Source organism: Streptomyces scabiei 87.22 (assembly GCF_000091305.1).
Classification (GTDB): domain Bacteria; phylum Actinomycetota; class Actinomycetes; order Streptomycetales; family Streptomycetaceae; genus Streptomyces; species Streptomyces scabiei.
This window is the reverse complement of the sequence record NC_013929.1, coordinates 230,686-690,805: the sequence shown is the minus strand read 5'-3', so window position 1 is coordinate 690,805 and position 460,120 is coordinate 230,686. Positions and strand designations below refer to the sequence as shown.

Here is a 460,120-nt window from a genome sequence, read left to right as displayed (position 1 = left end):
CCCACGGCGGAGCCGTCGGGCCGGACCTCTCCCTGCCCCCGGACGGTGCCGAAGGCGCCCTTCACGTTGACGAGGCCCCACATGGTCCTGTGCTGCACGGCGACGGTCGAGGCGGTGGTGTCGAGCTGCCACAGTCCGGTCTCCACGGCGACGGTCATGGTCCTTCTCCAGTCGGTGAGGTCGTCCAAATTTGCATGACCGAAGCTAGCCGCTTATCCGAATGTGGACAACCCTCATTTTCCAAAATTGGACAACAGTTACACTTGGCCCATGGCCGACCCCGACGAGCAGCCAGCTCACCCGCCCACATGCCCCTCCCTCGGCGCGGACGGGCCGCTGCCCGCCGAGCTGCACGCCTGGATGCTCCTGCTGGCGGCGACGGGAGCGGTGGAGCAGCGGCTGCGCGCGGTGGTGAAGGAGCGGCTCGGGGTCTCGCACGACGAGTTCCTCATCCTCTGCCTGCTGGCCGCCCAGCCCGAGGAGGGGCTGCGGATGACCCGGATCGCGGAACTCCTGGGCCGCCCCAAGACCCGCCTCACGTACCAGATCGCCTGCCTCGGCCACGCCGACCTGGTCACCCGCGAGTCGGTGTGCGGAGACAGGCGCGGCATCCAGGTCGCCCTCACCGACAAGGCGCGACGCCTGCTGGAGGAGGCGTCCGGCTCGCTCGCCGAGACGGTCACCCGCGCACTCGGCGAGTTCATGGGACCGGCCCAGCGCGAGGCCCTGCGGGGACTGCTCCCGGACCTCGTCGACGGGGCGTCCGCCGACCGGTCGTAGAACCGATCGGTCGTAGAGCCGTGGAGGCGGCCCGCGGCGCGCTCACATGGACGGACGCCGACGGGGAACCCGTACGCTCCCGACCGACCCAGGGAGACAACTCGTGATCATTGCCGCCGTCGCCGGAGTGTGTGTGGTCCTGGCCGTTCTGGCCTTCTTCGTCCCGCGCCTCTCCCGTCACCCCGAACGCGGTACGCAGCGTTCGCTCGGGGCCGGGTCGCGGCTGGGAAGCAAGGCGCCCGGCATCCTGGGCCGGCTGTTCAGCAAGCCGTTCCGGTCGAGTTCCCGCGCCGTGGGCCGGAGCGGCTCGGCGGGCCGTCGTACCCGAGGCCGTATGCCGTTCTGACGCGGGAGTGGTGTGATGAACGCTGAGCATGCCGACGGGCTGCTGGACGGGCTGACCGTGGACACCAGCCGGCGGGAGCGGCCGGTCCTGCTGGACGGGGCCGGCCGCCCCCTCACGACATGGCGCGAGAACCATCCCTACGGACGCAAGGTCGGCCGTCAGGAGTACGAGCGGCGCAAGCGCGTCCTGCAGATCGAGCTGCTCAAGCTCCAGCGGTGGGTGAAGGACGCCGGCGCGCGGGTGATCGTGGTGTGCGAGGGACGCGACGCGGCCGGCAAGGGCGGCACGATCCAGCGTCTCACCGAGCGGCTCAACCCCCGCGGCGCCAGGGTGGTGGCCCTGGACAAGCCCACCGAGCGGGAGGCGGGGCAGTGGTACTTCCAGTGGTACATCGCGCACCTGCCGACGGCAGGGGAGATCGTCTTCTTCGACCGGTCCTGGTACAACCGGGCCGGCGTGGAACGGGTGATGGGCTACTGCTCGAAGGACGAGTACGAACTGTTCCTCGAACAGTGCCCGGCCTTCGAGCGGATGCTCGTCGACGACGGCTTCCTGCTGTGCAAGTTCTGGTTCTCCGTCTCCCGGGCCGAACAGCGCACCCGTTTCGCCATCCGGCAGGTCGACCCGGTGCGCCAGTGGAAACTGTCGCCCACGGATCTGGCCTCACTGGACCGGTGGGACGAGTACACGGAGGCCAAGGTCGACATGTTCCGGGCCACCGACACCGAACAGGCACCCTGGACCGTCGTCAAGAGCAACGACAAACGCCGCGCCCGACTGGAGACCATGCGCAGCCTGCTGTCGCGCATCGACTACGGCAACAAGGACACCGCGGCGGTCGGCACCCCCGACCCGCTCGTCGTCGGCGCCGCCAACACCCTCCTGGAACCGGGCGAGGAGGACACGGCCCTCTCCCCGACACCTCTGTCCCCGCGCACCGACGGGCCCGGCAGCCACCCCGGATCCACCTGACGGCCGGACGGGCCGCGCCCGGCTGTACCGTTCGTCCGGCGGCATGATCGCGTTCTCGCCCGGGCCGCGGGGAACGACGGGGAGGAGAGGTTCTCGATGGGGACCGTCGTGCACGTCCCGCAGACACGGGACATGATCGGCGAGGAGCTGTCCGGCGACGAGGCGCTCACCGCGCTGCGCCACTACGGAGGCCGCCGGCTGCTCCTCGACGCGTTCTCCCGGTTCCGGTACGCCGACGGCTTCACCAACGCCCGTTCGCTGGCGTTCCAAGTGGTCCTGGGGCTGGTGCCGTTCACCATCGCGCTGGTCGGCGTGGCCACCACCGTGCACACGGAGAGCGTGGGACGGATCATCGAACTCACCCTCGGCCAGATCGTGCCGGGCGCGAGCGCGGGCCTGGTCGAGGACGCGTTGGACGGCACCGCGCGCAGCGCCGGTTCCGGCGTCTGGGGCGCCGTGGCGATGTGGGTGGGCCTGGCCTTCGCCGTCCTCAACCTCGCCTCGGCGTTGGGACAGGTGGAACGCGGCGCCAACCGCATCTACGGCATCGAGCGCGACCGCCCCTTCCTGCACAAGTACGGGCGGTCGCTGCTCCTGGCCCTCGCCGCCGGCATGCCGATGGTGCTGGGGTTCCTCGTGCTGGTCGCGGGGGACGCCGTCGTCAACGCGGTGGTGCAGGCGCTCGGCCTGCCCGGGGACCGGCTCGACTGGCTGCGTCCCCTGGAAGTGCCGCTGGGCGTGGCCCTGGCCTGGGTCGCCTCGGCGGTGATCTTCCGGTGGTCCCCGCGCAGGGACCAACCGGGCTACACCTGGCTCGCGTTCGGCTCGGCGGTCCACCTGGTCCTGTGGATCACGGCCACCTGGCTGCTCTCCCTGTATGTCGCCGAGAGCGGTTCGTTCGGTGCCGTGTACGGGCCGCTGACCGCGTTCGTCGCCCTGCTGCTGTGGGCCAACCTGACCGGTGTGGCGCTGTTCCTGGGCATCGCCTTCGCCGCGCAGCTCGAAGCGGCCCGGGCCGGCATCACCGAGGCCGTGCGTCCGGACCCCGGACCGGGGCCGTGAGCCGGCCCCCGGGGAGTGTGCGGTGCCGTCGGCCGCGACGGCGGCGGGTCCGGTGGGGGAGCCTCAGCCGCGCGGCAGGAACTCCTTGCGCCACTTCGTGAACTGGCGCGACGGATCGCCGGTGTAGGACCACGGGGTCGGTGTGGCGCGCCGCCCGACGATGTGGAACAGCGACCCGGCGATGTCCGTCAGCCCGGCCGAACAGGCCGCGTGGGTCAGGTAGTTGAGGTCGCGCACCTCGCCGGGAGGAAGAAGACCGTCCGGCCGTCCGGTGATCCAGCGCTGCCAGGTGCGCCGTACGTCGCTGGCGGCGCCGTCGTGGCTCCAGTGCTGACCGATACCGACACCGGTCTGCCGTGACCCGTTCTGCTCCCGCAGCGAGCGGTACTCCTCGACCCGGGCGTACTGCACGAGTACCGGCAGCGGGGACCCCGGTGGCGCCACACCGGCCGCGTCCCGGGCGAAGTCGTACATCAGGCCGTGCGAGCCGTGCCAGCGCGACGAGTAGTAGTGCAGCACCTGGAGGTGGCCCTCCACGCTGAACGGGTCGCGGTCGTACAACTCGTCCCACCAGCGGGCCAGTTCCTGGCGACGCACCCCGCCGCTGTAGAGCCGGGCCACCGAGATCAGGGAGACCCAGGGCGTGGGGTCCTCGGGGCAGGCCTCGGCCGCCTCGAAGCAGGCCACCGCCGCGCTGTCGATGCGCCGCGGATCGATGGCGACGCCCCGGCCGGCGGCGATGGCCAGGTTGAAGGCCCGGGCCGTCTCGGTGGCGGCCCGCAGCACCAGGGCGTCGGCGCTGCGGGGCTCGGCGGCCAGCCAGGACTCCACGGTCGAACTGCCCGCGCACGCCTGCGCGAGCATCCGGATCCGGTGCCCCCGGGCCACCCACGCCGGGCCGGTCGTGCGCAGCAGCTCGCGGGGGCCCTGCCAACGGCCGATGACGATGTCCTGCCGGGCCGACGTCAGCGGTGCGTCACCGCAGTCGGAGTCGAAATCGGGTGTGAAGCGGTCGCGCGCCATCGGGTCCCTCTCAGAAGTCGGTCGGCAGACCCTGATGGGCGGAGGAGCGGTCGGCCGCCGCCGCGGCCGCGGCGTCGCCCGACGTGGCACCCGTCCCGACGGCCTCGGCGGCGTCGAGCGGGGCCGGCCGGTAGTACTCGCTGCCCTTGCGCCAGTACCAGAGCATCGGGATCACGCCGACCGCCAGGCCGCCGAGGCCGATGGCCACGGACGCGCTGCTCAGCTCGCCGAGCGACTCGACGAGCACCCAGAACATGAACAGGGCGCCGAGCAGCGGCCACAGCCCGCCGAAGACGAAGTTCGACACGGACTTCAGCAGCATCCTGCGGTAGGCGACGACCACCGCCAGTCCGGCCAGGCCGTAGTAGACGGCGATCTGCAGACCGATCGCGGAGATGGCGTCCGCCAGGATGTCGCCGACCGAGCCGAGCGCGTTGGAGGCGATGAACATCACCAGCGCCACACCGCCCACCACGATGATGGCCACGTAGGGGGTGTTCCAGGTGCGGTGGACGCGGCCGAGGGCCTCGGGCATCGTGCGGTCGCGGCCCATCGCGAACAGGGACCGGGTGACCTGGATGAGGGTGGTCTCCAGCGTCGCGATGGTGGACAGCATCACGGCCACGATGAGCAGCTTGCCGCCCAGCCCCGGCCACACCTCCTCGCCGAGCACCGCCAGGACGTTGGCGTCGTTCTGCTGGATCTGGGTGTCGGTCAGGATGACGTTGACCGCGATGGTGAAGACCTCGAACAGCAGGAAGACGATGCCGACGCCGATCAGACCGGCGAGACCGGTGGTGCGCCGGCTGTCGCGGGTCTCCTCGCTGAGGTTGCTGGTGACGTCCCAGCCCCAGTAGTAGAAGGCGGCGATCAACGCGCCCGAGGCGAACCCGCTCACCCCGTCGAACTGGCTGAAGCCCAGCCAGGACCAGTCGAAGGACCGGGCGCTGTCGCCGTGCAGCAGCGCGAGCACGGCGAACAGGGCCAGGATGACCAGCTCCACGCCCGACATGATCAGCTGGGCGCGGACGGTGAGGCGGGCACCCCCGAGGACCACGAACAGCATCACCAGGAACCAGAAGGCCCCGACCGTGGTGGCCAGCGCGGTGTTGTCGGCCAGGTCCTCGTCGAACAGGGACAGCGTCATCGCACCGGCGGGCAGCGAGCCGGCCACCATGAAGATGGTCGCGGAGATCACCAGGGCCCAGCCGCTGAGGAACCCCAGGAAGGGGTGGAGGGTGCGCCCCACCCAGGAGTAGCTGGCGCCCGCGTTGACGTCGATGCGGCTGAGGTAGCTGAAGGCCAGGGCGATGCCCAGCATCGGTATCGCGCAGTACAACAGCGCCGCCGGGCTCGCGAGGCCCACCGCGCCGACGAGGACGGCGGTGGTCGCCGCGATCGAGTAGGCGGGCGCGCTGCCCGCCACCGCCATGACCACGGTGTCGAACGTGCCGAGGACGTTGGCCTGCAGTCCTCTGCCCCTGGTGCTGCTCATGGGATGTGCTGCCTTCGTGAGGGCACGACGGACGGACGCCCGGTGGCCGCCGGCGTGGAGGACTGGGAGGTGATGCTGCCTCGGGCCCGGAGGGGGAGGTCTTCGGGCCCGGGGCGGGAACGGGGAGGCATCGTGCGCCGGTGATCGGCGACCGAATGATCACACCGTGTGTGCGTGTGATGATATCCGCGCTCTTTGAGGGTTCAAGATTGACCGGTGGGTAACCTTCCGAGTTGGCGAAAATTTTCACCAACGCGACGACCGTGCCCTAGTGGGGCAGCCGTGACGGACGGGATCCGCTCGGGCGCGCCAAGGGCGCCTGGACAGTACGGATCGGTCGGCAGCTCGCCGGAGCCCGGACGGTGGACCCTGGACCCGGCGGTGGACCTCAGGCCGCGTCCGGGAGCGTCACCGGCCCCGGCGACGGGCGCTTGGCCGAGCGGCCGTCGCCCGAGGAGCGGCCGCGCAGCCGCCGCCACAGCCACGGCCCGAGGAAGTCCACGGCCCAGCGCACCTCGACACCCACGGCCCGCAGCGCGGGAACCGGCGGGCGGGGAGGCAGCGGCTCGGCCCAGTCGCCGTGGCCCGGCAGACCCAGGGTGTGGGCCATGCCGGACGCGATCCGCGCGTGCCCCAGCGGGCTCGCGTGCAGCCGGTCGTCGGCCCACAGACGCGGATCGGTGGTGACCGGATGCGCGAAGACGTCCAGCACGAGGACGCCGTGGCGGTCCGCGGCGGCGCGCAGGCGGGTGTTGAGGTCCATGACGCGGGGGAGCACCCGGCGCGCGAGCGGCGAGACCTTCCCCAGGTCCGGGAAGTTCACGGTGGCGACCCGGGCGCCCGACGCGCCGAGGCGGGCGAACATCTCCTCGATGTCGGCGGCGACCGACGCGGCGTCGAACCCGGACCGCACCAGGTCGTTCATCCCGGCCATGACGGTCACGAGGTCGGGCTTCAGCTCCAGCGCCGCCCCCAGCTGCTCGGCCCGGACCTGCCCCGCCGTCCGGCCGCGGACGGCCAGGTTGGCGTAGGTGAGGTCCGGTTGCCGCTCCGCCAGTGTCTCGGCCAGCCGGTCGGCCCAGCCGCGGTGCCCGCCCGCAGGACCGGGGTCGCCGAGCCCCTCCGTCATGCTGTCGCCGATCGCCACGTAGCGCAGGTAGGGGTGCGGAGCGGTCATGGCGGAACCCTACCCGGGCACCCCGACGCCGGTGCAGGGGTGGTTGTGGGCGGACCGCAGGAGGGCGGCGGCCCCGCGGACGGCCGCGGTGTGCGGGCCGGGGACGGACCGGACGGGCGCGCCCAGCCGCTCGGCGAGCCGGGGGCCGGTGGCGGTGCCCAGGGCTCCGCCACCGGCCAGCAGGACGCCACGGCGCAGCGCGTCCCGGGTGCGGGACGTGCCGTCCTGGTCCAGCATGGCCGCCGTCATCGCGCCGACCGCCTCGGTGAGCGGCGCGGCCGGGGCGTGCCGGCCGATGTCGGCGGTGCCGAGGGTGGTGCGGCGGGCGTCGGTCACGGCGCCGTCGTCGAGCAGGACGACATCGGTGACCTGCGCCCCGATGTCGACCACGAGCAGCGGCCGGGTCAGGTCGGCGTCGGCGGCGACGGCCACGGCGCGTGCGGCGGGCACGGTCAGCACCGTGTGCGGCCGCAGGACCTCGGCCGCGGCCCGGGCCTCGGCGCGGAAGGCGACGCCCCCCAGGGCGGGCGTGGTGAGGATGAGCAGGGGGTGGGCCGAGCGGGGCAGCCGGTGGGCGAGCAGACGGTCGAGCATCGTCGCGGTCGCGGCGGTGTCGACGATGGCGCCCCGCCGCACCGGCCGGACGATCCCGTCGCCGAAGGCGACCGTGGGGACGTCGAAGAGCGGCTTGCCGTCGAAACCCCAGGCACGGGTGCGGTCGCTGCCCAGGTCGAGGGCGATGCCGTGGCACCGGCGGCACCGGGGCCAGGGCCGGTGCCGGGGCCCGGCGGACCGCGGACCGCGGAACGTGGTCACCGGCCCGCCTCCCTGAGATGCCGGCAGCGGGCGCAGTAGCGGGCCTGCGGCACGATCGTCAGAAGGTCGCGGTCGATGGGTCCGTGGCACAGATGGCAGTGGCCGTAGCGGCCCTGGTCCATGCGCTCCAGGGCCGCCTCGACATCGGCGAGGACCATGCGGGCCGACGCGGCGAGCTGGACGCGCACCTCGGTCTGGGAGGCGGCCCGCCGGTCGAGCAGTGCCTCGGTGCGGGGTACGGCCGTGGCCGTGAGCTGCTGGATCTGTTCGCGGCGGAACAGGCGCTGCTCGTCGAGACTGTCGCGCAGCGCGGCGAGGTCCGCGGCCGACAGGGCCGTGCCGCGTTCGCGTTCGCCGATGGTCTGCTGGTTCACCACTTCACCCCTCGGGCTGTCAGGGAGACGGAGTCACCGGGCGGCGGTCGTCAGACCGCGTCGCGCCGGCAGGGGACGCAGAACCGCGTGTAGGGCAGGATCTCCAGCCGCTCGACCGGGATGGGCTTCGAGCAGCCCAGGCAGGTGCCGTAGGTGTGCTCCTGGACGCGGACGAAGGCGGCGTCGATCTCCTTGAGGACGCGCTCGATCGTGTCCCGCTGTCCCGGCATCAGCTGTTCCCCCGCTTCCTGTCCGGCCTCGGCGAGGGCCCGCAGCTGTGTCAGGCGGGTGTCGCGTTCGTGGGCGAGGCGCTGTCGGGCCTCCTGCGCGGACAGCCGTCCGGGCCGGGACTCGGTCCGGGGCGTATCGAGTGACATGGCGGGTCCTGCCTTCCGCACGGTGGACGGGGGTACGACCTCACCGTGGCCGATGCGCCGCGCGAAACCCATCGGGCGCAATACCCATTCGCCGCCGCACGGGGGCTACCGTGGCGTGGGCCGGCCGGCGCCGGAAATGGGCATCGGGCCCCATCGACGCGACCGCCCGGGTACGGGCAGGCTTGCGGGGAGACCGGCTCGCGGCGGCGGGACACGGCACACGGGCCGGGTCGCGCGCCCGCCCCGAGGACGACACGGCCCGTGTCACCGGCAGGAAGGAAGGCGGCGTCGCGGTGTCCCTGTTCTGGCGGATCTTCGCCCTCAACGCCGTGGTGCTGGGGAGCGCGACCGCGCTGCTGCTGTGGGCCCCGGTGACCGTGTCCGTGCCCGTGGTGCTGACCGAGGCGATCATCCTGGTGGCCGGCCTGGTCGTCATGCTGATCGCCAACGCCGCCCTGCTGCGGATCGGGCTCTCCCCTCTGGAGCGGCTGACCAGGCTCATGACCACGGTCGACCTCCTGAGACCGGGCCAGCGGCTGCCGGAGCACGGCCGGGGCGAGACCGCCGAGCTGATCAGCACCTTCAACGCCATGCTGGACCGACTCGAACACGAGCGGGCGTCGAGCAGCGCCCGCGCGCTGCTCGCGCAGGAGGACGAACGCCGCCGTATCGCCCAGGAACTGCACGACGAGGTGGGCCAGAGCATGACCGCAGTCCTGCTGGGGCTGAAACGGGCGGCCGACGACGCGGACGAACCGCTGCGCGGCGAGCTGCACCAGGCACAGGAGATCACCCGGGAGAGCCTGGACGAGGTCCGCCGCCTGGTGCGCCGGCTGCGACCGGGTGTCCTGGAGGACCTCGGCCTGATCAGCGCCCTGACCTCGCTGACCACCGAGTTCGCCACCCACACCGGGCTGCACGTCGTCCGCCGTTTCGACCCCGGCCTGCCCGCACTGGACCAGGAGACCGAGCTGGTGCTCTACCGGGTCGCGCAGGAGGCCCTGACCAACGCGGCCCGGCACGCCGACGCCGGCCGGGTCGAGGTCGGCCTGAGCCCGGGCGACGGCGTGGTCGTCCTGGCCGTCGAAGACGACGGCCGGGGGACGGGGGTGGCCCGGGAAGGCGCCGGGATCCGCGGGATGCGCGAGCGGGCGCTGCTCATCGGGGCCACGCTGGACGTCACCTCCCGGCCGGCCACCGGCACCCACGTCCGCCTGACCGTACCCGTTCCCAGGAAGCAGCCATGACCCCGACCGACCCGACCGAGATCCGCATCCTCCTCGCCGACGACCACGCCCTCGTACGGCGCGGGGTGCGGCTCATCCTCGACGGCGAGCCGGACCTCCGGGTCGTCGCCGAGGCCGGGGACGGGGCGGAGGCCATCGCCCGGGCCCGTACGCACGAGGTCGATCTCGCGGTGCTGGACATCGCCATGCCCCGGATGACGGGTCTGCAGGCCGCCCGGGAACTGATCGCGCTGAAGCCGGACCTGCGTGTGCTGATGCTGACCATGCACGACAACGAGCAGTACTTCTTCCAGGCCCTGAAGGCCGGCGCCAGCGGATACGTGCTGAAATCGGTCGCCGACCGCGATCTCGTCGCCGCCTGTCGGGCCGCCATGCGCGACGAGCCCTTCCTCTACCCGGGGGCCGTCACCGCGCTCGTGCGCAACTACCTCGACCGGGTCCGCCACGGGGAGGAACCGCCCGACCAGGTTGTGACCCCCCGGGAGGAGGAGGTCCTCAAGCTCGTCGCCGAGGGGCACTCCTCCAAGGAGATCGCCGAGATGCTCTTCATCAGCATCAAGACCGTCCACCGGCACCGGGCGAACCTCCTGCACAAGCTCGGCCTGCGCGACCGCCTGGAACTCACGCGCTACGCCATCCGCGCCGGCCTCATCGAACCCTGACGCCGCCCGCCCGCGGCCGGAACTCTCGCGCGGGGCAAGCGCGTTGGCACTGACGAAGCACTTACATCAGACACCGGAACGGGGAGAGGACGGCGCATGGCACGCGGCTCGTCCCCCGCCCCTCGCCGGGGCGGACTCGCCCCGGCGGCGCTCGCCGTCCTCCTCGCCGTCCTCACCGCCCTGTTCCTGCCCCCCTCGCACGGCGGTGCCGAGCACCGTCCCTCCTCCCGCGTGGCCTCGGCGGCCGGGGGCCACGTCACGTCGGCCTTCGAGATCATCCGAGCCGACAGCGGGGCCCAGGCGGACGACGGGCACGGCGCGGCCCTGCTGCGCAGCCCCCGTGATGTCTCCGGGGACCGGCTGCCGTCCCCGCACACGGCCGCCCTCGCCGCACCGCGCGAGACGGCCGGCCCGCCCCGGCGCGGGCCCACGGCCGCCCCGGCCGCCCTGCCCTCGCCGATCCCGCCCCCTCCGACGGGCCGTCACCAGGGGCGCGCACCGCCTCCTCCGCCAGGCACCTGAGCTTCCCTTCTCCATTCCGTCGACCGTGGCCGTGTCCGGCCGCGGTGTGCCTGCCGGAGGCCCCTCTTGACCCGCGCCCCGCGCGTCCGAGGGCTGCTCGCCCTCGCCGCCGTCGCCCTGTCCGTCTTCATCGCCCTCACCACACCCGTCCAGCTCGGACTGGATCTGCGGGGCGGCACGCAGATCGTGCTGGAAACCCGCCCCACCGACACCACCCCCGCCGACAGCGAGGCCACCGACCGCACCCTGGAGGTGCTGCGCGGCCGCATCGACGCCCTGGGCGTCGCCGAACCCACCCTCACCCGCTCCGGCGACAACCGGATCGTCGTCGAGCTGCCCGGAGTGCAGGACCCGGCCGAGGCCGCCGAGGTCCTCGGCCGCACCGCCCGGCTCACCTTCCACCAGGTCCTCGGCACGACCACCGCCGACGCCACGGACAAGAACGCGGACAGGGCCGAGGAGAAGGAGCAGGCCAAGGAGGAGAAGCGGAAGCTGGGTGACACCGTCCTGGCCGACGAGTCCGGCACCCTCCTGCGCCTGGAAGCGGCCGCGCTGACCGGCCAGGACGTCAAGGAGGCGGCCGCCCGGCTCGACCAGCAGAACGGCACCGGATGGCATGTGACCCTCGACTTCGAGGGGGCCGGAGGCGACGGCTGGGCCCGCCTGACCGGCCGGGCCGCCTGCGCCCCCGCGGGAGACCCGGCCCGACGCGTCGCCATCGTCCTCGACGACAAGATCATCTCCTCGCCCCAGATCGATCCCTCGGTCCGCTGCGAGACCGGCATCAGCGGTGGCTCCACCCAGATCACCGGCTCCTTCGGCGCCGACGAGGCCAAGGAACTCGCCCTGCTCATCAACGGCGGCGCACTGCCCGTACCCGTGGAGAACGTCGAGCAGCGCACCGTCGGCCCCACCCTCGGCGCCGAGGCCATCGAGGCCAGCGCCTGGGCCGCCGCGGTCGGCACCACACTCACCGCGCTGTTCATCATCGCCGTCTACCGGCTCATGGGCGTCCTCGCCACCGTGGCACTGCTCTGCTACGGCCTGATCTCCTACGCCGCCCTCGCCGCCCTGGGAGCCACCCTCACCCTCCCCGGCCTCGCCGGTTTCGTCCTGGCCATCGGCATGGCGGTCGACGCCAACGTCCTGGTCTTCGAACGGGCCCGGGAGGAGTACGCCGCCCAGCGGCGGCCCAGTCCCCGGTCGGCCCTGACGGCGGGCTTCCGGGGCGCCTTCAGCGCGATCACCGACTCCAACGTCACCACCCTCATCGCCGCCGGCCTGCTGTTCTTCCTCGCCTCCGGACCCGTGCGGGGCTTCGGTGTCACCCTGGGCATCGGCGTCCTCGCCTCCATGTTCAGCGCCCTGGTGATCACCCGTGTGCTCGCCGACCACGCGGCCTTCCGGCCCTCGGTCCGCCGCCGTCCGCGCCTGACGGGCATCGCCAGGACCGGCGCCGTACGCGACCGCCTGACGCGCACACCGCCGCAGCTGATGCGCCGGCCCCGGCGGTGGCTGGCCGCCTCCGCCGTGGTCCTGGCCGTCGCGGTGGCCGGTATCGGCGTACGGGGCCTGGACTTCGGGATCGAGTTCACCGGCGGCCGTCTCGTGGAGTACACCACCACCCCGGTCGACCCCGACCGGGCGCGCGCCGCTCTCGCCGACGCCGGATTCCCCCGGGCCGTCGTCCAGACCTCCGGCGACAACGGACTCACCGTCCGTACCGAGCGGCTGAGCGAGGCGCAGGCGGCCGCCGTCACCGACACCGTCGGCACGCTCACCGACCGCGCCGACAAGGTCCGTGACGAGGCCATCGGCCCCAGCCTCGGCAAGGAGCTGCGCAACGGCGCCCTGATCGCCCTCGCCGTCGCCCTCGGTGCCCAGCTTCTCTACCTCGCGGCCCGTTTCCGCTGGCTGTTCGGCACCTCCGCCGTCGCCGCCCTCGCCCACGACGTGGTGATCCTCGTCGGCGTCTTCGCCTGGCTGGGCAAGCCCGTGGACGGCGTCTTCCTCGCCGCCCTGCTCACCGTCATCGGCTACTCGGTCAACGACTCCGTCGTCGTCTTCGACCGCGTCAGGGACCTCGGCCGCGTCGACCGCGCCGCACCCTTCGCCGCCGTCGCCAACCGGGCCCTGCTGCAGACGCTGCCCCGCACCGTCAACACCGGCATGGGCGCCGCCTTCATCCTCACCGCCCTGGCGGTGCTCGGCGGCGACTCCCTCACCGACTTCGCCCTCGCCCTGCTCATCGGCCTCGCCGTGGGCACGTACTCCTCGATGTTCACCGCGACCCCCCTCGCCGTCGAACTCCACAGGCGCCGCTGAGGCGTTCGGGCGCGCGGCCGGTGCCGCGCGCCCTGTGGGGGCCGCGTGAAATTGGCTGTCCGGGCGCCGGAGCACCCTGATAGACAGGCGGCGTGACGACGACTGAGGCCATCACCCCGGAGTTCCCCGCACTGCTGCGGCTGATCGAGGAGCGCTCCGCCGCGTTCCGCGCGGCGGTCGCCGCCGCGCCCGACCTTTCGGAACGGGTGCCGACCTGCCCCGAGTGGACGCTGCTGGACCTGGTACGGCACCTGGGCTCGGTGCACCGCTTCTGGGCCGCCACCGTCGCCGCGGGCCCGGCCGACTCCCCTCCGCCCGAGACCGAGCCGGACGCGCCCCGCGAACGCGCGGCCCTGCTCGCCTGGTCGGCCGAGTCCACCGGACAACTGCTGGACGCCCTGCGGGAGTCCGGCCCGGACCGCGGCTGCTGGACCTGGTGGGGCACGTCGCAGTCGCCGCCGACCAGCGGCGCGGTCGCCCGGCACCAGGTCCAGGAGGCCGCGGTGCACACCTACGACGCCCAGGTCACCACGGGCGCCGCTCAGCCACTGCCGGACGCGGCGGCACTCGACGGCGTCGACGAGTTCCTGGCCACCTGTTGCGCCGGGACCGCCCCCTGGCCCCACGAGCCCGCGACCGTGGACTATCACGCCGCCGAGGGCCACTCCTGGCGTCTCACGCTCGCCGCCGACGGCACCCGGACCACCCGCCTGACCACCGCGGGCGCGACGCCCGCCGACGCCTCCCTGCACGGCACGGCGGGCGAACTGGTCCTGGCCCTGTACGACCGCATCCCCGTGGACTCCCTGAAGTCCGACGGCGACCGCCGGCTCTTCGACCTGCTCCTGGCCTGGGACCCGGAGGAGGACGAGTAGCCGCACGCCCGCCGTGCGAACGTCCTGCCACGACGCCTGGAGGGACACAGGCCCCCGGGGGTGAGCCGAGGGCCTGCGTCCGGTTCAGGGGGTGGAGCCGGCCCGCCTCACGCGAGCGAACCGCCCATCGTGGTGAGCGCCGACCGGTACGCGGGCTTCTTGTTGCCGCCCCGGTCGAAGAGCAACGGGTTCTCGCCGCTGCGCCAGGAGTCGCTGTCGCGGATGCCCCACACGGTGATGCCGGTGCAGCGCGCCACGTTCAGACAGGCCCTGACCGTGTTGGCGTACCCGTTCGCCGGGGCCTGGGCGATGTCCAGCTCGGTGATCTGGACGTCCACCCCGAGAGCGGCGAAGCTCGACAGCGTCGTCTGGAAGCTGCCGGGAGGGCCGCCGGCACCGAAGTGGGACTGGAGTCCGACGCAGTCGATGGGCACACCCCGGGACTTGAAGTCGCGGACCATACGGTAGACACCCTGGGTCTTGGCGGCGTTCCAGTCCTCGATGTTGTAGTCGTTGTAGCAGAGCTTGGCCCCTGGGTCGGCCGCGCGGGCCGTGCGGAACGCCTCCTCGATGAAGCCGGTGCCGAGCACGTCCCGGAAGACCGAGCCGCGCATCTGGCCGCTGCCGCCGTCGGCGAAGGCCTCGTTGACCACGTCCCAGGAGTGGATGCGGCCCTTGTAGCGGCCCGCCACGGTATTGATGTGGTTGTTCATCACGCTGCGCAGCGTGTTCGCGTCCCTGATGCCCTTGACCCAGTCGGGCAGTTGGGAGTGCCACACCAGCGTGTGGCCGCGGACCTTCTGGCCCCGGGCCGTGGCGCGGTTCACGATCTGGTCGGCGGAGCCGAAGGTGAACTGGCCGCGGTTGCGCTCGGTCGCGTCCCACTTCATCTCGTTCTCGGCGGTGACCTGGTTGAACTCGCGGTCCAGGATGCCGGTGTACTGGCCGTCACCGAGCCGTCCGGCGGCGACGGCGGTGCCGAAGTACCGTCCGGACTGGGCGGCCTGGGCGCCCAGGGTGGACGCCTTGACCGCCTTCGGCGCGCCGGCCGCCGGGCCGGGACCGGCCTGCGGTGCGCCGTTCGCGATGCCGGGCGTGGCGAGGGCCAAGAGCGCCGCCAGGCCCAGGACCGACGCCCGGCGCCGGCCGAGCCGTTTCCGCTGGTTCATCATTCTCCTCGTACGGTCGGTGTGCGGGTGGGATGGAGCGGGTGCGGAGGGTTCAGGGGGTGGACACCTCGAAACGGGTGATGCGGACCGAGCCGCCCAGTGCCCGGGTGGCGTGGTTGAACAGGGCGAACCGGTAGCCCATGAAGAAGCGCCAGTCGTTGCCCATGGAGAAGGCGGGGCCGAGGCGGGTGAAGCGGGTGCCGTCGGTGCTGTAGGAGAAGGTGCCGGGCCGGGCCGATCCGGGGCGGATGTCGGCGTTCACCCGTAGCCAGAGGCGTCCGCCCGGCACGCTCGTGCTCGCCCGCTCGACTCCGGTGCCGGTGGTGTTCCAGCTGCCGTCCATGGTCAGCCCGTCGACCATGACCAGCCGGGTCGTGCCGCCGTCGCGTTTGAGCCCGATCCACGCGGAGGAGTCACGCAGCAGCGCGAGTCCGGCCCGGTCGCCGTCGCGCATGGCCGAGGCGTCGAGCTGGACGGTGGCGGTGGAGGTGGGGCCCTGGATGCGGTGGGTGAGGGTGTTGCGGGCCCAGTACAGGTCGCCTGTGACGGTCGCGGTGCCCAGCGTCAGACCGTTGTTCACCGACCACTTGGTGTTGTCCGGGTTGTGGTTCCACTCCCACCTCGGCTTGAGGGTCGTCCCGTCGAAGGTGTCGACGCCGATCATGGGGGTGACCGGGCGGGGTGGGGCGGGCACGGCCGGGGCGGGGTACGAGGCGCCCCAGGCGCCGTTGACGAGCTGCACGACGGGCCAGCCGTCCGAGGTCCAGGTGACCGGAGCCAGGGCGGGCACCCGGCCGCCGGGGTAGGCGTCCACGAACGCCAGGTAGTACCAGGCGCCGTTCTGTGTCTGCACCAGTCCGCCCTGGTGCGGGACACCGCCGCCGGGGATCGGCCCGCGCAGGTCGAGCAGGACCTGCCGCATGGTGTACGGACCGAAGGGGCCGCTCGACGACTTCAGGATGTACTGGCCGTTCGCGGGGCGGGTCAGGAAGATGTAGTACTGCCCGTTGATCCGGTAGAAGCGGGAGCCCTCCAGGGTGCCGACACTCGACGGTGTGGTGAACACCTGCTGGGTGCGGACCTGGGTGCGGCCGTCCGGCGAGAGCTGGGCGACGCTGATGGTGGAGTTGCCGTACGCCACGTACAGGGTGTCGTCGGTGTCCACGAGCAACCCGGCGTCGTAGTAGGGCGTGCCGATGGTGGTGAGCCGGTTCCACGGTCCCTCGACGGCGGTGGCGGTGTAGACGTACGTCCTGGCGAAGTCGATCTGGCCGAGCCAGTAGAAGGTCCCGTTGCTCGGGCGATGGGCCAGCGACGACGCCCAGATGCCCCGGACGTAGCCGCGGCCGCCGTTCAGGTCGTACTTGGCGCCGAAGTCGAGGGTCGGCACCGCGTGACCGGCGATCTCCCAGTTCACCAGGTCGTACGAGCGCAGGACGGGGGCTCCCGGCGAGTAGTGCATCGTGGAGGCCGAGGCGTAGTAGGTGGAGCCGACGCGGATGATGTCGATGTCCGCGAAGTCCTGCCAGACGACCGGATTCGTGAGGTCCGCGGCGGCCGCGGCCGACGGCCCCCGGTCCGGGCCGGCGGCCGCGAGGGCGCGCGACGCTCCGATCGGGGGAAGCAGGGTGCCCGTCACCAGACCGGTGGCTGCGGCCAGCGTGCGACGGCGATCCCAGAACTGATCAGGGCATGACATATCCATGTCGTTCTCCTCGCGCGGCCGGGCCGTCGTGGGGGCGGGGGTGGGGCCGGGTGCTGTGCCGAGATGCGTCGTGGAGCGTGCGGTGGCTCGTCGAAGGGGCCGCCCGTGGCCGGGCTGTCTCCGCCTCGTTCGTGATGTCGTACATCGATCGGCACATCGAGCACTTTGGATGATAGGAGGCCGGTGGGCCTCGTCAATACCTCTCGCATGATTCGAGTGTTCTGGCGAAATATTTCGTTCGATCCGTACATCGGGGCGGGCTTCTGCCGGGAGGCCGGAAAGGCTTGCCTGCCTGGTCCGGGCCCGAGTCGTCGGGTTCCATGTCTGCGGAGTGCCGGGGGAGCGCCGCGTATTGACATGTTCGACCGCCTCTCTATAGTCCCGGACTACCTGACGGCCGTAGGTGTTCGATCGCGGACGTGGCCGAATCTTGCGTTCCCCAAAACTGTCAGGTGCACGACATTTCAGGGGATCGGTTGCGGGACGCAGCCGGAGACCGCCGGAGAAGGAGTCACATGATCACGAGGACCAGAACACGCTTATGGCCCGCCGTCGTCGCCTCGCTCGTGCTGGCCCTGGTCGGTACCACGACCGCGGCCTCGGGCACGGCCGCGGCCTCCGTACGTGCCCCCGCCGCCTCGACCGCCGGCTGCGGCAAGGCCCCCGGGCTGGCGAGCGGAACGCACACCATCCAGAGCGGCGGCAAGAACCGGAGCTTCATCCTGCGGGTCCCGGACGGATACGACCGCAACCGTCCCTACCGGGTGGTGTTCGGGTTCCACTGGCTGGGCGGCACCTCCACCGACGTCTCCACGGGCCGCACCGTGGAAACGGGCACGTGGGCCTACTACGGGCTGCAGCGGCTGGCCAACAACAGCGCTGTCTTCGTCGCACCCCAGGGCCTGAACAACGGCTGGGCCAACTCCGGCGGCGAGGACATCACCTTCGTCGACAACATGATCCGGCGGATCGACGACGCCCTGTGCATCGACACCGCCCAGCGGTTCGCCCTGGGATTCAGCTACGGCGCCGCCATGTCGTACTCGCTCGCCTGCTCGCGGGCGACGGTCTTCCGCGCGGTCGCGGTCCAGAGCGGCGGCCAGCTCAGCGGATGCAGCGGCGGTACGCAGCCCATCGCCTACCTCGGTGTGCACGGTCTGCGGGACAACGTCCTCGGCATCTCCGGTGGCCGCGCCATGCGGGACCGGTTCGTCAGGAACAACGGGTGCACCCCCCAGAACCCGCCCGAGCCGGCCCAGGGCAGCCTGACGCACCGGGTCACCACGTACTCCGGGTGCGCGGCCGGCCGTCCGGTCGCCTGGGCGGCGTTCGACGAGGGGCACATCGCGGCTCCCCAGGACCGGGCTCCCGGTGACAGCGGATCCAGGACCTGGCTGCCGGCCGAGGTGTGGCGGTTCTTCAACCAGGTGTAGGAGCACGGGACACCGAGAGAGCGAGCTGTGCACCCCGGCGGTCGTGCCGCCGGGGTGCACAGCTGTGGTCGGCAACACGAGCCTACTCAGGCCGAGTTGAGTAGGTGCGCTCATGCCCGGCGGCCCCCGGTGCGAAGAAGATCGGTGCAGCGGCGCCGACCGGCGCCGGTCCTGTCCAGCTCGGATCCCATGGAGTACCTCATGTCCCGTCGTACCGTTCTGTCCGTGGCCGCCGGTGTGGTCGTCCTCGGTGCCGCAGGTGCCCTCACGCTGGCCCACGCCGGGGACCAGTCGGTGAAGCTCGCGCACAACACGGCCCGCTACGTCGCTCCTGAGGGCGGCCGCGACGGCTCGCTCACCTTCACCACCGACGTCACGGCGTCCTCCGGGGTCAAGAGCGTGAAGGTGCTGGCCTGGCCGCAGCACTCGTCCTTCGCCGAGGACGGGCCGACCGCCAAGGACATGGCCGCCGTGGAATCGGCCGCCTGCAAGCCCTCCGGAAAGGACACCGTGCACTGCACGTACCGCGTCGGGGTCACCGCCGCCGACGCGAAGTCCTCCCCGCGCGGTGCCTGGCACGTCGCCGTCCTGGCCACGGCGAAGGACGGCACCACGGCTCTGGACGCCGAGGCGGCGGGCTTCACCGTCCGGTGAACCGGCCGGCACGGGACCGGGAGAGCGCGGACGGTGACACGCGCCCGGCCGCACCTCCCGTCCCCCGCTCGCCTCAAGTCCGCGCGCAGGCCGTCCCGTTGAGGCTGAACCCGCCCGGCGCGGCGAAGGTACCGCTGTAGGTGCCCTGGAACCCGAACGACTGCCTGCCGCCGGGGGAGATGCTCGCGTTGTGGGCCAGAGCGCTCGCCGTGACCGATCCCGAGGACGGGGAGACGGAGGTGTTCCAGGCACTGGTGACGCTCTGGCCGGAGGGCAGGGTGAAGGCGAGGCGCCAGCCGTCGACGGGCGACGAACCGGTGTTGGTGACGGTGACGTCGGCGGTGAAGCCGCCCGGCCAGGCGTTCGTGGTGTACGCCACCTCGCAGGCGCTGCCGCCGCCCGGACCGCCGGGTCCACCGCCGCCGGTGTTCACGCTCGACGAGAAGGAGTTCACGCTCAGCCCGGTCCCGTTCTGCCAGGGCTCGAAACCGGCCTGAACACTCGTCAGGTACCAGTTGTTCTGGGCCAGTCCGCGTGCCACGGCCTGACGGACGAAGTCCATCACGTCGAAGCTCCAGCTGCCGATCGCCGACGGTGCCACGAAGGACAGCACGTCGTTGGTGCCGTTGCCGCCCGACCACACCTGCCAGGAGCGCCCGCCCACGGTGGCCGTGCCGACCTGCGAGCCGATGGGCTGGATCGGTCCCACCTTGTTCAACCAGATCATGATCTCGGTCCGGTTCACGCCGTCGGTACGGGGCGTCGGGTCGAGCCAGATGTCGTACGAGGCGTTGTAGACGGCATCGCCGACATAGCCGTACGAGATGCTGCTCGGTGCGCTGGAGATGGTCGAGAGCTGTGCCGGGAGGCTGGTCCCCGGGGAGCAGTTGGTGTAATGGCACCCGTTGAACAGGGACGGGTAGGACTTCGGCGCGCCGTTGGTGGGGACGGAACCGTCGGCCCGGCTGAGCCGGAAGCCGGTGTCGGTGGCGGTGACGCACTGGGGGGCGGCGGTGCCCCAGCGGTTGTTCTGGACGACGTAGCGCCCCTGGACGACGGTCGAGCCGAACTGTTCGCAGACGGTCGTGTCGGCCCGGGCCGGTGGCGTGGCGGCGAAGAGTGCCGCGACGGTGGCGGGCGCGGTGACGAGCGCGCCCAGCGCGCCCCGCAGGGAACGGCCACGGGGAGCGCGCGGAGGGTACGGCGACGGTCGCATGGGGGCCTCTTTCGGAGGTACGGCCGGAGGTGGGGGGTGGTGCCGGGCGCTCCCCCGCGTCCACGCTTTGGGAGCGCTCCCATTTTCCGCTCTGTCCTGGACTGTAGAAGCGGTGCCTCGCCCTGACAACCCTGTGGCGACGGTCCGGTCGCCGCGCGCCGCCGACGGTCCGCCGCGCGGAACGAGGTCGGAGAGTCGTCAACAGGCCAGTCGAGCGCGGCCCGTCGGTGTGCGGGCGTGGTGGAGTGCGGGACGAGCAGCGCGTCGACCTGAAAGCCCGCCAGGGCCGCGACCAAGGCGTCGGCACGCCGGCCGCCGGCACACCGTCCGCGATCTCACCCGCGGCCCTCGCCTGTGCCAGGTATCCGGTCATCCGTCGGCGCCAGGTGTCCGTGGTGCGCGCGTGGACGTCCGCCATGTGCGGGTCGTGCAGGGCCCGGCCCCAGAAGGCGACGACCACCCGCGCCTGCAGCAGCCGCGCCCCGTCGAGCGGCATGATCTCGTGGCTCGGCCCCCTCGCTTCCGGGTGCCGTATTCCGCATGGCAGGATCCCAGGACCGCACACCACGGCCCGCACACCACGGCCCGTACGGCCGGCCCGGCGGGCCCCATCGGAGGAGCGCCATGACCGCCACGTTCCACGTCCTGACCACCGGTTACGCGGACACGCGGGTGGCGGGGACCGTCACCCTGCTCCGCGACGGCGCGACCGTCGCGGTCGTCGATCCCGGGATGGTCGCCGACCGCCGGCTCATCCTGGACCCGCTCGTGGGCCACGGGCTGTCCCCCGAGGACGTCACCGACGTGGTCTTCAGCCACCACCACCCGGACCACACGCTGAACGCCGCCCTGTTCCCCGAGGCCCGCTTCCACGACCACATGGCGATCTACCGCGACGACATCTGGGAGGACCGGGACGCCGACGGGCACCGGCTCTCCGCGTCGATCACGCTGATGACCACCCCCGGCCACACCGCCGAGGACGTCAGCACCCTCGTGACGACGGCGGAGGGGCTGGTGGTCCTGACCCACCTGTGGTGGACCGCCGAGGGACCGGCCGACGACCCCTTCGCCCCCGACCGGGACCGGCTCCGGGCGGCCCGGGAGAAGGTCCTGGCCCTGGACCCGGTCCTCGTCGTCCCCGGCCACGGCGCCCCCTTCGCGCCGTCGGCCTCGACGCCCCTCTAGGAGAGGCCGGGACCCTCAGGATCCACGCACGTCCCGCGAGCCGGTTGAGCGGGTGGTGCCGGGGCGGGATGCTGGAGGCAGCGCCCGTGCAGGGCGACCCGTCGCCCGTGCCCGGGCGGCGCAGAGGACGAGGTCGGTAGAACGCCCATGTACAACGAACCCGACACCACCACAGCGGCACCCGAGGACTTCGCGGTCGTCGTCGACGCCCGCGGGGCCGTCATGGTGTGGAGCGCGGGAGCCGAGAGGCTCCTCGGGCACCGTCCCGAGGACGTGGTGGGCAGGCCCGCCTCCGGTCTGCTCGGCGGAACGCTGCCGTTCGCGACGCGGCGCCATCTGGCGGCGGCCGAGCAGTGGACGAGCGACCTGGTGCTGCGCAAGCGCGACGGCCACCGCGTCACCGCGCGGCTGCGGGGCACCCCGCTGACGGACGGTGACGCCGGCACGTACTGGGTCGTCACCTCGGTGGGCGTGAGCTATCCCGCCGGCCCGACGGAGGTGGAGTCGGCGGAGCTGTGGGGCCTCACGCTGGCGCAGCTCCCGCTGCCCGTGGCCATCTACGACAGCGAGGCGCGGTTCGTCACCTGCAACGAGGTCATGACCAAGGCCATGGGGCTGCGACCGGACGAGATGCGGGGACGTACCCTGTGGGAGATCTACCCCGCACCGCCCCTGGACGAGATCGACCGCCTGCAGCACCAGGTGGCCCGTACCGGCGAGATGGTCTTCCGCGAGGAGCAGCCGTTCCGCGCCTCCGGCGAGGTCCGCGACCACGCGTGGTCGGTGTTCCTCTCCCCGCTGAAGGACCGCGCCGGCACGGTGCTGGGTGTCTCCGCGCTGGTCATCGACATCACCGAGCAGTACTGGGCCCGGCGCCGCCTGGCCGTGATCAACGACGCCGGCGTGCGCATCGGCAGCACCCTCGACGTCACCCGTACGGCCGAGGAACTGGCCGAGGTCGCGGTGTCGGGGTTCGCCGACTTCGCCACCGTCGACCTGCTGGAATCCGTCGTCCAGGGACACGAGCCGCAACCGGTGCCGCCCGACACGCCGGTCGTCTGCCGGCGCACCGCGCAGCGGTCGGTGCTCACGGGATGCCCCGAATCCGTGGTGCCCACCGGCGACACCGACGTCTACCCGCCCGGCTCGGCCCCGGCCCTGACGCTGATCTCCGGCCGGGCGAGCCATCACAGTGCGGGCGACGCCTCGCTCCGCGCGTGGGTGACCGCCTCCCCGGGCCGCGCCAGGAGCATACGCCGGTTCAAGATCCACTCGGTGCTGATGGTCCCCCTGCGCGCGCGGGGCGTCACGCTCGGCGTCATGCACCTCATGCGGCACCGGACCGCGGACGCCTTCGGTCCGGACGACCTGATCCTCGCCGAGGAGATCGCCGCCAGGGCCGCGGTGAGCATCGACAACGCCCGCCGCTACACCCGTGAGCGCCGCACCGCGCTCACGCTCCAACGCAGTCTGCTGCCCGAACGGCTGCCCGAGGTGGCGGCCGTGGACCTGGCCTACCGCTACCTGCCCGCCGGGCCCGGCGACGAGATCGGCGGGGACTGGTTCGACGTCATCGCGCTGTCCGGGGGACGGGTCGCGCTGGCCGTGGGCGACGTGGTGGGACACGGGGTGCGTGCCTCGGCCACCATGGGCCGTCTGCGCTCCGCGGTACGGACCCTCGCCGACGCCGACTTCGCGCCCGACGAGCTGCTCACCCGTCTGGACGATCTGGTCATCCGTCTCGACCGGGAGGAGGGCCCCGACGCGCGGCGGCAGGCGGAGGAGGCTTCCGGGGAGGTCGGGGCCACCTGCCTCTACGCCGTCTACGACCCCGTCGCCGGACGGTGCGACCTGGCGCGGGCGGGACACCCGCCACCCCTGCTGACGGACCCCGACGGCACGGTGCGCGTGCTGGACCTGCCGGCCGGGCCGCCCCTCGGTCTCGGCGGACTGCCCTTCGAGGCGGCCCGGATCGACATGGCCGAGGGCAGCGTGCTCGCGCTCTACACCGACGGGCTGATCGCGGCCCCGGGCCGTGACCTCGACGTCGGGCTGGACCTGCTCGGCGAGGCCCTGCGCCACCCCTCCGCCGGCCTGGAGGAGACCTGCGAGGAGGTGATGCGCAAGGTACGGCCCGACCCGCCGGCCGACGACATCGTCCTGCTCCTGGCCCGCACGTCCCTGCTCGGCGCCGACCAGGTGCGCACCTGGCCGCTCCCCGCCGATCCCGCCGCCGTCGCCGGCGCCCGCCGCGGAGCGAGCGAACAGCTGGCCGCCTGGGGACTGGGCGAGCTGGAGTTCGCCACCGAGCTGATCGTCAGCGAGCTGGTCACCAACGCCATCCGCTACGGCACCCCGCCGATCCAGCTGCGCCTCGTCCGGGCCGACGCGCTCATCTGCGAGGTCTCCGACGGCAGCGCCACCGCCCCGCATCTGCGACGGGCCCGGACCTTCGACGAGGGCGGACGCGGACTGCTCCTCGTGGCGCAGGTCGCCGAGCGCTGGGGCAGCCGCCACACCTCCGCCGGCAAGACGATCTGGGCCGAACAGCCGCTGCCGGCCGACGCGCGGGAGGCCGCACCCGTCACCGCGCCGCCCGGCCCGCCCGGTCGCGTAGTCGGGTAGCCGCGCCCCGGCCCCGCGCCGGGCCTGTGCCCCGGCCCGCGGCGCGAGCGCGCGGCGGACGGCCCACCCCGGGCCTCTCCCGGCCTGTCCGGTCCTGCGGGTCAGCCGGAGGCCAGCCGCCGCAGCACCGCGGCGGAGACGGGCGCGGGGAGGGTGCGCAGGGTGCGGACCAGCGCGGCCGTCGGCCACGGGAAGTACGCCTGGGCCGGTTCGCGCTCCAGGGCGCGGACGACGTACCGGGCCGCGCGCTCCTGGCTGATCTGGAAGGGCTTCGGCAGTCCGTCGCCGCTGATGCGCTCGGTGGCGACGAACCCCGGGTGGATCGAGGTGAACCGGATGCCCCGGGGCGCCAGTTCGACGCGGGCCGCGTCGATCAGCGTGCGCGCGGCGGCCTTCGCCGCCGAGTACGGGCCCTGACGGGGTATGCCCATCAGCCCGGCGAGGGAGTTGGTGTGGGCGATCAGGCCGCCGTCCGCCTGGGAGCCCATCCGGTCGATCAGCGGGACGAGGTAGTTGACCACCGTGTCGTAGTTCAGCGCCATGATCCGGGCGACGTCCGCCACGCTCACCCGGTCCATCGCCATGTCCGGGCCCTGGCCCGCGTTGAGCAGCGCGACGTCGATCGTCCCGAACTCCGCGGCGCCGGCCGCCACCACCTCGGCCGCGGCCGACGGGTCGAGGGCGTCGGCGACGAGGTCGAGGCAGGCGCTGCCCGCCGCCCGCACCTCCTGGGCGACGCGGGCCAGTTCGGGGGCGCGTCGTGCCGTGAGGACGAGGCGGTTGCCGTCGACGGCGAGCTGTCGTGCCACCTCCGCGCCGATGCCCGACGAGGCGCCGACGATCAGAACCGTGCGGTCGGTGACGCGTGCCATGGTCCTCCCTCGCTCCGAGCCGGAACCTCGCCGGCCCTCGCTCCGAGCCGGAACCTCCCCGGCTCTCCGTGCCGGTCACCCTACGGCGGCCGCAACCCCTGCTCGTCCCCAGGACGTTCCGACGCCCGCCCAGGTTCCAGCATCCGACTGTGTCACCCAACACAATCGACCGACATTGTCACTCGACCATGTCGGTCGTATGGTGGTGCACGGCGACAGCCAGTGCGGATGAAAGGCAAGCCCATGACTCACGCGACCGAACGCGGAACCGAATCGATCCCCGAGCGTTCCGCCCTCCCCCTGGTCGGCCACGCGTTCGACATACCCGGTGGTGCCGACGGCCTGCTCCATCTGATGAAGGAGGCCAGGGAACTCGGTCCGCTGTTCAAGCTGCGGGTCTTCGGCAACGAGATCAACATCGCCTCCGGCCTCGACCTCGTCACCGAGCTGTCGGACGAGAGCCGCTTCCGCAAGAACGTGCACGCGGACCTCGTGCTGGTGCGGGAGATCACCGGTGACGGTCTGTTCACGGCGTTCAACGACGAGCCCAACTGGCGCAAGGCGCACGACGTCCTCATGCCGGCCTTCTCCCTCGGCGCGATGCGCGGCTACCACGCCACGATGCTCAAGGTGGCGCGTGAGCTGATCGGGAAGTGGGACGGGGCGGCCGGGACCGAGCCCGTGGACGTCGCCGAGGACATGACCCGGCTGACCTTCGACACGATCGGACTGTGCGGCTTCGGCCATGACTTCGAGTCCTTCGGCCGCCCGGAACCGCATCCCTTCGTGACCGCGCTGTCGCGTGCGCTCGGCTTCGCCCAGGCCAAGGGAGAGTCCATCCCCGGCCTGGACCTGTTCAAGTGGAAGCAGGCCGAACAGTTCCGGACCGACGTCGCCGTGATGCGGGACCTCGTCGACGACGTGATCCGGGAGCGCAGGGCCTCCGGCGACACCGGCACGGACGACCTGCTCGGCCGCATGCTGCACACCCGCGACCAGGTCACCGGCGAACCGCTGGACGACGTCAACATCCGGCACCAGGCGATCACGTTCCTCATCGCCGGGCACGAGACCACCAGCGGGGCCCTGTCGTTCGCCCTGTACTACCTCACCAAGCACCCCGAGGTCCTCGCCCGGGCCCAGGCCGAGGTCGACGCTCTGTGGGGCGACACGGACACCCCCGACCCCGACTACGGGGACATCGGGAAGCTGACGTACATCAGGCAGGTGCTCAACGAGGGCCTGCGGCTCTGGCCGACGGCTCCCGCCTACGCCGTGGAGCCCCTGGAGGACACCGTCATCGGCGGCAGGTACGCCGTGCGCGAGGGCGAGACGATCCAGGTGCTGATCCCGCAGCTGCACCGGGACCCCGCCTGGGGCGAGAACGTCGAGCTGTTCGACCCCGACCGCTTCCTGCCCGAGCGGGAGCAGGAGCGGCCGGTCCACCTGTTCAAACCGTTCGGCAGCGGCGAACGCGCCTGCATCGGCCGCCAGTTCGCGCTGCACGAGGCCACGCTCGTCCTCGCGCTGGTGATCCACCGGTACCGCCTGATCGACCACACCGACTACCAGCTGAAGATCAAGCAGTCGCTCACGATCAAGCCCGACGAGTTCACCCTGCGCCTGGCCCGGCGCACCGCCGGGGAGCGACGGCTGCCGCTCGTCGCCTCGGACCGGGCCCCGGCGGGGGAGGCCCCGCCCGCGGTCCGCAGGGCGGCCGGAACCACGCTGACCCTGCTGCACGGCTCCAACCTGGGCACCTGCGCGGGCATCGCGCGTGAACTCGCCGAGGACGGCGAGCAGCACGGCTTCGCCCCCACCGTCGCCTCCCTGGACAGCGCCGCGGGCACCCTCTCCGCCGTCGACGGGCCGGTGGTGATCGTGGCCGCCTCCTACAACGGCAGGCCCACCGACGACGCCACGCGGTTCATGGAGTGGCTCGACGACCTGGCACCCGGCTCCCTCGACGGGCTCCGGTACGCCGTCCTCGGCGTCGGCGACCGCAACTGGGCCGCCACCTACCAGCGGGTTCCGGCCCTCATCGACGAGCGGCTGAGCGCGGCCGGCGCCACCGCACTGCTGGAGCGCGGCGCCGCGGACGCCTCCGGCGACTTCGCCGGCACGGTGGACCGCTGGACCGGCGAGCTGTGGACCACCCTGCTCGACCGCCACGGAACAGCCCAGGACGGGGTGGCGGCGCAACCGGACACGGACGCGGAGGGCGGACTCTACGTACTGGAGGACACCACCGACTCGGTCATCGGCGGCCTCGCGGCACGGCACGGCGTCCAGCCCATGGAGGTCCTCGACGCCCGCGAACTGGTCGACATGTCCCACGGTCTCGGCCGCTCCAAGCGTTTCCTCAGGCTGCGGCTGCCCGAGGGGGTCACCTACCGCACCGGCGACCACCTGGCCGTCCTCCCGCGCAACCCGGACCACCTCGTCCGGCGGGTCACCGACCGGTTCGGCCTCGACCCGGACCGCACCGTCCGGCTGCGCGCCCGCAGGCGCGGCCGCAACACCCTCCCCGTCGACCGCCCGCTCACCGTCCGACGTCTCCTCACCGACTTCGTGGAACTCCAGGACCCCGCCACGCGGGAGCAGATCGCCGTGCTCGCCGAGCACACCGCCTGCCCGCCCGAGAAGCGCCCCCTGACGGAACTCGCCGCGGCCGACCCCGAGACCTTCCGCGAGCAGGTGACCGCCGCCGGACGCAGCGTCCTGGACCTGCTGGAGCGTCATCGCGCCTGCGAGCTGCCGTTCGAGCGCTTCCTCGAACTGCTCCCCGTCCTGCGCCCCCGCCCCTACTCCATCTCCTCGTCCGCCCTGGCGGCACCCGGCGAGGTCGATCTGATGGTGTCGCTCCTCGCCGCCCCCCACCGGGCCGGCGAGGGCATGTTCCACGGCATCGGCTCGCACTTCCTGCAGACCGTGCGGCCGGGCGACACCCTGCAGGCGCGGGTCCTGCCCTGCAGCGAGGCGTTCCGCCTGCCCGACGACACCTCCGCCTCCGTGATCCTGGTGAGCGCGGGCACGGGACTCGCGCCCTTCCGGGGCGCCGTCCTCGACCGCCGTCACGCGGGCTCCACCGGGACGCTGCTGTGCTACTTCGGCTGCGACCACCCGGACGTCGACTACCTGCACCGCGCCGAGTTCGAGGCCGCCGAGGCCGCCGGAGCCGTCAGCATGCGGCCCGCCTTCTCCTGCGCTCCCGAGGACGGGGTCCGCTTCGTGCAGGACCGGATCGGCAAGGAGAGCGACGAGGTCTGGGCGGCGCTGGAGGCGGGCGCACGTGTCCACGTCTGCGGCGACGGCCGCCGTATGGCCCCGGCGGTGCGCGAGGCGTTCAGGGCCCTCTACCGCGAGAACACCGGCGCCGACGACGCCGAGGCCACCGCATGGCTGGACGCCCTGACCGAATCCGGCCACTACGTCGAGGACGTCTGGGCCGGCTGACCGACCACGGCGGTGCGGCGCCGGCCCCGCGCCGCGCCCGCCCTCCGGCGGGGCCTCGGACGTTCCCCTCGTCCGAGGCCCCGCACCTTCACCACCCTGACTCCCGCCCCGAACTCGTGAGGTTCCCATGCCTGTCGCCCGCTCGGCACTCCGCCGAGGACCGACCGCCCCGTCCCGCCACCCGCTCCGGAGCGGACGATGACCGCCCGGGGCGGCTCCGCCCTCACCCTCGGCGTCGCGGTGGCGCTCGTCGCCGGAGTGACCCTGGGCAACGGGGGAGCGAACGTGATGCCCGTCTTCGTCGACGACTTCGCCTCGCGCTTCGCGCTGTCGGACTCCGGCGCGGGACTCGTCGCGGCGGCCCAGCTGACGGCGACCGCGCTCGTCACCCTGCTGCTCGCCGGACGCGCCGCGCGACCCGGGCGGGTGCGGATGGCCCGCCTGGGGCTCGCCGTCTCCGGGACGGGCTTCCTCGGCGCGACGGCCGCTTCCGACCCCGTCCTGCTGATCCTGGCCAACCTCGTGATCGGCGCCGGGCTCGGCGCGGTCTACGCCTCGGCCACCGCCGCCCTCGCCGCCACCGACGACGCCGACCGGACCTCGGCGGTCGTCGTCTCCGGCACCGTCTGCGCGACGGCACTGCTGCTGATGGGTGTCGCCGCCGCCAACCACGACGTGGGCGGGGGCACCGGCTTCCTGCTGATGGCACTGGGCTGCCTGCTCGCCTGGCCGCTGGTGCGCGGACTGCCCGACGGCCCCGGAGCACAGGACGGCCCGTCACTCGGGGGCGCCGAACCCTCTCCGGCGAGGCCGTCGGCCGTGCTGCTCGCCGGAACCGCGCTGCTGTGGGCCGTCACCCAGGGGGCGTGGTCGTACACCTCCGTCCTGGGGCGCGAGCACACCGGTATGTCCCACTCGGTCGTGTCGGCGGTCCTCGCGGCGGCCAGTGTGGTGGCGCTCGCCGGTGCCGTCGTGGGCCCTCTCGCCGCCCGGCGCTTCGGACGCATGCGGTCGATGGCGTTCTTCGTCGCCCTTCAGGCCGTGTCGATGACGGCCCTGATCGTCACGCACGACCCGGTGCTCTTCGTCGTCGCGGCCGTCCTGTGGCAGACCTGCCAACTGGCCGTCCTGGTCCAGATGCTGGCCGCCGCCTCCCTCATCGACGCGAGCGGACGGCTGGTGGCCTCGCTCAGCGGCGCGGGCGCGCTCGGCACGGGTGTCGGACCGCTGGCCGTCGGTGCCCTTCTCGACGGCGCGGGTGCGGGGGTGCTGGGCGTCGTCCTCGGCGCCGGTACGTTCGTCGCCTCCCTGCCCCTGCTGAGGATGACGGTGGACGGCGCCACGGCCCACGGCCGGCACCGGTCCGCCCCCATGCCCGCCCCCTGATACGCCCGCCTCCACGGAAACGGTCGCCGTCCCCACCGAACCAGGGGGACGGCGACCGTTTGTGCGGTCGTCAGAGCACGGGGACCGTCACCAGCTCCAGCCGGCCGCCCGCGAGGGCCACCACGGCCGAGACCAGGGCCTGGAGACCGACGCGTTCGGCCTCCTCGTCGGGCAGGGAGAGGTGCTGGACGGAGAGTCCGTCGAAGCCGGCGAGGAAGAACCGGGCCAGGTTCTCCGCGGGCTGGGCCAGCCGGTGACCGGTGCGTTCGGCCGCCTCGGTCACCAGCTTCGTCGTCGACGCCGTCACCTCGCCGTAGTGGGCCTGGAGGGCCTCCTGCAGCCGGGGTGTGCGCAGGGCGAACATCGACAGCTCGGTGAGCAGCTGATGAGTGGTCGGCTGTTCGCGCAGGGTCTTCCACAGGGCGGCGGCGAGCGAGGCGACACTCTCCTCGAAGCCGCCGTCCGACGGGGCGGCCGCCTGGACCTGGGTGATCAGGTCGTGGGTGAGCTGCTCCATGACGGCGCGGTACAGATCCTCCTTGGTGCCGAAGGTGTAGTGCACCGTCGCCTGCGCCACGCCCAGCTCGGCGGCGATGGCACGGGTGCTCCCGGCGGCGACGCCCTCCCTCGTCATGAGGTCGATGGCGGCCTTGATCAACTGGGGGCGGCGCTCCGCCGCGGACACATGAGCCATACACCCCATCATACGACTGAGTCGACCGATCCAGTCGGCCGGTGACCCCCCGGGCCGCACAACGGTCACAACGGTCACGCAGGACTCCGGCGGGCTACCCCGGACGGTCGCCGCCCGTGCGAGCCCCACCGGCCCTCGCGGCGTGGCGTGCGAGGACGAGACGGGCCGTGACGGCCATGGCCTCGTCGACCATCTCGCCCCGGAACGTCACGGCGCCCCTCCCGTCCCCCTGCGCCGCTTCGACCGCCGCGATCAGCTCCGCGCAGCGCGCGAGCTCGGCAGGCCCGGGGGAGAACACCTCGTTGATCACCGGGACATGGGAGGGATGGATCGCCATCATGCCCTCGTAGCCGAGGGAGCGGTTCTGCTCGGCGAAGGCACGCAGGCCCGGCAGGTCGCCGACGCGCGTCCACACTCCGCCGACCGGGCACGGCACTCCGGCCGCCCTGACGTCCAGCAGAACGCGGGAGCGCAGTGCCGTCGTCTCGGTCCCCTCGGGACTCCAGCGGTAGCCGACGGCGCGTTCCACGTCACCGCCGGGCGCGGTGAGAGCGCCCAGGTAGGCGATGCGCGGGGCGGCCCGCGCGATGTCGTAGGCCTCGCGCAGCGCACGTGCCGTCTCCAGCAGCGGCACCAGGGCGACCTGGCCCGGCGGCAGCCCCTGTTCCCGTTCGCACCAGCCGAGCAGCCGGTCGGCGAGCCGCACGTCCCGGGCGGAGCGGACCTTGGGCAGGACGACGCCGGTGAGTCCGGGCCGTACGACCGCCCGCAGCTCCTCGGCCTCCGCCCAGCCCTCCAGCGGGTTGACCCGCACGAAGAGGGCCATGGGATCCGCCTGGTCCGCGGGTGCGTCGGCGGCCCGTGCGACGGCCTCGGACACCCCGGCACGGGCGCTGAGCCTGTGCGCGGCGGGTACGGCGTCCTCCAGGTCCAGGACCGCGGCGTCGGCGCCCGCCGCCCGTGCCTTGGGCAGCCAGTCCGTCCGGGTGCCGGGGACGAAGAGCAGGGAGCGCAACGGGAGCCGGCCGGCCGCTCCCGTGCCGGCCCCGGGGAGCACCTCAGATGACATCGTTCTTCTCCAGGGCGGCCAGTTCGTCCGCCCCGAGTCCGAGCCAGGTTCCGTAGACCAGGTGATTGTCCTGGCCGAGGGCGGGGCCCGTCCGCCAGACCCGGCCGGGGCGCTGCCGGAAGTGCGGGAGCACCGCCTGCATACGCACCGGGCCGAGATCGGGGTCGTCGACGGTGACGATGTCCTCTCGTTCGGCGTACACCGGGTCGGCCGCGATGTCCGCGGCGTCGAACACCCGCGACGCCACGACCTCGGCACGGGCGAACTCCTCCAGGCACGCGCCGCTGTCGCGCTGTGCCACCCAGCTGCGCAGTCCCTCGTCCAACCGGGAGCGGCGGTCGTACTGTTGCCGGGCCGTGGCGAACTCCGCCTCGGGAAGTCCCAGCAGGCGGGCGATGTTGCGGACCGAGCGCAGCGTCGCGGAGGTCACCGTGATCCACTCGCCGTCGCGCGAGCGGTAGGTGTTGATCACGGCTCCGGGTGCGACGGCCAACCGGTTGCCGGAGCGTGCGGGGACCTGGCCCAGCTGGTCGTGGACGATGACCTGCCACTCGACGAGACGGAACAGGGACTCGAAGAGGGCGAGGTCGATCCACTCGCCGTCGAAGTCCGGGTCGTGGTCGCGGCGGTGGAGGGCGGCCAGGACGGCGTAGGCACCCATCAGGCCCGTCACCGCGTCACCGTGCGAGAAGCCGGTGTGGACGGGCGGGCCGTCGGGGAAGCCGGTCAGGTGGACGACTCCGCTGCGCGCCTCACCCACCTTGCCGAACCCGGGGGCGTCCGCCTGCGAGGAGGTGGCGCCGAAGCCGGAGATCTGCAGCAGCACGGCCCGGGGGTTCAGCCGGTGCACGGAGTCCCAGTCGAGTCCCCAGTCCCGCAGGCGGCCGGCGCGCAGGGTGACGATGACGACGTCCGCCCAGGCGACGAGCCGGTGGGCGACGCGTCGGCCGGGCTCGCGGTGCAGATCGAGGGTGACCGAGCGTTTGTTGCGGCCGGCGACCTTGAACCACAGGGGAACGCCGTCGCGCCGGGGCCCCATGGCGCGGGCCGCGTCCCCGGCGCCGGGGGGTTCCACGTGCACGACGTCGGCCCCCTGGTCGGCGAGCATCGAGCCCGCCAGCGGGCCGGCCACCACATGGGCGAACTCGACCACCTTCAGCCCGCGCAACTGACCGCTTCCCGTGGGGTGTTGCTCGTCGTCCGACACCGATCGCGCTCCCTCGCCCCTGCGGTTCGCGTGGGGCGCCGACCGAGTCGCCCCCGCGTGGGGTGCGGCACGGGCGTCGCCGTCCGGGTCCTCAGAGTGCCGGAACCGGGAAATGCCTGTCGAGCAACAGAAGGCCATCAATCCATGCGGAAAACGCATCAATCGAATGCGCGGGAGGTCCGCCGCCGGCTCAGGCCCAGGAGACGCCGGGCGGCAGGGGGTCCCGGCGGAGGCGGAACTCCTCCAGCGTCTCCAGGAACCGTTCCGTCACCGCCGGGAGCGTGCGCCGGGCGCGCAGCGCGATGTCCAGACGCCGGTCCACGACGGGGTCCACCAGCGGACGGCAGACGACGGGCCCGGCACCCATCAGCGGCAGCACGAGCGCGGGCATGGCCGACACGCCCAGCCCGGCGGTCACCAGTCCGCCCACGGTCGCGACGCTGCCCGCCTCGGCCGCCGGCGCCGCGTGTGCGTCGATCTGGGCGAACGCCGCGTCGGTGAGCCGCCGCACGCTCGAATCGCGGCCGACGGCCAGGAACGGCTGCCCGGCCAGCTCCTCCCAGGTGATCTCCTGTCGGTCGGCGAGCGGGTGGCCCTGCGGCAGCACCGCGACGAAGCGGTCCCGGACCAGGGGGCGGTGCTCCAACTGCTCCGGAGGGTTCCCGACGGTGGTGAGCGCGAAGTCCGCGTCGCCGGACAGGACCCGTTCCAGCACCGACCGCTCCAGGCCGTCCAGGAGGCGTACCGCGACCTGGGGCCGGCGCTCGCGGAAGGCGGAGATCACCCGGGGCAGCAGCACGGCGGCGACCGAGGGGAGGGTGGCCACGGCGACCGCTCCCGACTCCCCGAGCAGGTAGCGCCTGAGCTCCCTCATGCCCGCCCGGTGAGCGGTGACGATCTGCTCGGCGACTCGCAGCGCCTCCACGCCCGCCGCGGTCAACTGCACGTTGCGGGTGTCGCGTTCCAGGAGCTGGACACCCAGCTGCCGCTCCAGGTCCGCGACCGCGCGACTGAGCGAGGACTGCGACACGTGCATCTCCGCGGCCGCCGCGGTGAAGCTCGCGGCCCGGGCGACGGCGGTGTACGCCGCCAGTTGACGCAGGGTGGTGGCCTCCATGGCGGACGAGCATAGGGCGCGCCCCCAGCATTGATGCGCTTATCGCATGGACAGATCTCGGTTTGATGCTGGACAGCGCTTCCCCCGTGCTCCGAAACTCTCGCGTAACACCTCGGCCCGCTTCCGCCCGCCCAGCCCACCGCCGCCGAGGGCCGTCCCCGAGAAAGCGAGCGCCGCCGTGCTGGCAGCCCTGGGCTTCGCCACGATCGCCGTCCTGCTGTTGCTCACCATGACCAGACGCGCCTCGGTCCTGGTGGCCCTGATCCTGCTTCCGGTGTCGGCGGCACTCATCGGCGGCTTCGCGGGCGACCTGGGCGAGTTGACACTCCAGGGACTGTCCAGGGTCGCCCCCACCGGCATCATGATCGCCTTCGCCGTCCTGTACTTCAGTCTGATGGTGGACGCCGGGCTCTTCGACCCGCTCATCCGGGGTCTGTTGCGTGTGGCGCGCGGCGACCCCTTAAGGATCACCGTCGCCACGGCCGTGCTGACCCTGTGCGTGGCCCTGGACGGAGACGGTGCCTCCACCTTCCTCATCACCGTCTCCGCTCTGCTCCCGGTCTACCGGAGACTCGGCATGAACCCCCTGGTGCTGTCGGGGGTGGTCTGTCTGGGCGCGGGCGTGATGAACATGGTCCCCTGGGGCGGTCCCACCGTACGGGCCATGGCCGCGCTGAAGCTGGACAGTTCCGAGGTCTTCACGCCCGTACTGCCCGCGATGGGCTTCGGCGTCGCCTGGGTGCTGTTCGCGTCCTTCCTGCTCGGCCGCCGCGAACGCAGGCGCCTCGCCGCACTGTCCCCGTCCGGATCCGCCCCGGACGACGGTGGGAGCGGGGACGAGCGGGACGACCCCGGACCCACCGCCGCGAAGACGGCCGACCGGGAGCCCCGGCTCCCTGCCTCTCCCGGCGACGGACCCGGCACCCTCCGGGTCCCGCCGCTGCCGCGGACCTGGCCGACCGTCTTCAACCTCGTCCTCACCCTCGCGCTCCTGGTCTGCCTGATCCGGGAAGTCCTGCCGCTGCCGGTGCTGTTCGTCCTCGGGTTCGCGATCGCGCTGTTGGTCAACCACCCCACCTGGGAACAGCAGCAGGCGCTGCTCGACCGGCACGCCAGGAGCGTGGTCCTGGTCACCACGATGATCTTCGCGGCCGGCGTCCTCACCGGCATCCTCACCGGCACCGGGATGATCGACGAGATGGCGGAGGCACTCGTCTCCGTCGTCCCCGACTCCTTCGGTGCGCACCTGCCCGTCGTGGTGGCCGTCACCGGTATGCCGCTCAGCCTGGTCTTCACCCCGGACGCCTACTACTTCGGGGTGCTGCCGGTCCTCGCCGAGACCGCGAACGGGTTCGGCACGGACCCGGCCGAGGTCGCCCGGGCCGCCGTCCTCGGCCAGATGACCACGGGGTTCCCGCTCAGTCCGCTCACCGCGTCCACGTTCATCCTGGTCGGCATGAGCGGTGTGTCGCTCGGCGACCACCAGCGCTTCATCTTCCGCTGGGCCTTCGCCACCACCCTCGTCATGACCGCCGGAGCCCTGCTGACCGGCGCGATCCCCCTGTGACCTGTCAACACGTCCAGCCCTTACGGGAGTTCGGAGCAGCGCCACACGTTCAGGCACCCGAGCCGGGTGCCCCCGCCGACCGAGACGAGGACGCATGAGAAGGATCACCAGACGTACGGTGCTCGCGGGCACCGCGGGCGCGGTCGTCGCGCCGGCCGTGAGCACGGCACCCGCGTCGGCCGACGACATCCCGACCGTCACGGCGGACGAGCGACGGCCGACGCCCGGACGACCCGAAGTCCTGCGGACCGACCTGGTCACCCGGGTGACGCCGAGGAACAACTGGCTGGTCGCGGCCGTCGCCCTCCAGTACGCCCAGCGCATCGACCTCGGCGGTACGGTGATCCCGCCCTCGGCCTTCCGGGTCACGGCCACCGTGGGCGGACGAACAGCCGCCCGTACGGTGCTCCGGGTCTACTCCCACACCACCGCCGACGTGGACCACCGGTCCCGCCCGGGGCGGCCGGGCGACCGCCTGATCCTGGAACTCGACCCGAACGACCCCAACGCGCGGGCCGCCGCCACCGACCCCCTTCCGCTCGACCGTGCCTACTCCGTCGGACAGGTGGCGGACGTGCACACCCCCGAGGGCGAACCGGTGCTCAGGGCCGGTCCGTTCGCGATCCGGAACGACGGCGTCGTCACTCCCGTGGTCGACGACTTCGCCGCGGGCTCCTTCACCGACTCGACGGGCTTCGAACTCGACTTCCGGCTGTACCGGCCCGCGCGCTTCCTGCGGAACCCGCGGGCGCGCACCCGGTACCCGCTCGTCGTCACCCTGCACGGCGGTGGCGAGGTGGCCGACAACAACATGACCCAGCTGACGTCCAACCGGATCGCGGTCACGTTCGCCGAACCTGAACGACAGCGCCGCGACCCCGCGTTCGTGCTCGCGCCGCAGATTCCCCTGCCGCGGCCCATGGACGGGCCCGACGGCACGGACTGGACCGACGCCCGGGTGCAGGCCGCGCTGATCGAACTCGTCGAGACCTTCGTGAGCGAACACTCCCGCACCGTCGACACGGCGCGGCTCTACGTCGTCGGCCTGTCCTCGGGCGGGCGCGGCATCTACAGCCTGCTGGCGAAGCGGCCCGACATGTTCGCGGCGGCCCTGCCCACGGCCGGGTGGGGCGAGACGGCGGCCATGGAGAGGATCACGCACATCCCGATCTGGGCCGACCACTCCGTCGACGACCCGGTCGTCCCCTATCGCGAGGGCCGGTTCGGCAGGCCCGGCACCTGGACACTGATGAACGCGCTGGAGACCGCCGGCGCACCCGTCACCCGCGGGGAGTGGGCCAACGACCTGCCGAAGGCGGAGTTCGAGGCCCGGTCCCGGGCACTTCTGCGGCAGGCCCGGGCCACGGGCAGCCACGTCCTGTTCACGAGTTACCCGCCCGGCACGACACCCGTGAACCCCCACCTCGCCTGGGCCCAGACCTACGAGAACGACGTGGTCATCGACTGGCTGTTCGACCAGACCCGCTAGCGGCGCCGGCCGGCCTCCCGGCCCCGTCCGCCCTCTCTCCGCCGCACGTCTCTCCTCCCGGCTCTTTCCTTCCGGCTCTTTCCTTCCGCGCTGCGACAGCTCACAATCCGGCGGGCTCCCGCCCGTGCTCCCCAGCGCGGGCGCACCTCGCTGTCCGGTTACCGCGCTCACCGCTATCCGGAGGTAAAGCAATGCGTCCCTACCGTCGTCCACCCCACCCGGCCGCCCCGTCGCGGTCCCGGTCCCGGTCCCGCGCCATGACGTCACTGATCTCCCTCGCGACCACCATCGGCCTGGCCCTGGCCCTGCTGACGGCCGCCGCCCCGCCGGCGGCCGCGGCCGACCTGCTCTCCCAGGGCAGACCCGCGACCGCCTCGTCCACCGAGAAGGAGTCCACTCCCGCGTCGGCGGCGGTGGACGGCGACACCGGCACACGCTGGTCGAGCACGTTCGGCGATCCGCAGTGGCTGCAGGTCGACCTGGGCGCCACCGCCACCCTCAGCCGGGTCGTCCTGCGCTGGGAGGCCGCCTACGCCCGCACGTTCCGGATCCAGACCTCCGACGACGGCACCGCCTGGACCACCGTCCACTCGACCACGACGGGTGCCGGGGGAGTGCAGACCCTCGACGTGAACGGCACGGGACGATACGTCCGCCTGCAGGGCACCCAGCGGGGGACCCTCTACGGCTACTCGCTGTGGGAGTTCCAGGTGTACGGCTCCGGGGGCGGCACCCCGTCGGACGGCACGATCCCGGACCCGACGACGGCCGCCCTGGAAGCCGCCGCCGGGCCGCTGCCCACCGCCGCCTACACCGTCCCCAGCCCCAGCGGGTACGGCTCCGGCACGGTCACGTACCCCACGAGCGGCGGCGCGTACCCGGGCGTCGTCCTGATGCCGGGCTACCAGGGCACGCAGGAGAACCTGCGGTGGCTCGCACCCCGCCTCGCCTCCTGGGGTTTCGTGGTGCTGAACGTCGGGACCACCACCCTCCTCGACGATCCCGCGTCGCGCGGCCGTCAGATCTCGGCGGCAGGCACCCAGTTGCTCGCGCTCGGCGACACCACGGGCAACCCGCTGTCCGGGAAGCTCGACGGCACGCTCGGGGCGGTCGGGCACTCGATGGGCGGCGGCGGTGTCATGGCGGCCCTGCGGGACGACGCGCGCTTCCGGGCAGGTGTGCCCACGGCCCCCTACTACCCGAACATGAACTTCTCCCAGGTCACCGACCCCACGTTCTTCCTGACCTGCCAGAGCGATCCGGTGGCCCACGGCAACACCTACGCGGTGCCCTGGTACACCTCCATGTCCCGGGCCGAGAAGCTCTATGTCGAGGTGCCGGGCGACCATCTGTGCCCGATGACGGGTTACGGCGACAAGGCCAGGCAAGGCAAGTGGATCGTGTCGTTCCTCAGCCTCTGGCTGCGTGCCGACACCCGCTTCGGCCCGTTCCTGTGCGGAGCCGCGCGGGAAGCGGACAAGAACAACACCGCCCTGGTCACGCGCTGGATGGACACCTGCCCGTTCTGATCGGCTCGCGCGCACCTGCCCCGCCCGACGGGCGCGGCAGGTGCATCTTTCGGAGGACCGGGGCCCGGCCTGTCGGCGGGGTGCGTCCCGCCGGTCGGCGGAGTGAACGCCGGACAGCGGCGCGATGGGATGGAGCCAGACGCGTTCCGTGAGCGTCGCGGCATCCCGTCGACAGACGTCGACCGTCCACAGGAGAGCACGTGAGACACCGCAAGACCCTGCCCTGGCTCGCCGCCGTGGCCTGCCTCGCGACCGCCTGCGCCGGCACGTCCGGCACCACGCGGTCCTCCGCGTCCAGCTCGTCCCCCGCCTCCGCCCCGTCCTCGGCGGCCCGCTCCTCGGCCTCGGCCGAGGAGCGGAACAAGGCGCTCGTGCTGCGTCTGTACGCGCAGGCGTTCAACAAGAACAGGAGCGACGTGGTGACCGAACTCGTCGCCGCCGGCTTCGTCCAGCACGAGAAGTCGGTGTCCGGCGGAGCCGGGGGACAGATCGAGCAGTTCGCGAACCTGAGGGCGAGGATTCCCGGCGCGGTGGCCACCGTCAAGCACGTGGCCGCCGACGGCGACCTGGTGGCCGTGCACTGGCAGGCGTCGGCCACCCCGGCGGACGAGGCCACCGGGGTGGCCAGGGCGGACCTGTACCGGGTCGCCCGCGGCAAGCTCGTCGAACACTGGGGCATCACCCAGACCGTGCCGCCGAAGACGGCCAGTGGGAACTCCCTGTTCGGTGACGCGTACAGGTACCCGAAGGGAGCCCCGTCCCTGTCGGAGGCACAGGAGGAGAGGAACCGGAAGTTCGCGGTCACCGCGTACCGTGAGCTGTCCGACGGCGACGTGACCGTGATCGACAGGAAATGGGATCCGCGGTACTACCAGCACAACCCGATGATCCCGAACGGCACGGGCCCGCTGAAGCGGCTGCTGCGCCAGGCCACCGAGGACGCCCCTTCCGCGAACGACAAGTCCGGCGCGAGCGCCTCACCAGGCGCGGGCGGCCGGACCCGGTTCGGCAACACCCTCGCCGACGGGGACCTGGTGTGGGTCTTCAGCGTCGACCACGTCGTCGCGGACCTCTTCCGCGTGGTCGACGGGAAGATCATCGAGCACTGGGACGTCGTCGCCGACGGGCAGTAACGGGACCGGAGGACCGCCGCGGGACCAGGACCGGCTGGACGAGCCGGCGCCGGTCCACACCGACGCGGCCGTTGACGAGAGCGATCAGCAGGTCGATCGCCTCCTCGCCCAGCCGGTCCGGGCGGAGGCTGAGCGTGGTGACGGGCGGGGCCGTCGTCGCGTAGTCCGCGTCCTCGCTGACGCACGCCACCAGCAGATCCTGGGGCACCCGGAGCCCGTGCCGCCGCGAGGCCGCGAGGATGTTGTGACCGGAGTCGGAGTAGACGCCGATGACGGCGTCGGGGCGTGGATCGCGGTCGAGCAGCCGGCCCACCGCCTCGCGTTCGGCCCGGAAGTAGTCGGGCACGGAGGCATACTCCTCGACGAGGCGGGGCAGGTCGTGCTCGGCGCACCAGGACGCGTAGGCACGTTCGATCAGACGCGGGTACGCGGCGTCGTGGACCGGCAGGGAGAGCCCGATCCGCCGGGCTCCGGACTCGGAGAGGTGGTCGAGCAGGAGACGCAGTCCGGTGTCATGGTCGGTGTCCACCCACGCGTCGCACCAGTGCGGCTGCGGCGGCCGGCCGTCGCAGACGATGGGGATGCCGCGCTCCCGCAGGAGGGTGCGCACCGGATCGTCGGCACGCGGATCCATGTGGACGACGCCGTCCACCGGGGTGTTGAGCCACATCCGCCGCGACAGAGAGTTCGGCATCACCATCAGCAGGAAGCCGCGCTCGTGCGCCGCGGCGGTGGCGCTCAGCGCCAGCTGCGCGTAGTACGGGATCTCGGTGTACGCGACGGGCAGATCCCCGTACGCCGTCATGGTCAGACCGAGTACGCCCGTGCCGCCGCGGGCCAGGGTCCGGTTCGTGCCGACCGGGGCGTAACCGAGTTCGCGCGCCGCGGCGAGCACACGCTGCCTGGTCGCCTCGGACAGCCGGCCGGTTCCGTTGAGCGCGTTCGACACCGTGGCCGTGGACACCCCGGCGTGCGTGGCCACGGCGTCGAGCGTGGGGCGCTGCCAGACACGCGAGCTTCTCATATGTACCCCAACAGCGCCTGTCGTGTTCCAACAGCCCTGTGACGGCTTGTGATTAAGACCTTAATCACGCAGCGTACCGGGCGACGGACACCGGAACGGCCGACGGGTGGGACTAGAGTCCGGGAGCCCACTGGGCAGGAATACCGAAAGCAAGAACGATTGAGGCCGAACTGGGTCTGGTTCACGTCGGATTTCCTATTCTTGCCCCCGAGCGGTGCCGTATCCGGTCGGAAACGCCCGGTCCGCGCGGCCTCGTGGGGGCCGGGCGCGAGTACATCACTGGGACAGAGAAGGGAAAGCCCGTGGAGGCGACGATTTCAGGGGTGCCAAGAGCCGCCGTACCCCCTGTGGTTGCGGCGCGGTGGGTGCTGTGGACGTTCGTCATCGTCAACTTGGTGATCGTCGAGGTCCTGTTCCTCACCGCGGGGACCGGCAAGAACGGGGTGCTCACGGTCGCCAAGTTCTTCGGTCTGCACGCGGCCGTGCTGATGCTGTTCCAACTGCTGCTCGTGGCCCGGCTGCCGTGGCTGGACCGCCGTATAGGCATGGACCGGCTGACGGTGTGGCACCGGTGGGTCGGCTTCACCCTGCTGTGGACCCTGCTGACGCACGCCGTCCTGGTGGTGCTGGGCTACGCGACGCTCGACGACGCGTCGATGACGAAGACCTTCTTCGCGCTGGCCGGAGTACCGGCCTCGCTGCTGGGGATGCTGGCCGCGGCGATCGTCGTCGTGATCGCCGCGGTCTCCGCCCGTCAGGTGCGACGGCGGCTGCGGTACGAGACCTGGCACGCCCTGCACCTGCTGCTGTACGTGGCGCTGGGCCTGGCCTTCGTCCACCAGCTGCAGGAGACCACCACCTTCACCTCCTCCGCGGCCGCGGAGATCTACTGGTGGGCCCTGTGGCTGTTCGCGTTCGGCTCCCTGCTGGTCGGCCGGATCGTGCTGCCCGTGTGGCGCAACGCCTACCACCACTTCGAGGTCGTGGCCGTGGTGCCGGAGTCGGACGAGGTCGTGTCGGTGCACGTCACCGGACGTCACCTGGACAGGCTGCCCGCCCGGGCGGGCCAGTTCTGCTTCTGGCGCTTCCCGGGACACAACTCCTGGTGGACGGCGAACCCCTTCTCTCTGTCGGCGGCCCCCGACGGCCGTACGCTGCGCCTGACCGCGAAGGCATCCGGCACCACCAGCGCCGGCCTGCGGCACCTGCCGATCGGGACGCGCGCGTTCGTCGAGGGACCGTACGGGGCGTTCACCTCGCTGCACCGCACCCGGCCCGGCGCCCTGCTGATAGCCGGCGGCGTGGGGATCACGCCGGTCCGTGCGCTGCTGGAGGAGGAGGCGGCCGGTGACGTCGTCGTGCTCTACCGGGTGCGCGCCGAGGACGACGCCGTACTCGTCGACGAGGTGCGCACGCTCGTCGAGGCCCGCGGCGGGCGGCTCCATCTGCTCACCGGCAGCCGGGACCAGGGCAGCTCACCCTTCGAGCCGGAGAACCTGCGGGCCCTGGTCCCCGACATCGCCGAGCGCGACACCTACGTCTGCGGCCCGCCCGGGATGACCTCGGCCGTGCTCGCCGCCCTGCGGGGACTGGAGGTTCCCCGCGCGCAGGTGCACGCCGAGCGGTTCGGTCTGGCCTGACCCGGGCGGACCCGCCGACCCGACCTGGTCCGGTCCGGTCCGTCGACGCCGAGGCTCCGACGCGCGCACGCGTCGGAGCCTCGGCGTCGTGCCGTGCCCGTCGTGCGGCCCGACACAGGCCGCACGACACGCGTCGCACGACACGGGCCGCCTGACACGGATGAACCGTCTCCCGGTCATCAGCGATCGCCAATGATGTGATGATCCGGCAATTTCGGGCTCGCTCGTGCAGTAGCGGAACTTCGGGAGTCTCGGTCGGCAGGTCTTCGTAGGGTCCTTGCACCCGGCGGCGCAAGGGTGACGCCCGAGCCGCGCATCGACCAGAGGAGACGCTGTCATGAGCAATGCCGAGATTTCCCTGAAGGAGATCATGACGTCGATCGAGGGCGCATTGGGGACCGCGCTGGTCGACTACACCAGTGGTATGGCGCTGGGCACGCTGGGGGGAGGCAAGGACCTCGACCTGACGATCGCGGCGGCGGGCAACACGGACGTGATCCGCGCCAAGACCCGCACGATGGAGCACCTCGGACTCACGGGTGCGATCGAGGACATGCTGATCACCCTCGGCAGCCAGTACCACATCATCCAGCCGCTCAAGGGCCGCGGAGGCAACGGGCTGTTCCTCTACCTCGTGCTCGACCGGGGGAAGTCGAACCTGGCGATGGCCCGCCATCAGCTCAGGCGCATCGGGGCCGAACTCGACGTGTAGACACCTCCGTGATGCGCGGCGCCGCACGCCCATGACTTGAAGACTTCTTCAACTGGGCATATCCAGATCAGGTCAATCCCCTGGGTGTGCGGCGCCGGATCCACGAGGATGGACCGCACCACGTCTTCCGCACTGCCGACAACGCGGTGGCGCCCACGGGCCACCGCGCCCGGGATGAACCCGTCACGCGCCAGGGAGTGAGCGAATCTCATGCAGGTCCCCCTCTACCAGGCCAAGGCCGAGTTCTTCCGCATGCTCGGGCACCCGGTCCGCATCCGGGTCCTGGAACTGCTGCAGGGCGGCCCCCTCGCCGTACGCGACCTGCTGAACGAGATCGACATCGAACCGTCCAGCCTCTCCCAGCAGTTGGCGGTACTGCGCCGCTCGGGGATCGTGATCTCCATCCGCGAGGGCTCCACCGTCAGCTACGCACTCGCCGGCGGCGACGTGGCCGACCTGCTGCGCGCGGCCCGCCGCATCCTGACCGAACTGCTCGCCGGTCAGCGCGAACTGCTGGCGGAACTGCAGCAGGCGGACACCCGGCCGGCCCTCACCCCGGGCGGCGCCGGCCGGCGGCCCTGAGCGGCCGTCCGTCAGAGCGGGTTGAGGCGCGCCTTGAGCAGGCAGAACTCATTGCCCTCGGGGTCGGTCAGGACGTGCCACTGCTCGTCGCCGGTCTGTCCGATGTCGGCCGGGCGCGCACCGAGCTTCAGCAGCCGTTCGAGTTCGGCGTCCTGGTCACGGTCGGTGGCGTTGACGTCGATGTGCAGCCGCGACTTGCCCGGCTCCGGCTCCTCCCGGTAGCTGAGGATGATCGTCGGCTGGGGACCGCCGAATCCCTCGCGCGGCCCGATCTCCAGCGTGCCGTCGTCCTCGCGGTCGAGGACCACGTAGTCCAGGACCTCGCACCAGAACCGCGCCAGCACCTCTGGTTCGCGGCAGCCGAGCACGAGTTCACTGATACGACATGCCATGTGACGAAACCTTCTCTCAGCCGGAGGACCGCCGCCGGAGGCCGCCCGCGCGCGTCGCACGGCCTCCGGCGGCGGAGGACAACCCGGCGACCGTACCCGACGAGGTGATCACGGGCGAGACGATTTCGGTGCCGCGGCCGCGGGGGAGCCGCGCGGGTCAGCTCTCCGCGGGGTAGACGCGGGTCACCTTGCCCTTGGGGTCGGCCTCCAGGTAACCGGACTGGCTGTACTCGTCGCTGAAGTAGACGGCCATCCCCGCCGGGGTGTCGAAGATGTCGTTGGGCTGCCTCACCAGCAGGTAACGGTTCTCCGGGTCGGGGACGTTGAGCTTCTTCTCCGCCTCCTTCAGGAGCGCGGGCACCTTGTCCCAGTCGAAGTCGTCGAGGTCGACGGGCTGTTCACCGCCGGACAAGGTGCCCTTGATGATGCCCTTCTCGACGCCCTGCCCCGGACGGTAGGTGTACGAGTCGTACTTCTTGTCACTGCCCTTGACCATCAGCTGGGCCGACACGAAGTCCGGGTAGACGGAGAAGTCGCCGAAGGTGGTGCGGCCGGTCTCCTCCTTGAACGCCTTGATCGCGGTGCGGATGCCGTCCGGAGTCAGCATGTCGCCGGGCTCCGTGGTGTCCTTCGTCCGCTCCGCCGTGGGGTCGGCGTCGGCCGGTGAGGAGGTCGACTTGGGGGTCGACCTGGTGCCCGACGCGGTCGGGGAGCCGGTGGGCGAGCCCTTCGCGTCCGAGTCGCCGTCGTCCCCGTGGGGCAGCAGCCACCACAGCAGGAGCAGGGCACCGGCGAGGGAGACTCCGGTCATGCTCAGCACGAAGCCCGTACGCCGTCCGCGCGGACGGGGCGGCCCCACGGGCGCGGTCACCCGCTGGTGCGGGAGATACCCCGCGGACGGCTGGTACGGCGACGGCGGCGGGCCGAAACCGGCGGTCGTGGCCCGCGCCGGGTCGCCGGCGCTCTTGCCGAGCCCGACCGGGGGCGTCGGAGCGGCGTCGGAGGGGGTGAACGCGCCCGGCGAGGTGAAGCCGCCCGAATACGGAGACACCGGGGCGGTGGCGGGCGTCGGCGGGGTCAGCGGAAAGGACGTGGGCTCGGACAGGGCGGCCCCGGCGGAAGCCGGCCCGGCCTCGATCTCGGCGAGCCGCTGGTCGAACACCGCGGCCGACGGGCGTGCTGCCGGATCCCGTACGAGGACGCTCATCAGGACGTCGCCCAGGGCGCCGGCGCGCACCGGAGGCACCACGTCGTCGTTGAGGACCGCGGCGAGGGTGGCCAATGTGCTGCCCCGGCGCAGCGGGTGGTGGCCCTCCACCGCGGTGTAGAGCATCATCGCCAGGGACCACAGGTCGGAGGCGGAGCCGCCCTCGTGCCCGGAGATGCGTTCCGGTGCCATGAAGTCGGGGGTGCCGATGACGGAGCCGGTGGCGGTGAGACCGCTCGTCTCACGGATCGCGGCGATACCGAAGTCGGTGAGGACGGGACGCCCGTCGGGGCGCATGAGCACATTGGCGGGCTTGACGTCCCGGTGCTGGATGCCGGCGTCGTGCGCGGCGGTGAGCGCGGCCAGCACCTGCCGGCCGATCCGGGTCGCCTCCGCCGGCGCCATCGGGCCCTCGGCAAGCCGGTCCGCCAGCGAGCCACCGCTGACCATCTCCATCACGATCCACGGGTAGGTGCCCTCACCGCCGTCGACTATGTGGTGGATGGTGACGACGTTCGGATGGTCGATGCGGGCCAGGGCGCGGGCCTCGCGCAGGACACGTTCGCGCAGCAGCCGGGCGCCCTCGGGGTCGTACTCCGCGAGGTCCCGGTCGGGCGGGCGGACCTCCTTGACGGCCACGAGCCTGTGCAGCACCAGGTCCCTGGCCCGCCAGACCGTCCCCATCCCACCGCCGCCGAGGCGGGTCTCCAACTCGAAGCGCCCGTCGACGACTCGTCTTTCGGGCCCTCTGTCGTCCTCGTTCATGGGCGGGAGCATAGTTGCCTTTACCGACAGGTTTCGCCGCCGCCGGGAAGGCGGGGGAGGGCGGCCCCCGCCTCCGGGACGGCGGAGGGATCGGTTCCGTGTGCGGGAAGGACCGCGGCATGCCTCCGCCGTACCGCACAGCGCCTCTCTGGGCTGTGCAACTGGCCTGATCTGCCTTCGAGTTGACGTCCCGTCGGAGCCGTCGGCGGCGAGGGCCCGTGCATGGGGTACGGCCGTGGAGGCAGGGGGCCGGTCTCGGCCCGGCCGGGTCACGCCCGCGGCGACGGCCTCGGGGATTAGCTGCCACCTTCCTCTAGACATCCGATCTATCGACCGGAGACGATGATCGCGCCCACGGCGGAGGCCGATGTGGCTGGCATTTCCGCACGAAAGAGCCGATGAATGGGCTGGGAGATCTTACTGTGATCAATGAATCCGAACCGCAGCGACGGAGCATCCTCAAGTTCGGCGGCGCCCTCGCCTTCGCGCCGTTGATCACCCAGCTGACCGGAGGCACCCCCGTGGACCCAGCCGTCGCCGCCGGGGCCGACGCCTCGGCGCCCGCCCCGTGGCCGACCCTCTCCCGCAAGGCGCTGACCTACCGGGTCCCCGCCACGGACTGGCAGTCGCAGGCACTGCCGATCGGCAACGGCCGGCTCGGCGCCATGCTCTTCGGCGATCCCGACGAGGAACGCATCCAGTTCAACGAGCAGAGTCTGTGGGGAGGGGTCAACAACTACGACAACGCCCTCGCCGGCAAACCGGACAGCGACTTCGACACCGGCATGAACGGCTTCGGTTCCTACCGGAACTTCGGTGACCTCGTCGTCACCTTCGCCTCCCGCCCGCGTCCCAAGGTCACGGCCCCCGGCGGCCCGTACAACAGCTCCCCGTCGGAAGGCGTCGACAAGACCTGCGACGGTGCCCCGGCCACCAAGTGGTGCATCGACGGGCCCGGTGCGAAGGTGCGCTGGCAGGTCGAGCTGCCCGACCCCGTCGCGGTCGCCTCGTACCGGCTGACCAGCGCCAACGACGTTCCGCAGCGCGACCCCCAGGAATGGACCTTCTCGGGTTCCGCCGACGGTGACACCTGGACCCCGCTGGACCGCCGCACCCTGGACGCGCCCTTCGAGAACCGTTTCCAGACGAAGGAGTTCACCTGCACAGACAGCGCCGCCTACCGCTTCTACCGGTTCGACTTCGTCCCCAAGGCCGGCGTCAGCCACTTCCAGGTGAGCGAGATCGGCCTCGCCGGAGTCGACCTGGGCGGTGCCGGCGCGACCTACCTGTCGTCGCCGAGCGGCCACTCCGCAGGAGCCGGGGCCGGAACCGGGGCGGGTGCCCGTGCCACGGACATCTCGCGCTCGGTGGACGGTGATCCGGCCACCGTCTGGCGCGTCGGCTCCCCCGCACCGGCCGTCGTCTGGCAGGCCGACCTGACCCGTGCCGCCGTCGTCACCGCGTACACCCTCACCTCGGCCCCCGACCGGCCCCAGGAGGACCCCCGGCGGTGGCACCTGGAGGCGTCGCAGGACGGGCACGCGTGGACGACCCTCGACACACAGAACCCCCAGGAGCCCTTCGGCGGCCGCGGGGAGAGGCGGACCTTCCGGATCGGCAACAGCACGGCCTACCGCGTCTACCGGCTCACCCTCGCCTCCGGCGCCTCCGCGACCGGTCTCCAGATCGCGGAGATCGCGCTGACGGGCGCGGACTTCGACACGCGCGCGCAACGGACGGTCGTCGACTACGAGCGCGGTCTCGACTTCGTCAAGGGCCTGCACGTCACCCGTTTCGGCCCGCCCGGACGGCGCGTCCTGCGCGAGGCGTTCGCCGTCCGCTCGGCGGACGTCATGGTCTTCCGCTACACCTCGGACAGCCCCCGCGGACTCTCCGGAGCGATCGCCCTGACGTCCGGCCAGGACCGGGCCCCGACCTCCGTCGACGCCGACGCCCGGCGGATCTCCTTCGCCGGCGTCATGGGCAACGGCCTCAAGCACGCCTGCACCGTCCGGGTCGTGGACACCGACGGCGACTTCGACGTCGACGGCTCGACGCTCCGGTTCAGCGACTGCACCACACTGACGCTGCTCCTCGACGCCCGTACCGACTACAGGCTCGACGCCGCGGCCGGATGGCGCGGCGGCGATCCGCGGGCGGCCGTCGACCGGGCGCTCGCCAAGGCGGCGGCCCGGCCCTACGCCCGGCTGCGCGACCGGCACATCTCGCGGACACGCGCCCTGATGAACCGCGTCTCGGTCGACTGGGGCACCTCGGACGCCGGCGTCATGGCCCTGCCGACCGCCGCCCGGCTGGCCCGCTACGCGGCGGGCAAGGCGGACCCGACGCTCGAACAGGCCATGTTCGACTACGGCCGCTACCTGCTCATCAGCTCCTCCCGCCCCGACGGCCTGCCCGCCAACCTCCAGGGCCTGTGGAACGACAGCAACCAGCCGGCGTGGGCATCCGACTACCACACCAACATCAACATCCAGATGAACTACTGGGGGGCGGAGACGACGAACCTGTCGGAGTGCCACAAGGCGCTCGTCGCCTTCATCGAGCAGGTGGCGGTGCCCAGCCGCGTGGCGACCCGCAACGCCTTCGGCGCCCGCACCCGCGGCTGGACCGCCCGCACCAGCCAGAGCATCTTCGGCGGCAACGCCTGGGAGTGGAACACCGTCGCCAGCGCCTGGTACGCCCAACATCTCTACGAGCACTGGGCGTTCACCCAGGACATGGACTACCTGCGCACCGTCGCCCATCCGATGATCAAGGAGATCTGCGAGTTCTGGGAGGACCACCTCAAGGAGCGCGCGGACGGACTCCTCGTCGCGCCGGACGGCTGGTCACCCGAGCACGGGCCGCGCGAGGACGGCGTCATGTACGACCAGCAGATCATCTGGGACCTGTTCCAGAACTACCTCGACTGCGAGGCGGTCCTGGACGCGGACCCCGCCTACCGGGCCAAGGTCGCCGACATGCAGGAGCGCCTCGCACCCAACAAGATCGGCAAGTGGGGCCAGTTGCAGGAGTGGCAGGAGGACATCGACAGCCCCACCGACATCCACCGCCACACCTCGCACCTCTTCGCGGTCTACCCGGGCCGTCAGATCACCCCGAAGGAGCGCGACTTCGCGGCCGCCGCGCTGGTCTCGCTCAAAGCCCGGTGCGGGGAGAAGGACGGCGTCCCGTTCACGGCCGCGACGGTGTCGGGCGACAGCCGCCGCTCATGGACCTGGCCCTGGCGGGCGGCCCTCTTCGCCCGCCTCGGCGACGGACAGCGCGCCCAGGTCATGCTGCGCGGGCTGCTGACCTACAACACGCTGCCCAACCTGTTCTGCAACCACCCGCCCTTCCAGATGGACGGCAACTTCGGCATCTCCGGCGCCGTGGCCGAGATGCTCCTGCAGAGCCACGACGGGGTCATCGACCTGCTGCCCGCCCTCCCCGACGACTGGAAGGCGAAGGGTTCCTTCACCGGGCTCCGCGCACGCGGCGGCTACGAGGTCCGCTGCGAGTGGCGCGACGGCAAGGTCACGTCGTACGAGATCGTCGCGGACCGGGCACCGGACCGGAAGAAGAAGGTCACCGTGCGGGTGAACGGCACGGAGAAGAAGGTGAGGCCGACCCGGCCCTGACGGGCAGGCCCTCGGTCGCTGGGAGCGCCGGCCGCGCGGAACGCCTGCTGTCCGGCCGGGCCGATGGTCACGGTGTGGAGAGGAGGCCGGGTCCGGAGGACGCGGTGCCGTCGGCGCGGGCGCCGTTCGTGACCCGGAGGAACTCCAGCTTCTCCGCGTCGGGGGAACCCGCCGCCACCGTGTAGACGACGAGTCGGATGTCGCAGCCCGGGACGGTGAGCACGTCGCAGTCGCAGATCACCTCTCCGACCTCGGGGTGGACGACGGTCTTGCGGGCCGAGACGTGCGGGCCGGCCCTGCCCTCCTCCCACAGGCGGGCGAACTCCGCGCTGGTGGAGCGCAGTTCCACCACGAGGTCGGCCAGGTCGCGGTCGTGCGGGTGGTCGACGAGAGCCGTGCGCAGGTCGGCGACGAGGGCTGGTTTGAGTGCGTCGTCGTCCTGGAGCACGGGCCAGGACGCGAGCCGCCCGGCCCCGGTGGCGAAGACCGACCGTGTCAGGTTGCGCTCGCGGTGGGTCCGTGCGCCGGGATCGCCCATCAGCACCGACCACGCCGGGGTCCAGGACAGCAGGGTCCAGTCGGCGCTGAACACGCCCACGGGGAACTCGCCGAGACGGGCCAGCATCCGCTGGACCCCGGCCGGAACATGCGTGGAGACCGTTCCCTCCTGGGGAGGCAGAAGGCCGGCCAGCCGATAGGCGTGATCGCGCTCCGTGGGCTGCAGCTGCAGTGCCCTGGTCAGGCTCGCGACGACCTGCGCCGAGGGGTTGCCGGCTCGGCCCTGCTCCAGGCGGATCACGTAGTCGACCGACAGTCCGGCGAGTTCGGCCAGTTCCTCACGGCGCAACCCCACCGCACGCCGTCCGGGCCGAGCGGTCAGTCCGACATCGGCCGGAGCAAGCCGGTCGCGCCAGCGGTGCAGTGCCGTGCCCAGGGTCTCGTCCACGCACCCATTGTGTCCGCCGGGCCTGCGCCGTGCCTGGTACTGGCGGTCCTACCGTCACCCAGGGCACTGGTTGGCCGCTCTACACGGACCCAGAGTGGACGCATGACGATCACATTCATCACAGGTGCCAACAAGTCCCTCGGGTACGAGACCGCCCGCCGCCTGATCGAGACCGGTCACACCGTCCTCATCGGCGCGCGTGACCCCGAGCGCGGCCGGGCGGCCGCCGACGCGCTCGGCGCCCGCTTCGTCCGGATCGACGTGACGGACGACGCGTCGGTGGCCGAGGCCGCCGCCGACATCGAGGCGCGCGAGGGCGGCATCGACGTCCTCGTCAACAACGCCGGCGTCTTCGGCCCGCACATCCCCGCCGACCGGCTCACGGCCGCCGATGCCGCCGAGGTGTTCGAGGTCAACGTCGTGGGGATCGTCCGGGTGACGCACGCGTTCCTGCCGCTGCTGCGCAAGTCCGCGCACCCCGTCATCGTCAACGTCTCCAGCGGCATGGGGTCGTTCACGGCCACGCATGACGCCGGGCGCGTCGAGTCGAGGAACCTCGCGCCGCTCTACACGGCGTCGAAGGCGGCCGTGACCATGCTGACCACGCAGTACGCGAAGTCCTGGCCGGACATGAGGGTGAACGCCGCCGACCCCGGCTACACCGCGACCGACTTCAACGGGCACAGCGGGCCGCAGTCGGTGACCGAGGGGACCGACGCGATCGTCGAACTCGCCACCGTCGGGGCGGACGGACCGACCGGGACCTTCCGCGACCGGCACGGCGAGATGGCCTGGTGATCCCCGTCCGCGGACGACAGAGTGTGGACGCATGACGACAACCATCGGCATGGTGCACGCACCAGGTAGGAGGGTTCCACGATGAGCGAGGGCACGATCTCCAGTGGCTGGGACGTCCTGGACGCCTCCCACGAGGCACTCCGCACGGCGGTCCGCGCCGTCCCCGCCGACGGCTGGGACCTGCCCACGCCGTGCGGGGAGTGGACCGTCACCCAGGTCTTCCAGCACGCCGTCGGCGACCAGATCGGCTTCGCCGCCGCCCTGACCGGCGAACCCGGCCCCGACTTCGACCCGTTCGCCCCGTCGGGCGAGTTGGAGGGAGCGGACCCGGCGGTGTTGCTGGAGGACGCCCTGGCACGCGCGGCGAAGGCGTGGGCGGGTGTCGACCGGGACACCGCCGAGGTGCCCGTGCCGGTGCCGCCGCACCGCCTGTCCCCGTGGTCCGGGTCCGCGGCGTGCGGACTGGACGCGGCGGTCCACGCCTGGGACATCGCCCGGGCGACGGGCCGGCCGTCGCCGCTCACGCCCGAGTCGGCCCGCCCGCTCCTCGAGGTCGCCAGGGAGATCGTCGAGCCGCTGCGCCCCTACGGCGCGTACGCCGCCGCCCTGGCCCCCGAGCAGGGCGACGACGACGTGGCGGATCTCCTGCGCTACCTCGGCCGTGACCCCCACTGGACCGCCCCTCGGGGCGACGACGGCGGCCGCGGCTAGGCCGCCGGAGACGTACCGCGGGCATATCATCGGACCCGCGCGGAGGGTGCCGCGCGCAGGGGCTGGGGGGCCACATCATGGTCGGAGTCGACTGGGTGTCGTTCGTCGTGCAGCTGGTCTTCCTCGGCCTGCCGGTGGCGTGGATGGCGTTGCTGCTCGTGCTGGGGTGGTCGGAGAACGGCTGGGGCGGCCTTGTCCTGCGTGTCGTGGGCGCGCTCTGCATGGTCGCGGCAGTGACCTCCCTGGCCTGGCACCTGGCGTCACCCGTGGTCCCTTGACCCGCCGCGCGGAACCGGGGCCGCGGTGCGAACGGAACGTGGGCCCGCGGCGTCGGAGGAGCATGAAGACATCACACCGGTCCGCCGTCCTGCTCCTGAGCGCCGTGCTGTCGCTCGCCGGGTGCTCCGCCTCGTCGGACCGTCCGGGTGACGAGGGGTACGCCGGGCCCACCCTGCCCGCCCGCACCGTCAAGGAGGGCACGTGGCGGGAGGGCCCCGCCAAGCCCGAGGAGCAGACCCCCTACCCGTACGACATCAATACGCACTGCGGGATCAAGTGGGTGCACTTCGGGGGCCGTTGGTGGGTGCTCGACACCGTCTTCCCCGGCGTCGAGCAGGTCCGGGGGGAGCCGGCCCCGCCGGGGCGGGACGTGATCGCCGGCTATATGACCCTGATCGGCCCGGACACGGCCGACTTCGACGCCGCCGGCATGCCGACACTGCAGTTCGTGCCGGCCGACGACGATCCGCCGGGCTGCGCCTGACGTGTCGTCCCGGGGCCGGGGAGGGGCGTCGGGCCCCGCCTCGGCCCCGGCGCGGGCCGCCCGCCCGTGACCCTAGGGGGCGTGCCCGGCCGCCCCGGTCGCCGGCTCCTCCGCGAGGACGACCGCGGCGGTCGTGCTCTTGCCGACCGGCTCCCGGCGCACCTCGTAGCTCTCGCACGACGCGATGACGATCTCCAGCCCGTGCTGCCCGACCCGTCCCGGCTCCGCGGCCGAGGCCACCGGAACGACCGGGTCGCTGTCCCAGACGGTGACCCGCACCGAGCCGCCCGACACCTCCAGGTCCAGCAGACAGGGACCCGGCGCGTACTTGCAGGCGTTGGTCAGCAGTTCGCTGACGACCAGCTGAACGGTCCCCACGGCTCTGGCGGACACCGGAAGGCCCAGGACGGACTGCAGGCGGCCCAGGAAGGCCCGGGCCAGGGCGCGGCCCCGGGCGATGTCGCCGGGCTCACCGTGGTACATCGCCGAGCTCTTGACCAGTCCGTCGTCCAGCAGGGGGCTGTCGTCGTGGGCAGCCTCGTCCATGCGATCCGCCCGCTTCCTGAGCCTTGATCGGTACACCGGCCGTCTACCCCCAAAATCCGGCGAACACCAGACCCGGCCGTACCCGATGCGCCCTACACCCGTCCGCCGGAGGCCGAGGCGCGGGCGAACGGCCGCCTACCGGCTGCGCAGCAGGAGCAGGGCGACGTCGTCGGTACGTGCGTGGTGCGCTCCGCCGTGCTCCAGGAGGCTCTCGGCTAGGTCGTCGAGGGGCCGGTCGCCGTCAGCCGTGATCCGCCGGGCGAGGGCCGCGATGGAGTCGGTGATGTCGGTGCCGGGGGTTTCCACCAGGCCGTCGGTGTAGAGCGCGAGGAGCCCTCCCGGGGGAAGCGGAAGGGTGGTGACCGGATAGTCGGCCTCCGCACCCGTACCGATGCCCAGCAGCGGACCCGGCTCCACCGTGAGCGCGAGGGTTCGCGGTACGGGCGTGGGCTCACGCAGGAGCGGGGGCGGATGTCCCGCACTGGCCAGGTGCAGACGCCCCCCGGCGAGGTCGATGTGCAGGTAGAGGCACGAGACGAAGAGATCGGTCTCCAGGTCCGTCAGTACGCGGTTGGTGCGGGCCAGGACCTCGCCGGGAAGCGCGCCCGCGGTGGCGTGGACGGCGGTGCGGACCTGGCCCATCAGGGCAGCGGCGTGCATGCTGTGCCCCTGGACGTCCCCGATCACGGCGGCGGCGGTCGCCTCGCCCAGCCGGATCAGATCGTAGAAGTCGCCGCCGACCCCCATACCGTGCGCGGCCGGCAGATAGCGGGCGGCGACGTCGAGACCGGGGAAGTCCGGCAGCGCCGCCGGGAGCAGGGCCTGCTGCAGACCGTGGGCGAGGTCGTGCTTGGCGTCGTACAGGAGCGCCCGGTCCATGGCCTGGGCGATGAGCCCCGCCAGTGACACGAGGACCGCGCGGTCGCCGGAGCCGAAGGGGTGCGGGTCGTCGTACGACAGGACGCAGCAGCCGACGCGGCGGTCGGAGACCAGCAGGGGCAGGAACGCCCAGGCCCGTTTGCCGCTGAGTTCCGCGGCCCGGGGGTGGGCGCGGGCCATCTCGGCGGGGTCGGCGAAGAACGCGGGGATGCCGCTGTCCAGGACGTGTCCGGCGGGGGTGAGATCGGTGTCCAGGGGCAGGCCGTCGAGGCGGGCGACGTTGCGCGGGTCGTAGCCCTGGTGCCCGGTGATCCGCAGCCGGCCGGCGTCGGCGGCGGACAGCACCATGCCCTGGGCGTCGAACGCGGGCAGGATCTGGTCGGCCACCACGTTGACGACGTCGGCCACGGTGACGGTCTGGCTCAGCGCCGCCGCCAGGTGGATCAGCTGGTGGACCCGTCCGGTGCCGGTCGCCGCGGGCGAGGCTGCCGGGTTCGGGGTGACGCGGGGCGGCGTCGTGTCCCCGGACGGCGGGTGGGGGTGGGGCGAGACGAGGGCGCTGATGCCGCTGTCGTCGGGGTAGAGCCGGATGTCGAGCCAGTGGTCGGGCGGGCGCAGCGCGGTGTAGGCGACGGGTTCGCGGGTGAGGACGGCGGTCCGGTAGTGGTCCTCGTGGAGTGGATCGTCGAGCCAGGGCACGGACTGCCACGGCAGGGTGCCCAGGAGCCGGTCGGCCCGTCGGCCGAGCAGCTGCGCGGCGGCGTCGTTGAGGAAGGTGATGCGGCCCTGCAGATCGAAACCGAGGGCGCCGACGGGCATCCGCTGCAGCAGGTCGGCGGCGGCCAGTCCGCTCTGGGCCGGGTCCGGGCCGGGCCGGTGCAGGGGGACGGCCCGCGGCTGGTCGGGGATCTCGCGGGAGGCGGGCGTCTCGTCCAGCACCTGGGTGATGCGGCTCGCGCCGGCCAGAATGTTCCCGCGTTCCCGCCGGGTCAGTGAGGGTGGGTGGCTTTTGGGCCACACCAGGGCCAGGGCTCCCCAGCGCCTGACCCCGTGCAGAGGGGCGAAGGCCAGGGCGAACTGGTAGGGCAGCCCGGCCGCGGCGTTCGGGTACAGGCGTGCCATGTCCTCCTGCCGGCCCACCCAGACCAGGTGGTCCTCCCGCACCGCCTCGGAGAGCGGGCCCGCGGCCGACACCGCCACCCGCCGCCACGGAGCCACCGCCATCGCCGGCACCCCGCACACCGCTGCCAGGCACAGCACCGGGTCGGCGGCCGGCAGCAGGTAGACGCCCGCCGCCAGCGCCCCGGTCCCTCGCACCGTGCCGCTGAGCACCTGGTCCAAGGACGACTCGTCACCCGGTGTGACAACACTGCCCTCACTCACATCTCCGACAGTAGGCCGCGAAGGGCCCGAGCGGGATGCGGAGCCGCACCGCCGCGGTCACGAGCCCGGGCGCACCGCGACGAGAGGCCCGCCGCAGGGCCGTCGTGGACCGGCCCCGATCGGCCGGATGACGTCTGTTCAGCGGCGGGTGCACGCCAATAGCGTGTGCGGCCTTCGCGTCCTGGGGGGTCTCATGAACGGTCTCCGTGCGGTCGTCGTCTGTCTGCTGGCCGTGTGCGCGGCGGTGGTGTCACCGGCCGCGGCCGTGACGCCCAGGAGCTGGACGGCACTGGCGGTGCCGGCGGCGGCCCCGCCGGTGACCGTGACCGATCTCGCCGCCCGCGGACCGGGGCAGGCATGGGCGACCGGCCATGAGACCGCCGCCGACGGACTCCGGCCGGTCCTGTACCGATGGGACGGCACCGCGTGGAACCGGGACACGACCTTCCCCGGCGCCGGTGAGCCGGGCGGGCTCACCAAGGTGCGCTTCGTCGGCCGGGAGGTGTGGATCCTCCGCACCCGGGCCGGCGAGGGGGAGATCCTGCGCCGGACGGCGGCAGGGTGGAGCGTCCTCCCGGTGCCGCGCACCCTGTGGACCTACCAGGACTTCACCGCCGTACCGGGTGCCGCGTGGGTGGTCGGTGAGGACGACACCGGGCTGAAGATCCTGCGGTACGACGGTTCCGGCTGGACCGCGCAGACCGCCCCCGACGGGGTGCGGTACCTGATGGGGATCACCGCGCGCACCGCCACGGACGCGTGGGCCTGGGCCGACACCGACACCGGGACCGCCGTCCTGCGCTGGGACGGCACGGCCTGGCGGGACGCGGACGTGCCGCTGCCGCCCGACAGCAATGTGCACACCGTCCTGCTCGAACCCTCCGGCCGGGTCACGATCGGCGGCAGCCAGTACACGGACGGCGTGGCGCGCACCTACCTGATGACCGGCGACCGGCACGTCTGGCGCACCACCCGCCCACCGCTGGGCGACACCGCCACCGAGGCGATGGTGCGCGGCCCGGACGGCGCACTGTGGCTGCCGGTGCGCAGCGACCGCGCCTTCCAGTCGAAGTACGCGCGCGTGGACGGCGCACGCACCACCTTCTCGTACGGCCCGGAGCGCCGGAACGCCATCGACGTCAAACCACGTGCCCTGGCGAGGGCAGGGTCGTCGCTGCTGTCCTTCGGAACCGCCGAGATCTACGGATCGAAACCGAACCTGATGAGCGAGCGGCTGGGAGGCCGACCATGACCCGCCGACTGCTGGTCGCGGCCCTCGCCGCCGCCCTGACCCTCCTCGCCCCCATGACCTCGGCGGCGGCGGACACCCAGTCCTGGCACCACGTCCCCGTCCCCGCACAGGTACGCCCCCAGGCCGGGCTGAACGAGGCCGTGGCCTTCGGACCGGACCGGGCATGGGCCGTGGGGACCGACGCCGTCGGGCGGGAGGCGCCGGGATTCCCGCTGGTGCTGCGCTGGGACGGAACCGCGTGGCAGCGCCGGGCGCTGCCCGGGATCGGCTGGCAGGGAGAGCTGCTGTCCGTCGCCGGCACTTCACCGGCCGAGGTCTGGGCGGTCGGGCGCGACGCGGCGGGCGCCACCCGCCTGCTCAGGTCCGACGGGTCCGCGTGGTCCGAGAGCCGGCCGCCGCGCGGTGTCGTCCTGACGAAGGTCGTGGCCGGTGGCGGCGAGACCTGGCTGATCGGTTCCCGCGACGGCGCACAGGCGCTGCTGCGCCGGGACGGCGGCGCCTGGCAGGACGTGCCGGTGCCGCCCGGAGCCGTGTACGGCCTGCACATCCTGGCGGCGGACGACGTCTGGGCCGCGGGCGCGACGGGCGCGGGCGCCGCCGTGTCGCACTGGGACGGGCAGGCGTGGCGGCAGACCATCGTGGACGGGTTCCCGCGGTCGGCCGTGGGCAGCGTGCTCGCGGTGTCGCCGACGGAGGTGTGGGCGGGCGGCACGGCGGGATTCGTCGGCGGCCCGGTGGGGCGGCCGATCCCGCCCCTGCTGGTCCGCTTCGACGGACGGACGTGGAACCACGTGACCGTGCCCACCGACTTCGGCTCGGTCACCGCCCTGACACCCGCCTCCTCCGGTGCGCTGCGCTGGGTCGCGGTGGCGCGCTCGCAGAAGTGGGGCCCGCCGGGCAGTCAGCCGCCGTTCGTCCCCGGGCCGGACTTCCTCGCCCGGGACGGACAGTCGTTCACCGAGTACGACGAACCGGCGGTGGCCGGCGAGGGCGACTCCTCGCGGCTGCAGCCGGCGCCGGTCCCGGGCACCGGCACGGTCTGGTCGGTCGGCCGCGCCGACGGCCCCGAGGGCACGTTCGCCCCGCGCATCCTGCGCTTCGGCTGAACGGGGGTGGGGAGTGATTCCCGGCGGCGGGCGCCCACGCCGGCCGCCGCGCCCCGGTCACAGCACGGCCACCGGGTTGACGGGCGACCCGGTGCCGCCCGGCACGTTCAGCGGGGCCACGACCATCAGGAAGGCATACCGGCCGGCCCCGGCACAGGCGGCGGAGAGCGCCTCCAGATCGAGGTTGTCCAGCAGGGGCACACCCATGGCGGCGATGGCCAGGGCGTGCACGGGGGAGGACACGCCCTCCACGGGCGAGGGCCGCACGTCGCTGTCGCCGTCGCCGCCCAGCAGCGCGACACCGCGCTCGGCGAGCAACGGCATGGCATCCACGTGCAGACCGGCGCCGGCCTCGTCGGGGTTCCAGGGCCCCAGCTCGCGACGGCGCCGGAAACGGCCGGACCGCAGCAGGACCGCGTCGCCCTCGCCCACGGTCACACCCAGGGCCCGCTCGGCCGACAGGACGTCGTCGGCGTGTACGGCCGTCCCGGGCTCCAGCCAGTCGCGGCTTAGCACGGCGGGCATGTCGAGCAGCACGCCCCGGGTCACCAACGGGCCGAGCGCGTCGACCGCGCCGAAACGGGCGCCCCGGGCGTCGACGGACCCGCGCGCGTCCCGCCCCTCGTACAGCAGGCCCCGGTAGGCGATGTGCGACAGGGCGTCCAGATGGCTGACCCCTTTGCCGTGGTAGTCCGCGGCGATGAAGTCCTTGTGGCAGGTGGGCTCGGGAGGCTCGACGTCGCCCAGCTCGGTCATGTGGTGCAGAGCGGGCTTGCCGTTGTCGGGGCCGGGCACCGTGTTCCACGGCAGGGCCATCGGGACGACCGTCCCGGACCGCACCAGGGCGGAAGCCCGTCGCACATGGTCCGGGGTGATCCGGTTGGCGGCACCGCGATCGGCCGGGGTCCAGCGGCCCCAGCTGCGCAGCCGGTCGAAGAGGGCGTCGAACTCCGCGCGCGTCACGGCGGGGCCGTTGTCGGGCGGTCCGGACGGGAGGGGCGTCATGGGCGTACGTGCTCCAAGGGTCGGGAAGACCTCCGAGTGTCCACGGTGGACCACGTCCGGGATTCCCACGAGCCGGACCGCTCGCGCGGCCCGCCCGGACGCCGGTCCGCCCGCGCCGCCGGTTCCCTCGGGCGTCCGTGGGCAGCCTGTCGCGTCCCCGGACGGACAAGACCCCCGGACCGACCGATCGCACGAAAGGACGCCGTATGAGGATCGTCGTCACGGGCGGCTTCGGCTTCCTCGGACGCGAGGTCGCCCGCGCGCTGCTCGGCACCCGGACCTTTCGAGGGGCACCGATCGACAGCCTGGTGCTCGTCGACCGGACCGTGCCGACCGGGCAGCCGCCCGTGACCGCCCCGAGTCCGTCCGCCCCGCCGGTCTCCGATCCGCTCGTGTCCGATGCGCTCGTGTCCGATCCGTACGTCTCCGATCCGTACGTGTCCGATCCGCTCGTGGAGATCGTGCACGGCGATCTGTCCGGCCATCTCGACGCGGTGTTCGCACGGCCGGTGGACGCCGTGTTCCACCTCGCCGCCGCCGTCTCGGCCGAGTGCGAGGCCGACTTCGACCTCGGGATGGACGCCAATGTGGACACCACACGGGCCCTCCTCGACGCCGCCCGGGCCCAGTCGGCCGCCGGCGGGCCGACGCCGTGCCTGCTGTTCTCCAGCAGCGTCGCGGTCTACGGTCCCGACCCGGCCCTCCCGCTCCCACCCGTCGTCAGCGAGGCGACCCTGCCCACGCCGCGGTCCAGCTACGGCGTCCAGAAACTCGTCTGTGAGCAGCTGATCGCGGACTACACCCGCCGCGGGTTCGTCGACGGTCGTGTCGCCCGGCTGATGACCGTCGTGGTGCGGCCGGGCCGGCCGAACGCGGCCGCTTCGGGCTTCCTGTCCGGCATCATCCGCGAGCCCCTCGCGGGCCGCGCCGCCGTCTGCCCCGTCCGCCCCGACCTGACCGTGGCCCTGGCCTCGCCGGGGCGCACCGTCGAGGCGCTCCTGCGCATCGCCCGGGCGGAGCGCGGGGCGGGCAGGGGCCGGCTCGCCGGCGCGCTGCCGGTCAACCTCCCGGCCCTCACCGTGTCGGTCGCCGAGATGCTGGCCACGCTGCGGAAGGAGGCCGGCGACGCCGTCGCCGATCTGGTGACGATCAGACCCGATCCCGCGGTCGAGGCCATCGTGGGCTCCTGGCCCTCCGCCTTCGACCCCACGCGCGCCGCCGCGCTCGGGCTGGCTCCCGACCCGGACTTCGCCTCGGTGCTGCGGGCCTACGTCGCCGACCACCCCGACGCGGTTCTGCCCGCCCCGGCCCGCGCGAAGGGACAGCCGGACCCGGGACCACCGGCCGGTCGCTAGGCCGTGTCCGTGCCGCCACCGTGCCGCCGACCCGTTCCGCCACCGTGCCGCCGCCGAATCGGCGGCGGCCGGGATCGCGGACACTGGACACAGGAGAGGGGAGGCCGACCGTGATGACCACCGTCCGTGCGCAGCTGGGCCAGGCCCTGTTCCGCCGCGTCGCCGGGCCCGACGGGCCCGCCACCCGCGCCCGCATCCATGACACCCCCGGCCCGCGCTGGTTCGGCCCCGACCGCCCCATCCGTACCGTGCACGGCGACGCCTCGATGTTCATCGGCGGGCTGAGCGCACTGCTGCTGCAGTCCCTGCATCCGCTCGCCATGGCGGCGGTGGCCGGACACTCCGGCTACCGGGGCGACCCCTGGGGCCGGCTGCAGCGCACCAGCACCTTCCTCGCCGTCACCACCTACGGGACCGCGGCGGACGCCCGGCAGGCGGTCGACCAGGTGCGGGGCATCCACGAGCGGATCCGCGGGACCACCGCCGAGGGGGTGCCCTACCACGCGGCCGATCCGCATCTGCTCGGCTGGGTGCACGCCGCCGAGACGGACAGCTTCCTGCGCGCCCACGAACGCTTCGGGGCCCGCCCGCTGGACGCCGACGCCTACGACGCCTACGTGGCGGACACCGCCCGCGTCGCCGCCGCGCTGGGGGTGAGCGACCCGCCACGCGACCGCCGCGAACTGGCGGAACGGCTGGCCGCCTACCGGCACGAGCTGAGGGCCACCTCCGAGGCCCTGGCCGCCGCCCGCTTCCTGCTGTTCCGGCCTCCCCTGCCCCTGGCCGTACGGCCCTTCTACGGCGGGCTGGCCGCGAACGCCGTCGCGCTCCTGCCGCCCTGGGCCGGCCGGATGCTCCGGCTGCCCCGGGTACCGGTCGTCGAGAACCTCGCCGTTCGCCCCACCGGCCAGGTCCTGACCCGGACCATCCGCTGGGCCATGACCCCTCCCGGCCGGTCGCGGCCGACGTGACCCACGGGAACCGACGTCCACCGCCGGCGACCTCAGCGACCGATGAGCGCCACGGATCAGCCGGACAGGGCCTGCTCGACGGTGGGGTGACAGGGAATGAAGGTGTCGACGCCGACCAGTTGCAGTACCCGCAGCACCGACTCCTGGGCGGCGGCGATACGCAGCCAGCCCCGCTCGCCGCTCACTCGACGGTGCGCGGCGACGAGGACGTTGATGCCGCTGGAGTCCATGAAGGTCACACCGCCGAGGTCCACCACGATCCGCGGAGGCGGCGCTGCGACGCCCCCGGTCAGCAGGGCCTCCTCGAAGAGATCCTTGACGTCGTGGTCGATCTCACCTCGCATGGTCACGACCCGGATGTCGTCGACCACATGGTGTGCGAAGGAGAGCCGGCCTGGCCGGTCCGCGTTCTCGATGGCGGTCACCGTCTCCTCGACTCGCTTAGGCTGGCCCCGGGGCAGGGCATGCACGGATGATTCTGCCCCACTGCCCGGGCCGGACACACCCGGGCAGGCTGTGTCGAGCGGCGCCTCGGTGGCATAAGTGACGGTATGGCGGGTACTGGCGTGCGTGGGTACGGGGAATGAGGGCGAGGCTCGTGGGGTCCTATGCCGATGGTGACGGCTCGACCGAGCCGGACGGTCCGCTGCTGCGCGCCGGATTCGCCCTGGACGGGGACGACGCCTGCATCGCCGACGCCCGCCACCACGCGGTCGTCTTCCTCGACCGGGCCCGTAGCGACCGCCACCTGCCCGTGAGCGCCCGCGCGCGGGACATCACCCAACTGGTCGTCAGCGAGCTGGTCACCAACGCCCGTAAGTACGCCCCCGGGCCCGTCCTGATGGAACTGCGCATCACGGCCGACAGCGTCGAGATCGTGGTGTGGGACAGCGACCCCACCGTCCCCTCGGCCCGTGCCGCCGACCCGGACCGGGTCGGCCAGCACGGTCTGGAGATCGTCAAGGCCGTCACCGAGGACCTGTTCGTCGAGCAGGCGTCGGTCGGCAAGCGCATCACGGCCCGCGTCGCCCTGTCCGACCCGCCCGGCGCCGGCAGCGCCGCCCGCGGCCCCGCGTGACGGCTCGGGGCAGCCCTACGCGACCTTGAACTCGATCTGGGTGATGGCCGGTCCGTCGCCGGTGACCTGGCCCTCCTTGATGGACTCCGTCCAGGAGCCGTCCTGCTGGAGCTTGGCCAGAACGGCGGGGGAGAGGCTGACCGTGATCTGGATGCCGCCCCCGGCGGACGGGGCACGGTCGATGCGGATGTCGTTGCTCATGCCGACGAAGCTACCCCCAACACAGCTGCCGCCATGGGCCGTTGACGTTTTACCCGGGGTCGTGAGGTTACGCGCCGATCGGTCCGGCCGGCCGCGGTGCCTCAGTCCGTGCCGAGGGGGACGCGCAGCCGCAAGCGGTAGCCGCCCTCCCGGGCCGGCCCCGACTCCAGGGTTCCGCGCAGGATGTCGGCACGTTCCCGCAGGCCGACCAGACCGAGCCGGGAGCCGGGGAGAACCAGGGAGGGCCTGGTCGGCGGGGAGTTGGTGACGGTCACTCCGACATGGTCGCCGTCGTGCCACAGCTCGACGACGGCGGTCGCGCCGGGGGCGTGCTTGCGGACGTTGGTCAGCGCCTCCTGGACCGTGCGGTAGAGGGCCCGTTGGGCGGGCGTGCCCACGCCGGGCGGGAGTTCACCGGTCAACCGCGCCTCGATACCGCTCGATCCGACCAGAGCGTGCAGGTCGGCGAGCGTGGGCTGAGGCGTCAGCTCGGTGGCGTGACCGCCGGAGGCGCGCAGCAGGGTGACCATGGTGCGCAGTTCGTCGAGCGTGGTGACGCTCAGCGAACGGATCGTACGGGCGGCCTCTCTGGTGTCCGTGTCCCCGGTGGAGACCTGAAGGGCCCCGGCCTGTACGGCGATGAGGCTGACCTGGTGGGACACCACGTCGTGCATCTCGCGGGCGAGCCGGGTGCGCTCGTGGGCGAGCGCGGCCTGGGCGTGCAGAGCGCGCTCCTGCTCCCTGGCCTCCTCGACCTCGGCCAGCCGACGGGCCAGATCCCGGTGCGCCTGGACGAGTTGGCCGACGAGGGCCGGGACGACGGCCAGGGCCAGGTTGTACACGAGGATGATCAGCGTCATCGTCCGGCCGACCTCGGCGAGTCCGGCGGGCGGCCAGGGCGTGCTGCTCGTGGCGGCGACCAGAGCGACGCATCCCGCGAGGAGCCGCCGGTCGCGGGACCGTTCGGCGACGCTGTAGAGGGCCAGCAGGGGCGCGAGGGCGACCTCCTGGGTGAGGGCGATCGGCAGGGTGAGCAGGAGGACGGCGAGCGGGAACCTGCGCCGGAGGACCAGCGCGGCACACCCGAGCGCGGCCAGGGCGATTCCCGTCCGCGACTTGTCCCACAGGTTCAGCCACACGTCGACGGCGGCCACGACGGCCAGGGCGACGTCCACGGCCGGCGCGGGCACCCGCTCCCACAGCGCGCGCGCCCGGCTCATCGGCCGGCCTCCGGCCGCCTGCCCTCGTCCAGGAGCCCGGCGCGCTGTGCCAGCAGGGCCGCCTGTACCCGGCTGGTGACCCGCAGCTTGGTGAGGATCGCACTGACATGGTCCTTGACCGTGCCGGCGCCGAGATGGATGCGGGCCCCGATGTCGGCGTTGGACAGTCCCTCGGCGACGAGGACGAGGACGTCGCGCTCGCGCGAGGTGAGCAGGCGGACCCGGGTCGCGTCCTCGTCGACGGCCGACGCGCTGCCGGAGTGGCTGTGCAGCAGGGTCCGCGAGGCCTTGGGCGACAGCACCACGCCGCCCGCGGCCAGGGTGCGTACCAGGTGGGCCAGTTGGTCCGGCTCGGTGTCCTTGAGCAGGAAACCGGCCGCGCCGGAGTGCAGCGCGGTGAGGATGTACTCGTCGGCGTCGAACGTCGTCAGCATCGCCACGACCGGAGCGTCCGGCATCGTCCGCAGCTCACGCAGCACGGTGAGCCCGTCGACGTCCGGCATCCGGATGTCCAGCAGCACCACGTCGGGCCGCTCCCGCCGTACGGTCTCCACGGCCCCGCTCCCGCTCGCCGTCGCGACGACCTCGATGTCGTCCGACGCGCCCAGGATGAGCCCGAACCCCGACCGGACCAGTGCCTCGTCGTCCACCACCACAACCCGGATCACGTGCCCTCGCTCTCGTCCTCGCCGTCCCGTCCTGCCGACACGACCCTAGAGCGCGCAAGGGCCCCGGTCGCGCACGGATCCGCAGGTCCAGCCACCCGGCGGGGTATCTCCCTCCGATCGGCAGGGGCCCGGCGAGGGTCCGCCGGAGGCCGCGGGGGACGGCCCGCGGACGGCGGACACGATCCACTGCTCCTCGAACCACCTTGACCTCGAGCACGGTCGAGGTCGCAGAGTGATCCTCATGAACACCGAAACCGCGAACGCCGTGAACGCCGCGAACGCCGCGGACATCAAGGCCATCGAAGAGGTCGTGGCCACCGTCGAACGCACTCAGCGCGCCAGGGACGCCGAGGGCTTCCTCGCGCTCTTCCACCCCGACGCCCTGTGGACGACCGCCCACGGAAAGGTCCTGATCGGGTTACCCGCCATCGCCGAGTTCACCCGTGCCGTGCTGCCCGGTGCCGTGTGGGACGGCGAGGTCACGTACGAGGTGGCGCACACGCAGTTCCTGCGCCCGGACGTGGCGGCCGTCAAGGTGCGGCAGGTCCACCACCCGGCGGAGGGCGACACGGAGGGCGCGCCGCTGTACGTCATGACCCGGCAGGCCGACGGAACCTGGCTGCTGCACGCCTGCCAGAACACGTCGGTCCGACGGGACTAGCGTCGGCTCCGTCGGCCGGGCCGGAGTCGGACGCGGAGCGGCTCACGCGTCGTCTCCTGGCCGCTCCCGCTCCCCGCCGGTATCGGACGGCTTCGGTGGCCGGCCCCGGCGGGGGAGCGGTCCCGCCGCCCCCGGCAGCCGTCCCGCGTCGGACAACGCCCTGCGCAGCAGGAACTCGATCTGCGCGTTGGTGGACCGCAACTCGTCTCCGGCCCACCGGGCCAGCGCGTCATGGACCAGCGGGTCGAGCCGCAACAGCACCTGCTTGCGCTGTGTGGCCGACCGCTTCGGGGCCGGGTCGGCACCCGGCCCACCGTCGGGCGGAGGGGGCGTCACTGGTACAGCGACCCGGTGTTCAGCACGGGCTGTGCGGCCCTGTCCCCGCACAGCACCACCATCAGGTTCGACACCATCGCGGCCTTCCGCTCCGAGTCCAGCTCCACGATGCCCTGTTCGGCGATGCGGGCGAGCGCGGCCTCGACCATGCCGACCGCCCCGTCGACGATCTGCCGCCGGGCCGCCACGACGGCACCGGCCTGCTGCCGCTGCAGCATCGCCGAGGCGATCTCGGGCGCGTACGCGAGGTGCGTGAAGCGGGACTCGATGATGTGCACGCCCGCCGCCTCCACACGCGCGTGGAGCTCGACGGCGAGCTTCTCGGTGATCTCCTCCGCGTTGCCGCGCAGGGAGAGACCTTCCTCGTCGTGCGCGTCGTAGGGGTACTCGATGGCGATGTGCCGTACGGCCGCCTCGGTCTGGGTGGAGACGAACTCCAGGAAGTCGTCCACCTCGAAGGACGCCTGCGCGGTGTCCTCGACCTTCCACACCACGACCGCGGCGAGTTCGATCGGGTTGCCGTAGGCGTCGTTCACCTTCAGGACGGCCGTCTCGTGGTTGCGTACCCGCGTCGAGATCTTGACCCGGGACGTGAACGGGTTGACCCAGCGCAGGCCGTCGGTGCGGATCGTCCCCCGGTAGCGCCCGAACAGCTGGACGACACGGGCCTCGCCCGGGGCCACCATGTTGAGGCCGCACATGGCGAGGAACGCCGCGAGACCCACCAGGATGCCGCCGACTATCAGCGCCGCCTTCACGCCGGACGAGGTGGACACGGCCCCGAGCACCACGAGACCGACGCCGGCGGCCAGGCCCACCAGTCCGAGCAGCAGGGCGAGCCCGCCGCCGATGGAGTGGGCGGGGAACTCCCGTACGCGCGGCTCGGGCATGTCGGGGAGGTCCGTCGTGTCCGGCGTGTTCGGTGTGCGGTCGTGTGGGCTCATGGTGGTGTCTCCCCGCGGTGAGTGGTCAGAGGTGCCTGGCGAGGCGGGGGCCCGAGGGGCTGTCCGCCTCGCATCTAGCATAGTGATATCACTTTATTGGGTGCGCGGCCAGGCTCCGCACGCACGCGGACATCACGACGCCGTCGGCTACTGGTCACCCAGTCCGACGGCGCGCTGGTCCACGGCGGTGTCCGGGCGGGCCGCGCCGGTGAACCGGGTGGGGCGGAAGGCCGCGAGGAGTTCCTGTTCCCGGTCGGTCGTGATCTCGGCCGCCGCCAGGCGTCCCAGAACCGGTGCCAGGGTGACCCCGCTGTGCGAGACGAGGCAGTAGACACGGGCCCGCGCGTCGGCGTAACCGGCGACGGTGTGGCCGTCCGCGGGCAGCGACCGGAGACCGACGCGCAGCTCGATCCGCGGTGTCCCGGCGGGGTCCGGCAGCACCGAGCGGAACCGCCGGACGAGGGTGCTCGCGAGGTCCCCGTCGGCGGACGGCGGGTCCCGCGGATCGACGGCGGCGTTCAGATCGAGTGCCTGCAGGACGGTGTGCCCTCCGCCCGCCGGGCGGAGGTTGAGTCCGGGGCTGTGGATCACGCACCGCAGGTCCAGGCGGGGCTGCCTGACGTATCCGAGCAGGCCGACGGTCTGTGCTCCGCGCCCGGTGTCCGTCACCATGGGAACGTCGATCCCGGCGCGTGCGGCGAGTTCCCGGGTCCAGCGGCCCGCGGCCAGGACGACGCGGTCGCCCCTGTGGACCCGGCCCCCGGTCAGGGTGACGGCGACTCCGTCCGGACCGTCGTCGACGGCCTCCACCTCGCCGGCCGCGTACGCGGCCCCGTGCCGCTCGGCGTCGGCCACCAGGCCCTCGACGAAGCGGTCCGGCAGTACGTAGCCCTCGGAGGGGAAGTGGGCGAGGGACGTGATCGTCGCCGGGACACGCAGGCCGCCCGCGATCCGGCCGGCCTCGTCGGCGGTGACCCAGTGCGCGGGGTAGCCGAGGGACCGCAGGCGCGTCACGTGGTCGGAGAGCCGCCGCTCGTTCGCGGCGTCCGCCCATTGCAGGGCGCCGCTGGGGAAGTAGGAAGGGGCGCCGGGCAGTTCCGCGGCGAGCCGGGCGTGCTCCTCCATGCCCGCGAGGTTCAGCCGGTGGTACGCGGGATGCGGCTTCCGGCTGGAGTTGGTCCAGGCGAAGGTGGTCGCGGACGTGCCGGTGCCGGCTCCGAGCCGGTCCAGCAGGAGAACGTCCGCGCCGGCGACGGCGAGGTGTCTCGCGGCGCTCGCTCCGAGGACGCCGGCACCGATGACGATGACCTTCATGGTCTGCGTGCTCCTCTCGGTTCGGGCGGCGGCGGGGCATGCCGCTCCGCCGCTCACTCGGGCGGGACCGGAAGCTCCAGGAAGAACTCGGCGGTTCCCGGACGGACGACGGTCGTGACCACCTCGACGGTCCCGCCGTCGGCGGTGCGCAACTCCCTGCGCCGCATCAGCGCCGGCGTACCGATCTCGCTGCGCAGCAGCGTCGCGTCGTGCTCGTCGAGGACGACCGGGTCGAGACAGAGCCGTACGGAGTCGACGGGCACGCCCTCACGCCGCAGGTACGGGAGGGTGACGAGGGTTTCGAGGTCCTCGCTCAGCAGGTCGGGGGCGGCCGCGAACAGCACCACGTGGCGCTCGACGGACTGTGGCTCCTCGCGGACGTCGAGCTTGCGCCGGACCAGTTCCACCACGGCGGTGTCGGCGGCGGCGCCGGGCAGGCGCAGGACGGCGTCGGCGGCTCTGACGACGCGTGCGGAGACGACGTCGTGCCGGCCGGGAGTGCCCCGGGCGGCCGTCGCGGGGGTGACGAAGTTCAGCAGGTTGATCTGCCGGGTCACCTCGGCGACGAACGTGCCGTGGCGTCGGCGGCGGATCGCCAGTCCCGCGTCGGCCAGGTCGTTGAGGACACGCTGGGCCGTGGCGCGGCTGACGCCGTACTGGGCGGTGAGGTCCTTCTCGGTCGGGAGCCGCGCGCCGGGGGGCAGTTCCCCGGCGCGGATCCTGGCTTCGATCTCCCGTCTGATCCGGACGTACAGGGGTGCGGTCATCATGTGGGTCCCTGGAGGTCGGGTCCGTCATTTGACCGTACAATTGCGCAATCAGTCGGTCAATTGCCCGGACGGATCCCGTTCCCTGCCGCTCAGTAGGTGAGCGCGTCCTCGGCCGTGCCGTAGAAGCTGGTGACCTGGCCGTCGTTGACCGTCACGGGGCCGTCCACGATGGTCACGGTCGCCGGGCTCTCGGAGGCGGTGAGGGCCACCTCCACCGTGGCGGCGCTCTTGCCGCCCGCGGTGTCGGCGCGGGAGAACAGGATCCCGGCGTAGGCGGTCTCGCCGGGCTTCATGATCCAGTCCTTGCCCTCGGGGCCCATGTGCTCGGCGGCGCCGTCGAGGCCCGGGATCGTGATCACCAGGTCGTTCGCCGGCAGCAGACACGGGTCGCCGCTCTTGTTGGTCGCGGCCAGCAGGGCGTGGTTGACGAGCTTGGACGCCACGGTGACCTTGTAGTTCAGGTCGGTCGTCTCGCACATGCCCACGCCGCCGTCCTGGCCGTCGTCGGTCCCGGGCTCCGAGGCCGCCGGGGTGCCTTCCGCACCGCCGGACGAGTCCTCGCCGCCACCGTCGCCGTCGCCCTGGCCGGCCGTCGAGGGCTTGTCTGTGTCCTTGCCGCCGCCCTTGCCGCCCTTGGTGGGGGACGGGCTCGCCGTCGTGCCCGGGGCGGACGCGTCCTGCTCGGCGTCGCCCTTGCAGGCGGTCAGCGCGAGGATGCCGAGCGAGAGAACGGCGAGTGCGGCGGTGGCGCGGCGTGAGCGAACTGCGTAGGTCATGAGAAGCCCCCCGGGAATCGGAATGTCCGGTGATAGTGCCGCACGGGAGGGGCGTGATGACCCGCTGACATGGAGAGGAAACCGTCCTCGAACGGATTTGTGACACTGTGACGGTGCTACCCCGGTAGGGGGCGTGATGTCGCCCTCATCGACCCGTCCGCGCGCGGCACGGGGTGGGGATCCCCCGGCCCAGCCGCGTCCGTGCCCCCGCCCCGACCCGACGGGTCTTCGTCTCGGCCCGGGGCCGGGCGGGCCGGAGGGGCCTCACCCGCGACGGTCGAAGGGCGCGGTGGGGCGGCGGGCGTCCGGGCTGTCGGGGGTGTACGTGTGATCCGGGTGGTCGTGCGTGCGGCGGGACTCCTTCATCTCCGCCTCGTACAGGTGGTCGCGTCCCGCGGCCAGCCGGTCCACCGCTTCACGCTCCAGGTCCTTGAACGCCTGGTAGTACGTCCGGTCGTACGCCTCGACGATCTGGAACGTCCAGTGGCCCGGGATGACGTTGCGCCCCAGGACCTCCGTCTCGATGCGACGGGCCCACTCGTGGTGGCCCGCCTCGCGGAGCAGTGACGTGGCCCGGTCCAGTTCCAGGTCCGCCGTCCCGGTCAGCTGGTGGAAGGAGAAGAGGTGCCCCCGGGCACGCTCGGTGGTCTCCAGGGCCTTGGACAGGGAACCGAGCGCCTCGACCGTGGCGTCGCTGAGGCCCTCCGGACGCCGGTGCGCCCCGTCGGGCCCGTCGGCCTTGTCGTGCGGGCGTGTCATGGTCGGCCAGCCCCTTTCGCGTGCGGCACCTGACCGGCATCGCGGTCAGGACCCCGGGGCCCTGACCGGAGCCGCTTCCTGCGGGTGCCCGCCGGACGGTCACCCATGCCGCGGCGGTACCCCGACCTGCCCTTCGAGCCTGCCGGGGCCGGGCGCCTGAGGCGTGCCGCGGTCGAGCCGCGCGAGGCGGCGCAGCAGTGGTCCACGGCCCCCGTCGGGCACGGTCCACAGGGTCTGGCCCCTCACCCCCCACCGTTCGAGCAGCGCGTTGGCGGCGAGGAAGCCGCTCGTGGCCGCCCGCTCCATCAGGGCGACCGGCAGGCCGGTGCGGACCAGGTCCCCGGCCACCACCAGCCCGGGATCGCCGGTCCGGACGTTGGGCCGGTCGTGATACCCGCCGACCGGGAACAGCGGGCAGTCGGCCCGCCACTCGTGCCGTTCGTCCAGCACGGTCGCCTCGCGCGTCTCGGGGTAGACGCGGTGCAACTGCTCCAGCAGACGCTTCTGTTCGACATCGCGGGACACCTGGTCGGACAGGGCGTAGGCGTGCAGCTCCACGACGGAGCCGCCGGTGCGGGCGGCCCAGCGCGCCGACTCGCCCTCCCAGCGGTCGAGGACGCTGACGTTGTCGAGCGTGCCGTAGCCGCCGGTGCCCAGGAAACCGGGGCGGTCGCCGGCCACGGGCCGGTCCAGCCACAGCCGCGACACCAGGAACGGCGGCGCGCTCCGCAGGCCGGCCACCCGCTCGCGCCACGCCGCGTCGGCCAGGCGCGGGGAGCGTCCGGCGAGCGAGCGGAGGCCGCCCGTGTCCAGGGCCAGGACGACGGCGTCGTGGCCCCGCTCCTCCCCGCCGGCGGTGACGACGAAGCCGCCGTCGGCCGTGGGTTCGACCGTCTCGACCGGCGTCCCGGTGCGCAGGTCGGCTCCGTGGCCGCGCAGATAGCCGGCCAGGGGATCCCACAGGGCGGCGGGGAAGGGCTCGTCGGGTACGTCGAACAGCAGCCCCTCCGCCGAGCCGAGGAAGTAGATGTGGAACATGAGGACCATCTCGGCCGCGGACAGCTCGCGGGGGTCGGCGAAGAAGCTGCGGGAGAACACCTCGAAGGCCAGGTGCTGCGCGGCCTCGGGGAAACGGATCGCGTCGAGGAAGTCGCGGGCGCTGACGTCGTCGAGACGGTCGTGGATCCCCGGGACCCGGACGTCCAGCAGGGGGAGGGCGGCGACCGGATCCATACGGAGCAGGTCCCGCAGGCCGAAGGAGGGGCTGAGGGCGACGAAGCCGAGCGCGCTCCACGGCGGCGTGCGCGGGACGTGCCGGAAACTGTCGTGGAGCCCGTCGGCGTGCCGCAACGGATAGTCGGGCAGCCCTCGCAGCCGGTCGAGACCGGGGTCCGTGCGCCGCAGCAGACCACGCAGGTTGTAGTACTGGCGGAAGAAGGCGTGGAAGCCGCGGCTCATGGTGACGGTCGTGCCGTCCGACAGGACGGTGGGCCACCCGGCCAGGCGCCCGCCCAGGGTGGCCTCCCGTTCGTACAGCGTGACCCGCGTGCCGCGCTCGGCGAGGGCCGTCGCGGCCGCCAGTCCGGCGATACCGCCCCCGACGACGGCGACCGCCGGGGAACGGTCGCCCGTGAAGCGCGGGGCGCCCGGTGCGGCGTCCAGTCTGCGGGCCCGCCGGTCCCTGCCGTGCCTCGTCGGGCCGGTGCGCCCGGCGGCCCTCATCGGCCGTCCCCGGCGCCGGCCGGCCGGCGGGCGACGATCGTGTGCGTGATGCCGGTCTGCCAGCCGGGCAGGGGCAGCACCCGTACGGTGTCGAAGCCCTGGGCGCCGACCCGCGCGGCGAAGGCGTCGGCGGTGTCGAAGTCCACCACGCTGCGCCACAGATGGCGGTACAGGTGCCCGTCGCCGAGCAGGGCGGCGACGGGCAGGACCATGCCGCGGCACACCCCCGTCCACACCGCCCGGTGGACGGCCCGGCCGCTGAGGGTGTACTCGTGCACCGCCAGGCGCCCCCGGGGTGCCAGGACCTCGCGCACCGTGGACAGGACGGCGTCGGGGTCGGCGACGTTGCGGAAGAGATAGGCCGCGAAGACCGCGTCGAACGGCCCCTCCACGCCGGCGTCCACCAGACGTTCGGCGGGCGCGTGCACGAAGCGCACCCCCTCGCGCCAGGGTTTGCGGGCCGCCCGCTCCAGCATGCCCGCCGAGGCGTCCACGGCGGTGATCTCGGCACCGGGCAGCACGGCGCTGAGCGCGGCGGTGGAGGCGCCGGTGCCGCAGCCGAGGTCCAGGACGCGCAGACCGGCGCCGGGCCGCGGCAGCCCGAGGCGGCGCGCCGAGCGGCGCAGATGGGCGTGGTAGCCGGGGTTGGCGGCCACCAGCGTGTCGTAGCTGCGCGAGGCATGGTCGAACGCGGCGGCCAGATCCTCGTCGCGGAGCAGGGTCATGGGGTGTCTCCTCGGCCGGTGCACGGAGGTCGGATGGGCGGGGTCGGGCGGTGGGGTACGGGACGGGGTGCGCCGTCCGTGCCGGTACGGGACGGGGTGCGCCGTCCGTGCCGGTCACGGGCGGCCGGGACCGCGGCCCGGGAACGTGTCGGCGGGGCCGACGGGCGGGGCGGCTCTGCGGGGCAGCCAGGACAGCTCCGCGGCGGAGCGCAGCATCGGCAGCACGGGCGTGCGGATGCCGAGGGCGAGATCCTCGTGGAGGCGGGTCTCACCGTCCAGGAAGCGCAGCAGACGCTCCGCCGGCACGCGCGCGAACAGCCGTGCGAAGAAGGCGGCGCCGTCGACCCGGCCGCTGTCCAGGGCCCTCAGCAGTACGGCGTCCATCGCGCGGGAGCGCGCCGAATGGGCGGGCGGAGGCAGGGGGTGCCGGCCGGCGCGCAGCGCGGCGGCGACCGCCCGTGTCTGGCGTTGGATCGCGGAGAACGTGTAGCCCGTGGACGGCCGGGTGGCGCCGCCGGCCGCGCCGATGCGGAACACCGAGGGCCCCGACCGGCGGGGGAAGCGGGCGTCGGTCATGGGGATCACCCCGGTCTCCGTGGAGACGACCGCGAAGTCACCGAGCCGCAGCACCTCCTCGGTGTAGCGGCGCAGCGCGGTGTCGTAGGCGCCGGGGGACAGGACGGCACGGGAGAACTCGGTGTACTCCACGAGTGCCCGGCGGCTGTCGGTGGGCAGGACATAGCCGAAGGCGAGCCCGCCGGGCGGCTGCGGGACCCGGAAGTCCATGAACTCCACCGTGCCGCGGTCGAACACCGGCCGCTCGGCGCGGACGTACCAGCCGTGGAAGTGCTGCAGCAGGGTGGTGCGGGCGGCGGGCAGACTGCCCAGGGGCCGGGAGTCGAAGACCCAGCGGGCGCGTACCGCCACGGGAGCGCCCCCGCCGGTGCGGGCCAGGATCTCGGCGCCCCTGGCGACGCCGTCCACCGTCTCGACGGCCGCTTCGACACGGCGGACCTCGTCGCTGCGGGCCAGTTCGCCCGTGACGAGAGCCTCGAAGTCGTCGGAGCGGATCATCTTGTACGTCAGGGGCGCGATGTCCGTGTCCAGGAGCCGCCCCTCGGGTGTGCGCACCCGCAGCCGCCGCCAGGCGGCGCTGAGGGCGGCGTCGTAGGGGCCCGGTCCCGCCTCCCAGAAGCACCATGTACGGACCGGGGGACGCGACGGTCCCGGCGGGGCGTCCAGCAGCAGGACCGACAGGCGGGGGCCGCCCGGGGCGGGGCGGGACAGCCGGTGGGCGAGGGACAGCCCGGCCGCTCCCGCGCCCACGATGGCCACGTCAGCCTCCAGCACCTGTGGCTCCCTCCCTGTCCGGCCGCACCGGCGGAACGCCCGCGGCCGTCGGCCTCTCGCCAGCTTTCCGCCCCGGGGGCCGTGGCGGATGCAGGCTCGGCCGGATTGTCGGCCGGGTGGGGTGGGTGTGGAGTACCGGGAGTGTCTGGCGCATGGTCTGCGTCTGCCCCGGGGGAGCGGCACGCACCGGTGTGCCGGCCGGACCGGAACCGAGGGAAAGCCTCGCCGCGCCCCCGTTGTTCACTCCGCACCGATCGTGCAGCGTTTCACCCGTGGTGATCGTCGACGCCCTCCTCGCTGAGGCTGCGGCTCAGGCGCTGCAGCCCGCGCCGGGCGTGGCTCTTGACGGTGCCCAGCGGCCAGCCGGTGACCTCGGCGATCTGGGCCTGGGTCAGGTCGTCGTAGAAGGCGAGGGTGAGCACCCGGCGCTGCGGGGCCGGGATCCTCGCGAACTCGCGGCCGATCAGGACCCGGTCGAGCACGGCCTCCGGCAGCGTGTCGCGGTTCACGGGAGCCTCGGCCATACGGGTTCCGGCCGCCGCCACGAGGTCGGCCTGCCGCGTCCGCGCGGTCAGGGCGTCGGCGATCTTGCGCCGGGTGATACCGACGAGCCAGGCGCCCAGCGCACCGCGCTCGGGCGCGTATCCGGCGCGCCCGCGCCAGGCCGCGAGGAACACCGACTGCCGCACGTCCTCCGCCTCCCGGGCGTCGCCGAGGGAACGCCGGGCGAGCGTGTACACGAGCCCGCCCCACCGGTGGTAGGCCGCGGTCAGGCACCCCTCGTCGCCGGCCACGAACCCGGCGGCCAGTTCCTCCTGCTCCAGGGAGTCCTCCGCCGGTGCCCAGAGCGCGACGCCGTCCTGGGTCTTCTCGGCCTGCTGTGCACTCATGGTGTCTGCTCCTTGTGCGGTGCGGGCTGGGTCCGTCGCGCCCCGCGGGGGTGACGGGCGGGCTTCCGGGGCACCCGTGCCGTCCATGTCGGGCGCGCGTCGCTCGGCTCCTGCAACTCCTCCACCCTGCGAGGACGAGGAGAGAGGCCACAACTTGCATCGCCTGTGCAGCGCTTTGTGCGGGAGCGGGGCGGCCCATCCCACGGATGGCCCCCGGTCCGCGCACCGGCCGCACCTTTTCACTCCTCCGGCGCATCCGCGGGCACCCCTGCCGCGGAAGGCGTTGAGGCAGGTACCGCTGTGTCGGCGACGGAAGGAACCGTGATGGGCCCCAGCGACGCGAAGGACCACCCTGTGGCAGCGTCACCGCCCGCGACCCGCGCGGCGCCGCGGCGGGAGCACGCGGGCGACGACCCGTGCTCCGGGGTGCACCGCCCCTCACCCGGCCCCCGGCGGGAGGACCACCCGCACCCCCCGCCCGGCGCGGGCGGACCGCACACCGTCGACGACGACGTCCCGGCGGCCGTGCGCCGCGTCCTGGAGAACCTGCTGGCGGAGCGCACCGAACGCGCCGCCGCCCTCGACCCGGTGTTCGCGGCGGACCTGGCGGACCGCGTCGCGCGGTTCGCGCTGGACGGCGGCAAGCTCATGCGTCCGCGCTTCGTGTGGTGGGCCCTGCGGGCGTGCGGAGGAGGGGCCGCCGAGACCGAGGCCGCGCTGCGCGTCGGCGCCGCCCTCGAACTGATCCAGACCTGCGCACTCGTCCACGACGACGTCATGGACGCCTCCCGGCTGCGCCGCGGCCGGCTCGCCCTGCACGCCGACATCGCCGCCCAGTACGCCGGAGGCACGGCCCCGGCGGACGGGGCGCGCTTCGGCGAGGCCGCCGCCATCCTCGCCGGCGATCTGGCCCTGGCCTGGGCCGACGACATCGTCGCGGCCACCCTCACCACGCCGGACACCGACCGCGCCGTCCGCGAACTGTGGAGCGTCATGCGCACCGAGATGGTGGCCGGGCAGTACCTGGACATCCAAGGGCAGGCCACCTCCTCCAGGTCGCTGGCCCGCGCCATCCGCGCCGCCTGCCTCAAGAGCGCCCTGTACTCCGTGGAGCGCCCGCTGGCCCTCGGGGCGGCCCTGGCGGGCGCGGACGCCGCGCGGACCCGGGCCCTGTGCTCGGCGGGACGGTGCGTCGGCATCGCCTTCCAGCTCCGGGACGACCTCGGCGACGTCTTCGGCGGCCCGCGGCACAGCGGCAAACCCACCGGTGGCGACATCCGCGCGGGCAAGCCCACCTATCTGGTCGCGGTCGCCCAGGCCCGGGCCGAGGCGGCCGGTGACCGGCGGGCCCTGACCGTGCTGAGGGAGTCGCTCGGCGACGCCGAACTGCCCGAGAACCGGCTCGCCGAGGTCGTCGACGTCCTGGTCCGCACCGGCGCGCGCGACCTCGTCGAGGCGAAGATCGACCGGCTGGTCGCCCAGGGCCTGCGCCATCTGGACTCCGCCCCCCTGGAGACCGAGGGCCGACGGCGCCTGCGGGAGCTGCTGCACACCACGGCCGGCGGTCCGCCGCCGACACCGCCCTTCGGCGCGCGCGGACCCCTGGACGGCCTGCCCGTCCCGCTGCTGCCGGGCGCCGTCGAGGAGGTGGCGCGTTGAGCCGCACCGTTCCCGGGCGCACGGACCACATCGTGGTCGTCGGTGCCGGACTCTCCGGCCTGGCGGCCGCACTGCACCTGCTCGGCGCCGGCCGCCGGGTCACCCTCGTCGAACGCGACCCCCTGCCCGGCGGGCGCGCCGGACGCCTGGTGCGCGGCGGCTACCGCATCGACACCGGGCCCACCGTGCTCACCATGCCGGACCTGGCGGACGAGGCCTTCGCCGCGGTCGGCGAGAACCTGCGCGACCGGGTCGAGCTGATCCCCCTGCACCCGGCCTACCGGGCCCTGTTCGCCGACGGCAGCGGCATCGACGTGCACACCGACGCCGACGCCATGGAGGCGGAGGTCGAACGCTTCGCGGGCGCCGAGGAGGCCGCCGGCTACCGGAGGCTGCGCGGCTGGCTGGAGAAGCTGTACCGGGCCCAGCTGCGCCGCTTCATCGACACCAACTTCGACTCGCCCCTGCAACTGCTCACCCCCGACCTCGCCCGGCTCGCCGCGCTGGGCGGCTTCGGACGGCTGGACGCGGGCATCGGCCGCCATCTGCGCGACGAACGCCTGCGCCGCGTCTTCTCCTTCCAGGCCCTGTACGCGGGGGTCCCGCCCGCGCGGGCGCTCGCCGCGTACGCCGTGATCGCCTACATGGACACGGTGGCCGGCGTCTACTTCCCCCGCGGCGGCATGCACGCGCTCCCGCAGGCCATGGCCGACGCCGCCGCCGACGCGGGCGCCGACCTGCGCTTCGGGCAGGAGGTCGTCCGGCTGGAACGCTCCGGAGACCGCGTCACCGCCGTGGTCACCGCGGACGAGCGCATCCCGTGCGACGCCGTGGTCCTCACCGCCGACCTGCCCGCCGTCTACCGCCTCCTCGGACGCACCCCGCGCCGCCCGCTGCGGATCCGGCACGCGCCCTCGGCGGTCGTCCTGCACGCCGGCACCGACCGCACCTGGCCCGAACTCGCCCACCACACCCTGTCGTTCGGGGCCGCGTGGCGGCGCACCTTCGACGAACTCACCCGCACCGGCAGCCTGATGAGCGACCCGTCGCTGCTGATCACCCGCCCCACCGCCACCGACCCGACCCTCGCCCCGCCCGGCCACCACCTCCACTACATCCTCGCCCCCTGCCCCAACACCGACATCGGACCGGACGCCGCCGCCTGGGGCGACCTGGCCCCCCGCTACCGCGACAGCGTCCTGCGCGAGCTGGAACGGCGCGGATTCGACGGCATCGCCGACGCGGTCGAGGAACAGGCCCTGGTCACCCCGGCCGACTGGCACGCCCAGGGCCACGCCGCGGGCACCCCCTTCTCGGCCGCCCACACCTTCGCGCAGACCGGCCCGTTCCGCCCCCGCAACCTCGTACGCGGCACCACGAACGCCGTACTCGCCGGCTGCGGCACCACACCGGGCGTCGGCGTGCCGACCGTCCTGCTGTCCGGCAAGCTCGCCGCCGCCCGGATCACCGGAGGGCACGCGGCCCCCGTACCCGGGCGCGTGCGCACCGCGCCCACCGCACCGGAAGGACCCACCTCATGACCGCCCGCGAACTCGACGCGGCGGGCATCACCGAGCCGGCCCTGCGCGATGCCTACACGCGCTGCCGCCGCCTCAACGCCCGGCACGGCAGGACCTACTTCCTCGCCACCCGGCTGCTGCCCGTGGAACGCCGCCCCGCCGTGCACGCGCTCTACGGCTTCGCCCGCTGGGCCGACGACATCGTCGACTCCCTGGACACGGACCTGCCGCCCCACCGCCGCGCGGCCGACCTCGGCCTCCTGCACGAGCGTCTGGAACAGGGCCTGCGCGACGGCGACAGCCCCGAGCCGGTCGTCCTCGCCCTCGCGGACACCGCACGCCGGTACGCCATCGACCACCGGCACTTCCGCGACTTCATGGCGTCCATGCGCAGCGACCTGGAGGTCACCGACTACCCGACCTACGACGCCCTGCGCGCCTACACGCATGGTTCCGCCGCTGTCATCGGACTGCAGATGCTGCCGATCCTGGGCACGGTGGTCCCGCGCGAGGAGGCCGCCCCGCACGCGGCCGCCCTGGGGCTCGCCTTCCAGCTGACCAACTTCCTGCGCGACGTGGGCGAGGACCTCGACCGCGGTCGCGTCTACCTGCCCGCCGACCTGCTGGCGGCGCACGGCGTGGACCGCGAACTGCTGTCCTGGAGCCGCCGCACCGGCCGCCGCGACCCGCGCATCACGCGCGCCCTGCGGGCCTTCGACGACCTCACCCGCGGTGTCTACCGCGAGGCCGCCCCCGGCCTGCCCATGCTCGACCCCGTCTCCCGGCCCTGTATCCGTACCGCGTTCGTGCTCTACGGCGGCATCCTGGACGCCGTCGCCGACGACGGGTACGCGGTGCTGCACCGGCGTGCCGTGGTCCCCCGGCGGCGCCGGGCGGCCGTCGCCGCCGACGGACTCGTACGCCTGACGGCGGCCCGGCTGCGGGGACGTGCCCAGGCGCGGCGGACACCGCCCGCGACGGCCGTCGTGCCCACCGCCGCACCTCCACGGACCGGCGTGGGCGCCGCACCGGACCCGGTGCACGAGGAGGTCGCGTGAGCCCCCGACGTCCCGTCCGCCGCGGACGGTACCCCCTGTCCCTCAGGCGCGGACCCGTGGCCTGGGAGCGGCAGCGGCCCACATGGCGCGAGGCCCGCCCCGCCGTGATCGCCCGCGCCCTCAAGCGCGCCCAGGCACGACCCTCGGGCAACTGGTACGTCGTCGGCGCCACCCGGGACCTCCGCGCCGACCGGCCCCTGGCCCGCACGGTCGCCGGCCGGGAAGTGGTCGTATGGCGCGACGCGGACGGCCGGCTGGTGGCCGGCCCCGGAGTCTGCCCCCATCTGGGCGCGCCGCTGAAGGACAGCCCCGTGCGCTGCGGCACGCTCGTCTGCCACTGGCACGGACTCGCGCTGCCCGGCTCCCCCTTCGCCGGCTGGGAGCCTCTGCCCGCCCACGACGACGGCGTGCTGGTGTGGGTGCGGCTGGACGACGTGGGCGGCGAGGCACCGCTCGACGCCCCGGTGGTGCCGGTGCGGCCGGCTCCCGCCGCGTCGCTGTCGGCGGTCTACGTGGGCATCGGCACCTGCGAGCCGGAGGACGTGGTCGCCAACCGACTGGACCCGTGGCACGGCGCCTGGTTCCACCCGTACTCCTTCGTCGACCTGACCGTCGCCGACGCCCCCACGGGCGCGGGCGACGAGGACGCCTTCGTCGTCGACGTGTCGTTCAAGCTCGCCGGGCGGCTCGTCGTACCGGTGCGTGCGGTGTTCACCGCGCCCGAGCCGCGCACGGTCGTCATGCACATCACCGACGGCGAGGGACAGGGGTCGGTGGTGGAGAGCCACGCGACGCCGCTGGCCCCGGACGACCGGGGCCGGCCGCGCACGGCGGTGGTGGAGGCCGTGGTGGCGGCGTCGGACCGGCCCGGGTTCGCCGTGGCGCGCCGGGCGGCCCCGCTGCTGCGACCTCTGATGCGGGCCGCCGCCGGCCGGCTCTGGCGTGACGACCTCGCCTACGCGGAGCGGCGCTGGCATCTGCGCTCCACGGGACGCTTCCCCGGCTGAGCGCCGGGCCCGGGAGTGGTCCTCGCGTGCATCCGTCCGGGCACGTCCACCGGAAGAGGAACCGCGTGGACCACCCGGGTCGCGCCGCAGGCGGAAGGAGGCGCGAGCCCGTGCCGGAACACCGATCGCCGGGACCCGCCGGCCCTCCGCCGGACCACCTCTCCCCGTCGGTCGCCCCGCACCCGCCCGCCGGAGCCGGTACGGGGCCCGACCCGGCCGTGGAGCCGCTCCCGCACGGGGTGACGACGGGCTTCCTCGCGCGGCAGCTGGGCGTGTCACCGACCACGCTGCGGTCCTGGGACCGCCGCTACGGACTGGGCCCCGCCGTACGGGCCGAGGGCCGCCAGCGCCGCTGGTCGCCCGAGGACGTGGCGATGCTGCAGGAGATGTGCCGGCTGACGGCCACCGGCATCCCTCCGGCGGAGGCCGCCCGCGCCGCCATGCGACGACCCCGGGGGCGCGCCGCCGAGCCACCCGCCGCCGAGCTCCCCGCCGTCGCGACGGCGACAGCGCGCCGGGCCTCCGGCGGGTCCGCGGCCGAGCCCGAGGAGCCTGCGCGGCCGGGGGCGTTCGGCGCCGCCTCCCACGCGGCCACCGCCCTGCCGCTGGGCGACGTGCGCCAGGAATGCCGGGGCCTGGCCCGTGCCGCCGTCCGGCTGGACGCGGCGGCCGTCCAGGAGCAGCTGCTGACGGTGGTGCGCACCTACGGCCTCGTCGTCGCGTGGGAGGAGGTGATCGCTCCCACCCTGCGGGCGGTCGGCCGGAAGTGGGAGTCCTCCGGCGACCGGTACGTGGAGGTCGAGCACCTGCTGTCCTGGCACATCTCCACCACGCTGCGCCATCTGTACGCCGCCACCCCGCAGCCGCAGGGGGACACCCCGCCCGTCCTGCTGGCCTGCCTTCCCGACGAGCACCACACCCTGCCCCTGGAGGCGCTCAGCGCCGCGCTGGCGGAGTCACGCGTACCGGCGCTGATGCTCGGCGGCGCGGTCCCGGCCGACGCGCTGGACGGGGCCGTCCGGCGCACCGGCCCGGCCGCGGTCGCCCTGTGGGCCCAGTCCCGGCGCACCGCCGGCCTGCCGCTGGCACAGCACACCGCCGCCACCCGGTGGGGGGTCCGCGGCGCACGCCGGCAGACCCCCGTCCTGCTGTGCGGCCCCGGCTGGGGCCGCCGTACCCCCGAGGAACTGCTGCGGCCCGCCGGGCTGCGCGACGCGGTCACCACGCTCGTGGCGCTCTCCACCTCGGCCAGACCGTGACGGCCCCGCGGTCCGTGCCGCCTGTCAGGGGGCGGCGCGGAGCAGGACGTGCAGATCGGTGCCGTCGGCCGGGGCGGGCCCGCCCTGCGGATCGGTGACCGAGGCCACGGTCAGCCCGGCGGCCGTGGCCAGCTTCTCGAACCCGTCGCGGGTGTACCAGTGCAGGACCCACGGCCGGTCCACCACCGTGCTGTCCGAGCGCTGGTGGCGTTCGTAGCGCAGCACCGTCGTCCGCGTCCGGGCCGACTCGTTGCGTTCCTCGGCGACGACGGAGACCCGGAGTTCGGCGCCGTCGGCCGCGGTGGCCGTGCGCACCCGGCCGATCTGGTCGGCGGGCGTCGGTTCGGGGACGAACAGGGGCACCAGGACACTGCCGTCGTCCGTCAGATGGGCGCGGATGCCCTTCAGGGCGGCCAGCGCCACGGTGTCGTCCGGGAGCAGGGTGAAGGTCGGCCCGGCGAGGAAGACCGCCCGGTAGCGACGGGGCAGGCTCAGAGCCTCCATGCGCTGGTGGAACACGGTGGTGCGGACGTCCTGTTCCTCCGCCCGCAGCCGGAGCCGTTCGAGCATGTCCGCGGAGGAGTCGACGCCGTCGACCTCCAGCCCGCGTCGGCACAGCTCCAGCAGCGGGTCGCCGTCCCCGCACCCCAGCTCCAGCGCGGGAACCCCGGCGCGCCGGACGAAGTCCGCGTACGGCTCCGGGTCCTGGGAGAAGGCCTTGAGGGGCGCGTACAGTTCGGCGACGATGCCGGTGTAGAAGTCGGCTGGGTCCATGGCGGGCACCCTAGGCACACCTGTCCCACGCGATCACCCGATTATCGCCACCGGGCTCCGCCCCGGTCCCTCGTTCCCGCCTCCGTCGACACCGCGCGGAATCGACCATTTAGGATGTCGGCCGCGCGTCGATGTCACGCGTGGCCGTGTCTTTCGGAGGGTCGCGTGGCCGTGCCTCATGGACGGTCGGGCGGCCGCGCCGGTGAGCCGTGCGGCCGGCCCGTCCGGTGGGCCGTATCTGCGGGATCTGCGGGGGAGAACTTCGGTGTTCGGAATCATCAGACCGTGCCGGCATCGCCTGGGCGACGGCATGCGTACCGAGTGGATGGCGCACCTGTGCGGGCTGTGCCTGGCACTGCGCGGGGAGTACGGCCAGTTCGCGCGGGTGGCGACCAACTACGACGGCCTCATCGTCTCGGTGCTCACCGAGGCACAGTCGGAGCGCAGCGGCGACCGGCGGCGGGGCGCCGGCCCGTGCCCGCTGCGGGGCATGCGCTCGGCGGACGTGGCCCAGGGCGAGGGCGCCCGGCTGGCGGCGACGGTGTCGCTGGTGCTGGCCGCGGCCAAGATACGCGACCATGTGGCCGACGGCGACGGCCTGTTGGGGCGCCGTCCGGTCACGCTGGCGGCCCGCAGGATCGCCCACGGCTGGGACCGCGCGGGTGCCGCGGGCGGCGAACGGCTCGGCTTCGACACCGCCGTGCTGCTCGCCGCGGTCGACCGCCAGCCCGGGATCGAGCGGACGACCCGCCCCGGTGGCTCGCTGCTGACGGTCACCGAACCCACGGAGACGGCGACCGCGGCCGCCTTCGCCCACACCGCGGTGCTCGCCGGCCGGCCCGGCAACGCCGAACCGCTGGCCGAGGCGGGCCGTCTCTTCGGCAGGCTGGCGCATCTGCTGGACGCGGTGGAGGACCTGGACGCGGACCGGGCGTCCGGCGCCTGGAATCCGATCGCCGTGACCGGCGCCGACCACGCCGAGGTGCGCCGGCTGTGCGACGACGCGGTGCGAGGCATCCGGCTCGCCCTGTCCGACGCCGAGTTCGTGGACGGTCGGCTGGTGCGGGCGCTGCTGGGCGGCGAGTTGGAACGTGCCGTCGACCGTGCCTTCGACCCTCGGCACCGTCACCACCAGCACCGCGCCCGGGGGCGGAGCGTACGGATGCTGCCCTGGCTGGGACTCCGTACGGCGACGGAACCCGCCGAACGGACCGGCACGGACGCGGCCTGCGGCGTCGGCGCGCTCACGGACGCCACCCCCGAGGGCGCCCGGATGATGTCGGGCCGGCCGAGGGAGGGCGAGTGCCGGCGGTGCGGCCGATGGGACCGGCTGTGCGGATCCTGCGGGCTGTGCTCCCGCTGCTGCACCTGCGACGACGAGGGCCCGGACGACGGGGACTTCTCGTTCGGCAACGACAACCGCGACGGCGGCCCGGGCCGCGACGGGTCCGGGGGCGACGGCTGGTCCGGCGGCTCGGGCGGCGGCAACTCGGGTGGCTACCAAGGCGGTTCGGGCGGCGGCGGTCACGGCTCGGGTGGCCATGGCTCCGGCGGGTCGGGCGGTTCCGGAGGCGGCTCGGGCGACGGCTGCGGCGGCGGTGGGGGCGGCTGCTGCAATCCGTGCAAGTGCTGCTGCGACTGCTGCGACTGACGGCGGGATCAGGTCGTGCCTCCGTGCCTGGACGTCTATGTGTGGGTGCCGTGCTGCACACCCGACGTCCTCCGCACCTTCATCGACCGCCACGTCGACACGGCCGACCCCGGTGACGAGCGACTGCGCGCCTTCGTGCGCACCCATGTCGTGGGGGAGCCGCACGTGGGTGACGCCGAGGCGCTCGCCGAGCTGCGGCCGGGGGACGGCTCCGGCGACGGCTCCGGCGACGGCTTCGCGCTGTACGTCCGGGCGCGTGCCTTCTACGGGGCCGTCATCGCGCCGACGCACGACGGGGCGGCCGTGCTGGGCCTGAGCATCGACGATCCCGAGGGCTCTCCCCGGACGCGGGACACGGCTCGCCGGCTGCTCGACCGGCTCCGCCGGGAGTTCTCGGCCCCGGCCTGGATCGCGGGCGTGGAGCTGCCGCCGCCTCGTACCCGAGCGGAGTGGGAGGAGGAGCCGGTCGAGCTGCGCGTCGGCCGGGTGCCGCCCGGCCCGGGGCATCCCGCCGGGCCGAGAGGCCGGGGCGGCTCCGGACGGGACGGCGAGTGAGAAGGGCGACGGCGCCGGAGGGGCCGCGCGTCAGGCCACCGGGTCGAGGAAGGTCAGCACCGAGGCGTCCTCCTCGATCAGCGGGGCGAGCGCCGCGTTGAACGGGCCGCCGTACGGGGCCGCGATGTGGGCCTGGAACGCGTCCTCGTCCCGGTACACCTCGAAGATCCAGAAGGCGCGGGGGCGGGACGCCTTGGTGTAGACGTCGAAGGTGATGTTGCCGTCCTCCTCGCGCACCTTCTCGGCGTACTCCACGATCAGGCGGGCGACCTCGTCCTGTGCGCCCTCGCGGGCGGTGAACTCGGCGAGCAGGGTCTTGTTCACGGTGTGGTGCCTCCGGGGTCGGGGTCGGTTCGCGGGCAGGTCACGGGCGGAGCGACGCCCTCCCGGGGCCGTCGTCGTCGACGCAGGCCGGATGTCATCGCGGACTCATGTCAACGATGACATCGCGTGGCCCGATGATGGGGTGGGTCCGGCCGGTGCGTCAACACTCCGGCCGTGCCGCAGCGAGGTCGGCGCGGCGGCCGTCAGACGAGGTCGGCCGTGGTGAGCTGCGTCAACTGGTTCTCCCACGGCGGGTTGGGGCCCACCACCGAGCAGGTCAGGGCGGCGACCCGGACGGCGAAGCGGCACGCCTCCGCGACGTCGTCGAGGCGGAGCCCCGTGAGCCGGCCGCCGAGGAGGCCGCGGGCGCCGAGGTGGTGCAGCAGCCCGGCGGTGAAGGAGTCCCCCGCCCCGACCGTGTCGGCGACCGCCGTGCGCACGGCGGACACCCGCACGCGCTCGCCGTCGAGCGAGGCCAGGACGCCGTCTGCGCCGCGCGTGATCACCACGAGCCGGGCGCCGGCCGCGTGCCAGATGTCGCACGCCTGCTCCGGCGGGGTGCCCGGCAGCAGCAGCTCCAGGTCGTCCTCGCTCAGCCGCAGCACGTCGGTGAGGGCGCACCAGTGGGCCAGCCGGGCACGGTAGACCTCGGGCCGCACCAGCAGGGGGCGGACGTTGGGGTCGATGCTGATGGTCGCGGTCGGGGCGGCCGCCGCCAGGAATTCCTCCACCGCCGCCGCGCCGGGTTCCCGCACGAGGGCCAGTGACCCGGTGTGCAGACAGGCGGTTCCGGACAGGTCCACCCGTGCCAGCTCGGCGGCCGTCCACTGCCAGTCGGCCGTGTTCTGGGCGTGGAAGGAGAAGCTGGCCTGCCCCGTCGAGTCCAGCTCCGCCACGGCGAGGGTGCTGGGCTCGGCGGCCCGGACGGCGCTCGACAGGTCCACCCCGGACGCCTCCAGATGCGCCCGGAACAGGCGGCCGAACACATCGCCGGACAACCGGGCGAGGAAGCGGGCCGGGGTCCCCAGCCGGGCCAGGGCCACGGCCGTGTTCGCGGGACCGCCGCCCGGCAGGACGCGCAGGGCGAGTTCGTTCGAGGCGCTGGAGGGTTCGGCGAAGGCGTCCGCGACGCACTCTCCCAGAACGGTGATCTGACGCGGGCTCATGAGCTGCTCTTCTCTGACGAACGAAGGGGCCTGCCGGACGCGCCCCGCCCCCGCTGCCGGACGGCTGCGGGGGCGACGGGCGCCTACGTTGCCGATTTGTGACGAGTGCAGGGCATTGACGTTTCCGGGAGACGGAGTCCATCATCCTCGCCAGGCAGTGTCAACGATGACATAAGTCAACGATGACACCCCCGGACGGTGCGCACCGAACCTGACCTCCGCGCCGTCCGCTATCCCACAGGAGTCGCACATGTCTCGTACCGCTCGCCTGTCCTCCTCCCTCGTCAGAACTGCCGCCGTCGCGGGCGTCGCGGCCCTCACCCTGACGGCTTGCGGATCCGGCTCGGGTTCCACCTCCACCGGCTCGGGCTCGGGCTCCGGTTCGGGCGAGGTCAAGGTCGGTCTGATCACCAAGACCGACACCAACCCGTTCTTCGTGAAGATGAAGGAAGGCGCCGAGAAGGCCGCGGACGCCGAGGGCGTCAAGCTGATGACGGCGGCCGGCAAGTTCGACGGCGACAACGCCGGTCAGGTCACCGCCATCGAGAACATGGTGGCCGCCGGTGTGAAGGGCATCCTGATCACCCCGAGCGACTCCAAGGCCATCGTGCCCGCGATCGAGAAGGCCAAGGCCAAGGGCGTCCTCGTGATCGCCCTCGACACCCCCACCGAGCCCGAGAGCGCCGTCGACGCCCTGTTCGCCACCGACAACCTCAAGGCGGGCGAGCTGATCGGCGAGTACGCCAAGGCCGCCATGAAGGGCAAGAAGGCGAAGATAGCCGCCCTCGACCTCGCGCCCGGCGTCTCCGTCGGCGTCCAGCGGCACAACGGATTCCTCAAGGGCTTCGGCGCCACCGACAAGGACGTCGCCTGTGCCCAGGACACCGGCGGCGACCAGGCCAAGGGCCAGACGGCGATGGAGAACTGCCTCCAGAAGGAGCCGGACATCAACGTCGTCTACACGATCAACGAGCCGGCCGCGCTCGGCGCGTACACCGCGCTCAAGGCCAAGGGCCGCGAGAAGGACGTCCTGATCGTCTCCGTCGACGGCGGCTGCACCGGCACCCAGGCCGTCAAGGACGGCAAGATCGCCGCGACCTCGCAGCAGTACCCGCTGAAGATGGCCGCCGAGGGTGTCAAGGCCGTCGTCACGTACGCCAAGGACGGCAAGAAGGCATCCGGTTACACCGACACGGGCGTCACCCTGATCACCGACAAGCCGCAGGACGGGGTCACCTCCAAGGACACCGTCTACGGCCTGGAGAACTGCTGGGGCTGAGCCGCTCCCCGAGGCCCTGCGACGGGGCCTCACCCTTCAGCGGGGCGGCCGCCCCCTCCCTCCGACCGGGGCGGCCGCCCGCCCGTCCTCCTGTCCGCCGATCCTCCCGATCAGCGCGGGCGACGACCTCTGTCTTGACGACAAGGACTTCGCATGACTGCCACGACCACACCTCCGGGCACGTCCTCGCCGTACGCCGAGCTCAAAGCACCCAATCCGGCCCGCCGGCTGCTCACGGCACCGACCACCGGTCCCCTGGTCGCCCTGATCCTGGCCTGCGCCTTCTTCTCCCTCTCCTCCGACCAGTTCCTCACCGGCGGGAACTTCTCGCTGATCGTGCAGCAGGTCATGGTCGTCGGCACCCTCGCCATCGGACAGACCCTGATCATCCTCACGGCGGGCATCGACCTGTCGTGCGGTGCCGTGATGGCGTTCGGCAGCATCATGATCGCCAAGATGGCCGCGGAGGGCTCCCTGCCCCCGCTCGCCGCCATCGCCCTGGGCCTGGTCGTCTGCGGCGGCTTCGGACTGCTCAACGGGCTGCTGGTGCAGAAGATCCCGCTGCCGCCGTTCATCGTCACCCTCGGCATGCTCAACGTGGCGTTCGCCCTGACCCACATCTATTCCGAGGAACAGACCGTCACCAACCTCCCCGGCCCGCTCACGGCTTTGGGACAGACCTTCCCGCTCGGCAAGACCGACATCACCTACGGGTCCCTGGTCACGATCGCCCTGTTCCTTCTGCTCGCCTACACCCTGAGCAACACCGGCTGGGGCCGCCACGTCTACGCGCTGGGCAACAGCCCGGAGGCCGCGCGCCTGAACGGCATCCGCACGGGCCGGCTCACCATCGGCGTCTACACCGTCGCCGGCATCCTCTACGGCATCGCCGCCCTGCTGCTCATCTCCCGCACCGGCGTCGGTGACCCGCAGGCCGGGCAGACCGACAACCTCGACAGCATCACCGCCGTGGTCCTCGGCGGCACCAGCCTCTTCGGCGGCCGCGGCTCGGTGCTCGGCACGTTCATCGGCGTCCTCATCGTCGGTGTCTTCCGCAACGGTCTGCAGCTGATGGGCGTCGCGTCCATCTACCAGACCCTGATCACCGGCGTCCTGGTGATCCTCGCGGTGACCGTCGACCAGATCTCCCGGAAGAAGGCACGATGACCGCCACCAGCACCGTCACGCCCGTTCTGCAGGCCCGCGGCCTGGTCAAGCGCTACGGCCATGTCACCGCCATCGACGGCGCCGACTTCGATCTGCTGCCCGGCGAGGTCCTCGCCGTCATCGGCGACAACGGCGCGGGCAAGACCAGCCTCATCAAGGCCCTCACCGGAGCGGTCACCCCCGACGAGGGCGAGATCCGTCTCAACGGCGAACCGATCACCTTCGCCGGACCGCAGAGCGCCCGTGCCCACGGCATCGAGACGGTCTATCAGGACCTCGCCGTGGCCGCCTCCATGGACATCGCCTCCAACATGTTCCTCGGACGCGAACTGCGTCGGCCCGGTGTCCTCGGCAGTGTCTTCCGCATGCTCGACAAGAAGCGCATGCGCGACGAGGCCGCCGAGCACATGGCCGACCTGAAGATCGGACTGCGCTCGCTGACCCAGTCGGTCGAGACCCTGTCCGGCGGACAGCGTCAGGCCGTCGCGGTCGCCCGCTCCGTGGCCTGGGCCCGCTCGGTCGTCGTGATGGACGAACCCACCGCCGCCCTCGGCGTCAAGGAGTCCGGCCAGGTCCTCGACCTGATTCGCCGGGTCCGCGACAAGGGTCTGCCGGTCGTCCTCATCAGCCACAACATGCCGCACGTCTTCGAGATCGCCGACCGGATCCACGTCCACCGCCTCGGCAGGCGGGCCGCCGTGATCAAGCCCTCCGACTACTCCATGGCCGAGGTCGTCGCCATCATGACCGGTGCGCTCACCGTCGACGAGGCCGGGGATACTGTCGTTGCGGATTCCGCGGCGGCGAAGGCCGCCGGCGTCCAGGCCGACTGACGCCGCCACGATTCGAGCCACTCACGGGTTCCGGCCGAAGGCCGCGGCCGGAACCGACGAGCGCAGGGAGACCGTTCCACCATGGCAGCGAACCGCCGCCCCACCCTGGCCGACGTCGCCCGCGAAGTGGGCGTCAGCGCCAAGACCGTCTCCCGTGTCCTCAACGAGGACGGACCCGCCTCCGCCCAGACGCGGGAACAGGTGATGGCCGCCGTGGCCAAGCTGGGCTTCCAGCCGAACCTCATGGCCCGCAACATCCGGGTCGGCGGCCCCGACACCACCGTCGGACTGGTCATCCCCGACCTCGGCAACCCCTTCTTCGGGGCCGTGGCCAGCAGCATCGAGGACACCGTCCGCGACCGGGGCCTGACCCTGCTCATGGGGTCCAGCGCCGACGACCCGGACCGCGAACGCGCCCTGACGGACAAGTTCCTGGCCCGCCGCATCAGCATCCTCATGGTCGTGCCGTCCGTCGGCGCCGACCACTCCCACCTCAAGTCGCACCGCGCCGCCGGGCTGCCCGTCGTGTTCCTCGACCGCCCCGGAGCGGCCCTGGCCACGGACCATGTCGTCAGCAGCAACCGTACGGGCGCCCACGACGGCGTCGCCCACCTGATCGCCCACGGCCACCGCCGCATCGGCTTCATCGGTGACCTGCCCGCCAAGCTGTACACCCGCCGCGAGCGTCTGACCGGTTACCGCTCCGCCCTCCAGGAGGCCGGCCTCCCCGCCGACCGCGCCCTGATCACCAACGCCCACGACCAGCGCGGTGCCTCCGCCGCCACGTCCCAGCTCCTGGGCCTGGCGGACCCGCCCACCGCCCTGTTCGCCGGCAACAACATCGTGGCGCTCGGGATAGTGACCGAACTCGCCCGCACCGGACGCAAGGACGTGGCGGTCGTCGCCTTCGACGACGTGGCCCTCGCCGACGCCCTCGAACCGGCCCTGACCGTGGTCGCCCAGAACCCCGAGGAACTCGGCAGAACCGCCGCGACCGTCGCCCTGGCCCGCCTGGACGGCGACCGCACCCGCGCCCGCACGATCACGGTCCCCACCCGCCTCATCATCCGAGGCTCGGGGGAACGTCCGGCACCGGCACCGCGGGGGGTGTGACCTCAGGCCGCCATCGCCGTGGCCGCGTTCCGTAGCCGTACGCCCTTGTTGAAGCGGCGGAGCAGCAGGAGTGCGGTGGTGGCGAGGCCGGTGAGGAGGCCGAGCCAGATGCCCACCGTGTCCCAGCCCGTGGCGAAGCCGAGGAGCAGGGCGGCGGGGAGGCCGACGAGCCAGTAGCCGACCAGCGTGATGCGGAAGCCGCCCTTGGTGTCGTCGAGGCCGCGCAGGAGGCCGACGCCGATGTTCTGGGCGCAGTCGAAGAACTGCATCACCGCGGCGATCAGCAGCAGGCTCGTCGCGAGGTCGGTGGCCGTGCGGCTCTCGCCCTCGAAGAACGGGGCCAGCACCAGGCCCGGCACCGCGGCGTACAGGACCGCCACGACCGCCATCACGGCGGCGGCGCACGCCAGAGCGGTGGACTTCAGCCGCTGGGCGGCCGCCGTGTTGCCGAGGGCCAGCTCACGGCTCACCCCGAGGGAGGCGGCGTGGGAGAGACCGACGGCGATCTGGAAGACGATGTAGACGAGCTGGTTGACGGCGGTGTGCGCGGCCAGCGCGGCCGTGCCGAAGCTGCCCACCAGCAGGGCGACGACGGAGAAGAACCCCGCCTCGGAGCCGTAGGTGGCGGCGATCGGCGCGCCCAGTGCGGTGAGGCGGCGCAGGGTGGCCGGGCGGGTCTTCCAGATGCTCAGCGACAGCACCGGCGCCAGCCGGGGATCGCGCCGGGCGGAGAGGTACAGCGCCAGGAACGACAGCGCGTACACGGAGGTCGTGGCGAGCCCGATGCCCGGCAGGCCCAGCTTCGGCAGGCCCCAAGTGCCGTGGATGAAGACCCAGTTGAGGCCGACGTTGACGGCGATCGAGGCGATGGTGATGCGCAGCAGCGCCTGGGGGCGGCGCATGCCGACGGTGAACTGCCGTATCGCCTGGAACCACAGGCAGGGCAGCAGGCCGGGCGCCAGCGCGTACAGGACGGGCTTCGCCGCGTCGACGACGTCCGGGTCCTGGCCGAGGTGGACCACGAGGTGCCCGATCCCCACCATCAGCAGCGCGCCCGCGAGACCGGCGAGCGTGGACAGCAGCAGGCTCGCCCGGACCAGGTCCCGAACCTCCTCAAGAGCGGTCTCCGCCGCGCCGGCGTCCGCGTCCGCGCCCTGGGACTCGGTGCGCGCGTCCGCCGCGGCGACCTGGTTGCCGACGGCGGTCACCAGCCCGACCCCCATGGTCCGCAGCTGGTTGAAGATGACCAGCGCGAGACCGCCGGCGGCCAGCGCCTCGGTGCCCAGCAGGCCCATCATGATCGTGTCGGTGGTGGTGAGCGCGACCTGGGCGAGCTGGGTGAGCGCGAGCGGGACGGCGAGGGTCGCCAGGGCGCGGCTGTCGGTGAGGAGGCGGGTCAGGGCGGGTGGCATCAGACGGTTTCCTGCGAGGGCTCGGGTGAGGGGGCGTGGCGGAGCTTGGTCAGCAGCTCGTCGATCTCGCGCTCCACCTGGGGGGAGAGGAGCGCACGGGCGGCCATCCAGTCGTCGTCGAAGACGGTGTCCATGTACTTCTCCCCGCCGTCGTTGATCAACGCGACCATAGTGGTGCCGGGAGGCAGCGTGGACAGCCGGGTCAGTGCTTCGTGCACGACTCCGCCGGCCGAGCCGCCGAGGAGCAGTCCGGTGCGCCGGGCGACGGCCCGCGCGGTGGCGAACGCCTCGACGTCGCCGACCTTCACGCCCTCGTCCAGCAGCGAGTAGTCGACCATGGCGCCGATCGTGGCGCCCTCGGGCGTGCCGGTGCCCGACTGGTGGTAGTCGTGCGCGGGCGGTCCGAACGCGATCGAGCCCTTCGGTTCCACGCCGACGATCCGCAGCCCCGGCACGGTCTCCCGCAGCGGGCCCCCGGTCCCGAACAGTCCGCCGCCGGTGCCGACCGCGCCGATGAGGATGTCGATCCGGCCGTCCAGCGCGGCGTGGAGTTCCCGGGCCACCGGGTGGTAGCCGACGCCGTTGGCCATGTTGTTGTGCTGCTCGGTGAAGTAGGCGTTGTCCGACTCGGCGGCCAGCTTCTCCGCGAACTCCTCGCGGGCGGCGGTGGCCAGGTCCCCGTCGCCCTCCTCGGCGACGTACACCAGCTCCGCGCCGAGGGCCTTCATCGCGCGCAGCTTGTCGACGGCGGCGTGATGGTCGACGACGGCGGTGAAGGTGTAGCCGCGCTCGGCGGCCACGACGGCCAGGCCGAGCCCGGTGTTGCCGGAGGTCGACTCGACGATCCGGCCGCCGGGGCGCAGCAGTCCGCGTTCCTCGGCGTCGACGACCATCTGCCGGGCCATGCGTATCTTGGCGGTGCCGGTCGGGTTGAACTGTTCCAGCTTCAGCAGCAGCCGGGTGTCGCTCTCCGTGCGGGCCAGCTCGAACAGCGGGGTGGCGCCGATGAGTTCGGAGACCTGCCGCACGACGGGCGGCCGGTACAGGGGGTCGTCCATGGAGGGCTCCTGGGGCTTCGGTGGGGGGCTTCAGTGGGGGTGGCGGTCGAGGCGCCAGCGGAAGGGGGAGGCCGAGGGCTCGACGACGGCCTTCGGGGGCAGTGGGAGGTCGTGGAACGGCGACTCGTTGGAGTCCATCTGGTATCCCGCCGTGTTGAGGTACACGAGCAGGTCACCGGCGGCCGGACGCAGGGGGAAGGGGACCTTCCGCCAGGTCAGCATGTCCGACTCCAGACAGGTGGCCGCCCCCACGCAGGCCGGGTACGGCCCCGCGTCGGCCCTCGGACCGCTACCGGCCGGCACCAGCACCGGATCGGGCAGGAACTCGCTGTCGAACCACTGCTCCGAGAGGCTGAGGCTGCTGCCGTCGACCGTGAGGAGCGCGTAGCCGTCGCGCTCCTTGACGCCCTGGACCCGGAACACGGTGAACCCGGCCTGGTCCAGCAGGGCCCGTCCCGGTTCGACGAGCAGGGTGACACCGGCCGCCCGCAGCAGCCCGGCGAGGGTGGTGCCCTCGCCCGCACCGGCCGGGGTGGTCGCCAGGATCGTCCGCAGGGCGTCGGCGCCCGCGACGGGGGAGTGGTACGGGTAGAAACCCCCGAAGGACTTCTCGGCGTGGAAGTGCTCGGGGCGCCGGCTCTCCTCGAACCGCCGCCACTCCTCGGCACCGACGTAGTCCACGGCGAAGCCGCCGCCGATGCTGATCCGGTCCGCACGCAGTCCGAGTGCGCGGGCGCGCGTGCACAGGCCGATCGACTCGGCCGCCAGATCGGCGCGCTGACGCGTGTCGTAGCCGGAGAGGTGGAAGCTGAAGCCCTCCATCTCGACGGGACCGGTGACGCACCGCCGCAGGGCCGCGTCCAGCTCGCCGTCGTCCAGGCCGAAGCGGCTGTGCGGCTGCCCAGGGGGGAGCCTGCGCAGCAGGACCCGTGCGGTGCGGCCGAGTTGCTCCGCGAGTGAGAGGAGCCGATCGAGTTCGTCGAGTGCGTCCACCGCGATCAGGGCGCCCTGGAGCACGGCCACGCGCAGCAGGTCGTCCACCTTGGCGGGGCCGGTCACGACCAGGTCCTCGCCGCGCACTCCGGCGGCCAGGGCCTCGCGCAGCTCGCCCTGGCTCGCCACGTCGACGCCCAGTCCGGCCACGGCGGCCCGCTCGGCGTAGACGGCCGCCTTGTTGGCCTTCTTCGCGTAGTACACCCGGCCGTCCACGCCCGCCTCGGCGAACACCCGGCGGAAAGCGGCCGCGTTGGCGTCGAACCGCTCCGGCAGCAGCACGTGGTACGGGCCGCGCAGGCCGTGGCTCAGCTCGTGCAGCAGCGCGTCGCCGAGCAGGGCCCGCACCTCGGGCGTGGTGTGGGAGGGGAGCGCGGCCGTCACTTCCACAGGGGCACCGCCGTGCCCAGGCCCTGGGCGAGGGCCAGTTGGGCGAACCGGTGGCCGAGGGCGATGTCGGTGACGACGAGCCCGCTGTTGTAGGCGAAGATCCGCTGCCCGGCGTCGGTGCGGCCCTCGGCGCGGCCGGCGAGCACCTCGGGGAACTCGGCGTCCACCTCGGGCAGTCGGCCGTCGGCGTCGGCCATGTCCACGCCGGTGACCCGCATCTGGGCGGTGCTGGTGGCGATCACCCGGTCGGCGCGGTGCAGGGTCGAGGGCGCGATGCCGTAGCCGATGAGGACGGACAGGGCCGCGGGCTTGAGCCACTCGGCGTCCACGGAGGCGGGGGTGTTCGGACCGGCGGTGGCCAGCACGATGTCCGCGTCCCCGGCCGCCGCCCGCAGATCGGTGACGACCTCCAGCTCACGGTCGGGGAAGTGGGTGCGCAGCTGCTCGCGCACCGCCCGTATGCCGTCCGGATGCGTGCCGAAGAGCATGAGCCGTTCCAGGCCGGGCAGCGTGGTCAGCAGGAACGGCAGGGCGAGCCGCCCCTGGGTGCCGGTGCCGACGACCAGGGCGCTGCGGGCGCCGGGTGCGGCCAGTTCGCGGGCCAGGAGTGCGGAGACCGCGGGGGTGCGCAGGGCACCGACCCGGCCGCAGTCCAGCATCGCGACCGGCAGTCCGCTCTCGTCGTCGTACAGCGTCAGTGTCGTGTAGTAGTGCTGCTTGTCGCGGTCCTCGTGCAGCCCGTACTTGTACGAGGTCTTCACCGCGACCACGCCGCGCACGCCGTCGCGGCCGAGCATCGCGTACGCCACCGAGTGGCCGTCCTGCGGTTTGACGGTGAGCTTCTGGGGGTTGTCGGACTGTCCGTCGGCGAGGGTGCGGTAGGCCTGTTCCACCACGGACACGACGTCGGCGAGGGAGATGTCGATGCCGGCCACGTCGCTGGTGCCGAGGATGCGCAGGGTCGTGTCGTCGGGCGTCATCGCGGTTCCTCCGGTGCTGTCGGTGCCGGTCATGCGTGGGCCTCCACGGCGGCCTGCCCGTAGCCGTGCTCCGACTCCTCGGCGGGCGGGCGCGTCCGGCGGCCCTTCGCCCGCACGGAGGAACGTTTCAGCCAGCGGTCGCTGCCGTCGTACCGGGCCTTGAAGGGGACCCGTCCGTGCACGACCAGGTCGTTGTCCACGACCAGGACCTCGCCGGGCTCCAGGCTCACGGCCACGCTGACGCGGGCGAGTTCGTCCTCCAGGCGGGCGTAGGCCGCTCGGTGGTCCTCGGGCGCCTGCTCCAGCGGAGTGTAGGCCGGGTCGAAGCGCAGGGTCAGGCCCTCGTGCGACTGCCACAGGGTGGGCACGGGCGGCGGGGTGCCCTGGTACGCCCGGGCCTCCTCGTAGGCGTCGTCGGGGAGGATCGGCAGCACCGGGCGGCTCAGCAACTCCACGTCGGCGTCGGAGAGTTCGACGTTCCGGATGCCGGCGGCCGTGGTGGCGACGGAGTCGGGGTTGCGCACGCAGCCGAGGATCAGCAGATGGGCGCGGCCCGGGTGGAAGGCGTCCTCGGTGTGCGGGCTGAGCAGCACGCTGCTGCTGGCGCCGGTCTGCTCCTCCTCGTGGCCGGGGCTCGGCACGATGTTGTGCACGAACCGGCCGTCCTGCTGGCCTTCCCAGGCGATGGGGGTGCCCATCACCGTCGACAGCAGGAGCAGGACCACGTCGTGGACGGCGCCGGCGTGCCCGGCGGTGGACCAGTGGTCCGGGGTGGGGCCGACGGCGTCGTCGTCGACGCGCAGGCCGCGCAGGACGAAGAGTCCGTCGGCGGTGTCGACGGGGCGGCAGGCGTGGCGGATCGGTTCGCTCAACGAGGCGGCGACGGCCGGGACTCGGGCCAGCAGGCCGGGGTGGGTGGGGTCGCCGTCGTGTGCGGCGAGGAGGGTGTGTGCGGCGGCGGTCAGTTCGGCGACCGAGTCGCCGTCGAGCAGGCGTACGGGAGTGCTACCCGTGGGCATGGGGGGTCCGTCCGTTCCGGTGCGGAATGCGTGTGCGGGCGCGGTGCGTGAACTGCGGGTGGGGCTGTGCCGAGCGGTCGACGGGCATGGCGAAGAAGGCCACCCGGGAGGGGCCGCGTGGTCAGGCGCGGCTCCGGTCGGCCTCCGGAAACATAGCCAGCCCTAGGCAGTCAGGGAAGGCTTGCCTAAGTTGATGAAGATCACATACGGGGCGGTCTTGTCATACAGCCGCCACACAAGATAGGTAAGGCTAAGCAAATCAAGCCAACAGCGGGAAATTGAGGGACAAGTGGACCTGACGCGACGTCAACTGCTCTGGGCCGGCGGCGCCATCGGCGCGGGCGTCATGCTCACCGCCTGCGGTGGCGGCGACGAGAAGCCCACGGCGTCGGCCACCGGTGACTCGGCCAAGCCCCGCAAGGGCGGCACCCTGCGCGTCGGAGCGCTCGGCCGGGCCGGCGCCATCACCCGCGACCCGCACGGCAGCCAGGCCAACGAGAGCGACTACCTCATCATCAGCCTGCTCTACGACACCCTCACCGTCCCCGGCGCCAAGCCCAACACCGAGCCCCGGCTCGCCGCGAGCTGGAAGCCCTCGAAGGACCTGAAGACCTGGCGGTTCACCCTCGCCAAGGGCGCCACCTTCCACGACGGGACACCGGTCACCGCCGAGGACGTCGTCTTCTCGCTGAAGCGGCTGCGCGCCACCCCCTCCGGTGCCTCCCGCCTGCCCGGCATCCAGGCGAAGAACATCACCGCCGACGGCACCGACACCGTCGTCATCGTCTCCGACTACGCCAACGCCGAACTGCCCCTGCTGGTCCGCCTGACCACCTTCGTCGTCCCCAAGGGCACCACCGACAAGGACATCGCCAAGGCCCCCGGCACCGGGCCCTTCAAGCTCGACTGGTTCCGCGGCGGCAACGCCCGCCTGGTCCGCAACGACGACTGGTACGGCGGCGAGGTCCACCTCGACGCCATCGAGGTCAAGATCTTCGAGAGCCCCCAGGCCATGGCGAGCGCCCTGCTCGCCGGCCAGATCGACCTGGCCTCCAACGTCGGCGCCGTCGCCGCCCGAACGGCCGAGAGCCGCAAGGACATCCAGGCCGTCCGCCGCCCCAACGACATGGCGATGCCCCTCGTCATGCGCACCGCCGACGGCCCCTTCGCCGATCCCAGGGTCCGCGAGGCGCTGCGCCTGGCCGTCGACCGCGAGGCCATGGTCAAGCAGGTCCTCTCCGGCTACGGCACCGTCGCCAACGACATCCTCGGCACCGGCGACCCCGCCTACGCCAAGGACCTCCCGCAGCGCACCCGCGACCTCACCAAGGCCAAGGCCCTGCTGAAGGAGGCGAAGTTCGACACCTCAAAGACCTACGAGCTGTACACCACCGAGGACATCGCAGGACTCGCCGAGTCGGCCACCCTCTTCGCCACCCAGGCCCGCGAGGCCGGCGTCAAGATCAAGGTCGTCAAGCAGGAATCGGCCACTTTCTGGGACAAGACCTGGCTCAAGGGCGACCTCTACACCACCTACTGGGGCACCAACGACTCCGTCGTCTTCTTCGCCAGCAAGACCATGGTCTCCGACAGCGGCACCAACGAGGCCGGCTGGAAGGACGAGGACTTCGACACGGCGTACGAGGAGGCCATCGGCACCGCCGCCCCGGCCGAGCGCACCGCCCTGCTGAAGGAGCTCCAGAAGATCGGGTACGACGCCTCCGGCTACCTCCTGTGGGGCATGGCCGACGGCATCGACCTCGCCGGGGCCGAGGTACGCGGGCTGCCGACCCTGCCCGGGTACGGAAGGGTGCAGCTCGAAGGCGCGTGGCTGGCCAGTTGACCCCCGACACCGCCGCGCCGGCCGCCTCCCGGGTCACCCCGGGCGGGCGGTCGGCGCGCACCCCTGTCCGAGTCCTCGCCCGGGTGGGCGCGGTCCTGCTGAAACGCGCTCTCCTGCTCGCCCTGCTCCTCGCCCTCGTCTTCGGCACCGTCGAACTGCTGCCCGGCGACGCCGCCACCGCCACCGCCGAACGCGGGGAGAGCGCCGCCGACGTCGCCGCCCGCCGCGCGCAGCTCGGCCTGGACCGCCCTGTCCTCGAACGCTTCGGGGACTGGATGACCGGCCTGCCCACCGGCGACCTCGGCACCTCGGCGCGCGGCGAGAAGGTCACCGACCTGCTCTCCAGCGCCTTCCCCAACACCCTGCTCCTCGGCGGCATCGCCCTGCTGCTCACCGCGCTCGTGTCCCTCACAGCGGGCTGCTGGGCCGCGCTGCGCCCGGGCGGCCGCGTCGACCGCGCCGTGTCCGCCACGGCGACGGCCGTCCTCGCCCTGCCCGAGTTCGTCGTCGCCGTCGCCCTGGTCCTGGTGTTCTCCCTGTGGACCGGATGGCTGCCCGCCGTCACCCTCACCGGCGCCGACGGAACCCCCGCCGACTGGACCATGCTCGTACTGCCCGCCCTCGCCCTCACCGTCCCGCAGGCCGGCTGGAACATCCGCATCGTGCGCGCCGCACTCGCCGACGAGGCCCGCGCCCCCCACGTGGAGACGGCCGTCCTCGACGGACTGCCGCCCCACCGCGTCCTCACCCACCACGTGCTCCCCGGGGCCCTGCCCGCCATCGCCGCCGGCCTGGCCACCTCCACCGGCATGCTGCTGGGCGGCGCGGTCGTGGTGGAGACCATCTTCAACCACCCCGGGATCGGCTCCGTCCTGGCCTCCGCCGTCAGCGACCGCGACAGCCCCGTCATCGCGGGCGTCACCGCCCTCTCCGGCGCCGTCCTCACCGCCGTCCTGCTCCTGGCCGACCTGGTCCGCGACCTCGCGACGGGAGTCCGACGGTGAAAATCGCAGCCGCCCTGCGCGCCACCCCCGCCCTGCTCCTCATCGGACTGGCCCTCGCCGGCCCCTGGATCGCCCCGCACGCCGTGGACACACCGGTGACCGCCCCCTACGCCACCCCCGACTCCGCCGCACTCCTCGGCGGGGACCAGCTCGGCCGGGACGTCCTCGCCCGCCTGCTGGCCGGCGGCCGCGACCTGGTGCTCTCCTCCCTCCTCGTCGCCCTCCTCGTCACCGGCACGGCCGCGCTGCTCGGCGCGATCGGAGCCGTACGCCCTCTCGTCGGACGCCTCGTGGAGCGCACCGCCGATGTCCTGATGCTGCTCCCCGCCGTGCTCGGCATCCTCCTCGTCACCCTGTCCTGGCCCGACGGCGGACGCCTCGCCGTCATCGCCGCCGCCGTCGTCCTCGGCGTGCCCTACGCCGTCCGGCTCACGGCGAGCGCGGCCCGCCCCATCGCCGAGGCCGGGTACGTCGAGGCGGCGGCCGCAGGCGGCGAACGCCTGTGGTACCTGGTCGTCCGCGAGATCCTGCCCAACCTGCGCGCCACCCTGCTGGCCCTGTTCGGCCTGCGCTTCGTCGCCGCCGTCTACCTCGTCGCCACCGCCGGATTCCTCCAGGTCGGCCCCCAACCACCGGCCGCGGACTGGGCGTTGATGGTCCGCGAGAACTCCTCCGGCCTCCTCCTCAACCCCTGGGCCGTCGTCGCACCGAGCATCGCCATCGGCCTGCTCGCCCTCAGCGTCAACCTCGCGGCCGCCACCCTCGCACCCCAGACCGGCCGGAAGGCGGTGACCGTCCTGTGAGCCACACCCGCGGCCGGTACACGAAGGCGGACGACCCCACGGGCGACGACTCCCCGGCGGTCCGCGTCAGCGACCTCACCGTCACCGCGCCCGACGGCCGGCACCTGCTGAGCGAAGCGTCGCTGACCGCCCGCCCCGGGCGCCTCCTCGCCCTCACCGGGCCCTCCGGCGCCGGCAAGACCACGCTGCTGCGTGCCCTGACCGGCCTCCTCCCGCCGGGCACCACCCGCACAGCGGGACACGTCGACGTCCTCGGCCACGACGTCTTCGCCCTCACCGACCGCGAACTGCGCACCCTGCGCGGCACCCGTCTCGCCTACGTCGGCCAGGACCCCGGCTCCGGACTCAACCCCCGGATGCGCGTACGCACCCTGGTCCGCGAACTCGCCGCCGACCGCGACCCGAAGGCGGTGGCCGCCCTCCTCGCCGAGGTCCGCCTCCCGGACGACGGCCGCCTGGCGGGCCGCCGTCCCGGCGCCCTCTCCGGCGGACAACAGCGCCGTGTCGCCCTCGCCCGCGCGCTGGCCCGCCGCCCCGACCTCCTCCTCCTGGACGAGCCCACCGCCGGCCTCCACCCCGAACTGCGCGACGAGATAGCCGAGTTGCTGCGCCACCTCGCCCGCGAACACCACCTGGCCGTCATCCTGTCCTGCCACGACCACGCCGTGGTCGAGCGCGTCGCGGACGACATCGTGGAACTCGGCGCACGACCGCGCCCGCCGAGCCCCGCACCCGTGCTCACACCCCGCACCGCCCCCGCTCCTCCGCTCCCCGGGACCCCGCCGGCCCTCGACGTACGGAACCTGCACGTGTCGTTCCGCGGCACGCCCGCGCTCACCGGCGTCGACCTCACCGTCGCCCCCGGCGCGGCGGTCGGCATCGTGGGCGTGTCCGGCGCGGGCAAGACCACGCTGGTCCGGACCGTCGTGGGGCTCCAGCGCAGCACCTCCGGCACGATCCGGCTGTCCGGCACCGCCCTGAGCACCGGACTGCGCGGACGCACCCGCGCACAGCGACGGGGACTGCAGCTCGTCACCCAGAACCCGCTCGGCGCACTGAACCCCAGCCGCCGCGTCGGCGACGCCGTGGGGCGCCCGTTGCGTCTGCACCGCCGCTGCCCGTCCGCGGAGACCGCGCAGCGCGTGGCGCACCTCCTGGAACAGGTCGGCCTGCCGCCCGCGTTCGCCGACCGCTACCCCCACGAGCTGTCCGGCGGGCAGCGGCAGCGGGTCGCCGTCGCCCGGGCCCTGGCCGCCGAGCCCGACGTCCTGATCTGCGACGAGGTCACCTCCGCACTCGACGCCGAGACGGGCCACGCCCTCATGGACCTGTTGACGGACCTCCGCGAACGCAACGGCACCACCCTCGTCCTCATCAGCCACGACCTGTCCCTCATCGCCGACCGCACCAGCACCGTCACCGTGCTGGAGGCGGGCCGGGCCGTGGAATCCGGACCCACCGCCGAGGTCTTCGCCGCTCCTCGGCACGCGGCGACGCGAGCCCTGCTCGGCGCGGCCGTGTCCGCCACGGCCCCCTGACTCCGCCGCGCCGCGGCACCTGCCGGCAGGAAGGGCCCGTTCCACCCCGGGTCCGGCGTGCAACCATCCTGCGCACCCGCTCGTCTCACTCGGCACCAGAGCTACACCGCAAAACATGATCAAGGGGTACGACATGCGACGTATCGGAGCGGCAGCGGCCGTGCTCGTGCTCGCGGGCACCACGCTGGGGACGGCGGCCGGCACCGCGGGTGCCGAGACCGAGGCAGCGGCCGGGCGCACGGTGGCGGCGGCCTGCCCGACGGGCTGGGGCAGCGGAGCCAAGGGCGGCGCCGCGGTGGGCGCCGACCACCTGCGGAACATCAGGACCGGACGGCACGCGTGCTACGACCGCATGGTGTTCGAGGTACCCGGCGGCGGCCGGATCAGCTATCACGTCCAGTACGTGAAGCGCCTCCTCACCGACGGGGGCGGCCAGTACATACCGGTCAAGGGCGGAGCGATCCTCGACATCCGCATCGGCGCCTGGAGCTACGACCTGGAGGCCGGCGCGCCGACCTACCCGGGCAAGGTGGGCAAGCGCCTGCCCGGCGTCGACGTCACCGGCTACAACACCTTCCGGGACACCCGATTCGGCGGCACCTTCGAGGGCCAGACCCAGGTCGGCCTCGGCGTCCGGGCCCGACTGCCGTTCCGGGTGCTCCGGTTGAGCGACCGTGTCGTGGTCGACGTCGCGCACCGCTGGTGACGAACCGGCACGGCACCCGGCCTCCCCCATGAGGCCACCGCCGGCGAGGCCGGGACCCCACCGGGCCCGGCCCCGTCGGCGGGCGTGATCCCCGGCGTGTGCTGAAGTGGGGATCATGACGAGAAGCGACGCGATCGTGGTGCCGGAGCTGTACGTCGGCTACCCCGGGGTGGCCTTCGGCGGATACGTCGCCGGCACGCTCGCGCAGAGGCTGGACGCGCGGACGGTACGGGTGGACTTCCGTGGGCCGGCACCCGTCGACGTGCCCCTGCCGGTCGCCGGGACGGCCGACGGGGGCGTTCGGCTGGGGGAGGCGGAGCGCCCCCTCGCCGCGGCCCGCCCCGCCGAGTTGTCGCTCGACGTGCCGACCGCGCCCTCCCGGGCGGCGGCGACCGCCGCGTCCGAGCGGTTCCGGTCCGATCCGCCGCCGGGTGCGGTCGACTGCTTCGGCTGCGGCCTGCGCGCTCCCGGCCGGGGGCTGCGCGTGCACTGCGCGCCGGTGCCCGGGTCGGGCCTCGTCGCCGCCGCCTGGGTCCCGCCGCCGGTCTTCGCCGGCCCGGACGGGCGGCTCCCGGAACGGCTGGTCTGGGGGGTCCTGGACTGCCCGGGACACTGGGCGGGCCGCTTCCTGGGCACCCAGCAGCCGGGCGCGGTCACCGCCTCCCTGACGGGCTCGATCCTGCGGCCGGTCACGACGGGCGAGCCGCACGTCGTGCACGCCTGGCTGCTGTCGGAGTCCGGCCGCAAACACACCATGGGCGTCGCGCTCACCACGGCCGAGGGCGAACTGTGCGCCCTCTCCGAGGCGTTGTGGATCGACCCCCGGCCCGCCCCCGCCTGACGCACGGCTCGGGGGCGGCGCGCGGATTCCCACGGCGCCCCCGAGCAGCCGTCCTACTTCTTCCCGCCGCGCAGCCGACGGGCACTGTCCCGGTCGAGAGTCAGCCCCGTCGTGGGCCGGCGGTCCGTGGCGGTCAGGCGTCCGGTGTCCCGGCCCAGCCGCTCGGTGCGGGTCCCGCTGTGTTCCGCGTACTGCTGCTGCAGATAGGCGGGCATCCCGGGCGGTGGCGGCGCCTGTCCCGCGCCCGTGACGGCCGCGATGATCTCACCGACGGCCCATGCCCTCCTGGCCGTGCTCCTGGCCCTGCCCCACAGGCTCATGCCACCACCGCCAGGCCCTCGTCGCCCTGCTCGCCCTGTCCTTCGCCGCCGACGGCGACGGCAGGGACCGCTTCGGTGTCCGTCCACGACCGTGCCTGGGCCAGTGCCAGGTCCAGGTCGCCGAGGGACAGGCGGGGGCCGGGCAGAGCACTGCCGTAGCCGCAGTGCTGGTGGACGGAACGGGCGTACCGGACGGCCCTGTCCTCGGTGCTCTCGACGACCCGGCGTTCCGCCTCGGCCCGCAGGCGGGCACAGTCCCGTGCCAACCGGGCCGTGAGCCGGGCGGCCTGGCGCAGCAGGATCTCCCGCTTGGCGCGCAACGCCTCCTCGGTCCGGTGCGTGCCGTGCAGTTGGGGAGCCAGGACGTCGATCGCCTCGGTCGTCGTCGAGCCGTCCGCGAACTCCGACTGGTACGACAGATACGCCACCGCGCCGATCACCAGGGCGAACAGCGCGGCCATGACACCGGTCAGCAACCGCTGGTCGGAAGGGCCGTCGAGGACGAGACGCCAGGCCATGGCGGCACCCAGGGCCAGCGCCAGGAGGCCGCACAGGAGGAGTTCGGACACCAGGGTCTTCACGCCGCCCCTGGACGAGCCGCCGCCGGCGAGGTCCCAGCCGCCGTGCGCGGCCCGGTACGCGCGGTGCCGTCTGCCGAACAGCTTCATCGTCAGCGCGACGCCGACCGTGCCGAGGATGCCGAACAGCAGCGCGGTGACCGCACGCAGGACGCTGTCGGCGGACAGCAGGGCCCTGCGCAGGTCCACGTTGAGGAACTTGGCCATCAGGAAGGTCAGAACGATGACGTCGAGTGCGAGGAGCCCCAGCAGCAGCTTCTTGGCGCGGGGCGGGATCCGCCGGTGGGCCCGTGAACCGGCCCGTTCCTCGTCCTCGACCCGCGCGGCCCAGTCGGCGTGGCGGCCGTGGGCCTCGGCCGTGGTGTAGGACTCGCCGTGCGGACCGACGTAGCGGCGCTCGTGCAGGGACGCGAGTTGATGGCCGAGGAAGCGGGCCTCGGCGTGCAGGCCCTTGATCGTCGCGACGGCCGGCTCGACGGTTCTGCCGGCCTCCGTCCTCACCCACGCGTCGGCGCGGCGCTCGGCCGCCCCGCGCAGACTGTCCTCGGAGTGGGTCCAGGCGTCGGCCGGGCGGTCCCGTCCGATCCGCCGGGCCTCGCCGACGAGCGCATGACAGCGGACGATCTTCGTGAACGGCATGGGGCCCATCCCCAGCACGGAGGTGAGGGTCTCACCCAGCGGGATCCGCGGGCGGCCTCCGTGACCTGCCGCCGTGTGCGTGACGTGCGGGGGACTTGCGGTGCCCCCGGGGCTGATGGATGTCATGACCGGCCGGGTCCTTCCTTCGGGGTGACGGTGATCTCGACCCGCCGGTTCTGGCGGGCCAGTCGCTCGGCGAAGACACCGCCGGGCATGTTGTCGACACGGGGCCGGGTGGAGCCGACCCCTTCGACCGATCCGATGAGGGCGGGGGAGACGCCGAGCCGCACGAGGCGCTCGCTCACGGCCCGCGCCCGCCGGCCGGACAGGGCGAAGCCGCTCGCCCCGGCGCCGACCCGGGCCGTGTGGCCGGTGATCGTCACGACGACATCGGTGCCGCACCGTTCGAGGCTGTCCGCGACCGGTCGCAGGTACCGGTCGGCACCCGGTGCGAGACGTGCGTCGTCCGCGGTGAACGTCACCGAGGCCGGAACCACGTAGGTGCCCTTGCAGGAGGTGGGGGTCGCACCGACCGGCACCACCGGGACGGGCCGCTGCGACGCCGACGGCAGCCGGGGGACGTCGTCGTCCCGGACCGTGCACGACGCCGCTCCCGAGGCCGCGCACACGGCGCGCCACAGCGCGGTGATCCGCCGCGCGGCGGGCAGCGGGAGCTCCGGCTGGGTGCCGAGGACGATGCCCAGACCGACGAACTCGACATGCCGCCCGGTGGCGTCGGGCACCAGCGAGCGGTTCTTCAGGTCCCGTACGACGGTGGCGGGATCGAAGGTCCAGCCGAGCGTGCGCAGGTCGAGCGGGTCGGCGGTCTGCACGCCCGACGACACCAGGACGACGGTGCCGCCGTCCGGGGTGGCACGCAGGGCCCGGCGGTAGGTGCCGAGGAGGTCGAGTCCGTCCGCCGCCGGCCGGCCTTCGGTCATCGCCCGGCGCAGCCCTGCCGCCCCGGCGCGCGCCTTCTCCCCGGCGGCGGCCCGGTCCTGCTCCACCTCCCGCGCGTCCCGCAGGGGCGTCAGGTCGACCTCGGTCACCCGCGGGTTGGTCGACACGACCACGGAGACCTTTCCGTCGCCGGGATCGACCGCGTCCAGGGCGTGGCGGACGGCGATGTCCTCCACCACGGGGGCCCAGGGCGCCGGTTCGGCCATGCTGCCGGTCACGGCGACGGTCAACGGCGCCGGCCCCGGCACGGACCCGCAGGCGGTGAGGGTGCCCACGGCCAGCGCGCAGACGGCGAGGGCCGACAGCAGGGGAGCGGTACGCGGTACCGGACTGTGCCTTGTCATGCCGCACCCGCCCAGCGGGCCACGGACGTCAGATGCCAGCCGCCGGAGCAGTGGGGGCAGCGGTAGGCCCGGACCACCGTCCATTCGGGGCGCACACCCTGGAGTTCGGCATGGGACCTGGACCTCCGGGCGGCCGCCAGGAGGAGCCTGGCGTCCTTGCGTTCGCCGAGGCGCCGCTTGCCGGTGGTGGCGCAGACCGGCCAGTTCCGCCGGGGCCTTCGGGGGCGTCGTGTGAGGGCCATGGATTCCTCCGTCGCCGATCGCGGCGTGGGGACGGCCGTGAACCGCCCCACCGTTGGCGAGAAGGAATAGCGGGCGGCCTCGGGACGGACTCGTGGAAAACGTGAACGGGCCAGCTCACCGGGCGAGTTGGGCAGGTGGCACGAAACCGTCGAAGCGGCCGTGCGCGGGCGCCGGGGGCACCGGACGCGCACACCGGCGTCACCGTCCCCCCGGCGCCGCGGCCCTCGTACGGCAGAGCGGTCCCACCGGGGTCGTGAAAACCACGACCCCTCGCGGGAGGGCTGCCCCACACTGTGCGCAGCGCCCGAACCCGACGGACATCACGGGGGTACGAAGAATGTCCTTGTCCCGGCAAGACCGGTTGTCACTGGTCGACTTCCTGCCCGCGCAGGACCGGCCGACCGGCCCCTGGGCCCAGATCCTCTGGGACCTGAGGGCGCCGGCCCCCATGAGCGTGTGGTCGACCCGGGTGACCGCCGCCCGCATCCACCGCTACGACCGTGTCCGGCCGTTCGTCACACGCGGGTTCCTGCTCGTCGTGCTCGCCGTGCTGTTCGCGTACGCCGACGACGCCCGGCCGCTCGCCTGGGCGCTGCTGTCGGTGGGCGTGCTCCAGACGACCCTGGAGATCTACCTCGACGGCCAGGCGCACGGCGGCGCCCGCTCGCGCTTCACCGTGGTCCGGATGCTGCTCTCCTGGCAGGACGACTGGCAGTGGGAACGCACCCTGCTCAACGCCACCGGGCTGCTCGGCGGCCTCGCCGTCCCCGCCAATGTCCTCGCCGTGCTCTTCCTCACCGGCCCCGGCGACCCGGGCTGGGTCAAGCCGGCCGCCCTCGCGGTGGCCCTCGCGTACGCCAACTCCGGCATCTTCCACGTCCTCACGGACGGCACCTACTACTCCGCCAACCAGAGCCTGCCCAGGTTCCTGGTCACGCTGCGGGCGTACGGCTGGCTGCTGGTCACGGGGGTGCTCGTGGCCTTCGTGGCGCTGTCGGTGCACCTCGGGAAGTGGAGCCCAGAGATGGTGCCGCTGGCGTGGGCGGCCTGCGTGCTGCCGTACTTCGTGGGCCTGAAGGCACGCGACTGCGACCGGTCCCTGCGGGCCGGCGGCGAGGAGGTGGCCTTGGCCATGAACGAGGCGCGTGACCGGCTGGCACAGGACTTCCACGACATGCACACCGGAGCCCGCTCGCTCTTCCGGGCCCTGGCCGACGACGAGGCGGTCAGCGCCCAGGTGAGGATCGACGCCGCCGACTTCGCTCCCATGATCACCCTGGTCAAGGAGATGGCCGACGAGCGTGCGTGGGACGCCGGCGACAAGGAGATCGCTCTCGACGCGGTCCTCGCACAACTCGCCCGCGACCACAGTCTGCGCCTCACCACGCGGCTGCGGCTCGGTGAACTGCGCCCCGCGAACCGGGAACTCGTACGCCAGCTGATCACCACGGTCGTCAGCAACGCCGCCCAGGCGATGGCCCGCAGGGCGATCCACGACCGGCCGGTCTCGGTGTCGGGCGAGGTGTCCGAAGGAATGATCCACCTCAGGATCAGCGATCCGCTCCCCCTGATCCCGGACGGCGCGTGGTGCGTGGACGGCAGCACGCTGGCGTTCATGCGGGACAGACTGCGGCGCCTCGGCGGCGACATGACGCAGTCCGAGGTGGCCGGCGGCAAGGAGATCCGCGGCGTATGGAGTGTCCGTCCCCCCAGGCTCAAGAGGGAGTCCACGCGATGATGAAGTACCTCCTGATCGACGACCAGGGCAAGCGCAGCCGGGTGTTCGCCGAGCAGGTCTCGCTGCCGGGCCGGCTCGAATTCGAGATCATGGACGACCCCGAACTGCTGCGGGACCTCGACGTGGAGGACCTGGCCGAGTTCGACGGCGCGATCGTCGACTTCCACCTCAATACGCCGTCCGGCCCCGGCTACCGCCCGCTGACCATCGTCGACCCGGCCCGGTTCGACGGCCCGGTCGAGGTGCGGACCGGCATGGGCGCCATGCTGTACCTGAGGCAGCATGTTCCGGACATGAGCCTGTACGGGATGACCGAGCTGACCCATGGTCACGCGCAACTGTTCCTGGCCGCCGCCGCGGTGTGGCTGGCCGCCGATCCCCTGAACGTGAACGAGCCGCCGGAGATCCTGCGGCGGGTGCTCCTCGCACCCGACGGGGAGCAGGCCCACCTCCAGGCGTCACACCGGCAGATGAGCGACTCGACCGGTCCCTTCCGCCGGTTGATGGACAGCTGTCTCAAGCGCAAGCACCTCACCGAGACGTACGACTGGCTGCGCTGCTACCGGATGTGCAACGGGCCCCGGGCGCACCGGCAGGTCGCGGGTTCGGTGAAGCGGCTGCTGGGACTGCGGATCCCGGTCGACGCGGAGCGGACGTTCTTCCCGATGATGACGCAGTGGCAGACCGACCTGGAGGCGTTCGTGCGGGCCTGGGGCGAGGACACGACGCACTGGCCGGACGTCACGACGGGCGTCTCCGCGAAGACCTGGGCGGAGCGCAACCCGGTGCTGGACTACGTGAAGTCGGGCGCGTACGAGACCTTCTTCAACTCGCCCGACGTACGGGCCGCGTTGACGTTCCACCGGGTCAACGAGGCGCAGGAGAAGCTGAGGGCACGGGAGGAACAGCCGTGACGTCCGTACTCAAGGCCGCCCCTGCGTGGGAGGCCGTCCGCGTGGCCACGGCCGGCGGCCCGCTCGGCGAGACCCTCGTCGGTGTCGTGGACGGCCGCGGGGACGCCGGCGGCCCCACGTTCCTGGTCGCGCAGGGCTTTCTGGCGTTCGTGGAACCCTTCGAGATGCAGCGGTTCCGGCTGATCGCGTCGATCCTGCGGGCACGGCTCGTGGTCGTGGAGACGCCGGGCGCCGGCTTCGCCGCCTCCCGGCTGCTGCCCGCCGAGCGACGCGCGCTGCTGCGGGGCGACTTCACGGTCCCCGCACGGCGCATGCTGCGGGCGGCCACCGAGGTCCTCGGCGCGGACGGCCGCGGCGCCGGGGCGGGGGAGACGGACGTGTCGGGCGTACTGGGGTACTCGCTCGGCGCGTCGTTCGCCGCCGCGATGGCCGCCGTGTCCGGCACGACACGCACCGGGCCGCCGCTCAGAACCGTCGTCCTGGTGGAACCCGTCGCCGTACGACGCTGGAGCGCCGTGGGCCTCCTGGCCGCCGTCCACCACGAGAACCGTCTGATCAGGCCCTACCTGGACCAGACGGCCACCGTGCCCGGCGCCGTCCGCCCCCTGGAGGACCGAACGGACGCCGAGCCGGTCACCCGGCGCCGCGGTGATCTGCTGCTCCTCGCGAACGCCCTGCGGGCCGCTCGCCTCGGCGGGGACCTCATGACCGCGGGACGTCGTGACCCGGGACCGGAGCGGAGCCGACTGCTCGTCGTACGCGGCGAGCGGAGCACGCTCTCACCGCGCGAGGCGGTGGCGTCGCTGATGGCATCCGCCGAGCGGCACGGCTACGCGGCACACCTGCTGAGCGTCCCCGGTCCGCACGCCTTCTGGCACTCCCTCCCCGCCGTCGCCGCCGCGACGACACGACTGGGCCGCATCCTCGGGACGACCACGCCATGACCCTCATCTCTCCGGACTCCGACTCCGACCGCGGCCCGGACGACGCCCCGGCCCCGGTGCCGGCCCGGCCGCGCGGGACCCGCCTGCTCGGCGTCCTGGCCGCCCTCACCCTCACGGCCGGTGTGGTCTGCCAGTTCCTGCAGCGAACCGACCCGACGCCCCCGCTGATGTATTTCACCGTGGACTCGGCGGTGCTGGCCGCGACCGTCCGGACCTGGCGGCCGGCACGCGGGCCCGGCGGCGGTGTGTGGCCGGAGCGGATCCGGGACGCCGCGACGGTCGGCGTGGTCCTGTCCGCGCTCGTCTACTGCACGGTGATCGCGCCGAGCAGCCCGTCGGGAACCTGGTTCGGCGCCCACGACGACGTGTGGGCCCGCGCCGCCACCGTCCTGTTGCACGCCGTCGCACCGGTCTGGGTGGTCGCGGAGTTCCTGACCCGCCCGTACACCCCCGCCCCGACCCTGCGCGAGGCCGCCCTGCTCACCTGCTGGCCGGCGCTGTATCTGGTCGTCGTGGGCGGCCTCGCCGGGGCCGGCGCGGCGACGATGCCCTACGACTTCCTGCGGCCGTCGCAACTCGGCCGGCCGGCCGTGGCGGTGGCCGTCGTCGTGCTGTACGCCCTCGCCCTCGGGCTCGCGAGCGCCCTGCTCATGGCCCGCACGCACGTCCAGGGACGCCGCACGAGGCGGTGAAGCACGGCGGAGACGAACGCCTCACCCTTCCACGGGCCGCCGGCGCTCCACCGGCTGCCGCAACACCGTCCTCAGCCGGGCCGGGTCGGTCCTGCGCGGGTCGCTGAGGTAGATCTCGTGGTGGAGCCCCGCCTCCCGCAGGCCGTGGGCGGGGAGGTAGTCGCGGTGCAGCCTGGTGAGGACGGGGGTCTCGTCGTCGTAGGAGCCGATGTGGAGGACCTGGGCACTGGTCCCCTCCCGCAGGGTCTCCGGCCGGACGTCCCCGAGAGCGGGCCGGTCCTTCTTGGCCAGGGCGGCCGCACGGGCCTCCTCGATCATGAGGTCGGTGATCCAGCCGGGGACGTTGATGAGCATGCGCCACCGCCAGTTGTCCTTGCGCCTGGCCAGGAAGTCGCCCATGTCGTCGGCCCACCACAGTCCTTCGAGGGGACCCACGACGAAGTCCTCGCCCAACTCGCGCCTGCTCGTGAACTTGACGGTGTAGGCGACCGCGTAGAGGGCCTCGACCGCGTGGCGGTACGCGGTGGCCGTGTTCGGGTCGCCGTGCCCGTCGACGGCGAGGTAACGGAGTTCGGAGACGTCGACGAGTTCCCAGTCGGTGTTCTTCGGCGCGTAGTACGCCTTGAGAGCGCGCTTGACGTCGTACTTGGTCGTCATGTGCCGAACCCTCCCGCCCCTTCTCCCCGTCCCCCGACGCACGCGCGCCACCGCGCAACGTAACGCGTTTCCCATGCCTGGCACCGCAGAACACGTCGACAGGTGCACGAGAGCGCCCAGGCCGGGAGCGGCGGTCACCGGCATGCGCGGCCGGTGTTGATGCACTGGACCATCCGGTTCATCAGGCGCTCGTCGAACACGTTGATGAAGTCCCCGTGATCCGTGATCGGCTTGTGCATCTGCTCCGGGAAGCCGTCCACCGCGTAGAAGGGGCTGGACTTGCCGTTGTCGCCCAGGCTGGGCGCCTTGACGTCGTAGACGAGGCGCTGCACCAGCTGGGGGATGGCCTTGAAGCCGTTCGGGCAGGCACCGGTCCTCGGGTCGGCGAACGCGACGTGGGCGCGGTGGTTGGCGCTGTCGATGCTGCGGCCGTCCCAGCAGCTCTGGAACTTCGACGTACGGACCAGGCTGCTGCCCCGGGGGCAGACCGGGTACTTGTCCGTCAGCTGCCGGTTCTCGAAACCGGTGCAGCTCCATGCCGCGTTGGCGTTGGCCGTGCCGTTGGTGAAGGCCTTGGCGTCACCGGTGATGATCCGCAGGAACTTGGGCATCGCCACGACCTTGCCGCGCGGGCTGCCCACGAAGTTCAAGGTGACCTTGGACGCGGTCAGGATGCGACCCGTGTTGCCCTCGGCGCCACCGCCGAGCCGCTTGGCGTCGAACTCCCGGGTACCGTCCTGGAGTCGCAGCACGGGCCAGTAGTAGGTGGACTTGTCGCCCTGGTTGCGGCAGCTGGTCGACGCGGCGGCGAACTCCTCGTTGGTGGTGAAGGCGTCGTTGTCCTGGTTGCCGACGTAGTCGTGGGTGTGGTGGGCGCCGTTGCCCACACCGGGCGCGACGATGATGTTGTCGGAGTTGTACAGCTTGTTCGCGTTGACGCCGCACCGCGTGGTGAAGATGCCCGAGGAGGCGCCCCTGGAGCGGCGCGGGGTCTTCACGTTCGGCTGAACCTTCGTGATGTCCACGAAGTCGGCGCTCGCCGGCCCGTTGCCGCCCGGAGCGCCGGTTCCGTTCTGCCCTCCGGCGTTGCCGCCGCTCTGCCCCTGGCCCCCGCTCTGCCCCTGGCTGCCTGCCGGTTGGCCACCGGAGTCGCGCAGGGTGCAGGCGGCGAGCGATTCCAGGCCCTGCGGCCGGGGGGCCGACCTGCTGATGGCGATCGCGATCCGGTCGATGGTCGCGGCCCGTTTGTCCTTCAGGGGTCCCATGATCGCGTTGGTGACGAAACCGGCGTCCGCCTGGACGGCACCGCCCGAGTCACGCAGCCGTTGGTAGGCCTCGGCGACCTGCTGGTCCAGAAGGGCGAGTTCTCTGTCCACCTCACCCCTGGCCCGGTCGGGGACGGACGTCAGCTTCGCTCCGACGTCCGGGCAGCCGATGGTGACGGCACCGGCCGCCCCTGCCTGACCGGCCTGGCCCTGAGCCTGGGGGGAGCGTTTCGTCGCGTAGGCGTTGTCGCCCTCGTGGGCGGAGGCGTACACGTTGACCGCTATCAGCCCTCCCGCTCCCAGGGCCAGACCCGCCGCAGCGGCGACGACGCGGTGTGTCGTCCTGGATCGCTTGCGTGTGGTGTGTCGCATCGGACTCCTCCGGGGCTCTCGCATCAACGTGTTACTCGGCCGGCCTCCGGTCGACACATCGTCGTCCGGAGGGGCGCCGTGATCAGAGTTACGGATGGGACCGGCGTGAAGACAGGACTTCGTCATCACGTCAGCCCTCCGTAAGAACTCTCCCGGCAGGGCACGGTGGCTGATGGCGAGAGCAGGGCCTGCGGCGGTACGGGCTCCGGCGTACGCCCGGCACGTGGTACGCCGACGCCCGTGCCGCCGGCGTGCTCGGCCCCTGACGCGATCGGAGAAGAGTCAGCGCAACCGGCGGGCGCGCAGGACCAGGTCGTCGGTGTGGTGGGCGCCGGCGCCACCGTCGGGGGCCACCCGCGGCCGCTGCTCGTCCACCTCGATCTCCCAGTCGTCGTCGAGCAGTTCGGCGACCATCGAGGGCCACACGTAGTCGGCCGGGTCGAAATCGTTCTCGTGCGCCTGCCGGGTCTCCATCCCCGCGTGGTGCACCAGCAGCAGCACGCCACCCGGTGCGACGGCCGCGAGGAGCGCACGTTCGGCCGCGGAGTCGGGGGTTCGCAGCAGGGCCGGGTACTGCGCGGAGACCAGATCGAACGAGCCCGGCGGGAGTGCCGCTCCGGCGAGTTCGGCATGCACCCAGCGAATGGCGAGGCCGGCGTCCCGTGCGTGTCCGGCCGCCCGTTCGAGCGCCACACCGGAGACCTCCAGCGCGGTCACGTCCCAGCCGCCGCGCGCGAGCCACACGGCGTCGGCGCCTTCGCCGCAGCCGACGTCGAGCACGCGCCCGGGGGTGAGCCCGGCGGTCTCGGCCACGAGCGCGCCGTTGGGCTGCCCGCTCCACAACTGTGTCCGGTCGGCATATCGGCTGTCCCACTCCGCCCGCACCGCGGGGTCACCGGCGTAGCCGCCGGCGGAGGAGACGAGGTGGGGCACGGGCGAGCCTGCTGCGATGTCGTCGGTCATGCACCCACCGTCGCCCACCGCGTTCCCCCTCGGCCACTCCTGTTGCCGGTCCGGCAAATCGTGCGTCACCCCGGGAGCGGCCGCCTTCCGCGGATCGGGCGGCCGGAGGCCCCACGCCTCGTCGCCGCCGGTCAGGGCAGATGAGGGCGCGTCTCCGACCAGGTGAGGAGCAGGTCCCGTACCGGCCCGGGGCGCAGGCGGCCGACAAGCTCGCCCGCATGAGCCGTCAGGTTCTTGTGCCGCCTCAGCTCGCCGATCCTCTCGATCGCGAGGTCGGGCCAGTGCTCGGCGAGGGCCCGGGCCGCGACGGGAGTGAGGTCGAGTGCGGAGACGGTGTCGGCCGCCAACGCCTCGGGGTCCCAGAGCCGGTCCCCGGGATCGGGGCCGAGCCGTTCGATCACCCACATCCGGAGCATGAAGTTCTGGTGCGCCTTGCGCGCGCGATCCCATGAACGGTCGCCGCTCATGCGCTGGTTGGCCCGCAAGGACAGCCTGGCCCACTCACGGCAGGCTTCGGGAGACCCTACGGCGCTGTAGGCATGCTGCTGCGCGACGACCCGCACGGCCTCGAGTTGCCCGTCCTGAACCCGCTCGGTGAATGATCGGAGCCGCTCGATCGACCAGGTGCCGAGATCGTGGCTCGGGTCGTCGAGACCGGAGGCGGAGCCGGAGCCGGAGCCGGAGCCGAAGTACGTATTCCCGTTGGCGTTGGCGTTGGCGTTGGCGTCGGCGTCTGCGTCGGCGTCGGCGTCGCTGTTCAAGTGACCTCGCTTCTGTGACGGGGACCGATGCCCTGCGGCGGCCGCGAGCCGGGCACGGCGGGCCGTCCCGTTGCCTGATGATCGGCGCGGGACACCGCGGTGTCCAGGGCCCGCCGGGGCGCCCCTCCACGCCGCGCGCCCGCACCAGAGGTCACGACCTGATCACCCTGTGTATCCCGTCCGAGGGCATCGCCGACGTGATCTGGACCATACGTGTTCTGCGACATACGTCCCTATAGTCCGTTATGGGTAGCTTGAGGTGCCCGACTCGCTCACGGTGCCGCCCTGCCGCGCGCACCGCCCACCGATTCTCGTCCGGGAGCCCCATGCGTCTGCGAATAGCCTCCCTTCCGTCCCCCGTCCTGACCGGCGGCGCGCTGACCGTCGGCCTCGGCGGCCTCTATCTGGCCGGCCTGCTCGTCACGAGCGGTGACATCGAGGCGGGTACGACGGTGCGCGGGGTCGACATCGGGGGGCTCAGCCGTACGGAGGCCATCCGCAAGCTGGACGCTCACCTGGCTGCGGCCGGCCCGAGCGAGCTGGCCGTGCGGGTCGGCGACCGCAGCGGCACCGTCGACACGCGGCAGGCCGGACTCGGCTTCGACAGCGAGCGGACCGTCGACCGGGCGACCCGCACCGCCTCCGACCCCCTCAGCGTGATCGGCGGTTTCTTCCACTCGGGCGGAGACATCGAGCCGGTCGTACGCCTCGACGAGGACAAGGCCCACGCCGCCCTCGGGAACCTGGCGAAGGCGCTCGACCAGAAGGTCAGGGACGGCGCCGTCACCTTCGCGGACGGCAGGGTCGCCCAGGTCGCCGCCCACAGCGGTTACGCCCTGGACGTGGACGCCGCCGCCGACACGCTCCGGACCTCGTTCCTGCACGGTGCGCGGGGCCGAGCCGTGGTCCTTCCCGCCCGCGAGACGAGGCCCGGGGTGACGGCGGACGAGGTACGGCGGGCGGTGCGCGACTTCGCTCAGCCGGCCATGTCGGCGCCCGTCACCCTCACCGCGGCCGGCACGCGTTTCACGGTCGACCAGGCAGTCCTCGGCGAACACCTGCGGATGGTGCCGGACGGCTCCGGCCGACTGGTGCCGAAGCTGGACGTCAAGGGCCTGCGCTCCGCCCCCGCAGTCGCCGGCCCCCTGGCCGCCGTCACCACCACGGCCCAGAACGCCAGGCTGGAGCTGGACGGCGACAAGGTCGCGGTGGCCGAGGACGCCCGGCCCGGCGTACAGATCAGCGACAGCGCGTTGAGCGAGGCCGTGCTGCCGCTGCTCACCAGGACGGGCTCCGCGCGTACCGCGGACGTGGCCGTGCGGCGCATCCAGCCCGAGGTGACCCGCGAGAACGCGGCACGGCTGGGGCTGACGCAGAAGATGTCCTCCTTCACCGTCAACTTCGAACCGGCCCCCTACCGCACGAAGAACATCGGGCGGGCCGCACAGCTCATCAACGGCTCCGTCGTCATGCCCGACGAGACCTGGAGCTTCAACCGGACCGTGGGCCGGCGCACCGAGGCCAACGGCTTCGTCGAAGGCATCATGATCCTCGACGACCAGTTCACCAAGGCGGCGGGCGGCGGTGTGTCAGCCGTGGCCACCACCGTGTACAACGCGATGTTCTTCGCCGGGGTGAAGCCTGTGGAACACGGCGCCCACTCCTTCTACATCGAGCGCTACCCGGAGGGCCGTGAGGCGACGGTCGCCTGGGGCAGCCTCGACCTCCGGTTCACCAACGACTCCGGCAAGGCCCTCTACATCCAGGCCGAGGCCACGGACACCTCGGTGACCATCAGTTTCATCGGCACCAGGCACTACGACGAGATCAGGTCGGTGAAGGGGCCCCGGACCCATGTGCAGCCGCCGGCGAAGAAGGTGCGCACCGACGACAAGTGCGTCCCGCAGACACCGCTCGAAGGCTTCGACGTCACCGTGGAGCGCGTCTTCTACGACGCCGGCAAGGAAGTGCGGCGGGAGCCGTTCCGCACCCACTACACCCCGCGCGACGAGATCACCTGCGAGACCCCCGAACCGTCCGACACCCCCAGCCCCGGCCCCACCACCGGACAGACCGCACCGCCCGCCACCCACGGATAGCCCCTACGCCCGGTCGGTCACCCGGCCCGGCCACCCCCACCCGGGCGAATGGTCTGCACGGCCGACACCGGGTCGACGGGTGTGACGAGAGCCGCGGTGGCCGCCGCGAGGAGACGGCCCGGGAGATCGCCGTCCAGCAGCGCGCCCACGTACCGCACGGCCTCGGCGGGCGTCAGGCCCGGCAGTCTCCGGCGCAGCGTCAGGACGGCGTGCACGCGACCGCGCGCGACGGCGACCGCGCGTATCCCGTCGTGGAGGTCGTCCACCGCCGTACGTACCGGCAGTCCCCGTATCCGGGCCCGGTAGTCGGCCTCCCACGCCCCCGACTTGGCGGACACGACGCCGACCTGGTGCAGCGACCCGTCGACGCGATCGACCAGGTACGGTCCGTTCCCGACCAGCATGCGCTCCGGCCGCCGCGTGCGGACGAACTCCTCGGACTGCCAGGAGACGATCCACACCAGTTCGTGTTCCCTGACACGGACCACCGCCATGCGCATCGCGTCCGGGTCGGTGGCCAGCCACGTCCGGTAGTCACGCGTCAGCTGTTCCTCGACCAGACGAACAGCGGCTTCTCGGTCGATCACGTGTGCAGTATCCCGTACGGATGTCCGCCACGGCCTGCGCGGCGTCCCGGCCGGAGGACGGCGGCGGGCCGAGCGATCCGGGTGGGCGGTCACGGCACGGTGGCCCGGGGGCAGGACCGCTGTGACGTAGGACGGGCGGATAAACGCATCGCGCCGATTGTCACTGCTTCGAGGTAAGCATCTCGTCCGCCCGGTGGATGTGGCCGGTCGGGAGGCTAGGTTTCTGCAGGTGAAGGGATTCCCGTGATCCTTCTCGCCGTTGCCCACCCTCCCTGTCTCCCGGTCGGCGCACCCGTGTGCGCCCGACGGCCCGTCGCGCAAGGAGAAAGCCCCCTCGATGTCCGTCGACAGCAGTCCGGAAGCACGGACAGCCCCAGGCGTGCCGCAACAGTCCCTGAGTACCGCCGCCGCCCGCACCCTCGCCACCACCACCAAGTCGGCCCCGCAGATGCAGGAGATCACCTCTCGCTGGCTGCTGCGGATGCTGCCCTGGGTCGAGGCCGAGGGCGGCGTCTACCGGGTCAACCGACGGCTGCGCCACACCCTCGGCAATGGGCGCGTCGGCTTCGTCCAGGAGGGCGCCACCGTCCGCGTCCTTCCGCAAGGGCTCGGTGAACTGGCCTTCCTACGTGGATTCGAGGACCGGGACGTCCTCGGCGCACTCGCCGACCGCTGCGCGCAGCGCGACTTCACGGCGGGCGAGGTCCTCGTCGAACGTGGCAGCTGCGCGGACCGGATCCATCTGATCGCCCACGGCCGGGTCAGCCAGACCTCCGAAGGCAAGTACGGCGGCGAGACCGCCGTCGCGGTGCTCGCGGACGGCGAGCACTTCGGCGCGCACGCCCTGGCGGACCCCGACGCCCGCCACGACTGCACGGTCACCGCCGAGACCGCCGGCACCCTCCTCACCCTCTCCCGCGCCGACTTCACCGCGGTCCAGGCCACGGCACCTCGTCTCCGCGCCCACCTCGACACGTTCGGCTCCCGCAGACGTCGGCCGCAGAACAAACACGGCGAGTCCGAGATCGCCGTGTCGGCCGGCCACACCGGGGAGCCCGAACTGCCGGGCACCTTCGTCGACTACGAACTGAACCCGCGCGAGTACGAACTCTCCGTCGCCCAGACCGTGCTGAGGATCCACAGCCGGGTCGGGGACCTCTACAACGGCCCGATGGACCAGAGCGAGGAGCAACTCAGGCTCACCGTCGAGGCCCTGCGCGAGCGCCAGGAACACGAGCTGATCAACAACCGTGAGTTCGGGCTGCTGCACAACGCCGACTTCAAGCAGCGGATCCAGCCCCGGCTCGGCCCCCCGACCCCGGACGACATGGACGAGCTGCTCTGCCGCAGGCGCGGCACCAGGATGTTCCTCGCCCACCCCAGGACCATCGCCGCCGTCGGACGCGGCTTCAGCGCCTGCGGTCTCCACCCCGACCAGGTCGACATCGAAGGGCAGTCCGTCCCCGCATGGCGCGGCGTCCCGATCCTCCCGTGCGACAAGATCCCGATCAGCGCGGAACAGACCAGCTCGATCATCGCGCTGCGCACCGGCGAGAAGAGTCAGGGCGTCATCGGCCTGCGACGGACCGGCCTGCAGGACGAGTACGAACCCGGGCTCTCCGTGCGGTTCATGGGCATCAACGAGCAGGCGGTCGTCTCCTACCTCGTCAGCACCTACTTCTCCGCCGCGGTGCTCCTGCCCGACGCCGTCGGAGTGCTGGAGAACGTGCGGATCGCCCCCGGGCCGCGCTGACGCCCCGACCGGTCGCAGGTCCCACGCCCGACACCCACGCTCCGTGCACTGTGGAGCGCCCACCCCGCCGCGACAAGGAGCCCTCGACCATGCCCACTTCCGGGCCCCTCGGACCACTCACCCCCGAACAGGTGCCGACGCCGGCGTCCTCCGCAGCCGTACCGGACGCGGCGGCGCCGGCGGCGGCCCCGGACCACCGTCCGGTCGCACCGACCGCCTCCGGGTTCCTGGCCGCCCTGCATCCGCCGGTCGCGCTCCTCGTCCCACCGCCGACCGTGCCCACGCCGACGCCGTCACCCCCCGTGGAGCCCTCCGCCGCCGTACCGGGCCCGCCCGACACGACCGCGGCCGACGACGCCCTCCGGCGGATCCTGCGCGCACCGACCGGACCGGGTACGGCCTCGCTCGTCGTCGCCGACAGATTCGCACCCCCGCTGCCGAGTCCGGTGTCCCGGGCACCCGTCGAGCCCGCCGCGGGACGAGCCGTCCCCGGCCTCTACCACCACCCCGTCCCCGAGCCCGACCCGGTGCGCGTCGAAGAGGTGAGCCGCCGTATCAAGCGCTGGGCCGAGGAAGAGGTCCAGCTCTACCCCGAGGAGTGGGAGGGGCAGTTCGACGGCTTCTCCGTCGGCCGTTACATGGTCGCCTGCCACCCCGACGCGCCGACGACCGACCACCTGATGCTCGCCACCAGGCTGATGGTCGCGGAGAACGCGGTGGACGACTGCTACTGCGAGGACCACGGCGGGTCCCCGGTCGGTCTCGGCGGACGCCTGCTCCTCGCCCACACCGCGCTCGACCATTTCCACACCACCGCGGAGTACGCGCCGGCGTGGCAGGAGTCCCTCGCCTCGGACGCCCCACGCCGCGCGTACCGCAGCGCCATGGACCACTTCGTCGGCGCGGCCACGCCCTCCCAGGCCGACCGCTACCGGCACGACATGGCCCGGCTGCACCTGGGGTATCTCGCCGAGGCCGCCTGGGCACAGACCGGTCACGTCCCCGAGGTGTGGGAGTACCTGGCGATGCGCCAGTTCAACAACTTCCGCCCCTGCCCCACGATCACCGACACCGTCGGCGGCTACGAACTGCCCGCGGACCTGCACGCCCGGCCGGACATGCAACGGGTCATCGCCCTGGCCGGCAACGCGACCACCATCGTCAACGACCTCTACTCGTACACGAAGGAACTCGACAGCCCGGGACACCACCTGAACCTTCCGGTGGTGATCGCGGAACGCGAGCGGCTCCCCGTCCGCGATGCCTATCTGAAGGCCGTCGAGGTCCACAACGAACTACAGCACGCCTTCGAGGCCGCCTCGGCCGAACTCGCGGAAGCCTGCCCCCTGCCCGCCGTGCTGCGCTTCCTCAAGGGCGTGGCCGCCTGGGTCGACGGCAATCACGACTGGCACCGCACCAATACCTACCGCTACACCCTGCCCGATTTCTGGTAAGAACGGATACCTCCATGACCACTGACACGACCGCCACCGCCACCGCCACCGCCAGGATTCCGTCGCCGGCGACGCCGTACCAGGGGGACATCGCCCGCTACTGGAACAACGAGGCCAGGCCCGTCAACCTCCGCCTCGGCGACGTGGACGGTCTCTACCATCACCACTACGGCATCGGCGCCGTGGACCGGGCCGCGCTCGGCGACCCGGCCCACAGCGAGTACGAGAAGAAGCTCATCGCGGAGCTGCACCGACTGGAGTCGGCCCAGGCGGAGTTCCTCCTGGACCACCTCGGCGCCGTCGGTCCCGACGACACGCTCGTCGACGCCGGCTGCGGGCGCGGGGGATCCATGATCATGGCCAACCGTCGCTTCGGATGCGCGGTCGAGGGCGTCACCCTGTCCGCCACCCAGGCCGACTTCGGCAACCGGCGCGCGCGGGAGCTGCGCGTCGAGGACCGCGTCCGCTCCCGTGTCTGCAACATGCTCGACACCCCCTTCGACAAGGGCAGCGTCACGGCCTCGTGGAACAACGAGTCGACCATGTACGTCGACCTCCACGACCTGTTCGCCGAGCACGCCCGCTTCCTGAAGGTGGGGGGCCGGTACGTGACCGTCACCGGCTGCTGGAACCCCCGCTACGGCCAGCCGTCGAAGTGGGTCTCCGAGATCAACGCCCACTTCGAGTGCAACATCCACTCGCGCCGGGAGTATCTGCGGGCCATGGCCGACAACAGGCTGGTGCCGCAGGCCATCGTCGACCTCACCCCGGAAACCCTGCCCTACTGGGAACTGCGGGCCACGTCCTCCCTGGTCACCGGCATCGAGAAGGCGTTCATCGAGTCCTACCGGGACGGCTCCTTCCAGTACGTCCTGATCGCGGCCGACCGCGTGTGAGTCCCGCCTGGCGGGGCACCGGCGACACCCTGTACGAGGGGTGTCGGCGGTGCCCCGCTGCCGTGTCGTGACTCCGGTCGGCAGATGCCCTCCGGGGCCACGGCGCGTACGCGGCATCCACCGGCGCGCGTCCTGCAAGCGCGTGGGACTTCCTTACGCAACACGAGTGAATCCGACGGGTTCGCCGTTCGACGCGGGTGTGAGTTCCGTACGGTCTGCGTACGGATCCGGCGGCCGCGGGGAAGCCCTGACGGCGGCGCCGATCGAAGGGGGCACCTGGATGCCGAGGCTGGGGAAGTAGGGGGTTCGGATGATGTCCCTCGGACCGTCCGTCGGCTGTTGGGTGCTGACTCTCTCCCTGCTGCTGCGGTTACGGGGGGCGCGAGGGCGGGCACGGACGCGTCTGCTGCTGGTGGCGGGCTCCGCGGCTGCCGGCGGTGTCTACCGAGCCGCGCTCGCCGCGCTGTCGGGTCAACCGGCGCAGGCACCGGACGCGGCGGGACCGGCCGGTCTGACCGTGATCGTGGGCGTGACCGTCACGGTCGGGCTGGGGACGGCCGGACTGGTGGCCGCGGCGGACGCCGGTTCGGGATGGCGGGCCTGGCTGCGGCGCGTACTCGACGGGACGGTCATGGCCGGGGCCGCGTTCATGGCGGGCTGGGTGTTCCTGGGCAGAGCCGGTGAGGGGTGGCGTCCCGGGGCCGGCATGCTCGGCGTCCTGTGGGCGGCGGAGGTCGTCTTCCTCGGATTCCTGCTCGCCCTGCGCCGTCTCGTGCGCGACGACCAGCGCGCGACCGTCTGGGCGGCGATCGCGGGAGTGTCCCTCATGGTGGTCGGCGACAGTCTGCCGCTGTCGCCGACCGATGCGGGTGACCGCGAGATGCTGTCGTCCCCGTGGGCCGACCTCTGCGTCACGGCCGGACTGCTGATCGTCGCCGTCGGCCCCTGGGTGCCCGGCGGCGCGAGCGTCCTCGGTGCCGGACGGCCGGCGTTGCGCTCGGGGATGGAGGGCGCCGCCGCGTTCATCCCGCTGACCGTCTGCACGGTCACGGCGCTGGGATACGTGCTGGCGCCCTCCGCCGCCGATCCGGTACCGCTGCTGGTCGGCGGTCTGGCGCTGCTGGGCCTGTGGGCCCGTCAGATCTACCTGCCGAGCGACGTCAGAACGCAGGACGACTGAATCGGCTTCCGTACAGCGCGAGTTGGGGGTCGGCCTTCGGTCTCCTGTGCACGGTCTTCGAGGTGATCTGCGCCTCACGGGCAACCTGCGCGGCGCGCACGGCATCTTGATCGGTAACGGATGAAGCCGGGACCCCCGGGGCTGTGGCGTTCATCTCCGACGCTCTATACGCCCTGTGTATACGCGACGTGTAGAGATCGCATGTATAGCCGGCACGAGCTGACGCATGCGACCGGACCGAAAGGCAACCATGTACGGCAAGGCGTTCGCCCCCGAATACCAGGGCGCCCTGACCACCCTGTCCGTGAATTCCTCGCTGACCGAGGTACTGGCGGCCGGCACACGGCAGTTGAGAGCGGCCGAGCGTGCCGGGCAGCACGGTGAGGCGGCCCGCTCCGGGCTCGCGGTGGCCGAGGCGCACCGGCGGCTGGGGCAGATCGGCGACGCCGACCAGGCGTGGAAGGCGAGTTACCGGGCGGCCAGGGCGGCCGGGGACCAGGGGGCCATGGCCTGGGCACTGTGGAGCGGCGGGACGCTGGCCCGGCAGCGCGGCTCGTTCGCACTGGCCCGGCGGCTCCTGGGACTCGCGGCCGACCTGGGCGCGCGGGGAGGCGACGTCGTCGTCCGCGGCTACTCCCTCGCCGGGCTGGCCGAGACCGGCAGGATCCAGGGCGACTACGAAGCCGTCGCCCAGCTGCACGAGCAGTTGCTCGCCGAGGCCCGGCGGCGCGGCGAGGCGCGGCACACCGTGTGGGCGTTGGAGGGCATCGCGCAGATCCACCGTCAGCAGGGGGCGTACGACAGCGCGTACACGCTGTTCGAAGAGGCGGCCGGGATAGCCGTGGGCGCCGACGACCGGCGAGGTCACGCCTGGGCGCTGCGCGGGCTCGCCGACATCGTCTCGGCGCGCGACGGGGACGTGGAGCGCGCGCTCGCCCTGCTGTCGGAGGCGGAGGCCACCTGCCGGGAGATGCGCCTGTCCAGCGCGCTGGCCTACAACCACAAGATGCGCGGCAACGTCCACTACCGGGCCGGGCGTTACGCCGAGGCGCGGGACACCTACGAGCTGGCCCTGGGCGAGTTCCGCGAGATGAGCGAACCGCGCGGGCAGGCGCTGGCCCGGCTGGGACTGGCCAAGTCACTCGCCAGGCTCGGCCGGGACCACGACGAGACGGCAGCCGAACTGGCCGCGCTGGAGCAGGAGTTGGAGCGGATCGGGCTGCGGCACGCCCGGCAGATGGTGGCGCGGGCGCACGAGGAACTAGGGATCCGGCCCCAGCCGCGGGGCGGCGTCCGGGTGGAGGCGGCACGGTGACGGCGCTCTCCACGGCACTGCGGCCGCCGGTCGACGTCCCCTTCGTCCTGGAACGCTGCCGCGAGCTGGTGCGCCCCGCGCTGCGGGAGGCGGTCGGACGGACGCACCCCTGGGTGGGCGAGATGGCCGCGTACTCGTTCGGCTGGTGCGAGGTGGGCGGCGCTCCCACGGCCGCGTCCGGCGGCAAGGGAGTGCGGCAGGCCCTGGCCGTGCTGGGCGCCGAAGTGGTGGGGGCTCCCGCCCGGGCCGGGGTGCCCGCCGCGGTCGCGGTGGAACTGGTCCACGTCTTCTCGTTGTTGCACGACGACATCATGGACGGCGACGTGGAACGTCGCCGTCGCCCGACGGTCTGGAAGGCGTACGGCACAGGGCCCGCCGTTCTCGCCGGTGACGCCCTGTTCGCGCTGGCCGTCGAGACGCTCGCCACGGCGGAGCCGGGTGCGTCCGCCCTGCGGACCCTGTCCGCGGCGCTCGGCGAGCTGGTGCGCGGGCAGGCGGACGACCTGCTGTTCGCCGCACGCCCCTGGGCGGGGCCGGAGCGGGTGCGCCCGGCGGAGTACCGGGCCATGGCCGAGCGGAAGACCGGCGCGCTGCTGGGCTGCGCGGCAGCGCTCGGCGCCCTGCTCGGCGGTGGCCCGCCCGCTGCGGTCGCGGCGCTCGACCGGGCGGGCCGCCGCCTCGGTCTGGCCTTCCAGATCGTCGACGACGTGCTGGGCATCTGGGGCGACCCCGAGATCACCGGCAAACCCGTGCACGGCGACCTTCGCGAGCGCAAGAAGACCTTCCCCGTACTGGCCGCGCTCGATGCGGGCTCCCCCGAGGCGCGGCGGCTGGCCGAGCTGCTGGCCTCGGACGCGGACCCGCGGGAGGCGGCCGTCCTCGTCGAGGCGGCGGGGGGCCGGGCGGCGGCGCTCGACGAGGCACGCCGTCACATCACGGCGGCACAGGACGCGCTGGCGGACCTCGCGCCGCGGAGCGCGGCCGTCGACGAGCTCCGCGCACTGTCGGCGTTTCTCCTGCGCCGGGACGTCTGAGGTCGTCGGCCGCGCCCCGGGACCTCGGTGTCCGGGTCCCGGGGCACGCCGGAGCGTACGCAGCACCCCGCCGGTCGGCCGCCGGGGCCGGGAGACGGCCTCGGCGGGGAAGACAGGCAGCTGATCCCCACAGGGAGGGGTATACCGGGCAAAGGGCCCTGATGCGGTGTATCGGCCTTCGACGGGTGATGGGTGAATTCGTCATCCCACTGCGCTCCCGCCTTCGCACTCCTATGCTGACGCCGAGGGTGGACACGTTCTGGGGGGAGTGCCTGATGAATGCGGTGGGCAAGGGTCCGTCAGTGGTGAAGTCCGGTGTCCGGCGCCTTCTGGGGCGCGCCGGATTCGACATCGTGCGCAGTACCGACAATCGGGGTGGCGTCGACGACTTCCTTCCGTTCGAGGCGACGATGCGGGCCGCGCGCGCGTCGGGCCTGTCGGTCGGCGACCACATCGACGAGGTCATGAACAAGACGCCCGGCGCCACCCGGAAGACCGTCGACGAACTCCGCGCCCGCGGGGTCTTCGAAGGCGACCCGGCCAGGGTGCTGGAGATCGGTCCCGGGTCCGGGCGGTACCTGGAGAAGACGCTCAAGGAATGCTCGCCGGAGCGCTACGAGATCTACGAGACGGCGAAGCCCTGGGCGGACTACCTGGTGGAGACGTTCGGTGTCGTCGCCCAGCCGACCGAGGGGAGCAGCCTCGCCCCGACACCCGACGGCAGCGTCGACCTCCTCCAGGCCCACAAGGTCTTCAACACCGTGACCTTCCTCTGCGCCTCGCGCTACTTCCTGGAGATGGCGCGCGTCACCCGGCCCGGTGGCCGGATCGTCTTCGACGTCATGACGGAGAACTGCCTGGACCCCGCGACGGTACGCGCCTGGGCGGCGGAGGGCGGCTCGGGACACGACTCCTACCCGGCCCCCATGCCGCGCCAGACGTGCGTGGACCTCTTCGCGACCCTCGACTGCACCCTGGAGGCCGGTTTCCTGGCGCCCATGGGCGTCGGCTCCACGGAGGTGCTCGTCTTCACGAAGAAGGCCTGAGCCTCGCACGGCACCTGTCCGCCGGTCCGCCGGACGGAGCCGGCCTGTCCCGAGGCAGGCCGGCGCGGTCGGCCGGGGCACCCGGGCGGTCCCGCCACGCCGGTCGTCGGCGCGGGGGACCGCCCGCCGTCGCTCAGGTGTCGGAGTAGCTGAAGTCGCCCACCGTCCAGGCGCTGACGTCCTCGATCGCCACGCGGTACATCCCTCCCGTCTCCGGGATGCCCACCGTGCCCTGCAGGATGCGGGCGACGTGGAAGTGCAGATGAGTGGGCGCCCCGTCCGACCGGTCGGGGGCTTCGAACATGGCGGAGAACTCGCCCAGGCGGTCGGAGTCCCTGAGTACGTCCGACACCCGCTGTCTCCACACCGTCTCGGGGGCCAGTCTGCCGGTGATGACGGCACCGTTGGTGACCACGGTCAGGGACATCTGGTTGCTCTTCTTGGACTCGACCAGGGCGGCGACGTCAATGAGCAGCTTGTCAGGCTTCGACATGGCGCAGAGTGTATTCGCCCGCAGGGGAGCGCAGTGGTCCGGCCGGGGTAATGCGGCACCTTTGCCGCACGAGCGCCGGCGGGACGGGCGGCGTTCGGCCCGGCGCGGAGAAGAATGGCTCGATGTGGTGTCGCCAAGAACGGGTGGGAGCGCTCCCATGGTGAGGGGGCGCGAGGGGTCCGAGCCGGGTGGCAGCCAGGAGGAGATGACATGACCGAGCGTCAGAACGAGCCGGAGCGCGGACGCGGAGGGTCACCGAGCCGCAGGACCGTGCTGGCCGCGGTGGGCGCCCTGCCGATCCTCACCGCCGTCGCGCCGCCGGCCGCCGGAGCCGTGAGAGCCGCGGCCGCGACGGCGGTCATCGATCCGTCCGCGCGCCGCCAGACGATCCGCGGCTTCGGCGGCATGACCCACACGGCGTGGATCGGAGACCTCACCGCCGCCCAGCGGGACACGGCGTTCGGGGCCGGAGAGGGGCAACTGGGACTGTCGCTGCTGCGGATCCCCGTCCCCGAGGACCGGGCGGCCTGGAACCGCGACCTGGCGACGGCGAAACGCGCGGCCCAGCTCGGGGCGGCCGTCATCGCGTCGCCGTGGAATCCGCCCGCCCGCATGGTCGAGACCTTCGTACGCGGCAGCCAGACCGACGCCCGGCGCCTGCGGTACGACATGTACGGCGCCTACGCCCAGCACCTCAACGACTTCACCACGTACATGCGGGACAACGGAGTGAACCTCTACGGCATCTCGGTGCAGAACGAGCCCGACTACGCGCACGACTGGACGTGGTGGACCCCCGCCGAGATGCTCCGGTTCCTGCGGGAGAACGCCGGCTCGATCGGCACCAGGGTCATCGCGCCGGAGTCGTTTCAGTACCTGAAGAACATGTCGGACCCGATCCTCAACGACCCGGTCGCGCTCGCCAACGTGGACATCGTCGGCGCACACCTCTACGGCACCTCGTTCTCCAACTTCCCCTACCCCCTGTTCAAGCAGAAGGGCGCGGGCAAGGAACTCTGGATGACCGAGGTCTACCACCCCAACAGCAGCGACTCGGCGGACCTGTGGCCCCAGGCGCTCGACGTGGGAGAACACATGCACCGCGCCATGGTGGACGCCGAGTTCCAGGCGTACATCTGGTGGTACATCCGGCGCGGCTACGGACCCCTGCGTGAGGACGGCAGGATCAGCAAGCGCGGCGCCTGCATGGCCCACTTCGCCAGATTCGTCCGGCCAGGCTACGTACGGATCGACGCGACGCCCAGGCCGGCGACGGACGTGTACGTCTCGGCGTACCGGAGCACCGGGTCCACGGTCGCCGTCGTCGCCGTCAACAAGAGCGCGTCGGCGGTGAGTCAGCAGTTCACCCTGACGAGTGGTTCGCCGTCCCGTGTCTCGTCGTGGCTGACCGACGCGAGCAGGAGCGTCGCACCCCAGGCCGCCACCGGTGTGTCCAACGGGTCGTTCACCGCCACGCTGCCCGCCCGCAGTGTGACGACGTTCGTGACGGGCTGACCGGGCGGCAGCCGTACCGGGTGCGCGCCGCGGGAGGCTTCCGGGCGCGCACCTCACGGTCATCGATGTCCGATTCTCGCCGTTCCGCGTTAAATGCCTGGACCGGTCACCTCCCCGGACGGGACACTTCCGACTTCCGAACCTCCGGGAGTGTGATGGGGACCACAGAAATGCGAGGACCGGCGCCGGCCAGGAGCGCGGTCGTCCTCGCGCTGCGCCACTACGTCCGGGAAGTGCTGCGACTACGACGACTGGCCCTGCCCGCGCTGCTGTTGCCGGCCATGGGCAACATCGGCGTGCGGTACGTCGCGCCCCTGCTGATCGCCAAACTGGCGGCACAGGCGGCCGACGACAGTCTCACGCTCGGCGCGGCTCTGCCGTACGTGCTCGGCTTCGGCGTGACGCTGGTGCTCGCCGAGATCGTGTGGCGCGTCGGGCAGCACTGCCTGAACCGCGTGGACGCCCTCGGCATGGAACACCTCTACGTGAGCGGCATGGACGAACTCCTCGCCAAGGACGCGGCGTTCTTCCACGACAACTTCGCCGGCTCCCTGACCAAACGGGTCCTCAGCTACGGCAAGCGCTTCGAGGACTTCGTCGACACGCTGACCTACCGGATCGTGGGCAGTTTCGTCCCGCTGCTGTTCGGTGCCGTCGTGCTGTGGAGCTACGAGCCGATGCTCGTCGTCGGCCTCGTGGTGATGATCGCGCTGACCGCGGTGGCGGCGACACCGCTGATCCGTCGCCGACAGCGGCTCGTCCACGATCGTGAGGCGGCGATCGCCCGGGTCTCCGGCCATGTCGCCGACAGCCTCATGAACATGGAGACCATCCGGGCGTTCGCGGCCGAGCGGCGCGAGGCCGACGAACACCGCAGCCGGGTCGCGGAATCCCGGCGGCTGACGCTGCGGTCCTGGGACTACGGCAACCTGCGCGTCGACATGGTGATCGCGCCCATGTCGGTGCTGACCAACGTGCTGGGCCTGGTGGTCGCCATCGCCTTCGGCAGCTCGGGCCAGGGAGTCGAGGAGATCGTCGTCGCGTTCACCTACTACTCCAACGCGACCCAGATCATGTTCGAGTTCAACCAGATCTACCGGCGGCTGGAGAGCTCGATGACCGAAGCCGCGCAGTTCACCGAACTCCTGCTGGATCCCCCCACCGTGCTCGACCCGCCGGAACCCGAAGCGCTCGCGCCGAAGGACACCGGCATCCGCTTCGACGCGGTGACCTTCGCCCACGCGGGCGCGAAACCCATCTTCCGGGACCTCGACCTGGACGTGCCCGCGGGCGCCCGCGTCGGACTGGTGGGCAGGTCGGGCGGCGGCAAGACCACGCTCACGCGGCTCCTGCTGCGGATGGCGGACATCGACCGGGGACGCCTCGCCATCGGCGGCCAGGACATCAGCCGGCTGCGGCAGACCGACCTGCGCTCACTGATCGCCTACGTCCCGCAGGAACCCGCCATGTTCCACCGCAGCCTGCGGGACAACATCGCCTTCGCCCGGCCGGGGGCCACCGACGAGGAGGTGCGCGCGGCGGCCGCGGCCGCGCACGTCACGGAGTTCGCCGACCAGCTCCCCGACGGCTTCGCCACGCTGGTGGGGGAGCGGGGGGTGAAACTCTCGGGCGGCCAGCGCCAGCGCGTGGCCCTCGCCCGCGCGATCCTGCGCGACGCCCCGATCCTGCTGCTCGACGAGGCGACCAGCGCACTGGACTCGGAGAGCGAACTCCTCGTCCAGGACGCCCTGTGGCGGCTGATGGACGGACGTACCGCCCTCGTCGTCGCCCACCGTCTGAGCACCGTCGCCGGCATGGACCGTCTCGTCGTCCTCGACCGCGGGAGCGTCGTCGAGCAGGGCACCCACGAGGAGCTGCTCGCGTCGCAGGGCGCGTACGCCAAGCTGTGGCAGCACCAGTCGGGCGGATTCCTCGGCGAGAGCGACGAGTCGGCCGACGGATGCCCGGTCCCGGAGGCGGACCACGACAGGCTGCCCGGACCGGCCGACCCGGCCGCGGACGGGGAACACCGGACGTGGTCGGACGCCCGTACGAGGACCGGGTCCATGTGAGCGAGTCGATTCCCGGCCATTCTCGATCGCCGACGGCGTCCCGCCGACATCCGCCCTGCGCGCCGGATGCCGTCGGCGCAGCCGTCGACCCTCCCGTGGGGAGGGCGGGAGGGGCGACGCGGCCCCGCCCGGGCAGGAGCGCGCGGGCGGGGCCGGGCGTGGTGGCCTCCAACGGGGGAATGGAGGTCACCGCCGACACAGCTTTGCACTGGATTCGGCCACGCAACAGAGGCGTGACCTGATTTCGTCGCATCCGAGTATCCGTGCTCGGTGAGGTCCGGGGCCGTGCGAGCAAGCCGACCGGCCGTGTGTTCGTCCCCGGCGAAGACGGCGGCGGACCACGCCCGCCGCCGACAGGCTGTTCCCATGACGACGACACCGGACGGACGACCCGTCCCACCCGCGTACGCCGACGAGCCGGCCATGCTGGAGGCATGGCTGGACTTTCACCGTGCGACGCTCGCCCTGAAGTGTTCGGGCCTCACGGACGAACAGTCACGCCGTGCGGCGGCGGCACCGTCGGCGATGACCCTGCTGGGTCTCGTCCAGCACATGGCCGAGGTCGAACGGACCTGGTTCCAGCGCGTCTTCGCGGGCCGGCCCGTCCCGCCGGTGTTCGGGCAGGACAACGCCGACGGGTTCGCCCTGCGGCCGGAACGGGGGCTCGACGAGGCGACGGCCCTCTGGCGGGAGCAGGTCGCCCGAGGCCGTGAGCTGATCGCCGGCGTGCCGCTGGACACGGTGGGCCGGCTGTCCGAGCAGGAAGCGGGTCACGTCGGCGAACCCGGGGTCTCCCTGCGCTGGATCATGGTGCACATGATCGAGGAGTACGCCCGGCACAACGGCCACGCCGATCTCCTGCGTGAGTTGATCGACGGGGTCACCGGCGCCTGAGACCCGCGTACCTCCGGAACATGCGGGAGTGCCTTCTCCCGCCGCATGGGACAGCCTGCCGACGGGACGGTCATGGGGACCGGCGAGACTGAGGGGTGGGATTCCGTGCGGCTCCGACGAGAGAGAGGCCCGGGCCGGGTGGCCACGTTCGCGGGCATGCTCGTGGCGGTTCTGACGGCGCTGGCGGCCATGGCGTCGGCGGCCTCCGCAGCGCCACCGGCCGCGCGCTCGGCGCCCGCGGCACCGGCGGCCCGGCCCGACTTCAAGCTGCCCTTCGCCTGCCAGCAGACCTGGCAGCTGCAGACGTACCGGGGCCATGCGCCCGACGACAAGAAGCTCGACATGTACCGGGTGGGCGGGAACACCCTCGGCTCCCTGGTGGCCGCGTCCGCCGCCGGCACGGTCACCGAACGGTTCGACCCGGGCGGCGTGGAGATCAACCACGGCAACGGCTGGTTCACGGTCTATCTGCACATGGACCGCGTCGACGTGACGGTCGGACAGCGGGTGGACTCCGGGACCACGCTCGGGCGGCTCGGTCTGGAGGGTACGACCTCGGCGCACCTGCACTACGAGCAGCTCTACGACACCAACGGCGACAACAACGGTGAGAACGACGAGATCGTCCACCCGGTGATCCAGGGCACCGAGTACCGGCTCTCGCCGGACGACACCTTCCCCAAGGTGACCAGCACCAACGCCTGCGGCGGCGGCAGCGAGCCCTCGAAGCAGTGGGTCGACACCTTCGCGGACGCGACCGGCTACGCCGCCGTCGACTGCGTGGGCGACAGCAGGCCGGGTTGCGCGCCCCAGGGCAAGCTGTACAAGGGCACCAACTACGTCCTGTGCAAGAAGAAGGGCGCCAAGTTCCAGGTGGGCAGCGCGTACAACCACTGGTGGCTGCTGACCGATCTCGACGAGGTGGCCCCGGGCGGCAAGGGCCGTGCCTATGTGTCGGCGTACTACCTCCAGCGCTGGGGGAACGACGAGGCGAAGGACAACGACGGCCGCGTGATCCGTGACTGCGGGGCCGACGAGGTCCCCAGGTGACCGGTCGGCTCAGGAGCAGTCGGGCAGCGCGGGGCCGTCCTTGGTGCGGACGGCGGGCAGCCAGGCCGTCGTCTGCGGTGACCCGTCCGGGAGGCGGACCCGCAGCCACCGTGTGGAGCGTGAGCCGGTCTCGTCGCTGACCGGCGTCCCGCGAAGCACATGACAGTCGACGGCGAGGACGTCCCCGTGCCACACCCGGTGCGCCACGACGTTCTCGACGGTGTACGGGAGCGCGGGATCCACGGCCAGGCCGAGGCTGCACGCCGGAAGGCGGTCCTCGGCCCGGTCACGGCACAGCCCCACCACGTTGAACACGGCGACCCGGCCCGCCGGTTCGGCGGTGTGCGGTGCCCCGCTCCGGTCGCCGCCGGAGGAGTACGCCCATCCGGTGGCGGCCGTCCCGCACAACGCGGCGGCCAGGGCGAGGCCGAGCAGCGGCTTCGCCCGTCCGCCGGACCGCGGGACGGCCGCGGTCCGCATCCGGGCGAGCAGGCTCTCGGCGGTGTGGCCGGCGCGCTCGGCATGGGTCGGGGCCAGGCAGTCGGCGGCCAGTTCGCGCCAGAGGGGCGGTACGGCGTTGTCCAGCCGCAGCGACGCGCGCCCCTCGGCGTACTCCTGGGCCGCCGCCCCGCGTGCCATCGGGGTGGCCCCGGGGAACGGTGAGGCACCCCCGGTGAACATCTGGTGGATCATGATGCCGAGGGCCCAGATGTCGTTGCTGGGCCGCACCTGGACGCCGCGCTCGCCCAGCGGGGCTCTCCAGCGCTCGGGGGGCAGGTAGTCGGGGGTGCCGAGGGGCGGTGTGTAGCCGTGGGTGCCGTCCAGTTCCACGGCTAGACCGAAGTCGGAGAGCCTGGCCGAACCGTCGGCCATGATCAGGACGTTGTCGGGTTTGAGGTCGCCGTGCACCCAGCCGGTGCCGTGCAGATGGGCCAGCCCCTCGCAGATCTCGGTGAGGAGCCGCACCTTCTCGGACTCCGCCGGCCCCGGCCCGTCTCGTTCGAGGAGCCGGCGCAGACTGTGCTCGGCCCGTTCCATGACCAGGACGACCGATCCGTCGAGAACGGGGTCGCCGGGCTCACTGAGGACCACCGAGTCGAGCATCCGGATCAGCCGTGGGTGGCGGGTCCGGCGCCCGACCTCGGTTTCGCGCCGGGCGGTCTCCACGAGGGCCCGTGCCTGACGCGGGGCCAGTCCGGCGGTGGGCAGGAACTTGAGCGCGACGACCTGCCCGCCTTCCCCGGACGGGGCCGCCGGCCCCTCGTCCCGGGGGAGCGTGGGCCGGCCCTCGTAGACGGTTCCCCAGCCCCCGCTCGCGATGCGTTCGCCGACCTCCCAGTCTCCGACCCGGTAGCCGGGCGTCAGCCGCTCCAGGGGATCGCTCACGCCGTGCACGTCCTCGCGCCGAGCCCTGCCGCCGTCCGGGGAGGCAGCAGGGCGAGATGCTCCTCGTGGACCAGACCGAAGCGGAGCGCGAGCCCGACGATCGCCTCGCGCTTGCCGTTGCGGCGGGCACCCTGCCCCGGTTCCACGGCGGCGGGGACGTCCAGCCGGAGCTTCTCCTCCGCGAGGTAGGCGATGTGGGAACTGACCGCGCGGGCGGTGAGGCCGCCGTGCTCCGGACGGGTCCTGAGCCGTTCGACGACCTGGGGCGTGGTCGGGACGGCGACCGCCGACTCGTCGCGCAGCCGGGGCTCGCAGAGCGCCACCAGAACGAGGAAGTAGGTGGCGGTCTCGTCCAGGGAGTAGGCGGTGAGGGTCTGCGTCCCCCACGGGCCTGCGGTGTGCTGCGCACGGTCCGGATCGAGGTACACGTGATCCGGCGCGAACACCTGGAAGCTCACCGTCGACTCCCGGGCCGGCAGGACCACCCGAGCGAACTCGAAGGGAATGGGCGCCCCCACCCGGCGCGGCGGGACGCGGACGTACTCTCCCGCGCCCTCCGGGTTCTCCACCAGGTAGCTCTGGGTGGCGCTGAAGTTGCTCAACTGCCAGTGATCCTCGGTCACCCGGATCTCGCCCGCGAGCCGGGAGACCGCCGGATCACCGAGCCGCAGTTCGACGGGGGTGTCGGCCGAACCGCGTCCGAACCGGGCCACGCCGCCCGGCCCCAGCCGCAGGGTCACCGGCCCCGCACGGTGCCGCGGCCGGCCCGCGCCCGCGCTGTGGCCGCCGGACCCGACTCCGTGTCCGTGACCGCTCCCGCCGCTCTCCTCGTCGTGCGGAAGATGGATCACCACGCCGCTCATCCCGTTCCCCCGTTGCTGCCGTCGTTGCGCCGTCGGTGCCGGACTCGGTGAACGCCCCGTGGTCGGCGTGGAGTTCACTTCGTCCCTGGGCCGTCCCGGCCCGCCGCGCCGACAGCGTCGGCCGTGAGCGGTGCTCCGGCGAACGGGTCGAGCGGGAGGAAGGACAGCCGTGGTCACTGATTCAAACGCCCGTCGGAGCGCCTTGGTTGCAGGGGGAGACGTCGGGCCGGGCGGCGGCCGGTCAGCCGGCGAAGCCACCGTTGCTCATCAGGAGCTGCCCGTTGACCCACTGGCCCTGGGGTGAGCACAGGAACTCCACGAGATGGGCGGTGTCCCGGGGGCTGCCCAGACGTCCCAGCGGCGTCCGGCGCAGGACGTGCTCCCGGATGCCGTCGGACATCCAGCCCGTGTCCACCGGCCCGGGGTTGATGACGTTCGCGGTGATGCCGAGGTGGGAGAGTTCGTGGGCTGCCGCAAGCGTGATGCGGTCGAGTGCGCCCTTGCTCGCGCCGTAGGGCAGGTTGCCGACCGTGTGGTCGCTGGTGAGGCTGAGGACGCGGCCGGTGCCCTCCGCCCCGCGGAAGCGTCGGCCGTACTCGCGGATCAGCAGCCAGCCGGCCCGCGCGTTGACCGCGAAGTGGCGGTCGAAGCTCTCGACGGTGGTGTCGAGCAGGCCGGATTCGACCGATTCGCAGTGGCACATCACCAGTGCGGTGACGCCGCCGAGGCGACGTTCGGCCTCGTCGAAGACGCGCGCCGCCGCGTCCGGGTCGGCGAGGTCCGCCTCCACCGCCGCCGCGTCGGCGCCCCGCTCGGCCAAGGCCGCGGTGAGGGTGTCCGCGGCGCCCGCTTCGGCGCCCCATGGCATGCGGGCGTCGTACGGAGTCCAGTAGGTGAAGGCCACGTTCCAGCCTGCCTCGGCCAGCCGGCGGGCGATGCCCGCGCCGATGCCGACGGTCCGGCCGACGCCGGTCACCAGGGCGACGGGGCGCGTCGCGTCAGCGGGTGGCGTCTGTCCACGGGGTGTCATGGAGAACCATCGTTCGGCCCGGGCCGTGTGCACCGCAACTCCATTCCGTGCTCCCGGCCGGCCGTCGCCGGCACGTGGAGGCCGGCCTCATAGGGCGGCCTGTCGGCCGGGCGGCAGGTGCACGGTCCGGGGCCAGCCGTTCAGCCGGGCGAACTGCCGCATGAAGCGTTCACAGCGTGCGGCGAAGCCGTCTCCCCGGTCGGGCAGTCGCGTCCGCTCGATCATCCGCCCGGGATGCGGCTCGCGCGACGGCAGCATGCGGATCTCGGCGTCGACGAACTCGCCCCCGCCCAGGTCGGCGACAGCCAGCGCGAGAGCGGTCGCGGTCACGACGCCGGCACATGTCCGCGAGGGACTGAAGACCGCCTCCACCGGTTCACGCTGCCCGTCGGCAGCCTCATGGCCCTCGCGCCCGGGCACTCCGCCCGGGTCGAACACGAGCAGTCGGACGACGTCCTCGTGTCCGGCGACGAGGAAGGCGATGTCGCGCCCGCCCGCCCTCTCGTCGTCGGAGCCGCCGGCCCGCTCGCCGATCAGCTCGGTGCTCCGTTCCCGCCGGGAGAGACGCCGGCCTTCGCCGACCACCCGCCCCTGCTCGATCCTGCGGTCCGCGATCACGTCGATGACGGGAGCCGTCGTCAGACCGAGCAGGCGCGCCGACGTCTCCTCGGCCGCGAGGACGAGGCCGTCCAGGGGGACGGGCGTGTACATGGTTCCCACGAGGTCGACGGACATGCCGACCACGATAGACATGCGCGCGGCGCGGGCCGGAGAGGACGCCGACCGCGAGATGCGGAGGCCCGGCTTCGGCTGCGAGCGGCCCTCCACTCCACCAACTCCCCGCAAGATCCGCCGTATCCGATCACAGGATGAGCAAAGTCGGTCCTACAATGCTCTCTGCATCCGCACGCCGACGTCGCTGACCTACGACCCGGGGTGTGGTTGGAACCGGGGGGTTTGGTGGGGGAGCGAGCGGTGCCTGCGGGCACGTTGCGATTCATCGTGCTGCGGGCGTGGGCGTACCGCGCCCTCGTCGGTGCGGTGCTGCTGACCGTGCTGCTGACCACGGCCGTGCTGGCCGCGCTCACCGCCTACTCGACGGCGATGGGCGACGCGGCGCTGCGGCGGACGCTCGCCGGACAACGGACCGCCGCCGAGACCGCCCTGATGCTCAAGGCCGACGTGCCGGCCGACCAGCGGAAGGCGGCCGACGACGCGGTGCGGGCCGGGGCCCGCGCCGTCTTCGACGGGCTGCCCCTGAGCGTGCGGACCCTGCTGCGGTCCGGCCCCTACGCCCTGCCGCCCGCGCTGCGGCCGGCCTCCGAACGGGGCGAGAACCCCGACCTCACCTTCTTCGCCGCACTGGACCGCACACAGGTGCGCGCCGTGGCCGGGCGCCTGCCCCGGGAGACGGTGAGCGGCGGGACCGTCGAGGCCGCGCTGCCGCAGAGCGCCGCCCGGCGGCTCGGGGTGGAGGCGGGCGACCGGCTGACCGTCACCGACCGGCTGGACGGCCCGGCGGTGCGGGTGCTGATCACCGGCGTGTACCGGCCGGTGGACGCCGGGGCCCCCTACTGGCGGTTGGACGACCTCGGCGGGCGCGGCGTGCAGGCGTCGAGCTACACCACGTACGGCCCCCTGCTCACGGCCGCCGGTCTGCCCACGTCGGGGCGGGTGAGCACCGGCGCGTCCGGCTGGCTGGTGTCGGCCGACTACTCCTCGCTGACGACGGAGCGGATCGGCGCCCTGCGCGAGGCGGCCCGCTCGGGCAGCGCCCACCTGCGCAAGAACCCCGCGCTCAGCAGCGCCACCGCGGCCGACACCGCGCTCCCGGAGGTACTGGACCGCATCGAACGCTCCCTGCTCGTCACGCGTTCCAGCATGCTGATCGTCGCGGGCCAGCTCGGACTGCTCGCGGCCTGCGCCCTGGTGCTCGTGGCGGGGCTGCTCAGCTCCGAGCGGACGGCCGAGACCCGGCTGCTGCGCGCACGCGGTGCCACCCGGGCACGGCTGGCCGGCCTGGCCGCGCTGGAGGCCCTGCTGATCTCCCTGCCGGCGATGGTGGTGGCGCCGCTGCTGTCGGGGCCCCTGACACGGCTGCTGGCCGGCCAGGGCGCGCTGGGCGGGACCGGGGTGCGCGTGGACGTACCGGCCGGGGGCCGGCCGGAGGTGTGGGCGGTCGCCGCGGGGGTGGCCGCGGTGTGCGCGCTGGCGGTGGCCGTCCCGGCGTGGCGGGCCTCGTTCGCGGGCAGCGCCGGCACGCGGGCACAGGCGCTGGCCGCACCGCTGCGGGCCGGCGCGGACGTCGGTCTGCTCGCCGTGGCGGGCGTCGCTCTCTGGCTGCTCGGTGACCAGGACTCCGGAGCCGTCACCGCCGACCGCGGCGGCGTCCTCGGCGTCGACCCGCTGCTGGTGGTGGCGCCCGCCCTGGTGCTGCTCGCCGGCACGGTTCTCGTCCTGCGGCTGCTGCCCCTGCTGGCACGCGTCGGCGAGCGGCTCGTCACCCGCGGGCACGGCCTGACCGCGGCCATGGTCGGCTGGCAGTTCAGCCGCCGCCCGATGCGGGGGGCGGGTCCGGTCCTGCTCCTGGTCATCTCCGTGGCGCTGGGTGTGATGGCGATCGGGCAGAACGCCTCCTGGCACCGTTCCCAGGCCGACCAGGCCGACTTCCGGGTGGGCGCCGACCTGCGCGTCCTGACCTCCGGGAGCGGCGGCGTGGGCCGCACGGACGTCTACGCGGACCTTCCGCACGTCGACGCCGTCGCCCCCGCGTTCCGCGGCACGGTGCCGCTCTCCGGCAGCCGTAACGCGACCGTCCTGGCCGTGAACACGACGGAGGCCGCCCACGTGGTGCGGGCCCGGCACGACCTGACGGACGGTCCGCTGTTCGCCGGGCTCGCGCCGCGCGGAGCGCCCGCCGGTGTCGAGGTGCCCGAGGGCACGACCCGGCTCACCCTGACCGCCACCCTGCACAGCACCGGGCGGGGGCCGGGCGCGGACGTCACGCTGACGGTGCGGGACCGGCACGGCACCACCTACGAGATACCCTCCGGCAGCCTCGCCGCCGACGGCCGCCCGCACCGGCTGACCCCGGATCTGAACGGCGCCCGGGGCCCGTTGACGCTGACCGGGCTCACTCTCGGCACGCCGCAGCCGACCGACCGTGCCGACCGGCACCGCCTGGTCCTCGGCGCGCTCACCGCGACAGCCCGTGACGGCGACGACCGACGGCTGTCCCTGCCGGCGAAGTGGACGACCGCGGTGCAGGCAGATCTGGCCGCCGCGCCCGAGGACGACGCACGGCCGACCCGCCCCCGGCTCACCTCGACCGCACCCGTCACCTTCACGTACGGCACCGGCTACCAGCCGTCCGGCAACTCGCCGCCCGCCCTGCCGCTGGAGGTCCGTCTCAAGGTCGCCCAGCCCCGGCCACCCGAGATCGCCGCCGTTGCCACCGACCGGTTCCTCACCGCCTCCGGCGCGCGCGAAGGGCAGCGCCTGAAGGTGCCCTTCGACGGCCGGTCCGTGCCCGTCCGCATCGTCCGCACCGCGAGCGCCCTGCCCACCACCGAGGCCACGGCCCGGGACGGCGGGGCCCTGCTGGTCGATCTCCGGGCCGTGAACCAGGTGCTGCAGATCCGCCACGGGACCAGCCTGAAGCCCGCCGAGTGGTGGCTGAGCACGGCCGAACCCCGTGCCACGGCAGCGGCCGTACGGGCCCTGCCCGACGTCGATCCGGAGCAGGTGATGGTGCGCGACGAGACAGCGGCGGAACTGCGCGGCGACCCGTTCGGGGCGGCCCCGGAGGCCGCGCTGACCGCGGCCGCGGCGGTGACGGTGCTCTTCGCCTCGCTCGGCTTCGCCGTGAGCGCGGCGGGCGCGATGCGGTCCCGGGACGCCGAGTTCGCCGTCCTGGGTGCCCTCGGGACACCGCGCCGACGGCTGGCCCGGCTGGTCGCCGTCGAGCACTGCGTTCTGGTGACCCTCGCGCTGCTGGTCGGCACGGCCCTGGGCGCGGTGCTGACGCATGCGCTGGTGCCCCTCGTCGTCCTGACCGGCCGGGCCACCCGCCCGGTCCCGCCGGTCCTGGTCGAACTCCCGCTCCTGCCGCTGACCGCCCTGCTGGCGGCCCTCGCGGCGGGTCCCGCCCTCGTCACCGCCGCCCTCGCCCTGCGACGGGCGAAGCCCGTGACGGCCCTCAGGGACGAGGTGACGCAGTGACCGCGCAGCCGGTACCCCCGCGGGACGGGGGAGCGAAGGCGACACCGCCACGGGTCCGGGCCGGGCTGTGGACCCGGCTCAGGGCCTTCGCCGGCACGTCCGTGGCCCTCGCGGTCCTGGTGGCCGTGACGGCCGCGCTGGCCGCCGCGTACCCGCGTGCCGTCGACCGGTACGGGGACGCGGGACTGCGCCGGGCGGTCGAGCAGGCCCTGCCCGACCAGACGACCGTGCAGCTGCAGGCGCCCCAGTCCTGGATGGACACGGTCGAGGAACTGGAGGCGGCCCTGCGCGCCGGTCCGCTGGACGAGGCGCGGGCCGAGGTCCTCGCTGCCGCCGAGGCGCCCCTGGTACCCGACCGCGCGCAGTCGTCGTACGGGGTGCGGACGACCGTTCCCCTGGAGGCGCCCGACCGCTGGCTGCCCCAGCCCGCCGGCTATCCCGCCCAACTGGTGCTCGCCGCCCAGCAGGACCTGGCCTCCCACGCCCGGCTCAGAGAGGGCAGGCTGCCGCGCACCACGGACACGCCGGCGACCTCGGCGACCACACGGGTCGAGGCGGCCGTCACCGTCGAGACCGCCCGCGCACTCCGCATCCGGGTCGGTTCGGTGATCCACCTGCCGCGCTCGGGGAAGGATCCGCTCGCCGTCGAGGTCACCGGGATCGTCGCCCCGCGCGTCCCCGAGGGCGCCTACTGGTCGGCCCTGCCGGTGCTGCGCACCCCCGTGCTGAGTCGTCCGCCCCAGCTCATGCCGACGGATGTCCACTGGCTCGGCGGCCTGCTTCTCGCCCCCGACGCGGGCCCGGCGCTCCTGGGCACCCCCGGCCGTCCGGAGCGGTACTGGAACGTGGCGCCCGACACCGCCACCCTGCACGGCCGCGACCTCGACCGTACGGCGTCCGCCGTGGCCGCCCTGGAGTCGGGCCCGGGACTGCAGCGCCTGCGGTCGGCCGTCGACGACGGCCTGGAGGCCCAGACGAACCTCGACGCGGTCCTCGCGGACCATGCCCGGCTGCGGTCGGGGATCGTTCCGTTGCTGCTCCTCGCCGCCGTCGGGGCCGGCAGCCTCGCAGTGATCGTCCTGTCCATGGCCGGTGGCGTCGCGGCCGATCGCCGGCGCGCGGAACTCGCTCTGCTGCGGGCCCGCGGCGCCTCACTGACCGGTCTGGCCGGCCGGCTGCTGGCCGAGACCGCGGTGGTCGCCGTGCCGGCCGGCGCCCTCGGACTGACCGTCGCGCTGCTCGCCCTGCCCGGCGCGCGCACCGGACCCGCCATCACGGCCGCCCTCGCCGTCACCCTGACGGCCTGCGCGGCGCTCCCCCTGCGGGCCGTGGTCGCGCACCGCACGGTGCGGATGCACGAGGGGCGGCAGGACGCCGCTGCCGCCCGGCCCTCGCGGCGCCGTACGGTGGCGGAACTGACCGTGCTGGTGATCGCCTCGGGGGCGGTCGTCGCACTGCGCCGGCAGGGATCCGGCAGCACCGCCCTGGTGGCCGCCGCACCGCTGCTGACCGGCGTGGTCGCGGCCCTGCTGCTGGCCCGCCTGCACCCGCTTCCGCTGCGGGCGCTGAGCGGGGCGGCCACCCGGATGCGGGGCCTGGTGATCCCGCTGTCGCTGGCCCAGGTGGCCCGCGCCCCCGGGTTCGCCGTGCTGCCCCTGCTCGCCCTGCTCAGCGCCCTGACCACGGCGGCGTTCGGCGGCTCGGTCCTGGCCGGGGTCACGGAGGCCCGCGACCGGGCCGCACTCCTCGACGTCGGCGCCGACGGCCGCGTCGAGAGCATCACCGGCGCCCTCCCTCCCACCCTGCCCGACCGCGTGGAACGGATGCCCGGCGTACGGGACGTGGCGGAGGCGAGTGTCAGCTACGACGCCAAGCCGGAACAGGGCAGCGGGTCCCTGCCGCTGGCCGCGGTGGACCCCGGCACGTACGCGCGCCTGGCGCGCCGCACGGGCCTCGGGCCGTTCGACGCCGCACGCCTGACTCCGAAGGACGGCGCGACGGCGGGCAGTACCGGGCGGCCCCTGCCCGCGCTGGCCTCGTCCGGGGTGGTCGACGAGTACGGCACCGGCCCCCACTCCGTCCTGCTCGCGGACGGCACCTCCGTCACCGTCCGGATCGTCCTGGTCAGGGACCGCACCCCGGCCGTGTCCGGCGACGAGTTCCTGATCGTGGACCGGGCCGGCCTGCCCCGCGGCGCGGCGCCCACGACGACCCTGCTGCTGACCGGTGACGCCCTGAACGGCCGGGCCCTGCGCGCGGCGGCCAAGGGCTCCGCGGCGACCGTCCGGCTGCGCACCGAGGAACGCGACCGGCACGTCGACTCACCGCTGCAGTCCGGCGCGGAACGCCTGTACGGCGCCGCGGTCGCCACGGGCGCCGGGTACGCGGTCCTCGCCCTCGTCCTGACCGTGCTGCGCACCGCGCCCGAACGCGCCGCCCTGCTCGCCCGGTTGCGCACGATGGGCATGACACGGTCCCAGGGCCGTCGGCTGCTGATCCTCACGGCGCTCCCGCAGGCGTTCCTGGCCGCTGCGGGTGGCGTGCTCACCGGCTGGGCCGCCATCCACCTGCTCGCGCCCGGCGTCGACCTCTCGGCCCTCGCCCTGGCGACCCCGTCCGCAGCCGAGGGGGCCGCACTGCGCACCGATCCGCTGTCCCTGGCGGTTCCGGCGCTCACCGTGCTGCTGCTGGCCGTCGGAGTGCCCGCCGGGCAGGCCTGGTGGGTCGGCCGCCGCGGTTCCGTACGCGAACTGAGACTGGGGGACACATAGGTGCATCACCTCACGCGCGGGGACGACCCTCGACCGCATCGACGACCGGACCGCGACCATCCGGACGAGCCGCGGGACACGGGACCGGACAGGAGCAGCCGATGACCAGCAGCCCGACCTTCCACGAACTCGCCGACCGTGCCCTCGCCCGGCGCGACGCGGCCGCGTACGGGCACGACGCCCTGATCACCTGTGACCGGGTGGTACGCATCTTCTCCGCCGACGGTGTGGAGGTCCAGGCGCTGCAAGGTCTCGACCTCCTCGTTCGTCAGGGGGAACTCATGGCCCTGGTCGGCGCCTCCGGCAGTGGCAAGTCGACCCTCATGAACATCCTGGCGGGACTGGACCGACCCACCGCCGGCGCCGCCCGGGTCGCCGGTCACGACCTGGCCGCGATGTCCGCCAAGGAGCGCCTCGCCTACCGTCGCGGGACCGTCGGCTTCGTGCGGCAGCAGACCTCCCAGAACCTCCTGTCCTATCTCACCGCCGCGCAGAACGTCGCCCTGCCCCTGCAGTTGGCGCGCACCGCCGGCGGGCGCCGGGCCCGGGCCGCGCGGGCCGTGGAACTCCTGGATCTGCTCGACGTCGCCGGATGCCGCGACCGCCGGCCGCACGAGATGTCCGGCGGCCAGCAGCAGCGCGTGGCCCTCGCCGTGGCCCTCGCCAACGGTCCCGCGGTCCTGCTCGCCGACGAACCCACCGGCGAACTCGACTCGCACACGGGCGAACAGGTCTTCGCGGCGTTCCGCACGGCCAACGCGGAACTGGGGACCACCATCGTGATCGTCACCCACGATCAGTCCGTCGCCGGGGAGGTCAGCCGTACGGTGGCCATCCGGGACGGCCGCACCTCGACGGAGGTCCTGCGCCACAGCGAGGTCGACTCCGCCACCGGTCAGGAGAACATGGTGGCCCGCGAGTACGCCATGCTCGACCGGGCCGGCCGCCTCCAGCTGCCCGCCGAGTACACCCGGGCCCTGGGCATGCGCGACCGCGTCGCCCTGGAACTGGAGCCCGACCACATCGCCGTCCGCCCGGACGACATCCGGAACGAGGCCTGAGCGCCGCGTCTCACCCAGGGGCCGGTCGCCGGTCGCGCCGGCTTCGCCGCAGCCGGCGCGACGCGGTCACCGGGCCTCGCTCCTGGCGACCTCGGTGATCTCGCCGTCGTTCAGTTCCAGCACACGATCCGCGAGGTCCAGGAGGGTCGCGTCGTGCGTGGCCACCAGAGCCGTGATCTGTTCGCTGCGGACGACCGCGCGCAGCAGTTCCATCACGGAGTGCCCGGTCTCCGCGTCCAGTTGACCGGTCGGCTCGTCGGCGATGAGGATCGAGGGGCTGTTGGCCAGGGCTCGGGCGATCGCGACGCGCTGGCGCTGTCCGCCGGACAACTCGCCCGGGCGCTGCTCCGCATGGTCCGCGAGCCCCACGAGGGACAGCAACAGGTCGACACGCTCCCGCCGTTCGTGCGGGTCCGCCCTCCGCAGCCGCAGCGGTACGCCCACGTTCTCGGCGGCCGTGAGGATGGGCAGGAGGCCGAACGACTGGAAGACGAAGCCGATGCGCTCCCGGCGCAGCGCGAGCAGGGCGTCCTCGCTCTGCTCCCGCAGGTCCAGCCCGTCGACGGTCACATGTCCGCTGTCCGGCTCGTCCAGACCACCGACGATGTTGAGCAGGGTGGTCTTGCCCGAGCCCGAACGTCCCTTCACGGCGACGAGTTCCCCCCGGGGAACCTCGAAGGAGACGCCACGCAGCGCGTGCACGGTCCCCGCGCCTCGCCCGTACGACTTGTGAACATCCGTCACCCGCAGCATGGCTGCGGTCACCACCCGGCTCATCGCGCCCCCGTATGCTCCGCCGATTCCGCGGCGCACCACTATCCCACCCGGCGCGACCACCGGCAAAGCACGGCGGCGTCAGGAACGGGTGTACTCGCCGAGCGCGTGGCGGTAGGCCCGCTCGTCGTCCGCCGTGAAGACGGTGAGCACCACGCGGTCGAAACGGTGCGGACGCGCCGTGATCCAGTCCTCGACGGTCCGCAGCGCCACCGAAGCGGCCTCGTCCTTGGGGTAGCCGAAGACGCCGGTGCTGACGGCGCAGAAAGCGACGGTGCGCACCGACTCCACCTGCGCGGCGAGGTCCAGGCACGACCGGTAGGAGGAGGCGAGTGCCTGGGCGTCGTCGGTGTGCGGCCGGCCCTGGACGAGGGGGCCGACGGTGTGCAGGACGTGGCGCGCCGGGAGGTGGTAGCCCCGGGTGATCTTGGCCGTACCGGTGGGTTCCCGGGTGCCCTGCGCCGTGACGATCGTGTGGCAGTCGTCGCGCAGGCGGGGCCCCGCCGCGTTGTGGAGGGCGTTGTCGATACAGGGATGCCGGGGCCGGAAGCAGCCCAGCAGCCGGCTGTTGGCCGCGTTGACCACGGCGTCCGCGGCCAGGGTGGTGAGGTCACCGCGCCACAGTGTGGTCGCGGCCGCCGCCCGGAAGGCCGAGTCGGGGAGCTCGTCCTCGATCGTGGGCAGTTCCCGTGGCGAGAACCTGGGCCGCAGTCCGCTCTCCGCGCCGAGGAGGGCGTCCAGCTCCCGTTCCGCCTCTTCCGGCAGGGGACCGGGGTCACGGACGGTCAGTAGTGCGCGCAGCACGTCGCGGGCCGCCGCCGCGTCGGACTCCGTCTCCGTCGCGCGTTCGGCGAGGTTCCTCAGCGAGTCGGAGCGCAGACCGAGCCGGGAGACCACCGGGTCCGTGCTGAGCAGGCGGAGTGCCGAGCGCAGATGTGCGTCCCGTCGGTCGGCGGCTGCCGGAGCCGCGGTCGGGAGGAAGGGTGAGTCGAGGGCGACGGCCGCCCGGTACGCGGTCAGGGGCAGCGAGCGCTGTGTCCCCATGCCGGTGAGGGCGTCGGACTCGGCGCGGATCGGGATCATCAAGGGCTCCGGGTGGGTGGAGGTGCCGAGGGCTCGGTCGCGCGCACGCCCGCGCGCGGGGCCGAGCCCTCGGCGGAGGGCCGGATCGTCTCGACCCGGTGGTCGGACGGTCAGAACAGGCCGTTGCCGTGGGGCAGTTCGGCCGGGACGGGGGCGATGACGTCCCAGTGCTCGACGATCCTGCCGTCGGCCACGCGGAACAGGTCGTAGTAGGCGACGGCCGCCCCGAACTCGCCCTCGGACTGCGTCAGGACGAACTCGCCCTCGGCGATGACCCTGTGGACCTTCTTGTAGACGAGGTTCTTGCCCTCCTCGGCCCACTTGGCCGCGGCCGCGCCGAATCCGTCCAGGCCGTCGGCGGCCTCGGTGTTGTGCTGGTGGTAGGTCTCGGTGGAGATGTAGTCGGTGAGCACCGCGTAGTCGGCGCCGACGAGGACCTTCTCGGCGAACTCGGCCACCAGGGCGCGGTTGGCCTCGGTGCTGCCGGTCTCGGTGACCGCGGCCGGGCCGTCGGTCTGGGAGCGTCCGGAGACGGTGTCCTCGACCAGCGGGGTCAGGGCGTCCCAGTGCTCGGCCAGCTTGCCGTCGGCGTCGACGCGGAAGATGTCGAACCCGACGAGCGGGTCCGGGCCGAAGCCGTGGTACGTGCCGTGCAGGGCGACCAGGTCACCGTCGGCGATGACGCGTGCGCCGTCGTAGCGGAAGTCCTCGCCGAGGCCGGCGACGAGCCCGCGGAGGGCTTCGGGGCCGTCGGCGGCCAGCGCGCTGTGCTGCCTGTAGTCCGCGGCCACCCAGCGGTCGACGGCGGAGGGGTCCTTGTCCCCGAACAGCTCGGCGGTGGCCTGAAGGACGGTGTTCTTCGCGTTGCTCATGACTGTCTTCCCTGCTGTGGAGTCCGAGGGGTGGGGCCGGTGATCGCGGCGCCATGTGTTCAAACTATGTCGCCGACGGCGAGATCACCGGCTCGAACAGCGCCTTCCGATGGTCAAAAGCTGACATGAATGGATCCATGTCCGGCCTACGCGTTCCGTCGGTCTCCCTCGCCGCGGATGACGTCGGCGAGGGATGTGGCGGGGTGGCCGGTGAGGCGGGGAACCGCGTCGCTGACTCCGTCGAGCTCGCCGGACGCGATGGCCGTGTACGTGGACACCCACGCGTCCAGCTGCCACGGCGGAGCGTCGAAGGAGGCACGGGAGGCGTAGGCCGCCTCCATCGTCTCCGGCTGGTAGGTGACGGTGCGCCCGAACCGCTCGGACAGGACGGCGGCCGCCTGGTCCAGGGAGAGGGACTCGGGCCCGGTGAGGTCGTAGGTCGTGCCGGCGTGGTCGTCCGGCCGGAGCAGCACCGCGGCCGCGGCGTCGGCGATGTCGTCCTGCCCGACGAACGCGGCGCGTCCGTTCCCGGCCGGGCCACGGATGACGCCGTCCTCGCCGACGAGGTCGGGGACGAACTCCGCGTAGAGGTTGTCCCGGAGGAAGGTGTACGCCAGGCCGCTCGCGCGGATGTGCTGCTCGGTGTGGAAGTGGTCCCGGGCCAGGGTGAAGGCGGCGTCGGGCGCCGCGCCGTAGAAGGAGACGTAGACCAGGTGCCGGACGCCCGCTTCCGCGACGGCGTCCACGAACGCCCTGTGCCGCGCGAGCCGGTCGGCGCTCTCGGAGGCGGACACCATGAAGACGGTCCGGGTGCCGGTGAGAGCGTCCCGCACGGCGTTCTGGTCGGCGTACTCGGCTCGTACGGCCACCGCGCCGGGCAGCCGTGGGGCACGTTCCGGGCTGCGGACCAGGAGGGTCTGCGGGACTCCCCGCACGGCGAGCCGCCGGGCGACGCGCCCGCCGAGCCGGCCGGTGGACCCGGTGACGGCGAGGGTGGGGACGGAAGTGCCGGATGCCTCGGACATGGCGTTGCCTCTCTGTCAGGGACGGGGCCGGTCGAGCAGCAGGTCCGCTCCGAAGGGCACGGACAGCGCTCGGGCCCCGAGGTCCGACGGGACGTCGGGGTGGTCGGGATTGATCCGGACGAGCCGGGCCCGAGGAGTGTGGCGCACCAGGTTCTCCATGGGTCCGCGGATCACGCCGGGCGTCTGGAATCCGGCCCCGATCTCCACCACCAGCAGGGCGCTGTCCGCGGGCGCGTCGTCGAGCCACCGGACCAGCCGTCGCCCCGCGGGCAGATGGGCGTCGTCGACGAACTCCGGACCGACCCGGACGTTGGGGAACATGTCGGCGCCGCAGCGGGGACAGCGCGGCAATGCCCGGGAGTCGGTCACCCGGCCGGTGTCGCGGTCGTACGCGGCCAGGATCGCGTCGATGAACGGCCGGGCGGACCAGGTCTCCCGCGAGCACGGGACCGTGCACTGGAAGGAGCCGTAGTCCCCCTGCGGGGTGAAGACGCGGTCCGCCTCGAATCCGTTGCGGGCGAAGAGCCCGTCGACGTTGGACGTCATCACCCAGTGGTCGCGGTCGCCGATCCGCTCCCGCAGCGAACGGTAGAGAGGGTTCGGCTCGGAGCCGTAGCGGATGTCGTCGATGTGGACGGCCCAGTAACCCCACATCATGTCCGCGGGCAGGGGCGCACCGAACAGGTAACGCGAACGCAGGCCGAGCCGGTACAGCGCCGGGAGCAGTTCCCGGAAGCGTTCCGTGTCGCCGTAGTCGTAGCCGGCGGCGGCGCTCAGCCCCGCGCCGGCCGCGATCAGGACACGGTCGGCCTCCTCCAGCCAGGCACGGAAGGTCGCGCGCGCCGATGCGAGCGGGGCAGGGGTGGTGGTCGCCGCCGGGGCGAGGGGACGGGGCACGGTACTCACGGCGTAAAGGTCCTTTCCGGTGCCACGGATCGCCGGGGTCGGGCACGTGTCGAAGGCCGTGGCCGGGTGGCGGCCCGCGCGGGCAGGTGACGAGAGCGGGAGGTCGGAGCGGCACACCCTCCCGTCGTCACCGCGCGTCGTCCTTTCCTCTTTCCGCCAGGGAGGGGTTCCGGTGCCGCGCGGCGACACGACCAACCTACGGCGTCGTCTGCGGGGGAGGCTGGATAAACTTCCGACTGATGATGGCCAAAAACCGACAGGACGCGCCTCGGGAGATCCCGGAGCTCCCCTTCGCCGCACCCGCGGGCACACCCGCCGGAGTCGAGGTCATGTCGCTGGCCGAGCTGCGGCGGCGCGTCCCCGCACAGGCACTGGCCGGGCCCCAGCGCCCCGATTTCCATCATCTGCTCACGCTCACCGAGGGCGACCTCCGGCAGGTCGTGGACTTCAGCGGCCATGCCCTGGAGCCGGGGTCCTGGCTGTGGGTGCGCCCGGGACAGGTGCACCAGTGGGGCGACGTCACCCGGGCGGAGGGCACCCTGATCCTCTTCCGGCAGGACGTACTGGACCCGGCCACGGCGACGGCCGCCCGGGTCGACGACCCGCACGCACCGGTCGTCACCACCCCGGTCACCGCCGACGCCGAGGCGGTGACCATGGCCGCGGAGCACCTGAGCCGCGAGTTCCGGGCGCTCGGCCGGCTGCCGCTGGAGGTGCACATCGCGGCGCTGCGCCACCTCCTCGCCGTACTGCTGCTGCGGCTGGCCCATCTCACCCTTCCGGTCGGCGGGCGCGTGCCGGACCCGGACGAGACCTATCTGCGGTTCCGTGACGCGGTCGAGCAGCACTTCACCGGCACCCGGCGGGTGGAGGACTACGCCCGGATGCTGGGGTACTCGGGGCGCACCCTGGCGCGGGCGACGCTGGCCAACTCCGGCCTCAGCGCGAAGGAGTTCATCGACCGCCGGGTCGTGCTGGAGGCGAAGCGCCTGCTGGCGCACGGCGAGGAGACCGCGGCCCAGATCTCGGACCACCTCGGCTTCGTCACCGCCTCACAGTTCAGCAAGTACTTCGCGCAACGCACGGGACGGTCCCCGATCGAGTTCCGCCGGGAGATCCGGGGACTGGCGGCGAGCGAGTCGGACGGCGGCCGTCAGCGGACCCGCACCGCCGACGGCCCCGGTGCACCCGCCGTACAGGAGCCTCCCGTTCCGCCCAGCCGGTAGAACCCGGTCGCCGTGCCGGCGAGAACCGCCCGGGTCTCCGGTGCGGAGCACTCCTCCAGCACCTCCTCGACGATGGCCGCCCGGACACGGGCACGTTCGGGTCAGGCACCGCCGGGCCCGCGTCCCGGGCCCTCCTGAACCCAGGCCGGCGGCACCCGGCGGTACTCGGGTACGGGTCGGCCTCCTCCGTGAGGAGTACGGAACCGGGCCGGCCCCACCCGGCGCCGCCCCGGCGGACGCGGGCGTCGCCGGGGTCCGGCCGGACGCCGGGATCCGCCGGGGTCCGGCCGGACGCCGGGATCCGCCGGGATGGCCGGCGCTCAGCCGAGCCGGCGGACCACCGCCTCGGCGACCGCCCTGGCGCTGCCCGGGTTCTGGCCGGTGATCAGTCGGTCGTCCTCGACCACATGGGTGTCGAAGGGCTTCGCCGCGACGCTGTAGTGCGCGCCGAGTTCCCTCAGCCGGTCCTCCAGGCTGTAGGGGACGGCGTCGGCGCGCTGCGCGAGTTCCTCCTCCCGCCAGGAGAACCCGGTGACGTTCCTGCCCCTGACCAGGGGTTCGCCGTCGCTCAGGGTGACGTCCAGCAGACCGCACGGCCCGTGGCAGACCGCCGACACGATCCGGCCGGACTCGTGGAACCGGGCGATGAGCGTCTCCAGTGCCCGGCTCTGATGGAAGTCGAACATCACGCCGTGACCGCCGGTGAGGTAGATGGCGTCGTAGTCGTCGACGTCCACCTCGGTGACGGGGACGACGTCGCGCAGTCCGTCCATGAAGGCCCGGTCGGCGTACCGCTTGTCGGTGCCGAGATCGCCGAGGACGTTGTGGGCGAGGCTCTCCGGGTCCAGCGGTACGGCGCCGCCCTCGATGCTCGCGATGGTGAGCGCGAAGCCGGCCGCCTCGGCGACGTCGTAGAAGTGGGTCAGCTCGCCCAGCCAGAGGCCGGTGCGATAGCCGACCTTCTCGTACTCGCCGGTACTGGTGACGATGATCAGGATGCGCTTCGTGGGGGACATGTGGGGTCTTCCTGTTCAGGGGGTGCGGGCCGTCGTACGGACACGCGGCCTCGTGCGCGACCTTCGGGCCGTCCCGGCGACACCGGGCCGGAACGTCGTTCCCGCGCGGGCCGCTACCACGATAGGACGTGACGGCGGGTCACACCCGGTACCGGGGACGCACGTCGGCCGGCGGCGGACGGTACCGCGGTACCACGCCCCGCGGCGGTGGGATCACCTCCGGCCGACCTCCGCCCGGTCGTCATCCCTTCCCGGCCAGGTCGCCGTAAAGCCGCGCGACCTCATGGAACGCCTCCTTGCGGCAGCGTGTGCCGTCGTCGGTCACCGCCACGATCCCGAAGCCGGCCCGGTCGAGGTCGAGACGGGGGTCGTCGTGACGGGGGAAGTCGGGCATGGCGTAGGTGAACACGAAGCAGCCGTGCACGCCCTCCGCCTCGTACAGGTCGATGAGTTCACCCAGGTAGCGGGCCTGAGCGGCCTCGTCGCGCGGGTGGTCCCCCCGGATGCGCGGGGGTGTGGCGAACCAGTTGACGATCCAGAACGATCCGGCTCCCCGCTCGTCCGCTCCGGTGAAGGCGCCGCACCCGAACTCGGTGACGACGACGGGCCTGCCGTGGTCGCGCACCAGGCCGCGCAGCCGGTCCGTGTAGGCGTGCCGGTTGCGGCGGGAGCGGTAGAGGCTGACGCCGACCTGGTCGAACAGGGACCAGTCCACGGGCTCCCAGCCGGCCGCGGAGTAGGTGACGGGCCCGCCGAAGCGACTGCGCGCGGTGGTCGCGGCGGCGGCGAGCAGGGGGTGGAGCCGCCGGGCGATCCTTCGCCGCAGGAGGCGGCGGAAGCGCACGATGAGCTTCAGGCGCAGGAACGACCGGGGCCCGGGGACGATGCCGGGCACCGTGTGGGAGAACTCGCTGCCGACCAGGAGCGTCACCCGGTCCGGATGGTCCCGGCGCAGTCCCTCGGCCGCCTCGGCGACGGCCCCCAGGCGTTCCAGCAGCTTCGGTCGCGGCAGTTCGGCGAGGTGGGGCCGGAGGTGGACGCCCAGACCGACGTCGAGGGCGGTACGGGCCGCCTCGATCAGCCGCTCACCGTCCCCGATCACCATCACCGTGGTGCAGTGCAGGTCCCGGGCGATGACCTCCATGTCCCGTCGTACGTCGGCCGCGTCCGCGTCGCCGACCAGGTAGGAGATCCCGCGAACGGTCAGCATGTGCGCGCCTCCCGACGGCGCAGACGACGGGCGGCCAGGAACAGAAGGACGGTGACACCACCGAGCATCGCCGCGTTCACCGCGTACTTCGTCGCGAGATCCACGTGGTCGCCGAGCGGCTCGACCAGGAACGACAGCGACGCGCGGACGACGAGGGCGCTGCCGGCGGCGGCCAGGACGTGCCGCTGCCCCCAGCCCCGGCGGCGAGACCAGCGCAGCAGCAGCAAGCCCAGTGCGACCATGACGACGACGTTCACCGTGACCCCCGTCCAGGTCGCCGGCAGCAGCTGACCGGCGCACCAGGCGACTCCCGTCACACCGCCGACCAGCCACCACGACGGCGCGGGCGTGGACGAGCGTGTCCTCGGGGGCCGGACGGTGAACGCGGCGACGATCAGGGCGACGGCGACCACCGCGGCGCCGGTCAACTGTGCCGGGCCGGCGGTGGAGTCCGTCGCCGTGTCGGTGTGGATCAGCCCGGCACTCACCGCCCACAGCAGCACCAGGGAACCGATGCCGGCCGGGCCCAGCCACCGCCGGTCCGCGATGCGTGGGGCACAGGCGTCGACCACCGCGATCGGAGCGGCGAAACTCCAGATCACATGCCCCCCGACATAGTTGAGCAGGCTCGCCGCGTCGATGCCCAGGCCCGGGACGAGGGTGACGAGCGGCTGGGTCGCCCAGTCCGGGCCACCGGGGTCGACCTGGTTGTCGAACAGGGTCTGGTCGATCAAACCGGCCTGGATCACCCCGAAGGCCGTGCTCAGCAACAGGATCGTCGGCCAGCCTCGCCCGGTGCGCCGGGTGATCTCACGGATGAGCACCGCGACCGTTCCGTAGAGCGGCGTGAGGATGAGCAGGCCGGCCAGAAGCTCCAGCGGCCGGTCCGTGCTGTCGCCGTAGCCGATGAGGTACTCGGCACTGACGGGGGACAGCACCAGCAGGCCGGTCACGGCCGCCCAGCGGTGCCGTAACCGCGGCAGCGCGGCCGGGGCGGACGATGCGGACATGCGATTCCTCCACGTGACGGTCGGGGATGCCGGGTCGTCACCGGCCCGGCCGACACTAGAAGAGGCCGCCCGCGCCCCGACATCCGTCTTTGGTCCAGGACCGTGCGACTTTCGTCCAGAGGTGCGTGGTCCAGAGGTACGTGGTCCAGAGGTGCGTGGTCCCTCCGCCGTACGCCGCACCCGGGCAGCGCGAGAAGCGTGTGCAACCTTCGCGTCGTTTCGGATGTCTCTGCTGGTGCCGGACATTCACGCATCTGGGGGCACAGGATGAAAGCGAACAGGACAGTCTGGACGACCGCGGCCCTGGTGACCGCCACACTGGCCGCGGTGGCGATACCGACCGCGGCCACGGCGGCCACCCCGCGGGCCGCGACGGCCGCCTGCCCGACGGGCTGGGGCAGCCTCGACAAGGTGGACTGGTCCTACACGGCGGGCGAGTACATCACGAATGCCAGGACCGGTCGCCACGACTGCTACGACCGGTTCGTCGTCGACGTTCCGGCCGCGTCCGCCGACCAGATCGGCTACACCGTGCACTACGTCGACCGACTGATCCAGGACCCGACCGGCGACCCCATCCCGATCAACGGCGGCGCCATCCTCGAAGTGATCGTCAGGGCCCCCGCCTACGACTCCGGCGCGCCCACCTACCCCGGACAGGCCGGACAGCCCCTGCCGGGCCTCAACCTCACCGGCTACCGCACGTTCCGGGACGCGAAGTTCGCCAGTTCCTTCGAGGGCCAGTCGCAGTTCGGCCTCGGCCTGCGTGCCCGACTGCCCTTCCGGGTACAGCAGTTGGACGGTCGCCTCGTGGTGGACGTGGCACACACCTGGTGAGCCTCCGGCGCGGTCGCCGGAGGCGGGGGCGGGCCCGGCGGCCGGTCAGCCGGTGGTGAGGAACTCCAGGGTGTCGATCACCCGGTTCGAGAAACCCCACTCGTTGTCGTACCAGGCGACGACCTTGACGTGGCGGCCGTCGACGCGGGTGAGGTCCGAGTCGAAGATCGACGAGGCGGGGTTGCCCGTGATGTCGGACGACACGAGCGGGTCGTCCGAGTACTCCAGGATGCCGGCGAGCGGGCCCTCCGCAGCGGCGCGGTAGGCCGCCAGTACCTCCTCGCGCGTCACGTCCCGGGCGACGGTCGTGTTGAGTTCGACGATCGAGCCCACCGGCACCGGCACGCGGATCGAGTCGCCCGACAGCTTGCCGTCGAGGTTCGGCAGCACCAGGCCGATCGCCTTGGCGGCGCCGGTCGTGGTCGGCACGATGTTGACGCCGGCGGCGCGGGCGCGACGGGCGTCGCGGTGCGGGCCGTCCTGGAGGTTCTGCTCCTGGGTGTAGGCGTGCACCGTCGTCATGAACCCGTGCTCGATGCCGGCGAGTTCGTCGAGCACCTGGGCCAGTGGCGCGAGCGCGTTGGTGGTGCAGGAGGCGTTCGAGACGACCGTGTGCAGGTCCGGGTCGTAGGCGTCGGTGTTGACGCCGAAGGCGAGCGTGACGTCGGCGCCGTCCGACGGCGCGCTGACGAGCACCTTGCGCGCGCCCGCGTCGAGGTGGGCCCGGGCGGCCTTGGCCGAGGTGAAACGGCCGGTGGCCTCCAGGACGATGTCGACGCCGAGTTCGGCCCAGGGCAGCTGCGCAGGTTCACGCTCCGCCAGCACGGTGATCCGACGCCCGTCCACGACGAGGGTGTTGCCGTCGACGGTCACCGGCCGTCCGAGGCGGCCGGCCGTGGAGTCGTAGGCGAGCAGCCGGGCGAGAGTCGCGGGCTCGGTGAGGTCGTTGACGGCGACGATCTCCAGGGCGCTGTCGCGCTCCAGCAGTGCGCGCAGCACATTGCGCCCGATGCGGCCGAATCCGTTGATGGCGATGCGAGTCATGAGTGGTGTCCCTTCCCTTCGCCCCACCAGGCTCGCCCGCGGCTCCGGCCGCTGCCAGTGGCGAGATCGCCACGGTTCACAAGGATCGCGCCACGGTCATGTGCCGCGGGTGAACGTGCGCCGGTACTCGCTCGGCGTGGTGCCCAGGATGCGCTGGAAATGCAGGCGGAGGTTGGCGCCGGTGCCGAGACCGACGTCGGCGGCGATCTGTTCGACGCCACGCTCGGAGCGCTCCAGCAGTTCGCGGGAGAGGTCGATGCGGGCGCGCATCACCCACTGCATCGGCGTGTAGCCGGTCTCCTCGACGAAGCGCCGGGAGAACGTGCGCGGCGACACCCCGGCCTGCCGCGCCAGGGTGTCGAGGGTGAGGGGTTCGCCGAGCCGGTGCAGTGCCCACTCGCGGGTGGCGGCGAACCGCTCGCCCAGCGGCTCGGGGACGCTGCGCGGTACGTACTGGGCCTGGCCGCCGCTACGGTAGGGGGCCGCGACCAGCCGGCGGGCCGCGTGGTTGGACGCGGCCACGCCGAGGTCGCCGCGCAGGATGTGCAGGCACAGGTCGATGCCGGAGGCGGCACCGGCCGAGGTGAGCACGCTGCCCTCGTCGACGAAGAGCACGTTCTCGTCGACCCGGACGAGCGGATGCCTGCGCGCGAGTGCCCGTGCGTAGTGCCAGTGCGTGGTGGCGCGTCTGCCGTCGAGCAGCCCGGTGGCGGCGAGGGCGAAGGCGCCCGTCGAGATGGCGGCGAGCCGCGCGCCCCGGTCATGGGCGGCGATCAACGCGTCTACGACGGCCCGCGGCGGGTCCTCACGGTCCGGGAACCGGTAGCCGGGCACGAAGACGACGTCGGCCCAGACGAGCGCGTCGAGGCCGTGCTCGACGAAGTAGGCGAGGCCGTCGCCGCCGGTCACGAGCCCGGGTGCCGCCCCGCAGACCCGCACCTCGTACGGCATGCTCGCGCGGGTCGTGAAGACCTGCGCGGGAATGCCGACATCGAGCGGCTTCGCCCCTTCGAGCACGAGGACGGCGACGCGGCGCAGGCGGGAGTCCGGCATGGGGAGAGGTTACGTGGGGCCGGTCCGCGTCCGGCGCCCTGCGGCAGCGGCGTGCCCGCTCACCCCCGTACGCCCCCCCAACGGCGTTGACGAGCGGGCAGCGGCGCAGGAACCTGCGCAAAGGGGGCGCCGACCATCGGCGACTCACGGGGGAGGGCCGATGTCCGGGCTGCAGTGGATGCTCGTGCTGATCGTCGTCAGTTTCCTGGGCCTGGGGGCGATGGCCTGGAAGGGGCCCGAGATCCGCCAGGACATGCTGAAGCTGATGGGCGGCATGGTGGTCGCCGCGGTCCTCGGATACGTCGTGTCGTCGGTGCAGGGCATCCGCTGGTAGGGCCGATGCCCGGGCGGCGGCCGGGGCGGCCGTGCTGGCAGGGCCTGGACGGGTGACCACGGCGGTGAACGCCCCGCCGTATCCGCACCCGCCGTATCCGCGCCCTCGGTATCCTCCGGGAAAGCACTCCGCACAAGTCATCCTGACAAGTCTTGCTGCGCGCAGTGCCGTTGACGTCCGCTGCGGGGCGGCCGGAGGGTGGGGAGCCGATGTCCGATCAGCCGGTGTTCGTCCTGGGGGAGGAGCTGCAGGCGCTGGAGCTCGCCGGGTTCGAGACGGAACAGGAGTTCCAGGAGCTGCTCGCTCGCCACCCTCGGGTGCTGGATTTCGGTTCGCTGGCCGACGGCCGGCCGCTGCGGCTGACGCTCGTGGCCCGGGAGATGGGGGTCGCGACCACGGCGGAGTGCGGGGCGGCATACTGGCTGGACCATCTCTTCGTCGACGCCGACGGTGTGCCGACCCTGGTGGAGGTCAAGCGGGCCACGGACACCCGCATCCGGCGTGAGGTCGTCGGGCAGATGCTGGACTACGCGGCCAACGCGGCCCGTTACTGGCCGGCGGCACTGCTGCGGCGCTCCTTCGAGGAGACGTGCGCCCTGGACGGACGACCGCCGGCGGAGGCGTACGGGGAACTCCTCGGGGAGCGTTCCCCGGACGAGTTCTGGACGACGGTGGAGGAGCGGCTGGCCGCCGGGCAGATGCGGCTGCTGTTCGTCGCCGACCGGATTCCGCTGGAGCTGCGGGCCATCGTGGAGTTCCTGAACCGGCAGATGCGGCAGACCGATGTCTACGCGGTGGAGCTGACCCAGTACCGCGGAGCGAAGGACCTGCGCGTCCTCGTGCCGCGTGTGCACGGAGAGGTGGCCACAGCGGCGAAGTCACCGTCGGGCCGCCGCACCACGCAGCGGACCACACGGGCCGACATGGACGAGGCGATCGGCTCCCGCCCCGATCCGGACGTACGGCGGATCGCCACCGCGCTGCTCGATCACGCGGCGGAGTGGGGCCGGTGGGAGGGCGGTACGGCCAAGTACCGGAGCATGTCCGCCTACTATGCCGTCTCCGGGCGACAGGTGCCGGTCTGGTCCCTGTCGTTGCAGGACGGCCCGGCGAAGGACGACCTTTCCTTCGCCTTCGGATCGATCAGCCACCACCTCGGCCGCGAACGGGCGGCGGCCTTCGCGGCGTCGCTGCCGCCCGTTCCCGAACTGGCGGAGCGGCTGCGCGCGCTGCCGGAGAAGGAGTACAACGCCTGGCCGTCCGTCTCCCTGTCCGCGCTCGCTTCGGAACCCGGCGCCCTGGAAGGCGTGCTGTCCGCGATCCGGCAGCTCATGGACGGTCAGGAACTCGCCGTCTGACGGTGCCGCCGAGGCAGGTCCGAGCAGAAGTACGCACCCGACCTGCACGTTCATGGGAGGGCCGGGCGCACTTGGCTGCCACCCCGCCCGACGGTGTCTACCGCCCCCAGATCTTGCGGTACGCCCGGCGGTAGCCCTCGGAGTCCCAGGACAGGGCGCCGCCGCTGTTGGTGGCGGTGGTGATGTGGACGGGGGCGACATAGGTGCTGGCCGGTTCGTCGGTGAAGGCGCGGTTGAACTCGTCGATGATCTGCCACCCCTGTTCGGACAGCGGTTCGGGCACGGTGGCGGACTGGTACTGCTTGCCGTTGATCCGCTGGAAGGCCGACGGGTCGCCGTCGCCGGCGCCGATGTTGAAGGGTGCGCCGTCTCCCTTCCGGCCGGCGGCGCGCAGGGCGGGCGCGGCGTGGTCGAAGTACAGGTCATTGATGGCCGCGGAGTAGGTCCACCGGTCGCCGAATCGGGTGCGCAGGGCGGAGACCCGCTCGACGGTGCCCGTGTTCGCCTGGGGGATGGGGATGTCCTCGTAGCTCAGCAGGTCGACGTCGGGGCAGGTGGCCAGTTCCTTCTTGATCAGCTCCGACTTCCGCTTGGCGAACGGTATGGAGGCGTCGGTGAACACCACCACGCCCGCACGGCCGCCCGACCGGGCGATGATCCAGTCGGCGCTGATCCTCGCCACGTCCGCCACGTCGGTGGTGATGTTGGTGAAGAGCTTCGGGTCCTTGCTGGGGCCGGGAGCGGCGGTGGCGTGCCAGCCGATGAGGGGTATGCCCGCGGCGTCGGCCTGTTCCACCTGCCGGGACACGGAAGCGGGGTCGAAGCCGCCGACGACGATGCCCGAGGGCTTGAGGGCGATTGCTTCGGTGAAGGCGTTGCGGATGCCGGCCGGGGTGCCCCGGCCGTCGATGGTGCGGACGTCCCAGCCGATGATCCTGGCCGCTTCCTCGACGCCCTTGGCGACGCCGGAGACGCCGGGATTGGTCATGGTCTGTGCCACGTAGACGATGGTCCTGGAGGGGACGGCCGCGGGTCCTCTGGTCGGGCCGCTCCAGGGGGCGTTGACGTCCTCGGCCTCCTTGACGGCCCGCTTCGCCTTGGCGAGGACGGCGGGGCAGCCGGGTTCCCGGGAAGCGGTGGCGGCCGCGGGAGCGGCGGTGCCGCTCTCGCAGCCGGTGGCGGCGGTGGCCACGGCCAGGAGCGCGACGGCTGCCGCGGTCGCCTTGCGGGTGGAGTGCACGAGGTCTCCTCAAGTGGGCGTGAGGGAGTACGGGTTCGGGGTGGGGGAGGAGACCGAGCCGGCCCGTGGCCGGATGCGCAGCGGTCACGACAGTGTCCCCGGACTGTGGCCGGGGAGGCTGTCGGGGTGGGAATGTAGCAGGGCTCCGGCGCGGTCATCCACGACGAGGACACCGTTCGGTAGGCATGCGTGAACAATTTGTAATCACGTATTGGTTACGTACAGGCTCAAGCCGATCACAAAAGCGATAGTCTCCGGCCGACGAGATCCGGACACGTGACGTGATTTGTACCCGCGTCATGCGTCCGGTCGCTCACGCCCGACTGCCCGTCGCGAGAGCGCCTGGCCGGTTCCCCGGTCGTCGACGGTCCGGCGGTACCAGCGACTTGACCGCCGAGCAGCACACACCCAAGGAGACCAGCGTGCCCGCCAACACCGTGGAGCGGCCGCCCGGACACAGGGACCGGACTTCTCCCTTCCGCCGGAAGACGGGCTCCGTACTGGCCCGGTGGCCGTTCCGGCGCAAGCTCAACGTCCTGGTCGTCGCGCCCGTGGCCGTCGTCGGTGTGCTGCTCGCCGTCGGAGTCGGCGGCCAGATGGAACAGGCCCGTGACGCCGGCCGCATCGCCGAACTCGTCCGCGACAGCGAGCAGGTCACGAAACTCATCAACGACGTGCAGGCCGAACACCGGCTGGCGCTGCTGCTGTCCGTGCAGTACGAGGCGGCCCGCCCCGGAGCCGCCCGGCCGCCGACCGCCGCCTACCGCGAGGCGCAACAGGCCACCGACGCGCAGGTCGGCGCCGTGCGGGCCGCCTTCGGGGCGAGCCTGCCGGCCGCGGAGAAGCAGGCGCTCGGCTACATCACCGGCCTGGACGTCCTGCGGGAGAAGCTCGGCCGCGACTACGTCCCCGCCGCCAACATCGACCCGGCCTACGCGGCGGCGGTCGGTTACCTGATCGACGGCATCGGGCTCGACCGCTTCTCCGTGAACTCGACATCCTCGGCGTCCTCGGTCACCAGCCTGCTGGACGCGATCCTGCGCGCCGACGCCGCCCACGCGGCCTTCGAGAGCGCCGTGTTCTCCGCCCAGACACGTGACGCCAACGCCCTCACCGAGTACACGCGCGCGGCCGGCGCCCACGAACTCTTCGTCCACCAGTCCGACCGCTTCGGCCGCATGGCCGCCCCGGCCCAGGTCCTCCGCATGGCGGGCATCGAGCGCGGCGCCGAACAGAACGACATCACCTCCCAGTTCGCGGAACTCCAGATCGACCCGTCGGCCCTGCAGTCGCAGTCCCCGCGGGAACTGCGCGCGAAGATCTCCGCCGGTGAGCGGCAGGCCGAGACGCGCCTCGCCATCACCCGGACACTGATCGACGAGACCGCCGCACAGGCCGACGCGGCCTCCGCCGACGCCCTGCGCAAGGCGTGGATCCTGCTCGGCGTGGCCCTCCTCGGATTCGCCGTGTGGCTGGCCTTCTGCGTCCTGGTCCGCCGCTCGGTCGTCCGCCCCCTGGTGGCCCTGACCGGCTCCGCCCGGCAGGTGGTCGAAGCCGCCGACGAGGAGCTCGCCCGGGTCGCCGACGACGAACTCGCCGACACCACGCCCTTCAGCCCCCGGCCCATACCCGTGCCGGTGCGCGACGAGATCGGTGAACTGGCTGAGGCGTTCAACCGGGTGCAGGACACCGCCGCCGCCCTCCTGGAGCGGCAGGTGCTGAGCCGCCGCAACATCGCCGAGATGTTCGGCAACGTCGGCCGCAGGGTCAGCAACCTGACCACACGGCAACTGCTGCTGATCGACGCCGTGGAGCGCGAGGAGACCGACCCCGACCTCCTGGACCGGCTCTACCGCATCGACCACATCGCCGTACGCCTCCAGCGCAACGCCGACAGCCTGATGCTGCTCGCGGGCATTCGGGAGACCGACGTCGAGGCGCGGCCGATCACCCTGGCCGACGTCATCCGTTCGGGCCTCGGCCGGATCGAGGGCTACCAGCGGGTGTCCCTGCGCTCCGAGACGGACATCACCGTCGGACCCGACATCACCGGTGACCTGACCCTGCTGCTGGCCGAACTGATGGAGAACGCGGTCGCGTTCTCCCCGTCCGACTCCCCCGTCGAGGTGGTCGTCCGGCCCGGCACCGACGTCACCAGGGACGGCGGCGCGCTGGTCGAGATCATCGACCACGGCCTCGGTATGAGCGCGGAGCGTCTCGCCGAGGAGAACGCCCGGCTCGTCCGCCGCGAACGCCTCGACCTCGTACCGACCAAGGTGCTCGGCCTCTTCGTGGTCGGCAGCCTCGCCCGCCACCTCGACCTACGGGTGACCCTGAGCCGCACTCCGGGCGGCGGCGTCACCAGCACCGTGCTGATCCCCGCCGCGCTCCTGCTGGCGATGAGCCCCGTCGACGCCGCGCCGCCCGCCGCGGGCCGGGGCCGGACCACACGGGAGTTCGCACCGCACACCGCCGCGCCACCCTCGGCCGCCACCGCCACCGCCACGGCTCTCGAACGGCGGCCCGTGGCCCCGTCGCCGGAAGGTGAACTGCCGCGCCGCGTCCCGCTCCGTGCCCGCACGGCACGGGCCGAGGCCCCCGACACCGCCTCGCCTCCCACGACCGCCCGGCCGCTGCGCCGACGAGTCCGGGGCGCCACGCTCACCGCCACGGCGGCCGAACGGACCGTCCCGACGGTGCGGCAACCCGCGGACGCGGAAGCCGTCCGCGCGGAACTGGACGAGTTCGAAGCCGCCGTCCGCAGAGCCGAACAAGACAGCGCCGTACGAGACAGCGCCGTACGAGACAGCGCCGTACGAGACAGCGCCGTACGAGACAGCGCCGTAAGAGGCGGTGCCGCACAGGACAGCGCCGCACACCTCGGTGGCGAGCCCCCGAACCCAGCCCGCACGACCGCGACACGCGAAAACCCCAGAAGGCCAGAAGGAGACGGGCAGTGACCACGTCGGCAGATGACAGCACCCCCGAAGAGACGAAGCCCACCGACCTGCGCACCGCGGCCGCCGACTTCACCTGGCTGCTCGACCGTTTCGCCACGGAGACCGCCGGTGTCGTCGACGCCATCGCGGTGTCCTCCGACGGCCTGCTCATCGCGGTCTCCCAGCTCCGTGAACGGGCCGACTCCGAGCGGCTCGCCGCGATCGTCTCCGGCGTCACGAGCCTCGCCGCCGGCGTCTCCGGCAACTACGGCCTGGGCGGGCTCAACAAGGTCATCATCGACCTGGAGGGAGGCCACGTCCTGGTCTCCGCCATCGGCAACGGCGCGGTCCTCGGAGTGGTCGCCTCGAAGGAAGCCAAACTGGGCAACATCGCCTACGAGATGACCCTCTTCGCCAACCGCGCCGGAGCCGCGCTCACCCCGCAACTGGTGATGGAGCTGAAGAACAGCGTCGGCTCCCCCGTGGCCGGCTGACCCATCCCGCGAGGCAGGAGGTCGTCATGGCCGATGGTGGGCGAGAACCACACGAGACAGCGGCAGGAGCCCGGCAGACCATGGGGGACCCGGTCGGTCGCGCCCCCGTGGTCCGGCCGTTCCTGCTGACCGCCGGCCGGGTGTCGGGGGCGGGCCCGGCAGCGCCGCTCCCGATCGAGACCCAGATCGTCGCGACGGCGGCCGGGCTGTCCCTGCTGGGCCGGCTCGCCTTCGAACACCATGACATCGTCGCCGCCTGCCGACGCCCGCAGTCGGTCGCGGAACTGGCCGCCCGCCTGCGACTGCACCTCAACGTGGTCCGCGTGCTCGCCGAGGACCTGTGTGCCGCGGGGCACCTGGCGATCTACGTACCGCACGCCAGGATCGGCCAGGACATCTCCGTACTGCGAAGGGTTATCAATGGTCTCCGTGCCGTCCCCGACTCACGGGGCACACTCCGCGACAGCGGTTGAACAGCCGCCGCTGCCGGTCAAGCTGGTCGTCGCCGGCGGCTTCGGGGTCGGCAAGACCACCACGGTGGGCTCGATCTCCGAGATACGCCCCCTCACCACGGAAGCCGCGATCACCGAGGTCGCCGCGGGCGTGGACGACCTCACGCACACCCCGGAGAAGACCACCACGACCGTGGCGATGGACTTCGGCTGCATCACCCTCGACCCGACCCTCAAGCTGTACCTGTTCGGCACACCGGGCCAGGACCGCTTCGGTTTCATGTGGGACGACATCGTCGACGGCGCCGTCGGCGCCCTGGTCATCGTCGACACCCGGCGCCTGGACGACTGTTACGCGGCCGTGGACTACTTCGAGCACAAGGGCATCCCCTTCGCCGTCGCCGTCAACGCGTTCGACGGGGAGGTCGTACACGACCTGGACGAGGTGCGGTGGGCCCTGGACATCGCCGAACACGTCCCCCTGACCGTCTTCGACGCCCGCCGGACGGGCTCGGTCCGCGACGCCCTGCTCGTCGTGCTCGACGTGGCCCTGTCCCGGGCCGAGGCGATCACGACGGCCTGACTCCCTTGCTCGGGTGGCCGAGCTGTGGCTGACTGGCACCAATGCGAGGGGGAGTGGACATGGGCAACTGGGCCGTGGTCGCGCAGTACGGCCACAGCGAGATGTACAGGACCGAATTCGTCTGGCGGGGAAAGACGTCGAAGGAACAGGCGCTCGAGGCACTGCGCGCCGCCGTCCACACGTATGTGCCGAGCAAACACCTCGTGGAGAAGCGGCGCCAGGTGTACCGCTTCGCCGACCAGGAGTCCTATCTGGTGGTGATCAAAGGCAAGCTGACGGAGTGGGAGTGCACCCTGCGCATCGCGGAGCTGGTCTCGGACTCCGCCGACCCGGCCGTCGCGGAACGGGCGCGAGGGGACGGCGGCGCTCCGCGAGCGGGGGACGAGCCGCGGGACCGGAACCCGTTCGCCCCCTGACGGGCGGACCGTACCCCGGACGCACACGTTCCGCCCGAAACGGTGGTCAACTCCCTGCTGTGCTGCCCCAGTTGTGGCAGGATCCGATGGCATGCCGCTTTCAGTGATGTCATGGCCCGGATCGGTTCGCCGTCCCGCAGGTGTGGTGTTCGTACTGCTCGCACTGGTCGTCCAGCTCGTCGTGGCCGGCCCCGGCGCGCACCGGGCGAACGCGGCGGCCGGTGCGGCGACGCCCGGGACCGCGACACCGGATCGCGCGCGGTACGACGTGTCCCTGCGGGCCGACGCCGACGGCAGCCACTGGAAGGGACGCCAGAAGGTGTCGTTCCGCAACGCGTCCCGTCACCCGCTGCGCGAGGTCTACCTACGGCTGTGGGGCAACGGCCAGGACGGATGCGGCAAGCCGGGCGCGCCGTCCCCCGTCACCGTGTCGAAGGTCCGGGGCGGCAGGCCGGACCGGCTCACCGTACGGTGCACGGCCCTGCGCATCGCCCTGCCCAGGCCCCTCGCGCACGGCGAGCGGACGACCGTCGCCTTCGACGTCTCCGTCACCGTGCCCGACCGCACCGACCGTTTCGGCCGCGACGGCGCCCACCGCTTCCTCGGCAACGCCCTGCCCGTGCTCGCCGTCCACGACGCGCGCGGCTGGCACCTCGACCCGTACGTGGCCCTCGGTGAGAGTTTCCACGCGCTGGTGAGCGACTTCCGGGTCCGCCTCGACCATCCGTCGGCCCTGAAGGTCCCCGCCACCGGCCGCACCCGGACGCAGCCCGCCGGCCACGGCCGCACCGTCACACTGAGCGTCGCGCACCGCGTACGGGACTTCGCCTGGGCCGCGGGACCGTTCCGCACGGCGACGCAGACCACCCCCGGGGGCGTGCGCGTGAAGTCGTACTGGGCGGCCGACACGCCTGCCGCGGGGGTGCGGGTCAACCGCGCGGACGCCGTCGCCTCGATCGACCGCTTCGGCAAGGAGTTCGGTCGCTACCCGTACGGTGAGATCGACCTGGTGATGACCAGCCGGTTCGGCGGCGGCATGGAGTACCCGGGCCTGGTCCTGGTCGGCACCACCGAGGAGGGCGGCGCCGTCGTCCACGAGGTGGCGCACCAGTGGTGGTACGGCATCGTCGGCAACGACGAGTACGCCTCGCCGTGGCTGGACGAGAGCTTCGCCCAGTACGCCAACGCCCGCTTCTACGGGTGGGAGACCCGTGACTGCTGGTCGGAGGTGGACTGGCCGGACGACAGCACCGCACTGACCAACTCCATGGCCTACTGGTCCCGGCACCGCGGCGAGTACCACCTCGTCTACACGGCCGGATCCTGCGCCCTGGCCGACCTGGAACGCACGCTCGGCGCCGGCACCATGGCCCGGATGCTCAAGCGGTACGCCGCGGACCACTGGTACGGCCTCTCCACCACGGCCGCCTTCAAGAAGGCCGCGCAGGCGGCGACGGACAAGGACCTCGGCCCCTTCTGGAGGACCCACCGCATCCGGTGACCGTGCTTCCCGGCCCCTCCCTCGCGTGCGGCAGTATGCGCGTACGCGAGGGGGCGGGGGAGGGGAGCACCGTGGGAATCGGTTACAAGACGTCCTGGCTGGCCGTGCCCGGCCGGGACGACCGGGAGGTGGCCGACGCGCTCGGCCTGCACACGCGCGTGCCGATGGACTGGGCGACCGGGACGGAGACCGCCTACCGGCGGGGCGTCTTCGTGGCCTCTCCCGTGGACGGCTGGACACTGGCCCACGGCCGGGTCCACCTCGCGGCGGGACTGCGGGACAACGGGCCGTCCCTGCAGGCCTGGCTCGGATCGCTCGGCTCGCTGCTGGGTGACTTCCAGTACTTCCGCACCGACCGCATCGTCGAGAGCCATGCCTGGGCGCGCGTGGAGGCCGGCCGCGTCGTGCGTGCCTACAGCTACGACGGTGACATGCCCCTGTGCATCGGTGAGCCGACCGGGATCGAGCACCGGCTCGGCGTCGGCATCAGGGGGCGGGAGGAGGGGATGGACGCCTGGGACGAGGCGGCGTGGGACGACTGGCTCGCCGACATGCCGTCCGAGAGGCATGTGATGGCCATCGCCGAGGAATGGGGCGTCAGCCCCCTCGGCATCCCGGACGAGCCGTCGCCGTGCGACGGTGTCCACGGCCTTCCCCCTGGGGTCGCATAGCCTCAAGTGCCTTGCGCATCAACGGAGTTGTGTCGCAGTGCCGTCCAAGCGGAGCGTGCCGTGCGACTTCGGGAAGTCCGCCATGGAGGCGGGAGAAGATGCGCAGGATAGGCACATGTGGCGGAGGGTGGCCGTAGGGGGAGCGTGGAGGGCCGCGTCGCCCTTGTCACCCGACCTTTCCGGAAGGTGTGGGTGTGGTGCTCAAGGGGCGGGTCAGGGAACGGGAAGCTCTCGACCGGTTCGTCGGGGAGTTACGGGAGGGGCTGAGCGGTGTCGTCCTGCTGTGCGGCGACGCCGGCATCGGCAAGACCGTCCTGCTGGACCACGCGGCCTCGGAGGCCGCCGACCTGCGGGTCCTGCGGGTGGCCGGAGTGGAGGCGGAGTCGGGGTTCCCCTTCGCGGCGCTGCACCGCGTACTCCTGCCGTTCCTGGACGACCTCAAGGAGGTCCGGGCACTGCCCGAGACCCAGGGCGAGGCGCTGCGGGTGGCGTGCGGACTGACCGACGGCCCGCCCGCCGACCGCTTCCTGGTCGGACTCGCGACACTCACCCTGCTCGCGGAGACCGCGAAGCGGCGGCCCCTGTTGATCTGCGTCGACGACGCGCAGTGGCTCGACGAGGAGTCCCTGGGAGTGCTCGCCTTCGTCGGGCGGCGCGTGCACGCGGAGGGCGTCGGGCTGCTGTTCGCCGCGCGCACGGGGTTCGAGGTGCCCGCCGGACTCACGCCCACCGAGGTCGCGGGGCTGGAGGACCGTTTCGCCCTGGAACTGCTGCGGGAGATCGTCCCCGGCCGGCTCGACAACCGGGTGGCGGCGAGGATCGTGGCCGCCACGGCCGGCAATCCGCTCGCCCTGACCGACCTGGGGCGGGAGTTGTCCGCCGACCAGCTCTCCGGGGGCCTCGCCCTGTCCGAACCGCTGTCGGTCGGCGGCAGACTGGAGGCGTACTACCTCGGCAAGGTGCGGGAACTGCCGCAGCCGACACGGACCTGGCTGCTCCTCGCCGCCGCCGAGCCGGGAGGCGACCTCGGCTACCTCATGAGCGCGGCCCGCCGGCTCGGCATCGGCACGGACGCCTCCGGACCGGCAGAGAGCGCGCGCCTCGTGGCGGTGCACACGGCCGTACGGTTCCGTCATCCGCTGGTGCGCTCCGCGGTCTACAGCGGCGCCACCAGCGTGGAGCGCAGGCGGGCCCACCACGCGCTGGCCGCGGCCACCGAGCGGCCGGCGGACATCGACCGGCGGGCGTGGCACCTGGCCGCGGCCGCGATCGGGGAGGACGCCGAGGTCGCCGCGGAGGTGGAACGCGTGGCCGACCGGGCGGGCGCGCGCGGCGGCTACGCCGCCCGTGCCACCTTTCTGACCCGCGCGGCCGAGCTGACACCGGCGGGCGAGGTACGGGCGGGGCGCCTGCTGGCGGCCGCCGAGGCGGCGCTGCGTGCCGGGGCCCCGCTGCAGGCGGAGTCGCTGCTGGACGCCATCGACGGGGAACTGCTCGGTGACGCCGGCCAGGGCAGGGCGCTGCTGGTCCGCGCGAACACGGGCGTCGCCCTGGGCCGCGCGGACTCGTTCGCGCACGCCCCGGCGCTCTGCGTGCGCGCCGCGCTGCTGCTCCTCGACGGCGCCCCCGAACTGGCCCGCGAGGCCCTCCTCGTGGCGATCGAGCGCGCCATCACCGGCGAGCACCTGATACGGGACACCACACTGGCCGAGATCGCCCGTGCCGTGGACACGCTGCTGCCGCGCACGCGCCCCGCGACGGGCGTCGACCTCGCACTGCGCGGTTTCGCGGCCCTGATCACCGACGGCTACGAGGACGCCCTGCCCCACCTGCGGCGGGCCAGCGCCATGGTGCTCGACCCGGCGACCACCGAGGAGGAGGTGCTGCGCGGCTATCTGCCCGCCGTCACCCTGTCGATGATCCTCTGGGACGAAGAGGTCCACACCGCCGTGATCCGCCGGGCGGCCGACGCCGCCCGGCGGACGGGTTCCCTGTGGCAGCTGGACACCGCGCTGTACTGCGGCACGATGTCCGAGACCAACCTGGGCGAACTGGCCGCGGCCGACGACCTGTTGGCCGAGGGCCACCGGATCCGTTCGGCGATCGGCGCGAACGACGACGTGTGGGCCATCTACCGCCACCCCGAGCTGCTCGCCTGGCACGGCGAGCACGACGGCCTCGACGCCGTGCTGCGCGGTTCCATGGAGGCGGGCACCTACCTCGGCGCCGGCGCGGTCGAGTCCATCGCCCGGATCGGCATGGTGGTGCTGGCCCTCGGCCGCGGTGACTACGCCCAGGCCCGCGCCGTCGCGCACGCCCTGATCGAGCAGGACGTGCTCGGGGTGCATTCCCGGGTGCTGCCGCGGCTCGTCGAGGCGGCCGTACGCTGCGGCGACCGGGTGCTGGCGACGCAGGCGCTCGGAACGCTCGCGTCCCGGGCGACGGCCTCCGGCACGCCCTGGGCGCTGGGGCTGCTGGCCCGCTCCAGGGCCCTGCTCGCGGCGGTCGACGACGCCGAGCCGCTGTACCGCGAGGCGATCACCCTGCTGTCGGGCACCAGAGCCCGCTCCGACCTCGCCGTCGCCCATCTGCTGTACGGCGAGTGGCTGCGCCGCCGCAAGCGCCGCAAGGACGCCGGCGAGCAACTGGGCACGGCCGTCACGATGTTCGACGCCATGGGCGCCACCGTGTACGCGGCCCGTGCCGCCCAGGAGCTGGCCGCCACGGGGGCGCGGCCCCGGCGCGGGCCGGCCGGCACGGCGTCCGCGCTGACCTCGCAGGAGCTCCAGATCGCCCGTCTCGCCAGGGGCGGGGCGACCAACGCCGAGATCGCCGCGCAGCTGTACATCAGCGCCAGCACCGTCGACTACCACCTGCGGAAGATCTTCCGCAAGCTCGACGTCACCTCCCGGCGGCAGCTTCAGCAGGCCGTCGACGACTGACCGGCTCACGACCGACCCGGCTCACGACTACGCGCTCCACGGGATTCGCGCACCGCCCGTCCCGGCCGAGGCTGGGGCGACCGGACAGATCCTGCAGACGGGAGTACGCATGCCGTACGTGACCGCGAACGACGGAGCGCAGATCTTCTACAAGGACTGGGGGACGGGCCGGCCGGTCGTGCTCAGCCACGGCTGGCCGCTGAACTCCGACAGCTGGGAGGCGCAGGCACTGTTCCTCGCCTCGAACGGCTTCCGCGTCGTCGCCCACGACCGCCGTGGGCACGGCCGTTCCTCCCAGACCTGGCACGGCAACGAGATGAACACGTATGCCGACGACCTCGCCGCCCTGATCGACACCCTCGACCTGCGCGACGCGACGCTCGTCGGCTTCTCCACGGGCGGCGGCGAGGTCGCCCGCTACGTCGGCCGGCACGGCACCGCCCGGATCGCACAGCTCGTGCTGGTCTCCGCCGTACCGCCGTTCATGCTCAGGACCGACGACAACCCCGGTGGCCTGCCGGTCGAGGTGTTCGACGCGATCCGTGCCGGGTCGCTCGCGGACCGCTCGCAGCTGTACCACGACCTGGCCGACGGGCCGTTCTTCGGACACAACCGGCCCGGCTCGGACGTCTCCCAGGGCATCCGGGACGCGTTCTGGCTGCAGAGCATGCAGGCCGGGCACCGGGGCGCCTACGAATGCGTCGCGGCCTTCTCGGCCACCGACTTCCGCGCCGACCTCGACGCCTTCGACGTGCCCACGCTCGTCGTCCACGGCGACGACGACCAGGTCGTCCCCTTCGAGGTGGGCGGCAAGGCGTCGGCGGCCCGGATCAAGAACGCGACGCTGAAGGTCTATCCAGGCGCGCCGCACGGCATCACGGACACGCACAAGGTACAACTCGGCGCAGACCTGCTGGACTTCCTCAACTCCTGATCCGGAAGGACCCCTCAGTTGACATCCGAAGGTCAGCCCCGCCGTCGCGTCCTCGGCGGCCTGCTCGCCGCGGGGGCGGTCACCCTCACCGCCGCCCCCGCCGCGGCCGCCGCCCCCTCGGGCAGCGGCAGCAAACCGACCGTCGTGCTGGTGCACGGCGTGTTCGCCGACTCCTCCGGCTGGAACGACGTCATCGCCCGGCTGCTGAAGGCCGGCTTCCCGGTCATCGCCCCCGCGAACCCGCTGCGCGACCTCGCGGACGACTCGGCCTACGTCTCCAGCGTCGTCGGCAGCATCTCCGGCCCGGTCATCCTGGTCGGACACTCCTACGGCGGCGAGGTCGTCACCAACGCCGGGCGCGGCCACGCGCACGTCAAGGCCCTGGTGTACGTCGGGGCCTTCGCGCCCGACGAGGGCGAGAGCGCCCTGCAGCTGGCCGGCATGTTCCCGGGCAGCGAACTGCCCGACGCGCTGGTGACCCGGCCGTTCCCGCTGCCCGACGGCACCACCGGCACCGACGGCTACATCGACCCGGCGAAGTTCCACCGTGTGTTCGCCGCCGACCTGCCGGTGTCCGTGACCCGGCTCATGGCGGCCACCCAGCGCCCGGGAAGCGTGGGCGGCCTGGCGTCCGCCAGCGGCGTACCGGCGTGGAAATCCCTGCCGTCCTGGTACGTGATCCCCACCGCCGACAAGGTCATCCCGGCCGCGGCCCAGCGCTTCATGGCCAAGCGCGCCCGCAGCTCGGCCGTCGAGGTCAAGGGGGCCTCGCACGTCGTGATGATGTCTCACCCGGACGTCGTCGTCCGCCAGATCACGACCGCCTACCGGGCCACCCGCTGACGCACGGGAAGGAACACCGATGAACGCACCGGACACCATCGTCCTCATCCACGGCTTCTGGGTCACGCCCCGCAGCTGGGAGCACTGGATCGACCGGTACGAGAAGCAGGGATACCGGGTGCTCGCGCCCGCCTACCCCGGTTTCGAGGCGGAGGTCGAGTCCCTGAACGCCGACCCGTCCCCGATCGAGGCGATCACCGCTCCCCGGATCGTCGAGAGCCTGGCGAACGTGATCCGCGGCCTCGACAAGCCCCCCGTCCTGATCGGCCACTCGGCGGGCGGGGCGTTCACCCAGGTCCTCCTCGACCACGGCTTCGGCGCGGCCGGAGTGGCCCTCAACTCCGCACCCACCGAGGGCGTACGGGTGGCTCCCCTCAGCCAGCTGAAGGCGACCTTCCCCGTGCTCAAGAACCCCGCCAACCACCACAAGGCGGTCGGCCTCACCCATGAGCAGTGGCACTACGCCTTCACCAACACCTTCTCCGAGGAGGAGTCCCGGGCGCTCTACGAGCGGTACGCGGTCCCCGCCTCGGGCCGCATCCTGTGGAACAGCGTGCTGGCCAACCTCCAGCCCGGCCACCAGGACATCTGGGTGAACTATCACAACGACGACCGCGCACCGCTGCTGTTCCTCTCCGGCGAGCTGGACCACCTGATGCCGCCCAGGATCCAGCAGTCCAACGTCAAGCACTACAAGTCGAAGACCGTCACCGAGATCGAGGTGTATCCGGGACAGCCCCACCTCATGCCGGCCTCACCCGGCTGGGAGGAGATCGCGGACCACGCCCTGTCGTGGGCGCTGTCCCACGCACGCTGAGATCACCGCTCCGCCGCCCGTGGCGACCAGCCGCTACCGTCCCCTGGCGCGTGGGCCCCAGGGGGCGGTGGCGACGGTCGCCGGGGAGGTGAGTCCGAGCGCCCGGTTGTCCTTGCCCTCGCGCATATGGTCCAGCCAGCGTTCGTACCAGGAGAGGAAGTCCGGGGCGGAGGAGACGTTGGGCGGCCGGAAGCCGTCCGCGTTGCCGGTGAGCACACGGCCGGTGAGCGGGCCGGTCACGCCGATGAGGCACAGATCGGTGCAGCCCATCTCGATGATGTGCAGGAACAGGTCTCCTCGCGCCGCGTCCGGGTGGAGCGCGTGGTGAAAACCCCGGGGACTACCGTCCGGCGGCTGCCGGTCCATGGTGAACAGCCGGCACTCCTCCAGCGGAAGCAGACCGTAGAAGGGCCCGGCACCGACGCCGAGTTCGACGAGGAACGTCCGGTAGGCCCACGGCAGCACGATGTGGTGCTCGGCCTCGAAGGTGTCGACCCGGGCGGCACCGACGCGCGGACCCGGGCGGAACTCGTGACGCTCGGCGCCCGCGGAGTGGCTGCGTCGCGCCTGATACGGGATCTTCGCCAGTTTGGAGCGGATGCGCGCGGTGCGGGAGTCCATCGGAGGATCTCTTCTTTCGCCGGCCGCCACTGTACCGGCTCCACCGCGAACGTCCGGGTCCGTCAGGCCGACGGACCCGGACAGTCGCGCTACATGCCCCTCACCTCACGTCAGCGCACCGCCTTCGCGTACGGCGCGACGGTGATCCGGTCGATCAGCGGTGCGTAGCGGGAGCGGAGCAGTACGCCGGGGAAGGTGTCCGAGGCGTAGGTGGTGCCGTCGAAGTTCGGGAGTTCCTCGGAACGGAAGGTGATCGTGTTCTGTCCCTTCTTCAGCTGGACGGGGACGGTCAGCTCCCAGAAGTTGTTCTGGTGGAAGGTGTGCGGGAAGGTGACCCGCTTCGACTCGCCGCCGTTGACGGCGATGTCGGCGTGGCGCGCGAGCGGGTCCGGGTTGTAGTGGGTGGCGGGGGACTGCTCGGGGTTGGAGTAGCGGATGCGCAGCGCGTGTGTGCCCGCCTCGTCCGCGGTGACGGTGAACGTGGCCGTGTTGCCGTTGCCCGGGGCCCCGCCGATCCCCGTGATCGCGGTGCCGTCGGTGGCCAGGGAGAGCGGGGCGAGGGCGGCCGAGCCGGCCAGTTCGGCGCTCTTCCCCTCGTAGGTGCGGGCCGGCAGCGTGCCCTGCGTGGGGGTGACCGAGAGACGGTCGACCATCGTGGTGTGCGAAGTCCCGGTCACCGTCACCTTGTTGACGCCACCGGAGAGGGAGACCACGACGCTGTTCCCGCCCTCGTCCAGGCGCAGCACGTCCTGGCCGTTGACGGAGACGCGGGCGCCGGAACCCTTCAGGGTGTCGACCCGGAGGGTGGCCTCGCGGTCGGCGGGGGAGTAGACCCAGAACGTGGCGGTCCCGTCCTTGGGGAGCCGGGCGGCGCCCGATCCGGTGGCCGCGCGCCGGGGCGGGTCGTAGGCGGTGCGCGCCCGGCCGCCGAGCCAGGCCAGTTCACCCTCGTACACCTGCGTACGGGCGGAGGCGTCGGGCAGGGACAGGGTCAGCCGGTCGACGATGGCGTCGCCCTTGGTGGCGCTCCTGCCGTCGAGGCTCTTCGCGGCCAGCGTCAGCGTGTGCCTGCCCTTGGTGAGCTTCACCGTGGTGTCGGTGTGGTCCCACACCACCCACTTGTACCCGAGCGGCAGATGCAGCTCCCGCTCGCTGTCCGCCTTGCCGTCCACCCGGAGGAAGACATTGGTGGGGCCCTGCTCCTTGACCTTGTCGAAGGTGTTGAGGGAGTTGGCGAAGACGCTCAGGTCGTAGGTGCCGTCCTCGGGCACGTCCACGGTGAAGTCGAGCGCCATGTCCGAACCGGTGCGCAGACCGCCGACGTCGTAGCCGCCGGAGGTGTAGAACTTCGACACGTCGCGCGGTGAGCCCTCGGGGCCGTTCTTCGAGTAGCCGGACCCGGTGTGGGCGGCGTCCTCGGCTTCGTAGGAGTCCTGCCAGCGCACGGGCGCGGTCCGGGTGGCCTGCGCCTTCCCGGCGGGGCTGAGGACGATCTCGTACGCGGAGGACTCCTTCAGCCGGGGCAGGGTCCCGTCACCGAAGTCGACGGAGACCGTGCCGTCGGCACCGACGTCCAGGTTCGTCTCCGTGAGGAGCCTCGGGCCGGAGCTGTCGCCGACCTGTCCGCTCCACTCGATCTCGCGGACCCAGGCGTGCACGCTCTTGCCGAAGACCTTCCTGGGTACGTCGGCGAAGGTGATGTGGCCCTTGCCGGTGGAGCCGCCGAAGATCAGCCGGGCCTGCTTCTTCTTCTCGTCGAGCGTGCCGACACCCTGCATGGTGTAGTTCTCGCCGGGGGACGGCGGGTTCACCTTCACCGTGTGGCCGGTCATCGAGGCGTACGCGTTCAGCAGCCACCACTGGCCGTTGCCCCGGTTCGACTGCACGGCGGAGTCGGAGAGGTTGCCGTCGATGTTCCAGTACGCGATGTCGGCGTCCACCTTGGACTCCTCGATCGCGGAGACCCACTGGATCATCTGGCCCGGGACCGAGGTGTGGTAGTTGAAGGCGTATTCGTTGATGTTGATCGGCAGTCGGGTGCCCGCGCGCGAGGTGCCCTTGAACAGGTCCTTCTCCCAGCCCCGGTATGTGGCCACGCTGTCGCGGACGGCTTCCGGGTGGCTCAGCTCGTGCCAGGTGACGACGTCGGGGAGCGTGCCGGCGGCCAGCGCGTGGGCCAGGAAGCCCTTCACCTGGTCGTACAGGATGCTGGTGTTGGGTCCGGCGATCCGGGCGTCCGGCATCCTGTCCTTGATCAGCTTGTACGCGGAGTCCCAGGCGGCGAAGTAGGCGTCGGGGTCGTCGAGCCAGCTGACCTTGTCGTAACTCCACTGGCCGGTGCCGAACATGTTGCCCTCGGGCTCGTTGAACGGCACGAAGACGATGTTGTCCTGGTATTGCTTCGGCATCCGGAGCACCTGGTCGACCTGCTTGGCCATCTTCTGCTCGTAGAGCCTGAGCTTCTCGGCGGGGGTGTCGCCCGGCCATTCGTACGGGAAGCCGCGGTGGATGTCGGTCATGTAGATGTACACGTCGCCGTCGGTGGAGTCCGCCAGCGGTTTCACCACCTCCAGCGCGTCGGCGCCCGGGTGCTGCGGGCCGTCCTGCGCCTTGGTGGAGACCGTGCGCAGCCCCATGCCCTCGATGAGGTTGTTGGTGGGGACGTCCGGCCCGTAGACACCGTAGAGGGTGCCGGAGGCACCGCCGTGGAAGGCACCGGTGTCCGAGCCCAGGTCGACGGTGAGCTGCCCCTCGCGGACCACGGTGACCGTCGCCCTGACCGCACGCCCGGCCGCGGTGCCCGCCACGGTGAACGTGCCCGGCCGCTCGTACGTCCCGGCCGGTACGGCGTCCCAGGTGACGGGCGTGTCGCGGTCGTAGCCGTCGGAGAAGGAGGCGCGGACGGCGACGGGGAGGGAGGGGGCGGTCCCGGTCGTCGTCCGGACCTCGAAGGACGTCTTCGACAGCTCACGCAGTGTCGGCACGTCCGCGACGGTACCGGCCACCTGCTCGGGGCTGAGCGCCGCGTGCCACACGGTGAAGTCGTCGATCGCGCCCTTGAGCAGCGGATCCGGGTAGAAGGACTTGCCGATGTAGCCCGCCGCGGTCGCCGAACCGTCCAGCAGTTCCCTGGCCTTGACGTTCGTCGCGGCGGAGGAGACCGCCACGCCGTCGAGGTAGGTGGTGACGCGTCCGGCGGCGGTGTCGAGGGTGACGGTGACCGTGCGCCAGGCGTCGGCGGGCAGCGCCGCGTATCCGGAGACCTGGGCCTCCGCGCCGCCTCCGCCGGCCGTCACGGCGGTGCGCAGCAGCCCGCCGTTGTTCGACGGGGTGGTGAAGAGGTATTTGGTCGTGTCGGTGCCCAGGTCGAAGATCCGCTGCCAGGACGACTTGTCGCCGCCCCACTTCACGCGTGCGGACACCGTCAGGTCGGTGGCGTCGCCGAGCACCGCGCGGGGCAGCCGGACGTACGCCCCGTCGGAGGTGGGTGCCCCGCCGGGCAGGGAGAGCGCCCTGCCGCCGCCCGCGCCCTCGACCGCCTTCGCGGTGGCGGCGTTGACCAGGCTCGCCGTGAGTCCGTTGCCGGAGCTGTCCGTGATCTTCCCGGACGCGAGGTCGTCCTCGTCGAAGGTGTAGTGGGCCGTGGGCCTGGGCGTGTCGGCCGCCTGGGCGGGCACGGCCGGCGCGACCAGCGCGCCCGCGCCGAGGGCCAGGGCGACGGCGGCCGGGGCCCGGCGCCGGGCTGATCTGTCAGCGGATGGCATGGAGTGCGTCCTCAATCCTTTGAGTAACGGGGTCCCGGCCGCGCCCGCCTCGACCGCCCGTCGTGGGCCGTGTCCGGTGAGGCGGGTTCGGGGAGGCGCGGCGCGGAATCGGTTCGATCGCGCGCACACCGGAGCCGGGGCGGTCGGCCCGGGCGGCCGTGGTGGCGCCCGCACCGCAAGGGCTGCGGGCACGGAGCCCGGGTCGGCCGGAAGGATCACTTCATCGAACCGGTTCGCAGGGAAGCTAGCACCGCGGATTTCCCACAGCAATACATCGGACGCAGCCGGATCGGTGACGGCGTGTGTGTCGGGGGGATTGCTGGTCTGTGTCGGGAAATCCCGATTCAGGTGTTGACAGCCGCCCGGCTTGTTCCTACCTTCACTTCACGCGAACCGGTTCGACGACCGGACGTCGCATCCTCCTCACCCGACTACGTACGCGGCTCGGACGCACCGCCCGGCGGGAGCGTCGAACCGGTTCGAGCAAGGAGTTCTCCGTGAACATCGGTGAGATCGCCCGGCGGGCCGGTGTCTCGCGGAGCACCGTGTCCTACGCCCTGAGCGGCAAACGCCCCGTGTCCGACGACACCCGCCGGAAGATCCAGCAGGTCATCGACGAACTGGGCTACCGCCCCAACGCCAGCGCCCGGGCCCTGGCCAACGGACGGACCAGCACGATCGGGCTGGTCTTCCCGCCGGCCGGGAACCACTACACGGGCATGCAACTGGACTTCATCGGCAGCGTGGTGGAGGCGGCCGCCGCCTACGACTACGACGTGCTGCTGTCGCCCAGCGGCGTGGACAGTGACCGTTCCTTCCAGCGGCTGCTGGGGGAGCGACGCGTCGACGGCGCGATCCTGATGGAGATCAGACTGGCGGACGACCGGGTCGACCACCTGGCCGAGCTGGACTTCCCCTCCGTCGCCATCGGCCGGACGGCCCGGCCGGAGGGCAGCTGGTGGGTGGGCCTGGACCACACCGCGCTGGCGGAGGCGTGCGTCCACCATCTGGCGGACCTCGGCCATCGCAGGGTCGCCTTCGTCAACCGGCCGGAACAACTGCTGCGGGCGGGCTACGAGTCCGCGCACCGCGGGCTGGACGGCTTCACCAAGGCCGCCGCCGAACGCGGACTGACCGTGCGGTCCTACACCTGCGGGGACGACGCGGCCTCGGGGCAGGCGTGCCTGGAGCGGATCCTGCACGACGACCCGGCGACCACCGGTCTCGTCACCCTGAACGAGGCGGCGCTGGGCGGGCTCTACCGGGGGCTGGCCCAGGCGGGCCGCCATGTGCCGCGTGACTTCTCCGTCACCGGGATCGTCGCCGGCCGCTGGGCGGAGACGGTGACACCGCAGCTCACCGCCGCGGACGTGCCGGCGGCCGAGATGGGCCGGCTCGCCGTCGACCTCCTCGTCGAGCGGCTGGACAGCCCCGGAGCCCCCGCCCGGCACCACCTCCTGGTCCCACCGATCTCCCTGCGCGCCAGCACCGGCCCCGCCCTCGGCGCCTCCTGACCCCGCCCGAGGACCGGTTCCCGGGGACCCCGCACTCCACTTCGAGCCCCCACCCTCCCGATCCCGACCCCACCCGGGCCCGCCGCCCCCTCCGCCCGGCGGCGACCCGGCCACACCCCCATCGCCGGAGCCTCCGCGTCCCGGCGCACCGGCCACCCGATCCCTCACCGACGCCCTCGGAGTGTCCGGCTCTCCCCCCGTCACCCTCCCTCTCACGGCACAACCGTGCCAAAAACTAAGGATTCCGACATGCACAGCACCCCCAGACAGCGCCGTCTGACCGCCGCTGCCCTCACGGCCCTGGCCGTGACCGTCGGCGCCACCGCCTGCTCCTCCGGCTCGGGCAGCACCGGCGCCAAGGACGCGGACAGCGGCACCTACACCGTCTGGGACCCGTACCCGCAGTTCGCCAAGGGTTCGGCCTGGACGAAGCTGCTGGACAAGTGCGGCACCGACGCGGGCGTGAAGATCAAGCGCACCGGCTTCGACACCAGCGACCTGGCCAACAAGACGCTGCTGGCGGCCCAGCAGGGCAACTCCCCGGACGTCCTCATCGTCGACAACCCGGTCGTGTCGACCCTGGCCGAGGCGGGCGTGCTCACCACGACCGAGGACAACAAGCTGGACACCTCCAAGGCGGATCCCAACCTGCTCGCGGCCGGCCAGTCCGGCGGCAAGACCTACGGCACCCCGATCGGCGCCAACACCCTCGCCCTCTACTACAACAAGGAGGTGCTGAAGAAGGCCGGTGTGGACATCGCCTCGGTCAAGGACTGGAAGTCGCTGACGGCGGCGCTGGCGAAGGTCAAGAAGGCCGGCAAGAAGGGGATCACCTTCTCCGCGATCGGCACGGAGGAGGGCAGCTTCCAGTTCCTGCCGTGGTTCTGGGGAGCCGGCGCACAGCTCACCGCGCTCGACTCTCCGCAGAGCGTCTCCGCGCTGTCCCTGTGGAAGGGCTGGCTCGACAAGGGCTACGCCCCCAACTCGGTCCTCAACAACACCCAGACCACCAGCTGGCAGGAGTTCGCCACCGGCGACTACGCGTTCAGCGAGAACGGCACCTGGCAGCTCGCGAACGCCGAGAAGGCCGGGTTCGACTACGGGGTGATACCCGTCCCGGCCACCACGGGCGGCAACGCGGCCGCCCCGACCGGCGGCGAGTTCGTCACCGTCCCCGTCCAGAAGGACACCGGCCGCTACGCCACCTCCCAGAAGCTCGTCACCTGCCTCACCAGCACCGACAACCTGTACGACACCGACACCACCCTGTCCTACGTCGCGCCCACCGCCGAGGTCCAGGACAAGCAGGTGGCCGCCAACGCCGCACTGAAGCCCTGGGTCGAGGCGGTCAAGGCGGCCAAGGGGCGTACCAGCGACGACCTGGGCACCAAGTACCCCAAGATCTCCGAGCAGTTGTGGAAGGCCGTCCAGTCCGCGCTCAGCGGCGCCGAGTCGCCGAAGGACGCACTGGCCAAGGCCCAGTCGGCCGTCAAGTAACCAGGGATGCGCGGTCCGTCGATGAACGACACGAAACAGGTCCCGGACCGCCGGTCCGCGCACGACCGGAGCGGGGCGGCCACCGCCGCCCCGGCCCGGCCCTCCGCGCGGCCCCGGCGCCGTCCGACCTCCCCGCAGTGGACCGCCTGGGCCTTTCTCGCCCCGGTGACCTGCTACCTCCTCCTGTTCTACGCCTACCCGCTCTACCGCAACCTCGACCTCAGCCTGCGCGACTACACCGTCCGCTCCTTCGTCCAGGGCGACGCGCCCTTCACCGGCCTGGCCAACTACCAGAAGGTCTTCGACGATCCGACCTTCGCGCCCGCCCTGCTCCACACCGTCGTCTTCACCGCCGTGTGCCTGGTCTTCCAGTACGCCATCGGCCTGGCCCTCGCGGTCTTCTTCCACCAGCACTTCCGGCTCTCCGCCACCCTGCGGGCGCTGTTCCTGGTGCCCTGGCTGCTGCCGCTGATCGTGTCCGCCTCCACCTGGTCGTGGATGTTCAACAGCGACTCCGGCATCGTCAACGCGGCCCTGCACGCAGTCGGCGTCGGCCCGGTGAACTGGCTGACCTCCCCCGACTGGTCGCTGACCTCGGTGATCATCGCGAACATCTGGATCGGCGTCCCCTTCAACCTGGTGGTGCTCTACAGCGGACTCCAGTCCGTGCCCGGCTCGCTGTACGAGGCCGCGGCCCTCGACGGGGCGAACGCCTGGCAGCGCTTCTGGCGCATCACCTTCCCCCTGCTGCGCCCGGTCTCCGCCATCACCCTGCTGCTGGGCCTCGTCTACACCCTCAAGGTCTTCGACATCATCTGGATCATGACCAAGGGAGGCCCGGCGGACTCCTCCACCACCTTCGCCACCTGGTCCTACCAGCTCGGCTTCGGCAACCTCCTGCCCGCCTTCGGCCCCGGCGCGGCCGTCGGCAACCTGCTCGTGGTCGCCGCCCTGGTGTTCGGCCTCGTCCACGTCCGAGTCCAGCGAAAGCAGGCGCCGTCATGAACCGAAGTGCCTCCCGCTCCTGGTGGAAGACGGCCGTCGGCCTGCTGCTGACCGGGGTCATGCTGTTCCCGGTGTACTGGATGGTCAACGTGTCCCTCACCCGGGACCAGGACATGCGCAAGAGCCCGCCGGACCTGTTCCCGGCCCACGGCACCCTGTCCGGCTACCGCACCGTGCTCGCCGAGCAACTGCCCTACCTCGGCACCAGCCTGGTGGTCGCCCTCGGCACCGTCGTGCTGACCGTCGCCCTGGCCGCGCCCGCCGGCTACGCGCTCGCCAAGCTCCGCCCCCGCGGCGGCGGCCTGCTGAGCTTCGCCCTGCTGGCCGCCCAGATGATCCCCGGCATCATCATGGCGATGGGCTTCTACGCCATCTACCTGCAGCTCGGCCTGCTCCAGTCCGTCCCGGGCCTGATCGTCGCCGACTCCACCCTGGCCGTCCCCTTCGCGGTGCTCATCTTCACCGCGTTCATGTCCGGCATCCCCGGCGAACTGCTCCAGGCCGCACAGATGGACGGAGCCAGGCCCCTGCGGACCTTCTGGTCGATCGTCCTGCCGATGAGCCGCAACGCCGTCGTCACGGTATCGCTGTTCGCCTTCCTGTGGTCCTGGTCCGACTTCGTGTTCGCCAACACCCTGGTCAACGGCGGCACCCACGAACCCATCACCCTCGGCATCTACCACTACATCGGCAACAACAACCAGGAGTGGAACGCCATCATGGCCACCGCCGTCGTGGCGTCCCTGCCCGCCGCGGTCATCCTCGTCCTGGCCCAGCGCTACGTGGCGGCCGGTGTCACCACCGGCGCCGTCAAGGACTGAGCCCCCCGACCCGCCCCGACGACCGGCGCTCTCCCGTGCCGGCCGGCCGGTACCCCCTGCCCCAGAAACGAGTCACGCCACATGACCGCCGCCCGATCCGGCCCCGCCTTCTCCGTCCACGACATCCCCTTCAGCGCGTACGGATCCTGGTTCGACATCTCCCCCGTCGTGGCGGAGAAGACCTACGCCGAGGACCTCCACCTCGTCTCGCACCAGAACGGCATGCACGGCGTCCTGCGCCTGGTCCCCCTGGACGCGGCGAGCGGCGAGCGTGCCGTGACCCGCGTCGAGGCGACCCCGGACCTGCTCACCTGGACCGGCGGCTCCGGACGCGTCGAACTCGCCTACGAGACACCGGACACCGTACGGCTCCGGGGCAGCGGCCCGGGCCTCGGTGTGCTCGCCGCCGCGCGGACCCTGACCCCGTTCAGCGGCACGTACTTCTTCCACGACCCGGCGGCGGACGCGCACGTGTTCACCTCCTACGAGACCGGCCGCCGCTACCGCGTCACCCTCCTGTCCGGCGCCCTCGCCGGCACGGCCGGAACCCAGGCCCTGGGCAGTGCCGAACGCGGTGTCACCGTAACCGCGGCGGCGGACGGCCACTGGGAGATCGCGATCGAGGAACTCGACGCCGCCCGCCCGCCGTACGCGCCCTCGGCGCCCTTCGACGCCGTGGTGGCCTCCGCGCGCGCAGCCTTCGCGGACTTCGTCGACGCCGTGGCCCCCTGGCGTTCCGCCGCCACCCCGGCCGCCGAACTCGCCGCCTACGTCGTCTGGTCGGCGACCGTGGCCGCGAAGGGCCTGGTCACCCGGCCGGGCGTGCTGATGTCCAAGCACTGGATGGACAAGGTCTGGAGCTGGGACCACTGCTTCAACGCCCTTGCCCTGGCCGGGGGTTCACCGGAACTGGCCCGCGACCAGTTCCACCTCCCCTTCGACCACCAGGACGCGAGCGGCGCCCTGCCCGACTCGGTCACCCACTCCGAGGTCCTCTACAACTTCGTCAAGCCGCCCATCCACGGCTGGGCCTACGGCCGTCTGCGCCGCACCCTGCCCAGCCCGCCGGACCGCACCGAACTGACGGAGGTCTACGAACGCCTGGAGCGCTGGACCGGCTTCTGGCTCACCGCCCGGCGCGCCCCCGGCGCCGACCTGCCGTACTACCAGCACGGCAACGACAGCGGCTGGGACAACGCCACCACCTTCGACCCCGAGCGGGTGGTCGTCACCGCCGACCTCGCCGCCTTCCTCACCCTGCAGCTCCACGAACTCGCCTCACTGGCGGAGGAACTGGGCGAGACGGACGAGGCGGCGCGCTGGACGCGGACGGCCGAGGAGATGCAGACGGCACTGCTCGACCAGCTCTGGACCGGGGACAGGTTCGTCGCCCGCTCGGCCGGCACCGGGGACACCTGGAGCAGCGCCGGCCTCCTCGACCTCATGCCCATCGCGCTCGGCGAGCACCTGCCCGCCGAGGTCGCCGGCACCCTCGCCGACCACATCAAGGCCCACCTCACCCCGTACGGCCTCGCCACCGAGCTGCCCACCTCCCCGCACTACCTCGCCGACGGCTACTGGCGCGGCCCGATCTGGGCCCCCGCCACCGTGCTCGTCGAGGACGGCCTGCGTCGCGCGGGCCACCAGCGGCTCGCGGACGACATCAGCGCCCGCTTCCGTGCCCTGTGCGAGGCCCACGGCTTCGCCGAGAACTTCGACGCCCTCACCGGCACCGGCCTGCGCGACCGCGCCTACACCTGGACCGCGAGCAGCTACCTCCTCCTCGCCCGCGACCACCACCTGCGCGAGCAGGCCGGGACCGGCGAACCCGTCGTCTGACCCGCGAGCGAGAAACCACCCGCACGTCCGGCACGGGGGCCGGCGCAGCAACCAGCCCATCCCTGAAGGAACGTGAGCACATGCGAAGACTCGGGCAGAGACGCTCGGCCTCGAGACGCCTTCTCCACGGCATCACCAGGACGCTGCTCCCGCTGACCGTGATGGCCGGCCTCACCACCGCGATCGCGGCGCCGGCCTCCGCCGCCACCCCCACCCTCACCGTCGACCTGGGCACCTCCACCGGGGCCTTCCACGGCGGTGCCTCCGGGGTGCTGTACGGCCTGTACGGGCCGGACGTACCGACCGGCAACCTCATCGAGGGAATGGGGGTGCGGACCACCAACACCAAGTACCAGGACGGACAGCAGCACCCGGGTTCGGACGCCCTGGAGATCGCCGAGCCGTTCGTCGACAGCGGCGGCAAGGACATCTACATCTACATGACGGACGTGTACCGCACGTTCAGCTACGAACGGACCAGCTACGCCGCCTACCGGACGGCCATGAAGAAGCAGATCGACCAGGTGCTGGCCACTCCCTACAAGGACCGTGTCGTCCTCGTGCCCTACAACGAGCCCGACGGCATGTGGTACCCGGGCATGCGCACGCAGGCGACGGCCCTGGCCGACTTCAATGCCGAGTGGCGCCAGACCTACACCTTCATCAAGGGCCTCTGGCCCGAGGCGCGGATCGCGGGCCCCAACACCTCCAGCTACACCGAGTCCTCGCTCAAGGGCTTCCTCACCTACTGCAAGGCCAACAACTGCCTGCCGGACATCGCGACCTGGCACACCCTCGGCAGCCCGGCGGAGGTGAGCAGCACCGTCGACAACTACCGTGCGGCCGAGACCGCGGTCGGCCTCCCCTCGCACCTGCCGATCAACCTCAACGAGTACGCCTTCCGCTACCACCTGACCGACCCCGGCCAGATGGTGCAGTGGATCGCGGCCCTGGAGGACAAGAAGATCGACGGCAACCTGCCGTACTGGAACATCAACGGCAACCTCGGCGACTCCGCCGCCGGTCAGAACATTCCCAACGCCCAGTGGTGGCTGTACCACTGGTACAGCTCCATGAAGGGCGGCAACACCGTCAAGGTCACCAGCAGCGGGGCCGACGCCGCCTACACCCTGCAAGGCCTGGCGAGCCTGGACACCGCCAAGAAGCAGGCCCGCGTCATCCTCGCCGGGGGCGGCACCAGCGGTGCCTCCGACACGGTCATCAAGAACATCGACCCCGCCGTCTTCGGCTCCACCGTGCACGTCAGCGTCTTCCAGGACCGCTACAGCGGTTACATCGGCGCGGCGGCCACCCCGACCCGGCTCTCGGACGCCGACGTGGCCGTCGGCTCCGACGGTTCGATCACGGTCCCCCTCGACCTCGACGCGATGTCCGCGTACCAGGTGATCGTCTCCCCGGGCGGCAACGGGTCCGCCACCGCCTCCGACAGCACCTGGACGCGCTCGTACGAGGCCGAGAACGCCACCCTCAGCGGCAGCGGCTACAACATCAACACCGAAGGCACCCCCAGCAGGCTCGACAAGTTCGCCACCTCCGGAACCAAGGACGTGGGCGGCCTGCGCACCGGCTCGACCACGGTGATCTCCTTCCCCGTCACCGTACCCACGACCGGCGACTACGACCTGTCCGTGTTCGGCAACAGCTACGCCAAGGACGCCGACGTCAAGGGCCCGACGAACGTGTACCTGCGGGTCGACGGCGGCGCGTCGAAGAGGATCGACATACCGGTGGGCTTCCAGTGGGTCGTCTGGGGGCACAGCGACACCACCGTGAACCTCACCGCGGGCACCCACACCCTCACCCTGGCCACCACCGGTGACAACGGCGCGGCGACCGTCGGCGACGCCATCATCGACAAGATCGACCTGAGGTACCGGGACACCGGTGTCCAGGCCACCACCCTCTACGAGGCGGAGCAGGCCGCTCTCTCCGACAGCGGCAGTACCACCTACACCTCCCAGGGCCAGTCCGGCGCGGGCGCGGTGAACCTCACCTCCGGCAGGTCGGCGACGTTCTGGGTCTACGCGGCGCGGGACGGCTACGCGGATCTGACGGCCCGCTTCCGCAACACCGGCCAGGCCGACCTCACCGTCAACGGCAGGGCGGCCGACGACCAGGTCCTGTCCGGCGCGACCACCGCCGCCTGGTCCACCTCCACCAACCGGTTCTTCCTGAAGGCCGGCATCAACAAGATCAAGGTGACCGGCACCGGCGGCACCCTCGCCCTGGACGACCTGGCCGTCACCCCGTTCAGTACCACCTCCGCCGTCACCACCGGCAACGTCGTCACCTACCAGGCCGAGGCGGGCACCCTCACCGGCACCGCCGAGGTCTCCAACAGCTACGACCAGGCCACCGGCGGAGTGGTCACCGGCATCGGCAACGGCACCGCCAACTCCCTCACCCTCGACGTCGACGCGCCCTCGGCCGGCACCTACGCCATGACCATGCGCTACGCCAACGCCGAGGAACTGCCCTCCAACCACTACAACCCCGACCTGTACGCCGAGCACGCCGACGTCGGCGTCAACGGCGGCGACGCCACCCGCGTCGACTTCGCCGGCACCCTGCACTGGAACCAGTTCGCCGACTACACGGCCCACGTGACCCTCAAGAAGGGCGCCAACAAGGTCAAGTTCACCTCCTCACAGCTCTACGACTGGGACGGCACGACCGTCGGCAAGGTCTACTCGGGCGGCGGCAGCGACATCGGACAGCCCCTGCGCTCCAGTTCGGCGCCCCACCTGGACCAGGTCTCCTTCGCCCCGGCGAGCCTGCACATCGGCGCCCCGGCCGCCTTCTCCTCCACGGCCGTGGCCCAGCACAGCGGGCTCTGCCTGGAGGATCCCGCCAGGTCGAGCGCCAACGGCACCCAGTACCGGCAGAACACCTGCGGGAGCGGCCAGGAACAGCTCTTCGACTTCCGCCGGGTCTCCGGCACGACCGACACCTACACGGTCGTCAACCACTCCAGCGGCAAGTGCCTGGACGTCTCCGCCTACTCGACGGCCGACGGGGCCGCCGTCCAGCAGTGGACCTGCCACGGCGACACCAACCAACGCTTCCGGCTGGCGCCGGTGACCGCGCTCGGCAACAGCCACGACTACCAGCTCGTCGCCGTGCACAGCGGGAAGTGCGTCGACGTCAGCACCATCTCCACCGCACCCGGTGCCCTCGTCCACCAGTGGCCGTGCGACGGGGCCGGCGCTCTGACCACCAAGAAGAACCAGATCTGGAGGCTCACGGGCAAGGACTGAGGACTGAGCCGGGCGACCGGCGCGACGGGTGATCTCCAGGAGAGCGCGGCTCTCCTGGAGATCACTTGTAGCGCCGCCGGTTCACCGGGGCAGCCCCGGCGGTGATCGGCGGGCCGCCTCCGGGGGTAGATTTTGCGCCCATCGTGACGTGTACCTGTCCAATGTCCGGCCGGGCTGGCACTCTGCGGTGCGCGCATCCGTCCTCGTCCCCCCACCGCACAAGGAGTACGCGTGAGAGACATACGCCGCTCGTCCCGCTCCCTCCGCACCTCCCGACCCGTCCTCGCCGCCCTGCTCACCGCCGCCGCGACGATCGGCACCGCCGTGTCCGCCACGCCCGCGGTGGCGGCCCCGGCGGACCCCGCCGCGTTCTGGACCGCCGAACGGATGCGGCAGGCCGCCCCGTTGGAGCTGCCGGTCATGGAACCAGGTCGGCTGAAGGCGTCCTCTCTCGCCAGGGGCGCGGAGCGTACCGTCGCCCCCACGCTCCCGGGCACGGCGAGCGCGGCCGGAGCGCTTGCCTTCCCCAACGGGGGCGGAGCCTGGACCGGCGGCGGAGCCGTGGTGTCCACGGCCGGGCGGGTGTTCTTCACCTACCAGGGGCGAACGGCCTCGTGTTCCGGCAATGCCGTCACCAGCGCCAACAAGAGCACCGTCCTCACCGCCGGACACTGCGTGAAACTGGAGGGCGCCTGGCACACCAACTGGGTCTTCGTGCCCGGCTACCACGACGGACAGGCACCGTACGGCAGGTGGAGTGCGACGAAGACACTGTCCACGCCGCAGTGGACCGCGAGCGAGGACATCAACTACGACATCGGCGCGGCCGTCGTGGCCCCGCTGGACGGGAAGCTGCTGACGGATGTCGTCGGCGGCCAGGGGCTGGCCTTCAACACCGGTTACAACAGGGCGATGTACGCCTTCGGGTTCCCCGCCGCCGCCCCGTACGACGGGGAGAAGTTCGTCTACTGCAGCGGAAACACCAACCGTGACTTCCTGCTCTCCGACGACCACGGCATGAACTGCAACCAGACCGGCGGCGCCAGTGGCGGCCCCTGGTTCACCCAGTTCGACGAGGCCACGGGCACCGGCCTGCAGTCCTCGGTGAACAGCTTCAAGTACAACTTCCTGCCCAACCGGATGTACGGGCCGTACTTCGGCACCGACGCGCAGAACCTGTACCGGACCGCGCAGTCCTCCTGAGGCGCGTACGTCGGACTGCCTCATGTCTGACACCTGTCAAGCCGGCTGGGGTCGCGCCCCCTAGATGAATGAGTCCAAGGGTTGGCCTGCGAACATAGGACGAGGGCGTCCAATGTCAGTGTGTGAAGACAGACCTGGACACCCTCGCAACGGCACTCTATGCCCGAATCGACGACGAGTTGAAGGCTTCGCCGTGGCTGGCCCCGTACCGGCCCGTCGTCGGGATCGCGCCCACGCTCAGTGACGCCGAACTGGTCACCCTCGCGGTCATGTCGGCGCTGCTCGGTTACACCTCCGAGCGGCGCTGGCTGCGCCGTGTGGGGAAGGACTTCGGTCGCCTCTTCCCTTACGTGCCCCAGCAGTCCGGCTACAGCAAGCGGCTGCGCGCCGCTTCCTCGCTGCTCACCAGCATGATCCGGATCCTCGCCCGGGACACCTCGCTGTGGAGCGATGACGTGTGGCTGGTCGACTCCACCCCGGTCGGCTGCGGATGCTCCCGCGAGACGGCCAAACGCTCGGACCTGGCGGGCTGGGCCCAGTACGGCTACTGCGCGTCGCACTCACGGTACTTCTGGGGACTGCGGCTGCATCTGGTATGCACGCTTGGCGGGCTGCCGGTCCTGTTCGCCCTCACCGGTGCGAAGGCCGACGAGCGCGAGACACTGCGCGACATGCTCGACACCGCGCCCGATGTCACAGCGGCCCGCCCCGGCCAGACGATCATCGGGGACAAGAACTACTACGGCCGCGAGTTCGAGCACGACCTGGCCGAGCGTCACCTTGAGTTGCTGCGGCCGGCCCGCAAGGGAGAGGCCGAACGGGCCGGGGCACACCTGTTCAAGCCGCTGCGGCAGGTCATCGAGTCGATCAACCAGACCCTCAAGGCCCAGCTCGACCTGGAACGACACGGCGGCAAGAGCCCGGCAGGGGTGGCGGCCCGCGTCCTGTGCCGGATCCTCGCGCTCACAGCGGCGATCTGGCACAACGACAAGACCGGACAGCCGATCAAACGGTCACTCACCGCCTACGATCACTGACCGCAACGACACCCCTTGGACTCATTCATCTAGGGCGTGTTGCGAAAGTCCCGTCGTTCGCCCGAAGGGCGGGCCTCGCGGCGTCAGGTGCGTGCTCTCGGCGTGCCGGGCGGAAGCCCTCGTACTGGATGTACTTGGGCTTTCGCCCGGTGCGGCGAGAGTGCGTGCATGGCGTCGCGAGGCAGGCGGGACTTTCGCAACACGCCCTAAGCTGTGGGTGTGTCCCGCGGACCCCGGGGCGATCGGTGAGGAGGCAATCGATGGGAGCCCGTACAGAACCCGCCCGGCGGCCGGGCCGCCCGAGCGCGGACTCCCGTGCCGTGCCCGACGAGGACAGCATCCTGACGCGCGGGCTGGAAGCCTTCGCCGAGCTGGGCTACGAAGGCGGTTCCGCGCGGGAACTGGCCCGCCGTCTCGGCGTCAGCCACAACTTCATCAACGACCGGTACGGGTCCAAGGCGGCCTTCTGGCGTGCGGTGGTCGACCACGCGCTGGGCGGCAGGATGGCGTCGCTGGCGGACATCGACCCCTCACTCGACGATGCCGAGCAACTGCGCCTGATCATCGCCGGCTTCTACCTCAGAGCGGTGGACACGCCGCTGGTCGGGCGGGTCCTCGTCGGAGAGTTCTCGCGGGACACGGAGCGGCTGGACTACCTCTACGAGCACTACATCTCCCAGACGCTCCAGCTGATGGTCCCCAGCATCGAGCGGCTCATCGCCGCCGGGCGCATGGCGCCCATCCCGATGGACGTCCTGTTCTTCGCCGTCGTCCCTCCCGTCTCGGGCATGCTCGACGGACCCTTGGCGCGGCGACTGGGCAGGGAGGACCCCGCCTCCCCGGAGCAGCTGACGGCCACGGCGGAGTGGCTGTCGCGCCTGGTGGTCAACGGGCTGCTCGCGACGGGTGCGCGCAACGACGGCTGAGCGCGACCCGGGTGTCCGGCCCCTCGCCTGCGGGAGCCGGGTGCGTCAGCGAGGGTCGTTGGTGGTGTCCGTAGTCGGCGGCCGGGTGGCCGCCAGGCTGGTGAGGAGCTTGAGCCGGTCCTCGGAGGTGGTGCCCGGTTCGGCGGTGTAGATGGTCAGGTCGTGCACCGCACGGTCGGACAGGGGCAACGACAGGGAGTGGTAGGTCAGCTCCAGGGTGCCGACCTCCGGATGCCGTAGCCGCTTGATGCCCTCGTGGTGCAGGCGGACGTCGTGGGCGGCCCACAGGGCCCGGAACGCGGAACTGAGCGTGGACAGATCGCCGACGAGGTCGCGCAGGGCGCGGTCGTGGGGCTCACGTCCCGCTTCGGCTCGCAGCAGCGCGGTGGTGGTGGCGGCCGCCTTCTCCCAGTCGACGAAGAAGTGCCGCGAGCCCGGGTCGAGGAAGATGTAGCGGGCGAAGTTCGCGCGGCCGCGCCTGTCGGTCGTGGAGCTGTCGAACAAAGGCGCAAAAAGGGCGCGGGCCAGTGGGTTGTCGACCACGACGTCCTGGCGGCCGTTCTGCACGGTCGCGGAAGCCATCGTCATGGAGTCGAGCAGCCACTGCACGCGGGGCGGGGCGGGGACGTCCTTGCGGCGGGCGGGCGCCCGGTGGGCGGGTCTGGCGGCGCGGGCCAGGTCGAACAGATAGGTACGTTCCTCCTCGTTCAGCCGCAGGGCCCGGGCGACCGCTTCGACGACCTCCTCGGACACCCCGCTGATGTGGCCCTTCTCCAGCCGGGTGTACCACTCGGTGCTGACGCCGGCGAGGACGGCCACCTCCTCGCGGCGCAGCCCCGGAACGCGGCGACGGCCGCCGCTGGGCAGCCCGACCTCCTCCGGGGTGATCTTGGCGCGCCGGCTGGCGAGGAAGTCCCGGATGTCGGCGCGGTTGTCGGGTCGTTGCTCCATCCCGACCACGGTAACGACCGCACGCCGTTTAGGGAGGTCGAGGTTGTACCCCCCATAAACGCAACCTCCCTCCGGCGCGACGAATCCGGTTCGGTGGGATCGACCGCTTGAACGAGAACCACCTTGGAGCCGGACAGTGGACGCACCACGTCCGCCCCGGAGCGGGCGCACAGGTACGGGTGACCCCCTCCGCGCCCCACCCCCCGGACATCCGCCGCCCCACGACCCGTCGTGACGCCCGGGGCGTCACCGCCCACGACGGCCCCTCCTCCCACCCTGCCGCAGCGCGGCCGATCCCCCACCCAGCGAGCGAAGGCGTACCCATGTCCACTGAACCAGTTTCAGCTCTTCCACCTCCCACCGAACCGGACGCGTCCCCCGCGGACCCCACGCGGCGCACCTTCATCGCCACCACGAGCGCGGTCGGTGGCGTCGCCGTCGTGGGCGGCGTGATCGGGGCACCCCTCCTGGTCGGCACGGAGGAGGAGCCCGCGGCCACGCCCCCTTCCGGTCGTGTCTCCCTGACGCTGAACGGCACCCGGAGGACGGTGACGGTGGACAACCGCACCTCGCTGCTGGACCTGCTGCGCGAGAGGTTCGGTCTCACCGGCTCAAAGAAGGGCTGCAACGCCGGCGCCTGCGGTGCCTGCACCGTCCTGGTCGACGGCCGCCGGGTCAACGCCTGCCTGACCCTCGCCGTCCGCCTGGAGGGCGCCGAGGTCACCACGATCGAGGGCCTGGCCGACGGCGACGAACTGCACCCGCTGCAGCAGGCGTTCATCGACGAGGACGCCTTCCAGTGCGGATACTGCACACCCGGCCAGATCATGTCCGGGGTCGGCTGCATCGAAGAGGGGCACACCGGTTCACCGGCGGAGATCCGGGAGTGGATGAGCGGCAACATCTGCCGTTGCGGCTGCTACGTGAAAATCGCGCGCGCGGTCGACAAGACCGCCGCCCGGAAGTAGAGGTGCGGCCGTCATGTTCCCCTTCTCCTACACCCGGGTCTCCGACACACGGGCGGCGCTCGACGCCGGCCGCCGCGGTGGGCGCTTCATCGCCGGCGGTACCACGCTGGTCGACCTGATGCGCGAGACCGTCGAGCGTCCCGGGAAGCTCGTGGACATCTCCGGTCTGCCGCTGGACGAGGTCACCGTCACCGAACGCGGGGGCTTGCGGATCGGTGCGCTGGTGACCATGTCCGGGGCCGCCGCTCACCCCAAGGTGCGCACCCTGTACCCCGTCGTGTCCGAGGCGCTGGAACTGAGCGCGTCGGCCCAGCTGCGGAACATGGCCACCATCGGCGGGAACATCATGCAGCGCACCCGCTGCACCTACTTCCGTGACGTGACCGCCGCGTGCAACAAGCGCGAGCCCGGCTCGGGTTGTGCCGCGCTGCAGGGCCACAACCGCACCCACGCGATCCTCGGCACCTCCGACGCCTGTGTGGCCACCCACCCCTCCGACGTCGCCGTGGCCTTCGCCGCGCTGGAAGCGACCGTGCACCTGCTGGGGCCGGACGGCGGACGCCGCGTTCCGTTCGCCGTCTTCCTGCTGCGACCCGGCAGGACGCCCGACCGTGAACAGGCCCTCAAGCAGGGTGAGTTGATCACCGCAGTCGAGATACCGGCGCTTCCGCGTCCGCTGAGGTCCGGATACCTGAAGGTCCGTGACCGGCAGTCCTACGAGTTCGCCCTGACCTCGGCGGCCGTCGCCCTGCACCTGCGCGCCGGGGTGATCCGCGAGGCCCGGGTCGCGGCCGGGGGAGTGGGCACCGTCCCCTGGAAACTGCCCGCCGTGGAGCGAGCCCTCATCGGCGAACGCCCTTCGGCAGCGCTCTGGGCAGCGGCCGCGGCGAAGGCGGCCGACGGAGCGCGGACCCTGCAATACAACGGGTTCAAGCCCGAGTTGCTCAAGCGGACCGTCGAGCGTCAGCTGCGCGTCGTGGGAGGTACGAAGTGAGTCCCCAGCCCCGCGCCGCCGTCGGCGCCCCGCTGTCCCGCGTGGACGGGCGGCTCAAGGTCACCGGACAGGCCCTGTACGCCGCCGAGCACGACGTCGAGGGCGTGCTGCACGCCGTCATCGTCGACAGCAGCGTCGGCGCGGGCCGTATCACGTCCGTCGACACGGACGCCGCTCTGGCCCACCCCGGCGTACTGCGGGTGCTCCACCATCGCAACGCGCCGAAGCTGCCGTACCTCGACAATCCCGGGTCCAACAACCCCGAGGGCCGCCGCCTGCGGGTGTTCCAGGACGACAAGGTCCTCTTCCACGGCCAGCCGGTCGCCGTCGTCGTCGCCACCACCCTGGAGGCCGCGCAGCACGGCGCGAGCCTGGTCAAGGTCGGCTACGACGCCCGGAAGCCCTCGACGGACATGGCGAAGGCCGAGCCGGACCCGCCGACCCGCTACGCGCGCGGTGACGCCGCCGCCGGCCTGCGTGACGCGGCGGTGCGCATGGACCTGCACTACCGCATGGCGCGCAACCACCAGAACCCGATGGAGCCGCACGCCACGATCGCCCGCTGGAAGGGCGACAGGCTGACGGTGTGGGACAAGACCCAGTGGGTGGTGGGCACCCAGACCGAACTCTCCACGGTGTTCGACCTGCCCCTGAAGTCGGTGCGGGTCATCTCGCCGTTCGTCGGGGGCGGCTTCGGCAGCGGGCTGCGGTGCTGGCCGCACACCGTGGTCGCGGCCCTCGCCGCCCGCGAACTGAAGCGCCCCGTCAAGCTGGTCCTGAGCCGCAAGCAGATGTACCTGGGCACGGGCTTTCGCCCCTCCTACGACTACCGGTTGCGCCTCGGCAGCGACCGGCGGGGCCGGCTGGCGGCCATGGTGCACGAGATGGACGCGGAGACCTCGTCGTACGAGAAGTTCGAAGAGGCCATCATGCTCGCGGGCCAGATGTTCTACAGCACCCCCAACGTCAGCCAGGAGTACCGGAAGGTGCCGCTGGACGTGAACACCCCGCTGTGGATGCGGGGCCCGGGCTTCGCGAACGCCTCCTTCGCCATCGAGTCGGCCATGGACGAGCTCGCGAACAAGCTCGTTGTCGACCCGATCGAGCTGCGGCTGCGCAACGAGCCCGCCGAGGACGAGTCGAACGGGCTGCCCTGGTCCACCCGCAAGGTGCGCGAGTGCTACACCGTGGGCGCCCGGGAGTTCGGCTGGGCCCGGCGCAACCCGAAGCCCCGCTCGACGCGGGACGGCGACTGGCTGATCGGGCTCGGGATGGCAGCGGGCGTGTACGACCCCGGGCGTTTCCCCGCGCAGGCCCGCGTCCGCCTGGACGCCGACGGCACCGCGGTGGCCGAGGCCGCCACCATCGACATGGGTCCGGGCACCTACACCTCCCAGACCCAGGTCGCCGCGGACGCCCTCGGGCTGAACATGCGCGCGGTGACCTTCCGGCTCGGCGACTCCCTCTACCCGCCCACCCCGCCGCACGGCGGTTCGATGACCATGACCGTCGTCGGCTCCGCCGTCCTCGACGGGTGCAACAAGGTCCGAACCCAGGCGATCAAGCTGGCCGTCGAGGACGACGAGTCGCCGCTGTACGGCGTCAGGGCCGAGGATGTCATCGTCCGCGGCGGCCGACTGCACGTGCCGGACGACCCGGCCCGCGGTGAGACGTACCAGCGGCTGCTGACCCGCAACAGGCTCACCCACCTCGAAGCCGACGGCGCGTACGCCGGGGCGCCGGAGCCCGCACGCCACTCGTACTTCTCCTACGGCGCGGTCTTCACCGAGGTCGGCGTGGACGCCACGCTCGGCCTGGTCCGGGTGCGGCGGATGCTCGGGGTGTACGACGTGGGCCGTATCGTCAGCCCCAAGCTGGCGGACAGCCAGGCGCTGGGCGGCATGGTGGGCGGTATCGGGCAGGCGCTGCTGGAGCACACGGTCACCGACCACCGCGACGGAAGAATCGTCAACGCGAGCCTCGCCGACTACCTCGTCCCGGTCAACGCGGACATCTCCGACCTGAGGGCCATCTACCTGGAGAGCGAGGATCCGCGGGCCAATCCGCTCGGCGTGAAGGGGATCGGAGAGATCGTCCAGGTCGGCGTGGCGGCGGCCGTCGCCAACGCGGTCTTCAACGCCACCGGCCGCCGTGTCCGCGAACTGCCCATCACCGCGGAGGCGTTGATCTGAACCGGGGTTCCCCGGGCCGCGGAGGAGAAGCCCGGTACCCGGGGCGTCCCTGCCCGTCCGGCGGCCCGCCCCCGCCCGGTCGCCGGACCTCCCGGGTCGCCGCCGCGTGCTCGCTCCCCGTCGCGCGCGGCGGCGACCCTTCCCCCCTTCCCACGGAGACAGGCCCATGTTCAACATCGCGGACACTCTGCACCGCTGGTGCCGTGCGGCACGCCCCTTCGCCCTGGCCACCGTCGTCGACGTCCACGGCAGCGCACCCCTGCCGATCGGTACGTCGGTCGCGGTGGACCTGGACGGCAACGCGATCGGCAGCATCTCCGGCGGTTGCGTCGAGGGCGCCGTGTACGAGCTGTGCCGCCAGGTCCTCGCGGACGGAGCAGGGCCCCAGCGGGTCTGGTTCGGCTACTCCGACGACGACGCCTTCGCCGTCGGACTGACCTGCGGCGGCGAACTCGACGTCCTCGTCCAACGTGTCGACCCCGCGACACGGCCCGACCTGACGGCCGCCTTCGAGGAGATCCGCCGGGGCGGGCCCACGGCCCTGGCGCAGGTCGTCGACGGCCCCGGGCGGTTCCTCGGCCGTGCGGTGTGCGTGCGCGGCGACGGCTCCGCCGCGCACGGAACGCCGGACGGCGGCGAGGTGGACCGGGCGATGACGGCACAGGCCGTCGCCCTCCTGCGCGCGGGACGCACCGCCCGTGTCCGGATAGGCGGCGAGGCGGACACCTGCCCCGACGCGCTGTCCGTCCTCGTGCACGTGCATGCCTCCCGGCCCCGGATGCTGGTCTTCGGCGCCGTCGACTTCGCAGCCGCCCTCAGCCGGGCCGGGCACGCCCTCGGCTACCGGGTCACCGTGTGCGACGCGCGACCGGTCTTCGCCACCGCGGCCCGGTTCCCGGAGGCGGACGAGGTGGTGGCCGACTGGCCCCACCGGTACCTGGAAGGCACCGAGGTCGACGCCCGCACCGCGATCTGTGTCCTCACCCATGACGCCAAGTTCGACATCCCCCTGCTGCGCCTGGCGCTCGCTCTGCCCGTCGGCTACGTGGGCGCGATGGGATCCCGGCGCACCCATGAGGCGCGGCTCCTGCGGCTGCGCGAGGCCGGAGTGCCCGAGGACCGGCTGGCACGGCTGCGCTCACCGATCGGGCTGGACCTAGGCGCCCGCACACCCGAGGAGACAGCCGTCTCCATCACCGCGGAGATCATCGCGCACGCCAACCGCGCCACCGGGCTGCCGCTGACCCGGGGCACGGGACCGATCCACGGCTCCCTCGTCCGGCCCCGTGCGGTCCGCTGAGGTCTGTTCAGTGCATGCCGGGCTGTTCAGTGCATGCCGGCCGAGTCGAGCAGGGTCGTGACGGTGGGGGCGACCAGCCCGGTCAGATCGTCGGCCTGAATGCCCGCGCGGGCGCTGGCGCCGTCGAAGACCAGGCTGAGCTGCCGGGCCAGCAGTGCGGGATCGCCGGCGCCGCCCCGCTCGGCCTCGCCGTGGAAGAACGCGGTCAGGTCCGCCTTGATCCGATGGGCCACGCGGCTCGCGGGATGGCTCCGGTCCTTGAGTTCGATCTGCACGGCCAGATACGGGCACCCCCGGAACTCGGGCGCTCCCGCCTGCGATTCCACCTGCTCGAAGACGTGCAGGATCCGCTCACGGGGGGAACGGCCGTCGTCCGCCGCGGGCAGGAGCGTCGTCACGTAGGCGGAGGCGCGCTCCTGCAGGCTTGCCGCCAGGAGTTCGTCCTTGCTCTCGAACAGCTGGTACATGGAGCGCTTCGACACCCCTGCCGCCTTGCACAGCGCCTCCACGCCGATGCCGACACCGTCGCGGTAGGTCAGCGTGGCCGCCGCCTCCAGCAGACGCTCCCTCGGGCCCGGTTTCACTTCGGTGGTCATGCCACGAGGTTAACCGGAAGCGGACCCGAGAGAAACCGATCGGTTTCCAGATGGTGCTCCGCGCCCCGGAAGCACTACGGCGCCGGGGACTTCTCGGTGTTCCCCCCGTTCGTCTCGACGCCGTCGACACCCTCGACCCGGTCGCCGCCCAGCTCCGCGGCGAACTGCGCCCCGGTGAGCAGGGCGAGGTTCGACAGCCACAGCCACACCAGGAAGACCACCACACCGGCGAGGGAGCCGTAGAGCCTGCTGTAGGCACCGAGCGCCGAGGCGTACGAGGAGAAGCCCGCCGAGACCACCAGCCACAGCGCGGCGGCCAGCACCCCGCCGGGCAGGCTGCGCCCGCTGTGGCGCGCGGGTGCCGGGCCGGTGTGGAAGACGACCACGACCAGCAGCGCGACCAGGCACAGCAGCACCGGCCAGCGCACCAGACCCCACACCCAGGCCGCGGTGGAGTTCAGGCCGAGGGTTCGGCCGAGGGCCTCCGCGAGCGGGCCGGACAGCAGCAGGGTGAGCGACCCGACGAGGAGCAGACCGAGCTGCGCGAGCGCGGTGAGCACGATGCGGTGAGCCTTGCGCCAGGGCGAACGCCGGTCCGCGACGCGGTGCATACGGTGCAGGGCACGGCGGAAGACGGCGAGATAACTGGAGGCGGACCACAGCGCACTCGCCGCACCGGCCGCCAGCAGGGGCCACGCCGTGGATCCCGCACCGAGCATCCTCGCCAGGACGGCGTGCAGGTCCGCGCCGGAGCCGGCCGGCGCGTACGCGGCGACATGGGTGACGAACTCCTCGGCCGTGTCCGGGCTGATCATGCCGAAGGCCAGGACGGTGGCCAGCATCGCGGGCAGCACGGCGAGGATCGCGTAGTACGTCAGCGCCGCCGCGTAGTCCGTGACGTCGTCCCGCCACAGCGCCACCGGCGTGCGCCGCAGTGCGGGCCACCACGAGGCGGGCAGGCGCGGCCGGCGCAACCGCAGGAGCCGGCGGACGCCGCCGACGCACGGGTCAGCGGACATGGGCGCTGCGGCGCGGCGCGGCGGCGCTCAGCCGGACCCGGGTGTGTGCCGTGTACGGTGCCGCCGCCCGCTCGGCCTCCGCCGCCACCGCGCAGAGGGCGGGCAGGACGGTTTCCGGGGCGGTGCCCGGTTCGAGCCAGACCCGCAGGCCGATCTCCAGCCGCCGTCCGGGACGGGGAAGGACCCGGCCACGGCCGCGGGCCACGCCGGGAAGCGCCTCCACGCGCGCCGACAGCGCCTCGGCCAGTGCCCCGGGGCGCACCGTGCCGCCGGGGGAGGGCAGCGTGATCGGCCGTGTCCGGCCCGAACGGAACCGGGCGAGGGTCCCGTACGCGCACAGCACGGTCAGGATGATCGCCGCGGCCGTGACGGTGGGTGTCCACCAGCCCTCGACGCGCAGGTGAGCCAGCCTGTCCCGGTCCAGCAGGACCGAGCCCGCGGACGCGGGGGGCCACCAGGACGGCAGCCGGTCCGTGAGGGTCCGGTCCGTGGCGGCGAGCCATGATCCCGCGAGGGCCAGGACCAGACCGCCGAGGCCGAGCACCGTCCGGTCGACGGCGGTACGCGTACGACGTGTCATCCCTCACCTCCGGCAGCGGGAGCGGTCGTCGGCAGCTGGGCGCCGTGCGCCGGCACCGGAGAGCCGGGAGCGTTCGGTGGTGTCGTCGTGTCCGGCACGGGCGGGCGCCAAACCGGTTCCGGCACCACGGCCACCCGCAGTCGAGGAACGCGACGCAGACGGCAGGCGGCCAGCGTGTGTCGGGCGGTGGCCGTGACGGCGGCCCGCGCCTGCCCAGGGTCGCCGTAGGCGAGGCCCACCCGCACGGCCACCCGGTGGCGTCGCACCGTCACCCGTACCGCGCCGACACCCTCGATGCTCCCCAGCACATCCCTGAGCAGCGCCGCGACCGCCGAGCGGTCCATCGCCGCGTCCACGCGGGGCGCCATGGACAGGACGCTGGACCGGCGACGCCCGCCCGGGGTGAGGGCGAGGACCACCATCCAGACGCCGGCCAGGCCCATCAGCGCCCCACCGGCGACGACGGCCGGATCACCGGGCCCGTGTCCGGACAGCCAGTGCACGGCGGCGGTGCGCCAGGCGGCGGGTGCCCGGTCCGCGAGATGCACCCGCACCAGGTCGAGGGCCAGTGCGCCGCTGCCCACGGCGGTGGCCGCGGTCAGCAGGGCGACCGGCAGCCGGCGCCGGGACCACCGGCGACGCGGCGTGCGCACCGTCGGCCCGGATTCCGGCGACGGCGGTTCCGGGGGCTGCGGCGACGGGGTGAGCGCGGTGACGGTCAGACGCGCGGCCGGCACGTCGAGCCCCGTCAGCTCCCGGGTGCGCTCCACCACGTGCCGCTGGACGTGTCCGACGGTCTCGGCCAGCGGAAGCGGGTAGGGCAGGGTCACCCCGAGGGTCAGGTCCGCCCTCCCGCCGCGCACGGACGCCGCCGCCCGCGCGGACGGGACGCTCCGGGTGCCGCCCGGGCGGGGGAGCGTCTCGCCGGCCGCCCGCTGGGCGATCGTGCGCACCGCCCGCTCCGACACGGTGGTCGTGCCCCGCTGTGCGGCGGCGGTCATCGCCGGCTCCGCTCGAACGCGTCCCGTACGTCCTGGACGCCGCCCCCGGCCTCGACCCACCGGCCCAGTGCCCAGCCCAGGCCGCCGAGCGCGGCCACCAGCAGGAAGGCACCGAACCCGCCGAAGAAACCGGCGAACGCCAGGGCCATCCCCGCGATCATCCCTACGAACGCCGTGCTCATGCCCGTCCACCTCTCACCCGGATGCTCTCCCGTCTTCTCCCGTGCCCCGGCGCGGCTACGCCACGCGCGTCTCGGTCGTGGCCGTGGGGTCGTCCTCGTCCTCGGGCAGCCGGACGTCGTTGACGGTGATGTTCACCTCGACGACCTCCAGGCCGGTGACGCGTTCCACCGCGGAGATCACGTTCTCCCGCACGTCCCGGGCCACGTCCGCGATGGGCACGCCGTACTCGACGACCAGGTCCAGGTCGATGGCCGTCCGGCGCTCGCCCACCTCGACCTTCACGCCGCGCCCCACGTTGGGCCGGCCGCCGGGCACGCGGTCGCGTACGGCTCCGAGGGTGCGCGAGAGGCTGCCGCCCATGTCGTACACGCCGGGGATCTCCCGCGCGGCGATGCCGGCCACCTTCACGACGACGACGTCGGCGATGGAGGTCCGGCCACGGTCGGCGGCCGGCTGGTCGGCTCCCGTCGTGCCGCTGGACACGGCGGTGACGGTCCGGGGAGCACCCTGCGGGCCGGACAGGTCCCTGGCGACGGGTGCGGGCGTTTCCCTCGTGGTCTGCGTGGTCATGGCACGTCCTTTCCGCCTCGATGCGCAGGCGTTCTCGGTTGCTCTCACCGTGTTGGACCCGGGCGGGCCGCGCCTGTGACGCGGGATCGGAAAATCCCGCGGTGCGCATCCGGTCGGGGTGCGTCCGGCGAAGGGTTCGTGTTCTCCGTAACAGGGGTGGCGCGGCGGTGTCCAAGCCCTGTGGAACCGACGAGAGGAGCCGCCCAGTGGCGGGGGCCCGCACACCGAGCGCACCACCGGACACCCCGGCCGACACGGACGACACCCTGCTGGTGGTCCGTGCGGCGGAGGGGGACGAGGAGGCGTTCGCCGTACTCGTACGGAGGCACGCGCCGATGCTGACCCAGCTCGCGACGCGTCTGCTCGGCACCCGGACCGAGGCCGAGGACGCCGTGCAGGACGCCTTCATCAGCGCCTGGCGGCGGCTGCCGGAGTTCCAGGGGCGCTCGTCGTTCGGCACCTGGATGTACCGGATCGTCACCAACCGCTGTCTGAACGTGCTGCGGGCCAGGAGACCCGCGGCCCCGCTGGAGGCGGCCGGCGACCTCCCCGCGGCCGAGCACACCACGTCCCCGGCCCGGATCACCGAGGGCCGGGACGCGGTCCGTGAGCTGCGGGAGGCCCTCGACCTGCTCTCGGCCGAGCAGCGTGCCTGCTGGATACTGCGGGAACTGGACGGGCGGTCCTACGAGTTCGTCGCGGAGGCGGTCGGCATCAGTCAGGAGGCCGTCCGGGCCCGGGTGTTCCGTGCCCGCCGTTGTCTGACACAAGCATTGGGGGCCTGGCGATGACCGACCGCACCGACCCACGACCCAGCGCGTCCCCCCATGGTGACGACGACGAACTCCTGCCGTGCGGACGGCTGTTGTCGCGGGTGTGGAACGACTGGGAGCAGCAGGTCGACGACACCCACCTGCGGGCCTGTCCGCACTGCGGACAGGCCGTGTCCGGACTGGACCGGCTGGAGTCCGCGGTGCGGGACCTGGACGCGGAGACGGCCGCCCCCTCCGCCGACGACACCGAGTCGCTGACCCGCCGGATCATGGACGTCGTCCGTCTCGAACTGCGTCCGGGCCGTCCCGTCCCGCTCGGCGATCCCGGCGAAGACCTGTGGATCATGGAGACGGTCGCGGCCCGCACCCTGCGCGCCGCCGCGGAGACGGTACCGGGGGTCCGGGCCGGCTCCTGCCGCCTCCTCGAACGCGGTGCGGACGACGACGCCGGCGCGGTCGGGGTCCGGCTCGACATCCACGCCCCGGTCGGCGTCCCGCTGCCCCCGCTCACCGCGCGCGTACGGGAACGGGTGCGGGAGGCCGCGGACCTGGAACTGGGCCTGGCCGTCGGGGCCGTGGACATCCGTGTCACCGACCTCGACCACCTCTCGGCCGACGGCGGCCAGGAAGGCCGTACGCCATGACCGCGCCCTTCGCGAGCGGTGCTCGCACGACACTCGCGGCGAAGGTCGCGGCGACCGTGGAGAGTGTGCCGGGGGTGGCCTTCCTCCGGCCGGGGCTGGCCGACCGGCTGCGCTCCGCGCTCTCCTCGTCCGCGCCGGACGCCGGGAGGCCCGCGCCGGACACCGGGAGCGTGCCCCCGGCCGGGGTACGCATGACCCGGCCCGAGGCCGACGGCCCCTGGCACGTGGAGATCCACGTCGTCGTGCTGCGGCAGGCCAGGACCGTCGAGGTGGCCCGCGCCGTCCGTGACGGTGTCGAACGCCACCTGGACGCCCTGCAGCCCGCGCACCCCACGCCCGTCGTCACCGTGACGGTCACGGGCATGGTCTGACGTCCCCACCCCCCGGTCACAGCAGCGCGCGAGGACCCGGTGCGTCGCTCACCGTTCGTCCGCTGCTCGTCCGCGCGTGTGCAGGATCAGCCGATCAACTCGGCGCGGTGCGCCGCGAAGTAGTCGACGACGGGGGTGGCCGGCCGACCGGTGAGCCGTTGGACGGCGTGCGTGGTCATGTCGTACCAGCCGTCGCGCTTTGCCCTGCCGGCGGCACTCCACGCGTGGGCGAAGTGTTCGGGGAACCCCTGGTCCATGAGCCGCTGGGGGTGTGCCGCGTCGGGTACCTCCTCGTGGCGTACGGGGCGGCCGGTGGCCTCGGACAGCGCGGCGGCGATGTCGGCGTCGGTCACGGCCTGCGGCCCGGTGACCTCGAGGATCTCTCCCCGGCTGCCGCCCTCGGCCAGGACGGCGGCGGCCGCCGCGGCGCTGTCGTCGCGGGTGAGGTGGCCGATGCGTCCGTCCCGGCTGTTGCTGGGCAGGACTCCGGTGGCCACCGCCCGAGGGGCCACCCCGACCAGGTTCAGCATCTCGGCCCACACGTTGAAGCGCAGCACCGTGAACGGCAGCCCGGATTCCACCAGCAGCCGTTCGGTGGCCCCGTAGTCGGGGACGAGAGGATTGGGGTGGCCCGGGTCGCCGGCGCGCGTGAGGGAGGTGAACACGACGTGGCCCACGCCCGCCTTCACGGCGGCGTCGATCGCTCGGACGTGCTTGGGCAGCCGGTCGTCCGTACCGATGCTGACGATCAGCAGCCGTTCCACGCCGTCGAGGGCCCGGGCCAGCGCGTCCGGTTCGTCGAAGTCGGCATGGCGCGTGCGCACGCCCAGGTCGGCGCACCTGTCCGGGGTGCGGGACAACGCCAGGACGCGGCCGGCGTCGGTGCGTCGGACGAGGTGACGGACGGTCGAGCTGCCCAGATTCCCCGAGGCTCCGCTGACTGCGATCAAGAGAGGCTCCTCTGTCGTGTGTGTAGCCTGAGGATCGGTCATGGCGCATCGGTCTCGTCAGAAGGCACATTGATGTCACCCCTCCACGAAGCTGCGGCGGACCGGCCCTTCGCCGGTGTCGCCGTGCCGGTCACGGTCGATGATCACGAGAGGTGTCCGGCTACGGCGCTGCTGCGCCGGATCGGTGACAAATGGAGCCCGGTGTTGCTGTCGTTGCTGGCGGAGCGCAGTCACGGCTTCAACGAGCTCGACCGGTCGGTGGAGGGCCTCAGCCGCCGCATGCTGGTGCGCACGCTGCGGTCACTGGAACGTGAAGGACTCATCAGCCGGACCCTTCACGACGAGACACCTCCACGGGCCGAGTACGCGCTGACCGACCTGGGGCGTTCACTGCGAGAACTCCTGGTCACGATGGGGCAATGGGCCGTCGCCCACGAGGCCGAACTGCTGACGGCACGCGCCCGATACGACGCCGCGCACGTTTAGCCGGACTGTAGTCTCACTTCAGAAAGACTCGCTTGTCGTACAGCTGCACTGCACGGATGATCGAGCCGTGAACGACAACGACGAGAACGACGACACGGGCCGGGCCCGGGCCGTCATCGACCTCGCGCCCCCGCCGTGACGACCGCCGAGACGGTCATCACCGCCGCTGGCTGGTGCGGGGCCGGGCTGCTCCTGGCCGCGTACGCGATGGCCTCGACCGAGCGGATCGCCGGCGGCGGCCGCGCGTTCCAGCTGCTGAACCTCTTCGGCGCCACGGCGCTGACCGTCAACTCCGGCTACCACCAGGCATGGCCCTCCGCCCTGCTCAACACGGCCTGGATCGCCATCGGCCTGACCGTACTCGTCCGCCGCCCGCCCCAGGCCACCGAGACCCCACCGGGACGCGCCCCCGAGGTGCCGTGACCGTGTCCTGCGTTCAGGGGTCGGGGTAGACCATGCGTGGCGGCCCTGCAGGCAGGAGACCGCGCCAGGGGTAGTCCGGCACGGGTGGTCGGCGGGCCGCTTCCTTGTTTCGCCAGTCCAGGAGGGCGTTCAGTACCGCCTGCAAGTACTGGACCACGTCCAGGAGCATGACGTCCACGTTCACGCTCGCTGCGGGGCCCTGTTGGTTCTGATCCTGGTCCCGCATGATCCGCAGGGCCTCGTGCAGCAGGTTGTAGAAGTCTTTCACCGCGTGGAATATCGGGGGCTCGGTCAGCGCGGAGATCCTCACGATGCAGATGTGGCCGAAGGCTCCGGCCGACTGCCACAGCGCCCGCCAGTCTCCTCGGGGAGTCTCCCAGGGATGAGGTCTCAGGGCGTCCTCCAGGACCAGCAGCGCGTGGCCGATCGCCTCGGCGGCCTCGTAGGCGAGCTGTTCCCGTGCGACGTTCCGCTCGTGCCGGCGGGTGCCGTAAAAGGTCCCCACCGCGAGAGCGCCCGAGAGCATCGAGCCGAGGAGCGCCGATCCACTGCCGTCCCAGAATCCGGCCGCGATGTGCACGCCCCCTCCAAGCGGTCGCCGACTCTGGCATGCTTCCCCGCACTTGGCGTATTTACCCGGTGGGGTCTTTGCACCGGGACGGGAGGGGACGGCGCAGGCGGACGAGCCACGCTTTCGCTTCGAGCCGGTCTCAGCGGGCACCACCGCCGCCGTAGGGGGCGTACAGGTCCAGCAGCCGTGTCCGTGCGGCCTGGAGGCGGTGGGCCAGCACCTCACCGACCCACAGGCCGACGGCGCGGCCCATGGCCGGGTCCTCCTGGCACATCAGACGGACGGCCGTGGCGTCGAACTCGTACGCCCGCACCGGCGTCGTCGCCTCGGCGCCCAGATGCCACACGTGCGGGCTGAACAGCCAGGACCAGCCGACGAGTTCGTTGTGCCGGAGCGACTCGATGACGGCCGGCCGACGGCCCGGCACCCGCATGTCGAGGTCGACCGTGCCCGTGCGGACGATCCAGAAGCGGTCGGCACGGCTTCCCTCCTCGAACAGCCGCTCCCCTTGCGTGAACGCCACCTCACGGGCGACGCGCATCAGCCGCTGCCGATCCTCGGCGGGCAGCGCCCGCAGCATGCTGGGCGTGGGTGTGGTGATCATGGCGCGCCTCCAGGCGGTCTACCGGAACTGCCGTGCCCAGCCTGTGCCCCGCCGCTCCCCGCCGCCATGGGCCGTCCGGCCCCTCGCGCGGGCCGGTCGGCACGCCGGAGGAACCGCCCGGCCCACGGTGCGACGGTTTCGGGCCCCTCGCCCGCGTCGGCCCGCACCTCCGCCTACTGGTCAGGGTTCCGGTCGCGGTACGCGGCCACCGCCGTCGGCAGCGTCGGGAAGATGTGCTCCGTACCGACCGAGTCCAGGAGGCCGTACGCCTTCAGGTCGTCCAGCAGGTCCTGCTTGACGCGGGCGAGGGCGAACACGATGCCGCGGCGGCCCAGTTCACGGCGCAGTTCGTCGACGGCGTCCAGGGCGGTGATGTCGACCTCCACGTTCGCCTCGGTGTTGAGGACGAACCAGTGGACCTCGTCGGTCTGGTCGTCGACGGCGGCCAGGGCGCGCCGCAGGAAGTCCTCGGCGTTGGCGAAGAACAGCGGGGAGTCGTAGCGGTAGACCAGCAGACCGGGGATCGTGCGGGCCGTCGGATGGTCGTCCACGTCGTGCATGCCCGCCAGCCCCGGCACCAGCCCCTGGACGGCGTCGTGCGGCCGGGCCACCCGCGTCAGCAGCTCGGCCACCGACAGGCCCACCGCGACCAGCACGCCGTACAGGATGTCCAGGGCCAGCACACCGGCCAGGCAGCCCAGGGCGAGCAGCAGTTCGCGGCGGCGGAACGCGGCCAGCCGGCGGAATCCCGCGAGGTCGACCATGCGGACGGCGGCGTAGACGACGAGCGCGCCGAGCACCGCGGCGGGCGTGCGGGTGAGCAGCGGGCTGAGCAGGAGCAGGACGGCGAGGACGGCGGCACCCGCGACCAGGGAGTACGCCTGGCTGCCGGCGCCCGCCGAGGAGGCCAGCGCGGTCCGGCTGGCGCTGCTGCTCACCGGGAACCCGTGCACCGCGCCCGCGCCCAGGTTGACCGCGCCGAGGGCGAGGAACTCCTGGTTGGCGTCCAGGGCAGGGCCCTCGCCTCGCGGGCCGTCGAACGCCCGGGCGGTCAGGATGCAGTCGGTGTAGGCCACCAGCAGCACGCCCAGCGCGGGCAGGACCAGCTCGGGCAGCGCGCCGAGGTCCGGTGCCGCGAGGCCCGGCAGCCCCGAGGGCACCTCGCCGATCACCGCGAGACCGTACCGGCCGTCGAGGTTCAGCACCACCACGGCCGCCGTGCCGAGGACGACGGCCAGCAGCGGCCCGGGCACCGCGCGAAAGCGCGCCACCGAGAAGAGGAGCACGAGTATGGCCGCCGAGAACAGGACCGTCGGCACGTCGGCCTCGCCCAGGTCGGTGAGGAAGGACCACAGCTGGGCGAAGAACGCCGAGCCGGTGGTGTCCACCCCGGTGAGCTTGGGCAGCTGATCCACCGTCATGATCAGCGCGACTCCCGCCAGATAGCCGATGAGCACCGGCCGGGAGAGCAGGTCCGCGAGGAATCCCAGGCGCACCGCCCGCGCCAGCAGGCACAGCAGTCCGACCGTCATCGCGAGGGTGGCGGCCAGCACGGCGTACCGCCCGGGGTCACCGGCGGCGAGCGGGGCGACCACCGTGGCCGTCATCAGGGCGGTCGTGGACTCGGGGCCGATCGACAGCAGCCGCGAGGAACCGAACACCGCGTACAGCGCCAGCGCGGGCAGGATCGCCCACAGCCCCGCGACCGGCGGCAGCCCCGCCACCCCGGCGTACGCCATGACCTGCGGAACAAGGTACGCCGCCACGGTCGCCCCGGCGATCAGATCGCCCTTGAGCCAGGCCCGCCGGTAGCCGAGGAGGGCGACGAGGCCGGGTGCGAGGCCACGCCACACCGGACCAACCCGCAGGTCTCCGCCGAGTTTCATGCCGTGCCCTTCTCCGCTGCCCACAGGTCCTTCGACGGCCCGCCCGGCGGCGGGACGAGTGAGGGCATCACACCACGTCCGGAGCCCGTCCGTGGGGAACATCGTGCACGCGCGGTCCGCTCGGCCTCGGACTCGCCCGCACCGCCACACCGCCGCACCGCCGCAGCGGCGCCGCGCGTCACCGCCGCCGCCTGCGCCGTGCCTACGGCAGAGGGGCGGGCGGGCCTCATGAGCAGGCCCCGGCCCCGCCCGGACGCCGGACAGGGCCGTTCGGCCCTCCGCAGGGACCTGAGGCCCCTGCTCAGGGCCCGGCGGACGGAAGAAGCTGGAAGCGGTACCCCGGCGCCCCCGCTCGAACCTGTCGATCCGTACCCCGACCCCACAAGGTGGAGATCATGAACCGCACCGTCACCGTCGGTCTCGACGGCTCCCACGAGAGCCGCTCGGCAGTCGAGTGGGCGGCCCGCGAGGCGCAGCTGCTCGGTGTGCCGCTCAAACTGGTCCACGTCTGGGAGCCCGTCCCGGATCCGATCGCCCAGGCACCCCTGCTCGGCACGGAGACCCAGCAGCACTGGACCGGGCGGATCCCCCGGGAGGCCGCCGAGGGCATCCGCCTGCGCCACCCGGGACTGGAGGTCGTCTCCGAGCACGTCTCCGGCCGGCCCTCCGAGGTGCTGCACGACGAGGCCGAGGACGCCGCTCTGCTGGTCCTGGGCTCGCGCGGACTGAGCGGCATCGGCGGCTTCCTGGTCGGCTCCGTCGCACTCGCGGTCGTGGCCCGCGCCGAACGGCCGGTCGTCCTGGTCCGCGCCGAGGAACTGGCCTCGGACGAGCACGAGACGGACCCCGCCGGCATCCCGTCCGCGACGGCACCCTTCCGGCCCGTCGTCCTGGGCCTCGACACCGACAGCCCCGACGCGGAACTGATCGAGTTCGCCTTCGCGGCCGCCGCCCGCCGCGGCACCACCCTGCGCGTGATCCACGGCTGGAACCCGCCCCCGTACTACGCCTACGGCCTCGCCGCCGACCTCGAACTGCACCGCGCGCTCGCCCGCCAGGAGCGCACCGCCCTGACCGAGGCCCTGCGCCCGTGGCGGGAGAAGCACCCGGACATCGAGGTCAGCGAGGAATGCCCCTTCGGCACCCCCGGCCACCACCTCGCCGACGCCTCCCGCGAAGCCTCCCTGGTCGTGGTGGGGCGCCGGATCCGCCGGAGCCCCTTCGGCTCCCACATCGGCCCCGTCACCCACGCCGTCCTGCACCACAGCTCCGCACCCGTCGCCGTCGTCCCCCACCACTGACGCCGCGACCGGAGAGGAGGAGAAGCCATGAAGACAGCGGTCGTCGGAGCCCGCCACGAGCCCCTGGCCCGCCACGAGCCCCTGGCCGTCCGCGCGCCCCGCCCGCCGTCCGCGGTCGCCGACCGCCTCGACGAGGTGCCGCGCGGCCGGGTCCGGGACAGAATCGGGTTCGACCTCGGTGCGGGACGGTGAGCGGGATGACAAAGGACCTGCCGGTCGTCGTCGGCGTGGACGGCTCCGGGCCGAGCCTGCGGGCCGTGGACTGGGCCGCCGACGAGGCCGCCCTGCGCGGGGCGCCGCTGCGGCTGGTGTTCGCCTCGCTGTGGGAGCGGTACGAGGGGGACGCGCTCGCCGACGACCTGGGCGAGCCGTCCGAACGGACGCGGATCGACGCGATCATGGAGACCGCGGCCCGGCGCGCCCGGCTCCGTCGCCCGGAGGTGAGGGTCACCACCGACGTGGTGCCGGAGGAGCCCGAGTACACCCTGCTCAGGGAGAGCCGTACGGCCTCCCTGCTGGTGACGGGCACCCGGGGCCGCAGCAGTCTCACCGAGGCGCTGGTGGGGTCGGTGAGCCTGACGGTGGCCGCTCACGCCCACTGTCCGATGGTCGTCGTACGCGGCAGCCACGACAACCGGGCCCTGCCCGCCGCCCACGGCCGGATCGTCGTCGGCGTGGGCGAGGGGCCCGCGTCCGCGGCGGCGGTGGACTTCGCCTTCGGCGAGGCAAGGCGGCGTGGCGCCGAGGTCGAGGCGGTCCGGGCCTGGCGGCGCCCCGCCCACACGACCACCGACCATCCCCTGCTGGCCGGGGAGGCTTCCCGGCCGCACGAGGAGCGGGCCGCGCACGGTCTGGAAGCGGCTCTTCAGGACGCCCCCGACGACGTGCGGCTGCACCGCCGTACCGTCGAGGGTCACGCCCGGACCGTGCTGGCGGGGGCCTCCCGGGACGCCGACCTCCTGATCGTGGGCGCCAGGCGCCGGCCCCGGCACTTCGGGCTCCAGCTCGGCCGGGTGACGCACGGCGTGCTGCACCACTCCGCCTGCCCGGTGGTGATCGTGCCCGAGCGGGAGTGAGCGCGGTGACCGGCCGCTCAGAGACCCGCCGCGTGATCCGGCACGTAGGTCCGCAGATCGCGCGGCGGACGCTCGTAGCCGGTCGACGCCGGGCGCTCGGGCAGCTCGAGCACCGGCGGCGGCACCTCGTGGTACGGCACCGACGCCAGCAGATGGGCGATCATGTTCAGCCGGGCCCGGCGCTTGTCGTCGCTCTCGACCACGTACCAGGGCGCCTCGGTGAGGTCGGTGTGCACCATCATCTCGTCCTTGGCGCGGGAGTACGCCTCCCAGTGCGTGAGCGACTCCAGGTCCATCGGCGACAGCTTCCAGCGCCGCAGCGGGTCCTCCAGCCGGCGCCGGAAGCGCTCCTGCTGCTCGGTGTCGCTCACCGAGAACCAGTACTTGCGCAGCAGGATCCCGTCCTCGACCAACATACGCTCGAAAAGGGGGCATTGACGGAGGAAAAGCTGGTATTCCTCCTGGGTGCAGAAGCCCATGACGTGTTCGACGCCGGCCCGGTTGTACCAGGACCGGTCGAACAGCACGATCTCCCCGGCTGCCGGCAACTGCTCGACGTACCGCTGGAAGTACCACTGGGTGCGCTCGCGCTCCGTCGGCTTGGGGAGCGCCGCGATCCGGGCGACCCGGGGGTTCAGGTGCTCGGCGACCCGCTTGATGGTGCCGCCCTTGCCCGCCGCGTCCCGCCCTTCGAAGACCACGACCAGCCGGGCGCCCTCGGCCCGCACCCATTCCTGGAGTTTCACCAACTCCGTCTGCAGCCGCAGCAGTTCCTGCTCGTACGCCGCCCGCGACACCTTGGTCGCCTTCTTGCCGGCCATGCCGTCCTCCACCGCCCGACGACCCCCGTCGATGAGTTCCGGAGTCACCCATGACCCAGGTCGAACACCAGAACGTCACCGTACTTTCCGACGACGAGCTGCGCACCCTGGACGCCCACTGGCGGGCCGCCAACTACCTCGCGGCCGGACAGATCTACCTCCGGGCGAACCCGCTGCTGACCGAACCGCTGCTCCCTGAACACATCAAGCCGCGGCTGCTCGGTCACTGGGGCACCTCGCCGGGCCTGAACCTGGTCTACACCCACCTCAACCGGGTGATCTCAGCACGCGACCTGGACGCCCTGTGCGTCTGGGGGCCCGGTCACGGCGGGCCGTCCGTCCTGGCCGGCTCCTGGCTGGACGGCAGCTACAGCGAGACCTACCCGGACGTCACACGCGACGCGCCCGGCATGGCACGGCTCTTCCGGCAGTTCTCCTTCCCCGGCGGGGTACCGAGCCATGTGGCCCCCGAGGTGCCGGGCTCGATCCACGAGGGCGGTGAACTCGGCTACTCCCTCGCCCATGCCTACGGCGCCGCCTTCGACAACCCCGGCCTGCTGGTGACCTGCGTCATCGGCGACGGCGAGGCGGAGACCGGGCCCCTGGCCGCCTCCTGGCACTCCAACAAGTTCCTCGACCCGGTCCACGACGGTGCCGTCCTGCCGATCCTCCACCTCAACGGCTACAAGATCGCCAACCCGACGGTCCTGTCCCGCCTGCCCCAGGCCGAACTCGACGCCCTGCTGCGCGGCTACGGCCACACCCCCCTCCACGTCACCGGCGACGACCCGGCCACCGTCCACCGCGCCCTGGCCCACGCCTTCGACGAGGCACTGGACCGCATCGCCCGCCTGCAGCGCACCGCACGCGAGGACGGCGTCGCCGAACGCGCCCACTGGCCGATGATCGTGCTGCGCACCCCCAAGGGCTGGACCGGCCCCGCCGAGGTCGACGGCCTGCCCGTCGAAGGGACCTGGCGCGCCCACCAGGTCCCGCTCGCCGGGGTACGCGAGAACCCGGAACACCTCCGGCAGTTGGAGACCTGGCTGCGCTCGTACCGGCCCCAGGAGCTGTTCGGCCCGGACGGCCGGCCCGTCGCCGACGTCCTCGCCCACATCCCCTCCGGCACCAGGCGACTGGGCGCCACCCCGCACGCCAACGGCGGCCTCCTCCTCCGCGACCTCCCCATCCGCCCCCTGGACGACTTCGCCGTACCGGTGGACAAGCCGGGCACGACGCTCCACGAACCGACCCGGGTCCTCGGTGACCTCCTGGCCCGGATCATGCGGGACACCCGCTCGCGCCGGGACTTCCGGGTCGTCGGACCGGACGAGACCGCCTCCAACCGGCTGCAGGCCGTCTTCGACGCCAGCGGCAAGGCCTGGCAGGCCGAACACCTCCCGGTCGACGAACACCTCGACCGGCACGGCCGGGTACTGGAGATCCTCTCCGAACACCTCTGCCAGGGCTGGCTGGAGGGCTACCTGCTCACCGGCCGACACGGTCTGTTCTCCTGCTACGAGGCGTTCGTGCACATCGTCGACTCCATGGTCAACCAGCACATCAAGTGGCTGCGGACCTCCCGGGAGCTGTCCTGGCGGGCGCCCGTCGCCTCCCTCACCTACCTGCTCACGTCCCACGTCTGGCGCCAGGACCACAACGGCTTCTCCCACCAGGACCCCGGCTTCGTCGACCACGTCCTCAACAAGAGCCCCGAGGTCGTCCGCGTCTACCTGCCCCCGGACGCCAACACCCTCCTGTCCGTCGCCGACCACGCCCTGCGCAGCCGCGACCTCGTCAACGTGATCGTGGCCGGCAAACAGCCCTGCTTCGACTGGCTGTCCATGGACCAGGCCCGCGCCCACTGCGCGCGCGGAGCCGGGATCTGGGAGTGGGCGGGCAGCGAGAACGGCGGCGAACCGGACGTCGTCCTCGCCTGTGCCGGCGACGTGCCCACCCAGGAGATCCTGGCCGCGGCGCAGCTGCTGCGCCGCCATCTGCCGCAGCTCGCCGTCCGGGTGGTCAACGTCGTCGACATGACCCGGCTGCTGCCGCGCGAGGAACACCCGCACGGGATGAGCGACTTCGAGTACGACGGCCTGTTCACCACCGACAAGCCGGTGATCTTCGCCTACCACGGCTATCCGTGGCTCGTGCACCGCCTCGCCTACCGCCGCACGGGCCACCGGAACCTGCACGTACGCGGCTACAAGGAGTCGGGCACGACGACCACGCCCTTCGACATGGTCGTCCGCAACGACCTCGACCGCTACCGGCTGGTCATGGACGTCATCGACCGCGTGCCCGGCCTCGCCGTCCGGGCCGCCGCCGTACGCCAGCAGATGGCCGACACCCGTACCCGCCACCATGCCTGGATCCGCGAGCACGGCACCGATCTGCCGGAGGTCGCCGACTGGCACTGGGCCTGACACCGTCGTGCGGCGTCCCTCAAAACGGCGGCCGGCCCGGGCCCGGCCCGTGCGCGGTCCGGTCCGGAGGGACAAGCTGGATCTGTGGGGCGAGAACGGCACCGCCCCGCGGCCGGACGGACCGGGCCCGCGCGTGGAGCAGCCGGACCGCGCGGGACCCGGCGAGACACGGAAAGGCAGGGATCGTCATGAAGGGCTTCGTGTTCCACGGCCCCGGACAGTCGTCCTGGCAGGATGTGCCCGACCCGGGGATCAAGGACCCCACCGACGTGATCGTCCGCGTCGACACCGTCACGATCTGCGGGACGGACCTGCACATCCTCAAGGGCGACGTGCCCGACGTCCGCCCCGGCACGGTCCTGGGGCACGAGGCCGTCGGTGAGGCCGTCGAGGTCGGTGGCGGCGTACGCACCGTGCGGCCCGGCGACCGTGTGCTCGTCTCCTGCATCACCGCCTGCGGCCGCTGCCGCTTCTGCCGCGAGGGAGCGTACGGTCAGTGCCTGGGCGGCGGAGGCTGGATCCTCGGGCACCTGATCGACGGCACCCAGGCCGAGTACGTCCGCGTCCCGTTCGCGGACCTGTCCGTGCACCCGCTGCCCAGCACGCTGGCCGGCGAGGAGGCGGTGCTCCTGGCGGACATCTTCCCCACCTCCTACGAGGTGGGTGTGGTCAACGGGCACGTGGGTCCCGGCGACACCGTCGCCGTCGTCGGTGCCGGCCCCATCGGCCTCGCCGCGATCGCCACCGCCCGGCTGTACTCGCCCGAGCGGATCGTCGCCGTCGACCTGGCCCCGGCCCGGCTGGAGGCCGCCAGGCGGCTCGGGGCGGACGCCGTGGCCGATGCCCGGGAGGCGCCGGAGCAGCTGGTCTCCGACCTCACCGACGGGCTCGGCGCGGACGTCGTGATCGAGGCCGTCGGCGTCCCGGAGACCTTCGAACTCTGCACCCGCATGGTGCGCCCCGGCGGACACGTGGCCAACATCGGTGTGCACGGCGAACCGGCCACCCTGCACCTCGAAGACCTGTGGATCAAGAACGTGACCATCACGACGGGCCTGGTGGACACCCGCTCCACGCCCATGCTGCTGCGGATGGCCGCCGCCGGGCGGCTGCCGACCTCGTCCCTGGTCACGCACACCTTCCCGCTGGACGGGATGGAGGAGGCGTACGACGTCTTCTCCCGCGCCAACGACACCGGAGCGCTCAAGGTCGTCCTCGGCGGACCCCGCCACGACGTCCTCGCCGTTCCGGCGTGAGCAGCCCCTGGACGAACCGCGTGCGAAACAGGGCCGACCGGCCCTGGCCGTCCGGCCCCGACACGACGAGGATCGTCGGGTGGAGGCCGATTCTGACCTCGGGGGCAGGACGGCGCGGAGTGCGGAACCGAGGAGTGGATCGATGCCGGTCAGCGAGCAGCCGGGCCCGGACGGCCCGATCCGTGTCTTCCTGCTGGACGACCACGAGGTCGTGCGCCGGGGAGTGCGCGATCTGCTGAACGACGAGCCGGACATCTCGGTGACCGGCGAGGCCGGAACCGTGGAGCAGGCCCTCGTCCGCGTTCCGGCCCTGCGCCCGCAGGTGGCGGTGCTCGACGTCCGGCTGCCCGACGGCGACGGGATCACCGTGTGCCGGGAGCTGCGCTCGCGCATGCCGGAGCTGGCGTGTCTGATGCTGACCTCCTTCGACGACGAGGAGGCCCTGCTGGACTCGATCATGGCGGGCGCCTCGGGGTACGTCCTGAAGCAGATCCGGGGCTCGGACCTGGTGTCGGCGGTGCGCACGGTGGCCGCGGGCCAGTCTTTGCTCGACCCCAGCGCCACCGCCCGGCTGATGGCCCGGCTGCGCCAGGGTCCGCAGGAGGAGCGGGAGCCCGAGGCGCTGCCGGGCCTGACCGGACGGGAGCGGGAGATCCTCGCCCTCATCGGTGAGGGCCTGACCAACCGCCAGATCGGTCAGAGACTCTTCCTCGCCGAGAAGACGGTGAAGAACCACATCTCCCGCCTGCTCGCCAAGCTCGGTGTGGAGCGCCGCGTCCAGGCCGCCGTCATCGCCACCCAGGCCCAGGACCGGCTGCGGCAGGACAGGCCGTAGCAGGCAGTGGGCGGTGCACACCCACTGACCGTGCCCCGACCGGGTCCGCCACCGTTCCCTGACGGGCCGTTACCGTGGCTCACGACAACGGCGGAACGGGCGGCTGCCGGCAGCCTGCGGGACATGTGGAGGGGCGGCACCGGTGGCGAGTGGCGAGAGGTCCGGGGAGGCTCGTGTACGGCTGCCGCAGCTGCGGCTGGACGAGTTGCTGGAGGAGTTGCAGGCCCGGCTGGACGCGGCGCGGGGGACGCGTGACCGGGTGCACAGCCTGCTGGAGGCAGTGCTGTCGGTCGGCCGGGAACTGGAGCTGCAGCAGGCGCTGCGGAGCATCGTGGAGGCCGCCGCGGTGCTGGTCGACGCGGAGTTCGCGGCGCTGGGGGTGATCGGACCGGACGGCAGGCGGCTGTCCGCCTTCCACACGGTGGGCGTGAGTGAGGAGCAGATCGCGCGGATCGGTGCCTATCCGGAAGGGCACGGGATCCTGGGGGAGTTGATCAGACATCCGGAGCCGTTGCGGCTCGCGAGCCTGTCCGAGCATCCGGCGTCGTACGGCTTCCCGCCCAATCATCCGCCGATGAGTACGTTCCTGGGGGTGCCGATCCGGGTGCGTGAGCAGGTGTTCGGCAACCTCTACCTGACGGAGAAGCGGGGCGGGGCGCAGTTCGACGAGGAGGACGAGTCGGTGCTGTCGACGCTGGCGGTGGCGGCCGGCGTGGCGATCGACAACGCGCGGTTGTACGAGGAGTCGCGGCTGCGGGAGCGGTGGCTGCGGGCCACCGCCGAGATCACCCACAGTCTGATGTCCGGCGACGGACCCGGCGAGGTCCTCCGGCTGATCGCGGAACGGGCCCGGGAGATCATGACCGCGGCGCTGGCCGTCGTCGCGGTGCCGATGGAGGGCACCGAGTCGCTCACCGTTGACCTGGCCATCGGAGAGGGCGCGCGGGCGCACCGGGGACTGGTGCTGTCCCGGACGGACCCGCTGATCGGCCGGGCCTTCACCTCCGCGTCCCCCGTCACCAGCGTGGACGTCTCCCGGGAGGAGACCGGCACGACGGGCGCGCCGCGCTTCACGGGCCTGGGGCCGGCCGTGGCCGTTCCCATCGGGTCGGGTGAGGGGACGCGGGGCATCCTGCTGCTGGCCCGCGCGGCGGGCCGCACCGAGTTCACCGAGCCGGAGATCGAGCGTCTGCAGGGTTTCGCCGCGCAGGCGGCGGTGGTCATGGAGCTGACGGAGCGCCGCCGGGACGCCGAACAGATCGCGCTGCTGGAGGACCGCGACCGGATCGCCCGGGACCTGCACGACCTCGCCATCCAGCGCCTGTTCGCCACCGGGATGACGCTGCAGAGCGCCGGCCGCTTCATCGAGCACCCGGAGGCGTCCGAGCGGGTGCTGCGGGCGGTGGACGACCTCGACGAGACCATCAAGATCATCAGATCGACCATCTTCGGGCTGCGCTCCCGAGAGGGTGCCGCCGGAGCCGGGCTGCGGGCCCGCGCGGTGCGGGCGGTCGGTGAGGCGGCGCAGGTCCTGGGGTTCGCTCCCAGTCTGCGGCTGGAGGGCCTGCTGGACACCGGGGTCTCCAAGGGGCTGGCCGACCACGTGGTCGCCGTCCTCTCCGAGTCCCTGACGAACGTCGCCCGGCACGCTCACGCCTCCCGGGTCGACGTCGTCCTGGAGGCCGATGCCTCGCACCTGTGCCTCACGGTCTCCGACAACGGGGTGGGCATCCCCGCCGGAGGCCGCCGCAGCGGCCTGCGCAACATGGCCGAACGGGCCCGCGAGGCGGGCGGCGCACTGGAGACGAGCGGGCCGCCCGGCGGCGGTACGACCCTGGTGTGGCGGGTGCCGTCGGCGCACGGACGGAAGGGGTAGGGCCCGCGGCGGGCGGCCCTGGGCCGGAGCGCCGGAGCGGGCGTGACTCCCGACGGCCGACCTTGGCCTGGCGGGAGTGCCGGAACGGGCAGGACGCCCGAGGGGCGGCCCGCCGTAGCCGCCGCGCTGGTGGCGGACGGACGTCGGCCGCGCGTTGCCGCAAGCCTGCCTCTGACGCACTCCTGGACACCGCCCGGCGGTGTGGCGCCCTCAGATCCCTCGGGCGGAGGGGGCCACGCTGCCAGCCGGTCGCCGCCGGGCGGGTACCGGCGCCGGTGCGCGGCTCTCCGGGGCCCGTGACCGGTGCTCATGCCTCCAGGAGCCTGCGCTTCTGTTCCTCGAACTCGGTCTCGGTGAGCACGCCCTGTGTCTTGAGTTCCCCGAGCTGCTTCAGCTGTTCGATCCGGTCGCCCATGTCGGGGGCCGCGGAACCCGCCGGGGGCGCGGGGGCCGGCGCGGGCGCGTCGTAGGCGTACTGCTGCTGCGCGGCCCATCGTCCTTGCTGACGGCGGTTCACACGGTTCGACACCGCGGTCGCCGTTCCGGCGACGACGGCGGTGCGGGCGACCCCGCGGATGAGACCTGGCATGACCGTTCTCCTTCTGCCGGTCGACCGACCGGCCGCTCTCACGGAGTGGATTCGGTGGCGTCCAGGGCGGCGACGAGCGCGGGCACCGGGATGCGTCCGGACGCGACCAGTTCGGCACCGCCCCGGCGCAGCGCCGCGGCGAACGGCGCGGCCCACCGGTTCTCGTAGACCAGAATCCCGGCGGAACTGCCCGGTCGCAGGGCGACGGCCGCCTCCTCCACGTCGTCCTGACCGAGGAGCCCGGACGACGCGCCCTCGAAGACGGACAGGTCGAGTTCGCCGTCGCCGGTGAAGTCGGCGATCTCCAGGCCGGTCACGGAGCCGTCGTCGTTCTTCCTGACGAACACGAGATCGAGGATCCTGATGAGGCCGCGGTCCACGAGATCGACCAGCAGGGGAAGACCCTCGCCCGTCATCCGGCTGCCGGGGAACTCGACGACCAGGTAGTCGATCGGGCCCACTTCTTCTTCGAGTGCGTCGCTCATGATGTCATCCCTGGTGCCGACGGCCGCCCCCTCAAACCTCCCCCACGGACCCATTGCATCACCGGGCCACGGCACCCGCACGCCGACCGCCGTTCACCCGCTCGGCGCTCCCGGATGGCGCACCGCCCGCCGGGCGAATCTGCTGGTCACCATGAGTGACACAGGTGGTGAGGAGCTCTCCGCCCGGGAGCGCAGCGAACTGGATCAGCTCCGGCACCGGGTGACGGCTCTGGAAGGCACCCGGTCCGGGCGGCATCACCCGTTCCGGTCGTTCGGCGCGTTCCTGCTGATCCTGCTGGCCGCGATCCTCTCCCTGCTGTCCGTCGTCGCCGTGTGGGCGAACAGCATCGTGCAGGACACGGACCGCTACGTCGCCACCGTCGGCCCGCTCGCCTCGAATCCCGATGTGCAGCGGGCCGTCACCAACCGGGTCACCGACGCCGTGCTGGACCGCGTCGACGTGGACGCGCTGGTCGCCCAGCTGACGGACGCGGCCTCCCAGCAGGGGGTGCCGCCGAAGGCCGCCGACCTGCTGAAGAACCTGGACGGCCCGATCGAGAGCGGGCTGCGGCAGCTGGTCAGCAGCACGGTGGAGCGGGTGGTGTCCAGCAGCGCCTTCGAGAAGGTCTGGGTGCAGGCCAACCGCAGGGCGCACGCGGCCGTGGACGAGGCCCTGACCGGTGAGTCCGGCGGTGCCGTCGCGCTGAAGGACAACCAGGTCGTCGTCGACGTCGGCCCCATCGTCCAGCAGGTCAAGGAGAAGCTGGTCGACGCCGGGTTCGCGCCCGCCGCGAAGATCCCGGACGTGAAGACGGACTTCGTGGTCTTCGCCTCGAAGGACATCGGCGAGATCAAGAGCTATGTACGGGTGCTGGAGATCCTCGGCGGCTGGCTGCCCGTCATCGCGCTCCTCGTCGCCGCCGCCGGTGTGTACGTGGCCTTCAACCGCCGGCATGCCGTGATCGGCGCGGGTCTCGCGGTCTTCCTCGCCATGCTGGTCCTCGGCATCTCCCTGACCGTCTTCCGCGACATCTACCTCGACCGGCTGCCCCCGGGAACATCCCAGGCGGCGGCGGGGGCCGTGTACGACGCCGTGGTCAAGTTCCTGCGGGCCGGGACGCGAGCCCTGGGCGCTACGGCCCTGTTCGTCGCCGTCGCGGCCTTCCTCGCCGGACCGTCCCGACCCGCCGTGCTGGCGCGCACGGGCTGCCGCAGGAGCATCGGCGCGCTGCGCGACGTGGCCGCCTCGGCCGGGTTCCGCACGGGACCGGTCGGCCGGTTCGTCCATCGGTTCAAGCACTGGATCGGCGTCGCCATCCTGCTGATCGCGGCGGTGGTTCTCTTCACCTGGACCTATCCGACCACGGCCGTCGTGGTGTGGACCGCGGTGATCACGCTGGCGGGCTTCGCGATCCGTGAGTTCCTCGACGACTCCTCCGCACCGCAGGCCCGCCCGGACCGCCCGGCTACGCCAGCTTGACGGTGAACCAGGTGGTCTTTCCGTCGTCCGTGGGGCGTACCCCCCAGTTGTCGGACAGCGCGCGGACCAGATGAAGCCCACGCCCCGACTCCTCGTCCTCGGCCGCCAGACGGGGCTGGGGGAGCTGCGGACTGCTGTCGCTGACCTCGACCGTCAGGTCCGTGGCGGTACGGCACACCCGCAGGCCGACCGGGCCCTCGGCATGCTGGACGGCGTTCGTCAGGGTCTCGGAGAGCAGCAGCAGCGCGTGGTCGGCCGGCTCGGCGACCTCCCAGGAGGCGAGAGCCTTGGTGAGGAACGCGCGGCCCTCGGGCACCGAGGAGGGCACGGCGGGCAGATCCGTGGTGACGGACGCGAGCGGAGCGGCCGGCAGCTGTGCGAGGAGCAGCGTGACGTCGTCGTTGTGGCTCACGACGTCGGGCAGCAGCCGGGCGAGCACGTGGTCGGCGGCGGCCTCCAGACACGAGTCGCGGAGGAAGAACCCGTCGAGGCAGGAGACGAGTTCGCCGATGTGGTCGTCGATGTCGCTGCCGGGCGTCTCGACCAGCCCGTCCGTGTAGAGGACCAGCGTCGCTCCCGGCGGGATCTCCTCACAGGACTGCTGGTAGAGGATGCCGCCGACCCCGAGGGGCGCGTTGACGGGGGTGGTGAGCCGGCGGACGCCGTCGCCGGGCGAGGCGACCAGAGTCGGCAGATGGCCGGCCGAACAGGCGGTCACGGTGCCCGTGTCCGGGGCGACGACCAGGTAGCAGCAGGTGACGAGCTGGTCGGGGACGTCGAGGTCGGCGACACAGGTGTCGAGGGCCTGCATCAACTGACGGGGCTGCATACCGGTCTTGGCGAGGGCGTGCGCGGCGGACCGCAACTGTCCCATCACGGCGGCCGCCTCCAGACCGCGGCCCATGACGTCGCCGATCAGGACGCCGACCCGGCCCGCGCCCAGCGGAACGAGGTCGAACCAGTCGCCGCCGACGCCCGCGCCCTGGGTGGCGGGCCGGTAGCGGCTCGCCGTGGCCAGCCCGGCGATCGCGGGCGGGGTCCCCATCAGGCTGCGCTGCAGGGTGAGCGCGATGTGCCGCTGCTGTTCGTACAGGGCCGTGAGTTCGGCTTCCGCGCGCTTGCGGTCGCTGATGTCCCGCACGATGGCGCAGGCGCCGACGACCGTGCCGTCGGTGTCCCTGGTCGGCCACAGCGTGACGTCGACGTCCAGCAGCCCCCCGGCCCGGGTGACCCGCAGCGTCTCGAAGTGCTCGACCTTCTCACCCCGCCGCAGCCGCTCCATGAGCGCGCTGATCTCGTCCCTGCGGTCCGCCGGGGCGAGGAACGACATGTGGCGGCCGATGGCCTGCTCGGCGGTGTAGCCGTACAGCCGGTGGGCGGCGGCGTTCCAGTAGGTGATGTGGCCGTCGAGGGTCTTGGCGAGGATCGCGTCCTGGGAGGACTCGACGAGCGCGGCGAGTTCGTTGATGCGCCGCTCGGCGGCCTTGCGGTCACTGACGTCACGGACGGCGGCGGACACCAGCAGTCCGTCGGCGGTCTCCAGCGGACTGAGGCTGATCTCGACCGGGAACTCGGTGCCGTCCCTGCGCAGGCCGTGCAGTTCGAGTCCGGCGCCCATCGGGCGCACCTGGCGGTTGGCGGCGTAGCCGACGCGGTGGCGGGTGTGATGCTCACGGAACCGGTGCGGGATGAGCAGCTCGACCGGCCGGCCCAGCAGTTCCTCCCGCCGATAGCCGAACAGGGCCTCCGTCTGCGCGTTGACCAGCCGGATGGTGCCCGTGTCGTCGACGATGACCATGGCGTCCGGCGCCGCCTCCAGCAGCCCCCGGAACCGCTCCTCGACCACACTCGGTCCGCCCTCGTGATCCGGTCGCGCACCGCAGTGGCAGCACTCCCGGTCGGTGGCCTCGGCGCGCCGCGCCTGCGCCACCGGGACGAAGTTGTCCATGCCCGCCCCACCCGCCTTCCCTGACGATCGGGTCATCCCACTGCATCCAGGCGGGGCGGGCCGCTGTTTGTCGGCAACTGTCCTTCTATCGAGTGATTTTGAGAGATTCACACCATGCATGTCCGGTACGGGCCGTCGTCAGCCGCCTCGGTCGACGGTCATGAGACGGATGCCGGTGACCAGGTCCGGACGGATACGGACGGCGTGGTCCATGGTGCCGCTCACCCAGGGGCGCAGCATCGCCCGATAGCGGGCCAGTTCCTCGGGGTCGGTGACCGGGCGGGCGTAGCCGGTGACGACGACGCTCCAGCCGAGGTGGGTGTCGGGGTCGATGACGTCGGCCTCGTAGGCCACCACGACGCCCCGGTCGTCCGCCTCCTGCGCGCGGGCGGTCAGCGCCGCCCCCTCCAGGGTCCGGATCACGATCTCGCCCCGGTCCAGTACGTGGTTGACGGGGCGGACGGTCGGCAGCGCGTGCCGGGTGAAGACGATCCGCCCGAACGACACGGTGCCGAGCAGCCGCAGTGCCTCGTCGCTGTCGAGGTCGACCGACCGCCGGGCCACGGCGGCTCCTTGGTGGTTGCTGATCGGCATCATGGTCTTCCGCGCGGGTGAGGAGGGCTGTCGGACTGGGGCATGGACGTCCTCCATGGAACGGCGGCCGGGCGGGCCCGCGGTAGGGCCGATCGGCCCCGGTCCTCCGGGAGAACGGCCCTGCGGACGGCCACGCGGGCGGAGAGTCCGCCTCCGACCCGCTCTTCACCTCCGGCGGCCACCCCTCCGTGGTCGGGTCGGCCCCGCCCGGGGACCTGCGGACCCAAGGACGGGTCCGGGCCGGGCGGCCGCACATCACCGTGCCCGAGTCCGGTTCACGGGCGTGACGCGGGTTCGCCGCCGCCCTGGTCGAGCCGGAACGGCGGGTAGACGTCGGTGAGGAGGGCCGCGTACGCGGCCACCCGCAGCACCCACCGGTCGAGGCCGATCACGAGGTCGAAGATGCCGCGCGGGTAGACGCCGGTGAAGAGCAGAGCGACGCCGGCGAAGAACGTCAGGAGCGCGATGAGCCCTCCCGAGCTCCAGGTGACGTGGATACCGCCCCCGATGATGCCCAGGACCAGGTACTGGGGGATGGCCAGGAGCCACCACTTCACCAGCACCAGACCGCGGGACAGCTGCTCGGGATACGCCACGTCCAGATGGGCCGGGTAGTCCGGCACCTCGGCGAGGGTGAAGGGCGGGTAGCGGTCGGTGCCCAGGGCGCCGTACGTGTAGAAGGCCACCCGCCAGCTCCAGCGCAGCACCCCGGTGGTGAAGTCGAACAGGGTGCGCGGATAGCGGCCGGTGAACAGGATCGCGAAGAACGCCACCACGCCCACCACCGTGAACGCCACCCACAGGAAGACCAGGACGACGTAGTGGGGGATCGCGAGCAGCCACTTCACCAGCCACAGCCAGCGCGACAGCTGTGGATCACAGATGGCGGTCACCCGGACCGGTTGTACCGGCCGTGCCGGGTTCATGTCCGGGGGGACTGTCTGTGCTGCCATGGTTCCAGCTCCCTTCCCGAGGTCGTCGGCCCCGGCAGCCCGGGACCGGGCGTGCGCCGGGCCGGCGGGCCCCGCACGGAGGCGGGACGGCCCTGCCCGCGGGACCTCCCTCCCTCCAGTACACGCCTGTCACCGCCGGCTCCGCCTGCCGGGGGACGGGACCGCGAACATCGGCCGGTGCGTCGCAGCGGGACAGTGCCCGTACTCCGCGAGAAGCTGCTGTGCGGGCGCGCGGAGTGCCGCCCGCCCACCCCTGTCCGCTCTCTCCCTGGGAAGTCGCCATGGCCGAACCGTCCGCTCCGTCCACCGGGAACAGCTACCGCTTCGACGACCTGCGCGCCCTGTTCATCAACTGCACGCTCAAGCCCTCACCCCAGGTCAGCCACACCGAGGGACTCGTGGCCAGGAGCAGGGCGATCATGGAGGCGCAGGGGGTGGCCACGGACTTCGTCCGGGCGGTCGACGAGGACATCGCGCCGGGTGTGTACCCGGACATGACCGAGCACGGGTTCGCCACCGACGCCTGGCCCGCGCTGTACGAGCGGGTGATGGCCGCGGACATCCTGGTGCTGGCCGGCCCCATCTGGCTGGGTGACAACAGCTCCGTCACCAAGCAGGTCATCGAGCGCCTGTACAGCTGCTCCAGCCTGCTCAACCCCCAGGGCCAGTACGCCTACTACGGGCGGGCCGGCGGGTGCCTGATCACCGGCAACGAGGACGGGGTCAAGCACTGTGCCATGAACGTCCTCTACAGCCTGCAGCACCTCGGGTACGCGATCCCACCGCAGGCCGACGCGGGCTGGATCGGAGCGGCGGGGCCGGGCCCCTCGTACCTCGATCCGGGGTCGGGCGGTCCGGAGAACGACTTCACCAACCGCAACACCGCCTTCATGACCTGGAACCTCATGCACCTGGCGGCCATGCTCAAGCGCGCCGGAGGCTTCCCCGCCCACGGCAACCAGCGTACGGAGTGGGACGCCGGCTGCCGACCGGGCGCGGACAACCCCGAGCACCGCTGAACCGCACCGAGGCCCGGTCGTCGAAGGCCGGCCGGGAGCCCGGGACGGACCGACGCCGCCCCCTCACCAGCCCGTCAGCAGCAGATGGTTGAGGAGCAGACCCAGCGCCGCCTGGGAGACCAGCCAGACACGGGGGCGGTCGAGGAAGGCGCCGGACGCGAGCAGCCACAGCGCGAACGGCAGCCAGATCCGTTCCGTCTCCGCCTTGCTCATGCCCGACAGGTCGGCGACGAGCAGCATGAGCAGGGCTGCGGCCAGGAGCAGGCCCGTACGGCGCTCGGGGACGGGCGAGGCGTGCCACCGGCCGAGGAGGGCGCCCGTGCGGCGCAGTCCCGCGACCGTGGCCGGGCCCACGACGAGGACCGTGCAGGCGAGGTTGGCCCACACGAAGTAGACGTACGGACGGAAGCCGCCGGCGCCCTGGTGGTAGCGCTCGACCAGCAGGCGGTACGCCTCCCACCAGTCGAAGCCCGCCAGGGTGAACGCGAGCGGGACGACGGCGAGTCCGGCGAGCGCGAAGGGGAGGACCGCCGCCCTCCGGGAGCCGAGGAGCAGGACGGCGGCCGCTATCACGGCGAACAGGGTGAGGCCGTACGACAGGTAGAGGACGAGGCCGAAGAGGAGTCCGGAGAGGAAGGCGGTGGGCCGCGGCCGGTGTCCCGTCACCGCGAGGGCGAGGAACGCCACGGCCCAGGCGGCGACCGCCGCGAAGTACCCGTCCGCCGAGGTGCCCATCCACACCGCTGCCGGGGCCAGGACCAGGAACGGGGCGGCCCGGCGGGCCAGCGCCTCGCTCGCCAGCGTCCGGACGGTGAGGAGGACCGCGACCGTGCCGGTCGCCCCGACGGTGATGACGAAGGCACCCGCCCAGCCTCCGCCGGCCAGGCCGATCCGGTCGAGGAGGACGAAGGTGAGCGTGGCTCCCGGAGGATGGCCGGCGACATGCGGGGGCCAGTGGTCGGCGGTGCCGAGCAGGATGTGGTCGGTGAAGCTCCGCAGGGTCGCGGGGATGTCGTCGAACCGGTCGATGACCTGCAGATACTCGTACCGGGTCGTCAGCCTGCGGGCGATGCCCCGGTGCCACCCGTCGACGAGGGCGAGGGAGAACGTCCATGCCAGGGCGGCGGCCCACACGCTCCACAGGAGCGGGCGCCAGGGCAGCCGGGCGGCCAGCGGGGGGCCGTACGCGACGACGGCGACGGCCACGGCGATCGCGGCGGGGGTGCCGGGGCCGGTGTGCGGCAGCCAGACGGCGTACAGGGGCGGCCAGCCGACGTGCAGGACGTCCTCGGCGCGTTTGACGGCGATGCCGACCGTCGCGGCCGTCACGACGAGCAGAGCGGCGGCGGCGACGGCGTACAGGTCGCGGCGGAGATCGCGGTTCACGCTGGGAGACGTTAGGCCGCAAGGGCGCCGGGGTCCGCCCGACAGGCGCGGACGTCAGCGTTTCGTCATGAGTCGCGCACCCTCTCACCGGGTGCCGCGGGCCTAGCGTCGGGGGCATGCAACGGTCCCCTTCCTCGCCCGCCTTCTGGCGCAGCCCGCTGCGCGGCCCCTGGTTCACCTCGCTCCTCGGCCTGGTCCTGCTCGCCGGGATCACCGTGCTGTTCGTGACCGGGCTGCTGTCGTACGCCGCCTACAACCCGGATCTGTCCCCGGTGAACGACAAGACCCCGGACAAGGGGCTCCTCGGCTTCTATCTGTTCCCCTGGCCGACGAACCCGCACTGGCTGTACCGGCTGACGCAGGGCGTGCACGTCACGCTCGGGATCGCGCTGGTCCCGGTCCTGCTGGCGAAGCTCTGGTCGGTGGTGCCGCGGCTGTTCCAGCTGCCTCCGGCGCGGTCGGTGGCCCATGCCCTGGAGCGGATCTCGTTGCTCCTGCTGGTCGGCGGTGTGCTGTTCGAGTTCGTCACCGGAGTGCTGAACGTGCAGCTCGACTACGTCTTCCCCGGCTCCTTCTACCCGCTGCACTTCTACGGGGCGTGGGTGTTCGTCGCGGCGTTCGTGGTGCATGTGGTGCTGCGCGGGCCGGCCGCCGTACGCAATCTGCGCCGGATGCGGGCGGGCGAGGCGGCGGGGGTACCGCCCGTGGAGTCGCCGGAGGAGCCCTCGCTGGTCTCCCCGGACCCGGCCGAGCCCACGGTGTCGCGGCGTGGGGCCGTGTGGCTGGTCGGGGGCGGCTCGCTGCTGCTGCTCGGGACGACCGTGGGGCAGACCGTGGACGGCCCGCTGCGGCGCACGGCCCTCCTCGCCCCGCACGGCGGCCCCGAACCGGGCGGCGGGCCCAACGGCTTCCAGATCAACAAGACGGCCGCGTCCAGGGGGATCAGCCCGGCCGAGACGAGCGAGGAGGCGTGGCGGCTGGTCGTCACGGGACCTTCGGGAACCGTGCGGCTGAGCCGCGCCGAGCTGCTGGAACTGCCCCAGCACAGTGCGGCGCTGCCGATCGCCTGCGTGGAGGGCTGGTCCACCTCCGACCAGTGGTGGCGGGGCGTGCGCCTGGCCGACCTCGCCGCGCTCGTCGGACACCCGGTGGGCGCGGCCCCCGACGTCCTGGTGGAGTCCCTCCAGCGGCACGGCGCCTTCCGCCGGGCCGCCCTGCGGGCCAACCAGGTCCGCGACCCGCGCTCCCTGCTGGCCCTGGACGTCAACGGCGAGCGGTTGTCCCCCGACCACGGCCATCCGGCGCGGATCATCGTGCCGGCCGCGCCCGGTGTGCTCAACACCAAGTGGGTGGCCCGTATGACGTTCGGAGACCTGTGATGGGAAAGTACCGTCCGCCGCTGGGCAGTCCCTTCCCCCTGCTGCTCCTGGCCTGCTCGTTCGCGCTCGCCGGGTATGCGGGGGTGCGGCTGCTCCAGGACGACTGGCTCGCCGTCGCGGTGTGGTTCGTGGGCGCCGCGGTGGTCCACGATCTGCTTCTGCTGCCGTTGTACGCGGCGGCGGACCGGGCGCTCGTCCGCGCGATGTCCGCCGCCGCTCACCGGGTGGGGGTGCCGCCCCTGCCCTCGGCAGGCCAGGGCAGGGCCGCGTACGTCCGTGTGCCCGCGGCCCTGTCCGGACTCCTGCTGCTGGTGTGGTTCCCCCTGATCAGCGGGCGGGTGGCGGACCGCTACGAGTCCGCCACCGGGATGCCGGCGAGTGGCTTCCTCGGCCGCTGGCTGCTGATCACGGCCCTGCTCTTCGCCGGCTCGGCTCTGCTGCTGGCGCTGCGGGTGCGCAGGGCGACGAAGGAGCGTCCGCCCGCGGTCCACTGATCGGCGGCGCGCCAGCCCTGCGGGCGGGCGTGCCGCAGCAGTGCGGGTGTGCCGAGGCGGGCCCAGGGGAACGCGGCCTCGCCCTCCGCCTCGGTACCGACACCGCTCACGAGACGGACCTCGGCCCGCTCGTCCACGTCCATCGGCACCGTCTCGACGATCAACAGCCCTTCTGTGCGCAGTAGTTGAGCCATCCGGCGCAGCAGGGCGGAGGGGTCGCCGCCGATACCGAGGTTGCCGTCGAGGAGCAGGACGGTGTCCCAGCGCCCCTCACCCGGCAGCGGGTCGAACACCGAGCGGGTGAGGGCCTGGCCACCGAGCCGCTGGGTGCGGGCGACGGCGGCCGGGCTGATGTCGACACCGAGCACGGGCCGCCCGCGGGCGGCGAGTTCGGCGACCAGCCTGCCCGGCCCGCACCCCACGTCGAGGACGGCGCCCTCGCACCGCTCCAGGACCTGGAGGTCCACCGTGTCGGCGCGGGCGCACCACCGCTCCACCTCCAGTGGCAGCAGCCAGCCGTCGCCCCGGCGCAGGAAGAGCGGGCCCCGTCCGGAGCGCAGGGCGTCGGCGTAGGGGTCCGAGGACCAGTCCGGCCGCGCCACGGTGTCCTGCCCCGGCCCGCTCATCGGCTGCTGACCGCGCGCAGCCGGGACAGCTCCGCCGCGAACCGGCTGTGCGGCGCGACCGCGGCGACGGCTTCGGCGTCGGCGGCCGTGTCGACGTCTCTCAGGACCGGCAGATCCCGGACCCGCAGGCCGGCGGAGACCAGCCGGGCGCGCTGGACCGCACCCGTGACGGGGGTCGACATGGGCACCCCGCGCAGGAGCGCGGGGTCCGGCCGGGTGAGCCCGAGAGCCCAGAATCCGCCGTCCTCGGCCGCACCGAAGTACGCGTCGCACCCGCCCGGTTCCACGGCCAGCAGCTCCGGCGTCACCTGCGGGGTGTCCATGCCGATGAGGAGGGCCGGGCCGTCGCAGAGCGCGAAGGCCGCGGCGAGCCGCTCGTCGAGCCCGCCGTCCCCCTGCGGTACGACGTCGAAGCCGGGCGGCAGCCAGGGGCCCGGCTTCCCGGCCAGCACCAGGACGCGGCGGTCCGCGGGGGCCGCCGCCACCGCGGACAGGGTGTCCACGAGGGCGGCCTCGGCCAGCGCCGCCGCCTCCCGCGGGCTGAACGGCGGGGTGAGCCGGGTCTTCACCCGGCCCGGCCTCGGCTCCTTGGCGATGACGAGAAGGGTGGTCATCGGCGGACCCCCGCCCGGGCCGGCTCGGGCGCCTCGCCGAGGACACGGCTCATGTCCCGTACCGCCTGCCAGGTGCCACGCCAGGTCCCGGTCACCTTCGACGTCCCCTTCCGGGGCAGGTACGGCACGTCGTGCTCGGTGACGCGCCAGCCCGCGTCGGCGGCGCGCACCACCATCTGCAGGGGATAGCCGCTGCGCCGGTCGGTCAGCGCGAGGCCGAGCAGCGCTTCCCGGCGCGCGGCCCGCAGCGGGCCCAGGTCGTGCAGACGCAGACCCGTCCGGCGACGCAGCATCCGGGCGAGCGCCAGGTTCCCGGCCCGGGCGTGGGCCGGCCACGCGCCCCACTCCCGAGGACGCCGCCTGCCGAGCACCAGATCGGCGTGCCCGTGGGCGACTTCGGTGACGAAGGGGACGAGGAGCGAGGGATCCAGGGAGGCGTCGCAGTCGCAGAAGCACACGATGTCGGCCGTGGCGGCGACCAGTCCCGCATGGCAGGCGGCGCCGAAGCCGCGGCGCGATTCGTGCACCACGGTCGCGCCCAGCTCACGGGCGATGTCCGCCGAACCGTCGGCCGAGCCGTTGTCCACGACCAGGGCACGCCATCCGGCCGGGATCCTGGACAGCACCCAGGGCAGGGCCTCCGCCTCGTCCAGGCAGGGGAGCACGACGTCGACGCCCGAAGGCGGGGGAGAGGTAGTCACGGCTTTCACCCTACGAGGACGAAGTTCGCATAACGGGCGCAGCGTCCTTACGAAACGCGGACGTCGGGGACCTGGGCACGGTCCGGACGGACCCGACGCCGGGCGAGGTGCGAGGCTGACGGCATGGAAGAGCAACCGAGCAGACCGACGGCCACGCGCGTGCTGGTGGTGGACGACGACCCCACGGTCGCGGAGGTCGTCACCGGCTACCTCGACCGGGCCGGATACACGGTGGACCGCGCGGGCGACGGGCCGGCCGCGCTGGCCCGCGCCGCCGCGCACCGGCCCGACCTGGTCGTGCTGGACCTGATGCTGCCCGGCATGGACGGCCTGGAGGTCTGCCGCCGGCTGAGGGCGCGCGGCCCGGTCCCGGTCATCATGCTCACCGCCCGAGGCGACGAGGACGACCGCATCCTGGGGCTGGAGGTCGGCGCCGACGACTACGTCACCAAGCCGTTCAGCCCGCGCGAACTGGTCCTGCGCGTCGAGTCCGTGCTGCGCCGCGCACGGCCCGCGTCCGACGCCCGCCAGTTGACGGCGGCCGGTCTCCGTCTCGACCCGGCCGCCCGGCACGCCACCCGCGATGGCGCCGAACTCGCGCTGACCCTGCGGGAGTTCGACCTCCTCGCCTTCTTCCTCCGCAACCCGGGCCGTGCCCACAGCCGCGAGGACCTGATGCGCGAGGTCTGGGGCTGGGACTTCGGGGACCTGTCCACGGTCACCGTCCATGTCCGCCGTCTGCGCGGCAAGATCGAGCACGACCCGGCGCAGCCCCGGCTGATCCGGACCGTGTGGGGCGTCGGGTACCGCTTCGAGTCCGCAGACACCACGGCCGACGACGACGCGGAGCACGCCCCGGCCGAAGACAGGAAGGACTGACCCATGAGCGACACCCTGCTCATCGCGCTGTACGCGTTCCTCGGCGCCGTCGCCGCCGGTCTGCTGGGCGCCCTCGCGCTGTGGCCGCTGCGCCGCCGCTCGCTCACCGCGTCGCTCACCGTCGTGGCCGCCGTCGCCGTGACCGCCATGCTCGCCGGCACCCTCGCCGTCGCCTGGGCCATGTTCCTCTCCCCGCACGACCTGAGCGTCGTCACCACGGTCGTCGCGATGGCCGCCGTCGTCTCACTGGCCACCGCGCTGCTGCTCGGCCGCTGGGTCGTCGCCCGCAGCCGGGCCCTCCAGACCGCCGCGCGGTCCTTCGGCGACGGCGGCGACTTCACCGCCCCCGACGGGCCGGTCACAGCCGAACTCGCGGCGCTGGGAGAGGAGTTGGCCGCCACGAGCGCCAAGCTCGCCGCGTCAAGGGAACGCGAACGCGCCCTGGAGTCCTCCCGGCGGGAACTCGTCGCCTGGATCTCCCACGACCTGCGCACCCCCCTGGCCGGACTGCGCGCGATGGCCGAGGCCCTGGAGGACGGGGTCGCCGCCGACCCCTACCGCTACCTCAGGCAGATCCGTACCGAGGTCGAGAACCTCGACGGCATGGTCGGCGACCTCTTCGAACTCTCCCGCATCCACGCGGGGAGCCTGACGCTCACCCTCTCCCGGATGTCGCTGTACGACCTCGTCGGCGACGCCCTGGCCGGGGCCGACCCGCTCGCCCGCGAACACGGGGTGCGGCTCGTCGGGGCACGCGTCGAACCCGTACCGGTCGAGGTCGACGGCCGGGAGATGAGCCGTGTCCTCGCCAACCTGCTGGTCAACGCGATCCGCCGCACCCCGGCCGACGGCACGGTCGCGGTGGCGGCCGAGCGTTCCCCCCACGGCGTGGTGCTCTCCGTCACCGACGGCTGCGGCGGCATCGCCGAGGAGGACCTGCCCCGCGTCTTCGACACCGGCTGGCGCGGCACGCACGCCCGCACACCCCCGGCCGGCGCGGGCCTCGGCCTCGCCATCGTCCGCGGCATCGTGGAGGCCCACCGAGGGCACACCACCGTGCACAACATCCCCGGCGGCTGCCGCTTCGAGGTGGTGCTGCCCGCGCCCGCCTCCTGAACACGGACGGCACCACCGGTCCAGGGGCCTACGAGCCGCGCATCCCCGCCCGTGCGAACTCCCGCACCCCTTCCACGAATCCGACCTCGGGCTTCCACCCCTGCTCGGCCCGCAGCCGTGACGAGTCGGCGGTGATGTGGCGGACGTCCCCGAGCCGGTACTCCCCGGTGACCACCGGCTCGGGTCCGCCGCACGCGGCGGCCAGCGCCCCCGCCATCTCCCCGACGGTGTGCGGCTCGCCGCTCCCGGCGTTGTACGCGGTCAGCGCGCCCGGGGCCGCTCCCGCCTCCAGCGCCGCCACATTGGCCGCCGCCACGTCCCGGACATGGACGAAGTCCCGCCGCTGACGGCCGTCCTCGAACACCCGGGGCGCCTCCCCGCGGGCGAGCGCCGAACGGAAGAAGGAGGCCACCCCGGCGTACGGCGTGTCCCGCGGCATCCGGGGCCCGTACACGTTGTGGTACCGCAGCGAGACCACGGTGCCGTCCGTCGCACGGGCCCAGGCCGCAGCCAGATGCTCCTGGGCGAGCTTCGTCGTCGCGTACACGTTGCGCGGGTCGACCGGCGCGTCCTCCGCCACCAGGGAGGGCGACAACGCGTCCCCGCACCTCGGGCACAGCGGCTCGAACCGCCCGGCCTCCAGGTCGGCGACCTCCCGCGGGCCCGGCCGGACCACCCCGTGCCGCACGCACGCGTACCGCCCCTCCCCGTACACCACCATGGACCCCGCCAGCACGAGCCGTCGCACGCCCGCCTCCGCCATGGCGGTGAGCAGCACGGCCGTCCCCAGGTCGTTGTGGGAGACGTACGCGGGGGCGTCGGCGAACCCGGTGCCGAGGCCGACCATCGCCGCCTGATGACACACCGCGTCCACCCCGTCCAGCGCTCGGAGGACGGCAGCCCCGTCCCGCACGTCCGCGCCGGGGTCCACCGCGCTGTCGAACACGAGGGGCTCGTGACCGTGTTCGGCCAACGCGTCGACGACATGGGACCCGATGAACCCGGCACCGCCGGTGACCAGTACTCGTATACGGGCCACGCTGGAGCCGGCCCCGGGCCGCACCGCAGGGCCACGCCCGGCATGTCACGGTTCCGTAAGACGGCGACCGGTGCGGGTCCCGGACGTAAGGGTTTCGTCATCGGTGGAGCCGGGACGCGGGGACCGCGCTCCCCGTTGAATGGACGACGTCAGGGACGCACGAAACAGAGGCAAGGACGGATCGTCATGGGGCACACGCCGAGGAAGCGACTGATCACCGGTCTGGTGATGGTGACGGTCATGGGCGTGGCCGCCGGACTGTACTGGTTCCAGCCGTGGAAACTCTGGCAGGACCGGACGGTGACCGAATCCCTGCCGGGAACGGTCGTGGAGACCTCCCCGCTCCCTGAAGCGACGCCGGAGGCGGACGCGGGAGTCGCGGACGCGGGAGCCTCGACCGCGGGAGCATCGACCGCGGGAGCATCGCCCTCCCCGTCGGCGCCGAGCGGACCCCTGACCGTGGCGAGCGGCGGGCTGATCAGCCACGAGCACACGACGACGGGCACGGCGAAACTCGTACGACTCGCCGACGGCACCCATGTGGTCCGCCTGGAGCACCTCGACACCAGCAACGGCCCCGACCTGCGGGTGTGGCTGACCGACGCCCCCGTCAAGGAGGGCCGGGCGGGCTGGCACGTCTTCGACGACGGCGCGTACGTCAGTCTCGGCAGGCTCAAGGGCAACAAGGGATCCCAGAACTATCCGCTGCCCGACGACGTCGACCCCTCCGCGTACACCAGCGTCACCATCTGGTGCGACCGCTTCGACGTCTCCTTCGGCGCCGCCGAACTCACCGCCACCTGATCCGGAGCGGCTCCACATGCGAGGCCGCCGGGATTGGGGTAGTTGTCGAGGGAGGGACACAGCACCCGCTCGGCATGTCGGCGAGGTCCGGGCCGGACGGGCGGACGGACTCGTCGCCGTCGGCCACCGGCGTACCCGGCCTCGTCCGAGAAGGAGGCCGCCGCCATGGAACCAGTCGTCACCGTGGGCCTGGACGGTTCACCGGAGAGTCTCGCCGCCGCCCGCTGGGCCGCCGAGGAGGCCGAGAAACGCAGGCTCACCCTGCGTCTGATGCACGCATGGCCGCTGCTGGCACCGGAACCGGCCGGTGCTCGCGCCGAGGTCGACCAGAACTACTGGGCCAAGCGCCTGGTCCACACCGCGCAGGCGGAGTTGAGCACACGCCATCCCGGGCTGTCCGTCGTCGGCAGCCTGGTCGCCGACGACGCGCGGGAGGCGCTGCTGCGGGCCGCCTCCGAGTCCGAGATGCTGGTGCTGGGCTCGCGCGGGCTGGGGTCGACCGAGAGCTATCTCATGGGTGATGTCAGCCTGCCGGTGGTGGCGCGGGCCGTACGGCCCGTGATCCTGGTCCGCTCGGAGCCGGACGGCAATCAGCCCGCCCCCACCGCCGGCGACAAGGTCGTCGTGGCGATGGAGGCCCACGGATCCCGGGACGAGCTGCTCGACTTCGCCTTCCACAGCGCCGCGGCCCGGGACATCCCCCTCCTCGCCGTCCAGGGGCACAGCGTGCCGCTCCACGCGCGGATGCCCTGGGGCGCCGACCACGGCGTCACCGAGGAGCTGACCCGCAAGGCCCGGGAGGAGCTGAGCCGGGCACTGAAGCCCTGGCGCGAGAAGTACCCGCAGGTGGAGGCGGAGGACAGCATCCGCCTCACGAGCCCCGCCAAGGCCGTCGTGCACGCCGCGGAGGGCGCCGCGCTGCTGGTCGTCGGACGGCGCACGCACCAGCACGGTGCCACGCACCATCTGGACCACGTGGCGCACGCGGCCATCCACCACGCACGCTGCCCCGTCGCGGTCGTCGCCCACGACTGAGGGGCTGCCCGGCGAACGAGGACAGCCCCACCGACCGCGACACGTCCCGCTGCTCCTCCGGGCGGGTGCCGGGAGGGGTCAGGCCACCGCGCGGTCGGCGGTGAGCTTGCGAGGGGTCCCGGCGAGAAGGGTGCGCAGCCGCGCCGCGGGCAGCGGAGCCCCCGGGTCGGCGGGCAGCGGCCGGGGCGCCCTGCCGGCGCGGAAGTCTTCGCCGACCTGGGTCACGGACGCCCACGAGCAGGCCACCGCCACCGAGGACCCCTGGCAGGCACTGAGCGGATTCTTCGAACAGATGCTGACCACCCAGGCCCACAACCGCGCCGTCGTCGAGAGCTACGCCGCCAGAGGCGGCCCCACCAGCTCGTGCGCCCAGCGCTGCTATTCCTTCATCGACGAGCTGCGCACCCGGTGCATGGACGCCGGGCTGTTGCGCCCCGATGTCACCACCGATGATCTGGTCCTGCTCAGCGGTTCCCTGAGCCAGGCCGTCCTGACGGCCGGCGAGAGCCACCCGGGCCAGTGGCGGCGCCTGCTGCGCATCTCCCTCGACGGCCTCAGCAGCCGCAACACCGAACCCCTGCCCGAGCCGGCCGTGGGAGAAGAACAGTTCCTGACCGTCCGGTGAACCGGTGACTCAGGCCGGACGACCGCCGCCCGGGACGTCTCGGCCGAGGAACGCGGCCACCCGGTCGAGGGCCGGTGCGTGCTCGGGGACGGGCCGGGCCTGGGCGAAGGATCCGCCGGCGGTACGCGGCAGCGTGCCGTAGATGTCCCGGACGACCGGCAGGGCGGCGCGCGCGATGTGCGGCTCCAGGTCGCGGTCGCGGCCGAGCGCGGTCGCGAGGTCCCAGCCGTGGACGAGCAGTTCGATGAGGAGCTGCTCGACCACACGCCGGCCGGGGGCGGGGCCGAAGGAGCGCTCCAGCAGGCCCGGCTGCCGGAAGGCGTCGCGGGCCCCGGCGGCGGCGGTCCCGAAAGCGGCGACGTGGTCGTCACCGAGGTGGTCCTCGGTGTGGCCGACGGCCGGGGGCGCTCCCTGGGCCAGCCCGCCCCAGATGAGGTGCTCCCACACCAGATGGTCGAGAAGATCCCGTACGGTCCAGTCCTCGCAGGGGGTCGGCAGGCCGAAGTGGCCGGGCGTCGTGGCGTGGACGAGCGTGCCGACGGTGTCCTGGACGCGGGCGAACGCGTCCAGGACACCGCCCGGCCAGGGGTCGGTCCCGTCCTCGTAGAGGGCGTCGAGACGGGCCTCGCGCTCGCCGGGCACCGGGTTCGCGCGCAGGGCGGTGGTCAGCCACCGGCCCTCCTCGGCGATCCCGGCGGGCGCGGGGCGGCCGCCGAGGACGCACAGCAGGTGCCAGAAGCGTTCGACAGTGGGCTCGGCCGCCGCGGTGAGCTGGTCGAGCAGGCGCGCGCGTGCCGTGGCACCGTCCGAGGTCAGGGCGGCGTCCGTGTTCGAGCGGCTGGGCAGCCAGGCGGCGACGACGTCGGCGACGACCGGGTCGGCAGCGGGGGAGTCCGCTGCCGTGCCGGCCCGCATCGCCGTGCTGACGCGCCCGGTCCAGGTGTCGGTGAGGGCACGCATCTCCTCGGCCATGGCGGGGTCCTGAGCCCCCCGCGCATGACGGGCGGAGTACTCCGCGACGCGACGCACGGCGCGGCCCAGCTCACCGTCGGCGACCAGCTCGCCCAGTTCCAGCCAGGCTTCGGCCTGCTCGTCGCTGGGACGGTCGGGCAGGTCGGCGCCGGCCGAGAGCAGTCCCTCGCGGAAGTGAGGAACGTCCAGGTCGCCGAGCGTCTCGGTGAGGAAGCCGTGGACGAGCCTGTGACGTTCGTCGGGGGACATGTGGGCGGTCCTGGTCATACGGGCGAGTCCTTCGGCAGTCGTGCGGCGGGTGACGGTGCGCAGAACGGCCTGACGGGCCCGCAGGCGGCGGATCTGTGTCTCCAGAGCATCGGCGTGGGCGGCCGCCACCTCCGCGAGTCCGTCCCCACGGTCCAGAGCGGCCCGGATCTCACCGAGCCCCAGTCCCAGGTCCCGCAGGGTCCGGGCCAGGTGCAGCCGGGCCACCGCGCTGGTGTCGTAGCGGCGGTAACCGCCGGCGGTCCGGCCGACCGGCGCCACGACGCCCCGGTCCGACCAGTGCCTGATCACCTTCACCGGCAGCCCGACCTGCCGCGCCACGGCACCGATGCTCCATGTGGGCCGCGACCCGTCGTCCGTACGCATGCGCTCCACCTTCGACTCTCCCTTCATGGGAGAGTCAAGCAGGCGTACGTCCCCGTTCCGGTGTCCCGGCCTCACACGCCGTCGGCGGCCGCTTGGGCGGTGCGGACCGGAAGGGCGACCAGTCCGCGGGATCGCATCGAGGGCCGCCGTCGCAGCTCGCTCGGTGCCGCACCGAGGGTCAGACCGGGGAAACGGGCGAAGAGTGAGGCCAGCGCGATCTCGGTCTCCATGCGTGCCGGCCCTGTCCGACGCTTGCTCCGGTGGCGGGGCGGGTCTTGGAGCCGGTCGCGGCCCTGCGCCTTCGGCCTCGGGCCCCGCCACCCCTGACGACCTTCACGCGTCCGGGACCCGCCCACGGCCTACCGCGCGCCGAGGAACTCGATCGCCCGTCGGGTCAGGAGCTTGGCGGCGTCCGGGTCGTAGGACGGCAGCGAGTTGTCCGCGAACAGGTGCTGGTCTCCGGGATACAGGAACATCTCCGCGTCAGCGCACTCGGAGACCAGGGCGCGGGCGGCGTCGATGTCCTCGGTGAAGAACGGATCGGCCTCCATGGCATGCACCTGTACCGGCACATGGGCGGGCCATACCGCACCGAACTCCGACACGGGGATGCAGGCATGGAACAGGAGCGCGCCCCGCGCGCCCGCCCGTGTCTGCGCCAACTTCTGGGCCGGAACCACACCGAGTGAGAAGCCGACGTAGACGGCGTCCTGCGGCAGCAGGCCGGCCGCGCGGACGGCGCGCTCGGTGATCTCCCCGAAGCCGACCTCCTTCACGTAGCCCATGCCCTCCTCGACGGAGCCGAACGTGCGCCCTTCGAAGAGGTCGGGCGTGTGGACCGTGTGGCCGGCCGCGCGGAGTTCGTCGGCGAAAGCAGCGATTCCGGGGGTCAGCCCCTGCGAGTGATGGAACAGTACGACCTCTGTCATGCCCGAACTCCTTTGGGTGGCGAATGATCCGGAACTCTAGAATAATCGAGAGGTGTCGAACAATACCCGCCTCCCCGACTACGACCTTGCCGACGTCACAGAGGTGACGGCCCCGGCCCAGCTCCGCGCGCTGGCCAACCCGCTGCGCAACGCCATCCTCGAACTGCTCCTCGAACGCGCCGCGACCGTGAGCGAACTGGCCGCCGCACTCGGCCGCCCCAAGAGCACGGTCGCGCACCACGTGAGCGCCCTGGCGGATGCCCGGCTGCTGAAGGTCGTGCGGACCCGCCGGGTGCGAGCCATCGAAGAGCGCTACTACGGCCGCACGGCGCGCATCTTCCGCGTCGGCACGATCAGTCCTGCCGACGGGGGCGCCCCGCCGTACTGCAACAACGATCTCGCCACCGCCGCCACCGAGTCGGCCCCCGCACACCAGGCAGACCGACTCTTCTCGATCGTGCGGCACGTACGGATCCCGCGGGAGCAGGCCCGTGAGTTCTGGCTGCGGGTCCTGGACCTGGCCAACGACTACGCACAACTCCCGCGCGGTGGCGATGTGGTGTACGGCTTCGCGGCCGGGCTCTATCCGACCGACCATCCGGCGCTGCCGGAGGCCGAGCCCATGGATCAACCTGCGACGCCCCCGGATCAACCTGCGACGACCCGGGGTTCGACGTGACGACAGCCCTGCGCGGAGGCGGCCCGGACGCCCCGGAGTACCGGGGGCCGGGCCGTCGCGGTGGGGTCAGGCCGCGGCCTTCACCGCCGACTCCGCCTGCCCCTGAGGCGCGTACGCACCCGCCTGGTCCGCCGGCCGTACCGTTCGCCGGCGGCGGACCGGCATGCCCACGGTCGGGTGGGCGACGGCCCAGGCCGCGCCCTTGCAGATGATCTCCTTGTAGAGGGCGGCGAGGCGGCCGGTGAGAGCCTTGGGGAGCGTCCGGTCGTCCGCGGTGACGAACTGGATGAGCCCCTCCTTGCGGCCGAGCGAGATGCACTGCTGGAAGTAACGGATCGAGTTCTCCGGCGGCTTCGCGCCGGTGAGGCGGGCCGCGACGGTGTCGGCGGCCAGCCACGCGCCGGGCACGCCCGAGGCGCACGACATCCGCAGCGGCTTGTCTCCGGGGCCCTGCACGAGGGCCGCGTCGCCGATGGCGTACACCTCGGGGTGCGAGACCGAGCGCAGGTTCGCGTCGACCACGATCTGGCCCGTGCCGGAGACCTCCAGCGTGCTCGCCCCGGCGATCGGGTGGACGGCGAAGCCGGTGGCCCACACGGTGACGGCGGCCGGGAGGGACGCGCCGTCCGTCAGGACATGGTCGGCCTCGACGGCGGTGACGGCGGTGTGCTCGTGCACGGTGATCCCGAGTCCGGCGAAGACCTTCCGCAGATGCGCCCGGCCCTTGTCGGAGAGCCAGTCGCCGAAGCCGCCGCGAGCGACCAGGGCCACGTCCAGGTCCGGGCGGGACTCGGCGATCTCGGTCGCGGCCTCCAGACCGGTGAGTCCGCCTCCGACGATCACCACGGGCTGTCCCGCGTCCAGCCGGGCCAGCCGCTCGCGCAGCCGGAGCGCTCCGGGGCGGCTGGAGATCTCATGGGCGTGCTCGGCGGTACCGGGGACGCCCTGGGGGTTCCAGCCGCTGCCGAGGGCGTAGACGAGGGTGTCGTACTCCAGTTCCTGCGGCCCGGCGCCGTGCGCGTCGGACACGGTGACGGTCCTGCGGTCGGCGTCGACGCCGGCGACCTCGGCGACCCTCACCTCGACGCCCGTGCCCGCGAACATCTCCGCGAAGGGGCGGGACGTGAGCTCCTGGCCGGCCGCGAGCTGGTGCATCCGGACGCGTTCGACGAAGTCGGGCTCGGAGTTGACGAGGGTGATGGCGACGTCGGCCCGGTGCAGCCGCTTGGCGAGGCGCCCGGCGGCGGAGGCTCCGGTGTAGCCGGCTCCGAGGACGATGATGCGGTGCTGCATGGTCTGCTCCTGTCTGCGCGGGTCTGCCGCTTGCGCTGCTCGGTTACGCCCCTTGAACCGGGCAGCCCGCGTTTTCCTGACAGGATCGGGATATGAAGCAGGTCACACTCCCCGGCGGGAGTGTGACCCGGTGTGCAGAACGGTGCCGTATGCGGCTCAGAAGGCGTGGAACAGGGGTTCTCCGTGCTCCCCGGCCGCCCACACCTCGGTCGCGCGTTCCAGCTTGTCGGGGTTGACCTGACTGCGGAAGGCGAGGATGCCGTCCGCGCCGATCTCCAGACAGATGATCCCGACGACCCGGCCGTCCACGACCGCCAGGATCGCGGGCCCGCCGTTGGCCGTCGAGATGTGGATCTCGGGCGAGCCGCCGACCAGGGCCCGCTTGACCGGAGCCGGTTTGAACAGGCCCCGCATGAACGTGGCGACCGCGACGGCGCCCTCGAACGCCCTGGCGCGTGCCGGGACCTTGCCGCCGCCGTCACCGACCGCGATCGCGTCCGCGGTCAGCAGCCTGACCAGCGGCTCGGTCCTCCCGCTGGTGGCCGCCGCGAGGAACTCCTCGACGATCAGCCGGGCCGCCGCCTCGTCGATCTCCGTACGGGCCTTGCCCGCGGCCACGTGCTTCTTCGCGCGGTGGAAGATCTGCTGGCTGGCGGCCTCGCTGATGTCGAGGATCTCGGCGATCTCCCGGTGCGGGTAGTCGAAGGCCTCCTTCAGCACGTACACCGCCCGTTCGTTGGGGCTGAGGCGCTCCAACAGGGTGAGGACCGCGTACGAGACGGACTCGCGCTGTTCGGCCGTGTCGGCGGGGCCCAGCATCGGGTCACCGGCGAGCAGCGGCTCGGGCAGCCACTGGCCCACGTACGTCTCCCGGCGTGCGCGGGCCGAGGTGAGCTGGTTGAGGCACAGGTTGGTGAGCACCTTCGTCAGCCACGCCTCGGGGACCTCGATGCGGTCCGGGTCGGCCGCCTGCCAGCGCAGGAACGTCTCCTGCACGGCGTCCTCCGCCTCGACCGCCGATCCCAGGAGGCGGTACGCGATCGCCTCCAGACGGGGTCGTGTCGCCTCGAACCGGTCCACGTCGTGCGTCGTCAGCGCCATAATGCGGATCTTAGTACCGGGGCGGTCCGGCGTGGTCGCCTCGTTGCCCCGGGAGGAGGTGCGGTCAGCCGTCGTGGGTGCGGACGGCGGGAACCGCCGCCGCTCGACCCGCCGTACGGCGGTCCGGCCGGTGCGAGATCCTCCGTGCGGCAGCGGTGATGATGTCGCCGTGACCATCACCTTCCGGATCCCGGCGTCCGGCGCCGAACTCGTGGGGTTCTCGTACTCGCCGTCGATGGAGGCGGTACTGAGCCTGCACGTGCTCGTGGAACCCAAGCACCATCCCGTCCAGCACGCCTGGGTGCGGGCCATGCGCCGGCTGTCGCCGGCGCTGAAACGCGAGATCGACGTGTTCTCCTTCGCCTTCCGCTCCTACTTCCCGGAGTTCTTCTTCCCCTCGCCCACGGGCGAACTGCTCGGTTTCGAGGACGAGGTGCGACGACTGCGCTCGCTCGACCCGGACCTGGTGCGGCTGGAGTTCGCGGTCGCGCTGGGCGGTGAGCCCTTCGGGGGCGGGTCCGGCAGAAATCCCGCCGCCCTCGACGAACCCGCGGTCCGCCGTCGACTGGACGAGCGGGCGGCGGCCGCGGGCGATCAGGGGCTGGCAGGCCTGCTGCTCGACGATCCCGCAGCGCTGCTGGAGCGGTTTCTGAGGATGCTGGAGCGCTACTGGGAGGAAGCGTTCTCGCACGAGTGGCGGCGTATCGAGCCGGATCTGGCCGAGGGCGTCGCCGAGGCCGGCCGCCGGATCGCGGAGCACGGTCTGTACGCCCTCTTCCGCGGCCTGTGGCCGGAGGTGCGCAGCGACCCCGGGGCCGGACGGGTCTGGCTGGAGCGACCGCACGACCACGACGTCGAGATCACGCCGGACCATCCGCTCGTCCTGGCGCCCAGCGCCTACGCATGGCCGCACGTGCGCGTCAACTGTGACGGACCCTGGCCGCTCGGGCTGGTGTTCCCCGTGTCCTCCATCGTCCGTGAGGCCCGCCCGCGTATCCCCCCGGCGCGGCTGACCGGCATCCTCCGGGCGCTGGCCGACGACACCCGCCTGCGGACCCTGCGGCTGATCAGCGAACAGCCGCGCAGCACCCAGGAGCTCGCCCCGCTCGTCGGGATCACCGAGGCCGGTCTCTCCAAACAGCTGCGGGTGCTGAGCGAGGCGGGTCTGGTGGAGCGCCGCCGCGAGGGCTACTACGTGCTGTACCGGATGATCCCGGAGCAGGTGGCAGCCCTCGCCCCCAGCCTGGAGGCGTTCCTGCACGCGGGCGACCCGACTGATTAGCGTCATTCTCAATCAGTTGATCAGATGCGTCGCTCGTTCCGACAGTGGGGGCATGACACTCCTGAAGGACCGGAACTTCCTGCTCCTGTTCGCCGGTCAGGGCATCTCGCGCTTCGGCGACGGCATGTTCACCGCCACCACCGCGTGGCTCGCCTGGTCGCTCACCCGCGATCCGGCGGCGGTGGCGCTGGTCACCGTGGCCGCGCACGCTCCGGCCTTCCTGACGACCTTCGTCGCCGCTTCCTACGCGGACCGTTACGACCGGCGGCGTCTGATGATCCTCACGGACGTGCTCCGGGCGGCGCTGGTGGCCGTCGCCGTGGGAATCTTCGCGTCCGGATCGATGAACCTGACCGTGCTGGTGACAGCGACGGCGCTGCTGGCCCTGGTCGGTGCCCCGTTCGCCCCGGCCAGGAACGCCATCGTGCCGCAGATCGTGCCGCCCGCCCTTCTGCAGCAGGCCAACGGACTGCTGCAAGTAGCCTTCCGCGCCGCCTTCTTCGTAGGGCCGCTGGTGCTCGCGCCCGTGCTGGCCTTCGCCTCCCTGACCGTCGCCGTGGCACTCAACGGAGTGACCTTTCTGCTCTCGGCGGCCGCCGTCGCCGCCCTCCGGGTCCGCGCTCCCGACCGCCGCGACCGGCCGACCGGGCTCCGCTCCGACCTGGTGGCGGGCCTCAGAGCGGTCCGGTCCGAGCCCGACGTACTGCTCGTGATCCTCACGTTCGTCCTCGCCCTCACTCTCACCAGCGGTTTCCTGACGGTCGGTCTGGTCGCTCTGGTGGGGCAGGGTGGTCAGTACGGTCTGCTGCTGGGCATCGCCGGGCTGGCGGAGGTCGCCGGAGCCCTCCTCCTCGCCCGGATCCCGATCCGCAGGCTCGCCCTGGTCGCCCTCCTCGCCTGGGCCCTGCTGGGTGTCTTCCGGCTTCCGCTGGGCCTGGCCACCTCTCCCGTCGTGGCGGCCGCTCTGCTCGCGCTGACCGGGCTCGCCTCGGCACTGACCGACATCCCGCTGATCGCGCTGGTGCAGCAGCGCATCCCGGACGGCCACCTCGCCAAGGCCCTCGGTCTGTGGGAGGCCGGTATCGCCGGCGCCCTCGCCGTCTCCCCCTTCATCGCGTCGACGGTCATCTCCCTGGTCGGAGTGCGGGCTGCCTTCGTGCTGTCGGGTGCCGCGCTGGTGACACTCGCCCTGGTGGCCTCCGTGATCCTCGCCGCGACCACCGGGAAACTCCCCCGACCGGCCCGGAGGGGGTACTCCCGGGCCGGAGGGGACGTCAAGGCGGCGGAGCCTCTCCGGTGAGGCAGGGGTGGGTCACCGGAGCGTGGTCCACCTCTGGTTGTTCTGTCCGTTGCAGGTCCACAGGACGGCCGGGGTCCCGTTGGCGGTCGCCCCCTGCTGGGCGTCCAGGCACAGACCGGCGTGGACGTTGCGGATCGACCCGTCGGCCTGGGGGGTCCACTTCTGGTTGTTCTGGCCGTTGCACTGCCAGACGATGACCCGGGTGTTGTTGGCGGTCCCCTGGTTGTACGCGTCCAGGCACTTGTCGCCGTAGACGCGGATCTCGCCGCCCGCCCAGGTCGTCCACTGCTGGTCGGCGCTGGTCCGGCAGTCCCAGATCACCGCCGCCGACCCGGCCGCGGTGGAGGACCGGTCCACGGCCAGGCAGCGGCCCGATCCGGTACCCCGCAGGCGGGCGGTGGTGGAGGTCACCGGGCTGCCGCCGGTCATCTTGAACACGGCGACACCGTGCGCCGGTACGCTCGCGGAGATCTGGCCGGAGGTGCTCGACGTGCCGCCGGTCCACAGGTCGGTGAGGGTGAACGGTCCTCCGGTGAGGCCGACCTGCGCGGCGGTGGCGGTGACGGTGGTTGCGCTCCCTCCCCGGTTGAGCAGTCCCACGGCGACCGAACCGTCGGACAGGGGCTTGGCGAAGACCTCGGTGTCACCGTCGTCGCGCACCCTGCGTCCGCCCGCGCCGAGGGAGTCCTGGTTCACCGCGAGCAGACGGGGGTTGCGCAGGACCGCGCTCACGTCGGCGGACATGGTACGGATGTCGTTGCCGGCCATCAGCGGGGCCGAGAGCAGCGACCACAGGGCGAAGTGGGAGCGGGACTCGGTCAGGGACAGCCCGGGACGGCCGACGACCAGCATGTCGGGGTCGTTCCAGTGGCCCGGACCCGACTGGGCGGCCAACGGCGCGGTGATGTCCAGGACGTTGCCCACGCCCATCGGATAACTGTTGGTGTTCCCGTTCTGCCAGATGTCGAGCAGGTCCTCGGTCGTCCGCCACAGGTCGGCGACCTGGCCCCAGTCGTAGGTGTGGCCGGTCGGGGCGTGGAAGCTGTTGGGATTGATGCTGTAGACGATCGGCCGCCCGGTGGCGCGCAGGGCGTCGCGCATGACGGTGAACTGCGCGATCTGCTGATCGAGGGTGCCGCTGCCGGAGCACCAGTCGTACTTGAGGTAGTCGACGCCCCAGGAGGCGAAGATCGCGGCGTCCTGGGCCTCGTGGCCCTTGCTGCCGGTGGAGCCGGGGTAGGTGCCCACGCCCTGGGCGCACGTCTTCTCGTTGGGCGCCTGGTAGATGCCGAACTTCAGGCCCTTGCCGTGGATGTAGTCCCCGAGCGCCTTCATGCCGCTGGGGAACTTGGTCGGGTTGGCCCGGAGGTTGCCGGCCGCGTCGCGCTGCGGATCGAACCAGCAGTCGTCGACCACCACGTACCGGTAGCCGGCTTCCCGCATCCCCGAGGACACCATCGCGTCGGTGGCCTGGCGGACCTGGGCCTCGGTGATCCCGCACCCGAAGCTGTTCCAGCTGTTCCAGCCCAGCGGCGGGGTGAGGGCGGGGCTGCCCGGCGCGGCCTCGGCGCTCGTGCCGGCGGAGGCGGTGACGCAGGCGGCGAATGTCAGTGCGGTGGCCGTGAGGAGACGCAGCAGTCGTTTGTGCAGGGGAACCATGGATGGTCCTTCCTGGCCCGCACGGCGGAAGCCGTCCGTGCGGGCCTCGGGGGCACGGTCACGAGCTGGTGATCATGTGGATACGGTCAGCGCTGCAGGGTGAGCAGCCCCGGCCGGTACGGCAGTTGCGCGTAGGGGGTGTTCGACGGCGTGCCGGGGGACAGGCCCTGGTAGAGGAGCCGCAGGTTGCAGGGGTCGACGGTCATGGTCTGGTCGGGGTTGTCGCGGACCAGGTCACCGTGGCTGATGTCGTTGGTCCAGGTGGCCCCGCTGTTGGCCTTTCCGGCGAAGGGGTTGCTCTCGGTGGCGGCCTGCGGGGTCCACGTGCCGTTCAGGCTGGAGGCCGTGAACGAGCGGAAGAACCGCTGCTCGTTCGCGCCCCGAGCCTCGACGATCATGAGGTACTGGTTCTGGCCCTGCACCTTGTAGACCTGCGGCGCCTCGAACAGGTTCTTCACGGTGTCGCTCATGATCGTCGTGTACGACGAGCCGAAGCTCGCCGGGAAGTTCCCGATCGGCATGGCCGACCTGTAGATCTGGCCGTTGTCACCGGCGAAGAACATGTACATGTTCTGGCCGTCGGCGATCAGGGTCGGGTCGATCGCGGTGCCGTTGGGGACGCTGCCCGTGAACAGCGGCTGCGCCGCGGACCAGCCGTTGGGGTTGGTGGGGTCGCTCGACGTGCGGTAGACGAAGGGCCATTGGGTCCCCCACCCGTTCGAGGTCAGCACCCAGATGTTCTTGGGCGCGAAGTAGAACAGCGTGGGAGCCACCGCGCCCTGGTTCATCTGGGTCTGGGGGGCCGAGGCCATGTCGGACCAGTTCGTGAACGGGCTGAACATCATCGAGTGCCAACCCGACCCGGAGGAGTTCGTCGCGTAGACCAGGTGCTTGCCGTTGTACGTCACGGTGGTGAAGTCCTTGAGCGAGTACCACCCGTTCGACGGCTGTGCCAGCGGCCCTGTCGAGCTCCACCGGTACGTCGACGGGAGCGTGCACGCGCTGCCCGACCCGGACAGACCGGTCCACTTCTGGCCGGCGGACCCGTTGCAGGTCGCGAGCTGCACCGCGGTGCCGTTGGCCGTGGCGCCGCCGGCCATGTCCAGGCACAGCCCGGACTCCACGCCGACGACCGCGCCGTCGGCGTTCACCCGCCACTCCTGGTTCGTGCCGCCGTTGCAGGCCCGGATCACCGGTCGCGTCCCGGGTGTGGTGGCGTGCCCCGGAACGTCCAGGCACTTGGTGCCGTACACGGTCAGCCGGTTGTCGTCCGTCAGCGTCCACTGCTGGTTGGTCCCGCTCCAGCAGTCCCAGATCTGCACGTTCGTGCCGTCGGCCTGGTTGGCACCCGATACATCGAGACACCGGCCGGAACCGGTGCCCCGAAGGGCGCCGGTGGTGGCCGCCTGGGCAGGAGTGGCGACGAGGGTCGCCGCCGAGGCGACCAGGGCCGCGAGCAGCACGGAAAGATGTCTGAGGCGGGAGGTACGGCGGAGCACGGGGACCTCATCTCTTCGGGGGAGCGGTGTTCCGATCGGTCCGGCACGGAACGGCCCGGACCGAGGGCTGCGGGCGGACGCCGATGTTCGGCTCGTCGAACGACGGTCGGAAAATCGGGCAGTCCTGGGGAGCGGTTGGGGGTGGTGTCAGTTCTTCACGACGCGCCAGCGGTTGTCGGCGGTGCCGTCGTCCGGGGCCTGGACCGCGAACGCGCCGACAGCGGTGGAGTTGTTCGCGATGGCGAGGAGCTTGCCGCTGTTCACGTTGCGGATCTTGTAGGTCCCGTCTCCCTGGTCGAGCAGCGTCCACCGGTGGTCGGCGGTGCCGGTGTCCGACCACTGCAGGACCGTCGCGTTGTCGGCCGTGGACATGTCCTGGACGCCGAGCACCTTGCCGCTGTGGGCGTTGCGGAGACGGACCGCGCTTCCGTCGGTGATCATCTGCCAGTCGTGGTCGGCGGTGCCCGAGTCGTTCCACTGCAGGGCCCGGCCTCCGTCGGCCGTGGACATGTTCTGGATGCCCAGCACGAGTCCGCTGCCGACGTTGGTCAGACGGACGGTGTCGCCGGTGCTCCAGTAGACCGCGTAGTTGTGGCCGTGCGCGTCGTGGAAGGGCCCCAGTCCGACGGTGGAGCCGTTGGCGGTGGCGGTGAAGGCGAGCGAACCGGTACTGGTCCGGGTGATCGACGACGTCTTCAGCGACGGCGGGGATCCGAGCGCCGAGTCGCCGTAGTCGCCGGACAGGACGACCGGGCCGTAGGTGATCGCGGCGATGTTCGCGTTGTCGTTGGCCGCCCGCATGACGATCCGCATGGGCAGCCGGACGGTGACGGTGTCGCCGGAGGTCCAGGAGCGGGTGAGGGTGGCGTAGCTGCCGGGTGTGGTGGCGATGTCCTGAGCCGTGCCGTTGACGCTGATCGTGGCCCCGGAGGTCCAGCCCGGGATGCGCAGACGCATGGCCCAGGTTCCCCCGACGCTGCCGGTGACCCGCAGGGTCGTGGTGTCGCCGGCCGGATAGTCCGTGGTCTGGGTGACCGTGATGCCGCGCTCCGACCAGGTGAGCACCGAGGGCACGAACATGTTCACGATCAGGGTGGTGTCACTGCGGTAGTACACGGAGTCCATCAGCCTGGTGTGCATCTCCAGGCCCGTTCCCTGGCAGCACCAGAAGGTGCCGTAGTCGGTGCTCCAGGTGCCGCCGCCCCACGCCGGGCCCACACCGCGCCGGCCGCCCGGTCTGAGGGGGGTGAAGTAGGTGACGTGGCCGTGGTCGTCGGCCGGGTTCTGCTGGCCGATCATCTGGTTCAGCCACGCCCGCTCGTAGTAGTCGAACAGCGCGGCCCGGTTCGGGTCCAGCGCGAACAGTTCCCGGGTGAGGACGAGCATGTTGAAGGTGTTGCAGCTTTCGCAGGTGTCCTGGTTCAGGAAGCCGGCGATGGCGTTCGGGGCGCGGAAGTGCTCCGCCTGGCTGTTGCCGCCGATGGCATAGGTGTGCGCGGCGACGGTGATGCTCCAGGCATTGGTGGCGATGTCCCGGTAGCGAGTCGTGCCGGTGGCCTTGTACTCCCGGGCGGCCCCGATCCACTTGGGTACCTGGGTGTTGGCGTGCAGCCCGCTCAGCCGGTCCTGGTTCGACGCCAGCGGGTCGAACACCGCGGCGTGGTCGAACCGCCGGGCGGCGGTGAGCCACCGCGCGTCGCCGGTCTGCTGGTAGAGATCGGTGAGTACGGCGTTCATGCCGCCGAACTCGGTCTGCAGCATGGCCTGCATCTGCTGGCCGGTCAGCCGGCCGGTTCGCCAGTCGACCCATCCGGCCAGGGCGAGGAGCACGTCCCGGGCTTGTGTGCTGCCGATGTGGCGCCAGACGTCCAGCAGGCCCGCGAGGGTCTTGTGGATGGTGTAGTACGGCACGTTGCCGTTGCTCAGGGTCCGTTGCTCCAGAGCGGTGAAGTCGGACTCCGGATAACCGGAGAGGTACCCGGTGTTGAAACCGGCGGCGCCGTTGTTGGCCTGGCACTTGGCCAGTTCCGCGACCATGCGGGTCGCCTTGTCCCGGCAGGTGGTGTCCCCGGTCACCGCGTAGAGCTGGGCCCACGCCGTGAGGAAGTGCCCCTGGACGTGGGTGCGGAAGGGGAACGTCGGCGCGTCCCAGCCGCCGGTGGCGGCGGCGCCGGCGGTCGACAGCCGGTGATTGGCACGGAAGTTGTACAGCAGCCGGTCGACATCGACGAACCGCAGATAGTTCCGCGTACGGTCCTGGTTGTCCAGCCACCGGCTCGCGGTGAGCCGGACCTGGCCGAGTCCGAAGGGGTGAGCGAGGACCCCGATGTCGGCGCGTGCGGGAGGAACGGCCGCGTGGGCGGCGGACGGGCCGATGAGGGATCCGGCGGCAGAGGCGGCCGCGCTGGCCCCGGCGGCCTGCAGGAGGCGCCGTCTGCTGACGGGGGAGGTCATCCTGGACCTTTCGGTGAGGGGAGAGCGACAGCCCGGTCGGCTGTGGCGGTGACTCACGGATCCGGCAGTCGGGTGCGGCACGAGCAGAGGCATCGGCATCGCGGCGGGGGCATGGGCATCGCGGCGGGGGCCTCGGCGGCGGCCGTCGTCCCGAGCGCCGGACCCGCGTCCTCGGAGGGCCCTGCCCGTCGTGTCCCTTCCACTGATACATGGGATGGATTAAGGGACAAGAATGTGTCCGTGTCTAGTCATGCGACACGAAATGCTTAGCCGTTTCAGGGAGATGTGTCCGACCGGCGCTTCGGAGGCGATCCAGACATTGGATGTGCCGAGGGTGAGTTCGACTGACGCAAGAGCTGAATCCGGTCACCGTGCCCGAGGGTGCCTCCCGCTCGGGGACTCCCCTGCCCGGCACCTCGGTGGGCGTCCGGCGCATCCCTCGAAACATGGCATGTCTGGAGAGGGAAAGGAAGGAACTTACCCAGGGGAAGCCGGTCAAATCAGCCTGGGTGAAGGCACTTTCATCCTCTTACCCGTTGACACGAGGGAGCCGCGTCCTCGAACTTCATGCGTAACAACGGGCGCTGTCGAACCAGAGACACTCTCAACCCCCGGCCGCCCCACCGCCCCCACGCCGGCCATCTGAGCCACCGTCACCAGGGAGTTGCCCGCATGTCGTTCGGAAGCCTGTCCCGTCGCTCACTGCTGGGTGCCGCCGGGGCCGCCGCGGCCGCGACCGCACTGCCCGTCGTCCCCGCGCTCTCGCCCCTGCTGGCGAAGGCGGCGGCCGCGGACCCGCAGAGCAGTCTGGAGAAACTGGTGGACATGCGGTTCGGCATGTTCAACCACTTCAGCCTGGGCACGTTCACCGACGAGGAGTGGGCCGAGCCGAACCAGAACCCCGCCCTGTTCGCCCCCACGGCCGTGGACTGCGCCCAGTGGGCGGCCGCCGCCGCGGCGGCGAAGATGAGCTACGGCATCCTGACGACCAAGCACCACGACGGCTTCGCCCTCTGGCCGAGCGCCTACGGCACCCAGAACGTCGCCAACAGCCCCTACAAGCAGGACGTGGTGAAGGCGTACTGCGACGCCTTCCGGGCGAAGGGGCTCAGGGTCGCGTTCTACTACTCGATCTGGGACCGCACCTTCGGCGTCGAGGCGTGGGAGAACCGGCACCGGGTGTCGGGCCTCGAGATCACGGACGCCATCCAGCCCGCCGACATGACCTTCATACTCGGTCAGATCACCGAACTGCTCAGCAACTACGGCACCATCGACATGTTCATCACCGACGGCTACGCCTGGCAGATGGGCCAGCAGGCCGCCCCGTACCAGCGGATCCGCCGACACGTGAAGTCCCTGCAGCCGGACATCGTCATGATCGACCACGGTGCGCTCTCGGTTCCGTGGCTCGGCGACGCCATCTACTTCGAGGAACCGCTGGGCGTCTCCGCGCCGGCCGGAAACACCTACGCCGCCACGCAGGGGCAGACGATCAGCAATGGCTGGTTCTGGCATCCGTCCACGCCGACCGAGGGCCTGATGAGCAAGAACGCGATCCTGTCTCATCTGGCCGACCTGGAGCCCAAGTACACCTCGTTCATCCTCAACTGCCCGCCCAACCGCAACGGCAGGCTGGACACCAACATCGTCAACCGACTCGCCGAGGTCGGAGCGGCCTGGAGCCCGGACACCTCCCGGCCCTCTCTGCCCGCACAGCCACTGCGCGCCGAGCACCCCGTGACCCCCGTCAATGCCTACGCGACAGCGTTCCGCACCGGTGAGGGCCCGCTTCACGCCATCGACGGGCTGAGCGACAAGGGCTACGAGACCTGCTGGTCGACTTGGGGGCTGCCCACGCCTCTGCCCCACTCGATCACCATCGACCTCGGCGGGGTGTGGAGCAAGGTCTCCACCTTGGAGTACCTGCCCAAGCAGTGGAACCGCACCGGCACCACCGACGGCGACATCACCTCGTACACCATCTCCACCAGCACCGACGGCACGAACTTCACCCAGGTCGCCACCGGCACCTGGGCCGGCGACCGTGCCCCCAAGGTGGCTGAATGGCCGGCCCGGAACGCGGGCTTCGTACGGATCCAGGCCAACGCGGCCACCGGCGGCTACGCCAACATGGGCGGAGTCCACATCGGTGGCAGGACGGCCGAGCCGGCCCTGGTGTCGCGCGTCCTGCCGGGCGACGGCACCGTCTACCGCCTCGTCAACCGCAAGAGCGGCAAGGTCGTCGACGTGTACGACTTCGGCACCGCGGACGGCGCCCGTATCCAGCAGTGGCCGTGGCTGGACAACACCGCCCAGAAGTGGACCTTCGCCTCCACCGGAGACGGCTACTACGAGATCAAGAACGTGAACAGCCGCAAGCTGATGGAGGTGGCCGGACTGTCACGGGCCGACGGCGGGAACGTCGCCCTCTACACGGACCACGACGTGCCCCAGCAGCACTGGGCGGTCACACCGACCGGCGACGGCGCCTACTACCTCACCAACCGGTTCAGCGGACTGGCGCTCAGCGTCGACGCGGGGTCGACCGCCGACGGGGCCGACATCGAGCAGTTCACCTACCGCCGTCTTCCCGAACAGCAGTGGCAGATCATCGCCCTGTGACCGCACGGCCCGGGGCGGGCGGATCGCCGCCGGACAGGGCAGATCGGCATGCCCCGTGGCCGTTGTGACAGGGAACGGGTGACAGGCGCACGAGCGAGGCTCTGAGCAGCCGCACCGTCAAGGCGGCGGACTGCGAAGGAGCGATCTCATGGGCCGATACGATCTCGCCCTCATCGGCTTCGGCGGCGTCAACCGCGCGCTCGCCGAACTCATAGCCCACAGCGGAGAACGCCTGGCGAAGGAACTGGGCTTCGCCCTGCGGGTGGTGGCGATCACCGACCTGAGGGCCGGTTCCCTGGTGGACACCGACGGCATCGATCTGGTGCCGCTGCTGGCCGCCGAGCCCGGAGAGCTGAGCTTCGCGGACCTCGCCGGCGGCAGCGCCGAGCCGCGCAACGAGTGGGTGATCCGCGAGGTCCCGGCCGACATCGTCGTGGAGGCCACCTTCACCAACCCCACCGACGGCGAGCCCGCCCTGTCCCACGTGCGCTGGGCCCTGGAATCGGGCAAGCACGTGACCACCACCAACAAGGGGCCCGTCGCGCTCGCCGGCCGCACGCTGAAGCGCCTCGCCGCCGAGCGCGGCCTCGGCTTCGAGTACGAGGGCTCGGTGCTCAGCGGCACCCCCGTCCTGCGCACCGCCGAGCGCATGTTCGGCGGCCTGCAGATCAGTGGCGTCGAGGGCGTCATGAACGGCACCTCGAACTACATCCTCGGCCGCCTCGAAGAAGGCGTCGACCTGGCGGCGGCCATCGCCGAGGCCCAGGCGCACGGATACGCCGAAGCCGATCCCACCGCAGACGTCGAGGGCCACGACGTCCGGCTCAAAGTCATGATCCTCGCCAACGAGGTCCTCGGCGCGAACCTGCGCCGGGAGGACGTCTTCTGCGAGGGCATCCGCGCGATCACCCCCGACGTGGTGCGCGACGCCGCCTCGAAGGGACTGCGCTGGAAGCTGGTCGGCTCGGCCACCCGCCACGAGGACGGCAGCGTCGACGCCCGCGTCGCCCCGGTCGCCCTGCCCGCCCACCACCCGCTCGCCGGCGTCTCCGGCCCCGCCAACGCGGTCGCCTTCCACACCGACCTCCTCGGCACCGTCACGGTGTCCGGGCCCGGCGCCGGCCGCGTGGAGACCGCCTACGCCCTCCTGTCGGACATCATCGCCATCCACCAGCGCCACGCCGGCGACGACGCGCGCCCCGCTCTCCAGGAGACCCACCGTGTCTGACACCGCCGCGCCCGCCGCCATCGAACTCGACACCGACACCACGCCCGTGCACAACCCCTACACCGGCGAGGTCATCGCCTCGGTGCCCACCGTCGACGAGGCCGCCGTCGGCGGCATCCTGCAGCAGGCCAGGTGCGGACGCCGTACGGCCGCCGCGCTGTCCCGCGCCTCCCGGGCCGCGATCCTGGAACGCGCCGCCCACCTGATCGAGCGCCGTACCGAGTCCTTCGCCCGGCTGATCGTCAGCGAGGCCGGCAAGACCATCACCCAGGCCCGCAAGGAAGTCGCCCGCGCGGTCAACACGCTGTCCCTGTCCGCCGCCGAGGCCCGGCGCAACGCCGGAGAGGTCATCCCCTTCGACTCCTTCGAGGGCTCGGAGAAACGGCAGGGCTGGTTCACCCGCGAACCGCTGGGCATCATCGCCGCCGTCACCCCGTTCAACGACCCCCTCAACCTGGTCGCCCACAAGCTCGGCCCCGCCGTCGCCGGAGGAAACGCGGTCATCCTGAAACCGTCCGCGCTGACGCCGCTGTCCGCGCTGCGCCTGGTCGACACCCTCATTGAGGCCGGCCTGCCCGAGGAGATCGTCACCGTCGTCAACGGCGACGCCGGGATCGGCGCCGCGATCGTGGCCGCCCCCGACGTGCGCATGGTGTCCTTCACGGGCGGATTCGCCACCGGCGAGGCCATCGCCCGCACCGCGGGCCTGAAGAAGCTCGCCATGGACCTGGGCGGCAACGCACCGGTCATCGTCATGGACGACGCGGACCTGGACGAGGCCGTGGCCTCCTGCGTCTCCGGCGCGTTCTGGGCGGCGGGCCAGAACTGCATCGGCACCCAGCGCATCCTGATCGCCGCCGAGGTCTACGAGCGCTTCCGCGACGCCTTCGTGGCCCGCACCGGACTGCTGCGCACCGGCGACCCGCTCGACGAGCGCACCGACGTCGGCCCCATGATCACCCCTCGGGCGGCGGCCGCCACCCGGGCCAAGGTCGACGCGGCGGTGGCCGAGGGCGCGGTGCTGCTGTGCGGCAACGAGGCCACCGGCGCCCTGTACACGCCGACCGTCCTGGAGGACGTCCCGGCGGCCTGCTCGATCTGGCAGGAGGAGGTGTTCGCCCCGGTCGTCGTACTGCAGCCGTTCACCTCCTTCGAGGACGCCGTCGAGCAGGCCAACGCCATCGACTACAGCCTCCACGCGGGCATCTTCACCTCGCGCCTGGACCACGCCCTGAACGCGGCCCGGCTGCTGCAGGCCGGCGGAGTCATGATCAACGACTCGTCCGACTACCGCTTCGACGCCATGCCGTTCGGCGGGTTCAAGTACGGCAGCATGGGCCGCGAGGGCGTGCGCTTCGCCTTCGAGGAGATGACCCAGCCCAAGGTCGTCTGCGTCAACCACATCGGCGAGGCGACGCGATGACGGCCGCTGGTACATGACGGCCGCCCGTACCGGTCACGCACCTGGAACCGGGGCAGTCACCGACGTGTGCGGTGGCTGCCCCGGCCGCGTCCTCAGCCCCGCCGGACCGCGCCGAGCCGGGTCCGGTGCTGGTCCGCTGCGGTGAAGCGCCGCGCCACCGTGCGCAGGACGCGGGCCATGGCCCGGGCGGGCGGGTTGGCGGGGCGTGCCGCGGCGCGGGCCAGGAGGATGCGGCGGGTGGGGCCGGGACGTCCGAGGCGTACGTCAGGAGGCGTACGTCGCTGCGCGGGAGGGCCCGGCGTCAGCGGGAGTGGCCGAGTTGGGTGAGGGCCAGGTCGAGCATGTCGGCGAAGAAGTCGGCCGCGGCGGTGTCGAGGCACAGCGGTGGCTTGATCTTGAGGATGTTGAGGTGGTCGCCGGTGGGCTGGACGATCACGCCGAGGTCGAGCATACGGTCGCACAGCTCGGCGGTTTCCTCCGTGGCGGGTGCCAGGGAGGCGCGGTCCCGGACCAGTTCGAGGCCGAGGTAGAGACCCGACCCGTGCACGGCGCCGATGATGCCGTGCCGGTCGGCCAGTGCCTGGAGCCTGCCCTTGAGAAGGGCGCCGACCCGCGCCGCGTTGCCCTGGAGGTCCTCGTCGCGCAGGGCGTCCAGCACGGTGAGGCCCACGACGCTGGAGACGGGGCTGCCTCCGGTGGACGAGAAGAAGTAGCCCTGATCGCGGTACCGGTCCGCGACCTCCCGGGACGTGATGACGGCACCGAGAGGGTGTCCGTTGCCCATGGCCTTGGCGACACAGACGATGTCGGGCACGACCCCCTGCTGCTCGAAGCCCCAGAACCAGTGTCCCAGGCGGCCGTATCCGACCTGGACCTCGTCGGCGACGGCCAGGCCGCCGTGGCGTCGTACGGCCGCGTACACCTGGGCGAGATAGCCGTCGGGCAGGGCGACTCCGCCGGCGTTGCCGTAGAAGGTCTCGCCGAGGAACGCACCCGGCGGGCGGCCGGTGGCGGCCAGTTCGTCGATCATCGCGACGGCCTCGGGCGCGTACCGCACGGCGTCCGTCCCGCGGTGGCGGCCGCGGTAGGAGTTGGGCGAGTCCACGGTGTGCACCCAACTCGGGCGCGTGGCGAGGGCGTTGGGGTTGTCCTGAAGTGAGGTGGAGACCGCGTCGGAGGCGTACGTCCAGCCGTGGTACGCCTCGCGCAGCGCGACGACGTCGTGCCGGCCGGAGGCGCCCATGGCCAGGCGCAGGCCCAGATCCACCGCCTCCGAACCGGAGTTGACGAGGAACACCGTGTCCAGGGGATCGGGGAGCAGGGCGGCGAGGCGCTCGGTGAACTCCACCACGGAGGCGTAGTGGAAGCGCGAGTTGGTGTTGAGCCGCCGCAACTGCCGCGTGACCGCCTCCTCGACGCGCGGGTGGGCGTGGCCCAGGGGGGTGACGTTGTTGACGATGTCGAGGTACGACCGGCCCTCGGTGGAGAGCAGATGGTGGCGCCAACCCCGTTCGATGCGCGGGGGGTCGGCGTAGTAGTGCCCCTGCACGGTGGCGAACGCGGCGTCACGCCGGTCGAGCAGGCCGCTGTCGTCCGTACGGTCGCGGATGGTGGCCGGGAGGCCGAGGAGCGGGGCGGGGTCGGCGGTGAGCGCGAGCCAGCCGGCCGCGTACTCGGGGCGGACCAGGTGGGGCACGGCGGGGCCGTCGGTGTCGCGCAGCGCGAGGTGGACGCGGGCGCCGGAGCCGAGACGGGCGATGTCGTCGCCCGCCCGCACCGTCGCACCGGTGGTGACCAGCGGCTGGACCATGTCGGGGAGAACCACGGACAGGGTCCGTGCGCCGTAGGCGAGTTCGACGTGGCCCGGTGCCGCCGTGAGGACCTTCCCCGGGGCGGGTGCCTGGACCACGGCATCCCGGCCGAGCCGGACGTCGACTCCGGTGGGCACCGTGGCGGGGGAGACCGCCGACAGCGTCGATGCCCGGGTCAGTCGCGGGTCGGCGTACCGGGTGGCCACGGCGGCCGCTCCGGCGGCGAGGGCGGAGGCCGCCAGCCGGTCCTCGGCGCCGGGGTCCGTCCAGGCTCCGCGGTCCAGGGAACCGGCGTCGGTGGACAGGTCGAGGAGGGCGATGTCCTCGGGGGCCAGGTCCCGCAGGAGGGGGCGTACCGGGGTCTCGGCCTCAGCCTCGGTGGTGGTGGTGGTGGTGGCGGCGGTCCGGACCGGAGCGTCGGTCGTGCCGGTCGCGTCCCGGACGAGGCCGGTCATCACGGACAGGGGCAGCGAGGTGGCCTGCTCGAAGATGCGCCATTCGTGGTCGAGCGCGCCCGTGGCGTAGGCGTTGTCCTCGTCGACGGCGGCCTGGTGGTGGCCGCTCGCCACCAGGACGGCGGCACGCAGGACCACGATCGGCCACACCGCCTCCGCCTCCTCGGCGGAGAGCGGCCGGACGGCGTGGAAGGCACGGACGGCCGGCAGTACGTGGTGCGGCTCGGCACCGTCGTGGTGGAGTATCGAGGACACCGACACGGCGAGTTCGCAGACCGCCCAACTCGTGGTCACGTCACCGAAGTCGATGATTCCGTCCGGCAGGGGCGTGGGGCTTCCGGGACGGCGGACCAGATTGTCGTCGGTGAGGTCCAGGTGCACGGCCTGCGACGGCAGCGAGGGGGCGAGCCGTCGGACATGGGCCCAGGCCTCGGCGGTCGCCGTCCGCACGGCGGTGCGCCGCTCGGGTTCGCCGATGTGCCCGGCGAGCCTGGCGACGACGCGATCGGCGTGCCGCGGGTCCCACTGGAGGACGCGGTCGAGGCCCGGGTGCCGGAAGTCGCGCAGGGCGGAGCTGACCTTTCCGGCGATCGTGCCCATGCCCGCCACGGTGCCGGGGGACAGGTGCCGGGGTCCCGAGAGCGTGCCGCCGGGCAGGTGGCGCAGCAGACGGGCGACGGCCGGACCGTTCTCGGTGTCCACCGTCGTGCGCCGCGGGGAACCGTCCGGATCGCGCAGGACCGTGGCGATCCGCAGTTCCGGGCAGGCCCGGGCGATCAGGTCGGCCGCGGTGTCCTGGGCCTCGATCTCCACCGTGCCGAAAGCGGGGTTGGCGATCTTCAGTACCGCCGCCGGCGTCCCGTCGGTGGCGTGCAGCAGGAAGTTGGCGTCCTGCTGGCTGCCCAGTTCCCGGGCGCGAGCGGTGGTGCCGAGATGCTCGGCGGCGATGAGTTCGGCCTGGGCCGCTGTGGTGCGGGGCGCGGGCAGGGCGCCCTCGGCGAAGAAGTCGATCGTGCGGTACTCGTCGGGCAGCATGCGGGTTCCTCGGCTGGTGTGGGCGAGCAGGGCTCGGACGCTCGGACGCTCGTATGCCTCAGTCGACGTGCCACAGGAAGCGGTGCGTGTGGATCGCGAAGTAGGGGAAGTTCTCCACCGACGTGACCCCCTCGACGGGCCGGACGACGTCGTTGACGAAGTCCAGGAGATCCCGGGGGCGAGCGCACACCACCTCCACGAACAGGTCGAAGCCGCCCGCCGTCAGGACCGTGTACACGACCTCGTCGTGCCGGGACAGTTCGTCGGCGACCCCCCGGGCGTCGCCGTCGACGCGCAGCCCCAGCAGTGCCATCGCCTGCTGGCCCATGGTCATCGGGTCGGTCACGCCGACGACCTGGACCGCGTGGCTGTCGATCAGCCGCTGCAGCCGGTGCCGCGCGGCCGAGGGCGACAGCCCGACCTTCGGCCCCAGATCGGCGTACGGGATCCGGCCGTCGACCTGCAGCTCCCGCAGGATGGCGCGGTCGATGTCATCCATGGGAGACCCTTTCCTCCTGCGCGTGACCCTGCAAGGCGTGGCGCTTGTTTCAAGCACCATGGCGGAATTTCACGCTCGATTCAAGTGTGGGATCGATGGAATCGAGCGTTCGCCGTCTTCGGCTTCCGCGTCGATCGGCCCCTTGCCAGGCCGACGACCGGGGCAACTGTCGGGGGACGTGGCCGTCCCGGTGGCCGGGCCCTGGGCGTTCGGTTCCCCAGCGGTCGCTTAGGCTGGCTTCTCGTCGCCGGTGAGGAGACGCAGGTTCGCAGGTTGCGGCGGCGCGTGCGCCGCCGTCCGTCCGAGGGAGACGTTCGCGTGGCAGTTGCTGGGGGGCGGTCGTCGAAGCGGCTTCAGCGAGGGACCCTTTCCCAGGGGCTCATCGTGGCCACCGCGCTGCGGATCCTCGACGAGGACGGGCCGGACGCGCTCACCTTCCAGCGGCTGGGCAAGGAGCTGTCCTCCTCCGCGACCGCGGTCTACCGGTACTTCGCCAGTCGCGACCACATCATGGTCGGTGTCGCCGACGAGTTGGACCGGATCTCGCTGGAGGGGTACGAGCCGCACGAGTCGTGGACCGAGTCGCTGCGGGACCTGGCGACCCGGGCCTGGGACACCGCGCTGGACCACCCGGCAGCCGCCGCGCTCTGCATGGGCAGGGTCACCCGGGGCGTCCACGAACTGCGTGCCGTCGACGCCCTCCTGGAGGCGTTCCACCGCGGTGGCTGGCGCGGCCGGGCGGCCGTCCTGCACTACCAGGCGTTCTCGAACTTCCTGCTCTCCGTCGCCAGCAACAACGCCTGGCGGCTCGTCAACCAGCGGTTCGGCACCGAGGTGAACTGGGTGCAGGAGTACCAGCCGGCGAATCCGGACGCGTACCCCTTCGCCGAGGCGGCGAAGGACCATCTGCGCAGCATCGACATGACCGACGTCTTCCACCGGCAGACGGACCTCGTCCTCACCGCCCTGGTGGCGGAGTCGGCGACCCTCCCGCGCGACTGACCCGCGGCGGCCCCTGTCCCGACGTGGGCCGCTCCCGGGGACGCGGGCGCGGCGCACTCGCACCTCCTCGCGCGCGACCGGCCCGCGACGCTCCCGGCCGGCCGGTGCGGCTCGCCCCCGGTGGCGTGCGCGCGCTGTTCACGTGGGGCGGCTGCGGTTCCTCCCGCGTCGGCGCCGCGCCCCCGGCGGCCGGCGCGGGGCCCTCCCGCGTGTGAAACACGGGCCGTGCCCACCTGTCGGCCCCCCGTGTGTGGTGACACGCGTCACTCCTCGGCCCTTGGGAGCGGCGGCCCTCTTGTCGTCCGAACCGGCGGCCGGACCGGCGCGCGGAAAGATAGTTAACGGTATTGACTACGCCGTTAACTTGGCTGCATCCTCTCCACACCGAGTGCTCCACGACTCGCTTCGGCGGCGTCCACCGAGCGCCGCGCGCACCGCCTCCACCCCGAACTGCTCGCGCTCGTCCCGCCCGATCCCGTGCGACCTGCGCAGAGCGCGACTCCCTCTCCAGGAGCACCCATGCGCCAGACCCGTACCCGCGCGGTCCCCGTGACCGCCGCCGTCGCCATGACGGCCGTACTCGCCGGCTGTACCACCACGGGATCGACGTCCGGAGACGCGAGCGGCGGCGACGCCGCCACGACGACGAAGATCCGGACGACGATCGACGTGCCGGCCGGCTTCGACCCCGCCAAGGCACTGTCCCTCCCGGACTACCAGCTCGCCCGGAACAGCTACGACACCCTCGTGCGCAAGGACGACGGCGGGCTCGTGGGCGGGCTCGCCACCAAGTGGACGAGCACCCCCACCGCCGCCACGTTCACCCTGCGCGCCGATGCGACCTGCGCCGACGGGACACCGATCACGCCGAAGGTCGTCAAGGCGTCCCTCGACCGCTTCGTCGACCCGAAGACGGCCGCGCCCGACCTCCCCACGATCTTCGGCCCCGGCAACACCGTGAAGGTGACCGCCGACGACGCGGCGCGCACCGTGAAGGTCACGCTCGCCAGGCCGTGGGGCGACATGGTCACCGGTCTGTCGGTCGCGAGCACGGGCATCGTGTGCCCGGCGGGACTCAAGGACCTGAAGGCGCTCGCCGCCGGCAAGGCCAAGGGCTCCCAGTCCGGACCGTACGTCCTCGCCAAGTCCCAGTCCGGCGTCTCGTACTCCTACACGCTGCGCCCCGAGTACAAGGCATGGCCGGCCTGGCGCACGAAGATCCCCGGCAAGGTCGCCGCCACGACGGAGTACCTGGTCTCGCCCGACCCGACCGCGACGGGCAACCTCGTCACGAGCGGCCAGCTCGACATCGGCAAGATCGACGCCTCCGGCATCCCGCGCTTCGACGGCGTGGACGGCCGCAGCGTGAGCGTCAGCCGGTTCTCCGACTTCTACCTGCTCTTCAACGAACGCCCCGGCACGGTCTTCGCGGACATCGACACCCGCCGGGCCGTCGCCCAGGCCGTCGACCGCGCCGCCTTCACCAAGGTCGTCTCCAAGGACACCGGCGAGCCGTCGACGATGTTCGTGCAGAAGGGCATCCCCTGCAACGACCCCGCCACCTCCTTCCTCGTACCGAAGGACAAGGCCGCGGCGGCCGACGTGCTCAAGGGCAAGAAGATCCGCCTCGTCGGCCCCCAGGTCGTCGGCCCGGCCGGCGCCGGCAACCAGTACATCCAGGAGGCGCTGCGGGCCGCGGGCGCGGACGTCACCCTCGCCAACGTCGACGTCGGCGCCTGGGTCGGAACCCTGTTCGGCAAGCCCGACGCCTGGGACCTCACCGTCTTCGCCGACCTCAACTTCCTCGGCAGCCTCGCCAACCCGCTCGCCCACTTCGTCGGCCCGACCGTGCCCGAGGGCGGCGGCAACCTCGGCGCCGTCAAGAACCCCGCGCTGGACAAGGCCTTCACGCAGGGCACCGAGGCGACGACCTCCAAGGCCCGCTGCGCCGCGTACCAGAAGGCCGCCAAGGCCGTGATCTCGCAGGTGGACGCGGTGCCGCTGGTCAACGACCCGTTCATCTACGCACTGCGCAAGGGATTCAGCGCACGGATGCTCGGCGGCTCGCTCGACGACCCCATCCTGCGCATCACCGGCTGACGGACGCCGCGCCCGTACGGCGCGCAGACCCGTGCCGGACCCCAAGGCGTCCGGCACGGACGGTCCCGCGCCGCCGCGCAGCCCCGCACCGCGACCCTCGCACCCATCCGACAGGAGCCCTGTGGTGATCGACCCGTTCAGCACCGCCCAGCAGATCGCCGACCTCATACGCACCAAAGAGGTCAGCCCCGTGGAGGTCGCCGAGACCTACCTCGACCGCATCGAGCGGATCAACCCCGCCGTCAACGCCGTCGTCTGGCTCGACACCGACGCCGTGCGCGCGGCGGCCGTCCGGGCCGAGCGCGCGGTGCTGCGCGGCGACCGGCTCGGCCCGCTGCACGGCGTCCCCGTCCCCATCAAGGACCTCAGCTCCGTCGCGGGACAGCCCAACACCATGTCCTCGCTGGCGATCCGGGACACCCCGCAGACGGTCACGGACCCCGACGTCCAACTCCTCCTCGACGCCGGCGCGATCCCCCTCGGCCGGACGAACTCCCCGGAGTTCGGCGCCCTGACGGTCTCCGAGAACGCCCGGCACGGCAAGACGCGCAACCCGTGGAACCCGGCGCACACCTCCGGCGGGTCCAGCGGCGGCGCGTCGGCGGCCGTCGCGGCCGGGCTCGCCCCGGTGGCGCACGCAGGCGACGGCGGCGGCTCGATCCGCGTCCCCGCGTCCGTCACCGGCCTCGTCGGCCTCAAGCCGAGCCGGGGACGCGTCCCCGCCCTGGTCCGGGGCTGGGAGCACTCGACCACCGAGGGAGCGATCACCCGCACCGTGCGCGACGCGGCCCTCATGCTCGACGTCATGGGCCGCCCCGACCGGCTCGCCTGGTACAGCGCGCCCGACCCGGGCCGCCCGTACATCGAGGAGATCGGCGCCGACCCCGGGCGGCTGCGGATCGGACTGCTCCTCGACGCACCGACCGGACTGCCCGTCGACGAGGAGTGCCGCACGGCGGCGCTGACGGCCGCGCAGGCCCTGCGCGACCTCGGGCACGACGTCGTCGAGGCCCGCCCGAGGATGTTCTCGTACGAGGCGATCATGGGCTTCACCTGGACCATCATCAGCGCCTCCACCTACGCCATCGAGGTCGACGACCCGGACGCGGTGGACCCCTACATCCGGCGCCGCCGCGAGACCGCCCTGGAGGTCAGCGCGGGCGACTACGCCCGGACGGCGGCGCGCCTGCAGGCCGAGTCCCGCGACGTCGTCGCCCAGTGGGGCACGGACTTCGACGTCCTCCTCACCCCGACCACCGCGGTCGTGGCGCCCCCGGTCGGCCCCGTGTACGACGAGGCGAACTCCGACCCGGACGGCCCGCGGGCCACCGAGACCCGGATGGTCTCCTTCACCGCGTTCGTCAACATCGCCGGACTGCCCGCCATCTCGCTGCCCGTCCACACCACCGCGGACGGACTGCCGGTCGGCGCCCAGCTCATCGGCGCGCCCTACGACGAGGCGACGCTGCTGCGCCTGTCTGCCCAGCTCGAACCCCGGTTCCGCTGGCACGAGCGGCGCCCGGACGACGCCGCCCTCGCGGCGGCGCTGTGAGCGCCGGTTCCGCGGCCCCGGCGGGGCCGCTGCCGGCCGCCGCCGTCCGGCGTGCTCCCCGGCTGCGACTGCGCGGCGGCTGGGCCGGGTTCGCCGTCCGCCGTGCGGGCGGGCTGCTGATGTCCATGCTGCTGCTCGTCGTCGTGACGTTCCTCATCGTGCCCCTGCTGCCCGGGGACCCCGCCCGCGCGATCGCCGGCACCAGCTCGTCCCCCGCCACCCTCGCGGCGATACGCGACCGGCTGGGCCTCGACGAGCCGTTGACGACGCGGTTCGTCCACTACCTCGGCGACATCGCCTCCGGACGGCTCGGCACCTCCTTCCGGTTCGACACCCCGGTCGCGGACATCATCGCCACCCGGCTGCCGTACACCGTCCAGCTCGTCATCCCCGCCGTCCTGCTCTCCCTGTTCATCGCCGTCCCGCTGGGCATGACCGTCGGTGTCCTCACCCGCGACGGACGCCGCCGCCGGCTCGGCGTCGGATTCGGCACGCTCGCCGGGCTCCTCGCCTCGGCGCCGGTCTACGTCGTCGCGACCCTGCTCATCGTCCTGTTCTCGATCAGTCTCGGGCTGCTGCCGTCCGGTGGCGCCACCACACCCAGCGCGCTCGTCCTGCCGATCGCCGCGCTCTGTATCGGCCCGGCCTTCGCCATCGCCCGGGTCGTCCGGCAGGAGACGGCCTCGGTGCTCGCCCAGGACTACATGCGGACCGCCCGCGGCCACCGCCTGGGATCCGTACGCCTCCACCTGCGCCACGCACTGCCCAACCTGGTGACGAGCGTCCTCACCCTGAGCGGTCTCGTCCTCACGTCCCTGCTCGGCGGGACGATCATCCTGGAGAACGTCTTCACCTATCCGGGGCTCGGCACCGAGGTCGTCCAGGCGATCATCTACAAGGACTATCCGGTGATCCAGGGCATCATCCTCGTCGTCGGCATGCTGGCCCTGCTCGTCAACCTCCTCGTCGACGTCGTCCTCGGGATCGTCGACCCCCGCACCCTCGAGGGAGGTCGTCGTGGCCACTGACACGACCACGCGCCGGTGGCGCCGCAACCCGTCGCTGACGTCCGGCGCGGTGATCCTCGGACTGCTCGTCCTCGTCGCCCTCGTGGCCCCGCTGCTGCTGCGCGGCCCTGCCGAGACGCTCACCGGCGACACCCGGCTCGGACCCGGCGCCGGACATCTCCTCGGCACCGACGCGTTCGGCCGCGACGTCCTCGCCCGGGCGCTCGTCGCGACCCGGCTCACCCTGCTCATGGCCGCCGCGGCCACCGCCGTCTCGTTCGTCGTCGGCGTCGCGATCGGCGCGCTGGTCCACCTCGCACCCGGATGGCTGCGCGAAACCAGCCTGCGGCTCATCGACTCGGCGGTGGCCTTCCCCTCGCTCGTCCTCGCCCTCGTCATCGCGGCGGTGCTCGGACCGGGCACGATGTCCGCGATCGTCGCGATCGCCGTCGCCGGCGTCCCCGGATTCGCCCGCCTGACGGCGAATCTCGCCGCGACCGTCGCCGACAAGGACTACGTCCTCACCGCGCGCCTGCTCGGCGTCCCCGGGCTGCGGATCCTGGCCCGGCACGTCCTGCCCAACATCAGCGGGCCGCTGCTGGTGCTCCTCAGTTCGAGTTTCACCCTGTCCCTGCTCGACATCAGCAGCCTGTCGTTCGTCGGCCTCGGTGTGCAGAACCCCCAGTACGACTGGGGCCGCCTGCTCAACGAGGCACTGCCGTCGATCTTCGCCCAGCCGTCGCTCGTGCTCGCCCCGTCGATCATGCTCATCGTCACCGGCGTGGGCGCCATGCTCCTCGGAGACGGCGTGGCCTCCCTCGTCGACCCGCGCACCCGCCCCACGGCGCCCGCACCGGCCAAGTCGGCGGACCCGGCCGGACGGGCCGTCCCGGCACAGAAGGGCCGGACACCGGCGCCGGCTGCGGACGGCGCGGCGGCAGCGGCCGTCCCGGACCCGGACGGTCTGCTGACCGTCGACGGGCTGACCGTGCGGGCCGGCGACCGGACCCTCGTCGACGACGTGTCGTTCACCATCGCGGCCGGGCAGATCGTCGGCCTCGTGGGGGAGTCGGGCTCGGGCAAGTCCACGATCGCCATGGCGGTCGCCGGCCTGCTCCCCGAGGGCGTCCGGGCGGACGCCGCCCGCCTCGCCCTCGACGACCTCGACCTGCTCGCCGCCCCGTCGGAGCGGCGTCTCGCCACCGAGATCGGCATCGTCTACCAGGACCCGATCGGCACGTTCAACCCCGCGCTCAGGCTCGGCACCCAGCTCACCGAGGTGACCCGGGTCCATCAGGGGACCTCCAGGCGTCAGGCGGCACAGGACATGGTCCGCGCCCTGGCCGACATCCGCGTCACCGAACCGGAACGGCGGTTGCGCCAGCACCCGCACGAACTGAGCGGCGGCATGCTGCAACGCGCCTCGATCGCCTCCGCGACGACGACGAACCCGCGGCTGCTCATCGCCGACGAGCCGACGACGGCCCTCGACGTCACCGTCCAGGCGGAGGTGCTGCGCCAGTTCCGGCGCATCAACCGCGAGCACGGTACGGCGATGCTGTTCATCTCGCACGACATCGGCGTGGTCGGCGTGCTCTGCGACACGGTTCTGGTGCTCCACGGCGGCCGGGTCGTCGACCGCACGACGGGCGCCGACCTGCGCCGGGGAACCGTCACCCATCCGTACACCCGTGCGCTGCTCGCGGCGACCCCCGCCGCCGTCGAGGCCGGCGGCACCCTCACCGCGGTCCGGTGGACGGCCGACGCCCACGCGGCACCGCCGGGCGGGGCGCCGACGGACGACTGCGACCTTTCCGACACAGCCGCGGACCGTTCCCCGGCCGCCGAAGGGAGCCACTGATGTCCGCCACCGCCAACCCGTCCGAGCCGGGTGCGGCCGCCCCGCTGCTGCGCGTCGAGGACCTCACCGTCGAGCTGGGCCACGGCGTCGCGGCCCGCAAGGTGCTCAAGTCGGTCTCCTTCGACATCGCCCGGGGCAGCACCCTCGCCCTCGTCGGGGAGTCCGGGTCGGGCAAGACGACACTCGCGCGGACCCTCGTCGGCGTGCACCGACCGTCCGGCGGCCGCATCCTCGTGGACGGCGCCCCGCTGCGCCCCGCACGCGGACGGGCGGGCGCCGCGACGGTCCAGATGATTCCGCAGGACCCGTACTCCTCCTTCGACCCGCGTCGCACCGTCGCGCAGTCGCTCGCCGAGGCACTCGATCCCGTCCGGGCCAGGGTCGGACCGGCCCGGGCCCGGATCGCCGAGCTGCTCGGCCAGGTGAGCCTGGACCCCGACGGCATGGACCGCTACCCGCACGAGTTCTCCGGCGGTCAGCGGCAGCGGCTGGCGATCGCACGGGCCCTCGCGCCGGGGCCCCGGTTCGTCATCGCCGACGAGATCACCTCGGCCCTCGACCTGACGACCCAGGCCGAGATCCTCAACCTGCTCGCCGACCTGCGCCGTCGGCTCTCGCTGACGATGCTGTTCATCTCGCACGACCTGGCCGTGGTCCGGCACGTGAGCGACTCGGTCGCGGTCCTGCTGCACGGGGACCTCGTCGAACTCGGCCCGACCGGGGCCACCTTCGCCGCGCCGAGCCACCCGTACACCGCGCAACTCCTCGCCTCCGTACCGGGCGATCCGAGGTTCCGCCTCGACGAGGAGCCCGCCACGGTGTGAACCACCCGACGCGGCACGCCCTTTCGGCCCGCGGACCGGCTCGGGCCGGCCGGCGGGCCGAGCCGCGCGCCCTGGGGTGGCGAGCCGTGGGCGGTCACAGCAGGATCATGCGGGTCCCGTTCACGGCCAGGATCGTGCAGGCGAGAGTGAAGAGGCCCTGGACGACGCAGGTGATCGGCATACGGAGCAGGCCGTGCGTGACCGCACTCGCCGCCCCCACGGCCGGGACGCCCCAGACGATGAGCCACGTCAGCACCGGGACGTCGCCGGAGTGCGTGGCCGAGGCCGTGATGCCGTGGCCGAGCACCAGCAGCAGGTACCCGGCGGTCATGACGATCACGGTGTCCATGATCAGGAACAGCAGGGCGACCGCGAGGTCGAGCGGCCAGGAACGGCGTCGGCGGCCGCGAGGGGCCACAGGGGCGTCCTGGTCGTCCCGGGGTGGTGAGGCCATGTGCCGACTGCACCACGGAACGGTCCGTTCGACTCCTCGCGGGGCCGGACAGGGATCCGACCGTGACCATCGGCCCGTGCTCCGGCTCGGCCGGCCCCGCGACCGCACGTCCGAGCGGTCGCCGGGCCGAGGGAACCAGACCGGAATCCGACCCTGATCCGGCCGTTATGGGCCCGTGAGCCGCGGTGTGCAGGCTTGTGCCATGCGCCTGCGCCGTTGCCGCCCTGCCCTCGTGTCGATGTGGCTCTGCGTGACCACTCTGCTGGCCACGGGGTGCTCGGCCGACGGCGGCGGTCCGGCACCGTCGCCCCCTTCTCCCGCCCGGCGGGACGCCGGCGCGGTCAATCGGGACGACGTGAACGGCGACGGCCATGCCGACGTGGTCGTCAACGGCTGGTACAAGAAGCCGAAGTCAGGGGGCGACTGGCACAACAACCGCTTCGTCGCCCTCGCCGCGCCCGGCGGCCCGGAACCGGCAGCGGCCTTCCGCCTCGCGGACCGCTACGCGAAACCCGACCCCCGTCTCACCAGCTCGCCCATCACGAACGACCGATCGGTTCAGTTCACGGCGGATCTCGACGACGACGGTTACGCCGACATCGTCGTACGCAACCCGCTGAGCCACCCCAAAGGAACGCACACGCTCGAACAGTGCATCGTCTGGGGTGGCCCGAAGGGCCCCACGGGCGCCACCGAGCTGCCGGCCGACCTTCTCCGCGCCACCGCTGCCGGGGACTTCGACGGGGACGGCGCCCTCGATCTGCTGACCCTCGCGCAACCCGGCAGTGAGTACGACCGAAAGCCGCAGCCCGCCGTCGTCCTGTACGGCCCACTGAGCCGCGACGGCGGGGTTCCCCGCGGCACATCCAGTGTCGACGTGGGCCACGAGGGCTGGGCGACCGTGGCCCATACCGTCGTCGGCGACTTCGACGGCGACGGCCGGGACGACCTGGTGACCAGGGCCGTGTACGACGAGGAGGACGTCCGCCTGGAGGAGGAAATGCCCGAGGACGTCGTCGACGCCGTGTACTACCGGGGCACGGCGCACGGGCTGCAGCCCGCTGGGTCCGTACCCGGCATCAGGAGCCGGGCCCCGGGCCTTGCCGACGGCGCCGTTCCCGTGGCCGTAGGGGACTTCGACGGCGACGGCCACGCCGACATCCTCGCTCGGGAGGGCTACCGGGATGCCGTTGTCGTCCACGGCAGCGACGAGGGGCCAGGCCGGGGCAGGACCGGGAGCGAGCTCGGCAGACTGGACACCGTCGGCGCCCGCGCCGTCGGAGATGTCGACGGCGACGGGCGCGACGACATCGCCACGCAGAGCCCGGGCGACGATCGCCGCATCGGCCGGGTGGTCGTGGTGCTCAGCGGGAAGGACGGACCCGGTACGCCCCGCAGCGTCGAGATCGACCGGTACGCGATCGGTCTCGGCGGCTCCCCGCAGCACGTGGGAGACCGCGACTTCTTCGGCTGGGACCTGCACCTCGCCGACCTCGACACCGATGGCCGTGCCGAGCTGCTCATCGGCACGTTCGGCTTCAACAAGCCTCGCAAGGACGCCGGTTACTGGATCCTGCGGGGAACGAAGGACGGCCCGTCGACGACGGACCGCAGCTTCATCAGGACCCGGGACTTCGGACCCGGCTGACCCCTCCGACCGGGCGGCCCCGGACAGGACGACCGCGCGCGTCGCCGCACGCCCCGCCGGAGGCGGACCGCGCCTCGCGGACCACCGCGACGCCTCCCGCGGGGACGGCGACCTTGCCGAACACCGCTGTCCGGGTGAGGAGTTCGACGCCTCCGGCGTGGCGACGGCCGCCGCTCCCTTCGACGCGGGCGGCGAGACGGGCCGCGCCCGCGGCGTCGAGGAGATGGAGGCTGGAGGCGTGGACGAGCCGGCAGGAGTCGAGGCCGGGAGAGTCGGGGCGTACGAAGTCGACCGCGGCACCGGCCCGCCACTGCGGGGTGTACCAGCAGTCCGCCGGCGGAATCACCCGGTCCTCCACCGCCGACGTCGTGGGCATCGTCCGGTGGAACACGCGTCGACTCGGGCCCGGCCCTCGGTGCGGACCGTGGCCGGGCCCGAGTCGGTGTCTAGAGGCCCAGCACCTCGCCGTACTTGTAGACACCCTTGACCAGCGCGAAGCCGAAGGGTGTCAGCGCCTTGCCCGGCGTGTACGTCTCCACGGTGCTGCTCGGCACGAACCAGACGCCACCCGATGTGGGCCCACCGGCGTTCTCACCGGGCGCGCTCACCGCGGTGTCCCGCAGGCCGTCACTGTTGTAGTCGCCGACGGCCACCTGGGCGCCGAAGCGGTCACCCGCCTCGGCCGCGCCCTGCATGTTCGGGGTGCTCTGGCTGCGCGCGAGGCCGCCCCGGAGGCCGTGTTCCGTGCCGTTGAGGACGACGTAGCCGCCCGCGTCCTTCAGGGTGCCCACGTCCTCACCGGGCACGCCGACCACCAGTTCCGGAAGGTCGTCGCCGTTCAGGTCACCGGCGGCCAGCGCGGCGCCGAAGTCGTCGCCCTCCTCGGCGTTGCCGCCGACATCCGGGCTCGACTGGGTGAAGCACTCGTTCTCGGTGCCGAAGGCCGTGCCCCTCGAGCCCTTGAACAGGAGCACCGCACCGCCGAGCCGGTCCTGGCAATGGGTGGTGTCCGACTCGGAGTTGGGCTGTACGGGACCGACCGCGAGGTCGTCGGTGCCGTCCCGGTCGAAGTCGGCGACGGCGAGCGCGCTGCCCCGGTCGGGGTCGGACCACCACTGGGCGGGCTCGGCCCGGTCGTTCCAGCGCGTGATGAAGGTGCCGGAGTCCTCCAGGGCCCGCCAGGTGGTGGCGAGGTCGTCCCGGCCGTCGCCGTCGAAGTCGCCGGTCGCCAGGTCGAGGGTGCGGCCGCCCATGCTGTACCTGCGCAAGGAGGTGCCGGCCACCCGGTCGGAGGTGAGCGGGCCCGGGCGGAACCGGAGGGTACCGTCCTCCTCGCTGTTCTCCCCGTATGCGAGGTCGGCGTCACCGTCGCCGTCGTAGTCACCCGCGGCGACGGTGCTGCCGATGCCGCTGTACTCGGTCGTGCCCCTGGCCACGGTGGTGCCCTTGATGTCCCCGTTCGAGTAGTCCAGGACGGTGATGATGCCCTCGTCCTTGTACTGGTCGGAGGTGAGCGATTCGCCGCTCGCGCCGACGGCGAGTTCGAAGTCGCCGTCTCCGTCCACGTCGACGGGCGTCACGGAGGAACCGAAGCGGTCGCCCGCCTCGGGCGTGCCGGGTATGCCCGGCTCGTCCTGGCCGATTTCACCGTGGGACTGGTACGGGGCCCCCGAGCCGCCGTAGATCACACTGACGTAGCCCGCCTTGGCCTTGCCCTTCACGGTGGAGTCCGGCATGCCGACCGCGATGTCCAGGTATCCGTCGCCGTTGAAGTCGAACCGCACCGTCGTCGCGGCCGCCGCGCTTCCGGCGAGCGGCAGGGTCAGGCCGGTTGCGGTCAGTGCCACCACGGCGGCGGTGGCGGCGAAGGTGCGTGCGCGCACGGTCAACTCCCGAGTAGAAGTGGTGAATGAGGGCCGCAGGTGATGCGCTCTCGGGGGTGTGACACACGAGGTGGACGAAGGGTTGTGTGCAGGTGGCCGCCCGGACAACACGACGAGGTGCCCGCGACGAACGAGGCTTCACATCCCGGCCGCCGACAGGGCTGAGGCGGCCCACAGGGGGTAGGCGGAGCGCAGGAGACACTTGCCGACACCGAGGGACGGAGTCTCATGCCACGCATGATGGAACGGATCAAGCAGTTCGCAAGCAGCCCGCAGGGGCGTCGGGTGGCCGAGCAGGCACGACGGGCCGCGGCCGACCCCCGCCGCCGTAGCCAGGCCAAGAGCCTGCTGAGCAAGCTCCGCGGCCGTCGCTGACCCCACGTTTCCTGGCGGAGTGGAGTCCGGTTCGGTGAAATGGCATCCTTCTTTTCCAGTGGGGCGGTTGAGCTCGTCCGGGACGGGAATTCCTCGAACGCGACCGTGAAAGCGCCCGACGGTACCGACTTGAATACGCCCCCATGCGCTCGCCCGTACGAGTTGTCTTCGTCGCGGGTTCACAGGTATTCGCATGCCGTAGTCGGAAGCGGAGCAGCCTTCGTGCATGGAGAATGCCGCATCTGACGGAACACCGTCGGCAGAGGGGATCCTGTCCGGACCTGAGATCGTCTTCACGGCGGACTTCGCGTCCACCCGTCAATGGGTGGCGGGGCGTTCGTGGGCCTATCCGAACGGCGGGCCGGTCAACCCCGGTGACAACAAACTGGATTACCTGACGGCGGACCCCTCCTACAGCCGCTCCGGCACGTTCCGCGCCACCCGCCGAAGGGACGGCCGGTGGAACGCGGGACTGCTCACCACGGAGGAGAGCGAGGAGGGGTTCACCGTCCGCGCGGGTGACGTGCTGGAGGCGCGCGTCAGACTGCCGTACGAGGCCGGAGCCTGGCCGGCGATCTGGACCTGGCGGGACGGCGACCAGGAGATCGACATCTTCGAGTACCACCCCGACAACCCCGACCTGCTGGAACTGACCAACCATGTCCGCGGTTCGAACCTCTACTACCGTGACCCCGCCATCGGTCCGGGCGCCTGGGTCGACCTCCGCGTCGAGTTCGGCGTGCGGTCCGTGATCTGGTGGGTGAACGGCAGCCGGGTCTTCGCCGACCGCCGCGGCGTGGGGCGTTCCTGGCACGCCTATCTCATCGTCAACCTGTCGGTGTGCGCGGGCCGCTATCACCCGCCGCCTAATCTCCATGTGAAGGAGATGTCCTACACCGTCCAGCACCTCGTGGTGCGCCGGCCGGCCGCTCTTCTGGAAGAACTGTCCGAGGAACTCGAAGAGGTGGCCGACATCGACGGACCGTGATCCTGGAATTCCTGGATAAATCTCTTCGTGGCACGCGGAGAAAATGCTCGCCGGACACGGCGACGGAGAAAGCGTGCGGGCCGCTGATGTGCCCCGGCGGGCGCCTGTCGTCGCGCAGGCGCCCGCCGGGGAGTTCGCCGACGTCCGGGAGCGGGACCGGGGGCGGGGACGATGTCGGTCAGGTGACGGCGTCGAATGTCCACAGCAGGTTGTTGTTCTGCTGCCACGTCCACTGCTTGGCGGTGGATCCGCTTGCGACCGTTCCGCCGCCGTCGAGGACGAGTCCCGTGCTGCGGTTGGCGATCGAGTACCGGCCCTGGCCGCGGTGGGTGATCTGCCACTGCTGGGTGTTGCCGCCGTCCCAGGACTTCTGCCGCGCCGGATCACCGTTGGCGGTGGCGCCCCAGCCGTCGGCGACCATGCCGTTGGTGCGGTTGACGAGCCTGTAGTACCCGTTTCCGAGCTCGATCGCCTGCCACTGGAGATTCGAGTGGACCACCGCCTCCCACAGCTTGAGGTTCGATCCGGAGGCGGCATTGCCACCGCCGTCCAGGGCCAGATGGTTGGTGACATTGGTCAGGCGGAAGTACTTGTCGGGCCTGAACGTCACTCTCAGGGACCTGATCGCGTCGTTGTTGCCCGTCACCCGAAGATCCCGGGTGTCGGCCGTGAAGGTCCAGGCCGTGCCGGTGAAGTTGTCACCGGAGTAGCCCGTCAGCTGGAAGCCCGGCGGCAACAGGATCGACGACGCGGTGGCGGGCGCGAGACCGGCCGCGGAGAGCTGGGCGGAGGTGTAGCCGCCCAGCGGCAGGACGGCGCGGCCGGCGTCGTAGTCGACGTTCTGGAACACCAGGGCGGAGGCCCTCACCGGCATCCCCTGGACCTCGACACACACCACGGCGTCGTTGGCGTTCGGAGCCGTGGCCGGCACGGTGACGTCGATCTGGTCGGTGACGGTGTAGGGGAGGGAGACCGAGGGGTTGTCGAGCAGGTGGACGCGGCTGATCGTGTTGTCGACCATCGGAATCCGGAGCCGGCCGTTGGCGGGCCAGGTGAAGACGTGCGCGAAGAGTTTGCCGCTCTTCCTCGTGACCTTCCCCCACGAGGGTTCGGCGGCGAACGGGCTGCCGCTGGTGCCGTGGATGCTGTCGCTGTACGTCGACATCCACGAGGCGAGGCCGTTGAGGACGGTCTGCGTTCCCGCCGTGACCGACCCGTCGCCCTTGGGGCCGATGTTCAGCAGGAGATTGCCGTCCCGGGAGACCACGGTGACGAGCTCCTGGACGATGTCCTTGAGGGACCGGTACGCGTTCTCGCTCGACGCGTTGTAACCCCACGCGCCGTTCATGGTGCTGCACCGCTCCCATGGCCGGCCCATCGGCGCGGAGGGTATGCCGAACTCCGCCACCGCGTAGTCACCGAGACCGTGGTCCCGCTTGACGCGTTCGTTGACGATGAGACCGGGCTTGCGCGCGATCAGCCAGTTGTAGAGGTCGACGCCGTCGGAATCCAGCCACCAGTCCTCCAGGGTGGGGCCGGCAGGGTTGTCGAACCAGTCACCGTCGAACCACAGCAGTGCCGGGTCGTAACGGTCCAGCAGCTCCTGGAGCTGGGCTTTCATGTCGGCGATGTAGGCGGTGCGGGCCGCCTGCGACGACATCGTCGTGAGGCCGCCCTCGTGGCGGTCGGTCTGGGAGGGGTGGTTCCAGTCGAGGATCGAGTAGTACAGGCAGAACTTGATCCCGCGGTTCTCGCACTCGCTCTTGAGGTCCCGGAGCGGATCGCTCTGGATGCCGTTGTAGTCGTGCAGGTTGTAGAGCTTGGCGGCCGTGGTGTCGGTGAAGCTCGCCACGTCGGAGTTCCACATCGCGTAGCCCTCGTGGTGCTTGGCCGTGATCACGACGTACTTCATGCCGGCGTTCTCGGCCAGTTCGGCGATGGTGGCGGCGTTGAACCGGGCCGGATCGAAGGTGCGGGTCACCTGGGTCTGGTAGTTCGCCTTGCTCCACTGCTGGCTGTCGAACGCCCACTCGCCCTGTCCCAGCTGCGAGTAGGACCCGAAGTGGATGAACATGCCGAACCGGGCCTGGTACCACCAGTCCATCTTCGAGGGGACGGCGTACGCCTCGGCGGTGGCGGGCCACAGGGCCTGCGGCAGGCCGACGGCCGCCACCCCTCCGGCGAGGGCGGCGGCCTTCATCAGTGCGCGTCTGCTGAGACGGGCTGAGGACATGGTGCGGCTCCGGGGGTGAGGGGAGGCAGGACAAGGCGCCACGAGCACAGGGACCGGTCGGGGTCCCGAACTCGCGCCTCAAGTGGAGACATCGGATGGATTTATAGAAGCGTCGGAGTATCCTTGTCTAGAGGTGTGACAGGAACTTCCGTATTGGTGCAAGCCAATAGCGGTAACGGCTACACGTTCAGAGGCTGTTCATCCGTCGCCTGCCAGCACATACATAGGATCTATCGATGATCGCTTGACTGTCGCGTCGAACGCGTCGTCGAGGAGCAAGGAGAGAGGGCGGCATGGCCGTTCAGCGGATGGACAACGTCGGCATCGTCGTCGAGGACATGGATGCCGCCATCGCGTTCTTCGTGGAACTCGGCATGGAACTCGAGGGCAGGGGACAGGTGGAGGGCTCCTTCGCCGACCGGTGCACCGGGCTCGACGGCGTCCGTTGTGACATCGCGATGATGCGGACCCCGGACGGTCACAGCCGGCTCGAACTGGCGAAGTACCGCAGCCCCGCGGCGATCGACGCGGGAGCGCGCGACAGGCCGCACAACATCGTGGGCACGCACCGCGTCATGTTCGCCGTCGACGACATCGAGGACACGGTTGCCCGCCTGCGCCCGCACGGCGCCGAACTCGTCGGCGGGATCGCCCGGTTCGAGGACAGCTATCTGCTCTGCTACCTCCGGGCCCCGGAGGGCTTCATCGTCGGACTGGCCGAGCAACTGCACTGAGGATCAGGCGCCCCCGCTCCCGGGAGTGAGATGCGTATATGGGGTATGTATCCCTCCATGGGAGTTCATTTCGTCACAGGTGCTGGTTCGGGGATCGGTGCGGCGGTCGCGGAGGTGTTCGCCGAGCGGGGGGAGGAGCTGTGGCTGCTGGCACGGGACGAGGCGCGGGCGGCTGAGCTGCGCGACCGGTTCCCGGCGAGCCGGACGCTGGTGGCCGATCTGTCCGCGCCGGCGTCGATACGGGCGCGCCTGGCGGCAGTTGCCCTGCCCGAGCGGTTGGACTCGCTCGTGCACGTGGCCGGGGTCGTCGAGTCGGGCCGGGTGGAGGAGCTGGACGCGGCCCTCTGGCAGGACACGCTCTCTGTGAACCTCGTGGCCCCGGCCGAACTGACGGGCGTGCTGCTGCCGGCACTGCGCAGGGGTGGGGGGCACGTCGTGTTCGTCAACTCCGGCGCCGGTGTGCACGCCCCGCCGCGGCTGAGCGCCTACGCGGCGTCCAAGTTCGGTCTGAAAGCCCTCGCGGAGTCGTTGCGGGCCGAGGAATACGCGCACGGTGTCCGGGTCACCACCGTGTATCCCGGGGAGACGGACACCCCCATGCAGGTCAAACTGCACGAGCAGTTCGGTCTCCCCTACGAGCCGCAGGCCCATATGCGCGCGGAGTCCGTCGCGGCAGCCCTGGTCATGGCGCTGGATCTGCCGCAGGACGCGACGATGAGCGACGTGATGCTGCGCCCGGGGTGCTGAGCCCGTCCCCGGTGCGGCCGGGGCCGGAGCGGCCGGTCTGGGGCCGCCCGGTCCCGGTCGCGCCGTCGTGCCAGTGCCCCATCAGGTCGGCGTAGAGCGGAACCCGCGCCAGGAGCGTGTCGTGCGTGCCGATGGCCGGGCGGGTTCCGTCCAGGAGCAGCACCCGGTCGGCGCGGCGGGCCACGGACATACGGTGCGCGACGGTGACGACGGTGCCGGGACGACGCCTGAACGCCTCCTCCACACGTCGCTCGGCCGTCGCGTCCAGGTGCCGGGTGGCCTCGTCGAGGATGACCAGCCGGGCGTCGGAGAGGTGGACGCGCGCCAGGGCCACCAGCGCGCGCTCCCCGGAGGACAACGCGGCGGGGTCGACCGGGCCGTCCAGCCCTCCGAGCCGTTCGGCCAGCGCGTCCATCCCGAGTTCCGTCATGGTGGCCGTCAGGACCGCATCGGATGTGTCCGGCGCGAGATAGCGGAGGTTCTCGCGCAGGGTGGCGGTGACGACGTACGGGGTCTGCGGTGCCAGGACGCGGGCGCGGGCCAGATCGTCCCGGGTGACGCGCTCCAGGGGCACGCCACCCAGGACGACGCGTCCCCGGTCGGGCGGGAGCATGCCGGCGAGGACGTCGGCCAGGGTCGACTTGCCGATCCCGGACGGGCCGACGACGGCCAGGTGTTCGCCGTCGGCGAGGCTCAGGTCGAGGCCGTCCAGGACCGGTTCGGCGCCCGGGCCGTAGGCGAAGACGATGCCCGACAGAGCCGCCGAGCCGTCCGAGGGGATCAGCGCCGGGTCCGGGTCCGGGCCGGGCACGGGGTGGTGGGCCGCCTCGGCGAGCCGTTCGGCGGCCACGGCCAGCCTCAGCCAGGACGCGCCGAGCCCCTGCACCAGCAGCCGGACCGCGGGTTCCAGGGTGGCCAGGACGTAGGCGAGGATCCCCACGATCTCGCCGGCGCTCACACCGCGGGCGTGCAGGCCGGGTGCGGCGAGGACGACGAGCAGCAGCGGGCTGTGCGCGCCGAGGGCGACGATCAGCCGCCGCAGCGCGGACACGGAGGCGAGGGCGTTGGAGGCACGCAGGTGCCTGTCGACGGCGTCGAGAGCCTCGTCGCGGGCGTGCTCCTGCGCCCCGCAGGCGACGATGTCCCGCAGGGCGGTGAACGTGGCGACGGTACGGCCGGCGAGGGCCTCCTCGGCGTCGAAGGCCGCGCGCTGTCTGCGGACGGTGGCGGGGGCGAGGACGGCGAAGAGGACGAGCGCGGCCAGGAGCGGCACGGCGACCAGGGGCACGGCGGCGGGCGCGAGGACGGCGGTGCCCGCGATCACGGCGGCGACCGTCAGGACGAACTGCCACAGCAGCATCAACTGCCCCGCCAGCGCGTCGCGTACGGCCTCCACCTGCCGCGTCAGGCGCGCGACGGCCACGGCCGCGCCGTCGTCCGGGGCGGCGCGGGGTGCGACGGCGCGGCGGAGGGTGCCGGTGACGACGTCCCGCAGCAGCCGGTCGCGCAACGGCTCGACGATCTCGGCCAGCCACGGGTAGCTCTGCCGGCCGGCCCAGGCGCCGCCGAGGGCGCACAGGGCGAACACGCCCAGTCCGAGGGCCGCCGTGCGGGGCCGGTCCAGCAGGAACCCCCGGTCGACGGCCAGCGCGAGGGCCTTGCCGCAGACGAGGGCGGGGGCGGCCGACAGGAGCGTCCACCAGGTCAGCCGGAGCGCGGCCCCACGGTCGGCGGTCAGGGCCGCCCGGATCAGGCGCACGGCCGCCCGGTGGGCGGCCGTGAGGGAGGAGGAACCGCCGGGCCCGTCCCCGGCACGGTCCGCCGCGTGCGTACGCAGCGTCTTCGGGGAGCGCGCGGGGCGCCTCGCGCGTCGTCGGTCCATGTCAGTCGTCCACGTCCTCGGCGCTGTCGAACAGGGCGCGATAGGCGGGCAGTTGCCACAGTTCGTGATGGGGTGCGAGTGCTGCCACACGTCCCTCGTGCAGCCAGGCCACGAGGTCGGCGCGGGCCGCCGCGGCCGTCCGGCGGGTCACGACCAGCCGGGTGCGGTCGCCGTACGGGCCGTCCAGAGCGCGCAGCACCGCCGCCTCGGCGGCGGAGTCCAGGCTCGACATGGCGTCGTCCAGGACGAGCAGCCGGCCGTCGCGGGCCAGGGCGCGCGCCAGGCCCAGGCGTTGGCGCTGCCCGCCGGAGAGAGGTGCGTCGGTGAGGAGGGTGTCGTAGCCGGCGGGGAGACGGCGCACGAAGGCGTCGGCCTGCGCCGCCCGGGCGGCCGCGTGGACCCGTTCCTCCGGAACGCGGTCGGCGGCTGTGCTCAGGGCGTCCAGGATCGTGCCGCCGGTCAGCTCCGGGTCGCTGAACGCGTAGGAGACGGCGGCGCGCAGGTCCGCGGGGCGGACGTCGTCCAAGGGCACGCCGTCCAGCAGCACCAGCCCCCGGTCCGGGACCCGAAGGCCGCCTGCGACCGCTGCCAGCAGGGAGGTTCCCGCACCGGAGCGTCCGACGAGCGCGACACTGTGACGTGCGGGCAGGACGAGGTCCAGTCCGTCCAGGACGGTGTCACCGGCCGGGGTGCGCACGGTGATGCCGCGCAGTTCGACGCGCCCCGGCCCCGGGGGCAGGGGGCGCAGTCCCGGCGAGGGCGGGGTGAGGGCGAGGACCTCCCGGACCCGCTGGTGCCCGGCCCGGGCGCGGGCCAGGTCCAGCAGGCTCTGGGCCGTCCCGAAGCCGCCGAGGCCCAGCGTGGCGTAGCCGAGTGCGGCCACCAGGTCGCCGGGGCCGAGTGAGCCGGCGAGCAGTTCGTGGCCCGCGACGGCGATGACGGTGATCTGTGTCGCGGGGGCGAGCAGCCCCGTGGACCAGGAGACACGACGCTGACTGTCCCACAGGGCGCGTCCGTGCCGGCCCAGTTCGGGCAGCGGCCGCAGGACCCGCTCGATCTCGCACTCCAGGGTACCGGCGGCGGCGATGGTGCGACGGCCGGCCAGCGCGTTGAGCAGATGGGTGGCGACGGCCGCCTGCGCGCTCTGGTAGCCCTCGCCCCGGCGCACGGTGCGCCGCAGATGACGGCGCAGCAGCAGCCAGCCCGCGGGCGCGGTGATCAGGAAGGCGGCGGCGAGCTCGGGGGCGAGCAGCCCCAGGGCGAGTACCGAGCCCGCGGCCATGGCGAGTTGGGCGACGGCGTAGACGGCGGCCTGGACGCTCAGCCCGGCCTCGGCGGCGCTCGCCGTGAGGCGGGCCACCAGGTCACCGGTCGTGGTCCGCCGGGAGGGATGCGGGCCGAGGGCCATGGCGTGCCGCACCAGTGCGGCGCGCAGCCGGGCGGTCGCCTCGGCGGTGGCGCGGGGCCCCGCGTACTGCGCGAGGGCCTCGGCGCCCGTGAGCAGCCCCAGGACGGCCGCGACGGGCAGGATTCCCTGGCCTGCGGTCGCGGACAGGGCTCGGTCGACGGCCGCGGCCAGGGTGGCGGGCAGGGCCAGCGCGGCGGCCGAACTGACCGCCACCGCCACGGCGAGGAGGGCGGACCACCCCCAGGGCCGGGCCCGCGGCCGGGCGGCGCCGGGCGGGGCGCCGGGCCGCCTGCGGGGCCTGCGCGTGAGGCCGGCCCAGGCCGTACGATCGGAAGCCGCGTCCCGCTGCGGCCGGTGTCGTTGGTCCTGTCCCATACGAGGCTCCTGGGGGCGGTGGACTGGCGGTGGGCGTGCGGTCGTCGGGGCGGCACGAGAACGCCGGCCCGGGCTGTCCCTCAGCCCGGGCCGGCTCTGTTCAGCGGGTCAGGTCACCCCTTGTGGGGAGGGGGAACGACCCGGAGTGGTGCGGTCAGAGGCACAGCAGCGTGCTGACGGTGCTGTTGGTGCAGTTGACCACCGACAGGGAGCTGAGCACCGACAGGTACTCGACCGTCTCGTCCGGGGTCTCCAGGGCCTGCAGGTTGAGGATGGACATGGTGATCTCCTTCGGTTGGGTTGGTGCTTTCCGGCGATCGCCGGAAACTCTGGGCCGCGACGGCGGACGCCGCGGGATGCCGCGAGGGATGCGGCGGGTTGCCGCGACAGGCGCGGCGGGTGGCCGCGAGGGATGCGGCGGTCGGACCGGCGGGGCGGTCTCAGGGGGCGGGCGCCGGCGTCGGCGGACCCGTCAGGGGCGCGGGCACCGTGGCCCGTCGGCCGCCTGGCCAGAAGGGCAGCGCCGGGGTGTCGGCCAGCGCCGATCCCAGGGCGAGCAGGATGCCCGCGGATCCGGTGGCGAGGTCCATCGACAGGCGCAGCAGCTGCTCGCCGGGGAAGGCCGCGTGCCCCCGGTGGGGGATGAGGTGCCAGACGAGGCGCCGGATGTGCCGCCGGACCAGCGGATCGTCGACGGGGGCGTCGTCCCGGAGCAGGTGGAGCAGCAGGATCAGACCCGCCCGCCCGTTGAACAGGCTGGGCTGGACGATGAACTCGGGCTCGGCCGCCAGCCGTATCTGCTCCAGGCTCTGCCGCAGCCCGGCGTCGGGGCGGTGGCGCAGCACCGCGTGCAGGACGGCGGCGATGCCGGCGCTGCCCGTCTCCAGGTACGGCAGCACCCGGCTGCCTTCGTCGACCTGGAGCGTTCCGTCCGCGCCGACGACGCAGCGGGCGAGATCCAGGCGCAGCGCCTGTTCGGCCAGGTCGAGCAGGCCCGTGTCGCCGGTGCGGTCGTACAGGCTCAGGAAGAGCAGGGCCGAACCGGAGGGGCCGTGCAGGAGCCCCGGGCGCCGGCCGGAGGCGGGGCCGCCGGGTTCGTCCATGAGGCGGGCGGCGAGACGGTCGGCGACGTCGACGGCACCGGCCAGCAGCGAGCCGTCGGAGGTGGTCGCGGCGAAGTGCAGCAGGGTCAGCCCGACTCCCGGGAGCCCTCCCGCGAGGTCGCCGCCCTGACCGTCGAGCGGTTCCTTGAGGAGCCGGTCGAGGAGGTTGTGCGCCTGTCGGGCCTGACCGAGACGGTCAAGGGTGAGGGCCACGCCGTGGGCGCCGGTGTAGAGACCGGGCCGGCAGGGACGGCGTGCGACGGCTTCCAGCAGCCACTCGACATGATCCGGAGCGACGGGAGCTCCCACGGAGTGCAGGGCCCACAGCACGCCCGCCGCGCCGTAGGCGAGGCCGAGTCCGTCGTGGGTGAACTGGCTCGGATCCCCGGGGAAGAGACGGTCCGTCCGTTCCGGGGTGGCGCTCGCCGCGATGGCCGCGGCCAGGGAGTCCCGCAGGGCGGGCCAGTCGGCGCGGTCGCCGCTGAACAGCGCCGACAGTCTGTCGAAGTCCGACGTGCCCGCCTGTGCGGGGGGTGCGGAGCGGACCGGGTGTGCCGGGGACGGCAGCGTGGGGGAGGGGGTGGGGGGCGGTGAGAGCGAGGAAGGCGGGGCGGACCGGCCGGCGTCCGTCGCTGGGGGGAGTCCGAAGCGTCTGGAGGCGGCTCTGCTCAACTGCCGGCGTTTGTCGGGGTCCAGCGCCGTGAGCTGGGTCAGCGGCATGAAGATCCACAGCCGGAGGGCGTCGAGAGCGTGGTCGTCGATCGCGTAGCCCTTGAGGTCCGCGGGGGCCGCGAAACCGGCGGCGCCCAGGCCCGGTCTGACGAACTCGTCGGCCGGCGAGGCCAGTTCGAAGTCGATGAAACACACCCGTCCGTCGGGGCGGACGATCAGGTTGCGCGGGTGGAGGTCCCCGAAGACGACACCGCGCGCATGGATGGCACGCAGTCCCTCCTCGATCTTCGCGAGGACGTCCAGCGCCTCGTCCCTGAAGCGCTCGATCTCCTCGGGAGCGGGGTCCGGATGGATGAGGGGGTAGCGCTGCCCGAACCATCTGTTCAGGGGCTCACCGGATATGTACTCCTGCACCAGGAAGTGGTGTTCCCACGCGGTGTGGTGGTCGAGGGCGGCGGGGACGCAGGGGAGGCCCTCCAGCCGGCGCAGGATGTCGTGCTCTCTGCCGAGACGGGTGACGGCGTCGTCGCCGCGCTGGTCGAGTCCGGCGTCCGGGCGGGCCTCCTTGAGGACCACCTCGTCTCCGCCCGAGGCGCGCCGGGCGAGGTAGATGCCTCCGCCGTTGGAGAAGTGCAGGGCCCGTTCCACGGTGTAGGGGAAGTCGGCCATGCTCGTCGTGGCCCGGTCGGCGAGCGCCTTCGCCAGCACCGCGGGGACGGGGGCCCACTCGGGCACCTCGAACACCGCGCGGCGCACGTCGGGGCGCAGCCGGCCCGACGGTTCGCGCAGGGCCAGGACGAGTTCCCCGGTCTCCGACCGGCAGAACTGCTCGGTGAAGCCCCCGTAGCGCAGGTACAGCGGCCCGTTGCGCCATCTCAGATCGCTGAGGATGTACGGGCCCCGCTGGCCGGCGAGGGCCTCGTCGAGGTCGTTGAGGGAACGTTCCAGCTGAGGTTCGTCGACCGGGTAGAGGGTCATGAATTTGCCGCTGGACCCGCGGGAGGCGTACTTGGCGTTCTGTGTCTGCACCAGGGCGGGACTACGCAGGAACTTGTAGGCCATGCGGTGCTCGACGCAGTAGGCGCCGACCACGGAGAGGATGTGCTCGGCGTTGTCCAGACAGGCCGACACGTGGATCTTCCAGCCCTGGTCGGGCAGTTCGACCCCGGCCGGCGTGCGGCCCACCCACACCTCTCGCGCGGAGCCGGTCCAGCCCGAGGGCAGGGGCTCACCGACCGCCGCGAACTCGTCCGAGCTCGCCCAGCGGACCGGCGAGTCGTAGAACGTCGCATCCGCGTACGAATACGCTTCATAGCGCATATCCATAAAACTCCCCCAAGTCGGCTAAATGCTGTTCCCGGACGAATGCAGTACCAACGGTGTCTCCACCCCACTTCCTGTGCCGGTGGTAGGGTGACCACTTTTTGTCCTGCGATGTGAAGGTAAGGTACGGTCGGCTGCCGTCGGCAGAGCGCATTCGGCGCGCACCACGGGGCGCGCGAAGCCCGAGCGCCTGGCCGCCGCACCCCTCAATTGCACCGCGCATATGCGTTCGACTTCTGTCATGGGCAAACTCTCTTGCGGGCGTTGCGACGGCACATACGTCTGCGAAGCGGGCGTGTCCCGCGCGGTACACGGATGTCGTGACGGCGCAGGCGCACGAAAGAGGGACTGCGGCTCGTCAGCGTCGTGGTGTGCGGTGTGCCCATCTGCGCCCGAATCTCTGGCTCGGCGCTTCGATCCAGCGGTAGGTCAGGCAGCACAGCGGCAGCAGCGCCATGCAGAACGCCACTTCGAGAGCGATGCTGTCGTGCCGACGTCGGCCGATCGTGCTGTCGATGACCGCCAGCAGGACCGGATGCACCAGATAGACCGAGTAACTGATCGTGCCCAGTCCCGTCAGGACACGCGGCAGGCCACGGCCGCGTACCGCCAGTCCGGCACCGAAGGTGACCAGGGCCAGGAGAAACGCGCTGATCCAGCCGCGCCGCGTGAAGTGTTCCGCGCCGCCGAACCAGTACGCACTCCCCACGGCGCAGACGGCCACGAGAATGGTGGTGCCGGCGGCGAAGCGCCAGGTGCACTGGCTGTTCTCGGCGCGGTGGACCGTGGTTCCGAGGAACATCACGGCGAGGATCACCAGACCCTCCCACAGCGGGACCGTGCCGTTGAAGGCGACGAGCGTGAGGGCCAGTACGCCGCCCAACACGCCCCCGAACAGGCGGAGTACGGCGGGCCCGGCACTCGCGCAGCAGACGGCGAGACCCAGGGCGATCGAGGCGCACGCGATCACCGGGCCGGTGTCGAACACGCCGGACAGGGCGGAAGGCGGCACTGCCACCCCGGCCGCCACGCTCACTGAGGCGAGCACGGCCAGGACGACCGCGACCGACGCGGAGCTCTGGTGAAGGCGGAGGGTGAAGAGAGCGACGACCAGCAAGTAGAAGGCCATCTCGTAGGAGAGCGTCCACAGGACGAGCAGGAGGCTGGGCGTTCCCAACAGCTCCTGCAGCATGGTGATGTGAGCGGCCATCACGCTGACCGTGCTCTGCCGGCCGAAGTCGCGGATCTCCGCGATGCCGAGAGCGTCGAAGGCCAGCAGCATGGTGACGACAGCCGCCAACAGCGGGTGGACACGGAAGATCCGCCCGATCCAGAACGTCCGCACAGAGCCCCGGCGCTCCAGTGAACGCGGAATGATGTAGCCGCTCACCAGGAAGAACACCATGATGCCGTAGCGGCTGGTGTTGAAGTGGGGCATCAGTTCCCGGCGGAACTCGGGCATGAACGTGTACGAGGAATGGTCGAACACCACGACGAGCGCGGCGATGCCGCGCAACGCGTCCGGCCAGTCCAGCCGCGACGGCCCGGACGGAGAAAAGGTGCCGAGTAATCGTCTGATCGCGGACGGTGACAGTGTTGGTGCGGCGTTGTCCAGAGGGGGGAAGCGCATGGGTGAGCAGCAATCTCTTCGGTCGGGCAGGCCCCGGTCAGGGTGTGGTGATCACCGAGTTCAGCGGCTGAGGATTTGTTCGGCAGTACCGTTCCGGCAGTTGAACAACGCTGCCGAAGGGGTGAGGGTGTGGCGGGACGTCCTGAGGTGCCGGTGGACCCGGCAGCCAGTCCGGTCCGGCGATTCGCTTTCGAATTACGGGAGTTGCGGGCGGAAGCGGGTGGCATCACCTACCGTTCGCTGGCCCGGCGCGCCGGCTTCTCGGTGACCACCCTGTCGCAGGCGGCGGCCGGGGAGCGGCTGCCCACTCTGGCGGTGACCCTGGCCTATGTGGGGGCGTGCGGTGGAGACCTGACGGAGTGGGAAGCCCGCTGGAAGGAGACGGTCACGCAGTCCGCCACCGACGGCGCCGGGGACGATGACGGATCCCCTGCGCCCTACCGGGGGCTGGCACGGTTCGAGACCGGGAACAGCGGCCTGTTCTTCGGCCGGGAACAGCTCACCACCGATCTGGTCGACCTGCTGCGCCGACGACGCTTCGCCGCGGTCTTCGGCCCCTCCGGCAGTGGCAAGTCGTCCTTGCTTCGGGCCGGCCTGATACCCGTCCTCCAGAATGCTCGGGGACGGGACCGGCGCCCGGCGGCCATCAGGATCCTGACACCGGGCGAACACCCCGCCCGCAGCCACGCACCCGTGCTCAGTCCGGCGGTCGCCTCCGACGGTGACGGCGGGACCGACACGGTCATCCTCGTCGACCAGTTCGAGGAAGTCTTCACGCTCTGCCATGACCCGGACGAGCGCGCTCGCTTCATCGATCTGCTGCTGACGGCCCGGCAGCCCGTGAGCCGCCTGCGGGTGCTGCTGGCGGTGCGCGGCGACTTCTACGGTCGCTGCGCCGAGCACCGAGACCTGGCCGACGCACTGCGTGACGCCAACCTGCTCGCCGGACCGATGAGCCCGGCCGAACTGCGGAACGCCGTCGTCAAACCGGCCACGGCCGCCGGCCTGACCGTGGAGCGCGCCCTCACCGCCCGGCTGGTCGAGGAGGTCGCCGACGCGCCCGGCGGGCTGCCGCTGCTGTCGCACGCGTTGCTGGAGACATGGCGCCGCCGCCGCGGAAAGACCCTCACGCTGACGGGCTACGAGGCGGCCGGGTGCCTGGACGGAGCGATCGCCAAGACCGCCGAAGACGTCTACGGCCGGTTCACACCCGCCCAAGCGGTCGCCGCCCGGCGGGTGTTGCTGCGCATGGTGGTCCCCGGCGACGGCACCGCCGACACCAGACGCCCCGTGCACCGTGCGGGACTGCCCGATACGGACCAGAACGACTCGGCAGGCGTGGTGGAGGCCCTCGCCAAGGCGCGGCTGCTCACCCTCGACGGCGACACGGTGGAGCTGGCCCACGAGTCGCTGATCACGGCCTGGCCCCGGCTGAGCGGCTGGATCGAGGAGGACCGCGAACGTCTACGTGTGCTGCGGAACCTGACCGAAGGGGCGCACACCTGGCAGGACCTCGCACGGGAGAAGGACGCGCTGTTCCGCGGGAGCCGGCTCGCCTCCGCCCGGGAACACTTCGACGACGCGGAGCGCGGGGAACTGACCGATCTGGAGCGCGCCTTCCTGAAGGCCGGCCGCGATCACCAGCAGAAGGGTCGCCGCAGATACCGATGGGTGCTCACCGCGGTCACAGGCGCACTGTGCCTCGCCCTGGTGGCCGCCGGTCTGGCCATCGCGCAGCGGCAGAGCGCGATCACCGCGCAGCGTCTGGCCGAGTCCCGGCAACTGGCCGCCCAGTCAGGGGCGTTGCTGCGGTCCGACCCCGACCTCGCCGCCCTGCTCGCCGTCCACGCCTACCGGACCAGCCCCACCCGCGAAGCCGGTGCCGCTCTGTACGCGGCCGCCGCATTGCCGTTGCGTAGACGCCTGGTCACCGGCACCGAACCCGTGATGTCCATGGCCCTCAGTCCGGACGGGCGCACTCTCGCCACGCACGGCAAGGACGGCCGCACGGGGATCTGGGACCTGCCAGAGGGCCGTCTGCGGCACTCGTTCACCGCACACGGCAGCGGAGGCGTCGCGGCGTTCGGGCCCGGCGGGCGAGTGCTCGCCGTCGCCACCGGAGACACCATCGGCGTATGGGATGCGACCACGGGCACCAGGATCTCCACGCTGCCCGCCGCCGACGGAGCAGTCATCGGTATGGCCTTCAGCCCTGACGGACATACCGTCGCAGCCGCCTACCCCTCGGCCGTCCGGGTGTGGGACGTGGCCACGGGACGCGTCCGGCATCACCTCACCGGGCTCGACGCTCCACAAGCCGTCGTCTTCGCCGCCGACGGACGAACCGTCGCCGCAGTGGGCCACAACGGCTCGGTGCGAGTGTGGGACACGGGCTCCGGCCGTACGCGTACCGTCCGCGACGGGCGGAGCGAAGGCACCACCGCGGTGGCCTTCAGCCCCGACGGCCGGACCTATGCGACGGTCCGCGCCGACGGCTCGACGCGACTGCGGGAGGTGATCACCGGCACCCTCCTGCGGACGATCAGGGGCGGTTTCGAGAACTCCCGCACGGTCGTCTTCTCCCCGGACGGACGCATCCTCGCCGTCCCGGACTCCGGAGGAACCGTACGCCGGTGGGACGCCGCCACCGGAACCGAGTTGAGCACCCTGACCACAGGTCACCGCGGGCGAGGTATCACCCACGTCGCGCTCGGTCCGGACGGCCGCACCATGGTCACCGGCAACAACCTGGACCCCGCCGTACGCGTGCACGACCTGCCCGCCGACCGGCCCAGGACCACCTTGGCGGGCCGGCCCGGCACCTCCGTCACCGACCTGGCATTCGGTCCGGACGCGAGGACCGTTTCCACGGTCGGCCAAGGACCCCCCGGTCGAGCGGCGGTCCAGCTCTGGGATGCCAGGACCGGCGACCGCAGAGCCACGCTGCCGCTCGACAGGAATCCGGCACGACGAGGAGGGGACCTGCCGATCACGGTTCTCCGCCCCGCGGCCCTGGGATTCGCCCCGAACAAGGACGTCCTGGTCGCCCGAGTCGGCGAGAACGGAAAGGCGGAGATCCGCGACGTCGGCACGGGCCGTTTGCGTCAGAGCCGTGCCGTGGGGAGCCTCGACAAACCGGTCTTCAGCCCTGACGGGAGGCTCCTGGCCTTCGTCGGGAACGGTGGGGCGCTGAGGATGTGGCACCTGTCCACAGGCGCCCTGCGGACCCTGCGCACCGGCGGCACCCAGTCCGTCAGGACGGTGCTCTTCGCTCCGGACAGCCGCACCCTCGCCGTCCTGACCGTCGAGGCCGACGGAGACCGGATCACGCTCCTCGACGCGGCCACCGGACGCGCACAGCGCACCGTCGAACCGAGCGTCCGGACCTCGCTGTCACTCGCGTTCAGCCCCGACGGACGCACCCTGGCCGCCGCTAGCAGCGGCGGGTCGGTGAAGACGTGGGATGCGCGCACCGGCGGGCTCCAGGACAGTTTCCGCGCCGACGGTGAGGTGAGGTCGTTGGCCTTCGGCTCCGACGGACGCACGCTGGCACTCGGCACCACGACAGGGGTTGGCCTGTGGGACCTCACGACCGCCCAGAAGCGAGCCGCTGTGCCGACACGCCCCGTCGCAGCGGTGGCCTTCGGCCCGGACGGGTACACCCTGGCCATCGCCACGGGCAACTCTGTCGCACTGTGGAACATCGACCTGCCCGACCCGGTGCGCGCGATGCGTATCGTCTGCGAGGCTGTCGACCGTACGCTCACCTCACAGGAACAGGCCCGATACCTCCACGACCAGTCCGCTCGCGTCGGCTGCCGACCGTCCGCACGGTGAGGGGGCCGCGTCACTCGCCGGACATGGGCCCCGGCCGGCGCGTTGTGAGTGACAGCAACACTCGCTCCCGGACCATGTCGACCTCGAGGACCTCGGCGGTGACCTCCCGGCCGACGGGGACGGTGTCCGAGAGATGGTCGGGACGGGTCCTCGCGGTGAAGCCGTCGATGTCCACGAAGGTGACACCACGGTCGGCGATCCCGCTCACCGTTCCGGTGACGACCTTGCCTCGGTACAGAGACTTGAGGAGCGCCCAATGGAGGTCGCTCGGAGTCGGATCGGTCCGCCAACGAGCGCGCAGGACGCCGTCGTTGTCGGGCAGGACGGCGGTGAACAGCGGCTGGCGTACGCCCGCGTACAGGGACAGGGCGGCAGCGGCGAGGGCACCGGTGGATTCTGCCGCCTGCTCCGCGAACCGGATGTCGTCGGCGATGGTGCTCGTGATCCGGCCCTCTGCGTCCTCCAGAACGAGCTCGATGGAGCCCTCTTCGGGGAGACTCGCCAGGACGGCGGCAACGTCGGTGGACAGGTCCGGCCACACGGCCAGCTGAGCGCGGGGGGTGAGTCGAGCGCGGACCTGGTCGAGGGTGCCGTCGGTGGATGACGGTCACCGTGGACGGTCGGTCCGCTCGGTGCCCGGTTCAGCCGACCGGTCACCGCCGACCGGTCGAGGCCACGACACGGTCGATCGAGGTTACGACCGCCTCCGTGAACGCCCGGCATCCCGCCGTCCCGCCCATGTCCCGGGTGGCCGTGCCCTGCGCGAGGGTGGCGGCCACGCCCTTCTCGATGACGCTCGCGGCACGTACCAAGGCCGTGTCCTCGTGCCGGGCGCCCAGCCACTGCAGCAGCATGGCCGTGGACAGGATCATCGCCCCCGGGTTGGCGAGGTCCTGCCCGGCGATGTCGGGCGCGGAGCCGTGTGCGGCCTGTGCCATGGCACGGTCCTGTGAGGCGTTCAGGGAAGGGGCGATGCCCAGGGAGCCGGCCAGCTCGGCGGCGAGGTCCGAGAGGATGTCGCCGAACATGTTCTCGGTGACCACGACGTCGAACTCCTGGGCCCGGCGCACCAGATGCACGGTCATGGCGTCGATGTGGAAGTCGTCGACCTCGACCTCGGGGTAGTCCTGGGCGATCTCCCGGCAGACGTCCCGGAACAGCCCGGTGGTCAGCCGGAGGACGTTGGCCTTGTGGACGACGGTGACCTTGTTGCGGCGCTCTGAGGCCAGCTCGAACGCCTCCCGTGCGATGCGCTCGCACGCCGCGCGGGTGACGATGCCCATCGCGAGGGCGATGTCCGGTGTGGGCATGAACTCGCCGGTGCCGCGGTGGGTGTTGCGGTCGGCGTAGAAGCCCTCGGTGTTCTCCCGCACGATGACCAGGTCGGTCCCGGGGACGACGGCCTTGCCGCCGGGAAACGACTTGGCGGGGCGCACATTGGCGTAGAGGTCGAAGTGCTTGCGGATGGTGCCGCTGGGGTTGAGCTGGGAGCGGAACGGTTCGGGGTAGGCCGCGCTGTCGTGCGGGCCGAGAAGCCATCCGTCGGTCTCGGCGAGGGCAGCGAGGGTGGCCGTCGGGATCGCCTCGCCGTGCTCCTCGATGGCCTGCGAGCCCACGGGCAGTGGTTTCCAGGCGACGCCCGGGGCGCCGACGGCGGCGAGTGCGGCGTCGGCGACCAGAACCGAGGCCGGGACGATCTCGGGACCGATGCCGTCGCCGTACAGGACGCCGAGGGTGTAGCGGTGCGGGGTGTCGGCGGTCGTCACGGGACTTCTCCGGCGGGGGTGGGTGGTCATGTTCCTCCTTCTCGAAGGGGCCCGTGGCGTGCCTCGGACGCGGTCGCCGCAACAGTGACGGTTATAACCTATGGAGGTCAACCCGCCAGGAGGGCCGCGGTCGCCCCGTGGCCATAGAGGGCGGGATCGGCAGGGCAGATCGCGAGTCGAGAAGCAGAGGCCCGGATTGCCTTCCGGGTAGGATGCCTTGGCAGGGGCCGGGCTTGCCGAGTTCGTTATAACCGTCGATGGCCGGAGGGGGCGCATGCGGGTGCCGATCGAGGCCGTGGAGACGAAGAGCGACCTCGCCTACCGCCAGGTCCGCGACCGGATTCTCTCCGGGGAGCTGGAGCCCGGCTCGGTGATCCAGCAACGTGAACTCGCCCGCTCCATCGGCATCAGCACCACGCCGCTGCGCGAGGCACTGCGTCGCCTCAAGGGCGAGGGCCTGGTCGACCTGGACGCCCACCGGGACGCGCGGGTCGCGCCGCTGCGGGCCGAGGAAGCGCGCGATCTCCTGGAGCTCCGCCGGTCCCTTGACCCGCTGGCCGCGTCACTGGCGGCCGAACGGCGCACCAAGGCCGACATCCGCGCCATCCGCGCCGCGGCGGACGGGCTGGCCCCGCTCCCTCCGCACCCGAGCGTCGGGCAGTTGGTGGCTCATCGACGCTTCCACGCGGCGATCTACACGGCCTCCCACAACGACCTGCTCATCGGGACGTTGGAGTCCCTGTGGGACAAGGCCGACCGCTATCGGCGCCTGGCGCTCCGTACCGACCGGGGACAGGAGGCCCGGGACCAGAAGGCCAGGGAACACGACCTGCTGGTCGAGTGCGTCGCCCTCGGTGACAGTGCCGGGGCCGAGGAGATCATGCGCGGGCACATCGACACCAGCCTCGGAGCCACGGCCGTGCGACGGCTCGGACACGCCGGCTCTGCCGCATCCGTCCGCGAGGGGTGACCCGACTCCGGGGCCACCAGCGGGCCTCGCTCCGGGCCGGGTCTGTCCAGCGCGCCCGCATACGAGATGGCCCCTCCTCGCACACCTCAACGCCGACGCACCGGGTGCGGAGCCGGCGTCGGTGCCGGGCCGAAGGCGTCGGCAAGGCTGGTCAGGACCGAGCCGGACCATTGGGTCGCCCCGAACACGCTCACCGGCGCGGCGAGCACGCCGTACTCGCGCCGCAGCACCTGCGCCGGAATGGCGACGGGAAAGAAGTAGTTGCCGGGACAGGTCCGGCTCGCTGCGGAGATCGCCCCGAGCACGTCCTCCGGCAGCCGTTCGAACAGCCGCTCAGCCCGTGCCGCCAGTTCCGCGACGACCTGACGGGGCACGTCGCCGTGCTCCGTCAGCAGCCGGTCGGCGAGCTGCAGTTGCGCCGGGGCCGGCGGATCCGCCCGGAACGCGTCGGCCAGTTCGGCGTCCGCCGTACCCAGCAGGGCCACACCGAACGTGCGTGGCCACAGCCATCCCTTGGTGGCCGAATGCAGCAGGACCGCACGTCCGGTGTCCAGCAGGCGCCGGGTGCCGGTCGCGAACGGGGTCTCCAAGTCGTAGACGGTGTCGATCAGCAGACGGCGCCGTGGAGATTCCCTCAGCCACGCGATCAGTTCGGCGCACTCGGCGTCGGACAGGTGTCGGCCGAGCGGTTTGCTGGGGTTGGCCAGCAGCAGGTACTCGGGCCGGTCGACTGCCGGCGCTCTCGGCAGGGCCGGCGCCGGTAGCGTCGGATAGGAAGCCGGTTCCAGCCCCGCGGCGCGGGCGAGTTCGAAGTACACCGGGTACACGTCACCGGGCAGCCACAACCGTCCCCGCGCGGCGCGCAGCCAGGGGAACACCACACCGAGCCCGTGCCGGACCCCTCGGCTGACCATGGCACGGCCGGACCACTCCTCCGGCAGTTCGTAGCGCCGCAGCCAGGCTCGGGCGAGATCGCAACGGTGCACGGTGGGTGTGCCGGTGGGCAGTTGCGGTCGAAGCGGGGCGAGCGCCCCGTACACGTTGGTCTCGGCGGCGTCCAGGAGCGAGGGGGAAGCACTCAGCTGTCGCTGCCGGAATTCCTGGAACTCCTGGAACCTCATGCCGTCGCGCCTTCCGCCACGATCTCGCTGGCCCGGTCCTCCAGGGAGGCGTAGCAGCGTCCGTCGGCCATGACGTTCCAGCTGCGGGCGATCCCGTTGGCGCGTTCCCAGAGCAGGCTCGGTTCGGTGTACGCGGCGATCCGTATCGGCCGGCCGTCCCAGGTGCCGTCGTAGACCGGCGACCCCCAGGGCAGCCGGCTCGCCAGGGCGAAGCCGTGCCGCTCGGCGAACCGGGTGACGAGGGACAGCGACACCTGGTGCTCCCGGCTCCAGACGTTCGCGGCGCGGTCGAAGTAGAGCGACTCGGTGCTTGTGGACACATAGAGTTCCTTGAAGCAGACCTCCTCGACGCCGAGAGCCGCGGCCCACGAGAGGTAGGCGGCGATGCCGGCCGCGTCGGCGACGCCGCCGTGCTGGAGCACGCAGATCAGTCTCGTCCGTAGCCCCGGCCAGCGGTCACGGTCCACGCGCCAGGTGTCGACGACCGAGTGCACCGGGGTGCGCAGCATCATCAGCCGCTCGTTGACGGCGTCGTCCTGATGGTGCCGGGAGACGGCGAGCACGCTCAGTCCCGCGGTGCTCAGGGCCGCGAGGCGTTCGGCCCGGTCGGCGTGCTCGCCCTTCGCCAGCGTGTGCGCGTTGGTGATCAGGACGACTTTCGGGAAGGCCGCCGAGCAGGCCGACACCAGGCGCAGTTGCTGGTCGAAGGGGATGAGCGTGGGCTCCCCGCCGCCGGTGATCACCGCACGCTCAGCACCCGCCGCACGGGCGCGCTCCAGCCAGTGGGCGACCGCGTCCCACGGGACCCGTGCCGGCGGCTGGTCGCTGGAGATCGAGGCGGAGGAGAAGCAGAACGAACAACGGGCCTGGCAGGCGGAGGCGACCGGCAGCATCGACACCGAGCGCGGTCGCGAGTCGGCGTAACGACGCCGTACCGAGGGGTGAAGGCGGAGAGAGGCCGCCATCGTGTCCTCGACGGTGGTCGGGCGCAGCGTGAAGTCGTCGCCCTCCTGGTCGAGTTCGTCGAGTTCGTACAGGGCCGACAACCGGATGCGGGGCCGGCGCAACTCCATGCCGAGGCCGGTCGACGCGTTCGGCACCAACTCGTCGGGGTCCACCGTGGTTTCCAGCACCAGCAACCGGTCGCCCGGTATCGCCAGACGGTCCAGCAGTCGTCCTGCCTTGCCGACGCCGATCCCCAACTCCGCACGGGTCAGCAGATGGAACCGGTCGGGATAGGTGCTCTCCGGGATCCCCGCCTTGCCGTAGGCGTACGCGTACTTGTCGAAGCCCTTCGCGAAGTTCGACAGCACGATGACGTGGAAGCGCTGGTCACTGTGGTTCATTCCGTCATCATGCATGAACGGGCATCGGACGATAGGGGTCTTATTCCTGGCATATCAGCATCCCCGGTCGTAGATCGCCCGCAGCACGGCTCCCTGACGACGGGCGTCCGCGCGAGCGTGTACCGGAACGCGTCCCGGGACGGGCGGAACGGGTACCACGGGTGCGGCGGCAGCGGGTCGTCCCGTTCCACGCCCGTCGGCAGCCCGCCGAGCACGGGCAGCCGGGTGCGGTGCGGTGGGAAGGCGAGTTCGGCCCAGAGCGCGGCATCCATGGGGACCGCCAGACGACGCAGAAGGCCCCACCGACCGGGCGAGTACCTCGGCGTTCGGGCAGCTGCCCCTCCCCGGGCCGGAGAGGCGCGTGCGGGCCGTCCTCGTCGACACACCATGGGCGCGCCGCCGGTGCTCAACCGCTCCGGCGGCGCGCTCCCGGACCCGGCCGGGCCGTGACATCCCGGGGAGCCAGCGCGGAGTGCTCGGCGGCGCACTCCACCACCACCCGGACCGGCGCCCCGCAGTCGGAATGGTGCAGGTCGAGCACGGGACCCGCCGGGTCGCCGGCATACGTCTCCCCCCACTGGCGCAGAGCGATCAGCACCGGCCACAGATCCCACCCCTTGCGCGTGAGCCGGTACTCGTTGCGGGCACGGCTGCCGGGATCCCGGTAGGGGACGGTGGTGAGGATGCCCGCCGCGGTCAGTTTGCGCAGCCGGTCGCTCAGGACCGCCTCCGACAGCCCCATGTGACGGCGGAAGTCGTCGAACCTGCGTACGCCGCTGGCGGCGTCCCGCAGGATCAGCAGACTCCACTTCTCGCCGACGACGTCGAGCGTGCGCTGCACGGGGCAGTTGTCCGTGCTCGCCTCAAGCCACTCCATGCCGTCATGGTAGGGACTCTGGCTTCGTCATTGACAGTCAGAGACGGTGACAGCTAACTTCGATCTACGAAGTCAGGTGGGAGTGGAAGCCGGAGGCGGGACCGTGGGGCGGATGCGGACGTACGAGTGGGAGGATCCCCAGCTTTCGGCAGCAGCCGTCGGCCGTGTCTCCGGTCTGGAGTTCCTGCGTGACGTGAAGGACGGCCGGCTGCCCGCCGCGCCCATCGCGGCCACCCTGGACATGGCCCTCGACGAGGTGGAGTTCGGCCGGGTGGTGTTCTCGCTGACGCCGGGGGAGGAGCACTACAACCCGATCGGCAGTGTGCACGGCGGAGTCTTCGCGACGCTGCTCGACTCGGCCGCGGGGTGCGCCGTGCAGTCCACCCTGCCGGCCGGCATGGGATACACCTCACTCGACCTGACCGTGAAGTTCCTGCGGCGCATCACGGTGGACACCGGCACGGTGCGCGCCGTCGGCACGGTCCTCAACGGCGGCCGCCGTACGGCACTGGCCGAGGCGACGCTCATCGACGGCGAGGACCGCCTCCTGGCCCACGCCACGAGCAGCTGCATGCTGATTCCGCTGCCCGCGCGGTCACAGACCTGACCACACCGGTCAGGCGTCACCACACAGGTCAGGCGTCCTCGCCGGACCGGGTGCGCCGTCCGGCACGGCGGCGCAGCAGCAGCGGCAGGGCGTACCAGCACACGCCGAACCACAGCATGACCGCCCCGACGAGCAGTTCGGCGAGCACGCCCGGGACCACGAACCGCAGGATCAGCAGCAGCGTGCAGCCGATGGTCAGGGCGAGAAGGACCATGCCGCACATCATCATGCGCGCGGCGGTCTCCACCAGATCGTCCTTCATACGCTGACCCGACAGGAACCGGTGCATGGAGACGGGCGCTATCAACGCTCCGGTGGCCGCCGCGCCGAGCACCACGGTGGTGACGTAGATGGTGCGGTCCAGCGTCTCCAGCTCATGGAACAACGGCGTGAAGGCCACGCTGAGAAGGAATCCGAAGAGGATCTGCACACCGGTCTGGGTGACCCGCGTCTCCTGCAGGATCTCGTTCCAGCGGCGGTTGACCCTCTCCCGCGCCGATTCCGGCGCTTCGGCCTCCGCGGCCGTCGGGTGGTGGTGATCACGGTGGGCACAGCAGGCGGTCTCCTGTGCTGCCGCCGGTTCGGCCGGCCGCTCCGTCAGGGCCATGACTTCCTCCTGGTTCGGGGAGCGACCGTTTGCCCGCCCGGGGCGTTTTCATGCCTGCGAGGGCGGGGAGGGCCAACCCTGACATCGCGTTCGGGCGCGCAGTGGGCAGAGGTGGCGCCGTCGCTGCCTCGGCACGGGGAGGCACCATGGTGGGAAGCGACGAGACCAGGCTGGTCGTGGTGCGGGGCAACAGCGCCTCGGGCAAGTCGTCCGTGGCGGAACAGCTCCGGGAGAAGTTCGGCCGCGGCCTGGCCCTGGTGGCCCAGGACATCCTCCGCCGCACCGTGCTGCGCGAGCGCGACCGGCCGGGAGCCGCGAACATCGGCCTGATCGACCTGACCGCCCGCTACGCCCTGGACGCCGGCTATCACGTCGTCGTCGAGGGGATCCTGTACGCCGACCACTACGGCGACATGCTCGCGCGACTGCGCACCGACCATCGCGGCCCGACCCATGGCTACTACCTGGACGTGCCGTTCGCCGAGACGCTCGCCCGGCACGCCACCAAGTCGTTCGCCCAGGACGTCGGCGAGAAGGAACTGCGGGAGTGGTACCGGCCGGGCGATCTGCTGCCCGGCGGCGTCGAGACCGTCATCGGGGTGGACAGCACCCTGCAGGAGACCGTGGACCGCATCATGGCCGAGACCGGCCTGGCACACCTGCCTGCGGTGGACCGCTGAACCGGTGCACGCCCTGTGCCTCTCCACATCCGGCCGTGCCGCGTCGAGGCCGGTCGGCCCCACCCCTGCCGGGAGAGCGAGCCCGCACGTGCGTGCGTTCGCCGTGCCTGGGCGACACTGGTGGAGTGATCGTCGAACGCGCGTATGCGCACCTTCCTTCGCACGACGAGGATGCCTGGCCCTGGTCGGTGCCCTGCGTACGGCAGATGCTCCACGAAGGGCTGCGGTTCACCGCGCCGGTGACCTTTCTGGTGGGTGAGAACGGTTCGGGCAAGTCGACCCTGGTCGAGGCATTGGCCGAAGGGTTCGGCCTGGACTCCTACGGCGGCTCCCACGACTGGCGTTACGCCTCCCCACGCGGCAAGTCGGCCCTCGGCGAGCGCATGAGGTTCGACGCCGCCTCGGGGCGCGGCCGGCGCATGGCCACCAGTTGGTCGGCCCGCAAGGGCTTCTTCCTGCGTGCCGAGACCGCGCTGGACGCCCTGGACAGGGAGGGGTTCTCGCCGGAGGAGGTCAGCCACGGCGAGGGCTTCCTCGCCGCGTTCCGTGGGAAGTTCCTCCACGCCGGGCTCTATGTCCTCGACGAGCCGGAGGCGGCGCTCTCCTTCACCTCGTGCCTCGAACTGATCGGGCACATCGACCGGTTGGCCAAGCAGGGCGGCCAAGTCATCTGCGCCACGCACTCGCCCGTGCTGACCGCGCTCCCGGGAGCGGACATCATCGAGGTCGGTGAGCACGGAATGCGCAGGGTCACCTGGCGGGAGCTCGACCTCGTGGATCACTGGCGCCGCTATCTCGCCGATCCGCACGCCTATCTCCGGCACATCGTCGAACCTTAGGGGGCCCGCCCTCGGCCCTCCTCGCAGGAGGCCGAGGGCGACCTGCAGCCACCTGGCAGCGCCCGCAACAGGACAGGGAGTCGGACATGTTCGCCCACGCGCAGGCACTGGCGGCCGGGAGGCGTCATTCGGTCGGACGGCGCTCGGACGGGACCGTTCTCGCCGTGGGCCATGACGCTGCCCGCGAATGCCGTGTCGAGGGGTGGAGCGACGTCGTCGCGGTGGCGGCCGGCAACGTGCATACGGCGAGGAACACGGGCAAGTCCCATACGGTGGCCCTCCGGTCGGACGGCACCGTGCTGGCGACGGGATGGAACGGCGACGGGCAGTGCGACGTCGCCGGATGGCGAGGTGTCACGGCGGTGGCCGCGGGCTGGCGGTACACGCTCGGCCTGCTCGCGACCGGCCGTGTGCTGGCGACCGGCCGGAACACGGAAGGACAGTGCGACGTGCGGTCCTGGCGAGAGACGGTTGCTCTTTCGTGCGGCGACTGGCATGCGGTCGGTCTCCGGTCGGACGGTTCCGCACAGGCCGCGGGCAACAATCGACGAGGTCAGTGCGCCGTCGCAGGCTGGCGTGACCTGACCGCCGTCGCGGCCGGGTACTGCCATACCGTCGGTCTCCGGGCCGACGGGCGGGCGGTGGCGACCGGAGACCGGACGACCGGTGCGTGCGAGGTCGAGGAGTGGCAGGACGTCGTCGGGCTCGACGCGGGCAGCCACCACACCGTCGGAGTCACCGCGTCCGGACGGGCCCTGGCCACGGGAGACAACAGCCATGGCCAGGGCGACGTCGGTGACTGGCGCGACATCGTCGCGGTGGCGGCCGGTTCGACACACACCCTCGGCCTGCGTACCGACGGCACAGTCGTGTCGACGGGAAACAACGCAGACGGACAGTGCGCCGTCGATACCTGGTCCGGTGTCCGGCTTCCATGAGCCTCCGCACCGCCCCCACCCCGACGTGATACCGGGATCAGTCGTGGGCGGAGTCGAGATGCCAGACCGTCGCCTTGTCCAGCTTCACCGAGCCGTTCTCGGCGAAGACCTGGACGCCCTGGCTGGCGGGGTCGGGGAAGATCTGGTCGGTGATCACGGCTTCACCACTGCCGCCGAAGACCTCCACGGAGGACCAGTCGACCAGTATCCGCAGCTTGATCTTGCCGTTCGCCGCCTTCATGGGCGCTGACTGGACGCCGGGGAAGGTGCCGTTGAAGTCCACGGCGCCGGAGCGGGTCCGGTCGACGTACAGCTCCTGGGTCGTGGTGTCGTAGCCGATGACGGTCTCCTCGCCCGCGGTGCCGGTGCGCACCTTCAGCCCGAATCGTTCGGCGTCCTTGAGGGAGAACGTCGCCTCGATGTCGAGTGCCTTGCCGTGGGCGGCCGGACCGATCAGCGCCTGCGAGGTGTTCGTCACGACCGTGGTGGCCGCGGTCGCCGGGGGGTCCTGACGCAGGGACTTCACACTGGTCACCGGCTCGCTGGTCAGCCGGACGCGGCCGTCCACGGTGCGCAGGGCCATCTGGCGGGGAATGCTCTGCGCCCCGCGCCAGGCGGTGGTGGGGGTGGCGCCGGCGTAGTCCCAGTTGCTCATCCAGCCGATCATGTGCCGCTTGCTCCCCGGGGCGTTCTCCCAGGACACGGCCGCGTAGTAGTCCTTGCCGTAGTCGGCCCAGCCGGCGCGCTGCAGTACGGAGAGGGCGGGGGCGTCGGCGGTGGTGAACTGGTCGGCGAGGATGTGCCCCCAGCCCCCGGTGTTGAGGTCGACGAGCTGGACCTGTGCCTTCTTGCCGCGGTAGGCGCGCATGTCGAAGGAGGCCCAGTCCAGCGTCTCGCTGTCGGATCCGGTGACGCTGCGGACGACTTGGCCGTCGACCACCAGATGGACGGCGGTCTCCTCGGAGCCGGGCCGGACCTGGGTGTCGGACAGCGTGATCTGGTCGGCGTTGATGTGGCCCCAGCGACCGGTGTTGTCGTCGACCACTCTGATCCGCGCCGTCCTGCCGGCGAGGTCACGCACGTCCCAGGAAGCCGCCTGGAGTGCTTCGGCGTCTCTTCCGGTGGCGCTGCGCACGACCTGGCCGTCGACGAGGAGTTCGAGGGCGGTGGGGTCGGCGGATCCGGCGGGATGATTGCCGCCGCCGATGAGGAAGTTGACGTAGCGCTTGTCGATGGTGAACTCGGGCGAGGTGAGGGTGCCGGTGGTGGCATCACCGTCGCGGAACGTGTTGACGAGGCCACTGCCCTGGAAGCCGGTGACCTGCTGCTGGCCGGAGAGGGTGCCGGTGGCCGGTGCCGGGCCGAAGGCGTCGCCGGTCGCCGTCCAGGCGCCGTAGGTGCCGCCCTCGAAGTCGGCGAGGGTTCTCCCGGGCAGGTGCGGGTGCCGGCCGCCGCCGACCTTGAAGTTCAGATACGGGCTGTCGACGGTGAAGGAGGGGGAGGTGAGGGTGCCGGTGGTGGCGTCCCCGGAGTGGAAGCTGTTGGCGAGGCCCTTGCCGGCGAAGCCGGTGACGGTCTGCTGCCCGTCGAGTGTTCCGGCTGCCGGTCCCGGGCCGAACGCGGTGCCCGTGGCCGTCCACGTACCGAAGCCGGTGTCCTCGAAGCCCTGCACGACGGTCCCGGCGGGCGGGGTGTAGGTACCGTCGTCCTCGGCGGTGAACTTCGTGCCGTCGAAGTCGCCGATGAAGTACTGCGCGGCCGAACCGCCCGCGATTCCACCGGGGTTGATGTTCACCACCAGCACCCACTTGGTGTTGCCCTTGTCACCGTCGACGGGGAGGGGGAACAGGTCGGGGCACTCCCATACGCCCCCTGTCGCACCGGTCGGGCCGAAGTCGCTGAGGCGGGTCCAGTCCTTGAGGTTCTTGGAGGAGTAGAACCGCACCTTGTGCTCGGCGGACAGCGACACCGTCATCAGCCAGCTCTGGGTGGGCGCGTACCACTGGACCTTGGGGTCGCGGAAGTCCTTCGAGCCGATGTCGATGACGGGATTGCCCTGGTACATGGTCCAGGTGCGGCCGAGGTCCGTGCTGTAGGCGAGCGCCTGTGACTGGATGCCGGTGGATTTGTCGTGCCTGGTGTAGATCGCCACCATGGGCGGGTTCTTCTTGGTGCCGAAGCCGGTGGTGTTGTTCTCGTCGACGACGGCGCTGCCGGAGAAGACCATCTCCTTGTCGTCGTGCGACAGGGCGAGCGGCAGCTCCTCCCAGTGCACGAGGTCCTTGCTCACGGCGTGTCCCCAGGACATGTCGCCCCACCCGTTGCCGCTCGGGTTGTACTGGTAGAAGAGGTGGTACTCGCCCTTGTAGTACACGAGGCCGTTGGGGTCGTTCATCCAGTTCTTCTCAGGAGTGAAGTGGAACTGGGGACGGTAGGTCTCGGCGTACGGCGCCGTGTCGGCCGCGCAGGCCTTGGGGACGAGCAGGGCGGCCGACAGCGCGCAGACGGCTGCCGCCGCTGCGGTCGTCCGCAGGCGGGCCCTTCTGCCTCCACGTGCAGAGCTCATGGTCTCTCCTGTGATCCGGGCTCCACGCGCCCCAGCCTGCGGCGGGCGGCCCGTGAAAATGTGACGCCTTGGTCCGCGGCTGAGATCCACACCGTCGACCAGGGATGTCAACGATGACTTGTGTCAACGATGACAGCGGGTGGCCCGATGATGAACGCCATCCGGCCGACGCGTCAACGGTTCGGACGGGATTGCCGGATGGCCCGGCACGGCCGGTCCGTCCGCCGGTCCGTCAGCCGGTCCGCCCGTCTGCGTGACCGTCAGCTCGGGGAGCCGGGGCGGCTCCGGACGGCTCGGGTCGGCGCGGCGATGAGTTTGCCGGTCCCCGCAGGTCTACGTTCTGACCGCGACGACCATCTCATCGGGAGCAAGCCATGGGCCTCATCCACATCGAACTGTTCGCGACCCTCGATCTCGTCGGGCAGGCGCCCGGCGGTCCCGACGAGGACCCGGCCGGGTTCCCGTTCGGCGGCTGGCAGGCACCCCTGCTGGACGAGGTCACCGGGGCACAGGTGGGTACCGCGTACCAGGACACGGATGCCCTTCTGCTCGGCCGGCGGACGTACGACATCTTCGCCGGTTACTGGCCGCACCAGAAGGGCGGCGAGGACGGGGAGATCGCCGACCTCTTCAACCGTGTCCCGAAGTACGTGGCCTCGCGCGGCAACCCCGATCTGTCGTGGGCCGGGTCCACGCGGCTCGGCCCGGATCTCGCCGCCGCGGTGCGGGAGATCCGGGACCGGCACGAGCACGTGAAGGTCGTCGGGAGCCTGGACCTGGTGCAGAGCCTCCTGCGCGAGAAGCTCTTCGACCGCCTCGACCTGTGGGTGCACCCGATCGTGCTCGGAGTCGGGAAGAAGGTGTTCGACGGCGGTGAGGTGCCCACGAACCTCACGCTCCTCGAACCTCCGGCAGCCGGCACCAAGGGCACTGTGTACCTGCGCTACGGCCTCGCCGGCGGCACGCCCGCCACGGGGGACATGAGCGCACCTGATCGCGGCGTCGGGAGCGCCGACTGAGACCGCCCCGCAGACCCCGTCGCGTACGAGAGCCCCGAGCCCGCGCCCGAGCTCAGAAGGCGTGGCGGAACCACCCCCGCGTCTCGTCCGTGGCCACGGTGGTGCCGCCGCAGATCGGGATGGTCCCGTTCTCGGCGGTCACCAGATAGTGCTCGCCCACCTGGAAGGAGACAGCCTCCGAGTTGGACTCGTCCTGGGTGAGGCGGACCGTGGTGGTGGAGCGGTCGGCGGGGGCACGGTACCAGTGGTCGACCTCAAGGCTTACGGCGTCGCCCTTCTTGGCGGTCACGGTGCCCTCGAAGGCGAGTTCGTTCTGGCGCAGGCTCTCGGAGGTGGGTGCGGCGCACTTCACCGCCGCCCCGCCGGGCTGCAGACGCAGGGTCATGGCGAGGTCGGGCTTGTCCAGCGTGTCGACGTCCGCGCCCTGCCCGGGGCCCCAGGCGATCCCGCCTCCCACCAGCAGCAGTGCCGCGAAAGCCAGGGCCGGGACGAGGAGTCGGCGCGGCGCCGGCTTCCCGGTTGTGACCGTCGTAGGGGTAGTCGTGTTCATCGTGGCCTCCACAAGACGGGGGACGTCAGGTCGCGGAGCCTTCGAGATCACTGCCGGGTCCATGGCCTTCAGCTGGGCCAGCAACTCGTCGTCGTTCACCGACTGCTCCTTCCTTTCCTGGTTCCGAATGTTCCGTACGCGGTTCCGTTTCCGTTTCCGGTTCCGGTTCCGGTTCGGATTCCGGTTCCTTCGTCCGTCTCATGTCCGGGGCGCGGCCCGGTCTTTCGCTCCAGTCGTGCCGCCAGTTTCTTCTTGGCCCGGTGCAGCCGGATGCTCACCGCGTTCGCGCTCAGCCCGGTGACCTCGGCGATCCGGCTCGGTGCCAGCTCCTCGTACGCCCACAGCAGGACGATCTCCCGGTCCAGCGGGCGGAGTTGGGCAAGGGCCGCGTGCAGGTCGGAGTGGTCGGCACCGGACCGCGCCACCTCGGTCGCGGTGCTCGCCGTACTCGCCGTCCACGTCAGGCGGTCCAGAAGGGAGCGTCTGCGGCGCTCCGCGCGGCGGGCGTTGGCGAGGCAGCCGCGGGCCACGCCGTAGCACCAGGGCAGTACGGCGTCGGGGTCAGGGACGTGTGCTGCCGGTACTTCCGGTTCCGTTTCCGATTCCGTTGCCGGTTGCAGGCCCGGTACGTCCTCGATCCGCCGCCACAGGACGAGCAGCGTGTCCGAGAGGACGTCGTCGACCTGGTCGGGGTCTGCCCGGCGCAGCAGGTAGCGGTGCAGGGGTTCGGCCGCGACGTGGGCCAGCGCCTCGAAGCGGGCCCGCTCGGCCTGCTGATCCCGGGCTGCCCTCTTTTCCTTCATGGATTCCACGCCCTGCCTTGTCCGGCACAGAGGGAATCCTTTCACCCGCGTGCGGACGGCACTGATGCCTCAGCCGGCGAGCAGGGCCCGCATCCACTGGTCTTCGCGTTGTTCGATGTACTCGGCGTCGTTTCGCCAGGCGTCGCCGTGGCCCTCGGCCCACAGTCGTGCCCAGGGTTGAACTCCTTGGGCTGCCGCGTCCGGGCTCTGCCAATCCGGATGCGCGGACAGCGGGATGAACCCGTGCATGGCATAGGCGACATCCCACAGGCGCGAGCCGGGACCGGCGGCGTCCCAGTCGATGAAGGCCCACCGCGCCTCGTCCGCGACGACAAGGTTCCAGGGGGCCAGGTCGTTGTGGGCGATGATGTCACTGCCCTCAGCGGGGATCAGTGTCTGCCATCGCGCTTCGGGCGGCGGCATGAAATCCTGCACGGCGTCGTGGAAGTGGCGGATCAGCCGTGCAACGCGCGCCAGTTGTCGAGCGGGTTCCATCAGCGAGAACCGGTCGGGCCAGACCACGTCTCCCGGCATGAAGGTCAGGACCTCGCGCCCCTGATCGTCAAGGCCGAGTGGGCGAGGCGCCGCGTCGAATCCCACCTCGTGCAGGTGGGTGAGCAGGGCATGCACAGCGGGAGTCCATGGTCCGGCTGGACGGCGAACCGTGTCCCCGACGCGAACGACACCATCACTGACGTTGCCGCCGGACAAGGGCTCTTCAGCATCGTGCCGCATCGAACCAGTGTGTCGGACCAGCCCGTCATGATTCACCCCATCAACGGGGCACGCCTTTCCGTGGGGCAGCCGTCAGGGACGGCTGCCCCGCATCCTCCCAGCGGAGGGGAGGGGCGACATGGGCGCGCGGGAGACATCACCCTGGCCGATCGCGACCAGCACGCGGTCCCGGACGTCCTGGACGTCGCCGAGGGCCGAGATCGTGGTCACCTGGCCCCTGGCTCGGTAGTGGTCGATGACTGGCGCCGTCTCGCGGCGGTACACCTCCAGGCGCAGACGTACAGTGCTCTCGCGGTCGTCGTCGCGCTGGTACAGCTCACCGCCGCAAACGTCGCAGACACCCGTCACCGCAGGGGGGTTGTACTCGACGTGGAAGATGTGTTCGCGGTCCTGACGGCACAACCGTCGGCCGGCGATACGCCTGACCACCTGGGCCTCGGGAATCTCCAGGGCGAGTACGGCATCCAGCCTCGCCCCCGAGTCGGCCAGGATGCCGTCCAGCGCCTCCGCCTGGGCAGGATTGCGAGGGAAGCCGTCCAGCAGGAAGCCGCGCTCGATGTCCGGCCGGGCCAGGCGCTCTTTGATCATTCCGATGGTGACGTCGTCCGGAGCAAGCAGGCCGGCGCGCAGGTGCGTGTGGGCGCTCTGCCCGAGCGCGGTGCCCTGGTCGATGTGCTCGCGGAACAGGTCACCGGTGGAGATGTGCTGGATCGACAGATGCGCGGCAAGGAGCACTGCCTGCGTACCCTTTCCGGCTCCGGGCGGCCCGATCAGGAGGACGCGCATCGATGAGACATCCCTTCGTCGAACGCGGGCATCAGATCATCTTCGGGACACAGGATCGCCCGGCATCGATGTCGTTTGTCAGATGCCTACAGTACGGCTTCGGCCTTGCGCCTTGCTTGTGCCTGTGCGTCAGTCCCACGAGTTGAACAGCAATCCGCCCAATGTGGTGATGCCGTACGAGCGAACCTCACGCCATTCGCCAGGCGTGAGGACCGACGTGTCGATGGCCGAGAACGGGAGAGTGAGCTGCGCGCGATCAAGCACGGTAAACCCCTGGTCGGCAAAGGACCGGGCCCATGGTGGCGGTGAGAGGAACTGCTCGGTGTACCAGTCCCGGCGTTCCTGAGCGCAGGCGATCCAGGGATGGTGGGCGTGACACAGGACGACGCACTCGGCTGTACCTACGATGACGGACGACATGTGGAACGTACGGGGATAGGCCCGCTCCTCCGTCTCGCCCACACGGCCTCGGGCCGCCCGGGCGGCTGCGAACAGAGCCGCCCGGAACATCCGCTGGTCGGTTTCCGGTGGCGGCCCGTCCCTCGGCAGGAACATTCCCGTGGCGCCTCGCGGCAGTGTGAACGCTGCGTCCTTGTGCACGCTCATGAGGCTATATCTCTTTCCTGCCATGCCCCACGGTCTGCGCTTTCCGCTTATGCAGGCCGGCAATTCACTGGTGGTATTTCCGAACCGGCGCAGCGCCCCCTCGGCGTGCTCCGGCCGGGCCGCCGTCCGTCGGAATTGCTGAGGCTCGCCCATGACACGCTCGTGCGCTGGTCGTGCCGCGCTCCGGGCAGGGCCTTGCACGCATGGCCGGCGAGGTAGAGGGAGAGACTCGAATTCCGTCCCGGTCGGGACAGGCGAGGGATCCGTGAGCACCTCCTCGGAGAACTCCTTTCCCCCGGCGGCGACGGAACAACGGCAGGCGCGGCACGTAGCGTGCGCGCCTGCCGCATGGGGGTGGCCTGTCAGCCCTTCAGCGCCACGCGAAGAAGGTTGCCGTCAGGATCAGCCGCGAGGAAGGTCAGCCCGAACCCCAGATCATGAGGCTCGCGCAGGACCGTGATGTCCTTGGACTGCCACTGCTTGAAGATGGCGTTGACCTCGTCCGGTCCGCCGTCGAGGGACAGGCACACCTCGCCGGTGCGCGGGACGTCCGGTGAAAGGTCCTCGAACTGGCCGGACCACAGACCGAGTTCAGCGCCCGGCCCGAGGTCGAAGGTGATGTATCCCGGCGTCGCGAACGAGGGGCTCTTGCCGAGGAGGTCGCCGTAGAAGCGAGCCGCGGCGGGAGCGTCGTTCACGTAGACGATGGATACGACGGATGTGGTCATGGTTGTTCCTTCTCGCAGGTGGTGGGTACGCATCCACCAGCCTGGCCGGGATATGCGCCACATCCTGTCGCAATTCCTGGAAAAATTCAGGGAGTGACCCCAGACCGTTTCTTCTCCCTGATGCTGCTCCTCGCATCGAGGGACGCCGTGACCACACAGGAACTCGCCTCGGCGCTCGGGGTGTCCCTTCGCACCATCACCCGGGATCTGAACTGGCTCCGCGACGCCGGTCTGCCGGTGACCGCACAACGGGGCCGCCTCGGAGGCGTGACCATGCTGCCCGGGTCCGGGGTCGACCTCACGCGACTCACGCCGGGCGAGCGTGATCATCTGTCCCTCATCGGGCTGGACGAGAAGCAGCGTGCGGAGCTCGACGCCTCCGCCGAGAGCGAGCGCGCGCTCTCCAAGATCGCCGCTGCGCGGTCACGTCGAGCCGATGAGCTCCTGCCGCTCACCGACGTGGTGCACGTGGACAGCCGGCCCTGGCTCCAGGCACATACGGCCGGCCCGACGCCGGCATCGCTGATCGGCGCGGTGCGGCGGGGCCGCCGGCTACGGATCGCGTACGACAGCCCACGGGAGCCAGGCCCGCGCGACCTGGTCGTGGATCCCTACGGGCTGCTCGCCAAGGCCGGCATCTGGTACCTCGTCGCCGACCGCGCCCGAACGCCACGGATGTATCGACTCGAACGGATCACGACGTGGAAGGAAGTCGACCAGCCACGACGGATCCGCGAGAGCCAGACCCTGGCCACGGTCGCTGCAGCGCTTCTTGAACAGTGGGAACGCAATCATGGGGTAGAGGTCAGCGCCACCGTCGACCGGACGCAGATCGAGCGGGCGCAACGGATCTTCGGCCAACGACTCGTCCGGGACGAGCAGGAAGAATCCGCCGCCGGCCACAAGGTGACGATCCGCTTCCTGCATCTGGGGGACGTGCGGACGCTGCTGCCGTTCGGGAGCACCATCACCGTCCACGGCCCCGCCGAAGCCAGGGCTCACCTCAGCGACCTCGCGACCCGACTTGCCGCCCACTACGCACCACCTCCAGCCTCCTGATCTTCCCGGCGGCCCGGTCCGGCCGCGTAGGCCAAGGGCGGTGCGATCGCCTGCGCGTCCGCTCCCTCGCCGACCCACAGGGCGATGAACAGCGCGGCGGTCGCCTCAAGGAGACCCGCACGTTCGAGACCACCGGCGGCCAGGGGTTCACAGCCCATGTCCCGCACCAACTCGGCTACACACATCAGGGCCGTCTCATCGTTCCCGCTGATGGGCACGGCGAGCGGCCGCCCGTCGAAGACGGGTGGCCGCATGCGCCACACGTCCTCGTGGCAGAGGTTGAAAGCCTTGACCACATGGGCGCCCGGAGCCGCCGCGGCCAGGTGCTGCGCGGCCGAGGGGCCTCCTTGCGTCAACAGCCGGAAGCCCGGCCCGATCGGATTGGAACAGTCGACCAGCACCTTTCCCTCCAGCGCCACGTTCAGGTCCCGCGCCACCTCCGCTCCCACCCCGAACGGCAGCGCGGCCAGCACCACCTGACCGGTTGCGGCCGTCGCCCGCAGACCGGCCGGCGTCGCGCCGCCTCCGATGCGCTTCGCGAGCCGCTCCGCCTTGTGTGCGTCCCGCCCGCCGATGATCACCTCGTGACCGGCCCGCACCCAGGGGGTGGCGAGCGCTTCGGCCATGTTGCCCGTGCCCAGTACGCCGATTCTCATCACGCGGTCCCTCTCCCTTGCCTGCGTCGACTACCTGCGTCGACTACCTGCGTCGACTACCTGCGTCTACCGTTTCCATCGACGCTAGAAGGCGGTTCAGGCACCATGTGGTAAGTGACCGACGACGTCTTCCTCGCCGACTGCCGCGCCCGCCTCGGCTTCGACCTGCTCTCCAACACCTGGAACGCCGTGGTGCTCTGGGCGCTGCGCGACGGCCCCCGGCGCCCGGTCGAACTGACGGAGCGGATCGGGGGCATCAGCTCCAAGGTCCTCACCGAGACCCTGCGGCGACTGCAGTTCAACGGACTGGTGGCCCGGCAGGTGCGCGCAGACGCACCGTCACGAGTCGAGTACCAACTCACCGATCTGGGACGCACGTTGCTCGCGCCCATCGGCGCCGTCGGCGTGTGGGCCTTCGAGAACGGCGACGACGTCATGGCCGCACAGGAAGCGTCGTGCACGCCCGGCACGCCCGCCTCGGAGTCCCCTCCCACGCGCTGAACGCTGTCAGCAGAGTGAGCGGCAGTGGCTGTCGAGTGGCCGGGATGTGTTCCTGTCGTGCGGGGCTCAAGAGCCTCTTGCCTAGAGCACACTCCACGCGACTAGATGAATGAGTCCAAGGGGTGTCGTTGCGGTCAGTGATCGTAGGCGGTGAGTGACCGTTTGATCGGCTGTCCGGTCTTGTCGTTGTGCCAGATCGCCGCTGTGAGCGCGAGGATCCGGCACAGGACGCGGGCCGCCACCCCTGCCGGGCTCTTGCCGCCGTGTCGTTCCAGGTCGAGCTGGGCCTTGAGGGTCTGGTTGATCGACTCGATGACCTGCCGCAGCGGCTTGAACAGGTGTGCCCCGGCCCGTTCGGCCTCTCCCTTGCGGGCCGGCCGCAGCAACTCAAGGTGACGCTCGGCCAGGTCGTGCTCGAACTCGCGGCCGTAGTAGTTCTTGTCCCCGATGATCGTCTGGCCGGGGCGGGCCGCTGTGACATCGGGCGCGGTGTCGAGCATGTCGCGCAGTGTCTCGCGCTCGTCGGCCTTCGCACCGGTGAGGGCGAACAGGACCGGCAGCCCGCCAAGCGTGCATACCAGATGCAGCCGCAGTCCCCAGAAGTACCGTGAGTGCGACGCGCAGTAGCCGTACTGGGCCCAGCCCGCCAGGTCCGAGCGTTTGGCCGTCTCGCGGGAGCATCCGCAGCCGACCGGGGTGGAGTCGACCAGCCACACGTCATCGCTCCACAGCGAGGTGTCCCGGGCGAGGATCCGGATCATGCTGGTGAGCAGCGAGGAAGCGGCGCGCAGCCGCTTGCTGTAGCCGGACTGCTGGGGCACGTAAGGGAAGAGGCGACCGAAGTCCTTCCCCACACGGCGCAGCCAGCGCCGCTCGGAGGTGTAACCGAGCAGCGCCGACATGACCGCGAGGGTGACCAGTTCGGCGTCACTGAGCGTGGGCGCGATCCCGACGACGGGCCGGTACGGGGCCAGCCACGGCGAAGCCTTCAACTCGTCGTCGATTCGGGCATAGAGTGCCGTTGCGAGGGTGTCCAGGTCTGTCTTCACACACTGACATTGGACGCCCTCGTCCTATGTTCGCAGGCCAACCCTTGGACTCATTCATCTAGCGTGCAGTCCATGGAGTACACGCAGCTCGGACGCACGGGTCTCAAGGTCAGCCGGCTGGTCCTCGGTACGATGAACTTCGGTCCGCAGACGGACGAAGCGGACAGTCACGTGATCATGGACGCCGCGCTGGACGCGGGCATCAATTTCTTCGACACGGCGAACGTGTACGGCTGGGGCGACGACAAGGGCCGTACCGAGAGCATCATCGGCAACTGGTTCGCGAAGGGCGGCGACCGCCGCGACAAGGTGGTCCTCGCCACCAAGGTGTACGGCAACATGGGCACGGAGGACGCTGCCTGGCCCAACCACGACAAGCTGTCCGCGCTGAACATCCGGCGGGCCGTCGACGCCAGCCTCAAGCGGCTGCGCACGGACCACATCGACCTCTACCAGTTCCACCACGTCGACCGGGACACCCCCTTCGAGGAGATCTGGCAGGCCGTCGACGTCCTGGTCCAGCAGGGGAAGATCCTCTACGCGGGGTCCTCCAACTTCCCCGGCTACAAGATCGCTCAGGCCAACGAGACCGCCGCCCGCCGCGGCGGCACCATAGGTCTGGTGAGCGAGCAGTGCCTCTACAACCTCTACGAGCGCCGCGCCGAGATGGAGGTCATCCCGGCCGCCCAGGAGTACGGGCTCGGGGTCATCCCCTGGTCACCGCTGCACGGCGGTGCGCTCGGCGGCGTGCTGAAGAAGATGGTCGAGGGCGGCCGGCGCAGCGAGGGGCGCGACGCGGGTGCCATGTCGGGCCCCGAGGTCCGCGCGAAGATCCAGGCATATGAGGACCTGCTCGACAAGCACGGGCTGGAGCCCGGCGAGGCCGCCCTGGCCTGGCTTCTCACCCGTCCCGGCGTCACGGGGCCGATCGTCGGCCCCCGTACGTCGGAGCAGCTCGCATCCGCTGTGCGTGCCGTCGAGTTGGAACTGAGCGAAGAGGTGCTGGACGGCCTGGACGAGATCTTCCCGGGACCGGGGCCCTCTCCGGAGGCCTTCGCCTGGTAGCAGTCGCGTGCGCGGTGCCGCGGATCGCGTTCGCCCGCGGTCGCCGTCACCAGGGCCCCCGCCCTGCCACGGGCCCTGGTGACGGCCGCGCCCGCCCGGCTCGACCCCAGGGCGCGGGGCGGGCGAGGGCTACGCCGTGGCCACGGCCTGGACGGTGGCGCCCAAGGTGTCCGCCACGTCCTTCCAGTCGGCGAGGGGCATCGTCAGGGGTGGCAGGAGCTTCAGCACATGCCCGGACCCCGAGGTCTCGGCGACGACGCCGGTGCGGAACAACGCCTCCCGGATCCACTCGGCCGTCCCGGACGCGGGGAACCTCAGTCCGCTCATCGCACCCCTGCCGGCCACTTCGGCCGTACCCACCGGGAGGGCGTCGGTGATGCTCGCCAGACTGGTGCGGATCGCGCCGGCCAGTTCGGCCACGTGATCGGTGAAGTGCGGGTCGGCCCAGTGGTCCAGCGCCGCCGAGCCCGCCACGAAGGCCAGGTTGTGGCCACGGAACGTGCCGTTGTGCTCGCCGGGGGCCCAACGGTCGAGCTCGCGCCGGATCAACAGCGCCGCCATCGGCAGCCCCATGCCACTGAGGGACTTCGACAGACAGACCAGGTCGGGGCGGAGCCCGGGGGCGTCCTCGAAGCTGAAGAAGGTACCGGTGCGTCCGCAGCCCGCCTGGATGTCGTCCACGACGACCAACGTGCCGCTCGCGTCGGCGAGTTCGCGGAGCCGGGCCAGCCACGCACGGGGAGCGGTGTGCAGCCCGCCCTCTCCCTGGACCGTCTCCAGGAGGACCGCGGCGGGCGGGGGCGCCGTCGCACCCGGGCCGAGAGCGTCTTCGAGGGCGGCGAACGGATCGGGCTCGGCCGCGTCGCCGTACGGCAGGATCGTGACGTCGGTCAGGGGGACGCCCGCCGCGCCGCGCAGCAGCGGGGAGGTGGTGGCGGCGAGGGAGCCGAGGGACGCGCCGTGGAAGCCTCCGGTGAAGGCGATCACCTCGGTGCGCCCGGTGACCTTGCGGGCCAGCTTCAGAGCGGCCTCCACGGCGAGGGTGCCGGCCGGTCCCGGGAACTGGACGACGTGGTCGCCGAGGCCGCGCGGCTCCAGGACGAGGCGGGTGAACCGCTCCAGGAAGTCGGCCTTGGCCGTGGTGTGGAGATCCAGCGACTGCACAGGCCCGCCGGCCGCGAGGTAGGCGGTCACCCGGTCGACGATCTCGGGCGGGTTGTGGCCGTAGTTGAGTGAGCCGGCTCCGCACAGCAGGTCCACGTAGCGGCGCCCCGAGGTGTCCCACAGATGGTGTCCGGCGGCTCGCTCGAAGACCACCGGGAAGTCGCGGCAGTAGCTGCGTACGGTCGACTCGTGGCGCTCGAACACCGCGAGGGGTGTCCGGCCGGTCTCGGTCATCTCAGCACGTACCTTTCCTGTCAACGGTTCTCGTAACGCGTCGCGGACCGGCGTCACTCGGGGTGTCACTTCACCAGCACCGTGCCGTCACCGGGACGGTGGTCGCGGGAACGACGCAGGTCGCTGAAGGCGAACGTCCGCTGGAGCCAGCGGTCACGGCCGTCGTAGCGCGGAGTGAACGCCGAACGGCCGTGCAGGGTGGTCCGGTTGTCGACGACGGCGAGGTCGCCGGGGCGCAGCAGCACCCCGGTGTACGTGCGGTGCGCCACCTCGGCCAGTTCCGCGAGGGCGGCCCGGCCCTCGGGGGTCACCGCCTTGGTGGCGGCCTCGTCGAAGCACCAGTCGGGGTCGTCCGGGTCGCCGGTGAGCACGGCGTGCGCGGTGCCCTCACCGGCCGGCCCGAACGAGGGCGGGGCCTCGGTGACGTACTCGGGCCTGCCGAGCGCCTCCCGGGAGCGGGGTGTCAGCAGTGGCAGGACGCGCCGGGCACAGCTGGTGCGCAGTTCGGCCGTGCCCTCGTGGTCCAGGCGCAGGCACAGCAGCATGACGTAGTCGGGGCGGTGGGGATGGAAGGCGTTCTCGGTGTGGAAGGTGAGTTCGACCGAGCCGACGTTGCCCTGGACCGCCTCCTGACCGGGCACCGGCACGACGTCCTGGACGAGGGCGCCGGACTTCTCCGCCGCGAACGCGGCCGGGTCGCCGAGCCCGGCCGCGAACAGCAGCAGTGTCGCCGCGGGCAGGGAGGGGGCGTGCTGCACCGACCCCCTCGCCATCGGGGTCGGCGGCAGCTGCGCGGCACCGATGGGGAGCCTTCGCAGGACCAGGGCGCCGCCGGGGCCCGAGTGCCTGCGGAACTCCCTCACGGTGCGCCGTATCTCGGAGGGAACGTCCTCCCAGGCGTGCCGGGCGAGGGCCACCCAGGCCGGGTCGTCGACCCGGTCGCCCGCCCGGTCCAGCAGTTCCGCCGCCACATGCCCGAGCCGGGCCAGGGTGCGGGCGCCGTACCGCACCGTGCCGTCGGCGCTCGCCGGGGCGTACGGTGCCTGCGTCACATCGACGCTGCTCACGTGCGTGTTCCCTTTCGTCCGCTGCGTCCGCGTCACTCGCCCATGGCCCGGACGAGGCTCTGGGGGCGCAGGTCGGTCCACTCGCGTTCGACGTACTCCAGGCAGGCGGTGCGGCTGTCCGGGCCGAAGACGGTGGCCCAGCCTTCGGGCACGGGGGTGAAGTCGGGCCACAGCGAGTGCTGGCCCTCGTCGTTGGTCAGGACCCGGTAGATGCCGTCGGGGTTCTCGAAGGGGTTGGTCATGGTGGTAGGTGTTCCTTCGGTCAGTGGGGCGATGGGTCGGTGGGTCGGTGGGTCGATGGGTCGACGGGTCGATGGGGGAGGGTGGGCGCGGCGAGTCCCCGAGCCCGGGGGCGGTCTCCGTCCCTCCGTCCCCCCCCGTGCCGGCAGGCCGTCACCGGCCTGTCGGCACGGTGCGTCTCACGTCGTGACGAACTCCCAGTAGCGGGAGATCGCGGTCTCGTCGATGTCCGGGATCGCGACCGACAGGTCGCGCAGCCGCTGCAGCGTCCTGTCGTTCTCGAACCGCAGGACCGGCCGCCGTGGGTCCGGTGCCGTCCTGACGTACTCTTCGAGAGATGCCTGGTAGGGCAGGATCGGCAGGTTCCGTCCCCGCTCGTTCGCGCTGCGCAGGCGCCGCAGCCACACGGCGAGCGGGACCTCTTCGGACGTCGTCCCGTGCATCCGGTCGTACGCCCTCATGAAGGCACCGGCTCCGACCCTGTGCGGGTGGTGGAGGTGGTGCACTCGCGCGATTCCGGTCCCGGTATCGAGACCGGAATCGCTTCCGGGCGCGGACCCGGCCAGGAGCAGCTCCACGACGGCACGGGCCAGGACATCGACGGGGAGGAGCGCTTCCGCCGCCTCGGGTCCTCCCGGATGGCAGCCGAGCGCGGCGCTGCTGGTGAGCAGCCGGGAGAACATGTCGTCCTGGCTGACGGCACCGGTCGAGGTGTGCGCCCAGATACGGCCGAGCCGGTGGACGGCTCCGCCGGCCCCCCGCTCGAAGGCCCGCTCCACCAGCCGGTCCGCGACCCATTTGCTCGCCGCGTACCCGCTGCCGAACGGATGCTTCTCACCCTCGATCGGTGAGGTCTCGGTGACCAGCCGGGATTCCTGGCCCAGCCCGAACACACCGAGGGTGGACAGATGGTGGAACGCCTTCGGCCGGCCCTCGGCCGCCAGCCACAGCAGGGTGCGGGTGCCCTCCACGTTGGCCGGTTTCAGCCGCGTGTACGGCGAGAGATGATGCACGTGCGCACCGCTGTGCACGATCGTGTCGACCCGCTCGCCCAGCTCCGCCCACTGCCCGGGGGCGAGGCCGAGGTCCACTTCCGCCAGATCCCCTCGGACGACGTTCAGCCGGAGATCGTCCGGTGTGAGCCCGAGGGCGATGCCATGGCGCCGCAAGGCCCTGGTCAGCCGCTCGCCCGCCTCGGCATCGGTCCGCGCACGGACCAGGCAGTGCACGCGCGCCGATGTCCGGTGCAGCAGCTCGGCCAGGAGGAAGGCTCCGACGAACCCCGTGGCCCCGGTCAGCAGGATCTCTCGGGGACCGTCGGCATACGGCCCGGTGTGCGGCGCACCTGACGGACCGGCGGGGGAGGGGCCGTAGGTGAAACGCAGGGAGGGGCTCAGCTCGGCCTCCGAGTCCGGCACCCACGACGCGGCCTGCGGACCGCTCTCCGCGAGACGACGGGCCAGCGCCGCCGGGGTCGGTGCTTCGAGCAGCGTCGACAGGGTGAAACGGGCACCCAGCGCCTCACCGATCCGGCCGGCCAGACGGACGGCGAGCAGGGAGTGACCGCCCAGCGCGAAGAAGTCGTCGTCGGCGGAGACCTCGGGCACGTCCAGCACCTCGGCGAACAGGGCGCACAGCCGGACCTCGACGGGAGTGCGGGGCGCCCTGCCGGTGCCGGCGACGGCATCCGGCGGGGCGGGAAGCGCCCTGCGGTCGAGCTTGCCGTTGGTGTTCAGCGGGATCTCGTCGACCTCGACGAAGGCGGACGGTACGAGATGGGCGGGCAGCGTGGCGGCGAGCCGGGTCCGCAGTGCGTCGAGGTCGAGAGCAACGCGCCCCGCCGGACGGGCGGTTACCGCGCCGTGGGGGTTCAGGGGACGATCGCCCGGCCCGGGCTCTGCTCCGTGTCGCCGGCGAGGCACGACGTAAGCGACCAGCCGCCGGTCCCCCGGGCGGTCCTCGCGGGCGATCACCGCGGCTCGTGCGACACCGTCGAGCGCCGTCAGCGCGGCCTCGATCTCGCCGGGCTCGATCCGGTGGCCGCGGACCTTGACCTGTTCGTCGACGCGTCCGGCGTACTCCAGCACTCCGGCCCGGTTCCAGCGGGCCCGGTCGCCGACCCGGTACATCCGGGTGCCGGGCGGGCCGTACGGGTCGGCGACGAACCGCTCGGCGCTCTGTCCGGGCCGCCCGGAGTAGCCGCGCGCCAGTCCGGCGCCCGCGAGATACAGCTCGCCCCACACCCCGTCGGGGACGGGCTGGAGATGCCCGTCCAGCACGTACACCCGTGCGTTGCCGAGGGGGCGGCCGATGGGCACCGGGCCCGCGTCGAGTGCGTCGCCCGGTTCGAGCCGGTGGACGACGCAGCCGACGGTCGCCTCGGTCGGTCCGTACTCGTTGATCACCACGGCCTCGGGGTGCCGGGCGCGCCACGCCCCCAACATCGTGCCGTCCAGCGCCTCCCCGCCGATGACCAGGTTCGCGGCGTCGCTCACCCGGTCGGGCAGCGACTCCAGCAGCCGCAGATGGCTCGGGGTGACCTTGAGCAGGCCGGGGGACGGTGTGTCCGCGTCCAGGTCCCCGAACCGCACCCGGCCGCCCGTCACCAGCGGGGTGAACAGGGTGGTCACCGGCATGTCGAAGGCGAGGGAAGTGTGCACCAGGGACTCACCGGACGCGGCCGGGTACATCGCCACGGCCTCGCCGAGATAGGCGGCCAGCGAACCGTGCTCGACCACCACTCCCTTCGGACGGCCCGTCGATCCGGAGGTGTAGATCAGGTAGGCGGCCTGGTGGGGGTGGACGGGCAGCCCCAGGTCGCTGTCGGGCAGCCGATCCGGGACCGGGAAGGCCCCCTCGCCGTCGGGGAGACGATCCGGGCCGACCGCGAAGGCATCCTCGTCGTCCGGAAGACGATCCGAGCCGGCCGGGAACGCCCTCTCGTCGAGCACGATCCGGGCGCCCGCGTCGGCGACCAGTGCGTCGATCCGCGCCCGGGGGTTGGCCGGGTCGACCGGCAGATACGCCGCCCCGGACTTCAGCACCGCGAGCAGCGCCACGAGCACGTCCGGGCGGCGCGGGAGCACCACGGCGACGACGGTCTCCGGTCCCGCGCCGAGCGAGACCAGGTGCCGGGCGAGCCGGTTGGCACGCCGGTTCACCTCGTCGTACGTCAGCCGCGTACGGCTCCCGATGACGGCCACCGCGTCCGGCGTGCGCGCCACCTGGGCCTCGAACATCTCCGGCAGCGACATCCGCGGCAGCGGCCGCCCGGTGTCGTTGCGCCGGACCAGGACGTCCGTGTGCTCGGCGGGGGTGAGCAGGGGGAGGGTGTGCACGGGACGCGCCGGGTCGGCGGTGACCTCCTCCAGCAGCCGCAGCCAGCGGGTGGCGACGCTCTCGGCGGTGGCGCGGTCGAACAGGTCCGAGGCGTACTCGACCGATCCGGACCAGCCGCCCTCGCCGTTCTCCACCAGCGTCAGCGACAGGTCGAACTTGGCGTGGTCGCCGGGCGCCTCCCCGACGGTCACCGCGAGCCCGGGGAGCGTGGGCGCGACAGGCTCCTGATTGACGGTCAGCATGACCTGGAACAGGGGGTGCCGGGAGCGTGAGCGCTCCGGGTTGAGGACCTCGACCAGCTGCTCGAACGGTACGTCGGTGTGGTCGTAGGCGGCCACGTCCACCGCGCGCACCCGGTCGAGCAGTTCCTCGAACGTGGGATCGCCGGAGGTGTCGGCGCGCAGCACCAGGGTGTTGGCGAACAGTCCGACGAGGTCTTCGAGCGCGGTGTCCGGGCGGCCCTCCACCGGGGTGCCGATCACGATGTCGTCCCCGGCGCCCAGTCGGTGCAGCAGGGTGACGAGCGTGGCGTGCAGCACCATGAAGGCACTGGCCCCGCGGTCCCGGCCGAGCGCGTCGACCCGCTCGCGCAGCGCGGCCGGCACCGCGAAGGGCACCGTGCCACCGCGGTGGGACGCGACGGCGGGCCGGGCCCGGTCGGTGGGCAGCTCGAGCTGGTCGGGGATCCCGGCCAGCTCCTTCGTCCAGAAGTCGAGCCGCCGGGCGGGCAGTTCCCGCTCCCACAGGGCGTAGTCGGCGTACTGGAGAGGCAGCGGGGCCCAGTCGGGGGCCCGGCCGGTGAGGCGGGCGGCGTAGGCCGTGGAGAGGTCGCCGGCGAGTGTCCGCATGGACGAACCGTCGCCGGCGATGTGGTGCAGGAGCAGCAGCAGGGCGTGTTCCCGCTCCCCGTCGGTGAACAGCGTCGCGCGGACGGGAAGGTGGTGTTCCAGGGAGAACGGTGTCCGAGCGGCCTCCGCCACCCCCGCGTCGAACTCGGCTTGGTCGCACGACCGGACAGCGACGAGCGGTGCTGTGCCGACGACGACCTGGTGCGGGCCCTGCGGACCCTCCGCGATCACCGTGCGCAGCACCTCGTGCCGCCGCACCAGGTCACCGAAGGCGGCCCGCAGCGCGCCCTGGTCGAGCGGACCGGTCATCCGCAGGACGACCGGGATGGTGTACGTCTGCGCGGGACCGTCGAGCCGGTCGAGGAACCACATCCGCCGCTGCGCCGCCGACAGCGGAACCCGATCGGGGCGTTCTCGCCGCACCGGCCCCGGCTGGGCGGACCCGGCACCCGAGGCCGTGACCAGCGCGGTGATCCCGGCGACCGTGGAGTGCTCGAAGACGTCCCGGAGGGACAGCTCCGCGCCGAACAGGGTCCGGATCCGGTTGACGAGGCGGGCGACCAGCAGGGAGTGCCCGCCGAGGCGGAAGAAGTCGTCGTCCGCCCCGGCCTCGGGAATGCCCAGCACCTCGGCGAAGACCTCCGCGATCCGCCGCTCGACGCCCTCGGCGGCGGGCGTGCGCGGCACACCCACGGTGAGGTCGGGTGCGGGCAGCGCCCTGCGGGCGATCTTGCCGTTGGCGGTCAGCGGCAGGGTCTCCAGCACGACGAACGCGGCGGGGACCATGTAGTCGGGCAGGGCCCGCGCGGCCGCGGCGCGCAGGGCGGACGGGTCCGCCGGGCGGTCCGGCTCCGATACCACGTACGCGACGAGGCGCTTGTCGCCGGGGGTGTCCTCGCGGACGACCACGGCGGCGGCGTCGATGCCCGGCTGGGCCGTGAGGACGGCCTCCACCTCGCCCAGTTCGATACGGAAGCCGCGGATCTTCACCTGGTCGTCCACGCGGCTGACGAACTCCAGCCGTCCGGAGGCCGTCCAGCGGGCCAGGTCGCCGGTCCGGTACATCCGGGAGCCGGGCGGGCCGAAGGGGCTGGCGACGAAGCGTCCCGCGGTCAGGCCGGGGCGGCCGTGGTAGCCGCGGGTGACGAGGTCGCCCGCGACGTACAGCTCCCCGGCGGTGCCGACGGGAGCCGGGCGCAGGAGCGCGTCCAGCACGTACATCCGGGTGTTCCAGGCGGGGGTGCCGATGGTGACGACGCCGGGCGGCACGGGATCGCCGGGCTCGATGCGGAACAGACTGCAGCCGACGGTGGTCTCGGTCGGGCCGTACTCGTTGAGGACGGTCACCCCGGGGTGGCGGGCGCGCCAGGCGTCCAGTACGTCGCCGAGCAGCGACTCGCCGCCGAGGACGAGCTGTCCGCCCGGCGAGTACTCCTCGGGCACCACGCCCAGCAGGTGCAGATGGCTGGGGGTGGCCTTGACGAGGTCGGGCCGGGTGACGGCCGCGTCCGGGTCCGGGCCGCTCGCGCTCCAGCGGACCAGTTCCACGGTGCCGCCGGAGACGAGCGGGCCGAACATGCCGGTGGCGGTGAGGTCGAAGGAGACCGGCGAGTGCACCAGGACGCGTCGGCGCAGGCTCTCGTACACGTGGGTCGCCCAGGCCAGGTAGGCGACCAGTGAGCGGTGTTCGACGACGACCGCCTTGGGCCGCCCGGTGGACCCGGAGGTGAAGATGACGAACGCGGCGTGTTCGGGACGCCGGACCACACCGGTCACCGGGCCGGAGGGCCGCTCCGCGATCGCGGGGTCGTCGGTCGCTACGACCGGGATGTCCGCCAACGAGCCGATGTTGTCGGTGAGTTCGGCCGTGGTGACCACGGCGACGGGCGCGATGTCCGCCAGCATGAACGCGAGCCGGTCGGCCGGGTGGGCAGGGTCGAGCGGCAGATAGCCGGCGCCGGTCTTCAGGGCCGCCAGCAGGACCACCGGGATGTCCTCGGAGACCGGCAGCAGGACGGCGACGTAACGCTCCGGACCGGCCCCCAGGTCGATCAGCCGGCGGGCCAACCGATTCGCGCGGGCGTCGAGTTCGGCGTACGACAGGATCGTCGCGCCGAACACGACCGCGGGTGCGTCCGGGGTGCGGGCCGCCTGGGCCTCGATCAGGTCGGTGAGCGTCCGGTCGGGCACCTCGTGGGCGGTGCTGTTCCACTCGGTGAGCAGCAGCCGCCGCTCGTCCGCGTCCACGACGTCGAACTCCCGCACCGGGCGCCCGGGTTCGGCGGTGACGGCGGTGAGCAGGCGGGTGAACCGCTCGGCGATACGAGCGGCCGAGCCGCGGTCGAACAGGTCGGTGGCGAACTCCAGCAGTCCGTTCACCCCGCCCTCGGGCAGCTCGGTCAGGAAGAACGACAGGTCGAACTTGGCCGCGGGCGACGCGACCGGCCGCACGCGTGCCGTGAGCCCGGGCAGGTCGACGGCGAGGTCGAGGGCCGCCTGCTGGTCGGCGTTGCCGAAGTTCAGTCCGGTCTGGAACAACGGGTGCCGTGCGGTGGAGCGCGCCGGGTTGACCGCCTCCACGACCCGCTCGAACGGCACGTCCTGGTGGGCGTAGGCGGCCAGGTCGGCGGCCCTGACCCGGCGCAGCACCTCGGCGAAGTCGGGATCGCCGGTCAGGTCGGTGCGCAGGACGAGGTTGTTGGCGAAGAAGCCGACCAGGGGAGTGAGGGCCTCGTCGGTGCGGTTCGCGACCGGAGAACCGATCACGATGTCGTCGCCCGCGCCGAGCCGGTGCAGCAGGGTGACCAGGGCGGCGTGCACGACCATGAAGACGGTCGTGTGGTGCTCACGGGCGAGCCGGCCCAGGGCCTCGTGCACCGCGGGTTCGACCGCGAAGGGCACGGTGTCGCCGCGGTGGGTGGGGACGGCCGGCCGCGGCCGGTCGAAGGGCAGCTCCATCTGCTCGGGCAGTCCGGCGAGCGTGGAGCGCCAGTGGTCGAGCTGACGGGAGAGGGCGCTGTCCGGGTCGTCGGCCGTACCCAGTGCCTGCCGCTGCCACGCCGCGAAGTCGGCGTACTGGAGGGGCAGTCGGCTCCAGTCCGGCTCCTCGTCCCGGGTGCGCGCCGCGTACGCGGTGGCGAGGTCGCGGGCGAGCGGGGCCATCGAGGCGCCGTCGCCGGCGATGTGGTGCAGGACGAGGAGGAGCACGTGTTCGCCCGCGCCGAGCGCGAACAGGGTTGCGCGCAGCGGGGGTTCGGCGGTGAGGTCGAACGGGGTGCGGACGGCGTCGGCGACAAGGCCGTCGAGTTCCTCCTCGGCGGCGCGGACGACGGCCGGCGACGGCCCGGACGACAGGATGACCTGGTGGGGTCCCTCCCCGTCCTCGGCGAAGACCGTACGCAGGGGTTCGTGCCGCTGAGCCAGATCGCCCAGGGCGGTGGTGAGAGCGGCCACGTCCAGATCGCCGCTCAGCCGCAGCGCGACCGGCAGGTTGTACGTCGGTGACGGCCCCTCGAACCGGTGCAGGAACCACAGCCTCTCCTGCGCGTACGACAGCGGCAGCCGCCCCCGGCGCGGCCGGGCCGTGACGCCGGAGCGGCGCGGGCCGTCCCCGGTGAGCCGGGACGCGAGCCTCGCCACCGTGGTCGCCTCGAACAGGACCGACAGGTCGAGGTCGGTGTCGAGGGCGGCGCGGATGCGGCTCGCCAGCCGGGTCACCAGCAGGGAATGCCCGCCGAGCGCGAAGAAGTCGTCGTCGACGGAGACCTCGGGGACGCGGAGCACCTCGGCGAACAGCCCGCACAGGATCTCCTCCTGCGGTGTGCGCGGGCCGCGCCCGGCGGTGTGCGCGAGGTCGGGTGCGGGCAGCGCCTTGCGGTCGAGCTTTCCGTTCGGGGTGAGCGGCAGCACGTCCAGGGTGACGATCTGGGCCGGGACCATGTACTCGGGCAGCCGGGCGGCGAGCCGGTCGCGCAGGTCGTCCACGTCGACCGGGGCCGCCGGGACCACGTAGCCGACGAGCCACTGCCCGTGCACGGCGGCGGCCGCCCGGGCGACGGCCGGGTGATCGGCCATGGCGTCCTCGATCTCGCCGAGTTCGACCCGGAACCCGCGCAGCTTCACCTGGTCGTCGGCGCGCCCGAGGTACTCCAGTTCGCCGTCCGCCGTCCAGCGCGCCAGGTCGCCGGTGCGGTACATCCGGGACCCGGGCGGGCCGTAGGGGCTCGCGACGAACCGCTCGGCGGTCAGGCCGGGCCGGTCGAGATAGCCGCGAGCCAGCTGCACACCCTCGACGTACAGCTCGCCGGGCGCGCCGGGGGCGACCGGGGCCAGCGCGGCGTCGAGGACGTACGCGCGGGTGTTGGCGACCGGAGCGCCGATCAGCACGGTCTCGGTGTCCGCCGGCGCGGCCCAGGCCGTGACGTCGACGGCGGCCTCGGTCGGACCGTAGGCGTTCAGCAGCACGGCGCCGGAATCCTCGTGGAAGCGGCGGACCAGCTCGGCGGGCAGGGCCTCGTCGCCGGAGACCACCAGACGGACCGGGTCCGGCAGCCTGGTCTCGGCCAGATAGGCGCCGAGCATGGAGGCGCTGAGGTGGACGACCGCGACGGACTCCTCGCGCATCAGCCGCTCCAGGTACAGCGGGTCGCGGTGGCCGTCGGGCCGGGCCACGACGAGGGTGCCGCCGTACATGAGGGTCCAGAAGACCTCCCACACCGACACGTCGAAGCTGACGGGGGTGGACTGCAGCACCCGCTCGCCCGGGGCGAGCCGGTGGTCGCGCTGCATCCACCACAGCCGGTTCGCCATGCCCGCGTACGTGTTCACCGTGCCCTTGGGACGGCCGGTGGAGCCCGAGGTGTAGATGACGTACGCCGCGTTGTCGCCGTGGGCCGTCACCCCCGGGTTCTCCTCGGGCCCCTCGACGTCGGGGGCGATCCGCTCGAAGCCGTCCGCGTCCCGGTCGGAGACCAGCAGGCGGGCGCCGGAGTCGGCGAGGATGTAGGCGATCCGGTCGGCCGGGTAGCCGGTGTCGATCGGCACGTACGCGGCACCCGACTTGAGCACCGCCCACAGGGCCACCATCAGGTCGACCGAGCGCGGCAGCATCACGGCGACCCGTGACTCCGGTCCGACACCCCGCGCGCGCAGGGCGTGGGCGAGCCGGTTCACCCGGGCGTTGAACTCCCCGTACGTGACGCTCTCGCCCTCGCACCGGACGGCCTCGGCGGCCGGGGTGCGCAGGGCGTGCGCCTCCAGCAGCGCGACCGCCGCGCCCTCGCCGTCGAACCGGACGTCGGTGTCGTTCCAGCCGTGCAGCACCAGGGCACGGTCCTCGGCGCCGAGGACGTCCACCTCGGACAGCCGCTGCGCGGGATCGGCGGTGACACCCTCCAGGACGCGCACGAACCGGGTCGCGAAACTCTCGGCGGTACGGCGGTCGAACAGGTCGGTGGCGTACTCCAGACGGCACAACAGGCCGCCGCTCTCGTGGACATGGCAGTCGAAGTGCACGTCGAACTTGGCGGTGCCGCTGGTGACCGGCCCGGGGTCGGCGGTGACCTCGGGCAGGTCGAAGCGGGCCTCGGTGAGATCCAGCCAGGCCAGCATGACCTGGAAGAAGGCATGGCGGGAGCGGGAGCGCTCCGGGTTCAGCTCCTCCACCAGGCGTTCGAAGGGGACGCCCTGGTGGGCGTAGGCGGCCAGACCCGTCTCCCGGACGCGGACCAGCAGCTCCTCGAAGCTCGGGTCGCCGGAGGTGTCCATGCGGTAGACGAGGGTGTTGATGAACACGCCGACCACGTCGTCGAGGACCGAGTCGGGCCGGTCGGCGATCACACCGCCGAGCGGGATGTCCTCGCCCGCGCCGAGCCGGGTCAGCAGCAGCGACACGGCCGCCTGGAGGACCATGAACGGGGTCGTGCGGGTGCGGCCGGCCAGGTCCAGCATCCGCCGGTACAGCTCCGGGGCGACGGGGAACTCGACGTGGTCGCCGCGGTGGGTGGCCACCGCCGGGCGCGGCCGGTCGCCGGGGAAGGTGACCTCGGGCGGAAGCCCGTCCAGGTGCTGCTTCCAGTACGCGATCTGGCGGGGCAGGTCGGCGGCGAGCGTCTCGCGCTGCCAGATCGCGAAGTCCGGGTACTGGACGGTCAGTTCGGGGAACCCGGCTGCCGTGTCGCCGGTCCGGGCGCGATAGCCGGCGGTGATGTCCTCGGCGAGCGGACGCAGCGAGGCACCGTCCGCCGCGATGTGGTGCACGACCAGCAGCAGGACGTGCGAGTCCGGCCCGGTCTCGTACAGCGTCGTCCGCAGCGGCACGTCGCTCGTCAGGTCGAAGGGGCGGGCCGCGTCGGCGGCGAGGTCGGGTGCGCAGTCCTGGACGAACGCGGTGGCGTAGGGCGTCTCGGGCGGCAGGACGACCTGGTGGGGGCCGTCGGCGTCCTCCGGGTAGACCGTGCGCAGCGCCTCGTGCCGGGTGACGAGACCGGCCAGCGCGCCGGTGAGCGCGTCCCTGTCGAGGGCGCCGGTCAGCCGGATCGCGAGGGGGATGTTGTACGTGCCGGAGGAGCCCTGGAGACGCTGCAGGAACCACATGCGTTCCTGGGCGAACGACAGCGGTACACGGCCGGGCCGCTCCTCGGCGGTGATGCGCTTGGCCTGAGGGGCGAGGCCGGCCAGCCGTGCGGCGACACCGGCGACGGTCGGCGCGGCGAACAGGTCGCGCAGCGACAGGTCGACGCCGAACTCGTCGCGGACCCGGTGGGCCATCCGGATCATCAGGATGGAGGTGCCGCCGAGTGCGAAGAACTCGTCGTCGACGCCGACCCGTTCGACACCGAGGACCTCGGCCACGATGGCGCACAGCGACTGCTCCTCGGGCGTACGGGGCTCACCGCCGCCCGCCGGGGTCACCGGGGCGGTGGCGCTCCCCTCCGCCGCGACGCCCATGACGAGCAGCCGGTCCTCCTCGCTCACCTCGACGAACTCGGCGGCCGGGGAACCGAGTCCGGCCGCCGCGCCGTCGATCAGCGCGGACAGCAGCTCGGCGAGACGGGGGACGGCCGTCGGGGCGAAGGCTCCGGAGAGGAAGGAGAACCGCAGCCGCAGCCGGTCGCCGGGGAAGACGGACAGGGTGACCGGGTAGTGGGTGCGTTCGACGAGGTGGGCGTGGGCGAGGCGCAGGCCGCCGGCCTCGATGCCCTCGTCCATCGGGTAGTTCTCGAAGGCGACCACCGTGTCGAACAGTGTGTCGAAGCCGGAGGCGCGGACCAGCTCCGCCAGGGAGGCGTGCTGGTGGGCGTGGAGGGAACGCTGCTCCTGCTGGAGCCGGGCCAGCAGCGCGGCGAGCGTCTCGTCCCGGTCGATCAGGACCCGGACCGGCAGGGTGTTGACGAACAGCCCGAGCATCGACTCGGCGCCGGGCAGCTCGGGCGGGCGCCCGGAGACGGTCGCGCCGAACACGACGTCGTCCCGGCCGGTGAAGGCGCTCAGCAGCAGCCCCCACAGGCCCTGTACGACGGTGTTGAGGGTGAGCCGGTGTGCGCGGGCCGTCGAGGTCAGGGCGCCGGTGAGCGCCTCGGGCAGGACCAGCTCGTGGACGTCGTGGCCCTCGGCGGTGCGATCGGCGCGGGCGAGCAGGGTGGGCGCCGTCAGGCCGGCGAGCCGCTCGCGCCACACGGCGGCCGAGGACTCGTCGTCCTGGCGGTCGAGCCAGGCCAGGTGGTCCCGGTAGGGGGCGGCCGGGGGCAGGGCGGTGCCGCCGTACAGGGTGAACAGTTCACGCACGAGCAGCGGAAGGGACCAGCCGTCCAGCAGCAGGTGGTGGTGGGTCAGGACCAGCCGGCGGTCGCCGAGGGCGGTGAACCGCAGCAGGGGCGGCCGCACGACGCTGAAGCCGCGGGCGCGGTCACGGGCGAGGAACGCTTCCAGGTCGTCCTCGTCGCGCTCCTCCCAGGGGACCTTGACGTCGGCGGGGACGACCTGCACCGGGGCGCCCTGCGAGCGGCTGCGGAACGCGGACCGCAGATTGGGGTGGCGGTGCAGCAGGGCGGCGGCGGCGGCCCGCATCCGCGCGGGGTCGAAGGCGGTGTCCGTCTCCAGGACGAGCTGGCCGACGTAGGGGTCGTCGGGCTCGTACAGGGCGAGGAAGAGCAGGCCCTCCTGGAGCGGGGAGAGCGGCAGGACGTCCGTGGCGCCGCGGAACCTGTCCAGTTCCTCCTGGGTGATGCGGACCAGGGGCACGTCGGAGACGGTCAGGCCGCCCCGGGTGTACGGGGCGAGTTCGGCCAGGGCCCCCGTCCACGCCTCGGCGAGGACGCGGACCTCGGTCTCGGTGAGGACGCCCGAGGGGTAGGTCCACTCGGCGGTCAGCTCGCCGTCGCGGACGTACGCGTCGATCTGGAGGGCGTGGGTGAGCGCGAGGTCGTCGTCGGCCAGCAGTTCCACGGCGGCCCCGCCGTCGGCGAGACGCCAGCCGCCGAGGTCGGTCGCGTCCAGCCGGCCCAGGTAGTTGAAGGAGATCTGCGGCGCCGCCAGTCCGGTGAGCCGGTCGCGCAGCATGTCGTGTCCCCGGCCGCCGTGCGGGATCGCGCGCAGCTCCTCCTTGGTGCGCTTGATCAGGCGGGCATCGGCCTCGGTGCCGGGGCCCAGGCGCACCGGGTGGATACGGGTGAACCAGCCGACGGTGGTGGACAGGTCCATCCCGTCGGGGAGGTGGTCGCGGCCGTGACCCTCCAGGTCGACCAGGACCGGTCCCTCGCCCCGGTGGCGCTGTACGGCCGCCGAGAGCGCGGCGAGCAGGATGTCGTCCGGGGTGGCCCGGTAGGCGGCGGGCAGGGCGCCCAGCACGGTGGCGGTGAGATCCGCGGGGACGGTGACGGTGACCGAACCGGCGGTGCCGTGGACGTCCTGTGCGGGGTCGAGGGGGCGGATGCCGAGCAAGGGTTCCCGGGTCGACAACAGGTCGGTCCACAGCGGGAGTTCGTCGACAGGGGCGGCGAGGGGTGCGGCCCGGCGGCGCAGGGAGGTGCCGGGCACGGACAGCTCGGCGCCCGCGAGAGCCTCGGCGAGATCGGTCAGCAGGATGCGCCAGGACACGCCGTCGACGACCAGGTGATGGAGGACGAGCAGCAGCCGGCCGGACGCGAACCACACTGCCCGGACCATCACACCGTCCTCCGGCGACAGCGCGCGCCGGGCGGCCTCCCGCCGGGCGGCCACGTCCTCGTCCCCGGCCCTGCTCAGGCAGTCCTCGGCCCGTACGGCACCCACCGGCAGGATGCGCGTGCCGTGGGTGCGCAGGGCGTCGTGACGGTCGAGCACCCGCTGCAGGGCGGCCGTCAGCCGGTCGTAGGACAGGCCGGGTTCGGCGGCCAGCAGGAGGGACTGTGCGTAGCCGGCCGTGGAACCGCCGCGTTCGGCGAGGCGGCGGGCCATCGGTGTCTCGGGAAGCTCGCCGACCGGGTCGTCCTCGGCGAGCGGGGCCGAAAAGGCCGCAGACGCCGTCGACGCCGTCTCGGCGACGGTGGCCAGGCGGGCGACGGTCGGGTGGTCGAAGACGTCCTGCGGGGTCAGACGGAGGCCCTGGCGGCGAGCGCGGCCGACCAGCTGGATGGCGTGGATGCTGTCCGCGCCGAGGGCGAACAGATCGTCGTCCACACCCAGTTCGGGCCGGCGGAGCAGGGCGGCGGCAAGGGTGTGCAGCGTGCGCTCGGCAGGCGTCGAGGGGGCGCGTCCACTCGACGGGAGGGCCGGGGCGGGCAGGGCGCGGCGGTCGACCTTGCCGTGGGGGGTGACCGGGATCGACGGCAGCACGAAGACGCTCACCGGCACCATGGCGGCGGGCAGTCGGCGTGCGAGATGGCTCCGCGGGTCGCCCTCCGGGGCGCCCGTGACGTAGCCGACGAGCTGCCGGGCGCCTGCGCTGGAGTCGTGGACGAGGACCACCGCCTGGGTCACGCCGGGCACCGACGCGAGAACGGCCTCCACCTCGGCGGGCTCCACCCGCTGTCCGTTGATCTTGACCTGGTCGTCGGCGCGTCCGGCGAACTCCAGAGAGCCGTCGGCCCGGCGTCGCACCAGGTCGCCGGTGCGGTACATACGGCCGCCGGCGGCCGGGCCGTAGGGATCGGCGACGAACCGTTCGGCGGTGGCACCGGGCCGGTCGAGGTAGCCGCGCGCGAGCTGGACGCCCGCGAGGTACAGCTCGCCGGTGACACCGTCCGGTACCGGTTGCAGGGCCGGATCGAGCACATAGGCACGGGAGTTGTGGGTGGGTACGCCGATGGTGACGGGCTCGCCGGGCGTGCACGCGTGGGAGGTCGCGGTCACCGAGAACTCGGTGGGGCCGTAGGAGTTGTGCAACCGGGCGCCGCACTCGCGGTGGAAGCGGTCGGCGAGACCGGCCGGCAGCGCCTCGCCGCCGCAGCTGACCATGCGCAGGGAGGCAGTGGGCACGTACTCGTCGAGGAAGGGGCCGAGCATGGCCGGGACGAAGTGGATGACCGTGACCTGCTCGTCGCGGACCAGCCGGGCCAGATAGGCCGGGTCGCGGTGCCCGTCGGGGCGGGCGACCACGAGGGTCGCGCCGCGCGTGAGGGTCCAGAACACCTCCCACACCGACACGTCGAACCCGACCGGAGTCTTGTGCACGACCCGGTCCGCCGGGGTGAGCCGGTACTCGTCCTGCATCCAGGCGAGCATGTTGGCGATGCCGGCATGGGTGACCACGGTGCCCTTGGGGCGGCCGGTGGTGCCCGAGGTGTGGATGACGTACGCGGCGCCGTCCCCCCGCGGGACGACGCCGGGGTCGGTGTCGCTCTCGCCCTCGCCGAGGGAGCGCATGCTGTCCTCGTCGAGCACGAGCGCGGCGCGGGAGTCGGCGATCAGGTACGCGATCCGGTCGTCCGGGTAGCCGGTGTCGACGGGTACGTGAGCGGCGCCGGTCTTCAGCACCGCCCACAGCGCGATGATCAGGTCGAGCGAACGCGGCAGCTTCACCGCGACCCGCGACTCCGGTCCCACGCCCTGGGCGCGCAGCGCGTGGGCCAGGCGGTTCACGCGGGCGTTGAGTTCGCCGTACGTGAGCCGTTCGCCCTCGAAGGCGACGGCCTCGGCGGCCGGGTCCTGGGCCTCGAAGAGTTCCACCAGGGAACGCGGGTCCGCCGTACGGGAGGTGTCGTTGCGGGCGTGGAAGCGCTCCCGCTCCGCGTCGTCGAGCAGGTCGAGGGCGCCGATGGGCAGTTCGGGGTGCTCGGTGGCGGCGGCGAGGAGGCGGGTGTAGCGGTCGCGGTGGGTGGCGGCGGTCCCGGGGGTGAAGCGGCCGGGGTGGGCGTTGACGGTCAGCTCGATGCCGTCGTCGGCGTCCGGGTCGCCGAACGCGTGCAGGGCGAGGTCCCGGACGGGGCCGGAGGCGAGCTGACGGGCCGTCGCCTCGGTGGGGCCGCACGGCAGGTGGGCGGAGGCGAAGGAGAGGACGTTCACCGACGGGCCGCTCAGCGTGCCCGGGTGGGCCGTCGCCGCGAGGTCGCGGCGGAGTTCGTCGTGCGGATAGCGCTGGTGGCGGGTGGCCTCGGCGAGGCGGGCGGCGACGCGTTCCAGGAGTGCGGTGAACGTGGTGGAGCTGTCGACGCGGATCCGCAGCGGGACGTCGTTGACGAGCATGGCGGGTGTGGCCAGCGCCCGCGGACTGAGCCGGGCGGCCATGAACACCCGGACGACCACGTCGTGGGCGCCGGTGACGCGGTGGGTGTGGGCGACCATGGCGGCGATCACCGGCAGGGACCAGCGGGACCCGCCCAGCTCGCGCACCCGCGCGGCCGTCGTCCCGGACAGACGGCCGGTCGCGGAGGGCAGGCTGGGCGCGAGTCCGGTGGCGCCGGAGGCGAGCGCGGGGGCGGCTTCGTCTGAGCCGGAGCCGGAGCCGGAGCCGGAGCCGGAATCGGAACCTGAACCGTCGGAGTGCGAGCCGGAGTCGATGACCGTGGCACCGAGCTCGGTGGAGTCCGGCAGGTCGGCGAACTCCCGTTGCCAGTAGGCGCCGTCACGTTCCCTACGGGCGGATCGGCGGTAGGCGTCCTCCTCGGCCAGGACCTCGCGCAGGGTGCCGAAGCCGCTCGGCGACGGCTGTTCGCCCGCCGCCAGTGCCGTGTAGACCTCCAGCAGCCGACGGCAGTGCAGGACCTGTCCGTAGCCGTCGAGGAGGATGTGGTGGTAGCGGAAGTGCAGCCAGTACCGGTCGGGGCCGAGCCGCAGCAGGGTGTGCCGGAACAGTCGCTCGCCGGTGACCGGCACCGGCGTGGCGAGATCGGAGTCGATCCAGGCACGGGCGGCGGCCTCCGGGTCGGCCGCGCCCCCGAATTCCAGGTACGCCAGCTCTCCCTGGACGGACGGGTCCACGGCCTGGCGGACCGTCTCCCCGACCTCGTGGAAGCGGACCCGTAGCGCCTCGGTCTCGTCCACGGTCCGCGCCACGGCACGGGCCAGCAGGGCGCGATCCACCGGACCGGGCACGTCGTAGTAGACACCGCAGGTGTACAAGGGGCTGTCAGGGGCCAGACGCTGCGCGACCCACACCCCGTGCTGGGCCGCCGTCAGGGGCAGGGAAGAGGTCATCGTCAGACCTGCTTCTCGCTCGTGCCCGCCGCCGGCCGCTCGCCCACCAGCTCGGACAGGGCCGCGCTCAACGCGTCGACCGTGGGGTGGTCCCAGGTCAGCGCGTCGTCGACGGTGACCTCGAACTCGTCCTCGATGTCGGCGGTGATGGCCAGCGCCGTGAGGGAGTCCAGACCGTACTCGGCCAGCGGCAGGGACGTGTCGATGTCCTGCGGCGAACGACGCAGGTACGTCGCCACACGCGCGGTCAGCCAGGTGTGCACGTCGCGGTTGCCAGCGGTCATGAGAGGAATCTCTTTCTGGGCAGGTGGGTGGGGGTGAAAGGAGGGCGCAGCGGACGAGGGGGCGCCCGCCCTGGGCGGGCGCGGCCCTCCACGGCCTACGGCACCTCGGCCGGACCGGGTGCGAGCGGGCCGGCCGTCGTCAGAGGGCGAGCGGCCTTCCGGTCAGACCGAAGGAGCGGCCGGTGTCCCGGCGGTCCAGGAGCTCCGCGAGGAGCGCTCCCTCGACCGGGGCCGGCAGCGGGCCGGGCCCGTACGGGCCGGACGCGGACCGGTGCAGGACAGCTCTCAGCCAGGCCGGGTCGGCCAGGAAGTCACCCGAGGGAGCGTGCCGCCAGACCTGGACGCAGACGGTCCGGGTCAGCAGACGCACGTACCGGGTGACGAGGTCGTAGGTCTCGGGGCGGGCGTCGACGCCGAGTTCGACCGGCGACAGCCCCTCGCACACGGCGGCCAGGTCGGCGAGGTCGGTGCGGTCGTCACCGACCGCCGTGCGCAGATCGGCGTGCCCCGCCTCCCAGGACGTGTCGGCCAGGGCGTGCAGGGAGCCGGCGACGGGGTCCCGGCCCGCGGCGTGCAGGGCCAGCAGGTCGTAGCGCAGGGGCGGCAGGGCCTCCGCGAGGGCGAACAGGCCGTCGGGCGGTTCGGAGCCGGGGCCCGCCCAGGTACGGCGGGCCAGCAGTGGCAGCTGGGGCAGCAGGCTCATCTGGCAGGCGGCGCGGGCGATGTGCCCGAAGCCGACGGGGGCGAGGTCCCGCAGCAGCTTCTGGAACAGCGCGGTCGGCCCCTCACGCAGGTAGAAGTGGGCGCCGAGGAGGTCCGCGAGCCGGTCCATGGCCGCCAGGAGCAGCCGGGACACCTCGAACTTGACCGCCGAGGCGTACACGCTCGCCGCACGGGGCACCAGGTGCAGCGCACGGGCGCCGACCGCGCCCAGCGCCTCGGCCCGCAGCAGGTCGGCGAAGACACCGGCCAGCTCCGAGCGGACGTGCGGGATGTCGGTCGCGGCACCGCCGTACAGCCGGCGCCCCGTCAGATGGTCGACGGCGATGCGCAGTCCGGTGTCGAGGATGCCGGTGGCCATCGTGGGCAGGACCGTGCGGGTGATCTGCAGGGCCTTGAGCGCGGTCTCCAGGCCGGAACCGGCCGGGCCGAGGACCGCCGTGGCGGGCACGGGCAGGTCGTCGAAGACCAGGCCGCCGAGCTGGACTCCCCGCATCCCCACGGTGGCGAAGCGCGGCAGGTCGGTCAGGCGCGCCCGGTCGGCGCCCGCCCGGTCGACGAGCACCAGGGAGTGGCTGCGCGGACCCGGCCGGGGATCGGTGCGGGCTAGCACGACCATGGCCTCGGCGCGCCGGATGTTGGTGACGACCTCCTTGCGGCCGCTGAGCCGCAGCGAGCCGTCGCCCGCGGTGGTCGCGGTGAACTCCGTGCCCGCCATGTCGTTGCCGTGCGCCAGTTCGTGGAACGCGACGGCGACACGCCGGCCGTTCAGCAGCAGCCGGGCGGCGTGCTCACGCTGCCGTTCGTCGCCGGCCGTCCACACGGTGACCCCGGCGATGAGCGAGCCGGCGCCGTAACCGAGGCCCAGCGCGGGGTCGCGGCGGTAGAGCGCGCGCATGACCTCGGCCAGGTGGTCGGCCCGTTCCAGGCGTCCGCCCAGCTCGGGTGGGACGAACTCGGCGTTCAGTCCGTAGGAGTGCAGCAGGGACTCCCCGGCGGTGAGCGTCTCGGCGCGTTCGTCGGCGGCGAGCACGGCTCGCGCACCGGTGGGATGGGCCGGGTCGGCGAGCGGGCCGAGCAGGTGCTCCAGTTCGTCGGCGCGCTTGGGGGCGAGGCCCGTCGTGGTGGTCATGCGGAACCTCCCAGCAGGCTGAACTCCGCTGAGGGGATGCGGAGGAGGACGTCGGCGAGGGTGTCGAGGACGTTCCCTCCGGGCTCCGCGCCGTCCCGCCCGAGCAGGGCGGTCAGACAGGACCGCAGCCACAGGTCGGCCGTGCCGAGCCGCCCTGTGCGCAGGCATGGGTTCTCCAGCCACAGCAGCAGGCAGGCGGCCGCGGCGTAGGCGCGTTCGTATGCCTCGGCGAGACGGAACGCCGTGCTGGGGAGGCCGCCCGTCACCGGTACGAAGTCGGCCGACTCCGCTTCCAGGAGGGTCAGTTCGACCAGTACCCGGTCGATGAGCGGTCCGGTCCCCGGTGCCGCATGAGCGCGTGCGCGGGCCGCCAGGTCGGGCAGGGCCTGTACGGCGCTGCACCCCGTCACGGACAGCAGGGTCAGCCGGGACGGGTCGAACGCGGGCAGGGGCGCGGTGAGGTCCGCCGCGGCGCCCAGCCCGTCGCCGTCGGTCCTGCGGCGGCTCAACTGGCGCGCCAGACGCGGCATCTGGTTGAGGAGAGCGGCGCGGTTCACGGCCGTACTGCCGTCGAAGATGCCGCAGATGCGGTGGTCGCGCTCCAACTTCGCGAAGCCGCCGCCCGGGGGAGAGGTGAGGAAGCCGCGTACGCCCAGCAGTTCGCCGAGCGAGCCGAGGGTCTCCTGGGTGACGGTCGGTACGTACGCCTTGGTGATCGCGGAGATCGCGCTCAGTTCCCCGGGCAGGGTGTGCACCGAGCGGGCGGAGAGCAGGCTCACCGCCTCGGCGGTCAGCGCGCGGGCGGCGGCCCGGCCGAGGATCCGGCGCACGTGCGGGACGTCGGCGAGACGGCGGCCGTACAGCTCGCGTCCGGCCGCGAAGTCCCGGGCCAGGCGCAGGGCGTGGTCGGCGGCGCCGAGCGAGAGCGCCGTGCAGGCGATGCGGGTGAGCTGGAGCGTCTTGAGGACCACGGGGATCCCGTCGCCCTCCTCCCCGACGAGCGCGTCGGCCGGGACGGGGGCGCCGTCCAGGGCGAAGCCGCTGATGTCCGCGCCCCGGATGCCGTGGGTGGCGACCTTCGGCAGGTTCCGCCAGGCCCCTTCCGGGAGCTGTCCTCTGTCCACCAGGAAGAGGCTGAAGCCGCGTGGGCCGCCCGCCGGGTCGGTGCGTGCGAGGACGCAGGCGAGACCGGCGCGGGTGGCGTTGTTGATGAGCCACTTCTCCCCGGTGAGCAGCCAGCCACGGGGGGCTCGGGCTTCGGTGCCGCCGGGTGCGCCGGTGATGTGATCGGGCCGGGTGCGATCGGTTGTGGCTGTGGCTGTGGCTGTGGCTGTGGCTGTGGCTGTGGTTGTGGCTGTGCTCGCGATGCCATCGGTTCCGGCGAGGGCAGCGGCCCCCGCCGTCTCGTCCGGTGTCGCCGTGAGTTCGCCCGCCAGGAGGTCCGCGCCGTGGTCGCGTTCGGTCAGGCCCCAGCAGACCGGTTCGCCGGCGCGGACGCGTTCGGCGAGCCGGGCGGCCTGCTCCGGGCGGCCGGCCACCCATGTCGGTGCCGCCCCCAGGAACGTCTTGCCGTGCGCGATGGCGACGATCAGATCCCGGCGGGCGACCGCACGCAGCAGCCTCACGGTCTCGGCGAGGTCGCCGCCCTCGGGCAGGACGTAGTGGGCGCTCAGTCCGGCGGAGTCGAGGACACGGACGGCGCCGTCGGGGAACTCCTCCCGCTCGTCGAGCCCGGCGAGCGTCTCCGGGGAGAAGGGGCCGTCCTCGTGGGCGGTGAGCAGGCACTCCAGGTCGGCCGTGGTGATCATCGCCCGCTCACCCGCCGCCGCTGTCCGGCCAGTGCGTCGGTGAGCAGCGGGTCCTCGCGGAGGTGAAGGGTGTCCAGCTCCCCGGCGAGATGCAGCGCGCGCATCGCCGCGCGCTGCACCTTGCCGCTGGTGGTGCGTCGTACGCCGCCGGGCCGGACCAGGGCGACCGCCGCGACGGGGACGCCGAACTCCCGGACCACGGTCTGCTTCATGTCGACGGCGATGCTCCCCAGCCGCTCGGCCCCCCAGTGCGCGCGGATCTCGTGGACGACGACGACCGCCGGGGTGACGTCCGCTCCCCCGTCGTCCCCGACCATGAAGACGGCGCCGTGCAGGCCCTCCAACTCCTCGTGCTGGGAGCGGAGTTCGCATTCGATGTCCGAGGGGTGCAGATTGCGTCCGTGCAGGACCAGGACGTCCTTGCTGCGGCCGGTGATGTAGAGATCGTCGTCGAGCAGGGCTCCGAGGTCACCGGTGCGCAGGAACGGCCCGCGTCCGTCGTCGGTGTGTGCCCGGAACGTGGCGTCGGTGACGGGCCCGTTCTTCCAGTAGCCCGCGGTGACGCAGGGGCCGCTGAGCCATATCTCGCCGACGCGGCCCTCGGGCAGGGCTCGGCCGGTGTCGGGGTCGACGATCAGCACGTCGGACCCGGTCGGTGACCCGCAGCCGACGAGGGTCCGGGACGGCTGCGTGCCGGTGGCCGGCCTGAACTCCCGGTTCTCGAGCGCCGTCGCGTCGACCGTCGTCCGCAGCGGGGGCCGTCCGCCGGTGCCCGACACCATCAGGGTCGCCTCGGCCAGGCCGTACGCGGGGACGAGTGCTTCGGGCCGCAGCCCCGCCGCGGAGAACCGCTCGGTGAAGGCGGTGACCACCTCGTGGCGGACCGGCTCCGACCCGTCGGAGAACATGACCCGGGACAGGTCGAGCGCGGCGAGCTGTTCGTCGGTGACACGGCGGACGCACATCTCGTAGCCGAAGTCCGGCGCGGCGGTGAACCCGATGCCGCAGGCGTCCAGCATCCGCAGCCAGTGGTACGGCCGGCGCAGGAACGACATGGGGTCCATCTGCACGTAGCCGTTCCCGTTCAGGAGGCCGGGCAGCATCAGACCGATCAGGCCCATGTCGTGGTAGAGCGGGATCCAGCCGCCGTACGTGGTGTCGCCGTCGTTGCGGAACATGGCCGCCATCCGCTCGACGTTGGCGACCAGGTTGCCGTGGGTGACCATGACGCCCTTGGGGTCGCCGGTCGATCCGGAGGTGTACTGGAGCAGTGCCAGGGTGTCGGGCGACACCTCGGGGGCGGTCCAGGCGTCCGGGTCCCCTTCACCGGTGTCGGTGGTGTGGCAGACCGCGCCGAGGATGCCCTCCTCGGCCACCCACTTCTCGACGTCCGGGAGATCGCCGCGCTGCGTCAGGACGACCCGTACGCCGGCGTCCCGCGCGATGGCGGCGAGGCGGCGGCGTTCGTGCCGGTAGCGGCCCGGCAAGGGGGCCGGCACGGCGATGACCCCGGCGTACACGCAGGCGGAGAAAGCCGTGGTGAATTCGATCCCGGGAGAGTAGAGGAGAAGGGCGCGATCTCCTGAGGAGAATCTTTCCCGGAGCCAGGAGGCGATGCGCCGGGAATGCAGATCGAGTTCGGAGCGATTGCGTACCGTGCTTGTGAGGTCGGTGAAGTCTGAAACGTATGTCACGGCAGGCTGCTGCGGATTACGCGCTGCCTGTTCCGTCAGCTCGGTAAGTAATTCTCGCACGACAGGAACCGTACGTGATCTTGCTTCTCGAACCCGTACTGAAATCTTCAAGTGCGCCTAAAGCATGGCCATCGAACGGGCAAGAAACCTTGACGCTTCCCTGGTCGACCCGGCTTGGAGGTGGGCGTAGAACGGTTCCGTGCATGTGTCAGCCACGTCGGCCGTCATCATCGAGGGCCTTCACAAGAAATATCGGACAAACCGCGCGTTATGTGGTGTTGAACTGGAGGTGCGGACAGGTGAGATAAGGGGCCTGCTGGGGCCGAACGGGGCCGGTAAAACCACGCTGGTGAAGATCCTCACGACACTCCTCGAACCGGATCACGGATCCGTTCTCGTGAATGGGTGGAATGTTGTGGAGGAGCCGGAGAAGGTGCGATCGACCATCGGTCTCGCCGGGCAGTATTCGACGGTCGACGGGCTGCTCACCGGATTCGAGAACCTGTATCTCCTCGCGAAACTGCGTGGTGTGGGCCGTCGCACGGCCCGCCGCGTGGCCGACGATCTGCTGTCCCGGTTCCGGCTCGCCGACGTGGCGGGGCGCCCGGCCGGCACGTACTCCGGCGGAATGCGCCGACGCCTCGATCTGGCCGCCGCGCTGGTCGGCTCGCCGCCCCTGGTCGTCCTGGACGAGCCCACCACCGGTCTCGACCCCGAGAGCAGGCTGGACACCTGGGAGGCGGTCGCCGAACTCGCGGCGGACGGCACCACCATCCTGCTGACGACCCAGTACCTGGAGGAAGCGGACCGGCTCGCCGACCGGATCACCGTGATCGACCGGGGACTGGTCGTCGCCGAGGGCACCAGCGACGCACTCAAGGCGTCCGCCGGCCACCGGCTCGTCATGTGCGTCGCCGCGGACCACCAGCTCGACGCCGCGACGCGCGCCGCCGCCCGGGCGACCGGCACGACACCGACGGTGGACCGCCGCGCCCGGCGGGTGGAGGCGGCCACGGCCGACGGCCGGGCCGCCCTCGCCCGCGCCCTCACCGCCCTGGAGGGCGAGGACGTCGAGGTGCTGGAGATCGGCCTCGGCCGCTGCACCCTCGACGACGTGTTCCTCGGCCTGACCGGTCACGCCCGCCGGACGGCCGCCTGATGAACGCCCCCGCCCGCGTACCGCACACCCCCCTGCCCCCGCACCGGACCGGCCGCGCCCCCGGCCCGGCCGCCCCCGGCACCGTCCCGGCAGCCGCCCGCAGGAGCCCGGTGCTCCGCGTCGTCGCGGAGAGCACCGACCTCGCCCTGCGCAACCTCCTGCATCTGCGGCGCAGCCCCGGCCTGCTCATCTCCTGCCTCGTCGAACCGGTCGTGTACGCCCTCCTCATCGGCTACGTCTTCGGCAACAGCCTCGGCGGCCCGGCGTACCGCTCGTACATGATGGGCGGGCTGATCGCCCAGACGGTGGCCTTCACCACCACCTTCACCACCGTCGGACTCTCCAGGGACCTGGAGCAGGGGATGGTCGACCGCTTCCGCGCGCTGCCCATCTCCCGGGTGGCCCTGCCGCTGGGCCGCACCGCCTCCGACCTCGCCACCTGCGTGGCGAGCCTCGCCGTCACCACCGGCTGCGGCCTGCTGATGGGCTGGCGCGCGCACACCGGACCCGTCGAGGTGGCGGCCGGGGTTCTGCTGGTGCTGCTGTTCTCCTTCGCGATGTCGTGGATCGGCGTGTTCGTCGCCCTGATCGCCCCGAACGCCCAGGTGGCCGGCAGTATCGGGCTGATCTGGCTGTTCCCCGCCACGTTCATCTCGTCCGGATTCGTCTCCGGCTCGACCCTGCCGGGGCCGCTGTCCACGGTCGCCGCCTGGAACCCGATCACCTCGCTCGCCGACGCCCTGCGCCGGCTCTTCGGCAACACGCCCCCGCCGGGCTTCCGCGTGCGGCACGACTGGCCCGCCCAGCACCCCGCGCTCTACACCGTGGGCTGCTCACTGCTGCTCATCGCCCTCTTCGCCGCCCTGTCGACCTGGCGCTACCGCACCCGCACGGACCACTGACCCCGCGGCGCACGAGTCGCCGACCGCGCCCGCACGTACCGGCAGCCCCGCAGACCCGCAGCGCGAGACCCACAGCCCCGCACGACCCACAGCCCGCACGAGTCGCCGAACCGGACCGGGAACGGCGACCACGACCACGACGGCGCCCGCGGCACAGACCACGCCCCGACCCGACCCCCGACCGCGGCCGGGACCACGCCACGACCCCGCGCTTCGTCAGCCCCCACAGGAGCCCCCATGTCCGTCCCCTCCCTGCGCCTCGGCCTCAACCTCGGCTACTGGGTCGGCGGCAACGACGCCTCCAACCTCTCCCTCGCCTCCCTCGCCGAGGATCTCGGCTACTCGGCGGTATGGGTCTCGGAGGCCTACGGCTCCGACGCCGTCACCGTCATGTCCTGGATCGCCGCCCGCACCACCCGTATCGACGTCGGCAGCGCGGTCCTGCAGATCCCCGCCCGCTCGCCCGCGACGACTGCCATGACCGCCACCACCCTCGACACCCTCTCCGGCGGACGGCTCAGGCTCGGGCTCGGAGTGTCCGGCCCACAGGTCTCCGAGGGCTGGCACGGCGTCAGGTTCGCCTCGCCGCTGGGCCGCACCCGCGAATACGTCTCCCTCGTACGCCGGGCGCTGCGCCGGGAGCCGCTCGCCCACGCGGGCCGGCACTTCACGCTGCCCCTGCCGGACGGCCCCGGCAAGGCGCTCACCCTGACCATCCGGCCGCCGCGCGAGCGGATACCGGTCTACCTCGCAGCCCTGGGCCCCAAGAACCTGGAACTCACCGGAGAGATCGCCGACGGCTGGCTCCCGGTGTTCTTCTCCCCTGCCCACGCCGCCCGGCAGTTGGTGCCCCTGAAGGCCGGCCTGGCGAAGGCGGGGCGCACCCTCGCGGGCTTCGACATCGCGCCCGGCGTCCCTCTGGTCACCGGCCCCGACTGGCGGTCCTGCGCCCGCCGGGTACGGGGGTACGCCGCGCTCTACCTCGGCGGCATGGGCGGACGGGAGGACAACCACTACACCCGGCTGGCCGAGCGCATGGGCTTCGGGGAGGGGGCCCGCGCCGTCCAGGAGCGGTTCCTGGCCGGCGACTACCCCGGCGCCATGGCCGCCGTACCCCTCGCATTCCTCGACGCCACCTCGCTGCTCGGACCCCGGGAGCGCATCGCCGAGCGGATGACGGCGTTCGCCGAGGCCGGGGCCACCACGCTCAACCTGATGCCCGTGGGCCCGGGGCTGCCCGGACCGGACCGCGCCGCCGGAGCGCTGCGCGTGGCCGTGGAGGCGGCGGAACTCGCCGGCCTGCTCACGACCCCCCGGCACGCCCGGCTCACCGGGCCGCCCGTCCATCGCACCCGACGCACGGAATTCCCGAGGAGAGACCCGTACCCATGACCACGCATGACCCGATCAAGCTGATCTGCCTGCCGTACGCCGGGGCGGGCGCCTCGTTCTACCGGCCCTGGACGGCGCTCGCCGGGGACACGCTGGAGATCGTGCCCCTGCAACTGCCGGGCCGTGAGCGGCTGATCGACGAGGAGCCGTACCGGGACGTCCACCGAGCCGTCGACGGGCTCCTGGCCGGGCTGCGGGAGGTGTTCGGTGACGGCAGGGGCCAGCGCGTCGCCGTCTTCGGACACAGCCTCGGTGCCGTACTCGCCTACGAACTCGCCCACCGGCTGGTCGACGAGCCGGGCGTCGAGCTGCTGCACGCCTTCGTCAGCGGATCGCCGGAGCCGAACCAGGGGCGCGAGCGGCGGGCCACCGGCCTGTCCGACGAGGAATTCCTCGCCCGGGTGGGCGAGTTCGCCGGCTACCACCATCCCGCCCTGGACGACCCGGAGATGCGGGAGATGATCCTCCCCGCGCTGCGCGCGGACGTCGAGATGCACGAGAACTACACGCCCTCCACCGGCCTTCCGCTGCAAGCGCCCCTGACGGTCGTCCGGGGCGAGGACGACGACCTGGTCGGCTACGACGACGCCGAGTCCTGGAGCAAGGTGGCCGGCCGCGACTTCGAGCACGTCGAGGTGCCCGGGGGCCACATGTACCTCACCGACGCCGCGCCCGCACTCGTCCGGCTCATCGTCTCGACGGTGCTGTAGCGCTCCGCCGGCCCTTCCGACCAGCCCGATTCTGCAAGGAGTTCCCGATGCGTCTGCACGGCAAGTCCGTCCTCGTCACCGGCGCCGCCCGCGGACTGGGCAGGGCGACCGCCCTCGCCTGTGCCACCGAGGGTGCCGACCTCGTCCTGCTGGACATCTGCGCCGACCTGCCCGGTGTGCCCTACCCCCTGGGCACACCGGGGCAGTTGGAGCACACGGCCGCCCTGTGCCGTCGGGCGGGCGCGGCCGTCCTCACCACCGAGGCCGACATCCGCGACCTGCGGGCCGTGCGGGAGGCGGTGACCCGGGCCGAGGACCGCTTCGGCCGTATCGACGTCGTCGTCAACAACGCGGGCATCGCGGCGCCCTCGGGCAAGCCGGTCCACGAGATCGGCGAGGACGAGTGGTCCCTGATGATCGACGTGGACCTCTCCGGGGTCTGGCGGGTGATCCGCGAGGTCGGCAAGGCGATGAGCGCCCGCCGCGCCGGCAGCATCGTCAACGTCGCCTCCACCGCGGGCCTCGTCGGCTACCGGCACTTCGCCGCGTACGTCGCCGCCAAGCACGCCGTCGTCGGACTGACCAAGGCGGCCGCGCTCGACTACGCGCCCACGAAGGTCCGGGTGAACGCGGTGTGCCCGGGGTCGGTGCGCGACGACGCGCAGGCCGAGGGCCGGATGCTCGCCGAGATCGCCAGGGCGCTCGACGTGCCGGTGCACGAACACGAGAAGACCTTCGTCGAGGCACAGCCGATGAACGCGCTGATCGAGCCCGAGGACGTCGCCGCCGCGGTGGTCTTCCTCGCCTCGGACGAGTCCCGCCAGATCACCGGCTCGGTCCTGACCGTGGACGGCGGCTTCAGCATCCGCTGAGACGCGCGCCCCGCCCCGCCCGTCCCGAACGACCTCCCGGGCACCTTCGGCGCCCCGGCCCTCTCAACTCCCCGCGCTCACAAGGAGTACGACCGTGTCAGGCACCTTCCCCCTCGCGGCCCGCTGTCACGCGGTCCGTGTCCGCTTCGACCGCTCGCCGTTTCCGTCGGCCCCTCCCGGTCTGTGGACCGAGGATGTGCCCGTGCCGGCGGCTGACCCGCTCGCCGAACGCCGCCGGGCCGCCGAACTCGCCCGCCCGACCGCGGGACTGCGCCGGGTGCTGCTGCGGTACGCGGATGGCGCCTGCGATCTGGTGGTGGTGGCCGCGCGGGACCAGTGGGACCGCGCCGCTCTCGGGCTGCTGGCCGCCGGTGAGCCCGCGGAACGGGGGGCGGGCGGGTCCTTCGGGTCTGACGGGCCCCGGGGGACTGGCGGGTCCCGGGAATCCGGCGAGTCGCTGGAGACCGACGGGTGCCGGGGGACCGACGGGGCCGTCGGCCGGGAAGGGGGCCGTTCCGCCGCCCCGGCACTCCCACCCGGGGCGGTGCCCGCACGCACCACGGCGCCCCCGCCCGCCTGGGGCCTGGCCGACGAGGGCCCCGCCCTCCCGCACCTCGTCGCCCTCGACGACGGCGGTGACGAGGCAAGCTGGCTCGCCGCCCTCGCGGTGACCCTGCGTCGGCACGACCCGGAGACGGCCCCGGTCATCGGCACCGACCACGGCGCGTTCACGGTGCCGGAGGCCGCCACGCTCGGTGAGCTGAAGCCCGTGTCCGCGGACGGACCCGTCCTCGCCGGGCTGCTCTTCGACACTGCCGAACTCCGCGGCGCGTACGTGCCCTGCCTCGCACCGCCGTTCCCGCTGACCCTGTCGGTCTTCAGGGACGCCGACGGCTGGAGGTTGCGCTGCGACCACTCCGGTGGTCACGTGTCCAGCGAGATCGCCGTGCAGTTCGCCCGGTACCTGGCCCGGGTGCACCGGATGATCCTCACCGCCCCGGGGACCCCGGTCGACGACGTCGACCTGCTCGACGAGGCCGAACGCGTCCGTGTGGCGGCACTCGGCCGCCCGACTCGCGCGCTGGTCACCACGCCGGTCACCGTGCCCGAGGCGTTCGCGCGGATCGCGGGGGCGACACCGGAGCGCATCGCCGTGACCGAAGGAGCGGTCGGTCTCACCTACGGCGACCTGGACGAGCGGTCGACCCGGCTGGCCGACGGCCTGCACGAGCGCGGCGTCACGGCCGGCGACCGCGTGGGCGTCTGTCTGGAACGCACCGCCGAACTCGTCGTCACCCTGCTCGCCGTCCTGAAGGCGGGCGCGACCTACGTTCCCGTCGACCCGGCCTACCCGGCGGACCGCATCGCCCATACGGCACGGGACGCGGGGCTGCGGGTGATGGTCACCCGGCTACCGGAATTCCCGGACGTCGAGGGCTGCGATCCGGTCACGCCGGACGAACTGCTGGACACCGCGCGGCAGTTCGCCGTCGCCCCGGCCTCACCGAAGGGGGCCGGGCCCGACACCGCCGCCTATGTCATCTACACCTCCGGCTCCACCGGCCGCCCCAAGGGTGTGGAGGTGCCGCACCGCAACGTGATCGCCCTGATCGACGCGACCCGCGAGGAGTACGGCTTCGGCGCCGACGACGTCTGGACCTGGTTCCACTCCGGCGCCTTCGACTTCTCGGTGTGGGAGATCTGGGGGTGCCTGCTGACCGGCGGACGGCTGGTCGTGGTGCCGTACTTCCTCTCCCGCGAACCCGACCTCTTCCGCGATCTGCTCGTGGCCGAGAACGTCACGGTGCTCAGCCAGACCCCGTCCGCCTTCGCCCAACTGCTGGACGTCGACCACACCCGGGTCCCGGTCCGCATGGTCGTCTTCGGTGGCGAGCCGCTGGACGCGCGCATGCTGCTGCCCTGGCTCGACCGGCACCCCGAGTCGGTCTGCCGGACGGTGAACATGTTCGGCATCACGGAGACGACGGTCCACGTCACCGAGCAGACCGTCACCCGGCGACTGGCACTCGCCGCCACCCGCTCCGTGGGCCGGGCACTGCCCGGCTGGCACCTGTACGTGACCGACCCGGCCGGACGACTCCAGCCGCCCGGAGTGGCGGGGGAGATCTGCGTCGGCGGCGCCGGGGTCGCGCTCGGCTACCTCGGCCAGGAAGAACTGACGGCCCGGCGCTTCGTCCCGGACCCGTACACCGGCGGCACCATGTACCGCAGCGGCGACCTCGGGCGCCTGCGCCCGGACGGCCGCCTCGAACACCTAGGCCGCCTCGACAGCCAGGTCAAGATCCGCGGCTTCCGGATCGAGCTGGACGAGATCCGCTCGGTGCTGCTGGAAGAACTGGACGTCCGGGCGGCGGCCGTGGTGGTGCGGCGCGACGACCCGGACGACGCGGCCACCGCCAGGATCGACGCCTACGTCGTTCTCTCGGCCGGAGATCCGGCGACGCTCCGCAAGCGGGCCGCGGGCATTCTCCCCGACTACATGCTCCCCAGCACGGTCACCGCCCTGGACACGCTGCCGCTGACGGCCAACGGCAAACTCGACACGGCCCGACTCCCCACCCCCACGACGCCCGCCGCGCCCGACCGGGGGGCCGAGCCCGTCACGGCCGAGGACGACCTCACCCGCCGGCTGCGACAGATCTGGGGCGAGGTGCTCGGCACGCCCGTCGGCCCGGACGACGACTTCTTCGAACTGGGCGGCAACTCCCTGTTCGCGGTCCGTATCGCGGCCGTCATGCGCGCACAGGGCCTGCCGTCGCTGAGGATGCGGGAGCTGTACCGCCGTCCGACCGTCCGGGGCACGGTCAACAGCCTCGCCACCTCGGACGGCTGAAGCGTCGGCGGTACGGGCGGGCCGGCGGCCGGTGTTCATCTGGGGGTGTCCGTCGCGCCGTTCTACAGTCGCCGCATGAGACGTGGAACAGGACTGGTGACAGCTGGAGTTGCGGCCCTGGTCTGGGGCGAATGGTTGAACTGGCGCTGGTCCCGCACCCTGGTGGGGAGCACAGGGCAGAGTGGGAGCGGCACAGAGGCCGTGGTCGTCCTGGGCTACCGGAACCCAGGACCGACGGTGAACCCCATCAACCGCTGGCGCGTTCGTGCCGGAATCCGCTCCGTCGCCGCTGACGGCGGGCGAGCCACCGTCGTGATCTTCAGCGGCGGTGCGACCGGCAGCTCCGCCGCTGAGGCGGAGCTGATGGCCGACTACGCACAGTCGGTGCTGGGGTTCGACGGCACCGTCCTTCTCGAGGGCCGGAGCACCACGACATGGGAGAACATCACGAACGTGATCCCGCTGCTCGAGGACGTCGACCGCATCAAGATCGTCTCCCAACCGGCTCACGCGCTCAAGGCCCGCGCGTACTTGCGGCGGCAGCGCCCCGATCTCGCTGCGAGGCTCGTACGAGCGGAGGACTACCGCCTCGGCGAGTGGACGATGGGTAAACCGCTGCTGGCTCTGTACGGGTTTCGGACACTCCGCCGCCTCACGGCCGAGGAGCGGAGGGGCTCCCTGTAGGCGGCCCCAGTCGCTTCGGCGTGCACGCGCCGAGGGGGCAGGGCCGGGCCGCCCGGTGCTCTCGCTCCGGGCGGCCCGACCCTGCCAGTGTGGCGTCGGCGATCAGCGCAGGAAGCTGCCGAACAGGGCGTTCGTGGAGGGGGCCGACAGATCCTTCGGGCCGAAGGCCAGGGCCGACTTGGTGGTCAGACCGGACCCCGTGCCGCGCAGCAGCCAGACGGCTCCGCTGGAGGCGTTCTCCGCAGTCGACGCGGCGGCCAGGTCCCGGTGACCGTCGCCGTCGACGTCGAGCAGGGCGGTCGTGGCGCCGAACCGGTCGTTCTCCTCGGCCACTCCGGGGACACCCGCGGTGTTCTGGTGGAAGACCTGCGCCCCCGTGCCGGTGAGCCCCGCGGCACTGCCGTGCAGCAGGGCGACCGACCCGGCGTCGACGACGCTCCCGACGTCCTCGCCCATGATGCCGAGCGCGACATCCGCGTAACCGTCCCCCGTGACATCGGCGATGGAGACGGCGGAGCCGAGGTGATCGCCCTCTTCGTCGGCGCCGGGGAAGCCCGGCAGGTCCTGGGTGAAGGCATGGGTGTTCCCGGGAGTGAGCCCGGCCGCCGAGCCGTAGGTGATGTGGGCCTTCCCAGCGCCCCAGCCGGACACCACGTCGTCGTAGCCGTCGCCGTTCACGTCCCCGGCTCCGATGGCCTCTCCGAGATTGATCTCGGACGTCTCCTGCTTGGTGAAGCCTGTCGCTCCGCCGCCGAGGAGCAGACGGTTCCCCCAGTTCCCGTCGCCGCGGTAGGCGGTCTGGAGGATGTCGTCGCGGCCGTCGCCGTTGACGTCGGCGACCTCGCCGGAGACCACCGGACCGGTGATCGACGCGGGGCCGTTCTCGCAGCCGCCGCCGGTCTCGCAGGAGTCGTCCTCCTCGGACCAGCCCCACCACAGGGACCTGTCCAGGAGCGGCAGTACGGCGGTGGGCCTGCCGTCCCGCCTGATCGGCCCCTTCCACAGCGCGGCCGGGGCGCCCGACGGGTCGTCACCGCTCACCCGCTGCGCGGAGAACAGTGCCAGATCGGTCGTGCCGTCGCCGTCGAAGTCACCGGCCTGGGGCGAGGCCCCGTACGCGATGCCCGTACCGCCGGTCAGGCCGGACGCCGAACCCCAGAGGATCACCGACCCCTCCTTGCCGCCCGCGATCACGAGGTCGCCGTAGCCGTCACGGTCCAGGTCGGCCCTGGCGAACGTGGCGCCGAAGGACTGTCGCGCGAGGGCGGCCCCCGGGACCCCGGCGGTCGAACGGCTGACGATCTTCTTCGTCGCCGTCGACAGTCCGTTCACCGAGCCGTACACCACGGCCACGTACCCGGCTTGCTTCTTGCCCGACACGGTCGCGCTCGGCGCGCCGACGACCAGATCGGCGTAACCGTCCCCGTTGAAGTCCTCCGCGGCCGGGACGGAGGCAGGGGCGGCAGACGCCGGCCCGGAGCCGGTCAGCACCACCGAGGCGGCCAGGGGTAAGGACAGGAGGACGCTGCTGATCCTGCGTCGGGTGGTGCGGGGAGCTCGGGACATGGGCGGTGCCTTTCGAGTCGATCGTGCGAGCTGCTGCTCGGCAAGTGCGACTCCGACTGGGGGTCGAGGGTTGTACGGGACGCGGGTGAAGGGGATCTGACGACAGGGCACGGCGGTCGATGGGACCGGTAGGGCCGGAAGGAAGAGGGGGAGCCGGACGGCTGACGGCGGCTGGAGGGCTGCGGGCGCCGCGCTGTCAGTGTCCCGCCGTAGGGTGTGGGGGTGTGGCCCGTTATCGGCCTCGCTCGTAGTTGTGTACCACCGCACCGGCCTCGCACCGTCGCCCGGAAAGCCCGTCAGAGAGCAGATCCCGCTGTGTTCCAGGACACCCCCATCTTCAGCCGCCTCGTCGACGAGCGTGGCGACATTCCCGCCCAAGTGCGTGGTGAAGCCGAACGCATACGCCGTGACCTGGATCGGGTGATGCAGCGGACGTCCGGCCCCTTCCCGAGCGCAGCGCCGAACTTCCCCAGTCCGAAGCCTCCTTCCGCCGGTCTGTAGGGCGGGGGAGACGGCGAACGGCCACGCCGTGGCTCGCCGGTCACGTCCGGACGCGGTTTGACGCTGTCCGGCTTCGTCCCCCGTACCGGCGGTGACGAGGCGTTCGGTGTCTGCGGAAGAGTTCAGCCGTTCGGCCTGCGCCCCGCCCATTGACGCGCCCTATGGGGCGACTTGAGAAAAACGGCGCGGTCACACCGTCCGCCCGGCCGGCCCGGCTGCCAGAGCTCTGTGTCATTATGCGGGCGCGTCCCAGGGGGCGGGCGCGCGGTCTGCGAAAGCCAGGGGGCGGGGGATGGGAGCGGGGAGAGAGCCGGACGGCTCGTCCAGGTCCGACGAGGAGTGGGACCAGTTCCTGCGCGAGTCGGTGGCGGGTGTCGCCGACTCGCCCAAGGAGCCCTCGGCGCGGGCCCGTGACGTGGCGAATCGGCTGCGTGCGGAGCCTTCGCGGCAGCCGGAGGGCTGGCGCACCCACACGCCCGCGCAACCCGAGCGACGCACACGCTGGTACGTGGTCGGACTGCTGGCCTCGTTGGTGCTGCTCGTCGTGGCGCTCGCCCCGGGGCGGACAGTGGACCTGTTCGGCGGCGACGATGCCGACTCCTCGCCGGAGGCGGCCGAGAGCGCCCGCCCGACTCAGGCACCCCCGACGGAGGCGGCTCAACGCCCCACCATGGACAAGCCGTTCCGTGGTTCGCCGGCGGCGGCCTGGGCGAGCGGGTCGGCGGGGATCACCGTGCCCAAGGCAAAGGCGGTCGGCTGGATGAGCGCGGCCGAGGTCGAACGGGCCCTCGCCCGCAGCCGCGACTTCCTCGTCGAATCCAGCCTGGACCGGGGTGTCTTGAGGGGCGAGCGCCCCAAGGCGGCCATCGCGCTGATCAACGCGCACCAGAAGGACGTCCAAGACTTTCTGGACACCGCTTTCCGGTCCCCGAGCGAGGAGAACGACCCCCTCTTCCTCTTCAGCCGTTTCCAGTCCTCCCGGACCCGCCTGGTCGGCGACGTCGTGAAGACCAGGGGCAGGCTCAGCTACCGGGAGGGGGAACGCGGCGCGCTCCAGGTGACCGCCGACGTCACCTTCGTCTATCCGGTCACCCGCGCACACCCGAGCGGCGACGACGAGATCGTCCGCACGATCGTCCGGCGCGAACTGGTCCTGAACTGGGACGATCCTGACAAGGTGATCACGAAGCCGGGCACGTTCTCGATCGTCTCGTACAAGTACGACGTGACCAACGGCGGCTGTGGCGCCGCCACGGGCTACTTCACCCCGCCCTTCGGCTCGGACCGCCGGACGGACGAGACCGGCACAGAGGTGGACCCGTACGACCGCAGTGTGCCCGTCGGGAGCGCCGGGTCCTCGGAGGAGGAGTGCGGGGCGGCGACGCGGTCCTAGGGGCGTGTTCCTGGCGGTGCACTCCGACGAGGCTGCGCCGCACGACCGGCGTGAGCGGTGCCGGGATGGTGAGTGGGAACCCCGTGTGGCCACCGCGCGAAGATCGAGCTGGCTGCCGGGGCGGCCGCACCGGATGATGGCCGGAGGCAGGCGCGTGTGACGTGATGTGCGTTCGGCCCTGGCCTCGGGGGTGTCAGCCGGTCAGGACGAGAGATCCGGCGAAGCGGCGGACCTGCCTGTCCATGGCCCAGGGGGTGCGGGTACCGGCCGGGGGACGTTGTCGGCGCCGGGCAGGTGGCCGGAGGTGTATTCGCCCGGGGTACGCACGTCGACGACAACCTGCTCGGCCGTGAGCACGAGCCCGTGCTCACGGCCTGGGAAGCGGGAGGGACGGCGGTCCCGGCGCGGCCACCTGTCGCCTGGGGCGATTCAGGAGCGCACGCCGAGGTCGCGTCGCCTCCGCAGCGGCCGAACTCGACGGCGGTGACGTCCGTCGTCGAGGGCGCCCACCGTCCGTGACGGATCCCCCAAAAGGCATGCGGTCCTGCCGGTACGGACGAATGATCCGAACCGGTACCGGGATCAGGCCGCGATGAGCTCCTGCTCGCGGTCCGGCGTCCTGACCCTGGGCTTCCTGTTCGGCAGCGAGAGCCGGAAGACCTTGCGCCACGCGGAGAACACCTGCTTGGGCAGCGGCCCGGTGACGTACTCCAGCTCGTACTTCTCGAACAGCGCGCGCACCTTCACCGCGACCTCGGCGTACCGGTTGCTCGGCAGGTCCGGGAACAGGTGGTGCTCGATCTGGTGCGAGAGGTTGCCCGTCATGAAGTGCATGGCCTTGCTGCCGCTGATGTTCGCCGAGCCCATCATCTGGCGCAGGTACCACTGGCCGCGCGTCTCGCCCTTGATCGACCGGCGTTCGAAGACCTGCACGCCCTCGGGGAAGTGCCCGCACATGATCACCGAGTGGGACCAGATGTTGCGGACCAGGTTCGCGGTGAACGTGGCGGCGAGCGTGGGGAGGAACGAGGGGCCCGACAGCAGCGGGTGGATCACGTAGTCCTTGAGTACCTGCTTGCGGATCTTGCGGCCCACGGCCCTGGCCCGCGCGCGGAACTCCGGGTCCTTGCGGCGGCGCTTGTGCAGGTTCTTGCCGAGCTCCAGGTCGTACGCGGCGATGCCGTACTCGAAGAAGCAGGCGTTGATGAAGTTCCACAGCGGCTGGCCGAGGTGGAACGGGTACCACCGCTGGTCCTCGTCGACGCGCATGATGCCGTAGCCGAGGTCGTTGTCCTTGCCGATCACGTTCGTGTACGTGTGGTGCAGCTCGTTGTGCGAGTGCTTCCACTGCTCGGACGGCGACACGTGGTCCCACTCCCAGGTGGTGGAGTGGATCTTCGGGTCCCGCATCCAGTCCCACTGGCCGTGCAGGATGTTGTGGCCGATCTCCATGTTGTCCATGATCTTCGCCACGGACAGACCGGCGGTGCCGATCAGCCACGCGGGCGGGAAGATCGAGAACAGCAGCACACCCCGGCTGACCAGCTCCAGCTTGCGCTGCGCCGAGATGACCTTGCGGATGTAGGCGGCGTCCTTCTCACCACGGCTGGCGATCACCTCGTCGCGGATCGCGTCCAGCTCGCGACCGAGTTCCTCGATCTGCTCCGCGGTCAGGTGGGCGGTGGGGTCGATGGCGGTCAAGGTGCTCCTACCGTTCGATGTCGCAGGGGCCCGCCGCGGCGGACACACAGGTCTGGATGAGGACGCCCGGCTCGGCCTCGGTGATCTCGCCGGTGCGCAGGTCGCGGACGGCGCCCGCCTTGAGCGGTGTGACGCAGCCGAAGCAGATGCCCATACGGCACCCGGACGGCATGAGCACGCCGGCTTCCTCGCCGACGTCCAGCAGCGGCGTGACGCCGTCCGCGTCGACGGTCCTGCCGGTGGTACTGAACGTGACCGCGCCGCCGCCCCCGTCGTCGGCCACGACGACGCCGGGACGGAAGCGTTCGGTGTGCAGGCGCTCGCTGAGGCCGTGCTCGGTCCAGTGCTTCTCGGCGGCGTCGAGCAGGCCCGCGGGTCCGCAGGCCCAGGTCTCGCGCTCGGCCCAGTCGGGGACCAGCTCGTCGAGGCGGCTGATGTCGAGCATGCCGTCCGTGTCGGTGTGCAGCTCGGTGAGACGCAGCTTCTTCTCAGCGACCAGGTCGTGCAGCTCGCTGCGGAAGATCACGTCGTGCGGCCGCGGTGCGGAGTGGACCATGACGGCGTCGTCGAACTCGGTGTCGCGCAGCATGCCCATCACGGGCGTGATGCCGCTGCCCGCCGTCAGATAGAGCACCTTGGCCGGCTTGGCCTCGGGCAGCACGAAGTCACCGGTCGCCTGGTCGAGCTGGATCAGCGTGCCCGGCTTCGCCCGGCGGACCAGGTGGTTGCTGACCTTGCCGTCCGGGATCGCCTTCACGGTGATCGTGACGCGGCCGTCCTGGCGGTCCGTCGGCGAGGTGAGCGAGTAGGCACGCCACAGGCGCACCCCGTCGACGTCGACACCGATCCGCACGTACTGACCGGCCGTGTGGCCGCGCCAGCCCCGTCCCGGTCTGATCACGACGGTCGCGGCGTCACCCGTCTCGGGGTGCACGGCCTCGATGCGCCCACGCAGGTCGCCGCCCGCACGCAGCGGGCTGACCAGGTCCAGGTAGTCCGACGGCAGCAGCGGCGTCGTGACCAGCTCCAGCAGTTTCCACGCCCCACTGCGGAGGGTTGTACTCGTCATGACTCCAGCTTGATGCGCCACAGGGTGTAAAGTCCTGTCCGCAGGATGTGAATCTGATCGGCCGAATTGTTCGCAGGGAACAAAAACGTGAGCCATGCAGTCCGGAGGGCCAGCGAACTGGCCCTGGATGAGACGACGGTCACCGCACTTCGGGCCGCGCTGAGGACCACCGCCGACGAGGTCGTCCAGGCGATCATCGACGAGGTGCCTCCCTACGCCAACGCCCTGTCGGGCCGCATGGGCGGCACCATCCGCCGGGCCGTCCGCACCGCCCTGGGGCACTACCTGGACCTCGCGAGCGGGAACGCCACGGGCGGCGACGCCGGGGACGCGGCCTACGAGCTGGGCCGCGGCGAGGTGCGCGACGGCCGTTCGATGGACGCCCTGCTCAGCGCCTACCGCGTCGGCGCCCGGGTGGCCTGGCGCTGCCTGGCAGCCGGTGCCGTACCTGCCGGTCTGCCCGCCGCGGAGGTCGCCAAGTTCGCCGAGCTGACCTTCGCCTACATCGACGAGCTCTCCGCCGCGAGCGCCGCGGGCCACGCCGACGAACTGGCGGCCCGGGGCCGGGCCCATGAGCGCCACCTGGAACAGCTGGTCCGCGACCTCCTCGCGGACGCGAGCCCGGACGTGCTGCTGGCCTCGGCGCAACGGGCAGGATGGCAGCCTCCGGGCTCGCTGACCGCGGTCCTGCTGCCCGCCGCCCAGGCCCGGCCGGCCTGGCGCATGCTCGACCAGAGCACCCTCGTCCTGGACGATCTGCCGGACGCCCTCGGCGTGCTGCTCGTCCCCGATGCCGACCGCGCGCATCTCCTGAGGCAGCTCACCGACCGCAGCGCCGTCGTCGGCCCGGCCCGGCCGTGGACGCGTGCGTCCGCCTCGTACGCACGAGCCGTGCGCGCGCGTTCCCTCTCCTCCGACATCCGCGACACCGAGGACCACCTGCCCGAGCTGGTGCTGAGCGCGGACGCGGACGCTTTCGCGGACCTGCGTGCCCGCGCCCTCGCCCCGTTGCGGGACTTGCCTGTCGCGACCGCCCGGCGGCTGGAGGAGACGCTGCGGGCGTGGCTGCTGCACCAGGGCAGACGGGACGAGGTGGCGGCGGAGTTGTTCGTCCACCCCCAGACCGTCCGGTACCGGATGGCGCAGCTGCGGGAGCTGTTCCCGGATCTCGCATCGCCGTACCGGGTCCTCGAACTGACGCTGGCGGTCGGCCTACGGGACGGCTGAGACGTTCCGCGCCCGCTGTCCCGGCGTCGCCGAAAGGCAGTTGAGACGGTGCCCTTGATGGGGAAGGGTCTGTGGTCATGGAGTTCTTCTGCTACCACCGCGATCGTCCCGGCTCCCTCGCCCTGCGCGAGAAGCTGGTGGAGGAACACTGGTCCTACATGGACCGGTACGCGAAGGAGCTGATCGCTCGCGGTCCGACCTTCGCCGATGACGGGGAAACACCGACGGGCAGCGTACACATCGTCGACCTGCCCGATGCGGCCGCCGCCCGCGCGTTCGCCTTCGACGAGCCCAGCTATCAGGCCGGCGCGTACCGGGACGTGCTGCTCCGCAGGTGGCGCAACGTGCTGGGGCGCACCATGTGGGACTTTCCCGGCGGCCGCACCGGCGGCAACCGGTACCTGGTGATCGGCCTCGGCGAGGGCCCGGCAGCCGACCTGGCCCCGCCGCTCGACCGGGCGGAACTGATCGCGTACGGGCCCCTGTTGTCCGACGACGGCGACACCTGGCTGGGTACGGGGGCGCTGCTCAGGGCCCCGGACGCGGACACGGCACGAGCCGTTCTGACGGCAGACCGGTATGCGGACATCGAGGTCCACGACTGGGAGTTCGGCGGGCGCCGATGACTCCGGTCTGATCAGCCTCGGAGCAGGATCCACGAGTGTGCAGTCTCGCGCCCACGTAGCCGGCCCTGACGTGTGATCTCCATCCGCTCGGTACGGAGATCACCGAACCGAGCGGATACGACCGGAAACCATGCGACACGTGGGGCGGGTGAGCCATCCGCGCGGGCGTCCCTTGACGGGCCGGTGATCCCTGCCCCGGGCATGCTGTCGAACGACTCCGGTCCCCGGCGAGATGATGTCGCCGGGGACCGGATCCTGGTAGCGGGGGCGGGATTCGAACCACGCGACCTCTGGGTTATGAGCCCAGCGAGCTACCGAGCTGCTCCACCCCGCGTCGGTCTGACCAACGTACGGCATACAGGCGGGTCGGGCACCGGATTTTTTGCGGGAATGCGGTCGGGGGCCTTCAGGAACGGCCCCAGCTCCGGCTCACCGGTCCTGTCGGCGGGCTCGTCTTCGAGTGAGCCCTGACGCTGTCCGATCGTGGGATCACCATCGCCACCCGCGCCAGGGAGGAACGTCGCCGCAGCCGCGATGTGCTCTCCAGGCCGTCGACAGCACCCCCTCCGTTGTCCGGGGCCGAGGCACGCGGCGGTCTGGACTGCCGAGAAGCTGAGGGCCCCGTACGGGAGCGGCGATCACCACTGCTGAACCCGGCACCCCTCGTTCGGAGCGACAGACAGGGCAGCGGACGGGTCCGAAAGTGGTCGGCTACTCCGCCGTCACGATGCGCTCGACCGCGGCCGTGATGAGTTGTTCGCGCTCCGCCTCCGTGAAGACGTCAGGCAGGGTGAGCTGTTCGACGATCAGCCAGTTGAGCGTCAGTATGAGCAGCTTGACCGCCGTGGTGTCGCCGGGCAGGCCGGACGCCTCGTGATACGCGACGTTGGCATCCACGTCGGCCCGGACCCGCGCCGTGAGGACCTTGCGCAGTTCGGGGCGGCGAGTGGCTTCGAGGCGCAGCTCCAGCAGCGCGAGGTAGCCGGTGCGGAAGGAGGCGATGCGGCCGACGAGTTCGCGCATCAGCTCCGCGTAGGTCTCCCGGTCGCGACCGGCCTCCCGCTGGCGGGCGATCGTGGCCTCGTCCGGCTGGAGCCGCTCGTAGACCCGGGCGCCGGCCTGAGTGAACAGGTCGTCGCGGCTGGAGAAGTAGTTGGACGCCGTACCGGCGGGGACGGCCGCCTCGGCATCCACAGCCCGGAAGGTCAGGCCGCGTGCGCCCTCCCGGGCCAGCACCTCGATCGCCGCGTCGACGAGGGCAGCGCGCCGCTGGTCATTCCGCCTCACCATTGACATCACTCCATCTGTAGTACTACGGTCAGACCACTTCAGTCATAGTACTACGTGTGAGGAGACCTCTTGCGAAAGCTTGTGTACTACGTGGGTGTCTCGCTCGACGGCCGCATCGCCGGCCCCGGCGGCGAGTTCGACTTCTTTCCGCAGGGCGACGAGCAGCAGGCCGCCGCCTACGCGACATGGACCAACGCGCTGTACCCGGAGACCGTACCCACCGCCTATCGTGCGGCCGTCGGCGTCGCGGACGCGCCCAATCGTCGTTTCGACACCGTCGTCATGGGCCTCGGCAGCTACCGCCCAGCCCTTGACCACGGAATCACCAGCCCCTACGCGCACCTGCGCCAGTACGTGGTGTCCAGCACTCTCGCGCCGGACACCGACCCGGCCGTCATCGTCGTGCCGAGCGACCCGCTCGCCCTCGTCCGCGAGCTCAAGGGCGAGGCCGGCACCGACCTGGACGTCTGGCTCTGCGGGGGCGGCCGACTCGCGGGCGCTCTGCTCCCCGAGATCGACGAGCTGCTGATCAAGACGTATCCGGTCATCGCGGGGACCGGAGTCCCGGTGGTCGACGGTGCCTTCGACCCCACGGTCTTCGATGTCGCCGAGCGCACGTCCTTCCCCAACGGGGTCACCCTCACCCGCCTCACCCGCCGCTAGATCGGGGCGCGTTCGCCTGCCGGACGGCGGGCTGGGCACGCCGTGCGGAGCCGCGCCGTTGCCGACGCCGCTGCCCCGCCGGCCCGCCTCCGCCGGGGTTCCGTCGACGCGCAGGCGGAGCCCGGGGTTCGCGGCAGGTCGGTCACACGCGAGGCCGGTTCAACAGCCGGGAGAGCACGATCGCGCTCTCGGTCCGTTCGACGGGAGCGGTGGCGCGCACCCGTTGGATGGCCTGTTCCAGGTGCGGGATGTCCCGGGCGAGCATGTGGACGACGGCGTCGGCCGCGCCGGAGACGGTACAGGCTTCGATGACCTCGGGAATGTGCTCCAGTGCCTGGCGCAGTTCGGCGGGGGTGGGATTGCCGCTGCAGTAGACCTCGACGAAGGCCTCGGTGTGCCAGGCCAATGCCTGAGGATCGATGAGGGCGGTGTAACCGCGGATCGCGCCGGTGGTCTCCAGACGGTCCAGACGCCGCTTGGCGGCGGGCGCGGACAGCCCGGCCGCCTTCCCGATCTCGGCGTACGTGGCCCGCGCGTTGTGCAGCACGCAACGGATGATCGCTCCGTCGATGGCGTCCATGACCTAGCTCCAGACGTCGGAACCTGTGGTGAGACGGCGCAAGAATCAGCCATGGGCCCGCAAATATTGCAAGAAAGTGAGAGGAGACAACAGTAAATGGCGATTGTTTGCACCGCCCGCCGAACATAGTCTCCGGCATGTCCTGATGTCACGCGCCGGGAGCAGTGTGGAGATGACAGCAAGTCTGAGCGAGGTGGAAGCCTCGGCACTGGCCGCGGTGGACGAGGCGGCCATCGGCCGGCTGCTGCTGGAACTGCTCGCTGTTCCGAGTGTGACCGGGAGCGCCGCGGAGTCCGAGCTCCAGCACGTCCTCGCCCGCCGTCTGGAGCGGTTGGACCTCGACGTGGACCTGTGGTCCATGAACCTGCCCGAGCTCCGGGCCCACCCCCGCTTTCCCGGCAGCGAGGCCCCGCGCACGGAGGCGTGGGGCCTGGTGGGCGGCACGCGGCCCCAGGGCGACGGGCCGACCCTGATCCTCCAGGGGCACGTCGACGTCGTACCCTCCGGGGACCTGGCGCAGTGGGACGGCGACCCGTTCCGCCCCCGGATCACCGGGGACGTGGTGCACGCGAGAGGAGCGTGCGACATGAAGGCGGGGATGGTGGCGATACTCGCCGCCCTGGCCGCGATACGACAGGCGGGCGCAAGGCTACGCGGCCGGCTGGCCGCGCACTTCGTGGTCAGCGAGGAGGACGGAGGGCTCGGAGCGTTCGGCACCCTCCAGCGCGGCCACACCGGCGACGCCTGCATCATCACCGAACCGACCAGCGGCGCGCTCATGACCGCGAACGCCGGCGCCCTGACCTTCCGCATCGAGGTACCCGGCCGGGCCACCCACGGCAGCACCAGGTACGTGGGAGTGAGCGCCATCGACGCCTACCTTCCCATCCACCGCGCACTCGCCCACCTGGAAGCCCGCCGCAACACCGACGCCGACCCGCTCATGTCCGCCTACCCGATCCCCTACCCGCTGTCCGTCGGCACCGTCCGTTCCGGCGACTGGGCCAGCAGCGTGCCCGACCTGCTGGTGGCCGAAGGAAGGCTGGGCGTCCGGCTGGGCGAGGACCCGGACCGGGCACGCACCGAACTGGAGGCGTGCGTGGCCGAAGCCTGCGCAGCCGACCCCTGGCTGCGCTCCCACCCCGCCAGGGTGACGTGGCCCGGCGGACAGTTCGCCAGCGGACGGCTGCCGGCCGGACACCCGCTCGCGACCCTGGTCGGCGACGCGCACGCCGACGTCACCAGCGGCCCACGACCTGCGGAGCGAGGCGCCCCCTACGGCAGTGACCTGCGGCTCTACTCCGGGGCGGGCATCCCCACGCTGCAGTACGGCCCCGGCGACGTACGTCTCGCACACGGTCCACAGGAACAGGTCCGCGTGAGCGAAATCGTCACCGTCACCCGGGCACTGGTGCTCGCCGCCCTGCGCACGGTCGGCGAGCACCAGTAGACGCGCCGGCCCTCTCCCCGCCTGTGGGAGCCCCCCCGCGCCCCCGCAGGGCGATGCGCGAGCCGGTGAACCGGCCACTCACCGGCTTTTCTTGTTGAACCATCCGAGCGACTGGATGACGGATGCGCCGATGAACAGAATGCCGAGCGGCACGATCGTGAACCAGGTGGCATCCGCCTTCGCGGCCGCGAGCAGGGCGATGGCGCCGACGGCCAGCGCCAGGAGCACGAGCATGCCCAGAAGGACACGGGTCTTGGAAACCAACGGTGGACTCTCCCAAGTTCAGCTGGGCGCAACGACCAGGACAGAATGCGCTCCCCGTGCCCGTCGAACCGCCGGCGACAGCCGTCGGGCGGGGAGGCCGCAGGCTCCCCGCCGTGACATCACGACTCCCGCGGGAGGCCCATAAGGCGAGTCTCCCAACACGGCTTTCCCCAGGCGCCAGTAGAACTACGTAATCGCATACGTAGGCTCTCCGGCAGGGAACGATGCGGAACTTGGCGTTCGGCGAGCCCATCGGGACGCGCGTCCACGGGGCCGATCACGCCGCCGTCGCGGTGCGTGGGCCCCGTCCCGTTCCCCGGTCAAGTGGGACAGGCGTCGAGCGAGGTCGCCGTGCCCCAACGGATCATGAGATAGCCCGAACCGCCGATCTCCGCCACGGCGTAGCGCTTGTACGGCCAGCCGGAACCCGCGTTCTGGCGCTGCCTCACCAGGGCACGGCACGCCTCACCCGCGGCCATGTCGGCCCAGGTCTCGACCTGCCCCTGGTTCCACATCAGGTAGTCCGACCACACGTACATGGCCGAATGCGCAGGGTCGAAGCCCACTTTGATCTCCTCGTGGCCGAGGACCTGACCGGTGCCGAGCGTCGGTCGCATCGCGTTGCTGCGCTCGATGACCTTCTTGGCGGCGCGGTCCGCGACCCGGATCTCGTCGCCGTCGGTACTGGGGATCATCGCCTCCCCGAGACCGTTCTCGTCCGGAGCCCATTCCGACTCCGGCTCCGACTCTGCCTCCGCGTCGGCGCCGTCGCTCCGCGCTGTGCCGTCCTCCGCGGCCGACCGGCACCGTTCGTCGGCGACGAAGTCCTCCTGCCACGTCACCTGCGCATCGCGGCCCGCCTCCTCGCGCACCGTGACGTAGGTGCGATACGGCAGATCCGGATGGACGTTGAGCACCGCATCACGCAACGACAGACACATCGCTCTGGCGATCTCCGTCTCGGCGATCAACGTTCCGTGCGCGTCGGTGTCCAGGTTGTACGAGAAGTAGACCTCCCGGCGTGCCTCATGGAACGTCACGCTCCCCGGCGAGAGCCGGACCTCGCTCAACTCCCCTGACAGGACGCTCTGATCGTGCAGGACGGAGCGCGCCACGTCGTGTTCGCCCTGCCCCTGAGCCGTACGAGCTTCCGCCCAGCTCACCGCACTCGCCGCGCCGTCGCTCACGACCTTGCCCCGCTCGGCCGCGGTATCCGCCTCATCGGATTTCACGGCCTGCGACCCGGACCCGGCGGACGCCGAAGGCGAAGCCGATCCACCGGACTTCCCGCCCCCGGTGGTGTCGGGCAGCAGGGCGGTCACCCCGCCGACCAGACCGCCGAGCACCGCCGCGGCCACGACCACGGCGCCCACCCGCCGCCTCGCCGATCGACCCGGCGGCGCCTGCCATGCCGGGTCCTCTCCGGCCGGCACGTCCCAGACCTGGGCGACCGCGTCCCCGGCCTGGGTCGGCAGCGCGTGGACGCCCACGACCTGGGTTGCCTGGGAAGCGAGCAACGCCGCGCACGACCCGGCCACTTCGGTGGCCGCGGGACGGTCCTCCGGCTCCTTCGACAGCGCCTTCTCCAGAATCCGGCGCAAGGACGCGGCGACGCCGTCCAGGTCCGGTTCCCCCGACATCACGCGGAAGGCGACCACGTCGGGTGGGCCGGCGCCGAAGGGCAGCCTTCCGGTCGCCGCGTAGGCCACGAGCGCTCCCCACGCGAACACGTCCCCCGCCGGGCCGGCGGTGCCCTGCCGGTACTGCTCGGGGCTGATCCAGCCCGGCGTGCCGGTCATGACTCCGGTACGGGTGACACTGGTGGTGTCGGACGCGTGAGCGATCCCGAAGTCCAGAACCCGTGGTCCGGTGGGCGTGAGGATGATGTTCTGAGGCTTCACATCGCGATGCACCACCCCGACGGCGTGGATGGCGGCCAGTGCCTGCGCGGTGGCCGCCGCGAGCGCGTACAAGCTCCCTTCGGACAGCGGCCCACGTTCGCGCACATGCTGGTCCAGGGTCGGGCCGGGGACGTACGCGGTGGCCAGCCACGGGGTCGCCGCGTCGGTGTCGGCTGCGAGCAAGGGAATCACGTAGGGTCCGGTGACACGGGACGAGAGCGCCACCTCACGTGCGAAACGAGCCCTGAACTCCGGCTCCTGCGCCTGCTCGGGATGGATCACCTTGACCGCCACGCGCGTTCCGTCGGAGGTGACTCCGGCGTGCACGGTGCCCATGCCGCCCGCGCCGAGACGGCCGATGATGCGGTAGGGGCCGATGCGGGAGGGATCGCCGGGACGGGCCGGTTGGACTCTTCCACCGGGGCCGATAGCGCTCACACGTATTTCCTTGCACTGAGGGGCGGTTCGGAACAGGCCGACTGGAGGTGACGGGCCGACAGGAGGTGCCAGGCCGGCAGGACATGACGGACCGACACGACCGACCCGTGCGCGCCCGCTGCCGCTGCCGCTGCCGCTGCCGATGCCGCTCCAGGATCTTGTCCGGGCTCGGCCGGGCGGCCCAAGATGTCGGCATTCATCGCATCATCATCGCTGATCCCGTAGCTCGTCATGGTGTGAACGGCACCAATACACGCGCCCGTTGCAGGGATCTCTCAATCGGAAACTGATCTCGTCGCAGGACTCGTCTCGACACGGAGGCCACGCCGAACGCGGCTGCCCCGTCAGAAGCCTCCCTGCACACCCAGGTCTTCTATCCTCGAGCGCCGTCGAGCGCCGGCCCGTGCCCGCCGGGAGGGTGAGGCGCACGAGTTCCCCTCGCACGCGCGGCGTCCGGGGCCCGTTGCTCCGGGACGAGGTCACGCGCTCTCTCGCTCCGCAAATCGCCACCGGAAACAGGCAAGGGCAAGGAGCTGTCTCCTTACCCTTCTCAACGTATAGCGCACCGGGGGCCTTGCGGCAAGGCCCCGGTGATGCCGCAAAATCGTCGGCCGAAGCCACAAGCTGCGGAAACGAGGGCACTGACGTGCGTGTGTTGTCGACGTACCGGGGACGCGATGACGTCGGACCGGCGGTGGGAACGAAGCGGCCGTCGAGACCGTGCGCGCCGGCGAAGCGATCGCACGGTGCGGTGCGACGACGGGACACGACTGCCGAGGAGGCACGCCGATGAACGGGCCGTACGTGTGGAATCTTCACGAGGTCGACGAGAAGCAGATCGAGGCCGTCGGCGGCAAGGGTGCGAACCTCGGCGGGCTGTCACGGATCGAGGGCGTCCGCGTACCGGCCGGATTCTGTGTGACGACGGACGCCTTCCGCCAGATCATGGCGCAGGTGCCGTCGCTGGACGATCTGCTCGATCAGCTGTCGCGTCTGTCCCCGGAGGACGGGGAGGCGACCCGCACGGTGAGCGCGGAGATCCGCAGGCTCATCGAAGGGGTCGTCGTTCCGGACGAGTTGGCGCGTGCGATCGTCGCCGCGCTCGCCGGGCTGGGCGAGGGGACCGCCTGCGCCGTTCGCTCCAGCGCGACGGCGGAGGACCTTCCGACGGCGTCCTTCGCAGGCCAACAGGACACGTATCTGAACATCGTGGGGCCGACGGAGGTTCTCCGGCACGTCAGCAGGTGCTGGGCCTCGCTGTTCACCGAGCGTGCCGTGGTGTACCGCCGGCGCAACGGCATCGACCACCGCCGGGTGCACATGGCCGTGGTCGTGCAGCGGATGGTCTTCCCCGAGGTGTCCGGCATCCTGTTCACGGCCGATCCCGTCACCGGCAACCGCAAGGTCGCCTCGGTGGACGCCGGCTTCGGCCTCGGCGAGGCCCTGGTCTCCGGCCTGGTGAACCCGGACGTCTTCAAGGTGCGCGACGGCGACGTCGTGACGAGGACGATCGCCGCCAAACCCCGGGCTCTGCAGGCGCTGCCGGCCGGCGGTACGCACGAGGTGGCCGTCGACCCGCAGCGGCAGGAGCAGCCGTCGCTCACGGATGCGCAGGTGGTGCGGCTCGTCGGAATCGGCCGGCGGATCGAGGCGTACTTCGGACGCCCGCAGGACATCGAATGGTGCCTGGTCGACGACGACTTCAGGATCGTCCAGAGCAGGCCCATCACGACACTGTTCCCGGTCCCCGTCCGAGAGACCGGCGACCCGGGGACCAACGACCGGGGAACCGGCGACCGGAAGGCCGGTGACCGGGAGGCCGGCCGGGAGAACCACGTCTACGTCTCCGTCGGTCATGGACAGATGATGACGGACCCCATGAAGCCCCTGGGGCTGTCCATGTGGCAGCTGACGGCCATGGTCCCGATGCACGAGGCAGGGGGACGGCTGTTCGTCGACGTCACCCCGCGGCTGGCCTCGCCCGCGAGCCGTGCCGGTCTCCTGGACGTCATCGGGCGGGGTGATCCACTCACCAGGGACGCACTGGAGACCGTCCTCGAACGCGACGACTTCGTGGCACCGCTCCCGGCCACGGCTCCGGGCCGGCCGCCCGTCGGCGGCGAGTCCGACCCGACCGAGACCGACCCGTCCGTCGTCGCCGAACTGATCGGCCGCAGCCGGGCGTCCGTCGCCGCCCTGGAGCGTGACATCCGCACCAAGAGCGGACCGGCGCTGTTCGACTTCCTGGCAGAGGCCTTCGAGGAGCACAAGCGCGTTCTCAGCGACCCGCTGAACATCCGGGCGATCATGGTGGCGATGGAGGGCACCTGGTGGCTCAACGACAGGTTGCAGGAATGGCTGGGCGAGAAGAACGCGGCTGACACGCTCACGCTGTCCGCCCCCGACAACATCACGTCGGAGATGGGCCTGGCGCTGCTCGACGTCGCGGACGTGATCCGCCCGCATCCGGAGGTGGTGGCGTTCCTCCAGGGCGTCCGGGACGAGGACTTCCTCGACGAGCTGGGCCGACTGCCGGGCGGGGCCGAGGCACGCGACGCCATCGAGGCGTACCTCGACCGGTACGGCATGCGCTGCGTCGGCGAGATCGACATCACGCGACCGCGCTGGCGCGAACGCCCCACCACGCTCGTGCCCGTGATCCTCGACCACGTGAGGAACATGGAGCCCGGCGCCGCCGAGCGGCGCTTCGAGGAGGGCCGGCGGAAGGCGCTGAACAAGGCGGCCGAGGTGGTGTCACGTCTGCGGGCCCTGCCGGACGGTGACCGCAGGGCCGACGAGACGCAGCGGATGATCGACCAGGTCCGCGCGTTCATCGGCTACCGCGAATACCCCAAGTACGGCATCATCAGCCGCTACTTCGTCTACAAGCAGGCCCTGATGAGGGAGGCCGGACGCCTCGTCCGGGCCGGTGTGCTCGCCGCGGAGGAGGACGTCTTCTACCTCACGTTCCAGGAGTTCCACCAGGTCTCGCGCTCGCACCAGGCGGACGACCGGCTCATCCAGCAGCGCAAGGACGCGTTCCGGTCGTACCACGCGCTGACACCGCCCCGCGTTCTCACCTCGGACGGCGAGGCCCTCAACGGGGCGTACCGACGCGACGACGTACCGCCCGGCGCCCTGCCCGGCCTCCCGGTCTCGGCCGGGGTCGTCGAGGGACGGGCCCGCGTCGTCCTCGACATGGCGGAGGCCGATCTCGAGACGGGCGACATCCTGGTCACCACCTACACCGACCCCAGCTGGTCGCCGCTGTTCGTCGGGATCGCGGGCCTCGTGACGGAGGTGGGCGGTCTGATGACCCACGGCGCGGTGATCGCCCGGGAGTACGGACTGCCGGCCGTCGTGGGCGTGGAACAGGCCACCCGGCTGATCCGGAACGGACAGCGGATCCGCGTCCACGCGACCGACGGGTACGTCGAGCTCTTGTCCTGACCGATCAGGCGCCTCCGTGGTCCCGCGGCCGCCGCACGCGGGACCACGGAGGACAGGCTGTCAGGGGAGAGTGCCTTCCAGATACGGCGGAGGCCGGCAAACTGCCCGGCCTCACGGCGATCGCCGCCTCGGGTGATCCACGACGGCATCACGCACCGTCGGAGCACACGCTCGGCCCCACCACCTCGTGCATTGCCCTCTGCCGGAAATACAACGGCGCGAGCAGGAGAGCGGGGACCGCGCACCGGGGCCGGCCGCACGCCAGATCACTCAGGTTCATGCCCATGGTCTCTACGACTTCGAGTGCGACACGGGCACCGCCAGTCCGGCCGACTGCGCTCAGCAGATCAAGAACTTCCTGCCGCACCGCTCGACGCCCACCGCATTCGAGAAGCTGAAGGCGAACCTCCCTGACGCTGTTGTCGCGAATCCAGCGGGCCGGCTCCTGGCAGATGTAGGTCCACGGGGTCGTGCTCACCGGGCCAGCGGATCCGGAGTGGGGCGCCATGGGCGGCAGATGACCAGGAAGATGAGCGTCGCCGTCAGTGCGAGGGCGAGTACCGACAGGGCCATGGGCAGGGCGGTGCCCCGGCCGCCGAGGCCGGTGAGGGCCGGGGCGACGGCTGCCATGAGGAACTGGGTGGTGCCCAGCAGCGCCGAGGCGCTGCCCGCCGCGTGCGGGGCGCGCTGGAGGGACAGGGCCGTGGTGGTCGGCAGGATCAAGCCGACCGGGCAGGCGGTGAGGAAGAGCGCGAGGGCGATCCAGGGCAGGCCCGCGTGAGTGCTGGTGGTCAGGAGGACCAGGGCGATGCCCGCGGCGCCGAGCACGGCAAGGCCCGTCGCCAGGATGCGCTGCGAGGGAAAGCGGCCGAGCAGCACTTTGCAGTTCAGCTGTCCGGTGACGACCAGGCCGATCGAGTTGAGGGCGAACAGCAGGCTGTACGTCTGCGGGGAGGCGCCGTAGACCTCCTGGAGTGTGAAGGAGGACCCGGCGATGTAGGCGAACAGGGCGGCGAAGCCGAGGCTGCCGGTGAGCAGGTAGCCCGTGAAGCGACTGTCCGCGACGAGATCGCGCATGGTGCGCAGGGTGTCGGAGAGTCCGCCGCGACGCCGCCGATGGGCCGGGAGGGTCTCGGTCAACAGGGTTGCGGTGGCGGCCAGGACGACCAGGCCCAGTACGGTGAGGGCGACGAAGACGCCGCGCCAGGAGGTCAGGCGCAGCAGTTGGGCTCCGAGCACGGGGGCGAGGATCGGCGCGGTGCCGGAGACGAGCATCAGCGACGACAGCAGACGCGCGGCGCCGAGACCGTCGTACAGGTCACGGACCACGGCCCGGGCGATGACGATGCCGGCGGCGCCCGCCAACCCCTGGACCAGCCGCATGCCGATGAGCACCGTCGCAGTCGGCGCGAGGGCGCACAGGGCGCCGGCCACGACGTACGCGCTCAGGCCGATCAGCAAAGGGCGCCGTCTGCCGAGAGTGTCGCTGAGAGGGCCGATGACCAGCTGACCCAGGGCGATCCCGATCATGAAAGTGGTCAGGGTGAGCTGGGTGACCGCCGCGGAGACGTGCAGGTCCCCGCTGACCTGGGGGAGGGCCGGCAGGTACAGGTCGATGGTGAGCGGGCCGAGCGCGGTGAGAGAGCCCAGGATCAGGACGAGGGGCGCACGGCGTGGGCGGCGGCTCGCAGACGTTGGTGTCATCATCGCGGCCGATGCGGCGGATCTCTTCGGGACGGGGAGGGACATGAAGTCGATTCCAGGCTGTGGGGTACGGGCCGCTGCTGCCGTTCGTGACCGGGCGGGGGGCCGCGCGGTCGGCGTGGACGGAGTCCATGACGTGCCTTCTCGGGCGCCCGCGGCGGCGGTCTCGGCGGTTGTGGTGGTCGCCGAGGGGGCCAGCGGGGCTGTGCTCGGGCGTACTTGAGGGCGCCGACGTCGACCGGGGGCCATGAGCTGAGGGCCGGACGGGCCGCGCGAACTGCCCCGGATCCGCGCGGCGCGTGCGTGCGGTGCACGCCGGCTGTGTTCAGTCGCCGACCGGGAACAGCGACCGGTTGGCGATGTCGATGATGAACGGGCCGACGTGGGCGGGGTACTTGTCGACGATCGCCTTCTTGTAGGCGTCGCCGTCGTCGCCGAGCAGTTCGCGGGCGTCGGTGAGGTAGCGGCGGACGTCTGCGTACACCTCCGGGCCGGTGGGCAGGCCGTGGCCCGCGAGGATCGTGTCGTAGCCGGATTCGGCGGCCAGCGCGTCGACGGCCTGCTGCCAGCCGGTGATGTCGTTGTTGCCGAGGTAGAGATGGACGTCGTTGTAGACGAGGTCCTGGGCGATCAGGACGCCCTGCTCGGGCAGTTTGACGAGCAGTTCGTCGGCGGCCTCACCGCCTGAGACAGCCTCGAAGACGAAGGCGACGCCGTCGATGACCTCGGTGCCCGGGACGATGTCCACGGAGGGGGTGAAGTCACTGACGGGGATGACCTGTCCGGTGGGCAGGTTGCTGTCGCCGCGGGCGATGATCTGCCGGCGCACCTGGGCCAGGGCGTGTACGGGGACGCCGAAACGGGCGGCGCCGTTGTAGTGGTCCGGGTGGGCGTGGGTGACGATGAGCCGGTCGATCGGCTTGCCGAGGCCCTTGGCGTACGCGATGGCCTCGTCGGCGTAGACGGGGAGCAGTTGGGCGTCGATCGCGACGATCCGGGCCGGGGTCTCGATCAGCTGGGTGGTGGTGTGGAAGGTGTCCGCCGGCGACATGTAGCTGTGGATGCGCACCGGGCCCCTGTCGAGGACCGTGACCGTGCCGTTCATAGGGATGCTCCTTGTGGTGGAGGCGGCTTCGCGTCGCCTTGATGTCCTCTACTGTCGTCGCGAAACCGCAGGCGGGCGAGATCCACCGAAGACGCGGCATGGTCATTCGAGGACATCTGGAGATCGCGGTTCTTCCCGTGAGCCTTGCCGGCGACGCTTCCTCCGGGAGGTCGCCTTCCTTCGGCTCGCCGTCCACCCGCCAGAGGTGCGGGAGCCCGGGCTTCGAGGTCATCGATCCGAGCCGCAGCGCGCCATGCCAAGACGCAGTGTCCAGCGCCTCCGTCGCCGTTTCACCGTGCCGTGTCCCCCTTCGACCTTGTGGGCCACGAGGTCGCGGGAAAGGCTGGAGATCGTTCCGGAAAGGCGTGCCGGGTGACTCCTGCTCGGGAGTCGGCCACCGTCCTGGATCGCCGCAGCTCGGCAAGAGCCGGGAGGGCTGACCGCCCCACTCGCACCACCCCCCCCCCGTAACTGAGGACGCATCACATGAATCCGACCGTCGTACTCGTTCACGGCGCGATGCACACCCCGTGGATCTTCGACGCGCTGCGTGAGCGGCTTTCCGCCCGCGGTATCGCCTCCCGTGCCGTGCAACTGCCCAGCAGCAACCCCGACAGTGCCGCAGCCCGGGGGCTGACCGAGGACGTGCCCGAGGTCCGTGCCGAGATCGCGGCCGCCGACGGGCCCGTCGTGCTCGCCGCGCACTCCTACGGCGGCGTGCCCGCCACGTGGGCCGCCGCGAAGGAGGACCGGGTCGCCGAACTCGTCCACATCGCAGCCTTCGCGCTCGAGCCCGGCGTCTCGATGATGGAGTGGATGGGCGGTGCCTTCCCGCCCACCTGGATCCGTTCTCCCGATGGTCTCGCCGTCAAGGCCGGGGACGCGGAGCAGTCCATCTTCAGCGGGGTCGACCCGGTCCTGACCGCCGAAGCCGTCAAGCGGCGCCAGTGGCAGGGCATGCGCGCCTTCACCGAGAAGCTGGGTGCCGCGCCGGCAGACATCCCCCTGACGTACGTCGTGGCCACCGAGGACCCGTCCCTCCCGCCGGCCGTGCAGGAAAAGTGGGCCGCGCGCGCCGCCCACCGCCTGCGCCTCCCCTCGGGACACTCCCCGCACTTGTCGCACGCCGATCAGGTGGCCGAGCTTCTCGCGGAAGCGGTCGCACGCGTCGAACGGTGAACCAGGACCGACGCACAGAGGATCGGCCGGCCATGTCGCGTCAGCCCGGGCCTGCATGACTGCAGGCCCGGGCGAAGATGCCGTCGAGACCGTACCGGCGGAAGCGGGGCGAGGAACGGTCTTCCGCGGCACTAGCGTTCTGGGAGGTCACGCCAGGGGATCCCGGTCCGCATCGTGCATGCGTTGCCGTCGATCACCCTGGCTTCGGTTCCTGCCCGTCGGTCAGTGGTCGAGGAGGGCGATGCGGATGGCTCGTTCGACGTGGGCGGCGGCGTTGGCGTGGCCTTCGCCGTTGGGGTGGACGAGGGTGACACGCTTGTTGATGGGGGCGCAGGTCAGGAGGGTGCCGGCCAGCTTGGCGGGCCAGTAGTCCGCGGCGTCGCCGCAGATTCCCTCAACCCACTTGGTGCCTGCGGGCTGGCAGGCGTCATGGCCCACGCTCGAGGAGTAGACATCGACGTAGCGGTCGCCGAAGAACGAAGTGACCCGCTCGATCGAGCTGTTCAGCTGCTTGAGGACGTCGTCACGGAGCCAGTCGACATCGGCGTGCTTGATCGCGCCCAGCTCGGTGAGGGAGAGGCGGTTGCAGGCGGTGCCTTCGTCCGGGAGCACTGCCGGATAGCCGACAGTGATCACCTTGGCGTTAGGCGCGGCCTGGTGCACCTTGACCAGCATCTGGATGTACTCGTCCTGAACCCTGGCGAGCTTGTCCTGGATGCTCTCCTCCCCCTCGGGGGGACTGGTGTAGTACTCGCGGCAGGACTTGCCGGGTGTCGCGCCCAGTTCGAGGCACTTGAAGAGCATGCCGCCGAAGGGCAGGCTGTTGCCGCCGACGCCGATGGTGACGATGTCGGTCGTGTCGTTCAGCTTCGCTCGCTGGATCTGCGTGTCCACCGCGGGCCAGCCTCCGGCAGGCGGCTGGACCGGGCTGATCGGCGACTGCTTGTTCTCGGCGATGTCGGCGATGGTGGCATTGCCGCAGCTGACGTTGGTGAGGTGGACGTACTTGCCCGGCGGGAACTCGTCGAGCTCCCGCTCGACAACTCCCGGGTAGGCGTCGCTCGTGCGGTCACAGCCGTCCCGCGACGCGTCGCCGAGCGGGGGCTGCGGGTCTCCGACGAACACGCCGGCGGTGTACGAGTCACCCAGCGCGGCCCACTCGTACTGCTCAGCCGCACCGGCTGTGCCCGAGGGCACGAGCGCGGACACGGCCAGCGTGAGCCCCACGGCCAGCGCTCGCGCTCGCAGGCGGGAGGCGGGGGGCCGTACGGCTCCGCCAGGACGGGTCGGCAGAGCCGTCGAGACGAGGGCTGCCAGCCTGCCCCTAGACGTCGAACGCATCCACGGTCTCCAATCACTCAAAGCAGTCACTCGACTACGCTCCGAAGTTAGATGAGGCCATGTGATCGCCGGACGGATGTGCCAGGTAAACCACCCGTGCGTGGTGTGCTGAGGTTCCCGGCCGCGGTGAGTGCGCCGGGTGGCCGACCCTCGGCGGCGATTCGGCGAGCTGCAGGCGACTGACTGTGTCGTAATGCGTCACGAAAAGTGATGCCGGATTGCAGGTTGAGTCCTGAAGCGATCAGAAAGTCGATCAAATGCGTCGGGCTCAAACAGGAGAGCCGTTACAGCGACGGAAGTGGCGGGCGCCCGGAGGGGTCGCACGTTTCAGGGACGCGTGGCAGCGTTCGCCGACGGTCAGTCGCGGCGGTCGGCGGAGCCGCAGCCGGTCATGGACGAGCCGAGACTGCGCCATTGAAGCGGTGCGGCACGGCCGCGAGAGGGAGAAACCTCCGTCTGTGCAGGGGAGATGCGTGATCTCGCCCCTGCTGAAGAGGTCGGGACCTGTGGGGTGTGCCGGGCTGGACACGAGCCCTCGCGGACCGCAAGCCCTTGCTTGAGCCCCGGGGCGGGCCGAGCCATGATGCGGCTGGTGCTCGTATGGCTGGACCGGTTCGCGTCCGGAGCGCGCCTCACCGGTCGTTCTCTCCGACGTACTTGGCCGGATCCGCGGGCCGACGGCGTGTGCGGTCCGAGGCCGCCGGCGCCCGCCCGCAGGCCGGGCCCCTCCGGTACCTGCGTACGGGCCCCATTCGGGCACAACGGCCAGGCGCGCTCGCGTGGTGGCACGTTGCCTCGTGTCACGTGGGTGAGCATGGGCAGAACCAGTCATCTTCCCGTACCAAGGGGATGCGATGCCCGACCACGCCGACCATGTCCGCCCCGACCATGTCCGCCCCGAGCGTGCCGCGCCGAGCAGGATGCTGTGGCGACAGCCGTCGGAGCAGTGGCTGCTCAGCGGCATCTATGGGCTGGTGCTGGCCAGTGCCATGGTCGCCGCGCTGGACGCGGCAGGGGAGGAGGCCGATCCCGGTTCGGACGCGCTGTGGGTGCTGATCACGGCGGTGGCGTCCGGTGCCGCCCATGGGTACGCGCATGTCATCGCCCAGCGCGCGTCCGTCGAAGGGGTAGCCGTCACCAGCAGACTGCGGTCGGTGCTCGCGGAGTGGCCCCTGGTCGCTGCCGTGCTGCCCACGCTGGGGATGCTGCTTGCCGCGGTGGCCGGGTGGTGGGAAGAGGCCACTGCGGCGGACGCGGCCCTGCTGTTCAACACCGTGGCCTTGTTCGCCGTGGGCGCCTGGGCCGCCCGCAGGGCCGGGCAGGGATGGCCGTCCTCGTGCCGGGCGGGCGGCCTCGATATGTTGCTCGGCCTGCTGATCATCATGGTGAACGCCTTGATCCATTAGCTGCCGTGGGGTGCCATGTCGGCGAGAAACGGCTGTGCCGGTGTCCTGCGGCCAGGACCCGGGAGGCAGCCGGCGGACGGACGTCCCCCGTGTGGATACTGAGGCGTCGATCTCGCAAAGGGGAGTTGTCGTGACCTGGTCCACCGGGCTGCTCGGATTCGCCGCCGGGCTTCTGATATCGGTGGCCACCGCCCCCGTGGGGGTCTCCGGCGCCGTGTTCCTCCTGCCCGTACAGGTCAGTGTCCTGGGGGTGCCGAGCCCTGCCGTGACTCCGACGAACCTGCTGTTCAACGTCGTGGCCGGGCCGGGGGCTCTGCTTCGCTATGCCAGGACCGGGCGCCTGGGCGGGCCACTGACCCGGCTGCTGATCGCGGGCACCGTGCCCGGTGTCGTCATCGGGGCGGTGATCCGGGTCTTCGCCGTTCCGGGCCCGCGCGTCTTCCGCCTCTTCATCGCCGCCCTGCTGCTGCCCCTGGGGCTGTGGCTGTGGTGGCGTACGCTGCGCCCGGCCGCACAGCGGGACATCGGACAGCCGACGCACCGCGCCACCGCCACCCTGGCCCTTGCCGTCGGGGTCGCCGGCGGAATCTACGGCATCGGAGGCGGTTCCCTCCTGGGCCCGATTCTGGTCGGCCGCGGAGTGCCCGTCGCCACGGTCGCACCCGCGGCACTGGCCTCGACCTTCGTGACCTCCGTTGTCGGTGCGGCCACCTACGCTCTGCTCTCGCTGACCGCCACAGGCGACGTCGCCCCCGACTGGCTGCTGGGCCTGTCCTGCGGGACAGGCGGCCTGATCGGCGGATACCTGGGCGCCCACCTGCAGCCCCACCTGCCCGAAACCGCGCTCCGCCTCCTGCTGGGGGCCCTGGCCGTCGCCATCGGCACGCTCTATGCCGTCCAACTGCTGACCTGAACGCGACCGTTCAGTAGACCCCGATGGCCGGGACCACGAGTGGCGCATCGGTACTGGTCAGCCATTTCAGGAATCCGCAACCACCCGTACGGCCGCCCGTCCAGGTCCCCGCTGGCCAGGACATCCCCGTAGAAGACGGCGTCACCAGGAGCGCGCGGGCAAGTGGATCCGCGCCGCGTGCCCCTTGTGTCCCGGGGGCGTGAATCCGGACTCGCCCGCGTCCCGGTAACGGACAAGCGCCTCAAGAACCGGGGCCTCAGCATGGTTCATACCCATGTCGGCGGGGTCCCCGGCTGCCCGCGCCGCATGCCGGCGAGGTCGCGGACCACGCCCTTGACATTCGATCGCGGACCGCACGACAGGGACGATCTTCAGCCGTGCACCATGTGTGTGCTTCGGACGGATCGGCCGGGGAACTCGCCCAACCGAAGCCGTCGCGCGAGCGACCCGAGCGAGGTGTCGTAGATGTCCCGACCGCGGCAGCCGGAGCAGCCGCGCAACCGCAAGGGCGCCAAGGGCGGTAGCGAGGGCGGGAGGACACCGCCGGATCAGCGGCCCCAGCGCCCGTGAGGCGGTGGTCGGCCGACACAGGAGAGGAGAATCGCATGCCTGCCGGATCGAGTTCCAAGCGCGAACGCCAGTATGAACACATCAAGAAGAGCGCCGAGGATCGCGGCGAGTCGTCCGAGCGCGCCAAGGAGATCGCGGCACGCACGGTCAACAAGGAACGGGCCAGGTCAGGAGAGTCGAAAACCTCCAGCAAGGCCTCGACGCGTGACCGGAAGTCGTCCTACGAACGCGGCGGCCAGCGCTCGCACAGCGGATCGCAGGGCCCTACCAAGGACCAGCTGTACGAAGAGGCCAAGAAGCGCAACATCGACGGCCGCTCCTCGATGACCAAGAAGGAGCTGGAGAACGCGCTGGGTCGCTGACGCGAGGTGCACCGACGCCCGAGTTCGCCCGGTCACCGGCCGGGCCGCGGAGCAGGCCGGTGACCGACAGCCCTCTGGTTCGGTGCATCACCGCGTGGCGGGTCACCGACGCCGCCGATCGAATATCGAACCGAGCCGGAGCGCACGCCCGGCCGACCCGGGCGAAACCCGGTGAGGAAGACGAGGAAGACGCAGTCACGCGCCACCGTACGAGCGGGCCTGCGTCGCATCCACATCATCAGACGGGCATGAGCGCACGAGCAGGCCCTGCCGCGACCACGGACGCATGTGCTGCCGGCGGGGGGCGGCTGTCGAGCCCCTGGGCGAGGGCGCAAAACGTCTGATCTTCCAGGCCCTTGAAGATCTACCGGCCATCGCCCGAGCCCGGCACAATCACCCCTATGACGATCACCACGGTGGGGCCGTCCAGGCGCAACACCCCCGTCGCCGTCGCGCTGGGAGTCCTCACGGGCGGTGTGATCGGGGCGTCGCCGGCCGCTCTCGTGGTGGGCGCCATCATCGAGAACGTGCCGCTCTTCGTCGCAGGGCTGGTCCTGCCCGCGGTCTACGGTCTGCTCTTCTTCCTCGTCGGCGCACCGAGGCGTGCCCGGGAGGCGGCGGTCGCGCCCCGCACCGCGCTCGCGTCGGTCGAGAGCCTGGAGGCGGTCGGGGGCGAGGCGACGAGCGACGTGGCGGTGCGCTTCGATCTGACGGTCGCGCCGGACGACGTACCGGCGTACCGCGTCGCGTTCACGCAGCACATCAACCTCGTCGACCTGGCCGACTACCGGCCGGGCGGCGTCGTGGTGGTCCAGTACCCGCCGGACCGGCCGTCGAGGGTGAGGATCGTGAAGCGGCCGACGCCGGAGTGGGAGGAGCGGGCGGCCGGGGCCCGCGTCGACTCCGCGCCCGGCCCGGCCCTGGTGAGCGAGACTCCCGAGAACGGTGCCGTGGGCTTCGTGAGGCTGCTCGCCCTGCTTGTCGCCGCGGCCGGTGTGGTCCTGCTGTTCCGTGCCGACCTGTTCGACCAGAGCGCCGCCACGCAACCGCCCTCCGCCGTAGGGCCGTCGGTGTCTTCGTCCTCCTCTGCTTCTGTCTCCTCTTCGTCGACCACGGTGGTGTCTTCGGCGTCCGGCACGGTCACGCTCGGCCCGCACCAGTCGTTCCTCGACAAGGGGGAACTGCGCCGCGCCGTCGACTCGCTCGCCAAGGGCACGGATACGCGCGCGGTGCTCACCGTCGTCGTACAGGATCGGCTGCTGTCGGTCGTGTACGCGCCCACCGGCGCGCGGACCCCGACCTTCGACCTCGACTCCCTGCCCTACGACCGCTTCCCCTCCTTGGTCGAGGAGGCGAGGACCGGGCTGGGTGCCGGCTCTCCGCAGACCTGGCAGCTCACCGTCGAGCGCCTCACGGGCTCCCTCACCATCAGGGTCGGTGTGACGGGCGCCGAAGGGACGGCCTCGCTGGAGGCGGACGGGCAGGGCAAGGTGGTGCGGCGCACCCCGGCGCGCTGACGGAAGCGGCACCGGCCGCGTCTCGTGGCTCGCCCGTCCGTCACGGGCGGCGGTGAGGGAGGGATGAGGAGAAGGCACATGGGTCTGCAGGGATATCTGGTGCTGTGGTGCGGGGTGTTCGGCACGGTCGCGCTGGTCGGGTACGCCCGGTCGCTGGCCGGAATGACCCGGGCCCAGCGGGCGGTGAGGGTCATGGGACGGATGGAGCGGGTGCGGGAGCCCCGCCACGGAAGCTCGCAGCGCGACGGGATACCCGTGGTCGTCTCCTTCCAGGACCCTTCCACCGGGGAGGAGTTCACCGTGACGAACGACGGTGACCACGGGGAGAGGATCACGGCGGCCTGGCCGGGCCGGGAGATCGGTGTCCGTTATCCGCCCGGGAGACCCCACGCCTTCCAGTTCGTCGGGGACCTCTGGGCAGGCCGACGCGGGCTCGGGTGGCCGAACTTCGCGGTCTTCCTGGTCTACGCGGGCCTGGTGGTCTTCGCCGCGATCGACTGGGCCTGGCCGTGGGCCCTGATCGGCTTCGGTGCGCCCTGGACCGTGTCCGGAGTCTGGTACCTGCCGCAGAACGAACGCGCGGTGAACCGCCGTATCGCCGCGTTGACCTCCCGGCCCCCTGTCCCGGGCCGGGTCGTCGCGGTACTCACGGACACCAGCACCGACGAGGACGGCCACACCAGCACCAGCCACACGCCGGTCATCACCTTCACCACCCAGGAGGGCACCACCGTCACCGCCTACTGCACCGAAGGGCTGCCCGACCCGGCGAACTCCCACGGCCGCCGCGTCACCATCCACTACACGCCCGACGACCCCGCTGTGTTCACCCCCGACCTCGCGGCGGAACACCGGTCCCGCTCACTCGACATCACCTGCGGTGCCGTGGCGCTCCTGCTGGGCGTGGCGGCGGTCGTCGTCGGTGCGGTGCTGGTGTGACGGCCGGTGAGCGGCGTGCGCGCACCGACTGTGTTCCTCTTCTGAACCGAGGGCGTCCACGTCCTCATCGAGGAAAGCCCCGGCCGGTAGGTGATGGTGCGCGTAGGGGCACCGCCGTAGCATCGCATCGCGCCCTGAGCCGCGACACGGCACAGGGGCAGGTCCCGGTCATCGCGGTGCCGCGCACGGCATGGCACTCGCAGCTCGTAAGGAACGGACAGGCATGCGCATCGTCATCATCGGCGGAAGCGGGCACATCGGCACCTTCCTCGTGCCCCGGCTGGTGCGGGCCGGCCACGAAGTGATCAACATCAGCCGTGGCACACGTACCGCCTACGCCGACGCGCCCGAGTGGCGTCAGGTACGGCAGGTCGTGGCGGACCGGGAACACGAGGACCGCGAGGGCGTCTTCGGTGACCGGGTGGCGGCGCTGAACCCGGATGCCGTCGTCGACCTGGTCTGCTTCACCCTGGAGTCGGCCACCGCGCTGGTGGAGCGGCTGCGCGGAGAGGTCGGTCACCTCCTGCACTGCGGCACGCTGTGGCGCTACGGCCCCAGCGACAAGCTGCCGATCTCCGAGACCACCGGCACACCTCCGGTGGGGGAGTACGGCATCCAGAAGGACCTGATCGCCCGGATGCTGAAGGCGGAGACCGCGTCCGGCGGCCTGGTGACGACGTCCCTGCACCCCGGGCACATCGTCGGTCCCGGCTGGGACCCGGTCAATCCCCTGGGGAACAACGACCCCAGCGTCTGGTACGCCCTTTCCGCCGGTCGGCCGCTGCGGATTCCCGGCATCGGAGTCGAGCCGATGCACCATGTGCACGCCGACGACGTCGCCCAGTCCTTCGAGCGAGCCGTCGAGCACCGGGAGGCGGCGGCCGGGGAGGACTTCAACGTCGTCGCCCCCACCGCACTGAACGTCCGCGGGTACGCCCGCATCGCGGCCGGCTGGTTCGGACAGACCGCGTCACTGGAACCGGTGACGTGGGAGGAGTTCCGCCGGGGCACGAGTCAGGAGCACGCAGACAGGAGCTGGGACCACCTCCACCGCGGCCACTGCCTCACCATCGAGAAGGCCAGGACCCTCATCGGCTACGCGCCACGCTACGAACCGGAAGCCGCAGTTCTGGAATCGGTGCGGTGGCTGATCGACCACGGCGAGCTGGAGGTGGCCCGCCCACTCGTCGCCTGACGGGAGGGCGCGTCCGACGGCCGGCTCCGCGCAGCGGCGCCGGTGTGGGCGCCGGGCGAGGGAGACCTCGGGACGGTCACGGGTCCCGGCGCGGACGCACGGGGCACGCCCGCCGACGTCACTCGTGCCGGTGATCACCAGCGGGGCATCCCCCGTTCGCCGCTCCACACGGCCAACCTGGAGGCATGCGTCAGCCGTTCGTCCTCGCCGCCTCTCTGGCCGCTCTCCTGCTCGCCGGGGGCTGCGTCGCCCTCCCCGCCGGCACTTCGCCCCCTGCCCCCCATCTGCACGCGGCCGTTGCGCGTACAGCCTCGCCGCTGCCGTCTCCCCATGAGCCCTCCGCCCGCAGTGCTCTCATCGCCCCCGCCCCGACCCTCGTCAAGACCGTGAGGACGAAGCGCCCCGACGTCCCCCGGCCCGCCGCACAACGGCGGTCCTCCCTCAGCGACACCCGCCCGCAGCGACCTGCCGCTCCTCGGCCATCGGCGCGGCCGCGCACGGCAGTTCGTACCGCGCCGGCCAGGCCCGCACCGCCCTCCTCGAACCGCCACCGGACCGTCCGGCCGCGCACCGCACCGCCCGAGCCCACCTACGACATGCGCACCGTGTGCAGCCTCGCGCACCAAGCCGCCGCCCCCTCGGGAGCGGGAACCCTCTGCGACACATATCTGCGCTGATCACCGCATCCAGGTGATGGCTCCGGCTGATGCGGCCGCCAATGTCCGGCAAACCAGCTGCGCTCAGTGCGTGAAGGCGAGTCCATGAGTTGCGGCGATCTGTCCGGAGGCGTGTCCCGCGTGGAGGTTGACCGGGTTGCCGTCCACGTTCCTCACCTTGAGGGACACGCGTATCTGGGTGCAGCCGCCGAGCCGGGTCCTGTCGAGGTGGAGGGTGTTCGCGGCTGTCTGGTGATGCTTGGCGGTGGAGATGTTCCACTTCGCCACGGGGCCGGTGATCGGGCCCCCGCACCTGCTTCCGTCCGGGTTCTGCGGCTGGGCTTCGATCCATGTCTCTGCCTGCGTTCCGCTGTGGGCGGTCGACCCGCCGCCGCAGATCGTGGAGCCGGGGGCGCAGGTCGTCAACGCCGCGTCCTGCACCACTGTGATGTCGTCCCCGGGGCCGGGCGTGTAGGTGTATCCGAGGGTGGTCTGTGTCGTCCCCCGCGCGATCACTGTGGTGCCGGCGGCCGGTAGTGTCCAGCGCTCTGTCGACGTGAACGTGGCCCGGGCCAGTTCGGCACCGGCGGGGATCCGCATGGTCACGGTGCGGCCGTTCTGGATGATGGTCGAGTAACTGGTGACCGACAGGCGGCAGTTGTACGTTCCCGCGCTGGGTGCGGTGAACACCCAGCGCAGGGCGGGAGCGGCCGAGTTCTCTCCGGGGGGCACCATGTTCGCGGCCCAGTAGGCTCCGGCCTCTGAGCCGGCGGGGAGCGTGGTGCCGTCGGAGCGGCGGCACCGTACCGCCGCGGTGGTTCCGACGTTGTCTCCGCTGCCCAGGTCGGTCACGTTCGTCACCGACAGGTTCCGCGACCACAGATAGGACTTCTCTCCTGCCGCGGCGGTGAAGACCACGTCGGTCCCCGGTATGTCCCGGTACGGTGCGGCGTCGCGCGTCACCTCGTACTCAAAGGTCGACGAGGCTGCCGAAGCCGCTGACGCGAACGGCAGCGAGCCTCCGCCGAACAGAGCGAGCGCTAGGGCTGCCGCCCCACAGGTCCGCTTCCACTTCATGATGCTCCTGCCTTTGCTGTTCCGGTCCCGGCTTTCGGGTTCTCGGCTGTGGTGGCCTGATGGCTGCCGCGGGCGGGTGTATCGGCAGTCAGAGCCGTTGACGTGACACTCGTGAACCGCGCCTGTTGCTGCGTCACCCCCGGCAGTGCATTCAGCTGCAAAAGCGACATCGTAGGCATCGATGGAATCGCTGCCGGAAGTATCCGAACGGAAGCGATCTCTGCGTGCAAGGATCGGGATGGGATCGGGCGTCAGGGACCAGTCGGGGGTGGGCTTCAAGTGATGGGGACGGTGTTCCGGAGCGAGGATGTGTCTGTCGAAGATCGGTTCGACGTCTGGCGTGAACGGATCGACCCGACGCGCCCGAGCGACGCGACCAGCATCCACGCCTCCGATTTCTGGGCGACGGCCCATCTGATGGAGATGGGTCCGGTGGCGGTGATGTCGATGTCCGCCTTACCGGCGAACTACCGGCGGAGCTCGAAGATGATCCGTCAGTCCGACCCCGAGCGGTATCACCTCTCGCTGCTGCTCGATGGTGAATTGGCTCTGGAGCATGCCGCCCGGCGTGAGGTGTTCGGCTCGTGGGACCTGCATGTCGTCGACAGTTCTCAACCGTATGATCTCCGGGCGACGGACGATCGGCAGCGCCGTGCGGTCAAGGGGATCGGGATTGATTTCCCCAAGGCGTCACTGCCCATGCCGCCAGACCGGATCCGACCATTGCTGGGCAGAAGACTGCCAGGCCAGGACGGCGTCGGCGCATTGCTGACGGAGTTCCTTGTCAACATTGACCGGCAGGCCGAAACCCTCCAGCCGTGTGATGCGCCCACTCTTGGGGTGACCCTGCTCGACCTTGTGTCCGCATGGTTCGCCTCCCTGGTGTCGGCAGAGGCCACACTGCAGCCTGAGACACGTCGACGAGTCACGGCCGAGTGTGTCCAGGCATTCATCTGGAAGAACCTGCGCGACCCGGAACTGACACCGTCGGCGATCGCTACCGCGCACCACATCTCTGTGAGCTATCTGCACCGGATTTTTCAGCAGTCGCCCAGAGAACCCGTCGCCACCTGGATCCGCAACCGGCGGCTGGAAGGCGCCCACTGTGACCTGGCCAACCCTTCTTTGCGTAACCGGCCGATTCACGCTGTTGCCTCTTACTGGTGCTTCCCCCGCCCTTCCGACTTCGCCCGAGCTTTCCGCAGCGCCTACGGACTCTCACCCCAGCAGCACCGGTCGCAGGCACTGTCCGGGCATGCCGGGACGTAGATCGTTCGCGCCGGCGCATGTCCTGCCCGAACATTCCTGGGAACGGCGTCCCCAGGGCCGGTGGTCACGTTGCTCGTGTGCCAAACTGTGGCCTTGACCGGAAGATTGTTTCGGTAGGACATGATTTCCCGGTCGAACAAGAGCCACAGAAGCCAGCAGAGCGGCTGAATTTTTCCGCCAGAGAAGCATGTCGGTTTCTTTCTCTCGCAACATCCCACCCGTCGATGTCGAAGTGGGGCTGACAACGCGACCAGGCTCTCGGGCCGACGCTCGGTCAAGAATGCCCGAGTGGCGTGCTGCCGCGTTGGCAATGTGTGCACGCTTCGTACGCGTTGCGTCTACTCGGCAGGGCCCCGCTCAGTACGGATGACGCGCTTGAAGGGGGTGACTTGAAAGGGGTGTTGCTCCCCGAGGTCGCCGCCGTCACCGGGGATGAGTGGGGGCGTGGCGGAAGCCGCGCGAAACCGCAAGACGCAGTCACGCCGAACCGGAGGCAGTCCGCGCAGGTGGACTGCTGCTCAACATCACCCGCCGGAGCGTGGAGGAGCGGCCTTACAGCATCCCGTGCATGCCCTTGACCAGAACGGACAGGCCGCCCGTCAGGGCCAGGGCGAAGATGAGGCGGCGCACCCACTCCTCGGGGATTCTCGATGCGAGTTGCTTGCCGAGCAGGGCGCCCGCCACCGTGGCGGCGACGGCGACCGACCAGGCAGGCCCGCTCAGGCGAGGCACACCATTGGCGGTCACCGAGAAGAGGTTCACCATGACGCCGTAGAATTGCGCGTTCGGCACGAACTCACGAACCGACCAGCCCGCATTGACCGCATACAGCGAATACGGCGGCCCGCCGACACCGGCGGCGGAATTCATGAAACCGCCCACAGCTCCCGCAGTCAAAGCCCCTCTGGTACCCGTAAGAGCCGGTATGCGCACGCCTCCCATGACGAAAGCGACAGCCAGGGTCACGAGCATGCCGATGGCGACCAGCAGTACGGGTTCGGGCAGCCGTGCCGCCGCCCAGGAACCCGCAGGCACCGTGCATCCTGCCGCGATGATCAAGGGAACCATGGCGTCGATCCGCACCAGCCGCCATCTGGTGGTGAGCCCCACGAGACTGATGGTGCCGGCCGCGAAATTGGCGAGCGCAACGCCCTGGGCCGTCCCGAGTATCAGAACAAGCGCGGGCACCGCGATGAGTGCAAAACCCATGCCGGTGAGCCACTGCACCGACGCACCCAGCATGACTATGCCGCCCAGCAGTAACTCGGCCGCCCCTACGGTCGCCACAGCCCACACCTACTGTCATCCAGGATGATCTACGCCATCCTCCCCAGGAGGTAACCGCGAACGCAACAGCCCGGTGCGGAAGTTCTGCACCTGGGCAGCGGAGGTTCGGCAGGAGTGCGAGCCGTTCGCGAGCTGTGGCGAGGTGGCTGATCCAGGGCCGGTGCCGGGCCAGGCGGAGGGTTCGCCGACGGCCGGTCGTCACGAGTTGCCCGGCCCTGGTGAGAAGGCGGCGACACGGTCGGCGGGGCTCCCGGCAGCTGGCCTCCACGACGGCTTCGGCACCGGCGAGCCGCCAGGGACGCGGCACCGCCTCCCTGAGCCACGGTGAACATCACAGTCGGAAAGGGTTTTCGCCCGAGGGAGGCGAAAAGTACCTTGGGCTGCTGATCAGCTCGCGGTTCCTGCGTGCGCGAAAGAGGCTTCACCGATGGGGCGTCCCGAACTCCCGGTCGACCCGGCGGCCGGTCCGGTGCAGCGGCTCGCGCATGATCTCCGGGAGCTGCGCCGTTCGGCGGGTGGCGTGTCGTACCGGACCATGGCGGAGAAGGCCGGGTTTTCGGTGACGACGCTGGCGAAGGCCGCGAGCGGCGAGCGACTGCCGTCGCTGGCCGTGCTCCAGGCGTATGTCCGGGCATGCGGCGCGGACGCCGACGCCTGGGAGGCGCGGTGGGCGGAGGCCGAGGCGCTGGCCGGGGAGGAGCGGCACGAGGACACCGACGCCACCCCGCCCTATCGCGGCCTGGCACGCTTCGAGGCGGACGACCGTGAGCTGTTCTTCGGCCGGGACCGGCTGATCGACGAGCTGAGCGCGCTGGCGTGCGGGTCCCCGTTCGCCGTCGTGTTCGGGGCCTCCGGCAGCGGCAAATCCTCCCTGTTGCGGGCCGGTCTGCTTCCGCAGCTGCAGGAGAAGATCGCGCAACAGGGGCGTACGGCGGTGCTCCGGATCCTCACTCCGGGAGACCGGCCCGCCACCACCTACGGCCATCTGCTGACACCGGAGGCCGACGACCCCGAGTGCTGGGTGGTGGTCGATCAGTTCGAGGAGGTCTTCACCCTCTGCCGCGAGCGCGCCGAACGGGACCGCTTCCTCGACCTCCTGCTCGCCGCGCGCGACCCGGGCAGCCGGCTGCGCGTGCTCATCGCCGTACGGTCCGACTTCTACGCTCGGTGCGCCGAGCACCCGCGGCTGGCGGAGGCGCTGCACGGCAGCGGGCTCCTGGTCGGGCCCATGACCGCGGACGGGCTGCGTGAGGCGGTGATCGGTCCGGCGCAGGCGGCCGGGCTCATCGTGGAGCGGACGCTGACCGCGCGGCTCGTCGAGGACGTGCTCGACGAGCCGGGCGGACTGCCGATGCTCTCCCACGCCCTGCTGGAGACCTGGCGGCGGCGCAAGGGACGGATGCTGACCCTGGCCGCGTACGAAGCGTCCGGCGGGGTGCGCGGCGCGATCGCCGCCAGCGCCGAGGAAGCGTATGGCGAACTCTCGCCGACGCAGGCGCACGCCGCCCGGCATCTGCTCCTGCGGATGGTCGAGCCCGGCCAGGGCAACGCCGACACCCGCCGCCCGCTCAGCTGGGAGGAAGTCGCCGGGTGGGAGGACCCCGACGTGCGGGCCGTCGCCGGGAGGCTGGCCCGGGCCCGGCTGCTGACCACCGACGACGACGGAGTGCAGCTCGCCCACGAGGCCCTCATCACCGGCTGGCCGCGGCTGCGCGAGTGGATCGACGCGGACCGGGAGCGGCTGCGCCACCACCGACAGCTGACCGACGCCGCCCGTACCTGGCTGGAGCACGACCGCGACCCGGGCACGCTCTACCGGGGCACCCGCCTGGCGCGGGCCGAGGAACTGTTCGCGGACGACGACGGTGGCCACGACGGTCTGACGTCCGAGGAGACGGCCTTCCTGGTCGCCGCGGCGCAGCAGCGGGCGGCGGAGGAACGGGCCGCCACCCGGGCCCGCCGCCGCAGCCGCACGCTCACGGTCTCGCTCTGCGCCCTGCTGGCGGTGGCCCTCGTCGTCGGCCTGACCGCCGTACGGCTGCGCCAGGACAGCGAGAAGCAGACCACCGACACGGCGGCCCGCCGGGTGGCCGCGGTCGCCGAGGCGCTGCGTACCACCGACCCGCGCACCGCGATGCTGCTCGGTGTCGCCGCATGGCGCACGTCCCCGCTGCCGGAGTCCCGCCGCGCCCTCCTCGGCGCACTGGCCCAGCGCGAACTGGGCACCTTCACCGATCCGGCGCCCGGCTCCACCCCCGAGCGGTTCCTGGACGCCTCCGGGCGCTCGCTGCTCAGCGTCGAAGGGGGAACCTGGCGGACCTGGAATATCGATACGCACCGGCGTATCGCCTCGGGACCGGCACCTCGGGGAACGCTGCTGGGCGCAACGCCCGGCGGCCGAGTGCTCGCCATCCTGAGCGCCGAAGGGGTCCGACGACTGTGGGACACCCGCGCGAGGCGCTGGATCGAAGCCTCCGTGGCGCCCGCGGACGTCGTGCGCTTCGGAGCCGGTGGCCGGAATTACCTGGTGTCGACCTCGGCTGACGCCCGGGCCGAGCTCCGCTCCCTGACGGACGGCCGTCTGGTCTTCCGGACCCCTTCGGCAGGCCGGGGGGAGCGGCTCGACGACGTGGCGGCCGACGACGACCGGCTGCTGGCCGTCTGCCCGAGCGGCAAGGCCCCGCAGGTCTGGGACACCGTCACACGCACCACCCGGTCCGGTGCCTGGACGAGCGCTCGCGGCGTCTGCGGCGACCGCACGTCCCTCTCGCTGGCCGGCGGCCGACTCCTCGCCCTCAGCGGGGACCGGGCGCGAGTCTGGGACACCGCGTCGGGGCGTCGGCTCGCCGACCTCAGGGATCCTGGCGCCTACCGTGCCGTCATGAGTCCGGACGGCTCGTTCCTGGCGACCGGCGGTGGCCAGGAGGTCAGAGTGTGGCGTCTGTCCACGCCCACCGCACCCGTTCTCCGGCACTCCCTGAACAACGAGTCGCTGTCCGATCTCGGCTGGGACCCCTCGCGGCCGCTGCTGCGGTACCTCGAAGGCGGCACGGTCCACACCCTCGACCTCACCACCACCCTCACCCGTGCCTGGCGCGCCAGGCCACTCACCGGCATCCGGCTCAGCCCCGACGGCAGGACACTCGCCACCGCCGAACGCGTCGGTGACCGCTACGTCTTCCAGCTCCGGAACACACGCGACGGCAGGCTCCTGCGCACCCTGCCGCCCTCGACACTTCCCGCCCCCGTCAACCGAGAGCTGCCCAGCTCCATAAACCTCACGCAACCTCTGCTGGCCTTCAGCCCCGACAGTCGCGCGCTCGCGTACGGGCTCTCCGACCCCGGTGTGGCGACGGCTCCCCAGCGTCTGACCCTCTGGGATCTGACCGCCGGGCGTACGAAGAGCACGGTGGACGTCGCCACGACGACGGCCGCGGCGCCCACGCACGCGATCGCCCTGGGTCCGGGCGGCCGTACGCTCCTCACCGCACGGGGAACCTTGGACGGCACCGTCAACGAGAAGTGGGACACCACGCGGCAGCGGAGGGCGGCGCTCCTGTCTGCCCCGGGCGGCGCTCACCTGGCCGTCAGCCCGGACGGCGGGCTCCTCGTGACCGACAACCGCCTGGTCCGAGGGGACCGGTCCCACGCCCAGGACCTCGTCCAGCACGACGACATCGGAGCGATCGCCTTCGCCCCCGACGGCTCCACCATGGCGGCCGGCGACGCGACAGGGCGGGTGGCCCTCTGGGACGGCGACCTCCGGCACCGAGCGGGCATCCTCAGGAACGTCTTTCCGGGGCCCGTCGATCAGTCCTCCGACTTGGCCGAGACGATCACGGCTCTCGCGTTCAGTCCGGACGGTCGCACGCTCGCCGTGGGCGGAAACGGAGGCACCGTCCAACTCTGGGACGTGGCGACCCAACAACCCCTCGGCCCTCCCCTGCCCACCCCTGGCGAGAGCATCGACACGCTTGCCTTCAGCCCGGACAGCACCACGCTGTACGCGGGCGGCATGCACGTCCCGCTCCAGCGGTACGTCATCGATCCAGACCGAGCGGTGTCCCTCGTCTGCGCCCGTGCAGGGAACACGGAGCTGACCCGCGCACAGTGGCGGACCCACCTTCCGGACCGGCCCTATCGGCGGGTCTGCCCCTGATCCTCGACGGCCGCGGAGCAGGGAAGCAGCCGGGCGGTCCCGCAGTCCTGATGCATGCTGCCGTGCCCGGGTCGTCGCCGCCGGCAGGCCGATCTGGGGGCCCGCCAGATGTTCCGCACGCGTCCGCCGACGCCACGACGGGGTGAAGCCGGCGCGTGGCGACAGGACGCCCAAACGGGCTCGTATCTGGCGGATATCGGTATGAATAACGCAGAATTCGAGGCTCCGGAGTTGTATGAGGCGGCAGAGGGGGCCTGCCAAACAACCTTCCGGCTGTGAGCGTGAGCAAGATCGCTGCACGTCGAACCACCGGAGCACCCCATGCCCACCAGCGTCCTCATCATGGTCGCCCTCTCCGTCCTTCTCGGGATTCTGGTGATCTTTCTTCCGCTCGGGGGCGCCGACGCATCCGCACCGACGACAGCGGATCGTAGGAAGACGGCCGAGACGGCCGAGACGGCCGAGACCGCCGACGGCCAGAGAAACGCTGACTTCCCACAGGTCCACTGGGACCTCGACCGGGGTTCGGGCGCCTATCTGGCCATGCTGGACCACCTGCGGAACCTCGCGGAGAACTCCGCACAGGGCCGCGTCACACCCGACGCCGACACCGGGGTCAATACCGGCATCCCCGACGACACGGAGCCCTGGGGCTTCGCCGGCATCGTGATCAGCTGTGACAACGACACCCCAGCGGTGCATGCGGTCGTACGGCTCAGCGACTTCTGCGTCGTGCGGTTCTACTCCGACACCCCACCCGGCATCGTTCTGAACCTCGCCTCCGACGTCGCCCACAGGGACGACACCACCGATGACGACTGGTTCCTGGGCAAGGAGGACTACGACACCCTCGCCCGCGTCGCGAACCAGCCGCTGACCTCCGTCGATCTGAGCCGGTCCAGCCTCGAGAACAGCCTCGGGGATCTCAGCTTCCGCGGCATCGACCGCACTGCTCAGGCACGCGGCGTGCTGCGGTACCTCATCGCCATCACCGAGGCCTCACGGCTGAGCCCCATCGCCCAGCGCATCGCGAGCGGCATGGACAATCGGTCCGACGTCTTCCTGACCGCGCAGCAGGTGGGCCTGATGCGCAACTGGGACAGATGCTGAGCGGCAGGCGTATCAGCAGTTGGCGGGGTCACGACGGGTCGGCGAACAGGGCGGGAAGGACGACGGGGCGTGGTGAGCGCGGAACAGACCGGACGGGGCGGTGCCGTCGGCACGGGTGCGGCGGTGGACCGGTTGGGGGCAGCACGAGCCGTGCTGTGGCTGGTCGCCGCGGTCCTGGCGGTGCGACAGGTCGCCGTCGCGCTGGGCACACCGAGGGGTGAGGCGCTCACGGACCTGACCCGGTTCACCGGCACGCCGTTCGGCGGACTCGTCCTCAAGCCCCTCACTCGAACGGCTGAAGAGGCTCTGGGTTGGGGCTGGACCTTCGGCACGCTGTTGCTGGTGGTCGCGCTCGGTCTGGTCGCGGCCCGTGCCCTGCCCGGGCCCGCCACGCGCCGTACGGCACTGTTGGCGGCTCCTGTGGCGATCACCTTGTTGATGCTGTCGTTGCCGGTGCGCAACACGCTGTATCTGGGCCAGACCAGTGTCCTGCCCGTTCTGCTGGTGCTCGTGGGCTGTTTCCTGGTGCGGGGCGAGCGCGCGGGCGGTGTCTGTGTGGGGCTGGCCGCGGCGTTCCAGCCGACGGTGCTGCTGTTCGTGGTGCTGTTGTGGTTCACCGACCGCCGGCGGGCCGCCGCGAGCACCGGGATCACGTTCGCCGCCGCCACGGCGCCGGCCTGGGTGGCGCTGCCGCACGACTCGTACACCTACTGGGTGCACCATCTGGCCGGTGTCGGCCTCGGCGGCAGGGCCGACGACCTCGCCAACCAGTCCCTGCACGGCGCCCTGCTCCGCTTCGGCCTCACCGGCCCGGCGGAGATCGCCCTCTTCCTCGCGCTGGCCGCTGCCGTGGCGGTCGTCGGCATGCGGCGGGCCGTCCACCACGCCCGCGACGGGCAGTTGCTGCTCGCCGTCGCGATCACCGGCTGCGTGGTGGTGGCGGTCTCGCCGACGTCCTGGCAGCACCAGCTGCTGTGGGTGCTGCTCACCGTGGTCGGCCGGGTCGGCACGAAGCAGTCCTCACGCTACGCCTGGCCCGTCGCGGTGGTCCTGGTGATGACACTGCCCGCGAAGATGATGGTCCCGAACGCGGCCGTCCTGCAGCCCCTGCGGGACAACGTCGTCCTGCTGGCCGCACTCGCCGCCGCACTCCTGGTGCCGTTCCTCTCCCGCACCTCGCAGCACTACCGCACCCCGATTCCCACCCGGTACGCCCCCAGGCCGCAGACGCGTCTTCGCTGGGCCCCGCTGCTGCGGCGGGTGGCCACCCGTCCGAACCTGCTGCTGGAGCTGCTGCTGATCCGGGTCACGTATGCGGCCTACCAGCGCACGCGGCTGGAGGCGACCGGCAGCCGGGCCGCCGCCGAGGAGCACGCCGGGCAGATCCTCGCGGTCGAGAGGGTGCTGTTCCTGGACGTGGAGCACTGGTTCAACCACACGGTCGTCCGGATCGGCTGGCTGCGGGGCTTCTTCGACTTCTACTACACCTCGTTCCATTTCGTGGTCCCGCTGACGGTCCTCGGCGTCCTGTACTGGCGCCGTCCGGCGGACTACCGCTGGGCCCGCACCGCGATCGGTTTCACCACGGTGCTGGCGCTTGTCGGGTTCTTCTTCTATCCGCTGGCGCCGCCGCGGCTGATGCCCGGCCTGGGCATCATCGACACCATCCACGGCGTTCAGGACTTCTCCCGCCCGGACTACGGCAGGCTGACGGAGGTGGCCAACCAGTACGCCGCGATGCCGTCCCTGCATTTCGGCTGGTCACTGTGGTGCGGGCTGACCATCGCGATCGTCGCGCCGAGGGTGTGGATGAAGGTGCTGGGGCTGCTGCATCCCTTCTTCACGGTCCTGGCGATCGTGGCGACCGGCAACCACTGGGTCCTCGACGCGGCGGGCGGCGCGGCGGTGGTCGGCGCGGGCTTCGGTCTCACCTACCTCCTGACGGGACCGCGAACGGCGCTGGGCAAGGACGACAGGAAGACGGACGAGGGGGTCCCGCGGACCGCAGTAAGCAGCCCGCCCGATCCCGTCCGCGGTTGACAGTCGGCCGGGTTTGGCGCGGTGGTGTCGCCCACCAGGCCCCTTGGCCGCCGCTACGGGGGCCGTTGGTCCAGGTCGGCTGTGACGGCGTCCGAGCCGCTCTGGCTGAACGGTGGCGAGCGGTGGGCTCGCGGGCTGCACCACCCGGAGCGCCCCGGACCGCCGTCACATGTCAGCCGACTCGAACCGTCGGCCTCAGCCGCCCACCACGGGCTTCGAGCCGATGGCCGCGCAGGCCGCCTTCTTCGTCGGGTAACCGTCCGCCGGATAGATCACCGGCCCGCCGAGTCTCTTGCGGCCGTCGGTGGCGGAGGACTCGCCGTCGTCGGGCTGAGCGTCGGGGTGGTAGCAGGCCGCGAACCGGGTCGGCTTGGGGTACTTGGGCGCGGTGCCCGGTGCGGACTGGTTCCACAGTCGGTCCCAGGCCACGGCGCAGGAACGTGCCGCGTTCTGCGGGTCGAAATCCTTCATGTCCTTGATCGGCAGCTGGCTCAGGTCCGCCTCGGGCGACAGCGTGCGCGCACAGACGACATCGCGCCCGCCCTCGCTCCAGGGCCCGAGAGTGGCTACGGCAGCAGTGGTGGCACCGCCCAGGAGGGCGGCCGTGACCGCACCCACCATGAACAGGTGCCGGCGCCTTCCTGCACCGGCCGTGCCGTGCGGCTGCTCGGTACGTCGCAGGATGTCACGCAGGACGGCCCGGCCGTCGGCGGATGCCGCCCAGCCGTCGGTGTCGTCGTCGGAGGGCCGCAGGGCTCGGATGGCGGCGAGGTCGGATCCCCGACCGTGCTGGGTGACGGTCGGCTTCATGCTGACTCCCTGTGGGTGAGGTGGGACTGGGGAAGAGCGCCTCGGGTCTGCTGTACGTGGACCGGAGGGGGCAGCGCTGCCCTGAACCGCTTGCGTGCCCGGTGCAGGCGCACGGCGAAGGTGGGGGCCGTACAGCCCAGGACCACGGCCGCCTGCCTGGCCGTCAGGCCGTACCAGGCACTCAGCACGAGTACCTCCCGGTCCTGCTCGGACAGCGCCGACAGCGCGGCGGCCACCTCGGCACGCGCCCCTATCGTGTCCGCGATCTCCGAGGTCTCCGGTCTGTCGGCCATCACCGCCAGGCGCGCGGTCAACGCGTGGTGCCGCTGGTCGGACCGCACACGGTTGGCGAGCAGCCGCCGTGCCGAGGCGAGCAGCCACGGCAGGGCATCGTCGGGTACGGATCCGGACTTGCGCCAGGCCAGCACGAAGGTCTCCGAGAGGATGTCCTGAGCTGTCTCGCGGTCCGTACGGTGCAGCAGATACGCCAGGACCCGATCGGCATGGGCCGTATACAGGGCTTCCAGGGCCCGGTGTCCGGCCGGGTCACCGAACTCCCCAGCGGTCGTTCGTCGTCGTCTCACAGGATCTCCATGTTCCGTCCATCAGTGGCCGTCACTGGGGAGATGTACGGCCGGGCCGGATCTCTTACAGCCTCTACGCACCCGGCCGCATCACGGGGCTGCAACCGGGCACTTCCGGCGTCCTCCCTCGCCGGTGCGGTCGGCATCCCGACCCTGGCCCCCTACGCGGCCGGCAAGGGCGGCATCAACCAGCTCGTGCGCACCCTCGCCCAGGGTGGCAAGCGTCCATTCGCTGCACAGGAGCGCCGAAGTGATCATCTGCGGGCGTTTCACCGACAGAGCTGGTGCGAACCACGGGGTGACGGCGGAACAGGTCCCAGAGCTGCCGAGCCGCCAACGTGAGCGACACCCGCGGGCACGTTAGGCTGCGGTTCTGCGGTGGGTTGTGGGGGGTGTGGCATGGGGCAGCGGGGGATATGGACGGCCGTGCTCGGCGCGGCCATGGTGGTCCTCGTCGGCTGCGGTTCCCAGACCGCCGAGACCGCCGAGACCGAGGAGGCGGCGACAGGCTCGGGCACGGCCTCCGTCTGGACGCTCTCCGCTCCGATTCGCATCGACGGCGTCCGTACCGCCGACGGCGGCCGGTCTCTGGTGGTCGATGCCGAAGTGCCCGACGGGGCACGCGACTGCGTGCGCAGCCTGCGCGGTGAGCTCGATACCGTCGAGCACGGCACGGTATACGTGAAGGTCACGTACGAGACCCGTTCCCAGGACCAGGCTTCGGGCTGCACCGACACGCAGCGAGTCAAAGCGACGGTGAAGCTGAGCGAGCCCCTGGGCTCCCGCAAGGTCATGGTGAACAGCATGGACGTGTACACCCCCGTCGGTGCCACGCCGCCCGCCCTGCGGCGGTGCGGTGAGAACGGCTGTGACCCCACGCCGCCGCGCTGCACCTCGTCCTCGTACCAGCAGGCGGTCAACGACACGGACATCCCCGAGCACACGAGCTGGGAGGAACGCGGCTGTGACGGCACGTGGCTGGTGCTGGACCTGTCGACCCGGATGGGGGCGGCCTGCGGTGACGCCGGCGACGGATGCTCCTCCTCCGGTGTCTCCCAGCGCTGGTTCTACCGGGCCGCGTCCTCGGGCTGGCGGCCGGTCGCCACGAGCGGCGATGCGGGGTGCGCCGGGATCCACCGAGTCCAGCCGGAACTGCCCGAGCACCTTTGTGCGTCGCTGCCGCGACTCGACCGCGACTGATTCCCCGAGCCTGCCGGCTGCAGGAGCAGGATCATTTTGCGGATTCACCGACCCGCGCGAGTTGCTGCCCGCGGCGGCTGCCGCCCAGAAGCCGGGCCGGCGGCTCGTGTTCGCGATTCTCGCCCACCACCTGAGCGGGACACCCGCCCAGCCCGATGTGTGGGCCGCCGAAGTCCCGGCGAAGACACCGGGCAACCCAAAGCCCCGCTGCGCCGCTGGGTGCCGGGCGCTCCCGGAACACATCCGGACCTGGCTGATCGACGAAGCCGGATGCACCGGTATCACCGCCGACATACTGCCCGCAGCGATCAACGGGCCGCGCCCCGCTGCCACTCTGCTGGTGGGCGCGAACCGATCGTCAACCGATCGTCTTGACGACTGCCCCAGCGACATCGCAGATGCCACCGGGCGCCACTCGGCCCTCATCGCCGCGCCCGGGCACGGCGTCGTCAAGCGGGAGAAGGAGCAGACCGCCCGGGGCGGACCTTGCCCGCCCGGTTCGTGGCGACGGGTTCGGCGGCCTCACTGCCACCCCGTCCCAGCGATCAGACTAGCGCCGGGGCCGTGGAGGAGCGGCGCCGCGCCCGCGCCACGGCTGGTCACCGGCTCGTACGCGGCGACGCCGACGCGCGGGCCTGCGCCGCCCTCGATCAAGCCGCCTGGGCCGTCACCTTCTCCGATCAGGGCACGCCCCTCCACCGCGCAGAAACCACGGTTGCCGTGTCTGTCTGTCCGGCGTTCCGGAAGGTAGCTTGGTGGAGAAAGCCCCTTGAGGAGGGCGATTCGATGCCGTGGTTGTTCTGGCTGATCGCCGCCGCGGCGCTGGGTGCCGCGGAGTTCTTCACCCTGACCCTGGTCTTCGGGCTGCTTGCGGGCGCCGCGGTGGTCGCCGCCGTGGTCGCCGGCGTGGGCATCGGCCTTCTCGGTCAGCTCGTGGCCCTCGCGGCGGCCTCGGCGGCGGGTCTCCTGATCATGCGTCCTGTCGTGCTGCGGCACATGGCACAGCAGCCGCTCGTGCGCGACGGCACCGACGCGCTGATCGGCAGGCGGGCGGAGGTGATGCAGGAGGTCACCGCGACCCGTGGGCTGATCAGGCTCTCCGGCGAGGAATGGTCCGCCCGCGCCCTCGACGAGAGCCTCGTCATCCCGGTGGGGGCATTGGTGGACGTCATGGAGATCGAAGGGGCCACGGCCATCGTCTACCCCCGCGAACTCCTTCCGTGAGCGGCTGAACACACAGCAACGGAGGCACAGTGGATCCCGTCGTCATCCCCCTCCTCGTCGCGGCCATCGTCGTCGTCTTCCTCGTGGCCTCCAGCGTGCGGATCGTCCCGCAGGCGCGCCGCTACAACGTCGAGCGGTTCGGCCGGTACCGGCGGACGCTCCAACCCGGACTGAACATGGTCGTGCCGGTGGCGGACCGCATCAACACCAAGCTCGACGTGCGCGAGCAGGTCTATTCGTCCGACCCCAGGCCGGTGATCACCGAGGACAACCTCGTGGTGAACATCGACACGGTGCTCTACTACCAGATCACCGATCCGCGGGCCGCGGCCTACGAGGTCGCCGACTACCTCCAGGCGATCGATCAGCTCACCGTGACCACGCTGCGCAATGTCATCGGCAGCATGGACCTGGAGGAGACGCTCACCTCGCGTGAGGAGATCAACTCCCGGCTCCGTGCCGTCCTCGACGACGCCACCGGCAAGTGGGGGATCCGGGTCAACCGCGTCGAGATCAAGGCCATCGATCCGCCGGCCACCATCAAGGAGGCGATGGAGAAGCAGATGCGGGCCGAGCGTGACAAGCGGGCGGCCATCCTGCATGCCGAGGGGGAGCGTCAGGCCAAGATCCTCACCGCGGAAGGCACCAAGCAGAAGGACATCCTGGAGGCACAGGGCGCGCAGCAGGCCATGATCCTTCGGGCGGACGGTGAGGCCAAGGCGGTGGAGCTCGTCTTCCAGGCCGTCCATCGCAACAACGCCGACCCGAAGGTGCTGGCCTACAAGTACCTGGAGACGCTTCCGCACCTGGCGAACAGCGACAACAACACGTTCTGGGTGATCCCGGGGGAGCTGACCGAAGCGGTCCGCACCGTCACCCGAGCCTTCGGTGACGAGTCGACGACGGTCACACCGACCCCCGGGCAGCCGGAGAGAGCGGCACCTGCCGATGATCACGACACCCCGGGCGGCATCGGGGCCCCACAGCTGGAGGCGGGCTCCCTGGTGGCCCTCGACGCCGCTGCCGCGGCGGACGAGGCCGGGAAGCAGGCCGCCGCGGCGGTCAGCGACGCCAAGGCGGAGGCCGAGGCCGCGAAGCCGGCCCAGGCGCCCCGCCGGGCACGGACATCTGACGAGTGAGCCGCCTCGGCGGATGCGGGGCAGACGCGTTGCGGGTGCGGTGGACAACGCCTGCACGGAGCGGGACGGTTGACAGTACGGGCCCGCCGCCTGACCGGGCTGTGCTGTTCCGCCGGTCGGCGGGGTGGTGCCTGCCGGTCGGCGGGGGCGTCACCGCAGCCTGTCGGGTGGTCTGCCTCGTGCAGGCACCGAAGGATCCTGCGTATGACACAGATAAAGCCACCGCCAGAGGAAACAGCCGCGCAGGAGCCCTCGCCTCCACGGCCGCGCGCCTCGTCCGAGTCCGTCGGTCAGATCTCCGGACCCTCCCTGGGGCGCCTGGTCGGGGTGGATCTGGCCCGTGCGCTGGCGGTGTTCGGCATGTACATCGTGCACATCGCTCCGATGACGTCGGCCTCGGGCAGCGTCGGCAGCTGGGTGTACTTCCTGGCCGAGGGACGCTCGTCGGCCCTGTTCGCCACCCTCGCCGGGTTCTCGCTGATGCTGATCGCCGGCCGCCGCGAGCCGAAGACCGGCCTGGCGGGCCGCCGGGCGAAAGCCAGGATCGCGATCCGTGCCGTGATCCTGCTGGCGCTGGGCACCGTATTGGCCATGGAGTACGGGGACATCATCATCCTCGCCTATTACGGCGTCTACTTCCTCCTCGCGCTGCTCCTGGTGCGGCTGAGCGCCAGGACGCTGGCGCTCGTCGCGGCCGGGATCGCGATCGTCATGCCGCAGCTGGCGTTCGTCCTGAAGATGTGGCTCAGCGACTCCGTCCAGCAGAGCATCAACGCCTACGACCCGCTGGAGCGACTCAGCACCGTGGGCGTACTCGATCTGCTGCTCACGGGCCTGTATCCGACCATCACCTGGATGACCTTCGTGGTCGCAGGCATGGCGCTGGCCCGCCTCGATCTGTCCGCCGTCGCCGTTCAGCGGCGGCTGGCCGCGCTCGGTGCCGGCCTCGTCGTGGGCGCCTACGGCCTGTCCATGCTGCTGGCGGGCACGGACGCGGTGTGGAGCCTGGGAGGAGGCGGTGGGCCGTCCAGCGGCTCCGGGCCGAAGCCCATGGGGAGCGGCTCCGGGCCGGGGTCCATGGGCGATGGGTCCGGCGGGCCCGAGCTGTCGGCCTCCGACCTGCTGGGGGCCGTGGCGCACACCGGTACCACCTTCGACACTCTCGGCTGCGTGGGTGCTGCGATCCTCGTGATCGTGGGATCGATGGCGGCGATGGACCGCCTGCCGCGCGTGCGATGTCTGGCGCAACCGGTCATCGCCGTGGGCACCATGTCCCTGACGGCCTACGTCGGCCACTTCCTCGCACAGTCCGCGTGGCCCGCTTCCGGCGCCGGCACCACGACGTCCTGGGTACCCGTGCTGATCTACATCCTGGGGGCGATCGTGTTCGCCGTGATCTGGTCCCGATTCTTCCGCCGGGGTCCACTGGAGTACCTCCTCAACAGCACGACCAAACTGGCGAACCGCGTCCGCTGAGGGCGGACGGCGTCTCAACCGGGCTCATGGCGGTCCAAGCTGCGGGCACGCGGGCAGGGTTCTTCAGCCAACCGGCTCTGCCCGCGGCTTGGACGCCGCGGTGGAAGGCGTCTGCCATCTTCTGATAGCCCGAGTCGTCGGGATGCAGTGGGTCAGCCAGGTCGGCCGTGGTCAAGCCGCTCATGTCGACGTAGGCGACGCGCTTGCCTGCGCCCTGCGCGTCGCTGACGACTTGGCGGACTGCCTGGTGGTACGCGCCCCGCCACTGCTCCTCCGTGCTGCTGGTGGACACGATCAGGGAAGCGACGAGCACGGTTGCGTCGGGGACGCGGGCGGTGATCCGGTGGACCAGCGACCTCAGCCGGGTGACGGCGGTGTCGACCTCGGAGGCCCGGCGGAGGTCGTTGGTACCGATGTGCAGTGTCACGACGTCGGGCCGGTAGCGCGTCAGCGAGGCGTCGGCGAGTGCGGCGATCTGGTCGATGCGATAACCGGAATGGCCTTCGTTGCCGGGGTCGGCCATCGAACCGTTCCGCCCCGAGCCCACGAAGTCCAGCGGATGGCCGTCCGCAGCGAGCTCGCTCCACAACGGTCCCCGGTAGCCGTTGCCCGTACTGCTGCCCACACCCCACGTGATCGAGTCGCCCAAGGGCATGACCCGCAAAGGCGTGTCGTAGGCGGGTGCCACATCCGCCGCTGCCACCGCGACCGCGGCGGCGACAAGCGTGACCAAGGGCAGAGACCAGCACTTTCTCATGGAGTTCCTCCCTTTCGCGGGTGGTTCGAGTGGTTGATGAGTCAGCGGGGCCCCGACGGACCCGGGCGCGCTTCTGCTGATGCGTGCTACCGGATGCGTCGGGCGATCCCGGTCGCTCTGCCCATCAGCCATTCGAGTGGCCCCCGCTCGAAGAAGCGGGACCAGAGGGTGGCGAGGAGGGTGATGGACGCGATGAAGCCGAGCAGGACGTACAACGGCGGAACGGCCAGGGCCTCGGTGTCCAGGAGCCAGATGGCCACGATGTGGTAGACGTACGCGGTCAGTGACATCGAACCGACCGCGATGACGGGCTTGGCCAGGCGGCGCAGCCGTGGGAAGGCGTCCATGGCGGCCAGGCATGCGGTGATCACCAGGATCGCCACACCCGTGGCGGCCACGATGGACAGGGTCGCTTCGCTGTGCGGGGCTGAGGCCAGCATCCCGGCAGGGGTGTCGCCGAAGATGCCGATGCTGTCGGGCGACACGGACGGCACGGATGACCCGGACGACATGCCCGCCCTCTCTTCGGCCTTCCGGACGGCTTCGGCGGCACCGGGCACGAGACGCACCGCCAGCCAGGAGCCGCCGTAGCCGGTGACGGCGAGGGCGGCGCCGGTGAGGGCAAGGCGTATCCGAACGGCCGTGGCAGCCAGGTCGCAGCGGGCGACAGCCATACCGGCGATCACGAACGGGACCCAGGTCAGGGCCGGATAACCGCCGGTGAAGAACAGTGAGACGGGGCCGTCGGCCTGGCCGTAGGAGAGGAACACGCGGCCGCCGAACACCGGCTTCAGCGCGTACAGCAGCTGCGGACCCACCAGGGCCCACCCCACGGCGATCAGTGCCAGGGGCTTGGCGCCCAGCCGGTACAGCGGCAGCACGAGCAGGAAGAACAGCCCGTAGAAGGCGAGGATCGGCACCACCGGGGTGCCGGTCAGGGTCAGGGCCGTACCCAGGGCCACCAGGATCACGGCCCTGATGATCACCTTGGCGACGGCCTGCCGTCCGGCCGGGCCGGTCCTCGGTGTGCGGCGGCCGGTGATGAGGGCGACCGCGAATCCGGCCAGGACGGCGAACAGGGCGGAGGAGCGGCCCTGCGCCAGCTCCATCAGGAAGCCGATGACCCCGCCCTGGCTCGGGGCAGGGCCCACATGGACCGCGTACATGCCGAAGACGGCCAGGCCGCGGGCCAGGTCCAACCCGATCAGCCTGCCCACCCCGGGCGTACCGGTCGAGGGCTCGCCACGCCCGCTCTCAGGGGACGCGGGATCGGACGTGAGCAGCGTGGAGTCCGGGTCAGGAGTCATGAGACCCAGGCTGGAGATCGGGCCGATCATGGACTATCCGGCAGAAGGCTGCCGTGTCCCTGCCGACTGGTGGGAGCTACCCCGCCGTGTGGCTGGAGCTGCCACCCGCCGGGCCGCAGGAGCTCTGCGTGGCTTTATGGTCGATTCGGCAGGGGCCGGACGGATGAACGAAGGTGAGGCGGAGCGCGTGATCCGGGTAGTGGTGGTCGACGACGAGGCACTGGTGCGCTCGGGCTTCGAACTCATTCTGGGCGCGTCCGAGGACATCGAGGTCGTCGCGACCGCGGGCGGCGGCCACGCGGTGGAGACCGTCCGACGGGAGCGGCCGGACGTCGTGCTGCTGGACATCCGGATGCCGGACGTCGACGGACTCACCGTGCTGCGCGAGCTGCGGACGATGCCGGATCCGCCGGTGGTGGCGATGCTGACGACGTTCGACGCCGACGAGTACATCCTCACCGCGCTGCACTCCGGCGCGGCCGGTTTCCTGCTCAAGGACACCGAGCCGGAGCAGCTCGCCCACCTCGTGCGGACCCTGGTCGCCGGCGGTGTGGTGCTGTCGCCCAAGGCCTCACGGACGCTGCTGCACAGTCACTCCGGCACCGGGGCGGCGGTCGACGAGGAGGCGGCCCGGGTCCGGCTGCTCACCGCGCGGGAGCGTGACGTCCTGGTCCTGGTGGCGGAGGGACTGTCGAACGCGGACATCGGGGCGCGCGTCCATCTGGGGGCGGGCACGGTCAAGGACCACGTCAGCGCGATCCTCGGCAAGCTGCGGGTGGCGAGCCGGGTGCAGGCCGCGCTGCTGGCGCAGCGGGCAGGGCTGCTCGACGAGCACACCCGGTCGGGGGCCGGCCGATGAGCCGTGCACGTGCCGTGTGGCAGCGGGTTCCCGCGCCGGTCGTCGACATCGTTCTGGTGGTGGCGGCGGCCGTGGACGTACGGGTGGTGAGCATGTGGGGGGAGACGCGCCTCGAGATGGTGCTGGCCGCCGTCGGCTGCGTCGCGCTGGCGTTCCGGCGCCGGTTCCCGCTCGGCGTGTTCCTGCTCACCCTGCCGATCGCGCTGATGCAGGAGATCGCCGTGGCCGTGCTCGCGGCGCTGTTCACGCTGGCCGAGCGCTCCCGCAACCGCCGCCTTCTCGCGGTGTGCGTCGTCCTGGCCGCCGTCGCGAGCAGCGCTCCCTGGCCCCTGGCCGCGGCGGACCGGACCATGACCCTGGTCTTCTTCGTGTACTGCCTGGCGACCAGCGTCGCCCCGGTCCTGTTCGGGCAGCTCCTCCAGGCGCAACGGGACCTGGCGCGGCGGCTGGTCGAGGTCGAGGAGGCCAGGGAGCACGAGCGCACCCTGCACGCCCAGGCCGTGCTCGCCCGCGAACGCGCCCAGCTGGCCCGCGAGATGCATGACGTGGTCTCCCACCAGGTCAGCCTGATCGCCGTACGCGCCGGGGCGTTGCAGGTCGCCACCAAGGACGAGGATGCCAAGGAGGCTGCCCGCACGATCCGTTCGCTGAGCGTCACCACCCTCGACGAGCTGCGCACCATGGTCACCCTGCTGCGTGCCTCCGGCGGCAGGACCACCGAGCTCACCCCGCAGCCCACGCTGGCCGACCTGCGCAAACTGGTGGCGTCCAGCGGCACTCACACGGAGCTGACGGGTGAACTGCCGCCCACCGTGGGCACACCCGCCCAACGCGCCCTCTACCGCACGGTCCAGGAAGCCCTGACCAACGTCCGCAAGCACGCGCCCGGCGCCGACGCACGCGTCGAGCTGTGGCAGGACGGTGACGGCATCGGGGTGACCGTCACCAACAGCCCTCCTACACGCCCCTCCCTCTCCTTGCCCGGCTCGCAGCAGGGCTTGGTCGGTCTGCGGGAACGGGCCGACATCCTGCACGGCACGCTGGACGCCGGACCGACTGCGCAGGGCGGTTACCGGGTGCGGCTGAGGGTTCCCCTCAACACGGACTGACATGCTGCGGCTTGCGGCTTGCGGTGCACAGACGCACGCGTTATCCGCAGCCGCTAGCGGACGACGGCACCCTGAACTGCGCTACGTCAGCTCGCCAGGCGAACAGGCCCCGGCCCACCAGCAGCACGGTGTGAGGGGTCATCGGGCGGGGGCCAGGAGCTGAGTGGCCGCCAGTTGTGCGTACAGCGGGTCCTCGGTCACCAGTTCCTCGTGGGTGCCGACGGCGCGGACCCGTCCGGCGTCCATGACGACGATCCGGTCGGCGCCGGTCACCGTCGACAGACGGTGGGCCACCACCAGCACGGTGGTCTCGCGGGCCACCTCCGTGATGACGTCCCGCAGCGCGAGCTCGTTGACGGCGTCGAGCTGCGAGGTCGCCTCGTCCAGGAGCAGCAGCCGGGGCCGCCGCAGCAGGGCGCGAGCGATGGCGACGCGCTGCCGTTCGCCGCCCGACAGCTTCGAACCGCGGTGTCCGACCGGGGTGTCGAGGCCGTGGGGCAGGCGCTCGACGAGGGCATCGAGCCTCGTCCGGTCCAGGACTTCACGGATGTCGTCGTCCGTCGCGCCGGGCGCCGCGAAGACCAGGTTCTCCCGCAGGGTGCCTGCCAGCACCGGGGCGTCCTGCTCCACGTACCCGATGGCGGACCGCAGTTCGGCCAGGGACCAGTCCCGGACGTCCTTGCCGTCGACGAGGACCCGGCCGCCGGTGGCCTCGTGGAACCGTTCGATGAGCGCGAACACCGTCGACTTGCCCGCACCGGAGGGACCGACGAAGGCCGTCGTCCCGCTGCCCGGAACCTCGAAGCTCACCTGCTGGTGGACATGCGGGAGGCCGGAGCGGTAGCGGAAGGACACGTCCTCGAAGCGGACCGACGCCGGACCGGACGCCGCCGCCCCCTGCTCGGGCAGGCTGACCGGTGCACGGTCGGCCGGCTCGGTCGCCAGGTGGTCCACCTGCGTGATCCGGGAGATCGCTGCCGCCCCCTCCTGGTAGGAGGACACGGCTTCGACCAGCCTGGAGACCGGCTCGATCAGGTAGAAGAGGTAGAGCAGGAAGGCGATGAGGGTCGAGACGGGAATCTCGCCGGACGCCACCCGCGCCCCGCCGACCCCGAGCACCGCCAGGAACGCGAGCTGGACGGCGAGTTCGTCGGCCGAGCCGGCCACGGCCTCCCACTTCGCGCTCTTCACACCGTGCCGCCACGCCCGCCGCGCCGCCGCGTCCACCCGGGCGGTCTCCCGCGCCTCGGCACCGGACGCCTTCACCGTGCGGAAGGCCCCGAAGGCCCGCTCCAGCGCGACGGAGATCTCCCCGACCGCCTCCTGCGAACGTTCGGTGGCCCGCGCGATCCTCGGCATCACCAGCAGGGTGGCCCCGCCGACCAGCACGACCACACCGAGCGTCACGCCCAGCAGCACGACGTCCAGGAACGCCATCATCACGACCGCCGCGACGAAGGCGACCGCGCCCGTGGCCGCGGAGACGACCGCCTGCGTGCTGACCGCCCGCAGCAGGGTCGTGTCCGAGGTGACGCGGGACATCAGATCGCCCGGCGGGATCCGCTCCCACTCCGCGATCCGCAGCCGCAACAGCCGCCCCACCACGGTGCGCCGGGCGGCCAGCACCACCGACTCCGCCGTCCGCTCCAGCACGTACGCGCCGAACGCCTCCACGGCGGTGCCGAGCACCACCAGGACGGTGAGGGCGATCAGGATCCCGGTGATGGTCCCACCTGACGCCAGCCGGTCCACCAGCGCCTTGGTGGCCAACGGCTGCAACAGCCCTCCGGCGGCGCCCACCAGGGCGCACAGCAGACCGAGGGCGACGGCCCAACGGTGCGGCCGGACATACGTGTACAGCGCTCTGACCGTCTCCCGGGCAGACAGGGACGTCTCATCCGTCGTCGGGGCGGATGCGGTGTTCACAGCTTTCCTTCCTTCTGCGGTCCGTCCGGCGCCGCGACAGGCTGCGGCGGGCCGGGCGTGATCGTGTGGCGGTTCAGCGGACGAGTCCGGCGGTGCCCGAGGAGAGGGCACGCACCAACGCTTCGGGTATCTCAGGGCGTACGACGAGCAGGACGAGGGCGCCCGCCCCCAGCACCAGGCCGAGGAACTCCAGGAAGTCGCCCCCGCGAGGGACCACGTCATGCCCCGGTTCGTCGGCCGGTGGGGGGAGGGGGGTGTCGGGCTCCTTGCGCCGCGCACGGTGTGTCATGCCTCCAGCCTGCGAGCCCGTCCGCCCCGCGCCCATCCGGCAACCGTCGGGTCCACCCCCGCCGAGTGGCTGGACAAGGCCGCCGACCGGTCGCACGGACAGCCCGCCCTGGAGGGCTCTCCACCGGCCGGCAGGGCGGTACCCGCCCCGATCGTCTTCGCCGCCCTCTGGTCCCGCTTCGACGATCCGCGGCTTGGGTCACAGTCGTGGTGGCGTCATGACGAAATGGGCTTCGACGTGGGCGGTGACGATCTGTCGTTCGGGTTGCAGGTGGAGGGCGTCCGGCGGTTCGGCTCCGTCGAAGCCCTCGGTGCTGACAGCGCCGTGCAAGCCGTGATCGGCCGGCACCGGGGCGTTGAGGCCGCTGTCCGAGAGTTCGAGGAGGGCGACAAGTGTGGCGTCCAGCGCCTCGGCGTATGCGCGGGCGCAGCGGACGGCGTCGTGGACGGCGGTGCGGTGTGCCGCGCGGTGGACGGGTGAGTCGGGGCGCAGGGTCCACCAGGGACCGTCGACGCCGGTGAGGTCGAGTTCGGCGAGGCGGGTGGTGAGTTCGCCGAGGGCGGTGAAGTCGGTGAGTTCGGCGGTGGTGCGGACGTGGCCGTGGTAGGCGCGGACGTGTTCGCGGCGGCCGCGTTCGGTGAGTTGAGGAGTGATGGCCAGCGTGCCGGTCTCCAGGCGTTCGACGACGTCACCGTAGCTTCTGACGAGGTCGAGGGCGGCGGTGTTCCGGCGGGTGAGGTCGCTGAGGGTGCCGCCTCGATCGGTGCCGCGGGCGGCGACGGTGATGCCGATACGGGCGAGGTCGGGGTCGACTTCGAGGTGGGCTTCGCCGCGGACGGCCACGCGGGGTGCGGTGGGGGTGCCGTAGGGGCGGGGTGATTGTCCGGTCATGTCGTCAGCAGGTTCCACCGCCGCCGCTGACGAGGCGGAGGTCGAGGCCCGGGCCGGCCGTCGGTGTGCCGTGGAGCCCTGCCTGCCAGGTCCGGCCGAGGGGGTCTCCGCCGAGCAGGGTCGCGATGCTCGGGTAGTACGCGTGGCCCATGTTGCTCGCGCCGCTCTTCCACCTGAGGACGAGTTCGTCGTCGTACGCCACATGCATGGACGGGTAACGCTCGAGCGTGATCCTGGCGGTGAACCCTCCGACAAGCGGATTCGCCTCGGTGCGGTTGAGAGGGGCGAGGCACGAGCCCTTGGCGCTTCGAACGGCCTTGGTCGCGTTGGTGATCCTGCCGGTCAGTTCCCCGTGGACCGGTGACTTGGCGAGTTCGATACGGACGGGGAGGGTCGCGTCGGAGGCGTAGTCACCCTGTCGGGTGCGGACACCGATGGTGCCCTCCATGGCCCGGCCCGCGAAGGCGGCCTGCAGGACGGCGTTCTCGTCGATGTCCGCGACCGGTTTGATCGTGGTGACGGTGCCTTTGGAGATCGTCGCGAGGTAGATCGTGTTCGCGTAGGCGGTACGGCCGTCCTCAACGTCCGCTGTCAGTTGCCTGGCGACGGCGGCGGCGAGCGGCAGATCGCCGCCGCGGGTGTGGAACTTCGTTCCGTGGCGCTTGAGGGCTCCGTAGCGCTGTGTGCCGGACGGGTCGGCCGGCAGTCGGATCGGCTTCGTTCCCGGGAACGGTTTCGTGCAGTGCACGATGCCGTTTCGCTGTGTGGAGGCCGCGCAGATGTCGGGGAGGGCCTTCGGCGTGGAGCTGTTCCGACCCGGGGCCATGGCGGCCTGGCTGGTCCCGCATCCGGCGAGCACAAGGGTGGCGAGCACGCCGGTCGCCGTCAGACGCCTGACACGGAGGCTTGGGGTGGTCGTGTTGGTCGTGTTCATGGCGGCAAGCGTGCAGGGCGGTGCCTGAAACGCTTCTGAAGGCCGTCTTCAGGATTTTTTCAGCTCGAATGGCGGAAACTGAACGGATGCGCCTGCTTCTGGTCGAGGACGAACTACGACTCGCCGACGTCATCAAATCGGGACTGGTGGACAAGGGTTTCGCCGTGGACGTGGTCGGCGACGGCAGTGAGGCCGTCTGGATGGCCGGTGAGCACCGGTACGACGCGATCGTGCTGGACGTGATGCTGCCGGGCCTCAACGGCTTCGCCGTGTGCCGGAAGTTGCGCGAGTCCGGCAACTGGACGCCGATCATGATGCTGACCGCTATGGACGGTGAACTCGACGAGGTCCAGTCGCTGGACAGTGGCGCGGACGACTACCTGGCCAAACCGTTCTCCTTCGCGGTGCTGCTGGCGCGGCTGCGGGCCCTCGTCCGCCGCGGGGCTCAGGAACGGCCCGCCGTCATCGAGGTGGGGGATCTGCAGGTGGACCCGGCGGCGGCGTGCGCCCGGCGCGGCGGCGTGCACATCGCGCTCACTCCCAAGGAGTTCGCGGTGCTGCACCTGCTGGCCCGCAGGGCCGGCCAAGTGGTCACCAAGACGGAACTGCTCCAGCACGCCTGGGACTTCGCCTTCGAGGGCGATCCCAACATCGTCGAGGTGTACGTCAGTGCCCTGCGCCGCAAGATCGACGCACCGTTCGCGGTCCGCACCCTGACGACGGTGCGAGGCAGCGGCTACCTTCTGGAGCGTCCGTGAACCGGCTGTCGGTGCGGTTGCGGGTGACCCTGGCCGCGACCGTCATCGTCGCCACGGTACTGACCGCGGCCTCCCTCGTGCTGATCCTCACGCTGCGCGACAGTCTGGAAGGCGGCGTCGCCGACGAGGCCACCCGGAAGGTCAGGGCCGACGCCGCCGCCCTCAAGGAGGACCCGATCCTCACGGCTCCACCCGGCGAGGACGGCGGCGCGTCGTCGACACCGCCGAAGAGCGGGCACGGCGCCGGCACGGGCGGGGAGAAGGTGGTGATGGCCGGCGGCTACGCGACCGCCAGCAAGGTCGTGGACACCGTCGACGGCCCGGTGACGGTGAAGGCCCGGGTCTCGCTGGCCCCCGTCCGCAACGCCCTCGACACGCTCGAGCAGCTGCTCCTGGTGGGTGTCCCGGCGCTGGTGGTGCTGATGGCCGTCATGACATGGCAGTTGATGGGCAGGGTGCTGGCCCCCGTGGAATCGATCAGGGCCACCTTCGCCGACATCACCGCCAAGAACCTCCACCGCAGGGTCCCCGAGCCCGTCACCCGCGACGAGGTGGCACGCCTGGCCCGGACCATGAACGTCACCCTGGGCCAGCTGGAGTCCGCGGTGGACCGGCACAAGCAGTTCGTCGCCGACGCCGCCCACGAACTGCGCAACCCCGTCGCCACGCTGAGCGCCCGGCTCGAACTCGGGATGACGCAGGCACCCGACCTCGTCACCGAAGCCCTGACCGACGTGGCCCGCATCAAGGAGCTGACCGGTGATCTGCTGCTCCTCGCCCGGCTCGACGGCGGCGAACCACTGATGGGGGCCGATGTCGATCTGGCGCAAGTGGCGGCCGAGGCCGCGGCACGCCCGGCCCCCGTGAAGATCGTGCTGGAGCTGGAGTCCGACGTCATCGTGACCGGCACCCGCTCTCACCTGGAACGCATGGTCGCCAATCTGGTCGCCAACGCGGTCCGTCACGCCGCCTCCCGGATCACCATCAAGGTCACGGCCGACGGACTGGACGTCATCGACGACGGCCCGGGCATCCCGGCCGCCTCCCGCGAGCGGGTGTTCCAGCGCTTCCACCGACTGGACGAGGCCCGGGCCCGCGACGCGGGCGGATCCGGACTCGGCCTGGCCATCGCCCGCGACATCGCCACCGCCCACGGAGGCACCCTGACGGTCCAGGACACACCCCACGGCGCGCATCTGTCCTTCCGCATCACCGGCGCCGGACGGACCGAACACGTCCACCCATGAACCTGCGGCTCGGCCGGCGTGCCGGGCCGAGGCCCCGGTGGGGGAGCGGCGCGTAGTGCAGGGGCCCGGGTCACAGGGGAGATGCCCCGTGCGGGCGCGCGACTGCCGTGGGCGGCTCTCCTCGGCCGGCGCGGACGAGCGCCAGGTAGACGACCGAGGTGACGACCATGCCGGGAATCCAGGACAGGTCGGCGTCGGCGAATCGTCGCGCGACGGGCCCGACGTACCAGGCGTTGCTCATGGCCGGGATGCCGGACACCACGCCGGCCAGGAAGGCGATGAGAACCTTGAGGTTGACTCCGTAGTGGGTCCACGTGGCCCGATCGCTCCAGTACTTCCCGCTGCGGGTGTACATGCCGGGAACGTCGTACTCTCCGTGCTGGACGAGGTAGAAGTCCACCAGGTTCACCGCTCCCCAGGGAATGAGGAGCAGGAGCAGGAACGACAGGAACGCCGTCAGGTTGCCGGTGAAGTCCTGTGACGCCGTGACGGCCAGGCCCACTCCGATGACGAGGGTCGGCAGCATCATCGCCGCACGGGTCCTGAACGAGTTCGGGATCTTGACGAAGGTCGAGAGGCCGGTGATCAGGTTCAGCATCCCGCCGTAGAGGTTCAGCATGTTCGTCACGGCCAGGCCCAGGGCGGTCACCACCAGGACGACGGTCGCGAGTGCGCCCCCGCCGAGCGCGGCACTGGCGCTCTGGAAGACGTCCGCGGCCGCGAACCTGGCCGCGAGCAGCACACCGATGACGCAGCAGAAGGTGGACGACAGGAACACCCCGGCCGCCGTCCACCAGAAGACCGCCCGGCCCGAAGCGTCGCTCGGCAGGTAGCGGGAGTAGTCCGAGACGGCCGTCGCGTAGGTGAGCGCGAACGTCACGGCGACCCCGGTGCCGGCGAGGAACGACGTGAGCGACACCGGACCGGAGGTCACCGCCACGCCGTCCCCTCGCACGAGCGTGTAGGCGCTGACGACGATCAGGCTGACGGTGAGCGGCCACGTCGCGCAGCGGGCGACGACGTGGATGGCCCGGTTGCCCATCAGTGCGGGGACCACGCTCAGCGCGGCGACCAGGGACGTGGCCAGGGGCAGCGGGATCCTGCCGTCCGTGGCGACCTTGAGCGCGATACCGCCCGCGAGCGAGACCGAGACCGTGAACCCGACGTACATGACGGACCCCACCACGACGGGCACCAGGGCACCGAGGTAGCCGAACTGGCCGCGGCTCTGGATCAGTTGGGGAATCCCCAGCCTGGCACCCTGGATCGAGTGCAGGGCCATGAGGACGGTCCCGACCACGTTGCCGATGACGGCGGCGAGCAACGCGAGCGGGATGCTGCGGCAGACCGAGTAGATGATCGCGCCGAAGATGGCGTTGCCGACGTTGAGGTTGGAGGCGAACCACACGTGGAAGAGGTCGCGGGGGCGCCCTCGGCGGTGGGATTCGGGCACCGGATCGACGTGGTGCGGTTCGATCCCGGCTTCAGAGGCGGGTGTTCCGGTCATGGGCTCTCATTCCTTTCCCTGGCCACCCTGCACGGTCGTGGGGTGCCGGTGAACCGACCGGGCCGAGGCCGCGCGGGACCGCGCCCGCTCATCGAGCACCTGGGTGAACCGGGCGAGGAAGTAGTCGGCGGCCGGTGTGTCGAAGCAGAGGGGCGGCTTGATCTTCAGGACGTTGAGCTCGACTCCGGTGGGCTGGATGACGACACCGAGTTCGAGCATGCGTTCGCAGATCTGGGTCGCGGCAGCGGGCGCCGGCTCCTTGTCGCCGCCCGGTACGACGATGTCGACCCCGCGGTAGAGGCCCTCCCCGTAGACGGCGCCGATCTCGGGGAAGCGCGCCGCCAGGGTGTTGAGCTCTCCGCCGAGATACGCGCCGACCGTGCGCGCGTTCTCCGGCAGGCGTTCGTCACGCAGGACGTCGAGGACCGCCGTACCGATCCGGCACGAGACCGGGCCGCCGCCGGTGGAGGAGAAGAACCCGGCTCGTCGGCCGAACTCCGCCGCGATCTCGGCCCGGCACGCGACGACACCGAGGGGATGTCCGTTGCCGGTCGCCTTCGCAGCGGCGACGATGTCGGGGGTCGCGCCCTGGCCTTCGAACGCCCAGAAGGCCGGACCGGTCCGCCCCATCCCGACCTGGATCTCGTCGGCGATGCACACCCCGCCCGCCTCGCGCACGGCGGCGTAGGCCCCGGCCAGGTACCCCGGCGGGGGAACGATTCCTCCCTGGCTGCCGAGCAGGGGTTCGGACACGAACGCGGCCACGCCACCGCCGGGGCCGGCTTCGGCGCAGGCTCGCCGCACGGACTCCACGTACGGTTCCGCGCGCGCACCGTGCCGTCCCCGGTACGGGTCGGGCGTCTCGGTGACGTGGACGTGTCCGTCGAGTTCCTCGCGCCAGCGCGGGCGGTCATGGGGAAGCGTGTCCAGGGCGAACACGTCCGAGGTCCAGCCGTGGTAGGAGCCTTCGACGGCGACCACCGAGCGTCGCCCGGTGTGGATCCGGGCCAGTTGGACGGCGAGATCGACGGCCTCGCTGCCCGAGTTCACGAAGAAGAAGGTGTGCAGTTCCTCGGGCAGGGTGGCGGCGAGCCGTTCCGCGTACTCGCCCATGGCGTCGTACAGGAAGCGGGAGTTGGTGTTGAGCAGTGCCATCTGCCGAGCCGCCGCCTTGGTGAGCGCGGGGTGCGAGTGCCCGACGACCGCGACGTTGTTGATCATGTCGAGGTACCGTCGGCCCGCGCTGTCGTAGAGCCAGTGCCGCCGGCCCCGGACCATCTGTACGGGATGGTCGAAGTACGTCGACTGGGCGCCGGCCACGTACTTCGCCCGCCGCTCCTGCACACGTTCGACCGTCGTTCCCTGCTCCGCCCGGACGGGCGTCCCGACGAGCGGCGACGGGTCCGCACAGAGCGTCAGCAGTGCCGCACGGTCCCGGACCCTGCCGTGGCCCGGCAGGTCGGGTGAGAGCCCGAGCTGGACGTGGACATGGGCGGGCAGCGGGCCGGTGGACGGCGCGACCACGGCGACCTCGGCACCACGGCGCACGGTGTGCCCGACGGGGACGTGCGCGGCCACTCCGGCGAGCCGGACGAAGAACGTGGTGGTGTCGACGCGGCTTTGCAACACGACGGCTCGGGCCTCGGCCCGGACCACCGTGGCGTCGAACGGGGCGAAGACCTCCGTGCCGACGGGGACGAACAGATCAGCCCCCAGATGCAGTGCGGCGGGCGCGCGGTCGGTGAGGTCCGGCCGGCCGAGACGGACCTCGTCGAAGCGCCCGACGGCCGTCTCCGCGTCGGACCCGAGCGGTGGGAAGGCTCCGCCGTCCGGCCAGTCGCCCGCCGAGAACAGCTCCGACTCGACGCTCAGATCGACCGGCCGGAGCGGACCGGACTCCTGGCCGAGAAGGACCGGGCTCGGCGAATGCCGGGCGACGAGCTCGGCCAGGTCGGTCTCCGGCGCGTCGAAGCCGCAGGCCCGGCGCACCACCGCCGTCGCGAGCGCCGGGTCGGTCTCCAGCACGGCGCGCAACGCCCGCCAGTCCTCGGCGGCGACCTCGGCCGCCCCCTCGTCGTCGGGATCCTGTTGCGACGCGAGGGTCTGGAGCGCCGCGCAGAGCACGGCACGCGCACGCACCAGCGTCCAGAGCGCGTCCGCCTCGGCCTCGGACAACGACAGCCGGTCGAGGTACCCGGCGAGGACGGGCAGCACCGCTCCCAGCGGGTCCTCGGGCGCACGTGCGACGGCGGCCAGCATCGGTGTCGCGATCTCGGCGGCCCGCCACGTCCACACCAGGTCACCGAAGTCGATGATCCCGGTCGGCGCGAACTCTCCGTCGGCATCGACGTCACCGACCACGTTGTGCTCGTGGATGTCGGTGTGCACGGCCTGTACCGGCAGTCGCCCGGCGGCATCTCCGGCGGTGTCGGCAGCGATGAGCTCGGCGACCGGAGCGAGTGCCCGCTCGAAGAGTGCGTTCTCCGCGTCCGTGAAGTGGCCGGTGAGGCCCGACACGGTCTGGACCGCGTGGCGCGGATCCCATGAGGAGCGGCGGTGCAGCCCGGGGTGGTCGAACCCGGCGAGTGCGCTGACCGATCGCGCGGCCAGTCGGCCGAGGCAGCGCAGCGCCCTCGGCGAGAGGTGCGCGACAGAGCCCAGCGGTGTGCCCGGCACCCAGTCCAGCAGCTGTATGCGGAGCCCGTCGAGGTCGACCAGGTCATGGTCCCGAAGAGTCGGGACGGCTGTCGGCACCACGAGACCAGGATCCCGGGACCGGAAGTGACGGATCGCCAGGTGTTCGGCGTGGGCCGCCTCGGCACCGCCGTCGGCCAGGGTCACCTTCAGGACGTGTCGTCGCCCGTTCCCGGCGTCCTCGACCAGCATGATCTGGTCCTGCGTGCTGCCCAGGTCGGTGAGCCGGCCGTCGATTCCCCACTCCTCACGAAGGAGGCGGGCCGCGTCCTGCTCCGACAGCATGGTGCCGGTGCCGGTGCCGGTGCCGGTGCCGGCGCCGGGGGCGGCGTGGACGGAGACGTCGGCGGTGGCTTCGTCGGTGGACGACCGCTGCGTCTCAGCCACGGTGGGCCATCCTCGGACGCCAGTCCGGGTCGCTCCAGAGGCCGAGACGTGCCTCGGCGGCCGCCCCGAGACGGAACGCCGTCAGATCGTCGAACGGCCGGGCGACGATCTGCACCCCGGTCGGCACACCGTTGCCGGCGCGGCCCGAGGGCACGTTGAGGACCGGATGCCGGCTCGCGATGTTGAAGAGCTGGGTCAGGCACTGGCTCACGAGGTTGGCGAACCGCACGCCCTCGGCAAGCTCCACGGACTCCGCGGAGGTGGCGTCCGCCGGGTAGCCGGTGGTGGCCAGGGTCGGGCAGATGAGGGCGTCGTGGTCGCGGTATATCCCGGCGAGTACGGCGTGCATACGGCCTTCCTCCTCGAAGGTCCGCAGGGCGCCGAGCTTCTTCAGGGCCGCCTCGCTCGCCTCGACGACGTCGAGGACGTTCCGGGACCACCTCGGGTCGTCGGCCGGTGCGCACTCCCGTACGGACGGACCGAGGAGGAGGCCGTAGTGGGCGAATGCGGTGGCCATGATCGACTGGCGGGTGATCGGGATCTCGACCGGGGTCACCTCGGCCCCGGCGTCCCGCAGGGCGTTCGCGAACCGCTCGATGTTGGCCGCCGCCTCGGGGACGACGGGGAAGTCGCCGATGGTGACCGCGAGCGCGACCTTCAGTCCCGCACAGGATCCGAAGGTCGTTGGGAGAGGTGGAGCAGCGGGTACCGAGACGTGGTCCACGAGGTCCGGTCCGGCGATGACGTTCTGGAAGAGAGCACAGTCGGTGACCGTGCGAGCCATCGGCCCGTCCTGGCAGTACGTGTCGAAACTGAGCGGCGGCAGCGACGGAACCCGTCCGTAGGGGGGTCGGAACCCGACGACACCGCACAGCGCCGACGGCACCCGGATGGAGCCCGCGATGTCGGAGCCGGTGGCCAGGGGGGCGAGTCCGGCAGCCAGTGCCGCACCCGAGCCGCCCGACGAACCGCCGGGGCTGTAGTCGAGGTTCCAGGGATTGCGTGTGACGCCCCACAGCTCGGAGTGGGTGGTCACGGCGATCGAGAACTCCGGTGTCGTGGTCCGCAGGTGCAGGACCGCACCGGCGTCGATCAGCCGCTGGACCATCGGCTGCGTCCGCGTCGCGACGGTGCCCTCGGTCAGCAGGGAGCCGAGGCGATGGGACCGGCCGGCGATCGGCATCTCCTCCTTCACCGCGACCGGGACACCTTCGAGCGCCCGGGGTGCGGGACCCTTCCCCGCGTACCTGGCCTCGGCGGCGCGCGCGACCTCGTGGGCCTCGTCGAACATCTCCTCGGCGACCGCGTTGACCTCGCCGGTCTTGGAGACCCGCTCGATCAGCGAGTCCAGGACTTCCACCGGGGACAGCTCGCGCCGCCGAAACGCCCCCAGCATTTCCTCGGCCGACAGATAGTTCAGATCCATTCTTCGCTCCTCCTGGCAATGGGCAGTGCGGGTAAAAGGCCATACGGGCACGCAAAGAGCTAATGCGTGAAAAGTGACGCGGGGGCGCCTGTCGGGCCCAGTCCGCGCTCCTCCTGGATGGAGTTGCCGCCGTCCACCACGAACAGCTGTCCCGTGACGTAGGACGACTCCGGCGAGGCCAGGAACGCCACCAGAGCGGCCACCTCCTCGGGACGCCCGGCGCGACCCACCGGCGTTGCCGCCCCGAGGGCGTCGACGTGCTCGTCCAGCCCTCCGGTGGCGATCCAGCCGGGGGCGACGGCGTTGACCGTGACGCCCCGAGGGGCCGTGTCCATGGCTGTCGAGCGCGTGAGGCCGATCAGGCCGGCCTTGGCCGTGTGATAGGCGACGTCGCCCTTGTACGCCATCACCGGGCCGGAGAGCGACGACATGTTCACCACCCGGCCGTACCCGCGCTCGAGCATCGGCCGGAGGGCGGCGCGGGTCATGTGGAAGGTGGTGTCGAGATTGCGCGCCAGGGCGGAACGCCACTGCTCGTCCGAGGCGGTGGCGATGCTGGACGGGTCCTCGGGATCGGCCACCGAGACCATCCCGGCGTTGTTGACCAGAACGTCGATCCGCCCGAAGACGTCCAGCGCCTCGGCCACCACCGACTCCGCGAACCGGGCGTCGGTGAGATCCCCCGCGACCCCACGGACGGGGCAGCTGCCCGCCAGCTCGGCAACCCGCGAATGGATCCGCGCGGTGGTCGAGGTGATCATCAGCGAGAAGTCGTCGGCCAATCGCTCGGCGCATGCGAAGCCGATGCCGGACGCACTGCCGACCCCGGTGATGATCGCGACGGGCCGGCCGTCGGCGTTGGTCGGGTTCATGTGGTGCTCACCCTCGGATCCCTGGACGCGCGATGGCGTGAATGAGTTGGACGTTCGTCACAGTAGGCAGCTTGGAGCGCCCTGGCAATGACTTCACGACCTGCATATCCACGACTCAGTATGAGTTGTACGTTCGTACCAGTTCAGCTTGAGTGGTAGGCTGCGGCTGCCTCACCGCTCAGGCGGACTGCTCCGCGATTGCTACCGTGCGGCCACTGCGCCATGCATTGCCGTCGTGCGACGCCCGACGGTCACCCACAGGGGAAGGGGACGAGGAAAGACATGAGCCGGCCCGGCGGATCCGCCCAGCAACGAGACACCCCCGTACTGACCGAGCGCGGTGGGGTCCGCAAGGCGGCCATCCTTGATGCGGCCCTGCGGGTCATCGGGGACAAGGGACTGGCCGGGCTGTCCATGCGGGCCATCGCGACGGAAGCGGGCCTGCCGCTCGGAGCTCTCGGCTACTACTTCAAGACCAAGGACGACCTGATCCTCGCGGCGTTCGAGTTGCACACCCGCCGGGAGGCGGACCGGGTCCTCGCGGCTTTCGCGGGTGTGGTGGACGGCGACCACGCCGACGACATCGCCGAGCACCTCACGGCGTTCATCCAGCACGGACTGACCGAGGCACGAACGAGGCTGGTCGCGGAGTACGAGTTCCTGATCGAAGCAACCCGTAGGCCGGATCTCGCGCGTGTCTCGCGGGCCTGGCGCCAGGCCCTGCAGATCCAGGTCGGTCACGTCGCGACCCGGCTCGGCTCGGACGATCCCGAGACGGACGCGGAGATCATCCTCTCGGTCGTCGCGGGTCTGGAGATCGACCACCTTTCCGCACCGCTCGACCCGTCGACAACGCAGGCGATCCGCACCGCGCTCCGCCGCACGATCACCAGGCTCGGGCTCCACGGCCACGCCGCGCGGCCGTAGATCCCGTCCGGCAGTGCAGGCGGACGACATCTTCGGTGGCGTCGACGACGGGTTCGTGCCGAGCGGCGGACATCGGCAGGCGGCGGCTCGTGCCGGGTGTTGCCGCGGTCGTCCTCGTGGGGCTCGGCATCAGGGCCGCGGTACGTCCCCCGCCTCGTTCCTGTGTCGCCCGCCGATCCGGGTCCGAAGCTCCCTTAGGCTCGATTCGCCCTATACGACCTCGAACGGGCGGAGAGCGGGAGGCGGGTATCAACCGCGAGCGGCTCATCAGAACGCCGACGTTCTGGCTGCGTCCTTCGTTCGTGCTGCGTGTCGTCGGCCGGTTCCAGAGGATCGCGGGTTTCGACCGCTCGATGGCTCTGGCCTCCGGTGCGCTGACCGCGCTGATCCCGCTGGCGGTGCTGAGCGGTGCCGTCTTCGGCGGTGAGTCCGCGGACCGGATCATCAACCGTTACGGCCTCACCGGTGAAGGTGCCGAGGCGGTCCGGGCGGTGTTCTCCGCCGAAGCCGCGAGTGCCGGCGTCGGTGTTTTCGGGACGGTGTTTCTGGCGATCTCGGTGCTGAGCTTTTCCCGGACCATGCAGCGGTTGTTCGAGCAGACCTGGGAGCTGAAGCCGCTCGGTGTGCGCAACACGCGCAACGGCCTGTGGTGGATCTGCGTGCTCAGCTTCTACACCGCGGTGATCGGTTGGCTCTACGTGGCTCTGGGCGGGGGACGGCTGGGGCTGGCAGCCGCGGTGTGCGAGGTGCCGGTCACCACCGTCTTCCTCACCTTCAGCGGCCGGATCCTCTCCGCGAAGCGGCTCGCCGGGGCGGCCCTGCTCCCGTTCGCGGTCTGCGCTGCTGTTCTGACCGCGGCCTATTCGGTGCTCGCGACCGTCTACCTGCCGCGCCTGTTCAATTCCTACGTCTCGCGCTACGGCGCGGCCGGCGCGGCGTTCGGGATGGCCTCGGTCCTCTTCGGCGCCATGCTCGTCCTCGTCCTGTCGTCGGCACTGGGGCGGGAGGTACGAGAGGAACTCCTCCGGATCCGGCAGGGCCTGCGCCCTTCCCAGGACGAGGTCCGCCGCCAGTGGGACGGCATCGTCGAGCAGACCCGGTCGCGCTGGCGTACCGCGCGCGGACAACCCCCGCGCAGCCGGCCCGAGGACGACCACCCACGCTGAGAGAAGTCGTCGCGGTGTACTCGCCCACGCACGCGGCCGATATGCCGAGCAGCCGGGTGAGCTGCCCGACGGTTGCGATGCCCGCAGCACCGATGAGTTTCGGGGACGGGGCCGGTCTGCACAGGTATGGAGACTCACACACTCGAGACAGCCGGCGCGGACCTCGTCCATGACGTTCGCGGGCCGCTGCCGACCACCGATGGACGCCCGCCGTTGTTCATGATCGGGCAGCCCATGGACGCTACCGGCTTCGCCGCGCTCGCCGCGCGCCTGCCCGAGCGGACCGTGGTCACCTATGACCCGCGCGGCCTCGGTCGCAGCACGCGTAAGGACGGGCGGGTCGACCACACGCCGCAGACCCAGGCCGACGACGTGCACGCCGTCATCGAGGCGCTCGGGGCCGGGCCGGTGGAGATGTTCGCCAGCAGCGGGGGAGCCGTCACCGCTCTCGCGGTCGTGGCGAAGTATCCGGCAGACATCACGACCCTGGTCGCGCACGAGCCGCCGCTCATCACCCTCCCGCCGGACGGCCCGGCAGCCGTGCGGGCGTGGGCCGGAGTGCGTGAGGCCTACGAGAAGCGGGGATGGGGGGCCGGGATGGCTGCGTTCGTGGCGATGACCTCGTGGAAGGGAGAGTTCACCGACGCGTACTTCGCACGGCCGGAGGCCGATCCCGCCGAGTTCGGGATGCCCACGGTGGACGATGGCTCACGCGACGATCCCTTGCTGTCCGACCGGTCCTGGGCGGTCAGCAGCTATCGGCCGGATGCCGACGCGATCGCCGCTGCGCCGACCCGTGTCGTGATCGCTGTGGGCGAGGAATCCAAGGATGTGCTGACCGGCCGCACCTCCGTCGCGGCCGCTGAACTGCTCGGACAGCAGGTGAGCGTGTTCCCGAGCCATCACGGCGGGTTCTTGGACGGACAGTTCGGATATGCGGGGAAGCCGGACGAGTTCGCGCATCGACTGCGCCAGGTCCTTGACGGCGCCGCGCAGACCAACCGCTAGGAGCAAGCCGGCGTACTCCTCGGCGGGAGGCCACCCGGCAGGTACGCGTCACCACTCTCCGGCACACACCTCCCATACCTTCCGCCATGCCGAGCGTGCACTCGGGTCACCCGTGTGCACGCTCGCGGACGACCACGTCATGACGCTCGTGGTCGAGGCCAGTAACCCTGTGACCGTGCGGCAGATGGCCGTCGCGGTCGGCCTCACGGCCGGCATCGCGGACCTGTCCGCCACAGCTACGTCCTCCTGCCCCGCTGTCCTGACCGGCGACCGCAGCCAGGGCGGCATGCCCGAGTCCGCTGCGGGCGTCCGGCGTCCGGCGTTCCCGTGCGTCGGCCTCGGTCCAGCGGTGGTGTGTGACGATTGTGGTGGTCAGCGGCCCTGATCGGGGTCGAGGACAGCCTGGATGGCCGGGGCCAGCCCTCTTTCGATCTCGTCGGGCGTCAGGGCGGTCACTGCCGGGAGGCGCAGCAGATAGCGGGTGAGCCCGAGGCCGAGGAGTTGCGCGGAGACCAGGCCCGCGCGCCGCGCGGCGAACTCCGGGCCCAGGGCGGCGGCGAGCGTCGGGGCGACCTGCGCCGCGAAGATCTCGTGCATCCGCGCCGCGGCCTGTTCGTTGGTGACCGCCGACCGCATCAGGACGAGCAGGGCGTCGTCGGCCGGGTCACCCTCCCAGCGTTCGATGAAGTGCCGCACCAGGGCCTGGGCGAGCCTGGCCGCCGGGACGCCCGTCAGGTCGGGCAGGCGCAGGTCGATGGCGAGTGTCGCGTCGAAGAGCTGGGCCTTGTTCCCGAAGTAGCGCATGACCATCGACGGGTCGATGCCGGCGTCGGAGGCCACGGCCCGGATGGTGGTGCGTTCGTAGCCCTGGGCTGCGAATCGTTCGCGTGCGGCGCGCAGGATCGCGGCCTTGGTGCGGTCCGAACGCCGATCGGTACCGGTGATCTTGGCGGCTTGCGTCATGTCAACGACTGTAGGCCAACACATGTTGACTTTCCAGTGCGCAGCCGCGCATCATGTCAACGAACGTTGGCCAACAAGTGTTGGCAAGCAGTCGTTGACGTGTCCTGGAGGAGAGACGACATGAACACCACCACACTCCCCGACCGTACGGAGGTCGCCATCGTGGGCGCCGGCCCGACCGGCCTCGCGCTCGCCGTCACGCTCGCTTCGGCCGGCATCGACTTCGTCGTCCTGGACCGGCTGCCCGAGGGTGCGAACACCTCGCGTGCCGCCGTCGTCCACGCCCGCACCCTGGAGGTCCTGGACGAGCTGGGAGCCTCCGACGAGCTGATCGCGCGTGGCGTCCAGGTCACCCGGTTCGCCGTCCGCGACGGCGCCCGCAGACTACTGACCGTGCCGTTCGACCAGCTGGCCACGCCCCACCCGTACACGCTCATGGTCCCGCAGTACGAGACCGAGAACGTGCTGCTGGACCGGCTGCGCGCGCTCGGCGGCGACGTGCACCGCCCCTACGAGGTCGCCTCCGTCGTCCAGGACGAGGACGGCGTGACACTGACCATGACGTCCGGCCGGACGCTGCGCGCCGCGTACGCCGTCGGCGCCGATGGCATGCACAGCACCGTGCGCGAAGCGGCGGGCATCGGTTTCACCGGCAGCGCCTACGCCGAGTCCTTCGTCCTCGCCGACGTGGTGATGGACTGGGCCCCGGGCCCCGCCGAGGTCTCGCTCACCTTCGGCACCACGGGCCTCGCCGTCGTCGCCCCGCTCCCGGGCGGCCACTACCGGGTCGTCGCCACCGTGGACGACGCTCCCGCCACACCGGACCTCGGCTTCGTCCAGCACATGCTCGACGAACGCGCCCCCGGCCAGGCCCGGGTCACCGACCTCGCATGGTCGTCACGGTTCCGGGTGCACCACCGGGTCGCCGAACACTACCGGGCGGGGCGCCTGCTGCTGGCCGGTGACGCCGCCCACGTACACAGCCCGGCCGGCGGGCAGGGAATGAACACCGGCATCCAGGACGGCCATGCCCTCGGCCGGGCCTTCGCCGACGGGCAGCTCGACGGCTACGAGGCGCAGCGCCGCCCCGTCGCCCGGCGGGTGGTCGCCTTCACCCACCGGATGACCCGCCTCGCCACCACGCGCAACCCGATGGCCCGGGGAGCACGCAACACCGTGCTCCCCCTGCTCGGCCGAACGTCCCTGCCGAAGAAGCTCGCCACCGAGCTCGCCGAGCTCAACTACCGTTAGTGAGAACACTGTTCGGGGACCACTCGGGCCGTCGTCTCCTCGAAGGCCAGCACATGGTGGCCGGTGTCCCACAGCAGGGTCAGCAGGGCGCGCACCGACGCTTGGTCGACGTCGTCGACGACCAGTACGGTGCCGTCCGCGCCCGGTGGCGACACGTGATCGGGTCAGATCAGACCGAGTTCACGTCCCACCGCGACCGCGTCGAGCCGGGAGGCGACGCCGAGCTTGCGGGGTTCGAGAGCCTGCCGCGCCAGCACCACGGATCGCGCGGCCTCGGCATCCGACATGCCGAAGCCCGCGCGCACGGTGAGCACGGCCCCGCGGAAGCTGTGTCAGCCGGCCATGACGGTGTCCGGGGTGCAGCGCACCTCGCAGACGTCCAGCCCAGGGCGCTCCTCATTCCCCTGGCCGCCCTGACCGTGTGGGCGGAGGGCCATCTCCCCGCGAAGGCCTCCGAGAGAACGCGGTCTCCGCAACGCGACCGGGCCGGGAGCGGGCCGCGGTGGCCCGAGCGAGCGCGCGACGGCCAGGGGTGACAGCGCCTCGTCGTAGGCGCCGGCGTGCTCCATCGATACCGGCCACGGTCGACCGGATTCTTGGACCAGGCACGCGTTGCGTGTGCTGCAGCCGCTCGTTGATGCCCATGCGCACAGCGGGTAGAAGGGGCGGCATGGCGGAAGTGGTGGAAGCTGGACTGTGGGGGCTGGTGGCGGGTTCGGCGCTGTTGCTCGGTGCCGCGCTGGGTTACGGGCTGCGAGTGCCGCAGAAGGTGATCGCGACGGTGATGGCCTTCGGTGCCGGGGTGCTGATCTCAGCGGTCTCCTTCGAGCTGGTCGGGGAGGCGTACGAGCAGGCGGGGCTTGCTCCGGCGACCGTCGGCACCCTGATCGGCGCCCTGGCCTACACCGGGGGCAATGTGTGGCTGGCCCGCCGGGGCGCGCGTCACCGCAAGCGCTCCGGTCACGAGCGGACCAAAGCGCAGCCCTCGGAGGCTGAGCAGGGCGGATCCGGGATGGCGCTCGCGCTCGGCGCTCTGCTCGACGGGGTGCCGGAGTCGGCGGTCATCGGTGTGAGTCTGCTGGACGGCGGTGCGGTGAGTCTGGTGACCGTGGCTGCGGTGTTCATCAGCAACGTCCCCGAGGGGCTGTCCAGCGCGGCGGGTATGAAGAAGGCCGGCCGCGGTCGGGGGTACGTCTTCGGTGTCTGGACCGCGATCGCCGCGGCCGGCACGGTGGCGGCCGTCCTCGGATACACGGTGGTCGGGTCCTTCTCTCCCGCCGTGATCGCCGCGGTGACCGCGGTGGCGGCCGGGGCGATCCTCGCCATGATCGCGGACACGATGATCCCCGAGGCGTTCGAGGACGCTCACCTGGCCATCGGCCTGATCACGGTGAGCGGCTTCCTCGTCTCCTTCGCCCTCTCCCACACCTGACCGCCGGGAGCCGGACAGCGCTGCCAGGGCGCTGCGTGCGGCGGTGGTGCCCAACCGGCCTCCCCGACGTCCTGGTCCCGCCTCCGGCACCGCCGGCGACATCTGCGACCACTCCCTCGACCCTCGACCAGCACAGCCTCAACCTGTTCGTCACGGACGCCATGGGCCACGACGTGAACGCCTCACTCATGGCCACCTCCTGGTCAACGCCATCACTCTTCGCAATCGAGTTCCTGCGGTGTACAACCTTCACTCGACGTGGTCCGTCTCCCGTCACGTCACACACGTTCCGCTCAGGAGGCACAGTGCCCCGCCGCACTCTCACCGTCGCGATCGCCGTCACCGCGCTCGCGACCCCCCTCGCGTTCTTCGCGACCTCCGGCACGGCGTCGGCCGTGCCCGTGCCGCCCCGCACACCGATGACCGACTTCAACCACGACGGACACGCCGACCTCGCGGTCGCGGCACCCTTCGGCACCGTCGGCGGTGTGGAGAAGGCCGGTTACGTCTCGGTCGTGTACGGCACCGCCTCCGGGCCCGGAACGGCGGGCCACCAGATGATCAGCCGGGCCACTCCCGGCGTCCCCGGCGACCTCCAGGACACCTTCGCCTTCGGTGCCCAGACCCTCCCCGGCGACCTCGACGGCGACTCGTACACCGATCTGCTCGTGGTGGGCGGCGGCGACAGCGGCGAGCCGACCGTGCTCTGGGGCTCCAAGGACGGTCTCACCGGCCAGAACACCGTTCTGCCGTACCGGTACTCCGAGTTCGCCCTCGGTGACTTCAACGGCGACGGCAAGCGCGACCTCGTCGTGAACTCCGTCCCGAACGACGACCCGGACGTCTCCGGGATGACGATCCAGTACGGCCCGTTCACCCGCGACGGCAAGACGCGCACCCAGGACAGCATCACCACGGATGACGGTTCCTCGGGTCTGCGCTCCTTCATCACCGGTGACCTCACGGGTGACGGTGTCGACGACATCGTCACCACGCACGGCTTCGAGGAGATGCAGCACGAGGCCCGCTTCTGGAAGGGGTCGAGGACCGGCGTCGGCCACACCGCCAAGGCCCTCGGCACGGCCTACAGCGGCACCGTCGGCGATGTCGACGGCGACGGCTACGGCGACCTGATCACCCGCGACATCGGTTCCGTCAGCGAGGTCATCGACGACGCCCCGGGCAGCATCACCATCCAGTACGGCGGCTCCACCGGACCGAGCAGCACGCGCAAGAAGGTCATCACCCAGGCCACCGCGGGGGTTCCCGGGGCGAGCGAGGCGCACGACGCCTTCGGCGCGTCCCTCAGCGCCGGTGATGTGAACGGCGACGGCAGGGCGGAGGTCGCGGTCGGCGTTCCCGGCGAGAGCCTCGGTGCCGCCACCGGTACCGGCGCGGTGATCCTGCTCAAGGGCGCGTCCAAGTCCGCCGGTGGCATGACCGGCAAGGGCGCGCTCGCCTACAACCAGTCCACCGCCGGCGTGCCGGGCGTCTCCGAGTCGGGCGACGACTTCGGCCGCCAGGTGAGCCTCTCCGACCTGAACAAGGACGGCAAGGCGGACCTGACGGCGACGGCCCCCGGCGAGGACGGTGCCTTCGCCGACTCGGGTGCCCTGTGGAACCTCTACGGCTCCGCGAGCGGCCTGACCACGACAGGCGCCGGCACGCTCAGCCCCGTGAAGCTCGGTGCCCCCGAGAAGGACGCCCAGTTCGGCCACACGCTCGGCGGCTGACCCCCTCAGCACCACAGGAGGAGACGGTGCGCACAGCAGCTGTCCATGAGTTCGTGGCACTGGAGGCGGTGCGTGCGGCGGTGCCGGTTGCCAGCGCCGATCAGACCCGGACTGTGACCCTGCTGTGGCGGCACCCCCATCCCTCGGGACCAGTCCAGCTCGCCGCGAGAACCGAGTTCGTCCAGGAGCAGGCGGTGGAGCTTGGCCCACACCCGGGCCTTGCTCCGTTCGGTGAACCGCCGGTGGGCCGTCGGACCCGATGGTCCGAACGACGGGGGCAGTTGCCGCCACGTGCAGCCTGACGTGGGATTCGGCTCGACACCCCATTGGTGGAGTCCGTTCCGAGGGAGCTGACGCTGGGGAACGTCGTCCTCGGTCGCGCGGTGGACACCCTCCGTGCCTTGCACGACACTTCGGCTCGGCATCTCAGAAGCCCGATGCCGCAGCAACCGACGACACCGGGGGTTCAGCCTGCTCGGAATGGAGCGACACATGTCCCGCCAGGACAGTCACGACATCATCGTGATCGGCGCCGGCGGAGGCGCCGGCGCCTCCGGACTCGCGGCGGCCGCCGCGCTGCGTGCCGCCGGCCGTGACGTCGTCGCCCTCAAGGCGCGCAACCGCATCGGCGCACGCCTGCTCTCCGCCCCCGCCGAACGCCCGGGGCGGGCCCTCGACCTGGGAGACACCTGGTTCTGGGACGGAGAGGAGCGCGTACGAACCCTGGCCGCCCGCAGCGGCCTCGAGACCTTCGACCAACACCTCGCAGGCGACACGATGTTTGAGGAGACGACCGGCACGCGCCGCCTCACCGGCAACCTGATCGAGGCCCCCTCCCGTCGTTTCACCGCCGGGACCCAGGGCGTCGCCGGCGCCCTCGCCGCAGCGCTGCCCCCAGGTTCTCTTCGACTGGACACGCCCGTCACCGCCATCCACCCGAACGGCCAGGACGGCCTCGACGTGCTCGCCCCGGCCGGTACGCTCCACGCCGAGCACGTCGTCCTGGCCGTCCCTCCGGCCCTCGCCCTGGAGCGCATCGACTTCGGCGACACGCTCCCCGCCGACCTCGTAGGCCTGGCCCGGGCCACCCCGGTCTGGATGGGAGCCGTCGCCAAGGTCGTCGCCGACTACCCGACCGCCTTCTGGCGGGAGGGCGGGCTGGCCGGTGCGGCGCTCAGCAGGACCGGCCCGCTCCAGGAGGTCCACGACATGTCGGGACCCGGCGGCGAGCCCGCCGCGCTCTTCGGGGTCGCGCACGCCCGCACCGTCCGCCCGGCTTCGAGCAGGCCGTCACCACCCAGCTCGCCCGGCTCTTCCGCCCGCCCGCCGGATGCCCCGTGGCCCTGTACGTCCAGGACTGGGCGGCAGAGCATTGGACCGCCCCGTCCACCGTGCAGCACCTCACCGACTACTCGCTCCTCGGTCCCCCCTCTACCGGCAACCACTTCTCGGTGGGCGGCTGCACAGGGCGTCGACCGAGACGGCGACCGAGTACGCCGGGCACATCGAAGGCGCCCTGGCCGCCGGCGAGCGGGCAGCGCAAACCGTCCAGGCAACTTCTGGCGCGCTCGATGCCCTTCCCGCCTCGTACCTGTGAATCCCTCCGGCTTCGGGCCGGTGCCATGACCGCCCCCCTCCTGCCCAGACCGGCCGGCCCGCCCACCGGATCCGCACACTCACCCACACCACTCACCCGCACCACTCACCCGCACCAATGACCCGCTCCGGAAAAGGGACATGACAAGCACCGCGCCCCGCAGCACGACGGCTCCCACACCCGACCTCGCTCAGGTCCAGCCCCGGATCCTGCGCGTCCTGTTCGCCTCCCAGGTGCTCAGCGGCGCGGGGCTCGCCGCCGGTGTCACCGTCGGTGCCCTGCTGGCCCAGGACATGCTCGGCTCCACCAGCCTCGCCGGACTGCCCAGTGCCCTGTTCACCACCGGCTCCGCGCTCGCCGCCGTCGCCGTCGGCCGCATATCCCAGGCCAGAGGCCGTCGGCCCGGCCTCGCCACCGGCTACCTCACCGGCGCCATCGGCTCGGCCGGCGTCATCATCGCCGCCGTCCTGGACAATCCGGTCCTCCTCTTCATCACCCTGTTCGTCTACGGTGCCGGCACCGCCACCAACCTCCAGGCCCGCTACGCCGGAGCCGACCTCGCCGCACCCGGCCACCGCGCCCGCGCCGTCTCCACCGTCCTGGTCGCCACCACGCTCGGCGGCGTCGCCGGCCCCAACCTCGCCGCCCCCACCGGCACCTTCGCCGAACAATTCGGCATCCCCGCTCTCGCCGGGCCCTTCATCCTCGGCGGTGCCGCCTACGCCCTGGCCGCGCTTGTCCTCGCCCTCTGGCTGCGACCTGACCCGCTGCTCCTGGCCCGCGCCGTCGCCCAGGCCCAGGAAGCAGACGCGACGACTGCCCCGACCGACGCCGACACGACGGAAGGCCGTGAAGGCGTGGTCCTCGGCGCGCTGGTCATGATCCTCACTCAGCTCGTCATGGTCGCCATCATGACGATGACCCCGGTCCACATGCACGACCACGGCCACGGCACCGGCGCCTCCGGCCTCGTCATCGCCCTCCACATCGGCGCCATGTACCTGCCCTCACCGGTCACCGGATGGCTCGTCGACCGCTACGGCCACATGAAGATCGCCGCAGCCTCCGGCATCATCCTGCTGGCTGCCGGCATCCTCGCCGCTGCCGCGCCCGGCGACTCCGTCGCGCTCCTCGCGCTCGCCCTCGCCCTGTTGGGGCTGGGCTGGAACTTCGGCCTGGTCTCGGGCACCGCGATCATCACCGACACCGTCCCACTGGCGACCCGCGCCAAGACCCAGGGCCTGGTCGACGTCTCCATCGCCATCGCCGGCGCCACCGGCGGCATGTCTTCCGGCATCGTGGTCGCCGCCTTCAGCTACCCCGCCCTCGCTCTCACCGGTGGCATCCTCTCCCTCGCCCTCCTGCCCGCCGTCGCCGCCACCGCCTACCGCCGATGAGCCCCATGAACACCGAGCCCTCTGCGCCCGGCATCACCGTCGACGGCGCCTATCCGGCCATCGTCATCCACTTCATCGCCACCGGCCCCGCCGCACGGCTCAACCTGCTGCCACATGACCGGCCACTACCACCTCGGCCCCGTTGCTGATCTGGGCCGAGATTTCTACGCACTCCACCTCGTGCCCCAGCCGATAGCGACTCGACTCGATGCAACCTGGCACCGGGCAGAATCCGGCCACTGACGCCGACAGCCGGCGACTGGGAGCGTGTCACCACCGACCTGGTGCAACTTGTCCGCGAAGGGGACTGCGACGTCCTCAGCCTCGGCCTGCTCGAGATCGCCCGTGCCCTCATCTGCGCCGCTCCGCACAGCTACGTACGCGCCTTCGGTGCCGCTATCGGCGAGTTCATCGATTACCGGCCCGAGGAGCGGTCCGCCGCGCTGGCCCAAGTCGGCGCGTCACTCGACAGCATCGTTGCCAAGCAGGATTTGCGACCCGGTGACGGCCTGCTCGCCCCGCTCGCCCGTCCGTGAGACCGCCGTGGGCCTCTATAGGTACGCCCACGTCTGCCTCGGCCGAATGCCCGATGCCTGGCCGACACCACCGGCTCTCCGACCGAGATGGCCGGACCTCGTACGCCCGGAGGATGAACGGCGTGAACCCCGCTTCCCTGGACCGCTCGGCAGGATCGTCACCGCCCTGGCCAAGAGGTCTACCCATGTGCCGGCCGAGCGGCGGCTGCTGGACGACGACGCCAGGCCGACCGGCTGGCGGATCGTCTCCGGGCTCACACTGGGCGATTGCGTCGCCGGGTTCTTCGCCCTGCTCACCCGGACGCGTGCAGCCCAGCCCGCACCGCCAGGACCTGCTGGCACGCGCCCTGCAAGCCCTCCTCGATCCCCACACGCACATCGAGCGGCTGATCCTTCGAGAACGAGTGACCGAAGTGCTCACTCACTCCGTTCGTGGCGCGATGCGGCAGCTGCCCCCACCGCAGCGTCCCGCCTCGTCTGCCGTCGCTCCGCCCAATTCATTTCGACGGCGGCGGCGCGGTTCCGGGGGATCTCGGACACCATCGGCCGGATGGGGCTGCGCAGCGGTAGCGAGCGTGATGCCGACGGACATGTGCTGTACCCGAACATGGGGACCAGGCTTCCCGATCTGCTCGTCGACATGGAGAACGACTGGGGCAACCTGAGCCAGCGGTTCAACCGGATGCTGGCCAACCGAGTCCAACGCGACAGTCGGCAGAACGTCCTGTCGGGGGCGTACCGGCGGCTCCACGGGACATTCGTCCGGGAGAGGCTGTTCACCATGGAGCAGTCCTCACGGGTGCTGAACGCGGTCAAGGGATACCCCGGCAGCCCCTGACCATTGCCACTGTCTGACGAGCACGAGCACAAGAGGCGGGGGGTCTTGCTTTCCGTGTACTGGGCGAACGTCGAGCCACGCGCCGACGGCGAGGCCCCGTTGCGTCGACGGCCTGCGTTGGTGTTCGTGATCGTCCTGACTTCGGTCGTCGTGCACCGCTGAACCGGGGCGGCGCGGCGGCGGGTGCGGACAGAGGCGGGCATGCTGTGCTGCTGACTCGCGACAGGGGAACAGCTCCACGGGCGCCGGCTGAGTCGTGAGGCTTGGCTGGTCCGGCACAGGAGTCTCGCTGGTTCCTGGCCTGGCGCACTCGCCTTGCCAGGCAAGCCGTGACGGCCCGTCGGACGAACCGGCGAGCCGTAACGGACGATGTGGATCTATGCCTATGCCACGCCCGAGCCGTACCCGGGGTGGGCCGTGTTACTGCCCCAGTACTCGTACACGGTCACCTTGACCGCCGTCTCCTCCAGGAAGAAGTTGCCGATCGCCGACGCGCATTCGCCGTTGTTGGACGGATCGGTCACGACGTAGGCGACAGCGCCGTCACCGTCGTAGCCCTGCACCACGGCCTCGGTACCACGGTTGTCGGTCGTGTTGTCGCAGACCGTGATCTTCTCGTAGCCCGGGTAACCGTTGAGGTCGGCGTCGAAGTACACGGCACCGCTCCGATTGCTCGTGTACACCCAGCCGCTGTTGGACGACGCCTGTGCCTGGGTGGCGAGGCCGATCGTCGACATCGCGACGATTCCGGCGACCATCGAGGCTCTTCGCAAAGTTCGCATGGTTCCCTCCCGTTTCCGCTTCGCCTCCGTCGGAGGCACCGAGGATTCAGCTGATGGAGATCTTTCGTCCGTGCGGTGGTCCCGGCAAGGTGGTCGTAGGAGTTGTGGACTCTGCGGCAACCGGCTGTGAACTCGGTGGCAACAGAGCGGAGTTGAGGCTCATGCGGCAGCGAGGACGAGAGAGGCCAGGTGATGGTGTGTAGTGCTCTGACCGCATATCTTCGCCGGGTTGGGCGGGTGTGGGGCCATTAATGCCAGCTACCGGGCCGAGGCATCCGCCTATGCTCGGCTCGTGCAGCCGCTTTCCGACCGCAGTAATCCGTTGATCACGGCGTTCCCAGCTGAGCTTGCAAGCGATGCCGAGGCAGTCCTGGCAGTGATGCCTGATTCTCGGCTCCAGCCGCATGCCTCGTTCTCGGTCACTGTCGAGGGGCAGCAAGTTTTGATCCCCGGGCGCCTCTACAACGACGAGCCGCCAACTGACGCGGTGGCGTCGCTTTCGTCGCGCCAACAACAGATTCTGCACTGCCTGTACTCAAGGCACTGCGACGGCATGGTCAGGCAGCGCCACCTGGAGAAGGTCGTTGGTTCCACGGACCCATGGATCGTCCCCTTCGTCGTGCAGCTGGTTGGCGAGTACGTCTTGGAGATCCTGGTCGTCATCTGCGATGAGCTCCGTGATCTCGCCACGTCCGGCACCTGCGGCCACCTCGCTTACGGGCAGTTCCTCGTGGACAACCCTGCTTTCTTCGCGCGCACTCAACGGCGGGTCGTGAGCTACTGGAGCTGCTACTACCGGGGCACCTACGCGAGTTTTCCGGGCTACCCGGGGTGCACGATTCTTGACCTCCTACGGTCCGCTGCCTCCGACAAAGCAGGACATCCCTGGCCCAACCTCGCTCCAGCCGGCGCCAGGGTGGACGGCTACTGCTAGGACCCGGCCGGGCAAAGTCACCGGGCTGGTCAAGCGGCATCGGCGAGGGGACGTCCGCCCCAACGGATGCCCTTCTCACTGCGGATGCGAGGGCGCTCGCGGCGCTGGGCTGCCAGCACGTCGGGGTGACGGGCAGCTTCTGCCCCTCCTGGTCGGTCAACCTGCGCACGCGGACAGGCTCAGCCACCACACCCCCAGCACTCGGATCGGACGTCACGCAACATCCAACCGCCCCGACCACCAACCCGGCGAACCAATGTGGTCAGAGCAGTAGCGAGTTGGTGCGTGATAGCGGGTGAGGCGACATGCCTGGCCGGTGGCATAGTCATTTGGGCGGTGCTGGCACATCGGTTGGTGACGGGGATCCCTTGGGGTCATTTCGCCTGCTTGGTCGGATAGTCGGCGGCACCGTGGCAGACCGGTCGAGGGTCGTCGCCATGCTGCGCGAGGCGGGGTCCGCAAGCAGGCTGCGGGGGCCGGCGTCCGCCACCAACTGGTGCTCGTCGACCGGCTGATGGCCACGCTGATTCTCTGCGGAACGACCTGCCGCACGCGGCGCCGGACCAGCTGTTCGGCGTCGACCGCTCCACCGTCACCCGCGCGATCGCAGAAGTACGCATGCTCCTGGTGGAGCGGGGCGCGCGGTCCCCGGCCACCCCGGCCTGCGTCTTCGGAGGCTGCTGGACAGGTTCGCCTACGCCCAGGCCGAGGACATCAAACTGCGCGTGAACGCCACCGAAATCCATTCCGCCGACCGTCGGCCGGACGTGTTGGCCGGCGCGCGTTCGTCTCGGGGGAGAAGAGGCAGAACACGATGAAGGCCACCGTCATCGCGACCGGCGAGGCCGCACGCTATGTATCGCGGATTTCTTGCCGAGCTGCTGAGGGCTGAGTGCGACGATCGGGCCCGTCGCCGTTCCGAACGACGTCTCAAGGCAGCGCAGTTCTCTCGGGAGAATTCGCTGCGGTCCTTCGACTTCAAGACCGACGGGCACGTCGAGCCGCGGTCGTCCACACCCTGACGACGTGCGAGTGGGGCAAGAAGGGCTTGCCGCCCTGCCTGATTCGTGACTCCGGCACGGGCATCGCATCTGCTGACAGCGCTCGCCACCGAGGCAGCCATGGCAGGCTTCCGAGTCCGCTACTCGCCACTGAGCCAGTCGATGAGCTGGTCAAAGCTGCCGCCCGAAGTCAGACCACAGAGGAAAAGGCCGCCTCAAGCCGGATCGACAGTGAGGGTGACCACCCAGCGGTGCGGAGAGATCGGCCTGGTCCGTGTGAAGCCGTGGTTCTCGAAGACAGCCATGGGACCGGTGTGGAGGAAGGATCCCGATAGCGTACGGCCGTGGGTCTCTTCGGGATAGCCCTCGACCGTGCCACCGCCGTTGCGGCTGATCTGAGTCAGCGCTCCTTCGAGGGCTGCATGCGCGACACCGCGCTTGCGCAGACCCTTTCCGGTGAAGAAGCAGGTGATGCGCCAGTCCGGTAGGACCGTGAGGTCCTTCTCGTATCTCCGCTCTCTCTTGATCTCCGGTAGCTCGGCCGGTGAACCGAACTGGCACCAGCCCAGACAGTCGTCGCCTGCGAAGACGAGCGAGGCATGGGTCCGGCTCTCACGGACCCGCTGTTCTTTCTCGGTCCGGTTGTGCTGGGGAGTGCGTCCCTTGCCGACCTTGACGTGAAAACTCATGCACCAGCAGCCGCCCCTCACGCCGTTGTTCGCCTCGATCAGCTGGGCGAAGGCGGCCCAGGTGTCCGTGTCCAACCGGCGGACGGAGAGCGGGGGAGTGGTAGCATCAGCGATCTTTTTGTTGCTCACAGACACCTCCTCGGAGATCTTACGGTGGCCTGCCGGACTCGTATGCTCCAGCCCGCTGTGGCAATTCCCTAAACTGCATGCCTGATGTTTGATGAGACGCGATCCGGACTTGGATAGTCGAGGTTGTGTTCCAGACGAGTAGAAGACGTCATCTGCCTGACGCAGATGACGTCTTCCTCCCCGCAGGCCGGGCGGATTTGCCGTCGGCGGGGTGTCATTCACCGGGTCGATGGATGGGATTTGCGTGTCAGCTCGGCCGGCGTGAACGGCCCACGCCCCTTCGATTGTCCGCTGAATGTGACGCATCATGAATCGCCACAGTTTGATCATGCCGCCGGCCAGGCATATGGCCTCACCCGCTATCGCGCACCAACTCGTGCGCCGGCAGTCGGAGTGCGCGGTGCCCGGTCAGTACGGGTGCCTGTTGCCCTTGTTGGTCCAGGACGCGTAGGCCTTGGCGCCCAACTCCGGGTAGATCTGCTCGACGTGGATCCTTCGCTGGTCAAGAGGCTTCTGGAAGTCCTCGTACTGGAAGGAGTCGTCGAAGCCGATCGTCCTGGTCGCGTCCAGGTCGGAGGCGAAGTACACCGCATCGATGCGCGACCAGTAGATGGCGCTCATGCACATCGGGCATGGGGCCCCGCTGATGTAGATCGAGCAGCCCATGAGCATCCGGGCTCGCTCCGGCACGGGATCTGGTGACCCCTCTGGGCGGGACACGTACGCGAGCGTGCTCTCGTTCTGGTGCTCTTCGGAAATGGAAGGTGCTTCGGGGTTGAGGCGCTGGACTGCCTTGCGAATTGCCTCCACTTCGGCATGAGCAGTCGGGTCACCCGTGAGGAGGACGCGATTCTGTCCGCGGGAGATGATTTCGCCATCACGGATGATCACCGCACCAAAAGGACCGCCCCAGCCCCCGTTCACAGATTCGGTGGCCAGTCGGACCGCTTCCGTCATAAAGTCCTTGTGTCGCGTGTCAGGGAGAACGCTCGTGCCCATGCCGGAACCTCCGATCGGGAATCCCGTCGAGGCGCGCCCTGATTCGTCAAGTGGCCCTTGGATTCCCTGTGAACTAGGCTACGCCGTATGAGTGAAGGTGCAAGCGGCAGCGCGACCGTTGTGACCTCCCAGAAAGTCCGGGAAGGCCTTGACGACGAATACCGCCGCTGGCAGGAGAAAATGAACCAGGTCGTGCGGCACTTCGACGGATTCGCGGGCACGGAGACCTATCCCCCCGGTCCCCCGGGCTCCGGTGAGGAGCGCCAGTGGGTGGTGGTGTTCCGCTTCAGCGACATGGACCAACTCACCGCGTGGTTGGACTCGACAACCCGCGAAGAGCTCCTCACCGAGGGCCGTCCGCTACTGGAGGGCTCCCCGAGACAGGAGGTCCTGGCCGGCAGTGAGCCCGCGGTTCCCGACCGTGAGGAAGGGGTTACGGCGGTCATCTCGCACGATGTGCGACAAGGCAAGGAGGAGGATTTCGAGCACTGGCAGACTAAGGTACTGAAGGCGCAGGAAAAGTTTCCGGGATTCATGGGGAATGAATTGTTCAGACCGGTGAAGGGAATCCAAGATCATTGGGTCGTTGTTTTTAGATACGATACCCGTGAGCATCTCGATGCTTGGCTGGATTCTGATGTCCGGGAACGGCTGCTGCGCGAGGGCCGTGAGTATTTCTCCGCCTACGACGTACGCAAGGTCGGATCTGCTTTCAGCGGCTGGTTCCGTTTCGGTGAGGGCGCGGGCACGGAAGAGATCCCGCCCAACTGGAAACAGGCCATGACTGTCGTGCTGGCGCTGTACCCCACGGTCATGGTGTTGAATCTGACGGTGGGTCATGGGTTCGATGTCGTTGGCGTACCCGGATATCTCGCGCTGTTCTTCGGAAACGTACTGAGCGTCAGTATTCTCACCTGGCTGCTCATGCCTTTGGTGAACCGGGCCCTGGCCTTCTGGCTCCAGCCCGGCCGCACCCGCACCGTGGGCGTCCACGTAGCAGGCGCCGCTGTCGTCGTCCTTTGTTGGGCGCTGTGCATCCTCCTCTTCGGGCTGACCACCCACTGAGGACATTCGTGCGGCGTGCGTGTCGGCGTTGTATGTCCTAGCGGTCCGACCCGGCGCCGAACGGCCGCGATCACACCAAGATGAACGGCTCCGTCAGATGCGGCGTCGCCAGGTGCAGCGTGGTGGCGGTTTCGCGGCTGAGCATGCGTTTCCTTGAGTGCCTCGCCGCCTCAGGGTCGTTCTCGTGCGCATAGGCGAGCTCGACGTTGAGCAGCTGAAGCGCGTGCACCAAGAGGTCCCCGGTGATGAGCGCCAGCTCGCGCCCATCGGCGACCAGCACGCTCTGGTGCCCGGGCGTGTGACCGGGCGTGGCGACCGCGCGCCCGGCGCGCAGCGGCGTGTCCCCGTCGAGGAGCCGGAGCCGACCGGCGGCCGCGAGCGGGTCGGTGAGCGCCTCGCGAAGTTGCGGGTTGAGCGCGTCGAGGGCGTCGAACTCGGTCCGCTGGAGCAGGTACTCGGCGTTCGGGAAATAGGGGCGGCGGCCACCGGGCGCACTGCCGGTCGAAGCGGTGCCGTCCATAACGCCGTCCGCTGATGGAGCGGCCGCCTCGGTGACGACCGCCCACCCGACGTGGTCGGTGTGCAGATGCGTCAGCACCACGGTGTCGACCTCCGCCGGGTCGATGCCCGCGGCGGCGAGCGATGCGGGGAGCGTACCGGGCACGGGCGCCCACGAGCCGGCCGGGCTGTCCGCCGGACCGATCCCGGCGTCCACGAGGGTGATCCCCTTGTCGCCGCGGATCGCGTACGCGCGGAACTGGAGCCACCAGCGGCCCTCCGCGTCAACCGCGCCCGGGTCGTATCGGTCGGCCTCGGCCCACTGAGCGGCCGTGGCCTCGGGGAAAGCCTCGGCACGCGGGGAGAAGAACGGGCCCTCGCCGTCGGTGAGCGCGATGATCTCGGTCGAGCCGATCCGGAGCCGGGGAACGCTGAGGGGCATGGCCGCGATACTGCCATGCCTGTCTCCACACCCAACTGCCTTCTCAGAGATAGGAAGTGTCACGATCTGACCCCTCATCGGGCCGGAGCGAGGGGCTCCCGCCGGGGCCGACGGTGACCGAAGGCGCGCCAGGCCCGTGGGCCGCCCCGCGGGGCGTGCCGCGCTGAACGCGGGTCCGTCACGTGGACTCGCGCACCACCAGCTCGGTCGGCAGCGTGACCTGTCGCCGTGGCGCGCCGTGCTGGGTGATGTCGGTGAGGATGCGGGCCATCGTGCGACCGAGTTCCTCGACGGGCTGGCGCACCGTGGTCAGTGGCGGGCTGGTGTGGCGGGCGAGGACGGAGTCCTCGAAGCCTGCGACGGCGACATCGCGCGGCACCTGCCGCTTCTGCCGCTTCAGTTCGGTGAGGGCGCCGACGGCCATGAGGTCCGAGGCGGCGAAGACCGCGTCGAGGTCAGGGGCGCGTTCAAGAAGCGAACGCATCGCGCGAACGCCGCTCTCCTCCGTGAAGTCTCCTTCCTCGACGAGCAGCTCGCTCGCGGAAAGGTTCGCCTCGTGGTGTGCGGTGTGCCAGCCGGCGAGCCGGTTGCGGCTGACGTCCATGTCCAAGGGGCCGGTGATGGTGGCCACGCGCCGCCGGCCGCGTTCGAGCAGGTGCCGGACCGCCGCGGCGGCGCCTCCGGCGTTGTCGGCGTTCACGTAACTCAGCTGTTCGCCGGCGTCGCGGCGGCCCGCGAGCACGGTGGGCAGGCCCATCTCCTCGAGCATGCCGGGCAGTCGGTCCGTGGAGTGCACGGAGACCAGGAGCACGCCGTCCACACGGCGGGTCGCCACCGATTCGGTCAGCTGATCGCGTTCGGCCTGGTCGCGGACGAGCATCAGCTGCAACTGGGTGCGGCTGTCGGCGAGGGCGCCGCTGACACCGCGGATGAGCGCGGCGAAGAAGGGTTCCGATCCCAGCCGGCTCTCGGATTCCGGGATCACCAGGGCCACGGCGTCGGTGCGGTTGGTGACCAGGCCCCGGGCGACCGAGTTGGGCACGTATTTGAGTTCCTTGATCGCTGCGAGGACCCGGGCGCGGGCGTCGGCGCTGACGAGGTCGGAGCCGTTCACCACACGGGAGACGGTGGTGCGGCCCACACCGGCGCGGGCGGCGACCGTTTTGATCGTTGGGCGGCGGTTGCCGGACATGCGCTTCCCCCTCGGCGTCGCGCGGCGGTGCCTGCCGCGGAGGTGACCTGCGGCAATTCTTGCAGACCTGGCCCTCGGCACGGCACCCCGGGGCGCCGCGGTGCCGACCGCACAAGCCGCGGCCCCGGGACGAGTTGCGTTCAAGTCATTGACAGACCCGCACTGCTCCGACGAGTCTTCGATGCGCGGTGGGAACGTGCCCACTCCAAATTGGGCACGTTCCCACCATGATTTGTCAGAGCCGCTGTCCGGCATCGCTGTAGCCATCGCAGAACTCGTCACTCCGATGTGCCGGCGCCGCCGCTGGGAGGAGATCCATGGGCACGTTCGGTTGGTCGCACAGAAAGGCGATGGCGACGGTCGCGGCCGTCGGTGCGCTGACGCTTGTCGTCGGTTGCAGCGGCAGCGACGACTCGGTCACCGGTGGGGGCAAGAAGGACGGCAAGGTCACCATCACCATGGGCCTGTTCGGGGTGATGGGCATCAAGGAGACGGGCCTTCTCGAGCAGTACGAGAAGGAGAACCCCGGGGTCGACATCAAGGCCGAGATCGCCGGTGACGAGCAGACCTACTACACCGCGTTGCAGACCAGGCTCGCCGCCGGCAAGGGCCTGAAGGACATCCAGGGCATCGAGATCGGGCGTGCCAAGGAGATCACCGAGACCCAGGCCTCCAAGTTCGCCGACTTCGCCGGGACGTCGGGCACCGACCACTTCCTGCCGTGGAAGGAGTCCCAGATCAGCACCGCGGACGGCAAGGTGCTGGGCCTGGGCACCGACATCGGCCCGATGGCCGTCTGCTACCGCAAGGACTACTTCGAGAAGGCGGGCCTGCCCACCGACCGCGACGAGGTCGCGGCGCTCTGGGCGGGCGACTGGAAGAAGTACGTCGAGGTCGGCCGCACCTTCAAGAAGGATTTCAAGGGTGACAAGGTCGCCTACATGGACGCGGCCAGCGGCCTGTTCAACGCGATGGTCTACGGCTACCCCGAGCAGTACTACGACGAGAAGGGCGAGTTGATCTACGACTCCAACCCCGCCGTCAAGGAGGCGTGGAACCTTGCCGCAGACGCCGCGGAGGGCGGTCTGACGGCCAAGCTGCGCCAGTTCCAGCCCGGTTGGGACCCCGGTCTCGCCAACGGCACTTTCGCCACGGCCGTGTGCCCCGCCTGGATGCTCAGCCACATCAGCGAGAAGGCCGGTGCAGCGAACAAGGGCAAGTGGGACGTGGCCAAGGCACCCAAGGGCGCCAACTGGGGCGGGTCCTTCCTCGGCGTGATCGAGCAGAGCCCGGTGAAGAAGGAGGCCCAGAAGCTCGTCGCCTGGCTGACCGCGCCGGAGCAGCAGGCCCACATCTTCAAGGAGATCGGCAACATCCCCTCCTCACGCGAGGCACTGGAGAGCGCCGACGTGAAGAACGCCAAGTCGGCGTACTTCAGTGACGCGCCGATCGGCCAGATCTTCGGCGCCGCCGCCCAGGAGATACCGGACAAGCAGGTCCTCGGCCGTAAGGACGGCACGATCAAGGACACCTTCTCCCAGGGCCTCACCCTGATCGAGCAGCAGGGCACCGCACGGGACAAGGCATGGAAGACCACCGGCGAGCGCATCGAGAAGGCGGTCGGCTGACCCCCGTCCGTCCGGCCGCGGCCGTCCGGGCCCGCCTTTCGGCGGCGGGCCCGGACGGCAGGCTCACCCATCCGCTCTCAGGAAGGATCTTCCGGTGGCCACCTCCACCACCACGGCCCCCGCCGGGCACTCCCCGGACAAGGGCCCGGCCCGGCGGCGCGGCGCGCTCCTGCACCGCCTCGATCTCAAGGGCGCCCCGTACGCGTTCGTCGCGCCGTTCTTCGTGGTCTTCGCCGCGTTCAGCTTCTACCCCCTGATCTACACGTCGTGGATCTCGCTGCACGACGTGGAACTCGCCACCCTCGACGTCATGCAGTGGGTGGCCTTCGACAACTACGTGGAGCTGTGGGGCGATTCCCGGTTCTGGAACGCGCTCCAGAACACGATCACCATCGGTGTCCTCTCCACGGTGCCGCAACTGCTGATGGCCCTGGGGCTGGCGCACCTGCTCAACTACCGTATGCGCGCCTCGCTGTTCTTCCGCGTCGCCTCCCTGGTCCCCTACGCCACCTCGGTCGCCGCCGCCGCCCTCGTCTTCACGATGCTCTTCGAGCGTGACTTCGGCATGATCAACTGGGCGCTCGGCACGGTGGGGATCGACCCCCTGGACTGGGAGGGCGGCAAGTGGCCCGCCCAGATCGCGATCTCCACCATCGTCATCTGGCGCTGGACCGGCTACAACGCGCTGCTGTACCTGGCCGCCATGCAGGCCATCCCCGCCGACCGGTACGAGGCGGCCTCCCTGGACGGCGCCTCCCGCTGGAAGCAGTTCACCCACGTCACGGTGCCCGGGATCCGCTCCACCATCGTCTTCACCATCGTGCTCTCCACGATCGGCGCCACCCAGCTGTTCGGCGAACCGCTGATCTTCGGACAGGGTCCGAACGGCATCACCGGCGGCGCGGACAACCAGTACCAGACCCTGGGCCTGCTGCTGTACGAGGAGGGCTGGAAGAACTACCAGATGGGCCGCTCGGCCACCGTCGCCTGGGCGATGTTCCTGCTGCTCGTCCTCGTCTTCCTCGTGCAGCGCCTCGTCAAGCGCCTGCGCTCCGGCACGTCCTGACCTGGAGTCACCATGACCACTCAGAGTCTCCCGGCCCGGACCACCAGCGCGGTCCGCACCTCCCGGAAGCCGGCCGGCCGCGGTGGCCGGCTGCTGCGCCAGCGAGCGGGCCGCCAGCACCACGCCGGCCCGCTCGCCTATGTGCTGCTCGCCGTGATGGCGCTGCTGTCGATCTTCCCGCTGTACTGGACGATGGTGGCGGCCTCCACCGACAACACCCGGGTCAGCCAGACGCCGCCGCCCTTCCTGCCCGGGCCGAACCTGTTCAGCAACCTCGCCCGGGCCTGGGACGAGGCGGCGATGGGCAAGGCCATGGTCAACAGCCTCATCGTGGCCGGGGTGATCGCCCTGTCCACGGTCATGTTCGCCACGCTCGCCGGGTTCGCCTTCGCCAAGCTGCGGTTCAAGGGCCGCAACGGGCTGCTCATGCTGGTGATCGGCACGATGCTGGTGCCGCCGCAGCTCGGTGTCGTACCGCTGTTCATGATGATGGCCGAGCTGGGCTGGTCCCAGCAGCTGCCCGCCGTCATCTTCCCGACGCTGGTGAGCGCGGTGGGGGTGTTCTTCATGCGGCAGTACCTGTCGGAGGCGCTGCCGGACGAACTCGTCGAGGCCGGACGCGTGGACGGGGCGCACTCGCTGCGGATCTTCTGGAGCATCGTGCTGCCCGTCGCCCGGCCCGCGATGGCCGTCCTGTTCATGATCACGTTCGTGCACGCCTGGAACGACTTCTTCTGGCCCTTCGTGGTCCTCGACATGACCAACCCGACCGTCCCCGTCGCCCTCACCCAGCTCAGCGCGGGCTACGTCCGTGACCAGTCACTGATCATGGCCGGCGCGCTGCTGGGCACCCTGCCGCTGCTGGCGATGTTCATCGTCTTCGGCCGGCAGATCGTCAGCGGCATCATGGCGGGCGCCGTCAAGGGCTGACCCGCCCCCACCGCCCCCGCACAGCCGAGCCCCGCCCCCTCGCCCGGCCCGGCGCGCCCCGTAACCCGTCGCGCCTATCGTGCGCCGGGTGCCACCCACCGCACCCGCGCACACCACCATCCCCCTCGAAAGGACTTACGTGGTCACCGCAGCACAGCAGAGCCGGTCCGCCCCGGACGCCGCACGCACCTTCCCCCGGGGTTTCCTCTGGGGCTCCGCGACCGCCTCGTACCAGATCGAGGGGGCCGCTGCGGAGGACGGCCGTACGCCGTCCATCTGGGACACCTACGCCCGCACCCCCGGCCGGGTCCGTAACGGCGACACCGGTGACATCGCCACCGACCACTACCACCGCTGGAACGAGGACGTCGCCCTGATGGCCGAACTCGGTCTGGGCGCCTACCGTTTCTCCCTCGCCTGGCCCCGGATCCAGCCCACCGGCCGGGGCCCGGCCGTGCAGAAGGGTCTGGACTTCTACCGGCGGCTGGCCGACGCGCTGCTGGAGAAGAACATCCAGCCCGTCGCGACCCTCTACCACTGGGACCTGCCCCAGGAACTGGAGGACGCGGGCGGCTGGCCCGAACGGGCCACGGCGGAGCGGTTCGCCGAGTACGCGGCCCTCGCGGCGGACGCCCTCGGCGACCGGGTGAAGACCTGGACCACGCTCAACGAGCCCTGGTGCAGTTCCTTCCTGGGCTACGGCTCGGGCGTGCACGCCCCCGGCCGCACCGACCCGGTCGCCGCCCTGCGCGCCGCCCACCACCTCAACCTGGGCCACGGCCTGGCCGTCCAGGCACTGCGCGACCGCCTGCGCGCCGACGCCCAGGTCTCGGTCACGCTCAACATCCACCATGTGCGCCCGCTCACCGACTCGGACGGTGACGCCGACGCGGTCCGCCGGATCGACGCCCTCGCCAACCGGGTCTTCACCGGGCCGATGCTGAACGGCGCCTACCCGGAGGACCTGCTCAAGGACACCGCAGAGCTGACCGACTGGTCCTTCGTCCAGGACGGCGACCTGCGCACCATCCACCAGCCGCTGGACTTCCTGGGCGTCAACTACTACAGCCCCACCCTGGTCTCCGAGGCCGACGGCAGCGGTACCCACACCTCCGACGGACACGGCAACAGCGCCGACAGCCCCTGGCCGGCCGCCGACCGGGTCGCCTTTCATCAGCCGCCCGGCGAGACCACCGCGATGGGCTGGGCCGTCGACCCCAGCGGGCTGTACGACCTCCTGCGCCGCCTCTCCGTCGACTTCCCCGGGCTGCCGCTGGTCATCACCGAGAACGGTGCCGCCTTCGACGACTACGCCGACCCGGCCGGCCAGGTCAACGACCCCGCCCGCATCGCCTACGTGCGCGGGCACCTGGCCGCCGTCCACCAGGCGATCCTGGACGGTTCGGACGTGCGCGGCTACTTCCTGTGGTCCCTGCTGGACAACTTCGAGTGGGGCCACGGCTACAGCAAGCGCTTCGGAGCCGTGTACGTCGACTACCCGACCGGCACCCGCATCCCCAAGGCCAGCGCCCGCTGGTACGCCGAGGTCGCCCGTACCGGCGTGCTGCCCGGCGCCTGACCGGGCCGGTGCGGCACACACAACATCCCCGCGTGGTGTGCCGCACCAGGGGGGTCAGGTGCGTGTGAACGACGGCAGGGATGCTCCGTGCAGCGCGTCACTGCTTGCACCGGAGCGTTCGCTGAGCACCTCGACGAAACCAGGTACGGGGAAGACGACGGCCTTACGTGATGTCGCCGGAGTCGTCGTCGTTGTCGGCGTACCACCAGCCGGCGCACTGCTGGTTGCCGTTGCGCCGCAGGCAGGCCCGCACACCGTGGTGTGCCCCGTCGATCCGTTCGGTCTGGACGAAGCCGTCGCGGGAGGCTGTCGTCTCGCAGTAGTCGTAGGAGCCCGCCTGAGAGTTGTTCCACCAGTAGTGCTCGGCACTTCCCGTGGCGACTCTGTGGGTCCGGTGGATGGAGATGACGTCCCCGGCTCGTGCGCCGACCGTCTGGAAGAACGCCGCTCCGTTCCTCCGCTCGCTGTACAGCTTGATGGTCGCGCCGTGAAGGGTCACGGGATAGTGGGTTTTGACCTCGGCTGTCACGAGGATGTTGTTGTTGCGGTGGCAGGCGTTCGCGGCGTGGGCGGCCGTCGGCGTCAGCAGCGGCACGGTTGCGGCCATGACGAGCGCGCCCACGGCAGCGGCGTAGGTTCTGGATCTCGTACGGTGGATCAAGGTTTCCCCTTACTTGCTTCGCCCCGGAGGGCGTTGGTCACGACTGAGACGCACGAAGGCGGCGCATGGTTGTGGTCCTTTCCCGCCCCGTCCCGCCTTCCACGGCGGAGCCAGGTCGGCAACGAGGGTTGTGGCAAGTCGCAGACCCGCGGGACTCGGCCCGACCCGCTCAACGCCCCCAGGCAGTACAGCCGGACCGTCCACCGGCCAACTCGAAACACGCCCGCGCGTCGGACGGCCGCTCGATGCCGATCATCAGGGTGTAGATGGCGCGGTTCGGTACGGCGACCTGCCCCGACTGGTGCTGCCCGTCGGTGGTCTCGACCCATACCCGGTCCCCGCGCCGCGGTTCGGTGATCCGGCCCCATGACGCCCGGCACATCAGGCTGACCCGCAGCTCCACGACCCGGCCGGCGATCTCCCGCCGCGCACGCGAGCCCGCGTCCGTCCAGCAGTCCGTGTCCCTCTGTTCGGAGTTGCGGCCCGTGCAGCTCTCACCTCGGCACGGGCCTGTGCTCAGCCGAGGCGCCGCCTCCTCACGCCCGTCGCCGTACGTCCAGGCCCAGGTGGCCCAGCTCCCCGCGCCCAGCGCGGCGGCCAGAGCGGCTCCCGCCATCGCGGCCACCACGGCCCTGCGGTTGGGGTTCTGTGCCCTCGGGGCGAGCGGCGGCGTGCCGGCCCGGACGTCCGCCCTCGCCGGAGAGTCCACCGTGCCTTCGCGTCTGGTTTTCTGTCCCGCGGCCTCCCCTGCTGCCGCGGTGTCGCGCGCGTCCCGTCCGCTCCAGGCACGGTCGGCGAGCCGCCACAGTGCCAGCAGCCTCGCCGGGTCCGTACCGCTCAGCTTCGCGAGCGTCTCCACCGCGTCGCGGGGCGGCAGCGTCCTGCCGTTGAGATAGCGCTCCCACGACGACTTGCTGTACGAAGTCCTGGCAGCCAGCGCGGCGAAGCTCAGACCGGTGCCGTGCTTGGCCTCCCGCAGCCGCTCCAGCAGGTGGCGGACCTCGGGCGCGGCCGGCCCCGAAGTGCGGCTCGGCTCGGGCCGAGTACCCTCAGCCACTCGGCTTCCTGAGTTCGCGCCAGGTCATCGGACCGACGATGCCGTCGTCCTCGAGCCCACGGGATCGCTGGAACCTCTGGACCGCGGCCTTGGTGTTGGGCCCGAACGAGGCGTCGATCCCCTTCGGGTCGAAGCCGTGCTTCTTGACCAGGCACTGCACCTCCGCGACCGCTTCGACGGTGGTTCCGACGCCGTACTCGTCGGCCAGGGTCGTGCTGTGCCCGGCGTACAGAAGGCCGTCGCGCACCGTGAAGTAGCAGGGGAACGTCCGTGCGGAGTACGTGGACGTCGGGACGCTCGTGCTCCTGCCCTGCTCGCCCGGCTCCGCCGTCGACTCCCAGGGGCGTGCGGCCACCAGGGCCGCCACGGCACATGCCACCACGACGGCGGTCGCCGAGGCCATGGCCAGCGGCCCCCTGGGCAGGGGCCGACGGGAGCCTTTCCGCTCGCTCGGGGACGCCCTCTCATACGGCCGCTCTGGTTCCGAGGACCGCTCCTCCTCGCGCACCGCCTCCGGCCCCGGCTGCTCCTGTGCACCCGGCGGCGCGGCGTCCGGTACGACAGCGGACGTGGCCACCTCCCACAGCGCCGTCAGGTTGATCCGATCACCGCCGCACGCGTCCGCCATGGCCTCGACGGCGGTGCGGGGCGGCACCGCCTTCCCGTTGAGGAAACGCTCCCACGACGACTTGCTGTACGAGGTCCTGCTCGCCAGTGCGGCCAGACTCAGACCGCTGTGGTCCTTCAACTGTCGCAGCTGCACCACAAGTTGCCGGATCCGCGGATCCAACGACTCGGGCAGCGCCTTCCAACGCCGCATGCCCCACCTCCTTCGCGTATTCCTTCGTGCGCGGCCTCAGCGTGGCCAAGCGTACGGAGATACGAACGTTGCGAGCACACGTTCCCCACCTCTCTCGTCCCTCGCGCCTTCACACCACCCCCACGTCCCGCCACAGCATCGTTCCGCATGACGTCCCAGCAGGTCAGAGCGAGATGCGTCCCGTGCTGTCCCAACCCGGCGGATTCTGTGGCCGGTAAGGAGCCCGACCCTCCACCATGGCTCTCGTTCGAGCGGCCGGCAGGGTTCACCCGGGCCGTCCGGTCGAGCACGACCGATATCCAGACCACACCTTCTCCGGGGGTCCCCCATGGCACTCAGCGCAGCCCGCAAACGCACCGCGATCATGCTCGCCTCCCTCACCCTGATGGGTGGCACGGCCACCGGGGGCGTCGCCGTCGCAGCCGGCACCGCCGCGGCCACGGTCTTCCCGTGCGACGTCAACATGAGCTCCACCGGCCGGCTCTCCGCCGGTTACTACAACGGCAACACCGTCATCCCCTCCACCTCGCAGGTGACCGCCGCCGGCAAGGAAGCGCAGTGCATCCTGAAGTACCACGGCTACAACCCGGGGACGGTCGACGGCATCTTCGGGCGCAACTCCAAGGCAGCGGCGAAGAAGTTCCAGGAGATCTACAACGACGCCTGCAACGGCAACCTGGACGAGGACGGTGTGATCGGCGAGGAGAGCTGGCCCCGCCTGCGCCGTCTCTCCTGCTGACCGTGGCGTAGACGGCCCACCTGTGGACCGCCTCGGGCAGGGGTCTCGTGCGGCGTGTCCGAGCCGGAGCGAATCGGCGACGGGAGGCGGCGCGGGGTGGAGGAGGCGCTCGTAGGGATCGAGGTCGTCGAGCGGAGGCGGGGGCATGCACGTCCTCCGCGAGACGCACGGTCGGCTCAAACCCGGCCGTGAAAGCCGTAGTTGTCCAGCACGGCCTTGGAGACCTTGATCCCTCCGGCGCGGCAGCCGACGCTGAGCTTCAGCTTCGGCCTGCCGCGCCGCCGGTGCCGGCCCCGTTTCTTCCGGCCGAGGCGCTGACACTCACACCGCTGCCCTCGTGAGTGCCGCTACCCACCCGCAGGAAGCAGCTCCGCCGTGGAGCCGGCCCGCAAGCCTTTCCCGGCCCCAACCCCCGTGCCGGTTGCCAACTGGGCGTCCCGGCCCATCACACCGCTGGATGCGGCGGGCTGCCAGAACGAGTTCGCATGGCCGTAGTACGTCACCAGTACGGCGATCACGTTGCGGCCCGGGCGCAACAGCCCGGCGATGTCGTACTCGTCGTAGCGCAGCCGCCGCGGCTGGCAGCGGATCAGTCCCCGTCCCACCTCAACACCGTTGACCCACAGGAGGTACCGCGAGTCCGCTGACACTCGCAGGGGCGCCCTGTCCGGGACGCCCGAGGCGGTCTCCAGGTCGAAAGTCCGACGGAACTGCGCCCTCGAGAACCCAGCCGGCAGGAGGTCGCCCCCCACACTGGTCGGGTCAACCGCGAACTCGGGCAGCTCCGCCGCAATCCAGTGGCCGTGCCAGCGCCCGCGAGGGAAATCGCCAGTGCTCATCAGTTACTTCTCCTTGCTTCAACCACTGGATTGATCAAGACGCTGTACGTGACGACCGGCCCCGGGGCGGTCAGAGAAGAGGTGCGCTGATCCGCCTGGCGGCCGGGGAGTGGGCGGGGCTGCGCCTGACCGCGTCTTGTGGATTCGAGTGAGGTGGGCGCTGCGGGGGCGCCGGTGGCACCCGCATGTCCGGGAAGCAGCCGTGGTCACGCCCGGCGACGGGCGGGCAGGACAGCGGCGATGGTGATGCCGTACCTGTTCTTGTCCGTCGCACGGGGGCGGGTGCCGCCTTCGTCCTCGTCGAAGACGTCGTGCTGCTGCCGTGCCGGTACGGGGTCGGGTCAGGGGTTGATGAGGACCTTGAGGCTCTTGCGGTCGGCCATGTCCTGGTAGCCGGCCGGGACGCCGTCGAGGCCAGTGGTGACGTCGAAGACCTTGCCGGGCTCGATGGCCCCGCTGAGGATGTCGGGCAGCAGTTCCTCGATGTAGGCGCGCACCGGCGCGGGACCGCCGGCCAGCCGGATGTTGTGGCGGAAGAGGCTGCCGAAGCCGATCGGGGCCTCCTCGTACTGCGGGACGCCGACCCGGCTGATCACGCCGCCCGGGCGGACGATGCCGACGGCCTGTTCGTAGGCGGGCATGTTGCCGACGCACTCCAGGACCACGTGCGTGCCCTCTCCGCCGGTGAGCTCCCGCGCCCGGGCGATGCCTTCCTCGCCCCGTGCGGAGACGACGTCGGTGGCGCCGAACTCCCGCCCGAGGTCGGTACGCGCCTGATGACGGCCCATGAGGATGATCTGCTCGGCGCCCAGCCGCTTGGCCGACAGCACGCCCAGCAGGCCGACCGCGCCGTCACCGATCACGGTGACCCGCGTCCGCTCGCTGACCCCGCCCGCGACGGCGGCGTGGTAGCCGGTGCCGAACACGTCCGAGAGCGTCAGCAGGGACGGGATCAGGGCGGAGTCGGCGGCGACGGGGAGCTTGACGAGGGTGCCGTCGGCGAGCGGGACACGGACCGCCTCGGCCTGACCGCCCTCCTCCGCCTCGCCGTCCCAGAAGTTGGCCTGGGCGTGGGCGCAAGAGGTGTGCAGGCCCTCGCGGCAGAACGCGCAGGTGTTGTCGGAGATCGCGAAGGGGGCGACGACCAGGTCGCCGCGCTTGACGGTGGTGACCTCGGTGCCGGTGTCCTCGACGATGCCGATGAACTCGTGCCCCATCCGCGCGGGACCGTCCTCGGGCTTCGCCGAGGCGTAGGGCCACAGATCGCTGCCGCAGACACAGGAGGCGGTGATGCGGACCAGGGCGTCGGTGGGCAGCTTGATGACGGAGTCGGGGACGTCCTCGACGCGGACGTCGCCGGCGCCGTACAGGAGGGTTGCGCGCATGATGTGTTCTCCAGGTGCTGTTTCGGGGCGGTGCTGTTTCGGGGAACTGCTGGTCAGAGCGGGCGTGACGGTTCAAGCCTGGTCGGCAGGGACGGGGGCCGCATACCGGACGCTCGTGCCGGGTGAACCGGCACGCTGGTGCTGTCGCAGGGCGAGGGCGATGGTGGGGATCAGGGTCAGGGCGGCGATGGCGGCGCCGACCACGGTGGGGCCGGTGGTGCCGGCGCGTTCCAGGGCCAGGCCGGCGAACCAGGAGCCGATGGCGGTGCCGAGGTTGAACGCCGAGACGGTCAGGGCCGAGGCCAGGGTGGGTGCCTGGCCGGCGTAACGGACAGCCAGGGCCATCAGGACCGGGTTGGCGCCGAGGCCGAAGAAGCCCAGCAGGGTGACCAGGACGATGGTGGCGGGGGCGGAGCCGGCCGACAGAACGATCGCCAGGAGGAGGAGCGTGGCGCCCGCGGCGGCGGCGACGGTGACCAGGTGCGGGCGGCGGTCGCCCAGCCTGCCCCCGACCAGCGAACCGGCGAGGGCGCCGAGGCCGAAGCCGACGAGGACCAGCGGCACCAGCCCGGCGGCGAGCCCGGCCCGGTCGGTCAGCAACGGTGCGATGTAGGAGTACGCGGCCAGGACACCGCCGGTCGTGGTGGCGCAGGCGGCCAGCACGAGCCACAGGCGGCCGGAGCGCAGCGCGGTCAGCTCGGAGCGGATCGATCCCACCCGCTGGGCCGGACCGTCCTGCGGGACGGTGCGGGCGATCAGAGGGACGGCCGCGGCCGCGAGGGCTGCGAGAGCCCAGAACGGTCCGCGCCAGCCCATGAGCTGTCCGGCGAACGCGCCCAGCGGCACGCCCACGACGTTGGCGAGCATGGCCCCTGCCCCGACCAGGCCCAGGGCGCGGGCGCCGGCGGCAGGGCCGGCGGCACGGGTGGCGGCCACGTTGGCCACGGCCCAGAACGCCCCCGTGGCGATCGCCGTCAGGAACCGTGCCGCCAGCAGCATCGTGAGGCCGGAGCCGACGGCGACGATCACATGCCCGAGGGCGAAGACGGCCAGGGCGAGCATCAGCGTCAGTCGGGTGGGCAACCGCAGCGTGAGCATCGCCGTCAGCGGCGCGCCGACGATCATCCCGACGGCGAAGACGGTGATCATCAGGCCGGTCCGGGCGACGCTGACCTGCAGGTCGCCCGCGATCTCGGGCAGCAGGCCGGCCACGACGAACTCCGTGGTGCCCATCAGGAACGTGCCCAGTGCGAGCACGTGGACGACCAGCGGAAGCCAGGTGGACGGGGGCTGACCGTTTTCGGCCCGTACCGCCTCGGCCGGAGCGTGGAGGGTTGCTCCTCGCGTACTCAAGGTTCATCTCCGTGGGGTTGCGATCGGGGTACGTCACCCAGAGAACAAGCCGCTCCACCCTTGAGGAAGGCTGCGTTTATAGGGGGGACAGACTCAACCTCCCTCTTTGCGAGCCGATCGCTACCGTGAAAGGCATGGAACCGCTCCCCGACGACCGCTCCGACCACCGCACCGAGATCCGCGACTTCCTCGCCAGCCGCCGCGCGAAGATCACCCCTGAACAGGCGGGACTGCCCACCAGCGGCCGACGCCGGGTGCCCGGCCTGCGGCGCGAGGAGGTCGCCGTGCTGGCCGGAGTGAGCACCGAGTGGTACACCCGCCTGGAGAAAGGCCACATCAACGGCGTCTCCGAGGACGTGCTCGCCGCGGTCGCCCAGGCCCTGGAGCTGGACGACGACGAACGCACCTACCTGTTCGACCTGGCCCGCGCCGCCCGGCCCGCCCGCCGCCCGCCGTCACGCCGCAGGGATGTCGCGGTCCCGCCCCGCGTCCAGTGGCTGCTCGACTCCATGACGATGTCCTCCGCGTTCGTACGCAACGGCCGCCAGGACATCGTCGCCGGCAACGCGCTGGCCCGGGCCCTGCACGCGCCGGTCTTCGAAAGCGAGACCACCGACAAGCACGGCCGGCCCAACGTCGCCCGCTACATCTTCCTCGACCCCGGCTCGCAGCAGTTCTTCGTCGACTGGGACGCCGCCGCCTCCGCCACCGCCGCGCTGCTGCGCGCGGAAGCCGGACGCGAGCCCCACGACCGGGCCCTGCGCGAACTCATCGGCGAACTGTCCACCCTCAGCCCCGACTTCCGCCACCGATGGGCCGCCCATGAGGTCCGCATCCGCCACGACGGCATCAAACGCCTGTGGCACCCCGAGGTCGGTGACCTGGAGCTGACCTACCAGTCCCTGGACCTGCCCCTGTCCCACCGGGCCATGCACGACCTGACGCTCTACACCGCCGAACCCGGCAGCACCTCCGAAGACCGACTCAAGCTCCTGGCCAGCCTCGCAGCAACCAGACCCACGTGACACGACCCGGCACCAGCCAACGCCGTCCACCCACATCCTGAAGCCACGACAAGGTGTTCGACGCTCACGGCTGCCGACTGGAAGCTGCCGGTGAAGGCGCTATCGGCCGTCGCCGTCACGGTGCTCAGACGTGTCGGCCCGGCTCGTGGTCGAAGACTCGTGTACTGCGTCCATGGCCTGTGCCTGCTTCTGTGCCTGCTTCTGAGTCTCCGCCCAGGTCGCCAGCAGGGTGAGGCAGTCGGCGCTGGGCGTACCGGGGGCCGCGGTCCAGGTGGTGATGGTGACGTGCGGGTCGCCGGGCAGTGCGAAGTCGTCGTAGACGAGTTCCAGCGTGCCCACGGCCCGGTGGTGGACGACCTTGCGGCCGCGTGAGTGGCGGCGCACGTTGTGCTTGGCCCAGCGGGTGCCGAAATCGGTGCTGCGGACGGAGAGCTCGCCGATGAGTTCGCTCACCTGCTTGTCCAGCGGGTCGCGCCCGGCGGTCGCGCGCAGGATCGCGACCAGCAGGTTCTTCGCCTGGTCGATGTCGTCGTAGAAGGCTTCGGCACGCGGGTCGAGGAACACGTACCGGGCGAAGTTCGGTGGCTGCTTGCCCGCGGGGAACAGATCGGCGTACAGGGCGCGGCCCAGGTCGTTGGCCGCGAGAAGGTCGAGGCGGCCGTTCTGCACCACGGCGGGCACGCTCATGGAGGCGAGGACCTGCTGCACCGACGCGGTGATGGGCGAGGTGGGCCTGGGGCGCCTGCGGGGTGCGCCGGGCGCGACGTTGCGGGCCAGGTCGTAGAGGTGGGCACGCTCGTCGTCGTCGAGTTGCAGCGTACGGGCGATCGCATCGAGGACACTCTCCGACGCTCCACCGAGCCGGCCGCGCTCCAGACGGGTGTAGTACTCGACGCTGAGGCCGGCGAGCATCGCGACCTCCTCCCGGCGCAGCCCCTCGACACGACGGTTGCCTCCGACGAAGGGCAGCCCGGCCTGCTCGGGGGTGATCCTCGCCCGGCGGCTCATGAGGAAGCCCCGGATCTCCTGCTGAAACTCCATGGCTCCCACGCTAGGACGTCTGCTTCCCACAAGGGGGTCCCTGAGAGTGCCTGGCAGGCCCCCGTGGGGCGAGGGATGGTGGCAAGGCACCCCAGTAAATCCGTGTGAAAAGGAATCTGCACATGCGTGGAGCTGTCATTCATGCCCCGGGCGACGTCCGGGTGGAAGAGCGCGAGAACCCCACGATCGTCGCACAGACGGATGCGATCATCCGGGTGTCGGCCGCCTGCGTGTGCGGTTCGGACCTGTGGGACTACCGCGGCATCAACGAGGTGAAGCAGCCGACCCCGATCGGGCACGAGTACGTCGGCGTGGTCACCGAGATCGGCGACGAGGTGAAGAACATCGGAGTCGGCGACTTCGTCGTCGGTTCGTTCATGGCCTCGGACAACACCTGCGAGATCTGCGAGGCCGGCTACCAGTCGCGATGCGCGCACGTCGAGTTCGTCGGCGCCGGCGGGGCCCAGGCGGAATACCTGCGGGTGCCGCTCGCCGACGGCACCCTCGTCGCCACCCCCGCCATGCCGGACGAGGACCTGATTCCCTCGCTGCTGGCCGCTTCCGATGTGCTCGGCACGGGCTGGTTCGGGGCCGTGGCCGCCGAGGTGGGGCCGGGCAGGACTGTGGCCGTGGTCGGTGACGGTGCCGTGGGCCTGCTCGCCATTCTGGCCGCGAAGCAGCTGGGCGCGGAGCGGATCATCGCGATGTCGCGGCACGCGTCCCGGCAGAAGCTCGCCCGCGAGTTCGGCGCCACCGACATCGTCGAAGAGCGCGGCGACGAGGGCGTGGCCAGGATCAAGGAGCTGACCGGCGGATACGGCGCCCACAGCGTGATCGAGGCCGTCGGCACCCAGGAGTCGATGATGCAGGCCATCCGCTCCGCCCGCCCCGGCGGACACGTCGGATACGTGGGCGTGGCCCACGGGGTGGAGCTGCCGGGCGAGGAACTGTTCTTCGCCGAGGTACACCTGCACGGCGGCCCCGCTCCGGTGCGCCGCTTCCTGCCCGAGCTGATCCGGCTCATCTGGGACCGCACGATCGACCCGGGCAAGGTCTTCGACCTGACCCTGCCGCTCGATGAGGCCGCCGAGGGCTACAAGGCGATGGACGAGCGCCGCGCCATCAAAACCCTGCTGAAGCCCTGACCCTGTCGCGATCCACCGTCCGACGAAAGGACACCCGAACAGATGACCGCCTGGTCCTCTGGCGACATCGCCCGTGTCGCGGCCACCGATGACCTCCGCATCGCTCCATTGCGGGCAGACGGGGTCACCCACGGCACCCTGACCTGGATCTGGTCCGTCGTGGTGGACGGACGCCTCTTCGTCCGCGCCTACAACGGCACGAACTCCCGCTGGTACAAGTCCGCGATGAACCAGCGCGCGGGCCGCATCACCGCCGCCGGCTCCACTTTCGAGGTCACGTTCGCCGCCGCGGACCCGTCCCTCACGGATCGGATCGACGCGGCCTACCGCGACAAGTACTCCGGCAGCCCCTACCTGCCTCCCATGGTCGCCACCGGCCCCCAGGCCGCGACCGTCGAGATCACCCCGGGCCGGACCGCCTGACATCACTCGGCCGCTGACGCGGGCGGGCATCACGCGCCCCGTCAGGAAATGGTGTCCGCCGACCGTGGCCATACCGTGCTCGCCGATGGTGCCTCCAGCATGCCGGCCATGGCCTCGAAGAACACCCAGCACGACACCTACTGAGGCGGGTGCACGGCAACTCGCCCTCACTCTCGCTCGATCGGGCAGCAGAGGGCTACCGGGCGATGGCCGAGCGTCGCGCCGTCAAAACCCCGCTGAAGCCCTGACCCCCCACTCACCGACTCGCCCTCGCCCTCGCCCGGGGCCTCGAGAATCCCGGGCACGTTGAGGGAATGTCCGATTCGACTGGAGACTCCCATGACCCCCACCTACGACTTCTCCGGACAGGTCGCCTTCGTCACCGGCGCCGCCTCCGGCATGGGCCTGGCCGCCGCCCGCGCCTTCGCCGACTCCGGCGCCGCCGTGGTGCTGGCCGACCGCGACCCCGATACCGTCCACAGGGCTGCCGAGGAGATCACCGGCAGCGGCGCGCAGGCGATCGGTGTCGTCTGCGACGTCACCGACGAGCAGCAGGTGGAGGCGGCGGTGCGGACCGCGGTGAGCGAGTACGGCCGTCTGGACATGGCGTTCAACAACGCCGGCATCCAGGTGGACCCTTCCGACGCGGCCGACGAGACGGCCGAGAACTTCGACCGGGTCAACGGCGTCAACCTGCGCGGCGTCTGGGCGTCGATGAAGCACGAACTGCGGCAGATGCGCGAGCAGGGCAGCGGCGCCATCGTCAACTGCTCCTCCCTGGGCGGGCTCGTCGGACTGCCCGAGCGCGCCGCGTACCACGCCTCCAAGCACGGCGTCATCGGCCTGACCCGCAGCGCCGCGGTCGAGTACGCACCCCGTGGTATCCGCATCAACGCCGTGTGCCCCGGCGTCATCAACACCCCGATGGTCGCCGACATGCTCGAAGGCCAGGCCGAAGCCATGGCCGGGATCATCAAGGAACAGCCCATCGGCCGACTGGGGACGGCGGAGGAGGTCGCGGCAGCCGTCCTGTGGCTGTGCAGCCACGGCGCCGGGTTCGTCATCGGAGCGGCTCTCCCCGTCGACGGCGGCTTCACCGTCCACTGACGTCCGCTCACCGACACACGCCGAGCCAGCACACCGACCCCCACTGGCGTCGTTCAGTCGATCAGACCAACGGCGCCACCCCGACAGGAATAGGGACTCGTTCGGCTGCACACGACCCCCTGTGCGGCTGGTGTCTGAGCCAGGGCGCCAGAGCCTCCGACACCCGTGAGGCCCTCGACTCCGGCCGCGGTCGCGGCGCGGCAGCCGGCGGTCGGCGAGCGGACTCGGTGCGGCATGCACCCCCACCTCTCCACCGTCGTGTTCGACGACTGCAATGGACGTCTGGCACCGCGACCACGCGAACGCCCCGGTACGTCTGAGCATCACCGCCAGGTCCATGCGTCGGACTTGATCAGCTGAACACCGTTGGCACCGAAGCTGGTTGAGGCGGCCAGGAGCTGTCGGTGGCTGGTGACAGGATCATCCACATGGTCTTTGTGCGTACTACTCCGCCGCGGCCCGTGGACGTGGCCGCGGTCTTTCCCGAGCTGGCGCCGTTGGCGCGTCCTGCGATTCGGCTGCACCCGCGTCCCGGGTCGCCTTCGGTCGGGGAGAGCTCGGTCGGGGGACCGTTGCTGTGGCCGGCTGAGGAGCCGTGGCCGCACTGCGAGGCCTCTCACCTGCACGTGGACAGCGGGTTCCGCGAGTCTCCGGCCGACGTGCGGCTCATGAGGCGCATGCGGGTTCGGTGGCACGGCGATCACGGTGGTCCTGGGACGACGCCCGAGGAGGAGGCGCTCAAGGCACAGAACGCCGCGAGGCTCGCGGAGCGGCTCGACGCCGGCCCTCCGCCCGCGGACTGCCCGGTCCCCATGCTGCCCGTGGCCCAGCTGTATCTGCGCGACATTCCCCTGCTGCGCCCGCCCGGACAGGCCGACCTGCTCCAGGTCCTCTGGTGCCCCTACGACCACGATCCGGATCACAAACCGTTGATCGCACTGTTCTGGCGGTCCGCCGCCGGGATTGGCGACACCCTCGCCACACCGCCCGAGCCGTACGAGGTCAACTGGGAGGGCTATCTGCCGGAACCGTGCGTGCTGGCACCGGAAGCGATCACCGATTACCCCGACAGCCTCGACCTGAGCCCTCAGACGCGGTCGATGGTGGAGGACCGGAGCAGATGGCAGGCGGCCGGCGCCACCATGAACAGCTCCTACGCGACATACCCGCGCGACTTCTACGACGAGCATCTGGGCGACGCGCCCGGCTGGAAGGTCGGCGGCTGGCCTCCATGGGGCCGCACCGACCCCAAGCCTCGATACTGCGCTGTCTGCGAGGTGCGGATGGTCCCGCTGCTGACCATCGCCTCCCGCGAATGGGACGGCGGCGAGGGGCACAGCTGGGCTCCTTACGAGGACCAGGCCGCCGCCAATGCCACCGGTCAGTGCTGTGGTCAGCGCCCCTCGCAGCCGACCAAGGTCGAAGTCGGCAGCACCGACAACATGCAGATCTACATCTGCCCGGCGTCCTCAGAGCATCCGCACACCGACCTGATCCAATGAGCTACCAGGCCTGTCACGCACCCGCCGCAGCCGGAGACAGAAGTGCCGCCGCGTCAGGGTGTGTGACAAGCCGTTCGCCCGACGACGGCAGGACCCGACGCCCGCGAGGGCGGAGCCGCGATCGGCCCCTTCTTCTCGCAGCAAGTCCATGTGCCGTGAGGCGGCACACGCGCTGTGAGGTGGTCGGGCGATTGCTGTGTGATGTGGGGCGTCCCCCGTTCCCACACCCACCATGCGAAGAGCCGCTCATGAACCTGCGCAAGAGGCATCCCCAGGATCCTCGCCGACCACAGCCGATCTCCCGGCCACCACAAACTCCGCAGCCCCAGGATTCCTTACAGGACCCGCTCGTCGCCGTCCTCCTGTATCTCAGCCATCTCGACCACGAACACTTGTATTCCGAGGAGGAGTTGAGCCGGGCGATCCATGACTGCCACCGGTCGTACGGCAGCGTGGCGGACCTGTGCGTCTGGTATCGGCAGTCGCTGGGCGTGGGGCAGGCCGTGACCGTCGTCCAGGAGCGGCGGGACTGGGCGCTGAACATCGCCTCCCACCTGGCTCACCGCCATCCCTACGACCGCTCCCTGCCCTGGTGCTCGGGTGTCACCCTGGCCGAAGCCTTCCGAACGGTGGGTGCGGACCGCACCTTACGGCGCGCGCGCCGCCGGGCTTTCCTCGTGGCCGCGCCCGTCATCGGCCTGTACCTGTTGATCAGCTGCCTGGGAGAGACGGCCGAGAACATCATGGCCACGCGAGTCGTGGGCCTGTTGAACGTGGGCCTCCTCCTCGGTCTGGTCCAGCTCGCCGCCGTCGTGGCATGGCTTCAGTGGTACGGACGGTACTGCCGCACCACGATCGACCCTCTCGTCGAGAGCCCGGTGACGCCCGACGAGCGACTGGAGCACCAGCCATGACCGGTACGTACGTCACAGCCGATCTGCCGGTCTTCTTCGTCTTCCTCGTCTGCGCCCTGTTCCTGGTGATGTGGGCCGGACCTCAGCGGGGGACGGTGTCGGAGTTCTACGTCAGCGACGGCCTTCTGAAGCCCGCCCACAACGGAGTCGCCCTGTTCGGGGACGTGATGTCCGCGGCCGCCCTGCTGGGCAGCCCCGGCCTGATCGCGCTGACCGGGTACGACGGCACGCTCTCCGTGCTGGGGCCGGCCGTCTCATGGATCGTCATCCTCCTCCTGGTGGCGGAGCGCTACCACAGCACTACCGAGTTCACCATCGGTGACCGCCTGGCGCGGCGTCTGCGGTCCCGGCCGGTGCATCTGGCGGCGGGTGTCGCGACCCTCGTCGTCTGCCTGCTGTACCTGATCGCCCAACTCGTCGGCGCGAGCGCGCTCACGGTGGGCATCCTGGGCTCGGCCGGACGGGGCATGGAAGGGGCCGTGTCCGCCGGTCTCGGCGCGCTCATGGTCCTCTACGTGGTCCTGGGAGGGATGCGCGCGGCTACGCTGGTCCAGACGGTCAAGGCGGTTCTGCTCGTGGGTGGCGGTGTCGCCCTGGCGCTGCTGGTCCTGGCCAGGTTCGACTTCGATCCGGGTGCGCTGCTGAGCTCGGCCGCCAAGGGAAGCGGCCACGGCGACGCTTTCCTGAGGCCGGGGCTCCGCTTCGGCGGTGGATCGACGCAACTGGACTCCCTGAGCGAGCAGCTGGCCCTGCTGATCGGAGCCGCCGGTCTGCCGCATCTGCTGATGCGGATCAGTACTGTGCCCACGCCCAGTGCGGCGCGTCGATCGGTCCAGTACGCGGCAGTGCTGACGGTCGTGTTCTATCTCGCCGCCCTCGTGCTCGGCTTCGGGAGCGCGGCACTCGTCGGCACACAGGTCATCGCGGGCGACAGCCCGTCCGGCAACACGGCGGTGCTCCTCCTCGCGGCGCACATCGGTGGCTCGCTCCTGCTCACGTTCGTCGCCTGTCTGACCTTCGCCACCGTCCTGGCCGTCGTCGCGGGCGTCACGCTCGCCGCCGCGACCTCGCTGGCCCATGACATCTACGGCGCCTTCCTCACTCATGGGACGGCGTCCGGGCAGCAGGAGCTGGTCGTCGCGCGCGCGGCGGCCGTGGCGGTCGGTACCACCGCCACGCTGCTGGCCGTGTTCGCGCGCAGCCTCAATGTCTCGTTCCTCATCGGACTGGCGTTCGCCGTGGCCGCGTCGGCGATCGTTCCCGCCCTGCTGTACAGCATGCTCTGGAAGAGCTTCACCACCCGGGGCGCGACGTGGAGCATCTACGGCGGTCTGCTCACCTCCGTGGTGCTGGTGGGCCTGTCGCCCCAGGTCTCCGGGAGTGCGACCGCACTGCTGCCGCAGCTGGACTTCTCGGTGTTCCCTTTCCGCAACCCGGCGCTCGTCGCGGTTCCGGTCGGCTTCCTGCTGGGCTGGCTCGGCTCGGCACTTCCCGGACCCGTCGAGCCGACGGATGTCCCGCCGAGCCCGCGCGTCGTCCCGGAGGAGCCCGGTGCCCCCGTGGTCCGTCCGCGAGCATGACCGCCTCGGCCGGGGCGTGACCGCCGGGAGACCCGGCACGGCGTGGTCAACGATCCGCGGAGCCCGCTGAGCCCGCTCTCAGCCGAGGGAGGCCGTCTCTGTTCAGAGAGCGGAGCCGGCTTCACCCGCGGACCGCCCGACGTCACCCCCGGACCGCCCCGAACGCACCCCGGACCGACGCGGGCACGCCCCGGTCGTGACTGCCGGCGGCCGCCGCTCGGGACGGTTGTCGGCGGCCGGACGAGGCGCGGTGCGGCCCGGCTTCCGGCCCGGCCGTGCCGACGCCCGCGCGCCCACCGCCCGCCCATCGCGCGGGCACGGGCAGCCGTGGCGGCACGGGTGAGCGGACGTCAACGCACTGATCGACGGCGTCCGCCAGTGCGTCGACGCACCGATCGTGCCGGATGGGACCGGCTGAACACCCACGTCTCCCACGCCGCGCGCGAGCTGACCGCCGACCGGCTCGAAGCGGCTCGCACGCCACCGGCTCCAGCGTCCGCGGTGGCGGTCCGGCATCCTCGACGGCCCTCCGGCCCTCGGCCCGGCCCTCGACGATCCAAAGTCACGCTGACGAGCCGAAGTTCGGCACAGAACGAGCTGAGCAGGGCCGAAGCCCGTTTACAGTGGTGTGGTGTCCGCAGGAAATGCCGTCGTCGCGCGCAACGTGCGCCTTCTCAGAGAGCAGCGAGGTCTGTCCCTGGCCAGGTTGGCCCGGGAGGCGGGCCTCGCCAAGCAGACGTTGTCGAATCTGGAACAGGGCACGGGCAATCCCACCGTGGACACGCTGTTCTCGATTGCCACGGCGCTGGGGGTGCCGGTCACCAGGCTCGTGGCCGAGCGCGAGCAGGTGATGACCGTCCAGCGCGGGGCCGACGTGGTCTGGAAGGAGCACGAGGGGCTGGAGACGCGGGCCCTGGACCATGTGTACGGGTCGGGTGTCATCGAGAACTACCTGGTGCGCGTGGGCCCCGACCGGGACGGCGCGGGGAGGCCGATCGAGCCGCACCCGGTGGGCACGCTGGAGCATCTGTATGTGATCAGCGGGCGGGTGCGCGTGGGCCCGGCCGAGAGTCCGGTGGAGTTGGACGCCGGTGACTTCGTGCGCTACCCGGGTGACCGGCCGCATGTGTACCAGTCCCTGGACGGGGAGAGCCTGGTGCACATCGTGGTGAGCGTGCCGCGGGTGCAGCCGGGCACGGGGGGCACGAAGACGCAGCGGACCCACGGTGGCGACGCGCCCTGAGCCGTGTGCCGGCCGGATCAGGGGGCGGGCGCGTCACCCTGGCTCGACGCCGCGTACCGCTGGGCCCTCGCGGCCGAGTTGATCGCCCGCGCCGCCTCGTAGGCCACGCGGCGTAAGGCGGGAGCGAAGCGGGCCCGGTCGAACCGGTGATCGGCCCCGGCTACGGAGAGCGCCGCGACCGGTCGGCCCGCGGGCCCCATGACCGGGACGGCGACGCAGGTCAGACCGAGAGTGGCTTCCTGGTGGTCGTAGGCGATGCCGTCCCGCCGGATGCGCCGCAGTTCGGCGCGGAAGACATCGGGGTCGGTGACCGTGTGCTCGGTGAGCCTCGGCAGTCCCGCCGCGATGGCCGCCTCCATGGCGTCGTGGTCGAAGGCCAGCAGCGCCTTGCCTACGGCGGTGCAGTAGGCGGGGAGCCGGGCGCCGATGCGTGAGGGGGAGCGGGTGGCGCGGTGCCCGTGGATCTTGTTGACGTACACGATGTCCGTGTCGTGCAGCACCGCGAGGTGAACGGTCTCCTGCGTCAGTACGTACAGGTCCGCGAGATGGGGCAGCAGCCGCTCGCGCAGCAGCAGGGAGGTGGGGCCGTACACCCGGGTACCGATGTCGAAGAGCTGGGCTCCCAGGCGGTAGTCGCTGCCGACCCGTTCGACGAGGTCGTTGCGCTGGAGGATGCCCAGCAGCCGGAACGCCGTCGACTTGGTGAGACGGGTGCGGCGGGCCAACTCGCTCACGCCGATCTCCCGGTCCTGTTCGGCGAGCGACTTGAGCAGGACGAGTGCCTTGTCCACCGCGGTCCGCTGATCCGGCGCGGCCGTCGGCGCCTGGGGGCGTGAACCGTCAGCGGGTGGGGGCTCGGTGAGCGAGCCCTCGATGAGGTGGGGTGTGGGGGAGGAAAGAGACATGGCGGGCTCCCGGAACTGTGCGGATGCAGCCATCATGATGGACGCGCGTCCAATGTAGAGGCCCCCTTGCGCGTTGTAAACGGTCGGGGACAGTGCGTTGACATCGGTTGTCGGTGTGCCGCATCGCGGCACGTGGGCTGTGCCGGGTCCGTACGTCCGTCGTCTGCTGGGCGCATGCACCAACTCGAAACCGCCGTGCCGGCGCTCCGCTCGGCACCCCGCGTGCCCCGGCACCACAGCGCGGCGCGACCCGGGGAGCCGGGTGGCGTGCCGGTCGCACGCGCACGATCCGGACGCCTGGGATCCGCCCCGGTACCCGTGCTCCTCCGTGATCGCGCGGTACGTCCGCCAGGCCCTGCCGCCGCGCCCCCTCCCGCTGCCGGACGCGCACTCGCGCCGCTCGCTCGCCCGGACCTCGTCCGTGCACGCGCCGAGGAGAGCCGGCGATGACCGCCCCGCCGGTACGGCACGGAGAGCGTGTGACCGGGGTGCCGCGCGCCAATGTCGATGTGAGCGCGTACTTCGACCTCGACCACGGGCTGATCGACCGCACGATCTTCAGTGACCGGGCCCTGTACCAGCAGGAGTTGCGCAGGGTCTTCGCGCCCAGCTGGCTGTTCCTCGCCCATGAGAGCCAGTTCGGGCGGCCCGGCGACTTCTTCACCACCTACATGGGCGAGGACCCGGTCATCGTCGCGATGGGCCGGGACCGGAAACTGCGGGCGTTCCTCAACGCCTGCCGGCATCGCGGGATGCGGGTCTGCCGGGCCGACGCCGGCGCGGCCAAGGCGTTCACATGCAGCTACCACGGCTGGTCGTACGACATGTCGGGCAAGCTCGTCAACGTACCCAACCAGGACGACTATCCGGACCACTTCGAGCAGGACCGGTGGGGACTGGTCGAGGTCGCGCGGCTCGATACGTACAAGGGCCTCGTCTTCGCCACCTGGAACCCCGAGGCGCCGCCGCTCGCCGAGGCGCTGGGCGGGATGACCTGGTACATGGACGCGATGCTGGACCGCGACCCGGAAGGCACCGAAGCCGTCGGCGGCGTGCACAAGTGGGTGCTGGAGGGCAACTGGAAGCTGGCGGCGGAGCAGTTCGCCTCCGACTGGTACCACGTCAACATCTCGCACGCCTCCGCGCTGATGGTCATGTCGCCGACCGGCAAGGGGCCCAAGGCGGAGATCGTGCAGACCCCGGGGCGCCAGTACGCCGATCCGCTCGGGCACGGGCACGGCTTCCCGACCCACCCCAAGAGCCGCTTCGACGACCGGATCGTGCACGCCCACTACGACTACGAGGCGCTGCGCGAGCGGCTCGGCGACGCCCGGGTGGAAGGACCGATGACCACGGGGCACGCCACCGTCTTCCCCAACTTCTCCTACCTCCCGGTCAACGGCTCCATCCGGATCTGGCACCCCAAGGGCCCGGACCGGATGGAGGTCTGGGCCTGGACGCTCGTCGACAGGTCCATGCCCGACGAGGTGAAGAACGCCCAACGGCTGTACAACCTGCGCACGTTCGGGCCCACCGGGATCTTCGAGCAGGACGACGGCGAGAACTGGAGCGAATGCCAGGCCACGGCCCATGGGTTCGTCTCCGGCTCGATGACCCTCAACTACCAGATGGGCCTGGGGCTGGAGACCCAGGACGGTGTCCATCCGGGCACCACCGGCCGCCTCTACACCGACGGCGCCGCCCGGACCATGTACGCGCGCTGGCGAGACCTGATGAACACGCCCGCCTGGCACGAGAAGGACGACACCTGATGAGTACGCACGCGAGCGGCACCGCTGTGCGCGTCGCCGCTGTCGGCGACATCGAGGACGGCGAGGCGCTGAAGGTGCCGGCCGAGACCAGCGGTCACGGCGAAGCCATCGCCGTGTTCCACGAGGGCGGTGCCTACTTCGCCCTCGACGACACCTGTTCGCACGGCCGGGCGTCCCTGTCCGAGGGGTGGATCGAGGACGGCGAGGTCGAGTGCCCGCTGCACAGCGCCCGATTCTGTCTGAAGTCGGGCGAACCGCAGTGCATGCCCGCCACCCTCGCCGTGCGCACCCACCACGTCGAGGTCCGCGACGGCGCCGTCTGGCTCCACCCGGGCCGGACCGCCGCGGAGGCCGACGCATGAGCACCCCGCCGCCCCCGCCCCGGCGGATCGCCGTCGTCGGCACGGGCCCGGCCGCCGTCTCCACCTGTGACGCGCTGCGCGCCCAGGGATACGACGGGCAGGTGGTCCTGTACGGCGCCGAGCACGGCCTGCCGTACGACCGGCCGCCGCTCAGCAAGGACGTCCTGCTCGGCAAGGCCCGGCGCGCGGACATCCTGCTGCGGCCCGAAGGGTGGTACGAGGAGCAGCGCGTCCAGCTCCGTGACGGCACCCGGGTCCGGGCGATCCGGCCCCGCGCGGGCGGAGTGGAACTGGCCGACGGCACGATCGCCGAGGCCGACCGGATCGTGCTGGCCACGGGAGGCACACCGCGCCCGCTGCCGGTCCCCGGGGGCGACGACCCGGCGGTCCACCAGGTGCGGACCTGGGAGGATGCCGACCGCCTCCGGGAACGGCTGCTGCCCGGTGCCCGGGTGATCGTCGTCGGAGCCGGCCTGATCGGCGCCGAGACCGCCGCCGTCGCCGTCTCCCTGGGCTGCCGTGTCACCCTCGTCGATCCCGTGCCGGTGCCGCTGGCCGCGGCCGTGGGCGGCGACATCGCGGGCGCGCTGCACCGCAGGCACACCGCCGAGGGCGTCGAGGTGCTCACCGCCGGGGTCGCACACGTCGAACGGAGCCCCCAGGGGCTGCGCGTGGGCCTCACCGGGCACGGCGGCACCCTGGCCGCGGACATCCTGGTGGCCGGCATCGGAATCCGCCCGGCCACCGACACGGCCGAGACGGCCGGGCTGCGCGTCGACAACGGCGTCGTCGTCCACCCCGGGCAGCGCACGTCCCACCCCCACGTCTTCGCCGTCGGCGACGTGGCCCGCCCCGACGGCCACCGGGTACGGCACGAACACTGGGAGGCCGCCCAACGGGACGGTGAGGCCGCGGCCCTGGGCATCCTGGGCCGTCCGGCGCCGGACGCGGGAGCGCCCTGGTTCTGGTCCGACCGGTACGGCGCGCGCCTGGAGGCGGTCGGCACCATGGCGGACGCCGGACGGCACGTCCTGCGCGGCGACCCCGCCGACGGTGCCTTCACCGCCTTCGGCCTGCGCGGCGACCGTCTGGTCGCGGCCGCCGCCATCGACCGTTCCCGCGACATCAAGGCCGCCCGACGTCTCATCGACCGAGCGATCCCGCTGTCCGCCGAGGAACTGACCGACGAGCACACCGACCTGCGGACCCTGCTCACCCGCTGACCCGGACCGTTCGCCGGGCCGCCCATGCGGCCGTGCCGCCCCGTGGCACACGCGCTCCCCGGACCCGGTCCGCCGCGCTGGAATGCCTGCACGCAGCAGGCCCCGTAGGAGGAACCATCCATGAGCATCCACGCACCCGAGCCGGCGGTCGCCGGGACGGAGCCGGTCTCCGATGCCGATGTCCGGCTGCACTTCGAGGTACAGCGGCTGTACGCCCGGGAGGCGCAGCTGCTCGACCAGCACCGCTACGCGGACTGGCTGGAGCTGTTCACGGAGGATCTGCACTACTGGGCGCCGGTACGCACCAACCGGCTGCGGCGACAGCAGGCGCTGGCCGACGGGACACCCGGCGAGGTGGCGATCTTCGACGAGACCAGGGCGAGCCTGGCCTGGCGCATCCGCCGGTTCGACTCGGGCATGGCCTGGGCCGAGGACCCGCCGTCCAGATCCCGGCACCTGATCACCAACGTCATGGTCCGGGCCGCCGAAGAGCCGGGGGAGTACCTCGCCGAGTCGGCCTTCCTCTGCTACCGCAACCGCCTCGAACGCGAGGTCGACCTCTACGCGGGCGGCCGTACCGACCTGCTGCGCCGCGCCCCGGAGGACGGGCGGCTGCTGATCGCCCGCCGCACGATCCTGCTCGACCAGAACGTCCTGCTCGCCAAGAACATCAGCACTTTCCTCTGACCGTTCCTCCGACCGGACGACCAGCGGTCGGACGGGCGCGTGCCGGTCGGCCCGACGGCGGAACGGCGGGTGAACGACCCATCAGGAGATCTCTCGTGACCACAGACCAGACCCAAGAGCCGAAGCTCGTCGAGCAGACCGTGCGGACCACGCTCGGGCCCGTCAGGGTCAGCGAGACCGGCGAGGGGCCGGTGCTGGTGATGCTGCACGGCGGCGGTCCCGGCGCGAGCGCCGTCGCCAACTACCACCAGAACCTGCCCGCCCTCGCCTCCCGCTTCCGCGTGGTCCTGCCCGACCAGCCGGGCTTCGGCGGCAGCTACCGGCCCACCGAGGCGGAGCTCGGCGCCCGCAGCATCACCGAGATCACCGTCGACGCGCTGCTGCAGACCCTGGACGCCCTCGGCATCGACCGCTTCCACCTGCTCGGCAACAGCCTCGGCGGCGCCGCCGCCCTCGCCACCGCGCTCGAAGTCCCCGCACGGGTGGAGAAGTTGGTGCTGATGGCCCCCGGCGGCGGCTGGCTGCCCTTCGGACCCACCCCGACCGAGGGACAGAAGGCCATGTTCCGCTACTACCACGGCGAGGGCCCGACACTGAAGAAGATGCGGGACTTCATCGGGGTGATGACCGCCGAGCCCAAACGCTGGGCGGACACCGCCCAGGCCCGCTACGAGGCCTCGCTCGACGAGTCCCACATCGCCTTCTACCACGCCTACAACGCGGCCTTCGCCAAGCGGCACGGCATGGACCCGCTCTGGCAGCGCGTCCACGAGATCACGGCCCCCACCCTGCTGCTCTGGGGCCGGGACGACCGCACCATCACCCTGGAGGGCGCACAGCTGATGCTCAAGCAGATCCGTGACGTCCAGCTGCATGTGTTCGGCGGCTGCGGCCACTGGGTGCAGCTGGAGCGCCGGGCCGAGTTCGAACGTCTGGTCACCGACTTCATCGAGGGGGCCTGACCATGGGCAGCGGCTGGCTGGAGAACGAGGTCGCACTGATCACCGGCGGGGGATCCGGCATCGGCCGCGCAGTCGCCCTGCGCTACCTCGCCGAGGGCGCTCGCGTCGCGATCCTCGGCCGTACGGCCGCGCAACTGGAAGAGGTGGTGCGCGCCGCCGGCGAGCTGGGCGACCGGGTACTGCCCCTCACCGGCGACGTACGGAGCCCGGACGATCTGCACCGGGCCGTGGAGACCACCGTCGAACGGCTGGGCAGGCTCGACATCCTGGTCCCGAACGCCGGCATCTGGGACTACCACCGCAGCGTGACCCGTTTGTCGGGCAAGGAACTGGCCGAGGCCTTCGACGAGATCTTCGCGATCAACGTCAAGGGGTACGCGCTGGCCGTGGAGGCCGCCTGGCGGGAACTGGTCGCCACCCGCGGCAGCATCGTGATGACCCTGTCCAACGCCTCCCAGCACACCGACGGCGGCGGCTCCCTCTACACCGCCAGCAAGCACGCCTGCCTCGGCCTGCTGCGCCAGTTCGCCTTCGAACTGGCGCCGAGAGTCCGAGTCAACGGGGTCGCCGTCGGAGGCATGCGCACCCAACTGCGCGGCCCCGAGAGCCTCGGCCTGCACCACCGCACGCTCGCCGCGTCCTTCGCCAGGAACGAGGAAGCCCAGGCACTCTCCGGTGAGAAGCCGCCGCCGCTGATCCCGCTGTACGACTCCAGTGTGGAACCCGAGGACTTCACCGGTCCGTACGTCCTGCTGGCCTCCCGCACCGACAGCGGCACCATCACCGGTGCCGTGATCCCCGCCGACGGAGGCATCGCCGTCCGCGGTTTCCGCGCCCCCGCGGGCGGCGCGGGACTGTGCCCCCCACATATGAACGCCTCGCCCGACAGCCATTGAGGAGCCGCCGTCATGGCCGCCGTCGACATCAGTCCCGCCACCGCGCTGCACCGCAGAGCCCAGCATCCCGGGCCCCCCGCCGTCGTCTACGAGAACCGTGAGATCACAGCGGTGGAACTCGGCGCCACGGTGGGGGAGTTCGCAGCCGGACTGTCCGAGCACGGACTGCGCCGGGGTGACCGGATCGCCTACCTGGGCCTCAACAGCGTGACCTTCCTGGAGACGCTGTTCGCCGCGGCCCGTCTCGGCGCGGTCTTCGTCCCCCTCAACTTCCGCCTCGCGGCCGACGAGGTCCGCCACATCCTCAACGACTGCGGCGCCCACACCGTCGTCGTCGAGGAGGGCCACCGCGAACTGGTGGAGTCGATCCTGCACGACATCCCCGCCCGCACCCGCCTGCTCGTCGACACCGATCCCGCATGCCCGGCGACGGGGACACCCGCACCCGCCTGGACGCCGCTGTCCACGCTGCGCGGCCCGCACCGCCCCGTACGGGAACCGGTGGCGCTGTACGACGACGACCTCGCGGCCCTGATGTACACCTCCGGCACCACCGGCCGGCCCAAGGGCGTCATGCTCACCCACGGCAACCTCTGGTGGAACGCCGTCAACGTCGACGCCGTCGTGGACACCCGCGCGGACGACGTGAACCTCGCCCTCGCTCCGCTGTTCCACATCGGCGGCCTCAACGCCTTCACTCTGCGCACCCTGGTGCGCGGCGGCACCGTGGTGCTGCGCCGGTCCTTCGAGCCCGCTCAGTGCCTGCGGGACCTCGTCGAGCATCGTGTGAACACCTTCTTCGCGGTCCCCGCCATGTACGCGGCCCTCGCCCGGGTGCCCGGCTTCGCCGACGCCGACCTCGGCGCCCTGCGGTCCGCGATCGTCGCGGGGGCTCCCGTACCACCGCAGCTGATCCGGGACTACGGAGAGGTGGGCCTGTCGCTCCAGCAGGCCTGGGGACTGACCGAGACGGCCCCGTTCGCCACCTATCTCCCGGCCCGGCTGCTCCCTGAGAAGGCCGGCTCGGCCGGTGTCGCGATGCCGTACACCGAGATCCGGTTGACGCACCCGGGCACGGGGACCGGGATCGAGGAGCCGGACACCCGGGGCGAGATCTGCGTACGCGGCCCCAACGTGACCTCCGGCTACTGGGACAACCCGGACGCCACCCGGGGCGCCTTCGACGACATGGGCTGGTTCCACACCGGGGACATCGCCTACCGGGACAAGGACGGCTTCTACCACATCGTGGACCGCCTCAAAGACATGATCATCAGCGGCGGAGAGAACGTGTACCCCGCAGAGGTGGAGCGTGTACTCGCCGAGCTCCCGGGCGTCCTGGAGGCCGCCGTCGTCGGGGTACCGGACGCCAGGTGGGGCGAGACCGTCCTCGCCGTCCTGAGCTGCGCGGCCGGTGCCGAGCCCACGGTGGAGGAGGTACGGGCGTTCGCGGACCGGTATCTGGCCCGCTACAAGCTCCCCACCGACGTCCTGGTCATCGACCGGCTGCCCCGCAACGCCAGCGGCAAGCTGGACAAGATCGAGCTGCGCCGGTGGGTGACGGCGCGACGGAACGCGCCGAGCACGGCCACGGCCACGGCCTGAACATCATGCGGGGAGCACGAGTGGTGGTCACACCTCCCGACAGCGCGCGGCGGACCGTCATCGGCGACGGCTGGTCCCTGCGGCCGCTCGCCGGCACGTCCGGCGAGCCGCTCGGGGCACGCCGGCCGGCCGCGCGCGGCTATGCGGCCTCCTGCGACGGAACAGACCGTTCCGGAGGCGGAGGCGGAGGCGGAGGTGAAGACGGGGGCGGGAGCGCGGAGTTGCTCGTCCATGTCCAGGCGGTCCCGCACCACCCGGTGCGGGCCTGCTATCCCTTCGGCGCTCACGACGTGGTCGTATGGCTCGGCGACGGTGACGACGAAACCGATCACGGTGACCACGGAACCGATCACGGCGACGGCGGAACCGATCACGGCGACCGTGGCGCCCGTGCGGCGCGTGTGCCCGAGGAGGCCGGCGCGGACCTGCTGCGTGTCCTCGTCCCCGCGCTCTTCGCCACCGACGCCCGCTGCCGCCGTGTCGTCGCCGCGCCGGACGAGTACGACGGCCACGCCCAGCGCGTCCTGCTGGCGGGAGGGTTTCGCAGGATCACCGAGGCGGACCTGCCCCACGGCTCCGTCGTCCTGTTCGCCGCCGAGCCGCCCGAGGTCGCCGGGCTGTCCACCGCCCTCGACGACATGCCTCACTGAAGGGGCCGACCGAGCGGGTCCACCACACCGTCAGCCACGCCACAGCCGCGCCGCGAGCCGGGACCGACCCGGCCCGCGGCGCGGCTGTGGCGTGCGCGCGTACATCGCTGGTGCGTACACGGAATCCGTGCTGCACAGCGGCACACGGGCTAGGCCGGGTCGGCCGGTCGGCGCGACCGTGGCCGCGTGCTTGCCGCTACCGCAATCTCCCAGAGCGCCGCCGACCCGCTGTCGGGGCTGGTGCTGCGCGACGTCCCTGAACCGATTCCGCGTCCGGGCTGGTCACGTGTCCGCGTCGTCGCCTCCTCGCTCAACATGCACGACGTGTGGACGCTGAGAGGAGTAGGACATCCTCCCGACCGGCTGCCCATCATCCTCGGGTGCGACGCGGCCGGCTACGACGAGGACGGCAACGAGGTCATCGTCCACCCGGTGATCGGCGACCCGGACGCGGGCCGGGGCGACGAGACGCTCGACCCCGGTCGCGCGCTGCTCTCCGAGCGGCACGACGGGGCGTTCGCGGAGTATCTGACCGTTCCCGCCCGCAACCTGGTCCCGAAGCCGGACTGGCTCTCGTTCGACGAGGCCGCCTGCCTGCCCGTCGCCTGGACCACGGCCTACCGCATGCTGTTCACCCAGGCCCGGATCACCGCCGGTGACCGGGTGCTCGTCCAGGGCGCGGGGGGCGGCGTCGCCTCCGCGGCCATCAGGCTCGCGGTGGCCGCGGGGGCCGTCGTGTACGCCACCAGCCGGAGCGCGGACAAGCGCGCCGAGGCCGTGTCGTGGGGAGCCCGTGCCGCCGTGGCCCCGGGCGAGCGGCTGCCCGAGCGGGTGGACGTGGTCATCGAGACGGTCGGTGAGGCGACCTGGTCGCACTCGCTGAAATCGCTCCGCCCCGGCGGCACGGTCGTCATCGCCGGGGCGACCAGCGGCATGAACCCGCCCGCCGACCTCGGCCGGATCTTCTACCTCCAGCAGCGCATCCTCGGCTCCACCGGCTGCACCCGTGTCGAACTGGTGGCGATGCTGCGGCTGATGGAGGCCACCGGTGTCCGGCCGGTCATCGACCGGACACTTCCGCTCGCCGAGATCCACAAGGGCCTCCAGCTCATGATCGACGGCGGCCTCACCGGAAAGCTCGTCGTCCATCCGCCGGGCCCGGCCCGCCCCAGCACATCGCAGCAGTAAGGAAGCACCATGACCGCAGCAGCCGTCGGGCTGTCCCACTCGCCCCTCATCGGCAGGAACGACCCGGACCCCGAGGTCCTGGCCCGGGTCGACCGGGCCGTCGAGGAGGCACGGGAGTTCATCCGCGCCTACGACCCGGAACTGGTCGTCCTCTACGCGCCCGACCACTACAACGGCTTCTTCTACAAGGAGATGCCGCCCTTCTGCCTGGCCACCGAGGCGCACGCGGTGGGTGACTTCGGAACATCGGCGGGCCCGCTGTCGGTCGACACCGCCGCGGCGAGGGCGCTGGCCCGCGGCGTGCTCGACCAGGGCGTCGATCTGACGGTCTCCGCCCGGATGACCGTCGACCACGGGTTCGCACAGCCCCTGGAGGTGCTGTTCGGCGGTATCGACAAGGTGCCCGTGGTGCCGGTCTTCGTCAATGGCGTGGCCACTCCGCTCGGTCCGGTCGGCCGGGTCCGGGCCCTCGGCACCGCCGTCGGGCGGGCCGCGGCCGAGATCGACCGCAGGGTGCTGTTCCTGGCCTCCGGCGGCCTCTCCCACGACCCGCCCGTGCCGGTCCTGGACGGGGCACCACCCCGGGTCGCCGACGCCCTGATCGAGGGCCGCCCGCCCACGCCCGAGCAGCGGGCCAGGGCCGAACAGCGGGTCGTCCGCGCAGGCCGCGACTACGCTGCCGGCTCGACCGAGATGATCCCGATCAACCCGGACTGGGACAACCGGTTCCTCGACCACGTCGAGAACGGCGAGCTGGCCGCGTTCGACACCTGGACCGTCGAGGGCATGGCGAAGGAGGGCGGCAACTCCGCCCACGAGGTCCGCACCTGGATCGCGGCCTTCGCCTCCCTCGCCGCCACCGGCCCGTACGACCTGGCGTCACGCTTCTACGAGGCCGTCCCCGCCTGGATCGCCGGCTTCGCCGTCGCCACGGCGAAGGGACGGTGACCACCATGGCCATCGACACGTACGCGGTGGAGCGAGCCGTCGCACGACTGGCGGCCGCGGTCGAGGGCGGGCGGCCCGTCGCTCCGGTGCGGGATCTGCTGGGCGAGCACGACGTCGCTGCCGCCTACGCCGTGCAGCAGGAGCTGACGCGCCGCAGGCTGGCCGCGGGCGCGACCGTCGTCGGACGCAAGATCGGGCTCACCTCCCCGGCCGTGCAGAAGCAACTCGGTGTGGATCAGCCCGACTTCGGGATGCTGTTCGCCGACATGGACGTCTCGGCCGAGCCGGAGATCCCCATGGAGCGGCTGTCGCAGCCGAAGGCCGAGGCCGAGATCGCCTTCGTACTCGGGGAGGACCTGGCGGACGGGGATCTCGACGCCGCCCGGGTCCGGGGCGCCGTGGAGTACGCCGTCGCGGCGATCGAGATCGTCGACAGCCGGATCGCGGCCTGGGACATCCGGCTCACGGACACCGTCGCGGACAACGCCTCCAGCGGCCTGTTCGTGCTGGGGGAACACCGGGTCACGCCGGACGCGTTCGAGCCGCGCGAGACCACCATGCGCATGTACGCCGACGACGAGCCGGTCTCCGAGGGCGCCGGCGCGGCCTGTCTCGGTGACCCGTTGAACGCGCTG

387 protein-coding genes, 1 tRNA gene and 11 pseudogenes (2 of these 399 running past the window's edge) are annotated in these 460,120 nt (G+C 71.9%); 217 read left to right on the top strand and 182 right to left on the bottom strand.

Annotation, left to right across the window (positions count from 1 at the left end; translation table 11 throughout):
* Positions 1-158, bottom strand: the beginning of a protein-coding gene (locus SCAB_RS02875; protein WP_037729652.1) for a YceI family protein. It extends 358 nt beyond the left edge of the window; only the first 158 of its 516 coding nucleotides appear in the window; its start codon is at positions 156-158; its stop codon lies off the left edge, out of view.
* Between the two features lie 112 nt (positions 159-270).
* Between SCAB_RS02875 and SCAB_RS02870 the strand changes: the two genes are divergently transcribed.
* The 4 genes from SCAB_RS02870 to SCAB_RS02855 all read left to right on the top strand — a co-directional run bounded on the left by SCAB_RS02870 (position 271) and on the right by SCAB_RS02855 (position 3,160).
* Positions 271-780 (top strand): MarR family winged helix-turn-helix transcriptional regulator, encoded by a 510-nt coding sequence (locus SCAB_RS02870; RefSeq protein ID WP_012998548.1) that lies wholly within the window; start codon positions 271-273, stop codon positions 778-780.
* Positions 781-883: 103 nt separating this feature from the next.
* A complete protein-coding gene (locus SCAB_RS02865) occupies positions 884-1,126 on the top strand; it encodes a DUF6411 family protein (RefSeq protein WP_012998547.1) in 243 nt (80 codons plus the stop codon).
* A gap of 15 nt (positions 1,127-1,141) precedes the next feature.
* Positions 1,142-2,098, top strand: a complete 957-nt coding sequence (gene ppk2 / locus SCAB_RS02860; RefSeq protein WP_049875643.1) for a polyphosphate kinase 2 — start codon at positions 1,142-1,144, stop codon at positions 2,096-2,098.
* Positions 2,099-2,194: 96 nt separating this feature from the next.
* The gene (locus SCAB_RS02855; RefSeq protein ID WP_012998545.1) at positions 2,195-3,160 is read left to right on the top strand and encodes a YihY/virulence factor BrkB family protein; all 966 of its coding nucleotides are present in this window, start codon (positions 2,195-2,197) and stop codon (positions 3,158-3,160) included.
* Between the two features lie 63 nt (positions 3,161-3,223).
* On the opposite strand, the gene SCAB_RS02850 is transcribed toward SCAB_RS02855, so the two are convergent.
* The 6 genes from SCAB_RS02850 to SCAB_RS02825 form a co-directional block, all read right to left on the bottom strand.
* Positions 3,224-4,183: a hypothetical protein gene (locus tag SCAB_RS02850; RefSeq protein ID WP_012998544.1), complete on the bottom strand. Its 960-nt coding sequence runs from the start codon at positions 4,181-4,183 to the stop codon at positions 3,224-3,226.
* Positions 4,184-4,193: 10 nt separating this feature from the next.
* The gene (locus SCAB_RS02845; RefSeq protein WP_012998543.1) at positions 4,194-5,678 is read right to left on the bottom strand and encodes an APC family permease; all 1,485 of its coding nucleotides are present in this window, start codon (positions 5,676-5,678) and stop codon (positions 4,194-4,196) included.
* A 388-nt stretch (positions 5,679-6,066) separates the two neighbouring features.
* Positions 6,067-6,855: an SGNH/GDSL hydrolase family protein gene (locus SCAB_RS02840; protein ID WP_012998542.1), complete on the bottom strand. Its 789-nt coding sequence runs from the start codon at positions 6,853-6,855 to the stop codon at positions 6,067-6,069.
* A 9-nt stretch (positions 6,856-6,864) separates the two neighbouring features.
* On the bottom strand, positions 6,865-7,671 hold the full coding sequence (locus SCAB_RS02835; RefSeq protein ID WP_012998541.1) for a rod shape-determining protein: 807 nt from the start codon (positions 7,669-7,671) through the stop codon (positions 6,865-6,867).
* Positions 7,668-8,048 carry a TraR/DksA family transcriptional regulator gene (locus SCAB_RS02830; protein ID WP_012998540.1) on the bottom strand — a complete coding sequence of 127 codons (381 nt, stop codon included), beginning with the start codon at positions 8,046-8,048 and terminating at the stop codon, positions 7,668-7,670. Before SCAB_RS02830 ends, SCAB_RS02835 begins: the two co-directional genes overlap by 4 nt.
* Positions 8,049-8,095: 47 nt before the next feature.
* Positions 8,096-8,422: a TraR/DksA family transcriptional regulator gene (locus SCAB_RS02825; protein WP_037729727.1), complete on the bottom strand. Its 327-nt coding sequence runs from the start codon at positions 8,420-8,422 to the stop codon at positions 8,096-8,098.
* 293 nt (positions 8,423-8,715) lie between these two features.
* Here SCAB_RS02825 and SCAB_RS02820 point away from each other — a divergent pair, with 293 nt between their 5' ends.
* The 5 genes from SCAB_RS02820 (at position 8,716) to SCAB_RS02800 (ending at position 14,053) form a co-directional block, all read left to right on the top strand.
* A complete protein-coding gene (locus SCAB_RS02820; protein WP_041670335.1) occupies positions 8,716-9,669 on the top strand; it encodes a HAMP domain-containing sensor histidine kinase in 954 nt (317 codons plus the stop codon).
* Positions 9,666-10,331 carry a response regulator gene (locus tag SCAB_RS02815; RefSeq protein WP_012998537.1) on the top strand — a complete coding sequence of 222 codons (666 nt, stop codon included), beginning with the start codon at positions 9,666-9,668 and terminating at the stop codon, positions 10,329-10,331. Before SCAB_RS02820 ends, SCAB_RS02815 begins: the two co-directional genes overlap by 4 nt.
* A gap of 96 nt (positions 10,332-10,427) precedes the next feature.
* Entirely contained in the window at positions 10,428-10,853 is a 426-nt protein-coding gene (locus SCAB_RS02810) for a hypothetical protein (RefSeq protein ID WP_012998536.1), read from the top strand.
* A gap of 66 nt (positions 10,854-10,919) precedes the next feature.
* On the top strand, positions 10,920-13,178 hold the full coding sequence (gene secD, locus SCAB_RS02805; RefSeq protein WP_012998535.1) for a protein translocase subunit SecD: 2,259 nt from the start codon (positions 10,920-10,922) through the stop codon (positions 13,176-13,178).
* 92 nt (positions 13,179-13,270) lie between these two features.
* The gene (locus SCAB_RS02800; RefSeq protein ID WP_012998534.1) at positions 13,271-14,053 is read left to right on the top strand and encodes a maleylpyruvate isomerase family mycothiol-dependent enzyme; all 783 of its coding nucleotides are present in this window, start codon (positions 13,271-13,273) and stop codon (positions 14,051-14,053) included.
* A 110-nt stretch (positions 14,054-14,163) separates the two neighbouring features.
* On the opposite strand, the pseudogene SCAB_RS02795 reads toward SCAB_RS02800, so the two are convergent.
* Positions 14,164-15,222: pseudogene (locus SCAB_RS02795) on the bottom strand (endo-1,4-beta-xylanase); the annotation flags it as partial.
* A gap of 52 nt (positions 15,223-15,274) precedes the next feature.
* Positions 15,275-16,921, bottom strand: coding sequence for a glycoside hydrolase family 43 protein (locus SCAB_RS02790; protein WP_012998532.1), 1,647 nt, complete (start codon positions 16,919-16,921; stop codon positions 15,275-15,277).
* Between the two features lie 521 nt (positions 16,922-17,442).
* Here SCAB_RS02790 and SCAB_RS02785 point away from each other — a divergent pair.
* Positions 17,443-18,360 carry an alpha/beta hydrolase family esterase gene (locus tag SCAB_RS02785; protein WP_231884889.1) on the top strand — a complete coding sequence of 306 codons (918 nt, stop codon included), beginning with the start codon at positions 17,443-17,445 and terminating at the stop codon, positions 18,358-18,360.
* A 201-nt stretch (positions 18,361-18,561) separates the two neighbouring features.
* Positions 18,562-19,014, top strand: a complete 453-nt coding sequence (locus SCAB_RS02780; protein ID WP_078580288.1) for a DUF5707 domain-containing protein — start codon at positions 18,562-18,564, stop codon at positions 19,012-19,014.
* 73 nt (positions 19,015-19,087) lie between these two features.
* Here the strand turns inward: SCAB_RS02780 and SCAB_RS02775 are convergent, their stop codons facing one another.
* Positions 19,088-20,230, bottom strand: a complete 1,143-nt coding sequence (locus SCAB_RS02775) for a GH12 family glycosyl hydrolase domain-containing protein (protein ID WP_012998529.1) — start codon at positions 20,228-20,230, stop codon at positions 19,088-19,090.
* A 325-nt stretch (positions 20,231-20,555) separates the two neighbouring features.
* Positions 20,556-20,726 (bottom strand): annotated as a pseudogene (locus tag SCAB_RS49340) (TetR family transcriptional regulator C-terminal domain-containing protein); the annotation flags it as partial.
* Positions 20,727-20,854: 128 nt separating this feature from the next.
* On the opposite strand from SCAB_RS49340, the gene SCAB_RS02770 reads away from it, so the two are divergent.
* Both SCAB_RS02770 and SCAB_RS02765 read left to right on the top strand, forming a co-directional pair.
* Positions 20,855-21,418 (top strand): MBL fold metallo-hydrolase, encoded by a 564-nt coding sequence (locus SCAB_RS02770; RefSeq protein ID WP_012998528.1) that lies wholly within the window; start codon positions 20,855-20,857, stop codon positions 21,416-21,418.
* 147 nt (positions 21,419-21,565) lie between these two features.
* On the top strand, positions 21,566-24,043 hold the full coding sequence (locus tag SCAB_RS02765) for a SpoIIE family protein phosphatase (protein ID WP_012998527.1): 2,478 nt from the start codon (positions 21,566-21,568) through the stop codon (positions 24,041-24,043).
* Between the two features lie 101 nt (positions 24,044-24,144).
* Here the strand turns inward: SCAB_RS02765 and SCAB_RS02760 are convergent, their stop codons facing one another.
* On the bottom strand, positions 24,145-24,915 hold the full coding sequence (locus SCAB_RS02760) for an SDR family NAD(P)-dependent oxidoreductase (RefSeq protein WP_012998526.1): 771 nt from the start codon (positions 24,913-24,915) through the stop codon (positions 24,145-24,147).
* A 243-nt stretch (positions 24,916-25,158) separates the two neighbouring features.
* Between SCAB_RS02760 and SCAB_RS02755 the strand changes: the two genes are divergently transcribed.
* Together SCAB_RS02755 and SCAB_RS02750 are read left to right on the top strand one after the other, a co-directional pair.
* A complete protein-coding gene (locus SCAB_RS02755) occupies positions 25,159-28,371 on the top strand; it encodes a bifunctional cytochrome P450/NADPH--P450 reductase (RefSeq protein ID WP_012998525.1) in 3,213 nt (1,070 codons plus the stop codon).
* 198 nt (positions 28,372-28,569) lie between these two features.
* The gene (locus tag SCAB_RS02750; protein WP_012998524.1) at positions 28,570-29,757 is read left to right on the top strand and encodes an MFS transporter; all 1,188 of its coding nucleotides are present in this window, start codon (positions 28,570-28,572) and stop codon (positions 29,755-29,757) included.
* Positions 29,758-29,827: 70 nt separating this feature from the next.
* On the opposite strand, the gene SCAB_RS02745 is transcribed toward SCAB_RS02750, so the two are convergent.
* The 4 genes from SCAB_RS02745 to SCAB_RS02730 form a co-directional block, all read right to left on the bottom strand.
* Complete coding sequence (locus SCAB_RS02745) at positions 29,828-30,451, bottom strand: TetR/AcrR family transcriptional regulator (RefSeq protein WP_037723118.1); 624 nt, start codon at positions 30,449-30,451, stop codon at positions 29,828-29,830.
* A 94-nt stretch (positions 30,452-30,545) separates the two neighbouring features.
* Positions 30,546-31,520: an HpcH/HpaI aldolase/citrate lyase family protein gene (locus tag SCAB_RS02740; RefSeq protein WP_037723116.1), complete on the bottom strand. Its 975-nt coding sequence runs from the start codon at positions 31,518-31,520 to the stop codon at positions 30,546-30,548.
* Positions 31,510-32,727, bottom strand: coding sequence for a CaiB/BaiF CoA transferase family protein (locus SCAB_RS02735; RefSeq protein WP_012998521.1), 1,218 nt, complete (start codon positions 32,725-32,727; stop codon positions 31,510-31,512). Before SCAB_RS02735 ends, SCAB_RS02740 begins: the two co-directional genes overlap by 11 nt.
* A gap of 190 nt (positions 32,728-32,917) precedes the next feature.
* Entirely contained in the window at positions 32,918-33,844 is a 927-nt protein-coding gene (locus SCAB_RS02730) for a LysR family transcriptional regulator (protein ID WP_012998520.1), read from the bottom strand.
* 178 nt (positions 33,845-34,022) lie between these two features.
* Here SCAB_RS02730 and SCAB_RS02725 point away from each other — a divergent pair, with 178 nt between their 5' ends.
* The 4 genes from SCAB_RS02725 (at position 34,023) to SCAB_RS02705 (ending at position 39,562) form a co-directional block, all read left to right on the top strand.
* Complete coding sequence (locus tag SCAB_RS02725; RefSeq protein ID WP_012998519.1) at positions 34,023-35,411, top strand: CitMHS family transporter; 1,389 nt, start codon at positions 34,023-34,025, stop codon at positions 35,409-35,411.
* Positions 35,412-35,505: 94 nt separating this feature from the next.
* The gene (locus SCAB_RS02720) at positions 35,506-36,900 is read left to right on the top strand and encodes a prolyl oligopeptidase family serine peptidase (protein WP_012998518.1); all 1,395 of its coding nucleotides are present in this window, start codon (positions 35,506-35,508) and stop codon (positions 36,898-36,900) included.
* 257 nt (positions 36,901-37,157) lie between these two features.
* Positions 37,158-38,429, top strand: a complete 1,272-nt coding sequence (locus SCAB_RS49200; protein WP_012998517.1) for a poly(ethylene terephthalate) hydrolase family protein — start codon at positions 37,158-37,160, stop codon at positions 38,427-38,429.
* 200 nt (positions 38,430-38,629) lie between these two features.
* Positions 38,630-39,562 carry a nuclear transport factor 2 family protein gene (locus SCAB_RS02705; RefSeq protein ID WP_012998516.1) on the top strand — a complete coding sequence of 311 codons (933 nt, stop codon included), beginning with the start codon at positions 38,630-38,632 and terminating at the stop codon, positions 39,560-39,562.
* Here SCAB_RS02705 and SCAB_RS02700 read toward each other — a convergent pair.
* Positions 39,525-40,586 carry a LacI family DNA-binding transcriptional regulator gene (locus SCAB_RS02700; protein WP_012998515.1) on the bottom strand — a complete coding sequence of 354 codons (1,062 nt, stop codon included), beginning with the start codon at positions 40,584-40,586 and terminating at the stop codon, positions 39,525-39,527. The genes SCAB_RS02705 and SCAB_RS02700 overlap by 38 nt on opposite strands.
* A gap of 323 nt (positions 40,587-40,909) precedes the next feature.
* Here SCAB_RS02700 and SCAB_RS02695 point away from each other — a divergent pair, with 323 nt between their 5' ends.
* The 3 genes from SCAB_RS02695 (at position 40,910) to SCAB_RS02685 (ending at position 43,520) form a co-directional block, all read left to right on the top strand.
* On the top strand, positions 40,910-42,226 hold the full coding sequence (locus SCAB_RS02695) for a ferredoxin reductase family protein (protein WP_037723601.1): 1,317 nt from the start codon (positions 40,910-40,912) through the stop codon (positions 42,224-42,226).
* Positions 42,227-42,563: 337 nt separating this feature from the next.
* Positions 42,564-42,938, top strand: a complete 375-nt coding sequence (locus SCAB_RS02690) for a roadblock/LC7 domain-containing protein (RefSeq protein ID WP_012998513.1) — start codon at positions 42,564-42,566, stop codon at positions 42,936-42,938.
* Between the two features lie 210 nt (positions 42,939-43,148).
* Positions 43,149-43,520: an ArsR/SmtB family transcription factor gene (locus SCAB_RS02685; protein WP_012998512.1), complete on the top strand. Its 372-nt coding sequence runs from the start codon at positions 43,149-43,151 to the stop codon at positions 43,518-43,520.
* A gap of 11 nt (positions 43,521-43,531) precedes the next feature.
* Here the strand turns inward: SCAB_RS02685 and SCAB_RS02680 are convergent, their stop codons facing one another.
* Together SCAB_RS02680 and SCAB_RS02675 are read right to left on the bottom strand one after the other, a co-directional pair.
* Positions 43,532-43,912, bottom strand: coding sequence for a VOC family protein (locus SCAB_RS02680; RefSeq protein ID WP_012998511.1), 381 nt, complete (start codon positions 43,910-43,912; stop codon positions 43,532-43,534).
* Positions 43,913-44,069: 157 nt separating this feature from the next.
* Positions 44,070-45,884, bottom strand: a complete 1,815-nt coding sequence (locus SCAB_RS02675) for a serine/threonine-protein kinase (RefSeq protein WP_012998510.1) — start codon at positions 45,882-45,884, stop codon at positions 44,070-44,072.
* 422 nt (positions 45,885-46,306) lie between these two features.
* On the opposite strand from SCAB_RS02675, the gene SCAB_RS02670 reads away from it, so the two are divergent.
* Complete coding sequence (locus SCAB_RS02670; protein ID WP_012998509.1) at positions 46,307-49,525, top strand: glycosyl hydrolase family 95 catalytic domain-containing protein; 3,219 nt, start codon at positions 46,307-46,309, stop codon at positions 49,523-49,525.
* Positions 49,526-49,592: 67 nt separating this feature from the next.
* On the opposite strand, the gene SCAB_RS02665 is transcribed toward SCAB_RS02670, so the two are convergent.
* Positions 49,593-50,471: a helix-turn-helix transcriptional regulator gene (locus SCAB_RS02665; RefSeq protein ID WP_012998508.1), complete on the bottom strand. Its 879-nt coding sequence runs from the start codon at positions 50,469-50,471 to the stop codon at positions 49,593-49,595.
* A gap of 102 nt (positions 50,472-50,573) precedes the next feature.
* Between SCAB_RS02665 and SCAB_RS02660 the strand changes: the two genes are divergently transcribed.
* The 4 genes from SCAB_RS02660 (at position 50,574) to SCAB_RS02645 (ending at position 52,743) form a co-directional block, all read left to right on the top strand.
* On the top strand, positions 50,574-51,269 hold the full coding sequence (locus tag SCAB_RS02660) for an SDR family NAD(P)-dependent oxidoreductase (RefSeq protein ID WP_012998507.1): 696 nt from the start codon (positions 50,574-50,576) through the stop codon (positions 51,267-51,269).
* An 81-nt stretch (positions 51,270-51,350) separates the two neighbouring features.
* Positions 51,351-51,980, top strand: coding sequence for a TIGR03086 family metal-binding protein (locus tag SCAB_RS02655; RefSeq protein ID WP_012998506.1), 630 nt, complete (start codon positions 51,351-51,353; stop codon positions 51,978-51,980).
* A gap of 77 nt (positions 51,981-52,057) precedes the next feature.
* On the top strand, positions 52,058-52,258 hold the full coding sequence (locus SCAB_RS02650) for a hypothetical protein (protein WP_012998505.1): 201 nt from the start codon (positions 52,058-52,060) through the stop codon (positions 52,256-52,258).
* A gap of 62 nt (positions 52,259-52,320) precedes the next feature.
* A complete protein-coding gene (locus tag SCAB_RS02645; protein WP_012998504.1) occupies positions 52,321-52,743 on the top strand; it encodes a hypothetical protein in 423 nt (140 codons plus the stop codon).
* Positions 52,744-52,815: 72 nt separating this feature from the next.
* Here the strand turns inward: SCAB_RS02645 and SCAB_RS02640 are convergent, their stop codons facing one another.
* Together SCAB_RS02640 and SCAB_RS02635 are read right to left on the bottom strand one after the other, a co-directional pair.
* Positions 52,816-53,289, bottom strand: coding sequence for an ATP-binding protein (locus SCAB_RS02640; protein WP_012998503.1), 474 nt, complete (start codon positions 53,287-53,289; stop codon positions 52,816-52,818).
* Positions 53,290-53,424: 135 nt separating this feature from the next.
* On the bottom strand, positions 53,425-55,551 hold the full coding sequence (locus SCAB_RS02635) for a SpoIIE family protein phosphatase (protein ID WP_231884888.1): 2,127 nt from the start codon (positions 55,549-55,551) through the stop codon (positions 53,425-53,427).
* 193 nt (positions 55,552-55,744) lie between these two features.
* Between SCAB_RS02635 and SCAB_RS02630 the strand changes: the two genes are divergently transcribed.
* Both SCAB_RS02630 and SCAB_RS02625 read left to right on the top strand, forming a co-directional pair.
* The gene (locus SCAB_RS02630; RefSeq protein WP_012998501.1) at positions 55,745-56,803 is read left to right on the top strand and encodes a hypothetical protein; all 1,059 of its coding nucleotides are present in this window, start codon (positions 55,745-55,747) and stop codon (positions 56,801-56,803) included.
* Positions 56,800-57,909: a hypothetical protein gene (locus SCAB_RS02625; protein ID WP_012998500.1), complete on the top strand. Its 1,110-nt coding sequence runs from the start codon at positions 56,800-56,802 to the stop codon at positions 57,907-57,909. Before SCAB_RS02630 ends, SCAB_RS02625 begins: the two co-directional genes overlap by 4 nt.
* A gap of 57 nt (positions 57,910-57,966) precedes the next feature.
* Here SCAB_RS02625 and SCAB_RS02620 read toward each other — a convergent pair whose 3' ends face one another.
* Positions 57,967-58,914 (bottom strand): cyclase family protein, encoded by a 948-nt coding sequence (locus SCAB_RS02620; protein WP_012998499.1) that lies wholly within the window; start codon positions 58,912-58,914, stop codon positions 57,967-57,969.
* Positions 58,915-59,120: 206 nt separating this feature from the next.
* Between SCAB_RS02620 and SCAB_RS02615 the strand changes: the two genes are divergently transcribed.
* Together SCAB_RS02615 and SCAB_RS02610 are read left to right on the top strand one after the other, a co-directional pair.
* A complete protein-coding gene (locus tag SCAB_RS02615) occupies positions 59,121-60,269 on the top strand; it encodes an NAD-dependent epimerase/dehydratase family protein (RefSeq protein WP_012998498.1) in 1,149 nt (382 codons plus the stop codon).
* A 113-nt stretch (positions 60,270-60,382) separates the two neighbouring features.
* Positions 60,383-61,240 carry an oxygenase MpaB family protein gene (locus SCAB_RS02610; protein WP_037724920.1) on the top strand — a complete coding sequence of 286 codons (858 nt, stop codon included), beginning with the start codon at positions 60,383-60,385 and terminating at the stop codon, positions 61,238-61,240.
* A 56-nt stretch (positions 61,241-61,296) separates the two neighbouring features.
* Here the strand turns inward: SCAB_RS02610 and SCAB_RS02605 are convergent, their stop codons facing one another.
* Positions 61,297-61,665 (bottom strand): STAS domain-containing protein, encoded by a 369-nt coding sequence (locus SCAB_RS02605; RefSeq protein ID WP_012998496.1) that lies wholly within the window; start codon positions 61,663-61,665, stop codon positions 61,297-61,299.
* 173 nt (positions 61,666-61,838) lie between these two features.
* On the opposite strand from SCAB_RS02605, the gene SCAB_RS02600 reads away from it, so the two are divergent.
* Complete coding sequence (locus SCAB_RS02600) at positions 61,839-62,318, top strand: ATP-binding protein (RefSeq protein ID WP_012998495.1); 480 nt, start codon at positions 61,839-61,841, stop codon at positions 62,316-62,318.
* A 15-nt stretch (positions 62,319-62,333) separates the two neighbouring features.
* Here the strand turns inward: SCAB_RS02600 and SCAB_RS02595 are convergent, their stop codons facing one another.
* From SCAB_RS02595 to SCAB_RS02585, 3 genes are all read right to left on the bottom strand, one after another.
* On the bottom strand, positions 62,334-62,519 hold the full coding sequence (locus SCAB_RS02595) for a hypothetical protein (protein ID WP_012998494.1): 186 nt from the start codon (positions 62,517-62,519) through the stop codon (positions 62,334-62,336).
* Between the two features lie 101 nt (positions 62,520-62,620).
* Positions 62,621-63,739: a sensor histidine kinase gene (locus tag SCAB_RS02590; protein WP_012998493.1), complete on the bottom strand. Its 1,119-nt coding sequence runs from the start codon at positions 63,737-63,739 to the stop codon at positions 62,621-62,623.
* Positions 63,736-64,395, bottom strand: a complete 660-nt coding sequence (locus SCAB_RS02585) for a response regulator (RefSeq protein ID WP_012998492.1) — start codon at positions 64,393-64,395, stop codon at positions 63,736-63,738. Before SCAB_RS02585 ends, SCAB_RS02590 begins: the two co-directional genes overlap by 4 nt.
* 253 nt (positions 64,396-64,648) lie before the next feature.
* Here SCAB_RS02585 and SCAB_RS02580 point away from each other — a divergent pair, with 253 nt between their 5' ends.
* Positions 64,649-65,068: an SgcJ/EcaC family oxidoreductase gene (locus SCAB_RS02580; RefSeq protein WP_037724953.1), complete on the top strand. Its 420-nt coding sequence runs from the start codon at positions 64,649-64,651 to the stop codon at positions 65,066-65,068.
* A gap of 42 nt (positions 65,069-65,110) precedes the next feature.
* Here the strand turns inward: SCAB_RS02580 and SCAB_RS02575 are convergent, their stop codons facing one another.
* The 10 genes from SCAB_RS02575 to SCAB_RS02530 all read right to left on the bottom strand — a co-directional run bounded on the left by SCAB_RS02575 (position 65,111) and on the right by SCAB_RS02530 (position 74,654).
* A complete protein-coding gene (locus SCAB_RS02575) occupies positions 65,111-65,404 on the bottom strand; it encodes a hypothetical protein (RefSeq protein ID WP_012998490.1) in 294 nt (97 codons plus the stop codon).
* The gene (locus SCAB_RS02570) at positions 65,401-66,348 is read right to left on the bottom strand and encodes an SPFH domain-containing protein (RefSeq protein WP_012998489.1); all 948 of its coding nucleotides are present in this window, start codon (positions 66,346-66,348) and stop codon (positions 65,401-65,403) included. Before SCAB_RS02570 ends, SCAB_RS02575 begins: the two co-directional genes overlap by 4 nt.
* A gap of 147 nt (positions 66,349-66,495) precedes the next feature.
* A complete protein-coding gene (locus tag SCAB_RS02565; RefSeq protein ID WP_012998488.1) occupies positions 66,496-67,662 on the bottom strand; it encodes an NAD(P)/FAD-dependent oxidoreductase in 1,167 nt (388 codons plus the stop codon).
* 53 nt (positions 67,663-67,715) lie between these two features.
* Positions 67,716-68,432: a GntR family transcriptional regulator gene (locus SCAB_RS02560; protein ID WP_012998487.1), complete on the bottom strand. Its 717-nt coding sequence runs from the start codon at positions 68,430-68,432 to the stop codon at positions 67,716-67,718.
* An 89-nt stretch (positions 68,433-68,521) separates the two neighbouring features.
* Entirely contained in the window at positions 68,522-69,208 is a 687-nt protein-coding gene (locus SCAB_RS02555) for a DUF4232 domain-containing protein (RefSeq protein ID WP_012998486.1), read from the bottom strand.
* Between the two features lie 264 nt (positions 69,209-69,472).
* Complete coding sequence (locus SCAB_RS02550; protein WP_012998485.1) at positions 69,473-69,967, bottom strand: hypothetical protein; 495 nt, start codon at positions 69,965-69,967, stop codon at positions 69,473-69,475.
* 99 nt (positions 69,968-70,066) lie between these two features.
* Positions 70,067-71,689, bottom strand: a complete 1,623-nt coding sequence (locus tag SCAB_RS02545) for an FAD-dependent oxidoreductase (protein WP_012998484.1) — start codon at positions 71,687-71,689, stop codon at positions 70,067-70,069.
* Positions 71,686-72,414, bottom strand: coding sequence for a methyltransferase domain-containing protein (locus tag SCAB_RS02540; RefSeq protein ID WP_012998483.1), 729 nt, complete (start codon positions 72,412-72,414; stop codon positions 71,686-71,688). Before SCAB_RS02540 ends, SCAB_RS02545 begins: the two co-directional genes overlap by 4 nt.
* Before the next feature lie 114 nt (positions 72,415-72,528).
* Complete coding sequence (locus tag SCAB_RS02535; protein WP_012998482.1) at positions 72,529-73,764, bottom strand: lycopene cyclase family protein; 1,236 nt, start codon at positions 73,762-73,764, stop codon at positions 72,529-72,531.
* A 266-nt stretch (positions 73,765-74,030) separates the two neighbouring features.
* Complete coding sequence (locus SCAB_RS02530; protein WP_012998481.1) at positions 74,031-74,654, bottom strand: sigma-70 family RNA polymerase sigma factor; 624 nt, start codon at positions 74,652-74,654, stop codon at positions 74,031-74,033.
* Positions 74,655-74,978: 324 nt separating this feature from the next.
* Between SCAB_RS02530 and SCAB_RS02525 the strand changes: the two genes are divergently transcribed.
* The 5 genes from SCAB_RS02525 to SCAB_RS02505 all read left to right on the top strand — a co-directional run bounded on the left by SCAB_RS02525 (position 74,979) and on the right by SCAB_RS02505 (position 81,157).
* Positions 74,979-76,313 (top strand): polyprenyl synthetase family protein, encoded by a 1,335-nt coding sequence (locus SCAB_RS02525; protein WP_173402835.1) that lies wholly within the window; start codon positions 74,979-74,981, stop codon positions 76,311-76,313.
* Positions 76,310-77,854, top strand: a complete 1,545-nt coding sequence (gene crtI, locus SCAB_RS02520) for a phytoene desaturase family protein (RefSeq protein WP_012998479.1) — start codon at positions 76,310-76,312, stop codon at positions 77,852-77,854. The genes SCAB_RS02525 and crtI overlap by 4 nt, the downstream gene beginning before the upstream one ends.
* On the top strand, positions 77,851-78,891 hold the full coding sequence (locus SCAB_RS02515) for a phytoene/squalene synthase family protein (protein ID WP_037724913.1): 1,041 nt from the start codon (positions 77,851-77,853) through the stop codon (positions 78,889-78,891). Before crtI ends, SCAB_RS02515 begins: the two co-directional genes overlap by 4 nt.
* The gene (locus SCAB_RS02510) at positions 78,888-79,898 is read left to right on the top strand and encodes a DUF5914 domain-containing protein (protein WP_037724912.1); all 1,011 of its coding nucleotides are present in this window, start codon (positions 78,888-78,890) and stop codon (positions 79,896-79,898) included. Before SCAB_RS02515 ends, SCAB_RS02510 begins: the two co-directional genes overlap by 4 nt.
* A 218-nt stretch (positions 79,899-80,116) precedes the next feature.
* A complete protein-coding gene (locus SCAB_RS02505; protein ID WP_012998476.1) occupies positions 80,117-81,157 on the top strand; it encodes a MerR family transcriptional regulator in 1,041 nt (346 codons plus the stop codon).
* A gap of 24 nt (positions 81,158-81,181) precedes the next feature.
* On the opposite strand, the gene SCAB_RS02500 is transcribed toward SCAB_RS02505, so the two are convergent.
* The gene (locus SCAB_RS02500; protein WP_012998475.1) at positions 81,182-81,931 is read right to left on the bottom strand and encodes a class I SAM-dependent methyltransferase; all 750 of its coding nucleotides are present in this window, start codon (positions 81,929-81,931) and stop codon (positions 81,182-81,184) included.
* Positions 81,932-82,196: 265 nt separating this feature from the next.
* Between SCAB_RS02500 and SCAB_RS02495 the strand changes: the two genes are divergently transcribed.
* On the top strand, positions 82,197-83,582 hold the full coding sequence (locus SCAB_RS02495; RefSeq protein WP_012998474.1) for a DUF5685 family protein: 1,386 nt from the start codon (positions 82,197-82,199) through the stop codon (positions 83,580-83,582).
* Between the two features lie 15 nt (positions 83,583-83,597).
* Positions 83,598-84,137, top strand: coding sequence for a hypothetical protein (locus SCAB_RS02490; protein WP_148274173.1), 540 nt, complete (start codon positions 83,598-83,600; stop codon positions 84,135-84,137).
* Positions 84,138-84,167: 30 nt separating this feature from the next.
* Here the strand turns inward: SCAB_RS02490 and SCAB_RS02485 are convergent, their stop codons facing one another.
* Entirely contained in the window at positions 84,168-84,461 is a 294-nt protein-coding gene (locus SCAB_RS02485; RefSeq protein WP_012998472.1) for a putative quinol monooxygenase, read from the bottom strand.
* A 203-nt stretch (positions 84,462-84,664) separates the two neighbouring features.
* Entirely contained in the window at positions 84,665-85,627 is a 963-nt protein-coding gene (locus SCAB_RS02480; RefSeq protein WP_012998471.1) for a carbohydrate kinase family protein, read from the bottom strand.
* A 250-nt stretch (positions 85,628-85,877) separates the two neighbouring features.
* On the opposite strand from SCAB_RS02480, the gene SCAB_RS02475 reads away from it, so the two are divergent.
* From SCAB_RS02475 to SCAB_RS02460, 4 genes are all read left to right on the top strand, one after another.
* Positions 85,878-86,906 carry a sugar ABC transporter substrate-binding protein gene (locus tag SCAB_RS02475; protein ID WP_012998470.1) on the top strand — a complete coding sequence of 343 codons (1,029 nt, stop codon included), beginning with the start codon at positions 85,878-85,880 and terminating at the stop codon, positions 86,904-86,906.
* A gap of 153 nt (positions 86,907-87,059) precedes the next feature.
* Positions 87,060-88,073: an ABC transporter permease gene (locus SCAB_RS02470; protein WP_012998469.1), complete on the top strand. Its 1,014-nt coding sequence runs from the start codon at positions 87,060-87,062 to the stop codon at positions 88,071-88,073.
* Positions 88,070-88,906 carry an ATP-binding cassette domain-containing protein gene (locus SCAB_RS02465; protein ID WP_012998468.1) on the top strand — a complete coding sequence of 279 codons (837 nt, stop codon included), beginning with the start codon at positions 88,070-88,072 and terminating at the stop codon, positions 88,904-88,906. Before SCAB_RS02470 ends, SCAB_RS02465 begins: the two co-directional genes overlap by 4 nt.
* 81 nt (positions 88,907-88,987) lie before the next feature.
* Positions 88,988-90,019 (top strand): LacI family DNA-binding transcriptional regulator, encoded by a 1,032-nt coding sequence (locus SCAB_RS02460; protein ID WP_012998467.1) that lies wholly within the window; start codon positions 88,988-88,990, stop codon positions 90,017-90,019.
* 2 nt (positions 90,020-90,021) lie between these two features.
* Here the strand turns inward: SCAB_RS02460 and SCAB_RS02455 are convergent, their stop codons facing one another.
* Genes SCAB_RS02455 through SCAB_RS02435 form a run of 5 tightly spaced genes read right to left on the bottom strand, consistent with a single transcriptional unit; the run spans position 90,022 to position 95,871 of the window.
* Positions 90,022-91,431 (bottom strand): MATE family efflux transporter, encoded by a 1,410-nt coding sequence (locus SCAB_RS02455; RefSeq protein WP_012998466.1) that lies wholly within the window; start codon positions 91,429-91,431, stop codon positions 90,022-90,024.
* Positions 91,431-92,489, bottom strand: a complete 1,059-nt coding sequence (locus tag SCAB_RS02450) for a cysteine synthase family protein (RefSeq protein WP_012998465.1) — start codon at positions 92,487-92,489, stop codon at positions 91,431-91,433. The genes SCAB_RS02455 and SCAB_RS02450 overlap by 1 nt, the downstream gene beginning before the upstream one ends.
* A 30-nt stretch (positions 92,490-92,519) precedes the next feature.
* Positions 92,520-93,866: an alanine racemase gene (locus SCAB_RS02445; protein ID WP_012998464.1), complete on the bottom strand. Its 1,347-nt coding sequence runs from the start codon at positions 93,864-93,866 to the stop codon at positions 92,520-92,522.
* Complete coding sequence (locus tag SCAB_RS02440; protein WP_012998463.1) at positions 93,863-94,885, bottom strand: ornithine cyclodeaminase family protein; 1,023 nt, start codon at positions 94,883-94,885, stop codon at positions 93,863-93,865. Before SCAB_RS02440 ends, SCAB_RS02445 begins: the two co-directional genes overlap by 4 nt.
* Complete coding sequence (locus tag SCAB_RS02435) at positions 94,882-95,871, bottom strand: TauD/TfdA family dioxygenase (RefSeq protein WP_012998462.1); 990 nt, start codon at positions 95,869-95,871, stop codon at positions 94,882-94,884. Before SCAB_RS02435 ends, SCAB_RS02440 begins: the two co-directional genes overlap by 4 nt.
* Positions 95,872-96,160: 289 nt before the next feature.
* Between SCAB_RS02435 and SCAB_RS02430 the strand changes: the two genes are divergently transcribed.
* The 6 genes from SCAB_RS02430 (at position 96,161) to SCAB_RS02405 (ending at position 102,606) form a co-directional block, all read left to right on the top strand.
* Positions 96,161-97,714, top strand: a complete 1,554-nt coding sequence (locus tag SCAB_RS02430) for an ABC transporter substrate-binding protein (protein WP_012998461.1) — start codon at positions 96,161-96,163, stop codon at positions 97,712-97,714.
* Positions 97,715-97,797: 83 nt separating this feature from the next.
* The gene (locus SCAB_RS02425) at positions 97,798-98,718 is read left to right on the top strand and encodes an ABC transporter permease (protein WP_012998460.1); all 921 of its coding nucleotides are present in this window, start codon (positions 97,798-97,800) and stop codon (positions 98,716-98,718) included.
* The gene (locus SCAB_RS02420) at positions 98,715-99,521 is read left to right on the top strand and encodes an ABC transporter permease (RefSeq protein WP_012998459.1); all 807 of its coding nucleotides are present in this window, start codon (positions 98,715-98,717) and stop codon (positions 99,519-99,521) included. The genes SCAB_RS02425 and SCAB_RS02420 overlap by 4 nt, the downstream gene beginning before the upstream one ends.
* Positions 99,518-101,059: an ABC transporter ATP-binding protein gene (locus SCAB_RS02415; RefSeq protein ID WP_012998458.1), complete on the top strand. Its 1,542-nt coding sequence runs from the start codon at positions 99,518-99,520 to the stop codon at positions 101,057-101,059. The genes SCAB_RS02420 and SCAB_RS02415 overlap by 4 nt, the downstream gene beginning before the upstream one ends.
* A gap of 133 nt (positions 101,060-101,192) precedes the next feature.
* Entirely contained in the window at positions 101,193-101,765 is a 573-nt protein-coding gene (locus SCAB_RS02410) for an AMIN-like domain-containing (lipo)protein (protein WP_037724945.1), read from the top strand.
* A gap of 115 nt (positions 101,766-101,880) precedes the next feature.
* A complete protein-coding gene (locus tag SCAB_RS02405; protein WP_012998456.1) occupies positions 101,881-102,606 on the top strand; it encodes a PaaI family thioesterase in 726 nt (241 codons plus the stop codon).
* A 53-nt stretch (positions 102,607-102,659) separates the two neighbouring features.
* On the opposite strand, the gene SCAB_RS46835 is transcribed toward SCAB_RS02405, so the two are convergent.
* Genes SCAB_RS46835 through SCAB_RS02390 form a run of 4 tightly spaced genes read right to left on the bottom strand, consistent with a single transcriptional unit; the run spans position 102,660 to position 105,689 of the window.
* Entirely contained in the window at positions 102,660-102,926 is a 267-nt protein-coding gene (locus tag SCAB_RS46835) for a hypothetical protein (protein WP_012998455.1), read from the bottom strand.
* Positions 102,923-104,269: a hypothetical protein gene (locus SCAB_RS02400; protein ID WP_012998454.1), complete on the bottom strand. Its 1,347-nt coding sequence runs from the start codon at positions 104,267-104,269 to the stop codon at positions 102,923-102,925. Before SCAB_RS02400 ends, SCAB_RS46835 begins: the two co-directional genes overlap by 4 nt.
* The gene (locus SCAB_RS02395; RefSeq protein ID WP_012998453.1) at positions 104,266-105,447 is read right to left on the bottom strand and encodes an OmpA family protein; all 1,182 of its coding nucleotides are present in this window, start codon (positions 105,445-105,447) and stop codon (positions 104,266-104,268) included. Before SCAB_RS02395 ends, SCAB_RS02400 begins: the two co-directional genes overlap by 4 nt.
* The gene (locus SCAB_RS02390) at positions 105,444-105,689 is read right to left on the bottom strand and encodes a hypothetical protein (RefSeq protein ID WP_046773488.1); all 246 of its coding nucleotides are present in this window, start codon (positions 105,687-105,689) and stop codon (positions 105,444-105,446) included. The genes SCAB_RS02395 and SCAB_RS02390 overlap by 4 nt, the downstream gene beginning before the upstream one ends.
* Positions 105,690-106,027: 338 nt before the next feature.
* On the opposite strand from SCAB_RS02390, the gene SCAB_RS02385 reads away from it, so the two are divergent.
* From SCAB_RS02385 to SCAB_RS02370, 4 genes are read left to right on the top strand one after another with little or no spacing between them, the layout of a single operon-like run.
* Positions 106,028-107,428, top strand: a complete 1,401-nt coding sequence (locus tag SCAB_RS02385) for a sensor histidine kinase (RefSeq protein WP_012998451.1) — start codon at positions 106,028-106,030, stop codon at positions 107,426-107,428.
* A complete protein-coding gene (locus tag SCAB_RS02380) occupies positions 107,425-108,342 on the top strand; it encodes a hypothetical protein (RefSeq protein WP_012998450.1) in 918 nt (305 codons plus the stop codon). Before SCAB_RS02385 ends, SCAB_RS02380 begins: the two co-directional genes overlap by 4 nt.
* Complete coding sequence (locus SCAB_RS02375; RefSeq protein ID WP_012998449.1) at positions 108,339-109,286, top strand: hypothetical protein; 948 nt, start codon at positions 108,339-108,341, stop codon at positions 109,284-109,286. The genes SCAB_RS02380 and SCAB_RS02375 overlap by 4 nt, the downstream gene beginning before the upstream one ends.
* A complete protein-coding gene (locus SCAB_RS02370; RefSeq protein WP_012998448.1) occupies positions 109,283-109,978 on the top strand; it encodes a Pr6Pr family membrane protein in 696 nt (231 codons plus the stop codon). The genes SCAB_RS02375 and SCAB_RS02370 overlap by 4 nt, the downstream gene beginning before the upstream one ends.
* Before the next feature lie 21 nt (positions 109,979-109,999).
* On the opposite strand, the gene SCAB_RS02365 is transcribed toward SCAB_RS02370, so the two are convergent.
* The 4 genes from SCAB_RS02365 to SCAB_RS02350 form a co-directional block, all read right to left on the bottom strand.
* The gene (locus SCAB_RS02365; protein ID WP_012998447.1) at positions 110,000-110,635 is read right to left on the bottom strand and encodes a GyrI-like domain-containing protein; all 636 of its coding nucleotides are present in this window, start codon (positions 110,633-110,635) and stop codon (positions 110,000-110,002) included.
* 134 nt (positions 110,636-110,769) lie between these two features.
* Positions 110,770-112,272, bottom strand: a complete 1,503-nt coding sequence (locus SCAB_RS02360) for a DUF1996 domain-containing protein (protein WP_012998446.1) — start codon at positions 112,270-112,272, stop codon at positions 110,770-110,772.
* Between the two features lie 282 nt (positions 112,273-112,554).
* Entirely contained in the window at positions 112,555-113,235 is a 681-nt protein-coding gene (locus SCAB_RS02355) for a class I SAM-dependent methyltransferase (protein ID WP_012998445.1), read from the bottom strand.
* A 131-nt stretch (positions 113,236-113,366) separates the two neighbouring features.
* Entirely contained in the window at positions 113,367-113,996 is a 630-nt protein-coding gene (locus tag SCAB_RS02350; RefSeq protein WP_012998444.1) for a hypothetical protein, read from the bottom strand.
* 326 nt (positions 113,997-114,322) lie between these two features.
* Between SCAB_RS02350 and SCAB_RS02345 the strand changes: the two genes are divergently transcribed.
* Positions 114,323-116,095 (top strand): VanW family protein, encoded by a 1,773-nt coding sequence (locus tag SCAB_RS02345; RefSeq protein ID WP_012998443.1) that lies wholly within the window; start codon positions 114,323-114,325, stop codon positions 116,093-116,095.
* A 17-nt stretch (positions 116,096-116,112) separates the two neighbouring features.
* Here the strand turns inward: SCAB_RS02345 and SCAB_RS02340 are convergent, their stop codons facing one another.
* Positions 116,113-116,682: a YrhB domain-containing protein gene (locus tag SCAB_RS02340; protein WP_012998442.1), complete on the bottom strand. Its 570-nt coding sequence runs from the start codon at positions 116,680-116,682 to the stop codon at positions 116,113-116,115.
* Between the two features lie 337 nt (positions 116,683-117,019).
* Here SCAB_RS02340 and SCAB_RS02335 point away from each other — a divergent pair, with 337 nt between their 5' ends.
* The 7 genes from SCAB_RS02335 to SCAB_RS02305 all read left to right on the top strand — a co-directional run bounded on the left by SCAB_RS02335 (position 117,020) and on the right by SCAB_RS02305 (position 125,360).
* On the top strand, positions 117,020-118,435 hold the full coding sequence (locus SCAB_RS02335) for a family 2B encapsulin nanocompartment shell protein (protein ID WP_041668843.1): 1,416 nt from the start codon (positions 117,020-117,022) through the stop codon (positions 118,433-118,435).
* An 89-nt stretch (positions 118,436-118,524) separates the two neighbouring features.
* Positions 118,525-119,889, top strand: a complete 1,365-nt coding sequence (locus SCAB_RS02330) for a family 2 encapsulin nanocompartment cargo protein terpene cyclase (RefSeq protein WP_041668842.1) — start codon at positions 118,525-118,527, stop codon at positions 119,887-119,889.
* Between the two features lie 14 nt (positions 119,890-119,903).
* Positions 119,904-120,785 (top strand): geranyl diphosphate 2-C-methyltransferase, encoded by an 882-nt coding sequence (locus SCAB_RS02325; protein WP_012998439.1) that lies wholly within the window; start codon positions 119,904-119,906, stop codon positions 120,783-120,785.
* Positions 120,786-121,095: 310 nt separating this feature from the next.
* Positions 121,096-121,965 carry a hypothetical protein gene (locus SCAB_RS02320; RefSeq protein WP_012998438.1) on the top strand — a complete coding sequence of 290 codons (870 nt, stop codon included), beginning with the start codon at positions 121,096-121,098 and terminating at the stop codon, positions 121,963-121,965.
* Between the two features lie 250 nt (positions 121,966-122,215).
* Positions 122,216-123,280: a tetratricopeptide repeat protein gene (locus SCAB_RS02315; RefSeq protein ID WP_012998437.1), complete on the top strand. Its 1,065-nt coding sequence runs from the start codon at positions 122,216-122,218 to the stop codon at positions 123,278-123,280.
* Positions 123,277-124,314, top strand: coding sequence for a polyprenyl synthetase family protein (locus SCAB_RS02310; protein WP_012998436.1), 1,038 nt, complete (start codon positions 123,277-123,279; stop codon positions 124,312-124,314). Before SCAB_RS02315 ends, SCAB_RS02310 begins: the two co-directional genes overlap by 4 nt.
* 275 nt (positions 124,315-124,589) lie before the next feature.
* Positions 124,590-125,360 carry a methyltransferase domain-containing protein gene (locus SCAB_RS02305; protein ID WP_037724885.1) on the top strand — a complete coding sequence of 257 codons (771 nt, stop codon included), beginning with the start codon at positions 124,590-124,592 and terminating at the stop codon, positions 125,358-125,360.
* 133 nt (positions 125,361-125,493) lie between these two features.
* Here the strand turns inward: SCAB_RS02305 and SCAB_RS02300 are convergent, their stop codons facing one another.
* A complete protein-coding gene (locus tag SCAB_RS02300) occupies positions 125,494-125,853 on the bottom strand; it encodes a hypothetical protein (protein ID WP_012998434.1) in 360 nt (119 codons plus the stop codon).
* Positions 125,854-126,063: 210 nt separating this feature from the next.
* Here SCAB_RS02300 and SCAB_RS02295 point away from each other — a divergent pair, with 210 nt between their 5' ends.
* The 4 genes from SCAB_RS02295 to SCAB_RS02280 all read left to right on the top strand — a co-directional run bounded on the left by SCAB_RS02295 (position 126,064) and on the right by SCAB_RS02280 (position 131,384).
* A complete protein-coding gene (locus SCAB_RS02295) occupies positions 126,064-127,368 on the top strand; it encodes a glycoside hydrolase family 30 beta sandwich domain-containing protein (RefSeq protein WP_012998433.1) in 1,305 nt (434 codons plus the stop codon).
* A 155-nt stretch (positions 127,369-127,523) separates the two neighbouring features.
* Positions 127,524-129,440 carry an ABC transporter ATP-binding protein gene (locus tag SCAB_RS02290; RefSeq protein ID WP_037724883.1) on the top strand — a complete coding sequence of 639 codons (1,917 nt, stop codon included), beginning with the start codon at positions 127,524-127,526 and terminating at the stop codon, positions 129,438-129,440.
* 366 nt (positions 129,441-129,806) lie between these two features.
* Positions 129,807-130,334, top strand: coding sequence for a DinB family protein (locus SCAB_RS02285; RefSeq protein WP_086022836.1), 528 nt, complete (start codon positions 129,807-129,809; stop codon positions 130,332-130,334).
* 156 nt (positions 130,335-130,490) lie between these two features.
* Complete coding sequence (locus SCAB_RS02280) at positions 130,491-131,384, top strand: M23 family metallopeptidase (protein WP_037724940.1); 894 nt, start codon at positions 130,491-130,493, stop codon at positions 131,382-131,384.
* Positions 131,385-131,393: 9 nt separating this feature from the next.
* Here SCAB_RS02280 and SCAB_RS02275 read toward each other — a convergent pair whose 3' ends face one another.
* The 4 genes from SCAB_RS02275 to SCAB_RS02260 all read right to left on the bottom strand — a co-directional run bounded on the left by SCAB_RS02275 (position 131,394) and on the right by SCAB_RS02260 (position 135,398).
* Positions 131,394-132,779, bottom strand: coding sequence for a serine/threonine-protein kinase (locus tag SCAB_RS02275; protein WP_012998429.1), 1,386 nt, complete (start codon positions 132,777-132,779; stop codon positions 131,394-131,396).
* Positions 132,767-133,633, bottom strand: coding sequence for a serine/threonine protein kinase (locus SCAB_RS02270; protein ID WP_247198879.1), 867 nt, complete (start codon positions 133,631-133,633; stop codon positions 132,767-132,769). The genes SCAB_RS02275 and SCAB_RS02270 overlap by 13 nt, the downstream gene beginning before the upstream one ends.
* Before the next feature lie 241 nt (positions 133,634-133,874).
* Positions 133,875-134,663 carry an SDR family oxidoreductase gene (locus SCAB_RS02265; protein WP_037724936.1) on the bottom strand — a complete coding sequence of 263 codons (789 nt, stop codon included), beginning with the start codon at positions 134,661-134,663 and terminating at the stop codon, positions 133,875-133,877.
* A gap of 87 nt (positions 134,664-134,750) precedes the next feature.
* Entirely contained in the window at positions 134,751-135,398 is a 648-nt protein-coding gene (locus tag SCAB_RS02260; RefSeq protein WP_148274172.1) for a hypothetical protein, read from the bottom strand.
* A 240-nt stretch (positions 135,399-135,638) separates the two neighbouring features.
* Between SCAB_RS02260 and SCAB_RS02255 the strand changes: the two genes are divergently transcribed.
* The 3 genes from SCAB_RS02255 (at position 135,639) to SCAB_RS02245 (ending at position 142,716) form a co-directional block, all read left to right on the top strand.
* The gene (locus SCAB_RS02255; protein WP_231884886.1) at positions 135,639-138,884 is read left to right on the top strand and encodes an FtsX-like permease family protein; all 3,246 of its coding nucleotides are present in this window, start codon (positions 135,639-135,641) and stop codon (positions 138,882-138,884) included.
* Complete coding sequence (locus SCAB_RS02250) at positions 138,881-141,655, top strand: FtsX-like permease family protein (protein ID WP_012998424.1); 2,775 nt, start codon at positions 138,881-138,883, stop codon at positions 141,653-141,655. The genes SCAB_RS02255 and SCAB_RS02250 overlap by 4 nt, the downstream gene beginning before the upstream one ends.
* Before the next feature lie 101 nt (positions 141,656-141,756).
* On the top strand, positions 141,757-142,716 hold the full coding sequence (locus SCAB_RS02245) for an ABC transporter ATP-binding protein (protein WP_012998423.1): 960 nt from the start codon (positions 141,757-141,759) through the stop codon (positions 142,714-142,716).
* Between the two features lie 66 nt (positions 142,717-142,782).
* Here SCAB_RS02245 and SCAB_RS02240 read toward each other — a convergent pair whose 3' ends face one another.
* The 5 genes from SCAB_RS02240 to SCAB_RS02220 all read right to left on the bottom strand — a co-directional run bounded on the left by SCAB_RS02240 (position 142,783) and on the right by SCAB_RS02220 (position 147,376).
* Positions 142,783-143,493: an ABC transporter ATP-binding protein gene (locus SCAB_RS02240; RefSeq protein WP_012998422.1), complete on the bottom strand. Its 711-nt coding sequence runs from the start codon at positions 143,491-143,493 to the stop codon at positions 142,783-142,785.
* Between the two features lie 78 nt (positions 143,494-143,571).
* On the bottom strand, positions 143,572-144,573 hold the full coding sequence (locus SCAB_RS02235; RefSeq protein WP_012998421.1) for a protein-ADP-ribose hydrolase: 1,002 nt from the start codon (positions 144,571-144,573) through the stop codon (positions 143,572-143,574).
* Between the two features lie 110 nt (positions 144,574-144,683).
* Entirely contained in the window at positions 144,684-145,445 is a 762-nt protein-coding gene (locus SCAB_RS02230) for a nuclear transport factor 2 family protein (RefSeq protein WP_012998420.1), read from the bottom strand.
* A gap of 146 nt (positions 145,446-145,591) precedes the next feature.
* Complete coding sequence (locus SCAB_RS02225; RefSeq protein ID WP_012998419.1) at positions 145,592-146,470, bottom strand: SDR family oxidoreductase; 879 nt, start codon at positions 146,468-146,470, stop codon at positions 145,592-145,594.
* A gap of 15 nt (positions 146,471-146,485) precedes the next feature.
* Complete coding sequence (locus SCAB_RS02220; RefSeq protein WP_231884885.1) at positions 146,486-147,376, bottom strand: SIR2 family NAD-dependent protein deacylase; 891 nt, start codon at positions 147,374-147,376, stop codon at positions 146,486-146,488.
* Between the two features lie 239 nt (positions 147,377-147,615).
* On the opposite strand from SCAB_RS02220, the gene SCAB_RS02215 reads away from it, so the two are divergent.
* Positions 147,616-148,602 (top strand): helix-turn-helix domain-containing protein, encoded by a 987-nt coding sequence (locus SCAB_RS02215; protein ID WP_012998417.1) that lies wholly within the window; start codon positions 147,616-147,618, stop codon positions 148,600-148,602.
* A 320-nt stretch (positions 148,603-148,922) separates the two neighbouring features.
* On the opposite strand, the gene SCAB_RS02210 is transcribed toward SCAB_RS02215, so the two are convergent.
* The 3 genes from SCAB_RS02210 to SCAB_RS02200 form a co-directional block, all read right to left on the bottom strand.
* Positions 148,923-149,618: a type 1 glutamine amidotransferase domain-containing protein gene (locus tag SCAB_RS02210; protein ID WP_012998416.1), complete on the bottom strand. Its 696-nt coding sequence runs from the start codon at positions 149,616-149,618 to the stop codon at positions 148,923-148,925.
* Between the two features lie 241 nt (positions 149,619-149,859).
* Positions 149,860-150,828, bottom strand: a complete 969-nt coding sequence (locus SCAB_RS02205) for a hypothetical protein (protein WP_012998415.1) — start codon at positions 150,826-150,828, stop codon at positions 149,860-149,862.
* Positions 150,822-151,838: a hypothetical protein gene (locus SCAB_RS02200; RefSeq protein ID WP_012998414.1), complete on the bottom strand. Its 1,017-nt coding sequence runs from the start codon at positions 151,836-151,838 to the stop codon at positions 150,822-150,824. Before SCAB_RS02200 ends, SCAB_RS02205 begins: the two co-directional genes overlap by 7 nt.
* Positions 151,839-152,105: 267 nt before the next feature.
* Between SCAB_RS02200 and SCAB_RS02195 the strand changes: the two genes are divergently transcribed.
* The gene (locus SCAB_RS02195; protein WP_012998413.1) at positions 152,106-152,675 is read left to right on the top strand and encodes an AMIN-like domain-containing (lipo)protein; all 570 of its coding nucleotides are present in this window, start codon (positions 152,106-152,108) and stop codon (positions 152,673-152,675) included.
* A 45-nt stretch (positions 152,676-152,720) separates the two neighbouring features.
* Here SCAB_RS02195 and gap read toward each other — a convergent pair whose 3' ends face one another.
* Both gap and SCAB_RS02185 read right to left on the bottom strand, forming a co-directional pair.
* Complete coding sequence (gene gap / locus SCAB_RS02190; protein ID WP_012998412.1) at positions 152,721-153,719, bottom strand: type I glyceraldehyde-3-phosphate dehydrogenase; 999 nt, start codon at positions 153,717-153,719, stop codon at positions 152,721-152,723.
* A gap of 96 nt (positions 153,720-153,815) precedes the next feature.
* A complete protein-coding gene (locus SCAB_RS02185) occupies positions 153,816-154,772 on the bottom strand; it encodes a GlxA family transcriptional regulator (protein ID WP_012998411.1) in 957 nt (318 codons plus the stop codon).
* A gap of 160 nt (positions 154,773-154,932) precedes the next feature.
* Between SCAB_RS02185 and SCAB_RS47250 the strand changes: the two genes are divergently transcribed.
* On the top strand, positions 154,933-155,106 hold the full coding sequence (locus SCAB_RS47250; RefSeq protein ID WP_012998410.1) for a hypothetical protein: 174 nt from the start codon (positions 154,933-154,935) through the stop codon (positions 155,104-155,106).
* A gap of 209 nt (positions 155,107-155,315) precedes the next feature.
* Entirely contained in the window at positions 155,316-156,464 is a 1,149-nt protein-coding gene (locus SCAB_RS02180; RefSeq protein WP_012998409.1) for a PDDEXK family nuclease, read from the top strand.
* 97 nt (positions 156,465-156,561) lie between these two features.
* Here SCAB_RS02180 and SCAB_RS02175 read toward each other — a convergent pair whose 3' ends face one another.
* On the bottom strand, positions 156,562-157,704 hold the full coding sequence (locus SCAB_RS02175; RefSeq protein WP_012998408.1) for a substrate-binding domain-containing protein: 1,143 nt from the start codon (positions 157,702-157,704) through the stop codon (positions 156,562-156,564).
* Positions 157,705-158,300: 596 nt separating this feature from the next.
* Here SCAB_RS02175 and SCAB_RS02170 point away from each other — a divergent pair.
* From SCAB_RS02170 to SCAB_RS02120, 11 genes are all read left to right on the top strand, one after another.
* A complete protein-coding gene (locus SCAB_RS02170) occupies positions 158,301-160,664 on the top strand; it encodes an ATP-binding protein (protein ID WP_231885219.1) in 2,364 nt (787 codons plus the stop codon).
* A complete protein-coding gene (locus SCAB_RS02165; protein WP_012998406.1) occupies positions 160,661-161,137 on the top strand; it encodes a roadblock/LC7 domain-containing protein in 477 nt (158 codons plus the stop codon). The genes SCAB_RS02170 and SCAB_RS02165 overlap by 4 nt, the downstream gene beginning before the upstream one ends.
* Positions 161,138-161,217: 80 nt before the next feature.
* A complete protein-coding gene (locus SCAB_RS02160; protein WP_231884884.1) occupies positions 161,218-161,610 on the top strand; it encodes a DUF742 domain-containing protein in 393 nt (130 codons plus the stop codon).
* Complete coding sequence (locus SCAB_RS02155) at positions 161,558-162,172, top strand: GTP-binding protein (protein ID WP_037724860.1); 615 nt, start codon at positions 161,558-161,560, stop codon at positions 162,170-162,172. The genes SCAB_RS02160 and SCAB_RS02155 overlap by 53 nt, the downstream gene beginning before the upstream one ends.
* Before the next feature lie 59 nt (positions 162,173-162,231).
* Positions 162,232-162,588, top strand: a complete 357-nt coding sequence (locus tag SCAB_RS02150; RefSeq protein WP_037724859.1) for a hypothetical protein — start codon at positions 162,232-162,234, stop codon at positions 162,586-162,588.
* 106 nt (positions 162,589-162,694) lie between these two features.
* Positions 162,695-164,089, top strand: a complete 1,395-nt coding sequence (locus SCAB_RS02145; RefSeq protein ID WP_046773873.1) for a M1 family metallopeptidase — start codon at positions 162,695-162,697, stop codon at positions 164,087-164,089.
* A 71-nt stretch (positions 164,090-164,160) separates the two neighbouring features.
* Positions 164,161-164,760 (top strand): hypothetical protein, encoded by a 600-nt coding sequence (locus tag SCAB_RS02140; RefSeq protein ID WP_012998401.1) that lies wholly within the window; start codon positions 164,161-164,163, stop codon positions 164,758-164,760.
* Positions 164,761-164,954: 194 nt separating this feature from the next.
* Positions 164,955-167,702 carry a helix-turn-helix transcriptional regulator gene (locus SCAB_RS02135; protein ID WP_046773872.1) on the top strand — a complete coding sequence of 916 codons (2,748 nt, stop codon included), beginning with the start codon at positions 164,955-164,957 and terminating at the stop codon, positions 167,700-167,702.
* Positions 167,703-167,811: 109 nt separating this feature from the next.
* Entirely contained in the window at positions 167,812-168,636 is an 825-nt protein-coding gene (locus SCAB_RS02130) for an alpha/beta fold hydrolase (protein WP_012998399.1), read from the top strand.
* 18 nt (positions 168,637-168,654) lie between these two features.
* Positions 168,655-169,479 (top strand): alpha/beta fold hydrolase, encoded by an 825-nt coding sequence (locus SCAB_RS02125; protein ID WP_012998398.1) that lies wholly within the window; start codon positions 168,655-168,657, stop codon positions 169,477-169,479.
* Positions 169,480-169,498: 19 nt separating this feature from the next.
* On the top strand, positions 169,499-170,296 hold the full coding sequence (locus SCAB_RS02120; protein WP_012998397.1) for an alpha/beta hydrolase: 798 nt from the start codon (positions 169,499-169,501) through the stop codon (positions 170,294-170,296).
* Between the two features lie 33 nt (positions 170,297-170,329).
* On the opposite strand, the gene SCAB_RS02115 is transcribed toward SCAB_RS02120, so the two are convergent.
* Complete coding sequence (locus tag SCAB_RS02115; protein ID WP_012998396.1) at positions 170,330-170,917, bottom strand: SMI1/KNR4 family protein; 588 nt, start codon at positions 170,915-170,917, stop codon at positions 170,330-170,332.
* Positions 170,918-171,027: 110 nt separating this feature from the next.
* Entirely contained in the window at positions 171,028-174,681 is a 3,654-nt protein-coding gene (locus tag SCAB_RS02110; protein ID WP_012998395.1) for a LamG-like jellyroll fold domain-containing protein, read from the bottom strand.
* Between the two features lie 497 nt (positions 174,682-175,178).
* Here SCAB_RS02110 and SCAB_RS02105 point away from each other — a divergent pair, with 497 nt between their 5' ends.
* From SCAB_RS02105 to SCAB_RS02065, 9 genes are all read left to right on the top strand, one after another.
* Positions 175,179-176,195, top strand: coding sequence for a LacI family DNA-binding transcriptional regulator (locus SCAB_RS02105; RefSeq protein WP_037724858.1), 1,017 nt, complete (start codon positions 175,179-175,181; stop codon positions 176,193-176,195).
* Positions 176,196-176,444: 249 nt separating this feature from the next.
* Positions 176,445-177,692: a sugar ABC transporter substrate-binding protein gene (locus SCAB_RS02100; RefSeq protein ID WP_012998393.1), complete on the top strand. Its 1,248-nt coding sequence runs from the start codon at positions 176,445-176,447 to the stop codon at positions 177,690-177,692.
* A 21-nt stretch (positions 177,693-177,713) separates the two neighbouring features.
* Positions 177,714-178,697, top strand: a complete 984-nt coding sequence (locus SCAB_RS02095; RefSeq protein ID WP_037724857.1) for a carbohydrate ABC transporter permease — start codon at positions 177,714-177,716, stop codon at positions 178,695-178,697.
* Positions 178,694-179,518, top strand: coding sequence for a carbohydrate ABC transporter permease (locus tag SCAB_RS02090; protein WP_012998391.1), 825 nt, complete (start codon positions 178,694-178,696; stop codon positions 179,516-179,518). Before SCAB_RS02095 ends, SCAB_RS02090 begins: the two co-directional genes overlap by 4 nt.
* Before the next feature lie 81 nt (positions 179,519-179,599).
* Positions 179,600-181,357 carry an amylo-alpha-1,6-glucosidase gene (locus SCAB_RS02085; protein ID WP_012998390.1) on the top strand — a complete coding sequence of 586 codons (1,758 nt, stop codon included), beginning with the start codon at positions 179,600-179,602 and terminating at the stop codon, positions 181,355-181,357.
* Positions 181,358-181,437: 80 nt separating this feature from the next.
* Positions 181,438-184,635: an RICIN domain-containing protein gene (locus SCAB_RS02080; RefSeq protein ID WP_012998389.1), complete on the top strand. Its 3,198-nt coding sequence runs from the start codon at positions 181,438-181,440 to the stop codon at positions 184,633-184,635.
* A gap of 231 nt (positions 184,636-184,866) precedes the next feature.
* On the top strand, positions 184,867-185,838 hold the full coding sequence (locus SCAB_RS02075; RefSeq protein ID WP_012998388.1) for a trypsin-like serine peptidase: 972 nt from the start codon (positions 184,867-184,869) through the stop codon (positions 185,836-185,838).
* A gap of 122 nt (positions 185,839-185,960) precedes the next feature.
* Positions 185,961-186,875 (top strand): IS982 family transposase, encoded by a 915-nt coding sequence (locus SCAB_RS02070; RefSeq protein ID WP_012998283.1) that lies wholly within the window; start codon positions 185,961-185,963, stop codon positions 186,873-186,875.
* A gap of 260 nt (positions 186,876-187,135) precedes the next feature.
* Positions 187,136-187,801 (top strand): TetR/AcrR family transcriptional regulator, encoded by a 666-nt coding sequence (locus SCAB_RS02065; protein WP_046774238.1) that lies wholly within the window; start codon positions 187,136-187,138, stop codon positions 187,799-187,801.
* Positions 187,802-187,846: 45 nt separating this feature from the next.
* On the opposite strand, the gene SCAB_RS02060 is transcribed toward SCAB_RS02065, so the two are convergent.
* A complete protein-coding gene (locus SCAB_RS02060) occupies positions 187,847-188,752 on the bottom strand; it encodes a helix-turn-helix transcriptional regulator (RefSeq protein ID WP_012998386.1) in 906 nt (301 codons plus the stop codon).
* A gap of 323 nt (positions 188,753-189,075) precedes the next feature.
* Between SCAB_RS02060 and SCAB_RS02055 the strand changes: the two genes are divergently transcribed.
* From SCAB_RS02055 to SCAB_RS02040, 4 genes are all read left to right on the top strand, one after another.
* Positions 189,076-189,720: a (2Fe-2S)-binding protein gene (locus SCAB_RS02055; RefSeq protein WP_012998385.1), complete on the top strand. Its 645-nt coding sequence runs from the start codon at positions 189,076-189,078 to the stop codon at positions 189,718-189,720.
* Positions 189,721-189,733: 13 nt separating this feature from the next.
* Positions 189,734-190,714: an FAD binding domain-containing protein gene (locus SCAB_RS02050; protein ID WP_012998384.1), complete on the top strand. Its 981-nt coding sequence runs from the start codon at positions 189,734-189,736 to the stop codon at positions 190,712-190,714.
* Complete coding sequence (locus tag SCAB_RS02045) at positions 190,711-192,906, top strand: xanthine dehydrogenase family protein molybdopterin-binding subunit (protein ID WP_012998383.1); 2,196 nt, start codon at positions 190,711-190,713, stop codon at positions 192,904-192,906. The genes SCAB_RS02050 and SCAB_RS02045 overlap by 4 nt, the downstream gene beginning before the upstream one ends.
* 166 nt (positions 192,907-193,072) lie before the next feature.
* Complete coding sequence (locus SCAB_RS02040; protein ID WP_012998382.1) at positions 193,073-194,206, top strand: XdhC family protein; 1,134 nt, start codon at positions 193,073-193,075, stop codon at positions 194,204-194,206.
* A gap of 26 nt (positions 194,207-194,232) precedes the next feature.
* Here the strand turns inward: SCAB_RS02040 and SCAB_RS02035 are convergent, their stop codons facing one another.
* The 6 genes from SCAB_RS02035 to SCAB_RS02010 all read right to left on the bottom strand — a co-directional run bounded on the left by SCAB_RS02035 (position 194,233) and on the right by SCAB_RS02010 (position 198,155).
* Positions 194,233-194,802 (bottom strand): TetR/AcrR family transcriptional regulator, encoded by a 570-nt coding sequence (locus SCAB_RS02035; protein WP_012998381.1) that lies wholly within the window; start codon positions 194,800-194,802, stop codon positions 194,233-194,235.
* A gap of 74 nt (positions 194,803-194,876) precedes the next feature.
* Positions 194,877-195,821 carry a YihY/virulence factor BrkB family protein gene (locus SCAB_RS02030; RefSeq protein WP_012998380.1) on the bottom strand — a complete coding sequence of 315 codons (945 nt, stop codon included), beginning with the start codon at positions 195,819-195,821 and terminating at the stop codon, positions 194,877-194,879.
* Positions 195,811-196,401 carry a hypothetical protein gene (locus tag SCAB_RS02025; RefSeq protein ID WP_012998379.1) on the bottom strand — a complete coding sequence of 197 codons (591 nt, stop codon included), beginning with the start codon at positions 196,399-196,401 and terminating at the stop codon, positions 195,811-195,813. Before SCAB_RS02025 ends, SCAB_RS02030 begins: the two co-directional genes overlap by 11 nt.
* A complete protein-coding gene (locus SCAB_RS02020; RefSeq protein ID WP_012998378.1) occupies positions 196,398-197,402 on the bottom strand; it encodes a DUF6286 domain-containing protein in 1,005 nt (334 codons plus the stop codon). The genes SCAB_RS02025 and SCAB_RS02020 overlap by 4 nt, the downstream gene beginning before the upstream one ends.
* On the bottom strand, positions 197,399-197,584 hold the full coding sequence (locus tag SCAB_RS02015; RefSeq protein WP_037724851.1) for a hypothetical protein: 186 nt from the start codon (positions 197,582-197,584) through the stop codon (positions 197,399-197,401). The genes SCAB_RS02020 and SCAB_RS02015 overlap by 4 nt, the downstream gene beginning before the upstream one ends.
* 55 nt (positions 197,585-197,639) lie before the next feature.
* Positions 197,640-198,155 (bottom strand): Asp23/Gls24 family envelope stress response protein, encoded by a 516-nt coding sequence (locus SCAB_RS02010; protein ID WP_012998376.1) that lies wholly within the window; start codon positions 198,153-198,155, stop codon positions 197,640-197,642.
* A 206-nt stretch (positions 198,156-198,361) separates the two neighbouring features.
* Between SCAB_RS02010 and SCAB_RS02005 the strand changes: the two genes are divergently transcribed.
* Genes SCAB_RS02005 through SCAB_RS01995 form a run of 3 tightly spaced genes read left to right on the top strand, consistent with a single transcriptional unit; the run spans position 198,362 to position 199,943 of the window.
* The gene (locus SCAB_RS02005; RefSeq protein ID WP_012998375.1) at positions 198,362-198,946 is read left to right on the top strand and encodes an RNA polymerase sigma factor; all 585 of its coding nucleotides are present in this window, start codon (positions 198,362-198,364) and stop codon (positions 198,944-198,946) included.
* On the top strand, positions 198,943-199,572 hold the full coding sequence (locus SCAB_RS02000) for an Asp23/Gls24 family envelope stress response protein (protein ID WP_012998374.1): 630 nt from the start codon (positions 198,943-198,945) through the stop codon (positions 199,570-199,572). Before SCAB_RS02005 ends, SCAB_RS02000 begins: the two co-directional genes overlap by 4 nt.
* A complete protein-coding gene (locus tag SCAB_RS01995; protein ID WP_012998373.1) occupies positions 199,569-199,943 on the top strand; it encodes a hypothetical protein in 375 nt (124 codons plus the stop codon). Before SCAB_RS02000 ends, SCAB_RS01995 begins: the two co-directional genes overlap by 4 nt.
* Before the next feature lie 86 nt (positions 199,944-200,029).
* On the opposite strand, the gene SCAB_RS01990 is transcribed toward SCAB_RS01995, so the two are convergent.
* Complete coding sequence (locus SCAB_RS01990) at positions 200,030-200,893, bottom strand: NmrA family NAD(P)-binding protein (protein WP_041668840.1); 864 nt, start codon at positions 200,891-200,893, stop codon at positions 200,030-200,032.
* Between the two features lie 72 nt (positions 200,894-200,965).
* Here SCAB_RS01990 and SCAB_RS01985 point away from each other — a divergent pair, with 72 nt between their 5' ends.
* Together SCAB_RS01985 and SCAB_RS01980 are read left to right on the top strand one after the other, a co-directional pair.
* Positions 200,966-201,379 (top strand): winged helix-turn-helix transcriptional regulator, encoded by a 414-nt coding sequence (locus SCAB_RS01985; RefSeq protein ID WP_049875833.1) that lies wholly within the window; start codon positions 200,966-200,968, stop codon positions 201,377-201,379.
* Between the two features lie 135 nt (positions 201,380-201,514).
* A complete protein-coding gene (locus SCAB_RS01980; protein WP_012998370.1) occupies positions 201,515-201,802 on the top strand; it encodes a CBU_0592 family membrane protein in 288 nt (95 codons plus the stop codon).
* Between the two features lie 13 nt (positions 201,803-201,815).
* Here the strand turns inward: SCAB_RS01980 and SCAB_RS01975 are convergent, their stop codons facing one another.
* The 3 genes from SCAB_RS01975 to SCAB_RS01965 form a co-directional block, all read right to left on the bottom strand.
* Positions 201,816-202,382 (bottom strand): hypothetical protein, encoded by a 567-nt coding sequence (locus SCAB_RS01975; protein ID WP_012998369.1) that lies wholly within the window; start codon positions 202,380-202,382, stop codon positions 201,816-201,818.
* 130 nt (positions 202,383-202,512) lie between these two features.
* The gene (locus SCAB_RS01970) at positions 202,513-202,977 is read right to left on the bottom strand and encodes a cyclic nucleotide-binding domain-containing protein (RefSeq protein WP_012998368.1); all 465 of its coding nucleotides are present in this window, start codon (positions 202,975-202,977) and stop codon (positions 202,513-202,515) included.
* 173 nt (positions 202,978-203,150) lie between these two features.
* Positions 203,151-204,863 (bottom strand): SulP family inorganic anion transporter, encoded by a 1,713-nt coding sequence (locus SCAB_RS01965; RefSeq protein ID WP_041668838.1) that lies wholly within the window; start codon positions 204,861-204,863, stop codon positions 203,151-203,153.
* 395 nt (positions 204,864-205,258) lie between these two features.
* Between SCAB_RS01965 and SCAB_RS01960 the strand changes: the two genes are divergently transcribed.
* The 3 genes from SCAB_RS01960 to SCAB_RS01955 are packed head-to-tail and all read left to right on the top strand — an operon-like array spanning position 205,259 to position 207,240.
* Positions 205,259-206,164 (top strand): universal stress protein, encoded by a 906-nt coding sequence (locus SCAB_RS01960; RefSeq protein ID WP_041668836.1) that lies wholly within the window; start codon positions 205,259-205,261, stop codon positions 206,162-206,164.
* Between the two features lie 27 nt (positions 206,165-206,191).
* On the top strand, positions 206,192-206,356 hold the full coding sequence (locus SCAB_RS47245) for a hypothetical protein (RefSeq protein ID WP_012998365.1): 165 nt from the start codon (positions 206,192-206,194) through the stop codon (positions 206,354-206,356).
* A gap of 5 nt (positions 206,357-206,361) precedes the next feature.
* Positions 206,362-207,240, top strand: coding sequence for a universal stress protein (locus SCAB_RS01955; RefSeq protein ID WP_041668834.1), 879 nt, complete (start codon positions 206,362-206,364; stop codon positions 207,238-207,240).
* 17 nt (positions 207,241-207,257) lie between these two features.
* Here the strand turns inward: SCAB_RS01955 and ppk2 (SCAB_RS01950) are convergent, their stop codons facing one another.
* On the bottom strand, positions 207,258-208,061 hold the full coding sequence (ppk2, locus tag SCAB_RS01950; RefSeq protein ID WP_037724926.1) for a polyphosphate kinase 2: 804 nt from the start codon (positions 208,059-208,061) through the stop codon (positions 207,258-207,260).
* A gap of 50 nt (positions 208,062-208,111) precedes the next feature.
* On the opposite strand from ppk2 (SCAB_RS01950), the gene SCAB_RS01945 reads away from it, so the two are divergent.
* The 4 genes from SCAB_RS01945 to SCAB_RS01930 all read left to right on the top strand — a co-directional run bounded on the left by SCAB_RS01945 (position 208,112) and on the right by SCAB_RS01930 (position 214,457).
* Positions 208,112-210,490 (top strand): phosphoketolase family protein, encoded by a 2,379-nt coding sequence (locus SCAB_RS01945; RefSeq protein WP_012998362.1) that lies wholly within the window; start codon positions 208,112-208,114, stop codon positions 210,488-210,490.
* A gap of 188 nt (positions 210,491-210,678) precedes the next feature.
* Positions 210,679-211,746: a zinc-dependent alcohol dehydrogenase family protein gene (locus tag SCAB_RS01940; RefSeq protein ID WP_012998361.1), complete on the top strand. Its 1,068-nt coding sequence runs from the start codon at positions 210,679-210,681 to the stop codon at positions 211,744-211,746.
* A 142-nt stretch (positions 211,747-211,888) separates the two neighbouring features.
* Positions 211,889-212,581, top strand: a complete 693-nt coding sequence (locus SCAB_RS01935) for a response regulator (protein ID WP_012998360.1) — start codon at positions 211,889-211,891, stop codon at positions 212,579-212,581.
* A gap of 142 nt (positions 212,582-212,723) precedes the next feature.
* The gene (locus SCAB_RS01930) at positions 212,724-214,457 is read left to right on the top strand and encodes a GAF domain-containing sensor histidine kinase (RefSeq protein ID WP_012998359.1); all 1,734 of its coding nucleotides are present in this window, start codon (positions 212,724-212,726) and stop codon (positions 214,455-214,457) included.
* A gap of 307 nt (positions 214,458-214,764) precedes the next feature.
* On the opposite strand, the gene SCAB_RS01925 is transcribed toward SCAB_RS01930, so the two are convergent.
* Together SCAB_RS01925 and SCAB_RS01920 are read right to left on the bottom strand one after the other, a co-directional pair.
* Positions 214,765-215,046: an SHOCT domain-containing protein gene (locus SCAB_RS01925; protein WP_037725059.1), complete on the bottom strand. Its 282-nt coding sequence runs from the start codon at positions 215,044-215,046 to the stop codon at positions 214,765-214,767.
* 38 nt (positions 215,047-215,084) lie between these two features.
* Positions 215,085-215,531 (bottom strand): DUF6325 family protein, encoded by a 447-nt coding sequence (locus tag SCAB_RS01920; protein WP_012998357.1) that lies wholly within the window; start codon positions 215,529-215,531, stop codon positions 215,085-215,087.
* 151 nt (positions 215,532-215,682) lie between these two features.
* On the opposite strand from SCAB_RS01920, the gene SCAB_RS01915 reads away from it, so the two are divergent.
* Entirely contained in the window at positions 215,683-217,011 is a 1,329-nt protein-coding gene (locus tag SCAB_RS01915) for a hypothetical protein (protein WP_210647430.1), read from the top strand.
* Here SCAB_RS01915 and SCAB_RS46185 read toward each other — a convergent pair.
* From SCAB_RS46185 to SCAB_RS01895, 3 genes are all read right to left on the bottom strand, one after another.
* Positions 216,998-218,959 carry a PAS domain S-box protein gene (locus SCAB_RS46185; RefSeq protein ID WP_012998355.1) on the bottom strand — a complete coding sequence of 654 codons (1,962 nt, stop codon included), beginning with the start codon at positions 218,957-218,959 and terminating at the stop codon, positions 216,998-217,000. The two genes, SCAB_RS01915 and SCAB_RS46185, sit on opposite strands and share 14 nt — an antisense overlap.
* 138 nt (positions 218,960-219,097) lie before the next feature.
* The gene (locus SCAB_RS01900; RefSeq protein WP_012998354.1) at positions 219,098-219,556 is read right to left on the bottom strand and encodes a pyridoxamine 5'-phosphate oxidase family protein; all 459 of its coding nucleotides are present in this window, start codon (positions 219,554-219,556) and stop codon (positions 219,098-219,100) included.
* Positions 219,557-219,828: 272 nt separating this feature from the next.
* A complete protein-coding gene (locus tag SCAB_RS01895; RefSeq protein WP_046773674.1) occupies positions 219,829-220,506 on the bottom strand; it encodes a DUF4389 domain-containing protein in 678 nt (225 codons plus the stop codon).
* Between the two features lie 281 nt (positions 220,507-220,787).
* Here SCAB_RS01895 and SCAB_RS01890 point away from each other — a divergent pair, with 281 nt between their 5' ends.
* On the top strand, positions 220,788-221,525 hold the full coding sequence (locus SCAB_RS01890) for a flavodoxin family protein (RefSeq protein WP_037725057.1): 738 nt from the start codon (positions 220,788-220,790) through the stop codon (positions 221,523-221,525).
* A 63-nt stretch (positions 221,526-221,588) separates the two neighbouring features.
* Here the strand turns inward: SCAB_RS01890 and SCAB_RS01885 are convergent, their stop codons facing one another.
* Positions 221,589-222,911: a hypothetical protein gene (locus tag SCAB_RS01885; protein ID WP_012998351.1), complete on the bottom strand. Its 1,323-nt coding sequence runs from the start codon at positions 222,909-222,911 to the stop codon at positions 221,589-221,591.
* Positions 222,912-223,027: 116 nt separating this feature from the next.
* On the opposite strand from SCAB_RS01885, the gene SCAB_RS01880 reads away from it, so the two are divergent.
* Positions 223,028-224,290, top strand: coding sequence for a molybdopterin-dependent oxidoreductase (locus tag SCAB_RS01880; protein ID WP_012998350.1), 1,263 nt, complete (start codon positions 223,028-223,030; stop codon positions 224,288-224,290).
* A 349-nt stretch (positions 224,291-224,639) separates the two neighbouring features.
* Here the strand turns inward: SCAB_RS01880 and SCAB_RS01875 are convergent, their stop codons facing one another.
* The 3 genes from SCAB_RS01875 to SCAB_RS01865 are packed head-to-tail and all read right to left on the bottom strand — an operon-like array spanning position 224,640 to position 226,734.
* Positions 224,640-225,410 (bottom strand): class I SAM-dependent methyltransferase, encoded by a 771-nt coding sequence (locus tag SCAB_RS01875; protein WP_012998349.1) that lies wholly within the window; start codon positions 225,408-225,410, stop codon positions 224,640-224,642.
* Positions 225,407-226,024 carry a TIGR04282 family arsenosugar biosynthesis glycosyltransferase gene (locus tag SCAB_RS01870; RefSeq protein WP_012998348.1) on the bottom strand — a complete coding sequence of 206 codons (618 nt, stop codon included), beginning with the start codon at positions 226,022-226,024 and terminating at the stop codon, positions 225,407-225,409. Before SCAB_RS01870 ends, SCAB_RS01875 begins: the two co-directional genes overlap by 4 nt.
* A complete protein-coding gene (locus tag SCAB_RS01865; RefSeq protein WP_012998347.1) occupies positions 226,021-226,734 on the bottom strand; it encodes a glycosyltransferase family 2 protein in 714 nt (237 codons plus the stop codon). Before SCAB_RS01865 ends, SCAB_RS01870 begins: the two co-directional genes overlap by 4 nt.
* A 114-nt stretch (positions 226,735-226,848) precedes the next feature.
* On the opposite strand from SCAB_RS01865, the gene SCAB_RS01860 reads away from it, so the two are divergent.
* Both SCAB_RS01860 and SCAB_RS01855 read left to right on the top strand, forming a co-directional pair.
* On the top strand, positions 226,849-227,604 hold the full coding sequence (locus SCAB_RS01860) for a response regulator transcription factor (RefSeq protein WP_041668833.1): 756 nt from the start codon (positions 226,849-226,851) through the stop codon (positions 227,602-227,604).
* Between the two features lie 3 nt (positions 227,605-227,607).
* Positions 227,608-228,720, top strand: a complete 1,113-nt coding sequence (locus SCAB_RS01855; RefSeq protein WP_012998345.1) for a sensor histidine kinase — start codon at positions 227,608-227,610, stop codon at positions 228,718-228,720.
* Positions 228,721-228,748: 28 nt separating this feature from the next.
* Here SCAB_RS01855 and SCAB_RS01850 read toward each other — a convergent pair whose 3' ends face one another.
* On the bottom strand, positions 228,749-229,750 hold the full coding sequence (locus SCAB_RS01850) for an NAD-dependent epimerase/dehydratase family protein (protein WP_086022924.1): 1,002 nt from the start codon (positions 229,748-229,750) through the stop codon (positions 228,749-228,751).
* Between the two features lie 195 nt (positions 229,751-229,945).
* Here SCAB_RS01850 and SCAB_RS01845 point away from each other — a divergent pair, with 195 nt between their 5' ends.
* From SCAB_RS01845 to SCAB_RS01835, 3 genes are all read left to right on the top strand, one after another.
* Positions 229,946-230,563, top strand: a complete 618-nt coding sequence (locus tag SCAB_RS01845; RefSeq protein WP_012998343.1) for a DM13 domain-containing protein — start codon at positions 229,946-229,948, stop codon at positions 230,561-230,563.
* 165 nt (positions 230,564-230,728) lie between these two features.
* Positions 230,729-231,598, top strand: a complete 870-nt coding sequence (locus SCAB_RS01840; RefSeq protein WP_012998342.1) for a universal stress protein — start codon at positions 230,729-230,731, stop codon at positions 231,596-231,598.
* Between the two features lie 130 nt (positions 231,599-231,728).
* Entirely contained in the window at positions 231,729-232,223 is a 495-nt protein-coding gene (locus tag SCAB_RS01835) for an SbtR family transcriptional regulator (RefSeq protein WP_231884883.1), read from the top strand.
* A 9-nt stretch (positions 232,224-232,232) separates the two neighbouring features.
* Here SCAB_RS01835 and SCAB_RS01830 read toward each other — a convergent pair whose 3' ends face one another.
* The 3 genes and pseudogenes from SCAB_RS01830 to SCAB_RS01825 form a co-directional block, all read right to left on the bottom strand.
* The gene (locus SCAB_RS01830; RefSeq protein WP_041670305.1) at positions 232,233-233,828 is read right to left on the bottom strand and encodes a TIGR03086 family metal-binding protein; all 1,596 of its coding nucleotides are present in this window, start codon (positions 233,826-233,828) and stop codon (positions 232,233-232,235) included.
* A 71-nt stretch (positions 233,829-233,899) separates the two neighbouring features.
* Positions 233,900-234,064: pseudogene (locus SCAB_RS46170) on the bottom strand (cytochrome P450); the annotation flags it as partial.
* A gap of 123 nt (positions 234,065-234,187) precedes the next feature.
* Positions 234,188-234,757: a dienelactone hydrolase family protein gene (locus SCAB_RS01825; protein WP_012998339.1), complete on the bottom strand. Its 570-nt coding sequence runs from the start codon at positions 234,755-234,757 to the stop codon at positions 234,188-234,190.
* A 52-nt stretch (positions 234,758-234,809) separates the two neighbouring features.
* On the opposite strand from SCAB_RS01825, the gene SCAB_RS01820 reads away from it, so the two are divergent.
* The gene (locus SCAB_RS01820; protein ID WP_012998338.1) at positions 234,810-235,436 is read left to right on the top strand and encodes an ArsR/SmtB family transcription factor; all 627 of its coding nucleotides are present in this window, start codon (positions 234,810-234,812) and stop codon (positions 235,434-235,436) included.
* A gap of 66 nt (positions 235,437-235,502) precedes the next feature.
* On the opposite strand, the gene SCAB_RS01815 is transcribed toward SCAB_RS01820, so the two are convergent.
* On the bottom strand, positions 235,503-236,729 hold the full coding sequence (locus SCAB_RS01815; protein ID WP_012998337.1) for an NAD(P)/FAD-dependent oxidoreductase: 1,227 nt from the start codon (positions 236,727-236,729) through the stop codon (positions 235,503-235,505).
* A gap of 156 nt (positions 236,730-236,885) precedes the next feature.
* Positions 236,886-237,830 carry an RNA polymerase sigma factor SigJ gene (sigJ, locus tag SCAB_RS01810; protein ID WP_012998336.1) on the bottom strand — a complete coding sequence of 315 codons (945 nt, stop codon included), beginning with the start codon at positions 237,828-237,830 and terminating at the stop codon, positions 236,886-236,888.
* Positions 237,831-237,999: 169 nt separating this feature from the next.
* Between sigJ and SCAB_RS01805 the strand changes: the two genes are divergently transcribed.
* Both SCAB_RS01805 and SCAB_RS01800 read left to right on the top strand, forming a co-directional pair.
* Positions 238,000-239,112 (top strand): ArsR/SmtB family transcription factor, encoded by a 1,113-nt coding sequence (locus SCAB_RS01805; protein ID WP_012998335.1) that lies wholly within the window; start codon positions 238,000-238,002, stop codon positions 239,110-239,112.
* A gap of 52 nt (positions 239,113-239,164) precedes the next feature.
* Positions 239,165-240,412: an MFS transporter gene (locus SCAB_RS01800; protein ID WP_012998334.1), complete on the top strand. Its 1,248-nt coding sequence runs from the start codon at positions 239,165-239,167 to the stop codon at positions 240,410-240,412.
* Positions 240,413-240,424: 12 nt separating this feature from the next.
* Here SCAB_RS01800 and SCAB_RS01795 read toward each other — a convergent pair whose 3' ends face one another.
* The 3 genes from SCAB_RS01795 to SCAB_RS01785 form a co-directional block, all read right to left on the bottom strand.
* Positions 240,425-242,071: a glycoside hydrolase family 27 protein gene (locus tag SCAB_RS01795; RefSeq protein ID WP_012998333.1), complete on the bottom strand. Its 1,647-nt coding sequence runs from the start codon at positions 242,069-242,071 to the stop codon at positions 240,425-240,427.
* A gap of 86 nt (positions 242,072-242,157) precedes the next feature.
* Positions 242,158-243,570 (bottom strand): non-reducing end alpha-L-arabinofuranosidase family hydrolase, encoded by a 1,413-nt coding sequence (locus SCAB_RS01790; protein WP_037725048.1) that lies wholly within the window; start codon positions 243,568-243,570, stop codon positions 242,158-242,160.
* Between the two features lie 147 nt (positions 243,571-243,717).
* Entirely contained in the window at positions 243,718-246,024 is a 2,307-nt protein-coding gene (locus SCAB_RS01785) for a beta-L-arabinofuranosidase domain-containing protein (RefSeq protein ID WP_012998331.1), read from the bottom strand.
* Between the two features lie 672 nt (positions 246,025-246,696).
* Here SCAB_RS01785 and SCAB_RS01780 point away from each other — a divergent pair.
* The 3 genes from SCAB_RS01780 (at position 246,697) to SCAB_RS01770 (ending at position 251,300) form a co-directional block, all read left to right on the top strand.
* Entirely contained in the window at positions 246,697-248,649 is a 1,953-nt protein-coding gene (locus SCAB_RS01780; protein ID WP_012998330.1) for an RICIN domain-containing protein, read from the top strand.
* A 148-nt stretch (positions 248,650-248,797) separates the two neighbouring features.
* Entirely contained in the window at positions 248,798-249,877 is a 1,080-nt protein-coding gene (locus SCAB_RS01775) for a homoserine dehydrogenase (RefSeq protein WP_012998329.1), read from the top strand.
* Positions 249,870-251,300, top strand: coding sequence for an aldehyde dehydrogenase family protein (locus SCAB_RS01770; RefSeq protein ID WP_012998328.1), 1,431 nt, complete (start codon positions 249,870-249,872; stop codon positions 251,298-251,300). Before SCAB_RS01775 ends, SCAB_RS01770 begins: the two co-directional genes overlap by 8 nt.
* Before the next feature lie 301 nt (positions 251,301-251,601).
* Here SCAB_RS01770 and SCAB_RS01765 read toward each other — a convergent pair whose 3' ends face one another.
* Positions 251,602-254,601 carry an aminotransferase gene (locus tag SCAB_RS01765; RefSeq protein ID WP_012998327.1) on the bottom strand — a complete coding sequence of 1,000 codons (3,000 nt, stop codon included), beginning with the start codon at positions 254,599-254,601 and terminating at the stop codon, positions 251,602-251,604.
* Positions 254,602-254,659: 58 nt separating this feature from the next.
* Complete coding sequence (locus SCAB_RS01760; RefSeq protein WP_012998326.1) at positions 254,660-255,100, bottom strand: Lrp/AsnC family transcriptional regulator; 441 nt, start codon at positions 255,098-255,100, stop codon at positions 254,660-254,662.
* A 384-nt stretch (positions 255,101-255,484) separates the two neighbouring features.
* Between SCAB_RS01760 and SCAB_RS01755 the strand changes: the two genes are divergently transcribed.
* From SCAB_RS01755 to SCAB_RS01730, 6 genes are all read left to right on the top strand, one after another.
* The gene (locus SCAB_RS01755) at positions 255,485-256,102 is read left to right on the top strand and encodes a TetR/AcrR family transcriptional regulator (RefSeq protein ID WP_012998325.1); all 618 of its coding nucleotides are present in this window, start codon (positions 255,485-255,487) and stop codon (positions 256,100-256,102) included.
* Between the two features lie 519 nt (positions 256,103-256,621).
* The gene (locus tag SCAB_RS01750) at positions 256,622-258,202 is read left to right on the top strand and encodes an ABC transporter substrate-binding protein (protein WP_012998324.1); all 1,581 of its coding nucleotides are present in this window, start codon (positions 256,622-256,624) and stop codon (positions 258,200-258,202) included.
* 124 nt (positions 258,203-258,326) lie between these two features.
* Positions 258,327-259,754 carry an amidase gene (locus tag SCAB_RS01745; protein ID WP_037725076.1) on the top strand — a complete coding sequence of 476 codons (1,428 nt, stop codon included), beginning with the start codon at positions 258,327-258,329 and terminating at the stop codon, positions 259,752-259,754.
* A complete protein-coding gene (locus tag SCAB_RS01740) occupies positions 259,751-260,782 on the top strand; it encodes an ABC transporter permease (RefSeq protein WP_012998322.1) in 1,032 nt (343 codons plus the stop codon). Before SCAB_RS01745 ends, SCAB_RS01740 begins: the two co-directional genes overlap by 4 nt.
* Positions 260,772-262,622 (top strand): dipeptide/oligopeptide/nickel ABC transporter permease/ATP-binding protein, encoded by a 1,851-nt coding sequence (locus SCAB_RS01735; protein WP_012998321.1) that lies wholly within the window; start codon positions 260,772-260,774, stop codon positions 262,620-262,622. Before SCAB_RS01740 ends, SCAB_RS01735 begins: the two co-directional genes overlap by 11 nt.
* A complete protein-coding gene (locus SCAB_RS01730) occupies positions 262,622-263,446 on the top strand; it encodes an ABC transporter ATP-binding protein (protein WP_012998320.1) in 825 nt (274 codons plus the stop codon). Before SCAB_RS01735 ends, SCAB_RS01730 begins: the two co-directional genes overlap by 1 nt.
* Before the next feature lie 94 nt (positions 263,447-263,540).
* On the opposite strand, the gene SCAB_RS01725 is transcribed toward SCAB_RS01730, so the two are convergent.
* On the bottom strand, positions 263,541-263,900 hold the full coding sequence (locus tag SCAB_RS01725; RefSeq protein WP_012998319.1) for a hypothetical protein: 360 nt from the start codon (positions 263,898-263,900) through the stop codon (positions 263,541-263,543).
* Between the two features lie 250 nt (positions 263,901-264,150).
* Here SCAB_RS01725 and SCAB_RS01720 point away from each other — a divergent pair, with 250 nt between their 5' ends.
* On the top strand, positions 264,151-265,548 hold the full coding sequence (locus SCAB_RS01720; protein WP_106437225.1) for an FG-GAP repeat domain-containing protein: 1,398 nt from the start codon (positions 264,151-264,153) through the stop codon (positions 265,546-265,548).
* On the opposite strand, the gene SCAB_RS01715 is transcribed toward SCAB_RS01720, so the two are convergent.
* Positions 265,520-265,924 carry a hypothetical protein gene (locus SCAB_RS01715; RefSeq protein ID WP_148274171.1) on the bottom strand — a complete coding sequence of 135 codons (405 nt, stop codon included), beginning with the start codon at positions 265,922-265,924 and terminating at the stop codon, positions 265,520-265,522. The two genes, SCAB_RS01720 and SCAB_RS01715, sit on opposite strands and share 29 nt — an antisense overlap.
* A 70-nt stretch (positions 265,925-265,994) precedes the next feature.
* Positions 265,995-267,431 carry an FG-GAP repeat protein gene (locus tag SCAB_RS01710; RefSeq protein ID WP_041668829.1) on the bottom strand — a complete coding sequence of 479 codons (1,437 nt, stop codon included), beginning with the start codon at positions 267,429-267,431 and terminating at the stop codon, positions 265,995-265,997.
* Positions 267,432-267,659: 228 nt separating this feature from the next.
* Between SCAB_RS01710 and SCAB_RS47630 the strand changes: the two genes are divergently transcribed.
* Both SCAB_RS47630 and SCAB_RS01705 read left to right on the top strand, forming a co-directional pair.
* The gene (locus SCAB_RS47630; RefSeq protein ID WP_012998315.1) at positions 267,660-267,806 is read left to right on the top strand and encodes a hypothetical protein; all 147 of its coding nucleotides are present in this window, start codon (positions 267,660-267,662) and stop codon (positions 267,804-267,806) included.
* A 226-nt stretch (positions 267,807-268,032) separates the two neighbouring features.
* Complete coding sequence (locus SCAB_RS01705) at positions 268,033-268,794, top strand: LamG domain-containing protein (RefSeq protein WP_012998314.1); 762 nt, start codon at positions 268,033-268,035, stop codon at positions 268,792-268,794.
* A 178-nt stretch (positions 268,795-268,972) separates the two neighbouring features.
* On the opposite strand, the gene SCAB_RS01700 is transcribed toward SCAB_RS01705, so the two are convergent.
* Complete coding sequence (locus SCAB_RS01700) at positions 268,973-271,027, bottom strand: alpha-L-fucosidase (protein ID WP_041668827.1); 2,055 nt, start codon at positions 271,025-271,027, stop codon at positions 268,973-268,975.
* A gap of 293 nt (positions 271,028-271,320) precedes the next feature.
* On the opposite strand from SCAB_RS01700, the gene SCAB_RS01695 reads away from it, so the two are divergent.
* Together SCAB_RS01695 and SCAB_RS01690 are read left to right on the top strand one after the other, a co-directional pair.
* Positions 271,321-271,761 (top strand): VOC family protein, encoded by a 441-nt coding sequence (locus SCAB_RS01695; protein ID WP_012998312.1) that lies wholly within the window; start codon positions 271,321-271,323, stop codon positions 271,759-271,761.
* Between the two features lie 57 nt (positions 271,762-271,818).
* Complete coding sequence (locus tag SCAB_RS01690) at positions 271,819-272,508, top strand: SDR family oxidoreductase (protein WP_041668826.1); 690 nt, start codon at positions 271,819-271,821, stop codon at positions 272,506-272,508.
* On the opposite strand, the gene SCAB_RS01685 is transcribed toward SCAB_RS01690, so the two are convergent.
* The 5 genes from SCAB_RS01685 to SCAB_RS01670 form a co-directional block, all read right to left on the bottom strand.
* On the bottom strand, positions 272,444-274,390 hold the full coding sequence (locus tag SCAB_RS01685; RefSeq protein ID WP_012998311.1) for an ABC transporter ATP-binding protein: 1,947 nt from the start codon (positions 274,388-274,390) through the stop codon (positions 272,444-272,446). The genes SCAB_RS01690 and SCAB_RS01685 overlap by 65 nt on opposite strands.
* Position 274,391: 1 nt before the next feature.
* Positions 274,392-276,173 carry an ATP-binding cassette domain-containing protein gene (locus SCAB_RS01680; protein ID WP_063649834.1) on the bottom strand — a complete coding sequence of 594 codons (1,782 nt, stop codon included), beginning with the start codon at positions 276,171-276,173 and terminating at the stop codon, positions 274,392-274,394.
* 154 nt (positions 276,174-276,327) lie between these two features.
* Positions 276,328-276,453: a SapB/AmfS family lanthipeptide gene (locus tag SCAB_RS45825; protein ID WP_012998309.1), complete on the bottom strand. Its 126-nt coding sequence runs from the start codon at positions 276,451-276,453 to the stop codon at positions 276,328-276,330.
* 160 nt (positions 276,454-276,613) lie between these two features.
* Positions 276,614-279,268: a class III lanthionine synthetase LanKC gene (lanKC, locus tag SCAB_RS01675; protein WP_012998308.1), complete on the bottom strand. Its 2,655-nt coding sequence runs from the start codon at positions 279,266-279,268 to the stop codon at positions 276,614-276,616.
* Between the two features lie 361 nt (positions 279,269-279,629).
* Positions 279,630-280,901 carry an acyltransferase family protein gene (locus tag SCAB_RS01670; RefSeq protein WP_012998307.1) on the bottom strand — a complete coding sequence of 424 codons (1,272 nt, stop codon included), beginning with the start codon at positions 280,899-280,901 and terminating at the stop codon, positions 279,630-279,632.
* 129 nt (positions 280,902-281,030) lie between these two features.
* Between SCAB_RS01670 and SCAB_RS01665 the strand changes: the two genes are divergently transcribed.
* Positions 281,031-284,738 carry an nSTAND1 domain-containing NTPase gene (locus SCAB_RS01665; protein ID WP_106437224.1) on the top strand — a complete coding sequence of 1,236 codons (3,708 nt, stop codon included), beginning with the start codon at positions 281,031-281,033 and terminating at the stop codon, positions 284,736-284,738.
* Positions 284,739-284,748: 10 nt separating this feature from the next.
* Here the strand turns inward: SCAB_RS01665 and SCAB_RS01660 are convergent, their stop codons facing one another.
* Both SCAB_RS01660 and SCAB_RS01655 read right to left on the bottom strand, forming a co-directional pair.
* Positions 284,749-285,279, bottom strand: a complete 531-nt coding sequence (locus tag SCAB_RS01660) for a hypothetical protein (RefSeq protein ID WP_012998305.1) — start codon at positions 285,277-285,279, stop codon at positions 284,749-284,751.
* Between the two features lie 112 nt (positions 285,280-285,391).
* Positions 285,392-286,534, bottom strand: coding sequence for an isocitrate/isopropylmalate dehydrogenase family protein (locus SCAB_RS01655; protein ID WP_078580027.1), 1,143 nt, complete (start codon positions 286,532-286,534; stop codon positions 285,392-285,394).
* Between the two features lie 244 nt (positions 286,535-286,778).
* On the opposite strand from SCAB_RS01655, the gene SCAB_RS01650 reads away from it, so the two are divergent.
* On the top strand, positions 286,779-287,474 hold the full coding sequence (locus tag SCAB_RS01650; RefSeq protein WP_012998303.1) for a GntR family transcriptional regulator: 696 nt from the start codon (positions 286,779-286,781) through the stop codon (positions 287,472-287,474).
* 86 nt (positions 287,475-287,560) lie between these two features.
* Here SCAB_RS01650 and SCAB_RS01645 read toward each other — a convergent pair whose 3' ends face one another.
* The 3 genes from SCAB_RS01645 to SCAB_RS01635 form a co-directional block, all read right to left on the bottom strand.
* Positions 287,561-288,595 (bottom strand): aminotransferase class I/II-fold pyridoxal phosphate-dependent enzyme, encoded by a 1,035-nt coding sequence (locus tag SCAB_RS01645; protein WP_012998302.1) that lies wholly within the window; start codon positions 288,593-288,595, stop codon positions 287,561-287,563.
* Positions 288,592-289,941 carry a radical SAM protein gene (locus tag SCAB_RS01640; RefSeq protein WP_012998301.1) on the bottom strand — a complete coding sequence of 450 codons (1,350 nt, stop codon included), beginning with the start codon at positions 289,939-289,941 and terminating at the stop codon, positions 288,592-288,594. Before SCAB_RS01640 ends, SCAB_RS01645 begins: the two co-directional genes overlap by 4 nt.
* Before the next feature lie 406 nt (positions 289,942-290,347).
* Positions 290,348-290,818, bottom strand: coding sequence for a winged helix-turn-helix transcriptional regulator (locus SCAB_RS01635; RefSeq protein ID WP_012998300.1), 471 nt, complete (start codon positions 290,816-290,818; stop codon positions 290,348-290,350).
* Between the two features lie 103 nt (positions 290,819-290,921).
* Between SCAB_RS01635 and SCAB_RS01630 the strand changes: the two genes are divergently transcribed.
* Positions 290,922-291,425 (top strand): PaaI family thioesterase, encoded by a 504-nt coding sequence (locus SCAB_RS01630; protein WP_037725020.1) that lies wholly within the window; start codon positions 290,922-290,924, stop codon positions 291,423-291,425.
* Between the two features lie 28 nt (positions 291,426-291,453).
* Here SCAB_RS01630 and SCAB_RS01625 read toward each other — a convergent pair whose 3' ends face one another.
* On the bottom strand, positions 291,454-292,032 hold the full coding sequence (locus tag SCAB_RS01625; protein ID WP_012998298.1) for a DUF6328 family protein: 579 nt from the start codon (positions 292,030-292,032) through the stop codon (positions 291,454-291,456).
* Between the two features lie 146 nt (positions 292,033-292,178).
* Here SCAB_RS01625 and SCAB_RS01620 point away from each other — a divergent pair, with 146 nt between their 5' ends.
* The 3 genes from SCAB_RS01620 (at position 292,179) to SCAB_RS01610 (ending at position 294,489) form a co-directional block, all read left to right on the top strand.
* Positions 292,179-292,712 (top strand): AAA family ATPase, encoded by a 534-nt coding sequence (locus SCAB_RS01620; protein WP_012998297.1) that lies wholly within the window; start codon positions 292,179-292,181, stop codon positions 292,710-292,712.
* A 125-nt stretch (positions 292,713-292,837) separates the two neighbouring features.
* Complete coding sequence (locus tag SCAB_RS01615; RefSeq protein ID WP_012998296.1) at positions 292,838-293,551, top strand: AAA family ATPase; 714 nt, start codon at positions 292,838-292,840, stop codon at positions 293,549-293,551.
* 86 nt (positions 293,552-293,637) lie between these two features.
* The gene (locus tag SCAB_RS01610) at positions 293,638-294,489 is read left to right on the top strand and encodes an RCC1 domain-containing protein (RefSeq protein ID WP_012998295.1); all 852 of its coding nucleotides are present in this window, start codon (positions 293,638-293,640) and stop codon (positions 294,487-294,489) included.
* A gap of 37 nt (positions 294,490-294,526) precedes the next feature.
* Here the strand turns inward: SCAB_RS01610 and SCAB_RS01605 are convergent, their stop codons facing one another.
* Entirely contained in the window at positions 294,527-297,055 is a 2,529-nt protein-coding gene (locus SCAB_RS01605; protein WP_012998294.1) for a glycoside hydrolase family 32 protein, read from the bottom strand.
* 374 nt (positions 297,056-297,429) lie between these two features.
* Between SCAB_RS01605 and SCAB_RS01600 the strand changes: the two genes are divergently transcribed.
* Positions 297,430-298,074 (top strand): dihydrofolate reductase family protein, encoded by a 645-nt coding sequence (locus tag SCAB_RS01600; RefSeq protein WP_012998293.1) that lies wholly within the window; start codon positions 297,430-297,432, stop codon positions 298,072-298,074.
* 52 nt (positions 298,075-298,126) lie between these two features.
* On the opposite strand, the gene SCAB_RS01595 is transcribed toward SCAB_RS01600, so the two are convergent.
* The 6 genes from SCAB_RS01595 to SCAB_RS01570 all read right to left on the bottom strand — a co-directional run bounded on the left by SCAB_RS01595 (position 298,127) and on the right by SCAB_RS01570 (position 302,282).
* A complete protein-coding gene (locus SCAB_RS01595) occupies positions 298,127-298,723 on the bottom strand; it encodes a hypothetical protein (RefSeq protein WP_012998292.1) in 597 nt (198 codons plus the stop codon).
* Entirely contained in the window at positions 298,720-299,427 is a 708-nt protein-coding gene (locus SCAB_RS01590; protein ID WP_231884882.1) for an RNA polymerase sigma factor, read from the bottom strand. Before SCAB_RS01590 ends, SCAB_RS01595 begins: the two co-directional genes overlap by 4 nt.
* A 69-nt stretch (positions 299,428-299,496) precedes the next feature.
* Complete coding sequence (locus tag SCAB_RS01585) at positions 299,497-300,162, bottom strand: phosphotransferase (RefSeq protein WP_037725012.1); 666 nt, start codon at positions 300,160-300,162, stop codon at positions 299,497-299,499.
* Between the two features lie 72 nt (positions 300,163-300,234).
* Positions 300,235-300,948: an adenylate kinase gene (locus SCAB_RS01580; RefSeq protein ID WP_046774311.1), complete on the bottom strand. Its 714-nt coding sequence runs from the start codon at positions 300,946-300,948 to the stop codon at positions 300,235-300,237.
* 129 nt (positions 300,949-301,077) lie between these two features.
* Positions 301,078-301,554 carry a hypothetical protein gene (locus SCAB_RS01575; RefSeq protein ID WP_041668823.1) on the bottom strand — a complete coding sequence of 159 codons (477 nt, stop codon included), beginning with the start codon at positions 301,552-301,554 and terminating at the stop codon, positions 301,078-301,080.
* A gap of 362 nt (positions 301,555-301,916) precedes the next feature.
* A complete protein-coding gene (locus SCAB_RS01570) occupies positions 301,917-302,282 on the bottom strand; it encodes a VOC family protein (protein ID WP_041668822.1) in 366 nt (121 codons plus the stop codon).
* 93 nt (positions 302,283-302,375) lie between these two features.
* Here SCAB_RS01570 and SCAB_RS01565 point away from each other — a divergent pair, with 93 nt between their 5' ends.
* Positions 302,376-303,341 (top strand): helix-turn-helix transcriptional regulator, encoded by a 966-nt coding sequence (locus SCAB_RS01565; protein WP_012998286.1) that lies wholly within the window; start codon positions 302,376-302,378, stop codon positions 303,339-303,341.
* On the opposite strand, the gene SCAB_RS01560 is transcribed toward SCAB_RS01565, so the two are convergent.
* Positions 303,317-303,997: an NADPH-dependent F420 reductase gene (locus SCAB_RS01560; protein ID WP_037724809.1), complete on the bottom strand. Its 681-nt coding sequence runs from the start codon at positions 303,995-303,997 to the stop codon at positions 303,317-303,319. The two genes, SCAB_RS01565 and SCAB_RS01560, sit on opposite strands and share 25 nt — an antisense overlap.
* A gap of 114 nt (positions 303,998-304,111) precedes the next feature.
* On the opposite strand from SCAB_RS01560, the gene SCAB_RS01555 reads away from it, so the two are divergent.
* The gene (locus SCAB_RS01555; RefSeq protein WP_012998284.1) at positions 304,112-304,498 is read left to right on the top strand and encodes a winged helix-turn-helix transcriptional regulator; all 387 of its coding nucleotides are present in this window, start codon (positions 304,112-304,114) and stop codon (positions 304,496-304,498) included.
* Positions 304,499-304,632: 134 nt separating this feature from the next.
* Here the strand turns inward: SCAB_RS01555 and SCAB_RS01550 are convergent, their stop codons facing one another.
* Positions 304,633-305,547, bottom strand: a complete 915-nt coding sequence (locus tag SCAB_RS01550; protein ID WP_012998283.1) for an IS982 family transposase — start codon at positions 305,545-305,547, stop codon at positions 304,633-304,635.
* Positions 305,548-305,619: 72 nt separating this feature from the next.
* Between SCAB_RS01550 and SCAB_RS01545 the strand changes: the two genes are divergently transcribed.
* Positions 305,620-306,612 (top strand): aldo/keto reductase, encoded by a 993-nt coding sequence (locus tag SCAB_RS01545; RefSeq protein WP_037724829.1) that lies wholly within the window; start codon positions 305,620-305,622, stop codon positions 306,610-306,612.
* Between the two features lie 129 nt (positions 306,613-306,741).
* Here SCAB_RS01545 and SCAB_RS01540 read toward each other — a convergent pair whose 3' ends face one another.
* The 8 genes from SCAB_RS01540 to SCAB_RS01495 all read right to left on the bottom strand — a co-directional run bounded on the left by SCAB_RS01540 (position 306,742) and on the right by SCAB_RS01495 (position 331,814).
* Complete coding sequence (locus SCAB_RS01540; RefSeq protein ID WP_049875641.1) at positions 306,742-308,010, bottom strand: diaminobutyrate--2-oxoglutarate transaminase; 1,269 nt, start codon at positions 308,008-308,010, stop codon at positions 306,742-306,744.
* A 65-nt stretch (positions 308,011-308,075) separates the two neighbouring features.
* On the bottom strand, positions 308,076-309,077 hold the full coding sequence (locus tag SCAB_RS01535; protein WP_012998280.1) for a TauD/TfdA family dioxygenase: 1,002 nt from the start codon (positions 309,075-309,077) through the stop codon (positions 308,076-308,078).
* 32 nt (positions 309,078-309,109) lie between these two features.
* A complete protein-coding gene (locus SCAB_RS01530; protein ID WP_012998279.1) occupies positions 309,110-309,319 on the bottom strand; it encodes an MbtH family protein in 210 nt (69 codons plus the stop codon).
* Between the two features lie 177 nt (positions 309,320-309,496).
* Positions 309,497-326,116 carry a non-ribosomal peptide synthetase gene (locus SCAB_RS01525; protein ID WP_049875640.1) on the bottom strand — a complete coding sequence of 5,540 codons (16,620 nt, stop codon included), beginning with the start codon at positions 326,114-326,116 and terminating at the stop codon, positions 309,497-309,499.
* A 2-nt stretch (positions 326,117-326,118) separates the two neighbouring features.
* Positions 326,119-326,400, bottom strand: a complete 282-nt coding sequence (locus SCAB_RS01510) for an acyl carrier protein (RefSeq protein ID WP_012998277.1) — start codon at positions 326,398-326,400, stop codon at positions 326,119-326,121.
* A gap of 139 nt (positions 326,401-326,539) precedes the next feature.
* On the bottom strand, positions 326,540-328,252 hold the full coding sequence (locus SCAB_RS01505; protein ID WP_012998276.1) for an acyl-CoA dehydrogenase: 1,713 nt from the start codon (positions 328,250-328,252) through the stop codon (positions 326,540-326,542).
* Complete coding sequence (locus SCAB_RS01500) at positions 328,249-330,060, bottom strand: acyl-CoA dehydrogenase family protein (RefSeq protein WP_012998275.1); 1,812 nt, start codon at positions 330,058-330,060, stop codon at positions 328,249-328,251. Before SCAB_RS01500 ends, SCAB_RS01505 begins: the two co-directional genes overlap by 4 nt.
* On the bottom strand, positions 330,057-331,814 hold the full coding sequence (locus SCAB_RS01495) for a fatty acyl-AMP ligase (RefSeq protein WP_078580025.1): 1,758 nt from the start codon (positions 331,812-331,814) through the stop codon (positions 330,057-330,059). Before SCAB_RS01495 ends, SCAB_RS01500 begins: the two co-directional genes overlap by 4 nt.
* A gap of 139 nt (positions 331,815-331,953) precedes the next feature.
* On the opposite strand from SCAB_RS01495, the gene SCAB_RS01490 reads away from it, so the two are divergent.
* The 7 genes from SCAB_RS01490 (at position 331,954) to SCAB_RS01460 (ending at position 340,327) form a co-directional block, all read left to right on the top strand.
* Positions 331,954-332,913, top strand: a complete 960-nt coding sequence (locus tag SCAB_RS01490) for an ABC transporter ATP-binding protein (protein WP_012998273.1) — start codon at positions 331,954-331,956, stop codon at positions 332,911-332,913.
* Positions 332,913-333,815, top strand: coding sequence for an ABC transporter permease (locus SCAB_RS01485; RefSeq protein WP_012998272.1), 903 nt, complete (start codon positions 332,913-332,915; stop codon positions 333,813-333,815). The genes SCAB_RS01490 and SCAB_RS01485 overlap by 1 nt, the downstream gene beginning before the upstream one ends.
* 237 nt (positions 333,816-334,052) lie before the next feature.
* A complete protein-coding gene (locus tag SCAB_RS01480; RefSeq protein WP_012998271.1) occupies positions 334,053-335,207 on the top strand; it encodes an LLM class F420-dependent oxidoreductase in 1,155 nt (384 codons plus the stop codon).
* Positions 335,204-335,917: a thioesterase II family protein gene (locus tag SCAB_RS01475; protein WP_012998270.1), complete on the top strand. Its 714-nt coding sequence runs from the start codon at positions 335,204-335,206 to the stop codon at positions 335,915-335,917. Before SCAB_RS01480 ends, SCAB_RS01475 begins: the two co-directional genes overlap by 4 nt.
* Before the next feature lie 47 nt (positions 335,918-335,964).
* Positions 335,965-336,789, top strand: coding sequence for an SDR family oxidoreductase (locus tag SCAB_RS01470; RefSeq protein ID WP_012998269.1), 825 nt, complete (start codon positions 335,965-335,967; stop codon positions 336,787-336,789).
* Between the two features lie 544 nt (positions 336,790-337,333).
* Complete coding sequence (locus tag SCAB_RS01465; RefSeq protein WP_012998268.1) at positions 337,334-339,643, top strand: non-ribosomal peptide synthetase; 2,310 nt, start codon at positions 337,334-337,336, stop codon at positions 339,641-339,643.
* A gap of 75 nt (positions 339,644-339,718) precedes the next feature.
* Positions 339,719-340,327: a YdcF family protein gene (locus tag SCAB_RS01460; RefSeq protein ID WP_012998267.1), complete on the top strand. Its 609-nt coding sequence runs from the start codon at positions 339,719-339,721 to the stop codon at positions 340,325-340,327.
* Positions 340,328-340,429: 102 nt separating this feature from the next.
* Here the strand turns inward: SCAB_RS01460 and SCAB_RS01455 are convergent, their stop codons facing one another.
* Positions 340,430-341,893, bottom strand: coding sequence for an FG-GAP-like repeat-containing protein (locus SCAB_RS01455; RefSeq protein ID WP_012998266.1), 1,464 nt, complete (start codon positions 341,891-341,893; stop codon positions 340,430-340,432).
* 793 nt (positions 341,894-342,686) lie between these two features.
* Between SCAB_RS01455 and SCAB_RS01450 the strand changes: the two genes are divergently transcribed.
* Positions 342,687-343,787 carry a hypothetical protein gene (locus SCAB_RS01450; protein WP_012998265.1) on the top strand — a complete coding sequence of 367 codons (1,101 nt, stop codon included), beginning with the start codon at positions 342,687-342,689 and terminating at the stop codon, positions 343,785-343,787.
* A 201-nt stretch (positions 343,788-343,988) separates the two neighbouring features.
* Here SCAB_RS01450 and SCAB_RS46830 read toward each other — a convergent pair whose 3' ends face one another.
* From SCAB_RS46830 to SCAB_RS01440, 3 genes are all read right to left on the bottom strand, one after another.
* The gene (locus SCAB_RS46830; protein WP_247246963.1) at positions 343,989-344,114 is read right to left on the bottom strand and encodes a hypothetical protein; all 126 of its coding nucleotides are present in this window, start codon (positions 344,112-344,114) and stop codon (positions 343,989-343,991) included.
* A 255-nt stretch (positions 344,115-344,369) separates the two neighbouring features.
* Positions 344,370-345,488: a fatty acid desaturase family protein gene (locus SCAB_RS01445; protein ID WP_012998263.1), complete on the bottom strand. Its 1,119-nt coding sequence runs from the start codon at positions 345,486-345,488 to the stop codon at positions 344,370-344,372.
* A gap of 7 nt (positions 345,489-345,495) precedes the next feature.
* On the bottom strand, positions 345,496-346,557 hold the full coding sequence (locus tag SCAB_RS01440) for a ferredoxin reductase (RefSeq protein ID WP_037724788.1): 1,062 nt from the start codon (positions 346,555-346,557) through the stop codon (positions 345,496-345,498).
* Between the two features lie 87 nt (positions 346,558-346,644).
* Between SCAB_RS01440 and SCAB_RS01435 the strand changes: the two genes are divergently transcribed.
* A complete protein-coding gene (locus tag SCAB_RS01435; protein WP_012998261.1) occupies positions 346,645-347,784 on the top strand; it encodes a PucR family transcriptional regulator in 1,140 nt (379 codons plus the stop codon).
* Positions 347,785-347,861: 77 nt separating this feature from the next.
* Positions 347,862-348,410 (top strand): YciI family protein, encoded by a 549-nt coding sequence (locus SCAB_RS01430; protein ID WP_037724819.1) that lies wholly within the window; start codon positions 347,862-347,864, stop codon positions 348,408-348,410.
* Positions 348,411-348,666: 256 nt separating this feature from the next.
* On the opposite strand, the gene SCAB_RS01425 is transcribed toward SCAB_RS01430, so the two are convergent.
* Together SCAB_RS01425 and SCAB_RS01420 are read right to left on the bottom strand one after the other, a co-directional pair.
* Positions 348,667-348,744 (bottom strand) — tRNA-Met (locus SCAB_RS01425).
* 377 nt (positions 348,745-349,121) lie between these two features.
* Positions 349,122-349,700: a TetR/AcrR family transcriptional regulator gene (locus SCAB_RS01420; RefSeq protein WP_041668813.1), complete on the bottom strand. Its 579-nt coding sequence runs from the start codon at positions 349,698-349,700 to the stop codon at positions 349,122-349,124.
* A 69-nt stretch (positions 349,701-349,769) separates the two neighbouring features.
* Here SCAB_RS01420 and SCAB_RS01415 point away from each other — a divergent pair, with 69 nt between their 5' ends.
* Positions 349,770-350,363 (top strand): dihydrofolate reductase family protein, encoded by a 594-nt coding sequence (locus tag SCAB_RS01415; RefSeq protein WP_041668811.1) that lies wholly within the window; start codon positions 349,770-349,772, stop codon positions 350,361-350,363.
* A 142-nt stretch (positions 350,364-350,505) separates the two neighbouring features.
* On the opposite strand, the gene SCAB_RS01410 is transcribed toward SCAB_RS01415, so the two are convergent.
* Positions 350,506-350,943 carry an Lrp/AsnC family transcriptional regulator gene (locus tag SCAB_RS01410; protein WP_012998257.1) on the bottom strand — a complete coding sequence of 146 codons (438 nt, stop codon included), beginning with the start codon at positions 350,941-350,943 and terminating at the stop codon, positions 350,506-350,508.
* Between the two features lie 172 nt (positions 350,944-351,115).
* Here SCAB_RS01410 and SCAB_RS01405 point away from each other — a divergent pair, with 172 nt between their 5' ends.
* Positions 351,116-352,393, top strand: a complete 1,278-nt coding sequence (locus SCAB_RS01405; RefSeq protein WP_162934437.1) for an ArgE/DapE family deacylase — start codon at positions 351,116-351,118, stop codon at positions 352,391-352,393.
* A 78-nt stretch (positions 352,394-352,471) separates the two neighbouring features.
* On the opposite strand, the gene SCAB_RS01400 is transcribed toward SCAB_RS01405, so the two are convergent.
* The gene (locus tag SCAB_RS01400; protein ID WP_012998255.1) at positions 352,472-352,657 is read right to left on the bottom strand and encodes a hypothetical protein; all 186 of its coding nucleotides are present in this window, start codon (positions 352,655-352,657) and stop codon (positions 352,472-352,474) included.
* Positions 352,658-352,977: 320 nt separating this feature from the next.
* Positions 352,978-354,996 (bottom strand): serine/threonine-protein kinase, encoded by a 2,019-nt coding sequence (locus tag SCAB_RS01395; protein WP_012998254.1) that lies wholly within the window; start codon positions 354,994-354,996, stop codon positions 352,978-352,980.
* 789 nt (positions 354,997-355,785) lie between these two features.
* On the opposite strand from SCAB_RS01395, the gene rph reads away from it, so the two are divergent.
* Together rph and SCAB_RS44340 are read left to right on the top strand one after the other, a co-directional pair.
* Positions 355,786-358,446: a rifamycin-inactivating phosphotransferase gene (rph, locus tag SCAB_RS01390; protein ID WP_012998253.1), complete on the top strand. Its 2,661-nt coding sequence runs from the start codon at positions 355,786-355,788 to the stop codon at positions 358,444-358,446.
* 187 nt (positions 358,447-358,633) lie between these two features.
* Positions 358,634-358,795, top strand: a pseudogene (locus tag SCAB_RS44340) (phosphotransferase-like protein); the annotation flags it as partial.
* Positions 358,796-358,920: 125 nt separating this feature from the next.
* Here SCAB_RS44340 and SCAB_RS01380 read toward each other — a convergent pair.
* Both SCAB_RS01380 and SCAB_RS01375 read right to left on the bottom strand, forming a co-directional pair.
* Entirely contained in the window at positions 358,921-360,195 is a 1,275-nt protein-coding gene (locus SCAB_RS01380) for a multidrug effflux MFS transporter (protein ID WP_012998252.1), read from the bottom strand.
* Between the two features lie 280 nt (positions 360,196-360,475).
* On the bottom strand, positions 360,476-361,255 hold the full coding sequence (locus SCAB_RS01375) for an MBL fold metallo-hydrolase (RefSeq protein ID WP_012998251.1): 780 nt from the start codon (positions 361,253-361,255) through the stop codon (positions 360,476-360,478).
* 486 nt (positions 361,256-361,741) lie between these two features.
* Between SCAB_RS01375 and SCAB_RS01370 the strand changes: the two genes are divergently transcribed.
* Positions 361,742-362,434, top strand: coding sequence for an alpha/beta fold hydrolase (locus SCAB_RS01370; protein ID WP_012998250.1), 693 nt, complete (start codon positions 361,742-361,744; stop codon positions 362,432-362,434).
* A gap of 222 nt (positions 362,435-362,656) precedes the next feature.
* On the opposite strand, the gene SCAB_RS01365 is transcribed toward SCAB_RS01370, so the two are convergent.
* Positions 362,657-363,775: an SGNH/GDSL hydrolase family protein gene (locus SCAB_RS01365; RefSeq protein ID WP_231884880.1), complete on the bottom strand. Its 1,119-nt coding sequence runs from the start codon at positions 363,773-363,775 to the stop codon at positions 362,657-362,659.
* Positions 363,776-364,629: 854 nt separating this feature from the next.
* Between SCAB_RS01365 and SCAB_RS01360 the strand changes: the two genes are divergently transcribed.
* Both SCAB_RS01360 and SCAB_RS01355 read left to right on the top strand, forming a co-directional pair.
* A complete protein-coding gene (locus SCAB_RS01360) occupies positions 364,630-365,181 on the top strand; it encodes a hypothetical protein (protein WP_012998248.1) in 552 nt (183 codons plus the stop codon).
* Positions 365,182-365,311: 130 nt separating this feature from the next.
* The gene (locus SCAB_RS01355; RefSeq protein WP_012998247.1) at positions 365,312-366,094 is read left to right on the top strand and encodes a sulfite exporter TauE/SafE family protein; all 783 of its coding nucleotides are present in this window, start codon (positions 365,312-365,314) and stop codon (positions 366,092-366,094) included.
* 92 nt (positions 366,095-366,186) lie between these two features.
* On the opposite strand, the pseudogene SCAB_RS48200 reads toward SCAB_RS01355, so the two are convergent.
* A pseudogene (locus SCAB_RS48200) lies at positions 366,187-366,370 on the bottom strand (ornithine decarboxylase); the annotation flags it as partial.
* 329 nt (positions 366,371-366,699) lie between these two features.
* Here SCAB_RS48200 and SCAB_RS01350 point away from each other — a divergent pair.
* The 4 genes from SCAB_RS01350 to SCAB_RS01335 all read left to right on the top strand — a co-directional run bounded on the left by SCAB_RS01350 (position 366,700) and on the right by SCAB_RS01335 (position 370,677).
* Complete coding sequence (locus SCAB_RS01350; RefSeq protein WP_012998246.1) at positions 366,700-367,026, top strand: hypothetical protein; 327 nt, start codon at positions 366,700-366,702, stop codon at positions 367,024-367,026.
* 401 nt (positions 367,027-367,427) lie between these two features.
* Positions 367,428-368,543 (top strand): membrane protein, encoded by a 1,116-nt coding sequence (locus tag SCAB_RS01345; protein ID WP_012998245.1) that lies wholly within the window; start codon positions 367,428-367,430, stop codon positions 368,541-368,543.
* Positions 368,544-368,621: 78 nt separating this feature from the next.
* A complete protein-coding gene (locus SCAB_RS01340) occupies positions 368,622-369,482 on the top strand; it encodes a DUF3592 domain-containing protein (protein WP_012998244.1) in 861 nt (286 codons plus the stop codon).
* A 223-nt stretch (positions 369,483-369,705) separates the two neighbouring features.
* Complete coding sequence (locus SCAB_RS01335; RefSeq protein WP_012998243.1) at positions 369,706-370,677, top strand: NAD-dependent epimerase/dehydratase family protein; 972 nt, start codon at positions 369,706-369,708, stop codon at positions 370,675-370,677.
* A gap of 740 nt (positions 370,678-371,417) precedes the next feature.
* Here the strand turns inward: SCAB_RS01335 and SCAB_RS01330 are convergent.
* Positions 371,418-372,296 carry a hypothetical protein gene (locus SCAB_RS01330; RefSeq protein WP_041668809.1) on the bottom strand — a complete coding sequence of 293 codons (879 nt, stop codon included), beginning with the start codon at positions 372,294-372,296 and terminating at the stop codon, positions 371,418-371,420.
* Between the two features lie 393 nt (positions 372,297-372,689).
* Between SCAB_RS01330 and SCAB_RS01325 the strand changes: the two genes are divergently transcribed.
* Positions 372,690-373,679, top strand: a complete 990-nt coding sequence (locus SCAB_RS01325; protein WP_041668806.1) for an AraC-like ligand-binding domain-containing protein — start codon at positions 372,690-372,692, stop codon at positions 373,677-373,679.
* 552 nt (positions 373,680-374,231) lie between these two features.
* Here SCAB_RS01325 and SCAB_RS01320 read toward each other — a convergent pair.
* On the bottom strand, positions 374,232-374,966 hold the full coding sequence (locus tag SCAB_RS01320; protein WP_012998240.1) for a sulfite exporter TauE/SafE family protein: 735 nt from the start codon (positions 374,964-374,966) through the stop codon (positions 374,232-374,234).
* 103 nt (positions 374,967-375,069) lie between these two features.
* Positions 375,070-375,216: pseudogene (locus SCAB_RS46160) on the bottom strand (IS1380 family transposase); the annotation flags it as partial.
* Positions 375,217-375,393: 177 nt separating this feature from the next.
* Between SCAB_RS46160 and SCAB_RS01315 the strand changes: the two are divergent.
* From SCAB_RS01315 to SCAB_RS01305, 3 genes are all read left to right on the top strand, one after another.
* Entirely contained in the window at positions 375,394-379,125 is a 3,732-nt protein-coding gene (locus SCAB_RS01315; protein ID WP_012998239.1) for an nSTAND1 domain-containing NTPase, read from the top strand.
* Positions 379,126-379,446: 321 nt separating this feature from the next.
* Complete coding sequence (locus SCAB_RS01310; RefSeq protein WP_012998238.1) at positions 379,447-380,235, top strand: ribosome-inactivating family protein; 789 nt, start codon at positions 379,447-379,449, stop codon at positions 380,233-380,235.
* A 69-nt stretch (positions 380,236-380,304) separates the two neighbouring features.
* Positions 380,305-382,275: a bifunctional glycosyltransferase 87/phosphatase PAP2 family protein gene (locus tag SCAB_RS01305; protein WP_012998237.1), complete on the top strand. Its 1,971-nt coding sequence runs from the start codon at positions 380,305-380,307 to the stop codon at positions 382,273-382,275.
* 195 nt (positions 382,276-382,470) lie between these two features.
* Here the strand turns inward: SCAB_RS01305 and SCAB_RS01300 are convergent, their stop codons facing one another.
* Both SCAB_RS01300 and SCAB_RS01295 read right to left on the bottom strand, forming a co-directional pair.
* Positions 382,471-383,085, bottom strand: coding sequence for a hypothetical protein (locus SCAB_RS01300; protein ID WP_012998236.1), 615 nt, complete (start codon positions 383,083-383,085; stop codon positions 382,471-382,473).
* Entirely contained in the window at positions 383,082-383,669 is a 588-nt protein-coding gene (locus tag SCAB_RS01295; protein WP_012998235.1) for an RNA polymerase sigma factor, read from the bottom strand. The genes SCAB_RS01300 and SCAB_RS01295 overlap by 4 nt, the downstream gene beginning before the upstream one ends.
* Positions 383,670-384,068: 399 nt before the next feature.
* Between SCAB_RS01295 and SCAB_RS01290 the strand changes: the two genes are divergently transcribed.
* From SCAB_RS01290 to SCAB_RS01275, 4 genes are all read left to right on the top strand, one after another.
* Positions 384,069-384,869, top strand: a complete 801-nt coding sequence (locus SCAB_RS01290; protein WP_037723566.1) for a hypothetical protein — start codon at positions 384,069-384,071, stop codon at positions 384,867-384,869.
* A 786-nt stretch (positions 384,870-385,655) separates the two neighbouring features.
* Positions 385,656-386,093, top strand: coding sequence for an NfeD family protein (locus tag SCAB_RS01285; protein WP_037723568.1), 438 nt, complete (start codon positions 385,656-385,658; stop codon positions 386,091-386,093).
* Between the two features lie 29 nt (positions 386,094-386,122).
* The gene (locus SCAB_RS01280) at positions 386,123-387,232 is read left to right on the top strand and encodes an SPFH domain-containing protein (RefSeq protein ID WP_012998232.1); all 1,110 of its coding nucleotides are present in this window, start codon (positions 386,123-386,125) and stop codon (positions 387,230-387,232) included.
* A gap of 204 nt (positions 387,233-387,436) precedes the next feature.
* Entirely contained in the window at positions 387,437-388,708 is a 1,272-nt protein-coding gene (locus SCAB_RS01275; RefSeq protein WP_012998231.1) for a DUF418 domain-containing protein, read from the top strand.
* Here SCAB_RS01275 and SCAB_RS01270 read toward each other — a convergent pair.
* Positions 388,677-389,465: pseudogene (locus tag SCAB_RS01270) on the bottom strand (SGNH/GDSL hydrolase family protein); the annotation flags it as partial. The gene SCAB_RS01275 and the pseudogene SCAB_RS01270 overlap by 32 nt on opposite strands.
* Before the next feature lie 86 nt (positions 389,466-389,551).
* Positions 389,552-390,772: a DUF418 domain-containing protein gene (locus tag SCAB_RS01265; protein WP_037723656.1), complete on the bottom strand. Its 1,221-nt coding sequence runs from the start codon at positions 390,770-390,772 to the stop codon at positions 389,552-389,554.
* Between the two features lie 163 nt (positions 390,773-390,935).
* Here SCAB_RS01265 and SCAB_RS01260 point away from each other — a divergent pair, with 163 nt between their 5' ends.
* Positions 390,936-391,631 carry a response regulator gene (locus SCAB_RS01260; protein WP_037723657.1) on the top strand — a complete coding sequence of 232 codons (696 nt, stop codon included), beginning with the start codon at positions 390,936-390,938 and terminating at the stop codon, positions 391,629-391,631.
* Positions 391,628-392,740, top strand: coding sequence for a sensor histidine kinase (locus tag SCAB_RS01255; RefSeq protein ID WP_037723570.1), 1,113 nt, complete (start codon positions 391,628-391,630; stop codon positions 392,738-392,740). Before SCAB_RS01260 ends, SCAB_RS01255 begins: the two co-directional genes overlap by 4 nt.
* A gap of 138 nt (positions 392,741-392,878) precedes the next feature.
* Here SCAB_RS01255 and SCAB_RS01250 read toward each other — a convergent pair whose 3' ends face one another.
* The 4 genes from SCAB_RS01250 to SCAB_RS01235 form a co-directional block, all read right to left on the bottom strand.
* Entirely contained in the window at positions 392,879-394,666 is a 1,788-nt protein-coding gene (locus tag SCAB_RS01250; RefSeq protein ID WP_012998226.1) for an ABC transporter ATP-binding protein, read from the bottom strand.
* Positions 394,667-394,739: 73 nt separating this feature from the next.
* Positions 394,740-394,955 (bottom strand): hypothetical protein, encoded by a 216-nt coding sequence (locus SCAB_RS01245; protein ID WP_037723572.1) that lies wholly within the window; start codon positions 394,953-394,955, stop codon positions 394,740-394,742.
* Positions 394,956-395,153: 198 nt separating this feature from the next.
* On the bottom strand, positions 395,154-395,846 hold the full coding sequence (locus SCAB_RS01240) for an SIMPL domain-containing protein (protein ID WP_037723574.1): 693 nt from the start codon (positions 395,844-395,846) through the stop codon (positions 395,154-395,156).
* 4 nt (positions 395,847-395,850) lie between these two features.
* Positions 395,851-396,780, bottom strand: a complete 930-nt coding sequence (locus SCAB_RS01235) for a hypothetical protein (protein ID WP_148274170.1) — start codon at positions 396,778-396,780, stop codon at positions 395,851-395,853.
* Positions 396,781-396,866: 86 nt separating this feature from the next.
* On the opposite strand from SCAB_RS01235, the gene SCAB_RS01225 reads away from it, so the two are divergent.
* Both SCAB_RS01225 and SCAB_RS01220 read left to right on the top strand, forming a co-directional pair.
* Positions 396,867-397,538 (top strand): response regulator transcription factor, encoded by a 672-nt coding sequence (locus tag SCAB_RS01225; protein ID WP_037723579.1) that lies wholly within the window; start codon positions 396,867-396,869, stop codon positions 397,536-397,538.
* Positions 397,535-398,785: a sensor histidine kinase gene (locus tag SCAB_RS01220; protein ID WP_012998221.1), complete on the top strand. Its 1,251-nt coding sequence runs from the start codon at positions 397,535-397,537 to the stop codon at positions 398,783-398,785. The genes SCAB_RS01225 and SCAB_RS01220 overlap by 4 nt, the downstream gene beginning before the upstream one ends.
* A gap of 70 nt (positions 398,786-398,855) precedes the next feature.
* Here SCAB_RS01220 and SCAB_RS01215 read toward each other — a convergent pair whose 3' ends face one another.
* From SCAB_RS01215 to SCAB_RS01200, 4 genes are read right to left on the bottom strand one after another with little or no spacing between them, the layout of a single operon-like run.
* Positions 398,856-400,292 carry a purine-cytosine permease family protein gene (locus SCAB_RS01215; RefSeq protein WP_012998220.1) on the bottom strand — a complete coding sequence of 479 codons (1,437 nt, stop codon included), beginning with the start codon at positions 400,290-400,292 and terminating at the stop codon, positions 398,856-398,858.
* Positions 400,293-400,298: 6 nt separating this feature from the next.
* Entirely contained in the window at positions 400,299-403,373 is a 3,075-nt protein-coding gene (locus SCAB_RS01210) for an aminotransferase (RefSeq protein WP_012998219.1), read from the bottom strand.
* Positions 403,366-404,799, bottom strand: a complete 1,434-nt coding sequence (locus tag SCAB_RS01205; RefSeq protein ID WP_012998218.1) for an amidase — start codon at positions 404,797-404,799, stop codon at positions 403,366-403,368. Before SCAB_RS01205 ends, SCAB_RS01210 begins: the two co-directional genes overlap by 8 nt.
* Before the next feature lie 59 nt (positions 404,800-404,858).
* The gene (locus tag SCAB_RS01200) at positions 404,859-405,671 is read right to left on the bottom strand and encodes an SDR family NAD(P)-dependent oxidoreductase (protein WP_012998217.1); all 813 of its coding nucleotides are present in this window, start codon (positions 405,669-405,671) and stop codon (positions 404,859-404,861) included.
* 282 nt (positions 405,672-405,953) lie between these two features.
* On the opposite strand from SCAB_RS01200, the gene SCAB_RS01195 reads away from it, so the two are divergent.
* The 4 genes from SCAB_RS01195 to SCAB_RS01180 all read left to right on the top strand — a co-directional run bounded on the left by SCAB_RS01195 (position 405,954) and on the right by SCAB_RS01180 (position 409,157).
* Positions 405,954-406,598 carry a TetR/AcrR family transcriptional regulator gene (locus SCAB_RS01195; RefSeq protein ID WP_012998216.1) on the top strand — a complete coding sequence of 215 codons (645 nt, stop codon included), beginning with the start codon at positions 405,954-405,956 and terminating at the stop codon, positions 406,596-406,598.
* Between the two features lie 35 nt (positions 406,599-406,633).
* On the top strand, positions 406,634-407,764 hold the full coding sequence (locus tag SCAB_RS01190) for a YihY/virulence factor BrkB family protein (RefSeq protein ID WP_231884879.1): 1,131 nt from the start codon (positions 406,634-406,636) through the stop codon (positions 407,762-407,764).
* 126 nt (positions 407,765-407,890) lie between these two features.
* Positions 407,891-408,772: an alpha/beta fold hydrolase gene (locus tag SCAB_RS01185; RefSeq protein ID WP_012998214.1), complete on the top strand. Its 882-nt coding sequence runs from the start codon at positions 407,891-407,893 to the stop codon at positions 408,770-408,772.
* Between the two features lie 112 nt (positions 408,773-408,884).
* Positions 408,885-409,157 (top strand): hypothetical protein, encoded by a 273-nt coding sequence (locus tag SCAB_RS01180; protein ID WP_012998213.1) that lies wholly within the window; start codon positions 408,885-408,887, stop codon positions 409,155-409,157.
* Here the strand turns inward: SCAB_RS01180 and SCAB_RS01175 are convergent.
* On the bottom strand, positions 409,145-409,735 hold the full coding sequence (locus SCAB_RS01175) for a TetR/AcrR family transcriptional regulator (RefSeq protein ID WP_012998212.1): 591 nt from the start codon (positions 409,733-409,735) through the stop codon (positions 409,145-409,147). The two genes, SCAB_RS01180 and SCAB_RS01175, sit on opposite strands and share 13 nt — an antisense overlap.
* Positions 409,736-409,855: 120 nt before the next feature.
* Here SCAB_RS01175 and SCAB_RS01170 point away from each other — a divergent pair, with 120 nt between their 5' ends.
* Positions 409,856-410,986 carry an FAD-dependent oxidoreductase gene (locus tag SCAB_RS01170; RefSeq protein WP_041668801.1) on the top strand — a complete coding sequence of 377 codons (1,131 nt, stop codon included), beginning with the start codon at positions 409,856-409,858 and terminating at the stop codon, positions 410,984-410,986.
* Here SCAB_RS01170 and SCAB_RS47240 read toward each other — a convergent pair.
* Both SCAB_RS47240 and SCAB_RS47235 read right to left on the bottom strand, forming a co-directional pair.
* The gene (locus SCAB_RS47240; RefSeq protein WP_158512221.1) at positions 410,983-411,141 is read right to left on the bottom strand and encodes a hypothetical protein; all 159 of its coding nucleotides are present in this window, start codon (positions 411,139-411,141) and stop codon (positions 410,983-410,985) included. The two genes, SCAB_RS01170 and SCAB_RS47240, sit on opposite strands and share 4 nt — an antisense overlap.
* 9 nt (positions 411,142-411,150) lie before the next feature.
* The gene (locus tag SCAB_RS47235) at positions 411,151-411,300 is read right to left on the bottom strand and encodes a hypothetical protein (protein ID WP_158512220.1); all 150 of its coding nucleotides are present in this window, start codon (positions 411,298-411,300) and stop codon (positions 411,151-411,153) included.
* 356 nt (positions 411,301-411,656) lie between these two features.
* Here SCAB_RS47235 and SCAB_RS01165 point away from each other — a divergent pair, with 356 nt between their 5' ends.
* Positions 411,657-412,418: a ZIP family metal transporter gene (locus SCAB_RS01165; RefSeq protein WP_012998209.1), complete on the top strand. Its 762-nt coding sequence runs from the start codon at positions 411,657-411,659 to the stop codon at positions 412,416-412,418.
* Positions 412,419-412,723: 305 nt separating this feature from the next.
* Entirely contained in the window at positions 412,724-414,151 is a 1,428-nt protein-coding gene (locus tag SCAB_RS01160) for an FG-GAP-like repeat-containing protein (protein ID WP_041668800.1), read from the top strand.
* A 143-nt stretch (positions 414,152-414,294) separates the two neighbouring features.
* On the opposite strand, the pseudogene SCAB_RS46150 reads toward SCAB_RS01160, so the two are convergent.
* A pseudogene (locus tag SCAB_RS46150) lies at positions 414,295-414,456 on the bottom strand (transposase); the annotation flags it as partial.
* Positions 414,457-414,631: 175 nt separating this feature from the next.
* Between SCAB_RS46150 and SCAB_RS44325 the strand changes: the two are divergent.
* From SCAB_RS44325 to SCAB_RS47230, 5 genes are all read left to right on the top strand, one after another.
* Positions 414,632-415,777, top strand: a complete 1,146-nt coding sequence (locus SCAB_RS44325) for an FAD-dependent oxidoreductase (protein WP_319184788.1) — start codon at positions 414,632-414,634, stop codon at positions 415,775-415,777.
* Between the two features lie 111 nt (positions 415,778-415,888).
* Positions 415,889-417,145, top strand: coding sequence for an MFS transporter (locus SCAB_RS01145; protein WP_012998206.1), 1,257 nt, complete (start codon positions 415,889-415,891; stop codon positions 417,143-417,145).
* Between the two features lie 5 nt (positions 417,146-417,150).
* A complete protein-coding gene (locus tag SCAB_RS47940) occupies positions 417,151-417,294 on the top strand; it encodes a hypothetical protein (protein WP_193789215.1) in 144 nt (47 codons plus the stop codon).
* Positions 417,295-417,429: 135 nt separating this feature from the next.
* A complete protein-coding gene (locus tag SCAB_RS01140) occupies positions 417,430-417,681 on the top strand; it encodes a hypothetical protein (RefSeq protein ID WP_012998205.1) in 252 nt (83 codons plus the stop codon).
* 550 nt (positions 417,682-418,231) lie between these two features.
* Positions 418,232-418,519 carry a hypothetical protein gene (locus SCAB_RS47230; protein ID WP_158512219.1) on the top strand — a complete coding sequence of 96 codons (288 nt, stop codon included), beginning with the start codon at positions 418,232-418,234 and terminating at the stop codon, positions 418,517-418,519.
* 383 nt (positions 418,520-418,902) lie between these two features.
* Here the strand turns inward: SCAB_RS47230 and SCAB_RS01130 are convergent, their stop codons facing one another.
* Positions 418,903-419,301, bottom strand: a complete 399-nt coding sequence (locus SCAB_RS01130; protein ID WP_012998202.1) for a hypothetical protein — start codon at positions 419,299-419,301, stop codon at positions 418,903-418,905.
* A gap of 292 nt (positions 419,302-419,593) precedes the next feature.
* On the opposite strand from SCAB_RS01130, the gene SCAB_RS01125 reads away from it, so the two are divergent.
* Positions 419,594-420,235: a hypothetical protein gene (locus SCAB_RS01125; protein ID WP_041668796.1), complete on the top strand. Its 642-nt coding sequence runs from the start codon at positions 419,594-419,596 to the stop codon at positions 420,233-420,235.
* A 29-nt stretch (positions 420,236-420,264) separates the two neighbouring features.
* Here the strand turns inward: SCAB_RS01125 and SCAB_RS48195 are convergent.
* Positions 420,265-420,369 (bottom strand): annotated as a pseudogene (locus tag SCAB_RS48195) (integrase); the annotation flags it as partial.
* A 187-nt stretch (positions 420,370-420,556) separates the two neighbouring features.
* Here SCAB_RS48195 and SCAB_RS48190 point away from each other — a divergent pair.
* Positions 420,557-421,070 (top strand): annotated as a pseudogene (locus SCAB_RS48190) (transposase family protein); the annotation flags it as partial.
* Between the two features lie 4 nt (positions 421,071-421,074).
* Positions 421,075-421,466 (top strand): annotated as a pseudogene (locus SCAB_RS48185) (ATP-binding protein); the annotation flags it as partial.
* Here SCAB_RS48185 and SCAB_RS01120 read toward each other — a convergent pair.
* Together SCAB_RS01120 and SCAB_RS48955 are read right to left on the bottom strand one after the other, a co-directional pair.
* A complete protein-coding gene (locus SCAB_RS01120; RefSeq protein ID WP_231884878.1) occupies positions 421,452-422,000 on the bottom strand; it encodes a GNAT family N-acetyltransferase in 549 nt (182 codons plus the stop codon). The pseudogene SCAB_RS48185 and the gene SCAB_RS01120 overlap by 15 nt on opposite strands.
* A gap of 462 nt (positions 422,001-422,462) precedes the next feature.
* On the bottom strand, positions 422,463-423,053 hold the full coding sequence (locus SCAB_RS48955; RefSeq protein WP_041668794.1) for a nucleoside deaminase: 591 nt from the start codon (positions 423,051-423,053) through the stop codon (positions 422,463-422,465).
* Positions 423,054-423,140: 87 nt separating this feature from the next.
* Between SCAB_RS48955 and SCAB_RS01110 the strand changes: the two genes are divergently transcribed.
* Complete coding sequence (locus SCAB_RS01110) at positions 423,141-424,118, top strand: antibiotic biosynthesis monooxygenase (protein WP_012998198.1); 978 nt, start codon at positions 423,141-423,143, stop codon at positions 424,116-424,118.
* Positions 424,119-424,188: 70 nt separating this feature from the next.
* On the opposite strand, the gene SCAB_RS01105 is transcribed toward SCAB_RS01110, so the two are convergent.
* Together SCAB_RS01105 and SCAB_RS01100 are read right to left on the bottom strand one after the other, a co-directional pair.
* Positions 424,189-425,058, bottom strand: a complete 870-nt coding sequence (locus SCAB_RS01105; protein WP_012998197.1) for an MBL fold metallo-hydrolase — start codon at positions 425,056-425,058, stop codon at positions 424,189-424,191.
* A 178-nt stretch (positions 425,059-425,236) separates the two neighbouring features.
* Complete coding sequence (locus SCAB_RS01100; RefSeq protein ID WP_012998196.1) at positions 425,237-426,250, bottom strand: LacI family DNA-binding transcriptional regulator; 1,014 nt, start codon at positions 426,248-426,250, stop codon at positions 425,237-425,239.
* A gap of 317 nt (positions 426,251-426,567) precedes the next feature.
* On the opposite strand from SCAB_RS01100, the gene SCAB_RS01095 reads away from it, so the two are divergent.
* The 4 genes from SCAB_RS01095 (at position 426,568) to SCAB_RS01080 (ending at position 431,453) form a co-directional block, all read left to right on the top strand.
* Positions 426,568-427,878 (top strand): ABC transporter substrate-binding protein, encoded by a 1,311-nt coding sequence (locus tag SCAB_RS01095; RefSeq protein WP_037723613.1) that lies wholly within the window; start codon positions 426,568-426,570, stop codon positions 427,876-427,878.
* Between the two features lie 94 nt (positions 427,879-427,972).
* Complete coding sequence (locus tag SCAB_RS01090) at positions 427,973-428,944, top strand: carbohydrate ABC transporter permease (RefSeq protein ID WP_012998194.1); 972 nt, start codon at positions 427,973-427,975, stop codon at positions 428,942-428,944.
* Between the two features lie 12 nt (positions 428,945-428,956).
* A complete protein-coding gene (locus SCAB_RS01085) occupies positions 428,957-429,874 on the top strand; it encodes a carbohydrate ABC transporter permease (protein ID WP_012998193.1) in 918 nt (305 codons plus the stop codon).
* 139 nt (positions 429,875-430,013) lie between these two features.
* Positions 430,014-431,453, top strand: coding sequence for a GH1 family beta-glucosidase (locus SCAB_RS01080; RefSeq protein WP_037723617.1), 1,440 nt, complete (start codon positions 430,014-430,016; stop codon positions 431,451-431,453).
* Between the two features lie 163 nt (positions 431,454-431,616).
* Here SCAB_RS01080 and SCAB_RS01075 read toward each other — a convergent pair whose 3' ends face one another.
* The 3 genes from SCAB_RS01075 to SCAB_RS01065 all read right to left on the bottom strand — a co-directional run bounded on the left by SCAB_RS01075 (position 431,617) and on the right by SCAB_RS01065 (position 433,991).
* Entirely contained in the window at positions 431,617-432,075 is a 459-nt protein-coding gene (locus SCAB_RS01075; protein WP_037723619.1) for a hypothetical protein, read from the bottom strand.
* A 208-nt stretch (positions 432,076-432,283) separates the two neighbouring features.
* The gene (locus SCAB_RS01070) at positions 432,284-433,171 is read right to left on the bottom strand and encodes a helix-turn-helix domain-containing protein (RefSeq protein WP_012998190.1); all 888 of its coding nucleotides are present in this window, start codon (positions 433,169-433,171) and stop codon (positions 432,284-432,286) included.
* Entirely contained in the window at positions 433,164-433,991 is an 828-nt protein-coding gene (locus tag SCAB_RS01065; RefSeq protein ID WP_012998189.1) for a helix-turn-helix domain-containing protein, read from the bottom strand. The genes SCAB_RS01070 and SCAB_RS01065 overlap by 8 nt, the downstream gene beginning before the upstream one ends.
* Positions 433,992-434,319: 328 nt before the next feature.
* On the opposite strand from SCAB_RS01065, the gene SCAB_RS01060 reads away from it, so the two are divergent.
* Entirely contained in the window at positions 434,320-434,730 is a 411-nt protein-coding gene (locus SCAB_RS01060; protein ID WP_012998188.1) for a peptidoglycan-binding domain-containing protein, read from the top strand.
* Between the two features lie 347 nt (positions 434,731-435,077).
* On the opposite strand, the gene SCAB_RS47935 is transcribed toward SCAB_RS01060, so the two are convergent.
* The 3 genes from SCAB_RS47935 to SCAB_RS01045 form a co-directional block, all read right to left on the bottom strand.
* Positions 435,078-435,335 carry a hypothetical protein gene (locus tag SCAB_RS47935; protein ID WP_193789214.1) on the bottom strand — a complete coding sequence of 86 codons (258 nt, stop codon included), beginning with the start codon at positions 435,333-435,335 and terminating at the stop codon, positions 435,078-435,080.
* Between the two features lie 575 nt (positions 435,336-435,910).
* The gene (locus tag SCAB_RS01050) at positions 435,911-436,954 is read right to left on the bottom strand and encodes a zinc-dependent alcohol dehydrogenase family protein (protein ID WP_012998186.1); all 1,044 of its coding nucleotides are present in this window, start codon (positions 436,952-436,954) and stop codon (positions 435,911-435,913) included.
* Positions 436,955-437,026: 72 nt separating this feature from the next.
* Entirely contained in the window at positions 437,027-438,307 is a 1,281-nt protein-coding gene (locus SCAB_RS01045; RefSeq protein ID WP_231884877.1) for an MFS transporter, read from the bottom strand.
* A gap of 134 nt (positions 438,308-438,441) precedes the next feature.
* Here SCAB_RS01045 and SCAB_RS01040 point away from each other — a divergent pair, with 134 nt between their 5' ends.
* Positions 438,442-439,332, top strand: coding sequence for a helix-turn-helix transcriptional regulator (locus tag SCAB_RS01040; protein WP_041668792.1), 891 nt, complete (start codon positions 438,442-438,444; stop codon positions 439,330-439,332).
* A gap of 99 nt (positions 439,333-439,431) precedes the next feature.
* Here the strand turns inward: SCAB_RS01040 and SCAB_RS01035 are convergent, their stop codons facing one another.
* Positions 439,432-440,373 carry a helix-turn-helix transcriptional regulator gene (locus SCAB_RS01035; RefSeq protein ID WP_012998183.1) on the bottom strand — a complete coding sequence of 314 codons (942 nt, stop codon included), beginning with the start codon at positions 440,371-440,373 and terminating at the stop codon, positions 439,432-439,434.
* 122 nt (positions 440,374-440,495) lie between these two features.
* Between SCAB_RS01035 and SCAB_RS01030 the strand changes: the two genes are divergently transcribed.
* The 7 genes from SCAB_RS01030 (at position 440,496) to SCAB_RS01000 (ending at position 448,287) form a co-directional block, all read left to right on the top strand.
* Positions 440,496-441,518, top strand: coding sequence for a zinc-dependent alcohol dehydrogenase family protein (locus SCAB_RS01030; protein WP_041668791.1), 1,023 nt, complete (start codon positions 440,496-440,498; stop codon positions 441,516-441,518).
* Positions 441,519-441,560: 42 nt separating this feature from the next.
* Positions 441,561-441,941 (top strand): DUF2255 family protein, encoded by a 381-nt coding sequence (locus SCAB_RS01025; RefSeq protein WP_012998181.1) that lies wholly within the window; start codon positions 441,561-441,563, stop codon positions 441,939-441,941.
* A gap of 339 nt (positions 441,942-442,280) precedes the next feature.
* Positions 442,281-443,048, top strand: a complete 768-nt coding sequence (locus SCAB_RS01020; protein ID WP_012998180.1) for a glucose 1-dehydrogenase — start codon at positions 442,281-442,283, stop codon at positions 443,046-443,048.
* 428 nt (positions 443,049-443,476) lie between these two features.
* Positions 443,477-444,550: a hypothetical protein gene (locus SCAB_RS01015; protein ID WP_041670279.1), complete on the top strand. Its 1,074-nt coding sequence runs from the start codon at positions 443,477-443,479 to the stop codon at positions 444,548-444,550.
* Between the two features lie 248 nt (positions 444,551-444,798).
* Complete coding sequence (locus tag SCAB_RS01010) at positions 444,799-445,464, top strand: DUF485 domain-containing protein (protein ID WP_012998178.1); 666 nt, start codon at positions 444,799-444,801, stop codon at positions 445,462-445,464.
* The gene (locus tag SCAB_RS01005; RefSeq protein WP_012998177.1) at positions 445,461-447,044 is read left to right on the top strand and encodes a sodium/solute symporter; all 1,584 of its coding nucleotides are present in this window, start codon (positions 445,461-445,463) and stop codon (positions 447,042-447,044) included. Before SCAB_RS01010 ends, SCAB_RS01005 begins: the two co-directional genes overlap by 4 nt.
* Before the next feature lie 631 nt (positions 447,045-447,675).
* Positions 447,676-448,287, top strand: coding sequence for a helix-turn-helix domain-containing protein (locus tag SCAB_RS01000; RefSeq protein ID WP_037723669.1), 612 nt, complete (start codon positions 447,676-447,678; stop codon positions 448,285-448,287).
* A gap of 17 nt (positions 448,288-448,304) precedes the next feature.
* Here the strand turns inward: SCAB_RS01000 and SCAB_RS00995 are convergent, their stop codons facing one another.
* On the bottom strand, positions 448,305-449,192 hold the full coding sequence (locus tag SCAB_RS00995; RefSeq protein ID WP_106437221.1) for an IclR family transcriptional regulator: 888 nt from the start codon (positions 449,190-449,192) through the stop codon (positions 448,305-448,307).
* 446 nt (positions 449,193-449,638) lie between these two features.
* On the opposite strand from SCAB_RS00995, the gene SCAB_RS00990 reads away from it, so the two are divergent.
* The 11 genes from SCAB_RS00990 to SCAB_RS00940 all read left to right on the top strand — a co-directional run.
* Positions 449,639-450,964 carry an aromatic ring-hydroxylating dioxygenase subunit alpha gene (locus tag SCAB_RS00990; protein ID WP_012998174.1) on the top strand — a complete coding sequence of 442 codons (1,326 nt, stop codon included), beginning with the start codon at positions 449,639-449,641 and terminating at the stop codon, positions 450,962-450,964.
* Positions 450,964-451,326, top strand: a complete 363-nt coding sequence (locus SCAB_RS00985; protein WP_041668789.1) for a bifunctional 3-phenylpropionate/cinnamic acid dioxygenase ferredoxin subunit — start codon at positions 450,964-450,966, stop codon at positions 451,324-451,326. Before SCAB_RS00990 ends, SCAB_RS00985 begins: the two co-directional genes overlap by 1 nt.
* Positions 451,323-452,549 carry an NAD(P)/FAD-dependent oxidoreductase gene (locus SCAB_RS00980; RefSeq protein WP_012998172.1) on the top strand — a complete coding sequence of 409 codons (1,227 nt, stop codon included), beginning with the start codon at positions 451,323-451,325 and terminating at the stop codon, positions 452,547-452,549. Before SCAB_RS00985 ends, SCAB_RS00980 begins: the two co-directional genes overlap by 4 nt.
* A 120-nt stretch (positions 452,550-452,669) precedes the next feature.
* Positions 452,670-453,236, top strand: a complete 567-nt coding sequence (locus SCAB_RS00975) for a 3-phenylpropionate/cinnamic acid dioxygenase subunit beta (RefSeq protein WP_012998171.1) — start codon at positions 452,670-452,672, stop codon at positions 453,234-453,236.
* Positions 453,237-453,331: 95 nt separating this feature from the next.
* Positions 453,332-454,198 carry an alpha/beta fold hydrolase gene (locus SCAB_RS00970; RefSeq protein WP_012998170.1) on the top strand — a complete coding sequence of 289 codons (867 nt, stop codon included), beginning with the start codon at positions 453,332-453,334 and terminating at the stop codon, positions 454,196-454,198.
* 2 nt (positions 454,199-454,200) lie between these two features.
* Positions 454,201-455,094, top strand: a complete 894-nt coding sequence (locus SCAB_RS00965; RefSeq protein ID WP_012998169.1) for an SDR family NAD(P)-dependent oxidoreductase — start codon at positions 454,201-454,203, stop codon at positions 455,092-455,094.
* A gap of 12 nt (positions 455,095-455,106) precedes the next feature.
* Positions 455,107-456,699 carry an acyl-CoA synthetase gene (locus tag SCAB_RS00960; RefSeq protein ID WP_012998168.1) on the top strand — a complete coding sequence of 531 codons (1,593 nt, stop codon included), beginning with the start codon at positions 455,107-455,109 and terminating at the stop codon, positions 456,697-456,699.
* 20 nt (positions 456,700-456,719) lie between these two features.
* Positions 456,720-457,349, top strand: a complete 630-nt coding sequence (locus SCAB_RS00955; protein ID WP_012998167.1) for a hypothetical protein — start codon at positions 456,720-456,722, stop codon at positions 457,347-457,349.
* Between the two features lie 186 nt (positions 457,350-457,535).
* Entirely contained in the window at positions 457,536-458,537 is a 1,002-nt protein-coding gene (locus SCAB_RS00950) for a zinc-binding dehydrogenase (protein ID WP_012998166.1), read from the top strand.
* 9 nt (positions 458,538-458,546) lie between these two features.
* Complete coding sequence (locus SCAB_RS00945; protein WP_012998165.1) at positions 458,547-459,485, top strand: 3-carboxyethylcatechol 2,3-dioxygenase; 939 nt, start codon at positions 458,547-458,549, stop codon at positions 459,483-459,485.
* A gap of 5 nt (positions 459,486-459,490) precedes the next feature.
* Positions 459,491-460,120 carry the 5' portion of a 2-keto-4-pentenoate hydratase gene (locus SCAB_RS00940; RefSeq protein WP_037723678.1) on the top strand. 201 nt of this gene lie beyond the right edge of the window, so 630 of the gene's 831 nt are visible here — the first part of the coding sequence; its start codon is at positions 459,491-459,493; its stop codon lies off the right edge, out of view.

What these genes read in the sequence shown, in the direction of transcription:
- SCAB_RS01165 (WP_012998209.1), top strand. Translation starts at nt 411,657, where the DNA reads ATGGCGGAAGTGGTGGAAGCTGGACTGTGGGGGCTGGTGGCGGGTTCG.
- SCAB_RS01030 (WP_041668791.1), top strand. Translation starts at nt 440,496, where the DNA reads ATGCGTGGAGCTGTCATTCATGCCCCGGGCGACGTCCGGGTGGAAGAG.
- SCAB_RS02200 (WP_012998414.1), bottom strand. Translation starts at nt 151,838, where the DNA reads ATGTCCGCATCGTCCGCCCCGGCCGCGCTGCCGCGGTTACGGCACCGC.
- SCAB_RS01840 (WP_012998342.1), top strand. Translation starts at nt 230,729, where the DNA reads ATGGAACCAGTCGTCACCGTGGGCCTGGACGGTTCACCGGAGAGTCTC.
- SCAB_RS02525 (WP_173402835.1), top strand. Translation starts at nt 74,979, where the DNA reads ATGGGCCCCAGCGACGCGAAGGACCACCCTGTGGCAGCGTCACCGCCC.
- SCAB_RS02765 (WP_012998527.1), top strand. Translation starts at nt 21,566, where the DNA reads ATGTACAACGAACCCGACACCACCACAGCGGCACCCGAGGACTTCGCG.
- SCAB_RS02085 (WP_012998390.1), top strand. Translation starts at nt 179,600, where the DNA reads ATGACCGCCGCCCGATCCGGCCCCGCCTTCTCCGTCCACGACATCCCC.
- SCAB_RS02160 (WP_231884884.1), top strand. Translation starts at nt 161,218, where the DNA reads ATGGGGGACCCGGTCGGTCGCGCCCCCGTGGTCCGGCCGTTCCTGCTG.
- SCAB_RS01900 (WP_012998354.1), bottom strand. Translation starts at nt 219,556, where the DNA reads ATGATGCCGATCAGCAACCACCAAGGAGCCGCCGTGGCCCGGCGGTCG.
- SCAB_RS01560 (WP_037724809.1), bottom strand. Translation starts at nt 303,997, where the DNA reads ATGAGAATCGGCGTACTGGGCACGGGCAACATGGCCGAAGCGCTCGCC.
- SCAB_RS02390 (WP_046773488.1), bottom strand. Translation starts at nt 105,689, where the DNA reads ATGGCCCTCACACGACGCCCCCGAAGGCCCCGGCGGAACTGGCCGGTC.
- SCAB_RS02205 (WP_012998415.1), bottom strand. Translation starts at nt 150,828, where the DNA reads ATGCTGACCGTTCGCGGGATCTCCTACCTGGTCGGCGACGCGGACGCG.
- SCAB_RS02115 (WP_012998396.1), bottom strand. Translation starts at nt 170,917, where the DNA reads ATGGACTCCCGCACCGCGCGCATCCGCTCCAAACTGGCGAAGATCCCG.
- SCAB_RS02355 (WP_012998445.1), bottom strand. Translation starts at nt 113,235, where the DNA reads ATGACCGACGACATCGCAGCAGGCTCGCCCGTGCCCCACCTCGTCTCC.
- SCAB_RS01635 (WP_012998300.1), bottom strand. Translation starts at nt 290,818, where the DNA reads ATGGAGTGGCTTGAGGCGAGCACGGACAACTGCCCCGTGCAGCGCACG.
- SCAB_RS01825 (WP_012998339.1), bottom strand. Translation starts at nt 234,757, where the DNA reads ATGACAGAGGTCGTACTGTTCCATCACTCGCAGGGGCTGACCCCCGGA.
- SCAB_RS02050 (WP_012998384.1), top strand. Translation starts at nt 189,734, where the DNA reads ATGTTCCCCTTCTCCTACACCCGGGTCTCCGACACACGGGCGGCGCTC.
- SCAB_RS02035 (WP_012998381.1), bottom strand. Translation starts at nt 194,802, where the DNA reads ATGACCACCGAAGTGAAACCGGGCCCGAGGGAGCGTCTGCTGGAGGCG.
- SCAB_RS01940 (WP_012998361.1), top strand. Translation starts at nt 210,679, where the DNA reads ATGAAGGGCTTCGTGTTCCACGGCCCCGGACAGTCGTCCTGGCAGGAT.
- SCAB_RS01625 (WP_012998298.1), bottom strand. Translation starts at nt 292,032, where the DNA reads ATGGCCCTGACGGAGCGGCCGGCCGAACCGGCGGCAGCACAGGAGACC.
- SCAB_RS01505 (WP_012998276.1), bottom strand. Translation starts at nt 328,252, where the DNA reads ATGACCACCACGACGGGCCTCGCCCCCAAGCGCGCCGACGAACTGGAG.
- SCAB_RS01285 (WP_037723568.1), top strand. Translation starts at nt 385,656, where the DNA reads ATGCCGTGGTTGTTCTGGCTGATCGCCGCCGCGGCGCTGGGTGCCGCG.
- SCAB_RS01775 (WP_012998329.1), top strand. Translation starts at nt 248,798, where the DNA reads ATGGGCCGATACGATCTCGCCCTCATCGGCTTCGGCGGCGTCAACCGC.
- SCAB_RS01040 (WP_041668792.1), top strand. Translation starts at nt 438,442, where the DNA reads ATGGAACCGCTCCCCGACGACCGCTCCGACCACCGCACCGAGATCCGC.
- SCAB_RS01855 (WP_012998345.1), top strand. Translation starts at nt 227,608, where the DNA reads ATGAGCGACACCCTGCTCATCGCGCTGTACGCGTTCCTCGGCGCCGTC.
- SCAB_RS02615 (WP_012998498.1), top strand. Translation starts at nt 59,121, where the DNA reads ATGAGGATCGTCGTCACGGGCGGCTTCGGCTTCCTCGGACGCGAGGTC.
- SCAB_RS01640 (WP_012998301.1), bottom strand. Translation starts at nt 289,941, where the DNA reads ATGAACCACAGTGACCAGCGCTTCCACGTCATCGTGCTGTCGAACTTC.
- SCAB_RS02285 (WP_086022836.1), top strand. Translation starts at nt 129,807, where the DNA reads ATGACGACGACACCGGACGGACGACCCGTCCCACCCGCGTACGCCGAC.
- SCAB_RS02225 (WP_012998419.1), bottom strand. Translation starts at nt 146,470, where the DNA reads ATGTCCGAGGCATCCGGCACTTCCGTCCCCACCCTCGCCGTCACCGGG.
- SCAB_RS02315 (WP_012998437.1), top strand. Translation starts at nt 122,216, where the DNA reads ATGTACGGCAAGGCGTTCGCCCCCGAATACCAGGGCGCCCTGACCACC.
- SCAB_RS02570 (WP_012998489.1), bottom strand. Translation starts at nt 66,348, where the DNA reads ATGAGCCCACACGACCGCACACCGAACACGCCGGACACGACGGACCTC.
- SCAB_RS01700 (WP_041668827.1), bottom strand. Translation starts at nt 271,027, where the DNA reads ATGTCCTCAGCCCGTCTCAGCAGACGCGCACTGATGAAGGCCGCCGCC.
- SCAB_RS01405 (WP_162934437.1), top strand. Translation starts at nt 351,116, where the DNA reads ATGACAGCAAGTCTGAGCGAGGTGGAAGCCTCGGCACTGGCCGCGGTG.
- SCAB_RS01960 (WP_041668836.1), top strand. Translation starts at nt 205,259, where the DNA reads ATGAACCGCACCGTCACCGTCGGTCTCGACGGCTCCCACGAGAGCCGC.
- SCAB_RS01915 (WP_210647430.1), top strand. Translation starts at nt 215,683, where the DNA reads ATGAGTGACACAGGTGGTGAGGAGCTCTCCGCCCGGGAGCGCAGCGAA.
- SCAB_RS47250 (WP_012998410.1), top strand. Translation starts at nt 154,933, where the DNA reads ATGTCCGGGCTGCAGTGGATGCTCGTGCTGATCGTCGTCAGTTTCCTG.
- SCAB_RS01085 (WP_012998193.1), top strand. Translation starts at nt 428,957, where the DNA reads ATGACCACTCAGAGTCTCCCGGCCCGGACCACCAGCGCGGTCCGCACC.
- SCAB_RS01605 (WP_012998294.1), bottom strand. Translation starts at nt 297,055, where the DNA reads ATGAGCTCTGCACGTGGAGGCAGAAGGGCCCGCCTGCGGACGACCGCA.
- SCAB_RS02130 (WP_012998399.1), top strand. Translation starts at nt 167,812, where the DNA reads ATGCCGTACGTGACCGCGAACGACGGAGCGCAGATCTTCTACAAGGAC.
- SCAB_RS02530 (WP_012998481.1), bottom strand. Translation starts at nt 74,654, where the DNA reads ATGAGTGCACAGCAGGCCGAGAAGACCCAGGACGGCGTCGCGCTCTGG.
- SCAB_RS02080 (WP_012998389.1), top strand. Translation starts at nt 181,438, where the DNA reads ATGCGAAGACTCGGGCAGAGACGCTCGGCCTCGAGACGCCTTCTCCAC.
- SCAB_RS45825 (WP_012998309.1), bottom strand. Translation starts at nt 276,453, where the DNA reads ATGTCCATCCTCAACCTGCAGGCCCTGGAGACCCCGGACGAGACGGTC.
- SCAB_RS01655 (WP_078580027.1), bottom strand. Translation starts at nt 286,534, where the DNA reads ATGACCACCCACCCCCGCCGGAGAAGTCCCGTGACGACCGCCGACACC.
- SCAB_RS01370 (WP_012998250.1), top strand. Translation starts at nt 361,742, where the DNA reads ATGAATCCGACCGTCGTACTCGTTCACGGCGCGATGCACACCCCGTGG.
- SCAB_RS46835 (WP_012998455.1), bottom strand. Translation starts at nt 102,926, where the DNA reads ATGAGCCTGTGGGGCAGGGCCAGGAGCACGGCCAGGAGGGCATGGGCC.
- SCAB_RS02595 (WP_012998494.1), bottom strand. Translation starts at nt 62,519, where the DNA reads ATGAGCAACGACATCCGCATCGACCGTGCCCCGTCCGCCGGGGGCGGC.
- SCAB_RS01815 (WP_012998337.1), bottom strand. Translation starts at nt 236,729, where the DNA reads ATGCAGCACCGCATCATCGTCCTCGGAGCCGGCTACACCGGAGCCTCC.
- SCAB_RS01870 (WP_012998348.1), bottom strand. Translation starts at nt 226,024, where the DNA reads ATGACCACCCTTCTCGTCATCGCCAAGGAGCCGAGGCCGGGCCGGGTG.
- SCAB_RS01480 (WP_012998271.1), top strand. Translation starts at nt 334,053, where the DNA reads ATGTCCGTCCCCTCCCTGCGCCTCGGCCTCAACCTCGGCTACTGGGTC.
- SCAB_RS01300 (WP_012998236.1), bottom strand. Translation starts at nt 383,085, where the DNA reads ATGAAGCCGACCGTCACCCAGCACGGTCGGGGATCCGACCTCGCCGCC.
- SCAB_RS01245 (WP_037723572.1), bottom strand. Translation starts at nt 394,955, where the DNA reads ATGACACACCGTGCGCGGCGCAAGGAGCCCGACACCCCCCTCCCCCCA.
- SCAB_RS01525 (WP_049875640.1), bottom strand. Translation starts at nt 326,116, where the DNA reads ATGACCTCTTCCCTGCCCCTGACGGCGGCCCAGCACGGGGTGTGGGTC.
- SCAB_RS01050 (WP_012998186.1), bottom strand. Translation starts at nt 436,954, where the DNA reads ATGCGCGCAACCCTCCTGTACGGCGCCGGCGACGTCCGCGTCGAGGAC.
- SCAB_RS02815 (WP_012998537.1), top strand. Translation starts at nt 9,666, where the DNA reads ATGACCCCGACCGACCCGACCGAGATCCGCATCCTCCTCGCCGACGAC.
- SCAB_RS01845 (WP_012998343.1), top strand. Translation starts at nt 229,946, where the DNA reads ATGGGGCACACGCCGAGGAAGCGACTGATCACCGGTCTGGTGATGGTG.
- SCAB_RS01590 (WP_231884882.1), bottom strand. Translation starts at nt 299,427, where the DNA reads ATGAAGGAAAAGAGGGCAGCCCGGGATCAGCAGGCCGAGCGGGCCCGC.
- SCAB_RS01460 (WP_012998267.1), top strand. Translation starts at nt 339,719, where the DNA reads ATGAGACGTGGAACAGGACTGGTGACAGCTGGAGTTGCGGCCCTGGTC.
- SCAB_RS02405 (WP_012998456.1), top strand. Translation starts at nt 101,881, where the DNA reads ATGACGAGAAGCGACGCGATCGTGGTGCCGGAGCTGTACGTCGGCTAC.
- SCAB_RS01235 (WP_148274170.1), bottom strand. Translation starts at nt 396,780, where the DNA reads ATGAACACGACCAACACGACCACCCCAAGCCTCCGTGTCAGGCGTCTG.
- SCAB_RS02395 (WP_012998453.1), bottom strand. Translation starts at nt 105,447, where the DNA reads ATGACAAGGCACAGTCCGGTACCGCGTACCGCTCCCCTGCTGTCGGCC.
- SCAB_RS01830 (WP_041670305.1), bottom strand. Translation starts at nt 233,828, where the DNA reads ATGCGTACGGACGACGGGTCGCGGCCCACATGGAGCATCGGTGCCGTG.
- SCAB_RS01345 (WP_012998245.1), top strand. Translation starts at nt 367,428, where the DNA reads ATGACGATCACCACGGTGGGGCCGTCCAGGCGCAACACCCCCGTCGCC.
- SCAB_RS02460 (WP_012998467.1), top strand. Translation starts at nt 88,988, where the DNA reads ATGGCAGCGAACCGCCGCCCCACCCTGGCCGACGTCGCCCGCGAAGTG.
- SCAB_RS02320 (WP_012998438.1), top strand. Translation starts at nt 121,096, where the DNA reads ATGATGTCCCTCGGACCGTCCGTCGGCTGTTGGGTGCTGACTCTCTCC.
- SCAB_RS02435 (WP_012998462.1), bottom strand. Translation starts at nt 95,871, where the DNA reads ATGCCCACGGGTAGCACTCCCGTACGCCTGCTCGACGGCGACTCGGTC.
- SCAB_RS01420 (WP_041668813.1), bottom strand. Translation starts at nt 349,700, where the DNA reads ATGGTGAGGCGGAATGACCAGCGGCGCGCTGCCCTCGTCGACGCGGCG.
- SCAB_RS01025 (WP_012998181.1), top strand. Translation starts at nt 441,561, where the DNA reads ATGACCGCCTGGTCCTCTGGCGACATCGCCCGTGTCGCGGCCACCGAT.
- SCAB_RS02305 (WP_037724885.1), top strand. Translation starts at nt 124,590, where the DNA reads ATGAATGCGGTGGGCAAGGGTCCGTCAGTGGTGAAGTCCGGTGTCCGG.
- SCAB_RS01650 (WP_012998303.1), top strand. Translation starts at nt 286,779, where the DNA reads ATGCGGGTGCCGATCGAGGCCGTGGAGACGAAGAGCGACCTCGCCTAC.
- SCAB_RS01890 (WP_037725057.1), top strand. Translation starts at nt 220,788, where the DNA reads ATGGCCGAACCGTCCGCTCCGTCCACCGGGAACAGCTACCGCTTCGAC.
- SCAB_RS01945 (WP_012998362.1), top strand. Translation starts at nt 208,112, where the DNA reads ATGACCCAGGTCGAACACCAGAACGTCACCGTACTTTCCGACGACGAG.
- SCAB_RS01240 (WP_037723574.1), bottom strand. Translation starts at nt 395,846, where the DNA reads ATGACCGGACAATCACCCCGCCCCTACGGCACCCCCACCGCACCCCGC.
- SCAB_RS02745 (WP_037723118.1), bottom strand. Translation starts at nt 30,451, where the DNA reads ATGGCTCATGTGTCCGCGGCGGAGCGCCGCCCCCAGTTGATCAAGGCC.
- SCAB_RS01290 (WP_037723566.1), top strand. Translation starts at nt 384,069, where the DNA reads ATGGGGCAGCGGGGGATATGGACGGCCGTGCTCGGCGCGGCCATGGTG.
- SCAB_RS01485 (WP_012998272.1), top strand. Translation starts at nt 332,913, where the DNA reads ATGAACGCCCCCGCCCGCGTACCGCACACCCCCCTGCCCCCGCACCGG.
- SCAB_RS02455 (WP_012998466.1), bottom strand. Translation starts at nt 91,431, where the DNA reads ATGCCACCCGCCCTGACCCGCCTCCTCACCGACAGCCGCGCCCTGGCG.
- SCAB_RS01875 (WP_012998349.1), bottom strand. Translation starts at nt 225,410, where the DNA reads ATGAGCGGGCCGGGGCAGGACACCGTGGCGCGGCCGGACTGGTCCTCG.
- SCAB_RS02030 (WP_012998380.1), bottom strand. Translation starts at nt 195,821, where the DNA reads ATGTCCGCTGACCCGTGCGTCGGCGGCGTCCGCCGGCTCCTGCGGTTG.
- SCAB_RS01750 (WP_012998324.1), top strand. Translation starts at nt 256,622, where the DNA reads ATGCGCCAGACCCGTACCCGCGCGGTCCCCGTGACCGCCGCCGTCGCC.
- SCAB_RS01570 (WP_041668822.1), bottom strand. Translation starts at nt 302,282, where the DNA reads ATGACCACATCCGTCGTATCCATCGTCTACGTGAACGACGCTCCCGCC.
- SCAB_RS02230 (WP_012998420.1), bottom strand. Translation starts at nt 145,445, where the DNA reads ATGAGCAACGCGAAGAACACCGTCCTTCAGGCCACCGCCGAGCTGTTC.
- SCAB_RS01585 (WP_037725012.1), bottom strand. Translation starts at nt 300,162, where the DNA reads ATGCGGCACGATGCTGAAGAGCCCTTGTCCGGCGGCAACGTCAGTGAT.
- SCAB_RS01095 (WP_037723613.1), top strand. Translation starts at nt 426,568, where the DNA reads ATGGGCACGTTCGGTTGGTCGCACAGAAAGGCGATGGCGACGGTCGCG.
- SCAB_RS01880 (WP_012998350.1), top strand. Translation starts at nt 223,028, where the DNA reads ATGCAACGGTCCCCTTCCTCGCCCGCCTTCTGGCGCAGCCCGCTGCGC.
- SCAB_RS02370 (WP_012998448.1), top strand. Translation starts at nt 109,283, where the DNA reads ATGACCCTCATCTCTCCGGACTCCGACTCCGACCGCGGCCCGGACGAC.
- SCAB_RS00965 (WP_012998169.1), top strand. Translation starts at nt 454,201, where the DNA reads ATGGGCAGCGGCTGGCTGGAGAACGAGGTCGCACTGATCACCGGCGGG.
- SCAB_RS02870 (WP_012998548.1), top strand. Translation starts at nt 271, where the DNA reads ATGGCCGACCCCGACGAGCAGCCAGCTCACCCGCCCACATGCCCCTCC.
- SCAB_RS02770 (WP_012998528.1), top strand. Translation starts at nt 20,855, where the DNA reads ATGACCGCCACGTTCCACGTCCTGACCACCGGTTACGCGGACACGCGG.
- SCAB_RS01225 (WP_037723579.1), top strand. Translation starts at nt 396,867, where the DNA reads ATGCGCCTGCTTCTGGTCGAGGACGAACTACGACTCGCCGACGTCATC.
- SCAB_RS01470 (WP_012998269.1), top strand. Translation starts at nt 335,965, where the DNA reads ATGCGTCTGCACGGCAAGTCCGTCCTCGTCACCGGCGCCGCCCGCGGA.
- SCAB_RS00995 (WP_106437221.1), bottom strand. Translation starts at nt 449,192, where the DNA reads ATGTCTCTTTCCTCCCCCACACCCCACCTCATCGAGGGCTCGCTCACC.
- SCAB_RS01010 (WP_012998178.1), top strand. Translation starts at nt 444,799, where the DNA reads ATGAACCTGCGCAAGAGGCATCCCCAGGATCCTCGCCGACCACAGCCG.
- SCAB_RS01145 (WP_012998206.1), top strand. Translation starts at nt 415,889, where the DNA reads ATGACAAGCACCGCGCCCCGCAGCACGACGGCTCCCACACCCGACCTC.
- gap (WP_012998412.1), bottom strand. Translation starts at nt 153,719, where the DNA reads ATGACTCGCATCGCCATCAACGGATTCGGCCGCATCGGGCGCAATGTG.
- SCAB_RS02380 (WP_012998450.1), top strand. Translation starts at nt 107,425, where the DNA reads ATGATGAAGTACCTCCTGATCGACGACCAGGGCAAGCGCAGCCGGGTG.
- SCAB_RS02855 (WP_012998545.1), top strand. Translation starts at nt 2,195, where the DNA reads ATGGGGACCGTCGTGCACGTCCCGCAGACACGGGACATGATCGGCGAG.
- ppk2 (WP_037724926.1), bottom strand. Translation starts at nt 208,061, where the DNA reads ATGGCCGGCAAGAAGGCGACCAAGGTGTCGCGGGCGGCGTACGAGCAG.
- SCAB_RS02555 (WP_012998486.1), bottom strand. Translation starts at nt 69,208, where the DNA reads ATGACCTACGCAGTTCGCTCACGCCGCGCCACCGCCGCACTCGCCGTT.
- SCAB_RS02610 (WP_037724920.1), top strand. Translation starts at nt 60,383, where the DNA reads ATGACCACCGTCCGTGCGCAGCTGGGCCAGGCCCTGTTCCGCCGCGTC.
- SCAB_RS01760 (WP_012998326.1), bottom strand. Translation starts at nt 255,100, where the DNA reads ATGGATGACATCGACCGCGCCATCCTGCGGGAGCTGCAGGTCGACGGC.
- SCAB_RS02500 (WP_012998475.1), bottom strand. Translation starts at nt 81,931, where the DNA reads ATGGACCCAGCCGACTTCTACACCGGCATCGTCGCCGAACTGTACGCG.
- SCAB_RS01780 (WP_012998330.1), top strand. Translation starts at nt 246,697, where the DNA reads ATGTCGTTCGGAAGCCTGTCCCGTCGCTCACTGCTGGGTGCCGCCGGG.
- SCAB_RS02810 (WP_012998536.1), top strand. Translation starts at nt 10,428, where the DNA reads ATGGCACGCGGCTCGTCCCCCGCCCCTCGCCGGGGCGGACTCGCCCCG.
- SCAB_RS02155 (WP_037724860.1), top strand. Translation starts at nt 161,558, where the DNA reads ATGGTCTCCGTGCCGTCCCCGACTCACGGGGCACACTCCGCGACAGCG.
- SCAB_RS01035 (WP_012998183.1), bottom strand. Translation starts at nt 440,373, where the DNA reads ATGGAGTTTCAGCAGGAGATCCGGGGCTTCCTCATGAGCCGCCGGGCG.
- SCAB_RS01765 (WP_012998327.1), bottom strand. Translation starts at nt 254,601, where the DNA reads ATGCTGCCCGACGAGTACCGCACGATCGACTTCTTCGCCGAGGGCGCC.
- SCAB_RS01185 (WP_012998214.1), top strand. Translation starts at nt 407,891, where the DNA reads ATGGAGACTCACACACTCGAGACAGCCGGCGCGGACCTCGTCCATGAC.
- SCAB_RS02240 (WP_012998422.1), bottom strand. Translation starts at nt 143,493, where the DNA reads ATGAGCCGGGTGGTGACCGCAGCCATGCTGCGGGTGACGGATGTTCAC.
- SCAB_RS00990 (WP_012998174.1), top strand. Translation starts at nt 449,639, where the DNA reads ATGACCGCCCCGCCGGTACGGCACGGAGAGCGTGTGACCGGGGTGCCG.
- SCAB_RS02790 (WP_012998532.1), bottom strand. Translation starts at nt 16,921, where the DNA reads ATGTCATGCCCTGATCAGTTCTGGGATCGCCGTCGCACGCTGGCCGCA.
- SCAB_RS01580 (WP_046774311.1), bottom strand. Translation starts at nt 300,948, where the DNA reads ATGCGCGTCCTCCTGATCGGGCCGCCCGGAGCCGGAAAGGGTACGCAG.
- SCAB_RS01925 (WP_037725059.1), bottom strand. Translation starts at nt 215,046, where the DNA reads ATGCCAGGTCTCATCCGCGGGGTCGCCCGCACCGCCGTCGTCGCCGGA.
- SCAB_RS02780 (WP_078580288.1), top strand. Translation starts at nt 18,562, where the DNA reads ATGTCCCGTCGTACCGTTCTGTCCGTGGCCGCCGGTGTGGTCGTCCTC.
- SCAB_RS02730 (WP_012998520.1), bottom strand. Translation starts at nt 33,844, where the DNA reads ATGGAGGCCACCACCCTGCGTCAACTGGCGGCGTACACCGCCGTCGCC.
- SCAB_RS02410 (WP_037724945.1), top strand. Translation starts at nt 101,193, where the DNA reads ATGCGACGTATCGGAGCGGCAGCGGCCGTGCTCGTGCTCGCGGGCACC.
- SCAB_RS01475 (WP_012998270.1), top strand. Translation starts at nt 335,204, where the DNA reads ATGACCACGCATGACCCGATCAAGCTGATCTGCCTGCCGTACGCCGGG.
- SCAB_RS02245 (WP_012998423.1), top strand. Translation starts at nt 141,757, where the DNA reads ATGACCAGCAGCCCGACCTTCCACGAACTCGCCGACCGTGCCCTCGCC.
- SCAB_RS02025 (WP_012998379.1), bottom strand. Translation starts at nt 196,401, where the DNA reads ATGACACGTCGTACGCGTACCGCCGTCGACCGGACGGTGCTCGGCCTC.
- SCAB_RS01360 (WP_012998248.1), top strand. Translation starts at nt 364,630, where the DNA reads ATGCCCGACCACGCCGACCATGTCCGCCCCGACCATGTCCGCCCCGAG.
- SCAB_RS01610 (WP_012998295.1), top strand. Translation starts at nt 293,638, where the DNA reads ATGTTCGCCCACGCGCAGGCACTGGCGGCCGGGAGGCGTCATTCGGTC.
- SCAB_RS02850 (WP_012998544.1), bottom strand. Translation starts at nt 4,183, where the DNA reads ATGGCGCGCGACCGCTTCACACCCGATTTCGACTCCGACTGCGGTGAC.
- SCAB_RS01255 (WP_037723570.1), top strand. Translation starts at nt 391,628, where the DNA reads ATGAGCCGTGCACGTGCCGTGTGGCAGCGGGTTCCCGCGCCGGTCGTC.
- SCAB_RS01600 (WP_012998293.1), top strand. Translation starts at nt 297,430, where the DNA reads ATGGGCCTCATCCACATCGAACTGTTCGCGACCCTCGATCTCGTCGGG.
- SCAB_RS02590 (WP_012998493.1), bottom strand. Translation starts at nt 63,739, where the DNA reads ATGAGCCGGGCGCGCGCGCTGTGGGAGCGGGTGCCCGCGCCGGCCGTG.
- SCAB_RS01310 (WP_012998238.1), top strand. Translation starts at nt 379,447, where the DNA reads ATGCCCACCAGCGTCCTCATCATGGTCGCCCTCTCCGTCCTTCTCGGG.
- SCAB_RS01935 (WP_012998360.1), top strand. Translation starts at nt 211,889, where the DNA reads ATGCCGGTCAGCGAGCAGCCGGGCCCGGACGGCCCGATCCGTGTCTTC.
- SCAB_RS01410 (WP_012998257.1), bottom strand. Translation starts at nt 350,943, where the DNA reads ATGGACGCCATCGACGGAGCGATCATCCGTTGCGTGCTGCACAACGCG.
- SCAB_RS01200 (WP_012998217.1), bottom strand. Translation starts at nt 405,671, where the DNA reads ATGAACCCGACCAACGCCGACGGCCGGCCCGTCGCGATCATCACCGGG.
- SCAB_RS02580 (WP_037724953.1), top strand. Translation starts at nt 64,649, where the DNA reads ATGAACACCGAAACCGCGAACGCCGTGAACGCCGCGAACGCCGCGGAC.
- SCAB_RS01340 (WP_012998244.1), top strand. Translation starts at nt 368,622, where the DNA reads ATGGGTCTGCAGGGATATCTGGTGCTGTGGTGCGGGGTGTTCGGCACG.
- SCAB_RS02270 (WP_247198879.1), bottom strand. Translation starts at nt 133,633, where the DNA reads ATGAGCGGCGTGGTGATCCATCTTCCGCACGACGAGGAGAGCGGCGGG.
- SCAB_RS02565 (WP_012998488.1), bottom strand. Translation starts at nt 67,662, where the DNA reads ATGAAGGTCATCGTCATCGGTGCCGGCGTCCTCGGAGCGAGCGCCGCG.
- SCAB_RS01620 (WP_012998297.1), top strand. Translation starts at nt 292,179, where the DNA reads ATGGTGGGAAGCGACGAGACCAGGCTGGTCGTGGTGCGGGGCAACAGC.
- SCAB_RS02700 (WP_012998515.1), bottom strand. Translation starts at nt 40,586, where the DNA reads ATGAGAAGCTCGCGTGTCTGGCAGCGCCCCACGCTCGACGCCGTGGCC.
- SCAB_RS01685 (WP_012998311.1), bottom strand. Translation starts at nt 274,390, where the DNA reads ATGGACCGACGACGCGCGAGGCGCCCCGCGCGCTCCCCGAAGACGCTG.
- SCAB_RS01545 (WP_037724829.1), top strand. Translation starts at nt 305,620, where the DNA reads ATGGAGTACACGCAGCTCGGACGCACGGGTCTCAAGGTCAGCCGGCTG.
- SCAB_RS01575 (WP_041668823.1), bottom strand. Translation starts at nt 301,554, where the DNA reads ATGAGCGTGCACAAGGACGCAGCGTTCACACTGCCGCGAGGCGCCACG.
- SCAB_RS47230 (WP_158512219.1), top strand. Translation starts at nt 418,232, where the DNA reads ATGGGGCTGCGCAGCGGTAGCGAGCGTGATGCCGACGGACATGTGCTG.
- SCAB_RS01970 (WP_012998368.1), bottom strand. Translation starts at nt 202,977, where the DNA reads ATGATCACCACACCCACGCCCAGCATGCTGCGGGCGCTGCCCGCCGAG.
- SCAB_RS02840 (WP_012998542.1), bottom strand. Translation starts at nt 6,855, where the DNA reads ATGACCGCTCCGCACCCCTACCTGCGCTACGTGGCGATCGGCGACAGC.
- ppk2 (WP_049875643.1), top strand. Translation starts at nt 1,142, where the DNA reads ATGAACGCTGAGCATGCCGACGGGCTGCTGGACGGGCTGACCGTGGAC.
- SCAB_RS01715 (WP_148274171.1), bottom strand. Translation starts at nt 265,924, where the DNA reads ATGCCCACGACGTCGGCGGTGGAGGACCGGGTGATTCCGCCGGCGGAC.
- SCAB_RS01205 (WP_012998218.1), bottom strand. Translation starts at nt 404,799, where the DNA reads ATGGATCTGAACTATCTGTCGGCCGAGGAAATGCTGGGGGCGTTTCGG.
- SCAB_RS02300 (WP_012998434.1), bottom strand. Translation starts at nt 125,853, where the DNA reads ATGTCGAAGCCTGACAAGCTGCTCATTGACGTCGCCGCCCTGGTCGAG.
- SCAB_RS02000 (WP_012998374.1), top strand. Translation starts at nt 198,943, where the DNA reads ATGACCGACCGCACCGACCCACGACCCAGCGCGTCCCCCCATGGTGAC.
- SCAB_RS02560 (WP_012998487.1), bottom strand. Translation starts at nt 68,432, where the DNA reads ATGATGACCGCACCCCTGTACGTCCGGATCAGACGGGAGATCGAAGCC.
- SCAB_RS02685 (WP_012998512.1), top strand. Translation starts at nt 43,149, where the DNA reads ATGCAGGTCCCCCTCTACCAGGCCAAGGCCGAGTTCTTCCGCATGCTC.
- SCAB_RS49200 (WP_012998517.1), top strand. Translation starts at nt 37,158, where the DNA reads ATGACGTCACTGATCTCCCTCGCGACCACCATCGGCCTGGCCCTGGCC.
- sigJ (WP_012998336.1), bottom strand. Translation starts at nt 237,830, where the DNA reads ATGGCGCTGACGACGCACGACGTGGACCGGTTCGAGGCGACACGACCC.
- SCAB_RS01705 (WP_012998314.1), top strand. Translation starts at nt 268,033, where the DNA reads ATGGAGAATGCCGCATCTGACGGAACACCGTCGGCAGAGGGGATCCTG.
- SCAB_RS02150 (WP_037724859.1), top strand. Translation starts at nt 162,232, where the DNA reads ATGGGCAACTGGGCCGTGGTCGCGCAGTACGGCCACAGCGAGATGTAC.
- SCAB_RS01020 (WP_012998180.1), top strand. Translation starts at nt 442,281, where the DNA reads ATGACCCCCACCTACGACTTCTCCGGACAGGTCGCCTTCGTCACCGGC.
- SCAB_RS01645 (WP_012998302.1), bottom strand. Translation starts at nt 288,595, where the DNA reads ATGAGGTTCCAGGAGTTCCAGGAATTCCGGCAGCGACAGCTGAGTGCT.
- SCAB_RS02825 (WP_037729727.1), bottom strand. Translation starts at nt 8,422, where the DNA reads ATGTCACTCGATACGCCCCGGACCGAGTCCCGGCCCGGACGGCTGTCC.
- SCAB_RS02295 (WP_012998433.1), top strand. Translation starts at nt 126,064, where the DNA reads ATGACCGAGCGTCAGAACGAGCCGGAGCGCGGACGCGGAGGGTCACCG.
- SCAB_RS01275 (WP_012998231.1), top strand. Translation starts at nt 387,437, where the DNA reads ATGACACAGATAAAGCCACCGCCAGAGGAAACAGCCGCGCAGGAGCCC.
- SCAB_RS00975 (WP_012998171.1), top strand. Translation starts at nt 452,670, where the DNA reads ATGAGCATCCACGCACCCGAGCCGGCGGTCGCCGGGACGGAGCCGGTC.
- SCAB_RS02185 (WP_012998411.1), bottom strand. Translation starts at nt 154,772, where the DNA reads ATGCCGGACTCCCGCCTGCGCCGCGTCGCCGTCCTCGTGCTCGAAGGG.
- SCAB_RS02110 (WP_012998395.1), bottom strand. Translation starts at nt 174,681, where the DNA reads ATGCCATCCGCTGACAGATCAGCCCGGCGCCGGGCCCCGGCCGCCGTC.
- SCAB_RS02675 (WP_012998510.1), bottom strand. Translation starts at nt 45,884, where the DNA reads ATGAACGAGGACGACAGAGGGCCCGAAAGACGAGTCGTCGACGGGCGC.
- SCAB_RS01430 (WP_037724819.1), top strand. Translation starts at nt 347,862, where the DNA reads ATGGAGTTCTTCTGCTACCACCGCGATCGTCCCGGCTCCCTCGCCCTG.
- SCAB_RS01215 (WP_012998220.1), bottom strand. Translation starts at nt 400,292, where the DNA reads ATGACCGGAACACCCGCCTCTGAAGCCGGGATCGAACCGCACCACGTC.
- SCAB_RS01670 (WP_012998307.1), bottom strand. Translation starts at nt 280,901, where the DNA reads ATGCGCTTCCCCCCTCTGGACAACGCCGCACCAACACTGTCACCGTCC.
- SCAB_RS01110 (WP_012998198.1), top strand. Translation starts at nt 423,141, where the DNA reads ATGAGTGAAGGTGCAAGCGGCAGCGCGACCGTTGTGACCTCCCAGAAA.
- SCAB_RS02345 (WP_012998443.1), top strand. Translation starts at nt 114,323, where the DNA reads ATGCGTCTGCGAATAGCCTCCCTTCCGTCCCCCGTCCTGACCGGCGGC.
- SCAB_RS02385 (WP_012998451.1), top strand. Translation starts at nt 106,028, where the DNA reads ATGTCCTTGTCCCGGCAAGACCGGTTGTCACTGGTCGACTTCCTGCCC.
- SCAB_RS00960 (WP_012998168.1), top strand. Translation starts at nt 455,107, where the DNA reads ATGGCCGCCGTCGACATCAGTCCCGCCACCGCGCTGCACCGCAGAGCC.
- SCAB_RS02010 (WP_012998376.1), bottom strand. Translation starts at nt 198,155, where the DNA reads ATGACCACGCAGACCACGAGGGAAACGCCCGCACCCGTCGCCAGGGAC.
- SCAB_RS01800 (WP_012998334.1), top strand. Translation starts at nt 239,165, where the DNA reads ATGACACTCCTGAAGGACCGGAACTTCCTGCTCCTGTTCGCCGGTCAG.
- SCAB_RS02440 (WP_012998463.1), bottom strand. Translation starts at nt 94,885, where the DNA reads ATGACCGGCACCGACAGCACCGGAGGAACCGCGATGACGCCCGACGAC.
- SCAB_RS02650 (WP_012998505.1), top strand. Translation starts at nt 52,058, where the DNA reads ATGGTCGGAGTCGACTGGGTGTCGTTCGTCGTGCAGCTGGTCTTCCTC.
- SCAB_RS01695 (WP_012998312.1), top strand. Translation starts at nt 271,321, where the DNA reads ATGGCCGTTCAGCGGATGGACAACGTCGGCATCGTCGTCGAGGACATG.
- SCAB_RS02265 (WP_037724936.1), bottom strand. Translation starts at nt 134,663, where the DNA reads ATGACACCCCGTGGACAGACGCCACCCGCTGACGCGACGCGCCCCGTC.
- SCAB_RS01530 (WP_012998279.1), bottom strand. Translation starts at nt 309,319, where the DNA reads ATGACCAACCCCTTCGAGAACCCCGACGGCATCTACCGGGTCCTGACC.
- SCAB_RS02290 (WP_037724883.1), top strand. Translation starts at nt 127,524, where the DNA reads ATGGGGACCACAGAAATGCGAGGACCGGCGCCGGCCAGGAGCGCGGTC.
- SCAB_RS02540 (WP_012998483.1), bottom strand. Translation starts at nt 72,414, where the DNA reads ATGACCCTGCTCCGCGACGAGGATCTGGCCGCCGCGTTCGACCATGCC.
- SCAB_RS01100 (WP_012998196.1), bottom strand. Translation starts at nt 426,250, where the DNA reads ATGTCCGGCAACCGCCGCCCAACGATCAAAACGGTCGCCGCCCGCGCC.
- SCAB_RS48955 (WP_041668794.1), bottom strand. Translation starts at nt 423,053, where the DNA reads ATGGGCACGAGCGTTCTCCCTGACACGCGACACAAGGACTTTATGACG.
- SCAB_RS01725 (WP_012998319.1), bottom strand. Translation starts at nt 263,900, where the DNA reads ATGGCCTCACCACCCCGGGACGACCAGGACGCCCCTGTGGCCCCTCGC.
- SCAB_RS02515 (WP_037724913.1), top strand. Translation starts at nt 77,851, where the DNA reads ATGACCGCCCGCGAACTCGACGCGGCGGGCATCACCGAGCCGGCCCTG.
- SCAB_RS01315 (WP_012998239.1), top strand. Translation starts at nt 375,394, where the DNA reads ATGGGGCGTCCCGAACTCCCGGTCGACCCGGCGGCCGGTCCGGTGCAG.
- SCAB_RS01510 (WP_012998277.1), bottom strand. Translation starts at nt 326,400, where the DNA reads ATGACCGCTGGCAACCGCGACGTGCACACCTGGCTGACCGCGCGTGTG.
- SCAB_RS02660 (WP_012998507.1), top strand. Translation starts at nt 50,574, where the DNA reads ATGACGATCACATTCATCACAGGTGCCAACAAGTCCCTCGGGTACGAG.
- SCAB_RS44325 (WP_319184788.1), top strand. Translation starts at nt 414,632, where the DNA reads ATGGAGCGACACATGTCCCGCCAGGACAGTCACGACATCATCGTGATC.
- SCAB_RS02785 (WP_231884889.1), top strand. Translation starts at nt 17,443, where the DNA reads ATGATCACGAGGACCAGAACACGCTTATGGCCCGCCGTCGTCGCCTCG.
- SCAB_RS01005 (WP_012998177.1), top strand. Translation starts at nt 445,461, where the DNA reads ATGACCGGTACGTACGTCACAGCCGATCTGCCGGTCTTCTTCGTCTTC.
- SCAB_RS02680 (WP_012998511.1), bottom strand. Translation starts at nt 43,912, where the DNA reads ATGGCATGTCGTATCAGTGAACTCGTGCTCGGCTGCCGCGAACCAGAG.
- SCAB_RS01015 (WP_041670279.1), top strand. Translation starts at nt 443,477, where the DNA reads ATGGTCTTTGTGCGTACTACTCCGCCGCGGCCCGTGGACGTGGCCGCG.
- SCAB_RS47630 (WP_012998315.1), top strand. Translation starts at nt 267,660, where the DNA reads ATGCCACGCATGATGGAACGGATCAAGCAGTTCGCAAGCAGCCCGCAG.
- SCAB_RS02470 (WP_012998469.1), top strand. Translation starts at nt 87,060, where the DNA reads ATGACTGCCACGACCACACCTCCGGGCACGTCCTCGCCGTACGCCGAG.
- SCAB_RS02090 (WP_012998391.1), top strand. Translation starts at nt 178,694, where the DNA reads ATGAACCGAAGTGCCTCCCGCTCCTGGTGGAAGACGGCCGTCGGCCTG.
- SCAB_RS02215 (WP_012998417.1), top strand. Translation starts at nt 147,616, where the DNA reads ATGATGGCCAAAAACCGACAGGACGCGCCTCGGGAGATCCCGGAGCTC.
- SCAB_RS02740 (WP_037723116.1), bottom strand. Translation starts at nt 31,520, where the DNA reads ATGTCATCTGAGGTGCTCCCCGGGGCCGGCACGGGAGCGGCCGGCCGG.
- SCAB_RS02020 (WP_012998378.1), bottom strand. Translation starts at nt 197,402, where the DNA reads ATGACCGCCGCCGCACAGCGGGGCACGACCACCGTGTCGGAGCGGGCG.
- SCAB_RS01895 (WP_046773674.1), bottom strand. Translation starts at nt 220,506, where the DNA reads ATGGCAGCACAGACAGTCCCCCCGGACATGAACCCGGCACGGCCGGTA.
- SCAB_RS02760 (WP_012998526.1), bottom strand. Translation starts at nt 24,915, where the DNA reads ATGGCACGCGTCACCGACCGCACGGTTCTGATCGTCGGCGCCTCGTCG.
- SCAB_RS02060 (WP_012998386.1), bottom strand. Translation starts at nt 188,752, where the DNA reads ATGGAGCAACGACCCGACAACCGCGCCGACATCCGGGACTTCCTCGCC.
- SCAB_RS02360 (WP_012998446.1), bottom strand. Translation starts at nt 112,272, where the DNA reads ATGCGACACACCACACGCAAGCGATCCAGGACGACACACCGCGTCGTC.
- SCAB_RS02335 (WP_041668843.1), top strand. Translation starts at nt 117,020, where the DNA reads ATGTCCGTCGACAGCAGTCCGGAAGCACGGACAGCCCCAGGCGTGCCG.
- SCAB_RS46185 (WP_012998355.1), bottom strand. Translation starts at nt 218,959, where the DNA reads ATGGACAACTTCGTCCCGGTGGCGCAGGCGCGGCGCGCCGAGGCCACC.
- SCAB_RS02400 (WP_012998454.1), bottom strand. Translation starts at nt 104,269, where the DNA reads ATGACATCCATCAGCCCCGGGGGCACCGCAAGTCCCCCGCACGTCACG.
- SCAB_RS01995 (WP_012998373.1), top strand. Translation starts at nt 199,569, where the DNA reads ATGACCGCGCCCTTCGCGAGCGGTGCTCGCACGACACTCGCGGCGAAG.
- SCAB_RS02065 (WP_046774238.1), top strand. Translation starts at nt 187,136, where the DNA reads ATGGGAGCCCGTACAGAACCCGCCCGGCGGCCGGGCCGCCCGAGCGCG.
- rph (WP_012998253.1), top strand. Translation starts at nt 355,786, where the DNA reads ATGAACGGGCCGTACGTGTGGAATCTTCACGAGGTCGACGAGAAGCAG.
- SCAB_RS01455 (WP_012998266.1), bottom strand. Translation starts at nt 341,893, where the DNA reads ATGTCCCGAGCTCCCCGCACCACCCGACGCAGGATCAGCAGCGTCCTC.
- SCAB_RS01060 (WP_012998188.1), top strand. Translation starts at nt 434,320, where the DNA reads ATGGCACTCAGCGCAGCCCGCAAACGCACCGCGATCATGCTCGCCTCC.
- SCAB_RS02550 (WP_012998485.1), bottom strand. Translation starts at nt 69,967, where the DNA reads ATGACACGCCCGCACGACAAGGCCGACGGGCCCGACGGGGCGCACCGG.
- SCAB_RS02450 (WP_012998465.1), bottom strand. Translation starts at nt 92,489, where the DNA reads ATGGACGACCCCCTGTACCGGCCGCCCGTCGTGCGGCAGGTCTCCGAA.
- SCAB_RS01965 (WP_041668838.1), bottom strand. Translation starts at nt 204,863, where the DNA reads ATGAAACTCGGCGGAGACCTGCGGGTTGGTCCGGTGTGGCGTGGCCTC.
- SCAB_RS02280 (WP_037724940.1), top strand. Translation starts at nt 130,491, where the DNA reads ATGCTCGTGGCGGTTCTGACGGCGCTGGCGGCCATGGCGTCGGCGGCC.
- SCAB_RS02640 (WP_012998503.1), bottom strand. Translation starts at nt 53,289, where the DNA reads ATGGACGAGGCTGCCCACGACGACAGCCCCCTGCTGGACGACGGACTG.
- SCAB_RS01260 (WP_037723657.1), top strand. Translation starts at nt 390,936, where the DNA reads ATGAACGAAGGTGAGGCGGAGCGCGTGATCCGGGTAGTGGTGGTCGAC.
- SCAB_RS02015 (WP_037724851.1), bottom strand. Translation starts at nt 197,584, where the DNA reads ATGAGCACGGCGTTCGTAGGGATGATCGCGGGGATGGCCCTGGCGTTC.
- SCAB_RS02260 (WP_148274172.1), bottom strand. Translation starts at nt 135,398, where the DNA reads ATGTCCGTCGACCTCGTGGGAACCATGTACACGCCCGTCCCCCTGGAC.
- SCAB_RS01350 (WP_012998246.1), top strand. Translation starts at nt 366,700, where the DNA reads ATGCCTGCCGGATCGAGTTCCAAGCGCGAACGCCAGTATGAACACATC.
- SCAB_RS01380 (WP_012998252.1), bottom strand. Translation starts at nt 360,195, where the DNA reads ATGTCCCTCCCCGTCCCGAAGAGATCCGCCGCATCGGCCGCGATGATG.
- SCAB_RS01985 (WP_049875833.1), top strand. Translation starts at nt 200,966, where the DNA reads ATGTCACCCCTCCACGAAGCTGCGGCGGACCGGCCCTTCGCCGGTGTC.
- SCAB_RS02845 (WP_012998543.1), bottom strand. Translation starts at nt 5,678, where the DNA reads ATGAGCAGCACCAGGGGCAGAGGACTGCAGGCCAACGTCCTCGGCACG.
- SCAB_RS01860 (WP_041668833.1), top strand. Translation starts at nt 226,849, where the DNA reads ATGGAAGAGCAACCGAGCAGACCGACGGCCACGCGCGTGCTGGTGGTG.
- SCAB_RS00980 (WP_012998172.1), top strand. Translation starts at nt 451,323, where the DNA reads ATGAGCACCCCGCCGCCCCCGCCCCGGCGGATCGCCGTCGTCGGCACG.
- SCAB_RS47940 (WP_193789215.1), top strand. Translation starts at nt 417,151, where the DNA reads ATGAACACCGAGCCCTCTGCGCCCGGCATCACCGTCGACGGCGCCTAT.
- SCAB_RS02755 (WP_012998525.1), top strand. Translation starts at nt 25,159, where the DNA reads ATGACTCACGCGACCGAACGCGGAACCGAATCGATCCCCGAGCGTTCC.
- SCAB_RS01680 (WP_063649834.1), bottom strand. Translation starts at nt 276,173, where the DNA reads ATGGGACAGGACCAACGACACCGGCCGCAGCGGGACGCGGCTTCCGAT.
- SCAB_RS01440 (WP_037724788.1), bottom strand. Translation starts at nt 346,557, where the DNA reads ATGACGAGTACAACCCTCCGCAGTGGGGCGTGGAAACTGCTGGAGCTG.
- SCAB_RS02100 (WP_012998393.1), top strand. Translation starts at nt 176,445, where the DNA reads ATGCACAGCACCCCCAGACAGCGCCGTCTGACCGCCGCTGCCCTCACG.
- SCAB_RS01170 (WP_041668801.1), top strand. Translation starts at nt 409,856, where the DNA reads ATGAACACCACCACACTCCCCGACCGTACGGAGGTCGCCATCGTGGGC.
- SCAB_RS01730 (WP_012998320.1), top strand. Translation starts at nt 262,622, where the DNA reads ATGTCCGCCACCGCCAACCCGTCCGAGCCGGGTGCGGCCGCCCCGCTG.
- SCAB_RS01105 (WP_012998197.1), bottom strand. Translation starts at nt 425,058, where the DNA reads ATGCCCCTCAGCGTTCCCCGGCTCCGGATCGGCTCGACCGAGATCATC.
- SCAB_RS02620 (WP_012998499.1), bottom strand. Translation starts at nt 58,914, where the DNA reads ATGACGCCCCTCCCGTCCGGACCGCCCGACAACGGCCCCGCCGTGACG.
- SCAB_RS02145 (WP_046773873.1), top strand. Translation starts at nt 162,695, where the DNA reads ATGTCATGGCCCGGATCGGTTCGCCGTCCCGCAGGTGTGGTGTTCGTA.
- SCAB_RS01335 (WP_012998243.1), top strand. Translation starts at nt 369,706, where the DNA reads ATGCGCATCGTCATCATCGGCGGAAGCGGGCACATCGGCACCTTCCTC.
- SCAB_RS02180 (WP_012998409.1), top strand. Translation starts at nt 155,316, where the DNA reads ATGTCCGATCAGCCGGTGTTCGTCCTGGGGGAGGAGCTGCAGGCGCTG.
- SCAB_RS01785 (WP_012998331.1), bottom strand. Translation starts at nt 246,024, where the DNA reads ATGACCTCCCCCGTCAGCAGACGGCGCCTCCTGCAGGCCGCCGGGGCC.
- SCAB_RS01500 (WP_012998275.1), bottom strand. Translation starts at nt 330,060, where the DNA reads ATGATCACCACGGCCGACCTGGAGTGCCTGCTCACCGCCCACGAGGAC.
- SCAB_RS01175 (WP_012998212.1), bottom strand. Translation starts at nt 409,735, where the DNA reads ATGACGCAAGCCGCCAAGATCACCGGTACCGATCGGCGTTCGGACCGC.
- SCAB_RS02645 (WP_012998504.1), top strand. Translation starts at nt 52,321, where the DNA reads ATGAAGACATCACACCGGTCCGCCGTCCTGCTCCTGAGCGCCGTGCTG.
- SCAB_RS02775 (WP_012998529.1), bottom strand. Translation starts at nt 20,230, where the DNA reads ATGCGACCGTCGCCGTACCCTCCGCGCGCTCCCCGTGGCCGTTCCCTG.
- SCAB_RS02655 (WP_012998506.1), top strand. Translation starts at nt 51,351, where the DNA reads ATGAGCGAGGGCACGATCTCCAGTGGCTGGGACGTCCTGGACGCCTCC.
- SCAB_RS02330 (WP_041668842.1), top strand. Translation starts at nt 118,525, where the DNA reads ATGCCCACTTCCGGGCCCCTCGGACCACTCACCCCCGAACAGGTGCCG.
- SCAB_RS01265 (WP_037723656.1), bottom strand. Translation starts at nt 390,772, where the DNA reads ATGACTCCTGACCCGGACTCCACGCTGCTCACGTCCGATCCCGCGTCC.
- SCAB_RS01195 (WP_012998216.1), top strand. Translation starts at nt 405,954, where the DNA reads ATGAGCCGGCCCGGCGGATCCGCCCAGCAACGAGACACCCCCGTACTG.
- SCAB_RS01540 (WP_049875641.1), bottom strand. Translation starts at nt 308,010, where the DNA reads ATGACCGAGACCGGCCGGACACCCCTCGCGGTGTTCGAGCGCCACGAG.
- SCAB_RS02465 (WP_012998468.1), top strand. Translation starts at nt 88,070, where the DNA reads ATGACCGCCACCAGCACCGTCACGCCCGTTCTGCAGGCCCGCGGCCTG.
- SCAB_RS02195 (WP_012998413.1), top strand. Translation starts at nt 152,106, where the DNA reads ATGAAAGCGAACAGGACAGTCTGGACGACCGCGGCCCTGGTGACCGCC.
- SCAB_RS01450 (WP_012998265.1), top strand. Translation starts at nt 342,687, where the DNA reads ATGGGAGCGGGGAGAGAGCCGGACGGCTCGTCCAGGTCCGACGAGGAG.
- SCAB_RS01690 (WP_041668826.1), top strand. Translation starts at nt 271,819, where the DNA reads ATGGGAGTTCATTTCGTCACAGGTGCTGGTTCGGGGATCGGTGCGGCG.
- SCAB_RS47245 (WP_012998365.1), top strand. Translation starts at nt 206,192, where the DNA reads ATGAAGACAGCGGTCGTCGGAGCCCGCCACGAGCCCCTGGCCCGCCAC.
- SCAB_RS00985 (WP_041668789.1), top strand. Translation starts at nt 450,964, where the DNA reads ATGAGTACGCACGCGAGCGGCACCGCTGTGCGCGTCGCCGCTGTCGGC.
- SCAB_RS02365 (WP_012998447.1), bottom strand. Translation starts at nt 110,635, where the DNA reads ATGACGACCAAGTACGACGTCAAGCGCGCTCTCAAGGCGTACTACGCG.
- SCAB_RS01955 (WP_041668834.1), top strand. Translation starts at nt 206,362, where the DNA reads ATGACAAAGGACCTGCCGGTCGTCGTCGGCGTGGACGGCTCCGGGCCG.
- SCAB_RS02170 (WP_231885219.1), top strand. Translation starts at nt 158,301, where the DNA reads ATGGAACAGGCCCGTGACGCCGGCCGCATCGCCGAACTCGTCCGCGAC.
- SCAB_RS02690 (WP_012998513.1), top strand. Translation starts at nt 42,564, where the DNA reads ATGAGCAATGCCGAGATTTCCCTGAAGGAGATCATGACGTCGATCGAG.
- SCAB_RS02095 (WP_037724857.1), top strand. Translation starts at nt 177,714, where the DNA reads ATGAACGACACGAAACAGGTCCCGGACCGCCGGTCCGCGCACGACCGG.
- SCAB_RS01065 (WP_012998189.1), bottom strand. Translation starts at nt 433,991, where the DNA reads ATGCGGCGTTGGAAGGCGCTGCCCGAGTCGTTGGATCCGCGGATCCGG.
- SCAB_RS01375 (WP_012998251.1), bottom strand. Translation starts at nt 361,255, where the DNA reads ATGAACGGCACGGTCACGGTCCTCGACAGGGGCCCGGTGCGCATCCAC.
- lanKC (WP_012998308.1), bottom strand. Translation starts at nt 279,268, where the DNA reads ATGCGCTATGAAGCGTATTCGTACGCGGATGCGACGTTCTACGACTCG.
- SCAB_RS02210 (WP_012998416.1), bottom strand. Translation starts at nt 149,618, where the DNA reads ATGTCCCCCACGAAGCGCATCCTGATCATCGTCACCAGTACCGGCGAG.
- SCAB_RS02120 (WP_012998397.1), top strand. Translation starts at nt 169,499, where the DNA reads ATGAACGCACCGGACACCATCGTCCTCATCCACGGCTTCTGGGTCACG.
- SCAB_RS02630 (WP_012998501.1), top strand. Translation starts at nt 55,745, where the DNA reads ATGAACGGTCTCCGTGCGGTCGTCGTCTGTCTGCTGGCCGTGTGCGCG.
- SCAB_RS02545 (WP_012998484.1), bottom strand. Translation starts at nt 71,689, where the DNA reads ATGAGGGCCGCCGGGCGCACCGGCCCGACGAGGCACGGCAGGGACCGG.
- SCAB_RS01130 (WP_012998202.1), bottom strand. Translation starts at nt 419,301, where the DNA reads ATGCGAACTTTGCGAAGAGCCTCGATGGTCGCCGGAATCGTCGCGATG.
- SCAB_RS00945 (WP_012998165.1), top strand. Translation starts at nt 458,547, where the DNA reads ATGACCGCAGCAGCCGTCGGGCTGTCCCACTCGCCCCTCATCGGCAGG.
- SCAB_RS02720 (WP_012998518.1), top strand. Translation starts at nt 35,506, where the DNA reads ATGAGAAGGATCACCAGACGTACGGTGCTCGCGGGCACCGCGGGCGCG.
- SCAB_RS02235 (WP_012998421.1), bottom strand. Translation starts at nt 144,573, where the DNA reads ATGATCCCGATCCGCGCCGAGTCCGACGCCCTCACCGGCATGGGGACA.
- SCAB_RS02055 (WP_012998385.1), top strand. Translation starts at nt 189,076, where the DNA reads ATGTCCACTGAACCAGTTTCAGCTCTTCCACCTCCCACCGAACCGGAC.
- SCAB_RS02040 (WP_012998382.1), top strand. Translation starts at nt 193,073, where the DNA reads ATGTTCAACATCGCGGACACTCTGCACCGCTGGTGCCGTGCGGCACGC.
- SCAB_RS01365 (WP_231884880.1), bottom strand. Translation starts at nt 363,775, where the DNA reads ATGCGTTCGACGTCTAGGGGCAGGCTGGCAGCCCTCGTCTCGACGGCT.
- SCAB_RS02625 (WP_012998500.1), top strand. Translation starts at nt 56,800, where the DNA reads ATGACCCGCCGACTGCTGGTCGCGGCCCTCGCCGCCGCCCTGACCCTC.
- SCAB_RS01795 (WP_012998333.1), bottom strand. Translation starts at nt 242,071, where the DNA reads ATGGTTCCCCTGCACAAACGACTGCTGCGTCTCCTCACGGCCACCGCA.
- SCAB_RS02750 (WP_012998524.1), top strand. Translation starts at nt 28,570, where the DNA reads ATGACCGCCCGGGGCGGCTCCGCCCTCACCCTCGGCGTCGCGGTGGCG.
- SCAB_RS02475 (WP_012998470.1), top strand. Translation starts at nt 85,878, where the DNA reads ATGTCTCGTACCGCTCGCCTGTCCTCCTCCCTCGTCAGAACTGCCGCC.
- SCAB_RS02325 (WP_012998439.1), top strand. Translation starts at nt 119,904, where the DNA reads ATGACCACTGACACGACCGCCACCGCCACCGCCACCGCCAGGATTCCG.
- SCAB_RS01920 (WP_012998357.1), bottom strand. Translation starts at nt 215,531, where the DNA reads ATGAGCGACGCACTCGAAGAAGAAGTGGGCCCGATCGACTACCTGGTC.
- SCAB_RS02480 (WP_012998471.1), bottom strand. Translation starts at nt 85,627, where the DNA reads ATGAGCCCGCGTCAGATCACCGTTCTGGGAGAGTGCGTCGCGGACGCC.